Consider the following 461,373-nt stretch of genomic DNA (forward strand, 5'->3'; position numbering starts at 1 on the left):
GCGATGGAGCCCGCGTTCCTGATGCAGCAGATGGAGTGGCGCGAGAACATCGAGGACGCGGCGGCGGCGAAGAACGTCGACGCGCTCGACGCGTTGCTCGTCGAGTTGCGCGACGAAGAACGTCAGCGCTTCGACAAGCTCGGCGCATCGCTCGATAGCGGCGCGAATCAGGCGGCGGGCGATGCGGTGCGGCAGCTGATGTTCATCGAGCGCGTCGCGTCGGAAATCGACGCGCAGATCGAGCGGCTCGAAGGCTAGCGCAGTCTTGGGCGACCCGCGCAACAAGCGCGGGGCCGGCAAGTACCAACGCGCCGAAGCAGCAACGGTAGGCAGCAACGTAGCAAGCGACGAACAAAAACCAGAGCGGCCGCGCGCCGCGGCATCACCCCCAGCAACGCGAATATTCAGGACGGGGCACAACGTCCCCGAGAAGATCCAGATGGCCTTACTGCAAATCTCCGAACCCGGCATGGCGCCGGCGCCTCACCAGCGGCGTCTGGCGGTCGGTATCGATCTCGGCACCACCAACTCCCTCGTCGCCGCCGTGCGCAGCGGCCTGCCCGACGTGCTGCCCGACGAAGACGGGCACGTGCTGTTGCCGTCGGTGGTGCGTTACCTGGAGCAGGGCGGCCGTCGCATCGGCCGCCGGGCGAAGGCCGAGGCCGCGAGCGACCCGCGCAACACGATCGTGTCGGTCAAGCGCTTCATGGGCCGCGGCAAGGCCGAGGTGGAGGGCGCCGAAAACGCGCCGTACGATTTCGTCGACGCGCCCGGCATGGTGCAGATTCGCACCGTCGACGGCGTGAAAAGCCCGGTCGAGGTATCGGCTGAAATTCTCGCAACGCTGCGCCAGCGCGCCGAAGACACGCTCGGCGACGAGCTGGTCGGCGCGGTGATCACGGTGCCCGCTTACTTCGACGAAGCGCAGCGCCAGGCGACCAAGGACGCCGCGCGCCTCGCGGGCCTGAACGTGCTGCGTCTGCTCAACGAGCCGACCGCGGCCGCGATCGCCTACGGTCTCGACAACGGCGCCGAAGGTCTGTACGCGGTCTACGACCTCGGCGGCGGCACCTTCGACCTGTCGATCCTGAAGCTCACCAAGGGCGTATTCGAGGTACTCGCGGCCGGCGGCGATTCCGCGCTAGGTGGTGACGACTTCGACCATGCGCTGTACCGCCACGTGCTCGAACAGGCCGGCATCGCGCCGCGGACGCTCGCGCCGCACGATGTGCGTCTGCTGCTCGATGGCGTGCGCGAGGCCAAGGAGGCATTGTCGAGCGCGCCGCAGGCTACCCTCAAGCTCACGCTTGCCAACGGCACCGCGCTCGATCTGACGATCGACGAAGCCATGTTCGAGACCATCACGGCCGCGCTGGTGCAGCGCACGCTGGGCCCGACGAAAAAGGCGCTGCGAGACGCGAAGGTCACCACGAAGGAGATCAAGGGCGTCGTGCTGGTCGGCGGCGCAACGCGCATGCCGGTGATCCGCCGCGCGGTCGAGGCGTTCTTCGGCCAGCCGCCGCTCGTCAATCTCGATCCGGACCAGGTCGTCGCGCTCGGCGCTGCGATTCAGGCCGATCTGCTGGCCGGCAACCGCGGCGCGGAAGGCGACGAGTGGCTGCTGCTCGACGTGATTCCGTTGTCGCTCGGCGTCGAGACGATGGGTGGTCTCACCGAGAAGATCATTCCGCGTAACTCGACCATTCCGGTCGCGCGCGCGCAGGATTTCACGACCTTCAAGGACGGCCAGACCGCGATGGCGATTCACGTCGTGCAAGGCGAGCGCGAGCTCGTCAGCGATTGCCGTTCGCTCGCGCGCTTCGAGCTGCGCGGCATCCCGCCGATGGCCGCCGGCGCCGCACGCATTCGCGTGACCTATCAGGTCGACGCTGACGGCCTGCTGTCCGTATTCGCACGCGAGCTCGCGTCGGGCGTGGAGGCATCGGTCGTCGTGAAGCCTTCGTATGGCCTCGCCGACGACGACATCGCGCGCATGCTCGAAGACAGTTTTTCGACCGCTGAAATCGACATGCGGGCGCGCGCCCTGCGCGAGGCGCAGGTCGAAGCGCAGCGTCTGGCCGAAGCGACCGACGCGGCGCTTGCCGCCGACGCCGAGTTGCTCGGCGACAGCGAACGCGCCGAACTCGACGCGCTGCTCGCGGCATTGCGCAACGTCGCGCCGGGCGAGGACGTCGGCGCGATCGAAGCTGCGACGAAGGCGCTCGCCGAAGGCACCGACGAATTCGCCGCGCGCCGCATGAACAAGGGAATTCGCCGCGCGCTGTCGGGCCGCAAGCTCGACGAGATCTGAACGGGCGAACATCGCGAAGGCCGCGCGCACGCGGCACGCGCGTCGCGTGAGCGAACGGTCTACGCGCCCGCCTGGTCAACGGACGAACGGCGAACATCCCTCGAACCACCGGAGCGCGCCGCGTAGACTTAAAAAGTCCGCGCGGCGCCAGTAAAATGGTACGGAGCCTGCACGCGGCATTGCTGGCAGCCGCCGTGCCTCAGACCCAAACGGAAACTGTATGCCTCAAATCGTTGTGCTGCCTCACGTCGAACTGTGCCCGGAAGGCGCGGTGATCGACGCCGTTCCCGGCAAGAGCATCTGCGACAACCTGCTCGAACACGGTATCGAAATCGAGCATGCGTGCGAGAAGTCGTGCGCGTGCACGACCTGTCACGTGATCGTGCGTGAGGGTTTCGCCGCCTTGACGCCGTCCGAGGAAGACGAGGACGATCTGCTGGACAAGGCGTGGGGGCTCGAACCGGCGTCGCGCCTGTCGTGTCAGGCGATCATGCCGGACGAGCAGGATCTGGTAGTAGAAATTCCGCGTTACTCGATCAATCACGCGAAGGAAAACCACTAACAGGAGGGCGCCGCCATGAAGTGGACCGATACGCAGGACATCGCGATGGCTCTGACGGACAAGCATCAGGACGTCGATCCGCAGCAGGTGCGTTTCACCGACCTGCATCGCTGGGTGACCGAGCTCGAAGGCTTCGACGACGATCCGAACCGTTCGAACGAAAAGATTCTCGAAGCGATTCAGGCGGCGTGGATCGAAGACGCGGATTATTGAGTGTCTGTTGGCGCTTGCGCGCCGAACTCCAAAGAAAAGGAAAGGCGATTCCATCGGAATCGCCTTTTTTCATTGCCGCGGCGGAAAACGCAGAGCGTCGAGCCTAGTCGGCGACGAGGGTGCCGTTCTGGACGCGGACGCGCTCGCCATCGTGGAACGGTGGCGCCGCTTGATAGGTGAAGTAGCGTGTCTTGCCGTCTTCCATGTGCACGCGCACCGAATACGACGTCGTGCTGCGTAGATGTTTTTCGACCGAGTTGCCGGCGAGCCCGCCGCCGAGCGCGCCGAGCAGCGTCATCGCGGTACGGCCGCCGCCGGCCCCGAACTGGTTACCGACCACGCCACCGGCCACCGCGCCGCCGACCGCGCCAATGCCCGTGCCGTGTCCTTCATGCCGAACCGCCGAGATCGCCGCGACGGTGCCGCAAGTCGAGCAGTAAGCGCCTTGCGGCGCGGGCTGCTGCGCATACTGCGGCGCCGCTTGCGGCTCGGGTGGTTGCGCGTACTGCGACTGCGGCGCGGCCTGCGCCTGCTGTTGCTGCGCGTATTGCTGTTGCTGCACCGGAGCGGGAACCGCGGCTGGAGCGGCCGGCGCGGTTTGCTGAACCTGAACCTGCTGCTGTTGCGCCGCCGGATTGACCGGCGCGGCCGAATCGACGACGCCCGGCGGTTGCGTGCCGACTTGCGCGGCTTGCGTCTGATCGTTCTGTGCGCCGTTGCCCGACGCCTTCGGGAACACGCCGGTGATCGCCGCGGTGGCGACGAGACTCGCGACGAGCACGGCGCCGGCGGCGACCGCGATCAACGGATGAAGACGACGTTGCTGGGCGGGTTGATGAGTAGGGGTGTCCATGTGTGGCCTCCGTTTCTGACAGAGCCGACTTCTCGTGAGACTGAGTGTCGGGCAAATCGATCCGGGCAGCGTTTCTATTTGTAACCGGCGCGGTGACGTTCTGCAGTGTTGGTCGGCGGCCTTTACGTGGCGCGCCGTAGTATCGGCAAGCTTTCAAGACGATCGCGACCACGGAGACTTGCGCGCAATCGTGCAGCTTTTACCGCTGGTTACAAACGATCAGAAGCAGAAAACGGTCCCGCAGGGCGAGAACGAGCACATAAGAAAACGCCCGGCGTCAACCGGGCGTTCTTCACGACTTTTTCATTGCGCGTTCAGCGCCGCTCAATCCTCGCGACGCAGATGCGGGAACAGAATAACGTCGCGAATGCTCGGGCTATCGGTCAGCATCATCACCAGACGGTCGATGCCGATACCGCAGCCGCCCGCCGGCGGCATGCCGTATTCGAGCGCACGGATGTAGTCCGCGTCGTAGAACATCGCTTCCTCGTCACCGGCGTCTTTCTGGTCGACCTGCTTTTTGAAGCGGGCGGCCTGATCTTCCGGATCGTTCAGCTCCGAGAAACCGTTGGCGATTTCGCGGCCCGTGATGAACAGCTCGAAACGCTCGGTGATGCCCGCCACCTGGTCCGACGCACGCGCGAGCGGCGACACCTCGATCGGGTAGTCGATGATGTAGGTCGGCTCCCACAGTTGCGACTCGGCGGTCTCTTCGAACAGCGCCAGTTGCAGCGAGCCGACGCCCGCGTTCAGGAACTGCGGCTGCGACGCATCGACGCCGAACTTCTTCAGCTCGGCGCGCAGGAACGTGCCGTCGGCGAGCTGCTCGTTCGTGTATTGCGGCGCGTACTTCTGGATCGCCTGCGTGATCGTGAGCCGATGGAACGGCTTCGACAGATCGAGCTCGCGACCCTGATAACTGATGGTGGCCGTGCCGAGCGCATCGATCGCAGCCTGGCGAATCAGTTGCTCGGTGAAGTCCATCAGCCACTTGTAGTCGGTGTAGGCGGCGTAGAACTCGATCATCGTGAATTCCGGGTTGTGGCGCACGGACACGCCCTCGTTGCGGAAGTTACGATTGATCTCGAACACGCGTTCGAAGCCGCCCACCACCAGACGCTTCAGATACAGCTCCGGCGCGATGCGCAGGAACATCTGCATGTCGAGCGCGTTGTGGTGCGTCGAGAACGGCTTGGCCGCCGCGCCGCCCGGAATCGGGTGCAGCATCGGCGTTTCGACTTCCATGAAGTCGGCCTTGGCCATGAAATTGCGAACCGACGCAATCGCCTTCGTACGCGCGACGAACGTGCGGCGCGTCTCCGGCGTGACGATCAGATCGACGTAGCGCTGGCGGTACTTCATTTCCTGGTCGGCGAGACCATGGAACTTGTCGGGCAGCGGACGCAGCGACTTCGACAGCAGGCGCAGCTCCGTGCAGCGCACCGACAGCTCGCCCTTGTTGGTGCGGAACAGCACGCCGCGCGCGGCGACGATGTCGCCCATGTCCCACTTCTTGAACGCGTCGTAGGTTTCCTGACCGACGTCGGCCGGCGTGATGAAGAACTGGATCTGACCCGAGCCGTCGCGCACGGTCGCGAAGCTCGCCTTGCCCATCACGCGTTTCAGCATCATGCGGCCGGCGATCGCGACTTCGAGCGGATTCGCTTCGAGCGCTTCCTTGTCGGTGTGCTCGTATTGCGCCTGCAGATCTTCGGCGTGATGCGTGGGACGGAAATCGTTCGGATAGGCGACGCCTTGCTCACGCAACTCGCGCAGCTTTTCGCGGCGCTCGGCGATGATCTTGTTGTCGTCCACTTCGGGCACGACAGTCGGCTGGGCCGCATTCGGCTGGGTCGGTTCGGTCATGATGATTTGGTATTCGGTGGCCCGCCGCGGAGTGCTCCATGGGCGGGAAGCCAGTCAGTGTAAAAACCTCAGGCGGTACTGGAAAAACGGCGCGGAAACAACGTGGAAACAGCAGCCAGCGAAGCGCGGTCCCGCTCGGTGAACGGAGCCGCGCCGTGCGCGCTTAGACGCCCTGTTTCAGGCTTTCGCTGATGAACGGATCGAGATCGCCGTCGAGCACGCTCTTCGTGTTGCTGATTTCGACGTTGGTGCGCAGATCCTTGATCCGGCTGTTGTCGAGCACGTACGAGCGGATCTGATGACCCCAACCCACATCGGTCTTGCCGGCTTCGAGCTTGTCCTGCTCGGCCTGACGCTTGCGGATTTCCGCTTCGTACAGGCGCGATTTCAGCATCGCCATTGCTTCGGCGCGGTTACGGTGCTGCGAGCGGTCGTTCTGGCACTGCACGACGATGCCCGACGGCATGTGCGTGATACGCACCGCGGAGTCGGTCTTGTTGATGTGCTGACCGCCCGCGCCCGAAGCACGGTACGTGTCGATGCGCAGATCGGCCGGGTTGATTTCGACTTCGATCGAGTCGTCGATTTCCGGGTACACGAACACCGACGAGAACGACGTGTGACGTCCGCCCGACGAGTCGAACGGCGACTTGCGCACGAGGCGGTGCACGCCGGTTTCGGTGCGCAGGAAGCCGTACGCGTATTCGCCTTCGATCTTGATCGTCGCGTTCTTGATGCCGGCGACGTCGCCTTCGGTCTGCTCGAGCACTTCGGTCTTGAAGCCCTTGCGCTCGCAATAACGCAGATACTGACGCAGCAGCATCGACGCCCAGTCGCACGCTTCGGTGCCGCCGGCGCCGGCCTGGATGTCGAGAAAGGCGTTGTTCGGGTCGGCCGGGTTCGCGAACATCCGGCGGAATTCCATGTCGGCGACGCGCACTTCGATGGCCTGGGCATCGGCTTCGCAGGCGAGCAACGTCTCGTCGTCGGCTTCTTCGCGCGCCATGTCGAACAGGTCTTGCGCGTCGTTCACGTCATTCGTGAGCGACGTAAGCTTGCCGACCGTGTCGTCGAGCAGCTTTTTTTCCTTACCGAGTGCCTGGGCGTGCTTCGAGTCGTTCCAGACGTCCGGGTCTTCGAGTTCCCGGTTGACTTCGATTAGACGCAGTGCTTTGTCGTCGTAGTCAAAGATACCCCCGTAGGTCGTCCGCGCGCTTGCGCAGGTCGGCCAGAGAGGCTTCGATCGCGTTGAGACGTTCCGCTTCCATGTCGATCTTCTATTGCTTCGTGAAAAGGGAGAAATTATAGCCGATCGGCATGCCGCGCCGGAGCCTCGCGGGCGATCCGGCGCGTGTTCGCGATTGATTTTGCGGAAGATTTCAGCTGAGCGCGTGCTCGACGATCAGTTGCACGCGCGACACGCCGTTCCATGTGTCGCTCGCGAGCCGGTAGGCGACGGTGGTGCGCGCGGGCAGCGTATCCGTGTGGTTGAACCAGATCGCGTTGAAGCGCTGACGGCCGCGCAGCAGTTGCAGCTTCAGGTGCTTGTCCTTCACGAGCGCCTGCGACGCGACCTCGAATTCGCCCGAGAACACCGGCGCCGGAAAGCCCTGGCCCCACACGGCCGCGTCGAGCATTTCGACGAATTGCGGCGTGAAGTACGCGTCTTCAAGTTCGCCATCGGTTTCGACCGTGCGCGCGAGCGCTTCCGCCGACAGCCATTCGCGGCCGACCGCCTCGAACGCGGCCGTGAAGCGCGGCACGTCGGCGGCGGCGATCGTCAGGCCCGCGGCCATCGCGTGGCCGCCGAATTTGACGATCAGGTCCGGTTCGCGCTTCGAGATCAGATCGAGCGCGTCGCGCAGATGGAAGCCCGCGATCGAGCGTCCCGAGCCCTTGACGAGCACGCCGGTATCGTCGGCGGGCGCGAAGGTGAACGACGGGCGGTGGAACTTCTCCTTCAGCCGTCCCGCGACGATGCCGATCACGCCCTGATGCCAACCCGGATTGAACAGCGTGATCGTGGTCGAGCCGTCGGGGTCGACCGTCGACAGGTCATCGAGCGCCTGCTGCTGCATGCCGGCCTCGATTTCGCGGCGTTCGCGGTTCATCGTGTCGAGCTGCTGCGCGAGTTCCCACGCGCGGCCGACGTCGTCGGTGGTCAGGCATTCGATGCCAAGCGACATGTCCGACAGCCGTCCCGCCGCGTTCAGGCGCGGTCCCAGCGCGAAGCCGAGATCGAAGCCGGACGCGTTGCGCGCATCGCGCGCGGCGGCGCGAAAGAGGGCGGCGATGCCCGGCTGCATGCGGCCGTGGCGGATGCGCTGCAGACCTTGCGCGACCAGCACGCGGTTGTTGCCGTCGAGCTTGACGACATCGGCGACGGTGCCGAGCGCGACCAGATCGAGCAGGCCGTCGAGGCGCGGCTCGGGCAGCGCGTCGCCGAACGCGCCACGACGGCGCAGTTCCGCGCGCAGCGCGAGCAGCACGTAGAACATCACGCCCACGCCGGCGAGGCACTTGCTCGGGAACGTGCAGCCCGGCTGGTTCGGATTGACCATCGCGCGCGCGGCGGGCAGTTCGTCGCCGGGCAGGTGGTGGTCGGTGACGAGCACGTCGATGCCGAGCGCGTTGGCTGCCGCGACGCCGTCGACGCTGGCGATGCCGTTGTCGACGGTGATCAGCAGATCGGGCTTGCCGGCCGCGCTGCGCGCCGCCAGCTCGACGATGTCCGGCGTGAGCCCGTAGCCGTGCTCCATGCGGTTCGGCACCAGATAGTCGATGCGCGCGCCGAACATGCGCAGCCCGCGCACCGCGACCGCGCAGGCGGTCGCGCCGTCGCAGTCATAGTCGGCGACGACCAGCATGCGGCGCTGTTGCTGGAGCGCGTCGGCGAGTAGCGCGGCGGCGGCGTCGCAGCCCTTCAGTTCGGCGGGCGGCACGAGCCGCGCGAGGCCGGTTTCGACGTCTTCGGGCAGGCACACGCCGCGCGATGCGTAAAGGCGCGCGAGCACCGGATGCATGCCGCAGCGGGTCAGCACTTCGGCGTCGACGGGGGAGCAGGGGCGCGTAACGATTCGGGTCATGCGGAAGGGCCGTGGATCATTCGATGAAAAGCGAGGCCAGCACGCGCCGCCGCCAGAATTTGCGCAGATCGCCGCGCGTGACCGTCAGCGTCACCGAGCCGGTGTCGCCGCACAGCGTGAGGGCGAGTTCGGCGAGCTCGCCCGACTGCAGCGCCGCGAGCGCGGGCTCGAACCAGTCGGTCTGCAGTTCGGCGAATGCCTGGTTCCAACGCGCCCAGTCCTGCTCGATGTAGGGCGCGGAGAACGGATCGAGTTCGACGAGCGTTGCGCCTGTGCCGTTTGGCGCGGCGCTTGCGTTTGTCGCATGGCCGCCGTTCGAAGCAGCGTTTGTCGCACCGTTCGTCACACCGCTGGTCGCACGGCGGCGCGCCGCCGGCAGCTCGCTGTACGACGCCGGCGGCGCGCCTGTCGCGACCCCCGCGCTGAGCGCGAGACCGCGCGTGGCGGCCGCATCGGACAGCACCTGCGCGAACGGACTGCGCACCGGCCGCGCGACGCCTTGCGCGTGAAACCAGATCGAGTTGACGGCCGGCAGCCCGCGTGCCTCGCGCGCTTCGTTGACCGGATGCTCGAACCACGCCATCTGCACTTCGTTCTGCAGCTTCATCCATGCGCGCGAGCGTTCGCCGGAGTGCGCTTCGTGCGGCAGCCAGATTTCGATGTTGTGTCCGCTCGCGCGCAGCGGCGACGCGCCCGCGAGCGTGCCGAACGCGTCGCTCGACAGATACCAGCGGGTCGGCTTCGGCGCCTCGATGCGCACGCCGAGTTCCTCGATCAGCGGACGCGCAAGCGCGAGCAGCGTGCTCGCTTCATCGTCCGACAACTCCAGCGACGCGGGATCGATCAGCACCAGGTGGTCGTGCGCGATGTGCACGTGCACCGGCTGCACGCAGGCCCACGTCGCGCTGCCGGGTTCGCCGCCGTCGGCACGCAGCATGTAGGGCGCGAGCGGGGCTTCGTCGGCGGCGGCCGAGGCGCCCGGGGTGCCCGGGGTGCCAACAGGCAGCGCGCCGAACTGCCGCGCGACCCAGCGCTCGTGCGGCAGCGTGCGTTGAAAATCCTCGCCGATCACGCGTTCGACGAGCGTCGCGCGCGCGATCAGCCTGTCGAGGGCGGGACTCTGGATGTCGTGAAGCGCGGTGGAGGCGTCGGCCGCGGCGGGCAGCGCGAAAGGCAGCAGAAGATGGAGGCGGTCGGCAGGCATGATGCTGCGCATTGTAGGGCAAACGGTGTGAGTATTTCGATGAAGGACGGCCGGTTTGTCGATGGCGCGGCCGAGGCACGCCCTTTGCGCGAGCCGGCGGGATTGTGTGGCAAACTTCGCGCTTGATCGCTGGACGTGGCACGCCGGACCCGACGCCGGGCGCGGCGGGGTCGCGCACCGTGCCTCTCCTCTGCGCACTGGCGCGGCTGCACGGCAGCCGGGCGAGCGCGGAACGATCCGCGCCGCCGCGAGCCCAACGATCACGACGCTCGGGCCGCACGGCGCACGCTCGATGTCCGCCGGTCCCGACATACAGTCGAAGAACGCACAAAAGGATTCGCTTGAAATTTCCCTACGAATGGCAGATTGGCTGGCGCTACACACGCGCCGGCAAACGCACGACCGGTAACGGCTTCATTTCGTTCATCGCGCTGGTGTCGATGTCGGGTATCGCGCTCGGCGTCGCGGCGCTGATCGTCGTGCTGTCGGTGATGAACGGTTTTCAGAAGGACGTGCGCGACCGCATGCTGTCGGTGCTCGCGCACGTCGAAATCTTTTCGCCGACCGGTTCAATGCCAGACTGGCAGCTGACCGCGAAGGAAGCGCGCCAGAACAAGCAGGTGATCGGCGCGGCGCCTTATGTCGAGGCCCAGGCGCTGCTCACGCGCCAGGACGCGGTGAGCGGCGTCGCGTTGCGCGGCGTCGAGCCGACGCTCGAGCCCGAAGTGTCCGACATCGGCAAGGAAATGAAGGGCGGCAAGCTGACCGACCTCGTGCCCGGCGACTTCGGCATCGTGCTCGGCGCGGATCTCGCCGCCAGTCTCGGCGTGCAACTGAACGACAAGATCACGCTGGTCGCGCCCGAAGGCACGATTACGCCGGCCGGCATGCTGCCGCGCCTGAAACAGTTCACGGTGGTCGGCATCTTCCAGTCGGGCCACTACGAATACGACAGCACGCTCGCGCTGATCAACATCAAGGACGCGCAGGCGCTGTTCCGGCTGCCCGCGCCGACCGGCGTGCGGCTGCGCCTCACCGACATGCAGCGCGCGCCGGAAGTCGCGCATCAGCTCGCGCGCACGCTGTCGGGCGATCTGTACATTCGCGACTGGACGCAGCAGAACAAGACCTGGTTCTCGGCGGTGCAGATCGAGAAGCGCATGATGTTCATCATCCTGACGCTGATCATCGCGGTGGCCGCGTTCAATCTGGTTTCGTCGCTGGTGATGACGGTGACCAACAAGCAGGCGGATATCGCGATCCTGCGCACGCTCGGCGCGCAGCCCGGCTCGATCATGAAGATCTTCGTCGTACAGGGCGTGACGATCGGCTTCATCGGCACGGCGACCGGCGTCGTGCTCGGCTGCCTGATCGCGTGGAGCATTCCCTGGCTCGTGCCGATGATCGAGCATCTGCTCGGCGTGCAGTTCCTGCCGCCGTCGGTGTATTTCATCAGCGAGCTGCCGTCCGAGCTGGTTCCGGGCGATGTCGCGCGCATCGGCATCATCGCTTTCTTGCTGTCGGCGCTTGCGACGCTCTATCCGAGCTGGCGCGGCGCGAAAGTCCGTCCGGCGGAGGCGCTGCGCTATGAATGACCGCCTCGTCCATCCTTCCACCGATTCATCCATGACCGCTCAGGACCCCGCGTCGTATCCGTTCGTGCTCGAAGCCACCGGCATTTCCAAATCGTTCGTGCAGGGCGGCCTGAACGTGCAGGTGCTCAACGACGCGCAACTCGCCGTGCGGCGCGGCGAGAAGCTCGCGATCGTCGGTGCGTCGGGCTCCGGCAAGAGCACACTGCTGCACGTGCTCGGCGGTCTCGACGATCCGAGCGCGGGCGAGGTGTCGGTGCTCGGCAAGCCGTTCACGAAGCTCTCCGAGCGCGAGCGCAACGACCTGCGCAATCGCGCGCTCGGCTTCGTCTATCAGTTCCACCATCTGCTGCCGGAATTTACCGCGCTCGACAACGTCGCGATGCCGCTGCGGATTCGTCGCGAGACCACCGAAGTCGCGCGCCGAGAGGCCATGGCGGTGCTCGAGCGCGTCGGCATGGGGCATCGCGCGAAGCATCGGCCGGGCGAGCTGTCAGGCGGCGAGCGTCAGCGCGTCGCGATCGCGCGCGCGCTGGTCACGAAGCCCGCGTGCGTGCTCGCGGACGAGCCGACCGGCAACCTCGACGGCGGCACCGCCGACACGGTGTTCAACCTCATGCTCGAACTGTCGCGCACGCTCGAGACGAGCTTCGTGATCGTCACACACGACCCGGAACTGGCGGGCCGCTGCGACCGCATCATGCGGCTGCGCGACGGCGTGCTGCACGAGGAACCGCCGGTTCCGGTCTGAGTGCCGGCCGGCACGGTCGTTGCGGGTCGCGGATGATTGAGCGTCGCCGCGAACCGCCGGGCTGCCTTCGGTCCGGTCCCATTGCCAGTGAGACATTCCATGTGGATCGATACGCACTGCCATCTCGACGCTTCGGAGTTCGACGCCGACCGTGATGCGGTCGCGGCGTCCGCGCGCCATGCGGGCGTGTCGCGCATCGTGATTCCGGCGATCGGGCGACAGAACTTCGCGGCGGTGCGCGAGCTCGCGCACCGCGTCGCCGGCGGCGCGTACGCGCTCGGCATTCATCCAATGTACACGCCTCGCGCGGTCGATTCCGACCTCGACCTGCTGCGCATGGAGATCGAGGCGAGTCTCGACGATCCTCGCTTCGTCGGCATTGGCGAGATCGGGCTCGACTATTTCGTCGACGGTCTCGACGATGCGCGCCAGCAGTTCTTCTACAACGGCCAGTTGCAGCTCGCGCGCGAATTCGATCTGCCGGTGATCTGCCATGTGCGCAAATCGCAGGATCAGGTGATCGCGGGACTGCGGCGGCATCAGATTCATCGCGGCATCGCGCACGCGTTCAACGGCAGTTTCCAGCAGGCTCAGGCGTACATCGATCAGGGCATGCATCTCGGTTTCGGCGGCAACCTGACGTTCGAGCGCGCGCGGCAGATCCGGCGGCTCGCCGAACAACTGCCGTTCGACGCGCTCGTCGTCGAGACCGACGCGCCCGATATCGCGCCGTCGTGGATGTACAGGCAGCGCAATTCGCCCGAGCAGATTCCGGCGATCGGCGCGAGCCTCGCGCAACTGCGCGGTGTCACTTCCGACGCAGCCGCCCTTGGCACAACGGCTAACGCGCTCGCCGCGCTGCCTCGACTCGCGCTTTCCTCTGCATAATCGATTTCGTTGATCGAAAGGGTTCGCGCCGGGCGACGCCCACGCCCGGCGGGTGCGCTGCTGCCTGTCGCCGGCGCGTGAGCTCGCCTGGCGCCAGCGGCGCGGAGGGCGGATGCGAGCAGTCTGGAGTGGGTTTGCGTTGGGGGTGATCTGGCTGCAGCGGCAGGCGGTGTTGCCGGATACGGGCGGGTGGTGGGCGTGGGTGCTGGCCGGCTGCGCGGCGGTGGGCGTTGCCGTGTGGGGGTTGCGTGGCGGTGCAGTTGATGTGGCTGGTTCAGCTGGTTCGGCGGATGCGTCAAGTGCGGTGTGTGCGGCAAGCGTGGCACGTACGGCAGGTCCGGCGCACGAGCGCGAACACGAGCGACGCTTCTCACCCCAGCTCGCTCGCCGGGCATGGCGCGACGCTCGCATACGGCGGGTGGCCGGCTGGGTCGCCGTATGGTGCGCAGCGATCTGCGTCGGCTTCGGCTATGCGGCCATGCGTGCTCAAACGCGGCTCGCGGTGAGCCTGCCGCATGAGTGGGAAGGGCGCGACATCGAGGTCGTCGGTACTATCAAGGGATTGCCGGCGCGCGAGGACAAAGGCGCGCGCTTCCTGTTCGACGTCGACGCGAACGATGCGCAGCTTGCCCCTTTCCCACGCGTGATCCAGCTAGCCTGGATCGCGCGCGACGCCCCGGCGCCGTCGCTCGAACCGGGCGAACGCTGGCGTCTGACCGTGCGCCTGAAACGCCCGCACGGCAATGCGAATTTCGGCGTGCGCGATGCCGAGGCGAGTCTGCTCGCGCGCAACGTCCGCGCGACCGGCTATGTGAGCGTGCCGGATCGTGCGCAGCGGCTCGCCGGTCACGCACGCGGGCTCGCCGTACTGATCGACCGCTGGCGCGCCGCGTTGCGTGCGCGTATCGACGAGGTGCTTGCCGATGCGCCGCATCGCGGCATCGTCGTCGCGCTCGCGATCGGCGCGCAGGACGAAGTGAGCCGCGCCGACTGGCAATTGATGCGCGGCACCGGCACGAGTCATCTGGTGGCTATTTCGGGCTTGCATATCGGCTTCGTCGCGGGGCTGACGGGCTGGCTCGCGGCAGCAATCTGGCGGCGGTCGGCCTGGCTCGGCCGCAACTGGCCGTTGCGCTGGCCGGCGCAGCTCTTCGGCGTGACGGCCGGTGCGACGTTCGCCGCGCTGCATGCCGCGCTCGCGGGCTTCAACGTGCCGGCGCAACGCGCGCTGTGGATGGCCGCGCTCGTTGCGCTGGGATTCGTCGGCGGCCGTCAGTTCGCTCGCTCCACCGTGCTCGCGTGGGCACTCGGGCTCGTGCTGCTGGTCGATCCGTGGGCGGTCGTGTCGGCCGGCTTCTGGCTGTCCTTTTGCGCGGTCGGCGCGATCCTGTTTGCGATGTCGGGACTGCCGCGAGTGCGGCATCTTCAGGCGTCCCGTCATGATGAGGGCGAGCAGGGCGGCGCGGCGCGAGGCGGGTGGCAGGCGCTGCGTGCCGCGTTGATCCGGCGACTGCGCGGACTCGCCGAACGGTTGCGCAGCGCCGCGCACGTGCAGGTCGCGGTGACGCTCGCGCTTGCGCCGCTGACCGCCTACTGGTTCGCGCAGATTCCGCTCGTCGGTCCGCTCGCGAATGCGTTCGCGATACCGTGGATGAGCCTGCTCGTCACGCCGGCAGTGCTCGCGGGCGTTGCGTTGCCCGCGCCACTCGACGCGTTTGCATGGCGTGCCGCGCACACGCTGCTCGATAGTCTGGTGGGCTGCCTGCAACTGGTGTCGGGACCGCGCTGGACGCTGTGGTGGTTGCCGCAGCCGCAAGCGTGGGCGCTCGCCGCGGCGGCGTTCGGTGTGCTGTGGTGCCTCGCGCCGCGTGGCTGGCCGCTGCGCTGGGCGGCGCCGCTGACGTGGCTGCCGCTACTGATGCCCGGCGCAAACGGCGCACTCGCCGAGCCATCAGGCGCATTCCGCCTGACTGCGCTCGATGTCGGGCAGGGCACGTCGGTACTCGTGCAGACCGCACATCACGCGTTGTTGTTCGATGCGGGTCCCGGCCCGGAATCGACGCACGCTGGCGAGCGCGTGGTGGTGCCGTTCCTGCAGGCTCAAGGCGTGACGACGCTCGATACGCTGATGATCAGTCACGCCGATTCGGATCACGCGGGCGGCGCGCCGGCCGTGCTCGATGCGATCGAGGTGCGTCAGCTGGTGGCCGGACTGGAGCCGGCCGATGCGCTGTGGCCGAAGGCGCAGCACCTCGGCGCGCAAACGCTGCCGTGTGTGGCGGGGCAGCGCTGGCAGTGGGACGGTGTCGAGTTCGCGGTACTGTGGCCGGACGCTGGGGCGCTAACCGGCAAGGCGAACGAGCATTGCTGCGTGCTCAGGGTCAGCACCTTGCAGAGTGCCGCCGCAAGCGAGGCGGCGACGCACGCCGGTGCCACAGCGTCGCGTTTCGCGGCCCTGCTGACCGCCGACATCGAAGCGCCGACCGAACGCGTGCTGGTCGCGCGCGATCGCGACTTGCTGCGCGCGCAAGTGTTGGTGGTGCCGCATCATGGCAGCAAGACCTCGTCTACCGAGCCGTTCCTCGACTCTATCGATCCGTCCATCGCGCTATTTCAGGTAGGCTATGAGAATCGCTTTCATCATCCCAATGCGGGCGTGTTCGCGCGCTATGTGGCGCGTCATATCGAGCTCGGGCGCAGCGATCGCGATGGTGCCGTCAAGGTCGACGTCGACCCGGCCGCGCGCGGTGAGGAGGGCGCCGCGCTGACGCTCGAGCGCTATCGCGACACGCAACGCCGCTACTGGATGGAGCCCTGAGCGCGCCGCGGCTCGCTGAGCGCAACGGCGCGCACAACAGGCGCAAGCAGCGATATAAACAGTGGCAAAAGCAGTGGCAAAAGCAGCGGCAAAAGCAGCGGCAAAAGCAGCGGCCCAGGCAAAGCACCCGCCCACGCGTAAAAAACACAACGGAGATCGCCGCATTTGAAAAACATCATCCATTTCTCGCACGCGAACGGCTTTCCGGCCTCGACTTACCGGACGATCTTCGCCGAGCTCTCCGACGACTACGACGTGCGCTCGATCGAGCGGATCGGCCATGATCCGCGCTTTCCTGTCACGCAGGATTGGCCTCATCTGGTCGAGCAACTGCTCGACGACATCGCCCGCAAGTACGAGCAGCCGGTGTGGCTCGTCGGGCATTCGCTCGGCGGTTATCTGTCGCTGATGGCAGCGCTGAAAAAGCCGCAGTGGGTGAGGGGCGTCGTGATGCTCGACTCGCCGGTGATCGCCGGCTGGCGCAGCAGCATGCTGCGCGTGTCGCAATGGACCGGGCTCGACGAGCGGCTGTCGCCCGCCGCCGCGACGCGCAAGCGCCGCACGCAATGGACGAGCCGCGACGAAGCATGGCGGCACTTCCATTCGAAGCCTGCGTTCGCTCGCTGGGACGAGCGCATGCTGTCCGACTACATCGACTTCGGCATCCCGCAGGGCTCGCCCGACGGCACCCGCATGCTCGCGTTCGATCGTCGCACCGAATACCAGATCTACCGGACGCTGCCGCATACGCTCGGCGCGCGGCTCGCGCGCGGCGCGCCGGTGCCGGTCGGGTTCATCGCCGGGACGCGCTCGAAGGAAATCCGCCAGGCCGGTCTCGACGCGACGCGGCGCGCGACCGGCGGGCATGTCGAATGGATCGAGGGCAGCCATCTGTATCCGATGGAAAAGCCGATCGAAACCGCGCGCGCGGTGCAGCGCATGTTGCGCGAACTGGAGCGAACCGCCTGACTCGCAGCGGGCGCGAGGCGGGCACAAACTGCTGCGCCGGCTGCGACGCGAGGCGGTATCGGCGCGCGGCGGGCCGGTCGTTTTTTGCTGGGTCGGGACCATCCTTTACGGTATAATCCGTTTTTCCCGCGAGCATCCAGCGATGACCAAATATGTTTTCGTCACCGGCGGCGTAGTATCTTCCCTCGGCAAGGGTATTGCCGCCGCTTCCCTCGCCGCGATCCTCGAATCGCGCGGTCTTAAAGTCACCCTCCTCAAACTCGATCCGTACATCAACGTCGACCCCGGCACGATGAGCCCGTTTCAGCACGGCGAAGTGTTCGTGACGGAAGACGGAGCGGAAACCGACCTCGACCTCGGCCACTACGAGCGCTTCATCAGCACGAAGATGCGCAAGGCCAACAACTTCACCACGGGCCAGATTTACGAGTCGGTGATCCGCAAGGAACGCCGTGGCGATTATCTCGGCAAGACCGTGCAGGTCATTCCGCACATCACGAACGAAATCCAGGCATTCGTCGAACGCGGCGCGGCTTCCGCGACGTGCGGCGAACCGGATGTCGCGATCGTCGAAGTGGGTGGCACGGTGGGTGACATCGAATCGCTGCCGTTCCTCGAAGCCGCGCGTCAGATGAGCCTGCGCCTCGGCCGCAACAGCGCGTGCTTCGTGCACCTGACGCTGGTGCCCTGGGTTGCCACGGCCGGCGAACTCAAAACCAAGCCCACGCAGCACAGCGTGCAGAAGCTGCGCGAAATCGGCATCTCGCCGCACGTGTTGCTGTGCCGCGCCGATCGCCGCATTCCGGACGACGAGCGCGCGAAGATCTCGCTGTTCTCGAACGTGCCCGAAGACGCGGTGATTTCCGTGTGGGACGCCGATAGCATCTACAAGATTCCGCAGATGCTGCACGATCAGGGTCTCGACGCGATCATCTGCGAAGAGTTGAAGCTCACGCCGAAGGCGGCGGACCTCACGATGTGGTCCGACCTCGTCGAGAAGCTGCAGAACCCGAAGCACGAAGTGACGATCGGCATGGTCGGCAAGTACGTCGATCTGACCGAGTCGTACAAGTCGCTGATCGAAGCGCTGCGTCATGCGTCGATGCATACGTCGACGCGCGTGAACATCGAGTACATCGACTCCGAAGAGATCGAGACGCAAGGCGTCGAAAGCCTCAAGCATCTCGACGCGGTGCTCGTGCCGGGCGGCTTCGGCCGTCGCGGCACCGAAGGCAAGATTGCCGCGATCCGCTATGCCCGCGAAGCGAAGGTGCCGTATCTCGGCATCTGCCTCGGCATGCAGCTCGCCGTGATCGAATTCGCGCGCGATGTGGTCGGCCTGAAGGACGCGAACAGCACCGAGTTCGATCAGGAAACGAAGAACCGCGTGGTCGCGTTGATCACCGAGTGGTACGACCGTGAAGGCCGTGTCGAGAAGCGCACCGAAGAGTCGGACCTCGGCGGCACGATGCGCCTCGGCTCGCAGCGCTGCCCGATCAAGCCCGGCACGCTCGCCGAAGAGATCTATGGCACGGATGTGAACGAGCGTCATCGTCACCGTTATGAGGTGAATAACCGATTCGTGCCCCAGCTCGAAGGCGGTGGCCTCATCATTAGCGCCCGTACCCCGAGCGAGGATCTGCCGGAAATGATGGAACTGCCGCGCAGCATGCACCCGTGGTTCGTCGGCGTGCAGTTCCACCCGGAATTCACGTCCACGCCGCGTGACGGTCATCCGCTGTTCAAGTCGTTCGTCGAAGCGGCGCTCGCGCATCAGCAGTCGAGGGTCGAGGAGAAAGCATGAAACTGGGCGATTTCGAAATCGGGCTCGACAAGCCGTTTTTCCTGATCGCCGGTACCTGTGTCGTCGAATCCGAACAGATGACGATCGACACGGCCGGCCGCCTGAAGGAAATTTGCGCGAAGCTGAACATTCCGTTCATCTACAAATCGTCGTACGACAAGGCCAACCGCAGCAGCGGCAAGTCATTCCGCGGTCTGGGCATGGACGAAGGCCTGCGCATCCTGTCGGAAGTCAAGCGCCAGCTCGGTCTGCCGGTGCTGACCGACGTGCACGCCGAGCACGAGATCGAGCAGGTCGCGTCGGTCGTCGACGTGCTGCAAACGCCCGCGTTCCTGTGCCGTCAGACCGACTTCATCCACGCGTGCGCGCGCTCGGGCAAGCCGGTCAACATCAAGAAGGGCCAGTTTCTCGCGCCGCACGACATGAAGAACGTGATCGACAAGGCGCGCGACGCCGCGCGTGAAGCGGGTCTGTCGGAAGACCGCTTCATGGCGTGCGAGCGCGGCGTGTCGTTCGGCTATAACAACCTCGTGTCGGACATGCGGTCGTTGGCGATCATGCGCGAGACCAACGCGCCGGTCGTGTTCGACGCGACGCACTCGGTGCAGTTGCCGGGTGGTCAGGGTACGAGTTCGGGCGGCCAGCGCGAATTCGTACCGGTGCTCGCGCGTGCCGCGGTCGCGGTCGGCGTCGCCGGTCTGTTCATGGAAACGCACCCGAATCCGGCGCAGGCGAAGTCGGACGGGCCGAACGCGGTGCCGCTCAACCGCATGGCCGACCTGCTCGAGACGCTCGTCACGCTCGACCAGGCCGTCAAGCGCGGGCCGTTCCTCGAAAGCGATTTCAACTGATTCAGGCGTGTGCCGCGTGTCACGATTGCTCTCGATAATCGGCAAGCGGCGTTTTCGCACAATGGTGGTCGAACGTATCGGCGCGGGAGTTGTCTGTCGGGGAGACCGGCAGGTGCGTTGCATGGGACCCGAGTAGGCGCTAAAGCGCCAACTCCGGATCGACAGCGCAATACAGTGTCGCAGTAAAGAATTCAACGTCATCCTTTGAGGAAACCATGAGTGCTATCGTAGACATCATCGGTCGAGAGATTCTCGATTCGCGAGGCAACCCCACCGTCGAATGCGACGTGCTGCTCGAGTCGGGCACGATGGGCCGCGCAGCGGTCCCGTCGGGCGCGTCGACCGGCTCGCGCGAAGCGATCGAACTGCGCGACGGCGAAGCCGGCCGCTACGGCGGCAAGGGCGTGCTGAAGGCCGTCGAGCACATCAACACTGAAATCTCCGAAGCGATCATGGGTCTCGACGCTTCCGAGCAGGCTTTCCTCGACAAGACGCTGCTCGAGCTCGACGGCACCGACAACAAGTCGCGCCTCGGCGCGAACGCGATGCTGGCCGTGTCGATGGCCGTCGCGAAGGCCGCGGCTGAAGAAGCCGGCCTGCCGCTGTACCGCTACTTCGGCGGCTCGGGCGCGATGCAACTGCCGGTGCCGATGATGAACATCGTCAACGGCGGCGCGCATGCGAACAACAGCCTGGACATCCAGGAATTCATGATCGTGCCGGTCAGCCAGCCGACCTTCCGCGAAGCGCTGCGCTGCGGCGCCGAAGTGTTCCACGCGCTGAAGAAGATCCTGTCGGATCGCGGCATGAGCACGGCAGTCGGCGACGAAGGCGGCTTCGCGCCGAACTTCGGCAGCAACGAGGAATGCCTGTCCACCATCCTGCAGGCCATCGAGAAAGCAGGCTACCGCGCCGGTGAAGACGTGCTGCTCGCGCTCGACTGCGCGGCGAGCGAGTTCTACCACGACGGCAAGTACCAGCTCGCGGGCGAAGGCCTGCAGCTGTCGTCGACGGAATTCGCGGACTACCTCGCGAACCTCGCCGACAAGTTCCCGATCGTGTCGATCGAAGACGGCATGCACGAAGGCGACTGGGAAGGCTGGAAGACGTTGACCGACAAGCTCGGCGACAAGGTCCAGCTGGTCGGCGACGACCTGTTCGTGACCAACACGCGCATCCTGAAGGAAGGCATCGAGAAGGGCATCGCGAACTCGATCCTGATCAAGATCAACCAGATCGGTACGCTGACGGAAACTTTCGCGGCGATCGAAATGGCCAAGCGCGCGGGCTACACGGCCGTGATTTCACACCGCTCGGGCGAAACCGAAGACTCGACGATCGCGGACATCGCCGTCGGTCTGAACGCCGGCCAGATCAAGACCGGTTCGCTGTCGCGTTCGGACCGCATTTCGAAATACAACCAGCTGCTGCGTATTGAGGAAGATCTCGGCGATATCGCCAGCTACCCGGGCAAGTCGGCGTTCTACAATCTGCGCTAAGCGTTTTCGCCAGATTGTTCACGCCGATCGATGAACTGGTTATCCTTCGTTTCTGATTGACCTCGCCGCCCTGCGTATAGCGCAGGGCGGCGCGTATTTATTGTGCTTACTTCATGCGGCTTGTCACTGCTGTCCTGATCGTTCTGCTGGCCTTGATCCAGTACCCGCTCTGGTGGGGGCACGGCGGCTGGCTGCGCGTGCATGAGTTGCAGGGCCAACTCGCGCAGCAACTGCAGAAGAATGCCGACTCGAAGCTGCGTAACGAGCGCATCCAGGGCGAAGTCCAGGATCTGCAGAACGGCACCGCCGCCGTCGAAGAGCGGGCGCGTTACGAAATGGGCATGGTCAAGGACGGCGAAGTGTTCGTGCAGTTCGTGTCGCCGAACCAGCCATTGCCGGCGGCGAACGCACAGTCGGCGGATACCTCGACGCGCGGGGAAGTGTCGGCGGCGCCGCTGCACGTGGTGCCGAATCCGGAGTCGCGCGCGAAGCCCGATCGCAAGCATGGCGGGAAGGCGGTCGTTGCGAAGGAGAAGAAGCCGGCCCACTGAGGTTCGATAGCACGCATCGGCCTGGTATGGAGAACGAAACAAAGCGCGGTTCATCTTGAACCGCGCTTTTTCGTTTTTGCGCTGCCGTGTTCGCTGCTACCAGCCCCAGTACGGCCCGAATCCGACGCCGATCCCGGTTCCCCAGCCACGTCCCCAGCCGCCGCTCGAGAAGCCCGCGGAAAACCTCACGGGCGGCGAGCGCGAGTAATAGCGCGACCAGGCCTGCGCGGCGGCGTCCGCTGCCATCGTCTGATCCTGTTCGAACATGACCTGTTGCTCGATCGCGTCATAGCGCGCGAGTTCCTCGGGTGTCAGCGTCTGTGTGTGATTGATGGCCTCCGCCTGATCGGGCGGCAGACGGCTCAGAATTGGCGCGGGGCCCGGCGGATCGATCGAGCAGCCGGCCAGCGCCGCGCTGCCCGCGACGACGGCGAGTATCAACGAAAGCATGTGCTTCATGGTCGAATCTCCATCGGTGCGAGGCTCGAACAGGCTCTGCCGACGCGCGGCGCCGCATCGTTCCGATGTAGCGCCGCGCTCAAAAACAACGCGCCGCCCGAGCCGTGACGAGGCATGGGGCGGCGCGGTAAGGACGTCCGTCGAAAAGCGCGATCAGTTCGCCGGCACGGAGTCCGCTGCGGCGAAAGCGCGTTTAGTGCCGCTGCGCGGCCGCCGGCGTCACACCTTGTGAGAGTCCGCCGGCCACGAAAAGTTGCGCGACGTCGACCGGGTCGAACTCGTAGCGCTGATTGCAGAACTCGCAGTGAATTTCGACGTGGCCGCGTTCCTCGATCACCCCGTCGATTTCATCGCGGCCGAGCATCTTCAGCATCGCCCCGACTTTTTCGCGCGAGCACGTGCATTCGAAGCGCGCGACGACCGGCTCGAAATGCTGGACGTTTTCCTGCCAGAACAGGCGCCGGAACACCGTCTCCGGTTCTTCCTTCAGCAGCTCGTCCTGCGACAGCGTGCCGCCGAGCGTGCACACGCGCTCCCACGTATCCGCGTCGAGTTCGCCCGGATGCGGGACGATGCCGCCGTCGCCGGGCAGCTTCTGCAGCAGCATGCCGACCGCGCGCTCGGTGTTCGCCGCGAGCCACATGCGCGTGTCGAGTTGCTCGGAGTGATGCATGTAGTGCTCGAGCACTTCTGAGATCGACTTCAGCGGCCCGTCCACGCCCGACAGCGGCACGATACTCTGGTACGGCTGCTGGCCGGGTTGCTTGCTGGTCGGGTCGAGCGTGATCACACAGCGGCCGTGGCCGCTCGCGTTCACCAGATCGATTAGCGAGGTCGTGTCGTCGATCGTGTGGGCGGCTTCGCCGGACAGCTTCGCGGTGGCGCGCATCGTCAGATTGGAGCTGCACTGCACGACCAGCATCTTGACCGGGCCATCGCCGAAGATCTGCATGACGAGCGTGCCGTCGAATTTCAGGTTCGCCGACAGCAGCGCGCACGCGGCCATCATTTCGCCCAGAATCGTTCGCACGGGCGCCGGATAATCGCGGCGCGTCAGCACGTCCTGCCAGGTATTGCGCAGGGAAACGATCTCGCCGCGCACCGGCGCCGCGTTGAACATGAATTTTTGCAACTGGTCGCTCACAACTTTTCCTCGGTGGATGACGCGGCGTGATGCCGCGCCTTGGCGCGCCGCGCGCCGGCCGTCTAGCCGATGCGTACGAGCTGCGCCTTGAAATACTCGCGGCGCCCGGCATAGCTTGCCGCGCCGCGCTGCATGTTGGCGATATCCGCTTCCGTCAGTTCGCGCACCGCCTTCGCGGGCGCGCCCAGGATCAGCGTATTGTCGGGAAACACCTTGCCCTCGGTGACGATGGCACCCGCTCCGACCAGACAGTTGCGGCCGATCACCGCGCCATTCAAGACCACCGCCTGAATTCCGATCAACGAGCCTTGCTTGATCGTGCAGCCGTGTAGCATCGCCTGATGGCCGATCGTCACGTTCGACTCGACCGTCAGCGGGTAGCCGGGGTCGGTGTGCAGCACCGCGCTTTCCTGCACGTTGCTGCCGGCGCCGATCGTGATCGGCTCGTTGTCGCCGCGCAGCGTCGCGCCGAACCACACGCTCGCATTCTCCTCGAGCGTCACGTTGCCGATGATGTTCGCCGAATCCGCGACGAACACGCTTTCATGAATGATCGGGGCGGCTTCGCCCAGCTTGTAAATCGTCACAATGTCTCCTTGTTGGCCGGAGCCGGGCTTTGAGGGACTCCGACACGTGCACGATGGTTGTCTGATCGGTCGACGCGCGCGAGCAGGGTGGCGTGCGCGCGGCGCGGTGCGAAGTTGGCGGTCCTGCGTTGCCAACTGACGGGCGTGTCCAAGGCGCACCGGATGGTCGAATCGGGTATTGTAAACGGTTGTGTGATTGAGCCGCTTGGCGGCGGTTTTTGCTGGATCGCGCGCGCTGGCCGGACAGGCGGGAGGTTTGCGGGAAAGCGTACCGTGGCCGAGCCGGCTTGTGGCCGAGCCGAGCACATCCGATTGCTGCATCATTGTGCTCGACCGGCCGCGTATGTCCCTTGGTGTGCGCTTGCTTGACCCACCCGCTGTCGATTCCGTCGCCTTTACCGCTTCCATCGCTGATCCGCATCGTCATGACGTCCGCCGCTTCGACTGTTTCCGTTACTGCTCCCGCATCGAACTCTCACGACGAGCCGTCGTGCGCGCGCCGAGCCGCACTCGCCGCGTTGCGCGAGCGCGATCCAGCCGCGACGGCCGCGGCGGCTCGCGAACTGTATGCTGCGGTACTCGACGGTCGCGCCCTCTGTGACGCCGGTCTCGAACTCGCGGAGCCGGCGGGCCTGCCGGGCCGCCCAGAGCGGCCAGAACTGGTCGAGCCGCGCCAGCTTGGCAGACGCAGCATGCAGTCGCCGCAGGGGCGCGCGGTGCTGCTCCACGCGCTCGCGCACATCGAGTTCAACGCGATCAATCTGGCGCTCGACGCCGTCTGGCGGTTCGCCCGCATGCCCGCCGCGTTCTATACCGACTGGCTCAAAGTCGCCGCGGAAGAGGCGTATCACTACTCGCTGCTGGCCGCGCGTCTTGCCGAATACGGCCACGCGTACGGCGATTTCCCGGCGCACGGCGGCCTGTGGGACATGTGCGAGCGCACCCGCGGCGACGTGCTCGCGCGCATGGCGCTCGTGCCGCGTACGCTCGAAGCGCGCGGCCTCGACGCGTCCCCGCCGATCCGAGCGCGTCTGCAGCAGGCCGGCGATCACGAATCGGCGGCGATTCTCGACGTGATCCTGCGCGATGAAATCGGCCACGTGCTGATCGGCAACCGCTGGTTTCGTCACCTGTGCGACGCGGAGGGCCTCGATCCGCACCACACCTATCTGCGCCTCGCCGACCAGTATCACGCGCCGAAACTGCGCGGCCCGTTCAACTTCGAAGCGCGCCGCGACGCTGGTTTCGACGATGCCGAACTCGCCGCGCTCGCGAGTCAGGATGCGCAGGAAGCCACGCGGGAAACGGGTGACCGAGCATCGCCTCAATAATCCGTTACCACTTCTTGCGCCGCTGTCCCTATAATCGAACGACCATTCTTTTTTACGGTTGCGCCGTTCATGAATACCTCCCGCTCTGAATTCGTTGCCGTGCGCGGCGTCCGTCTGCATGTGCGGCGCTGGGGTCGTCCCGACGCGCCGATGCTGTTCATGCTGCACGGCTGGATGGACGTCGGCGCGTCGTTCCAGTTCGTCGTCGATGCGCTCGGCGGCGACTGGCAGGTGATCGCGCCCGACATGCGCGGCTTCGGCCTATCCGACTGGCCGGTCGCCGAGCGCGGCGGCGGCAGCTACTGGATACAGGACTATCTCGGCGATCTCGATGCGCTTCTCGACCACTACGCGCCCCAAGGCGAGGTCAACCTCGTGGGTCACAGCATGGGGGCGAATGTCGTGTGCCTGTATGCGGGGGTGCGGCCGCAGCGAGTGCGGCGCGTGGTCGATCTGGAGGGTTTCGGGCTCGCGCCATCGCATCCGGCACAGGCGCCGAAGCGCCTGCTCAACTGGCTCGACGAATTGCGCGATCCCCCGCAGCTGAAGCGCTACGCATCGCTCGACGACGTCGCCGCGCGCCTGATCAAGACCAATCCGCGCCTCGATCCGCGGCGTGCGCAGTTTCTCGCGCAGCACTGGTCGAAGCCGGATGGCGAAGGGCGCTTCATGCTGCTCGCCGATCCGGCGCACAAGGTCCGCGGCCCGACGCTGTATCGCCTCGACGAGGTAATGGCGGTGTGGCGCAAGGTCAGCGCGAAGGTGTTGCACGTCGAGGCCGCCGGCTCGCCGACGCTCGCGCAGATCGCCGGCGAAATCCCGCTCGACGAATTCAAGGCGCGCTTCCAGGCGTTTCCCGATTGGCGCGAGAAGATCATCGATGGCGCGGGGCACATGGTGCATCACGACCAGCCGGAGCAGATCGCCGCGCTGATCGAGGGTTTCTGCGCCTGAACCCCGCGCCTGAAGCTACGTTCGAAACGGCGCTGGGGCGTCGCCCGGACGTCGCCCGGACGTCGGCCTCGGCGCCGCTCCGGTCCTGACTTCGCGGCACGCGGGCAACCGGAGCCGGCGTCGCGAGATACCCCTGCGGACCCTTACTGCATTGCAGTAAAATGACCGCAGAACCCTTCCAGGACCACGATGAACGCCGATCTTCACTGCCACTCCACCGTTTCCGACGGCCAGTTCGCGCCGGCCGACGTCGCGCGCCGCGCGCACGCGAACGGCGTGACGCTGTGGGCGCTCACCGATCACGACGAAGTGAGCGGCCAGCACGAGGCGCGCACCACGGCCGCGGCTCTCGGCATGAACTACCTGAGCGGCGTCGAGATTTCGGTCACGTGGGCGGGGCGAACCGTGCATATCGTCGGCCTCGGCATCGATCCGACCAGCCAGATCCTGATCGACGGCCTCGCCCGCACTCGCGACGGCCGCGCCGCGCGCGCCGAAGCGATCGGCGAGCAACTGGCCACGCTCGGCGTGCCGGATGCATACGAGGGCGCGCTGCAATACGTGTCGAATCCCGACATGATGTCGCGCACACATTTCGCGCGCTTCATGGTCGAGCATGGCCACTGCGCGACCACGCAAGAAGTGTTCGACCGTTACCTCGGCGACGGCAAGCCGGGGTACATCGCGCACCGCTGGGCCAAACTGGCCGACGCGCTCGGCTGGATCCAGGCCGCGGGAGGCGTCGCGATCGTCGCGCATCCGGGCCGCTACGCTTATTCGCAACTCGAATTCGACGCATTCTTTGGTGAATTCATCGACCTCGGCGGCAAGGCGATCGAGGTCGTGACCGGCAGCCACACGCCCGACCAGTACCGCGAATATGCGGACGTCGCGCGCCGTTACGGGTTCGAGGCCTCGCGCGGATCCGACTTTCATGCGCCTGGCGAAGGCCGCATCGAACTGGGCGCGCTGCCGCCGCTACCCGCCGATCTGAAGCCCGTCTGGGAACGCTGGCTGTGACCGCCGCCGTGCCGGTACGGCACGTTGCGCGCGCGGGGCCGGCTGGATGCGGCACGCGCTCTGTTCGCCGCGGCCCATCCGCCGCAGTTCGTCTGCCGCCATCGTGAGTCTCCATGTCCCAATACTTTCGGCTTCATCCCGACAATCCGCAGCCGCGCCTCGTCAAGCAGGCCGCGCAGATCATCAACGACGGCGGCGTGGTCGCATTGCCGACCGATTCGACCTACGCGCTCGCCTGCCGTCTCGACGACAAGGATGCGGTCGAGCGTCTGCGGCGTATCCGCGGACTCGATGAAAAGCAGCTGCTGTCGCTGCTCGTGCGCGATCTGTCGGAGCTCGCCAATTTTGCGGTGGTGGACAACTGGCAGTATCGGCTGCTTAAATCGGTGACCCCGGGGCCGTACGTGTTCGTGTTGCAGGCCACCAAGGAAGTGCCGCGGCGCGTGTCGCATCCGTCGCGCAAGACGATCGGCCTGCGTGTGCCGGATCATACGATCACGCTCGCGATTCTCGAGGAGCTCGGTCAGCCGCTGCTCGGCTCGACGCTGATCATGCCCGGCGAAACCGAGCCGCTGAACGACCCCGAGGAAATCCGCGCGCGGCTCGAAAAGCAGCTCGATCTGGTGATCGACGGCGGCGCGTGCGTGTGCGAGCCGTCCACCGTGATCGATCTGACCGGTTCGGAGCCGGTGCTGGTGCGGGCAGGGCGCGGCCCGCTCGAGCCGTTCGGCCTCGAGGAAACAGCTTGAGCGAAAGCGGACAAACGCCCGCGAGCGCGTTGTTACAATAGCGAGTTATGGATTCTTCCCTGATACAGACGATTGCGGTGTACGCGCTGCCGGTGATCTTCGCGATCACGCTGCACGAGGCCGCGCACGGCTACGTCGCGCGCTGGCTCGGCGACAACACCGCGTACGTGCTCGGCCGCGTGTCGCTCAACCCTATGCGGCACATCGATCCGCTCGGCACGATCGCCATTCCGTTGCTGCTGTACTTCGCGACGAGCGGCGCGTTCATGTTCGGCTATGCGAAGCCGGTGCCGGTCGCGTTCGGCAATCTGCGCAATCCGCGCTGGGGCAGCCTATGGGTCGCGGCGGCCGGGCCGGCGTGCAATTTCGTCCAGGCGCTGCTCTGGGGCGTGTTCGGCGTTGCGCTCGCGGTGTTCAATGTCAACGAACCGTTTTTCACGCGCATGGCGGGCGCGGGCGTCGGCGTCAATCTCGTACTCGGCGTGCTGAACCTGTTTCCGCTGCCGCCGCTCGATGGCGGCCGCGTGGTGATGGCGCTGTTGCCGCCGAAGCAATCGATCGCGTTGTCGCGGCTCGAGCCGTACGGCTTTTTCATCGTGATGGCGCTCGTTATGACGGGTACGCTCACGCGTTTCTGGTTGAAGCCTCTCGTTACGCTCGGCTATAGCGCGATGACCGCAATTCTGACTCCACTTGTTTCGCTTTTCTAAATAACCATGTTCCCAGACCGTATCTTCTCCGGCATGCGGCCCACCGGGTCGCTGCACCTCGGCCACTATCACGGCGTGCTGAAAAACTGGGTGCGGCTGCAGTCCGAGTATCCATGCTTCTTCTGCGTGGTCGACTGGCACGCGCTGACGACGCACTACGAAACGCCCGAAGTGATCGAAAAGAACGTGTGGGACGTGCTGATCGACTGGCTTGCTTCCGGCATCGATCCGGCCCAGGCGACGCTGTTCATCCAGAGCAAGGTGCCCGAGCATGCGGAGCTCGCGCTGCTGCTCGGCATGAGCACGCCGCTCGGCTGGCTCGAACGCGTGCCGACCTACAAGGAGCAGATGGAAAAGCTGAAGGACAGGGACCTGTCCACCTACGGCTTCCTCGGCTATCCGGTGCTGATGGCGGCGGACATTCTCCTTTATCGCGGCTCGCTCGTGCCGGTCGGTGAGGACCAGGTGCCGCACGTCGAGATGACGCGCGAAATCGCGCGCCGTTTCAACTACCTGTACGGCCGCGAGCCGGGCTTCGAGGAGAAGGCGAACGAAGCCGCGAAGAAGCTCGGCGGCAAGCGCTCGAAGCTCTATCACGAGCTGCGCAACGCGTATCAGCAGGAAGGCGACGACGAAGCGCTCGAACGCGCGCGGGCGATGCTGCAGGAATCGCAAAGCCTGTCGATGAGCGATCGCGAGCGCCTGTTCGGTTATCTCGAAGGTTCGCGCAAGATCATTCTCGTCGAGCCGCAGGCGATGCTGACCGAGGCGTCGCGCATGCCGGGTCTGGATGGCCAGAAGATGTCGAAGTCGTACGGCAACACGATCGGCCTGCGCGAAGACGCGGAAACGATCACGAAGAAGGTTCGCACGATGCCGACCGACCCCGCGCGCGTGCGCCGCACCGATCCGGGCGATCCGGACAAGTGCCCGGTGTGGCAACTGCATCAGGTCTATACCGACGAAGCGACCCACGAGTGGGTGCAAAAGGGCTGCCGCTCGGCGGGCATCGGCTGTCTCGATTGCAAGCAGCCGGTCATCGAAGGGATTCTGCGTGAGCAGCAGCCGATGCTCGAGCGCGCGCAGAAGTACATGGACGACCCGTCGCTGTTGCGCGCGATCGTCGCCGACGGCTGCGACAAGGCACGCCGCTTCGCGACCGAAACGATGCGCGACGTCCGCGAGGCGATGGGGCTGTCGTACAACTAATGCGCACTCGAGGCGCCGTACCGCAACGATGAACTCGCCCTTGACCAGTGGCTTGCATGGCCTGGGTGAACCGTCGGGTTGGGTGCGTCACTGGGCGCACCTGATCGCGCCGGGCGGCGCGGTGCTCGACGTTGCGTCGGGGGCCGGACGGCACGCGCGCTTTTTTGCGTCGCTCGGCCATCCGGTCACCGCAATCGATCGCGACGCGGCTGCCCTCGACCTGCTGCGTGACACTCCGCTCGTCACGCCGCTACTGGCCGATCTCGAAGGCGCGCCGTGGCCTTTGCCGGGTGATGCGGTGTTCGCCGCCGTCGTGGTCACCAATTATCTGCACCGGCCGCTTTTTCCGCAGTTGCTGCGCGCGCTCGCGCCCGGCGGCGTACTGGTTTACGAGACCTTCGCGCAAGGAAACGAAAGCGTCGGCAAACCCTCCAATCCGGCGTTTTTGCTCGCGCCTGGCGAGCTGCTCGACACCGTCCGGGGCCAGCTACGGGTGATTGCATTTCAGGACGGATTTCTCGCCGAGCCGCGTCCGGCGTACGTTCAGCGCATCTGCTCGGTTCGGGAAGGGACCCGGGCGGACGATCGCGCAAGTACAACAGCGCCACCTTGTTACGAGTTGGCTGGCTAATCCGCTACAATCGCGGTTTACCTGATCAAATTCATGGCGTTTCATGACTAACGGCAACCACAGCGGTCACCAGGACGGCGTTCAGATCCGCGGCAGCATTCCTGCCATCATCACCCCGATGCTCGAAGACGGCAGCCTCGATCTGCCGGCGTTTCGCAAGCTGATCGACTGGCACGTCGAGGAAGGCACGAATGCGCTCGTCGTGGTCGGCACGAGCGGCGAGTCAGCCACGCTGTCGGTCGAAGAACACGTGCTGATGGTCAAGACCGCGGTCGAGCACACCGCTGGCCGGATTCCGGTCATCGCGGGCGCGGGTGCCAACTCCACCGCTGAAGCGATCGAACTCACGCAGCACGCGAAGGACGTCGGCGCGGATGCCACGCTGCAGGTCGTGCCGTACTACAACAAGCCGACCCAGGAAGGCATCTACCGCCATTTCACGAAGATCGCCGAAAGCGTCGATCTGCCGGTGATCCTGTACAACGTGCCGGGCCGTACCGTCGCCGATATGAGCAACGAGACCATCCTGCGCTGCGCGCAGGTGCCGGGGATCGTCGGCGTGAAGGAAGCCACGGGCAACATCGACCGCGCGGCGCATCTGATCAAGTCGGCGCCGGCGAACTTCGGCATCTATAGCGGCGACGATCCCACCGCGATCGCGCTGATGCTGCTGGGCGGCCACGGCAATATCTCGGTCACCGCGAATGTCGCGCCGCGAGCCATGAGCGAGCTGTGCAAGGCCGCGCTCGCCGCGGACGTGAAAACCGCGCGCGACATTCATCTGAAACTCCTGTCGCTGCACAAATACCTGTTTGCCGAAGCGAATCCGATTCCGGCGAAGTGGGCGCTGCAGCAACTGGGGCGTGTGCAGGGCGGCATCCGCCTGCCGCTCACTCCGCTCGACGCGCAATACCACGAAGTGGTGCGCGGCGCGCTGCGCGAAGCGGGCCTGCTCGGCTGAACGGCCCGCCCGTCCAGCCGCTCACGCAAGACCGCCACCGGCATTTCATTAACCGACGTCGCTTCAGCCCACGTTCCCGGCAGACCGAACGAGGCATCGCGTTCCAGCATCACGAAGGACCTCATGAAACGTTCCGCACTTTCCCTCCACGCAACCCGCATGGCGGCGCTGGCGCTTGCCCTGTCGACGCTCGCCGGCTGTGACACGCTGAATGACTGGTTCTCGTCGGACCGCGTCGACTACAAGGCCACTCCGATTGCGCCGCCGCTCGCCGTGCCGAGCGATCTGAGCACGTCGCCGAACGACCAGCGCTATGTGGCGCCGCCCGCCAATCTGGCGCTCGGCGGCGCGCCGACGCGCGCTGTCACGGCCGCCGGCAACGCGACCGAAGGCCAGCCGACCGCGCAGGATCCGCTCGGTATGCATATCGAGCGCGACGGCGACCGCCGCTGGCTCGTGGTGGACGGCCGCTCGCCGGAACAGCTGTGGCCGCAGCTGCAGGAGTTCTGGCAGGAGAACGGCTTCGTGCTGAAGACCGACGCACCGGCCACCGGCATCATGACGACCGACTGGGCGGAGAATCGCGCGAACATTCCGGACGACTGGTTCCGCCGCACGGTCGGCAAGGTCATCGACTTTGCCTACTCGTCGGGCACTCGCGACAGTTTCCGCACGCTGGTGTCGCGCGGTCCGGACAACGCGACCGATATCTCGATCACGCATAGCGCGATGGAAGAAGTGATGACCGGTCAGGACAAGACATCTTCGCGCTGGGAAGAGCGTCCGCGCGACCCGGCGCTGGAGGCGCTATTCCTCGCCAAGCTGATGCAGAAGTTCGGCCTGACCGACGCGCAGTCGAAGCAATTGCTGACTGACGCACGCCCGGCCGTCGCGCCGGCCACGATCGAGCAGAGCGCTGGCGCGTCGACACTGGATCTGCAAGAGTCGTTCGACCGCGCCTGGCTGCGTGTGGGCCTCGCGCTCGATCGCACCAACTTCACGGTCGACAACCGCGATCGCGAGAAGGGCATCTACTACGTGCGCTACGCGGATTCGATGCAGGAGCTGAAGAAGGAAGGCCTGTTCGGCAAACTGTTCTACAGCGGCAATTCGACGCGCAAGCCGGGCCAGGAATTTCTCGTCAACGTGCGCGCGAAGGGCGACGCGGTGACGCAGGTTGCGGTCGTCGACGCGAATGGGCAGATCGACACATCGTCGGACGCACAGCGCATCGTGTCGCTGCTGCACGCGCAACTGAACTAGGCGGGGCGTGCGTTTCGCAAGTCTCGGCAGCGGCAGCGAAGGCAACGCGCTGCTGGTGGAGGCGCACAGCGGTGCGGTCACCACGCGGGTGCTGCTCGATTGCGGTTTTTCCGCGCGCGAAGTCGAGCGGCGTCTCGCCCGGCTCGGCGCGAGCGCCGAGCACCTCGACGCAATCCTGATTACGCATGAACATAGCGACCACATCGGCAGCGCATTGACGCTGGCGCGCAAGTGGTCGATTCCGCTGTACATGAGCTGGGGCACCGCGCGCGCGGTGGGCGCTGACGAAGCTGATGTCGACCTGCAGGTGCTGTGGGGCGACGAGACGGTAGCGATCGGCGAGCTCAGCGTCCTTCCTTATACCGTTCCGCACGACGCCCGCGAACCGCTGCAATACGTGTTCTCGAACGGGGCGAGCCGACTCGGCGTGCTCACCGACGTGGGCACGTCCACGCCGCATATCAGCGCGGTGCTAAGCGGCTGCGACGCGCTCGTGCTCGAATGCAATCACGACGTGCAGATGCTCGCGGGCAGTCGTTACCCGCCGTCGCTGAAGGCGCGTATCGGCGGCAATCACGGGCATCTGAACAATGACGCGGCAGCTGAAATCCTGGCGTCGCTCGACCGCTCGCGTTTGCGGCATCTGGTCGCCGCGCATCTGAGCCAGCAGAACAATCTGCCGGAACTCGCACGGGCGGCGCTGGCGGGCGTGCTTGGCGCGGCTCCCACGGAGGTGGTGGTTGCGTCGCAGAGCGAAGGGTTCGAATGGTTGACGCTGTGACTGTCGCGCCGCGTTGACTTCCGGGCGCGCCGCGCGGCGCGCATCAGCTGGTCAATGTAATGAAAAAAGCCCATAACGAGTAATCGTTATGGGCTTTTGCATTGAGTGTCGAGCGCGGCGTGGAGTACGCCGCGCGACCGGCCAGGCTTAATTGCGGTTGCCGCCGAAAATGCCGAGCAGCGCAAGCAGGTTGACGAACACGTTATACAGGTCCAGGTAGATCGCGAGCGTCGCGGTGATGTAGTTCGTCTCGCCGCCGTTCACGACGCGCTGCACGTCGAACATGATGTAGGCGGAAAAGATCACGATTGCCATGACCGAAACCGTCAGCATCAGTGCCGGCAGTTGCAGGAATACGTTCGCGACCGAAGCGAGCAGGATCACGATCACGCCCATGAAGAGCCACTTGCCCAGACCCGAGAAGTCGCGCTTGCTGACCGTAGCGATGGTCGCCATGGCCGCGAAGATCACACCAGTGCCACCAAACGCGAGCATGATCAGCGACGGGCCGTTCGAGAAGCCGAGCACGAACGCGAGAATGCGCGACAGCATCAGCCCCATGAAGAACGTGAAGCCGAGCAGTACGAAGACGCCGACGGCGCTGTCCTTGGTGCGCTGGATCGCGAACATGAAGCCGAAGGCGATCGCGAAGAACGCCAGCATGCTCATGGCGGGGCTGGTGGCCGCGAACAGCGAGAAGCCGGTGGCAAGGCCGACCCACGCGCCGAGCACGGTCGGAATCATGGACAGCGCGAGCAGCCAGTAGGTGTTCCGTAGCACGCGGTTGCGTGTTTCGACCGTGCTGACCGCGCCGTTGCGGCCAAACATATACGGATGTTCGTTCATGGTCTCTCCTTACCTCGAAAGCGTGTTTCGTGATGGTGATACGGCAATCTGCGAAGCGCCGGCGGGCGCACCGTTCATCCGTAAGATTAGCGCGGCGGCACGGAGTTTCAATACCCTCCGGTCGCCTACATGACCTACGCTACCAGTATTTCGCGCCCTTTGCTTTGATTCTTTCAGCGTTGTAAGGGTTCAATCGCAATGATACACCGGAACATGCTACAATTGCGGATTCATTTGAATCTGTAACCTCTTAATTTTTTGGAGTTTTTATGGCGATCGAACGCACCCTGTCGATTATCAAGCCGGACGCAGTGGCCAAGAACGTGATCGGCCAGATCTACACCCGTTTCGAAAACGCTGGTCTGAAGATCGTGGCATCGCGCATGGTTCATCTGTCGCGTGCTGACGCCGAGAAGTTCTACGCCGTGCACGCAGCACGACCGTTCTTCAAGGACCTCGTCGAATTCATGATCTCGGGTCCGGTGGTCGTGCAAGCGCTGGAAGGCGAAAACGCGATCCTGAAGCACCGTGACCTGATGGGTGCGACGGACCCGAAGAAGGCAGAGAAGGGCACGATCCGCGCCGACTTCGCCGACAGCATCGACGCCAACGCGGTGCACGGCTCGGACGCAGCGGAAACGGCCGCGGTCGAAATCGCGTTCTTCTTCCCCCAAGTCAACGTCTACTCGCGTTGAGCGCCTCGCGCTGAGGTCAGGTACTGATCTTGGCCGCGTATCGCAAGCCGTCTTTTGCGTAGCGCGTTCGTGCGGCCGAATTGTTTTATCGCATGAATCGCGCGCGGTGCACGGCAAAGTAGTAAGGTAAAAGCAGCAGGAATGGGCGCGAACGGCATGGCGTTCATGCAGCTTGTTGCATGAACGTAGTCTCGCACTGAAATGGCAGGATTCGATATGACGAGCAGTCCCTCCGTCAACCTTCTCGACCTCGACGCCCAAGGGCTTGTCGCCTACTGCGACAGCCTGGGCGAGAAACCGTTTCGCGCCAAGCAATTGCAGCGCTGGATTCACCAATACAACGCTGCCGACTTCGACGGCATGACCGATCTCGCGAAGTCCTTGCGCGAAAAGCTCAAAGGGCGCGCCACGATCGCGATGCCGGGCATCGTCAGCGACCATGTTTCGTCGGACGGCACACGCAAGTGGCTGATCGACGTCGGTAACGGCAATGCTGTTGAAACCGTGTACATCCCCGAAGAAACGCGCGGCACGCTGTGTGTCTCGTCGCAGGCCGGGTGCGCGGTCAACTGCCGGTTCTGCTCGACCGGCAAGCAGGGGTTCTCCCGCAATCTCACCACCGGTGAAATCATCGGCCAGTTGCGCATGGCGGAGTTCGCGCTGCGCGCGTCTCGCGGCGATGCGGGTGGCCGCGCGATGGGCGGCGACGGCAAGGGTGAACGCGTCGTCACGAACGTCGTGATGATGGGCATGGGCGAGCCGCTCCTCAATTACGACGCGGTCGTGCCGGCCATGCGCCTGATGCTGGACGACAACGCGTACGGCCTGTCGCGCCGGCGCGTGACGCTGTCCACCTCGGGCGTCGTACCGATGATGGACCGGCTCGGCGCCGATCTGCCTGTGGCGCTCGCGGTGTCGCTGCATGCGTCGAACGATGCGTTGCGCGACGAATTGGTGCCGTTGAATAAAAAGTATCCGTTGCGCGAGCTGATGGCGGCGTGCGAACGCTATCTGAAGGTCGCGCCGCGCGATTTCATTACATTCGAATATTGCATGCTCGATGGCGTGAACGACAGCGAGGCGCACGCGCGCGAGCTGCTCGCCGTCACGCGCAACGTGCCGTGCAAGTTCAATCTGATTCCGTTCAATCCGTTCCCCGAATCGGGCCTCATCCGCTCGAAGCCGGAACGGATCAAGCGGTTTGCGCAGGTGTTGATGGACGCTGGCGTCGTCACCACCGTGCGCAAGACCCGCGGCGACGATATCGATGCTGCCTGCGGTCAGCTGGCCGGCGCGGTGAAAGACCGCACGCGTCTTGCTGAGCGCACCGGGAAGGCGGCGAAGGTGATCGAAGTTCGCGCCGTGTAATCGCGCGGGGCGGCAGGGCATGGCGGAAGGTGTCGCGAGCGCAAAAAGTGCTCCTATGCCACCGGCGATTGAAAAGAAAGTTTGCAGAATCGATCGGGAGCGGCACACAAAGCCGCACATTTTGTTATAAACGGTCTGCGATTTGGACGTGAGGCTCGAGCCCGTCCAGTCGCACGATTAAAAGAATCGACGCGAAAGGATTTGGGATGAGTGAGCCGCAGCACCCGCAGCCGCACGAGACAGACACGAACGATGGCCATCCGGCACCGATTGCACGGGCGGTGGTCCAGCCTGTCGTGCAACCGGCACTCGATTCGTTGGCGGCGGTTGGCGCGCGCTTGACCCAGTTGCGCGAGTCGAAAGGCTGGACGATCGAGGACGTGTCGGCGCGGCTGAAGGTGTCGGTCGTCAAGCTGAGCGCGCTCGAGGCGGGCGACGTCAGCCATCTGCCGGACACGACGTTCGCACTCGGGGTCGTGCGCAGCTACGCGAAAATGCTTGGCGCCGATCCGGCGCCTTTTACGGCGGCGCTGCGGCGCGAGAAGGGTGTGCCGGCGCCGAATCTGTCGATGCCGGCGTCATCGGGCAAGGATCTGCCGCGCGGCAAGGTTTCGCTATCGCTCGGCGACAGCGGGCACAAGAGCCGTTCGTGGCTATGGGGCGTTGCGGCGATCATCGTCGCGGTCATCGCGCTCGGCATGTGGCGTACCAATGGCGGCGATTCGTCCGCGTGGCTCGCGCGCCTGAAGGCAAGCGCGAATAGTTCGACAAGCAGCGACACGGCGGCGTCGGGCGCGGTTGCGCAAGGTCCAGCGACATCGGCAGCGGAAGGCGCATCGGCGACGGACGCGGCGGCCACAGCGGATAACGCGGCGAGCGCGGATAATGCGGCGTCCGCGTCGGCAACGCCGATGCCTGCGCCGCTTGCCACCGGCGCCGCGCCGGGCTCGGCGCCGGCAGCGAATCCAGCGGCGGCAACTCCAGCACCGACGGCAGTGGCACCGAAGGCTGGCTCGCAGGCTCAGGCTCAGGTCGCGACGGATACCGCGAGTGCACCGGTGGTCGTGGCGAACGCGTCGGCACCGGCGGTCACGCCAGCACCCGGCGAGGCGGTCGTCGCACTGCGCGTGACTCAGGACAGCTGGTTCAGCGTGCGCGACAAGAGCGGCAAGGAACTGTTCTCCGGGCTCGTGCATGCGGGCGACCCGAAGGAAGTGACGGGCGTCGGTCCGTTCAAGGTTACGGTCGGCAACAAGGCAGGTCTCGAATCGGTGACGCTCGACGGCCAGCCGGTCGATCCGTCGAAATATTCGGCAGCCAAGGGCAATGTGGCGCGCTTCGCGCTGCCTTGATAGACATGGTACGCGCCGCGGCCAACCGGTCCGCGGCGCTTTTTCAATTCAGGCGCTGCGTTTTTGCATAGCGCGTGCGGCGTAAATGGGTTTTTCGATGCAAACCGAAGCTCAATCCCAATCCTGTAGCAAGATCGTTTCAGACGAGCCAGTGTTCGGGGGGCCGGCGACGCGGCGCAAGTCGCATGCGGTCAACGTCCGCTGGGGCGGCCAGCTCGTGACGATCGGCGGCGATGCGCCGGTGCGCGTGCAGTCGATGACCAACACCGACACCGCCGACGCAATCGGCACCGCCATCCAGATCAAGGAGCTGGCGCAAGCCGGTTCCGAGCTGGTGCGTATCACCGTGAATACGCCGGAAGCGGCGGCGGCTGTGCCGGCAGTCCGTGAGCAACTCGACCGCATGGGCGTGACGGTGCCGCTCGTCGGCGACTTCCATTACAACGGACACCTGCTGCTGCGCGACTTTCCGGGCTGCGCGGAATCGCTGTCGAAGTACCGGATCAATCCGGGCAACGTCGGGCACGGCGCGAAGCGCGACACGCAGTTCGCGCAGATGATCGAGGCGGCGGTCAAGTACGACAAGCCGGTGCGCATCGGCGTGAACTGGGGCAGTCTCGACCAGGACTTGCTCGCGAAGATGATGGACGAGAATGCGTCGCGCGCTACCCCGTGGGAAGCACAAAGCGTGATGTACGAAGCGCTGATCCAGTCGGCGATCGGCTCGGCTGAGCGCGCGGTCGAACTCGGCCTCGGGCGCGACCAGATCATCCTGTCGTGTAAGGTCAGCGGCGTGCAGGATCTGATCGCGGTGTACCGCGAACTCGCGCGCCGTTGCGACTTCGCGCTGCATCTTGGCCTCACGGAAGCAGGCATGGGCTCGAAGGGCATCGTTGCGTCGACCGCGGCTCTTTCGGTTCTTCTGCAGCAGGGCATCGGTGACACGATCCGTATTTCGCTGACGCCGGAACCGGGCGCATCGCGCACCGGCGAAGTGATCGTCGGACAGGAAATCCTGCAGACCATGGGCCTGCGCTCGTTCACGCCGATGGTGATCGCGTGCCCGGGCTGCGGCCGCACCACGAGCACGCTGTTCCAGGAACTCGCGTCGCAGATCCAGACCTATCTGCGTCAGCAGATGCCGATGTGGCGCGACCAGTATCCTGGCGTCGAAACGATGCACGTCGCGGTGATGGGCTGCATCGTCAACGGGCCAGGCGAGTCGAAGCAGGCCAACATCGGTATCAGCCTGCCGGGCTCGGGCGAGAACCCGGCCGCGCCGGTGTTCATCGACGGCGAGAAAGTGAAGACGCTGCGCGGCGAGAACATCGCGCAAGAATTCCAGCAAATCGTGAGCGACTACGTCGAGCGCCGCTATGGCCGCGCCGACGCGCTCAACTAAATAGCGGCTATCGAAACACAGATGACTGAACAGAAGAAAAAGCTCGAGAAGCTGTCCGGCGTGAAGGGCATGAACGACATCCTTCCGCAGGAAGCCGGGCTCTGGGAATTTTTCGAAACCACCGTCAAGTCGATGCTGCGTTCGTACGGATACCAGAATATCCGCACGCCGATCGTCGAGCATACGCAGCTGTTCACGCGCGGCATCGGCGAAGTGACCGACATCGTCGAAAAAGAGATGTACAGCTTCACCGACGCATTGAACGGCGAAAACCTGACGATGCGCCCGGAAAACACGGCGGCCGTAGTGCGCGCGTCGATCGAGCACAACATGCTGTACGACGGCCCGAAGCGCCTGTGGTACGTCGGCCCGATGTTCCGTCATGAGCGTCCGCAGCGCGGCCGCTATCGCCAGTTCCACCAGGTCGGCGTCGAGGCCCTTGGCTTCGCGGGTCCGGATGCGGACGCGGAAATCATCATGATGTGCCAGCGCCTGTGGGACGACCTCGGACTGACTGGCATCAAGCTCGAAATCAACTCGCTAGGCCTCGCTGAAGAGCGCGCCGCGCATCGCGTCGAACTGATCGCATACCTCGAAAAGCACATGGACGTGCTCGACGAAGACGCGAAGCGCCGTCTCTATACGAACCCGCTGCGCGTGCTCGATACGAAGAATCCCGCGCTGCAGGAAGTCGCGCAGAACGCGCCGAAGCTGATCGATTTTCTCGGCGCAGAATCGCTCGCGCATTTCGAAGGCCTGCAACGTCTGCTGAAGGCGAACAACCTTCCGTTCACGATCAATCCGCGTCTCGTGCGTGGTCTCGATTACTACAATCTGACCGTGTTTGAGTGGGTTACCGACAAGCTCGGCGCGCAAGGCACGGTCGCAGCGGGCGGGCGCTATGACCCGCTGATCGAGCAGCTCGGCGGCAAGCCGACGGCTGCTTGCGGGTGGGCGATGGGTGTCGAGCGGATTCTCGAGCTGCTGAAAGAAGAGCAGCTCGTGCCCGAAGACGAAGGCTGCGACGTGTATGTGGTTCATCAGGGCGACGCGGCGCGCGAGCAGGCGTTCATCATCGCCGAGCGTCTGCGCGATACCGGTCTCGACGTGATCCTGCATTGCAGCGCGGACGGTCAGTCGGCCAGCTTCAAGTCGCAGATGAAGCGCGCCGACGCGAGCGGCGCCGCGTTTGCTGTGGTGCTCGGCGAAGACGAGATCGCCAACGGCACGGTCGGCGTGAAACCGCTGCGCGATACGCAAGCCAACGGCGGTAAGAGCGAGCAACAGAACGTGCCCGCCGAAGACTTGACCGAATATCTAATCAATGCGATGGTTGCATCCGCCGAAGACGGCGACGACTGATCGCGATGTCGTTGGGCCGGCTGGCTCGACACGCACACGTAGCAAGAAAGAGGAAATCGCCGGGCGATGAGTTACCACGACGAACAAGAATCGATTGAAAGTCTGAAGGCATGGTGGCAGCAGTGGGGCAATGCGACCACGTGGATTGTGCTGGTGGTGTTGTTGGCAGGCGCGAGCTGGAATGGCTGGAATTTCTGGCAGCGTCGCCAGGCCGCGGAAGCCGCGGTGCTCTATGACCAGGTTCAACAGGCCGCGGCAAGCGGCGACAAGGCGCAGATCGCGCGCGTCGCCGCCGACATGGAAGACAAGTTCGGCCGCACCGCCTACGCGCAGATGACCGCGCTCGGCGCAGCCAAGGCGCTCTACGCCGCTGGCGATGAAGCCGGCGCCAAAGCGCAGTTGCAGTGGACGATCGATCACGCGAAGGACGACGAGTTCAAGCAGATCGCGAAGCTGCGCATGGCATCGCTGCTGCTCGACGACAAGGCCTACGACCAGGGCCTCGCGCTGCTGGCCGAGCCGCAATCCAATGCCTTCAAGGGCGTCGTGGCGGACCGCCGCGGCGACCTGCTCGCCGCCCAGGGCAAGCGCGACGACGCGCGCGCGGCCTATAAGCTCGCGCTCGACTCGCTGTCGAAGAGCGACAGTTCGGCACGCCAACTGATCCAGTTCAAGCTGGATGCGCTTGGCGGCTGAACGTCCCGCGCGGCGCGCCGCGAGCCACGACCGCAAGGCGGTCTCCTTTAATCCATTTCCTGAATGCTTCGTCCACCGATGAATCTGCTGAAACGTTACGCCGTGCCCGTTATCTGTGCGATGACCGTTCTCACGCTGGCGGCTTGCTCATCCACGAAAGACGAGCGCCGTGTGCCGACGCCGCTCACCGAGTTCAAACCCGTGCTCGACGTGCAGCAGTCCTGGTCGGCGAGCGTCGGCAAGGCGGGCCGCTACCTGTTCTCGCCGGTTGCGGTCGGCAATGCCGTGTACGCTGCCGGCACCAACGGCACGGTCGCCAAGATCGACGCACAAACTGGCAAGGACCTGTGGCGCGTCAAGCTGCATGACGATCTGTCGGCGGGTGTCGGCAGCGATGGCACGCTGACCGCGGTCGGCGGGCTGAAGGGCGACGTGTACGTGCTCGGCGCGGACGGCAAGCAGCTGTGGACCGCGAAGGCGCCGGGCGAGCTCATTACGCCGCCGCTCGTCGGCAACGGCCTCGTGGTCGTGCGCACGATCGACGGCCAGATCGTCGCCTTCAACGCGCAAACCGGCGAGCAGAAGTGGAACTTCCGCAACCGCGCGGTTCCGCTGAATCTGCGCGTCTCGTCGGGCATGACGTTCGCGGGCGACGCGGCCGTGCTGGCCGGCTTCCCGGGCGGCTCGTTCGCGGCGATCAATCTGCAGACGGGCGACGCCTACTGGCAGACTCCGGTGTCGTATCCGAAAGGTGTGACCGAAGTCGAGCGTATCAACGACGTGACCGGGCCGCCCACGCTGGTCGGGTCGGAGACTTGCGCGGTGACGTTCCAGGGCCAGATTGGCTGTTTCGACGCGAACTCGGGCCGCGCGCTGTGGGGCAAGGCGTTTTCGAGCACGAGCGGCCTCGCGCAGGATGAGCGCAGCGTGGTCGCCGCCGACGACTGGTCGGTCGTGTCCGCATTCGACGTGAACAACGGCTCGGCACTGTGGAAGAATGAGACGCTGAAGAACCGCGACCTGAGCGTGCCGATGCTGCTCGGCCGCGCGGCCGTGTTCGGCGACTATCAGGGCTTCGTGCATTTTCTGTCGACCACCGACGGCACGCTCGTCGCGCGGGTGAAGACCGACGGCAGCGCGATTACCGCGGCGCCGGTGCTGGCCGGCGACACGCTGGTCGTACAGACGCGCGACGGCGGCCTGTTCGGTTATCGTCCGCGCTGACGCTACAGATGGTGTCAGGCGCGCAGGCCGGCTTTGCCGGCCGCGCGCCTTTTAAATTGAAGTCTGGGTCGGCCAAGGCGTGGGACGCCAGCCTCGGGTTGCCACGCTGCGCCGCCTGAGATCGGGCAGGCTCAATAGAAGAAATCGCCGGACGGGCTGGTCCGGCAAGTCGGATCGAGGCTGTGCCCGCCGGTATGCAAGGAGGCGCGTGCGCTTCGTCGGCGGCTTTGCAGACCCAGGACACGCTCGAACACGAGCGGGTCAGCCGTCGAGCAGCCCGATCTGAAGCAGGCGACCCCGGTGGCGTCTGTGCAGCCCACTCCCGTCCGCCTGGATGCGCATATCGATCGCGCATCCGGAGCAGGCCGAATTCGTGATAATTTCGTCAAAACGCCGCCGCGTCGCGGCCGCCTGGCGTCGCTACGCGCGCGATCGATTGCGATCCCGCGTTTCACCGTGAACAACATCAGATGAAACCCGTTATTGCCCTCGTTGGGCGCCCCAATGTGGGGAAATCCACGCTTTTCAACCGTCTCACGCGCTCGCGTGACGCGCTGGTTGCCGACCTGCCCGGTCTCACGCGCGATCGCCATTACGGCGAAGGCCGCACCGGCGAGCGGCCGTATCTGGTCGTCGATACCGGTGGCTTCGAGCCCGTCGCGAAGGACGGCATCCTGCACGAGATGGCGCGCCAGACCCGCCAGGCGGTCGAGGAATCGGACGTCGTCGTGTTCATCGTCGATGGCCGCAATGGTCTCGCGCCGCAGGACAAGTCGATCGCCGACTATCTGCGCAAGGTCGGCCGGCCGATCTTCCTCGTCGTCAACAAGGCCGAGGGCATGAAGTACAGCAACGTCGCGGCCGACTTCTACGAACTGGGCCTCGGCGACCCGCGCGCGATCTCGGCCGCGCACGGCGACGGCGTCACCGACATGATCAACGAGGCGCTCGAAGTCGCGTATGCCGGGCAGCCGGAAGAGAGCGAGGAAGACAAGGAAGCGCGCGGCGTGAAGATCGCGATCGTCGGCCGGCCGAACGTCGGCAAGTCGACGCTGATCAATGCGCTGGTCGGCGAAGAGCGCGTGATCGCGTTCGACATGCCGGGCACCACGCGCGACTCGATCTACGTCGATTTCGAGCGCAACGGCAAACCGTACACGCTGATCGACACGGCCGGCCTGCGCCGCCGCGGCAAGGTGTTCGAGGCGATCGAAAAGTTTTCGGTCGTGAAGACGCTGCAGTCGATATCGGATGCGAACGTCGTGATCCTGCTGCTCGACGCGCGTCAGGACATCTCGGATCAGGATGCGCACATCGCCGGCTTCGTCGTCGAGCAGGGGCGGGCGCTGGTGGTTGGCGTGAACAAATGGGACGGTCTCGATCCGCATGTGCGCGAGCGCACCAAAGCCGACCTCGAACGCAAACTAAAATTTCTGGACTTCGCCAAATTCCATTTCATTTCCGCCGCGGAAAAAACCGGAATCGGGCCGCTGATGCGTTCGGTCGACGACGCGTACTCGGCCGCAATGTCGAAGCTGCCGACGCCGAAACTGACCCGCGCGCTGATCGAGGCGGTCGAGTTCCAGCAGCCGCGCCGTCGCGGTCCGGTACGTCCGAAGCTGCGTTACGCACACCAGGGCGGGCAGAATCCGCCGATTATCGTGATTCACGGCAATGCACTCGACGCGATCACCGACACGTATAAGCGGTACCTCGAAAATCGCTTCCGGGAAACTTTCAAGCTGACGGGGACTCCATTGCGAATAGAGTTCAGATCGTCGACGAACCCTTACGCGGATAAAGGCTGAAGCTGGCTGACGCTGGTCTTAAACCTGGGCTGAAACCCGCGTGTACGCTGGGTTTGGCCGGGGGTCCCGGGCCCGCGCGTCGAAATGAAAATCAGCTATAGTGTAGCGGTTGGCGGCGGATCTCTTTTTCTTCGCCGTCAATTCAGTCAACCTGCAAAAAAATACGGAGTTTGCTATGAGCAACAAAGGGCAATTGTTACAAGACCCGTTTTTGAACGCACTGCGTAAAGAGCATGTGCCGGTGTCGATCTACCTGGTCAACGGCATCAAGCTTCAAGGGAACATCGAATCGTTCGACCAGTACGTCGTGTTGCTCCGGAATACGGTCACCCAGATGGTCTACAAGCATGCCATTTCGACGGTCGTGCCTGCCCGTCCGGTGAATTTCCACCCGGATTCCGAACAGTCCTAACCCTCGCCGCGGCCGGCACAGCGTCGCCCGTTGGCGATCATTCCCGGCCGCGTCATTTTGATACCCTCCAATTTGATCAATGCAGCGCTTGTTGGCATCGACTTCGGCAAGATCGATTTCGAAGCCAGTCTCGAAGAACTCAGCCTGCTCGCGCAAAGCGCGGGTGCGAATCCCGTAGTCACCGTCACCGGACGCCGTTCCAGCCCCGACGCGAAGATGTTCGTCGGTAGCGGCAAGGCCGAAGAATTGCGCCTTGCTTGCGAAGCGAACGACATCGAACTCGTGATCTTCAACCATGCTCTGGCGCCTGCGCAGCAGCGCAATCTGGAGCGGGCGCTTAATCGGCGCGTAGTCGATCGCACCAGTCTGATCCTCGACATTTTCGCGCAGCGCGCACGCAGCCATGAAGGCAAGCTGCAGGTCGAGCTCGCGCAGTTGCAATACCTGTCGACCCGGCTGATTCGCGCATGGACCCACCTCGAACGTCAGAAGGGCGGTATCGGTCTGCGCGGTCCAGGTGAAACGCAGCTCGAAACCGACCGCCGGCTGATCGGCGAGCGCATCAAGGCGCTCAAGATCCGCCTCGACAAGCTGCGTCGCCAGCATGGCACGCAGCGCCGCGCGCGTAGTCGCAACCAGACGATGTCGGTGTCGCTCGTCGGCTATACGAACGCGGGTAAATCGACGCTTTTCAACGCGCTGACCAAGGCGCAGGCCTATGCGGCTGACCAGTTGTTCGCCACGCTCGATACCACCTCGCGGCGCGTGTATCTGGGCGACGAAGCGGGGCAGGTGGTGGTGTCCGATACCGTCGGTTTCATTCGCGAACTGCCGCACCAGCTCGTCGCCGCGTTTCGCGCGACGCTCGAGGAAACCATTCACGCGGACCTGCTGCTGCATGTCGTCGATGCATCGAGCGCGGTGCGGCTCGACCAGATCGATCAGGTCAACGAGGTGTTGCACGCGATCGGCGCGGACACGATCCGTCAGGTGCTGGTGTTCAACAAGATCGATGCGGTGCCAGAGCTGGCGGCCCGTGGCGACGCGGTCGAGCGGGACGAGTATGGTAATATTTCGCGCGTCTTTTTGAGCGCGCGCACCGGGCAGGGGCTGGATGCGTTGCGCGCTGCCATCGCTGAAATCGCTACAGCCGAACCGCTTGCCGACATGCCGCTCGATGCGTCGCAAGATGACCGTACGGCGCAACTGCGCGACGACCACAAGGTTCCAGAACTCGGGCACTGACCCGTTCCAATTGCACTGACCCGCTGTCTACTCTGGTGAACGAACACAGGTGAACGATTACAACGAGCGGAGTATCTGGCTGCGCATGCGCGCCTTGCTTTCACTGAACGATCCGCGTTGGGGCCGGGGCGACGGCAACGGCGACCGGCAACGGCCGAACGATCCGAAGCGACCGGCGCGCGATGGTGAAGGTCCGCCCGATCTCGACGAAATGTGGCGTGATTTCAATCGCCGTCTGTCGCGGGTTTTCGGGCGCAAGGGTGGCGGCGGTGTCGGCGGCGGCCGTCCGGACAACGGCCGCGGCGCGCGCATCGGCGTCGGCATCGTGATCGGCGTGCTGATCGCGATCTATCTCGGCAGTGGCGTGTTCGTCGTGCAGGATGGCCAGGAGGCCGTCGTGCTGCAGTTCGGCAAGTATCGCTATACCGCGGCGCAGGGCGTGCATTGGCGTCTGCCGTATCCGTTCGAGTCCCACGAGTTCGTCAACGTCGGGCAGATCCGCCAGGTCGAGATCGGCCGCAGCAATGTGGTGCGTCTCGCGAACGTGAAGGAAGCAGCGATGCTCACGCACGACGGCGACATCGTCGACGTGCGCTTCGCCGTGCAGTACCAGGTGCGTAAGCCCAACGACTTTCTGTTCCGCAGCGTCGATCCCGATCAGAGCGTGATGCATGCCGCGCAGGCCGCGGTGCGCGGCATCGTCGGCGCGCACAGCACCAGCGATATTCTCGATCAGGATCACGAAACATTGCGCCAGCAGCTGATTGCGGCGATCCAGCAATCGCTCGACCAGTACCAGTCCGGCCTGGGGGTCACGGGCGTGACGATCCAGAGCGTGCAGGTGCCCGAGCAGGTGCGACCCGCGTTCGACGACGCCGCCAAGGTGCACGACGAAAACGAACGCGCGAAGCGCGACGCGCAGGCTTATGCGGCCGAACTTCTGCCGCGTGCGCAAGCCGACGTCGATCGTCAGGTGCAGGACGCCAAAACCTACAGCCAGACCACGGTCGCGCAGGCGCAGGCCGAGGCCGAGCGCTTCAATCAGGTCTACGTGCAGTATGCGAAGGCGCCGGCCGTCGTGCGCTTCCGCCTGTACATGGAAACCATGCAGCAGATTTACGCGAACGCAACCAAGGTCTTCGTCGACGCGAAGAACGGCAACAACGTGCTGTATCTGCCGCTCGACAGGCTCGTCGAGCAGAACCGCGAGCGTCAGGCCGCGGCGGCGGGCGCCGCCGCTTCGGGTCCTGCTGTCGCGGCGGCGCCGCAAGCGGCGAGTGCGGCTGCGCCGTCGGCCACATCGGCCGCTGAGACCGGGGCCGCGGCAGGCTCCGCCGCCGATGGCGCATCCGGTTCCGCTGCTTCCGCGCCTGCGCCGGCGAGCCGGCCGAGCGCCGCGTCGCTGCGCTCGCGCGAAGCGTTCCGTAATCGCCTGCGCGAAGATGACGTTCAATAAGGAGCGCACAAGAATATGAACCGAATCATTGCGCTCGTCGTCGCCGTCGTCATCGTAGTGTTTGCGGCATCGTCGATGGTGTTCGTCGTCGATCAACGTCATATGGCCGTGCTGTCCGCGCGCGGCGACGCGACGCCCACGCTGCTCGGCCCGGGGCTGCACGTGAAGCTGCCGCCGCCGCTGCAAACCGTCACGCTGGTCGACAATCGCATCCAGTCGCTCGACGCACCCGACGAGGATCATTACGTCACGTCCGACAAGACCGATCTGCTGGTCAACCCGGTCATCAAGTTCCGCGTGACCGATCCGCTGAAGCTGATCGCCGAAACGAAGGGTGATCCGCAAAGCCTGCCGGACCGGCTCGCGCTGCTGTCGCGCGGTGCGCTCGGCGATGCGTTCGGCAAGTTCACGCTGTCCGACGCGCTCGCCAAACAGCAGGCCGTCGCCGAAGAGGCACGCGGCGCGATGGACAAGGGCGCGGCATCGCTCGGCGTGTCGGTCGTGGATGTGCAACTCACGCGTGTCGATTTCCCGGCCGCGGTGGCCGACTCGGTATTCAAGCGCATGATCGCCGCGCGCCAGCAGGCCGCGGCGGACGAGCGCGCGAAGGGCGCCGCCGAAGCGAACCAGATCCGCGCGGACGCGCTCGCGAAGCAGCAGGCCGTGCTCGCCGACGGCCTCGCGCAGGCGCAGGGCATTCGCGGCGAAGGCGATGCGAAGGCCGCGGAAATCGCAGCCGAAGCGTTCGGCAAGGACCCGCAGTTCTATCAGTTTTATCAAAGCATGCAGGCGTACCGGAAGACCTTCAAACCGGGCGATCTGATCGTGGTCGACTCCAGTAGCGAGTTCTTCCGCTTCATGCGTAGCCCGACCGGCGGCGTCGCCCCGGACGCTCCCGCGCCTGCCGCGCGCAAACGCTGATTACCGAAGGCCGCGGCATTCGCATCGCGGCCGCTTCACTCGCATGGACATAGCTGGTTCGTTATTGCTCGCGATCGCGCTGATGCTGATCATCGAGGGGATGTTTCCGTTCGTTTTTCCGAGCGCCTGGCGCGACACCTTCCGTAAAATAGCGGAACGGCCGCCGCATCAGATTCGTGTCGGCGGGCTCATCGTGATGTTGCTCGGGCTGATTCTGCTGTTCATCGTGACCTGAAGCGGGCTGGCTTGTCCGACGAACGCCGCTGGTTGCGGCGTGTTCCGCCCGCTCGAGCAAAACGCCGCATGTCCGGTCAGGCTGCGGCGCGTGACGCGTGGCGCGTGGCGCGTGGCGCGCAAGCCGCTAGTCGCCGCCCGAGCGTCTGTGTCACCCGCCAGAATCAAGCCGCTGTACGCCATTCACACTCATCATCGGCGCTTCAAGCCGCCGTGTTCAACGCCGTAGGACTGTATCGATGTCGACCTGGTTGCTTCCTGAGAATATCGCCGACGTGCTGCCGTCGGAGGCCCGCAAGATCGAAGAATTGCGGCGTCATTTGCTGGACCGTTTCCGCTCGTACGGCTACGAGATGGTGATGCCGCCGCTGCTCGAATACCTCGAGTCGCTGCTGTCGGGCGGTGGGCACGACCTGAACCTGCGTACCTTCAAGCTCGTCGATCAACTGTCGGGCCGCACGCTCGGTCTGCGCGCCGACATCACGCCGCAGGTCGCGCGCATCGACGCGCATTTGCTGAACCGCCAGGGCGTCACGCGTCTTTGCTACGCGGGCAACGTCGCGCATACGCGCCCGCGCGGCCTGCATGCGACGCGTGAGCAGATCCAGATCGGTGCGGAAATCTACGGCCACGCGGGCCTCGAAGCGGATCTCGAAATCCAGCAACTGATGCTCGACGCGCTGCGTCTCGCCGGCCTCGCGAAGGTGCGTCTGGACCTGTGTCACGCCGGCGTGCTGGCGGCGCTGATCGAAGCGGAGCCAGCCGCCGAGGAACTCGGCGAGGCGCTCTACGACGCGCTTGCCGGCAAGGACGTGCCGCGCCTCGTCGAGATGACCGCGCAATTCTCTCCGGTGATTCGCGATGCGCTGCGCGCGCTGCCCACGCTGTACGGCGACGCATCGGTGCTCGAAGAGGCCCGCGCGCGTCTGCCGAATTCGCCGGCGATCGCCCGCGCGCTCGACGACCTCGCGTTCCTCGCGAGCCAGGTCGACGGCGCCGAAGTCATGATCGACCTCGCCGATCTGCGCGGCTACGCGTACCACAGCGGCGTGATGTTCTCCGCGTACGTGGACGGCGTGCCGAACGCGGTCGCGCGTGGCGGCCGCTACGACCATGTCGGCCAGGCCTACGGTCGCGCGCGCGCGGCAACCGGCTTTTCGCTGGATTTGCGCGAAGTCGCGCGTATTTCGCCGGTCGAAGCGCGCAGCAGCGCGATCCTCGCGCCGTGGCGGCACGACGAAGGTCTGCGCGTCGCGGTAGCGGCATTGCGCGATGGCGGCGAAGTGGTGATCCAGGCACTGCCCGGCCACAAGCACGATCTCGATGAATTCGCGTTCGACCGGGTGCTGGTCGAGCGCAATGGCGCATGGGTGGTCGAACCGCGCGCCTGAGCCGCGCGTTCCGATCAACTCGGCCGGGGATGTGTGCCCGGCGCTCGCCACGGGGCGGCGCAAGCGCTGCCCGAACCGCGCGCGGACGAGCGACTCTTCGCGGCCGCGCATCCCTCGCAATACTCAACATAACGTGCATACCGTTGAGCGGAAACGGAAAAATTCCGGAAGCTTCCGCGAACCTAGGTAAAATACGTTTTTAACCAGCTTACGAAACAACATGTCTGCCAGCGCAGTGAATGTGAACCCCGGGCGCAACGTCGTCGTCGTGGGTACCCAATGGGGTGATGAGGGCAAGGGCAAGATCGTCGACTGGCTGACGGACCACGCTCAGGGCGTCGTTCGCTTCCAGGGCGGTCACAATGCCGGCCACACGCTCATCATCGGCGGCAAGAAAACCATCTTGCGTCTGATTCCGTCGGGCATCATGCATCCCGGCGTCGCGTGCTATATCGGCAATGGCGTCGTGTTGTCGCCGGAAGCTCTGTTCAAGGAAATCGGCGAACTCGAAGCCGCCGGCGTCGACGTCCAGAAGCGTCTGTTCATTTCCGAAGCCACCACACTGATCCTGCCGTACCACATCGCGATCGACCAGGGCCGCGAAGCCCGCCGTGGCGCGGGCAAGATCGGCACGACTGGCCGTGGCATCGGCCCGGCCTATGAAGACAAGGTCGCGCGCCGCGGCCTGCGCGTGCAGGACCTGTTCGACGCGCCGGCCTTCGCCGAGCGTCTGCGCGAAAACCTCGACTATCACAACTTCGTGCTCACGCAGTACCTCGGCGCTGCCGCGGTCGACTTTCAGCAAACGCTCGACACGATGCTGAGCTATGCCGACCGTCTGAAGCCGATGGTCACCGACGTGTCGCGGCGTCTGTACGACGTCAACGCGAACGGCGGCAATCTGCTGTTCGAGGGCGCGCAGGGCACGCTGCTCGACATCGACCACGGCACCTATCCGTTCGTCACGTCGAGCAATTGCGTCGCGGGTGCCGCGACGGCGGGCGCGGGTGTCGGTCCGCAAAAGCTCAACTACATCCTCGGCATCACGAAGGCGTACTGCACGCGTGTCGGTTCGGGCCCGTTCCCGAGCGAACTGTACGATGCGGACAACGCGTCGCGCCAGAACCCGATCGGCCTCGAACTCGCCACCGTCGGCAAGGAATTCGGTTCGGTCACCGGCCGTCCGCGCCGCACCGGCTGGCTCGACGTCGCCGCGCTGCGCCGCTCGATCCAGATCAACGGCGTGACGGGTCTGTGCATGACCAAGCTCGACGTGCTCGACGGTCTCGACGAAGTGAAGCTGTGCGTCGGCTACACGGTCGACGGCCAGAACGTCGATCTGCTGCCGCGCGGCGCGACGGAAGTCGCGCGCTGCGAACCGGTCTACGAAACCTTCGCGGGCTGGAAGGAAAGCACGGTCGGCATCAAGGAATGGGACAAGCTGCCCGCTAACGCGCGTGCATATTTGACGCGCGTGCAGGAAGTCGCGGGCATTCCGATCGACATGGTGTCTACCGGTCCGGATCGCGACGAAACGATTTTGCTGCGTCATCCGTTCAAGGTTTAAGCGATGCAAGGTGTACCAATGATCGCGATGAAAGATCCGCGCAACGACGACAAGAACCTGTGGGTCGGCTGGGACGAATATCACCGGCTGATCGAGGTGCTCGCACTTGCCGTGCACGAATCGGGCTGGAAGTTCGACAAGATCCTGTGCCTCGCGCGCGGCGGTCTGCGCGTCGGCGACCAGCTGTCGCGCATCTACGATCTGCCGCTGGCCATTCTCGCAACGAGCTCGTATCGCGAGGCGGCCGGCACGGAGCAGGGTGAACTAGACATCGCGCAATACATCACGATGACGCGCGGCGAACTGCACGGCAACGTGCTGCTCGTCGACGACCTCGTCGATTCGGGCGTCACGCTCGCGCGCGTGCAGCAGCATCTGAAGGAACGCTATCCGGCGATCACCGCGGTGCGCTCGGCGGTGCTGTGGTACAAGGGCTGCTCGAAAGTGAAGCCCGACTACCACGTGCAGTATCTGCCGACCAACCCGTGGATTCATCAGCCGTTCGAGGAGTGGGACACGGTGCGTCCGCATAACCTCGGCGCGTGGATCAAGCGCGGCATTGCCCAGGCCGGGGAGGCGTCGGGCAATTGACGCGAAGCCGCGCGCGTCATGCTTCGCCGCATCGGATCTCGCGCGTCATCGCCGTGTCACAAAAAGGAGCCCAGTCGGGCTCTTTTTTTTGCGTCGAACGCCGCGTCGGAACGCCCGTACGGCGGCAGACGCGGCCATATCGCAGTGCTAAACTGCGCGGACATCCACGTGGCGTATCCACAACAAGCCGGGCGGTGCCGGATGGGCAGTTTAGAATAGCGGTCGTTTTTTCCGCCCGGGAACGGATTTCCTCGCGTCCATGACAGATAACAATCACGTACACAAACAGCCGCTGCCTTCTCTTGCGATTGCCGCGATCGGAGTGGTGTTCGGCGACATCGGTACGAGCCCGTTGTACTCGCTGAAGGAAGCCTTCAGCCCATCGCACGGTATCCCGTTGACCGATCAGTCGATTCTTGGCGTGATCTCGCTGTTGTTCTGGGCGATCGTGATCGTGGTCGGCATCAAGTACGTGCTGTTCGTGATGCGCGCCGACAACAACGGCGAAGGCGGCGTCCTCGCGCTGATGGCTCTGGCGATGCGCTCGGTCGATCAGAAAACGAAAATGGGCGGCGTTCTGATGATGCTCGGCATCTTCGGCGCCTGCATGTTCTACGGCGACGCGGTGATCACGCCGGCGATCTCGGTGATCTCGGCGGTCGAAGGCCTCGAAATCGCCGCGCCGCATCTGGCGCATCTGGTCATTCCGCTGACCATCGTGATCCTGATCGTGCTGTTCTGGATCCAGCGGCACGGCACAGCAACGGTCGGCCGTCTGTTCGGGCCGATCATGACGCTGTGGTTCCTCGTGCTCGCCGTGCTCGGCCTGTGGCACATCATGCAATCGCCGAACGTGATTCAGGCGCTCAATCCGTACTACGCGTACACCTTCATGGCCGCCCACGTGCTGCAGGCCTACGTGGTGCTCGGCTCGGTGGTGCTGGTGCTGACCGGTGCGGAAGCGCTGTACGCAGACATGGGTCACTTCGGCGCGCAACCGATCCGCATGGCGTGGTACGTGCTTGTGATGCCGTCGCTGGTGCTGAACTACTTCGGCCAGGGCGCGCTGCTGATGCGCGACTCGAAGGCGATCGAAAATCCGTTCTTCCTGCTCGCTCCGGACTGGGCGCTGTTGCCGCTCGTCGTGCTGTCGACGGTGGCGACGGTGATCGCGTCGCAGGCGGTGATTTCGGGCGCTTACTCGCTGACGAGCCAGGCGATCCAGCTCGGCTACGTGCCGCGTATGAAGGTCCTGCACACGTCCGAACTCGCGATCGGGCAGATCTATGTGCCGGTCGTCAACTGGATGCTGCTGTTCATCATCCTGTGCATCGTGATCGCGTTCAAGAGTTCCGACAATCTGGCGGCCGCGTACGGTATCGCGGTGACGGCAACGATGGTGATCACCACGATCCTCGCCTGCGTCGTGATGGTGAAAGTGTGGAACTGGAACAAGCTGCTGGTCGGGCTCATCATCGGCGTGTTCATGGTCGTCGATCTGGGCTTTTTCGGCGCGAACCTGCTGAAGGTCGAAGAGGGCGGCTGGTTGCCGTTGTGCATCGGCGGCCTGCTGTTCTTCCTGCTGATGACGTGGTTCAAAGGCAGGATGATCGTGAAGGAACGCACGGCCGCAGACGGTATTCCGCTGATGCCGTTCCTGCAAGGCCTGCTCGCGCATCCGCCGCATCGCGTGTCGGGTACCGCGATCTATCTGACCGGCAGCGATTCGCTGGTGCCGGTGAGCCTGCTGCACAATCTGAAGCACAACAAGGTGCTGCACGAGCGCACGATCTTCCTGACCTTCGTCACGCGCGACATTCCGTACGTGAAGGACGCCGATCGTGTGACCGTGAAGGACATGAACGGTGGCCTGTGGCTGGTGAAGGCGGCCTACGGCTTCAACGAAACGCCGGACGTGAAGGCGGTGCTGCTCGAAGTCGGACGCACGCACGACATGACCTTCGAATTGATGGACACGTCGTTCTTCCTCGCGCGCGAAACGGTGGTGCCGACGCAATTGCCGGGCATGTCGGTATGGCGTGAGCGTGTGTTCGCGTGGATGCATCAGAACGCCGCGAAGCCGACTGACTTCTTCAGCATCCCGGCTAACCGGGTCGTGGAACTGGGGACGAAGATCGAGATTTGACGGCCCGCGCGTGACGTGCGGGAGGGAGTGCAAACAAAAAGCCCACGCAATGCGTGGGCTTTTTGTTTATGCGCTCGCAAACGGCCTGGCGCGCGACGCAGTCATGCACGGACCGGTGCACGTACAACGTAGTGCACCGGTCCGATACGCTCACTTCTGTTTGAGCTTCGCAAACGCTGCCGCCATCGCGCCGCCCGGCTCCGGTTCGCGCGAGCGCTGCGGCGCGCCGCGTCCCGCTGCGCCGCGGTTGAAGCCTCCCGCGCCAGCGCGGTCCTGTTGCGCACCACCGCCGCTGCGCGCGGCCGCCGCGCCGGGTTCGTCGTCGAGACGCATCGTCAGTGCAATTCGCTGGCGCTTCACGTCGACTTCGAGCACCTTGACCTTGACGATCTGACCGGCCTTCACGACTTCGTGCGGGTCCTTCACGAACTTCGTCGACAGCGCCGACACGTGCACGAGACCGTCCTGATGCACGCCGACGTCGACGAACGCGCCGAACGCCGCGACGTTCGTCACGACGCCTTCGAGCACCATGCCCGGGATCAGGTCGCTGACCTTCTCGACGCCTTCGCGGAACGTCGCGGTCTTGAATTCGGGGCGCGGATCGCGGCCCGGCTTTTCGAGTTCGACCAGGATGTCGCGCACGGTCGGCAGACCGAAACGTTCGTCGACGAATTCAGCGGGTGACAGTCCGCGCAACGCGTCGCGATTGCCGAGCACTTCGCCGACCTGCTTGCTGATCTTCGCGAGAATACGCTGGACCACCGGATACGCTTCCGGGTGCACCGACGAACGGTCGAGCGGATTCTCGCCGTTGTTGATGCGCAGGAAGCCGGCGGCCTGCTCGAAGGTCTTGTCGCCGAGGCGCGGTACTTTGCGCAGATGATCGCGCGACGGGAACGGCCCGTTCGCATCGCGATAGTCGACGATGTTGCGCGCGAGCGTTGCATTGAGACCCGACACCCGCGCGAGCAGTGCGACCGACGCGGTGTTCGCATCGACGCCGACCGCGTTCACGCAGTCTTCGACGACCGCGTCGAGCGAGCGCGCGAGTTCGCGCTGGTTCACGTCATGCTGATACTGGCCGACGCCAATCGCCTTCGGCTCGATCTTCACGAGCTCGGCGAGCGGGTCCTGCAGACGTCGCGCGATCGACACCGCGCCGCGCAGCGACACGTCCATGTCGGGGAATTCTTTCGCGGCGAGCTCGGACGCCGAGTACACCGACGCGCCCGCTTCCGACACGACGATCTTCTGCAGTTTCAGCTCCGGATGACGCGCAATCAGTTCGCTCGCGAGCTTGTCCGTCTCACGCGACGCGGTGCCGTTGCCGATGCTGATCAGCTCGGCCTGGGTCTGCGCGGCGATTCGCGCGAGCTTGGCGAGCGAGCCGTCCCAGTCGCGGCGCGGCTCGTGCGGGTAGATCGTGTCGGTCGCGAGGACCTTGCCGGTGCGGTCGACCACCGCCACCTTGACGCCGGTGCGCAAGCCCGGATCGAGACCGATCACGGCCTTCGGACCAGCGGGCGCCGCGAGTAGCAGGTCCTTCAGATTGCGCGCGAACACGCGAATGGCCTCATGCTCGGCTTCGTCGCGCAGATTGGTCAGCAGCTCGTTTTCGAGGTGCGGCTGCACCTTCACGCGCCAGCACCAGCGGCACACGTCGGAGAGCCACTTGTCGGCGGGGCGGTTCTGATTGGCGACGCCGAAATGCCGCGCGATCAGCGCTTCGCCCGGATGCGGTATCTGCGCGTCGAGCTCTTCGCCGAGACCGAGCTTGATCATCAGCACGCCGGCATTGCGGCCGCGGAACAGCGCGAGCGCGCGATGCGACGGCACCGTGCGGATCGTTTCGGCGTAGTCGTAGTAATCGCGGAATTTCTCTTCTTCCGCGGTTTCCTTGCCTTCCACGACCTTCGACGACACCACGCCCTGGTTGAACAGATAGTCGCGCAGCTTGCCGAGCAGCTCGGCGGTCTCGCCGAACTGTTCGGACAGGATGTCGCGCGCGCCGTCGAGCGCGGCCTTCACATCGGCGACGCCTTTCTCCGCGTCCACGTAAGCGGCGGCTTCGGTCTGCGGATCGAGCAGCGGATTGCCGAGCAGCGCGTCGGCGAGCGGCTGCAAACCGGCTTCGCGCGCGATCTGCGCACGCGTGCGGCGCTTCGGCTTGTACGGCAGATAAAGGTCTTCCAGCACCTGTTTGCTGTCGGCGCCTTCGATCGCTGCGCGCAGTTCGTCGGTGAGCTTGCCCTGTTCGTCGATGCTCGCGATGATCGCCGCGCGCCGGTCTTCCAGCTCGCGCAGATACAGCAGGCGTTCCTCGAGATTGCGCAGTTGCGTGTCATCGAGATTACCGGTCACTTCCTTGCGGTAACGGGCGATGAACGGAACGGTCGCGCCTTCGTCGAGTAGTTCCACCGCGGCCGCGACCTGGCGCGGCTGGACGGACAGTTCGGTGGCGATGCGCTGGACGATCTTGAGTGCTACGGTTTCCGTCATAAGGTCTTGGTGTTCCTGCGGACTCAGTGATGGGCCGCGCGCGGGCGGCAAATCGGGACAGGCCGGGCGTGCGCCGCGACCAGGCTGCTAGAGCGGGGCATTTTGCCATAAATGCCAAAGGGCTCAACCGCGGGGTGTTAGAATTTCGGGCATGTTCCGTTGACCCTCTACGACGTTGCCAATCTCCTTGTCCCTCAACCGCCTGGTCTCTTCGCTGGCGTCAGGTTCACTGCCGGGTTCACTGCCGGATTCGCTGCCGGGTTCGTCTCGGGGTTCGTGTCAATTGCCGCTGGTTTCATTGCGCTGGATCGGTCCGTCGCTTGTAACGGTCGCCGCGTCGTGCGTGATCGCCGCTGCGCTTGCCGTGCCGGTGTCGGCCGCAGCGCAGAGCGTGACGCCCGCGGAAGCTGCGGCGCCTGTCGCGGCATCTGGCCCGCAAGCCGCCGCAACGGCCGACAGCCCCCAAAGCGCAAGTGACGCAGCCGCGCTGGACAAGTCGTTCGACGAGCGGCAACAGGTGCTCAATCAGCGCACCGACGACAACAATTATCAATTCGCGGTCGCGCAGCACAACTGCTACAGCCGCTTCTTCGTCAATCACTGTCTGAACCGCGCGCGCGACGCGATGCGCAGCGTGCAGGCGGACATCCGCAAGGAACAGCTCGCACTCGACGCCGAGCAGCGTGTGCAGCGCGCCCGCGAGCGCGACGAACGCACGGCATTGCGCCGTGCGCAAAACGAGGCGGAAGCGCCGCAACGTGCCGCCGAAGACACGCGCAACGAGCAGGCGTATCAGGAAAAGCAGCGTCAGCACGCGCTCGATCAGGCGCAGCGCAACGCCGAGGCACCGCAGCGCGAAGCCAACGCGCAGGCCTACCAGGACAAGCAGCATCAGCACGCGCTCGACCAGGCGCAGCGCAACGCCGCGGCGCCGCAGCATGAAGCCAACGCTCAGGCCTACGATCAGAAGCAGCGCCAGCACGCGCTCGACCAGGCGCAGCGTGGTGTCGCGCCAGCGCAGTCGGCGGCCAATCAGAAGGCCTCCAACCAGAAGCAGAGCGACTACCAGCGCCAGCTCGAGCAAGCGCGTCAGCAGGGCGCGCAAAAGGCCGCGGAGCGCCAGCAGAAGCAGGAGAATTTCGAGCGGAAGCAGGCCGACGCCGCGCAGCACAAGCTCGATGTCGAGGCGCGTCAGAAGCAGGCCGCCGAGAAGGCCGAGCAGAAGCGTCAGGACGACTTGAAGCAGCAACAACAGCTCGAAGAGCAGCAAAAGCAGCAACAGGAGCAACAGTAAGCGTGCTGTAGTGGCTGTGCCGTAGAGTGAGCCGTGGCGGTCGTAGCCAGGACCGCCGTAGTCGCCGTAATGCGTTTTGAGCCGGACAGCAACCTCAGGCATCGGGCCGCGCGCAAGCGGTTCGTGCCGCCGACTAGAGGAGGCGAGCATGCGCGATCGTCATCACGCCATCGACGCAAACACACTTCGCGACCGCATTCTGCAACTGGAATCGGAGCATAGTGGACTCGACCGGTTGATCGACCGGATGTCGGATGAGCCCGGCATCGACGACTTCGAGTTACAGCGCCTGAAAAAGCGCAAACTCAAAGTCAAGGACACCATCATCTTGCTGCAATTGCAGCTCGAACCGGACGCGCGCGCCTGAGTTCGCGGCCTGGCAGGCGCCGGGCGCGCAGCGCGCGAGCCGGACTTAGCAGGAACGCTTGCCTTGAATTCACCGCATGACACTTCATCCCGGGCCACGCCGGAGAACGCATCTGCTCCGGGCACGCTGGAGGCACGCGCGGCGGCGTCGGTGCCGGGCGTGTCGCTGAGTCGGCGCCGCGCGAGCGAGCTCGACGACATCTTCGCCGACAACGGTCTGCTCGCGCGGCAGATCGACGGTTATCGGCCGCGTGCGTCGCAGATCGAGATGGCACGCGCGGTCGCCGCGGCGATGGAAGCGTCGGGCCGCGCCATGCCCGAGCCCGCGATGTTCGACACGCAGAAGCGCCCGGCGCGGCGCCTGCAGCAGACCGGCACGGATTCGGCTTCCGAGTCGACCGACGGCAACGCCCACGCCGATGGCGTCGATGCTGGTGAGAACACGCTGATCGTCGAGGCCGGGACCGGCACCGGCAAGACCTATGCGTACCTCGTGCCGGCCATGCTGTGGGGCGGCAAGGTGATCGTCTCGACCGGCACCAAGCATCTGCAGGATCAGCTATTCCAGCGCGATATTCCGACCGTGCGCGACGCGCTCGCGGTGCCGGTGTCGGTCGCGATGCTGAAGGGCCGCGCGAACTACCTGTGCCATTACTACCTGCAACGCACCGCCGACAACGGCCGTCTGCCGTCGCGCCAGGAAACCTCGTATCTGCAGGACATCGTGCGCTTCGCGAAGATCACGCGCACCGGCGACAAGGCCGAACTCGCGAGCGTGCCGGAGACGGCGCAAGTGTGGTCGATGGTCACGTCGACGCGCGACAACTGCCTCGGCCAGGAGTGTCCGCACTACAAGGACTGCTTCGTCATGCAGGCGCGCCGCGAAGCGCAGCAGGCCGATATCGTGGTGGTCAACCATCATCTGTTTTTCGCCGACATCATGCTGCGCGATACCGGCATGGCGGAACTGCTGCCGACCGCGAACACCGTCGTCTTCGACGAAGCGCATCAGCTACCCGAAACCGCGACGCTGTTTTTCGGCGAGACACTATCGACCGCGCAGTTTCTCGAACTCGCACGCGATTCGGTGGCCGAGGGCCTCGGTCACGCACGCGATGCGATCGACTGGGTGAAACTCGGCGCGACCCTCGAGCGCGCGGCGCGTGACGTGCGGCTCGCGTTCAAGGAAGATTCGGTGCGGCTGTCGATCGGCCAGCTGCCCGACGATCATCCGCTGTTTGCCGCGCTCGAGACGCTCGAAACCGAGCTCGATGCGCTGGCCTCGGCGTTGGCGGGTCAGGCCGAGCGAGCCGAATCGCTGGGCGCGTGTCTGCGTCGCGCGCGCGAGTTGCAGGACGTGCTGAGCGGCTGGACCACGCCACCCACGAGCACCGAACGCAACGCGGTCGCTACACGCGAAGGTGACGCCACCGCTGAGCGCGCCGATCCGAATGAAAAGGTGCGCTGGATCGAGGTGTTCTCGCACACGGTCCAGCTGCACGAAACGCCGCTGTCGGTCGCGCCGATTTTCGCCAAGCAGCGCGCCGGCGTGCCGCGCGCGTGGATCTTCACATCGGCGACTCTGTCGGTGCGCGGCGACTTCACGCACTATGCGGCGCAGATGGGCTTGAACTCGAAGCGCTCGATGACCTTGCCGAGCCCGTTCGACTATCCATCGCAAGGGCTTCTGTACGTGCCGCGCAATCTGCCGCAGCCGTCATCGCCGATGTTCACCGACGCCGTGTTCGATGCCGCGTTGCCCGCGATCGAAGCATCGGGCGGCGGCGTCTTCATGCTGTGCACGACGCTGCGCGCGGTGGACCGCATCTCGACGAAGCTGCGCGACGCGATCGAGTCGCGTGGCTGGGACTATCCGCTGCTCGTGCAGGGAGACGCGAGCCGCACCGAACTGCTCGACCGCTTTCGCGCGTACGGCAACGCGATTCTGGTCGGCAGTCAGAGCTTCTGGGAAGGGGTGGACGTGCGCGGCGACGCGCTGTCGCTGGTCGTGATCGACAAGCTGCCGTTTGCGCCGCCGGACGATCCCGTGCTGGCCGCGCGGCTCGACGCGCTGACGAAGAAGGGCTTGAGCCCGTTCGCCGTGCATCAGCTGCCGCAGGCCGTGATCACGCTGAAGCAGGGCGCGGGCCGGCTGATTCGCGCGGAGACCGATCGTGGCGTGCTGATGATCTGCGATACGCGTCTCGTCGATAAGCCTTATGGCCGCCGCATCTGGCAGAGTCTGCCGCCGTTCAAGCGTACCCGCGAGATCGACGTGGTCCGCGAATTCTTCGAAGAAAATGCGGTGCCCGGGGCAACGGCCCGATAGAACCGCTGAGGTTCTGCGTTGAAAACAAAACGCCGCATATAAAATGCGGCGTTTTGTTTTTTAGATGACGAGACAATTACCTGCGCGGCCACCTCGATAAATCGCGCGCCAAAAAGCAAAACGCCACGGAGATGAATCCGTGGCGTTTTGCCTGACTGCCCGGGAAATCGCAACGATTTCCCGAAACAGTTTTCGCCCAGAGGCGAACCCTACGCGACAGCTTACTGGCTTGCGCCCGAAGCCGGAGCTGCAGCCGAAGCAGCAGCGCCTGCGTCCGAAGCGGCAGCGCCAGCGTCCGAAGCAGCAGCCGTAGCCGAAGCAGCAGCGTCGCTCGCAGCAGCAGCAGCACCCGAAGCAGCCGTTGCTGCGTCCGAAGCGGCAGCAGCCGGTGCCGAAGCAGCAGCTGCGTCGCTAGCCGGTGCAGCGGCTTGATCGTTGCTCTTGTTGCATGCAGCCAGTGCCACAGCTGCCAACAGGGATGCTACGAGGAGGGATTTCTTCATGATCACGTCCTTTTATGGTTTAAAGGTAAGCAACAGCGCAAAATAAAACCGGTAATGTGCTCCAACACCGACCTGGGCCGCTGGTGGAGAAGCTCTTTTGACGAGCTGGAATCTTCCCTACGGCTTGGGCGGAAATTATATGCACTTTCGTACTGACAGTCGATAAATCCGGGGTCAATACGTTGTCTTTCTAATACAAAATTTCACTGTACGGTATAGCACGCGGGCAGAGTTAAGCAAGCTCGCCCACCTGTATCCAGCCCGCACGATACCACTCGTGTAGCAGTGCTGTCACCGATGAATCGTGCGATAGTGTTACAAAGCGTTTCGCACTCATGCAGCGTAGATTTGCGAGTTCAAACAGCCATTTTTTAGCGCCGTCCCATGTCATTTGTTCTCCATTTACGAAGAAAAAACGACGTTCATACAACAGGTTAGTCTTGCGATCGAGCCGCAGACCGGATTTCGATGCCGCGCCGATGAAACGGGCTTCGTTGAGCGGCCGTTGCGGCGGATCAAAGACGACGCTCGGCTTCGGTTCGCTGAGGTACGTGCCAAGGAACGACGCAATGTCCTGCTCATTCCATCGCACTTTAGCAAGCATCGCGCCCACCCGTTCCACGAGCGCCGCGGGCAACTCGGCCGGCCGCTCGACGGCGGACTGCTGCGGATCGCGATAGAGCGCGCCGGCCTTGCCCGCGGCCTCGCCGCGCTCGGCCAGGTGGTAGAGGAACTGCGCGGTAAGTTCGCTCTCGGACGGCGCGCGAAAACCGATCGAGCAGGTCATGCATTCGCCGTCGGCGATGCCGTCGTGCGCGATGTGCGGCGGCAGGTACAGCATGTCGCCCGGCTCCAGCACCCACTCCTGTTCGTGCTCGAAGTTCTGTAAAACTTTCAAAGGCAAGCCGGGCTGCAGGGTCAGGTCTTTCTGCGCGCTAATGCGCCAACGGCGCTTGCCTTTTACTTGCAAAAGAAACACATCGTAGGAATCGAAATGCGGGCCGACGCCGCCGCCATCGGTCGCATACGAAATCATCAGGTCGTCGAGACGCGCGTCCGGCACGAAACGGAAACGGTCGAGCAACGCGCGCGCGCGGTCGTCATGCAGGTCCACGCCCTGCACGAGCAGCGTCCATGCGCGCTGTTTGACGGACGGCAGTTCGTCGGGCGCGAACGGGCCGTGCTCCAGCTGCCATTTGTTGCGGAAGTGCGTGATCAGCCGGGCTTCGACGTCGTCCTGATCGGCCAGTTCGAACAGTTCGTCGCGCGACAGCGGCGCTTCGATGTCCGGAATCGCCTGGCGAATCAGCAGGGGCTTTTTCTGCCAGTAGCGGCGCATGAATTGCGACGGGCTCAGATGGTTGAGCAGAGCGGTCGGAATGTCGGGCGAGGGCGGAAGAACGGGTTGCGCGGCCGGCTTTGCAGCAGACGGCGAATTGCTTGCCGAACCTGCATCGGCAGGTAGGTGAGTGGGCCGCCTGGGCATCGTATAATGTGAGTTGTATTCTGGAGAATCGAATGAAAATCGCAAAGAACACCGTCGTGTCGGTCGCCTACAAGCTGTCGGATGCGCAGGGCAATCTGATAGAGGAAAGCGAAGAGCCGATGGTCTATCTTCACGGCGGCTATGATGGCACGTTCCCCAAGATCGAGGAAGAGCTCGACGGCCACGAGGCCGGCTTCGAGACGCAGATCCAGCTCGAACCGCAAGACGCGTTCGGCGAATACGATCCCGAGCTTGTGAAGATCGAGCCGCGCGATCGCTTCCCGGAACCGCTCGAAGTCGGCATGCAGTTCGAAGGCACCCCGGAAGATGGCGACGAGGAAATCGATGCGCTGGTCTACGTGGTGACCGACGTCGCTGAAGACAAGGTCGTGCTCGATGGCAACCATCCGCTCGCCGGCATGGCGCTGCGTTTCGCGTTGACCGTCAAAGACGTGCGTCCGGCTACTGAAGACGAAATCCAGCACGAGCACGCGCATGGCGCGGACGGCCTCGAAGTTCTCGACGACGATGAAGACGAGGACGAAGAAGACAACTCAAAACCGACCCTGCACTGAGCTTGCGGGTATGCGCGGTGTCGCCGCGGGGGCAGGCGGCACCGATGCGGGCAGCGCCGGCGAGGCCGGCAGTATCGACCCCGGCGGCATCGAGATTGCGGGCCCGTAGTCGCCGCCGCCCTGGTCGGACGGGATGCGCGGCTGCTGGTCCTGCGATTCTCCAGGCGTCTGCAATGCGGGCGGCACTTCCGAAGCCGGCCCGAACCCTTCCACATTCGGCATCTCCGGCGCACTGGGCATCGACGCGCCGGATTCGTCGCGTGGCGATACGGGTGGCAAGACCGGCGGTGTGGTGGGCAGCGGCATCTGCTTCGGCACGTCGCGCACGCTGACCCTGAACGGCGGCTTCCTGCCGAAATCTGCTTCTATCTGAATCCATTGGTTGAGACGATCACGCGGCGCAAATGCGATGCGCGTGAGGTTCGTCACGACTATCCCTTTGTCGTTGCGTAGCGGCTGATCGATGACGAAACCGCCGGCCGGCCGTTCGTCGTCTGCGTGAATGACGACCACGGGTCCGGGGAACACTTGCGCGAGCTTGACCAGACTGCGCTTGAATTCGAGAAAGCCGTCGCGGCGCGCACTGTGCGCGAAGTGCAGCCAGGCGAATCGTTCGGGTCGCTCGTAGCGTTCCGGATCGAAGTCCCCCTGAATGAACACGACGATCGCGCGAGCGTCGCGGCGCTTTGCGTATTCGGCCGCGTGTTCGAGCCAGAATGCGTTGGCGATCACGCGATCTTCGAACTCGCCGTTGCGGCCGCCCGCGCTCAGATAGTGATTGTTCGGACCCGGCGCGTTCAGGCCGATGAAGACGATGTCGCCGGCTTTGGTGTTCGCTTTGTCGTTCGCTTTTTCATTGACCACCCAGCGCACGTTTTCGCGGAACGGACGGAAGCGCGATACCTCGCTCTCGCGTGTCAGCGCGATCGGGTTCTGTCCCATCGACGTTGGATCGGCGAACAACGTTTGCCGCAACTGGTCGAGCCGCTCGACCGGATCGAAGCTGCCCGCTTCCGCCGTGCCGCAGTCGACCCAGTCATGCTGGCCGGGGATGAAGAAGAGGGCAGCGCGAGAGTTGTCGAGCAGCGCGTGGCGGCGTTCGAACAGCGCGTCGCGGCAAACCTCCTTCGGCCCCTTCAGATTGCCGTCATAGACGATGAAGCGCACGTCGCGCTCGCGGCCGATCGCCTCGAGCAGCCGTTGCGTGGCGGCTTCGTCGGCGGGGCTTTGCATGGTGCCGGAAATCACCGCGAACGCGAAATGTGAGGCTTCGGCGTGCGCCGGCGCGCCCCATGCGCACACTGCCGCGAGCACGACGATACCGCCTGTCGGTACGAGCACGTGGCGCAGCGCCGCGCGAAGCCCGCGCGGGTGTGGCAGGGGGCTCGGCGTGTCAGTGGTCCGCATCCGGCGCGACGGCCAGTTCGTGCAGTTCGTACAGCAGATCGAGCGCTTCGCGCGGACGCAGATCGTTCGGATCGATGCCTCGCAGACGCTCGACGAGTGTCTGCATCGCGGGCGACGCAGGCGCTGTGTTGCTCACCGCCTCGTGGTCGTCGTCCGCATCTTCGGCGAGCATCGCGGGCTGTGTCGCAAACAGATCGAGTTGCGGCGCGGGCTGCGCGGCCGATTGCTGCTCCAGATGCGCGAGATGCTTGCGCGCCGCGCGGATCACCGCGTTCGGCACGCCAGCGAGTTGCGCGACCTGCAGACCGTAGCTCTGATTGGCGGGCCCTTCGTTGACTGCGTGCAGGAACACGATGCCGTGCCCATGCTCGACCGCCGACAGATGCACGTTGGCCGCGTGCGGAAACTCCGCGGGTAGTTGCGTCAGCTCGAAATAGTGCGTCGCGAACAGCGTGTAGCAGCCATTGTGGGATAGCAGGTGGCGTGCGATCGCCCACGCGAGCGCGAGGCCGTCGAACGTCGACGTACCGCGGCCGATCTCGTCCATCAGCACGAGACTTTGCGGCGTCGCGTCGTTGAGGATCGCGGCGGCTTCGGTCATCTCGACCATGAAGGTAGAGCGGCCGCCGGCGAGGTCGTCGGCCGCGCCGATGCGCGTGAAGATGCGGTCGATCGGCCCGAAGGCCGCGCGCCGCGCCGGCACGTAGCTGCCCACGTAAGCGAGCAGCGCAATCAGCGCGGTCTGGCGCATGAAAGTCGACTTGCCGCCCATGTTCGGACCGGTGATCAACAGCAGCTTGCGCTCGGTCGTGAGTGAGCAATCGTTGGCGATGAACTGCTCGACCTGCGCCTCGACCACCGGATGACGACCCTGCTCGATGTCGATGCCCGCGTTCACCGAGAACGTCGGTGCAACCCAGTCGAGTGCGCGAGCGCGTTCGCCGAACGCGGCCAGCAGATCGAGCTCGGCGAGCGCGAGCGCGACGCGCTGACAGTCGGGAATGAACGGCAGCAGCGATTGCAGCAAAGCGTCGTACAGTGCGCGTTCGCGCGCAAGCGCGCGTTCCTGCGCGGACAGCGCCTTGTCCTCGAAGGTTTTCAGCTCGGGCGTGATGTAGCGCTCGGCGTTCTTCAGCGTTTGCCGGCGGCGATAGTCGTCCGGCACCTTGTCGGTCTGGCCGCGTGTGACTTCGATATAGAAGCCGTGCACCTTGTTGTACTCGACGCGCAGATTGTTGATGCCGGTGCGCGCGCGTTCGCGTGTTTCGAGATCGATCAGGAACTGTCCGCAGTTCTCCGAAATATCGCGCAGCTCGTCGAGCTCAGCGTCATAGCCACGCGCGATGACGCCGCCATCGCGCACCATCGCGGCCGGCTCCTGCGCGACCGCGAGCTTGAGCAAATCGACGCACGCGTGCGGCGGTTCGAGCGCCGCGTCGATGCGCGCGAGCGAATCCGCGTTCGATGCCACCGCCGCAAGCTGCGCGCGCAAAGCGGGGAGCGCGATGAAGGTATCGCGCAGGCTCGACAGATCGCGCGGTCGCGCCGACAGCAGCGCAAGACGTCCGGTGATACGTTCGATGTCCGAGATCTGCCGCAATGCGCCGCGCAACGTATCGAGATCGGTGCCGGGCGGCGCGTCGAGCAAGGCGCCGATCGCCTGTTGACGCGCCTGCGCCACCGCCGAATCGCGCGGCGGATGATGCAGCCAATGACGCAGCAGTCGGCTGCCCATCGTCGTGCAGCAGGTGTCGAGCAGCGAGCATAGCGTCGGCGATTCGGTGCCGCGCAGGGTTTCCGTGAGTTCGAGGTTGCGGCGCGTGGCCGGATCGAGGCCGATGTATTCGGATTCGGATTCGACCTTCAGGCTGCGCACATGACGCAGTTGCTGGCCTTGCGTGGACGCCGCGTACAGCAGCAACGCCCCGGCCGCGCCGCACGCGCAACCGAGCGAATGCGCGCCGAAGCCGTCGAGGCTCGCGACTTCGAGCTGATCGCACAGGCGCTTCGTGCCCGACGTGATATCGAAGTGCCAGGCCGGCACGCGCGTGAGCGCGCTCGCGTTGACAGGCGGTGCCCAACTGGTCGAATCGGCGGTGGCATCGGCTACCAGAATTTCCGCGGGACGGATGCGCTCGAGCGCGGCGGCGACCTGATCGGGCGCGACTTCGGCGAGGCGCAGCGCACCGCTCGCGAGATTGAGCCAGGCGAGACCGACGCTCGTCGCGATGCCGCGGCGATTGTGCGCGACGCACAGCGCGAGCAGATAGACGTCGCTCTTGTCGGACAGCAGCGCCGCGTCGGTCAGCGTGCCGGGTGTGACCACGCGCATGACCTTGCGCTCGACCGGACCTTTCGACGTAGCCGGGTCGCCGATCTGTTCGCAGATCGCGACCGATTCGCCGAGCTTCACGAGCTTGGCCAGATACTGTTCGACGGAGTGATGCGGCACGCCGGCCATCTTGATCGGATTGCCCGCCGACGCGCCGCGCTGCGTGAGCGTCAGATCGAGCAGACGCGCGGCTTTCTCCGCGTCGTCGAAAAAGAGTTCGTAGAAGTCGCCCATCCGGTAGAACACCAGCGTGCCCGGATGCTCCGCCTTGATGCGCAGGTACTGCTGCATCATCGGCGTGTGTTGTGCGACGTCGTTGGCCGCTGCGGTTTGAATGCCCATCCTTAGTGTCTTCTTGCGGTAGATGCTCAGGGCGTGAGTTTAACCCGCCGGCGCGGCGAGCGGACCCTGGCCGAACGGACGATGCCCAACCCGGCAGCCGGATGGCAGCATGTCCGATTCGATCGAAGCGCACGTTTCACGCCGTCGCGGTGCGTTGCGCCGTCGAGCCGCATCTCTTGCGGTCATTGCCGGAGCCTTGTGATGCATTCATTCCCCGATCATCGCGCGCATGTCCACCCTGCGTTCGTTCGCGGCGCTGCGGCGTTTTGCGAGCCACATCAGCAGCGTGATGAAGCTACCGAACACGACGATGATCCACTGCGCGGGCATCTTCGCCGTGAGCAGCAGCGCGTACACGCCGAGCATCAGCAGCACCGCGAGATTCTGGTTGAAATTCTGCACGGCGATCGAGTGACCGGCCGACAGCAGCGTCGCGCCGCGATGCTGCAGGATCGCGTTCATCGGCACGATGAAAAAGCCCGACAACGCGCCGAGCACGATCATCAGCGGATAGGCCAGCAGAATGTAGTAGGGCGCGACGTGCGTGCCGAAGCGCAGGCCCGCGCCGGCCGGGAACAGGTCCTTGTTGTAGAAAGCCATCGCGATCGCCACCGCGCCCGTCAGCACGCCGACCGGCAACACCTTCAGCGAGCGGGCGAGCGGAATCAGCGCGGCCGCGCCCGCCGCGCCGATTGCTATGCCGAAGCCGGTTACGCCCTGCATCACCGCTGCTTTCGACAACGACAGCCCGAGGTTCACGTTCGCCCATTTGAGCACCAGCAGCTGCATCGTCACCGCGCCGCCCCACATCAGCGTGGTCACCCACAGCGCGATCTGCGCGAGCTTGTCGGCCCACAGCACGTGAAAGCAGTGATGGAAATCGCCGAGCAGCTTCTTCGGCTCGGTCAGCCGGTTCGGATAGCGCGCGCCGGTATCCGGAATGAAGACGTTGATCGCGGCGGCGATCGCGTAGGTGAGCATGACCGCGCCCATCGCGAGATCGGCCGCCGAGCGGATCAGCGGCACATGCACACGCGTGACGAAATGCTCGACGACCGTGCTGATCAACGCACCGCCGAGCATCGTGCCGACGATCGTCGACAGCACCGTCGCCGATTCGAGCCACGCGTTCGCCTGCACGAGCTTTTCCGCGGGCAGCAACTCGGTGAGGATGCCGTACTTGGCGGGCGAATAGGCGGCCGCGCCGAAGCCGACCACGCCGTAGGCGATCATCGGATGAACGCCGAGGATCATCATCAGGCAACCGCTCGCCTTCAGTGCGTTGGAGATGAACATCACGTGGCGCTTCTGCATCGAATCGGCGAACGCGCCGACGAACGGCGCGAGCAGCACGTACGAGATCGTGAAGAAAATCTGCAGCAGCGGCGTGACCCACGCGGCCGAGCGAATCACGGAAAGCAGGGCGATGGCAGCAATCAACAGTGCATTGTCGGCCAGCGACGAAATGAACTGTGCCGCGATGATCGTGTGGAAGCCTTTTTTCATGGGCAGGTTGGAGGCTGCGCGCGGGGTGGAAGTCGGGCAGGGTCAAAGCGGCAGGAAGCAGGGAACGGTCCCGGTCGAGCCCCGCCGTGAAAAACTCCCCGCCTTTTAGCACGGAGCACCACGCACTGCGGCGCCGCCAACAAAAAAAGCGGCCGAAGCCGCTTTTCTGCACAAGCGTTTTGCGATGCCGCGGACCGGCCGCGGCGGCGCACCTTACGCCGACTGCTGACGCGTACGGCTGTAGCGCGACAGGATCGGGATCATCTGCGCGTAGATCTTCGGGTTGCCCGCGAGCACTTCGCCGACGTGCAGGAAATCCGAATCACCAGTGTAGTTGCCGACCAGACCGCCGGCTTCCGTGATCAGCAGGCTGCCTGCCGCGACGTCCCATGCGTTCAGGCCCTGCTCGAAGAAGCCGTCCATGCGGCCGGCCGCGACGTAGGCCAGATCGAGCGCGGCGGCGCCCGGACGGCGCAGGCCCGCGCAGGCTTCGGTCATCTCGGCGAACTGGCGGCCGTACGATTCGAGGTTGTCCGACTGGCGGAACGGGAAACCGGTGCCGATCAGGCCGTCGGCGAGGCGGTCGCGCTTGGCGACGCGCAGGCGCCGATCGTTGAGGAACGCGCCACGGCCGCGCGATGCGGTGAACAGATCGTTGTGGTTCGGATCGTAGACGACGGCCTGCGTGACGATACCCTTGTGCGCGAGCGCAATCGACACGCAGTAGTACGGGAAGCCGTGGATGAAGTTGGTGGTGCCGTCGAGCGGATCGATGATCCACTGGTATTCGGAATCTTCGTCCGACTTGCCCGACTCTTCGGCGAGGATGGCGTGATCGGGATAGGCGGTCTTCAGCGTTTCGATGATCGCCGCTTCGGACGCTTTGTCGACCTCCGTGACGAAATCGTTGTGCTGCTTTTTGCTGACCTGAATCAGGTCGAGATCGAGCGATGCGCGATTGATGATCTGAGCTGCGCGGCGCGCGGCCTTCACAGCGATATTGAGCATGGGATGCATAAACTGATCCTTGTGCCGGGGCAGCAAGGCTGCCGGCCGGTAAATGAGCGCGAAACCCGCATTGACGGGCGCCGCAACGACGCAAAAACAGCACGGAACGGCGAACCGGCTATCAAACCGGAGCGCCTTCCGTCGACGGAGACGAATTGAATAAGAACGGTGCGGCCGGTTCGACGGAAAGCTTTCAGCAGACGTCGGCGCCGGGCGCGAAAAGCGGTATTTTACCTGAGTCCGGGCGCCCTCGCGCAGGCGCTCGCTCGCGTACAGCCGATGTGCCGCCCGGCCGTGCGGCCGCCCGCCGCTGCCGATCAGACGCTGCACCCTCGTACGCGCGCGTGGCTCGCGCGTACGTCTGATTCGGCATAGGCGCTCGTTGGCGCTACCATACGCGTCTTGAGTCCTAGCCAATCGAGTTTCATCGTGGATCACACCCACCATTCCTCCGACCCCGCCGTGGCCGATTTGCGCGGCGGCTTCACATCGACGCGTTTCGTGCTGGTCGAGCCCAGCCATCCTGGCAATGTCGGCGCCGCGGCGCGCGCGTTGAAAACCATGGGTTTTTCTCGGCTCGTGCTCGTGTCGCCGCGCGTGCCGAACGTGCAGAACGATCCCGAAGCGATCGCGATGGCGAGCGGCGCCGACGACGTGCTCGCCTCCGTGCACGTAGTGCCGTCGCTCGCCGACGCGCTGACTGGCGTGCACTGGTCGATTGCGCTGACCGCGCGGCTGCGCGAATACGGTCCGCCGCAATGGACGCCGCGCGCGGCGGCCGCCGCCGCGCACGGAGAGGCGACGCATGGCGAGATCGCGCTGGTGTTCGGCAACGAGCGCACGGGTTTGTCGAACGAGGACGTCGAGCGATGCAGCGCGATCGCGCATATTCCGGCCAATCCGGCCTACAGCTCGCTCAATCTCGCGCAAGCGGTGCAGGTGCTCGCCTATGAGTTGCGCACCGCGTACCTCGGCGCGGATGAAACGACCGACGGCGGGCCCGCCGCGGCAGCAACAGGCGCAGCGCAGGCCGAATCAGCCAGTACGCGCGCGCAGATGGCGGCCAGCGACGAGATCGAAAGCATGTTCGCGCATCTGGAAAGCGCACTGGTCGCGCTCGAGTTTCTCGATCCGGCCAATCCGAAGAAGTTGATGTCGCGCTTGCGGCGGCTCTTCGCGCGCTCGGGGCTCGAGCGTGAGGAGGTCAACATCGTGCGCGGCATCGCCAAGCACATCCTGCTCAAAACCAGACGGACCGGCTGAGCTGCGTTTAAGGCCCATCACGGCACGCCTGATGCGCCGCCTTCATCTGACGACAACCTTGCAGGTGACGGGGACTTCCGGCAGGTTTCGCGCAATCAACCTACAATCCACGAAACGTCAGAAGCAAAGCCGCCGGCGTGCTAAGCGGCGGCAATGCCGTCATGTGTGGCGCGCAAGCGCCAGGCGCGCGGAGCCGCTCACGCAGACGGCTTTTCCCCAAACAACACAGTCCCTGCCATGTTCACGAGACTTCGCGAAGATATCGCCACGATCCGCGAGCGCGATCCCGCCGCCCGCAGCGCATGGGAAGTGCTCACGTGTTATCCGGGACTGCACGCGCTCGTGCTGCATCGGATCGCGCACGCGTGCTGGCGCGCGAAGCGCCGCTGGCTCGCGCGGTTCGTGTCGCAGATGGCGCGCTTCATGACCGGCATCGAGATCCATCCGGGCGCAACTGTCGGCCGGCGCGTGTTCATCGATCATGGCATGGGTGTCGTGATCGGCGAGACCGCGCAGATCGGCGACGACTGCACGATCTATCAGGGTGTCACGCTCGGTGGCACGTCGCTTACGCGCGGCGCGAAGCGGCATCCGACGCTCGAGCGTGGTGTGATCGTCGGTGCGGGTGCGAAGGTGCTTGGCGGCTTCACGGTCGGCGCGGACGCGAAGATCGGCTCGAACGCGGTGGTGACGAAGCCGGTACCCGCGCGGGGCACGGCGGTCGGCAATCCGGCGCGGATCATCGTGCCGGCGGCGTCGGTCGCCGCGAACGCGAACGGCGCGAACACGAATGCGAACAACGCCGCGCGTGACGCAAAGCGCGGCAGCGAAATCAGCGCGTTTTGCGCATACGGCATCACGCCCAATGCGGACGATCCGGTATCCCTTGCAATTCACGGGCTGATCGATCATGCGGCTACCCAGGCGCGGCGTATCGATGAAATCGTCGATGCGCTCGAGCGACTCGGCACGAGCCTCGAAGGGCTGCAAGGCGCGGATGCGGCGTTGCTCGATTTGCGGCGGCTGTCGGCGGCGATCGCGGGGAAGGTGGAGGGGGCGGCGGAGCGCTAGCTTTCGGCGCCCCGGCGGCGCGAAGCGCACGCCAGACCTGCGGGTCAAACCTGGTCAATCCAGCGGTAACGCTCGAATCCCGTCTGCATCGATCTTCAGATAGCCGCCGCGGCGCTCGCCGTGATCGAGATCCCAGTCCGGCAGAACCCAGCGCGTGCCGCCCGGCTCGCGATGCCGCGCGGGCAGATGCGTATGCCCATGAATGATCGTCGCGGTCTTCGATTTCCTGAACAGTGCGGCGACCCCTGCCGGGGTCACGTTATATTTGATCGACATCGGTCGCGTGCGACCATGCTCGCTCTTCGAGCGCATGTTCTCGGCGAGCTTGCGACGCCAGCGAAACGGCCACGCGAGAAACAGTGTCTGCGCGAGCCGATTGCGCGCGAAACGCCTGAACAACTGATAGCCGCGATCCGCGGTGCACAGGCCGTCGCCATGGGCGAGCGCAATGCGCGTGCCGAACGCGGTGATCACGAACGGATCGGGCAGCCAGATCGCGCCGGCCGCTTTCATGAAGCGCTTGCCCAGCAGAAAGTCGCGGTTGCCGTGCATGATGTAGAGCGCGATGCCGCGCTCGGACAGCGTGTGCAACAGCGTCGCAATATGCGCGACGAACGGCTCGCTCAGCATGTCGTCGCCGACCCAGTACTCGAACAGGTCGCCGAGGATGAACACCGAATCGGCCGCTTCCGCGTTCACACGGATGAAATGCTCGAACGCGGCGACCGTGCGCGGAATCGCCTCGCTCAGATGCAGATCGGAGAGGAAGAAAAAAGGGCGCGCGGCGTGCGGGCGTTGGCCCTCGCCAGGCACGCCCGCGGCGACGCTTCGCAGCGGCGTCTCTTGCAGCATTGAAGGTGCCTGATTTCAGTTCAAACGAGTCGACGCCCGCGTGGGGCGCGACTCACTCACGGTTTAGCCGACGACGACAGCCTTTTCGATCACGACGTCATCGACCGGCACGTCCTGATGGAAGCCCTTCGAGCCGGTCTTGACCTTGCGGATCTTCTCGACCACGTCCATGCCGTCGACGACCTTGCCGAACACCGCGTAGCCCCAGCCTTGCGGCGTCGGCGACGAGTGGTTCAGGAAGTCGTTGTCGTTCACGTTGATGAAGAATTGCGCGGTCGCCGAATGCGGGTCGTTGGTACGCGCCATCGCGATCGAGCCGTTCTCGTTCTTCAGACCGTTGTTCGCTTCGTTGGTGATCGGCTCGGCCGTCGGCTTCTGCTTCATGCCGGGTTCGAAGCCGCCGCCCTGGATCATGAAGCCGTCGATCACGCGGTGAAACACCGTGTTGTCGTAGTGTCCGGCCTTCACGTAGTTCAGGAAGTTCTCGACCGACTTCGGCGCCTTTTCGGCGTTCAGCTCGAGTTTGATGACGCCGTGGTTCGTATGCAGTTCAACCATGATGGAATCCTTTGATGAACAGGTGGATAAAAGGCGCGGCGCGTCGTCATGCGCTGACGACAGGCCGCGCCGGGGCGTTGGTTGGGGCCGGGCTGCGGCCGCGCGGGTTCGCTTGCTCGTGCGCTCGCTTGTTCGTTGTTACTTGCTCACCACCGTCGCCGACTGGATCACGATCGGCTTCTGCGGCACGTCGCTCATCGGGCCGCGCGTGGTGGTGGGCGTACCTTCGATGCGCTTCACGACGTCCATGCCGCCCGTGACCTTGCCGAACACCGCGTAGCCATTGCCGTCCGGATTCGGGTAGTCGAGATTGGCATTGTCCACCGTGTTGATGAAGAACTGTGCGGTGGCCGAATTCGGGTCGCTCGTGCGCGCCATCGCGAGCGTGCCCGTGGTGTTCTTCAGACCGTTGCGGCTCTCGAGCGGAATCGGTGCGCGCGTCGGCTTCTCGACGAAGCTCTGCGTGTAGCCGCCGCCCTGGATCATGAAGCCCGGAATTACGCGATGAAAGATCGTGCCGCTATATTGGCCCGCTTTCACGTAGTCGAGGAAATTCGCGACTGTCTTTGGCGCTTTCTCGGGATAGAGTTCGACGCGGATGTCACCCTCCGACGTCTTCAGCAGCACGGAAGGATGAACGGCCTGCGAACCGGACTGCGCAAAGGCGGGTGCGTTTGCGATCAGGGCGGCGCTGCCGAGCGCCAACATCAACCATTTCATGAAAATCCTCGGGGTTGGAGAAAACGTGCGGCCGGCAACGAGCCGGGCGCCTAGCGCGACGGCGCCATGTACGGCGGCATGGCAAGCGAGCCATTCGGGCCGCCGAACTGGAAGCTCGGGCTGTCCGTGATGTTCGACGTGGGGTGCGCGGCGGGCGCGGTGATCCCTGCGGCGGCGGGCTGCGACGCAGCAGCGGGAACCGCCGGCGACACCACCTTCTGGATGTCCGCGAGACGCTGTGCGGTCCTTGGGCTCGCCTTGCCGAGGCTCTCGGCGCGACGGTAAGCGGAATCGGCGAGGCGCAGATAGAGGTCGCCAAGGTTTTCGAACGCGAGGCCGTAGTTCGGATTCACCTGGGTGGCCATCTCGAGCGCGGCGCGCGCTTCGCTCAGGCGGCCTTGCCTCGCGAAGAGCGTGGCGAGGTTGTTGTACGGCTCGGGCAACTCGGGATACAACTGCGTGAGTTCGGTGAACGCGGCGATCGCTTCGTCGTCGCGATTCAGATGCACGAGCACGTTTGCGCGTTTGAACTTCGCTTGTGCGTCGCGAGGATTCGCGGCGACGCGCGCATCGAGTTGGGTCAGTGCGGCTTGCCAGTTTTTCTGCGCGATCGACGCGTCGATTTCCGGCGTATTGTCGCGCACGGCGGGGCCTTGCGGCATCACCGCGGCCTTCTGCGCATAAGCGCTCGCGACCGGCACCGCGGCAAGCGCGGCAACGACGGTGACGCGCCATGCGAGGGCGCGCGCCGCTTCGAAAGTAACGCCGCCAACAACGCCGCCGACAACGTCGCCAAACGCAGTCGCGGCGAGGGTCGCAGCGCTGCGCGCGCGGCCGCTGGAGTGTTTCATAGGCTCAGGTCTGGATGTTATACTCCGAGCCATTCTAACAAAAGGTCTGCGCGTTCCGTCGAACCGCCGACTGTCTTTTCGCCACTCGTGGCCGTCCCCGCCCGGTTCGCAGCGTCGTCTGCAGTCTGATCGCCGCACGAGGTGCGCCGGTTTAAGCTGTATGCGATGCACCCGTTGTCCTGTTCGTATCGCGGGTCACGGCGCGCATGAAGCACAATGCGGACTTCTTTCGGCCCACGCACCGCTCTCTATGGAATCTCTGCGCATCTACAACACGCTCGCGCGTGACAAACAGACTTTCGTGCCGCTGCGCGAAGGTATCGTGCGGATGTACGTCTGCGGGATGACCGTGTATGACTATTGTCACGTCGGTCATGCGAGGGTGATGGTCGTGTTCGACGTCGTGCAGCGCTGGTTGCGCACGCTCGGCTACGACGTGACCTACGTGCGCAACATTACCGATATCGACGACAAGATCATCAAGCGCGCAGTCGAGAATGGTGAAACCATCAAATCGCTGACGAATCGCTTCATCGCCGCGCTGCACGAAGACGCGGACGCGCTGGGCATCGAGCGTCCGGACATCGAGCCGCGCGCGACCGACTTCATTCCGCAGATGCTCGGCATGATCGAAACGCTCGAGAAAAACGGCTACGCGTACCAGGCGAGCGATGGCGACGTCAACTACGCGGTACGCAAATTCGAAGGCTACGGCAAGCTGTCGGGCAAGTCGCTCGAAGATCTGCGCGCGGGCGAACGCGTCGCGGCCAACGACGCGAAACAGGACCCGCTCGACTTCGTGCTGTGGAAGCAGGCCAAGCCCGAGGAGCCGGCCGATACCGGCTGGGATTCGAAGTACGGGCGCGGTCGTCCCGGCTGGCACATCGAGTGCTCGGCGATGGGCTGCACGCTGCTCGGCGAACAGTTCGACATTCATGGTGGCGGCCAGGATCTGCAGTTTCCGCACCACGAAAACGAGATCGCGCAAAGTGAGGCCGCGACCGGACAAACATTCGTCAATTACTGGATGCACAACGGCTACGTACAGATCGACAATGAGAAGATGTCGAAGTCGTTGAACAATTTTTTTACGATTCGTGAAGTGCTCGCGCAGTACGATGCAGAGGTGGTGCGCTTCTTCATCGCGCGCGCGCATTACCGCTCGCCGCTGAACTACAGCGACGTGCATATCGACGACGCGCGCAATGCACTCGCGCGTTTGTACACGGCGTTGAAAGACGTTACGCCCGATAGCGCCGCGCTCGACTGGAACGAAGCGTACGCGCAGCGTTTCCGGGCCGCGATGAATGACGACTTCAACACGCCGGTGGCCGTGTCGGTGCTGTTCGAACTGGCCACTGAAGTGAACCGCACGCGCGATCCCGCGCTGGCCCGTCAATTGCGCGCGCTTGGCGCGGTGCTCGGGCTGCTCGGTCGCGAACCGCGTGCATACCTGCAGCAGGCAGCGGGTGCTGCAGCCGAAGGCGCGCTCGAGCCCGCCGCGATCGAAGCGAAGATCGCCGCGCGCATCGCCGCCAAGAAGGCAAAGGACTATGCGGCAGCAGACCGGATCCGGGCTGAATTGCTCGATGCCGGCGTTGCCCTTGAAGACAAACCCGGCGGGTTGACCGAGTGGCGGCGCGTGTGAGCGCACCTCGTACTTCCCTCTGAACGACTCGCCAGGCAGGAGGCAGGATGGCAACGGCCACGAAGACGCCGGCTAAACGCGCGACGTCTCAAACCAGTGCGGCAGCCGCAGCGACGGCTACCGCAGCAACGGCTGCCGCAGTTAAATCGACGCGTGCGTCGACTCGCGCGGGCGGCGGCGCGGTAGACAAAGCGCCGTCGAAAGCGGGCGGGGCGGCGTTGAAAGCCGGCTCGGCGGCGGCGAAGAAGAGCGCGGCCAAACGTTCGCTCAATGGCGCGGGCGGCGCGGTCACTGATGTCGCGCATGCGCCTGCGAAACGCGCAGGCACGGCCTCGCGTGCGAAGGGCAACGGCGCGGTGCCGGCCAAACTCGCAGGCGAACTCGCACGTGACGTGCAGGAGCTCGCTCGCGACACGAACGCGGGCGAAGTCGTGCGCAAGACGCGTGTATCGGCCGCCTCGGCGAGCACGGTCAGCGCGGGCGGCGAAGCGGCCGGCGTCGCATCGCTCGCGAACGAAGTCGCGGTGCCGGTGCAGATCGGCGGTCTCGCGCCCGAAGTTACGCGTCCCGCGTATTGGGACAAGGCGTGCGCGGATCTCGTCAAGCGCGATCGCATCCTGAAGAAGCTGATTCCGAAGTTCGGGCCCGTGCATCTGCTGAGTCGTGGCGATCCGTTCGTCACGCTTGCGCGCTCGGTGGTCGGCCAGCAGATTTCGGTAGCGTCGGCGCAGGCGGTGTGGGCGAAGGTCGAAGCGGCCTGTCCGAAGCTCGTGCCGCAGCAGTTCATCAAGCTCGGTCTCGAGAAGCTGACCGCGTGCGGCCTGTCGAAACGCAAGGCCGAGTACGTACTCGATCTCGCGCAGCACTTCGTATCGGGTGCGTTGCACGTCGGCAAGTGGACGTCGATGGACGACGAGGCGGTGATCGCCGAACTCACGCAGATTCGCGGCATCGGCCGCTGGACCGCGGAGATGTTCCTGATCTTCAACCTGTCGCGTCCCGACGTGCTGCCGCTCGACGACCTCGGCCTGATCCGCGCGATCAGCGTCAACTATTTCAGCGGCGAACCCGTCACGCGCAGCGAAGCGCGCGAGGTTGCCGCGAACTGGGAGCCGTGGCGCACGGTGGCGACGTGGTACATGTGGCGTAGTCTCGATCCGTTGCCGGTCGACTACTGAAGAAGAACAGGAAACGAAGCCGTTTCAAAGACTATCGCGTATATGATGTCGATAGTTGAGAAATGGTTTTGACATCGGCGCGCGCGGTTAGAATACGCGCTGCCCGGTAAGTCCAAGGATTAAAACCAATGAAGACCACGTTTCTGGATTTCGAACAGCCGATCGCTGAACTCGAAGCGAAGATCGAAGAATTGCGCTTCGTGCAGGACGACTCGGCCGTCGATATTTCGGAAGAGATCGAGCGGCTGTCCAAGAAGAGCCAGCAGCTGACCAAAGATCTGTACGCGAACCTCACACCGTGGCAGGTTTCGCAAATCGCGCGTCATCCGCAGCGTCCGTACACGTTCGACTACGTGAGCGAGCTGTTCACAGACTTCCACGAACTGCACGGCGACCGCAACTTCGCGGACGATCTGTCGATCGTCGGCGGTCTCGCGCGTTTCAACGGTCAGGCGTGCATGGTGATCGGTCATCAGAAGGGCCGCGACACGAAAGAGCGCGCGCTGCGTAACTTCGGCATGCCGCGTCCGGAAGGCTATCGCAAGGCCGAGCGTCTGATGCGCCTCGCCGAGAAGTTCGGCCTGCCGATCTTCACGTTCATCGACACGCCGGGTGCGTACCCCGGCATCGGCGCGGAAGAGCGCGGCCAGTCCGAAGCGATCGGGCGCAATCTGTACGTGATGGCCGAGCTGAAGACCCCGCTGATCGCGACGATCATCGGCGAGGGCGGCTCGGGCGGCGCACTCGCGATCGCGGTGGGCGACAGCGTGCTGATGCTGCAGTTCTCGACCTACTCGGTGATTTCGCCGGAAGGCTGCGCGTCGATCCTGTGGAAGAGCGCCGCGAAAGCGCCGGAAGCAGCGGAAGCGCTTGGCCTGACCGCGCATCGTCTGAAGGCGCTCGGTCTGATCGACAAGATCGTCAACGAGCCGCTCGGTGGCGCGCATCGTGATCCGAAGGGTATGGCCGCGATGCTGCGCCGTGCGCTCGCCGATTCGCTGCGCCAGTTCCAGGGCATGAGCACCAACGACCTGCGCGAACGCCGTTTCGAACGGCTGATGGCGTACGGCAAATTCAAGGAAACGACGCCGGGCGCATAAGCCCGCGCGTTGGCCTGTCTCTATCGTCCACCGGCGCTTTGCGCGCTAACGACGTGACCACCACCGCAGACTCATCCGCCGAGCGCCTCGTGATCGAGGCGCTCGGCGCGGCGTTGTCCGGGCTCGATCCGAACGCGCGCATTGCGGTCGCATTCAGCGGCGGCGTCGATTCGAGCGTGCTGCTCGATGCGGCGGCGCGCGTCGCGGGTGCGTCGCGTTGTATCGCGCTACACGTTCATCATGGTTTGAGTCCGAATGCCGATGCATGGCTCGCCCATTGCGAGGCTTTCGCGCGCGAACGTGGCGTCGAATTCGACGCGCGACGCGTGGACGTTTCGCGCGCGCCGGGCGTTAGCATCGAGGCCGCGGCGCGCGACGCGCGTTATCGCGCGCTCGACGCGATGTGCGCAACGCACGGCATTCGCACGCTATGGCTCGCGCAGCATGCCGACGATCAGGCCGAGACCGTGCTGCTGCAACTGCTGCGCGGCGCGGGGCTGGCGGGTCTCGCTGCGATGGCGCCCGGCTCGCTGCCGGCGGGTGCGTCGACGACCCGTGTGCGACCGCTGTTGCATCTGCTGCGCGCGCAACTCGAACACTATGCGAGTGCGCGCAAGCTGCGCTGGATCGACGACGAATCGAACGCGGACATGCGTTACGCGCGCAACGCATTGCGCCATCAGGTGATGCCGGTGCTCGCGGTGCACTTCCCGGGCTTTCGCGACGCGCTCGCGCGCACGGCCGCGCATGCGGGATCGGCGCAGCGCCTGCTCGATACGCTCGCGCGCGCGGACATGGAGAGCGCGTCACGCGATGAAGGACGCGCACTCGCGCACGCCGCGCTGCTTGCACTGGACGACGATCGCGCACTGAATCTGCTGCGCTACTGGATGCGTACGCTCGGCTTCGTCGCGGCATCGAGCGCGCGTGTAGCGGATGCGCTGCGGCAGTTGCGTGAAGTCGGTGCGGGTGAGGACGGACATCGTTTGCGCATCGATCACGCGGGGCATGCGTTGCGCAGCTATCGCGGTCTCGTCTACTGGGAGGCCGGCGATAGCAGCGCGCCAGCCGACGAAACCGCGCTCGTCGAGCGCGAGATCAGCGAACTTGCGTGGCAGGGACAAGAGGTCTGGCATTTGCCGCAATGGCGGGGCACGTTCGTGTTCGCGGTGGTGGATCCAGCCGCTGCATCCGACGCAACCGACGCATCTGACGAAGCGCAACGCGACGAAGCATTCCACACCGTTCCCGTCAGCGTCCTGCAACGAGCCTCGCTAAGCGTGCGGGCGCGCCGCGGCGGCGAACGCATGCGCATCGGTGCGCCGGGTACGCCGAGCCGCACGCTGAAGAACCTGTTTCAGGAACGCGGCATTCCCGCATGGAAGCGCGACGTGCCACTGCTTTACGTTGGCGATGAACTGCTGTTCGTGCCGCTGATCGGGGTGAATCGGGGAACTGTGCGCGACGCATCCCCGGAGCGCGAAGCGCGCGCCAAAATCGTCTGGCGCGAGGATCTGCTGATTGCCTGACCGGCCAACGGACAGTCACGCAAGCCGCGCTCACGAATGTCGAAATCGTGAAATAGGGCGCAAATCAACGACAAAACAGGCCATTGCAGGCCCGATTTGACGCATTTGAACGCTCGTTGCGTCTTGTCTTTTTGTGCCTAATCAGGTACTTTAGCTTGTTTGCCCGACCCGATTTCGCCGTCGCTTTTGTCGCTCTCGGTCGTTAGTGCCGGTAGGCGAGCGTGATCCGTCGCCGCCGTTCAAATCCGATCAGCCATTTGCGATCTCATCCCGGGCAAATCCGCGCGTGCTGCACGCGTGCTGCATCTACGCCGCCACACACTTTGCCGCCGTTCACGAGACGTTGCGCCCCTGTGCTTCCTGTGCGGTCGTCTCCAGCGCGCCAGCGCGGTTTCTCTTCAAGTTCAGAACGACAATGGCACTCATCGTACATAAATACGGCGGCACCTCGATGGGCTCGGTCGAGCGCATCAAGAACGTCGCCAGGCGCGTCGCGAAATGGCACAAGGCTGGCCATCAGATGGTCGTCGTGCCGTCGGCAATGTCCGGCGAAACCAATCGCCTGCTTGGCCTCGCGAAAGAAATCACGACTCAACCGAGCCCGCGTGAGCTCGACATGATCGCCGCCACCGGCGAGCAGGTCAGCTCGGGTCTGCTCGCGATCGCTCTGCAGGAAGCCGGCGTCGAGGCGGTCAGCTACGCAGGCTGGCAGGTGCCGGTCAAAACGGACAGCGCGTTCACGAAAGCGCGCATCAGCGACATCGACGGCGAGCGTGTCATGCAAGACCTCGCAGCCGGCAAGGTGGTCGTGATCACCGGCTTCCAGGGTATCGACCCCGAAGGCCACATCACGACGCTCGGCCGCGGCGGCTCGGACACGTCGGCGGTCGCGGTAGCGGCCGCGCTGAAGGCCGACGAGTGCCTGATCTACACGGACGTCGACGGTGTGTATACGACCGACCCGCGCGTCGTCGAAGAAGCGCGCCGGCTCGACCGCGTGACGTTCGAAGAAATGCTGGAAATGGCCAGCCTGGGTTCGAAGGTGCTGCAGATCCGCTCGGTGGAATTCGCCGGCAAATATCAGGTGAAGACGCGCGTGCTGTCGAGCCTGACCGATCCGCTGATGCCGCTCGACGAAGAAATGAAGTCGGGCACCCTGATTACTTTTGAAGAAGACGAGACCATGGAAAAAGCAGTCATCTCGGGCATCGCGTTCCAGCGCGACGAAGCTCGTATCGCCGTGATGGGCGTGCCCGACAAGCCGGGCATCGCGTATCAGATTCTCGGCCCGGTGGCGGACGCGAATATCGACGTCGACATGATCATCCAGAATCAGAGCGTCGAGGGCAAGACGGCGTTCACGTTCACCGTTGGCCGCGGCGACTATGCGCGTGCAATGGAGATCCTCACCGGCACGGTGAAGGCGCACGTGCAGGCCGAGCAGGTGCTGGGCGACCCGAAGGTGTCGAAGGTGTCGGTGGTCGGCGTGGGCATGCGCTCGCACGTCGGCATCGCCAGCAAGATGTTCCGCACGCTGTCGGAAGAGGGCATCAACATCCAGATGATCTCGACGTCCGAAATCAAGATTTCGGTGTTGATCGACGAAAAGTACATGGAGCTCGCGGTGCGCGCGCTGCATAAGGCCTTCGAACTCGATCAGGCATAAATGGCGGAAAAAACGGGGCGCTCCAGAGCGCCCCGTTTGTTTTGTGGCGTTCATGTGAATGAATTGCGTCGCGAGACGCCACGTTGGCACAAATAATGTTCGTCAGACATTGACCTTATCGGCCCGTCCCGCTATTATCTTGGCTTCGTCGCACTGACTCCCTGTGCGACAGAAAGTTTGGGAGACGTGGCCGAGAGGTCGAAGGCACTCCCCTGCTAAGGGAGCATCTGGGCCAAAACCTGGATCGAGGGTTCGAATCCCTCCGTCTCCGCCAGTAATGGTGGCGAAACCCCGCAGAGTCTAGGCTCTGCGGGGTTTTTGTTTTTCCGCGGGTCTATTCGATTTCGATTTCGATCTCGCTCGATACCTCTCGCCGATTGTTCCGTTAGCTCGCTGCAGGCGGTGCGCGCTGGCGCGGTGGAGGCCGGTCGGGCATCGAATCGTCTGGTGGCAGGTAGCGCCCGATCCGCCAGCGCATGACGACGTCCGTCGTCGATATGCAGGTCTCCTGATGAATGTCTGGCGCCGTTGATGCCCGCGCCGGCCCACAGACGACTCAGTGGACAGCAGCAACGGCCGCAGCTCACAACGTGCCCCATATCGACCTTGTGGCGCTTTGCGCGGAGTCGGTGTGGCCGCGATGCGGCTACCCGTAAGCTCTGTCAAATTTCGGATAATTCTTAATATACGATCCAGAACGAATTTAATATTAAAAACATGATGCGAATTGTGTCTGCGTATCAATAAAGATCTACTCGGCATTTGCATTAATTGACAAATATTTGGTTTTTATACTATTTCGCGTTTTGGTGAATGGTGCCCACAATACGTGATAATAAGGCGCCGCAGACGGTAGTTGCCACCTTTTCTGGAGTCATCCAGCGACGTAAAGAGCGGTCACGGTTGGCGCTAGTTTTATGAATTTGTCTTGAATTCCAATAATCTAAACAAGATGCTTTTTTGGCTGCGTGGTCGATCTTTGTTTCTATGGAGGAAAAGACGTTTTAGATTTTGAGAAAATCATAAAAATCGGTTTTCACTGATGCAGTGGTGATAGATAACCATCGTTTGGAGGTGGGTTTTGCTTACTAAGATTGCTATCGCGGACGGCAATTCGATTCTGCGAATAGGAATGCGGTGCATTTTCGGAAGGCAAGCAGGCTTGCGAGTGGTCGGTGAGGCGGAAAACTCCACGGCAATCATTGAGTTGCTTCGGGAAAAAGAGGTCGACGTACTGCTGAGTGATTTCGAGATCCGCGGGGAGATGTACAGGGACGGGGGCTCTCTGATGGCACTGTTGCGCCGGACCTATCCTTCCACCAAGGTCATCTTCGTCACCACGCTCATCAATCCCTTGTTATTGAGAGCAGTCATCAATTCGCGGGCGCATGGCGTACTGCTCAAAAACGACTCGCCGGAAGAGGTGATTAGCGCGGTGCGTTCCGTTTCACGCGGCCAATTCTATATTGCACCGTCAGTGCGACGCATCACCGGTATTAACCATTGCGAAGAATTCGAAGCAAGGAAGATCGGACATCTGTCGGCGCGTGAAGGAGAGGTGCTGCGATTGTACGTCAGCGGCATGAGTATCAGTGAAATCGCGGCATTAAGACATCGGAGCCTGCAGACCGTCAGTACGCAGCGCAAACAGGGCATGAAAAAGCTCGGCTTTACCAACGATCGTGAGCTGTTTGAATACATGTTGCCCGTGCGGCGCTAGTTTTTCGGCGAGCGAACAGCGCAAACCATTGGTCCGGGCGCTTGGATCAAGCTATTCCAAAAAATAGTAGTAAGTAGATCCCGACTAATTTGGGATGGATTTAGAATTTTCTTGGCATCGCGTGTGTCATGCCGAATTATCAGTGCGCGCTGATTTTTTATTCAGGGCGATTTTTGATTCGATATCCAATTTGAAAGGGAACAAAATGAAACTTGCACCTTCACTCGCATGTGCGGCAGTCGCGGCGGCGATCGGCATGCCGTGCGCAGCGTTCGCAGCCGACGGCATGATCGTGTTCAACGGCAACATCACCGCGCAGACCTGCACGATCAGCGGGGACGGCGGCAACAAGAGCTTCGTGGTGACACTGCCGTCGGTGTCGAGTTCTGAGTTGTCCACCAGTGGAGCGGTGGCCGGCAATACGCCATTCAACATCACGCTAACCAACTGCTCGCCCGATTCGGGTACCGCGTCGACGTACTTCGAGCCTAACACCGACGTCAATGTTACAACCGGCCGGCTGCAGAACAACAGGGGCAGCGCATCGAATGTCGAGGTCCGTTTGCGCAATAAGGACCGCAGCATCATTCAACTGGGCGTCGCGCAAAGCGGACAGAACTCGCAGTCGGCCACGATCACGGACGGCAGCGCGACGCTGGACTATTTTGCGGAATACGTCGCGACGGACGGCCCGGCAAGTGCGGGTTCGGTCAGGACCAGCGCGTTCTATTCGATCGCCTATCAGTAAGCGGTACGGAGTGGTCATCGGCCGTATCTGATGTGGTGAAACGGCAGCTGGCGTCTCTCCGGCGCTGGCTGCTGCCATGATTTTCAGCGGCGATGCGGGCTTGCCGGGTAAGTGGGGCGTGAAGATGGCAATACGTAGAAATGTGTTGGCGGCAGCGGCCGCCTTGTCGTTGTGTTCAGGCGTCGCCGACGCGAGTGTCGTCATCAATGGAACGCGTCTGGTGTACGGCGCGAGCGACCGTGAGATCACGGTCAAGATGGACAATGTCGGCAACGATCCGGCGCTCGTGCAGGTCTGGCTCGATACCGGCAACCCGAAGTCGCTGCCGGATGAAATTCAGGTTCCGTTCACGCTGTCGCCGCCACTGTTCCGGCTCGATCCGAAAAAAGGCCAAAGTGCGCGGCTGATCTATACGCAGGACGCGCTGCCGCAAGACAGGGAGTCGCTGTTCTGGTTCAACCTGCTCGAGGTGCCTCCCAGTGCCGCGCCGGTCGATAGCGCCGAGCGCAACCTGCTGCGTCTGGCATTGCGCTCACGCATCAAGCTGTTCTTTCGTCCGACCGGACTCGCCGGCCGGGCGGATGAAGCACCCGCGAAAGTCAGCTGGAAGTTCGTGCCGAAACAGCATGGCGGTGGCTATGTCCTCGAGGCCACCAATCCGACGCCGTATCACGTCACGTTCACGCAGATTGTTGCGAAGGCGGGCGGCGGCACGTGGACCGACGGCAACGGCGGCATGCTCGAACCGCGCGCGACGCGAGACTACGACGTCGGCAATGTCACGTCGCTGTCGGGGGCGCCGCTGCAGGTCGACTACAAATTCCTGAACGACTATGGCGCCGGCATACCCGGGCAATATCAGGAGCGGCCGGCACCTCCGCCCGTGGCAGAGCCTTAAGCAAAGTCGCCTGCGGCAACCCATCTATGCCGCGACCGGCACGGGCGTCGCACCCGCTCGAGTCATCTCGCGTCAAGCACGCGCGTCCAGTATCCAAAGAACGGTTTTCATGCGTATCCGACAGCAGGATCAACCGATCCGCCGCGCGGGCAGATCGCCCGCGCCGTTGCGTAGCCATCTCGTGATCCTCGGTGCTCTCGCAACGTGGGTCCCCTCCATTGCGCATGCTGATCGGGCGGTAGTCGCCCAGGTTCGGTTCGACGACGAGTTTCTGATGAAGCCGGGCAATCAGAGCGTCGACGTGTCGCGTTTCGAGCGTGGCAATCCGGTGGTGCCCGGCGAATATACGGTCGATCTGTTTGTGAACGGCAACTGGAACGGCCATCCCGCCGTGAACTTCCGTAGACAGGAGGGCTTCGACAGCGCGACGCCGTGCTTCGACAAGTCGCTCGTCGCGCGCCTCGGGCTGAATCAGACGAAACTGTCCGATGAAGCGCGCGCAGTGCTGGCGCGCGGGGGTGAGTGCCTGAATCTGGGCAAGATCGTCGAGGGCGCGTCGGCATCGTTCGATCTGTCCGATCTGCGGCTCGATGTGAGCATTCCGCAAATCGCGCTGTCGCGCAATCCGCAAGGCTATGTGAGCCCGGAATTCTGGGATGCGGGCGTGCCGTCCGCCACGCTCGGCTACAACCTGAACTCGTTTCGCGTGATGGGCTCCGGTTACGGCAGCACGCAGACCTACCTCGGTCTGAACGGCGGGGTCAATATCGGCAGCTGGCATCTGCGGCAGAATTCGGCGTTGAACTGGCAGTCGAACGGCCCGCGTTCGTATCAGAACATCGCAACCTACGCGCAGCACGATCTGCCCGGCACGCGCAGCCAGTTGACGCTCGGCGATGCATTCACCGACGGCGCGGTGTTCGACAGCATCGGCATCCGCGGCGTGCAACTCGGCACCGACGATCGCATGTTGCCCGATTCGCAGCGCGGCTACGCACCGGTGATTCGCGGCGTCGCGCTGACCAATGCGCGCGTGACGGTCACGCAGAACGGCAGCCGTCTATACGAGACCACGGTCGCGCCCGGCGCCTTCGAGATCGAAGATCTATACGCGACCGGTTACGGGGGCAACCTGCTGGTGACGATCACCGAAGCCGACGGCAGCCAGCGCGGCTTTACGGTGCCGTATGCATCAGTGGTGCAGTTGCTGCGCCCTGGCGTGCCGCGCTTTAACTTCGTGCTCGGCCAGATCCGCGACGCCGAGCTGGACCACCACCCGAACCTGCTGCAGGGCACCTTCCAGTACGGCATCAACAACGTGGTCACCGGCTACGCCGGCGTAATCGCGGCGCAGGGCTACGCGGCGGGGCTGGTCGGCGCGGCGTTCAATACGCCGCTCGGCGCGCTCGCGCTCGACGTGACACAGGCGAGCGCGAGCATCCGCGGCGCGGCGAACACGTCGGGCCAGAGCGTGCGGATCAGCTACAGCAAGCTGGTGTCGTCGACCGACACGAACTTCGCGGTCGCCGCGTATCGCTATTCGTCGAGCGGCTTCTGGGCGCTGCGCGATGCGATGTTCGCGCGCAACGCGCTCGACGCCGGCCAGTCGCCGACCGCGATCGACCGGCAACGCAATCAGGTCCAGCTGACGATGAACCAGGGCTTTGGCGACGGCTGGGGCAACGCTTACGCGGTTGGCTCGACGCTGGACTACTGGAACCGCGCGGGCACGACGACGCAATTCCAGCTCGGCTACAACAACATCGTGCGCGCGCTGCGCACGATCTTCAGCTACAACCTGTCGCTGTCGCGGCAGCTCGATACGCTGAGCGGCCAGATGAACAACCAGCTGTTCCTCAACGTGTCCGTGCCGCTCGGCAAATCGCAGCACGCTCCGTCCCTCGCGACCAGCGTCGCCCACGACAACATCAGCGGCTGGTCCGAGCAGGCGATGCTGACGGGCATCGCGGGCGCGGACAACGAGTTCAGCTACGGTGTGAACGTGAATCATGCGCCGGGCTCGACGGTGGGCGGCGTCAATGGGCAGTACCGCAGCCCGTACGCGACCTTCCTCGCCGGCGCGAGCACGGGTTCGGGCTACTCGCAGGTGTCGGGTGGCATGTCGGGCGCGCTCGTCGCGCATCCGGGCGGCGTTACCTTCGCGAACGATCTCGGCGAGACGGTCGGCATCGTCGAAGCGAAGGGGAGCAACGGCGCACGCGTGACGAATTCGCCGGGGGTCCGTATCGATAGTCGCGGCTATGCGGTGATTCCATATCTGATGCCGTACCGGACCAACACGGTCGACATCGATCCGAAGGGCTTGCCGCTCGACGTCGAATTCAAGTCGACGACGCGACAGGTGACACCGCGCGCGAACTCGGTCGTGATGATCCATTTCGATACCGTCACGGGCCGTGCCGCTGTGATCACCGCGCATCGTCCGAACGGCGCGCCGCTGCCGTTCGGCGCGAGCGTGCACGATGCGCGGGGCCGCGACATCGGCGTGATCGGACAAGGTAGTCGCATTTTCGCGCGGGGCATCGACGACGCGGGCACGCTGTCCGTCAAGTGGGGCAATGCCGCTGACGAGGAGTGTCTGCTGCACTATCAGCTGCCGTCGCGCGACGAGGACAAAGGCAGGTTCGCGCATGCCGAGGCTGTCTGCGATGTGAGCGCGAACGTGCGGCAGATGCAGGCAGCGGCGAACGTGACCGCCAGCGCACAGATGCCGACGCCGCAGCGTACGCTCGACGACCCGGATCCAGGCTCCACCGCTGACGCATACCAGGACTGAAACGCAGGTTGTGCCCCGATGTCCATCCGCCCGCGCATCCATTCAATCAACGCTCAAAGGGAGCGCTCAATTGAAAACCCGTCATTTACTGGCCGTCTGGCTGTTCGCGCTCACCACCGTGCCGGTGTTATCGGCCCACCCGCAGAGGGTTCGTTCACAGGGCATTGCAGGTAATCCTGCGGTTGCCGCGCCGAACCGGGCGCATGGAGACTGGCGCAACCATCATGTATCGACGGGCGGCGCACCGGGTCCTTCCGGCGCGTCGGCGACCCAGTCGGCCTATGGCGCTGGCAATAGCGCGGGCAAGCGTGGCGGCCACGGCGTCGGTTTCGTGCCGTTGCCGCCTGCGCATTGACGCGCACGGTCGCGCGCTTACAGGAAGAAAATTGATGAAACCCATCCGCAGATTTGTTCATCCCGCAGCCGTCGCGACCAAAGGGCTGTCATCGGCATGCGCGTTGATCCTGACGATGCTGCTGCCGGGCACCGCGCATGCCCAATGCACGCAAGGCTCGGCTGGCGCGCCGAGTCTGACGATCTCGATCGCGTCGCCGATCACCGTTGCGCGTGACGCAGCGGTGGGCAGCGTGATCGGCCAGGGTACCGCGACGGTCACCTTCAATAGCGCGGCACCATTCGGCGTGCATTGCACGACGGACGCGTCGGCGGTCTACACGAACCTGCAGGGAGGAGGCTCGTCCGGCTCGAACAGCGTGATGCCGATTGGCTCGACGGGTATCGGCTATACGCTGCAGGCGAACGGGCAATACTTTCCCAGCGGTGCCCGAAAGTTGCCGGTCTCGCTCTTCGAGCCGGCGTCGTGCAGTCAGGTGGCGGGCGGAAGGTGCTACGCGTATCTGGGGCCGACCATCACGATGCAGTTGATCAAGCTGTCGCCGCTCGTCAGCAGCCAGACGCTTCCGCCCGGCCAGTATTTTTCGACGACGGTGGGCGGCCTCAACGCCAGCACAGTGTCATTGGCGAGCCCTGTGCAGATCGCGAATCAGACCTGTACCGTCACGACGCCTTCAATCGGCGTGTCTCTGGGAAACGTACCGCTCAGTCGATTCCAGGCGGTGGGATCGTCGTCGGATACGGTCCCTTTTCAGATCGGGTTGAATTGCTCCGGGGTGACGACGAATTACTACGTCACCTTTACGGACAACAACGATCCCGCGAATCATTCGAACGCTCTATCGTTGGCGGCGGGGTCGAGCGCGAGCGGCGTCGGTATTCAGATCGTCAAAGATGGCAGTCCGGTCTCGTTTGGACCGGACTCGTCGGCGGCGGGCAATTTGCATCAGATATTTGTTGGTGCCAGCGCGGGCAGCGGCTCCGTGGTCAGTTTGCCCTTTGGCGGGCGTTACGTGAAAACCAGTAATACGATGACCATTGGAAGTGCGAAAGGCGTCGCGACATTCACCATGTCATATCAGTAAACACGTGCCACGTCGACGAAGCGGCCGCGACCACTGCGCGGCCATCGGTCGGGGGACGCCAGGTTCAGCGCGACGGGCAAAGACTCCGACTGATTGAACCGGTCGTGCCGCCGACCAAAACCGCATCGCCTAGAACGCGTGCCGCAACCCCACCATGCCGACGAACTGCGATGGACCCGATGACGGCGTCGTGTTCTGCGAGTCGCCGACCACCGCAACCGCGTCGGCGATGGTCACGCCGCTGCCCGATGCGATCAGCGACTTGCCGCTTGCATGCTGATAGGCCTCCAGCGCGTACAGCGTGGTGCGCGTCGACAGGTTGTAGGTTTGTTCCAGCGAGATCTGGTGATAGTGGGCCGGATCGGTGATGCCGTTCGCCTGGCTCGCCTGCGTGAAGCTATAGCCGCCGCCGACGGTCACGCTCGGCGTGATCCGGTAGGTTGCGATCGCGCCGTACGTGTTGAACACGGCCTTGTCGAAGAACAGCGAGCCGTGGCCCGGCGCGTACTGCACATTCGAGTAGTTGAGGCCGAGCATCAGATCGTGCCACGTATAGCGGCCCGCTGCGGCGATCATCTGCGTGCTGCGCGCGCTCGCGTAGCCGTTATTGACCGGCGAGTTGATCGCGAAGCTGCCGAGGGCCGGGCTCGTTGCGATGTCCTTCAGCTTCACGTAGCCTGCCGCGAGCGAGATCGGCTGGAAGTCGTAGCGCAACGCCGCGCTGAACAGGCCGCCGTTCGCGACGCTGCCGGGCACGCCGCCGAGACCGTACTGCGCGCTTGCCTGCAGGCCCGCGATCGTCGGTGATAGGTAGGTTACCGAATTATTGAAGCGCAGCGTCGTGTCGAGGGCGTCGAGATCGCCCGGATGCGCGCCGGTCGCGCCGGTCAGCACGCCGGTCGGTCCGAGAGCGCCGACCATATTGAAGTAGGGCGTGTACTGGCGGCCGAGCGTGACGGTGCCGTAGTGGTCGTTCGCGAGGCCGACATAAGCCTGGCGGTTGAACAGGTAGCCGGCGGTGCTTTGCGCGCCGGTCAGCGAATTGAAGCCGCTTTCCAGCCGGAAGATCGCCTTCGTGCCGCCGCCGAGATCTTCGGCGCCGAGGAAGCCGAACTTACTCGCCTGCAGGTTGCCCTGGCTCATGTAGAAGTTCGAATGTCCCTTCTGGTTGCTTGAGTAGGCGAACGCGTTGTCGACGACGCCGTATAGCGTGACGCTGCTTTGCGCCGACGCGCTGATCGACCATGCGGCACCCGCAAACGGCAGGCAGCAGAGGACGAACGCGCGGGTGCGCGCGCGCTGGTTTATTTTCATGATTGGGATGTCTCCAGACTGAATGGACGGCCTGATCCCTCAGGCCGGTGCGGTTTGTTGTTCAGTGCCTAGTAGTGCGAGTCAGGGCTCTTGTGCCTTTGTGCGCTGACTCAGTGCGGCAGCGCAATCGTCAGGCAGCGCCAGCCGTCCGCGGTGTGATCGGCCTCGAGCGTGCCGTTCGTGCAGACGATCGCGCGTGTCTCGTGCATCGGCACGAACACGCGCACCTGCGGCTGCGCGTGACGCGTCCATTGCGCACGCTCGAGCGTCACGCGCAGGGTGTTCGTGTCGCCGGTCAGCGTGACGTTCCAGCGGCCTTGCTCGCCGTTGCGCCAGGCTTCGGTCTCGCCGTCGTCCTCGATCGAGCCGCCTTGCGCGGTGCCCGCGCCGGCGTACGGCACCGCGAGGAACGCGCGTTCGTCGGCGGGACGGCCGAAATGCTGCTCGGCGATGTTCAGCGGAATCACGCTGCCTTCGCGCAGCAGGAACACCGGTCGCTCGAACGGGGCGGGCAGCGTGACGGTCTGGCCGCCGTCGAACGCTTCGCCGCTCCAGTACGACACCCAGCGCGAACCGGCCGGCAGGTACACGTCGCGCGTGCTCTGGCCCGGATCGACCACCGGCGCGACCAGCATCGACGCGCCGAGCATCATGTCGTCGCCATCGACGAGGCAGCGCGGATCGTGCGGAAACTCCGCGAACAGCGGCCGCAGCACCGGCTCGTACGCGCTATGCGATTGCCACAGCAATTCGTACAGGTAGGGGATCAGTCGATAGCGCAGCTTGATCAGATTCGCCACGTGCCGCGTGACTTCGGGATGCATCCACGGTTCGTTGACGGTGCCGTCGTCGTTCCATGAGTGAATCGAAAAGCGCGGCAGGAAGATGCCGAACGCGACCCAGCGCGCGAACAGTTCCGGCTCCGGCGCCGGACCCGAGAAGCCGCCGATGTCGTGGCCGCTGTTCGACACGCCCGACATCGCGAGCCCGAGCCCCATCTTCAGGTTGAAGCGCAGCGTTTCCCACGACGTGTAGTTGTCGCCCGACCACGTTTGTACATACCGATGCATGCCGACGCCGCCCGAGCGCGACACGAGGAACGGGCGCTTGTCGGGCGCGTGCTCGCGCTGCGCGTCGTGCGACGCGCGCATCATCAGCTGCGTTTGCAGCACCTTCGCCTGGTGTGCCGGATACGGCTTGCCGAAGCCGCGTGCAATCGCATGCGGCGACCAGATCTCGAACTCGTTGTTGTCGTTCCAGGTGGCCGCGATGCCGTATTTGAGCAGTGCGTCCTTCACGCGCGCTTTCCACCAGTCGATCGTCGCGGGATTCGTGAAGTCGAGATACGCGCCGACTTCGTCCCAGAACTGGACCCATGCGGGCTCGCCATCGGGCGCTTCGATCAGCAGCCCGGCCCGGGCGACGTCGTCGAACGCCGGGTGGTCCTGCAGCAGACACGGCTTGATGTTCGCGCACAGACGCACGCCGTGATCGAGATAGCTCTGCACGAAGCCGTGGATGTCCGGAAACTTCTCGTGATTCCAGTTGAACACGTAACGCTTCGGCCCGATGGACGTATAGCCCGACGACAGATGGAACGAATCGCACAGCACGTCGTGCTCGCGGCAGCGCTCGATGAATTCGCCCATCTGCTGCTGCGCGTTGGGCGCGTCGGTGTAACTCATCGTCGAGCCCGAGTAGCCGAGGCCCCACTTCGGCATCCACGCGGGACGCCCGGTGAGCCACGTGAAGCGGCGCACCGCGTCGAGCGGCGAGCCCGGCGACGCAATGAAGTAGTAGTCGAGATCGCCATGCTCGGCGATGAAATGCCGATAGTGACCGTGATAGTTGTCGAGCTCGCGGCCCATGTCGAAGCGGCAATCGGCGAGCGTGTCGTAGAACAGGCCGAAGCCCGTCGACGTCTGCGGCTGCCACGTCACGTAGAACGGGATGTGTTTGTACAGCGGGTCCGTGGTGCGCGCGCTGTAGCCCATTGCGTCGATATTGCGCATCTCGTAGCTTTGCTGCGCACGATCGAGCGAGCCGGCACGCTCGCCGAGGCCCACATACATTTCGTCGTGGCGCCGTTCGACGTAGTGATAGACGCGCGAGTCCCACCAGCCGAAGTTGTACGCCTGGGTTTTGCGATCGCTCATCACGCGATGCCACGTGCCTTCGCGCAGGATGTCCCACGCGCAGGCGCCGCCTTCGAGCGCGACGCTCACGCGTACACGGGCCGTTTCGATCACGACGTGGCCAGCCTGTTCGCTCACCGTGAACGGCGGCGGTGTGAAGCCGCGCAGGTCGCGGCGCTCGCGGCCTTCGAGCGGCACGTCGTCGGCGCCGGGCGCGATCGCCCACGTGCGCGGACCGTGCGTTTCGCCGTCCGGCAGCACGAGCACACGGATGATGTCTTCGGCGAGCACGAACAGCTCGATGCGGCAATTCGGCTGCGCGCTCAGCACGACCGGGTTGCGCGCGGAGTTGCCGGCGTGGGGAGCGAGCGCGAAGCGCGGCGGATGTTTGAGATTGATCTGTGAATGCATGATGAGTCTTCGAGAGAGGTCAGGCGGCAGGGTTGACGCTCAGGTCGGCGCGGCGTGCGCGGCCATGGCGCGGCACACCGCGCATCAGGATGATCAGCAGCGTCGCGCCGATGATGTCGAACGCGCCGAGCGCACCGAACAGCGGCGTGTAACCGATCGAATCGGCGAGCGCACCGACCATCAGCGAGAAGCCGAGGCCGCCGATCCACGCGGCCATGCCCGCGAAGCCCGCGACGGTGCCGACTTCGCCCGGATCGAAGACGTCGGCGGCGAGGGTGTTGACGAGCGCCGAGATCATCTGGTGCGCGAAGCCGCCGACGCAGAAGAGGGCGATGGCCTGGTACGGCGAGGCGACGAGACCGATCGACGCCGGTCCGAGCATCATCACGGCGCCGAGCACGACGCCCGAGATGCGCGACCAGATCAGCGGCACGCGAAAACGCTTCATCAGGAACGGCGACAGATAGCCGCCGAACAGGCCGCCCAGGTCCGCGGCGAGAAACGGCAGCCACGCGAACATGGCGATCTGTTTCAGATCCATATGACGCTGCGTGGCGAGATAAAGCGGAATCCAGAAGCTGAACGTTTGCCACGCGGGCTCGGCGAAAAAGCGCGCCTGCGCGATTGCCCAGAAGCGGCGCGTGCGCAGCACTTCACGCACGCTCGCGCGGCGCGCCGCGGGCGGTGCCTGGCCTTCGACGATCGCGCTGCGCTCGGCGTCGCTCACGCGCTTGTGCTCGGCGGGCGAGCGGTACAGCACGAACCATGCGGCGGCCCAGAAGAAGCCAAGTGCGCCGGTCACCGCGAATGCGCTCTGCCAGCCGTAGCGCAGCGACAGGAACACGACGAGCGGCGGCGCGAGCAGCGAGCCGAGCGAGGTGCCCGCATTGAAATAGCCGACCGCGACAGACTTCTCACGATCGGGAAACCATTCGGCGACGACCTTCATGCCGGCGGGAATCGCGACCGCTTCGGACAGGCCCATGAAGCCGCGCAATGCCGCGAGCGAAAACCAGCTGCCGGCGAAACCGTGGAACACACCGGTCAACGACCACAGGCACGCAAACAGCGCGAAGCCAAGGCGCAGCCCGATCAGATCGATGATCAGGCCGCAGACCGGCTGCATCACCGTATAGCCGACCTGGAACGCACCGACCACGTAGGAGTACTGCCGCGTGCTCATGTGCAGCAGCTTCATCAGTTCGGGCGCCATCACGCCGAGTGCGTTACGCGACAGATAGTTGACGATCGTCCCAACGCAAACGAGGGCGATGATCCACCAGCGCAATCCCTTGATCGTTTTCAAAATCAGTCTCCGTGGCGCATCGAGCGGTTGCTTTCGAAGCAGTGCTCAGGTATGCGCGAATTCGAACATTTATTGGTTTTCAATGGCAGTCATCCTACCACTTGGAAACTACCTAGGTATCCGGGAAAACCATAGTTGTTGTCGTCTGTTTCCTTGATTTTTCGGCAAAATTTAATAATTTTCGCTTGAATTCTTAGGAGTGGTCGGATGACTACGTCGAAAAATATCGAACACACATGTTCTTTCGAACATTTAAATGTTCGTTTTCGGGAGTTCGGCGAGGCGAGGAAGCGCTGGCCGCGCGGGCGGCGTTTTTTCACGGCCGTCTGGCGGATGTAACCAGACGTTACGCCGCGGACGGCGCGGCGATTTTCAGCATCAGTTATTACAAAGTTGAAATACGCGGGTTGCTGCCTTGCGCTATATTTCCGCCAACAAAACATGTTCCTACAAAGGTGATCAATGAAGTCCGCTCGTCTTGTTCCGCTAATGCTCGGGGTGTTGACGTTGGCTACATCGGGTGCCGCGATGGCAGCGGGGCTCAACATCGGGGTCAATATCGGCATTCCCGCGCCGGTCTACGTCGCGCCGGCTCCGGTCTACGCGCCGCCTCCGCCGCCTCCGCCGCCCGTCATCTATCAGCCGGCTCCCGTGTACTACGGCGGTCCGCAAATCGTGGTGGGCTGGCATGGCGACCGTTACTGGGACGGCCGCCGCTACTGGGCGCGTGACGACTGGTATCGCCACCATCCGCCGGGCCACGGCGACTATGCGCGCGGTCATTACGACGAGCATCGCGGCTGGCACTGAGCCGGCGCTGCGTGAGCCCTGAAGCGCGCCAACCGGCCGCATCGACAACAGAACCGCCCTTCGAGGGCGGTTTTTGTTTTTTCGCTGAAGACATTCGATAGCTGACGCATTTCGTCGCAGGTGCCTGCCAGATCGCGCAAGCTAATTGGGTAGAATCCCCCACATCGTCACTGCCCACTTACCAGCACGACTCCATGACAACCGGCTCGCGACGGGTTCAAACGCCTGAGGGACTTCGGCACAACGTGATCCACGGACCCTTGCGCGCCGCGTTCGCCGTCGCGCTGCTGTGCGCGAGTCTGCTCGTCGCACCGCACGCTCATGCCGCGCATGCGATCGCGCAATATGGCGAGCCGAAATATCCGGCCGGCTTCAAGCACTTCGATTACGTCAATCCCGACGCGCCGAAAGGCGGCACGCTCGTGCTCGCGAACCCGAGCCGTCTCACGAGCTTCGACAAGTTCAATCCGTTCACGCTGCGCGGCAACGCGGCGCCTGGCCTCGAATTGATGTTCGAGAGCCTGACGATCGGCAGCAGCGACGAAGTCGCGTCGGCCTACGGGCTGCTCGCCGACGACATCGTCGTCGCACCCGATGGCCTGTCGGTCACGTTCCACATCAATCCGCGCGCGCGCTTTTCGAACGGCGAGCCCGTCACCGCCGACGACGTCAAGTTCTCGCTCGACACGCTGAAGAGCCCGCAAGCCGCGCCGCAGTTCGCATCGCTTTTCAGCGAGATCAAGCGTGCGGTCGTCGTCGATCCGGCCACGGTGCGCTTCGAGTTTGGCGAGCGCAATCGCGAGTTGCCGCTGCTCGCGGGCAGCATGCCGGTGTTCTCGCGCAAGTGGGGGATCAAGCCGGACGGCAGCCGCATTCCGTTCGATCAGCTTGCGTTCGAGAAGCCGATCGGCAGCGGGCCGTATCTGATCGACAGCTACGACAACGGCCGCACGATCACGTTCAAACGCGACCCGCACTACTGGGGCGCCGATCTGCCGGTGCGCATCGGCATGAACAACTTCGATCGCATCGTCTACAAGCTGTACGCGGATAGCACCGCGCGGCTCGAGGCGTTCAAGGCCGGCGAGTACGACGCGCTCGTCGAATACATCGCGCGCAACTGGGTGCGGCGCGACGTCGGCAAGAAGTTCGACAGCGGCGAGTTGATCAAGCGCGAGTTCCCGCAGCACAACGGCACCGGCATGCAGGGCTTTTTCCTGAACATACGCCGGCCGCTGTTTCAGGACGTACGGGTGCGCAAGGCGCTCGATCTCGCGCTCGACTTTCAATGGCTGAACCGACAGCTGTTTTTCAGCCAGTACACGCGCATCGATAGCTATTTCGCCAACACCGAATGGCAGGCGAAGGGGCTGCCCTCGCCGGGCGAGCTCGCGCTGCTCGAGCCGTTTCGCTCGCAGCTCGACCCGGCGGTATTCGGGCCGATCCCGAAGCAGCCCGATACCGATCCGCCCGGCTCGCTGCGCGCGAACCTGCTGGAGGCGCGCGATCTGCTGCAGCAGGCCGGCTGGACCTATCGTGACGGCGCGCTGCGCAACGCGAAGGGTGAGCCGTTCCAGTTCGAGATACTCGACGACTCGGGTTCGGCTTCGTCGATGGAGCCGATCATCGCGACCTTCACGCGCAACCTGCAAAAGCTCGGCATCACCGCGAACTTCCGCACCACGGACTTCGCGGTCTATCAGAAACGGCTCGACGCATTCGACTTCGACGTGACCACGATTCGCATGCCCGACGTGCAGGTGCCGGGCTCCGAGCAGATCACCCGGTTCGGCAGCAAGGCCGCCGATACCCCCGGCTCGGACAACGCGATCGGCCTGAAGTCGCCGGCCGTCGACGCGGTGCTGAACGCGCTGGTGCATGCGCAAACGCGCGAGCAGCTGACCGATGCCGCTCACGCGCTCGACCGTCTGCTGACGCATGGCTACTATGTGGTGCCGCACTGGTACAGCGGCACGCACCGCGTCGCGTTCAAGCGCGGGCTCGCGTGGCCGAAGACTTTGCCGCTGTACTATGGCGCGGAGGGCTGGATCACGACGATGTGGTGGTACGAGGATCCGCAGGCGCGCACGCACACCGGCACCGCCGACTGATCCGCAGACCCATCGCCCTCACCAACGCGTTCGCACTGGAACACCGCCTATGTGGAGCTACATCCTCAAACGTCTGCTGCTGATGATTCCGACGCTGCTCGGCGTGCTGACGCTGACCTTCGTCGTGATCCAGTTCGTGCCGGGCGGTCCCGTCGAGCAAATGACGCACGAGTTGCGCAAGGGCGCGGAGGGCGCTTCGCCGTTCGGGTTGCGCTCGCATAGCGGCGTCGACGCGCAACAGATCGCGCAACTGAAGCAGCTATACGGCTTCGACAAGCCGCCGCTCGAACGCTACGTGCTGATGCTCAAGCGCTTCGCGACCTTCGATCTCGGCCAGAGCTATTTCCGTCATCAGAGCGTGTGGTCGCTGATCGTGTCGAAGCTGCCGGTGTCGATCAGCATCGGCCTGTGGACGTTCTTTCTCACTTATCTGATATCCGTGCCGCTCGGCATCGCGAAGGCGGTGCGCAACGGTTCGCACTTCGATATCGCGACGAGCCTCGTCGTGCTGGTCGGCTACGCGATTCCCGGTTTCGTGCTCGGCGTGCTGCTGCTCGTGCTGTTTGGCGGCGGCACGTTCCTGCAGTTGTTTCCGCTGCGCAACCTCACTTCCGACAACTGGGACCAGCTAAGCTTGTTTGGCAAGATTCTCGACTATCTGTGGCATATCACGTTGCCGATTACCGCGTCGGTGGTGGGCAGCTTCGCGGTCGTCACGATGCTGACGAAAAACGCGTTCCTCGACGAAATCCGCAAGCAGTACGTGCTGACCGCGCGCGCCAAAGGTTTGTCCGAGCGGCGCGTACTGTGGAAGCACGTATTTCGCAATGCGCTCCTGCCGCTGATCGTCAATTTCCCGGGCGCGTTCATCGGCGCGTTCTTCACCGGCAGCCTGCTGATCGAAACGCTGTTCTCGCTCGACGGGCTCGGCTTGCTGTCGTACGAATCGGTGATGCGGCGCGACTATCCGGTCGTGCTCGGCACGCTGTACCTGTTTACGCTGATCGGCCTCGTCACGCGGCTGATCTCCGATCTTTGCTACGTGTGGGTCGATCCCCGCATCCAATTCGAACAACTGGAGCGCTGATGAATCGAGCCCGCCTTTCCGCCGATGCGGCGGCGCGCACCGAACCCGCGCGCGCACTGATGTCGCCGTCGCCGGCGCGTCGCGTGTGGCGGCGTTTTCGCCAGCAGCGGCTCGGCTACTGGAGCCTGATCATTTTCGTCGTGGCGTTCGCGGCAAGCGTCGCGGGACCGCTGTGGTCGAACGACAAGCCGGTCGTCGTGCGCTATGACGGGCATCTGTATTTCCCGCTCGTCAAGACCTACGCCGAGACCACCTTCGGTGGCGACTTCCCGACGCCGACCGACTATCTCGATCCGTACATCCGTCACCGCTTCGATGCGCCGGGCAACTTCGCGCTGTATCCGCCGAATCATTACTACTACGACACGCTCAATTACTTCTCGAAGGCGCCCAACCCGGCGCCGCCGTCGCGCGAGAATTGGCTCGGCACCGACGACCGCGGCCGCGATCTGTTCGCGCGCCTGCTGTACGGCTTCGGCGTGTCGGTCGCGTTCGGCCTCGTGCTGACTGTGATCAGCACGATCGTCGGCATCGTCGCGGGGGCGGTGCAAGGTTACTTCGGAGGCCGTACCGATATCGTCGGGCAGCGTCTGATCGAGATCTGGAACGCGATGCCGCAGCTCTATCTGCTGATCATCTTTTCGTCGATCTTCGAGCGCAGCTTCGCGTTGCTGATCGTGCTGCTGTCGCTGTTCAACTGGATTGGCCTGTCCGATTACGTGCGCGCCGAGTTCCTGCGCAATCGCCAGCAAGACTATGTGCGCGCCGCGCGCGCGATGGGTCTGTCGCACTGGCAGATCATGTGGCGCCACGTGTTGCCCAACAGCCTGACGCCGGTCATCACGTTCCTGCCGTTCAGCATGAGCAGCGCGATTCTCGCGCTGACGAGTCTCGACTTTCTCGGCCTCGGCGTACCGCCGCCGACGCCGAGCCTGGGCGAGCTGCTCGCGCAGGGCAAGGCGAACCTCGACGCGTGGTGGATCTCGGTGTCGACCTTCGGCGTGCTGGTGGCAATGCTGCTGCTGTTGACCTTCATGGGCGACGCGCTGCGCAACGCGCTCGACACGCGCATCTCCGATGCCATGCACGCCGGAGGTGGTCAATGAGCGCGCTGCCGCAAAGCGATCCGCGCTCGACGGATACGCCGCTGCTCGAACTCGACCATCTGCGCGTCGCGTTCGGCGACACGGTGGCCGTCGACGACGTCACGCTCGCGATCGCGCGAGGTGAACGCGTCGCGCTGGTCGGCGAGTCGGGCTCGGGCAAGAGCGTGACCGCGCTGTCGGTGCTGCGCCTGCTGAACGACGCGCAGGTGAGCGGCGCGATCCGCTTCGATGGCGAAGACCTGCTCGCGAAGAGCGAGCGCTCGATGCGCGGCCTGCGTGGCTCCGACATCGCGATGATCTTCCAGGAGCCGATGACCGCGCTCAACCCGCTGTACACGATCGGCGACCAGATTACCGAGACGATCGTCGTGCACGATGGCGTCAGCGCGAACGAGGCGGCGAAGCGCGCGGTCGCATTGCTTGCGCGCACCGGCATCGCCGAGCCGCAGAAGCGCGTGAACAGCTACCCGCATCAGCTGTCGGGCGGCCAGCGGCAGCGCGCGATGATCGCGATGGCGCTCGCCTGCCGGCCGCGCCTGCTGCTCGCCGACGAGCCGACCACCGCGCTCGACGTGACGATCCGCGCTCAGATCGTCGAGCTGCTGCTGGAACTGCAGCGCGACGAAGCGCAAAAAAGAGGCATGGCCGTGCTGCTGATCACGCACGACCTGAACCTCGTGCGCCACTTCGCGCAGCGCGTCGCGGTGATGGAGCGGGGCGTGCTGGTTGAAACCGGCACGGTCGAGCAGGTGTTCGAGGCGCCGCGTCATCCGTATACGCAGCGGTTGCTCGCGAGCCGGCCGCAGCGGGAGGTCGTGCCCGTGCTGCCGATCTCGCCGGTGCTGCTCGAAGCGCGCGACGTGTCGGTCGACTTCAAAACGAAGCTGCCGGGCCTGCGTGGCTGGTTGGGGTCGGGGCGGTTTCGCGCGGTCAACGAGGCGAACGTGTCGGTGCGCCAGGGCGAGACGCTCGGGATCGTCGGCGAGTCGGGTTCGGGCAAGTCGACGCTCGCGATGGCACTGCTCGGTCTGCAGCGCACCGCGCACGGCGAGATCGAGTTTCAGGGCAGGGCGCTCGGGAGCTATCGCGGCGCCGAAAAGACCGCGTTGCGCTCGAATATGCAGGTCGTCTTTCAGGATCCTTTTAGTTCGCTTTCGCCGCGACAGACGATCGAGCGGATCGTCGGCGAGGGGCTCGCGCTGCATCGGCCGCAGATGACCCCGCAGGCGCGGCGCGACAAAGTGCTCGCGGTGCTGCGCGAAGTCGGCATCGACCGTACGGCGCTGTATCGGTATCCGCACGAATTTTCGGGTGGGCAGCGGCAGCGCATCGCGATCGCGCGCGCGCTGGTGCTGGAGCCGCGCGTGCTGATCCTGGACGAACCGACCAGCGCGCTCGACGTCTCGATTCAGCAGCAGGTGCTTAAGCTGCTCACCGGCTTGCAGCACAAATACAACCTCGGCTTCGTGTTCATCAGCCACGATCTGGAGGTGATCGGGGCGATGGCGCATCGCGTCGTGGTGATGCAAAACGGATCGATCGTCGAGACGGGCGAAGTCGAGAAGATTTTTGCGGCGCCCGCGCATCCTTACACTCGAAAGCTGCTGAAAGCGGCGCTTGATCGTTGATTTTTCACCCTTTCCCCAATTGAGTGCGTATGTCGATTGATTTTTCCTATTCCTTTTGACACGCAAATACTTACTGGCTAGTATCGAGCAAACTTTTTTTCGTAGACCCCTGATTTTTTGGCAAAAACTACCGACCAATGCAGCACAGAAACTTCACCCAGGCTTGCACGCGCGTCGTCGCCGGGATGTTCATTGGCGTCTTGATGGCAGCAGCTCCCGGCGCGTTCGCCGACGAAGTCAGCAGTTTCAATCAGAATGCCTCGTATCCGACCACCAACGGCTCGGATCCTCTCTCCCTCCTCACTCCGCAACCCAAGGCGCCCGATAGCAATAGTGGCAGCGCCAAGTCATTCCTTTCCGGCATGGCCGGCAAGGCTGGCGACGTGGTGGTCGGCGCGCTGAACATGATCGGCGTTCGCTACCGTTGGGGTGGCAATACGCCCGATTCGGGGCTCGATTGCAGCGGTTTCGTGCGCTACGTGTTCCAGGACACGCTCGGTCTGGCGCTGCCGCGTCGTGCCGAGGAAATGAGCCGCATGGGCGAGAAGGTGCGCGTAAGCGACCTGAAGCCGGGCGATCTGGTGTTCTTCAATACGATGCGCCGCACGTTCTCGCACGTCGGCATCTATATCGGCGACAACAAGTTCGTGCACTCACCGTCCACCGGCAGCACGATCCGTGTCGACGACATGGATGATGGCTACTGGGAAAAACGCTTCACGGGTGCGCGTCGGATCGAGACCTCGTATCAGGCCGACGATCTGCGCCAGCGCGTGAGCGCGACGATCGGCGGGAATAACTGATTCCACGCTGAGCCCGGCGACAAAAAAAGCCTGCTTCGTCCGAAGCAGGCTTTTTGCATTTGATGCGGGTAGTTTTGCCTGGGTGGCGCACAGCGGCCGTGCAGCACCCCGACCGCCTTCAGGCGCTCATTCGCCGCGCGGCGAGCCTGCGCTGCAACTCCGGCATCATCTTCGCGACCGCTTCTTCCCCGGCGAGAATTGCCGCGTTGCGCTGTGAGAAATCGCTGCCGCTCATCGCCGCGAGATTCGGTCGGATCACCACGTCGGCGTACTTGTCGAGTTCGTAGGCCTTGATCGTCTGGCCCATTATCGTGAAGGTCTGCATCAGCACATCGAACGAGCTTGCGGTGACGCCGGTCTCCGGTCGCTGCGAGATATCGACGGCAATCACGAAATCCGCGCCCATCTTGCGCGCGAACGACGCCGGTACCGGGCTCACGAGACCGCCATCGACATACTCGTGACCGCCGATCTTCACCGGCTCGAAAATCGACGGCACGCTGCACGACGCGCGCACCGCGATGCCGGTGTTGCCGCGCTGGAACAGGATCGGCTGGCCGGTTTGCAGATCGGTCGCGACCACACCGAGCGGCCTCGCCATCTTCTCGATGGGGCGATTGTTCAGCGTCGTGTTCAGGTAGTTCTGCAGAGCGACGCCCTGCAGGAAGCCGCGCGTACGAAACGGCATCGCCCAGTCGCTGATCGACGCTTCGTCCATGGAGAGCGCGAGCTTGTTCAGCGCGAAGCCGTTCATGCCCGACGCGTACAGCGCACCGACTACGGAGCCGGCGCTCGTGCCGGCGACCAGATCGATCTGGATATTGCGTGCCTCGAGCGCCTTGATGACGCCGATGTGCGCAAAGCCGCGCGCGGCGCCGCCGCCGAGAGCGAGTGCGACGCGAACCGGTTTCTGTTGCGCTTTTTCTGGCGGCGGGACGGTCGGCGTCGCGGTGATCGGCGTGCCTTCGAGTTTGCCGGCGGTCGTGGTGCAGGCGGCAAGCACCGCGGATGCGGCCGCCAGCGAAAAGCTGCGGCGGCTCAAACTGGGGGATGAGGGTTTCAACGAGTTCTCCAGCAACGGCGCGGGCGACGCAGGCGGCGTCGCACGTACCGCGATCAGGCTGAGGTCAGGCCAGGCGGATCGCCGACGGCGATTCCGCACGCTGCGGAGGTGTTCACTCCGTATTGGAGCGATCTGCATTAAGCCCCCATCGCAGCGCGCGCACATCTTAATGCAAACGATCGGTCCGCGCGGTCCGCTGTAATGAAACGTTGCAGAGGAAGTATTCGGAACTGGCGCGGCGTCTTTTCAAGATGGGTTCGGCGAGCGCAGGTAGGGGGGCGCTGGTGTCCCGACGTCGCTCGCGCAAGCGTCTTACGCCGTTCGGACGAGGGCGGCATCGCGCGTGCGGACGGTATAATTCGACTCTTGCACTTATTTCCCTCGTGGCCGTGCGCGACCTCGCGCGCAGCATGGGCACGCTTCGCTGCCGCGCTTCGCAATCACGTTCGCGCCGGCGCCCGTTTTCCGAGTAACCGCTAATGACCACCTCCGTTCGTACCCGTTTCGCACCGAGTCCCACCGGCTTCATCCACCTGGGCAACATCCGCTCCGCCCTGTATCCATGGGCGTTCGCGCGCAAGATGAAAGGGGTCTTCGTGCTGCGGGTCGAGGACACCGACCTCGAGCGTTCCACGAGCGAGTCTGTCGACGCGATTCTCGAAGGCATGGCATGGCTCGGCCTCGATTACGACGAAGGCCCGTTCTACCAGATGCATCGCATGGACCGCTACCGCGAAGTGCTGAAGCAGATGCAGGAGGCGGAGCTCGTCTACCCGTGCTACATGTCGACCGAAGAGCTCGACGCGCTGCGCGAGCGCCAGCGCGAAGCGGGCGAAAAGCCGCGCTACGACGGCACCTGGCGCCCTGAGCCGGGTAAGGTGTTGCCGCAGCCGCCCGCGGGCGTGCAGCCCGTGATGCGCTTTCGCAATCCGCTGAGCGGCGTGGTCGCGTGGGACGACGCGGTGAAAGGGCGCATCGAAATCTCGAACGAAGAACTCGACGACCTCGTGATCGCCCGTCCTGACGGCACGCCGACGTATAACTTCTGCGTCGTCGTCGACGATCTCGACATGCGCATCACGCACGTGATCCGCGGCGACGATCACGTCAACAACACGCCGCGTCAGATCAACATTCTGCGCGCGCTTGGCGGCGAGCCACCGGTGTATGCGCACCTGCCGACCGTTCTGAACGAGCAGGGCGAGAAGATGAGCAAGCGCCACGGCGCGATGAGCGTCATGGGTTATCGCGATGCGGGGTATTTGCCGGAAGCGGTCGTCAACTATCTGGCGCGCCTCGGCTGGTCACATGGTGACGCGGAGATTTTTACGCGCGAGCAGTTCGTCGAGTGGTTCGATCTCGAGCACCTCGGCAAGTCGCCGGCGCAGTATGACCATGACAAGCTGAACTGGCTCAACGCGCACTACATCAAGGAAGCCGACAACGCACGCCTCGCCGAGCTGGCAAAACCGTTCTTCGCGGAGCTCGGCATCGACGAAGCCACTCTCGCGCAAGGTCCGGATTTGACGGGAGTGGTAGGCCTGATGAAGGATCGTGCGTCGACCGTGAAGGAGATCGCGCAAAACGCCGCGATGTTCTATCGCACGCCGGCCCCCGATGCCGAGTCGCTCGCACAGCACGTGACCGACGCGGTTCGTCCTGCACTCGCTGATCTGGCCGCGGCGTTGAAGACGGTGGAGTGGACCAAGGAGGCGATCGCCGCCGCGCTGAAGGCCACGCTGGGCGCCCACAAGCTGAAGATGCCACTGCTCGCGATGCCGGTGCGTCTGCTGGTGGCGGGGACGACGCATACGCCGTCGATCGATAGCGTGCTGATGCTGTTCGGTCGGGATGTCGTCGTTAGTCGTATTGAAAAAGCGCTCGGCTGATTCGTTTCCGGCGCGCATGAGAAGATTTGCATGCAGCCGGAAAAAAATCGCATGTAATTGCTCAAAGGGTATTTACAAAGCGCAGATCGCCCTCTAGAATCTCGTTTCTCTGATGTGCGCGGGGGTATAGCTCAGCTGGGAGAGCGCTTGCATGGCATGCAAGAGGTCAGCGGTTCGATCCCGCTTACCTCCACCAACAGAGCAGAGAAGTTAAAGTGGTTAAGAAGTCTGAAAGTTGTAGAAAAAAGACTTCACAAATCGCTAAAATGTAGTTAAAATAGCGGTCTTCGCAGTTGACGAGAAAATGGCTTGGCGAATTAACTGAAAAGTTAGCGCAAGTTGATCAAAGTCGAAAGCGAATTAAGACGGATCTGAAAAGATTTTGTCCCCTTCGTCTAGAGGCCTAGGACATCACCCTTTCACGGTGAGTACAGGGGTTCGAATCCCCTAGGGGACGCCAAACATCAGCGTCGCTTTAGTATTCGAGTAGTAGTAAAGCAGCGCAGCTTGCAGAGAATTAACCGACGCTCGCGAGCAGGGTGTAAAGACTGGAGTGGTAGTTCAGTCGGTTAGAATACCGGCCTGTCACGCCGGGGGTCGCGGGTTCGAGTCCCGTCCACTCCGCCAGACAAAGCCCGTTCACACATACCTGAACGGGCTTTTTCATTAAAGGTGTAAGCAGTACGTTGTCCCCTTCGTCTAGAGGCCTAGGACATCACCCTTTCACGGTGAGTACAGGGGTTCGAATCCCCTAGGGGACGCCAGAACATCGGCGTCGTTCGGTTGGAAGTTTGAACGGTGCAGCAGGCTGAGAGCATGACTCGCAGGCTGCGATACAAAATCTGGAGCGGTAGTTCAGTTGGTTAGAATACCGGCCTGTCACGCCGGGGGTCGCGGGTTCGAGTCCCGTCCGCTCCGCCAGATTTGAGAAAGCCCACTTCGCAAGAAGTGGGCTTTTTTTATTTTTACTGCCCATTGCTGGCCGCCACCCGGAAAGCTCGGGACAAACAGCCATTGCCAGCACGCGTGGCCTGTTTTAACGTTGATCCGACTCATCCTCGCGGTCCTGCCATGTTCGATCCCACCGAAGCCCCGTCACCGTTTCATCTGCGTGCGGCCAGCATGGATGATTTCGAGTTTGCCGAGGCGCTGACCCGCAACAACATGGGCGGCTACTATCGCCGGCATCATCTGATGTGGCGCAGCGATCTGTTTCTCGGCAGCTGGCGCGAATCGGAGAATTTCATTCTCGAAGTGGATGGCGTGCCGATGGGCGTGCTGCGTATCACCGAGGAAGGTGATTCGCTGCATATCCGCGACGTGCAGATTGCCGAAGGCTATCGGCGGCTCGGCGCCGGTACGTTTCTGCTCGACATCTCGCATCAATGGGCGCGCGAGCGTGGGCTGCACGAGTTGCAACTGCGCGTGTTCGTCGATAATCCGGCGGCGCGGCTCTATCAGCGCAAGGGCTACAAGCTCGCCGGGCCGCGGCTCGCGCAGCTAGGTGCGATCCGTCATCTGGCGCGGCGGGTTTGAGCCGGGCCGCCGCGGCCTGCGTGGACGGCCAACGCGCACCGCCAGGCATCGCCGTTCACCGCTCAGCAACGTCGGCCGAGCCGGCTCGATCCTGTGCCGTTTCATCATCCGTTTGCGCATCGACATGCTCGCCGTTGCCCGCGCGATGCTCGGCGCCTCGCTCGATGAACGCGCGCGGACTCGCACCGAACGCGCGCCGGAACATCGCCGAGAACGCGCTCTGGCTCTGATAGCCCAATTCCTGCGCGACGTGCGACAGCGGCCGTCCCTGGCTCAACAATGGAATGGCGCGCGCGAGAATCGCCTGCTGACGCCACTGCGAAAAACTCACCCCGAGCTCCTGGCGGAACAGCCGCGCGATCGTGCGCGTGCTCGCGCCCACCGTCGATGCCCATTGTTCGAGCGACTCGCCATGCATCGGGTCGGCGATCACGGCCTCGCACAGCGCACGCAGGCGCTTTTCGCTGGGCATCGGCACCGACAGCGGCAACGGTTCGGAGCGCGTCAGTTCATCGAGCGCGAGCGCGCCGAGCAGTTGCTCGCGCGCGGCGGACAGACCCGGCATATCGAGCGCGGCAATCACCTCGCGCAACAGGTTCGATACTTCGACGACGCGCGGCGTATCGAGCCCGGCCGGCACCGTACTCTCGGTGATGTAAAGCGTGCGCAGGAACGCATCCTCGACGGCGACCACTTCGTGCGTCACATGCGGCGGCAACCAGATCGCGCGCGATGGCGGCACCATCCATGTCGTGCCTGTCGTCGCGACCCGCAGCACGCCGCGCGACGCATACGCAACCTGCGCCCACGCATGCGTATGACGCGCGATATGCCAGCCCGCCGGCATCGGCCGCGAGCGCACGCGAATCGGATGCATGTCGTTCGGCGCGAACTCGGGCGGTATGTCGGCGAAACGCACGCGGCTCAACAGGTTGGAGTCGGTGGACGAGGTCATGGCAAGGTCGGTTCGGAGAGCGGAGCCGGCGAAGGCGAGGCGCGGTCGAGGCCAGTCACCGTCGCGGGCTTCAAGCATTGTAGAGCGTCCCCAGTTGCTGTTGCCGACGGGCTGCCGTTGCATAATGTCCCGATGGCCCCGAGCCACCGACCTCACCTCTGACTACGGAGACTCAACCACGATGCAGACCGTCTTTGTCTATGGCACGCTGCGTGCCGGTGAAACGAACGATATCAGCGAAGCCGCCGCGCGCAACGACCTCCCCGCGCCGAGCCTGCTCGGCAGCGCCACTGTGCGCGGTCATCTGTTCGATTTTGGCAACTATCCGGGTCTCGTCGTCGACGAGGCGGGCGTCGACGTGATCGGCGACGTCTACGAAATCGACGATGAACTCGTCGCAGTGCTCGACGAAATCGAAGCCGTCTATCCGGGCGTCGAGGATCGTTTTCTGGCGCGCGAGGTGATGGTCAAAGTGGACGGCAACGTGGTCAATTGCCGCTTTTATCCGGTCGCGCCGAACGCGGTAAAAGGGCTGCCCGAAATCCGTTCGGGAGATTGGGTCGAACATCGGCGCACCCGCTGAGCCGGTCCGGGAAAGCGGACAAAAAAAACGGCGCGCCACGATCTTCGCGGCGCGCCGTGATTCAAGCTGATGCGCTCACCTGGCTCGAGCGAGCCCAAGACCCAAGGCTCAGGTCCGCATCATCGACCATCAAATCTCTTCGTAAAGCGGCAGCGTCAGAAAATCGGTGAACTGCTCCGCGGTCGACATCTGCTCGAAGATCTGCGCGGCGCGCTCATACGGCTTCGTATCTCCACCCACTGACTGTTTGACCTTGTCGAGTTCCTGGCCCGCGAGCTCGCGCACCAGTTCGACCGTCACCTTGCGGCCGTCGTCGAGTTTGCCCTTCGGCGAGCGGATCCATTGCCACACCTGCGAGCGCGAAATCTCGGCGGTGGCCGCGTCTTCCATCAGGTTGTGAATCGGCACGCAGCCATTGCCCGCGAGCCACGAACCCAGGTAGTGAATGCCGACGTTGATGTTGTTGCGCAGACCCGCTTCGGTGATCGGCGTTTCCGGGCGGAAGTCGAGCAGGTCGGTCGCGGTCACGAGCACGTCGATGCGCTGCTTGCCGATCTGGTTCGGCCGGTCGCCGAGCACCTTGACGAACTCTTCCATCGCGACCGGCACCAGACCCGGATGCGCGACCCAGCCGCCATCGTAGCCGTCGCCCGCGTCGCGCGCCTTGTCCGAGCGCACGCCGGCCATCGCCTTGTCATTCGCGGCCGCATCGTTCTTGATCGGAATCAGCGCGCTCATGCCGCCGATCGCCGGCGCGTTGCGGCGATGGCAGGTCTTCAGCAACAGCAGCGCATACGCGCGCATGAACGGCGCGGTCATCGTGATCTGCGAGCGATCGGCGAGGCAGAAGTCGCGGTCGCTCTTGAACTTCTTGATCGCGGAGAAGATGTAGTCCCAGCGGCCCGCGTTCAGGCCCGAGCTATGTTCGCGCAGCTCGTACAGGATCTCGTCCATTTCAAACGCGGCGACGATCGTCTCGATCAGCACGGTCGCGCGAATCGTGCCGCGCGGCACGCCGACCGCTTCCTGCGCCGCGACGAAGATATCGTTCCACAGGCGCGCTTCGAGATAGCTCTCCATCTTCGGCAGATAGAAGTACGGGCCCGAGCCGCGCGCGATCAGCTCCTTCGCGTTGTGCACCATGTACAGCGCGAAATCGAAGATGCCGCCCGACACGCGCTTGCCGTCGACCTTCACATGCTTCTCGTCGAGATGCCAGCCGCGCGGACGTACGATCAGCGTCGCGGTCTTGTCGTTGAGGCGGTACGTCTTGCCGTTCTGTTCGAGCGAGATCGTGCGGCGCACCGCATCCTTCAGATTGATATGACCGGTGATCTGGTTGTCCCAGCTCGGCGCATTCGAATCCTCGAAGTCGGTCATGTAGGAGTCGGCGCCTGAATTGAGCGCATTGATGATCATCTTGCGCTCGACGGGACCGGTGATCTCGACGCGCCGGCACTGCAGATCCTGCGGCAGCGGCGCGATCTTCCAGTCGCCTTCGCGCACGCTCTTCGTGGCCGCGAGGAAGTCGGGCCGCTCGCCATCGTCGAGCCGCTTGGTGCGCTCGACGCGCGCCTGCAGCAACTGCTGACGGCGCGGCTCGAAGGTACGGTGCAAGGCCGCGACGAGTTCCAGCGCTTCGCGGGTGAGGATCGCTTCAAAGCCGGGCTTGATCTCACCGGTGATTTCCATGCCCTGAGGCAGCGACAGTGAATTAGCCATGTTTTCTCCTTGGTCGGTCAGACTGCAAAAATGTGAAGGTTGAAAAGGGGTGAGTGGATTGCCGATGCAAGTGGCGGCGTCATTCGCGCGGGCTGGCGCGCTTGCGGTTGCCACTGCCATGAGTTTTCATTTGACGGCTGCCGGCCGGGCGTGACGACGTCGCGAGTGTCTGCAGAAAGCCCGGCAGGTCGTTCATGCCACCTCCGGTGCCATGCGGCGTCACGCCGAGTTCTTCGACGGGCAGGTTCTGCCGGTTCAGCCAGAACGTCGTGAAGCCGAACCATGTCGCGCCCGCCACGTCCCAGCCGTTCGACGACACGAACACGATCTCGCGCGCGGCCACGCCGAACGCGTCGGGACCGAGCGCGTACGCGGCGGGCGAAGGTTTGTAGGCGCGCACCGCGTCGACCGACAGCACGTGATCAAACAGGGTGCTCATGCCGGCGCTCTTGACCGCGACGTCGAGCATTTGCGGATTGCCGTTCGACAGAATCGCGAGTCCGACACGCGGGGCGGCTGCGGACTCGCGCAGCGCGCGCAGCACCGGCACCGCGTCGGGAAACGCGGACAGGCATGCGTATTCGTCCATCAGACGTTTTTCGGCCGTGCGGCCCAGCGTGAGCTGCAGTCGTTTCGCAGCGAAGCGCAGCGCGTCGAGCGTGATGTCCCAGAACGGGCGGTAGTGTTCGCCGGGGGCGTCGCTGCGCGCGGCCAGCGTGCGCAGTTGCGTGTATTCGATCTGCTTCTGGCGCCACAGCTGCGACAGCGCGTCGCCGTGGCCCGGGAACAGTTGCTCCGCGGCGGCGATCACCGAATGCACGTCGAACAACGTGCCGTAGGCGTCGAAAATCACTGCTCGCGGGAAAGGTGTCGTTGTGGCCGACATTGCCATGCGCTCCTGTCAGAGGTCGGGATCGATTGTATTGGTGACCTTAGGTGCTAAAAAATAGGCTAAAGATCACTTGATCTTTTACTTTCATATGCCTAATCTCACACGCAACTTCACTTTTGCGCCGATTTCATTGATTGGCGCAGCGCGTATCGTTCATGGACCGTTTCAAACAGATCGAGACCTTTGCCACTGTCGCAACCAAAGGGAGCCTGTCCGCGGCGGCGCTCGCCGAGGGCGTCGCGCCCGCGATCATCGGCCGGCGTATCGACGCGCTCGAGGAGCGCCTCGGCGTCAAGCTGCTCGTGCGCACGACGCGCAAGATCACGCTGACCTTCGAAGGCTCGGCGTTTCTCGAAGATTGCCAGCGCATTCTTCACGACATGCAGAATGCCGAGGCGAGCGTATCGGCGGGCGGGGTGAAGGCGAGCGGCCATCTGCGGCTGTCGGCGCCGGCCGGCTTCGGGCGCCGGCATGTGGCGCCACTCGTGCCGGCGTTCACGGTCGCGCATCCGGACGTGTCGATCACGCTCGATCTGTCCGATCGTCTCGTCGACCTCGTCAACGAAGGTTTCGATTGCGCGGTGCGGCTCGGCGAGTTGCCCGATTCGTCGCTGGTGTCGCTGAAGCTCGCGGAGAACCGGCGCGTGTGCGTCGCTTCGCCCGCGTATCTGAGCCGGCGCGGCGCGCCGCACAGCCTCGCTGATCTCGCGCGCCACAACTGCCTTGCGCTCGGCGCGAGCGCGAACCAGCAGCGCGGCTGGATGTTCCAGCACGACGGCAAGGTCGTGTCGATCAAGGTGTCCGGCACGATGGAATGCTCGGACGGCGCGGTGCTGCACGAATGGTGTCTCGCCGGACACGGGCTCGCGTGGCGCTCGTGGTGGGAGATCGGCGCGGAGATTGCGACGGGCCGCCTCGTCACCGTGCTCGACGAATTCGCCGCGCCGCCGATCGGCATCCACGCGGTGTTCCCGCAGCGCCGTCATCTGCCGTTGCGGGTGAGGCTGTTTCTGGACTTTCTCAAGCATACGTACGGCGAACCCGGTTACTGGGACTGATGCGCCGATCTTCAGACAGACGCGATTACCCACATTCATACGCATTACAATCGTTTCGAGCAGCCTGCACCCTGGGCTTTGTTGGACGCTGACGCCGTGCTGCGCACAGCCGGCGACGGAGGGCATGATGTTCACGCACATCCTGGTTCCGACCGATGGTTCAGACCTGTCACGCAAGGCCATAGCGGGTGCGATCGACCTCGCTCAGGCCGTGGGCGCCCGCGTTACCGCGTATGCATGTCTGCCGCAATATCCGTACTCGCCGTTTTCCGATGTCGCGGTCGAACCGCCCGGCGAGTTCCTGCAGCGCAGCGAGCGCGAAGCGCGCGTGCATCTGCGCGAAGTCGAGCATGCGGCGCACCGCGTCGGCGTCAGTGTCGAGAGCCGTACGAGCGTGCATCCCGCGCCTTATCTCGGCATCATCGAAGCGGCCGAGCAGGGCGGCTGCGACGTGATCTTCATGGCCTCGCATGGGCGGCGCGGGCTCGGCAGCCTGCTGATCGGCAGTGAAACGCAGCGCGTGCTCACGCATACGAAGATTCCCGTGATCGTCTATCGTTGAAGCTTCGCGCACTGCCGGCCGCTTGCCGGCGCGCGGCGGCTTCGAAAAAAAACGCGCCGGCGGCACGCTGCCGGCGCGTTCAGCTTCGCCGCACGCTTGCCGCGTGCTGGCTTCTTTCAGACTCTCCGGCCGTCGGCATTCGCGCGCACGCTCCTGCCAATTCTGGACGGCACGGCCCTCCCTGGTCGGCGGCACTCTGGCGGTGCCGCTCGACGTTTGCCGATCGTTGCTGCGCTCAGGCCACGGGACTACATAACCCGGCGGGCCGATCTCAGGCGACCTTCTTGTCGAAGAACTGCTCGTTTTCCGTCGAACCGTGCAGCGCGGTCGTCGATGCTTCGCGCTCGACCGTCTGCGTGACGGCATCGAAGTAGCCGGTGCCGACTTCGCGCTGATGCTTGACCGCGGTGAAGCCCTTTTCGGCCGCCGCGAACTCGGCCTGCTGCATTTCGACGAACGCGGTCATCTGGTTGCGCGCATAGCCGTACGCGAGGTTGAACATCGAGTAGTTCAACGCGTGGAAGCCGGCCAGCGTGATGAACTGGAACTTGTAGCCCATCGCGCCCAGTTCGCGCTGGAACTTCGCAATCGTCGCGTCGTCGAGGTTCTTCTTCCAGTTAAACGACGGCGAGCAGTTGTACGACAGCAGCTGATCCGGGTACTCCTTGTGGATCGCGTCGGCGAATTTCTTCGCGAACTCGAGGTCGGGCTTGCCGGTTTCGCACCAGATCATGTCGGCGAACGGCGCATACGCGAGGCCGCGCGAGATCGCCTGCCCGAGACCCGGCTTCGTGCGGTAGAAGCCTTCGACGGTGCGCTCGCCGGTCAGGAACGGACGGTCGTTGTCGTCGACGTCCGAGGTCACGAGGTCGGCGGCTTCCGCGTCGGTGCGGGCGAGCAGCACGGTCGGCACGCCCGACACGTCGGCGGCAAGACGCGCGGCGGTCAGCTTCGCGACGGCTTCGCGGGTCGGCACGAGCACCTTGCCGCCCATGTGGCCGCACTTCTTGACCGAGGCGAGCTGGTCTTCGAAGTGCACGCCCGACGCGCCCGCTTCGATCATTGCCTTCATGAGTTCGAATGCGTTCAGCACGCCGCCGAAACCGGCTTCCGCGTCGGCCACGATCGGCGCGAAGTAGTCGACGTAGCCTTCATCGCCCGGGTTCTTGCCTTCCGACCACTGGATCTGGTCGGCGCGCGTCAGCGTGTTGTTGATGCGCTTGACGACGAGCGGCACCGAGTTGGCCGGATACAGCGACTGGTCCGGGTACATTTCACCGGCCACATTCGCATCGCCCGCGACCTGCCAGCCGGACAGATAGATTGCCTTCAGACCCGCCTTCACCTGCTGCATCGCCTGGTTGCCGGTCAGCGCGCCGAGCGAGTTGACGAACGGCTCGTTGTTCACGGCGGCCCACAGCTTTTCCGCGCCGCGCTTCGCGAGCGTGTGCTCGGGTTGCACCGAGCCGCGCAGACGCACCACGTCTTCGGCCGAGTAGGTGCGCTTGACACCCTTCCAGCGCGGGTCCGTTTCCCATTGCTGCTTGAGTTGCTGCACTTGCTGTTCGCGCGTCATGGTCATGATGTGCTCCTTCGATGCCAGTTACGGAAGATGGGTGACTCTGTCTTCTCGAAGCGAGGGGCCCGGGGAGGCGTTCTGTTTCGTGAAGTCTTATATAAGAGTCTAGGCAAATCGATGGGCGCGCAATAGACGCCGCAAAGCGTTTTTCCAATATTTATTTTTATATTAAATCAATAGGTTGAATCCTACATTTCGCAATAAGAAACGATATTTTCCCTGCTGCAATTGCGATTCTTGTGCCTTGCAGCATCATTTTTTACGACGCAAAAAAATTTTTCACATGGTGAAATTTGGGGCGCCGAAGAATAGGCGAAAAAAAACCGGCGCCTGAGCACCGGTTTTCTGCTGCTGTCACGGACGGCGAGAAACCGTCCGTTGCGTCAGGTGGGGTAGCGATTAGCTGCCGCGACGTGCCGAACGGGGGCCGTCGTTGCGGCGCGCGCCGTAGCCGTCGCGCGAACCGTACCCGTCACGCGAACCACCGCCGAAGCCCTCGCGCGAACCATAGCCGTCACGCGAACCGCCTTGGCTTTCGCGCGAGCCGTAGCCATCACGCGAACCGCCGGCCGACTTGTTGCCCCAGCTGTTGCCGTTGCTATTGCCATTGCCGCTACCGCTGCGCGAGCCGCCGTAGCCGCCCGGCTTGCCGGAGCCGCTGCCGAAGCGACGGCCGTTACCGCCGCCCGGACGGCCGCGGCCGCCAAAGCCAGGGCGCCCATTGCCCGAAGGCGGTGCCTTGCGCGGCTCGAAGCCTTCGACGACGTTGACCGGCAGCGGCGTGCGCACGAAGCGCTCGATGCGCTTCAGCGCGCCCTGTTCAGCGTGATGCACGAGGCTCACCGCGATACCCGAGCGGCCCGCGCGGCCCGTACGGCCGATGCGGTGCACGTAGTCTTCGGCGAACTTCGGCAGGTCGTAGTTGAACACGTGCGTGATGCCCGGAATGTCGATACCGCGAGCGGCGACGTCGGTTGCAACCAGCACGCGCACGCGGCGCTCGCGCAGCGCGCGAATCGTGCGGTTACGCGCGCCTTGCGGCAGGTCGCCGTGCAGCGCGGCCGATTCGAAACCGGCGTCGGCCAGACGGCCAGCCAGCTGGTCGGCGTCCATCTTGGTTGCCGTGAAGACGATGGCCTGGTCGAGGCCGTCGTCGCGCAGCAGATGGTCGAGCAGACGGTCCTTGTGATCGCGGTCGTCGACGTAGTGGACGGTTTGCGCGATGTTGGTGCGCTGCTCCATGCGCTGGATGATCTCGATACGCTCCGGGTCCTTCAACAGACGGCCGGTCAGCGAGCCGATCTTGCCGTCGAGCGTGGCCGAGAACAGCATGGTCTGACGCGTAGCCGGCGTTTCGGCGACGATCGTGTCGATGTCGTCGATGAAGCCCATGTCGAGCATGCGGTCGGCTTCGTCGAGCACGAGGATCTGCAGTTGCGACAGATCGATGCGGCCGCGCTCGAGGTGGTCGATCAGACGGCCCGGCGTCGCGACGAGGATTTCGGGGTTCTTCGCGAGCAGCATCAGCTGCTGGCCATAGGCGACGCCGCCGAGAATGCTGACGGTGCGCAGGCGCTTCAGGTGCTTGCCGTACGTCGCGGCGGCGGTCGTGACCTGCATCGCGAGTTCACGGGTCGGGGTCAGCACCAGCATGGTCGGACGCGCGACCGGCTGCGGACGGCGGCCGCGGCCACCGTCGGCCGGACGCGGTTCGCGCGGCTGGCTCGCCTGGGTTTTTTGCAGCTGCGCGAAACGCTCGATCGCGGGCAGCATGAAGGCTGCCGTCTTGCCCGAACCGGTCGGGCTCGAAACCAGCAGATCGCGGCCGGCGATACCAGCCGGCACCGCACGTTGCTGCACCGGCGTCGGGTGCTCGTAGCCAGCGGCAGTCAGCGCGGAGACGACTTCCGCGGACAGGCCGAGCGACGCGAAGCTCGGCTTGTCGTCAGCTTGCGCGGCGGCTTCGGGAGCGGCGGGCGCAAGACCAAGTGCTTCGTCGGCGATGGCGTTCAACGGGCTGCTGGGGGTATTGCTCAAAGTCATGTGAATCCTTGAAAACGATCCTGGGTGGTTCATCGGATGAAAACGTCAACGCCAATCGGCATACCCAAGTCGTCGGATTCAGCGAGCAAAAAAGCAGCGAGCAAATCGAAAAACGGGGGCAACTCGCGACAATGAAGGCGAGTTTTTCGTTAGAAGCTGTATCGGATGCGACGTGCCAACATGGCGAGTCGCCAGCCTGGGACTTGAGCCCGTAGGGGGCTAGGCAGAAGGGGACAGGTTCTAAACTGGATTGGAGCAAACGCTATGTGACGCTGCGCCGCGAGGACCGCTGGAAAAACGGCCAAAGCAGTGAAGCGCAGGCGGCATTATAGCGACATTTGCTGCACTGCGCCACTATTCGGGCAATTCCGACAGAAAAAAGTGCCGGAATGACGTAGGGAAGTGAGGGCGGCGGCCCGGAGCATCGTGTCCAAAACCGCCGCGCGGCCGTCGCAGCGTCGCTGGACGGTCATTTCCGCAGATGATTAGCGCGCGCGAGGCTCAGGCCGCAGCGCCGCTTTTCAGCGATTCGACGAGTTCGACGTATTGCTGCTTCGCAGCGTCTTGCGCGGTGCCCTTGAGCGCCGCCCACGCATCGTACTTGTATCTGCCGACGATGTCGGTGAAGCCAGGCTTGTCGCCGTGCACGTCGCCTTCGCTCGCCTGCTTGAACAGCGCATAGAGACGCAGCAGCGTTAGATTGCCCGGACGCTCGGGCAGTTGCTTGACGTCTTGCTGGGCTTGCTCGAACTGGGAGTTGATGTCGGTCATGGTCGTTTGGCCCGCGTGGCGGGATAGATGAGATCGGCCGAAAATCATAACAATTGCCCGCCGCGGCGGGGCCGAGGGCTTATTCCAAACGGTGGCGGCCGTGAAGCCGGACAGCGCGGCCGCGCAAACCACCATTCACGCGCAGCGCGCCGATACAATACGGTCCATGACTCAAACAGTGCTCCTTGCTCTCGATACATCGACCGAATTCTGTTCGGCGGCGCTCGTGTCCGCGTCCGTCGATGCCGCCGGTCAGCCCAGCGCCGAACCGCGTGTCTGGGTTCGTCACGAACAAACCGGCGCGGTGTCCAGTACCCGCCTGCTGCCTGCGATCCGCGAGCTGTTCGACGAAGCCGGCCTCACTTTGGCGGACTGCGACGCGATCGCGTTCGGCTCGGGTCCGGGTTCTTTCACCGGACTGCGCACGGCGACCGGTGTCGCCCAAGGCCTCGCGTTTGGCCTGAATCTGCCGGTCGTGCCGATCGGCACGCTGCTCGTGTGCGCGGAAAGCGCCCGCCTGCGCGATCCGTCGACGACGCGTGTGCTCGCGGCGCTCGACGCGCGCATGGACGAAATCTACTGGGCCGACTACGCGTGGGACGACGCTCAGCACGAATGGCGCACCGTGCAGACGGCATCGCTCGATGCCCCCGGGCGGCTCGTGCTGCCCGACGTGCCGTTCACACTCGCCGGCAACGCAGCGGCCGCGTTCGGCGAGCGGTTGCCCGCGGTCGCGGCCGCGCGCCGCGTCGATGGTGAAGCGTTGCCGCATGCGTTGCCGCTCGCCTATGCGGCGCTGCGCGCGTTTCATGCGGGCCGCACGGTACCCGCCGATCAGGCCGCGCCCGAGTACGTGCGCGACAAGGTCGCGCAGACCACCGCCGAGCGCATGGCCGACAAAGCGGCGAAAACAGCCAGCGCGGCACATGCCGCCGAGCAGTCCGCGCAGCGCACGCCCGACGAGCCGTCCGGCCAGCCGTCCCACGGCGAGGCGCGCCGATGAGCGGCGTGCTGCTCACGGACCGCTACATGTCGCCGATGACCGAAAGCGACCTGGACGAAGTCGCCGCGATCGAGAAGCTGGCGTATGAGTTTCCGTGGAGCCGCGGCAACTTCGGCGACTCGCTGCGCAATGGCTATTTCGGCATCTGTCTGCGTCACGTGACGGGGACGCTGATCGGCTATTGCGTGCTGATGCCGGTCGTCGATGAAATGCATCTGCTGAATCTGTGCGTCACGCCGCAAGCGCAAGGCGCGGGCGCGGGCCTCGCGCTGCTGCGCGAGGCGGTGCGCATCACGCATGCGGAGAAGCTCGAGGGGCTGCTGCTCGAAGTGCGGCCGTCGAATCATCGGGCGATCCGGTTGTACGAGCGCTTCGGCTTCGCGTCGATCGGCCGGCGCAAAAATTATTATCCGGCGCGCCATCGCGCCCGGGAGGACGCGATCGTGATGCGTCTGTCGTTTGCCATGGAGGGCGCAGATGGCGCTGCATGAATCGGTGCTCGAAGAATTCGGACTCTCGCCGCTGTGGGTGCGTCGCGGACTCGCGGCGCGGGACGGGGAGGCTGGGCAGGGTGATGCCGTGGCGGCGCAAACACGCGGCGATCGAAGTGCGCCGTTGCGTGACGACGCGGCGATAGCGGATCACGCAACTCAGCGCTCTGGCGATCGCGCGGCGCTGAAGCGAGCGGACGAGCCGTTGGAATCGCTGCGTGAAGACGCAAACGACGAGCGTCGCGCGCAGCCTCTGCCGCAAACCTCGCGCGAACCGATGCGCGCGTCCGCGAATATGCGATCGCCGCAAGCGCAGCGTGAGTCCGCGCCGCGTATCGACGAAACCGCGACGCGGCGCGAAACGTCACAGCCGCAACCCGACGTTTCAGCCCCGCCGGCTTTCGACGCCCCACCGGACGACGACTTCGCGTGGTTCGACGAACCAGCCGCATCGGCTCCCGCACCCGCCGAAACGCGCCGCGACGCGCCCGCGCTGCCGGCTGTCCACACACTCGACTGGGACGCGCTCGCCGAACGTGTCGCCGGATGCGAGGCGTGCCGGCTGTGCGAGACGCGCACGAACACGGTGTTCGGCGTCGGCGATCGCGAGGCCGACTGGATGCTGATCGGCGAGGCGCCCGGCGAGAACGAGGACCGTCAAGGCGAGCCATTCGTCGGCCAGGCCGGCAAGCTGCTCGACAACATGCTGCACTCGCTCGCGCTCGCGCGCGGCACCAACGTGTATATCGCGAACGTGATCAAGTGCCGCCCGCCTGGCAACCGCAATCCGCAACCGGACGAAGTCGCGCGTTGCGAACCTTATCTGCAGCGTCAGGTGTCGCTCGTGAAGCCGAAGCTGATCGTCGCGCTCGGCCGTTTCGCCGCGCAAAGTCTGCTCAAGACCGAGGCGAGCATTTCGTCGCTGCGCGGCCGCGTGCATACCTACGAGGGCGTGCCGGTGATCGTCACCTATCACCCGGCCTATCTGCTGCGTAGCCTACCCGACAAGGCCAAGGCCTGGGCGGACCTGTGCCTCGCGCGCGAGACGTGGCTCGCCAACGGCGGTGCGCCGTCGAACGAATCAAAGTGACGCTGCCCGAGGGACCGGCGGCGCGCTTGTCCGCCGCGTCCGTCAGCCGCGCGGCGCTACTCGATGCGTTGCTGGGTTGGCGCGACGCTACTTCAGTCGAGGCGCTGCGCGATCCCGCCGTGCGCGATCTCGCGTGGCTGCTGCTGAGTCCCGACCTGTTGCGCCCCCAGCCTCCGACAGGCGCACTTGCCGATCCCTTCGACACACCGCAGGAATTGCAGGCCACGCTCGACTGGTTGCGCGCGCTCGACGCCGCGCCGGAGCTTCTGCATCAGGATCTCGCGGCAACCCGTATCACGCGTCTTGGTCGCTACGCCGAACGTCTGCTGGGCTTTTTCCTTCGTTATGGGCCAGCGGCGCAACTGATCGCAGCGGGTGTGCCGCTACGGCACGCGGGCCTCACGCTCGGCGAATGCGACTTTCTCGTGCGCACGCGCCAGGGCGCGAGACTGCATTGGGAACTCGCGGTGAAGTGCTATCTGCATGCGGGTGATGCGAATGGGGCAGAGGTGGCAAGTCTCGCCGATTATGTCGGCCCCAATCTGAAGGACCGCTTCGATCTGAAGCTCGCGCATCTGCTCGATCATCAGTTGCCGCTCAGCGCGCGCGAGGAATTCGCATCGACGGGCTATGCGGGCGCATGGACGCCGCAGATGTTCGTCAAGGGATGGCTGTTTTACAGGCATGGCGAGACGCCCAACGATCCTGCCGAACTCGATCCCGCGCATGGTCGCGGCTGGTGGATCACGCGTCGCGACTGGCAGGATTTTGCGTGCGTACATGCGCACAGGTGGCGGGTGCTGCCGCGACTCGAATGGCTCGCGCCGCGATATCGAACGCGAGCCGATGCGGACGACACCTGCTACGTCGACGCCAACACGCTCGCCGCACACACGTCACTTCAACACGGCCCGACGATGGTCGCGGCATTCATCGACGACAACGCGGACCATCTGCGTGAACGCTCGCGCGGCTTCATCGTGCCCGACGACTGGCCCGAGCACGCGCGGCGTTACGCGAAGCAATAACGTCGCTCACCACCACCGATGAAAGTGATGCACCGGCCCCACACCATGGCCGACGTCGAGCCGCTCGCTCGCCTGCAGCGCACCGGTTAGATAAACCTTCGCGTCGGCCACGGCGCTGGCGAGGTCGTCGCGCTGCGCAATCAATGCCGCAATCGCCGACGACAACGTGCAGCCCGTTCCGTGCGTGTTCTTCACCGGCACGCGCGGACCGCCGAGACGCAGCGTGCCGCTTTCCTGCACGAGCCAGTCGGGGCTATCGGTCGCGCTCAGATGGCCGCCCTTCATCAGCACCGCACGCGCGCCGAGTGCGCGCAGCGCTTCGCCTTGCTCGACCATGCCGGCTTCGTCGGTGGCGGCCTGCGTGCCGAGCAGCGCGGCCGCTTCCGGCAGATTCGGCGTCAGCAGATCGGCGAGCGGCAGCAGTTCGTCACGCACCACCGCGACCGCGTCGGGCAGCAATAGCGCGTGATTGCTCTTCGAGATCATCACCGTGTCGAGCACGATGTGTTTGGGCTGATGGCGGCGTAGCGCGTCCGCAACTGCGCGCGCGATCGGCGCATTCGCGAGCATGCCGATCTTCACCGCGTCGATGCGGATGTCGTCGAACACCGCGTCGAGCTGCGCGGTGATGAAGCCCGGGTCCGGCGCGTGAATCGCGGTGACGCCGCGCGTGTTCTGCGCGGTCAGCGCGGTGATCACGCTCGCGCCGTAGGCGCCGAGCGCGGAGAAGGCCTTCAGATCGGCCTGGATGCCGGCGCCGCCGCCGGAATCGGAACCGGCGATCGTCAGCACATTGGGAATCGATTGAGTCATGGTCGAGCGAGGAAGAAGGAGAGTGCGCTCGTGCGTGTCGCGGCCGGCCCGCCGCAGCGGATCAGTGCTTGGCTTCGCCGATCAGCGCGACCGAATCGAACGCGCGCTGATTCGCCTGGTGGCGCCGCATCACGAGCCACATCATCAGGCAGACGAAGGTGCCGAACAGCACGATCACCGCGCTGACCGGCACGTCGAGCCACACGAGCACCGCGTACAGGCACAGCATGACGAGCACGGACAGGTTCTCGTTGAAGTTCTGCACGGCGATCGAATGACCCGCCGACAGCAGTACGTGCCCGCGATGCTGTAGCAGCGCATTCATCGGCACGACGAAAAAGCCCGACAGGCCACCCACGAACATCAGGAAGATGTACGCGAAAATCAGATAGCCCGACACGTGCATGCGGCCGAAATAAACGCCCCAGTGCGGGGGAAACAGATCGCGCGTATAGAACGCCATCAGCATCACGGAGATACCCATCATGATGCCGACCGGCAATACCGACAGCGACTTCTTCAATGGTACGCGCGAGGCCGCGAAAATCGCACCGCCAGCGACGCCGACCGCGACCACCGCCTGCAGGATCGCCGCCTCGGACAACGACATGCCCAGCGACACCTCGGCCCACTTCAGCACGATGAATTGCAGCGTCGCGCCCGCACCCCAGAACAGCGTCGTCACGGCGAGTGAAATCTGTCCGAGCTTGTCACGCCACAGCACGAGAAAACAGTCGGCGAAATCGGTGATCAGGCGGATCGGCCCATGCTCCTGGCGCGGATAGCGTGCGCCGGTGTCGGGAATGCGCAGATTGAACAGCGCGGCGATCACGTAGATGCCCATGATCACGAGCATCGCGGCTTCCGCGGGCGTGTTCACGGTGGGGAGATGCCACTTGAGAATCGGCGCGGCGATATGCGGGCTGATCAGCGCGCCGCCGAGCACGGTGCCGAGAATGATCGAGCCGACCGTGGTGCCTTCGATCCAGCCGTTCGCGGCGACGAGCCGGTCAGGCGGCAACAGTTCGGTGAGAATGCCGTATTTGGCGGGAGAGTAGGCTGCCGCACCGAAGCCGACGATGCCGTACGCAATCAGCGGATGCGCGCCGACCAGCATCGTCACACAGCCGACCACCTTGATCGTATTGGTGATGAACATCACGCGTCCTTTCGGACGGGAGTCGGCGAAGGCGCCCACGAAGGCGGCAAGAACGACGTACGACAGCACAAAAAACAGCTTGAGCAGCGGCGTCATCCAGTTCGGAGCATGAAGATCTTTCAGCAGTGCGATAGCAGCGATCAGAAGCGCATTGTCGGCCAGCGACGAAAAAAACTGCGCGGCCATGATGGTGTAAAAACCTTTTTTCATCTGATGCGATGCTGTCCTCGCTGCGGTCTGTCCGCCCCGGCCGTTTGTCATGCGTCCGGGCTTATGCCGATCGAAATGGGTTGTGCGCACGGCTTTATATCATGAAAATAGCTGGATTCGGACTAGCAGAATCCTTGATCGCACCGCCCAGCGGGCCGCCGAGCGCTGAAAACGCCCTGTAAGCCGCTGATTCGCAAGTGTCTTTACGAAAATATCCCATGCCGCGCCCCCTTTCCGCCACGATTCATACCGCTGCTCTCGCCAATAACCTCGCTGTTGCGCGGCGCTATGCGCCGAAATCGAAGATCTGGGCCGTCGTCAAGGCTAATGCCTACGGGCATGGCCTCGCGCGCGTGTTTCCCGGCTTGCGCGCCACCGACGGCTTTGGATTGCTGGACCTCGAAGAAGCGGTGAAGTTGCGTGAATTGGGCTGGGCGGGCCCGATTCTTCTACTGGAAGGCTTTTTCCGGCCGACCGATATCGACGTGATCGACCGCTACAGTTTGACCACGGCGCTGCATTCGGACGAGCAGCTGCGCATGCTCGAAATGGCGCGTCTGTCGAAACCGGTCAATATTCAGTTGAAGATGAACACCGGCATGAACCGGCTCGGCTATACGGTCGAAAAATTCCGTGCCGCATGGGAGCGTGCGCGCGCCTGCCAGGGCGTGGGCCAGATCACGCTGATGACGCATTTTTCCGATGCCGATGCCGAGCGCGGCATCGCGCATCAGATGGAGGCGTTCGAACGTGGCGCGCAGGGCATCGCCGGTGCGCGCAGTCTGTCGAATTCGGCTGCGACGCTGTGGCATCCGCAAGCGCATTTCGACTGGGTGCGCCCAGGCATCATGCTGTATGGCGCGTCGCCGTCGGGTGTGACGGCCGCGATCGACGGCACGGGTCTGCAGCCCGCGATGACGCTCGCGTCGGAACTGATCGCCGTACAAACGATCGGCGAAGGCAGCTCGGTCGGCTACGGTTCGACGTTCACCGCGCGTGCGCCGATGCGCATCGGCGTGGTCGCATGCGGTTACGCGGACGGCTATCCGCGTGTCGCGCCGGAAGGCACGCCGGTGATCGTCGATGGCGTGCGCACGCGAATCGTCGGACGCGTGTCGATGGACATGCTGACCGTCGACCTGACGCCGGTGCCGACCGCCAACGTCGGCTCGCGCGTGGAACTGTGGGGCACCGCACTGCCCATCGACGACGTCGCGCAGGCCTGCGGCACGATCGGCTACGAGCTGATGTGCGCGGTCGCGCCGCGTGTGCCGGTTCGGGCGGAGTAACGCGTGGCGAAGGCGAAGACGTTGTACATCTGCGGGGAGTGCGGCGGACAGTCGCCGAAGTGGTCCGGTCAATGCCCGTCCTGTCTCGCGTGGAACACGCTGGTCGAATCGGTCGCCGAGGCGCCGTCCACGCACCGTTTCCAGTCACTCGCGAAGAGCACGCCGGTACGGCGCCTCGCCGACATCGACGCGTCGGACGTGCCGCGCTTTTCGACCGGCGTCAGCGAATTCGACCGCGTGCTCGGCGGCGGCCTCGTGCCGGGCGGCGTGGTGCTGATCGGCGGCGATCCGGGCATCGGTAAATCGACGCTGCTGCTGCAGTCGCTCGCGGAAATCGCCGCGGACAAACGCGCGCTCTATATCAGCGGCGAAGAATCGGGCGCGCAGATCGCGTTGCGTGCGCAACGGCTGGCGCTGCTCGAACCCGGCTCGAAGGCGAGCGAGCTGCAATTGCTCGCGGAGATCCAGCTCGAAAAGATTCAGGCGACGATTACCGAGCAACGGCCGGAAGTTGCCGTGATCGATTCGATCCAGACCGTCTATTCGGATGCTTTGACGTCCGCGCCGGGCTCGGTCGCGCAGGTGCGCGAGTGCGCGGCGCAACTGACGCGCATCGCCAAGCAATCGGGCACGACGATCATCATGGTCGGGCACGTGACGAAAGAGGGCGCGCTCGCGGGTCCGCGCGTGCTCGAACATATCGTCGATACGGTGCTCTATTTCGAGGGCGACACGCACTCGTCGTACCGTCTGGTGCGCGCGATCAAGAACCGCTTCGGCGCGGTCAACGAACTCGGCGTGTTCGCGATGACCGAGCGCGGCTTGCGCGGCGTCGCGAATCCGTCGGCATTATTTTTATCGCAGCATGAGCAGTCGGTGCCGGGTTCGTGCGTGCTGGTCACGCAGGAGGGCACGCGGCCGCTGCTCGTCGAAGTGCAGGCGCTCGTCGATGCGGCCAACGCGCCGAATCCGCGCCGCCTCGCAGTCGGCCTCGAACAGAACCGGCTCGCGATGCTGCTCGCGGTGCTGCATCGGCATGCGGGCATCGCCTGTTTCGATCAGGACGTGTTCCTGAACGCGGTGGGCGGCGTGAAGATCTCCGAGCCCGCCGCCGACCTCTCGGTATTGCTCGCGATTCATTCGTCGATGCGCAACAAGCCGCTGCCGAAGGGACTCGTCGTGTTCGGCGAAGTCGGCCTTGCCGGCGAGATCCGGCCGTCGCCGCGCGGCCAGGAACGACTGAAGGAAGCGGCCAAGCTCGGCTTCTCGGTCGCGGTGATTCCGAAGGCCAATGCGCCGAAACAGCCGATCGAAGGCTTACAGGTCGTTGCGGTCGAACGTATCGAACAGGCCATCGACCGCGTCCGTACGCTCGAATAGACGGGGTCTGGGACCGCTCGCCAGTACTTTGTACCCTTGCGGTCCCGTAATGCGCGGTAAATATCTCCATATTGGCTGTAACCTGGCCGCCATACCTTTTTCCTAAGCTGTAACGATATGCATCCCTTCTGATGCCCGAAAAAGGATCGCGCCTTGAAACAGTCACACGAAACCGCTGCCGACCATCACATCCAGGTGCGCGGCTGCCGGGTCTCCGCACCGATTCATCAGCCGTGGGGCGGCGCTTGCCGGATCGTCGAGTGGATCGACACCGCGGGGCAGATCTCGCGGCGGGTGGTGGCGGAAGACGTGACGGCCGCCGAAGTGCGTGCCACGATCAGCCGTCATGTGGAAGGCCGCAAACACCTGCTGTACGACGACGAGAAGTCGCCGCGTCAAACGCTGCCGAGGCAGACCGCGACCCGGCGCTGACGGGCGTTGAGCTTCGATAACCGGATCTTGATCTTCAAAGCTCCCCCGGCCGCGGCCGCGCCGCGCGCGTTAGGCCCCGTCGTCGTCTGATCCGGCGGCGCTCGCGGCCACCGCCGCATACGCTTGCGGATTGAACAGCGGATGCCGCGCCGCTTCAGCGGGCGTCAACACCGGCGACACGCAGCAATCGAGCGATTCCAGCAGTTCCACCCATTCGCCGAGCGTGCGCGTCGCGATCACATTGGCAACTTCCTGAATGAGCGCCAGCGCATCGGGACCGCCGATCGCCTGACCCAGGCTCCAGTGACGCGTCGCCCATTCGGGCCGATCGAGCGCCATGCACAGCGTTTCCCAGAACTTCAATTCGAGCGCGCCGACCGCGAGCCAGCGCTCGTCGCTCGTGCGATACAGGTTGTAGCAGGGCACGCCGCCGTTCAACAGACCACCGCCCGCGGCAGGCGCCGCCCCTTCGTTGAGCAGCGACACCTGCGCGACGAAGTTGTGCGCATAGCTCGTGTGCGTCATCGATACATCGACGAAACGGCCCGCGCCGCCACGCGCGACGTGCCAGAGCGCGGCGAGAATCTGCGTGACCGCGCTCAATGCGCCACCGAGCAGATCGGCGATCTGGAAGTTGGGCAGGATCGGCGCACCGTCGCGACTCGCCAGTTGATCGAGCACGCCCGCATAGCCGATGTAGTTCAGATCGTGACCGGCATGGTCCGCGAACGGACCGCTCGCACCATATCCACTGATCGCGCAATAGACGAGCCGCGGATTGGCCGCGCTGAGCGTCGCGTAGCCGAGGCCGAGCCGCTCCATCACGCCGGGCCGAAAGCTCTCGATCAGCACATCGGCTTCGGCCGCGAGCGCGCGCAGCACGTGGCGTCCCGCTTCGGATTTGAGGTCGAGGCGGGTCTCGCGCTTGCCGCGATTGACCATCCGGTAGAACGCGCCGGGCCGGCCCGCGACACGGTCGCTCGACGACTGCATCATCGTGCGCGTCGGATCGCCCGCGCCGGGCGCTTCGATCTTCAGCACGTCGGCGCCGAGCTCGGCGAGGCGCAGCGCGGCCACCGGACCCGGCAGCAGGCGCGTGAGGTCGAGCACGCGCAATCCCTGCAACGGCGGGGGTACCTCCGTGGCCGGTGCGGCCGCGGATTCTGGGGCCGATTCTGAGGCCGATTTTGAGGCCGATTCTGAGCCCGACGAGCCGAACGACGAGTTCGCAAATGACAAAGCCAAGCTCCCGTGGATGCCGGCGCGGCCCGGTTGTGGCGTGCCGCTAGCCGATCTGTTCGAGTTCCTCGTGCGTCTCGAGCCATTCGGCTTCGAGCGTGTCGAGGCGCGCGTTCACGTCTGCCTGACGGCGGATCGCTTCCGTCAGTTTGCTCTTCTGCTCCGGCTCGTAACTCGCGGGATCGACGACGAATGCATCGAGCGTCGCTTTCTCCGCGTTGAGCGCGTCCATTTCCTTTTCGATCTTCGCGATGCGGCTTTGCAGCGGCTTCTTCAGATGCGCGAGCTTCTGCCGCGTTTCCGCTTCGAGGCGGCGCTGTTCCTTGCGATTGACGTTGCTGTCGCCATTTGCCGCGCCGTTCGATGCCGCGTCTGCCGCCCCGGAAGCATTCGCTTTCAGCGCCGCGCGCTGTTCGGCCGCGTGCTGCAGCAGCCAGTCGCGATAGTCGTCGAGATCGCCGTCGAATTCCTGCAGGCGATGCTTCGCGACCAGCATGAACTGATCGGTCGTCGCGCGCAGCAGATGCCGGTCGTGCGACACCAGGATCAGCGTGCCTTCGAATTGCGCGAGTGCCATCGTCAGCGCGTGGCGCGTTTCGAGGTCGAGGTGGTTGGTCGGCTCGTCGAGCAGCAGCAGGTTCGGCTTCTGCCAGATGATCAGCGCGAGCGCGAGGCGTGCTTTCTCGCCGCCCGAGAATGGCGCGATCTTCGCGGTCGCCATGTCGCCGGAAAAGTTGAAGCTGCCGAGGAAGTCGCGCAGTTCCTGCTCGCGCGTATCGGGCGCGAGGCGTGCGAGGTGCTGCAATGGGGTGTCGTCGGGGCGCAGCGTTTCGAGCTGATGCTGCGCGAAGTAGCCGATGCGCAGACCCTTGCCTTCACGCACGTGGCCGCTCAACGGTTCGAGCGTGCCCGCGAGCGTCTTGATCAGCGTCGACTTGCCCTGGCCGTTCGCGCCGAGCAGGCCGATGCGCTGACCGTTCTGGATCGACAGCATCACGCGCTCGACGATCGGAATCTCGCTGCCGTCTTCCGCGTGGTAGCCGCAGCGCACGTCTTCCATCACCATCATCGGATTCGGCGCGGAGTCGGGGGTGCGGAACTCGAACGTGAACGGGGACGCGATATGCGCAGGGGCGATCAGCTCCATCTTCTCGAGCGCCTTCACCCGGCTTTGCGCCTGACGCGCCTTGGTGGCCTGCGCCTTGAAGCGGTTGATGTAGCTCTGCAGATGCGCGACGGTGCGCTGCTGCTTTTCGTACGCGCTCTGTTGCAGCGCAAGCTGCTGCGCGCGCAGCACTTCGAATTGCGAGTAGTTGCCGCCGTAACGTTTGATCTGCTGGTTCTCGAGATGTAGCGTGACGTTGCAGACGGAATCGAGAAATTCGCGGTCGTGCGAAATCACGATCAGCGTGCCCGCATAGCGATTGAGCCAGTCTTCGAGCCAGACGATCGCGTCGAGGTCGAGGTGGTTGGTCGGTTCGTCGAGCAGCAGCAGGTCGGAGCGGCACATCAGCGCCTGCGCGAGATTCAGCCGCATGCGCCAACCGCCCGAGAAGCTGCTGACCGGCTCGCGGGTCTGATCGAGCGTAAAGCCGAGGCCGAGCAGCAACGCTTCGGCGCGCGCCGGCGCGGTGTAGCCGTCGGCGTCGGCGAACGCGGCGTGCGCTTCGGCTTCGGCCGCGCCGTCGTGCGCCGCGGAGGCGGCCGCGATGCGCGCTTCGATGTCGCGCAGCGCGGCGTCGCCGTCGAGCGTGTAGGCGAGCGCGGTTTTGCCGACGGCGGGCGTTTCCTGCGCGACGTGGGCGATGCGCCAGGTCGGCGGGATCGAGAAATCGCCGCCGTCCGCGTGCAATTCGCCGAGCAGCACGGCGAACAGCGTCGACTTGCCCGCTCCGTTCGCCCCGATGAGGCCGGCTTTTTCACCGGGGTTCAACGTGAACGTGGTGTTGTCGAAAAGCGGCTTGGTGCCGCGCGCGAGGCTGAACTGATTGAAGCGGATCACGACGTGGCCGGCTGAAGAAAACCGCTATTTTAGACTGCCCGGCGCGTTGCCGGGCGCGCGGCGCCGATTGCCCGGCTGTCACTTCGCGCGCAGCCGCCATCGGCCATCCGGCCGACTGTATCGGCAGCGCTTTTGGCATAGACTGACGGCTTTCACGGGAGGGCACATGACATCGATCTATTCGTTTTCGGCGCGCACGCTCGGCGGCGAGGAAGCGAGTCTCACGAAGTACCAAGGCAAGGTTATGCTGATCGTCAATACCGCGAGCGAATGCGGGTTCACGCCGCAATACGCGGGCTTGCAGAAGCTGTATGACGAGTACGCGGCGCGCGGGCTCGCGGTGCTCGGTTTTCCGTGCAACCAGTTCGGCAAACAGGAGCCGGGCGACGCCGCGCAGATCGGCAGCTTCTGCGAGAAGAACTACGGCGTGACGTTTCCGATGTTCGACAAGATCGACGTGAACGGCCCGAACGCGCATCCGCTGTTCCGCTATCTGACCATCGAGGCGCCCGGGCTGCTCGGCCTCGAGGCGATCAAGTGGAATTTCACAAAGTTTCTGATCGGCCGCGACGGCAACGTCGTCAAGCGCTATGCGCCGCTGACCAAGCCCGAGGCGATCACCGCGGATATCGAAGCGCTGCTGTAGGAGGGGCGAGCGCGTGCAACGCGCGAGGCGCGCCTACAGGATCGGCGAAAAAAGTCGCGCGACGTGCATCAGCATGCGTCGCAGTGCGTTCGACTTGCGGTACTCGTCGCGGTCGATTTCGCGCGACTGGGCGAAGTCGTCGAGCAGCATCGTTTCGACTTCGAGCGCAAAGCCGCGGTCGACGGTCAGCACCATGATCTCGAAGTTCAGGCGAAACGAGCGGTTGTCGAGATTGGCGCTGCCGATCGCGGCCGCGCTGCTGTCGATCAGCACGACCTTCTGATGCAGGAAACCCGGCTGATAGCGGAAGATGCGAATGCCCGCGCGCAGCGAGTCGTACGCATACAGCTTCGATGCCGCGAACACCACCAGGTGATCGCGCCGGCTCGGAATCAGGATGCGCACGTCGACGCCGCGCAGCGCCGCAAGCCGGAGTGCGGCGAACACCGCTTCGTCGGGTACGAGGTAGGGCGTCGTGATCCAGATGCGTTCGCGCGCCGCGTTGATCGCTTCGACGAAAAACAGCGAGCAGGTCTCCTGTTTGTCGGCCGGGCCGCTCGGCAGCACGAGGCAGTGCATGTTGTTGGCGGCGCGTTCGTTCGCGCCGTGCTCGCCTTGCGGGGCGACAACCTGGCCGGCTGAATCGGCGGGCGGCACGTCGAACTCGGGCAGCTGCTGCGTGGCCCAGTACCAGTCTTCGATAAACACGAACTGGATGCTCGCGACCGCTGGGCCGCGCACCTCGATGTGCGTATCGCGCCACGGCGACAGTGGCGGCTTTGCGCCCAGATATTCGACGCCGACGTTATGACCGCCAACGAACGCACGCTCGCCGTCGACCGACACGATCTTGCGATGATTGCGGAAGTTCAGCTGCAGGCGGTTGACGAACCGGCGGTTCGTCGCGAACGGATGCATGTCGATGCCGGCCGCGCGCAGCGCCGCGACGTAGCGGTGCGGCAGATCGAAGCTGCCGATGCTGTCGTACAGGAAGTACACCCGCACGCCTTGTTGCGCTTTCGCGATCAGCGCGTCTTTCAGCATGTCGCCGAGCGCGTCGTCGCGCACGATGAAGAACTGCACGATCACATAGCGGCGCGCATTCTGGATCGCGTCGAAGATCGCCTCGAAAGTCGCCGTGCCGTTGACCAGCGTCCGCACGGTATTGCCGGGCAGGAACGGCATGCCGCCGAGGCGCGTCAGCGACTGCACGAGCCGCGAGCCGAGTTGCTGCGTCGGCACCCCGGCCGACGACGCCTGCGTGTCCCACACCTGCGGATGCGCGCGCGTGCGCAATAGCTCGTTCTCGACGCGACGCGCGTCCGCGTAGCCGGCGAATTTACTGCGGCCGAGGAACAGGTAGGGTACGAGTGTCAGATAAGGCATCGCGACCAGCGACACGGCCCATGCAATCGCGCCTTGCGAGGTGCGGGTATGGAGAATCGCGTGAGCGGCCGCGATGATGCCGAGAATATGGGCAAGGAGGACCAGCGGGCCGACGTGAAGCAGGTCGAATGTCATAAGCTCGCGAACAGTTGGCGAAGCGCCGTGTTCAGGAAACGGAGGCGGGCACAGGCTCGCTTCGTGGTCTGCGGCGAACGCGTCGGACTACGGCTTCAGACTGCGGCTGCGGACATCACCTGCGCCGTGGCGGCGATGGTTCGCAACCCTGCCTGAGAACCGCGCTTGAAACCATGGCTTGAAGCCGCGCTATGTAACGCACCCAAATAAAGCGCCAAAAAATCGTGCTGAAAATGCGCGCTAAAAAAATAGCGCAAAAACTCGTATCAATAAACTGTGCGTCGGACCGCGCGCGGCGTGCGCGTCCCTTGCGAGATCCGCTGCGAGCGGCGGCAAGCGGCGCCGCGCACGCCGCGCGCTCAAACGGCAAGCATGCCGGACTCAGACCGGCAGGTCGCTGGCCTGGATCAGGAACACGTTGTCGTCGCCGGCGCTGGTCGACAGCCACACGAGGTCGAGACCGCCGAATGCCGCCTCGACGTGCTCGCGTTCGTTACCGATCTCGATGACGAGCACACCGTCTTCGGTCAGCCAGTTGCGCGCGTCGGCGATGATCCGGCGCACGATGTCCATGCCGTCCGCGCCACCGGCGAGCGCCATCTCCGGCTCGTGCTTGTACTCTGCCGGCAGCTCCTGCATCGACGTCGCATTCACGTACGGCGGATTGCTGATGATCACGTCGTAGCGGCGCTCGGCGAGCGGCGCGTACAGATCACCTTCAAACAGCGCGATGCGGTCGTCGAGGTGGTAGTCCAGCACGTTGCGCGTCGCGACTTCGAGCGCGGGCGCAGACAGATCGACCGCGTCGACGTCGGCGTTCTGGAACGCGTGCGCGGCGAGGATCGCGAGGCAGCCGGAGCCGGTGCATAGTTCAAGCACCGCGCCGACCTGCTCGGGGTCCTCGACGTACGGCTGCAGGCCGTCCTGCAGCAGCTCGCCGATGAACGAGCGCGGCACGATCACGCGTTCGTCGACGTAAAAGCGATAGCCGTGCATCCACGCTTCCTGCGTGATGTACGCGGCCGGCACGCGTTCGGCGGCGCGTCGCTCGATCACGTTCAGCACCGCCTCGATTTCGGCCGTGCTCAGGCGCGCGTCGAGAAACGGCTCGAGCAGGTCGAGCGGCAGATGCAGCGTGTGCAGGATCAGGTAGGCGGCTTCGTCGTAGGCATTGGCCGAGCCGTGGCCGAACGACAGTTTGGCCTCGCTAAAACGCGATACTGCATAACGCAGCAGGTCGCGGACGGTGCAAAAAGGAAGCGTCATCGCAAAGTTCCTGGTTACGCGATCAGTTGTTCGAGCACGCGGCGATACACGTTTTTCAGCGGCTCGATATGGGCGACTTCGATATGTTCGTCGATCTTGTGGATGCTCGCGTTCAGCGGGCCGAACTCGATCACCTGCTTGCAGATGCGCGCGATGAAGCGGCCGTCCGAGGTGCCGCCGGTGGTCGACAGCGCGGTGTCCACACCGGTCTCGTCCTTGATCGCCTGCGCGAGCGCGCTCGACAGCTCGCCGCGCGGGGTGAGAAACGGCAGGCCGCTCACGGTCCATTGCAGGTCGTATTCGAGGCCGTGTTTGTCGAGAATCGCGTGCACGCGCTGTTGCAGGCCTTCGACGGTGCTCGCGGTCGAGAAGCGGAAGTTGAACATCACGTCCGCATGGCCGGGGATCACGTTGGTCGCGCCGGCACCGCTGTGGATGTTCGACACTTGCCAGGTGGTCGGCGGGAAATATTCGTTGCCGTCGTCCCAGCGCTCGGCGACGAGTTCCGCGAGCGCCGGCGCGAGCAGGTGCACCGGATTCTTCGCCAGATGCGGATAAGCGATATGGCCTTGCACGCCCTTGACGATCAGCTTGCCCGACATCGAGCCGCGCCGGCCGTTCTTGACCATGTCGCCGAAACGCTCGCTCGAGGTCGGTTCGCCGACGATGCAGTAGTCCATGCGCTCGCCGCGCTGTTGCAGCGCTTCGACGACCTTGACGGTGCCGTCGGTGGCGGGGCCTTCCTCGTCGCTCGTGATCAGGAACGCGATCGAGCCGCGATGCTTCGGGTTGGCCGCGACGAACTCCTCGCTCGCGACGACGAAGCCGGCGATCGACGCCTTCATGTCCGCCGCGCCGCGGCCGTACAGCTTGCCGTCGCACTGGGTCGGCTCGAACGGCGCCGAGCGCCACTGTTCGAGCGGGCCGGTCGGCACCACGTCGGTGTGGCCGGCGAACGCGAGCAGCTTGCCTTGCGAGCCGTCGACGCCGCGCTTGACGGCCCACAGGTTGGTCACGCCGTTGGATTCGATCGTCTCGTGCTCGAAGCCGAGCGCGGCCAGGCGCTCGATCAGGAGACGCTGGCAATGCTGGTCGTCGGGCGTGACGGACGCGCGCGCGATCAGTTGTTCGGTAAGGGCGAGGGTGCCGGACATGGATTCAGTACAAGCCACTTTGAAATGAAAAAATGCCGGCTCGCGGTAAGCCACCGCAGCCGGCAACAGCCTTCGAACGACGCGGCGCGAGGCCGCGCCCTTTGCTACCTTGCGCTCAGGCGAACAGCGCCGCGTACTCGTCCGCGGAAAAGCCGAGCGACTTCACGCGCCCGTTGACGACCAGCACCGGCCGCTTGATCACCGACGGCTTGTGGATCATCAGCGCGATCGCGCCCGGCTGCGTTTCCGCGGCCGCCTTCATGTCGTCGGACAGCGCGCGCCACGTCGTGCCGCGGCGGTTCAGCAGCGCGTCGAGCTTGACGTCCTTGAGCCAGTCCTGCACGAGCGGCTCGGTCACGCCGGCCTTCTTGAAGTCGTGAAACTCGAACTCGACGCCGTGCTCTTCGAGCCACACACGGGCCTTCTTCACGGTGTCGCAGTTCGGAATGCCGTAGACGACGGTTTTGGTGCCGCGCGCCATCAGTCGCCTCGCAGCAACTCGTTCAGACCGACCTTCGCGCGCGTCTTCGCGTCGACCTTCTTGACGATGACCGCGCAGTACAGGCTGTGCGAGCCGTCCTTCGACGGCAGGTTGCCCGCCACCACCACCGAGCCCGCCGGAATGCGGCCGTACGTGACTTCGCCGGTTTCGCGGTCGTAAATCTTGGTGCTCTGGCCGAGATACACGCCCATCGAGATCACCGAGTTCTCTTCGACGATCACGCCTTCGACGACTTCCGAGCGCGCGCCGATGAAGCAGTTGTCTTCGATGATGACGGGGTTCGCCTGCAGCGGCTCCAGCACGCCGCCGATGCCGACGCCGCCCGACAGGTGCACGTTCTTGCCGATCTGCGCGCACGAGCCGACGGTGGCCCACGTGTCGACCATCGTGCCTTCGTCGACGTATGCGCCGATGTTGGTGTACGACGGCATCAGCACGACGTTCTTCGCGATGAACGAGCCGCGGCGCGCGATCGCGGGCGGCACCACGCGGAAGCCGCCGGCGGCGAAGTCTTCAGCGGTGTAGTTCGCGAACTTCGACGGAACCTTGTCGTAGAACTGGCTGTAGCCGCCGGCCGGCATCGGCGCGTTGTCTTCCAGACGGAACGACAGCAGCACGGCCTTCTTCAGCCACTGGTTGACGACCCAGTCGCCGTCCTTCTTTTCGGCGACGCGCAGCGCGCCTTTATCGAGTTGCTCGATCGCGTGGGCGACGGCTTCGCGCACTTCGGCCGGCGCGGCCTTCGGCGACAGTTCGGCGCGGTTGTCCCAGGCGGTATCGATGATGCTCTGAAGTTGTTGCGACATATGCGTGATTTTCTGAAGGGTTGAAGTCTGAAGAAGGGGATGCCGGGTGGTTCAGGCGAGGCTTAGGCTGCCCTCGGTTTGCCACCGAGCGAGCGGCAGAATTCGACGATCCGCTGCGCGCCTTGCGTGCATTCGTCGACGTCGGCGACGAGCGCGAGGCGGACGAAATTGCGGCCGGGGTTCACGCCGTGCGCAGTGCGCGCGAGGAACGAGCCCGGCAGAACCGTCACATTATAGTCGGCGTAGAGGCGCTGGGCGAACTCGGTGTCCGTGAGCCCGGTGCGCTCGACGTTGGCCCACAGATAGAACGCGGCGTCGGGCAGGCGCACGTCGAGCACGTCGGCGAGCATCGGCGTGACGGTCGTGAACTTCTGCAGGTACTTCGCGCGGTTCTCGCGCACGTGCGTCTCGTCGCTCCACGCGACCACGCTCGCGCTCTGGAACACGGTCGAGAGCGCCGTGCCGTGATACGTGCGGTACAGCAGGAATGCCTTGAGAATCGAGGCGTCGCCGGCGACGAAGCCCGAGCGCATGCCCGGCACGTTCGAGCGCTTCGACAGGCTCGACAGCATCACGAGGCGCTCGAAGCCGCGCCCGAGCCTGTGCGCCGCTTCGAGACCGCCGAGCGGCGGCTTCGACTCGTCGAAATAGATTTCCGAGTAGCACTCGTCCGATGCGATCACGAAGCCGTAGCGGTCCGATAGTGCGAACAGCTCGCGCCAGTCGTCGAGCGTGAGCACGGCGCCGGTCGGGTTGCCCGGCGAGCACACGTACAGCAGTTGCGTGCGCGCCCAGACGTCGGCGGGCACCGCCGAGTAGTCGCACGCGAAGTTGCGCGCCGGGTCGCTGTTGACGAAGTACGGCTGGGCGCCGCCGAGCAGCGCCGCGCCCTCGTAGATTTGGTAGAACGGGTTCGGACAGAGTACGATCGCAGGCTCGCCGTCAGCATCGCGGCGCGGGTTCAGCACCGTTTGCGCGAGCGCGAACAGCGCCTCGCGCGAGCCCGCCACCGGCAGCACTTCGGTCAGCGGATCGAGCGGCGGCAGGTTGTAGCGTTGCGTGACCCATTTCGCGATCGACTCGCGCAGCGGCGCCGAGCCGAGCGTGGCCGGATACGCGGCGAGGCCGCCGAGCGAATCGATCACGGCGTCGCGGATCAGCGGCGGGGTCGGATGTTTCGGCTCGCCGATGCCGAAGCTGATATGCGCAAGGCCGGCCGGCGGCGTAACGTCCTTGAAAAGCAGGCGCAGCTTTTCGAACGGATAGGGCTGAAGGGAGTCGAGTAGCGGATTCACGGACGAAATGGCCTGATCGGAATGGACGCGAATGAAAGGCGGGACAACCGGGCACGCGCGCCGGCGGGCGGCGGTGCATCAAACATGAATGAACCGGCGTCCCTGCGCGCGATGAACTGGCCGGCGTCGAGCCGGCCACCAGCGGCGGCGAACGGACGATTATAGCGTGGCACGCTTGAGGCGCGGCGGCCCGCGGACAATACCGGAGCTCGACGCGCGGCGCGGGAGCAACCCGCCAGGCGGCGCACCGATGCGTCGCAGCGGGAATGGCGCGGACCCATCACGGGGCGCGTAAAAGAATAGGCAGGAACAGCAATGCACGCAGCAGTTCAGGAGACAAGCGCCCACGCCAGTGCGAAGGCGGCGGACGGCATCACGAGGCGGACGACGATCCGTGCAGTCGGCGGCTTGGCCGCGGCGAGCGCCGACGCAGCGCACGACCCAGGCGGCCACGCCCTCACGCGACCCACCCACGACACCGCCCGGAGGCCAGCCCCATGACCAACTGGCTTCGCAACGGCTGGCCGACGCTCGCGATCATGCTGGGCGCGTCGGTCTGGGGGATGGTCTGGTATCCGTTACGCATGCTCGCCGCGCTAGGCGTGAGCGGCACAGCCGCGAGCGCGCTCACGAGCGGCACCGGCTGCCTGTTCGTGCTGCTCGTGCGGCATCGCGCGCTGAAGACCGTACGGTGGCACTGGCTGCTGCCGGCGCTCGCGCTCGCCGCGGGTGTCACCAATCTCGGCTTCGTGTGGGGCGCGATCCACGGTCAGGTGATGCGCGTGCTGCTGCTGTTCTATCTGACTCCGGCGTGGACCGCGCTGTTCGCGCATTTCATCCTGCACGAGCGGCTCACCTGGTCGGGCGCGGCGCTGGCCGCGCTGTCGCTCGCGGGGGCGATGACGATGCTGTGGTCGCCGCAGTTGGGGCTACCGGTGCCCGGCAATCCCGCCGAATGGGCCGGTCTGGCCGGCGGCATGGGCTTCGCGATGAGCAATGTGCTGATCCTGAAGACGAGCCGCGTGCTGCCGGACATGAAGCCCGAAATGCGCACCGGCGTGATCTTCGGCGGTGCGGCGCTGTTCGGCGCGCTCGCGTCGCTGTTCGAGCCGATGCCCGCGCCGCCCATCGGCGCGCACCTGGGTACCGCGGCGCTGCTGGTGCTGGGCCTCGGCCTGCTGCTCGCGTCGAACAACATGCTCGTGCAGTACGGGCTTTCGCGTGTGCCGGCCAATCGCGCGTCGATCATCATGCTGTTCGAGCTCGTCGTGACGGCGTTGTCGGCGTGGCTGTTCGCCGGCGAAGTACCCGGGTCGCGCGAATGGGCCGGCGGCGCGTGCATCGTGCTCGCATCGGCATTGTCGAGCTGGGTGCATCGCACGAAGACGGCGCCGCCCGATCCCGCCATCGGCGAGACGGACCCGCCCGGCGAGCGCAATGGCGGCGACGGCGAACAAGGTAGCGGACACGGCCGCGACGGCGACGGTGACGAGCACCGAAAGGGCGGTAAGAATCGTCCACGCGCGATGGTATGATTCCCCCTCATTAGCCGGCGCGTGCGCACCTGCGGGTGCGTCAGATGTGCAAGAGGTGTGCATGAGCGCATGCAGCCGGCGACCAAATTGCGAAGGCTCGCGAGGTTGCGTGGGGCCGTCCCGCCACGGCGGAGAACGACTGGCGCAACCTCGCGAGCCACCTATCACACTCTCTTTTCAAACAGCGAAATCGCCGTGCGGCTCACCTCGATCAAACTCGCTGGCTTCAAATCCTTCGTCGATCCCACTCATTTCCAGGTCCCCGGCCAGTTGGTTGGCGTGGTCGGACCGAACGGGTGCGGCAAATCCAACATCATCGACGCCGTGCGCTGGGTGCTCGGCGAATCGCGCGCCTCTGAGTTGCGCGGCGAGTCGATGCAGGACGTGATCTTCAACGGCTCGACCGCCCGCAAGCCCGGCAGCCGCGCGAGCGTCGAACTCGTGTTCGACAATGCGGACGGCCGCGCCGCCGGCCAGTGGGGCCAGTATGCGGAGATCGCCGTGAAGCGCGTGCTGACGCGCGACGGCACCTCGAGCTACTACATCAACAACCTGCCGGCGCGGCGCCGCGACATCCAGGACATTTTCCTCGGCACCGGCCTGGGTCCGCGCGCGTACGCGATCATCGGGCAGGGCATGATCGCGCGGCTGATCGAGGCGAAGCCCGAAGAGCTGCGCGTGTTCCTCGAAGAAGCCGCCGGCGTGTCGAAGTACAAGGAGCGCCGCCGCGAGACCGAGAACCGCTTGCACGACACGCGCGAGAACCTGACGCGCGTCGAGGACATCGTTCGCGAGCTCGGCTCGAATCTCGAGAAGCTGGAAGGGCAGGCGGTCGTCGCGACACGCTATCGCGAGCTGCAAGGCGACGGCGAGGAAAAGCAGCGTCTGCTGTGGCTGCTGCGCAAGAACGAGGCGGCCGGCGAGCAGCAGCGCCAGCAACGCGCGATCGAGCAGGCGCAGATCGACCTCGAGGCGCAAACCGCGAAGCTGCGCGAAGTCGAGGCGGAACTCGAAACGCTGCGCGTCGCGCATTACTCGGCGAGCGACGCGATGCAGGGCGCACAGGGCGCGCTGTACGAAGCGAACGCGGAAGTGAGCCGGCTGGAAGCCGAGATCCGCTTCATCGTCGAATCGCGCAACCGCGTGCAGGCGCAGATCGCCGCGCTCACGGCGCAGCGTGAGCAGTGGCAGTCGCAGGCCGACAAGGCGCAGGACGATATCGCCGACGCCGAAGAGCAACTGGCCGTCGCCGAAGAAAAAGCCGTGCTCGCCGAAGAGGACGCCGCCGCGAAGCACGACGCGCTGCCCGCGCTCGAAGCGCGCTGGCGCGACGCCCAGGCCGAGCTGAACACCGAGCGCGGCGGTATCGCGCAGACCGAGCAGGCGCTGAAGCTCGAAGCCGCGCATCAGCGCAATGCCGATCAGCAGTTGCAGCAGCTGCAGCAGCGCCATGAGCGGCTGAAATCGGAAGAAGGCGGCCTCGACGCGCCCGACGAAGCACAGCTCGAAGAGTTGCGCATGCAGCTCGCGGAGCACGAAGAAATCCTTCACGACGCGCAGGGACGCCTCGCCGACGCGCAGGAAACGCTGCCGCGGCTCGACGGCGAACGCCGCGCCGCGCAGGAGCGCGTGCAGGCCGAAAGCGCGCAGATCCATCAGCTCGACGCGCGCCTCGCCGCGCTCAAGCAGTTGCAGGAAAACGTGCAGACCGAAGGCAAGATCCAGCCGTGGCTCGACAAGCACGAGCTCGGCAGCCTGCCGCGTCTGTGGAAGAAGCTGCACGTCGAGGCCGGTTGGGAAACCGCGCTCGAAGCGGTGCTGCGCGAGCGGCTCGCCGCGCTCGAAGTGTCGAACCTCGACTGGGTCAAGGCGTTCGCCACCGACGCGCCACCGGCCAAGCTCGCGTTCTACGCGCCGCCCGCGGCCGGTCAGCCGGCTCCGGCGGCGGGCGCGCTGCGCTCGTTGCTGTCGCTCGTGCGCATCGAGGACGCGGGCATCCGCGCGGTGCTGAACGACTGGCTCGGCCTCGCCTACGTCGCCGACGATTTGCAGCAGGCGCTTGCCATGCGCGCACAGTTGCCCGAAGGCGGCACGTTCGTCGTGAAGGCGGGGCACGTGGTCACGCGCGTCGGCGTGCAGCTGTATGCGGCCGATTCCGAACAGGCGGGCATGCTCGCGCGTCAGCAGGAAATCGAAAACCTCGGCCGCCAGGTGCGCGCGCAGGCCTTGCTCGCCGACGAGGCGAAGGCCGCCGCGATCCGCGCCGAAGCCGCGCATACGCAAGCCGCGCAGGCGCTCGCCGAGATGCGCCAGCAGGCCGAACGCGCGACGCAGCGGGTGCACGCGTTGCAGATGGACGTGCTGAAGCTCACCCAGGCGCACGAGCGCTACACGCAGCGCAGCACGCAGATTCGCGAGGAACTCGAAGAGATCGCCGCGCAGATCGACGAGCAACGTGCGCTGCGCACGGAATCGGAAGCGAACTTCGAGCGTCACGACGGCGAGCTCGCCGAACTGCAGGCGCGCTTCGAAGACCATCAGCTCGCGTTCGAAGCGCTCGACGAAGAACTGACGAGCGCCCGCGGTGAAGTGCGCGATCTGGACCGCGCCGCCACCGACGCGCGTTTCGCCGCGCGCAACATGGCGAACCGGATCGACGAGTTGAAGCGCAGCATCCAGGTCGCACACGAGCAGAGCGAGCGCGTCGCTGGCTCACTCGAAGACGCGCGCGCCGAACTCGAAACGATCAACGAGCAGACCGCGCACACCGGTCTGCAGGACGCGCTCGACATCCGCGCCGTCAAGGAAGAGGCGCTGCGCGCCGCGCGCGTCGAACTCGACGACCTGACCGCGAAGCTGCGCGCGGCCGACGAAACGCGCCTCACCGCCGAGCGCGCGCTGCAGCCGCTGCGCGACCGCATCAACGAGTTGCAGTTGAAGGAGCAGGCCGCGCGCATCAACGGCGAGCAGTTCGTCGAGCAGCTGGCCGCGGCCGGTGTCGATGAAACCGAGCTGCAAGCCAAGCTGACGCCGGACATGAAGCCGTCGTACCTGCAGGGCGAAGTCACGCGCATCAACAACGCGATCATCGCGCTCGGGCCGGTCAACATGGCCGCGCTCGACGAGCTGAAGGCCGCGACCGAGCGCAAGAGTTTCCTCGATTCGCAGTCGGCCGACCTGACGAGCGCAATCGAAACGCTCGAAGACGCGATCCGCAAGATCGACGGCGAAACGCGCACGCTGCTGCAAAGCACGTTCGACGAAGTGAACCGTCATTTCGGCGAGCTGTTCCCGCGTCTGTTCGGCGGCGGCCAGGCGAAGCTGATCATGACCGGCGACGAAATTCTCGACGCCGGTGTGCAGGTCATGGCGCAGCCGCCGGGCAAGAAGAATTCGACGATTCACCTGTTGTCGGGCGGCGAGAAAGCGCTGACCGCAACCGCGCTGGTGTTCGCGATGTTCCAGCTGAATCCGGCGCCGTTCTGTCTGCTCGACGAAGTGGACGCGCCGCTCGACGACGCCAACACCGAGCGCTTCGCGAATCTGGTTCGGGCGATGTCGGACAAAACCCAGTTCCTGTTCATCTCGCACAACAAGATCGCGATGGAAATGGCACAGCAACTGATCGGCGTGACGATGCAGGAGCAGGGCGTCTCGCGGATCGTCGCGGTCGACATGGAAACGGCGGCGGGTTTCGCCCAGAATATCGTTTGAGTTAACGCCTTCGCGGGCATCCGCATCCAGCGCAGCGGCTTCGATGAGTGCCGCGCGGTACGTGGAGCGGATCAGAGGCCCGCGCGGATAAAAGAATTGCTGATGGAGCATGCATGGACGAGTTGACACTCGGTTTGATCGGCGCGGGTGCCGTGGTGGTCGGGGGCGTGGTCGTGTACAACGCATGGCAGGGCGCGAAGGTGCGCCGCAAGATGCCGCGGCCGATGCCGGCCGACACCGCCGAGAGCTTTGCCCGGGACGAGCATGAGGAGCAAAGCCCGTTCATCGAGCCGGCCCGGCCGACCACGCGCCGCGAGCCGAGCGTGAGCGCCGAGGCGGCCGCGGACCCGAGCGCGGTGCGCGTCGAGCCGACCTTCGGCGCGGGCGCCGCCATGGGCGCCGCGCCGCTCGATACACCGGCCGATATCCAGGCCGAGATGACGTCGCCGAACGGCTATCCGTCGGCGGATGCCGACACCGTGGGCGCAGGCGAGCATGCGGCGGCGCCGGGCGCTGACGCAGAGCGGCCCGCGGCCGAAGCGCCCGCAGCCCAGCCCGCGTCCGCCGAGCACGAGCGCGTCGAACCCATCTTGCCGGCTGCCACGACGATTTCGTCGGCGCCGCCCGCGATCGTCGATCGGCGCATCGACTGTATCGTGCCGATCCGGCTGAACGGCCCCGTGGCCGGCGACAAGGTGCTGCCGCTCGCGCAGCGCCTGCGTCGCGCGGGCAGCAAGCCGGTGCATATCGAAGGCAAGCCCGAAGGCGGCGGCGCGTGGGAGCTGCTGCAGAACGGCACGCGCTACGAAGAACTGCGCGCGGCCGCGCAGCTCGCGAACCGCAGTGGCGCGCTCAACGAGCTCGAATTCTCCGAGTTCGTCACCGGCGTGCAGCAGTTCGCCGACGCGCTCGACGCGGCGCCGGAATTCCCCGACATGCTCGAAACCGTCGCGATGGCGCGCGAGCTCGACGGCTTCGCCGCCCAGTGCGACGCGCAGTTGTCGATCAACGTGCTGTCGGACGGCGCGCCGTGGTCGGCCAACTACGTGCAGGCGGTCGCGTCGCAGGACGGTTTGCTGCTGTCGCGCGACGGCACGCGCTTCGTCAAGCTCGACTCGCGGCAAAGCCCGGTGTTCATGCTGCAGTTCGGCGACACCAACTTCCTGCGCGACGACCTCACCTACAAGGGCGGCGAGATGATCACGCTGGTGCTCGACGTGCCGGTCGCCGACGAAGACATCCTGCCGTTTCGTCTGATGTGCGATTACGCGAAGTCGCTGGCCGAGCGCATCGGCGGACGCGTGGTCGACGACGGTCGCCGGCCGCTGCCGGAAAGCGCGCTGCTCGCGATCGAAAAACAGTTGATGACGCTGTACGCGAAGCTCGAACAGGCGGGTATTCCGGCGGGTTCGCCGGCGACGCGGCGGCTGTTTAGCCAGTAAGCGTTTTTCAGCGCTCTACGTGTTTTGACGACGGCCGCACGATGTGCGGCCGTCGTCGTTTCCGGCTTGTATTGCGGCGTGGCGCGCCCCGATTCATCGATGTAAAGGGGCACGCTTCCTGCGATAATCCGATGTCCGACTTTCACCTCGAGAAGCCTCCGACAGCATGGCCCGATCCCCCGTCTCTCCTTCTGCATCCAGCGCTCCGTCCGAGCGGGCCGCGTGGCTGCGCGCGGAACTCGAACGCGCGAACTACGCGTACTACGTGCTCGACCAACCGGACCTGCCGGATGCCGAGTACGACAAGCTGTTCAAGGAGCTGGAGCGCATCGAGGCCGAGCATCCGGACCTGATCGTGTCGGACTCGCCGACGCAGCGCGTCGGCGGCGAGGCCGCGAGCGGTTTCGAGCAGGTCGTGCACGATCAGCCGATGCTGTCGCTGAACAACGGTTTCGCCGATGAAGACATCGTCGCGTTCGACAAGCGCATCGGCGACGCGCTCGGCAACAATGCGAGCGAGCCCCCGGTGCCGGTCGACTACGCGGCCGAACTGAAATTCGACGGTCTCGCGATCTCGCTGCGTTACGTCGACGGCGTGTTCGTGCAGGCGTCCACGCGCGGCGACGGCACGACTGGCGAGAACGTCACCGAAAACGTCCGCACCATTCGCTCGATTCCGCTGAAGCTGAAGGGCAAGCGCGTGCCGCACATGCTCGACGTGCGCGGCGAAGTGCTGATGTTCAAGCGCGATTTCGAGCGCCTGAACGAACGTCAGCGCGCCGCCGAGCAGCGTGAATTCGCGAACCCGCGCAACGCGGCGGCGGGCAGTTTGCGGCAGCTCGATTCGAAGATCACCGCGCAGCGGCCGCTGTCGTTTTTCGCGTATGGCATCGGCGTGCTCGAAGGCATCGAGATGCCGGCCACCCATGGTGAACTGCTCGACTGGTACAAGGAGATGGGCTTGCCGGTCAATAGCGAGCGCGCGGTCGTGCAGGGTGCGCAAGGCCTGCTCGGCTTCTTCCACGCGGTCGGCGAGAAGCGTGAAAGGCTGCCGTACGACATCGACGGCGTGGTCTACAAGGTCAACCGGCTCGACGAGCAGGAGAGGCTCGGCTTCGTGTCGCGCGCGCCACGCTTCGCGCTCGCGCATAAATTCCCCGCGCAGGAAGCGCTGACGAAGCTCGTCGCCATCGACGTGCAGGTCGGCCGTACTGGCGCGATCACGCCGGTCGCGCGGCTGGAGCCGGTGTTCGTCGGCGGCGCGACGGTCACCAATGCGACCTTGCACAACGAAGATGAGGTGCGCCGCAAGGACATCCGCATCGGCGACACGGTGATCGTGCGGCGCGCCGGCGACGTGATTCCCGAGGTGGTCAGCGCGCTGCTCGACCGTCGTCCGGCCGATGCGCGTGAGTTCGTGATGCCGACGCAATGCCCGGTGTGCGGCTCGGCGATCGAGCGGCTGCCCGACGAGGCGATCGCGCGCTGCACCGGTGGCCTGTTCTGTCCGGCGCAGCGCAAGCAGGCGTTGTGGCACTTCGCACAGCGGCGCGCGCTCGATATCGACGGCCTTGGCGAGAAGATCATCGATCAACTGGTCGAACAGAATCTCGTGCGCACGCCGGCCGATCTGTTCAACCTCGGCTTCGCGACGCTCGCGGAGCTCGACCGCTTCGCCGAAAAATCCGCGCAGAACCTCCTCGACTCGCTCGAAAAAGCCAAGCACACGACGCTCGCGCGCTTCATCTACGCGCTGGGGATTCGCCATGTCGGCGAATCGACCGCGAAGGATCTCGCCAAGCACTTCGGCTCGCTCGATCCGATCATGGATGCGTCGCTGGAAGCGCTGCTCGAAGTCAACGACGTGGGGCCGGTCGTCGCCGAATCGATCCACCAGTTCTTCGCCGAAGACCACAACCGCACGGTGATCGAACAGCTGCGCGCGCCGGGCAGGGTCAGCTGGTCCGAGGGGCCGCCCGCGCCGAAGGCGCCGCAGGGCGTGCTGGCCGGCCAGACGGTCGTGTTGACCGGCACGCTGCCGAACCTGTCACGCGAGGACGCGAAGGAAATGCTCGAGGCGGCCGGCGCGAAGGTGGCGGGGTCGGTATCGAAGAAAACCAGTTACGTGGTGGCGGGCGCCGACGCTGGCAGCAAACTCGCGAAGGCCGAGGAACTCGGCATCCCCGTACTCGACGAAGATGGTATGCGCAACCTCCTGGAGGGGCACTGATGATTCACGACATTCTGAAGATGGGCGATCCGCGCCTGCTGCGAATCGCCGAGCCCGTCGACCGCTTCGACACGCCCGAGCTGCACCGGCTCGTGGAAGACATGTTCGAGACCATGCACGCGGCGAACGGCGCCGGTCTTGCCGCGCCGCAGATCGGCGTCGATCTGCAGGTGGTGATCTTCGGCTTCGGCTCGAACGAGCGCTATCCGGACGCGCCGCCGGTGCCGGAAACGGTGCTGATCAACCCGACCGTCACGCCGGTGTCGCAGGATATGGAGGAGAGCTGGGAGGGCTGCCTGTCGGTGCCGGGGCTGCGCGGCGTGGTGAGCCGGTTTTCGATGATCCGCTATCACGGCTTCGATCAGTTCGGCAATCCGATCGATCGGGTCGCCGAGGGCTTTCACGCGCGGGTCGTGCAGCACGAATGCGATCATCTGATCGGCAAGCTGTATCCGATGCGGATTACCGATTTCTCGAAGTTCGGCTTTACCGAGATCCTGTTTCCGGATCTCGATCCGAACAGCGACGACTAAACCTTGGCTGTCGCCAATAAAAAAACCCACGCCTTAGGTGCGTGGGTTTTTTATTGCCCCGATGGATGCGCCTGCTTACAGCAAGCAGGCGCGCGGCGGACCGGCCTCAGAACGACTCGTCTTCCGACAGATAGCGCCACTGTCCCGGCGGCAGCGCGCCGAGCATCACCTGGCCCATGCGCACGCGCTTCAGGCCCACCACTTCGAGACCGACCAGTTCGCACATGCGGCGAATCTGACGCTTCTTGCCTTCGCGCAGCACGAAACGCAACTGCTCGCCGTTCTGCCAGCTGACCTGGGCGGGCTTCAGCGCGACGTCGTCGAGCGACAGGCCGTGGCACAGCAGTGCGAGTTTTTCGGCCGGGAATTGGCTTTCGACGTCGACGGTGTGCTCACCGTAGGCGACCCGCACCAGATACTCCTTGTCCACGTCCGAGTGACCGCCGATCAGTTGCTTCGCGATGCGGCCGTCCTGCGTCAGCACGAGCAGGCCCGTCGAATCGATGTCGAGACGACCGGCCGGTGCGAGCTGGCGCAGATGCGACACCGAGAAGCGGATGCCCGAGCGGTCGCCTTCCCAGCGATTCTCAGGCGTGACGAGCGTGATGGCCGGCTGGTAGCCGTCTTCCGCCTGGCCCGACACGAGGCCGACCGGCTTGTGGACGATCACGGTCACCTGGCTCGACTGGAAGGCTTCGGCGGCCGGGTCGATGTCGATGCGCTGATCCGGGAACACCTTCGTGCCGAGCGTATCGACGCGCTCGCCGTCGACCATGACCCAGCCTTTCTCGATCCATTCGTCGGCCTCGCGGCGCGAGCACAGGCCGAGCTTGGACATCAGCTTGGACAGACGCAGCATGCCCGGCGCGTCTTCGCGATCGCGGCGGGGCGGGTGGGAGGTGTCGACGGCAGTGTCGACGGGTTGGGCCGTTGCAGATGCCGAGGTTCGCGGCTTGGCGGCGCGGGCTGGCCGCTCGTCGTCGAAGCTGCGCGCAGGGCGCTCGCGACGCTCGCCGCGTTCAGCGCCGCGTGCGGGATGTTCGCCGGACTCGCGGCGGGAGGAGGTCCAGTCGCCGCGCTCGCCGCGATCCTCACGCGTTGTGCGGGGCGCACGCTCGGTACGTTCGCCGAACCCGCCTTTTACCGGCTTCGCGACGCTGCGCTCGCCGCGATCGCCAGCGAAGCGCGGGCGGTCGGCGGCGTCGCGCTCGCGGCGCACCGGACGGTCGCCACGCGCGCCGCTTTCCGACGGTCTGCCCGCGCCTGCGCGCGGACCGCTGAACGGACGGCGTTCGCCGTCGTCGCGGCGCGGTGCGCGCTCGCCGCGCTCCGCATTGCCCTCGAAGCGACGGGGTGCGCGTTCTGCACGGTCGCCGAATTCGCGTCGCGGTGCGCGCTCGCCACGCTCCGCATTGCCTTCGAAGCGACGGGGTGCACGTTCTGCGCGGTCGCCGAATTCGCGTCGCGGTGCGCGCTCGCCACGCTCCGCATTGCCCTCGAAGCGACGCGGTGCGCGTTCTGCACGGTCGCCGAATTCGCGTCGCGGCGCACGCTCGCCGCGCTCCGCATTGCCCTCGAAGCGACGGGGTGCGCGTTCAGCCCGCTCACCGAATTCACGTCGCGGCGCGCGCTCGCCACGCTCAGCGCTGCCTTCGAAGCGATGGGGTGCGCGTTCTGCACGGTCGCCGAATTCGCGTCGCGGTGCGCGCTCGCCACGCTCAGCGCTGCCTTCGAAGCGACGGGGTGCGCGTTCTGCACGGTCGCCGAATTCGCGTCGCGGTGCGCGCTCGCCACGCTCCGCATTGCCCTCGAAGCGACGCGGCGCGCGTTCTGCCCGGTCGCCGAATTCGCGTCGCGGTGCGCGTTCGCCACGCTCAGCGCTGCCTTCGAAGCGACGCGGCGCGCGTTCAGCACGCTCACCGAATTCACGCGGGGGTGCGCGTTCGCTACGCTCAGAGCCGCCTTCGAAGCGACGCGGCGCGCGTTCAGCGCGCTCGCCGAATTCGCGCCGGGGTGCACGTTCGCCACGCTCGGCGCCGCCTTCGGAGCGACGCGGTGCGCCCGCGGCAGCCGCGCCCCGTTCTCGCGCGACCGACCCTTCGGCACGCGGCGCGCGCGCACCGGCGCCCGCCGGCTTCGCACCGACCGGCCGCTTCGCGGCGCCACCCGCCGATGTCGTGCCTTCACGCTTCACGCCGGCTTCGGCCTCGAATTGCTTCGGTCGCGCTGGGCGGGTCGGCTTACGCGCCGACGCGCTGCCGGAGCGGACAGGGGCGCGTTCGGACGACGTTGGCCGCGGATGCTTCGCTGTTAATTTGGTTCTCATGAAATCTCACACTGCGATCGCGCGCAGCAGTTCTGTCTCGACCTGAATTTGCAGGCGGTTGTCCGACAGGCTGTGTCCTTCGAGCAGGAACACGTCCTCGACGCGTTCGCCGAGCGTGTTGATCCGCGCCGAGGCGACGCCGACCCGATGCTCGGCCAGCACGCGCGCGATCGAATAAAGAAGGCCCGGCCGGTCGTTCGCGGACACGGACAGGATGTAGTATTGGCCGCGCTCGTCGGCCCGCAGGTCGACGCGCGGCGTAATCGGAAAGGTGCGCGACAGCCTTGACAGCCGGCCCTTCGACGGTCCCGGCAGGAGCGTGCCGTGGCCCGCGAGCCGCGCGGTCAGCTCCTGCTCGACCAGATTGGCGATGTCGCGATAGTGCACGTCCTCTTCGGTGTGCGCGACGAGGAAGTTGTCGAGCGCATAGCCGTGGCGCGTCGTGCTGACGCGCGCATCGAGCACCGACAGGCCGTTGCGGTCGAAATACGCGCAGATGCCCGCGAACAAATCGGGCTGGTCCTTCACGTAGACGAGCACCTGCAGCGCCTCGCCGATCGGCGACGGCCGCGCCCGCACGAGCGGCGTCGGGGTTTCGACGTGGCGATACAGCACACGCGTCTGCCACGCGATGTCCGCCGCGTCGTGGCGCAGGAAATAGCCGACGTCGAGCTTGTCCCACAGCGCCCGTTGCGCGCCTTCCGGCACGGTTTCGAGACGCAGCAGCGCGAGCGCCTCTTCCTTGCGTGACTTCAGCTCCGAATGCTCGTCCGGCTCGGCACCGCCCAGCACGGCGAGCGTGGTGCGGTAGAGATCTTCGAGCAGCTTGCCTTTCCACGTGTTCCAGACCTTCGGGCTGGTGCCGCGGATGTCGGCGACGGTCAGCAGATAGAGCGCGGTCAGACGGCGTTCGGTGCCGACCAGCTCGGCGAAGCGCTTGATCACTTCGGGGTCGCTCGTGTCCTGCTTTTGCGCAACCTGGCTCATCGTCAGATGCTGCTGCACGAGCCACACGACCAGCTCGCCGTCTTCGCCCTCGATGCCGTGCTGCCGGCAGAAGCGCCGCGCGTCGGCCATGCCCAGCGTGGAGTGATCGCCGCCGCGGCCCTTCGCGATGTCATGAAATAGCGCGGCCGCGTACAGCACCCACGGCCGGTCGAAGTTGGCGATCAACTGGCTGCAGAACGGGTATTCGTGCGCATGCTCGGCGATCGCGAAGCGGCGCAGATTGCGCAGCACCATCAGGATGTGCTGATCGACCGTGTACACGTGATACAGATCGTGCTGCATCTGCCCGACGATGCGCCGGAAATTCAGCAGATAACGCCCGAGCACGCTGGTCTGGTTCATCAGCCGGAACGCATGCGTGATGCCGGCCGGCTGCTTCAGGATTTCCATGAAGAGCCGGCGGTTTTCCGGATCGCGCCGCCAATGCTGGTCCATCACGTCGCGGGCATTGTAGATCGCGCGCAGCGTGCGCGCCGACAGGCCCTTCACGCCGGGGGTGCGCTCGTACAGCAGGAACGCTTCGAGGATCGCGTTCGGTTCGCGCTGGAACACGTCGTCGGACGCGATTTCGAGCATGCCCTGCTTTTCGACGAAGCGATCCGACAGCACGCGCGTGATCCCGCTCGTGCTCGGAAACAGCTGCGCCTCGATGTTCTGGATCAGGATCGTCGCGAGCTGCGTGACCGCTTTCGCGGCCCAGTAGTAGCGGCGCATCAGCTGCTCGCTCGCGCGCTTGGTCGCGGTCGGCTTGAAGCCGAAGCTTTCCGCGACCGGCGTCTGCAGGTCGAACACCAGAATGTCCTGGCGGCGCCCGGCGATCACGTGCAGCCGCGCGCGCAGCGACTTGAGGAAGCCTTCGTTGTGGCGCAGCTCGCGCGCCTCGCGCTCGGTGATGAGGCCGCGCGCTTCGAGTTCGCGCCAGCTGCTGCCGAAGTCGGCCGCCTGGGTGATCCACAGGATCAGCTGCAGGTCGCGCAGCCCGCCCGGGCTTTCCTTGATGTTCGGCTCGAGCGCGTACGGCGTGTCCTGAAACTTCGCGTGACGCTGGCGCATTTCCAGCACTTTCGCCTGGAAGAACGCCTTCGGGTCGAGCGCCGCGCGGTAGCGCCGCGCGAAATCGTCGAACAGCGCGGTACTGCCGGTGATGCAGCGTGCTTCCAGCAGGGAGGTACGCACCGTGACGTCGTTGGCTGCTTCTTCGAGGCATTGCGACACGCTGCGCACGCTGCTGCCGAGTTCCAGCCCGAGATCCCATGCGAGGCTGATGAAGCGCTCGATGCGCGCCTCCAGATGCTCGAGCCGCGCGTCGGGCAACAGCACCAGGATGTCGATGTCGGAGTGTGGCGCGAGTTCGCCGCGCCCATAGCCGCCGACCGCGACGAGCGCGAGGTCGTCGGGCAGCTCGCAGGTGTCCCAGGCGGCGCGCAACGAATGGTCCGTGGCGCGCGCGAGGGCGGCCATCAATACGTCGACGTTGGTGGCCGTTCGAAAGCGTTCCAGCAATTGGGCTTTGGCCACTTTATAGTCCGCCTTGAGCGACGAGGCATGGGAGGGGGCGACGGCTGGAACGCTACTCATTGGCAGGCGGGCGGTGAGGTCGGAGTCGGTCAGGCGGTGGCCGCGATAGTGGGCGGATGCGCGGGCGGACGCGCGGGCGTACCGGCCGATACGGTCAGCACGTCGTAGCCGCTCTCCGTGACGAGCACCGTGTGCTCCCACTGCGCCGACAGGCTGCGGTCCTTGGTTTTGACGGTCCACTGGTCGGGCATCGTGCGGATGTCGCGGCGGCCGGCGTTGATCATCGGCTCGATCGTGAAGATCATGCCGGCCTGCAATTCGAGCCCGGTGCCGGGGCGGCCATAGTGCAGGATCTGCGGATCTTCGTGGAATACGGTGCCGATGCCATGGCCGCAATATTCTCGCACCACGCTGTAGCCAAGGCCTTCGGCGTGCTTCTGGATCGCGTAGCCGATGTCGCCGAGATGCGCGCCGGGGCGCACCTGGTCGATGCCGAGCCACATGCATTCGAAGGTGGCCTGCACGAGGCGCTTTGCCATGATCGACCCTTCGCCGACGATGAACATGCGGCTCGTGTCGCCGAAGTAGCCGTCCTTGATGACGGTGATGTCGATGTTCAGTGCGTCGCCGTTCTTGAGGGCCTTGTCGCCCGGGATGCCGTGGCAGATCACGTCGTTGACGGAAATGCAGGTGGCCTTCGGATAGGGCGGATAGCCCGGCGGCTGGTAATTCAGCGGCGCGGGGACCGTGCCCTGATCTTTCAGCATGTATTCGTGGCACAGACGGTCGAGCTCGCCCGTGGTGACGCCAGCCTTGACGAACGGCGTGATGTAGTCGAGCACTTCGCTCGCGAGCCGGCAGGCGACGCGCATCTTCGCGATATCGTCCTGGTTTTTGATGGTGATAGCCATGGTTTCCTCGGAAGCCTTGCTGGATAAGGCTTGCTGGGTGTTGCGGTGGCCTGGCGGCGGGCGTCTTCCCGGCACGAAATGCCGGTCGATCGGGAACGATCCCTCGCGCGAGGCGGAATCGAGCCATTTTACAGCAGTGGGGGCCGGGTCGTTGCGCCGGATCGGGCGGCAATGGGCTAAAAGCGACCAAAATCGGGCAATTGACGGCGCAGCGGGCGCCCGGCCCGGCTCCGGGCCGGGCTGCGCTGTCCCATGCGCAGGACTAGCGGCCGGTGGTCGGGCCGGTTGAGTCGGTCAGGAGTCGCGTGCTATACTCTTTGGCTAAGTCGGTCTTGGTCTGCATTTATTCGCGCATTCGCAAATTCGTTGCAAATTCGCGCATTGCAGTTCGGCGGAACGGCTTCTCGCGGCACTCCGGTTGCTGGCGTCGCGAGTTAGAGAAAGGTCAGGCAACCAATTCGCAAGCCGGCGCACCCAGGGTGTCACCGCGTTCCAGCCGAAATAGAGGCGGCGCGGTCGATGCGGCAGCCGGCTTAAGACCCAACCCTTGTGGAGAATTTCATGGCAGTTACGATGCGTCAAATGCTGGAAGCAGGTGTCCACTTCGGTCACCAGACCCGCTTCTGGAACCCGAAGATGGCGCCCTTCATTTTCGGTCATCGCAACAAGATTCACATCATCAACCTCGAAAAGACGCTGCCGATGTACAACGACGCGCTGAAGTACGCGCGTCAGCTGGCATCGAACCGCGGCACGATTCTGTTCGTCGGTACGAAGCGTCAATCGCGCGACACGATCGCTCAGGAAGCGCAGCGCGCTGGTATGCCGTTCGTCAACGCACGCTGGCTCGGCGGCATGCTGACCAACTTCAAGACACTGAAGGTTTCGATCAAGCGCCTGAAGGACATGGAAGCGGCGCTGGAAGCCGGTGAAACCGAGCGCATGAGCAAGAAGGAAGCGCTGCTGTTCGAACGCGAAATGGCCAAGCTGCAGAAGTCGATCGGCGGCGTGAAGGACATGGGCGGCATTCCGGACGCGATCTTCGTGGTTGACGTCGGCTACCACAAGATTGCCGTGACCGAAGCGAACAAGCTCGGCATTCCGGTCATCGCCGTGGTCGATACGAACCACTCGCCGGAAGGTGTGGACTACGTGATTCCGGGTAACGACGACGCCAGCAAGGCAGTCGCTCTGTACGCGGCAGGCGTGGCCGACGCGATCCTCGAAGGCCGTGCCAACGCGGTCAACGAAGTGGTCCAGGCTGCACGTGGTGGCGACGGCGACGAGTTCGTCGAGGTCAACCCGGAAGCGTAAGGCTGCCCAGTGTCCGACAAAAAAGGGGGCTTTCTACAGGCCCCCTTTTTTTAAGTCGCGACGCTTGTAGCGGGTGTTGTAATAGGCATCTGGCAGAGTGTTCGAGACGACGCGACGCGCGTCGCTCGTAAAAAATACGCGAAAACGCTGAAACGAATTCCTGCCGCCGGCATCGAAGTGCGGGCGGCGTGTGACAGACAGAACCCAAGGAGCAAATGATGGCGGCAATTACCGCAAGCATGGTTGCAGAACTGCGCGCGAAGACCGACGCGCCGATGATGGAATGCAAGAAGGCGCTGACGGAGGCGGACGGCGATCTGGCACGCGCTGAAGAACTGCTGCGCGTGAAGCTCGGCAACAAGGCTAGCAAGGCGGCATCGCGCGTGACGGCTGAAGGCGTCGTCGCATCGTTCATCAACGGCAACGCTGGTTCGCTCGTCGAGCTGAACTGCGAAACCGACTTCGTCTCGAAGAACGACGACTTCCTCGCGTTCTCGAAGAAGATTGCCGAGCTCGTCGCCACGCAAAACCCGGCTGACGTCGCTGCGCTGTCGGCTCTGCCGCTCGACGGCCAGACCGTCGACGCAGTGCGCCTCGCGCTGGTCGGCAAGATCGGTGAAAACCTGTCGATCCGCCGTTTCGTGCGCTTCGACACCGCGAACAAGCTGGCGGCGTACCTGCACGGCACGCGCATCGGCGTGCTGGTCGAGTACACCGGCGCGGACGAGCAGGTCGGCAAGGACGTGGCAATGCATATCGCCGCGATGAAGCCGGTTTCGCTGTCGTCGGACGACGTGCCGGCAGACCTGATCGCCAAGGAGCGCAGCATCGCTGAACAGAAGGCTGCCGAATCGGGCAAGCCGGCTGAAATCGTCGCGAAGATGGTCGACGGCAGCGTGCAGAAGTACCTGAAGGAAGTGTCGCTGCTGAACCAGACGTTCGTTAAGAACGACAAGCAGACGATCGAGCAGATGCTGAAGGCGGCCAGCTCGAGCGTGCAGAAGTTCGCACTGTTCGTGGTCGGCGAAGGCATCGAGAAGAAGCAGGACGACTTCGCTGCGGAAGTGGCCGCTCAGGTCGCTGCTGCAAAGCAACAATAAGCGTTAGCTAAGCTTCAAAGCCGTACCGTTTGGACCCGCGGCGAGGCAAGACCTCGCCGCGGTCGGCAGCACCGCAAGGCCGCGCACGGGTTGACCCTCGCCGCGCGGCCGCCGCTGGCGAACTCGAGGGTTCGCCAATTTGGCGGCGCTTGCCCGAATCAGCATTTCACCCCTACATTAGTCCCTTGTTGTTGCCCTGTTCTGCGCGATCTGGATATCCCTATGCCCACTGCCTATAAACGCGTCCTGCTCAAACTCTCCGGTGAAGCTCTGATGGGCGACGATGCCTTTGGCATCAATCGCGCGACCATCGAACGAATGGTGGCGGACGTGGCCGAAGTGGTCCGTCTCGGAACGCAGCTGGCCGTGGTGATCGGCGGCGGCAATATTTTCCGCGGCGTCGCGGGCGGCGCGGCGGGTATGGACCGTGCGACGGCCGACTACATGGGTATGCTCGCCACGATGATGAACGCGCTGGCGCTGCAGGACGCGATGCGCCACGCCGGCATCGAGGCGCGCGTGCAATCGGCGCTGCGCATGGACCAGGTCGTCGAGCCGTACATCCGGCCGCGCGCGATCCGCCAGCTCGAGGAAGGCAAGGTCGTGATCTTCGCCGCCGGCACCGGCAACCCGTTCTTCACGACTGATACTGCGGCTGCATTGCGCGGCTCGGAAATCGGCGCGGAAGTGGTGCTGAAGGCGACCAAGGTGGACGGCGTCTATTCGGCCGATCCAAAGAAGGACTCGAGCGCGACCCGTTACACCACGATCAGCTTCGACGAGGCAATCGGCCGCAATCTGCAGGTGATGGACGCGACGGCCTTTGCGCTGTGCCGCGACCAGAAGCTGCCGATCCGCGTGTTTTCGATCGTCAAACCCGGTGCGCTCAAGCGCATCGTGCTAGGTGAGGACGAGGGCACCCTCGTCCACGTGTAAACTTCGTTTACATTACGTGGGCTTTGACGCGAGCCCGGGCCGCCGCATCGCGGGTGCCGGGCGGCTCGCACCGTTTTGAAGGTTCGGAGGTTTAAAAATGTCTGTGGCTGATATCAGGAAGGGCGCTGAACAGAAGATGCAGCGCTCCATCGACGCGTTCAAGAACGACCTGTCGAAGATCCGCACGGGCCGTGCGCACACGGGCCTGCTCGATCATATCCAGTGCGACTACTACGGCTCGCCGGTACCGATTTCGCAGGTCGCGAACCTGACGCTGATCGACGCGCGCACGATCGGCGTGCAGCCGTGGGAAAAGAAGATGGTCCAGGTCGTCGAAAAGGCGATCCGCGAGTCGGACCTCGGTCTGAACCCGGCCACGCACGGCGACGTGATCCGCGTGCCGATGCCCGCGCTGACCGAAGAGCGCCGCCGCGAGCTGACCAAGGTCGTGCGTAGCGAAGCCGAAACGGCCAAGGTGGCCGTGCGCAATCTGCGCCGCGACGCCAATGAGCAACTGAAGAAGCTCGTCAAGGACAAGGAAATCTCGGAAGACGACGAGCGCCGTGCCGGCGACGACGTCCAGAAGCTGACGGACAAGTTCGTCGCTGAAATCGACAAGCTCGTCACGACGAAAGAAGCCGAGATCATGACGGTCTGACGCCGTTCGGCTCAGCACCTTCTGATTTCCACTTCTTTACTGGCATTACTGTCCCGACGGCCATGACCTATACCAGCTCAACCGTGCGCGTGCCTGAAGTCGCCGCGGTGCCGCGACATATCGCGATCATCATGGATGGCAACGGCCGTTGGGCCACCCAGCGGCGTCTGCCGCGCGTGGCTGGCCATACGCGCGGCGTCGACGCGGTGCGGGCGGCCGTCGAGGCGTGCGCGCGGCAGGGCGTCGAATATCTGACGCTGTTCGCGTTCAGCTCGGAGAACTGGCGCCGTCCGAACGAGGAGGTGTCGTTCCTGATGCGCCTCTTCGTCACCGCGCTCGAGCGTGAGATCGGCAAGCTTCACGCGAACGGTATCCGTTTGCGCGTGGTCGGCGATCTCGAGCGTTTCGACGACAAGATCCGCGACCTGATCAAGCGCGCGGAAACCAAGACCGCGCGCAACACCCGTCTTACGCTGACCATCGCCGCTAACTACGGCGGCCGCTGGGACATCATGCAGGCCACCCGCAAGCTCGTCGAGCAGGCGGCGACGACCGGCAAGCCGGTCGAGGTCAGCGAGGACGCGTTCGCCGAGCATCTGTCGATGGCTTACGCGCCCGAGCCCGACCTGTTCATCCGCACCGGCGGCGAGCGTCGCGTCAGCAACTTCCTGCTGTGGCAGCTCGCCTACACCGAGTTCTATTTCACCGACACGTTCTGGCCGGATTTCGACGCCGACGCGCTCGGTCATGCCATCACCTCGTACGCCGAGCGGGAACGCCGCTTCGGCCGCACCAGTGCTCAGCTCGAGCCGCAATCGCAGAACGTCGATTCGCTTCCATGCTAAAGACCCGTGTCATCACGGCGATCGTGCTGCTGGCAGTGTTCCTGCCTGTTACGCTGTTCGCGCCGGTCGGCGCGTTCGGCGCGCTGATCGCATTCGTCGTCGTGTTCGCCGCGTGGGAGTGGGCGCGCCTGCTGAAGCTCGGCGGGGCGGGGCCGGTGCTCTATGCGCTGGTCGCGGCGCTCGGGCTCGTCGCCAGTACGCGCGTGGGCGTCGGCACCGAGCATGCGCGGCCGTTCTTCCAGGCAGCGGCGATTTTCTGGGTGATCGCGGGTCCGTTCGTGCTGCTGCGCAAGCCCGTGCTCGCGCAGGGCGCGTGGCGCGCCTTTCTGTTTCTTGCCGGGATCGTCGGTTTCATCGCGTGCTGGCATGCTCTCGTCGCCGCGCGCATGCAGGGTGTGCCGTTCGTGCTGTCGCTGCTCCTGTTGGTATGGCTCGCCGATATCGGCGCATACTTCTCGGGGAAAGCGTTTGGCAAGCATAAGCTGGCACCCGCCATCAGTCCGGGTAAGACCTGGGAGGGCGCGATCGGCGGCTGGCTGCTGGTCATGATCGTCGCGGCGGCGGCGGTCTTTTTGCACGCGTTCGAGCCGACCCTGTATTCTGCGCTACTGGCGCAACTGGGCGCGCTGCGCACGGTGCTCGCGCTGACCCTGCTGGTGGTTTTCAGCGTGGTCGGTGATCTGTTCGAATCGATGATGAAACGCCAGGCCGGCGTCAAAGACTCGAGCGGCCTGTTGCCGGGGCACGGCGGCGTGCTCGATCGCATCGACGCGTTGCTGCCGGTGCTGCCGCTCGCCATGCTGCTGCTCGGCTAGAGAAAGAGATATGCAAAAACGTCTGACATTGCTCGGTTCCACGGGCTCGATTGGAGACAGTACGCTCGACGTGGTCGCGCGCCATCCCGAGCGTTTTTCGATTTATGCGCTGAGCGCGCATCGCAACGGCGACAAGCTCGTCGAGCAATGCCTGCGCTTTGCGCCCGAAGTCGCGGTGGTCGGCGACGCCGACACGGCCGCGAAGGTCGCCGCGAAGCTGCGCGACGCGGGCAGCAAGACCGAGGTCACGTACGGGCCGCAGGCGCTCGTCGACGTCGCGAGGAGCGAAGGTTGCGACACGGTGGTCGCGGCGATCGTGGGCGCGGCCGGTCTCGCGCCGAGCCTTGCCGCGGCTCGCTCCGGCAAACGCATCCTGCTCGCGAACAAGGAAGCGCTGGTGATGTCCGGCGCGATCTTCATGGACGCGGTGCGCGACAACGGCGCGGTGCTGCTTCCGGTCGACAGCGAACACAACGCGATTTTCCAATGCCTGCCGCGCGAAGCATCGCTGCATGGCGGCGTCTCGAAGATCATCCTGACCGCCTCGGGCGGCCCGTTCCGCACACGCGAACCGGCCACGCTCGTCGACGTGACGCCTGACGAAGCCTGCAAGCATCCGAACTGGGTGATGGGCCGCAAGATCTCGGTCGACTCGGCCACGATGATGAACAAGGGCCTCGAGGTGATCGAGGCGCATTGGCTGTTCAACCTGCCCGGCGAGCGCATCGACGTGCTGATTCATCCGCAGAGCGTGATCCATTCGCTGGTGTCGTACGCGGACGGCTCGGTGCTCGCGCAACTCGGCAACCCCGACATGCGCACGCCGATCGCGCACGCACTCGCGTTTCCGGATCGCGTCGACTCCGGTGTCGCACAGCTCGATCTCGCGGAGATTGCGTCGCTGTCGTTCGAAAAACCCGATTACGCGCGCTTCCCGTGCCTCGCGCTCGCAATGAAGGCGCTTGCCGAGGGCGGCGTTGCGAGCGCGGCGCTGAACGCGGCAAACGAGATCGCGGTGGAGGCATTCCTCGCGCGGCGCATCGGCTTCATGGCGATCGCCCAGGTGGTCGACTCGGTGCTGAACGCGTTGCCGAATCGCAGCGCGCATGCGCTCGACGACGTCATCGAAGCGGACGCCGCCGCGCGCCGCGCCGCGACCGAATTCATCGCGCGTCTGCCCGACGGCGCCCGTCGTACGGAACGCGCCGTCCAGTGAGGCGCTTATGAATCTGCTGATCGAACTGCTCGCTTTCGCGGTTGCGATTGGCGTACTCGTGGTGGTCCACGAGTACGGGCACTACAGCGTCGCGCGTCTATGCGGCGTGAAGGTGCTGCGCTTTTCGATCGGCTTCGGCAAGCCGCTCGTCCAGTGGGTCAGTCCGAAGACGGGCACCGAGTGGACGATTGCGGCGCTACCGCTCGGCGGCTACGTGAAGATGCTCGACGAGCGCGAGACCGGCCCCGGCTCGATTCCCGACGCGGATCTGCCGCATGCGTTCAACCGCCAGTCGGTGTGGCGACGCTTCGCGATCGTCGCGGCCGGTCCGGTCGCGAATTTCCTGCTTGCGATCGTGCTGTTCGCGCTCGTGTTCGCGACTGGCGTGACCGAACCGGCGGCCGTCATCGCGACGCCCGCGCCGAACACACCGGCCGCGCTGGCGGGCTTCGAGGGCGGCGAGACGATCGTCGGTGTGCGCACCGGCCATAGCGACGAGACCGAGCCGGTGCGGTCGTGGTCGGATCTGCGCTGGAAGCTGCTCGGCGCCGCGTTCGATCAGCAGCGCATCGTGCTCAGTGCAAAGGACGCGCACGGCACCTCCGATTTTCCGATGGACCTGCGCGGCCTCGGCGAGAAAGACGTCGACGACGATCTGATGTCGCACCTCGGCTTCGAGCCGGGTGGCGGCAAGCTGACGGTGGCGGGCGTGCAGGCGGGCAGCGCCGCGCAGAAGGCGGGCCTTGTCGCCGGTGACCGGCTGCGTGCGATCAACGGCGCGCCGACCGATAACGCGGCGGCCTTCATCGCCTATGTAAAATCGCACGCCGGCGTGCCGGTCACGCTGCGGGTAGAGCGCGGCGGCCAGGGCGGGCACGCGGCGGGCACGCTCGAAGAGATCACGATCGTGCCGCAACTGCAGCGCGATGCGGCGAGCGGACAGCAGATCGGCCGCATCGGCGCGGAGCTGGCGACCCAGGTGCCGTTGATCGACGTGCGCTATGGGCCGCTCGACAGCCTGCGCCTCGGCGCGCGCCGCACGTGGGACCTCGCGGTGTACTCGGTAAGGATGTTTGGCCGGATGATCGTCGGCGAGGCGTCGCTGAAGAACCTGTCTGGTCCGGTGACGATCGCCGACTACGCGGGAAAGAGCGCACGTCTGGGTCCTTCCGCGTTTCTGTCGTTCCTGGCCCTTGTCAGTATTAGCCTCGGCGTGCTGAACCTGCTACCAATTCCGGTATTGGACGGGGGTCATCTGTTATATTATTTGGTTGAAGCTGTGACCGGTAAAGTTGTCTCCGATCGCTGGCAACTCGTTTTTCAGAGGGCGGGTCTTGCCTGCATCGTCGCGTTGTCGGCGATTGCGCTGTTCAACGATCTGGCTCGTTTAATCCATTTTTAAAGTGTCCGGCGGCGTTCTCGAGGGCGGCCGCCAGGCCTGATGCAGCTATACACACTGGGGAAGCACGTTGTTCAAACCTCATCGCTTTGGTCCAAAGACGGTTATAGCCGCGGCGTTCGCCGCGCATGGGCTGGTTGCTCACGCAACGACGCCCTTCGTGGTGCAAGACATTCGCATTGAGGGACTGCAACGCGTCGAGCCGGGTACCGTGTTCGCGTACCTGCCCATCAAGCAAGGCGATACCTTCTCCGACGACAAGGCGTCCGAAGCGATTCGCGCGCTGTACGCGACGGGCTTCTTCAATGACGTCAAGATCGCGACCGAAGGCAACGTGGTGGTCGTGCAGGTGCAGGAGCGTCCGGCCATCGGCACGATCGACTTCGCCGGCATCCACGAGTTCGACAAGGACAATCTGACCAAGGCGCTGCGCGCGGTCGGGCTGTCGCAAGGCCGTTACTACGACAAGGCGCTGGTCGACAAGGCCGAGCAGGAACTGAAGCGTCAGTATCTTACGCGCGGCTACTACGCAGCCGAAGTCACCACCACGATCACGCCGATCGACCGCAACCGCGTCGGCATCCTGTTCTCGGTGGCCGAAGGTCCGAGCGCGAAGATCCGCCAGATCAACTTCATCGGCAACAACACGTTCAGCACCGGCACGCTGCGTGACGAAATGCAGCTGTCCACGCCGAACTGGTTCTCGTGGTACACGAAGAACGACCTGTACGCGAAAGACAAGCTCACCGGCGACCTCGAGAACGTCCGCTCGTACTACCTGAACCGCGGCTACCTCGAGTTCAGCATCGAATCGACCCAGGTGTCGATTTCGCCGGACAAGAAGGACATGTACCTGACGGTCACGCTGCATGAAGGCCAGCCGTACACGATTTCGAATATCCGCCTCGCCGGCAATCTGCTCGACCGCGAAGCGGAGCTCAAGAAGCTGATCAAGATCAAGCCGGGCGACCGCTTCTCGGCCGAAAAGCTCCAGGCCACCACGAAGGCGATCGTCGACAAGCTTGGCGAGTACGGTTACGCATTCGCGACCGTCAACGCGCAGCCGCAGATCGACCAGAACAACCACACGGTCGATCTGACATTGCAGGTCGACCCGAGCCGCCGCGTGTACGTGCGCCGCATCAACGTGGTCGGCAACACACGCACACGCGACGAAGTGGTGCGCCGTGAAATGCGCCAGCTCGAAAGCTCGTGGTTCGATTCGAACCGCCTCGCGCTGTCGAAAGACCGTATCAACCGTCTCGGCTACTTCACCGACGTCGACGTGACCACCATTCCCGTGGAAGGTACGCCCGACCAGGTCGACATCGACGTGAAGGTCGCCGAAAAGCCGACCGGCGCGATCACGCTCGGCGCGGGCTTTTCGTCGACGGACAAGGTGGTGCTGTCGGCGGGTATCTCGCAGGACAACGTGTTCGGCTCCGGCACGAGCCTGTCGGTCAACGTGAATACCGCGAAGACGTACCGTACGCTGACGGTCACCCAGGTCGACCCGTACTTCACGGTGGACGGCATCAAGCGGATCACCGACGTCTACTACCGCACGTACCAGCCGCTGTACTACTCGACGGATTCGAGCTTCAAGATCGTCACGATGGGCGGCGATCTGAAGTTCGGCATCCCGTTCTCCGAAGTCGATACCGTGTACTTCGGCGTCGGCTTCGAGCAGAACCAGCTCGACATCGACGCGAACACGCCGCAAAGCTATATCGACTACGTGAACGAGTTTGGCCGGGTGTCGAACAACGTCCCGCTGACGGTCGGCTGGTCGCGCGACGCGCGTGACAGCGCACTGGTGCCGAGCCGCGGCTACTTCGCGCAGGCGAACGCCGAGTACGGCACGCCGATCGGCGGCACGCAGTACTACAAGGCCGACATCAACGCGCAGTACTATTACTCGTTCGCGCGCGGCTTCGTGCTGGGCTTCAACTTCCAGGGCGGCTACGGTAACGGCCTCGGCGGCAAGCCTTACCCGATCTTCAAGAACTACTTCGCCGGCGGTATCGGTTCGGTCCGCGGCTACGAGCCGAGCTCGCTCGGTCCGCGCGACGCGAAGACCGGCGACCCGATCGGCGGCTCGAAGCTGCTCGTCGGCAATATCGAGCTCACGTTCCCGCTGCCGGGCACGGGCTACGACCGCACGCTGCGTGTGTTTACCTTCCTCGACGCGGGTAACGTGTGGGGCACGGAAGGTAACAGCATCGGCGCGAACGGCCTGCGTTACGGCTACGGTGTCGGTCTCGCGTGGATCTCGCCGATCGGCCCGCTCAAGTTGAGCCTTGGCTTCCCGCTCACCAAGCACACGGGCGACCAGTACCAGAAGTTCCAGTTCCAGATCGGGACGGCGTTCTGATCGGGCCGGCCGGCTGTGGCGGCGGGCGTTCCCGGCGATCGGTGTTCCCGGCGGCCGGTTGCGGCGGGCGCGGCCAAACTACAGTATCGAGAGGATGACTTTGCTAACCGGTATGTTTTCGAAACGTGTAGCGTGCGCATTGGCACTGGCAATGACCCTCGGGGTCGGCATGGCGCACGCGCAGGAGGCGAGGATAGCCGCGGTGAATTCCGACCGCATCCTGCGCGAATCGGCGGCGGCGAAAGCCGCGCAGCTGAAGCTCGAGGCCGAATTCGCGAAGCGCGACAAGGATCTTGCCGACATGGCGCAAAAGCTCAAGTCGATGTCCGATGCGCTCGACAAGAATGGCGCGACAATGTCGGCGACCGATCGCGCGCAGAAGCAGCGCGACCTGTCCCAGCTCGACTCGGATTTCCAGCGCAAGCAGCGTGAGTTCCGCGAAGACCTGAACCAGCGCCGTAACGAGGAGCTCGCGGCGGTGCTCGATCGCGCGAACAAGGTCATCAAGCAGATCGCGGAAACGCAGCACTACGATCTGATCGTGCAGGAAGCGGTGTACGTGAGCCCGCGCATCGATATCACCGACCAGGTGCTGAAGGCGCTGGCCGCGTCGGGCAACTAAGGGCGACTGGGGGCGACGCACGGTCGCCCCGCGCGCGTCGGCGCGCGCCCTCGCAATGATTGAACAGTTGGAGACAGGATAGGCATGGCATTTACGCTCGAGGACATCGTCCAGCGGTTCGGCGGTGAGGTGGTCGGTAACGGGTCGCAGCGCGTGAGCAGCCTCGCGCCGCTCGACCAGGCAGGCCCGGACCAGTTGGCGTTCCTCGCCAATCCGAAGTATCTGTCGCAGGTCGACACGACCCGCGCCGGCGCGGTGCTGATCAATGCCGGCGACCTCGCGAAGCTCGCCTCGCGCGAAGGTCGAAACTTCATCGTCACGCCGAATCCCTACGCTTACTTTGCGCGCATCGCGCAAACCTTCATCGACCTCGCCGCGCCGAAGGCGGTTCCCGGCGTGCATCCGAGCGCAACCATCGATCCTTCCGCGCAGGTCGCCGCGAGCGCGGTGATCGGTCCGCGTGTCACCGTGGAAGCGGGCGCGGTGATCGGCGAGCATGCGCAGCTCGACGCCAACGTCGTGATCGGCCGCGGTACGCATGTCGGCGCGAACACGCATCTGTATCCGAACGTGACCGTGTACCACGGCTGCAAGCTCGGCGAGCGCGTGATCGTGCACGCCGGCGCGGTGATCGGCTCGGACGGTTTCGGCTTCGCACCCGACTTCGTCGGCGAGGGCGACGCGCGCACCGGCAGCTGGGTGAAGATTCCGCAGGTCGGCGGCGTGTCGATCGCCAACGACGTCGAAATCGGCGCTAACACCACGATCGACCGCGGCGCGATGGCCGACACGATCATCGAGGAGTGCGTGAAGATCGACAACCTCGTGCAGATCGGCCATAACTGCAAGGTCGGCGCGTACACGGTGATCGCGGGCTGCGCGGGTATCGCGGGCAGCACGACGATCGGCCGTCATTGCATGATCGGCGGCGCAGTTGGCATTGCCGGGCACGTGACGCTCGCCGATCACGTGATCGTCACCGCGAAGTCGGGCGTGTCGAAGTCGCTGCTGAAGCCCGGCATGTACACGAGTGCGTTCCCGGCCGTGAACCACGCGGACTGGAACAAAAGCGCCGCGCTGCTGCGCAACATCGACAAGCTGCGCGATCGCATCAAGGCGCTGGAGAATGCCACCGTCGACAAGGCCGGCAATGCCACCGACGGCGCCGCAGGTCAACCCGCAGGCAACAAGATCTGACAGTTATCACGGCGGCCCACCGGCACCGCGTAAAATAGCGGTCGAGCATCAGGAAGCAAAGCCGGTGGCCGTGACCGGGTGGCACGGCCACTGGTCGTGCGAGGCGTCGGTCGCGCGCGTTATCAACCCACCTGCACCAGCATCCGCAGTCATCATCGCGCAGTCAATGCGTGAGCAGAAACACCATGAGCACCGAAAAAATCAATCTCGACATTCATAAGATTCTCACGCTGCTGCCGCATCGTTATCCGATCCTGCTGGTCGACCGGGTGCTCGAACTCGAACCGCACAAGAGCATCAAAGCGTTGAAGAACGTGTCGATCAATGAGCCGTATTTCCAGGGACATTTCCCGACGCGGCCGGTGATGCCAGGCGTGCTGATCCTCGAAGCGCTCGCGCAGACCGCGGCGCTGCTGACGTTCTCGGAAGAGCCGAGCGATCCGTCGAACACGCTGTACCTGTTCGTCGGCATCGACAACGCGCGTTTCAAGCGCGTGGTGGAGCCGGGCGACCAGCTGATCCTGAACTGCACGTTCGAGCGTCACATGCGCGGCATCTGGAAGTTCAAGGCGCGCGCCGAAGTGGATGGCGTCGTCGCGGCCGAAGCCGATCTGATGTGCGCGGTGCGCCACACGGACAAAGACGCGTAAAGCCGGCGTCCGGGCAGGTCGCGGCGCGTCACGGCACGCGCGCGGCGGCCCCGGCGTCAAGGCCATCCAGACAACGCAACAGAATCAGAAGCGAGGACGCATGAGCAGGATCCATCCCACCGCGATCATCGAAGCGGGCGCGCAGCTCGACGAATCCGTCGAAGTCGGCCCCTATGCGGTGATCGGCGCACACGTGACGATCGGTGCGCGCAGCACGGTCGGCTCGCACAGCGTGATCGAAGGCTATACCACGATCGGCGAAGACAACCGCATCGGCCATTACGCATCGGTCGGCGGCCGTCCGCAAGACATGAAGTACCGGGACGAGCCGACGAAGCTCGTGATCGGCAACCGCAACACGATCCGCGAGTTCACGACGATCCACACCGGCACGGTGCAGGACGCGGGCGTCACCACGCTCGGCGACGACAACTGGATCATGGCCTACGTGCACATCGGTCACGATTGCCACGTCGGCAGCAACGTGATCCTGTCGAGCAACGCGCAGATGGCCGGTCACGTGACGATCGGCGACCACGCGATCATCGGCGGCATGTCGGGCGTGCATCAGTTCGTGCGCATCGGCGCGCATGCGATGCTCGGTGGCGCGTCGGCGCTCGTGCAGGACGTGCCGCCCTACGTGATCGCCGCGGGCAACAAGGCCGAGCCGCATGGCATCAACGTCGAAGGGCTGCGCCGCCGCGGCTTCTCGGCCGATGCGATCTCGGTGCTGCGCACCGCGTATCGCGTGCTGTACAAGAACGGCCTGTCGCTCGAAGAAGCGAAGGTGCAATTGAAGGAACTCGGTTCGGCCGGCGGCGACGGCGACGCGCCCGTGCAGACGCTGCTCGCGTTCGTCGAAGCGTCGCAGCGCGGCATCATCCGCTAACCGATGACGTTGCAACCCAGTCCGCTGCGCGTCGCGATGGTGGCCGGCGAGCCGTCCGGCGACCTGCTCGCCGCGTCGCTGCTCGACGGTCTCGCCGGCCGGCTGCCGGCCGCCACGCAGTACTACGGCATCGGCGGTCCGCGCATGATCGCCGCGGGCTTCGACGCCCACTGGCCGATGGAAAAGCTGACGGTGCGCGGCTATGTCGAAGCACTGCGGCACATCCCCGAAATTCTCGGTATCCGCAACGAGCTGAAGCGTCAGCTGCTCGCCGAGCCGCCGTCGGTGTTCGTCGGCGTCGACGCACCCGATTTCAATTTCGGGCTCGAGCACGCGCTGCGCGACGCCGGCATTCCGACCGTGCACTTCGTGTGCCCGTCCATCTGGGCGTGGCGCGGCGGCCGCATCAAGAAGATCGCGAAGGCGGTCGACCACATGTTGTGCGTGTTCCCGTTCGAAACCGCGCTGCTCGAAAAGGCAGGGGTCGCGGCGTCGTACGTCGGGCATCCGCTGGCCGACCAGATCCCGCTCGAACCCGACACCCTCGGCGCGCGCCGCGCGCTCGGTCTCGCGGAAACCGGGCCGGTGATCGCGGTGCTGCCGGGCAGCCGGCGCTCCGAGATCGACCTGATCGGCCCGACCTTCTTCGCGGCGATGGAGATGATGCAGCATCAGGAGCCCAGTGTGCGCTTCGTGATGCCGGCGGCGACGCCCGCGTTGCGCGCGCTGCTGCAGCCGCTCGTCGACTCGCATCCGGGCCTCGCGCTGACCATCACCGAAGGCCAGTCGCAACTCGCGATGACCGCCGCCGACGCGATTCTCGTGAAGAGCGGTACCGTCACGCTCGAAGCCGCGCTGCTGAAAAAGCCGATGGTGATTTCGTACAAGGTGCCCTGGCTGACCGGCCAGATCATGCGCCGCCAGGGCTATCTGCCGTACGTCGGCCTGCCGAACATCCTGGCCGGGCGCTTCGTGGTGCCCGAGATCCTGCAGCACTTCGCGACGCCGCAGGCGCTCGCCGAGGCGACGCTGAAACAGTTGCGCGACGAGGCGAACCGGCGCACGCTGAAGGAAATCTTCACGGAGATGCATCACGTGCTGAAGCAGAACACCGCACAGCGCGCGGCCGAAGTCGTGGCGGGCGTCGTCGAGCAGCGGGCGGGGCGGCCATGACCGGTGCGCGCGCGCCTCGCCGCAAGACCGCGGCCGCGGTTCGGGTGGTGGCGCAAGCCGGCCTGAACTTCGAGAGCGCCGAAGACATCGTCTGCGGTGTCGACGAAGCAGGACGCGGACCGCTGGCCGGTCCGGTCGTCGCGGCGGCGGTGATCTTCGATCCGGCCAAACCGATGATCCGCGGCCTCGACGATTCGAAGGTGCTCACCGCACTCAAGCGTGAAGCGCTGTACGACAAGATCGTCGAGCGCGCACTCGCATACTGCATTGCGTCGGCGACAGTCGAGGAAATCGATTCGCTGAACATCCTGCACGCCACCATGCTCGCGATGAAGCGCGCGGTCGAGGGCCTGTCGGTCGTGCCGACTCTCGTGAAAGTCGACGGCAACCGCTGCCCGACGCTCAGCATCCGTAGCGAGGCGGTGATCGGCGGCGACGCGCTCGTGAAGAGCATTTCGGCGGCGTCGATTCTCGCGAAGGTTACGCGCGACCGTATGCTGGTCGAGCTGCACCAGGCCTATCCGATGTACGGCTTCGACGCGCACGCGGGTTACGGCACGCCGCAGCATCTGGCAGCGCTGCGCGAGCATGGGCCGTGCGAGCATCATCGGCGCTCGTTCGCGCCGGTGCGCGAAGCGCATCTGCGGTTCGGCACAGGTGTGCCGGTGCCGGCGGCGGACGCCGTCATCGTGGCCGACGCGCTGCTGCTCGACGGCGATGCGTTCGGCGAAACCGGCCTCGCGTGACCGAGCCCATCAGCGCGGCTCGAGCGCGGAGCGCGCTCGAGTACCGTTGATTCGCCACTGATTCCCTTTCCATTTCTCACCGCCTTCGCTGCCTGTGAAAGCCATTACCTCGCGGGACAATCCGCTCTACAAGCGCCTGAAGGCACTGGCCGGCTCGACGCATCAACAGCGCCGCAGCGGCCATGCGCTGCTCGAGGGCTTCCATCTCGCGAGCGCTTATCTCGACGTGGCCGGTCAGCCGGAGCTATGCGTGGTCACCGACGGCGCGCTGCGTCACGACGAAGCGCAGGCGATCGTGTCGCGCATCGACGAGCATCGGCTCGTGACGCTGCCCGATGCGCTGTTCGGGCAGTTGTCGAATGTCGTGCATGGGGTCGGGATTCTGCTGCTCGTCGAGAAGCTCGATGCGCCGTTGCCCGAGCGCGTCGAGCAAAACTGTCTCGTGCTCGACGGCGTGCAGGACGCGGGCAACGTCGGCTCGATTCTGCGCAGCGCGGCGGCCGCGGGTATCGAGCATGTGTTCTGTGCGCCGGGCACCGCGTACGCGTGGTCGTCGAAGGTGCTGCGCTCGGGGATGGGCGCGCACTTCCTGTTGCAGATTCATGAAGACGTCGAAGCGAGCGCGCTGATCGAGCGCCTCGCGATGCCGATCGTGATCACCGACTCGCACGGCGCCGAAGCGATCTACGATTGCGACCTGAGCAGGCCGCTCGCGTGGGTGTTCGGCAACGAAGGTGCGGGCGTGTCGCAAGTGTGGCGCGATGCCGTGTCGTTGCGCGTGACGATTCCGCAGCCCGGCGGCATGGAGTCGCTGAACGTGGCGGCTGCCGCGGCGGTCTGCGTGTTCGAGCAGTGCCGGCAGCAGCGCGGGCGCAAGAAGTAGACTTGGGTGGCGTTGCGCGGGCTCTGCTCGGGCAGCGCAACGCCTGCCCGGCGGTCCCTCAATACGACGGCCGATCCAGCTTGATCTCCTGCAGGATCGTCGTCGCGATCTCCTCGATCGACTTGTGCGTCGACGACAGCCACTTGATCCCCTCGCGCCGCATCATCGCTTCCGCTTCGTTGATCTCATAGCGGCAGTTTTCCAGCGCCGCGTATTTGCTGCCTGGCCGCCGCTCGTTGCGGATCTCCGACAGCCGCTGCGGATCGATCGACAACCCGAACATCTTCTGCCGATGCTCGAGCAGCGGCGTCGGCAGCTTGCCGCGTTCGAAATCTTCGGGGATCAGCGGATAGTTCGCCGCTTTCACGCCGTACTGCATCGCCAGATAGAGGCTCGTCGGGGTCTTGCCGCTGCGCGACACGCCGACGAGGATCACGTCGGCGTCCGCGAGATTGCGGTTCGATTGACCGTCGTCGTGCGCGAGCGAGAAATTGATCGCCTCGATCCGGTTCTTGTACTCCTCGGTGTCCGCGTTCTGGTGGCCACGGCCCATCGCGTGGCTCGATTTCAGCTCCAGTTCCTGTTCGAGCGGCTCGACGAAGGTCTGGAACATGTCGAGCACGAGCGCGTTCGAATCCTTCACGATCTGGTTCGACGAGCTATCGACGAGCGTGGTGAATACGATCGGACGACGGCCGTCCTGCACGACCGCTTCGTTGATCTTTTCGAGCGTCGCGTAGGCCTTCTCGGTCGAGTCGACGAATGGCACGCGAACCAGACGGAATTTCTGGTCGAACTGGGAGAGGATCGAATGCGCGAAGGTTTCGGCAGTAATCCCGGTACCGTCTGAGACGATGAATACGGTGGGCGGCATTAGTGGGGCTGTGAACGTGAAAGGCAAATGAGCCGGAAAAACGCGAGTGCTAAAACGCGCTCGAATCAAACCGCGCGGCGGCGGACGAGCTCCGGCGGTTGTCCGGAGACGGCGGCGTCGATGCGGCGTGCCGTTGGCGCGACCCTTGCGCCCGGGCGGCCTCGCAACAGCCCGCTGGCTGGATCGGGCCGCGGATTCGAGGCGCAATTCTCGACCGACTGCCACATTTGGAGAGTCGGCACGGTAGAATAGCGGCAACCTGTTGGATAAGCAATTGCGGGCGATTGGCCGCTTATTTACCGCGAAAGGTCGGCCAACGTCCCGTCATCTGACGTCAATGTGCGTCGAACGCAAGAGATCGAGCGGTAACTGCGGTCATCGGCGTTCTTCGCCGCCGTTTCGGTCACGCGTACGGCCGGCGCACCCATGCAACGCATGTCTGCGTTGACGGCGATTGCTTATCTAACAGGTTTTGCAAGACACGGGGTCGAGCTTCCAATGGGCTGCCCGTGTTCAAGCCCACTTGCACAGCCGTGAATTTCTTTCACACTTAGGGGCTTGTATGACTAACGCAGTTACCGTCGCAAAGGACAAGGCGTATGTAGTTCCGTTCGAGCAGTTGCGGATGACCGACGTGGAAATCGTCGGCGGCAAGAACGCGTCGCTGGGCGAGATGATCAGCCAGCTCGCGCAAGCCGGCGTGCGCGTGCCGACCGGCTTCGCGACCACCGCGCTCGCGTTCCGTGACTTCCTGCAGCACAACAATCTGACCGAACGCATCGCCAAACGTCTCGAGACGCTCGACGTCGACGACGTGAAGGCGCTCGCCGAAGCGGGCAAGGAGATCCGTCAATGGATCGTCGACGCGCCGCTGCAGCCGCAGCTCGAGGCTGACATTCGCGCGGGGTTCGACACGCTGCAAAAGAGCTCGCCCGAAGAGCTGTCGTTTGCCGTGCGTTCGTCCGCGACCGCCGAAGACTTGCCCGATGCATCGTTCGCCGGTCAGCAGGAAAGCTACCTGAACGTGGTCGGCATCGACGACGTGCTCGATCGCATGAAGCACGTGTTCGCGTCGCTGTACAACGACCGCGCCATCTCCTATCGCGTCCACAAGGGCTTCACGCATGCTGAAGTCGCGTTGTCGGCGGGCGTGCAGCGCATGGTGCGCTCGGACGTCGGCGCCGCGGGCGTGATGTTCACGCTGGACACCGAATCGGGCTTCAAGGACGCCGTCTTCATCACGTCGAGCTATGGCCTCGGCGAGACCGTCGTGCAGGGCGCGGTGAATCCGGACGAGTTCTACGTCTTCAAGACCACGCTCGCGCAGGGCAAGTACCCGATCATCCGCCGCTCGATCGGCTCGAAGCTGATCAAGATGGAATTCACGAAGCCGGGCGAGCCGGGCCGCGTGAAGACCGTCGACGTCGCGCACGAGCAGCGCAACCGTTTCTCGATCACCGACGAAGACGTGATCGAACTTGCGAAGTACGCGGTCATCATCGAGAAGCACTACCAGCGTCCGATGGACATCGAGTGGGGCAAGGATGGTCGCGACGGCAAGATCTTCATCCTGCAGGCGCGTCCGGAAACGGTGAAGAGCCAGGGCGGCGGCAAGGCCGAACAGCGCTTCAAGCTGAAGGGCCAGTCGAACGTGATCGTCACCGGCCGCGCGATCGGCCAGAAGATCGGCGCGGGTCCGGTGCGCGTGATTCACGATCCGTCGGAAATGGACCGCGTGCAGCCGGGCGACGTGCTCGTCGCAGACATGACCGACCCGAACTGGGAGCCGGTCATGAAGCGTGCGTCGGCGATCGTCACGAACCGCGGCGGGCGCACCTGCCACGCGGCGATCATCGCGCGTGAGCTGGGCGTGCCGGCCGTGGTCGGCTGCGGCGACGCGACCGACGTGCTGAAGGACGGCGCGCTCGTCACCGTGTCGTGCGCGGAAGGCGACGAAGGCAAGATCTACGACGGCCTGCTCGAAACCGAAGTGACCGAAGTGCAGCGCGGCGAACTGCCGGCCATTCCGGTGAAGATCATGATGAACGTCGGTAACCCGCAGCTCGCGTTCGACTTCTCGCAACTGCCGAACGCAGGTGTGGGTCTCGCGCGCCTCGAGTTCATCATCAACAACAACATCGGCGTGCACCCGAAGGCGATTCTCGAGTACCCGAACGTCGATCAGGACCTGAAGAAGGCGGTCGAAAGCGTCGCGCGCGGTCACGCGTCGCCGCGCGCGTTCTACGTCGACAAGCTGACCGAAGGCATCGCGACGATCGCGGCGGCGTTCTATCCGAAGCCCGTCATCGTGCGTATGTCGGACTTCAAGTCGAACGAGTACAAGAAGCTGATCGGCGGTTCGCGCTACGAGCCGGACGAAGAAAACCCGATGCTCGGCTTCCGCGGCGCCTCGCGCTATATCGCGGAAGACTTCGCCGAGGCATTCCAGATGGAATGCGTCGCGCTGAAGAAGGTGCGTGAAGAGATGGGCCTCGACAACGTCGAGATCATGGTGCCGTTCGTGCGTACGCTGAAGCAGGCGGAGCGCGTGGTCGGGCTGCTCGCGAAGTTCGGCCTGAAGCGTGGCGAGAAGGGCCTGCGTCTGATCATGATGTGCGAAGTGCCGTCGAACGCGATCCTCGCTGAAGAGTTCCTGCAGTTCTTCGATGGTTTCTCGATCGGCTCGAACGACCTGACGCAGCTCACGCTCGGCCTCGACCGCGACTCTGGCATGGAATTGCTCGCTGTCGATTTCGACGAGCGCGATCCGGCGGTCAAGTTCATGTTGAAGCGCGCGATCGAAACCTGTCTGCGTCTGGACAAGTACGTCGGTATCTGCGGCCAGGGGCCGTCGGATCATCCGGACTTCGCGCAATGGCTGACGGACGAAGGCATCAAGTCGATCTCGCTGAACCCCGACACGATCATCGATACGTGGCAGCAGCTGGCAAAGTCGAGGCAGTAACTCGCGAGGTGCCGCCTGCCGCTGCGCAGGCGGCATTCACCACGCGTTAAAAGCACGTGCGCTTCGTGCTATAAACACCCCGGTAGATCCGGGGTGTTTTGCTTTGTGGAGGTCGACGTGGCGCCTGGTGGACTGTTCTGGTGGATCGGGGCGGGTGTGCTTGTCGTGCTGGAGCTGATGAGCGGCACCTTCTATCTGTTGATGGTCGCGTTCGGCTTCGTCGCGGCCGCGCTTGCGCGCATTGCCGGCGCCGGGACCGACTTGCAGTTCGTGGTGGCGGCGCTGGTCGCGCTCGCGGCGGTCGTGTTACTCAGACGCTCGCGCTTTGGGCGCCGCAAGCGCGAGCAGGCGTCGCGCAATCCGGACGTCAATCTGGATATCGGGCAGACGCTGAGCGTGGCGAGCTGGCAGGGGCGCAAAGCACGCGCGAACTATCGTGGCGCGGCGTGGGACGTCGAGTTGGCCGCGGGCGAACCCGAAGACGCGCAGGTCTACGAGATCAGGGAGTTGCGCGGCAGTTGTCTCGTCGTCGTCGCGAGCCGGCAGCCGAAGGCCCGCGCGAGCGCGAGCTGACGACCCGAGCGTGAGCGTTGGGTGCGGTGTTCGCCACACGCGCCCATCGATATCCCTTCCCTAAGCGAAGCACCAGAGCCTAAGCTGAACACGCAGGCCCGACCAACCTGCGCACAACAATTCGAATCAGAATCGGAGGGTAGCGATATGGATTCAACCATCGTCGGGGCAGTGCTGCTGATCGTCGTGATCGTGCTCGCGGCGCAGACCATCAAGATCGTGCCGCAGCAGCATGCGTGGGTGCTCGAGCGCCTCGGCCGTTATCACGCGACGCTGACGCCGGGCCTGAGCTTCGCGTTTCCGTTCGTCGACCGGGTCGCCTACAAGCATGTGCTGAAGGAGATTCCTCTCGAAGTGCCGAGCCAGGTCTGTATCACGCGCGACAACACGCAGCTGCAGGTCGACGGTGTGCTGTATTTCCAGGTCACCGATCCGATGAAGGCATCGTACGGATCGAGCAACTTCGTGTTCGCGATCACGCAGCTGTCGCAGACCACGTTGCGCTCGGTCATCGGCAAGCTGGAGCTCGACCGGACCTTCGAGGAGCGCGATTTCATCAATCACAGCATCGTCTCCGCGCTCGACGAAGCGGCCGCGAACTGGGGCGTAAAGGTGCTGCGCTACGAGATCAAGGACCTCACGCCGCCGAAGGAAATCCTTCACGCGATGCAGGCGCAGATCACCGCCGAGCGCGAGAAGCGCGCGTTGATTGCGGCATCGGAAGGGCGTAAGCAGGAGCAGATCAATATCGCATCGGGCGGACGCGAGGCGGCGATCCAGAAGTCCGAGGGCGAGCGTCAGGCGGCGATCAACCAGGCGCAGGGGCAAGCCGCGGCGATTCTGGCGGTGGCCGAGGCGAACGCGCAGGCGATCCAGAAGATCGCCGCGGCGATCCAGCTGAACGGCGGCATGGACGCGGTGAATCTGAAGGTGGCCGAACAGTACGTGAACGCGTTCTCGAACCTCGCGAAGCAGGGCACGACACTGATCGTTCCGGGCGACATGTCGAACATGAGTTCGATGATCGCCTCGGCGCTGACGATCGTGAACAGGAGCAGGACGGGAGCGGAGCCGCCGCGAGCCGACGCGCGCTGAAGAACTGAACAACGAGCGCGCAATGAACGCGCCAGAAACGAGTGACGCAAAAGCAAATGGCCCGCACATCGATGTGCGGGCCATTTTTGCATGAGCGGGAAACGAATCGCGCTCAGAAATCCCGCTTACGTCGGCGAGCGCATCAGGCGCGCCTTTTCGCGCTCCCAATCGCGCTTCTTCTCGGTCTCGCGCTTGTCGTGCATCTTCTTGCCCTTCGCGAGGCCGATCTCGCATTTGACGCGACCGTTCTTGTAGTGAAAATTCAGCGGCACGAGCGTGTAGCCGCGCTGCTCGACCTTGCCGATCAGCTTGCTGATCTCCTCGCTGTGCAGCAGCAGCTTGCGCGTGCGCACCGGATCGGGATGGATGTGCGTCGACGCTTCGGGCAGCGGGCTGATGTGCGTGCCGATCAGGAACAGCTCGCCGTTGCGGATCACCACGTAGCCTTCCTTGATCTGGCCGCGGCCCGCGCGTAACGCCTTGACCTCCCATCCTTCGAGCACGAGGCCTGCCTCATAGCGTTCCTCGACCGAGTAGTCGTAGAAAGCTTTTCTGTTGTCGATGATGCTCATGAATGGAAAGTGCCCAACTCGTTTAAAATCACGATTTTAGCAAAGCGGGGCAAGGAAAGCCCGCGGCGCTCGTCCACCCTTGCCACGCGCTGTTCAATTTATGGCAGATGTCCAGAAAACCGTGTTGATTCGCCATTCGGCGGAGCAGATGTTCGACCTCGTCACCGACGTCGACGATTACCCCAACTTCCTGCCATGGTGCGGGGGCATCGAAATTCGCCACCGGGACGACACCAGCATGGAGGCGAGGATCGATATCAACTTCAAGGGCATCAAACAGCATTTCGCGACGCGCAACTCGATGGAGCGCCCGACGCGCATCGACATGGAATTCGCCGACGGCCCGTTTCGCAAGTTCACCGGGTTCTGGGTCTTCACACCGCTGCGCGCGGACGCGTGCAAGATCGAATTCGCGCTGCACTACGAGTTCACCAGCATCCTGCTCGAGAAGATCATCGGGCCGGTGTTCAATCACATCGCCAATACTTTCGTCGAATCTTTCGTGAAGCGCGCCAATCAGCGCTATGGTCAGTCATGAGCACGCGGCTATCAGTTGAGGTCTGCTATGCGCTCGCCGGCGAGCAGGCGTTGATTGCGCTCGAGTTGCCCGCGGGGGCGACGCTGCAACAGGCAATCGACGCAAGCGGGATTCTGCAGCGTTTTCCATCGATCGATCTGAGCACGCAGAAGGTGGGCGTGTTCGGCAAGCTCAAGCCGCTCGATACGGTGCTCGCCGATCATGATCGCGTCGAGATTTACCGGCCTTTATTGGTGGATCCGAAGGTGTCGCGCCAACGCCGCGTCGAAAAGACGCGCAAGGCGGGGTCGATCGAGGGGCGGCGCTGGTTGAACAAGGATTCGCGCTAGGCGGCGAAGCTTGCGGTGGCGGCTTGCGCTCCGCCCGCCGCCAGTCTTGCATCATCACCGCACATCACATCATGGCGCCGACGTCTGCGCCTTGTCTTCCATGCCCTCGATGCGTGCGGCACCCGACGATTCGTCGTCCGAATGCCGGCGCACCGACCACCAGACCCCCGCGACCAGCAGCAGGATCGCCGCGAGTTCGAGCGGGCGCGGCAGGCGCTCGTCGTAAATGAACGCATAAAGCAGCGCGAACAGCGTCTCGAACACGATCATCTGGCCGGACAGCGTTAGCGGCAGCCGTTTTGCAGCGGCATTCCACAAGCCGTTGCCGAGCCACGACGCGCCGATCGCGAGCGCCAGATTGAGTAGCCAGAACGTGTGCCACCGTGCATCGGCCAGTTCGCCCTGCGGACCGCCCGCGGGCAGCACCGCGACCAGGAGCCACAACGCGCCCCCGAGCGCGCCCGTCACGACGCCCCACAGCACCGACCACTCGTTGCCGCTGAAATGCGTCTGACGCTGCAGGTAGCGGGCGTTTTCGACCGCGAACCAGGTCCAGCAAAGCAGCGCGCCCACCGCGCAGGCCACGCCGAGCAGGCGCGTCGCGATGCTCGCCGGCGCCGCGCCGGCCACCGTAAATACGTCGATATTGATGCAGACGATGCCCGCCATCACGGTCGCGAGCGGCCATGCGAGGCGCGCGAGCGGCACGGCGCCGTGATCGCGCCGGCCAACCAGCGTGACCGTGACCGGCAGCACGCCGACGATCAGCGAGGCTGGCGCGATCCCGATCAGGTGCACGGCGGCCGTCAGCAGCAGGTAATACACGATGTTGCCGGCCAGCGCGAGCTTGACGAGGGCGATCAGATCCTCGCGGCTCAGGCGTTTGGCGAGCGAACGCGCGATCGGCAGCGCCGCGGCGAGCGACACGACGCCGTACATCGAGTAGCGGCCCGCGACGAGCAGGAGCGGGGAGAAATCGGGCAGCACCCGCGGCACCAGAAACACCATGCCCCACAAGGCTCCGGCCATGACCCCATATACGACACCGCGCTGCATCGACTGCCCCTGCTGGATAAACTGGAATGGCCGGCAGAATAGCGGTTTTGCGGTCGGGGCGTCTTGTTCGATCCTGCAATCGGGTGGGTTCCGGCGTCGCTCGACCCAGGGGTTCGTCGTGGATGGCCGCCGGCCGGTTCCCGTGTTTGCCTGCGAACGCGCAAACGAAACCCGATCGAACCCGACGCGAAAAGCCAAGCGAAATCGGCCCGTGCCGGACCGGTAAAAAATCGTCTGAAATTCGCTAAGCTGCTGTTCGCGCAGTGAAAACCGGGGTGGTATCGCGTATAATTCGCTTTTGCGCCTATAGGATTTGCCATGCGTCTGATCCAAACAGCACTCACGTTCGATGACGTGCTCCTCGTCCCGGCCTTCTCCGATGTTCTGCCGCGCGACACCAGCCTCAAGACCCGGCTGACCCGCAACATCTCCCTCAACATGCCGCTCGTGTCCGCCGCGATGGACACGGTCACTGAAGCACGTCTGGCAATCGCCATGGCGCAAATGGGCGGCGTCGGCATCATCCACAAGAACTTCACGCCGGCCGAGCAGGCGGGTGAAGTTGCGAAGGTCAAGCGTTTCGAGTCGGGTGTCGTGCTCGATCCGATCACCGTGCCGCCGCAGATGAAAGTGCGAGACGTGATCGCACTGTCGCGCCAGCATGGCATTTCCGGCTTTCCGGTCGTCGAGGGCTCGCAGCTCGTCGGCATCGTGACCAACCGCGACCTGCGCTTCGAAGAGCGTCTGGAAGAGCCGGTCCGCAACATCATGACGCCGCGCGAGCGACTCGTCACCGTCAAGGAAGGCACGCCGCTCGCCGCAGCGAAGGCGCTGATGCACAGCCACCGTCTCGAGCGCGTGCTGGTCATCAACGACTCCTTCGAGCTGCGCGGCCTGATGACGGTCAAAGACATCACCAAGCAGACCGAGCACCCGGACGCGTGCAAGGACGAGCACGGCAAGCTGCGCGCGGGCGCGGCGGTCGGCGTCGGCGCGGATAACGAAGAGCGCGTCGAGCTGCTCGTGCAGGCGGGCGTCGACGTGATCGTCGTCGATACCGCGCATGGCCACAGCAAGGGCGTGCTCGAGCGCGTCAAGTGGGTCAAGCAGAACTTCCCGCACGTCGAGGTGATCGGCGGCAACATCGCAACCGCCGCGGCTGCCAAGGCGCTCGTCGAATACGGCGCGGACGGCGTCAAGGTCGGTATCGGCCCGGGCTCGATCTGCACGACGCGGATCGTCGCCGGTGTCGGCGTGCCGCAGGTCACCGCGATCTCCAACGTGTCCGAAGCGCTGCGGGGCACCGGCGTGCCGGTCATCGCCGACGGCGGTGTGCGCTTCTCGGGCGACGTCAGCAAGGCGCTCGCTGCGGGCGCGAGCGCGGTCATGATGGGCAGCATGTTCGCCGGCACCGAAGAATCGCCGGGCGAAGTGTTCCTGTACCAGGGCCGCCAGTACAAGTCGTACCGCGGCATGGGATCGGTCGGCGCGATGAAGGACGGCGCGGCGGACCGCTACTTCCAGGACAACTCGGCAAACATCGACAAGCTCGTGCCGGAAGGCATCGAAGGTCGCGTCGCGTACAAGGGTTCGGTCAACGCGATCGTGTTCCAGCTGACCGGCGGCGTGCGCGCGAGCATGGGCTACTGCGGCTGCCGCACCATTGCCGAGATGAACGAGAAGGCCGAGTTCGTGCAGATCACCGGCGCGGGCCTGCGCGAGTCGCATGTGCATGACGTGCAAATCACCAAGGAAGCGCCCAACTACCACGTGGACTAAACGCCCATGAAGCCACTGCTGCGCGTTGTACTGATCCTCGATGCGTTGTTGCTGCTGGCGTTTGGCCTGCTGTTCGTGCTGACGCCGTGGACCTCGCTGTACGACGCGTTGCAACTGGTGCCCACGGAGCCGAAGCTGGTCGGCCAGGCGTTCGGTGTCGCGCTGATCGGGCTCGCGTGGCTCGCGGTGCATGCGTCGTTCGACGGGGCGCTGACCTCGAAGGTCGCGAAGGTCGTCGGTCATGTGCACTGGCTGATCGGCGTGCTGATGCTGGTCTGGCTGCTGGGGCTGCATACGCCTTCGCTGACCGGTTTCGGGCAGATGGTGGCGGTGCTGGCTGGTGTGGTGTTGGTGGTGATCGGGCTCGGCGGCGTGCGCCTGTCGGGGGCGGTACGGCGGCGCGAGAAGGGGAGCGTGGTCAAGCCCTCGTCGAGCAAGGCCGACAGCCGGGCTGACAAGCGTGCCGCGAAAGAAACCGAAAAGGATGCCGCACGGCAGCGTGAACTCGATCGCGACAGCGCGCGCGAGCCACGTGTCACTGCGGGCTTTCCGGTCTATCACGCCGAGCCGGTGCCAGAGCCCGTCGTGCCGGTCACACGGCCGGTCAATCCGGCTGCCGCGGCTGCTGTTGCGCCTGCCGCGCCGCTTCATCCGGCCGCAAGCGAGCCCGGTCTCAGCGAGTCCGAACGCGCCGCGCGCGACACCAGCAACGACGTGCCCGGCGCACCGCGCCCGCCGTTTCATGGTTGACGCGCCGCGCGCCAGACCGATTGCCGAGGTTTCGTTCGCGCGCAGCGCGGGCGGCAAGCTTCACAGTTGGTCGCGCCCTTGTGCTTCATCGTAATGTCGGCTGTTCGCGCCGCGCCGAGACCGGTGCCGCGTGGACCGCTTTGAATTCGACGCCGCGCCTCGTGCGCGACATTCCGTATCCGCTCACTTCTGATTCCGTCCGCTGCCATGCATGACAAGATCCTGATTCTCGACTTTGGTTCACAAGTCACCCAACTGATTGCACGTCGCGTTCGCGAAGCCAACGTGTATTCAGAAATTCATCCGTACGACGTCGACGCGTCGTTCATCCGCGACTTCGCGCCGAAGGGCGTGATTCTGTCGGGCGGCCCGAGCTCGGTCACCGAGGAAGACACGCCGCGCGTGCCGCAAGCCGTGTTCGAACTCGGCGTGCCGGTGCTCGGCATCTGCTACGGCATGCAGGCGATGGCGCAGCAACTCGGCGGCAAGGTCGACATCGGTCATCTGCGCGAGTTCGGCTACGCCGAAGTGCGCGCGCGCAACCATACGAGCCTGCTCGAAGGCATCAGCGACTTCACCACGTCCGAAGGCCACGGCATGCTGAAGGTGTGGATGAGCCACGGCGACAAGGTGCTGGAAATGCCGCCGGGTTTCGCGCTGATGGCATCGACGGAATCGTGCCCGATCGCCGCGATGGCCGACGAACAGCGCCGCTTCTACGGCCTGCAATGGCATCCGGAAGTCACCCACACCGTGCAGGGCCGCGCGATGCTCGAGCGCTTCGTGCTGCAGATCTGCGGCGCGAAGGCCGATTGGGAAATGGGCCACTACATCGACGAAGCCGTCGCGAAGATTCGCGAGCAGGTCGGTAACGAGCATGTCATTCTGGGCTTGTCGGGCGGCGTGGATTCGTCGGTGGCGGCGGCGCTGCTGCATCGCGCGATCGGCGATCAGCTGACCTGCGTGTTCGTCGATCATGGTCTGCTGCGTCTGAACGAAGCCGAGCAGGTGATGGCGCTGTTCGCCGATCACCTCGGCGTCAAGGTGATTCACGTCGACGCGAGCGAAGCATTCCTCGGCAAGCTCGCCGGGGTGACCGATCCCGAAGCGAAGCGCAAGATCATCGGCGCGGAGTTCGTCGAAGTGTTCCAGGCCGAAGCCGGCAAGTTGACGGATGCGAAGTGGCTGGCGCAAGGCACGATCTATCCGGACGTGATCGAATCGGCGGGCAAGGGCAAGAAGGGCGCGCAAACCATCAAGAGCCACCACAACGTCGGTGGTCTGCCTGAGACGCTGAACCTGAAGCTGCTCGAACCGCTGCGCGAACTGTTCAAGGACGAAGTGCGCGAGCTGGGCGTGAAGCTCGGTCTGCCGCACTCGATGGTGTATCGCCATCCGTTCCCGGGTCCCGGTCTGGGCGTGCGGATTCTCGGCGAAGTGAAGCGCGATTTCGCTGACCTGCTGCGCCGCGCGGACGCGATTTTCATCGAGACGCTGCGCAATACGATCGACAAGGAAACCGGCAAGTCGTGGTACGACCTGACGAGCCAGGCGTTCGCGGTGTTCCTGCCGGTGAAGAGCGTCGGCGTGATGGGCGATGGCCGTACTTACGAGTACGTCGTTGCGTTGCGCGCGGTGCAGACGCTCGACTTCATGACCGCGCATTGGGCGCATCTGCCGCACGAGCTGCTCGGTCATGTGTCGAACCGGATCATCAACGAAGTGCGCGGGATTAACCGGGTCGTCTATGACATCTCGGGGAAGCCGCCTGCGACGATCGAGTGGGAGTGACGGGGACTATCGGAGACTATCGGCTGCTATCGGGGGCGATCGGGAAAATCAGCGAATGCCGCGCCCAGCGCGGCGTTTGCTGGTTTTTGGGATTCGCCATCTATCGGCCGCAGCCGCGAATTTTTGACGGTAGATTTGACGGTATTTCGAAAAGCACATCTTTCGAGAAATTCGTATACCGTCAGCTGTGCGAGCATCCCGAGACGGTATTTTTTCGCTGAAATCCTTGCCCGGCCGGGCGCTGCACGGTTCTGTTGACGGTATGGAGTTTGACGGTATACGCAAAGGCAAAAGTAGCGCTTGCGCCCGTGCTGACCGATACGAAGCTCAGGAGACTTAAGTCCAGGACAGGCTGTATAAGGTCATTGACCGGGGACAGCCTGTACGCTGCAGTCAATCCCGGCGGAGTCGTCACGTTCAGGATTGACTACCATGGCCCGACAGACACAGCAGATTGCCGGCAGTCCGGAAGGGCACGTGATGTTCGGAGAGCGGAATCGCGCTCTGCAAAGTCAGGCCGTGCGCGGCAAGACGGGCTTCAGGGTGCATGGAGTGCTCGCACGAAAACAGAGGGATCAACATTGCCACCGGAGAGAAGAAGCGCAACTGTCTTCCCTTCGAAGTCGACCTTGCACCGAAGCACCGCAGCCAGGGGGCGGCGCCGGCAGGTTCCCGGACAAGCTTCAGGTAGCGATAGGCCATCGCCGTCGTCATTCGATTCGAAGACCTGTAATAGCGAGACGTTCTCGATCGTGGACATCAATGTCGAGCCTTACGCGCACTCGATCAAGAAATGGAGGATTGCCAGGTAAATTCGTTGATAGGGTCATGGTTTTCATATCAGCGACGATAGGGTCGTCCAAACAGTTGGCGTTCACGTGTCGCGCGTGAAAGGTCTGCTGTGGGCTATAAGCAGAACAAAACTTATCTCAATAGCTTGATTACGTTTCACATTTCCCGGGAAAACTTGACACATGCCTTTTCATGTAACTTGCAGGAGCGACCGTGCCTGTTTGAGAAGCGCATGCGACGCGGCAAACTCGTTACGTCCAGCCATAGTTAAAGCGGCGTCACTGGTGCGCGCGAAGAGCTCGTCGTCGGACGTCTCGACCGCATTCAAACCGAGGCCGCGCTGGTCGAATTGGCGAAAGAACGCGAGCATTTCGAACGCATAAATCCGCCCGTCTTGAGGACCAGCCTTGGCTAGAATTTCGGCGGCGGCTGCCAGTTGTCGGGAGGCTGCGAGGAATCTAGTGCGCTCCACGACGGTCTCCTTATAAGTCGCGCTCGCCAATTCTTCTGAGAGTCTAGGCTCAGGTATTCAACTGCGCTAGCGAATCAGTGCGGTTGCGCCACTGGACCTACGTTGGTGAGTCCACAACGCTCAGGATAGGGCTGTCCTCGAGCGTCCGGGCGTTGTATCCGGAGAACCGCTGGTCGTTGCCATGGATGTGCGACGAATTGCGACGGAAAATAAGTGGACCGGGGCGAAGGACGGCAGATGGTTGCTGACACCGAGCAGCGCTGACATCATGACCTTCCTGCGAAAAAATGCGCACCGTCAGCATGTCAAATGTATCTGTGCTTGTTTCAAACCGTAACCGTCAGCATTCGAATGCGAGACACCATGACGGGCGGGCCAACCTCTGCAAACAGTCGTCGGACAGCCCTGTGAACGCCGCGGTCTCAGTCGTCGAACTCACCCGCCTCGAGTGCTTCAGCGAAATCCGTGAGCCAGGTAGCGAAGTGATCGGTGTCGTAGGTTGCCGTCTTCCCGTTGGTGATCCGTGTTACGGAGATCCGCCGGCTCACCGCCTTCCTGGCGCTCGCCGGATGGCTGTCATTGTCAGTGATCCTGAAGTCACGTAGATCGAGTCCCCGGCTGACCAGCACGGCTTTGACGTCTTCCTGTTCGTCCCATGAAAACTCGGTAAAGTCATGGACTGCCATACAACCTCCCGGCGCAACGAGCGGAAACCATCCTAGCATGGTGGGCGTTATGCATGACAGCGACAGGGGGAGCGAGCGCATCGATCTTCAGCTTCTTGCGAATGACCGGGTACTGGCGCACGGCGCCGTACAGCGCTTCGTGAGTGGCGTCAGTCATGGTGACGCTTCGGCGGGAGCGTCAGAAACCTGTAGCGCCATGGTTGCGATGGACGTCCTTAAGCAGGCCGCTCGGGTCATTGTGGCCTGCGACGCAACGGGAAACCGGTGGCGTCGGCTGACTTCGCAGTTTGTGTTACGAAAACGGCGGCTCGGCTTTTGATTGGGCCGCTGCCGGTCTGACTGTTGTAGCCCAGAACTCGTCGTTTGCTATGCGACGACAGGAAGATTTGCAACGAAGCTTCCGATCGACGCTACCTTGAGTGCGCCTGAGTACAGGGATTGCGCACGTTGGCCGCAATGCTCAGTGCTGAACCGTCGTCGAGCAGATCCATAGCACATGGGTCAGCCGATAAGTCCTCCCGGTGAATCCACCCGTGTGCCGAATTTGCGCGTATTTGTCCACGTCTGCGACGTCGTCACGATTTTGATCGTCGCAATTTCCGCTCGCGGTAGACGTGACACGACCGGTACAGGCGTAGTTCAGTGTTCGAGCCAAACGACATGGTCGGCGAATGATTCGAGCACCGGCGTGCGCGCAGTACGCGATATGCTGAGCCAGACCTCCTTTGAGTGTTTGACGCGAAACACCGAGACTGCGGATTCCAGCGCTGCATCAGCGGCCGTGAGAACAAGACGGTCAAAATCATCTTCAGACGCGATCTGGACCAACTCGACCGCTGTTTCAACGGCGAGCAGCCGCTGGGCCGTCTGGCGCGCATGGTCGTCAGTTGTATCTAACGGAATGAAGCGGACATCGCATGGGAAACCCAATGTTCCAGATCGCAGCCCGGCAAAGAATGGTCCCGAGAGGTCGCGATCCACGTCTGTCGATACGTCGAAATAGATCGCGCGCTTGATCGGGCCACCTTCAGCCGTTAGCGCACGCTGCATCCTAGTGATGAATTCGAGCGAATCGTGACCTTGCAGCACACTGCTCAGATAAGTTCCGTCAACAATCCACACGGTGTTCATTCGATAAGTCCTGACGTGTTTAAGCTTCTGGTTTGACGGTATTGATAACAGCCACTATCCTTGGTAGTTTGAATATTGTATCCAAAAAAGGCGGAAATCAACTCATGGAAACTGTCCGTCTCAGCCTAGACGAAGTCAACCAACTTGCACTACGCGTCCTGCTGTCAAATGGCATGGCCGAGGATCACGCGCGCGCCATTGCCCGGGTCATCACCGCGGGGCAGCGGGACGAATGCCATTCGCACGGAATATACCGGCTGCTGGTATGCGTGCGCTCGCTGCGTGAAGGCAAATTGGCGGGGGGCGCGCGCCCCGAAATCAGCGAGCTTTCCCCAGCAATCGTCCGTGTGGACGCCCGCTTCGGATACTCGCAACTGGCGTTCGAACTGGGCAGCAAAATACTTGTTCAGAAGGCACGCACACTTGGCATCGCCGCACTCTCGATTAACAACTGCTTTCATTTTTCTGCGCTGTGGCCCGAAGTCGAGGCGATTGCGGCCGAAGGACTTGCGGCGCTTGCGATGACGCCGAGCCACAGTTGGGTCGCGCCGGCGGGAGGCAGTCAACCGGTGTTCGGTACGAACCCCATCGCGTTCGCGTGGCCCCGTCCGGCAACGCATCCATTCGTGTTCGACTTCGCGACGAGCGCCATTGCGCGCGGCGATATTGAACTCCACAGGCGCACGGGCAAGGAAATTCCCTTGGGCTGGGCTGTCGACGAGGTGGGGCAGCCAACGACCGATGCCGCGGCTGCCATGCGGGGCGCAATGTTAACCTTCGGGGGCCATAAGGGTTCGGCACTGTCCGCCATGGTCGAACTGCTCGCAGGTCCGCTGCTTGGCGACCTAACGAGCCTGGAGTCCCAGAAATTCGATGAAGGCGTGGGCGCCACCCCATGTCACGGCGAACTCGTACTTGCCTTCAATCCGGAGATTTTCGCGGCAGGCAAACGTGCTGAAGGTAATCAGTACGCTGAAGCAATGTTCGATGCAATTGTCGGGCAAGGAGCGCGCCTGCCGTCCCAACGGCGATTCGAGGCCCGAGCCCGAAGCGAAGCGCAGGGCGTGGAGGTGAGTGCCCAACTCTACCGCGACGTAACGGCGCTTATCCGGGAATAATCCGTCGGCCCTGTGAAGCTTCCCAACATTATTGACAGGTCCCACCGGCACCGACTCAACATCAAAGGGCCCCAGTCGCGGCTTTGTCGTTCCTGACACCCGCGTCAACGGACAGTCAGGTAGCTGCGCGCGCCGGCATCCTGCATACGTTTTAAGCTTTTCACTAACGTAATCCCCGCAATTGCATGCACGCAAGGTTTACCCGATCTTGACTGTGGATTTTGGATCCAGGATATTGAAACCATCATCCGATCTGGCGTGTTCCGGACCGGTCAATTCCTCCTCCTGGGAGCTACCGCATGTCGACCGTTGCAGCCCGGCTTGAGCGCCTGCCGTTCAGTCGTTTTCACTTCAAGCTGCTTATCATGGGCGGCCTGGGTTTCATGTTCGAAGCTATCGACGCGGCCATCATCGCGTTCATCCTGCCCGTCGTTCGTACGAAGTGGCATCTGACGAGCTTTGAGACAGGACTGCTTGGCAGCAGCACTTATGTGGGTTTTCTGGTCGGCGCGCTCTTTGCCGGTCTGCTCGGGGACCGTTTCGGTCGACGCGTCGTGATGATGTGGGCGCTGACGTTCTTCTCGGTGATGACCTTCGCCAACGCCTTTGTCAACGACTGGCACACGTTCGCGCTTCTGCGGGCCATCGCCGGTATCGGGATGGGCGCGGAGGGCGCGATCATCGCCCCGTTTCTGGCCGAGTTCGTCAGCAACCGCTATCGCGGTGCCTTTACCGGCTCGCTGGCAGGCTTCTTCTCGTTTGGTTTCGTGGCGGCCGCGCTGATCGGCTACTTCGTGATCCCAATGAATCCGGAAGGCTGGCGCATCGCGCTGGTCATCGTGTCGCTTCCTGTTGCCGTGCTGCTCTGGTGGCGACGCTCGCTGCACGAGTCGCCGCGCTGGCTGGAGATTCGTGGCCGTCATGCGGAAGCCGACGCCGTCGTGACGGATATTGAGCAGCAGGTGGAGCGAACCGGCGTGACGCTGCCTGCCATAATGCCGGTCACGGCCAGTGGAAGCGGCCACGCCCGCACGGGTTCGTTTTTCGGCAACCTGAAGCTGCTCTGGAAGCCGCCGCTCGCCAGGACGACATTGATGACCTGGTGCCTCTGGCTGTCCGTGACGTTCTGCTCGTATGCATTCTTCGTCTGGATTCCGGGCCTGCTCGTGCAGCATGGCATGACCATCACGAAGAGTTTCTCTGTGTCGATCCTGATCTATGTTGCGCAGATTCCGGGTTACTACTCGTCGGCCTACTTCTGCGAGAAGCTGGGCCGCAAGGCAACGATTGTCACCTACATGGCGCTGGCCTGTGGTGCGGGTATCTGGCTCGCCAACGCGGGCAGCGATACGTCGATCGTCCTTGCATCGATCTTCATGTCCTTCGCAATGAATGGCGTCAATGCCGGCGAGTACGCATACACGCCGGAGGTCTTTCCGACCCACTTGCGCGCAACTGGCATGGGAACGGCATCCGCGTTTGGACGTATTGGCGCAATCTGTTCGCCGATGCTGGTGGGCTTTATCTACCCGTTGTGGGGGTTCGCCGGCGTGTTCGGCATGACCACGGTCATTCTGCTGATCGGCGCTCTCGCGGTGATTTTCCTCGGCGTTTCGACGGCCGGAAGGACATTGGAGGAGATTACCGAAACCGAGTACGGTGCGCGGCCCGAGTCACAGAGCGCCGTCCTGCGAACTGCGAAATAAGGAGCTTTCGTGAGAAGCACAAACCATGGACTGATGTTGCGTGCGATCGAGCGTGTCGCGCGCGTGCAGCAGGGGAGCGAGAACGCCGAGCTCATCTGGATCGAATTCGAGCGGTCGCTCACGGAGGTATTCGGCCAGCGGTTGTTCACGGTGCTCGCGTATGACGAGGCGACCAGCCGGCTGGGGCGCCTGCATAGCAACCGTCTCGATATCAATCCGGTGGGCGGGCTCAAACGGGTGACGCAAAGCCGTTGGTCGGATCAGCTTCTTCGTCGCGGAGAGATCCATGTCGGATCGACCCGCGAGGATATCAAGGCAGTCTTTTCGGAGTACGAGGTGCTGTGGTCGATCGGGTGTGAGAGCGTACTGAACATTCCCGTGCGCAAGAACGGCGTCACGCTCGGCACGATGAATCTGCTCGGTGAAGCAGGACTATACGACCACGCTGACATTGCCGTTGCGCTTGTATTCGCCCAACTGGCCGTGTCGCCTCTCGAAGATCAGGTCGACCGGATACGCGGGCTCGCGGACCCTGATCGTATGGAACAGGTGTAGGACCTTGGGTGGAGAGGCAGAGCACCGCACTCCCACCAATTTGTCGCTCTCATTTGACAGACCCGCCGATGGGATGCATGATACGCGAAACATGTGGATATTGGATCCAATATAATGTTTCGATGCAGCCCGACGCGGTTTTTACGTGTAGCAAGGAGACTGGTATGAAAATTCAGATTACCGCTATTGCGGCCGCTGCGTCAGCGTTACTGGTTCTGTCGTCGGTTGGCGTACAGGCTGCTGAGGTCCAGACGGTCAAACTGGGTCTGGCCGCTCCCATGACGGGCGCGCAGGCTCAGTACGGCAAGGATTTCGAGTCTGGCGTGCAACTCGCCATCGACGATTTCAATGCCACGAAGCCAAAGATCGACGGCAAGGAAACGAAGTTCGTGCTCGAAGCGCTCGACGATCAGGCCGACCCAAAGACGGGCACGGTCGTCGCGCAAAAGCTGGTCGACGATGGCATCAAGGGCATGCTCGGCCACTTCAACTCGGGTGTGACGATTCCCGCTTCGGCAATCTACTCGCGCGCGGGCATTCCGCAGATTTCGACGGCGACGGCACCAGCCTATACGCGCCAGGGTTTCAAAACGACGTTCCGGATGATGACCTCCGACACGCAGCAGGGCAGCGTGATGGGCAAATACGTCGTCGATACGCTGCACGCGAAGCGTATTGCCATCATTGATGATCGCACGGCATACGGTCAGGGGCTCGCCGAACAGTTCGAAACGGCGGCGAAGGCAGCGGGTGGCAACATCATCGATCACCAGTTCACTTCCGACAAGGCGGTCGACTTCAAGGCGATCCTGACCGGTATCAAGTCGAAGAATCCGGACTTCATCTACTACGCGGGTGCGGACGCGCAATCTGCGCCCATGGTGAAGCAGGCTCGCTCGCTCGCGATGAAGGCGATGTTCGCGTCGGGCGAAATGTCGAAGACAGAGGACTTCATCAAGATCGCCGGCCCCTCGGCGGATGGCACGATCGTTTCGCTGGCCGGGCTGCCTCTCGAGAAGATGCCGGGAGGTGCGGGATTCACGCAGCGCTACAAGGCAAAGTTTGGCACTGAGCCGACGACGTACGCCCCCTACACGTACGACGGCGCCATGGCCATGATGGAAGCCATGCAGAAAGCCAATTCCTCTGACCCGTCCGTCTACCTGCCTGTGCTCGCGAAGACCGACATGAAGGGCGTCACGAGCGATCACTTTGCCTACGACCAGTACGGCGACCTTCGCGACGCCATCATCACGGTCTACAAATGCGAAGGGGGGCAGTGGAAACCGGTGACGGTCCTCGGATCCAAGTAACTGAAGCTGCGGTGGACGGCAGTCTGCCGTCCTCCCGCGTATTTCTCGACTCCCTGAAATGACCCAGCAAGCTCAAACCTCCCAGACAATCCCCGACGTTGTGGTTATCGGCGGCGGAATAGTCGGCCTCGCCTGCGCATGGTCTGCGTTGCGAGACGGCGCTACCGTCACCATCATCGATCGCGACTTCGAAGGTGACCGTACCTCGCATGGAAACGCCGGTGGTATCGCCGTGACGGAGAGCACGCCCATTTCAGTGAACGGCTTGTATACGAAGGCCTTGAAGTGGCTTTTCGATCCCCTTGGTCCCCTTGCCCTTGACTGGAAACATGTGCCGGCTGCACTGCCCTGGTTCCTGGCGTTTCAGCGCGCGGGAAACAAGGCTCGGTTCAGGGAGATTTCCCTGGCGCTTGCCGAACTGAACAATCGCGTCTACGACGATATCGTTCCGATGTTCCAGGACGTTGGGGCCATGGACAGCTTCTACCGCCGCGGTGCACTGACGGTTTATGAATCCGACGAAGGGTTCAAGGCTGACCAGCACGAATGGGCGTTCAAGCGTGAACTGGGCGTGCGCTGGCGCGTCATGTCTGCGGAAGAGATTCGCGAATGCGAACCGTCACTAGCCCCTGTCTTCCGTCACGGCATCTTTCTCGATGACTGGTCGCACATCGGAGATCCGAAGCGGCTGGTCACACAACTGCGTGAACGGGTGAAGCAGCTCGGTGCGGCTTTGGTCAGCGGCACGGTGAAGGCGCTCGATCTGTCTGACGCAGTCGCACCCTCAGCAGTCACTGAAACGGGCGAGCGTGTGAAGGGGCGCCGCGTCGTGGTTGCCACGGGCGCATGGTCAGCTTCACTCGCTGCATCGATCGGGGATCGCGTCCTGCTCGACAGCGAGCGGGGCTACAACACGACGCTGCCTGCGCATGGGATCAGCCTGTCCAGGGAGGTGATCTTTGCCGAGCGAAAATTCGTCGCGACACCGCTGGACATCGGCGTGCGTATCGGCGGGGCCGCGGAGTTCGCCGGCCTGAAGGCTCCTCCAAACTACAAACGCAGTGATGCGCTTCTCGCGCTGGGCAAGCGGTTCCTGCCGGGTATCAACGATTCCGGAGCGGTGAAGTGGATGGGTCATCGTCCCGCTACGCCGGATTCGCTGCCCGTCATTGGCCGCTCGCCGCGCGCTCCATCCGTCATCTATGCGTTCGGCCACGGCCATCTCGGCCTGACGCAGTCGGCAACGACAGGGGCGCTGGTGGCGGACCTGCTTGCCAACCGAACACCTGGAATCGGCCTTGAACCGTATTCGATCAGCCGCTTCCGGAATTGACGAGGCCCCCGCGACCTCGATTGTCCTGCGGGATTTCCCGCCTCTATTGATCTTTTTTAAAAAGGTGTAGCCATGAAAGTCAACTGGAAAGGTGTTTTCCCTGCCGTCACGACGAAGCTTAAGCACGATGGTTCGCTCGATCACGACGCCATCAAGGCCGGCCTGAATCGGCTCATCGACAGCGGTGTGGGTGGTGTCGTCATGATGGGTATGGTGGGCGAGAGCGCACAGCTCACTCAGGAAGAAAGGCGTACGGTAATCAGGCTGGCGGTGGAAACCGTAAATGGCCGGGTGCCGGTCATTGCCGGTCTCGCCGAAACCAATACGGCGAGTGCGGTCCAGTATGCGAAGGATGCGGAGGCGCTGGGCGTCCAGGGTCTGATGGTCTTCCCGGGCCTGACGTACAAGTCCGATGCCCGCGAGACCGTCGCGTACTACAAGACAGTCGCACAGGCATCCAGTCTTGCCATCCTGCTCTATAACAATCCGCGCGGGTATGGCGTGGACCTGACGCCGGATGTCGTGGCACAGTTGGTCGATGAGCCGACGATTGAGGCCATCAAAGAAGAATCGTATGACACCACCCGTGTCACTGATCTGATCAACCGTTTTGGCGATCGCCTTGCCATAGTGTGCGGCGTCGACGATCTGGTGCTTGAGTCGGTTGCGCTAGGGGTAACGTGCTGGGTCTCGGGCATGGCAAACGCCGTACCGAAGGAATCGGTCGAACTGCTGAATCTGGCGGTCACGGGTGACTTTGCGTCGGCCCGCAAACTGTACGGTGCGCTGATCGATCTGTTCCATCTGGATACCCATGTGAAACTGGTGCAGTACATCAAGCTGGCCGAAAACATCACGGCCGGCTACTCGGAAACGGTGAAAGCACCGCGCCTGCAACTTGAAGGCGAAGAGCGCGAGAAAGTAATCGCAATCGTGAAGAAGACACTCGCGGACGTCCGCGCGCTGTCGAAGTGACGTGATGAGATCTGGTCGTGCCAGCGGGTACGGCCAGCTCCGCGTTGCGAATCGTGAAGACAGTCGTTCATTCTGCCGGCGGTGGAACACGTCAAGTTCCGTCGTCGCGTCAAACACCAGAGCCAGGTCAAGCGCGCCAAGGTTGAGACCGCCCATCGCTCACCGATCATCAAGCGACATTCCGATAAGAAAAAAGCACCACATATCAGGAGCAGGTAGTGGACATTTTCGTTCAGCAGATTCTCAATGGACTGGTGCTTGGCAGTGTCTACGCCATCATCGCACTAGGCTACACGATGGTTTACGGCATTCTGGGCATCATCAACTTCGCTCACGGCGATGTATTGATGGTGGGCGCGATGGTTGCGCTCTCCGCCATAGGTGTGCTGCAGAACCACTTCCCCGGCCTCGGCAATGTGCTGACGCTCGTCATCGCGTTGATCATCGCAGCGGCGGTCTGCTCGGTGGTCGGCTACACGATCGAGCGCGTGGCCTACCGGCCGTTGCGGCGCGCACCGCGTCTCGCGCCGCTGATCACCGCGATCGGTGTGTCGATTCTGCTGCAGACGCTCGCGATGATGATCTGGTCGCGCAATCCGCTGCCGTTCCCGCAACTGTTGCCCACCGATCCGATCAACGTGATCAAGGCCACCGACACGACGCCCGGCGCCGTGATCTCGATGACTGAAATCGTGATCATCGTGGTGGCGTTCCTCGTGATGGGCGGCCTGCTGCTGCTCGTGCACAAGACCAAGCTCGGCCGTGCAATGCGCGCGATTGCCGAGAACCCGAACGTCGCGAGCCTGATGGGCGTGAGCCCGAACTTCGTGATTTCGGCGACCTTCATGATCGGCTCGGCACTGGCTGCGCTCGCCGGCGTGATGATCGCGTCCGAATACGGCAACGCGCACTTCTACATGGGCTTCATCCCTGGCCTGAAGGCCTTTACCGCGGCGGTGCTCGGCGGTATCGGCAATCTCGGCGGAGCGATGGTCGGCGGCGTGCTCCTCGGCCTGATTGAACAGCTGGGCGCCGGCTATATCGGCAACCTCACCGGCGGCGTGTTCGGCAGTAACTATCAGGACGTGTTCGCCTTCATCGTGCTGATCATCGTGCTGGTGTTCCGTCCGTCGGGTCTGCTCGGCGAACGTGTCGCGGATCGCGCCTGATCCCGGGCCACAAGGAGTCAACAATCATGACCTCAATTCAACCGATCGAGCCGTCCACGACGCTCATCCCCGAAAAGAACCGCACGAAGACGCTGACCATCGGCATCCTCACGGCGATCTTCGTGATCGCCGCGCCGATGGTGATCGGCGCCGCGGGTGGCAACTACTGGGTTCGCGTCCTCGACTTCGCGATGCTGTACGTGATGCTCGCGCTGGGCCTGAACGTGGTGGTGGGTTTTGCCGGCCTGCTGGACCTGGGCTATATCGCGTTCTACGCGATCGGCGCCTACACGGCCGCGCTGCTCAGCTCACCTCACCTCTCGACGCAATTCGAGTGGATCGCGGCGCTCGCGCCGCACGGTCTGAACGTGCCGATCTGGATCATCGTGCCGATCGCGATGGCGCTCGCCGCGATGTTCGGGATTCTGCTCGGTGCGCCGACACTGCGTCTGCGCGGCGACTACCTCGCGATCGTGACCCTCGGTTTCGGGGAAATCGTGCGGATCTTCATGAACAACCTCGACCGTCCGGTGAACATCACCAACGGCCCGAAGGGGATCACCGGGATCGCGCCGGTGCAGATCGGCGGCTTCAGCCTCGCGCAGTCGCACTCGCTGTTCGGCATGCAGTTCCCGTCGGTGTACCTGTACTACTACCTGTTCGTGCTGTGCGCGCTGTTCGTGATCTGGACGTGTACGCGTCTGCAGCATTCGCGTATCGGCCGCGCATGGGCCGCGATTCGCGAAGACGAAATCGCCGCCAAGGCGATGGGCATCAACACCCGTAACGTCAAGCTGCTCGCGTTCGCGATGGGCGCGTCGTTCGGCGGCCTGTCGGGCGCGATGTTCGGCTCGTTCCAGGGCTTCGTGTCGCCGGAATCGTTCACGTTCTGGGAATCGGTCGTGGTGCTCGCCTGCGTGGTGCTGGGCGGCATGGGCCACATTCCGGGCGTGATCCTCGGCGCGGTGCTGCTCGCGGTGTTCCCCGAGTTCCTGCGCTCCACGATGGGGCCGCTGCAGAACATGATCTTCGGCCATGAAATCGTCGATACCGAAGTGATCCGTCAGCTGCTGTACGGTCTCGCGATGGTCGTGATCATGCTGTATCGCTCGGAAGGCCTGTGGCCCGCGCCGAAGCACGAAGACAAGATTGCGAAGCTGGCGAAGCGTAGCGGCAAGAAGCCGGTGCGCGCATAAGGTCCGGTGGAGAAAAAGACATGAGCGATAACGTAAGCAACAACGCGGCGATCCGTCTGTCCGTGAAGGGCGTCAACAAGCGCTTCGGCGGCCTGCAGGCGCTTTCCGAAGTCGGCCTGCAGATCCGCGCGGGCGAGATCTACGGTCTGATCGGTCCGAACGGCGCCGGCAAGACGACCTTCTTCAACGTGATCACGGGTCTGTACACACCGGATTCGGGCGAATTCAAGCTCGATGGCGAGAACTACACGCCGACCGCGGTCTATCAGGTCGCGAAGGCGGGCATCGCCCGCACGTTCCAGAACATCCGGCTATTCGGCGGCATGACCGCGCTCGAAAACGTGATGGTCGGGCGCCACGTGCGCACCAAGCATGGTTTGCTCGGCGCGGTGTTCCAGACCCCGGCGGAACGCAAGGAAGAGCGCGAGATCAAGGAGCGTGCGCTCGAGCTTCTCGACTACGTCGGCATCACGCAGTACGCGGACTACACGTCGCGCAACCTGTCGTATGGTCACCAGCGTCGTCTGGAAATCGCGCGCGCGCTGGCGACCGATCCGAAGCTGCTCGCGCTCGACGAACCGGCGGCGGGCATGAACGCCACGGAGAAGGTCGAGCTGACCAAGCTGCTCGACAAGATCCGCTCGGACGGCAAGACGATCCTGCTGATCGAACACGACGTGAAACTCGTGATGGGCCTGTGCAACCAGATGACGGTGCTCGACTACGGCAAGGTGATTGCGCAAGGTCTGCCGCAGGACGTGCAGAAGGATGCGAAGGTGATCGAAGCTTATCTGGGTGCGGGGGTCCACTGATGTCCACGACGCAAGCAATGTTGAAAATCAAGGGCCTGCAGGTCAACTACGGCGGCATCCAGGCGGTCAAGGGTGTCGACCTCGAGGTCGGGCAGGGCGAACTCGTCACGCTGATCGGCGCGAACGGCGCGGGCAAGACCACGACGATGAAGGCGATCACGGGCCTGAAGGCATACGCGGCCGGCGACATCGAGTACATGGGTCAGTCGATCAAGGGCCTGCCCGCGCATGAGTTGCTCAAGCGCGGTCTCGCGATGGTGCCGGAAGGGCGCGGCATCTTCGCGCGCATGTCGATCGTCGAGAACATGCAGATGGGCGCATATCTGCGCAACGACAACGACGGCATCCAGAAGGACGTCGAGCGCATGTTCGGCTTCTTCCCGCGTCTGAAGGAGCGCGCCTCGCAATATGCGGGCACGCTCTCGGGCGGCGAGCAGCAGATGCTCGCGATGGCGCGCGCGATCATCTCGCGGCCCAAGCTGCTGCTGCTCGATGAGCCGTCGATGGGTCTGTCGCCGATCATGGTCGAGAAGATCTTCGAAGTGGTGCGCTCGATTTCGTCCGAAGGCATGACGGTTCTGCTCGTCGAGCAGAACGCGCGTCTTGCGCTGCAGGCGGCCAATCGCGGCTACGTGATGGACTCCGGTCTGATCACGATGTCGGGCGACGCGAAGCAGATGCTCGACGATCCGAAGGTGCGGGCCGCGTATCTCGGTGAATGAGACAGGCAGCCGATCGAACGGCTACTTTTTTGGCATGAAATTCTGGATGGAGCAGGGCTATGAAATCGACATTCTTTTGCATCGACGGACACACGTGTGGTAATCCGGTCCGCGTCGTCGCGGGAGGCGCACCTCGTCTCGAGGGCGCAAACATGATCGAGCGGCGAGCGCACTTTGAGCGCGAATTCGACTGGATCCGCACTTCGCTCATGTTCGAGCCGCGTGGACATGAAGTGATGTCGGGCAGCATTCTTTACCCACCGACCCGCCCCGACTGTGATGTTGCGATCCTGTTTATCGAGGTGAGCGGCTGCCTTCCCATGTGTGGCCACGGCACGATCGGTACCGTGACGACTGCTATCGAACATGGTCTGGTACGACCGCGCGAGCCGGGCGTGTTGCGCCTGGATACACCTGCAGGCCTCGTGGTCGCGAGCTACAAGATGGATGGTGACAACGTCGATTCCGTGCAGCTGATCAATGTTCCATCGTTCCTCCACTCGACGGATCTGACTGTCGATGTCGATGGGCTGGGCGAGATCCGCTTCGACGTCGCCTATGGAGGCAACTTCTACGCGATCATCGAGCCGCAGGAGAACTACGGTGGCCTGCACACGCTCAAGCCTTCGGACATTCAGCGACTAAGTCCGATTCTTCGCCAGAAGGCGAATGAGAAGTATCGGTTCGTTCATCCGGAGAAGGCCGAAATCCGTGGGCTAAGCCATGTGATGTGGACGGGCGACCCGACGGTCGATGGAGCAAGCGCGCGCAACGCGGTCTTCTATGGCGACAAAGCAATTGACCGCTCGCCCTGCGGCACGGGAACGTCCGCCCGCATGGCCCATCTTGTTGGCAAGGGAAAGCTGAAGATCGGCGAGCGGTTTGTGCACGAAAGCATTATCGGAACGCTCTTCAACGGCGTCCCTGTGGAAGCGACCAAAGTCGGCGAGTTCGACGCCATCATTCCGAGCATCGAAGGCTGGGCCCGAGTGACCGGGCATAACACGATCTTCGTAGACGATCGGGATCCGCTTGCCAGGGGCTTCTTGCTGAAGTGATCTGCCGAGGTCTAGCGAGCCGCGACCAACCAGATGGGGAATCCAAATGCTGATCCTGAAAAACGCACGCATCCTGGATGTGAATCACGAAAACGACACGACTCCGTACTCGATTGTCGTGGACGGTGACATGATCAAGGAAGTGACCCGCGAGCCGGTGTCGATCGAAGGCGCGCAGGTCATCGACGTGAGTGGCAAGACGGTCATGCCCGGCATGATCGATTGCCATGCGCATGTCATTGCATCGGTTGCTCACCTGGGCAATAACGGCCGCCTGCCTAACACCTTTGCAGTATTGCGCGCGGTGCCGATCCTGAGCGGCATGCTCAACCGGGGTTTCACGACCGTAAGGGATGCGGGAGGCGCGGACTATGCGTTGTCGCGCGCGATCGAAGACGGTGTGATTGCCGGGCCTCGGCTGTTCGTTGCAGGCAAGGCGCTGTCACAAACGGGCGGTCATGGCGACTTCCGCGAGCGCTTCGACAATTCCGATCCTGATCCGTGCGGATGCCATCGCAACCTCGGTGCTATCGGGCGCATCGTGGACGGCGTGGACGAGGTGCGCAAGGCTGTCCGTGAAGAGATGCGCGCGGGTGCGCACCACATCAAGATCATGGCGTCGGGCGGTGTCGCTTCGCCGACCGATCCGATCGGCAATCTGCAGTTCTCGGTCGACGAGGTCAAGGCCATCGTGGAAGAAGCGGCCTCGCACCAGACCTACGTGATGGCGCATGCCTACACGGGCAAGGCCATCTCGCGCGTGGTCAAACTCGGCGTGCGCACGATCGAGCACGGCAATCTCATCGACGAGGAAGCGGCGGCGGACATGGCCGAGTATGGGGCGTTCGCGGTGCCCACGCTCGTGACGTACGACGCAATGAGCAAGGTCGGCGCCAAGGCAGGCATGTCGGAAAGCGCGCTCGCGAAAAACGAAAAGGTTCGCATTCAGGGCCTGAAGGCGCTCGAACTGCTCAAACGTACCGGCGTAAAAATGGGGCTCGGCACAGACCTGCTCGGCGACATGCATCAGTATCAGAGCGACGAACTGACGATTCGGGCTGACATTCTCGGCGCGTTCGAAGCCATCTGCCAGGCCACGGCCGTTGGCGCGGAGATCGTCGGACAACAGGGACGGCTTGGTGTAGTGTCGGCAGGGGCTTACGCGGACCTGCTCGTCGTCGACGGGGATCCGCTGAAGGACATCGGCGTACTGACAGGACAGGGGGAGCGCATCGCTGGCGTCATGAAAAACGGCGTGTGGGTACGCGAGAACTTGCTGTAACGCAGGTTGCGGCCGGTGGATTTTGTATCCGAAAGCCAACATCGTGATAGCATGTTCACTGTATCCTGAATCCTTAATGGACCTGATCATGTCCCCGGTAGCCGCCAAACGTCGAACCAAACAGGCGTCCACGATGAGCGAAGTAATCGCGGACGAAAGCACGCGCAAGATCGTCCGGCCAACCACGGTCGAACTGGTGACCACCGCAGTGCGCCAACGCATTCTGAGTGGTGAACTCGCTCCGGGCGAGGTCGTGCGTCAGGAGGCGCTTGCCGAGGAACTGGGCGTGAGCCGTGTTCCGATCCGCGAGGCAATTACGCGCCTCACCGCGGAAGGACTGCTGACCAATATTCCGCATAAGGGCGCGTATGTCGCGGAGTTGTCGATCGAAGAGGTGAAGGAGACGTTCGATATCCGGCTGCGTCTCGAACCCTGGATCTTCTCGGAGGCGATTCCGCGCATCACCGAGGCCGAGATGGCTAAGGCTGAGCGGATTATCAAGGACATGGATAAGGCGGATTCAGGGATCTGGGGCCAGCTTAACTGGCGTCTGCACGAAACGCTTTATCTGCCGGCGCAGCGTGACATCACACTGCAGATGTTGCGGGTACTGCATGATCGTAGCGACCGCTATTTTCGATTCCAGGCGGTGCAGGTACCCATTCGCGAGCAATCTCACGATGAGCACATGGCACTCGTCGAAGCCTGCCGAAAGCGGGACGCGAAGCTTGGCGCAAAACTGCTCGAACATCACGTGAAAACGGCCGCACAGCAAATCATGTCGGTCGTGGAAGCGGTGGTGTCGCGCTGATCGCGCGTCCAACATCCGCCCCCTTACGCGCGTCGTCCGCGCGTGGGCACGTATCGCTCCTGGTCTTCCCTTCGCGCTAGCTTCACAGGTATTGCGGCTAGCGCCGCGCGTGGCTTCAGCGACGTGCGATGTTCTCGACAACTCCCTTCTTCCCGCAAGTCCGAAATCTGCCTGGGTCTCGATGCGGACCAGGCGAAATTTCGATTCGCACTCCAGTCACAAGCGGCCGATCTGGCTGAGGCTGTGGCGCAATTCCGAGCGCGGAAGGTGATCCAGTTGTGGGAATAGGGAAAACCCAGGGATGTGTGCGCTTCGTTCTGTGGTTTAATTCTGCATATTGGATCCAGGATACCAAATCGCAAAACGAGCTGCCTCGGAACGGCGGCTTTTGTTTTCTGTGGCAGTTTTGGATCCAATATACATTTGTCGCGCGAGGCGTCGCCGACCCCTCGACTTTAGAGAAGGAATGGATCATGGCTATCAATTGGCAAGGCGTCTTCCCCGCAGTTACCACCAAACTGAAATCCGACTTTTCGCTAGACGTCGATGCTATCCGTGCCAGCCTCGAACGCCTGATCGCGAATGGCGTCAGTGGCGTGGTGATGATGGGTATGGTGGGTGAGAACGCTCAGCTTACGCCGGAAGAAAAGCTCACAGTGTTGCGTACTGCGAAAGAGGTGATCAATGGCCGCGTGCCGATCATCTCGGGTCTGGCGGAGACGAACACCGAGAAAGCCGTGGCGTACGCCCGGGAAGCGGAAAAGATCGGTATCGACGGCCTGATGGTCTTCCCGGGCCTGACCTACAAGTCGGACACCCGCGAGACGGTCGCATTCTACAAGACGGTCGCGCAGGCTTCGAAGCTGGAAATCCTGCTCTACAACAATCCGCGTGGTTACGGTGTGGATCTCACGCCAGACGTGGTCGAGCAGTTGCTGGAACAGCCGACGATCGTGGCGATCAAGGAAGAGTCGTACGAGACGACGCGTGTCACGGACCTGATCAACCGGTTTGAGAAGCGCCTCGCAGTTGTCTGCGGCGTGGACGACCTGATCCTCGAAAGTGCTGCGCTAGGCGTCAAGGCGTGGGTGTCGGGAATGGCAAATGCGCTGCCGAAGGAGTCGGTCGCATTGCTGAACCTTGCCCTCGATGGCAATTTCGAAAAGGCGCGCAAACTGTACGGTGCACTGACGCCGCTGTTCCACCTGGATACAGTTGTCAAGCTCGTTCAGCACATCAAGCTCGCCGAGCACATCATCACTGGCTCAGCTGAAACCGTGAAACCTCCGCGCCTAGATCTGATTGGCGAAGAGCGTGAAAGCACTATCGCCATCACACGCAAGACCCTCGCCGACCTCAAGGCGCTCGGCTACTAGGCAGCCGTTCGGACCGAAGCCATCGCGCGGCTTCGGTCCTCCGTGGCGTCGCGCAGGCTACAGCACAGATCTTTGCGCGAGACTGCAGGTGCTCCCGCTTTTTCGCACATAAACGGGCCGGTCTGGATTCTGTGCTCGACATGCTCAGTCCTAGGATTCCCAACGCCGTCAGCTGGACGAAACATATCGATGGAGCGGAAGGCGAAGCGTCAATCATCGGACTTGAAGGGCCGTCGTTTCGAGTATGCATTGTCGCGACGTTGTAGCGAGATGCTTCTCCTTTTAACCCATTTTGAGGATAAAGACATGTCCCTGACCGGCGAAATGATTATTGGCTTTTCCGCAGTGCGAGGCACCGAAGGCAGCCAACGCGCGTTCAATCCTGCGACCAATTCGGAAATCGCGGAACCGCATTTTGGAATGGGTGGCGCCGCGGAAGTCGAGCGCGCGGCATTGATGGCCGCCCATGCTTTTGACGTTTACCGCAATGTCCCGCTTGCAAAGCGTGCCGGGTTTCTTGAGGCCATTGCAGATAATATCGTCACCATTGGGGATGAGCTGATCGAGCGGGCACATGCAGAAACTGGATTGCCCATACAGCGCCTGCAGGGAGAGCGGGCACGCACCGTTGGGCAGTTGCGTCTGTTTGCAAAGGTCGTACGGGATGGTCACTTTCTCAGCTCGACGATCGACCATGCACAGCCCGAGCGTCAACCGTTGCCACGCGCAGACCTTCGTCTCGCGAAAGTGCCTGTCGGGCCGGTCGCCGTATTCAGCGCAAGCAACTTTCCGCTAGCCTTCTCGGTTGCCGGCTGCGACACCGCATCAGCGCTCGCTGCCGGAGCTCCCGTAATCGTAAAGGCGCATGGCGCGCATCTCGGTACTTCGGAGCTGGTCGGCCGGGCAATCCAGAAGGCCGTGAGGGAGCAGGGCTTGCCTGAAGGAGTGTTCTCGTTGCTTTTCGGTGCTGGCCGCAAGCTGGGCGAAGCGCTCGTCGCGCATCCTGCAATCAAGGCCGTCGGCTTCACCGGGTCGCGTCAAGGTGGTCTCGCACTGGTGCGCACCGCCAACGCCCGGCCGGAGCCGATTCCCGTCTACGCCGAAATGAGCAGTATCAACCCGGTGTTCCTGTTCCCGGGTGCTCTCGCAACCCGAGCCGAAGCAATCGGCAAGACGTTCGCCGATTCGCTGACGATGGGCGCAGGTCAGTTCTGCACTAACCCCGGTCTCGTTCTCGCTATTGATGGCCCCGACCTTAAACGATTCGTCGAAGCAGCCGCGGATGCGCTGGCCATCAAGCCGGCACAGACCATGTTGACTCCGGGGATTTTCGATGCCTATTGTGCGGGTACGAAAAGCGTCGACGCACTAAAGGGTGTGACGAAGATTGCACAGGGCGAGGCGGCCGGTGAGCGCCCCAATGCCGCGCAGGCGTCACTCTATGTGACTGACGCACAACGTCTGCTCGACACACAGGAGCTTGAAGCGGAGATGTTCGGGCCGGCCTCTGTCGTCGTTCGGGTGCGAGATCTTGATGAGCTGCTAAAGGTTGCCGAACACATCGAAGGGCAACTGACGGTCACCCTGCAGATTGATGCGACAGATCATGCCGACGTGCGGCGTCTGCTGCCTATTCTCGAACGCAAGGCTGGCCGGATTCTGGCAAACGGCTTTCCGACGGGTGTAGAGGTTTGCCACGCAATGGTTCACGGCGGTCCGTATCCATCGACGTCGAATTCGATGTTCACATCAGTGGGTGCGACGGCTATCGATCGTTTCCTTCGTCCCGTCTGCTACCAGGATCTGCCCGATTCTCTGCTTCCGGATGCGGTAAAGGAAGCCAATCCGCTGGGTGTTTGGCGCCTTGTCGATGGCGAGTTGATCGTACCGGCACAGGCGGCGGGTTCCGACACCTGAGTTTGACCCAAACAATCAGACGGGCCGTTGCTCGTGACGGTCCGTGTTCGCGCTGTGCTAATTCCTTATTCGGGAAACAATCTCGTCGAGCGCGCCGAACTGCGCAACGTAGACTCCGCTTCCCTCTATCGGAAACAACGCGCAGCCCGCTTCGTTGCACGGCGTGAATTCGCCGAACTCGCCCAAAATCCGTCGACTGCTTTCTGACCAGAAGTCGTATCTGCCGCCGTGCCGTCTCACTCTAAGCAAGTTGACATCCCGCTGAGCAACGGGCGTGACAAGGCATGGCATCAGCCTGCTTGCGCGGCACGTAACCAGGGTAGAGTGCGGGCTCCCACTTTATGCGGAGCCTTCGCACATATCTGTGCTGGTGAAAGACCCGGCAGTCACGGCGCAGCATCAGTGCCGCAAAAGAAAACGCCCGCGCTTAATTCACGCAGGCGTTTCCGTGGCCCCGCTACCGCGCCCCAATGGACGATTCCTCGTCCGCTTCTGCATCAGGGGCCGGCTTCCGCGCGGCTCGTTTTGAGTATAGGACGCGCAGCGAGATATTCAAGCCGGAGAAACTGCCGTTCTGATGGCACGGAACGTAAGTCGTGCTCCGCTCGCCAACGAGGCCCGCTCCGCAAGGACGGCACACACGATCTGACATGAAGGGATATGGCAAAACTCTGCTGCGGGAGGGGCTTTGGACAAGCGAGAAACACTCCGACAGCCAGGTGGAGTGGGAGATTTTTTCAGCGCTTCCGCGGTGACGGTATACCCGACGGTATCGCGTCAGACTGACTCAGAAAAAACCTGTAAATTCAATGATCTTCCACTGCAAAAGATAATAGAGTGGGAGTGACGGGGACTATCGGATACTATCGGCTGCTATCGGGTTCGATCGGGAAAATCAGCGAAAGCCGCGCCCAGCGCGGCGTTTGCTGGTTTCTGGGATTCGCCATCTATCGGCAGCAGACGCCAATTTCTGACGGTAGATTTGACGGTATTTCGAAAAGCACATCTTTCGAGAAATTCGTATACCGTCAGCTGTGCGAGCATCCCGAGACGGTATTTTTTCGCTGAAATCCTTGCCCGGCCGGGCGCTGCACGGTTCTGTTGATGGTATGTAGTTTGACGGTATACGCAAAGGCACAAGTCGCGTTTGCGCCCGTGCTGACCGATACGAAGCTCAGGAACCTTAAGTCCAGGACAGGCTGTATAAGGTCATTGACCGGGGACAGCCTGTACGCTGCAGTCAATCCCGGCGGAGTTGTCACGTTCAGGATTGACTACAATGGCCCGATAGACACAGCAGATTGCCGGCAGTCCGGAAGAGCACGTGATGTTCGGAGGGCGGAATCGCGCTCTGCAATGTCAGGCCGTGCGCGGCAAGACGGGCTTCAGGGTGCATGGAGTGCTCGCACGAAAACAGAGGGATCAACATTGCCACCGGAGAGAAGAAGCGCAACTGTCTTCCCTTCGAAGTCGACCTTGCACCGAATCACCGCAGCCAGGGGGCGGCGCCGGCAGGTTCCAGGACAAGCTTCAGGTAGCGATAGGCCATCGCCGTCGCGTCGAACACTTCCTCATCGGCCATTCGATTCGAAGACCTTAAATAGCGAGACGTTCTCGATCGCAGACATCAATGTCGAACCTTACGCGCACTCGATCAAGAAATGGAGGATTGCCAGGTAAATTCGTTGATAAGGTCCTGGTTTTCATATCAGCGACGATAGGGTCGTCAAAACAGTTGGCGTTCCCGTGTCGCGCGTGAAAGGTCTGCTGTGGGCTATAAGCAGAAGAAAACTTATCTTGATAGAGTCGTTCACACAACTGAAGTTGTAGCTAGATTTCAACTAAAACCTCAGGTTTCAAGAAACCGGGGGCTTTAATTGAGTTGCAAAACGACCCTTAGTCTTTGGGTGGCGGCCATGCGCAACGAATTCTGCATCGCACCGCAATGCTGACAACTTTTGTTTTGCAAGCGTCGTCGCTAACCCTTGATCCTTGGTGTCATGGAGGCTCGCTCAAATCTATCCGGCGTCTCTGTGGGGCTGCTCCCCGCGCCACGATGAAGTTGGCGCCCGCGTTCCCCATAAAGTTGGGCGGCTTCTGGAGCCTCTTTACTTGCCGGGGTGTTCCACAGGCCGTTGTGCCGTTCACGTCATCGGGTTTCAGTCGTCGCAAAAGCAGAGAGGTTGTTGGTAAGTCCGCGTTGGTTCAAGCCAGCACTGCCGCGAATCCCGGATCAAAGGTGGTATGACGGGCAACGACCGCCCAAGCGGTGCGAGCCAATTTATTGGCCGGCGCGCATGCCGCCACGTTTGAGTGGCGTCGCGTCAGAAGCGCGCGGGTCCAGTCGGCGAGGCGGCCGGTGCGTTACTCCAGGCATCGCATGTAGGCCGGGCGCACTCGACAAGACTTCGGATGGGTCTGTCGCCGCGTCGGCGCGCAGGCAATGCAGGATCAGACGGCGAAGTACGTGCCAGCGCGATGCACCAGCACTTCCGTTCTTCGTTCGCCGTATAACCCTCGTAAGAAGTGACAAGCCGAAGTTTGCCCAACAGTGTCTCTGCCCGCCGGCCGTGCAACGAAGGCTAGCGAATTCTGACCACCGCGTCACGCAAAGAATCTACAAAAATATCGAGTTCACTTTCTCTCATGTAGATGTGCGGAGATATCCGAATACCTTCAAGGTTGAGTACCTTTCTGTATTTACTATTGACTTTATACCTGTCACGTAGCGTCTGCTCAAGGATTTGAGAATCGACTCCCTTGACTGAAAATAGGCTCACTGCGCCAAGTTTATCCGTTTCAATATCCGTGTGAATTTCGAAGCCTGCTATATCCCGGGCCAGGTTGATCCAGTATCGCGTCAGATGTTGAAGACGCTCGTGGATGCTCTTTACACCAATTGCCTCATGTAGATTGATTGCAGGTTCGATGCCAGCCTGTAAAGCCGAATTGTATGTGCCCAAGTTCCAGTGATCAAACTTGCCTATTGAACCAGGATCATTGTCGAATGGAGCGAGCAACGGCCAAGTGGTTGCAATCCGCTCCTTATTGACAATGAGCATACCATTACCGACCGGAGCGCCAAGCCACTTGTGTAAGCTAGTGATGAAGTAGTCGCAGCCCATGTCGCGAAAGCTTATTGGCATCTGTGCGAACGACTGCGCTGCGTCAACTACCGTGAGAACACCCTTCTCGCGAGCAATCGCACATATGCGTTCGGAAGGAAGAACTTTGCCGGTCCAATGTAGCATGTGAGTGATATAGATGACGCGCGTTTGCGGGCGAATGGCACTTACATAGGCCCGGACAATTGCATCGTCGTCAACAAAACGGTCAAAATGAACCTGCTCAACTTCAATGTTTTCGCGTTGCCGCCGTTGCGCCCAACCCATACCTGCAATCGGATAGTCCCATTCAGACATCAGCACATGATCGCCTGCCTTCAGAGGGATACCGAAGATGGCAGTGCTCAGAGATTCCGATGCATTACGATTTAATGCGATCTCTTCCGGCTCGCAGTCTGCAATGCTTGCTAAGTGACGCTTCACATCAGGCAACCGCTTATCGAGGCTGCTCCACATGTTTACATCAGGATTTTGGGAGATGAAATGCAGCGCATCTAACACAGCACGCTCAACCGTCATCGGCGGTGGGCTCACGGCAGCATTGTTAAGGTTCAGTAGCGGGTGCTGATCAGCGTACAACTCTCGAACGCGCTCCCAATTCAGAGCCCCGGATGGGTCCCTAATCGCGTCTTGCAATGTCATTTTCTGCTCCTTATTAGTATTTCATGAAAATTCTAACCTGCGCGTAACCGATACCCTGTTCTATCTTTCCAGATGTCATTACTCGAAGATCTTATGTAAGGCGTCGTCAGCTATTAAGCCGAGCCTCTGGGCTCGCTGATATTCACGAGCAGTTGGACGTTGCTTTTTCGCGATTGTATTGGGCGACTTTTCCATTGGTATGCAGCTCTCTGCGACGCGAGAGTGCGTTACCAAACCGGTAGCTTCTTGCGACTTAAGAATCAGATAGTCTTTGAAACCCGGCCAAAATTCAATCCACCACAACGCCATATTCGATGTCTGTGTCGTCGTCCTAAAGTCTCATCTCTTTGAAGATATCAAGTTCGTCGATGCATCCGAGTAATCCTCTCCCGTGCCCGATGCGAAGTAGCGGATTTTGCCGTGATCTGCTCAAATAGGCGTTTCTTGGGACGCGCCATTGACGCGAAACGACGCACCAACAGGCCACTTAATTTCATTAAGTTGAATCCGACGATGCGAAAGGCCGCTGACGGGTAGTGACCACGGTTTCCCGATGAGGACGTAGCGTGAATCTATCTGAATCTCACTCGCTCGCTGGATCCTGACGATCCGTCTCTCACATCATTTCCGGCACCTTTAGAGAAGTGCCGTCACTGAAACGGCCTAGGCGGTAAGGTGCAACATCCATCATTGGCTTAGCTCCCGTCACCATATCGGCGACGAGTTCTCCCGCCGCCGGGCCCAACGCAAAGCCATGACCACTGAATCCACTGGCGACGTAGAAACCTGGAAGTGTTCCGACGTCGGAAATCACCGGAATAAGATCGGGAGTCGTATCAATGGCGCCACCCCAGGCATGCACGATACGCATGTCCGAGAACTCCGGGATGGCACGTTTGACGTTGTCGAGCGCAGCCCTTACGAGTTCGAGATCGGGATTCGGGTCCAGCACGCGGCAGCGTTCAAACGGCGATACCTGGTCGAAGTCCCAGGATGCCGATGCCTCGGCACCTTGGAACCAACGCTTCGAGAGGCGATACTTCAGCTTTTTGCCGATGTCGTTCCGGTAATTGCGGTAATACTTCAGCGCGTTCCTTAGGCCAAGCGGCGCCAGGTCGATCCGTCCAACGCCCGGAATCGCTAGCGTATACGAGCCGTCGAGCCGACGGCGCAGTGCAAAGTCGGGACCGCTAAAGCAACCATTGACGACGTTCGGTGCGACAGACGTACGCATGGCAGTCCCAACAACGTTCACGGTTGGGACCTCGATGCCGTGGCGCAGACAGAAACGTGAACTCCATGCACCGCCAGCGCTGACCACTGCGCCCGCCTTGATCAGACCGCGCTCTGTCCACACGCCGCTGACACGCCCTGCGCTGAGTTCCAGGCCGCGCGCTGCGCAGTTTTGGTAGAGTTGAGCGCCGTGGCGTTTCGCCCCTTCGGCAAGTGCGGGCGTCGCGCGTGAAGGCTCCGCGCGTCCATCGTCGGGCGACCAGACACCGCCCGCATACCGCGGACCACCACGTGGAGCATGGGCGGCTATCTCGGCGGCGCCCAGCACATGGCTGACGAAACCGATCTCGCGCGCCTGCTTGCCCCATGACTCCCAAAGGGCGATAGTTTTTGCGTCGTTGCTGGCGTAAAGGATACCTTCCCGACGGAAGCCCAGGTCAATCTGAATTTCGTCCCGCAGCTGGCCCCAGCGGTGAAGGCTACGCATGGCCAGCGGCAGCTCAAACAGGTCGCGATTCTGCTGGCGGACCCATCCCCAATTGCGACCCGATTGCTCGCCACCGACGATGCCTTTGTCGACCAGCGCGACCGACACACCACGCCGAGCCAATTCGTAGGCAGTCGATGTTCCAATGATCCCGGCTCCGATGACGACCACATCGGCGACGCCCGAGAATTCCTGGGTGTCGTAAACCTCTTCGACTCTAAGCATTGCAGACTTCCGTCATTTACCTGGGCCCAACAAGGGCAAGAATAGGGTCAAACATCACGCGACGCCTCGACAACGCCCGTCACGGCTGCGAGATCGAATGACCTACAAAAGCGCCTGGCTAGCAAGAGAGTATTGGCAAAGCGCAGAATCGGTCGATGGTACCGCCCCGAGAAACATTTTTGGAGCGCGGCTGACTGCGCGGAATCCGAGGGGCACTAACGCTTGTGCGAACGCGTCGCTGTCATTGACGTCGATGCGCAGTGTCGTGTCGCGAAAGCACCTTGTGGACTCAGCCACCAGGTCGACGGCAAGCTCCACGGAATCCGCGACGATCGGTCCAACCACAGCGCCTTGCCCGAATGGACGAACGATGCAAAAACCAACGACATTGTTAGCTTGTGCTGCGACGAATACAGCGTCGGCAGTGGAAAGAAGATCGTCAAGAAGCACCTTGCTGAAAACGCCTGTGGCGCTTCGATAAAGCTGATAGATATCTTCGAAATCTTGAGCGCGGGCCATGCGCACAGCTCTTGCAGGCTCATGGTTTGCGGCAACTGAACGGTCGTCTGGTGACGCCGTGAGTTGGTACACCACTCCATTCTCCTCAAAGCCCAGACTCTCGTACAGCCTGCGGCCCTCCGCTGTTGAGACAAGTGAAACGTTTTTCGTTGCAACACCCAACACTCTGTTGGTGAGCTCACGGCCGAGACCCCGACCTTGAAAGCAGGGGTCAATCGTAATCAAACCGATGCTTGAGTAATCGCCCTTTACGCATGCGATCGCCGTTCCGACCACGTTCCCTTCAAACTCGAGGACCAATCCTTTTGATACGCGAAATGCCTGGGCCCAATCTTCGCCGCGATGAGCCCACCGGAGACGTCTGGTGAGGTCATGACATTGCTGCAAATCGAGCGCCGTCATCGTTCTTACCGAATATTCATCTTGTTGCATCATGTTTGTTTGTCACTCATAGACGTCGTTTCAGAAACTCGTGGGTCCGATCTTCCCGGAAATCGCCTGACACCTGGCCGGTCGGCACCTCTTCAATAATCTTTGCGGCATACACGTCTCTCGCATACCGCTTACCACTCCGGTAGGCGTTCCGGTTCATGATTGATCAAACTCATGTGCGCATCGGCCAATCCACCAGGCCTTTTGATTTAGCCGCGATGGTGGAGAGCGCATTCTGAAGGCTTGAAGCAGTAAAGCTTGCCGGTAAGCGTGTAGTCGCCCCTATTCCATGCGATGGAGCGGCTTCAACTTGCCGCTTTCAACAATCCTGTTGACGCAGGATGTCCATCGCGATAGCCCCTTCTGCATTAGTTGCATTAGTGGCCTCTCGCCACGAGCAGTAAGAGCCATCATTTGCTGATGAGCAGTGCAGAGCAAAAGCGATTTCAATTGTGATTCCCTTTCGCCCTCGGCAACGAAGATAGTCTGGCCGACAACGCGTTTTTACACAATATAGTGAACGCTGGTTGCGTGTCAAAAAAAATCTTATCAGTAGTTTTCCCGAGTGCCAGTTTGTCGCCGACGCGAAAAATCGTCTAAATGTCACATAGTTCACATTCAAATGCGCTCAATGCCGGGCTAATATCATCGTCTTTAAGTGGCGCAACTTTTTATTGCAGTTATGTTGTGTGTTCATTATCATGAACTATCGATTGAACGTCGATGCGATCACCGGCTCGACCTTAGTCGCCTCACGTCGACTGGAAGCGTGAGAGATCAACGATTTCTTTGAGGTCGTTCCGGCTTGGGGTGATGGGATCTACGTGCGCGACAAAACGCGAGGGAAGGGCAATTCTGAACTGTCGGGTGATATCGGCTTCAGCACTGGATGCGATGTGAGTTGATGGCACATCAGACACAAATGTGGGTCGCTGGAGCGCGGCCACGAAATAACAAGCACGACTCAATATGACTACGATTCTCGACAGCTCACATTTCCCGCGCGGTCACTTTATTGAAAGGATTTGCGTCTTTGACGGCGAATCTGACATCGAAGTCGTGCGCCCGTCAGACGGAGTCGCCTTGGGCGCCACTTCGGCAGGAACGGCGTCCACCGTGGACCTTGCCATACGAAGCGCGCAGCGGGCACTCCGCGCTACCGGTTGGGCTAGTTGCGCGCCGCGCGAGAGGGCACGAGTGCTTCGTCGCCGGGCCGATCTTATCGACGCTGATCCATTGCTGCCGCAACTTGAAGCAATTGGCTCGACCCGGCCGATCGCGGATGCGAAGGCCTCGGACATTCCGTTTACTGCCGACGCCATTCGGTTCTTTGCGGAGTTCGCAGACAAGTCCGGTGGTGAGGTTGCCAATACGCAGGCTCAGAGTTTAGGAATGACAGTGAGGGAGCCGTTGGGTGTCATCGCGGCAATCACGCCGTGGAATTTTCCACTCTCCATGGCTTCGTGGAAGTGTGGACCCGCTCTGGCAGCGGGTAACGCCGTGGTACTGAAACCTTCCGAGCTGACACCGTTCTCGACGCTGCGGCTTGCCCAATTGGCCGTGGACGCGGGCGTCCCCCCCGGAATATTCAACGTGGTCAACGGATTCGGCGCAGAGGCGGGCGGTGCGCTGGTCTCGCATCCCGGCATCTCCAAGGTAAGCTTCACTGGTTCGACGCGTACAGGCAAAGCGATTTTGGGGATGGCTGCCACGAGCATCAAACCCGTCACGCTCGAGTTGGGCGGTAAGTGCCCGCAACTCGTGGTCGAGAAAGTGCCGAACATGCGAAGCTCATTGAGTTCGTGAGCCGCGGGTTCGCCGCCAATGGTGGTCAGGCGTGCGTGGCGGGCACCCGGCTCATTGCCCACCGCAGCGTGGTCAACGAACTTGTTGAAGGCGTAGTGAGAACAGTCTCACTGTTGAAACCCGGGCTTACTTGGGAGATGTCAACGCGTTTTTCGCCTATCATCAGCGCCGCCCAGTTGAGTCAAATCGACGCGAAGGTACGGGCATCGCGAGAAGCGGGCGCCGACGTGTTGTGCGGCGGGTCTTCGTTCGATGACGAGGCTGGACGCTTTTTCTATCGTCCGACGGTCATTAGCCGGGTAGATGCCGGAATGCCCGTGGTGCAGGAAGAGGTGTTTGGTCCAGTTCTGACGGTGCAGACGTTTGAGTATGAGGAGGAGGGCTTGCTCCTCGCGGACCACCCTTCATATGGGTTGGCTGCAGGCGTGCATACCAGTGATATCGGCCAGGCATTGCGGGCCATGCGCAGAATTGCTGCAGGGACGATCTGGATCAACCGCTACGGCCGCAGCAAGGACCTGATCATCCCGACCGGAGGATTTAAGGGGTCGGGTGTCGGCAAGGACTTGGGACATCAAACTTTTGAAGCGGCGCAACGAGAGAAAAGTGTTCTCACGGATTTTGAAGATCGATCGACCGGCGAATAATGAACTTAACTAAAGAAAATGCGGGCACTGAACGCGAAGATGCAGCAACTGACTCTGAGAACGGCAAATCGGTCGTCAGTCGGCGTCTTCGCGATATTCGCGCAAAAAAAGGCCTCAGCGTGAGCGAACTTGCGTCCAGGTCGTCCGTGTCAACGGGCATGATCAGCCAGATTGAACGCGGCATTAGCAGTCCCTCCGTAAAGACGTTGGAACGCCTTCGCACAGCACTCGACATTTCGCTTACCGACCTGTTCAACGATGAAGGCGAGCCACGCGAGGAACTGCCAGGAGTTGTGAAGGAAGTCAGCTTCGTCCGGCGCCGCGAATCGCGGCCGCAGTTTGCCGTGCAAGCGACAGGTCTGCGAAAGGAACTTCTAACCCCTGAAGGGCAGCACGATCTACAGTTCATGCTCATCCATTTCGATCCGGGAGCAAGCTCCTCAGACGTGTTAATGGGCGCCGGGGAGAAGGCGGGCATGGTGCTTTCCGGTGAGGTTGAATTGATGGTCGGCGGCCACGTCGAACGGATCCGGGAAGGTGACAGCTTCCAGTTCGACAGTACGCTTGCGCATCGGGTGCGAAACTTGTCTGCGCAGATTTCGACGGTCGTTTGGTTTATGGACACCCGTAGGCCTCGAGTCGAGATGTGAGGTCGATATTCAAGCAATATTCCGAGGCGTATATCATCGATCCGCATTACCGTGGGGCTGTCTCCAACATGAAAGGCCGGAAGCTGAAGGATGTATTTCTGACTTTGGTCGGTATCGTCGTGCAGAGGCGCGGGCGCTCGGAGTGGCTCGTTGTTATCGACGTTACCAGGGTGAAGCCGGTATGACGCGCAGCCCGTTCGATCCAGGACTTCAGATTCACTTCGGCGAGTTGATTGCGCAATGCGCTCGCATCACCGCTCTGATCTGGACCGGTGGGAATGCGACAGGACACATTTGTGAATGGTATTTTTTGGAGACCGAAGTTGTTCACACGGTTAGGACAGGGCACAACGTCGTTGTCCAACCCATTGGCGTCAACCGGTTCCGACCGACCTCACCCGCGTCTGATTTTTAGTCTGTGCAATGGAGAAGATGTCATCTATTTGCCCCCTTCCCATCGGCGGCGTGGGCCGCTCGATTCGCAGCCACACACTCAATTAGATTGTCGTCGTTCGACAAGGTTGTATGTACATGATCGATCGTGGACTAGCGCGTGGATATTTGCCGGATCGGGCTGCGTCTCCTTCAGTCGACCTGTTACGCCCGTCTGCAAAGATGTTTCGGAGTGCAATAGAAGTACCAAGTAGGAAGTTAACCTGATTGCCGCCAGTTATCCGATCGCATAAATTTGTCTATACAAATTAGGATGTCGAAGTAAGTATCGCTGCATAAAAACATGCCAAGTTCCGCGCCGCGGAGCCTTGGCCGCCATTGACCAGATTTTCACGTTGGACATCCATTCTGGAGACTTTATGAAGAAGGTTGCCTTTTCCCTCGCCCTCGCACTTCCCCTTACTCTGGCCGCCGTGGGTGCCTTTGCTAAAGAGTGGTCCACGGTCCGCTTTGGTGTGGATGCGAGCTACGCGCCGTTTGAATCCAAATCGCCTGATGGCACGCTTGTCGGCTTCGACATCGACCTCGGCAACGAAATCTGCCACCGTCTGAATGCGAAATGCGTCTGGATCGAGCAGGACTTCGACGGCATGATTCCGGCACTGAAGGCGAAGAAGTTTGACGGCGTGCTGTCGTCGATGTCGATGACGCCGCAACGCGCTGAGCAGATCGCCTTCTCGACGAAGCTGTTCAAAACGCCGGAGCGCCTGGTCGCGAAGCAGGGCTCGGGCATCCTGCCGACCGCTGAATCGCTGAAGGGCAAGACGGTCGGCGTAGAACAGGGCTCGACTGAGGAAACCTTTGCAAAGGCCTACTGGGAACCGACTGGCACGAAGGTCGTGTCGTACCAGAATCAGGACCAGGTCTACGCCGACCTGGTGTCGGGCCGCCTCGACGCAACCATGCAGGACGCAGTGCAGGCTAATCAAGGCTTCCTGAACACGCCGCGAGGCGCGGGCTTTGCGTTCGCCGGCAAGGAACTCGACGATCCCAAAATCCTTGGTACCGGCGTCGGCATCGGGATGCGCAAGGAAGACACTGATCTGAAGGTGAAGGTCGACAAGGCGATCGCCGACATGATCAAGGATGGTACCTACAAGAAGATCGAGCAGAAGTACTTCGACTTCGACGTGTACGGTGGTTAAGCCCCAGCTCGGTACCACGGGAGCGTTAAAGCTTCAGCGTTCCGGACGTGGCAACCTAGACCTCCGGTCATGGCCGCCGGAGGGGAAAATGAAATTGACTTCGTACCCAGCCTGTTGATTTTCACGGAGTCTTAACCCACCGTTTTCATCTAAATTTGACCCACCTCGAGACAGCGTAGTACATCTATTCCGGTGTGGATAACTCTTCGTTTCCAGCCGGTTTTGCTGCCCTTTTTCTCGTTGCCTTCGCTTTGGCAGAACTGGTCCTGAAGCGCCACGATTCGTTGCCAGTCTCGACGATGTGGCAATGATGCGTAACCCGGTCCAGCAGCGCTGTCGTCATCTTTGCATCCCCGAACACCGTTGCCCACTCGCCGAAGCTGAGATTGGTGGTGATCGCGACACTCGTATGCTCGTACAGCTTTGACAGCAGGTGGAACAGCAATGCGCCACCGGTCTGGCTGAACGGCAGATAGCCAAGTTCATCGAGAATCACCAGATCGACGTACATCAGCTTGTGTGCGATCTGGCCTTGTTTGCCCGCCGATTTCTCCTGCTCCAGGGCGTTGGTCAGCTCGACAGTTGAGAAGTAACGCACACGCTTGCCGTGGCGCTGTACGGCCTCGATTCCGATTGCCGAGGCAAGGTGCGTCTTGCCAGTGCCCGGCGAACCCACTACACACTGCCCATCATCATTGCGATGATGTGATCATCCGCTATCCGTTTCACCCTCGCTGCGGTGAACGGATAACCGTCATCGGGATGAACAATTACCGGGGCGAGTCGTATCTGACTATCAGGCAGCCCGATGGCACTCTGACGCATCTTCCGCCGTGGATGGCAGGCGAGGATGCTGCCCGCATGTCTGTCGTCGTCCAGCCGGAGTTGCCTCATGCGGTGCTGATCGAACTTCTGCGCCTGGTCGACACGGCGTTATCGTGCTTTGCGGCGGTAACACCTGAGGGAGGCAAAGATGCGCAACCAGATGACGAGGCAGAAGGATCTGTTCGAGGAAACTGTGCCGGAGGCGTTAGTATCAGAGGAGATGCAAGCCGAGCTGGTGACGCAACTGGCGCTGCTGATGTTCGCGTTGATCGACGTCATCGAAGCGGAGGCGCGTGATGAGCAAGATCGGCGCTGAACACCTTTCCCGTCGTGCATACGTGTACGTCCGTCAGTCAACGCTGGATCAGGTCCACCACAATCGCGAGAGCCAGTTGCGCCAATACGGGCTTGCCGATCGCGCACGCGGACTTGGCTGGCCAGATGCGACGGTTATCGATGACGACCTGGGTCGCTCCGGCTCTGGCAATCATCGTCCCGGATTCGAGCGCCTATTGGTGGCACTGTGCAGCGGCGAAGTGGGTGCCGTATTCTGCATCGAAGCCTCGCGTCTTGCGCGCAATGGTCGTGACTGGCACACGCTTCTGGAATTCTGCCGTCTTGTAGGATGCCTGCTGATTGACGAAGATGGAATTTACGATCCGAGACAGCCTAACGATCGCCTCCTGTTAGGCATGAAGGGCACGCTTTCCGAGATGGAGCTTTCGACGTTTCGCCAACGCTCACAGGCGGCTCTTGATCAGAAAGCCAAACGCGGTGAACTGTTCACGTCGGTGCCAATCGGTTATGTGCGTGCACAAGGAAATCGTATCGAGAAGGATCCTGATACCCGCGTCCGGGAAGCGCTCGATCTGGCGTTCCGGAAGTTTCGCGAGTTTGGTAGCGTCAGGCAGGTCCTCCTATGGATTCGACAGGAATGCATTGAGCTACCCGCGGTGAACTACGGCCCGGACGGTCGCCACATTGTATGGAAGCTTCCCGTCTATAACACCCTTCTGCACATCCTGACGAATCCGACTTATGGCGGCGCATACGCGTTTGGCAAGACCCGGACTATTGCTCGCATTGTGAACGGACGCAAGCGAGTGTTTGCGGGCAACCCCCTTCAGCGCGAGGAATGGCAGGCCTTGATCATCGAGCACCACGCGGGCTACATTAGCTGGGACGAGTACGAGGCGAACCGCAAATTGATTACCAATAACGCGAACATGAAGGGCAGCATGGTCCGCGGCGCTGTCAAGCGCGGGAGCTCGCTTCTGGCGGGACTGCTTCGTTGCGGTCACTGCGGGCGCAAGCTGCACGTTGCGTATTCCGGCACCAAAGGCACCGTCGCGCGGTACAACTGTCAGGGCAGCATGATCAATCATGGTGGCCCTCGCTGCATTTCGTTTGGTGCGGTTCGTGTTGATCAACGCGTTACTGAAGAAGTTTTGCGCCAACTTCAACCGTTAGGTATTCGTGCATCACTCGAGGCCATTGAACGTACACGAACAGAGCAGGACGAACGCGTGCGGCACAAGGAGCTGGCACTTGAACAGGCGCGGTATGAAGCTGCGCGAGCACGTCGGCAATACGATGCGATTGATCCTGAGAACCGGCTGGTTGCGGCGGAACTTGAGCGACGGTGGAATGAAACGCTGAAGACGCAGGTGCAAATACAGACCGAACTCGACCTCCTGCGCGAACAGTCATCGAGGGCGCTGAGTGCGGGCGCGCGTGATGAACTTCTGCGACTCGGTGAAGACCTGCCCCGGCTATGGCACCACCCGGCCAGTTCGGTCGAGATCAAGAAACGCATTCTTAGGACGGTCGTCAAGGAGATCGTTGCCACAAAGCAGGACGACACGATTCGTGCACTCGTGCATTGGCAAGGAGGCGATCACACCGAGATCGTGTTCGAGAAGAACCACACAGGTGAGCATCGCTGGGCCACCGATGTCGCAACGATAGACATCGTTCGCGCGTTGGCGAGAACGTTGGCAGATCAAGGCGTAGCGGCGGTCATCAATCGACTAGGCAAACGGACGGCGAAGGGCCACACCTGGACCGCCGCGCGAATCTGCACGCTGCGGAAGGACCATCGAATCCCTGCATATCGCGAAGGCGAACGGCAGGAGCGCCGCGAACTGACGGTTACAGAAGTAGCCACCCTGCTGGGTATCAGTGCGCCAACCGTCATCCGCCTGATTCGAGTCGGGAGGTTGCCGGCGTCACAGGCTTGTCTGGGTGCGCCATGGATCATCCAGCAGGTGGACGTCGACAATTATCTGGAGCGACGAGCTGCGGACCGTCCGCAATCAGATAACTCAAATCAATTATCCATTGATCTTCAATGACATAGGGAGGTGAGCATTATGTCTCGTGCCCGGGGCCGCCGATGAACACGACGTTGTGTGCGCTTGCGAGAAACGACAGTTCGCTGAGTTCACGAATCAGCGCTTCATCAACTTGTGCCTGTGCGAAGTCGAAGCCTTTCAGGTCGCGGTGAGCCGGGAAGCGTGCGGCGGTCATCTGGTAAGCGATCGAGCGGACCTGCCGTTCGGCGGTTTCCGCCATCAACAGCTGCTTCATGAAGCGCTCCGGCTCGAAGTCAGTGTGACGCGCCTGTGCCAGTAGCTCCGGCCAGGTACTCGCCATGCCGTGCAGTTTGAGGCCCTTGAGCTGGGCAATGATGTCGTTAGACATGACGATCCTCCGGTGGGTTGGCGCGTAGCGTCTCGTAGCGATTCACGTCAGCCGCCGGTTCTTCCTTGAGCTGGAGTTTCGTGGTGGCGAGACTGGCACTCGTGACAGGCGCCTTCAGCCGGCTCAGCACGTTCAGGACATGCTCCCCACTGGGGCGCCCTGAATCCAGCGCAGCCTGCACAGCGAGCAGCACAGCATCGAGTCCGTGTTCGCGCACCGCGGCGAGCACCTGCGTCATGATGCGATCGCCGCCCGGGTGTTTGAGCAGGTGCCGCTGCAATAGCTGCAGCGGTTGCGGCATCGTGATGAAGGGCGCACCGTTGCGCAGTGCGCCGGGTTTGCGCTCGACCAGCGTGATGTAGTGTCGCCAGTCGTAAAAGGTCATGTGCCGCTCGAAGCTGCGTTCGTGGCGGGCGATCTCGTGCGCGTCGGCGACGACGCTGAGATACGCCGGATAGCAGCGCACGCTCACCAGCTGGTTCGTGTACTCGGTAGGCACGCTGTAGCGGTTGCGCTGGACGTGGATCAGGCTGGTCGACGAAACCCGCAGGGTCTGCTCGACGTAGCCGTCGAACGGCCGTGGGTTGGGCATCAGCCGGGTGCGCTCGTCCTGCAACACGTCCTCGACTGTCAGCTCGGGCCATTGCGGGTGCCGCATGTGCCAGGCTTCGCGACACTGGCCGGCGACCCATTCGTTCAGAATCTCCAGCGTCTCCCAGCGCCGTAGCGCCGCTTCGTGCCAGATCTGCCGTCGGCGGTCCTGAACATTCTTTTCGACGATGCCTTTCTCCCAGCCTGCCGCCCGGTTGCAGAACTCTGGCTCGAACAGATAGTGGCTGCACATCGCTTCGAAGCGTGCGTTGACCGCGCGCTCCTTGCCGCGGCCAACCTTGTCCACGGCGGTCTTCATGTTGTCGTAGATGCCGCGCCTGGGCACACCGCCGAATGCGGCGAATGCGCGGGCGTGCGCGTCGAACAGCATCTCGTGACTCTGGGTGGGATAGGCGACGAGCCAGAACGCGCGGCTGGCGTTGAGTTTGACGTGGGCAACCTCGAGGCGCCGCCGCAGCCCGCCGATGAAGGCGTATTCGCAGCTCCAGTCGAACTGGAAGGCTTCGCCGGGCTCGAAGGCGAGCGGCACGTAGGCCTTTCTGCGCGGCGCTTCGGCCTGTTCCTCATGCCAGCGCCTCACGAACGCGCTGACGCGGCCGTAGCTGCCCGCGTAACCCTCGCCGCGGATCGCCTCGAACATGAATCGCGCGGTGCGCCGGTCGCGCTTCGGGCGATGACTGTCCGCCCGCAGCCAGCCCGTCAGCTGTGCGGCCCACTCGTCAACAACGCTCGGACTGACGCGCTTTGGATACTTCGGCTCGACAGAATCGGTCTGCCGCAGCCAGCTGCGCACCGTGTTTCGGGACAGGCCCGTACGCCTCGCAATCTCGCGCAGCGGGACCTGCTCGCGGAAATACATCCGCCTGATCTTGGCCAATATGCCCACCGTGATCACCTCTGTATCCCCTGCTCAAAGATTGAGCAGGACATTCAATCACGTGGGTCAAAATTCGATGAAAATTACGCCCCTTAGTGGGTCAATTCTGCGTGAACATCAACAGATGATCGTCAATTTCCGCCGATGCTGGTGCCCGTCGTCTGCCTGACCTTGCTTGGCCTCGGTATGTCGATCGCGTCGGCGCGAAGCAGAGCGGGCGAGCGCATGCGGATAGCGGCGGGGCAGTAAGCGCCTGCGACGAACTGCTGGATAGCGACAGGCCCGCGTTAAAGCGGGCAGTCGAGCCATTCGAGTGGCCGGGCACCCGGACGCAGCGATTGAGACGGCGGCCAGTGGCATGACCGGTCTCTCGTTCATTATGATCGCCAGTACGATTTGCCCACGCCGCAGGCGTCGCCTGAAACTCAGAACTTCTGGCGCATGCCGATCCGCAACGTGGCCTGGTTCGGCGAACTCGATGCTGCGAGCACCGGTCCGAGGTCCGCTACTGCTCCGCCGCCAGCGCGCATGTACGTCGCGCTGGCTTAGACGTCGGTACGTTTCGAGAGCAGATAGTCCACACTCGCATCGGTTACCTGATAATGCGGCGCCTGCCCGGTTTGTGACACGCTGCCAGCCGTATGGCTATACGCGAGGCCGGGTTGCAAAATTGATCGTGGTCTCGTTTATGGATGGCGCCGGCGTGGCAATTTTGACCGTGCCAGACATCGGACAGGGTTCGGCCCAGCTTTTCTCCAAACGCTTCCGCAGTTAGAAAATCGACTGACCTGTAAGCGTGGTCAGCCACTCCAGCGCGAGGACGCCCGCTAGCGAATTGCCGTTGCTGTCCAACCGCGGTGACCAGACGCAAACCGCCATCTCTCCCGGCAGCACGGCGACGATGCCGCCGCCCACGCCGCTTTTTGCCGGCAAGCCGACCCGATAGACGAAATCGCCCGCTGCGTCGTATGTGCCGCACGTCAGCATCAACGCCGACAGCCGCTTGGTTGAACTTGCATCGAGAATGCGCTCGCCCGTCGACGGTACGACGCCGCCGTTGCTCAGAAAGAGCGCCGCATTTGCCAACTCGACGCAACTCATCGAAATCGCGCATTGACGGCAATACGCATCGACGACAGCCTCCGCGGGCATCTCCATGTTGCCGAAGCTCGCCATGAAATGCGCCATCGCGCGATTGCGATGTGCGTGCTGCAACTCGGATTGCGGATTCGTTTGTCAGACGCCGCATGAATTCGACCAGCGCGGTCTCCGCCTTGACGAAGCGGCGGCACAGCACATCGGTGACGACGAGCGCGCCTGCGTTGATGAACGGATTGCGCGGCTTGCCCTGCTCGGCTTCGAGTTGCACGAGTGAATTGAAGGCAGTGCCCGATGGTTCACGGCCGACCCGCTCCCACAACGCATCGCCCAGCAGCCTGAATGCCATCGTGCATGCGAACAGCTTGGAGATGCTTTGAATCGAAAATCGTGTATCGGCTTCTCCGACGCGAAACACGTCGCCCGCCGTCGTCACGACCGCCATGCCGAAGCTGTTCGGCGGGACTCCCGCGAGTTCGGGGATGTAATCGGCGACGCGTCCCTTATCGAGCCAGGGCTGCAGGTCGGCGTGGATCGTTTCGAGGATGCGTGAATAGTCCATCGAGCGTCATCAGGTGATGGCGGTGAAACGGATGAGTGGGAGCCGGGATACACAACGCGAAGCGAATCCCGGCAAGCGCGAACCGCTTTGCATGTTTTGCGCCACGTAGTCGGATGACCGGCGTTATTCTGCACTGGAAACAATTCGGGTGGCGCATGTGCTTCAGCAGTATCGAGCGCGTTAGCGAGCCGACATCCACTCCTCGCCCGAAAGACCGCTCGTTGCGTACTCGTCGGTCTTCTCGCCGTGAACCGTCTCGCGCTCGTCGAGATACGCCGAGCGATAGCCGCTGTTCACGCCCCAGAAGTAGAACACCAGCGAGAAGGCGATCACGACCAGCATGTCCCAGCCGTACGGCAGGATGCCGTAGCCGCCGAATTCCTTGCTACCGATCAGCGACAGGATCGCCATGATCGGCAGATACGCGACCAGCCACCAGGCGGCCTTCAGATCCTGATTGAAGCCCGTGAAGCCCGCCTTTGCCTGGAAGTAGAAGAACACCGGCAACGCAACGATCATCAGCAGAATGATCTCGCCCGTCAGCGGCCACTTCGCCCAGTACAGGATCAGAGACGCGCAGACGAACGCGAACGGCGCGATCACTTTCATACCGGCGATGCGCAGCGGGCGGTCGAGATCGGTTGCCGCGCGACGCAGCGACATCAGGCTGATCGGGCCGGTCAGGTACGAGATCACCGTCGCGACCGAGATCACCGCTGCCAGTGAACTCCAGCCGCGAAAGAAGAACAGGAAGATGAACGACACGAACAGGTTGAACCACATCGCCGGACGCGGCACGCCATACAGCGGATGCACGCTGCCGAAGATCTTCGGCATTGTGTTGTTGCGCTCCATCGCATAGATCATGCGTGTGGTCGTCGCCATGTAGGTCGTGCCGGTGCCGCTCGGGCTCACGAATGCATCGACGTAGAGCAGGATCGCCAACCAGTTCAGGTTCAGCGCGATCGCCAGTTCCGCGAACGGCGACTTGAAGTTGAGCAGATTCCAGCCTTTCATGACATCAGCCGGGTTCACCGCGCCGATATACGCGATCTGCAGCAGCACGTAGATCACAAGCGCGAGCACGATCGAGCCGATCACCGCGAACGGCACGCTCTTCGCGGGGTTGCGCGCCTCTCCGGCCAGGTTGATCGGGCTCTGGAAGCCATTGAACGCGAACACGATGCCGCTCGTGGCGACCGCGGTCAGCACCGCCGACCACCCGTAGGGGGCGAACGTCGTCGTCTGGCCGAAGTTCTCGGTATGGACGCCGGTCATCATCAGGCCGAAAATCGTCAGGCCGGGGATGATGAACTTGAAGATCGTGATGGCCGTATTGGCACGGGCAAACACCTTGACGCCCCAGTAGTTGAGCATGAAGTAGATGACCACCAGCACCGCCGAGAGCAGCAGGCCTGGCGTGGTCAGTGAGCCGCTGACGAACAGGTTGTGTGCCCATTCATATGGCCACGTGCTCATGTATTGGATCGATGCTTCGGCTTCGATTGGAATCACCGACACGATCGCGATCCAGTTGGCCCATGCGCTGACGAAGCCCACCAGGGCGCCGTGCGAATAGCGTGCGTAACGCACCATGCCACCCGATTCCGGGAACATCGCCCCGAGTTCAGCGTAAGTCAACGCGATTGCGAGGATCACCACCGCGCCGATCACCCATGCGCACAGCGCTGCGGGACCCGCGATCTTGGCGGCTCTCCATGCACCGAACAGCCAGCCCGATCCGATGATCGAGCCGAGTCCGGTCAAAAGCAGTGCGAACGGACCGATGTGCCGTTGAATAGATTGATTCAATTGTCGTCCCCAAATTTTCAGATGCACGGAACTGTCAGGCGTCTTCATGCGTGACGTTCAAAGTTCCGGCTTTCCTTGTAATTCGAAAGCAGCGCGAGGCCGCTATCGCAATGTGTGCTGCGCGAGGTGCCGTTGATTCACCTATGGTCATCGAACGAGTGCGCGATATTCTCGAAATGACACATCGCCGTCCAATGCCAATTACGCATAAGGGTTATGTCGAAAGAGCATAATTCGCCGGCAGTCGTAGACAAAAAGTAAAGTCAGTCGTCGGCGCGAAAGCGCATTCAAGGTGGGGCTGGTCATCGGAAACAGCGCATACCCTCGCATGCAACTGCGCAATTCCGTGAACGACGCTCGGGCTGTAAGCGACCTGTTGGCATCAGCTGGCTTCAGTGTGGATATCCAGCTGGAAGTGACGCAGCACGCGTTCCGCGAAGCCATTCAGCGTTTTGGCGGCAACATAGAGCGCAGCGGCACCAAGCTCGCCGTGTTCTATTACGCGAGGCACGGTGTGCAGCTCGATTGGCGAAACTATCTGCTGCCAGTCGATGCGGAAGTCAGCACAGGCGATGAGCTGAAGGCTCGATGCGCGATCTCGATGAACTGGAAGGAAGTGACCGGGGAGCTGTATGGCGCGGTCGATTCGCTCGAAACGCAGGTTGAGCAGATGAAGGGTATGTTCCCGGACGACGATGACCTGATTCAGGAAGCGCTCGATGAAGCGAGTGACGCCACGCGCCCCTATATGGCGGCACGCAAGGCTGAACAAGCCGCTCAGGACGTGCCCGCGTCAAAGCTTGAACTGACACCGTCGCAGGTGACGATTGCCAGAAAGTATGCCGATGGTGTGTTTGCGTACGTGCTGGAATGTCCGACCCACGAGGCTTTTTCGGGCTGCGCTGGATCAGTGCGGCGACACGCTCTTCAAGTTTCTGATGATCGAAACGTCGAAGGGGGAAGATTGCCTGTCTCACGAGGTCACGATGAAGGGTCTCGAATTGGCGATTGGTGACCTGACCAAGGTGTTGGATGCCGTGGACATGGAGGCTGACTGGTCGCTGGAGGAGCCTGAGCAGGCGTCAACTCCGTTACCATCGCCTGGCATGTGAATCCGAAATCAGTAGCTTAAACCCGCCAGTACTCTTCGGAGCCTGGCGGGTTTTTCTTTGCCTGCGCGGCGCGGGCTACATACAGCGGTGGAGTCGCTCAGCCGTTCAGTTGCGACTCGACGTTCAGGACGATCCGTGCGACCGGGTTGGCCTCGGCGGACTGCGGAGCGAACTTGATCTGGGCGAACGTGACGACGCCGAGAGCGACGACCAGGAGTGCGCCAGACGCGGCGATGCGGGGAAGGTATTTCACAGAGACCTCTTTTTGATGGTTAAGCAGGAACTGGCGAAGCTGACAGGCGTATCGAATCACCTTCAGCGGCATATCTGTCCGCAACCGGGCAACGCCGGACACGGTCGTCAGATCGCACTTACCGATCGGACGGGGCTTGTGCAGTGCACTATAACACGGTCGTCAGATCGACGCTGTCGATCGAACGGGGCTTGTGCAGTGCACTATATATGGTTTATCCGCGTGCCCAGCGCGACACCCTGTCGCCAGCGGATGTTTAATTGCTTGAGCGTTTTGTGTATGAAAGATTTCTGTAGGCCGTTGGCCGCGAGAACCGGCGACATGAACGGGATCACAAACATGTGCGACAGCATCGTCAAGACCGTGAGCGCATACGCCTTCAGATGTCGCGGAAAGCTGAGAGGCCGCCACAGCGCGGGCACGATATCCGCAAGCGGGAGCGTCTGGTGCGCGAGATTCGCGCCGAGCGCCGGCACGACACGCAAGGCGGCGAGCCAGGTCAGCACGGACATCGCGACGAGCAGCCAGAATGGGCGCGCTACAACCGAAGCGAGCGCCTGGTTCGATGCCGGCTGGCACACCAGCGATCGCGGCGAGTGAGAACGCCGTCATGATGACGCCAGTCGCGGCGCCGCGGCGTGTGACTGGGATCACATCGGTGACGATTGGCATCAGGATCGAGCCAAGCACGCCGCCCATAAAGCCGGAGAACGCGCGCGCGGCGAGCAGCATCGAAAAGCTGGGCGCGTAGGCGAGGTTCGAGAGCGCGAATAATGATTACAAGTTTAGGCAGTTGTGTGGGCGCTCGCCAACGCGCCCATCTTCGATGACCGGCGCCGATCTGCGTGTGAGTCCGAGATCCGTCCCATGTCAACCGTGCGGGCGAACCGCTCGGTTGACATGGGCCGCGTTGACCGGTGACACTTTCAAACCAGTTCGCGTCTGTGTAACACCTCAACGGTGTTGCCTGACGCCGCGAGGTCAAGCCGATGATGAGGTCAAGCATCGTGGCGGTTAGTCGTAAGTTCGAAAGCGGGGACGAGCTCCACATGGCTCGACCCACATGACCTGACCTACCAGTCGACTATGCAAACCAATTCACCGAAGGCGGACAGGCCGCGACCGGATGGCCTTCATGACCTGCGCATTACGAGGTATGGGTTCCTGCTCCTCGACGGTTTTTCACTGATCGCACTTGGCGCAGCCGTCGATCCGTTGAGGATTGCGAACATGGTTGTGGGACGGCGCGTATACGACTATCAATTGGTTGCGCGCGGTGCGGATGTCGTGCAGTCAAGCGACGGCATACGTGTGCTGCCGGATCTCACAATTGCCGACAGCGGCCATTTCGACGCCGTGTTCGTGGTCGGCCCCAACCCGATTCCGCGCAGAGGCATCGGATGGGTCCTCGACTGGCTGCGATTGCAGGCGCGCCACGGCACGGCGTTGGGCGGTCTCGATACAGGAAGCTTTTTCCTCGCGCGTGCCGGCTTGCTCAATGGGTATCGTTGCACGATTCACTGGGAAGACCATGACATCCTGACGGAGCAGTTCCCGAAGCTGACGGTGTCGAACCGCCTCTATGAGGCCGATCGTGACCGCTATACGTGCAGCGGCGGCGTGGCACCCCTTGACCTGATGGTGCACCTTCTTGGAAGGCCGCCGGGCAGTCGTTCGCTCGCCGCGCGGGTGCTGGAACTGCTTGTCGCCGAACGGCGCAGCCACGAACAGCGGCAGCGCACATCGCTGCGCCAGTACATGGGTGCCGAACACGCAAAGCTCGACGAAGCGTTACAGATCATGGAAAGCAATGTCGAGGAGACGCTTTCCGTTACCGAGATCGCGTCGTACCTGCACGTTTCGCAACGACAGCTCGAGCGCTGGTTTCATGAGCGGCTTGGCAAGACCCCGGCACAGGCTTATCTGGAAATCCGGCTTCTGCGCGCCCGGCAACTGCTTTACCGGACCGCCAAGCCGCTCGAAGAGGTCGGTACAAGTACGGGCTTCGTGTCGATGACACATTTCGCCACATGCTACAAGGCGCAATTCCAGATCTCACCGAGCGCTGATCGCCGCCGCTACCAGAACGCACTCTAGGGCCCAGACGCCGTCTGTGCTCGCGCTGTCGCATAGATGACAGACCTTGCATGGAGATGTCCACGTCAATCCGATTCGCGAGGCGTGGACTGCAACGGGCTCTCCATTGATCCTCGCCGCGCAAGCCGCAGCGCGGGATTCCTCTGTCGAGGTTAACCCTGAACGTCGGAATGGGAAAGTATTTCGACGGATTGGGAAATATTCGAAATCGCTGAACTTCTACCATTCGCTCTACCAACCGAGGCTTTTTCACTAAGGAGTGAGCGAATGAAAATGGAGAATCTGATCCGCATCGAGAACGGCGAAAAAGTGAAGCATACGTTCTCGGACGCGGAGTACGCGAACCGCCAGGGCAAGCTGCGTGACCTGATGGCGCGCGAGAACATCGATGCCGTGCTGTTCACGTCGTATCACAACATCAACTACTACGCGGACTTCCTGTATTGCTCGTTTGGCCGCAAGTACGGGCTCGTCGTCACGCCGAAGAAAGTGGTGTCGATCTCCGCGAATATCGACGGCGGGCAGCCGTGGCGTCGTACGGTTGGTGACTACAACGTGGTCTATACCGACTGGCAGCGCGACAACTTCTTCCGCGCCGTGCAAGGCGAAATCGACAACAAGGGGCGCGTAGGGGTCGAGTTTGACCAGGTGCCGGTCGAGGTCCTTGCGAAGCTGAAGGCAGCCCTGCCGTCTGTCGAATTCGTCGATATCGGCGTGCAGACCATGCGCATGCGCATGATCAAGTCGGCGGAAGAAATCGAGGTCATCAGGCACGGCGCGAACGTCTGCGATGTGGGAGGAGCCGCGCTTGCCGCCGCGGTCCACGAAGGCGTGCCTGAGCACGAAGTTGCGCTTGCCTCGACGCAGGCGATGGTGCGCGAAATCGCGCGCCGCTTTCCCGACTCCGAGCTGATGGACACCTGGACGTGGTTCCAGTCCGGCATCAACACCGACGGCGCCCATAATCCGGTCACTACACGCAAAGTGCAGAAGGGCGACATCCTGAGCCTGAACTGCTTCTCGATGATCGCCGGCTACTACACGGCACTCGAGCGCACGATGTTCTTCGACCACTGCTCAGATGAGCACCTGCGCCTGTGGAAGGTCAACGTCGAGGTACATGAGGCCGGGCTCAAGTTGATCAAGCCGGGCGCGCGCTGCTGCGATATCGCCCAGGAGCTCAATAAGATCTACGCCGAATACGGCCTGCTGCGGTACCGCACGTTCGGCTATGGCCATTCGTTTGGCGTGCTGTCGCACTACTATGGCCGCGAAGCCGGACTCGAGCTGCGGGAGGACATTGATACGGTCCTGGAACCGAACATGGTGGTCTCGATGGAGCCGATGATCATGTTGCCGGAAGGCCTGCCCGGCGCGGGCGGCTACCGCGAGCATGACATCCTCGTTGTCGGCAGGGAGGACGCGACGAACATCACTGGCTTCCCATACGGTCCGGAGCACAACATCATCAAAGCCTGATCGGGCCGCGTTCCAACCCGCCTGCGGCTGCGGCCGCAGGTCTCTCGTAATGTGGCAGGAGACGCTGAGCGCTGCCACGAATATCGCGTGCCGGTGTTAGCCCTTGATGTCGAAACCAGAAAGGGTTTCGTCGCTACGGGAAATCTTTGGATCGGTCCAGCTTCTACCATTTGCTCCAAGGGGCCACGCATCACGCCGTGCAACGAATCGATCGGACAGGCAACCGCGAGAGTCGCCACCCGTGCACAGCCTTCGCATCATTCATGTTTGGAGACAGCAATGAGCACCAGAAATGCAGGTTTGGTCGGGGCCGCAGTCGACGGCTCCATCTCGCCAGGCGACAGGTCGTCTTCGTATCCATCCGACAATGCACCGTCCTCTCCCTCGGTGGAACGGCAACTGCTGAAACGCGCCGCGGTGGCGAGCTTCATTGGCAATTTCGTCGAGTGGTTCGATTACGCGTCGTATGGTTATCTCGCCACCATCATCGCCGTGGTCTTCTTTCCGAAAACCAATTCGACTACCGGACTACTCGCGGCGTATGGCGTGTTCGCAATCTCGTTTTTCGTGCGCCCGATCGGCGGCATTGTCTGGGGGCACTTCGGCGACAAGTTCGGGCGCAGAACCGCGTTGTCGCTGTCAATCCTGATCATGTCATGCTCGACGTTCGTGATCGCCTTCCTGCCGACTTACGCACAGGTAGGCATGCTGGCCCCGGTGCTGCTGCTGTTGGTCCGTGTGGTACAAGGCTTCTCGGCTTCCGGTGAATATGCGGGGGCATCTGCGTTCCTTGCCGAGTACGCGCCAGATGGCAAGCGCGGCGTCTATACCAGCATCGTCCCAGCCAGCACTGCGGCAGGCCTGCTGTTCGGCTCCATCTTCGTTGCGGTACTGCACGCCGTGCTGACAACCGAGCAGATCCAGTCTTTCGGTTGGCGGTTGCCGTTCCTGCTCGCGGCCCCGTTCGGTTTGATCGGCCGTTACATCCGTGTGCGACTGGAGGACACGCCGAAGTTCACGGCGCTCGAAGGCTCGCACCATGTTGCCCGAGCGCCGGTAACGGAATTGCTGAGCGCACACCGCGGTAGAATGGTGATCGCATTTGGCGTGACATGCCTGAACGCGGTAGCGTTCTATCTCGTACTGAGCTATATGCCGACGTATCTGTCGACCGAGATGGGCATGAGCGAAACCGCTTCGTTCGTCGCGGCGACGATTTCGCTTGTCGCGTACATCGGTCTCATTTTCCTGATGGGCTCGCTATCGGATCGCGTGGGCCGCAAGACTATGCTGATTGGCGCGTCAATCCTGTTTGCCGCACTGACCGTACCGCTGTTCAAGGGGCTCGTCGGTGCGAGCTTCGCGACGATCGTGCTGATCCAGATTGCATTTGGCGCGTTGCTAACAATGAACGACGGCACATTGCCATGCTTCCTGTCAGAGATCTTTCCGACCCGGGTGCGCTATAGCGGCTTTGCGTTCTGTTTTAATGCGGCGAATGCGCTGTTCGGCGGGACGGCACCGTTCGTTGCGACATGGCTCATTGGTGTCACGGGCAACAAGCTTGCGCCGGCCTGGTACCTGGTCGGCGCTGCCGGGGTCGCGTTGATTGCCATGCTCGCAAGCCGGGAAACAGCGCGCGAACCGCTGGCTGACGACTGATACGGGAGCACGTGGCGAAGGCTGTCGCGCGTTCCCGATGGACATTACGGCTCGGCAAGTTGCCTATCTGAGTCCGCAATTCGTTAGTCCCTTGTGCTCGCCGGCTGCCTGGGCCGTTCTACCGGAACGGGCGAGGCCGGCTATACGATTAACAAAGCCGCCACAACCTCATGCAGCACGGAGCTCAAAAGTACGTTCACCCCAACGACGTCGACAAATATCGACGTCGTCGCCGGCAGACGTTCAGTTTTTCGCTCCGCGGCCGTTGAGCAGGACGCAGTCCACACGCGGACATTTTGGCCACTACCCAACTTGTCGCGCGATACTCTGCATGACCGCGCGCGGCAGCGATTGCGGGGCGCCTCCACTGACGTACTGAGACTTGTTCATGTCCACCGTGAAGACACATTATCTGGACCTGCCTGTTGTACTGGAGCCAGGTCACCAACTCGAGATTGCACATCAGCGGTTCGATGTATGCGTGCTGCCCGCTCATCAGCAACTCGGCGCATGGTGCGATCGAATGATCGGTGTCGTCGACCTGCTAACAACGCGCGATGGACGTGGACAGCCGTTTCGCGGCCGGATCGACCGCTATGCCGTGGGCGAATTCCTTTTCGCGGACTGCTACACTGATCGCATCACGCAGGACCGCACGATCGCGAGAATTTCCAGGGACGACGCTCGCAGTATCGTGTTCCACATATTCTTCGACCGCGCGCCCGACAACGAGCTTATCTACGCGGGTAAAAAGCGCACGGACCCGGCGCTCGAAGGCGGCATCTTCGCCATTGACCTCGACCAGCCGGTGCAGTTCAGGCGAGCCGCCTGCCGGCACGTGACGATTTTCCTTCCAGGCCTGTTGCTGTGCGACGTGTTTCCGGACCCATCGGCGCTACATGGGCGCATGCTCTCGCCCCTCCTGCCGGTCGTGCGCTTTCTCACGGACAGCGTCATGTCACTCGCTGCGCGGATCCGCCACATGGCTGCAGGCGATGCGCACCGCGCACTGCGGGAACTGGTGCTGCTGATTGCGGATGCGTTCGCTGACCATGCGGGGTTGAAAGGCAGCAAGCCGTCGCTTGGACGCGCGATCGCATTCGATCAGGCGCGGCGCTACGTACGCGAGAACCTGCATGATGACAGCCTCTCGCCCGACAGCGTCGTGGAATCGCTTGGTCTTTCCAGACCAACGGTGTATCGGCTTTTTCAGCATGACGGCGGCCTCGCCGCTTACATCAGACACGTCCGCCTGCGCGCTGCCGCCCGCGAACTGGTCGCGTGGCCGGGAGTGCCTGTCAAGGACGTCGTGTATGCCCACGGCTTTACAAGCGCATCCGACTTCACACGTGCATTTAGACGCGCCTATGGTATGGCGCCTCAGGACGTGCGGGTGCATAACCAGGCCGGGTATGCCGAATTGGAGCGGGTCTCGGCACGTTCCTTCTGCCATGGTCGATGACTCACATCGGTGCTTCAGGGACGTTGCTGATCGCTGCCGGCATCGCTGGCCTCGGCGCAGCACTCTCTCAGTGGCTTGCGCCGCCTTCCGTCAACAAAACCGGTACGCCGGCATATTTCGCAGAAGGCGCAGTCCATCGCTTGCTCTATGTTCTGATGCTCGCTGTTCCTCTGCTCGGGTGGCTAAAAACCAATGCAGCAGGACATGCAGCCAGTTGATTCGGACTCTTCTCGTTGCCGACGCTGCTGCCCAGAAGTCGAGAATTATCGCACTGGTTAGGAAAACTGCACTCACTAACGGCTACGGATTGGCTGCCTGGTACGGTCGGTATGAATTGTTCGCGATGCAGAGCTTCTTCATCATCCGCGGCTTAGGTCTGCTGGTGATCTTTGGGCTGAAAAGACCGCCGAAGCTTCCTCTTCGGCGGTTGCGTTATCGACGCTGAGCCACACCTGTCCGTCGCATCGCTCGCAAATGGCCAGCTTTCTAGCGTATGACTCGTCCGGACGAACTGCGCGCCCATGGTATCCGCATGCCGCGCATGCGTAGGTGTAACTCACTTCAGTGTGTGTATCCATCAGCCTTCTCCTGGCGCTCGCATCAGCCGCTCGACTCTGTAGCAACGGCAGCGGAAGTTGGAACCGGCAACTCATCCATCCGATCCTTTGCCTTGCTTCCGGACGTCTGCCGCTCAGGTTGCGGATATCGTCCACGCTTATCGTCCAGCGCGCGGCAGGGATCGACCGTCAGGTCGTTGTCGCTGGCGAAGCGCATCACAAAATCAAATGCGTCAGGACAGATACGTCGCAATTCGTTCGAGATGCGTAGGCATTTGATGTCCTGCTCGACAACCGGCATCGCAAGCCGTGTGCTGGCGATAGCGTTGCCGTGGCAGCGTTCGGCCACGAACAGTGCGACGACTCCCGTCAGGCGCTCGGCCCAGTCGCCTGGCCGGAAGGGCTTGCACTGCGACGTCACGCCGCGGATCAGGTAGTGGCCAATGCCATCGTTAGTCATGTTGCGGCTATCGCGGCATGCGCGTCGTCAGGTAGCAGGTGTACGCATTGTCATTGCGTCGGCTCGCCCAGCAGCGCGTTCCGTCCGAAAGACGTCGCCTTGCAGAGTCGAGCGAGATTGCACTGATGGTCGGCGTTGAAAGCACGATGGGATCACTGCAATCGACGATGCGATTCTAGGTGAGTTGAACCTTCTGAACGCTTTCAGCCACTGCACGTTCCGATGGGGGTTTTCCATAAGCAGATCCGGCGGCCGCTGAATCAGCTGTCTCGCAGGCCCTTTCATGGAAATCCCCTAAACGCCGGTCCTCGCCGTGAAAGCCGGGGGAAGGATTCGCACTCCGACAATCGCGCCATCGATGCAGACAGGCAGCCTTTCGCCGCCGACAATAACGGAGACTATCGATGCAACCGAAGTGCAGTGGGTTTCGTCACATTGCTGTTGCTTCCAGCCTGTTGTTTAGCCTGGCCTCGCAGCATGCGGCAGCCGCGGATAGCGGCAAGATCACGATCATGGTGGGCGGCATCACGAAGCTGATCTACTTGCCGGCTCGCCTGACTGAACAGCTCGGGTACTTCAAGGACGAGGGACTCGACGTTGAACTGCTGTCGCAGCCAGCCGGCGTCGATGCTGAAAACGAACTTCTGGCCGGTGCCGTTCAGGCTGTGGTCGGGTTCTACGACCATACGATCGATCTGCAAACCAAGGGCAAGGACGTCGAGGCAATCGTCGTGTTCGGGCAAGTGCCGGGCGAGGTCGAAATGGTCTCGACCAAGGCGTCTGAAACGGTCAAATCGATGGCGGACGTGAAGGGCAAGACGCTTGGTGTGACTGGCCTCGGTTCTTCAACAAGTTTTCTGACGCAATACCTTGCCGGACAGCACGGTATTCAGTCCACTGAATACACGATGCTGCCGGTGGGCGCTGACGCCAGCTTCATCGCGGCGATCAAGCAAGGCCGCATCGACGCCGGCATGACGACTGAGCCGACCGCGTCGGCACTGCAGAAGTCAGGCGACGCCAAGGTGCTCGTCGACATGCGCTCGGTCGAAGGCACGAGGGCGGCGCTGGGCGGTACCTATCCGGCGTCTAGTCTGTACGTGCAGGCCGCATGGGCCGATTCGCACAAGGCCGAAGCCACCAGGCTCGCGCATGCATTCGTTCGCACGATGCAGTTCATCCACACGCATAGCGCGGAAGAAATCGCCGCGAAGATGCCCGACGATTATCAGAAAGACAAGCCGCTCTACGTAAGCGCGCTGAAGGCGTCGCTGCCGATGTACACAGCGGACGGCAAGATGCCGGCCGACGGTCCGACCACGGTGCTCAAGGTGCTGTCGGCGTTCAATCCGTCGGTCAAGGGCAAGCATGTGGAGTTGGGCAAAACCTATACGAACGAGTTTGTCAGCTCGAAATGAGTCGTGGCAGCCCGACGCGTTACCGCGTTCGTCCGCAGAGGCGTAAGTAAGTGTGTGCTGCGGTGGTCGATAACGGTCCAGGCGTCAATCCTCAAGCCAGTTTCTGGCAAAAAAGTACTCCGAATCATTGGCCCAGGCGTCATTGCGCATATCAGTAGAGTTACTGAGTTGCACAAATGACACAGGAAAGGAGCGTGAAGGATTCGGGTAACTAGCATGGCAAGCATTCGTAGACCGAAGCGGTTGCCGGGACCTTGAGGCGGAGGCGGCCGTGAGTAGAGAAGACACAATTTCAACGCAGTTGTCTGAGGAGACGATCTTGAAGAAGAAGTATCTTTCGCTGGCTGTCGCGGTCAGCGCACTCGGGGCAGGCGGCGCACACGCGCAGTCGAGCGTGCAGCTTTACGGCTTGATGGACCTGAGCGTGCCGACTTACCAGTCGCACGCGGATGCGAACGGGAACCATGTGATCGGCATGGGCATCGGTGGCGAGCCGTGGTTTAGCGGCAGCCGCTGGGGCCTGCGCGGCGCCGAAGACATTGGCGGCGGTTCGAAGATCATCTTCCGACTGGAAAGCGAATACGTTGTCGCCAACGGTCAGATGGAAGATCCGGGTCAGCTCTTCGATCGTGACGCGTGGGTCGGTATCGAGAACGACACGTTCGGCAAGATCACGGCGGGCTTCCAGAACACCATCGCACGCGATGCAGCGGCGATCTACGGCGACCCGTACGGCAACGCACGCCTGACGACCGAAGAGGGCGGCTGGACGAACGCGAACAACTTCAAGCAGATGATTTTCTACGCGGCCAGCGCAACCGGCACGCGCTACGAAAATGGCGTCGCGTGGAAGAAGCTGTTCGACAACGGCATCTTCGCGAGCGCGGGTTACGCGTTCGGCAACCAGACCAGTTTCGGTAACAACGCGAATTATCAGGTCGCACTGGGCTATAACGGCGGCCCGTTCAGTGCGTCGGGCTTCTACAGCCACGTAAACCGCGATGGCAACACGAACCAGTCGTTCTCGGTCGGCGGCAACTATGTGTTTGGTATTCTGCGCGCCAACGCCGGCTACTTCCGTTACCTCGGCAATCAGGGCGCGCTGGGTCAGCGCCAGGATAACGCGTGGACCGTGTCGTTCAAACTGTCGCCGAAGGGTCCGCTCGATTACGAGCTCGGCTATCAGCAGATGCGTGTAAAGAATGCCGCGTACAACACCGACGGCGATATTCCGAACGCGAACATCGGCGCGTTCGACCCGACCTCAGGCTTGCACAACGGTTGGAAGGAAACGCTGTACTGGTCCACGTTCTATCACCTGTCCAAGCGCACCGAAGTGTATCTGGCCGGCGACTATATGAGGTTGCATGGCGGCTACACGGTCGGCACCACCTTCGGCGCGACCAACCAGCTGGAGCTGACCACGGGTGTGCGTACCCGATTCTGATCGGGAATACAGCCTCGCAGCGCATCTGTTTCAACGATGTTCTCCAGCTTGCGGCCGCGGACTTTTCCGCGGCCGCTTTTTCATTTCAGCAGGCGAGGGAGAGGCATGTTCAGCAACACGACTATCAGAACCGCGCTCACGGTGACCATCGCCGGCTACACAGCCGCGTTGATGTTCGTGATCGCGATATCCGTCGCTGGTTTGAAGACCACCAACGCGGCGCTCGAGAAGATGTACACCGAAGAGACCGTTGCGATGCGCCACATCGCCGCGAGCAGCGAGGCGCTCCTGAACGTGCGAGTCGATCTCGGCGCGTATGAAACGCTCGTGGCGCAGGGAAAGCCCACCGATGCGGTGCTCGCTCGCGTCCATGCTGGGCTTGCGGACAGCGATCGCGAACTGGCGGCCTATCTCGCGCAGCCTGCGTCGGACGACGACGAGAAGGCGCTGACCGACGCGCTGCGCGCAAAACGCGGGCAGTTGTTGAAACAGGTGCTTGTGCCCGAAGTCACGGCGCTCGATCAGAACGATTTCATCACGTTCCGGACCACGGAACGGCAGGCACCCGATGCGGTGTTCAGCGACTATAAACATGCCGAAGCCGCGCTCGAGAAGTTCCAGATGCAGCACGAGGAAGCACGCTTTACGTCGGCGCAGCAGCACTTTCGTCTGCTGTGCTGGGTGTTCGCCGCAATCGGGCTGGTCGCGCTGGTGCTTGGCCTCTGCACGCGCTTCATCGTGAAAGCGGCGATTCTTCGACCGATCGACGCGGTAATCCAGCACTTCGAACGAATCGCGGCCGGCGACCTCACGGGGCAGATCGCCGGCGTGCGCCGAAACGAAATGGGTCGCCTGATGGGCGCGCTGGCCCGTATGCAGCAGAGTCTCGTTGCCGCGGTCAGTCAGGTCCGTTTTGGCACGGCGGCGATCGCGCAGGGTGTGCGCGAGATCGCGAGCGGCAATGCCGATCTGTCGGCGCGCACCGAACAGCAGGCGGCGACGCTGGAGCAGACCGCCGCGAGCATGGAGGAATTGACTGCGACGGTCAGGCAGAACGCCGACAACGCGCGCGAGGCCAATACGCTCGCTGAAAACGCGTCGAAAACCGCGGCGCGTGGCGGCGAAGTGGTCGATCAGGTGATCGACCTGATCGCCGACATGTCGGCGGGCTCGAACCGGATCGTCGACATTATTGGTGCGATCGAAGGTATCGCTTTTCAAACCAACATACTTGCACTGAATGCCGCCGTGGAAGCCGCGCGCGCCGGCGACGAAGGACGTGGATTCGCGGTGGTGGCGGGTGAAGTGCGTGCTTTGGCGCAGCGCTCGGCGGCCGCGGCGAAAGAGATCAGGGAACTGATCGTCAGTTCGGTGACGAAGGTCGAGAACGGCTCCGAACTGGCGATTCGCGCCGGCGCGACCATGTCGGACATCGTTGGTGCCGCGCGCAACGTGGCCGGTATCGTCAGCGAAATCAGCGTCGCTTCGGAGGAACAGTCACGGGGCATCGAGCAGATCAGTCGTGCGGTCACGCACATGGACCGCGCGACCCAGCAGAATGCCGCGCTCGTCGAGCAGGCTGCGGCTGCCGCGGCGTCGCTGCAGGAGCAGGCGGGCGCGCTCGACAGCGCGGTCGCGGTGTTCCGGATGAGCGAGCCGCTCGCGTCTTCCAGCGAGCCAACCGGGAAGCGCCCCGAGCGGGTTGCGACATTTTCGCCCTCGTGCGCATGACGGTGCGCACGCCATCGCGGCGCAACCTGTGCACCGTATCCGTTCCCTGACGATGTCCCGCATCGAACGCAGTGACGACAACCATAGCGCATTCAGATGAAGGGATGGCCGACGCGGATGTCGGCCTTGCCATCGGATCGACGACCTTACGGCGTCTGCAACGTGCCGTCCTTCAGTCGCGTCTGCGTCCACGTGGTAACCGCGTTTTCGCACGGATATTTCGCTGCCTCGGCTTCATCGATGTCTACGCCGAGGCCGGGTCTGTCGTTGGCATACACATATCCATTGCGGAATTCGGGCAGGCCGGGAAACACGTCCAGCAATGCCGCTCTGGGCCCTTTGAGCTCCTGGATCACGAAGTTCGGCGGCTCGGTGCCGGACCATTCCTGCACACCGAAATTGCGGGACGCCAGATCGATATGGATATTGGCTGCGTGCGCCAGTGGCGACATGTCGCCCGGGCCGTGCCACGCGGTCCGCACGCCGAACTGCTCGGCGAAGATCTGTAGCTTGCGCCCGGCCGTAATGCCGCCGATCTGGCTCAGATGAACGCGAACGAAATCGATCAACCGCTCTGTGATCAGAAAGCGCCATTCATACGGATTATTGAAAAGTTCGCCCTGCGCGAGCGGCGTGGTCGTCTTCTGCCGCAATTGACGGAGCCATTCGCCTTCCTCGAGCGCGATCGCATCTTCGAGAAAGAACAGGTCGTACGGCTCCAGCTCACAGGCGAAGCGAATTGCTTCGACCGGCTTCAGGCGTTCATGCACGTCGTGGCACAGCGCGACATCGAAGCCGACCTTGCTGCGAATGCCCTCGAACAGCTTGAGCGTTTCGCGCATGTATTTTTTGCTGTCGAGATACACGCCATCCGCCGCGCCGCGCGGCGCGCTTGCGGGCGCCCCCGCGTAACCGTTGCCGCCGTAGCCGCCGCTCTGGCAGCGGATGTGCGTGATGCCTTGCTCGCGGTAGCGGTGGATGTTTTCGCACAGCTCGCCCAGATCGCGGCCATCCGCATGCCGATAGACCGGCACGCCTTCGCGGCATTTGCCGCCGAACAGCTGAAAGAGCGGCATGTTGGCCTGCTTGCCCTTGATGTCCCACAACGCCATGTCGACGCCGGAAATTGCGTTGTTCTCGATCGGACCGTTGCGCCAGTAGGCATTCTGGTGCATCAGCTGCCACAGTTCCTCGATCGCCTCGGCGTCGCGTCCGATCAGCAGTGGCCGCAGATACTCGTCGATCAGGCATTTGACCGCGAGATGCCGGTACGCAAATGTCGCGCAGCCGAGACCGTATAAACCGGGCTGGTTGGTCTCGACCTTGACGACGATCAGATTGATGCCTTCCGGCGCGGTGAGGATGACCTTTACATCGGTAATCAGGGTTGCCATGTGTTGTCTGCCAGAATCGAATCGTTGAAGCGGAACCCACGCTTGCGTCGCGTCACGTGCGACGCAACGAAAGCGGCTGCTCGTCTGCCGGGCGCTGCCCGGCACGCTCGGGGACCGTGATCATCACGATGACCGACAGCAGCAGGGCCGCCGCCATGAACACGTAGGACGCCGCGGGGCTGCCGGTCGCGCCGTTCAGGTAACCGACCACCCACGAGCCGAGGAACGCACCCAGCGCGCCGCAGGCGTTGATCATGCCGATCGCGCCACCCAGTACGTTGCTCGGAATCAGCTCCGGCACGAGCGCGAAGAACGGTCCGTACGGCGCGTACATCGTCGCACCTGCCACGACCAGCAACGCGAACGAGATCCAGAAGTGCGACCCGCCGAGCAGATATGACGCAACGAACGCAATGGTGCCGATCAGCAGCAGCGGCCAGACGAACAGTTTGCGATTGCGGGTTTTATCCGACAGCCATGACGCGAGCAGCATCAGAATGATCGCCGCCAAATAGGGAACCGCCGCGAGCCAGCCGACCGAGACGATGTCGATCGTCGAAGCGGCCTTCAAAATAGACGGCAGCCACATGATGAAGCCGTACACGCCGATACTCCACAGTGCGTGAATCGAGCAGAACTTCAGCACGAGCGACGAACGGAATGCAGCCTTGTAGTCGCGCACAGGCGCGATATGGGCCTGCTCGGCCTTCAGGCGCGCCGCGAGTTCGGCCTTTTCGGCATCGGTCATCCACGGTGCGTCGGCCGGTCGGTCCTGGACCGTGAACCACCAGACCACTGCCCACACCAGAGCGGGGAGCCCTTCGAAGACGAACATCTCGCGCCAGCCGAAGCTGTGGACCAGATAGCCTGACACCACCGACATCCACAGCACCGTCACCGGATTGCCAAGAATCAGGTACGTGTTCGCCCGCGATCGTTCGCTGCGGGTGAACCAGCGGCTGATATACAGCAGCATCGACGGCATGACCGCGGCCTCGACCACGCCGAGCACGAAGCGCAGCACCATCAGCATCGGAATGTTGCTGACCATGCCGGTCGCGGCGGCGCAGAGGCCCCACAGAATCAGGCTGAAGAAGATCAGCTTCTTCACGCTATTGCGCTGCGCGTAAATCGCGCCGGGCACCTGAAACAGGCAGTAGCCGAGAAAGAACAGCGAACCGATCAGCGACGACGTGCCGTGCGTGATGCCGAGGTCTTTGTCGATTCCGGCCGCCGCGGCGAAGCCGTAATTCGCGCGGTCGAGATACGCGAGGCTGTAAGTGATGAAGATGATGGGCATCAGATACCACCATCTTTGAGGCGCAACGGGTTTGACGCTTTCCATGATGTCTCCGGATAGGAAGGGCGTAGGGGTGTTGGTCCGGCGGCGCGCTGTCGTTGTGCTGTACGCCGCGCGAACCTGCATTCAAAGGACGGCCAGCCAGCCGCCGTCGACGTAGATGATCTGGCCGTTCACATAGCTCGATGCCGCGGAGGCAAGATAGACCGCGGTGCCGACGAGTTCTTCAGGCTTGCCCCAGCGTTGCGAGGGATTGCTGCTCCTGACCCACGCGTCGAAGGTCAGGTTGTCGACGAGCGGCTGGTTCATGTCGGTCAGGATGTAACCGGGACCGATCGCATTCGCCTGAATGTTCGACGCCGCCCATTCGGCGCTCATCGCCCGGGTCAGCATCTTGATGCCGCCCTTGGCCGCCGTGTACGGGCCGACTGTCGCGCGTGCCGCTTCGCTCGTCAGCGAGCCGATGTTGATGATCTTGCCGCCGGTGCCGCGCGCGATCATGCGCCGCGCAGCCTCTCGCGCGACGATGAATGCGCTGGTCAGATTGGTGTCGATCACGCGCTGCCAGTCGCTCAGTTGAAGTTCAACCAGCGGCTTGCGAAACTGGATGCCGGCGTTGTTGATCACGATATCGATCTGCACGCCGTCGTGATCCCACTGCGCGAAGGCGGCGGCGACGGCCTGTTCGTCCGTCACGTCGAACGCGCGGCCTCGTGCGTCGAGTCCCTGGTCGGCGAGACGCCTGGCGGCGGCGGCAACCGTATCGTCGCGCGTTCCGTTCAGGATCACGCGCGCGCCTGCCAGCGCCAGGCCCTCGGCCAGCGCAAAGCCGATGCCGCGTGCCGAGCCGGTGATGAGCGCGGTGCGGCCGCTCAGATCGAATAGTGAAGTCATGGGTTGCTACCTCTCTTCATAGTCGGAAACGAGGCACGAGTGCGCCCCTCGCGACCGCTTTCCCGGTCGCGATGATGTCGATAACGAATTGCTGGCTAACGCGTAATGCGCAACGAATGCGCAACGAATGCGCATCGAATCCGCGTCCGCCGCGCCTCAGGCTGGCTTGCCGGTATCTGCGCGATTCAATTCGGCGCGATCTTCGAAGTCCTGTTCCGCGCGCTTGATCAGCGTGAGCACCGCCTGTTCCGCTCCCGCCTCGTCGCCGGTCTCGATCGCCACGCAAAGCGCTTCGTGCATCGGCAGCGAACGGGCTGGGCCGCCCGCGATCTCCGAGCTGAGCTCGAAACTGGTGCGCAGGATCGCCGACAGCGCGTTCTGCATCTGCTGCACGAACTGGTTGTGGCAGGCGGTCAGGATCGCGCCATGAAACGCAAGATCGGCGGGCACATATTCGCCGTGGCCGCCGACCGCGCGTTCCATCGCCTCGAAAGCACGCCGTATCGCGACGCGATCCTCGTCGGTTGCACGCTTCGCGGCCAGTCGGGCCGCGTTCGGCTCGATGATCAGACGCAGTTCCATCAAGTCCTGAATCAGGCCGTCATCGGTCGCGCCGGCGCGCGCTCGCCAGTTGATGACGTCCGGATCGAACAACTGCCACTGCGAGCGGGGCAGCACGACCGTGCCGTAGCGACGGCGCACCTGCAGCATGCCCTTCGCGGACAGCGATTTCATCGTCTCGCGGATCGTGATGCGACTTACCTGCAACTGCTCGGCGAGCTCGTCCTCGGAGGGCAGAATCTCGCCTGGCGCGAACTGGCCGGAGCAGATCTGTTCGCCCACGCGATTCAGAACCTGGCGGTGTAGGGTTGCCATCGAACTCTCTCTAGGTCATACGTATGATCTAGAACGATAGGCGTCGGACCACGCTGTCGCAATAAGGGTTCACCCGAAGCGGAGTTCGTTGGCCGAGTCGATCTGCACTCGCGCAAACGGACTTTGCATGCGATTACTGATGCAAGAAGCGGTTATCCGTTCGTTTTTGGAATCGATGTTGAGGCGCCGGCCGATATATATCAGGCGGTTTAGCCGGCCCTGGGGTATGTCCTGGCCGAGCGCTGGCTCAATTCTCTAGTCCACCGATTTCGAATGCAGTACAGTGCCTCGCTAAGGCCGTTGAGCCTGAAGTGTGTGTACGCAATATCCGGAGACTGCAAGTTGCCCACCCCACGCAAGCGGCTGCCGCCGCTGAACACGATTTCCGCTTTCGAGGCATCGGCGAGACTGATGAGCTTCACCAAGGCAGCCGAAGAGTTGCACCTTTCACAGGGGGCCGTCAGCAGGCAGATTCAGGTGCTCGAGGAGCGCATGGGTGTGCCGCTGTTCACTCGAAGGCACAAAGAGATTCAGCTGACGCGCGCCGGGCTGATCTTTCAGCAAGCGATTGCGCAGAGCCTGAATACCATTCGTCGAGCCGTGACGATGATCGAAGCGCTCGACACCAGTACCGTCACCATCGCGGCAAGCAATGCAATGGCCAACTTCTGGTTGATGCCCGCGATCTTCGAATTCCGAAGCCAACACCCGAACATCGATATTCGCGTGCTGGCGAGCAATACGCCGGTTGACCCGTGGCACGAACCCATTGACCTCGCCATCCGGTATGGCGACGGACATTGGCCAAACCTGACGAAGGTCAAGCTTTTCGAAGAAGAGATTTTTCCGGTTTGCTCTCCGTCTTATCAGGGCAGCCACAAAATAACGCATGCGCGGGATTTGCTGGAGTGCGAGCTCATCGAGTACGACTCCGATAGCGCGGACTCCAATTCGTGGGACACGTGGCTTGAAAGCGCGGGCTTTCAGCTTGGTGCGGTCAGAAAGATCCTGACGCTGTCCAATTACGATCTCGTCTATCGCGCGGCCTGCAGCGGAAAGGGGGTGGCGCTCGCGTGGGCCTACGGTGTTCCGCGGGAAGATCGGGAGGCACTCCTCGTCCGGCCGCTCGATGTATCGATCAAAACCGGGCTGTGTGAATATATTGTTTACGCAGACAATGAAGAACTCAGTGCGCCCGCCAAGGTTTTTCTCGACTGGCTGATTGATTTCGCCAATCAAAGTGTCTGGGCATAACCGCGTTGATTGCCTAGTACTCGAGGGTGACGTCCGATAGCGGTAAAGAGCAGCACGGCAGCACGTATCCTTCGTCAATTTCTTCGTCCGTAATTCCGCCGTTGTGATTCATCTCGACTTGCCCATCCAGTTTGCGAAGCTTGCAAGTTCCGCATAAGCCGCTGCGACACGCATTGGGAATTTTGGGGCCATTCGGCAGCGCGTGGAGCGCATCCAGAATCGTGGTGCCGGGTTGGCAGTCGAATTCCATCAGCGACTGCGATAATCGGATTCTCGATACACCCACGCCATCCGGCACCTGCACCGGAGCTTGTTCCGGCAGTTGGAACCTTTCCTGGTGGAAGCGGGACGCACTGCCTCCGTTCTCAACAAACAGATCGCGCATGATTGACATGAACGCGTCCGGTCCGCAACACAGCACTTGCCTCGCGGTCCAGTCCGGAACTGCCTCGTCGAGTACTTCTTTGGAAAGAAGCCCGAAGGAGAATTCCGTGTTCTCTTCGTCCGACGTGTAGAAGTGCGCGGTGATCCCACAGCACGAGCCGGCTATCCGCTGCAATTCCTGATGGAAGAGGATATCGGCAGGCGTCCGCGCGAATTGCAGAAACTGAATGTCGGCGCTTTTGCCTTCAGCGTAAATGGCTCGCGCCATCGCCATGAGCGGTGTGATGCCCACGCCACCGGCTATAAAAAGCAGCGACTCCCGACGGTCGCGAGGCAGTATGAAGTCGCCGGCGGGGCGGGACACATGCAGACTTTCACCGACGGTCATCCGGTCGTGAAGCCATATTGAGATCGCACCGGTGGGTGAACGTTTGACCGTAATGTCGAACGTGCTAGTGCCTCGACTGTCTGGTGCCGAAGAAATGGTGTAGCACCGGAAAAGTGTTTCCTTGCCGGTGTCCACGCTTAGCGTCACATACTGCCCGGCCTCGAACCTGAAAGACTCGTCGGGTTGAGCAAGCGAAAAACGGAAGGTCTTGACGTTCCAGTTCTCGCCTGTGACGCCGACGCAAATGGCCTCAGTGAAAGCGGTTGCAGTCATTCTGAAATGCACTCCAATGGGATTGTTTTCGGAGTGCCTTTCAACTCGGTCTTCAATGTGTTCAGATACCAGTCGATGAACTCCGTGACGCCACGCTCGACGAGCGGGGAGTAGGGGCCAGGTTGATAGCCCTTCGAATTGATGCCTTGCTGATTCGCTTCGACGAGTCGCTGGTCCTGGGCGTTCGTGGCCTTCCAGACCGACGTGAGATCGTCGATGTCGTAGTCTTCGCCTTCCACGGCGTCCCCGTTGACCAGCCACCACGTCGTCACTTGCGTTTCGGTCGCGCTGAGCGGCAGCAGCCTGAAGGCAATGGCATGATCCGAAAGAACGTGGTTCCACGTATTGGGGAACCGCAGCAAACGCAAGGAGCCGACGTCCTCGTCCTCGTTGGTGCCCAGCAGCTTCTTGCAGGCGAGTTCGCCGGACATCGTAAAGGAGAGTCCACGCTCCATTGCAACGCGCGCCATCCGGTATCCGTCATCGGTTTCGATTGGCTTGAAGGGCAGTCCGGACGCAGTCCAGCGCGCCTCGTCCTTCTCGCATTTTTCAGCGTATTCGCCTCCGAATCTGGGGTCGGTGGGCCCGTCAAACTCGGAGATCGTGCGCAGAAGTTCGGGGTGGCTTGCTGTGCAGTGATAGCACTCACGATTGTTTTCGAGTACGAGCTTCCAGTTGCCTTTTTCGACAATGGTCTGCTCGAACGCAATCTTTGCGTTGTCTAGTCCGTGAGGCTTGATGTATGGGGAGACCTGCTTGCGAAATTCATCGAATGGCGCCGGTGTCACTGCAAGCGAAATAAAGATGTAGCCTTCGACTGCTTCGCAATGCACAGGCTTGAGCGAGTGTTGCGATGCATCGAATTCTTCGCCCATCTCCTTGGTGAACAGCAGTTTGCCGTCCAGGCCATAGGTCCATTGATGATACGGACAGACGAGCGTACCGGACGACCCTTTCTCGCCAGCGCAGATTCTGGAGCCTCGATGGCGGCAAGTATTGTAGAACGCCCGAATCGCTTTACTGCGATCACGGATCACGACGATAGAACTCGCTCCCACTTCGAGCGTGAACCAGTTGCCCGGTTTCGGAATCTGGGCCGCCACGCCCGCGAGAATCCATTGACGTTCCCAGATCAGTTCGAGGTCGCGCTCGAACACCGCTTCGTCGGTGTAGAACGGTTGCGGCAGCGATCGCCCGCTCACGCGTGATTCAATCAGGGAGATGAGTTGACTGTTCGGCAGCATGATGATGTTCGGTTAGGTTGAATTGCATCAAAAGAGATGTTCACGTGCCGATTTGACCTGCCGGACGAAGCGCTTGCAAGCCATGAAAACTGATGGTTTGCATGAATTTTTGATAGTCAGCCATTGATGCCGCTCGCGTTTGGATGGATCGCGGGGGCAAGCCAACGTGCCCGCTGCCGCGCAAACCGGCTGCCATCGGGCTGCGGGCGTTTGAATGCAAATCCGCATGCGATAAATCAGAAAAACTGCTTTGACGCGCAGGTCTCCCGCTCGGATGATTGCCGGACATCGCTCACAACGGGCGGCTTTGGCAACAGCGGCGAGTCCGGGCAGTCATGACACAGACTGCACCCGGTTCGTAGCGAGAACAGACTGGGAGGCGTCATGTCAGGAAATCGTGGAGTGGTTTATGTGGAGCCCGGACGGGCGCCGGTTGGACGGGTGCAGGGGCAATATCAATGAGTTGCCCGTTCTCAGGAATTGAAGCCAAAAGCGACTCTGCTGTCGATGGAAGTTGGCATAACGCGCAACTGGATTTTTCCAGTTCGATGAGCTACGGCGATTACCTTCACCTCGATAAAGTCCTTGACGCACAGCATCCGCTGTCTCCCGATCACAACGAGATGCTGTTTATCGTTCAGCATCAGACATCCGAGCTTTGGATGAAACTGATGCTTCAGGAATTGCGCGCGGCGAGAACGGGTATTCGTGCTGGCGAACTGCAGCCGGTCTTCAAGATGCTCGCGCGTGTTTCCCGGATCATGGACCAGCTCGTGCAGGCCTGGAGCGTCCTCGCGACGATGACTCCAGCCGAATACACGGCGATGAGGCCCTACCTTGGCCTGTCGTCGGGTTTCCAGTCCGGTCAGTACCGGGAGATCGAGTTTCTTCTGGGCAACAAGAACGCAACGATGCTGCGCCCTCATGAGCATCTGCCCGAAAACCTCCAGCGCCTGCGAGAGGTGCTGGAGCGTCCGTCCCTCTACGACGAGAGCATCAAGTTGCTGGCGCGCGCCGGGCTGTTCGTCGAACCCGATCGGCTCAACGCGGACTGGACTTTGCCCACACGCTACAACGCATCAGTAGCCGAAGCATGGCTGCGGGTGTATCGCGATCCGAAAGAGTACTGGGATCTTTATCAGTTGGCCGAGAAACTCGTGGATATCGAAGACTCGTTCCGGCAATGGCGGTTTCGCCACCTGACGACTGTGGAACGTGTGATCGGATTCAAACGTGGAACGGGTGGCACTGAAGGCATCGGATACCTGAGGAAGATGCTGGATGTGGTGCTGTTCCCGGAGCTCTGGCAGCTCCGGACCAATCTTTGAGTTTCCCTTGACGGTTCCACGACCTGCCAAAAAATATTCACTGGATTACTGCAATGTTCGAGCACGTAGAAGCTTACCCCGGCGACCCGATTCTTTCGCTGATGGAAGCGTATTTAACCGACCAGCGGCCGGAAAAGACGAACCTCGGTATCGGTCTCTACTATGACGAGGCCGGAAAGATACCTGTCCTCGAATCCGTCAAGCAGGCAACCGCGACGATTCAGCGGGCGTCCAGGCCCCACACCTATCTGCCCATGGAAGGTGATGCGAGATACCGGGCGGCCGTCCAGCGACTCGTCTTCGGCGAAGATGCCGAGGCTGTGAAATCCGCCCGTATTGCTACCGTTCATTCGATTGGCGGCTCCGGATCGATTCACATCGCGGCTCGATTCATCAAAGCCTATTTGCCCGACAGCAGTGTATGGATTAGCGACCCCACATGGGATAACCACCGCGCGCTCCTCGAGTCGGCACGTCTGAAGGTCAATACGTATCCATACTTCGACACCGGGAAGAATTGCATCGATTTCGACGCGATGATTTCGTTGCTGGATACATTGCCCGAGCGCAGCGTCGTGCTGCTGCAGCCGTCCTGTCAGAACCCGACCGGCGCGGACCTGTCGGCGCAACAGTTCGCGACCGTCATAGACCTGTTGAAACGCCGTCACCTGTTGCCGTTCGTGGATATGGCCTATCAGGGCTTTGGAGATGGGCTCGACGACGATGCGGCTCCGATCCGCAAAATGGTGGAAGCAGGTCTGCAGGTCATCGTGACCAATTCGTTCTCGAAGAATTTCTCGCTCTATGGCGAGCGCGCCGGCGCTCTGTCGATCGTCTGTCCGGATGCGCAGACCGCATGTCGAGTGCTGGGTCAACTCAAAGCGACGGTCAGGCAGGTGTACTCGAGTCCGCCAGCTTTTGGCGCTCAGCTGGTCAGCACGATTCTGAGTGATCCGGAGACGACGCGTCACTGGCATCAGGAGCTCGCAAAGATGCGCCAACGCATGAAGGACATGCGACGCAAACTACGTTCGACGCTCGAGACGCTCGTGCCGGATGTCGATGCGAGCTATCTGACGGATCAGCGCGGCATGTTCAGCTACACCGGATTGAGCGGGGCGCAGGTCGACGCTTTGCGCGAGCGCAAAGCGATCTACCTCGTTCAATCCGGACGGATTTGCGTCGCGGGATTGAACGACAGCAACGTTGGTTACGTCGGGGAAGCCATCGCCGACGCCATCAAGCGACAGGCTAGCCTTTGACCTGACATTACGGAGCCGAGCAGGTCTGGCTCCTTCATTGAGTTTATTTCTTATGATCCGCGAAACCATCGACACAGGCCTTCCCGCGCTGAATCAGCCGTTTTCCTGGGCTACCCGGGCGGGCGGACTGCTTTTTACTGCCCACGGGCCAGTGAAAATGAACGGGGAAATCTGCGCGGGCGATATTGAAGACCAGGCCAGATTGACTTTTTCAAACCTGCAGCGGGCCGTGGCCGCTGCGCGAGCCGTCATGTCGGATGTCGCGCAAGTGTTGATTTATATGAAGGATGCTAGTCACATGCGCGCTATCGACCGTGTTTACCGGGATTTCTTTCAAATGCCTTATCCGAATCGGTCGAGTGTCGTAGTGAAGGATTTCGTTCACGCCGACATGCTGATCGAGATCGTTGCGTACGTGGCGGTCGGTTCGCACCCCGCGTTTGCGCATGCATAGCATGTGATATTTCCGCTTTCGGGTCGCGATAGCGTGTTTCTAGAATGTGATTCCAATGGCCATATTTTTGACTTGCATATGAATGACTCGGGAACTACCGCGTTGACTCGTGCCGGCGACGCTGCATGGGAGCTAAGGGGCGGTGCCGAAGCTAACGGCGGGGGCATCGCCTGGGCGCTGCGTTCAACCGGAAACGCGCTCGCGTCCGGCTTTGGTCGGTTGAAGGCCGGCCAGACACCGCCGAAGACGCTGGACTACGACGAGGTGATTCATGTCCTCAAGGGGACACTCAGTGTTAGCTGCGACGGCGGACAGCTTGTTGCTCGCGCGGGCGATGTGATCTCGCTGAGCAGAGGGTCGGCCGTCGTCTATTCCGGCACGGACGCGGAGTTCTTTTTCGTTGTAACGGCGCCCTGACGCAGACACAGGACCTACCAAACGGATTGCAGCATGAACGCTTCAGTATCATCGGATAGATTGCTTCCCGCGGATGACAATACCAACGGCTGGTCAGCGATCCTGCCCACGCGTGTGCCCTGTCAACCCGCGAGAAAGTCAGCCAGCTTTGACTGGCTGGTAGTCGGAGCAGGGTATGCGGGGTTGTCGGCGGCCAGACGCCTGGCGACTCTGAACCCATCCCACTCCATCGCTGTCGTCGATGCCCAGCAGGTCGGCGAAGGCGCGCATGGCCGCAACGCCGGCTTCGCCATCGACCTTCCGCACAACGGTGATCACGACCCGGGCAACACCGACAAGGGTCATCGATACATGCGGCTGAGTCGCTACGGGATCGAGTCCCTCGATGAATTGGTCCGTGCACACAATATAAATTGCCAGTGGAGCAAACGAGGACGTTACGACTGCGCCGTCTCGCCTGAAATTTCTCGCACGCTTCTCGGCGCGACGGCTGCGGAACTCGACGCACTGGAGGAGCCGTATGAATTCATACGTGGCGACGCGCTCCACGAACGCCTGGGCACCCGATACTACGACTCCGCGATCTACACGCCGGGCACACGGCTGCTCAATCCTGCTGCCTTGTCGCGGGGTCTGGCGGACTCGCTTCCTTCGAACGTGCAGTTGTTCGAGAACTCTCCGGTACTTGATCTCGAATCCGGGCCGACAGTCGTGGCGATGTTGCCCGGCGGCGTGCGGTTCTCGGCGCGAAATGCGGTGCTGACCAACAATGCGTTCATCAATCGCTTCAAGTATTTCGAAAGGCAACTGCTTCCATTTGTGCTGTTTGCGAGTCTCTCACAACCCTTGACACAGGAAGAGCGAGCACGGCTTGGCGGGACTACCGATTGGGGGATTACGCCGGCCCATGGCATCGCGGGGGCGACCATACGCTACACGAAGGACTTTCGGATTCTGTTCCGATACGGGTTCCAGTTCGCGCCGACGCTACGTTGCCCGGCGTCGCTGCGTGAGCGCATGAAGCGGACTCACCAGGTGCTGTTCAAAGCGCGTTTTCCGATGCTGGAACAGGTCGCGCTCGAGCATTTTTGGGCCGGGTACCTTTCGTTGAGCCAAAATGGCGCGCCGGGTTGGGGGCAACTGTCGAAACATATCTATGCGGCGGTCAATTGCAATGGAGTGGGTATCGCAAAGCAAACCACCGCCGGCGCGCTGGTCGCCGAACTGGCCTGCGATACAGGGCATCCATTGATCAGTGACATGATGGTACTGGGTTCGCCAGACCTTCTGCCGCGACGTCCATTCCTGGACGTCGGTGTGAGAACCTATCTCGCTGCCCAGAAGTGGAAGGGCCGCTCAGAGAAGTAGCAGAGTACACAGTGAGACATCAAATAGACATGAAGAGCGAGACGCAGCATCAAACAGCACAGACCCAGCGCGAACGTGGAGCCACGAAATGGTGGGTGCTCTTTCTTCTCACGCTGGTCTACACGGTCAACATTGCGGACCGCTATGTCGTATCGACATTGATCGAGCCTATCAAACACGAGTTCGGTCTGAGCGACAGCGAAGTCGGCTTCATGACCGGCACTGCCATTGCCTTGTTCTACGTCACGCTCAGCCTGCCGTTGGGACTGCTCGCGGATCGAGTCAGCCGCAAGCGCATGATCAGCGTCGCATTAGCGGTCTGGTCTGGCTTCACGGTTTTGTCCGGCGCGAGCGGCAGCGCTCTCACGTTCTTTTTGTCGCGGCTCGGCGTGGGGATCGGCGAAGCGGGTTGTATGCCGTGCGCGGTTTCATTATTGGCGGACAAATTTGCTCCGTCGATGCGTGGCACTGCGATGAGCCTGTTTTCCGTTGGCGCCGCCGTAGGTGCGCTAATGGGGTCGGCGGGCGGGGGATGGATTGCCGACCACCACGGATGGCGCGCAGTCCTGCTCGTATTCGGGTGTCTTGGCGTTCCGCTGGCGGTCATACTGATGCTCGGTTTCAGAGAGCCTCGTCGCGGAGTGTTCGATAAGCCCGAAAGCGAAGTTGGTCGTGCCGGTCTGAAGGAAACCTTGCGCCACATCCATGACTGCAAGGCGCTATTTCATGTCATCACGGGAACCACGATTCTTACCTTCTGGGGATGGGGTCTGGTCTGGTGGACTCCGTCGTTTCTGGCTCGAAGTTTTCATCTGACTGTAGGCGATGCTGGGGGAATGCTTGGTGCGATCCACGGTATCGGAGGGGGGCTTGCGATGCTTTGTACCGCATTGGTGCTGAGTCGGCCTCGGGCGGCGTCGGGGTTTGCTCAGGCGAAGCTCGTAGCATTGGTCACTGCACTTGCAACGATACCTTCATTCGTTGCGTACGCGTCGCCGTCACTTGGTTTGACCCACATGATGCTCTGGATTTTTATACCCACCATCTACGTGTATATCGGTCCTTCTGCTTCGATGGCTCAAAATTTGACGCCTGCGGCCATGCGAGGACAGGTCGTCGGCATCATCGTGTTCGTGACGAACGTTGCGAATCTCGTGATTGCACCGCAGGCTGTCGGGTTTCTATCGGATACCATCGCCGCACATATGAGAAATCCCACCGAGTCCCTCCGCTATGTGCTGGTGATGGTGTCCCTGACAGGTCTGTGGGCCGCGTGGCATTTTTATCTTGCCGCACGCTACATGCGTTCCGAGGATTCCAATAGCGTTTCGACGCAATTGTCAGGAGCGTCCGCGCACGGCTCCTGAACTGCGCGCGGCCATCGCATCACGGTCCTGCTTCACTTCTTTATCGACTTCTTTATCGACTTCTTCGGATTGCGCGCGCGTCAATGCATGATTGCGAGCGCGATCCGATCACTCCATATACGCCACCCCGACGGTCCTTCGGTGACAGTGGCTCACACCCGGAGACAGACGCTCGTTCTTCGGCGATTCTAGCGCTCTCCATCTCTCACCCAGGAAGAAGCGGTGCACACGCCGCTCGCTTGCCAACGCGCAATTGAAAAATTGCGGCCCAAAGAACAATGTGGCCAATTAGGTGCTTACCCTTGTTTGGAGGCCTTGGAAGCAAGCTCTCAAACGGCCTGCTCAGGCATTGTCCTTGACACCAAAGGGTTGCGCACTCCAGACGCTGTTTGCATTCCAATTGTCATGCAACGAACCAGAAATAGTGGTTTGTCTGGTTCTTTATGTCGTCATGAAATCAGACCTGCGTGCAGCAGTAAAGGTGTCAGCCCGGTTTTCTATAGCGACTGACAATCATTAAAAGATCTTTCTCCGGCCGCGTCTCTGACAGGAAAGACACAGCCGGGAATCCAGGTCAATCATTGGGCGGAGTGGAACATGTTCAAACGGATTCTCCCATCAAACGTGGCGCGTACGCTTGCCGCCTGTGCTATCGCGGCGAGTGGAGTGATGGGCGCGCACGCGCACGCAGCGGACCTTACCCAGTCCTCCTGGTGTACGGGCGCCAAACCGGTCAAGTTCGCGGAAATGGGCTGGGACAGCGCGAAGTTCATGACCGAGGTGGTTCGTTATGTTCTCGAGAAGGGCTACGGCTGCCAGACCGAGCTGATGACAGCGACGAATGCGATCGCATTGCAGGCCATTACCACCGGCGACCTGAACGTAATGGTCGAGTACTGGGCAGGGCGTACACCGGCATTCGAGAAAGCGGCACAGCAGGGGCGGGTGAAAATCGTCGGCTCTCTGGTCAATGGCGGCAGCGTGGAGGGTTATTACGTCCCGGACTATGTGATCAAAGGCGATGCCGCGCGCGGGATCAAGGCGGTCGCGCCAGATCTGAAGAGCATCGCCGATTTGCCGCGCTACAAGTCGGTGTTTGCCGATCCGGAAGATCCGTCTCACGGGCGACTGTATAACTGTCCAATTGGCTGGCAATGCGAGTCCGATACCGAGCAGAAGATGAAGGCCTACAAGATCGGCGCGGACTTCACCGACTTCCATCCAGGGTCGGGGCCGGCGCTCGACGCGGCAATCGAATCGGCCTATACGCGGGGCAAGCCGATCCTGTTCTACTACTGGGAGCCGTCGACCATCCTCGGTCGTTTCCACGCAGTCAAGCTCGAAGAGCCAGCGTACAACGCTGCCTGCTGGAAGACCATCAACGGAAGCAAGGAGCTGAACCCGTGCGGTTCCGCTTCGCCGCCGACGTCCTTGCGCGTGGTCGTTTCCAATTCGCTGGCGGACACCGATCCGGCGCTGCTGTCTCTGTTCCAGAAGATGCAGTTTTCGCTGAGCACACTCAACACCGCCATTGCGCGAATGGCGACCGCAAAGGTTGAGCCCCGCCAGGCCGCGGTGGACTTCCTGAAGGCCAATCCGTCGGTGGTTGCCGATTGGGTGCCCGCCGCGACTGCACAGCGGGTCGAGGCAAGTCTCAAGTGACGCGCAACCCGCAGCGGACTCGCGCTGCGGGCTTATCTAATCCGGGCTCACCGACGGTCGTCGTGGCGCAGGTGCGACGGCAACGCGAGGTTCCGTCGAGGGCGGGCTCTGACAGTGAAGGGAAACGCAGTGAACGGCATTTTCTATACGCTCGATCTGGGCGACGCGATCAATCAATTCTTTACCGGTGTCGTTGCCCGGTATGGCGACGTGTTTCACCGTGTCAGCGCGGTGCTACTGACGTACGCGCTGAATCCGGTGGAAGCAACGCTGAAGGCGGCGCCGCCAATCGTGATCATCGGGCTCATTGGCGCAATCGCGTGGCTGGGGGGCCGCCGCGTGGGCCTCGCGGTTTTGCTGATGGCACTGACGTACGTGATCGGCTGCCTGGGGCTCTGGGACAAACTGATGGCGACCTGCGCGATCATGGTGACGGCGTTGATCCTGACCACGATTATCGGCGTTCCGTCCGGCATCGCCATTTCTCGCAGCCAGGTACTGGCTCGCGTCTTCAATCCTGTGCTCGACATGATGCAGACGCTGCCGTCGTTCGTGTACCTGATTCCGGTCGTGATGCTATTCGGCCTGGGCCGAGTACCGGCGATCTTCGCGACGATGATCTATGCGCTCCCTCCGCTGGTTCGACTGACCGATCTCGGTCTGCGTCAGGTACCGGAAGATGTCGTCGAAGCTTCGCGTTCGTTCGGGGCGACCTCATGGCAGCAACTTATCGCGGTCGAACTGCCGCTCGCGATGCCGTCGATCATGACAGGTGTGAACCAGGCGGTGATGATGTCGCTCGCGATGGTCGTGATCGCGTCGATGATCGGTGCCCGCGGGCTCGGTGAGGACGTGTTGTCCGGCATCAACAATCTCGACATGGGGCAGGGCATTCTGGCCGGCGCGGCAATCGTCATTCTCGCCATTGTGTTCGATCGCATCACTCAGTCTTTCGGTGTAAGCAAACGTGCCCGCCGTCAAGTTCGGAAATAGACAGATGACATCCTCTACTCTTGGCAAGATCAATCCGTCACTCGAAGCGGCGCCGGACCTTGCGTCCCGTGCGGATTCAGCCGCTTTTGTCGAAACCGGCGGCTGCCGCGCAGCGCTTGAAAACGAGGCGGGGGTGCCGATCCTCGAATTGCGCCATTTATATAAGGTCTTTAGTCCCCACCGACGGCGCACCTCGGAGGCGATCGAACTGGCTCGCGCTGGCATGCCGAAAGATGAAATCCTGCAGCGGACTGCTTGCAATGTAGCCGTGCGCGACGTGTCGCTATCTATTCGCGAAGGTGAAATCTTCGTGATCATGGGGTTGTCAGGATCAGGAAAATCCACGCTTGTGCGCCACTTCAACCGTCTCATCGAGCCGGATTCGGGTGAACTGCTGTTTCGTGGCACTGATGTATTGCGTCTTGGATCGCGTGCTTTGCGCGAGATGCGACGCAATCACATCGGCATGGTATTTCAGAGCTTCGCACTGCTGCCACACAAGACCGTGCTCGAGAACGTGGTGTTTGGCCGCTGGATACGTGGCGACCCGAAAGCCGAGTCGGAAAACGTGGCGCGGGAGTGGATCAATGGCCGGCTCGGTCTCAACGGCTATGAGCGCAAATATCCGGATGAGCTCTCGGGCGGCATGCGGCAGCGCGTCGGGCTTGCGAGGGCGCTCGTATCCGAGCCTGACGTGCTGCTGATGGACGAGGCGTTCAGTGCGCTGGACCCATTGATCCGCGGAGAAATGCAGGACATTTTGCTGGAAATGCAGGCCGAGTTGCGGCGCACGATCGTGTTCATTACACACGATCTGGACGAAGCGATGAAGATCGGCTCACGAATCGCAATCATGAAGGATGGCGTGGTGATCCAGGTGGGAACGCCTGAGCAAATCTGCAACGCACCGGCAAACGACTACGTACGACGCTTCGTCGAAGCGCGTTGACGACGAACGTGAAGCCGGGTGGCGTGCTTCGGCGGCCAAGCTGGCCGAAAGATCTTTCTACCCGCTGCCGATCTTCCCGTTGAACGAGACACAGGTGAATCGCAGTTCGCCGCAAAAAGATCAGCGTTTCTTCTTATTTTTATAAAGCAGGAGTACATAATGAAAAAGATAGTGATTGCAATGCTCTCCACATTTGGCTGCGGGGCCGTATGGGCACAATCCTCCGTCACGCTGTACGGATTGATTGACGCGGGTGTGACTTATACCAATCGTGTGGATTCTTCATCGGGCAAGGGAGCGGCTATTCAATTTCAGTCAGGGGTGGCGCAATCGAGCCGATGGGGAATGCGCGGAGTAGAAGATCTCGGCGGCGGTCTAAAAGCGATATTCACTCTGGAAAGTGAGTTCGACGTGGGTACCGGCGCGTTGCTGGCCGGTGGCGCGGAGTTTGGTCTGCAATCGTTCGTTGGTTTGGCGGGGAACTGGGGAACCGTCACTCTGGGGCGTCAGTACGACTTCATTGGCTACTATTTCCCTGCGTATGCCATTGCTGCCAATACTCCGGCCGGATTGCTCGGCTGGAGCCTGCCGACCTACGCGTCGGGCGGGTATGCGCTCGATAACCGGGTGTGGGGTGACCTTGTCAACAACGCGGTCAAATATGAGTCTCCGGTTATCGGAGGCTTTACGTTCGGCGCGATGTACGGATTCGGCAATGTCGCAGGGTCGATGGGCCAAAACAGCTCGAGCAACTTCTATGTGGGCTATGCCAACGGACCGTTCAGCGCGGCACTGGCTTATATGTCGATTCATGATGTGACGCCTTCCGACAACTCGGTCGAATATGCAGCGGGCGCCGCCTATAACATCGGCAAGGCGCGCCTGTTTGGCTATGTGACCGATGTGCAGCTATCGAGCGGGAACAGGCCCCGCGCGACAACGTTCGAAGGTGGCGCCAGCTATCAGTTGACGCCGGCATTGTCGCTCGGCGGCGGGCTGCAATATCAAAGCCGTAACAATGACGTCGGCAGCGCAAATCAACTGATACTCAGCGCCGACTACTTTGTGTCCAAGCGCACGGACGTCTACCTGGTCGGCACGCTGGCCCATGACCACGGCTTTAGTGCGCAGGCACAAGCGGCGTTGGGGTCCCCATCCGGAACCGATGTGCAGACGGCCGTTCGCGTCGGGATTCGTCACAAGTTCTGATCGCGACGCGGCGGCGCATGCGGCTGCTGCTGGAGCTTTTGTCACCGCGCTGTGAGAAAAAATCGCAGTGACCGGGTGTTTACGCCTATGTCGTCGCTCCCGTTCACGATGGTCTACTCATCACACCAGTTTGACCATCCAGCACAGCGGGAGGACACGTGAGCGTTGCAGATCCGGCGGCCGTCGAACGGTCGGCCATTCGAAAGGTGTCGTGGCGACTCGTGCCGTTCGTCGCTCTGATGTTCTTCATCAACTTTCTCGACCGGACCGCGATCTCGTTCGCCGGACCCAACGGGATGAGCAAGGATCTCGGCCTCAGTGCCGCGCAGTTCGGTCTCGCGGCGGGCGTGTTCTTCATCGGCTATATCGTGCTGGAGATTCCCAGCAATCTCGCTCTGCACAAATTCGGCGCCCGGCGCTGGCTCGCCCGCATCATGGTCACCTGGGGCATCGTGTCGTTGCTGTTCACGTGGGTCAGCAGCGTGAGCGGTCTATATGCGCTGCGCTTTCTGCTCGGCGTGGCCGAAGCGGGCTTCTTCCCGGGCGCGATCCTGTTTCTGAGCATGTGGGTGCCGGCGAGGCACCGCAGCCATATCCTCGCGCTGTTCTATCTGGCGCAGCCGCTGACTATCGTGATCGGCGCGCCGGTCGCCGCATTGCTGATCGGTGCGCACGGTCTGTTCGGGCTGGCCGGCTGGCGCATCATGTTCTTCGGCGTCGCGATCCCCGCGATTCTGATCGGCGTGGTCGCCTGGTTCTATCTGACCGACAAGCCGTCGCAGGCTAGCTGGCTGAGCGCCGCCGAGCGCGACTGGCTCAGCACGGAACTCGAAGCCGAGGAACAGCGCAAGGGCTCAGGCGCCACGCTCGCGCAGCACGGCAGTCCGCTCGCCGCGTTGACCAACGGCCGCGTGTGGATGTTCTCGCTGATGTACTTCGGCCTGGTCTATGGCCTGTATGCGCTGGCGTTCTTCCTGCCGACCATCATCGGCGGCTTCGAGACGCGCTTCGGCAGCCACTTCAACGTGTTCCAGAAGGGCTTGATCACCGCGATTCCGTATCTGCCGGCGGCGCTCGTGCTGTTCCTGTGGAGCCGCGACGCGACCCGGCGCGGCGTGCGCTCGTGGCACATCTCGGTGCCGTCGCTGATCGGCGCCGTGAGCGTGCCACTCGCGCTGCAGATGGGCTCGCCGAGCGCGAGCATCGCAATCATCACCGTCACCGCCTGCGCGATCTTCGCCGCGCTGCCAAATTTCTGGGCACTGCCCGCGCGCTTCCTGTCGGGCGCGGCGGCCGCGGCGGGCATCGCGCTGATCAACACGGTCGGCAATATCGCGGGCTTCGTCGCGCCGTACATCACGGGCGTCGCGAAGGACCTCAGCGGCTCGTATCAACTGCCGATGCTGATCGTCGGCGCGATGATGCTGATGTCCGCCGTGCTCGCGCTGGCAATCGGTCGCACGAGTAGCCGCGCGTCGCTCGAGCCGGCGCAGGCGCACTGACGCTCGATCCATTGGGATTCACCGATCCACGTTGCCGGAGCCACGCGTTCCGGCTTACATCGACTGCTGAAGGAGAGTTGGCATGAAGGAGAAAATCGCATTGTTCGGCGCAGGCGGCAAGATGGGCGTGCGCCTGTCGAGCAACCTGCTGAAGTCGGACTACCGTGTTGCGCACGTCGAGCCAGGCGCGGCGGGACAGAAGCGTTTGAAGGACGAACTCGGCATCGACGTGGTGTCGGCGGATGCCGCGCTAGACGGCGCCGATGTCGTGATTCTCGCGGTGCCCGATACGCTGATCGGCAAGCTGAGCCATGAAATCGCGCCTAAGCTGCGGCCCGGCACGATGGTCATGACGCTCGACGCGGCCGCGCCATTCGCCGGCCATCTGCCGGATCGCAAGGATCTGACCTACTTCGTCGCGCATCCGTGCCATCCGATCATCTTCAACTACGACACCGACGAAAAGTCGCGACACGACCACTTCGGCGGCGCACACGCGAAGCAGTCGGTCGTCAGCGCGCTGATGCAAGGGCCGGACGAGGCGTTCGATCTCGGCGAAGCGGTCGCGAAGGTGATCTATGCGCCGATTCTGCGTTCGTATCGCTTGAGCGTCGATCAGATGGCGATTCTCGAGCCTGGTCTGTCGGAAACGATTTGCGCGACGCTGCTACACGTGATGCGCGAGGCGATGGACGAAACCGTCAAACGTGGCGTGCCGGAGCAAGCCGCGCGCGACTTCCTGCTCGGCCACATGAACATTCTGGCCGCGGTGATCTTCAACGAGATTCCCGGCGCGTTCTCTGATGCATGCAACAAGGCGATCGAATTCGGCAAACCGCGTCTGATGCGCGATGACTGGAAGAACGTGTTCGAGCGCGCCGAAATCGCCGAGAGCATTCGCCGCATTACGTGAAACGCGCTGGAGTGCTAACCGACATGAGCGAAGCCACGCCCGCCCGCTGGCCAGACGGCCTGCTGCTCGCCTATTACGGCGACGATTTCACCGGCTCGACCGACGCGATGGAAGCCATGAGCGCGGCCGGCGTGCCCACGCTGCTGTGTCTGGACGCACCGACGCCCGAGTTGCTCGCGCGCTTTCCGGGCGTGCGTTGCGTGGGCCTCGCCGGATCGTCGCGCGGGCGCAGTCCGCAATGGATGGACGACGAGTTGCCGCGCGCGTTCGCTAGCTTGGCCGCGCTCGGTGCGCCGATCCTGCAATACAAGGTCTGCTCGACCTTCGATTCGTCGCCGGAAACCGGCTCGATCGGCCGCGCGATCGATATCGGCGTGCGGCAGATGCCGGGCGCGTGGTCGCCGATGGTGATCGGCGCGCCGCGTCTGAAACGCTATCAGGCGTTCGGCAACCTGTTCGCGGCGGTCGACGGCACCGGCTATCGGCTCGATCGTCATCCGACGATGTCGCGCCATCCGGTCACGCCGATGAACGAGGCGGACCTGCGCGTGCATCTGGCGCGGCAAACGCGACGCGAGATCGCGCTGATCGATTTCGTGCAGCTCGCCGCGCCCGATGCCGCCGCGAAGTTGCAAACGCTGATGCGCGACGATCCCGCCGTCGTGCTGATCGACGTGCTCGACGAAGCGTCGCTCGCCGCCGCCGGACGGCTGGTCTGGGAACAACGTGGCGCCGGCGTGTTCAGTGCGTCGTCGTCGGGCTTGCAGTATGCGTTGACCGCACACTGGCGCTCGCTCGGACTCGTGCCCGCAAAGCCGGGTTTGCCCGTGGCCGGTCCAGTGGAAGCGATCGCCGCGGTCAGCGGCAGTTGTTCGCCGGTGACGGCCGGGCAGATCCGCTGGGCACGCAATAACGGCTTTCGCGTCGAGCGGCTCGATCTGCGGCGCGCGCTGGATCCGGACACGCGCGAGGCCGAAGTCGAGCGCGCGGTGCAGGTGAGCATCGACGCGCTATCGCGCGCTCAGAGCTCGCTGGTGTTCAGCGCGGAAGGGCCGGACGACCCCGACGTGCTCGGCTTCGACGAGCTCGCCGCACGCGTATCGCTGACCCGCGCGCAGGCCGCGCGCCGCGTCGGCGAGGCGCTCGCCGACGTGATGCTGCGCACGCTCGAACGCGCGGCGGTGCCCCGTGTGGTGGTGGCGGGCGGCGACAGCTCGGGCGAAGTGGCGAGCCGGCTCGGCATCTCGGCGCTGAGCGTCGCCGCGGGCATGGCGCCCGGCTCACCGTTGTGCCGTGCATGGTCGGACGATCCGGCGCGCGATGGGCTCGAAATCGCGCTGAAGGGCGGCCAGGTCGGCGCGGCGTCGTTCTTCGGCTCAGTGCGCGCGGGGCGGCTTCTGGAATAATGTTGGTTTATTCGACGCGAGTCATCGACGCGAGCAACGGTAATGGCCGAAACGATTCAGCGGCGCAAGCTATATCAGGAAGTGCTGGACCGGCTGATGGAGCGCATCCGGTCGGGCCAGGTCGCGCCCGGCGAGCAACTGCCATCGGAGCGCGAGCTGATGGAAACCTACGGCGTGGGCAGGCCGGCAATTCGCGAGGCGCTGCAAACGCTCGAACGCGCGGGCATCGTCGAAATCGCGCATGGCGAGCGTGCGCGGGTCGTCGTGCCTACCGCGCAAAGTCTGATCGCGCAGATCGCGGTCGGCACGATGCATCTGCTGCGCACGCAGCCGGACATGCTCGATCATCTGAAATCAGCGCGGCTCTTTCTCGAAACCGGCACCGCCAGGATGGCCGCCGAGCGCGCGAGCGACGCCGATATCGAATGCCTGCGCGACAAGGTACGGGAACAACGCGCGCAGCTCGCGGATCGCGACGCGTTCGTTGAATGCGATATGGCGTTTCATCGCGAGATCGCGTCGATTAGCGGCAATCCGATCTATCCGTCCATCGTCGAATCGATCTTCCGCTGGGCCGCCGAATACTATCGGCCGATGGTGCGCGCGCCCGGCGCCGAGCAACTGACGCTGGCGGAGCACGAACGTATCGTCGAGGCCATCGCGCGTCATGACGGCGAGGCCGCCGCCCAGGCGATGCACGCCCATCTGAGCCGCGCCAACGCGTTGTACGGCAAGCTGATCCTGTCGTAACGCACGTAACGCACGCCCACTCAGCGGCGCGGCAGTCCGACGCTCAACCTGGCGCGTGCAAATGCGCGGCGGCTCGCGCGTCAGCGTTGTCTGTGGTCGCCAGAAATGCGGTCATCTCTTTCAGACTCTCGTTCATTTCCGCGGTCAGCCATTGCTCCAGCTGCTTGACCTCGGCATGCGCGCGCAGATGCGGCGCGACCCATAGCACCAGCTGACGCGGCCCGCGCACAAAGCCGAAGGGCGCGCACAACTTGCCGGAGACCAGGTCGTTCATCACCAGCATCTGCGGCACCAGCGCGATGCCGAGGCCGCACACGGCCGCCTGAATCAGCAGATAAAAGTGATCGTATGCGCCGGCCGATTCTTGCGGCACCGCGTCGAGCCCGGTCGCGCTGAACCAGTCGGACCACGCTTCGGGGCGCGTTCGGGTCGACAGCAGCGCCGCTCGTTCGAGATCGCGCGGCATCACGAGGCCGTGCTCCTTCGCATACGCGGGCGAGCAGACCGGGCCGATCCATTCGTCCATCAATTGCCGCGTGATCGCGTCTTTCGGCGGTTCGATCGTGTTCGCGCGGATTGCCACGCTGATCTTGTCTCGCACGAAATCGATCTGGTCGTAGTTCATGTTGAACTGCAATTCCGTCTGCGGATAACGCTGATGGAAGCCCGCAATGCGCGGAATCAGCCAGTACATCATCACCGACGCCGAGCACGACAGCGTCAATGGTTCGGGCTTCAACTGCTCGATGCTCGCATCGATCAGATTGAACGCGGCGCTCAGCCCCTCGGCGAGGCGCGCGCCTTCGGGAGTCGGATCGGATGCTTGCGCGGAGCGCACGATCAGCGTGAGGCCGAGCGTTTCTTCCAGCGTTTTGACCTGCCGGCTGATCGCGCCATGCGTCACGCACAGCTCGTGCGCGGCCAGCGTCATGCTGCGCAGCCGGGCAACGGCTTCGAACGCGCGCAACGCGTTCAGGGAGGGGCGCGGGGTGTGCATGAATGTCTCCTTGTCCGTCGAGGAAAGCCCTGTCGGCACGGAACCCGTGTACGGGTTTTCTCTGTCCCGTATGAGATTTTCTCACAGCTTGCCGAGAACAAATCGATTGTTCCGCGGTTCCCGCGTGACTAAAGTGCATTCACAAACAAGACGAATACAGACATTCGAACAGCCCTCGCCGGGCATCGGCGACGGCTCCGAAATCAGGAGACAGACATGCAACTCAGAACCCTCGCCGCCTCGCTCGGCGCACTCGCGCTCGTGTCGACACTCGCGCCAAACGCCGTCGCATCTCCGGACAAACCGGTGATCGCGCTGGCCAACGCCTACTACGGCAACACCTGGCGGCATCAGATGGTCGACTCGTTCGACGCGGCCGCGAAGCAGGCGAAACAGGAAGGCAAGATCGCCGACTACATCGTCGTCAACGGCGACGGCTCGGTCGCGCAGCAGAACAGTCAGATCGCCGAACTGATCCTCAAGAAAGTCGATGCGATCGCCGTCGACGCGGCCTCCGAGACCGCGATGAACGGGATGATCCAGAAGGCCTGTCAGGCCGGCATCAAGGTCGTGTCGTTCGACTCGGTCGCGAGCGCGCCGTGCAACTACCAGCTGAACTTCGATTTCACCGGCTACAAGAAGCAGGAAGCCGAGTGGGTGATGAAGAAGATCGGCGGCAAGGGCAACGTGATCCAGGTGCGCGGCGTGAAGGGCTCGGCTCCGGACAACGACATGTACAACGCGCAGGTCGAGGTGCTGAAGCACTATCCGGACGTGAAGGTGGTCGCGACCGTGTACGGGCAGGCCACCGCGTCGGTCGCGCAGTCGGCGATCGCCAACGTGCTGCCGAGCCTGCCGCACGTCGATGCGGTGCTCGGCCAGGGCGGCAGCGACGACTTCGGTATCGCCCAGGCATTCGAGCAATACGGCGGCCAGTACAAGGACAAGATGCCGGTGATCGAAGGCGGCGGCAGCACCGACTTCATCAAATGGTGGGACACGCAGAACAAGAAGAACGGCTACACGACGATCTCGATGAACACGACGCCCGGCATCGGCGCGGCGGCGTTCTATCTGAGCCTGTCGCTCGTGAAGGGTGCGACGCCGCCGAAGAAGATGATCATGCCGGTGGCCACCGTCACCCAGGACAACCTGAAGGACTACGTGAACAACCCGTCGGGGATGATCATCAGCCCGACCTACACCCAGGTCTGGGTCGACAAGAATCTGCTGGCCAGCAAGTAACGCGGAGGGCGTGTGATGAACCGCGAGGATACGGTGCAGTTGGAGAACCGCGCGCGGCTCATCGTGCGCGCCAGCAATCTGACCAAGGTGTATGGCCCGACGCGCGCTAACGACGACATTTCGCTCGCGGTGACCTGCGGCGACGTGATCGGTCTCGTCGGCGGCAACGGTGCCGGCAAGAGCACGCTGATGCGCATGCTGTGCGGCACCACGCCGCCCGACTCGGGCACGATCGACTTCGGTGACGATGCGCCGGCGGGCAGCGCCTATGACGCGGGAATCGCGCAGCAGCGCGGAATCCGCATCGTGCATCAGGAGTTGTCGCTGTGCTCGAACCTGTCGGTCGCCGAGAACTTCTATCTGGAAGCGCCGGATGCGCGGCCGCGGCCTGGCTGGCGCCGCGTTTATCGTGAGCGCGCGCGCGCCGCGCTCGACGCGGTGTTTCCCGGCCACGGCATCGACGTGGACGCCGAGGCGGGGCAATTGCCGATCGGCGAGCGGCAGATGGTCGAGATCGCCCGCACGGTCGCCGCGCCTCGCGTGAAGCTGGTGATCCTCGACGAACCGACCTCGTCGCTCGGACTGGAGCGCAGCCGGCAACTGCGTGCCTACATTCATGCGAAGGCGGTCGAAGGACTCGCGTTCATTTTCATCAGCCACAAGCTGCACGAGATCGTCGACGTGGCGACGCGCGTGGTGCTGTTGCGCAATGGTCGGCTCGAATGGCAAGGCCCGGTCGCCGATGCCTCGGTGCCGGTGCTCGTGCGCCTGATGGGCGGCGAAGCCGCCGCCGCGCTGCGCGAGGCGAGCGAGGCGCCGATTGCCGAGGGCAAGACGGGTACGAGCGCCGATGTCTGCCTGCGTCTCGCCGGCGGCGCGGCCGGCAGCAACACGATCGAGCTGCGGCGCGGCCAGATCGTCGGGCTCGCGGGTCTCGAAGGCAGCGGCCAGAAAGAGGTGCTGCACCAGATTTTCGCGGCGGCGCGACGCGATGCGCTGAAGGTCGAGCGCATCGGCGCGGTCAGCTTCGTCTCGGGCGACCGCCAGCGCGAGGGTGTGTTTCCGCTGTGGACGGTGCTCTCCAACATTTCTATTGGCAGTCTCGCGGCGGGCTCGCCGTTTCGCCTCGTCACGCCGGCGGGCGAGCGCGATATCGCAGCTGATGCGGCGGCGCAGTTGCGGCTCGATGCGAGCCGTCTCGCGTCGGGCATCCTCGATTTGAGCGGCGGCAATCAGCAGAAGGCGCTGATGGCCCGCGCGCTGGTTTCCGATGCACCGATCGTGCTGCTAGACGATCCGACCCGCGGTGTCGACATCGCGGCCAAGCGCGACTTCTACCGCCTCGTCGCCGAGGTCGCGCGCTCGGGCCGGCTGGTGCTGTGGCATTCGACCGAAGACCTCGAATTTCTCGAATGCGACCGGGTGCTCGTGTTCGCCGGCGGCCGCGTGGTGTGCGAGCTGGACGGCACGGGCATCAGCGAGCAGGCCATCGTCGATGCGTCGTTCGTGCAGCCGTCCGGCACGGCCGCGGCGTCCGCCACCTCGCGGGTGGGCACCGGTGCGTTCGCCCGCCGCGTCGTGCAGATGGCGCCGTTCATCAGTCTCGCGCTCGTGTTCGCCGCGATGATGCTCGCGAACCCGGCCACCGCCAGTGTGTTCGGCCTCGATCTGCTGCTCGGCCCGGCGTTGCCGCTGGTGCTGGTCGCGCTCGGGCAGATGTTCGTAGTCGGCGGCAGTGAGATCGACCTCGGCGCGGGTGCGTTCGCGGGGCTCGTCAACGTATTGAGCGCAACGCTGCTGTTCGACCAGCCGGCGCTCGGCCTGGTGAGCCTCGTCGCCGCGATGGCGACCTACAGCGCGCTCGGTTGGCTGATCCAGGCGCGGCGCATTCCGGCCATCGTGATCACGCTCGGCGCGTCGTTCATCTGGATGGGCATCGGCCATACGCTGCAACCGACGCCCGGTGGCGCGAGCCCCGCATGGCTGTCGGCGCTGTTCACGTGGCAGGTGCCGGGCGTGCCGACTTCGCTGGTGCTGATCGTCATCGCCGGTTTCGCCGCCTGGATGCTCGACCGTTCGCCGCTCGGCGTCACGTTGCGCGCGTTCGGCAACAACCCGGTCGCGATGGCGCGCGCGGGCTGGTCCGCGCCGCGCTATGCGGCCGTGCGTTACGTGCTCGCCGCCGCGTTCATCGTCACCGCGGGTCTCGCGCTCACCGCGATCAACACCGCGAGCGACGTCAATGCCGGGTCGAGCTATACGCTGCTCGGCGTCGCGGGTGTCGTGATCGGCGGCTGCAGCCTGATGGGCGGACGCATCTCGCCGGCCGGCGTGGTGGCCGGCTCGGTCGCGCTCGCGTTGATCGGCGCGCTGCTCGGCACGCTGAACGTCAGCTCCGATTTCAACGCGGCCGTGCAGGGGGCGCTGCTGGTCGTGATTCTCGCGCTGCGTGCGCTGGTCAACCGCAACGGGAGTGAAGAATGAAACATTCGACTTCGAAACGACTGGCGGACTGGACCGCGCGCAACCGCTGGGCATGGGCCGCGCTGGCCGTCGTGCTGCTGTGGCTGACGCTGTCGGTCGTGACCCGGAATTTCAGCGTCAGCTCGCTGTCGGGCGTCGCGGTGTCGAGTTCGTTTCTCGCGCTGTGCGCGCTCGGCCAGATGGCGGTGGTGACCACGGGGCGCGGCAACATCGATCTGTCGATCGCGAGCGTGATGACGCTGTCAGCCTATCTCGCGCTGATCGTGATCGGCGGCAGCGACGCGCGGCTCGTGGCAGGCGTCGCGGCGACGCTCGGACTCGGTCTCGCGGTCGGCGCGGTGAACGCGGCGCTGGTCGTGCTATGCCGGATTCCGGCGATCATCGCGACGCTGGCCACCGGCTACATCCTCGCGACCGCGACGCTGCTCGCCAATCGCGCGATCCCCGGCTTCAAGGTCGCGCCCGCGATTCACTTCATCGCGACTGGCCGGATCGGTGGGATGCCGGTGATCGTGCTGGTCGCGATCGGCGTGACCGCACTGTTCTGCGTGACTCTGCGCTACACCGCGTACGGCCGCATGTTGTCCGCGGTCGGACAGAACGTGCGCGCGGCGCGGCTTGCCGGCGTACGCACGGCGCGGGTGACCGCGAGCGCGTTCGTCACGAGCTCGGTGCTGGCGGCGGTAGCGGGTCTGCTGCTGGGCGGCTATGTGGGCGGCGCGTTCCTTGAAATGGGCCAGCCCTATCTGCTGCAATCGCTCGGCGCGGTGGTGCTCGGCGGCACGCTGATCTTCGGCGGCTCGGCGACGCCGCTCGGCACACTGATCGGCAGCATGCTGCTGGTGCTGGTCGTCACGACGATGCAGATCGCGGGCCTGCCGCCGGGCATCCAGGATGTGGTGCAGGGCGTCGTGATCATCACCGTGCTCGCGCTGGCGGGCGGCGGCGCGCTGCGCCGCTCGGTGCGCAAAGCTCGCTCGGCCACGCCGCCAGCGAGCGGCGGCGCGACGCGGCCGGCGGCTTGAGCGGCACAACGGGGCGACCAGGCTATGTCAGAGCGTGACTTTCTCGAACTCGACGAACGCTTCAGCCGCTGCGTGCGGCGCAGCGAGAACGTGCACCGGCTATACACCGGCTGCCGTTGGGCCGAAGGACCGGTGTACGTGCCGGCCGGCCGCTATCTGCTGTGGAGCGATATCCCGAACGATCGCGTGTTGCGCTGGGACGAAACCGACGGCAGCGTCAGCGTATTCCTCACGCCGGCACGCTATGCGAACGGCCACACGCTCGATCGCGAAGGCCGGGTCCTGCGCTGCGAACACGGCTCGCGCTCGCTCACACGCACCGAGCACGACGGCAGCGTAACGACGCTCGCGTCCCACCATCAGGGCAAGCGGCTGAACAGCCCGAACGACGTGGTCGTGAAGTCGGACGGTTCGATCTGGTTCTCCGATCCGGCCTACGGCATCGACGACGACTTCGAAGGCCATGCCGCGGAGTCGGAAATCGGCGCGTGCCACGTGTACCGGATCGATGCGCACAGCGGCGATTGCGAGATCGTCGCCGATGACTTCATCCGCCCGAACGGTCTCGCCTTTAGCCCGGACGAACAGCGCCTCTATATCGTCGACAGCGGCGTGACCCATGTGAAGGACGGTCCGCGCCACATCCGCGCGTTCGACGTCAGCGGGCACGCACTGCGCGGCGGCGAGGTGTTCGCGAGCTGCACGAACGGCATCTTCGACGGCTTGCGGGTCGACAGCGCGGGACGGCTGTGGGCCGGCGCGGCCGACGGCGTGCATTGCTACCACCCGGACGGCACGCTGCTCGGCAAGATCCTGACGCCCGAACCCGTCGCGAACGTCGCGTTCGGCGGCCCGCAACACAATCAGCTTTTCATTTGCGCGACCACCTCGCTCTATGCGGTGCGGCTGCCTGTCACCGGGGCACGCAGACCCGCCGCTTCATCCGAACACGAATCATCAAGGAGTACATCGTGACCGAACGCATCCACGCGACCTACTGGCTGGAAACCGGCGTCGACCCGCAGCAGGCCGCCGACGTGATTGCCGGCGAGCAGTCGAGCGGCACCTTTATCGCGCTGCCCAACGAGACGCCGGAACTGAAGGCGCGCGCCGGCGCGCGGGTCGAGCGGCTGGAGGTGCTCGGTCACAGCGACACCCCGAGTCTTTCCGGCGGCGTGCAGGCGAAACGCTATACGCAGTGCACGCTCGAATTGTCGTGGCCGATCGAAAACTTCGGCGCCTCGCTGCCGAATCTGATGTCGACGATTGCGGGCAACCTGTTCGAGCTGCGTCAGGTGTCGGGCTTGCGGCTCAAGGATCTGCAACTGCCGGCGTCGTTCGCGGCCGCCTATCCGGGGCCCGCGTTCGGCATCGACGGTACGCGCCGGCTGTCGGGGGTCACGCGCGGCCCGCTGATCGGCACGATCATCAAGCCGAGCGTCGGCCTGTCGCCGCAGGAAACCGCCGAGCAGGTGAAGGAGCTGGTCGCGGGCGGCATCGATTTCATCAAGGACGACGAACTGCAGGGCGATGGTCCGCATTGCCCGTTCGACGAACGCGTGCGCGCGGTGATGCGCGTCGTCAACGAGCACGCGGAGCGCACCGGCAAGAAGGTGATGGTCGCGTTCAACGTGACCGGCGAACTCGACCAGATGAAGCGCCGTCACGATCTGGTCGTCGAACAGGGCGGCACCTGTGTGATGGCGGTGCTCAACTCGATCGGCCTCGTCGGGCTGCATGAATTGCGCCGCCATAGCCAGTTGCCGATTCATGCGCATCGCGCAGGCTGGGGTTATCTGACCCGCTGCGAAGCGTTGGGCTGGGACTACGCGCCGTGGCAAAAGCTATGGCGTCTCGCGGGCGCGGACCATCTGCACGTGAACGGCCTGCGCAACAAGTTCAGCGAACCGGACGACAGCGTGATCGCGGCCGCGCGCGCGGTGCTCGCGCCGGCGATGGACGCAGCGCCGATGCGCGCGATGCCGGTGTTCAGTTCAGGGCAGACCGGATTGCAAGCGGCGGACACGTATGCGGCAATCGGCTGCGCGGATCTGATCCATACGGCGGGTGGCGGCATCTTCGGGCATCCGCAGGGCGTGGCCGCGGGCGTCGAGGCATTGCGCGAAGCGTGGATCGCGGCGATGGAAGGCGTGCCGATCGAGCGTCATGCCGAGCGCAGCCGCGCGCTGGCCGGTGCGCTGAAATTCTGGAAATGAGCCGATGAGCCGATGAGCAGGATGCAGTGCTTGATGTAGCTGTACTCAATAACGAATCACACAGGAGACAGACCATGAAAGCATCGAAGCAGTTGTTCGCCCTCGCGTTGACCACCTTGGCGCTCGTCGGTACGACGGGCGCACAGGCGGCCGGCCTGATCGCCATCATCACCCCGTCGCACGACAATCCGTTCTTCAAGGCCGAAGCCGATACCGCGGACGCCCGCGCGAAGGCGCTCGGCTACAGCACCATCGTGCTGGTTCACGACGACGACGCGAACAAGCAGTCGCAACTGGTCGACACCGCGATTGCGCGCGGCGCGAAGGCCATCGTGCTGGATAACGCAGGTTCGGAGGCGTCGATCTCGGCGGTCAAGAAAGCGAAGGACGCGGGCATTCCGGCGTTCCTGATCGACCGCGAAATCAACGCGACCGGCATCGCGGTCGCGCAGATCGTGTCGAACAACTATCAGGGCGCGCAACTCGGCGGCCGCGCGTTCGTCAAGGCTCTCGGCGAGAAGGGCAACTACGTCGAGCTGGTGGGACGCGAGTCCGATATCAATGCGGGCATCCGCTCGAAGGGCTATCACGACGTGATCGATCAGTTCCCGAACATGAAGATGGTCGAGCGGCAATCGGCGAACTGGAGTCAGACCGAGGCGTTTCAGGTGATGGAGACGATCCTGCAAAGCCATCCGGACATCAAGGGTGTGATCGCCGGCAACGACACGATGGCGATGGGCGCATCGGCCGCGCTGAAAGCGGCCAAGCGGCCGGACGTGATCGTGGTCGGCTTCGACGGCAGCAACGACGTGCGCGACGCGATCAAGCGCGACGAAATCCGCGCGACCGTGCTGCAACCCGCCGCGCTGGCGGCTAACGAAGCGGTCGAACAGGCCGACAAGTATCTGAAGACGGGCGCGACCGGCAAGCCCGAAAAGCAGCTCATCAACTGCTCGCTGATCACCAAGGCGAACGCCGGTAAGCTCGACATGTTCGCGCTGCGCTGAAACGCCGTACGCCGCGAGAATGCCGGGGTGCATCCTCGCGGCGCGACATGCTGTTCCATCGGTGTGGCATGAGGTGAACCATGAGAGGTGGCATTGGCGGCGCGCTCATCGTCATTGCAATGAGCGCGGCCCTGACCGGCTGCAAGCTGGTCAAGCATGACGCGCAGGCGTCGAAACATTCGCGCGATGCGTACGCATCCGCGGGCTACGATCCAAACGCGATGGTCGCGTCGATGTGGGCCACGAAGATCGTGCCCGACGTCGAGAAACGCGCGACCGACTACCCGGCGTTACGCGACGCGATCAAGGCGGACCCGGACGCGGCGGGCCGCAAGTACGGCTATCGCGGCAAGGATGACAGCGCGCCGTGGAATTTCCCGACCAAACTGCACGGCAAGATCGTCGAAGTGGATACGCAGTCGAGCCAGGGCACGGTCGGTGTGGATGTCGATGGCGGCGGAAAGGTCGACGTGATCGTCGATATCGGCCCCACGGTGCTCGGCACCACGCTGCGCGACACGCTCGATTTCATTTCGTTCGAAAGCTTTCGCAATCAGATCGAGTATGCGCAGTTCGGCACCGCGCTGAACAGCTACGCGGCGACGCATGTGATGAAGCCGCTGCCGCGCGACGCTCTGAAAGGCAGGGAAATCACCGTGACCGGTGCGTTCTCGTACGACTCGTCGGCCGAACAGCCGGAAGTGGTGCCGCTCGCGATCGCGGTGGGAGACAAACCATGAGCGCGACACCTGTACAGGACCAGGTGATTCTGCAGGTCGAGGCGGTAACCAAGGTCTATCCGGGCACGATCGCGCTGAAGGAGGTGAACTTCGCGGTGCGGCGCGCGGCCGTCAACGTGCTGGTCGGCGAAAACGGCGCGGGCAAGTCCACGCTGATGAAGATCATCGCCGGCGCCGAGAAGCCCACCTCGGGACGGCTGACGCTCGACGGCGCGCCGATCGAACTCGACAACAGCGCGCACGCCTTGCGGCAAGGCATCGGCATCGTCTATCAGGAACTGAATCTGTTTCCGAATCTGTCGATTGCCGAAAACGTCTTCATCGCGCACGAAATCACGCGTGCCGGTGTCCACATCGACATCGACGCGCAACGCCAGCGTGTGCGTGAGCTGCTCGCGCGTCTCGAACTCGATCTGAGTCCGGACACGCTGGTCGAGGATCTGCGCATCGGCCAGCAGCAACTCGTCGAAATCGCCAAGGCGCTCGCGTATGACGCGCGCGTGCTGATCCTCGACGAACCGACTTCGGCGCTCAGTGCGGCCGAGGTCGACGTGCTGTTCCGGGTGATCGCCGAGCTGAAGGCGCAGGGCGTGGCGATCGTCTACATCTCGCACCGGCTGGAGGAGCTGATCCGCATCGGCGACTACATCACGGTGCTGCGCGATGGCCGGATCACCGGCCATCAACCGATGGCGCAGGTCGACGTGCCGTGGATCGTGCGTCAGATGGTGGGCCGCGACACCAAGGATTTCTCGCGGCCGATCGGTCATGCGCGCGGCGGCGAGGTGCTGTGCGTGCGCGACGTGTCGCTGCCGGGCAAGACCCATGGTTTCACCGTCGATCATGTATCGCTGACGCTGCATGCCGGGGAAATCGTCGGCATTTACGGGCTGATGGGCGCGGGGCGCTCCGAGTTGTTCGAGTGCATTCTCGGCTGTCACCGCCAGGCGAGCGGCGAGGTCGTGCTCAATGGCAAGCCGCTGCACGGTAAGCCGGTGGCGGCCCGGGTCGCGGCGGGCATCGCACTGATTCCCGAGGACCGCAAGACCGATGCACTGCTACCGGTGCTGTCGATCGGCGAGAACATGACGATCGCGAGCCTCGCCGAATTCGCGCGCGGCTTTCACCTCAGTTGCGCGCGCGAGCAGCGCTCGATCGGCCAGTACATCCGCGAACTCGCGATCAAGGTCGCGGACTGGCGGCTGCCGGTCAGCTCGCTGTCGGGGGGCAATCAGCAGAAGGTCGTGATCGCGCGGGCGCTGATGATCACGCCGACCGTGCTGCTGATGGACGAGCCGAGCCGTGGCATCGACGTCGGCGCGAAAGCGGACATTTTCAAGGTGATGCGCGACCTGGCCGTGAAAGGGCTCGGCATTCTATTCGTCACGTCGGATCTGGAAGAGGTGATGGCGCTGTCCGATCGCATTCTGGTGATGTCGAACGGGCGCCTGACCGCCGAGTTCGACGCCGCCGAGGCGACCCAGCACGCGCTCGTCGCCGCGTCGGCGATCGGGCATCGCACGGCGCTGCCAGGCGCATCCACCGACACAATCACTGCATGAGGGAGAACCGGATGGCAATCATCTTGAAGGGTGAGGCACCGGGCGCGAGCCTGAGCGAAGCGCCGCTGCTATTGCTGCTCAAGTTGCGCACGTTCATCGCGTTGTTCGCGGTGGTGATTTTCTTTTCGTTCGCGGCGCACAACTTCCTCAGTTGGGGAAACCTGCTGATCATGTCGCGCCACGTCGCGCTCAATGCCTTTCTCGCGATCGGCATGACCTTCGTGATCGTCGCGGGCGGCATCGATCTGTCGGTTGGGTCGATCGTCGGCCTGTCGGGCATGGTGGCGGGTGGCCTGATCCTGCACGGCATTCCGCTCGGCGACGAATACACGTTGTACCTGAGCGTGCCCGAGGTGATCGTCGTCGCGCTGCTGAGCGGCGTCGCAGTCGGCGCGATCAACGGGCTGCTGATCACGCGGCTGAACGTCGCGCCGTTCATCGCGACGCTCGGCACACTGTATATCGCGCGCGGCGCCGCGCTGCTGTCGTCGAATGGCGAGACGTTTCCGAATCTGACCGGCGATCCGGACTATGGCACCACCGGCTTTCCGATCCTCGGCTCGGCGACTATTGTGGGGATTCCATTGACGATCTGGCTGCTGGTCGCGGTCGGCGCGCTCGCCGCCTATATCGCCGGGCGCACGCCGCTCGGCCGTCAGATCTATGCGGTCGGCAGCAACGAGCGCGCGGCGCAGTTGTCAGGCGTGCGCGTCAATCGCGTGAAGATGTTCGTCCGTATGTTCTCGGGACTGTGCGCGGCGATCGTCGGCCTGATCATCGCGTCGGAACTGGTCGCCTCGCATCCGATGAGCGGCGAAACCTTCGAACTGAATGCGATCGCGGCGGCCGTGCTCGGCGGCACCTCGATGTCCGGCGGGCGCGGCAAGATCGGCGGCACGATCATCGGCGCGTTCGTGATCGGAATTCTGTCGGACGGGCTCGTGATGATGGGCGTCAGCGCGTTCTGGCAGACCGTGATCAAGGGCGTCGTGATCGTCGCGGCAGTCGTCGTCGATCAGGTCCAGCGGCGTGTGCAGCAGCGCTTCGCGTTGCAGAAGCAGGCGGCGACGGGGGCCTGAGCGATGAGCGTGGCAAGCATGCAAACCATTTCCAGCGGAGAGCGGAATGTGTTCAAAGGCGCGCTGATCGGCTGCGGGTTTTTCTCGCGCAATCATCTGAATGGGTGGCGCGACATCGGCGACGTGCGCATCGTCGCGCTGTGCGACGCGGACGAAACGCGGCTTCAGGCGGCCGGCCGCGAGTTCGGCATCGAGCGTCTTTACACCGATGCGGCGGCGATGCTGGCAGCAGAGCAGCTGGATTTCGTCGATATCGCGACCACGGTGGCGAGCCATCGGGCGCTCGTCGAACTCGCCGCGCGAGCCAAGGTCGCGGTGATCTGCCAGAAGCCATTCGCGCGCACGCTCGACGATGCGCGCGCGATGGTCGACGCGTGCAACGAGGCTGGCGTGCCGCTAATGGTTCACGAGAACTTCCGCTGGCAAAGCGCGATTCAGGCGGTGGGCGCAGCCTTGCATCGCGGCGAGATAGGCCAGCCGTTCTGGGGGCGGGTGTCGTTCCGCTCGGGGTTCGACGTGTTCAGCGGTCAACCGTATCTGGCCGAAGGCGAGCGCTTCATCGTCGAGGATCTGGGCATTCATGTGCTCGATATCGCGCGGTTTCTGTTCGGCGACGTGAAGCGGCTGTATGCAAGCGTCTCGCGCGTGAATCCGGCGATCAACGGCGAGGACGTCGCGACGATCATGCTGAGTCATCAGCAGGGCGTGAACAGTATCGTCGACTGCAGTTATGCGACGCGGTTGCCGCGCGAACTGTTTCCGCAAACGCTGATCGAGGTGGATGGCTCCAGCGGCACACTGCGCCTGTTCGCGGACTACCGGTTGCAGATTCACAACGCTGCGGGAACCGACATACGCGATGTGACGCCGCCGGCATTGTCGTGGGCGAGCGCGCCGTGGCAAGCAATTCAGGGCAGCGTGGCCAGCATTCAGTCGCACTGGATCGACTGCCTGCGGCGCGGCGTCGAGCCGGCGACCAGCGGGCGCGACAACCTCGCGACGCTCGCGCTCGTCGAAGCGACCTACCTGTCGGCGCGGCAAGGACGTAGCATCGAGATGTCGGAGATGGCCGGCGCTGACACGCAGGGGGCCCGATGAGCGTGGACCTCTCGATCGCCCGCTACGGCACGAAGCAGGCCGAGGAGCAGCCGCGGTGCGTACTGGCGGGCCCGTGGTCGGCCCTGCTGGTCGACGGCGCGTTGCGCGAGATCCGTTATCGCGGCGTCGAAGTGATCCGCTCGGTCGCGTTTCTCGTTCGCGACAAGGACTGGGGCACCTGTCGTCCGCTGCTGCAGGGTGTCGAACTGGACGAGGGCGAGCACGGCTTTCGGATCGCCCATCGGGCGCAGTGTGCGAATCCTGATGGACAGGTGTTGAACTACGATTTGAGCATCGACTGCGCGGCGGACGGCGCGCTGCGCTTCGACGCATGCGTGAGCGCGCTCGATGCTTTCCTGACGGCCCGCTGCGGCTTCTGCGTGCTGCATCCGATCGACGGCGTGGCGGGCGCGCCCGCACGCGTCGAACATGGAGACGGAACCCGGCAGGAATCCGCGTTTCCGGAACTGATCGATCCATGGCAGCCGTTCAAGGACATTTGCGCGATCGAGCACGATCTCGCGTGCGGGCTCACGGTGCGCTGCGCATTCACCGGCGACGTGTTCGAGATGGAGGACCAGCGTAATTGGTCCGATGCCTCGTTCAAGACGTACTCGCGACCGCTCGCGTTGCCTTGGCCTTATACGCTCGAAGCGGGGGCCACGCAGCGCCAGAGCGTGACGCTGAGCGTCACGGAGCGCAGCGGGGCGTGGCCGCGCGAGGCATGCGCACCGTCGAATCCCGCGCAGCACGACCTCGCGACGATCACGCTCGACGTCGGCGGGGCAGCGCTCGAGAGGATGCCGGCGCTGGGCATCGCGATTGCCGCAAGCGAGGTCGACGCTGCGCTCGCGCATCCCGAACTGCTTGCCGAGCTGGCCCCGCAACGAATCACGTTGAGCTTCGATCCGGTAGCTGGCCAGGGGCTGGCCGAACTGACGCGGTTCGCGGCATTGCAGCGGCGCGCGGGTGTCGCGGCCGTGCTCGAATACGCACTGCCGGGCGTCGATGAACCGCGGCGAGAAATGGATGCGCTGGCCGCGCTGATCGAGGCGGCCAGCTTGCAGATCGCCGGCATCGTCGTGAGCCCGTCCGTGCATCGGCAGTCGAACCCGCCGGGCAGCGTGAGCCCGCCGTGTCCCGCGCTCGACGACGTCTATCGCGCTGCGCGCGCGGCCTTTCCGGGACTCAGGATCGGCGGCGGCATGCTCAGCTATTTCACCGAACTCAATCGCAAGCGTCCGCCGCTGGAACTCGTGGACTGGGTCACCCACGCGACCTGTCCGATCGTCCATGCGGCCGACGATCGTAGCGTGATGCAGACGCTCGAAGCGATTCCACACATCGCCCGATCATGTCGCTCGCTGATCGGGACGCAGCCATACTCGATCGGGCCGGTGTCGATCGGCATGCGCCAGAATCCGTACGGTTCGCGCGTGATGCCCAACCCGCACCGCGAGCGAATTGCGATGGCCGGCTTCGATCCGCGCCAGACCGCGCTGTTCGGGGGCGCGTGGCTCGCCGGTTACGCGGCGGCGCTGCAGGGTGCGCAGATCGACACGTTGACGCTTGGTGCGTTGACAGGAGATCGAGGTCTCGCCGATGTCAGCGATGGGGTGACGCGGTATCCGATGTATGCAGTGGCTCGCGCGCTCGCCGCGATGTCGGGATCGGACAGGCTTGCTGTCAGCGTCGCGGGGGCGGAACGGTCCGCCATCGCATGCGTCGCCGCGCGAGACGCGCAAGGGCGCATTCGAATCGTGGTAGCGAACCTGACTGACCGCGCGCGTACAGTGCGGCTGACGCTGAGTGGGGGGGACGCGTGTCTCGACGCGTTCATCAGTGATGAGGAGACGGTGGGACAGTCGGATGTGATGCGCGGGCGCGCGTCGGTGGAGCTGACTCGCCCCGTGCTGCTGCGTCCGTATGCTTTTGCTATTGGGGGGCCTTTCTGACGTTCGGGGGAGCGCACTGCCTGGCACAGGTCAGAGTTGCTGTTCTCAACGAAGAATTTTCGGTTGAGAAACTCGCAGTGTTGACCACCACATCTGCAGTTGCAAACTCGCGGAGTGCGCGTCGAGCAGCGTGAGCTGACCTCCCACGGTTTGGTTCACACTCTTCTACGGGCGACCAAGGCCGCGGCTTTGCGGTCGTCGCCTCCGAGGTGCGCACGCGGCCAGCATGCAGGAACAGGCGTGCACGCTGGAAGATGCCGTGCAGGTATTTCGCCTCGCCGGCGAAAACTGGTGAGGAGGCCTTTTATGGGCATGCCTGTGCGCTTCAATCCCGCGGCGGTTTTACGTCGAAAGCAATCCGCCCCGCGGGGAGAAAAGTGAGCGAGATGACGGCACCGCCCTTGACTTCCGGAAAGTGGCGGCTGCCTGGCCCGGGTGCGGTCCAGCCGCCATGCCGCCACCCGTGCGGACCTGCAAGCGCGGCGCCTTCATTGAGCGGCACGACCAGATTGATCTCGCCGTACGGGTGCGAATGAAAGCCGCCGCGAAAGCTTCCTTCAGGGTTGTTCTGGGAATTATCCGTGCTGTCCATTAGCACTGCCGTGACGCTGAAAAAAAGCGTCTCTTCACAGGGCGCCACGAGTAGCGAGCGACGGTAGCGCGGGCCGGCGACTTCGGCGGCGGCCGCCCAGCCGTCCTTCACGCCGAGGGTGATCAGTCGCGCGAGGTCTTTGTACAACTCGCTTTCCACTCCATATTTCGCATTCAGCCATTGCTCCAGCTCGATGCTCGCGGTCATGTCCTTGACCTCGTGCAGAAACGGAATCAAACGGGAGACAAGTTCGTCTCTTTGATTGGTGAATAGAGTCTCGGACATGTTGGACATGGCGGTTGTGAACGTCGGCGAAGCAGCCATTCTTGCTCGCAGCGACCAATCAATCCATAATCGATCGGCCAAATTTCCTATTGAATCGTACAAATTTTCATGGACCCGCTTTCCGATTTCGGTCAGAGCCCCGGCCGGTATCGCCTGGAAGCACGAAGCGGTTCCCTCACCTCAATACCTTCCCGATATCTGGAAGATAGATTCCTGATATCGATGGATTCTCTCGCGATTCGTGAGTGAGTAGCATCTGTTGCGATGCAATTCAATCTCGAAGAGAGAACGTCATGAACCGCCTGAATCTGGCTTCGATTCGCAAAGACGCCTTTGCGATGCCTGTCCACAACCCCGCCTATCCCCGGCCGCCGTACCGCTTTATCAACCGGGAATATTTCATCATTACCTACGAGACGGATTTCGACGCGCTGCAAGCCATCGTGCCGGAGCCCTTGCGTCCGGAGAACAATCTCGTGCACTACGAATTTATTCGCATGCCGGATTCCTCGGGCTTCGGTGACTACACGGAAACCGGTCAGGTCATCACGGTGCGCGATCAGCAAGGGCGTCTTGGCAACTACACGCATTCGATGTACCTCGACGACGAAGGCCCGATCGCCGGCGGCCGGGAAATCTGGGGTTTTCCGAAGAAGCTGGCGAGACCGACCTTAAGCATCGATGGCAACGACACGCTGCTCGGCACACTCGACTACGGCACCCAACGCGTCGCAACCGGCACGATGGGCTACAAGCACCTGCCGCTCGATATCGACGCCGAACGCAAGAAGCTGGCGGAAACACCCAATTATTTGCTGAAGGTCATCCCGCATGTCGACGGTTCGCCGCGCGTCTGCGAACTCGTGCGTTTCTATCTGCGCGACGTGAGCGTGCTCGGGGCGTGGACGGGTCCGGCGGCGCTCGAACTGCATCCGCATGCGTTGGCGCCCGTGGCCGATTTGCCGCTGAAACGGGTGGTCGGCGCGCGGCATCTGATTGCCAATCTCACGCTGGATATCGGCGAGGTCGCGCTCGACTATCTGGCTCAAAGCGAAACCGTGAAGCTCGCGGTCAACGAATAAGTTTGCGTGGATCCACGCAAAGGAAAGCAACATGTCTTTGCACAACAAAGTCGCGCTCGTGACCGGGGCGGCAAGCGGTATTGGTGAGCAGTGCGCACGAAAACTCGCAAGTCTCGGCGCAGCGGTGGTCATCGCCGATCTCAATCTCGAGAACGCCCAGAAGGTCGCGAGCAGCATCGTCGCGGCGGGCGGCAAGGCGCTGGCTGTCGCCATGGACGTCACCAGCGAAGAAGCGGTCAACAGCGGCATCGAGCGTGCGGTCGAGGCGTTCGGCGGCATCGACGTGCTCGTGTCGAACGCGGGCATCCAGATCGTCGCGCCTGTCGAGGAGTATTCGTTCTCCGACTGGAAGAAGATGCTGGCGATCCATCTGGACGGCGCCTTCCTTACGACGAAAGCGGCGCTCAAACAAATGTACGCGCGCGGCAAGGGCGGCTCGATCGTTTATATGGGTTCGGTCCATTCGCACGAGGCATCGAAGCTGAAGTCGGCCTATGTGACGGCCAAGCATGGTCTGCTGGGACTGGCCCGGGTGGTCGCGAAGGAGGGCGGGCCGCGCGGCGTGCGCGCGAATGTCGTGTGTCCGGGCTATGTCCGCACGCCGCTCGTCGACAAGCAGATTCCCGAGCAGGCCAGGGCGCTTGGCATCTCCGAAGCCGAAGTCGTCAGGAACGTCATGCTCAAGGAAACCGTCGACGGCGAATTCACCACGCTCGAGGACGTTGCCGATACGGTGGCGTTCCTGGCGGGTTTCGAATCGTCGGCACTCACCGGGCAGTCGCTGATCGTCAGCCACGGCTGGACCATGCAATAAGGAGCCGTGATGCGCAGCAGAACGAGTCAATCCAAGCGACAGCCCGATGCGTTCGTGCTGCCGCACTACGACGAAGTCGCTCTCGTGCTTCAGGGCGGTGGCGCGCTCGGTTCGTACCAGGCCGGCGTATACGAGGGCCTGGCCGAGATGGGCGTGCATCCGGACACGATCTCCGGCATTTCGATCGGCGCGCTCAACACCGCCATCATCGCGGGCAATGCGCCGGAAAACCGCGTGGCGGCGTTGCGTGGATTCTGGAACCGGATCTGCCATCCGCGCGACTGGTTCGGTGGTCTGGGTGCCTGGATGCCACCCATGTTCGGTCTGCAGGATTTCTCGCGCAAGTGGGCCAGTGCGTGGGCGGCCGGGCGCGCTTTGAGCGAGGGTCAGCCGGGTTTTTTCTCGGCGCGCGTGCCGTTGCCGTTAGCAGGGTTCGGCAAGCAAAACCCCAACGTGGTCAGCTACTACGACACGGCCGCGTTGAAGGAAACGCTGCTCGAGTTCGCCGACTTCGACCGGATCAACGGCGGCGACGTCCGTGTTTCGGTGGGGGCGGTGAACGTGCGGACCGGCAACCTGGTGTACTTCGACAACACGAATATGCATTTGAAGCCCGAGCATTTCATGGCGTCGGGGGCGTTGCCGCCCGGTTTTCCGGCGGTCGAGATCGACGGCGAGTATTACTGGGACGGCGGTCTCGTGTCGAACACGCCGTTGACCGAGGTGCTGCGCGATGCGGACCATAAGGACGCGCTGGTGTTTCAGGTCGACCTCTGGAGCGCGAGCGGCAATGCGCCCGGCGACTTCTTCGACATTTCCGCGCGTGCCAAGGACATCCAGTATTCGAGCCGCACGCGCGCGGTGACCAGCATGCTGGCGGATCGTCAGAAGCACGCCCGCTTTATCAAGGAGTTGCTCGCGCACATTCCCGCCGGTCTGCGCGAGACCGATCCGCTTTTCCGTCTCGCCGAAGAGGCGGCCCACGGCAGCGCGATCAATGTGGTGCACCTCATCTACAAGAACAAGCCCTATGAAGGTCACTACAAGGACTACGAATTCAGCGTCGACACGATGCGGGAGCATTGGGACAGTGGCCTCGAGGACATTCGCGATTCGTTTTCGCATCGCGGGTGGTTCGACGTGCCGAGCCGCGAGCAGGGCTTCGTGACGCACGACGTGCATCGCTTGCCCGGTTCCGTGCCGCAAGGTGATCGTGACGCGCGCATATTTCCGCTCGCGGAAGAACGAAAAATCGTCGATGACGGGTTGGCGATCGAAGCGCGCGAACCGGCTGCAGAGAGCGTATCGTGAGTAAGGAGCCCTTTGGCCGCGCTGTGGGCCGCCTGTGCGAGAAAACCTTGCGGACGCCGTGGGGCTATATTTTTCGCAGCATCGCAATGATCGGACTGGCGGTTTCTCCGGCGATCGTGTGCGCCCACTTTGCGCAGGTTTCGGCACGTTGGGACCTGTTCGAGCGGTCCGGATCGGTCATCACCATCACGGGGCTTTTGCTGGCGTCGCGCCGCTATCTCGAGCACACCGTGACGGAGCTGGTGGTCGCTCATGCAAACGCAGACGCCGCATTCAAGCCTCATCACGCGTTGAGCGAGGTGCTCGCGGCCAGGCGCGGACTGACCCTTTCCGCGTTCGGTACGCTCATTTGGGGGTGGGGAATATTTCTGCGGTGGTGGAGCTTCGGGGTGCTGGCCTTGTGGATGGCATTCGTGGTCTACCGTGCATTTCACGACCCGGTACTGCAACGCTCCGTCGATGACGGTTTGCCATGACGAGTTGGGGTGGCGCCCGCGCCGGGCAGCCGCCACTTTCCGGCGCGAGGGCTGAGTCTCAGTGACGCTTGCTCAATTTCTCCAGCAATGCCTTTGCGGCCGGCCCCGACGACGCGGGATTCTGCCCGGTGAGCAGCAGCCCGTCTTCGAGCACATAAGGCTGCCAGTCGGGGCCCTTCGAAAAGTTTCCGCCCTTCGCCTTGAGCTCGTCTTCAACGAGGAACGGGACCACCTTGGTCAGCCCGACCGCTTCCTCTTCGCTATTCGTAAAGCCGGTGACCGACTTGCCATTGACGAGCGGCTTGCCATCGGCACCCTTCACGTGTCGTAGAACCCCGGGCGCATGGCAGACGAGATCGACGGGCTTTCCGGCTGCGATCGTGCGCTCGATCAGGCCAATCGAGTCAGGGTCTTCGGCGAGATCCCACAGCGGACCGTGGCCGCCGGGGTAGAAGACGGCGTCGAATTCGTCATGGGCGACATCCTTGAGCTTCGCCGTGTTGCCCAGATCCGCCATTGCAGCCGGGTCGGCTTCGAAGCGACGTGTCAGGTCGGTCTGAAAGTCCGGCTCGTTGCTTTTGGGGTCTAGCGGAGGTTTGCCGCCCTTGGGCGACGCGAGCACGATCTGCACGCCGGCGTCCTTGAACACGTAGTAGGGCGCGGCGAGTTCCTCGAGCCAGAACCCGGTCTTGCGTCCCGTATTGCCCAGTTCGTCGTGCGAAGTCAAAACCATCAGAATCTTCATCATGTTCTCCTTGAGTACGTTCTCACAACTTCCGGTTGCAGAGAATTCCGGTCGACGCCCTTGGCGTGCCGAATCAGATTACCGAACCGCCATCAGTCCAAAGCAGCAAGATGAATCATGGCGTTCAAGTTGACGGGAAGGACAGGCGTTCGGGTAGAGGGCCGGTAGATGATATCGCCGCGACGGATCGCTTTGCCGCTCACCGCGCACATGCCGGCCCGGCGTGCCTTTGCGCAGACCCAGATTTGATAGCCGTAGTGGCACGAGGCGGAGCACCAGCGCAACACAACGGTTCGCGGGGAGAGGCGCTCGAGGAGCGTGACGACGGCAGCGCACGGTGCGTCGATTGTCGCGTCGCCCCCTTTTCGGCACCTTCCGTCGTTGCGATGTGGCCCGGCGATGCGCGCAGCCGGTGCCAGTTCGGTGGAATTCGGGCTCGGTGCGCGTGGGTCCGTCGCGCCAAGCCTGTCGAGTAGCAGGAGTGTCTGCTCCCATGGGTCCGGGCGTGAGGCGTGTTGATTGCCGGCCGTTGCCGCCGCGTTCGCGCGGCTATTGCGCGACCGTGTTCGAAGTACTTCGTCCGTGTTCATGCGAGGCCTCAGATGAAGATTGATAGCGCCACGATGCAACCGGTGCAATGGCGCGCGCGGCCCGCCCCCGCGCGGGCCGCGCGCGCTTACTTGATGAGTCCCTTCTGGCGTCGATAGACGTCGGTAGGCAGGCCACCCCATCCCCAGTTTTCCGTTGGCACTTCTTCGATGACGACGAAAGTCGCCTCCAGCGGTTTGTTCAGCACGTCGAGCAAGAGCTGGCTCACACCCTTGATGAGCTGGGCCTTTTCTTCCGCCGTGACGGAATCCGTGCCGGGCCGTGTGCCCTCGCGCGTAACCTGAATTGTGACGATCGGCATTTCGCTTTCCTTGATGATGATCGTTGCAAGGAGCGCCGGCGAGCGGCGCTCCCCGTCGGCCCGGTGGAGCCGGTGGAGCGCGGCGCCCCTTAGTGGCCGGCGACCTGACCGCCGTCAACGTGGAGGATTTCGCCCGTCACGAAGGGCGCCGAGTCGAGATAGAGGATGGCGTTCACGATGTCGCTCATCTCGCCCATATGCCCCATCGGATGCAGCGCGCCGAGCGCCGCGTGGGTTTCTGGCGCGTGCATCGGCGACTTGATGATGCCGGGAGACACCGCGTTGGCGCGGATGCCGCGCTTGGCGTACTCGATAGCCAGCGAGCGCGTTGCGGCGGCGAGACCGCCCTTGCTCAGCGAGGCCAGCACCGACGGCACGCCGTCGATCGCGTGATCGACGAGCGTCGTCGTGATCGTGACGACGTGGCCGCTCTCGTGCTTTTCCATCTCCGCGATGGCGAGCTGCGTGATATGAAAGAAACCGTCGAGGTTGATGCCCTTGATCGCCGCATAGTCTTCCGCGGTGTATTGCGTGAACGGCTTCGCCACGAAAATGCCGGCGTTGTTGATGAGCGTATCGACGCGGCCAAAGCGCGAGACGGCCGTTTCGATGACACGGCGAGCCGTGGCCGGGTCGGCGATATCGCCGGGTACTGCGACGAGATCGCTGTCGTCAGTCTGCTTGATGTTGCGCGACGTCGCGACCACCTTGTAGCCGAGTGCGCGGAATGCCTTGGCCGTTTCGGCGCCGATACCTTGCGATGCGCCGGTGATCACGACGACTTTGGGGGATTGACTCATATAAACCTCGAAGTAAGTTGAACTATCTTTCTGATCGGGCTTGCTGCTCCGGTGGCGATCAATTTACGCATCCGGGCCTCCGGTTGGAATACGGGACGCGGACAAACAGTTGTGAGTCACAGGAACAAATCGCAGCAAGCCGGGCGCGATGACACGCGGCGAATAAGGTCATACGAATGACGCCTATTTCACCTTGGTATGACGGCTGGGTTGTCGAGTGAATGAATAAGCGGCTGTAGATATTGGGCGGGCTCTTCGGAATGCCTTGCGAGTTCACCATCGCCCTCGCTTGGCGTGCATTCGCCTTCGGTCGTCACGCCGCTCGCACATTGAAGATGCGCATTGTTTCGCAGCGCTTCTGTAACGAACGCCATGAAGGAGCGAATCTTTCCGCTCGTCCCGCGTCGTTCGACATGAAGCAGGTTGACCGGCGTTGATTCGGGCTCGTATGCCCGCAAAATGGGCACCAGATTTCCGGAGGACACTTCGGTTGCGGCCTGGTAAGACAGTAACTGCGTGATACCCACGCCGTCTTGCGCCGCCGAAATGGCGGCGGGCGCCAGATTGACGATCAGGCGCGGCCGAAGCCGTACGGGAATCTTTGAGTCATTTTCGTAAAAGGTCCACTCGAGCGGTTGGGAAACTCCGGTAAAGGAAATGCAATGGTGGCTGACCAGGTCTCGCGGATGCATGGGTTCTCCATGCCCGGCGAGATAAGCGGGGGAGGCGAAGGTTTGCCGCCGCACCGATCCCAACCGCACCGCGAATGTCGACGAATCTTCGAGATGACCGATACGTATGGCGATATCCACGCCTTCTTCGAGCAGGCGCGTGGGACGATCGAGGTAAACAGCGTTCACGCTGACGTTGGGATAGCGCAGCGTGTAGGCGTTGACGAGCGGAGAGATGAAGCGCTGGCCGAGCTGGACCGGCGCGGTAATCGTGAGCGTGCCCACAGGGTTCGCCGGATCCACGGCGATATGCGACTCCGCGTCGTTGATGCCATGCAGCAGCTTGCGGCAGGCGTCGAGGTAAGCGACGCCCACGTCCGTCGGCCGGACCGAGCGGGTCGTACGCGCGAGCAACTGGGCGCCCAGGCGGGTTTCGAGCGAGTTGACCGCCCGCGAAACCGCCGCTCGCGACATGCCGAATTTTTCGGATGCGGCACTGAAGCTGCCGCGTTCGACGATGGCTACAAAAACCTCCATCTCACGTAATCTGTCCATCTTGACTTCCCAATCGACCAACCCGCGGCCTGTTTGCCTATGGGGCGATTGTAGGCATCGTGTCCCGTCCGGTATCGCCTCAAAATCAGGGTTGGCTCAAAACAGCGCAGAAATGACCCATCCGCAATCAGTGAGGTTTGCGTTGACGCCGCGCACACTCGCTGCCGGGTCATGACCGGACGGCCTGGCAAAAATCTCGTACTAGATGGCCCAAAATCAGACCAGCCAGGACTTTAAGGAATTGGGTTCATCCCGGACAATAAAGGCCTCAGTGAACGGCAACAATGCGCGGCGAAACCGATGGTGTGGTCATCGCATCGCGTGAGGACGCAGGGCACCGAATTGCCTCACAGTGAAATAGCCACATCAAACAGTACAGCTAACGAAACCAGAGAAGTTGCCGATCCCCATGACGACTGCGAACCCTTCGACGACTGGAACGGAAGCGGCAACGGCCCTGCGGACGCCGGAGCCAGGCCCTGTGCGCGAAGCTGCGCCACCGGCGCAGCCTGCCCCCGCGCAAGTGGAGTTTACGGGGCGCATTGTCGTGGGCTTGCTCGGCATGTTGTTCGCTTCGCTGCTGGCCATCCTCAACGAACAGGTGACCGCGGCGGCGATGGCCGATATCCAGGGCGCGTTCTTGATCGGCCATGACGACGGGACATGGCTGACTTCGCTCTTCGAAGCCGCCAACGTCGCGACGATGGTATTCGCACCCTGGTTCGGCATCACCTTTACGCTCAAGCGCTTCACGATCGGCGCCGTGCTGGCCACCATGTTCTTCGGATTGCTGTGCCCGTTCGCGCCGAATCTGGCCACGCTCTATGTCTTGCGTATCTTCCAGGGAATCGCGGGCGGGTGTCTGCCGCCGATGCTGATCATCGTGGCGCTGCGTTATCTGCCGCCCAAATTCAAGCTGTACGGGCTCGCCGGCTATGCGCTCACGGCGACCTTCGGGCCGGCGCTCGGCACACCGCTCGCCGCGTTGTGGACGGAGTTCGTGAGCTGGCGCATGGCGTTCTGGCAAATCATTCCGCTCGGCGTGCTGTGCTGCATCGCGATTCAGCAGGGGCTTCCCGCCGATCCGGTCAAGCTCGAACGCTTTCGTACGTTCAACTGGATCGGATTGATGACGGGCTTCCCCGCGTTTGCGATGCTCGTGACCGGGTTTTTGCAAGGAGACCGTCTCGACTGGTTCGAATCGGAATTCATCCGCGTGATGTTCTACGGCGGTGGCTTGTTGCTCGTTGTCTTCCTCGTCAACGAATGGTTTCGGCCCGTGCCGTTTTTCAAGCTCCAGTTGCTCGAACGCAGAAATTTCACGCATGGACTCTCGACCTTGCTCGGCACCGTGATCCTGCTGGTGGGCGTCGCGGCGATACCCGGGCAATTTCTCGCCAAAGTTCACGCGTACCGGCCGCTGCAGACGGCGCCGCTCTCACTGTTGCTTGCTATTCCGTTGCTGATTACGCTGCCTTTGAGCGCCGCTTTATTGAATACGCGGCGCGCCGATCATCGCTGGGTGATCGCGACGGGTCTGTCGCTGATGTTCACGACGTGCGCGCTCGGCAGCTTCATGACGTCCGAGTGGATTCGCGACAACTTCTATTTGCTGCAGGCGCTGCAGATCATCGCGCAGCCCCTGGTGATCATGTCGATCCTGATGGGCGTAACGACGGGGTTGCCCCCGACGGAAGGCCCGTTCGCTTCGGCGATGTTCAATACGGTCAAGACGTTCTCCGCCGCACTGGCGACGGGTCTGATCGAGGGTGTGGGCACCGCGCGCGAGCATTTCCATTCGAGCATGCTCGTCGACCAGCTCGGAAACCGCGCGCTGGTGGCAGGCCCGGGCCTCGACACATCCTACGCGCTGGGGCAACTCGCGCACCGTATTCACGAGCAGGCCGTCGTGCTGACTTCCGCCGATCTCTATCGGGTGATGGCGTGCGTTGCGCTCGCTCTGCTTCTTCTTGTTCCCGTGCTGCCGGTGCGTATCTATCCGCCGTGGAGCACTACGCCGCCCGCTTCGAAATGAGGTACGTTTTCATGTCATCGACCAAACCCACTCCCACACCGTCCAGATTGAAATGGCTTCGTATTGCGGCGATCGTCGTCGTCGCCGGCGTCGCTGCGTGGGCCGGCACGAAGCTCCTGTCTCACTCCAGTTCGGAATCCACCAACGACGCCTACGTCACCGCGGATTTCACGCTCGTCGCGCCGCGCGTCGCGGGACAGATCGCGGACGTACTGGTGAACGACAACGAGGACGTGAAGGCGGGTCAGCTGCTGGTGCGAATCGACGACCGCGACTATCACGCCGCGTTGATGAGCGCCGAGGCGGAGGTGGTGGGCGCGAAGGCGTCGGTGGCGAACTTCGAGGCGGAGATCGCGCGCCAACCCTCGCTCGTCAATCAGGCGCGCGCCACGCTGCGCTCCGACGACGCGGCGATCGGCTTCGCCCGGGCCAACGCTGCGCGCTACCAGAACCTTTCCGTAGCGGGCGCGGGGACCACGCAGGAGCAACAACAGGCTTCGAGCACGCTCGCCGAGCAGCTTGCGCAGCAGTCGCACGACCAGGCGGTGCTGTTGGCCACCGAGCAGAATCTCGACGTCCTGCGCACCGAGCGTGACAAGGCCGCCGGCGCGCTTCGACACGCGGAGGCGATGCTCGAACAGGCCAAGCTCAACCTCTCCTACACGGAAATCCGCGCTCCCGTCGACGGCAAGGTGGGACGCCGGTCGGCTCGGGTCGGCGCATTCGTGACGCCCGGCGCCCCGGTGCTGGCAATCGTCCCGCTTTCGGATGCGTATGTCGTCGCCAACTTCCAGGAGAGCCAGATCACCCATATGCGGCCCGGCGAAAGCGTGCGCGTGACGGTCGACAGCCTTCCCGACGTGGTCATTCACGGCCACATCGACAGTCTGGCGCCGGCGACCGGCGTGAGCTTCGCGCCGATCGCACCCGACAACGCAACGGGCAACTTTACGAAGGTGGTGCAGCGCGTGCCAGTCAAGATCACGATCGATCCAGGGCAGTCTGCCGCAGCGGCATTGAGCGTCGGGCTCTCGGTGGAAGCCGAAGTGGCCCTTGGCCGGGGCGCGGAAGCGACGGCCCAAGGAGCGGAAAGAAAATGAACCCGAGCAAAGATTCTCTGCGCGCGATCCTCCTTACGGTTCTCGCGTGCCTGGCAATAACGGGTTGCACGGTGGGTCCCAACTTCGAACCGCCAAAGTCGCCTACGCCGGAGGTCTTCAATCGCACGCAGACGGCGCAGGCGCCGAGCAAAGCCGTGGAAGGCCAGTTCGGTTCGGAGTGGTGGACGCTCTTCAACGATCCGGTGTTGAACGGTTTGGAAAAGCAACTCGCCGATGCCAACCTGGACGTGGCGGCCGCCTCCGCGCGCCTGCTGCAGAGCCGGGCCGAACGCCGCGTGGCGGGCGCAGCCGAATATCCGACCCTCGACGGCGCCGCATCGTACTACCGCGAGCGCGGCAGTGAGAACGGCATTCTCTCGCTGCTCGGCGTGACGCCGTCGCAAACTCAGCCGCTGTCGGCCTCCGGCAGCGCGCCTCTCGGCGTGGCGGCCATGCCGGGCTCCAAGGGTTCGCCTGCCTATAATTTGTATCAGGCCGGCTTCGACGCCTCCTGGGAGGTCGATATCTGGGGCCACGTGCGACGCACCGTGGAAGAGGCGACGGCGCTTTCCGATGCCTCTTACGAGGACCGGAACGCGGTCTTGCTGAGCGCTCGCGCGGAGCTTGCGCGAGACTATATCGACCTGCGTGGCACACAGGATCTGCTGCGGATCGCGCATCAAAACCTGGACATCGCCCACGACGCGCTGAAGCTCACGCAGGTGCGCGCGCATGAAGGCGTCACCACGGATCTCGATGTCTCGAACGCTTCGGCGCAGGTGGAGAACATCGAAAGCCTGCTTCCCACGCTCGAATCACACGCCGAAACGACGATCAATGCGATCGGCCTGTTGCTCGGTGAAGAGCCCGGCGCGCTGCGGCAGACGCTCGCTGCAGCGCAGGAGGTGCCCGTGCTGCCCGCGCAGGTCCCGATCGGTTTTCCTTCCGAACTCGTGCAACGCCGGCCGGATATCCGCAGGGCGGAAGCCCAATTGCACGCGGCGACGGCGTCGATCGGCGTGGCGAAGGCCGATTTTTATCCGCGCATCATGCTCAACGGAAGTGCGGGCTTTCAGAGTCTCCAACTCTCGAGTCTGGCCAGTTGGGCGTCCGGGCAGTTCGTCGTAGGCCCTTCCATTACGTTTCCCATCTTCGAAGGCGGTCGCCTGAAAGGAACGCTGCAGTTGCGTGAGGCGCAACAACAGGAGGCTGCGATTGCCTACAAGCAGACAGTGCTGCGCGCGTGGCAGGAGGTGGACGACGCGCTCGTCACCTACGACGCCGAACAGCGCCGCCGCGACCGGCTGGCGCAGGCCGTGACCATGAACGAGCGCGCGCTCTCCGTTGCGCGGGAGCGGTACAAGGCCGGGGCGCTCGATTATCTCGACGTATTGAACGTGCAGAAGCAGTTGCTCGAAGCACAAAGCAATCTCGAACAAAGCAGAGCCACGGCGGCCACGAATCTCATTACGCTTTGTAAAGCGCTGGGAGGGGGATGGGAGTCGACTTATGGCGGGTAATCCATAGCTCGAATGGCCATTGTTCAGGGCAATCGATGACTTCGCTGCGCCGGCGATGGCGCAAAGACGGGCGCGCGCGCAAAATCATGTGCGAATGAAAATCGCATCATGACAGGAGCGTGGGCCGTGGATCTCGCCGGATATGAGCTGGAGCCGCTGCGCGACGACGGCGATTTTTCACTGTATCGCGCCCGCAAACCCAGCCATCCCGTCTCGGTGCTCGCGCTGGTCGCCACGCGTGCGGACCTGGCGGGCGTGAAGCGCCTCGAGCGCGAATACGGGTTCGCCGCGCTGCTCGATTCGAGCTGGGCGGCGCGGCCTCTCGCGTTCTACCGGCACAGAGAGCCGCCCATGCTCGTGCTCGACGACGACGGCGGCGAGCCGCTCGATCGCTCGCTTGCGGGCCCGTTCGAACTCGCGCGCCTGTTGCGCATCGCGGTCAATCTGGCGAAGGTGGTGGGCCACGTGCATCGATGCGGCCTCGTTCACAAAGACATCAAGCCGGCGAACGTGCTCGTCGACAGCAGCGCCAACGTGCGGCTCACCGGCTTCGGCATTGCTTCGCAACTGCCGCACGAACATCAGCCGCCCGCGCCGCCCGAGATCGTTGCCGGAAGCTTCGCGTATATGGCGCCTGAGCAGACCGGCCGCATGAACCGTTCAATCGACACGCGCAGCGATCTCTATTCGTTCGGCGTCACGCTGTACGAAATGCTCACCGGGTCGCTGCCGTTCAAGGCCTCGGACGCGATGGAGTGGATTCATTGCCATATCGCGCGCAAGCCCACGCCGCCCCGGGCGCTGCGCGACGCGATTCCGCAGGCGCTCGAGGGCATCGTGCTGAAGCTGCTCGCGAAGGCCGCCGAGGACCGGTATCAGACTGCGGCTGGATTGGAGGCCGATCTGCGCTCATGCCTCACGGCATGGGAAGCGCAGCATCGCATCGACCCATTCCCGCTGGGGGAGCACGACGCGTCCGACCAGTTGCTGATTCCCGAGAAGCTGTACGGGCGTGAGGCGCAAATCGAGGCACTGACCACCGCGTTCGATCGCGTGGTGGGCAGCGGGTCGGTCGAACTGGTGCTGATCTCGGGCTATCCGGGCATCGGCAAGTCGTCGGTCGTGAACGAGCTGCACAGGGTGTTGGTCCCGCCGCGCGGTCTCTTCGCGTCCGGCAAGTTCGACCAGTACCGGCGCGGCATTCCGTACGTGCCTTTCGCGCAAGCCTTCCAGAGCCTCGTGCGCAACCTGCTGAGCAAGCGGGAAGCCGAGGTCGAGCCGTGGCGGCGCGCACTGATGGAAGCGCTCGGGCCCAACGGGCAGCTCATCGTGAATCTGATCCCCGAGCTAGCGCTCATCATCGGTGAGCAGCCGGCCGCACCGACGCTGCCGCCTCAAGACGCGCAAAATCGCTTCCAGATCGTATTTCGACGTTTTCTCGGCGTATTTGCGCGGCCAGAGCATCCGCTCGCCTTGTTTATCGACGATCTGCAATGGGTGGATACGGCGACGCTCGATCTGCTCGCGCATCTCGCCACGCATCCGGACGTGCGGCACGTTCTGCTGGTCGGCGCCTATCGGGACAATGAGGTCGACGCTTCGCACCCATTTGCCCGCACGCTCGAGTCGATTGCCCGGGCCGAAGGCAGAGTGCAGCAAATCGAGCTCACACCGCTCACGAGGGACAGCGTGGCGCAACTCGTGGCGGATGCGCTTCACTGTGACCGCACGAACGCCGCACCGCTCGCGCAACTGGCGCATGAGAAGAGCGGCGGCAATCCGTTCTTCACGATCCAGTTTCTGACCGCGCTCGCCGATGAAGACCTGCTCACATTCGACCCGCGCGCCGCGAAGTGGCGTTGGGAACTGCCGCGCATTCGCGCGAAAGGCTACACCGAGAACGTCGCCGATCTGATGGCGACCAAGTTGAGCCGGCTACCGCCCGCCGCGCGCGACGCATTAGGCCAGTTGGCGTGCCTGGGCAATGTTGCCGAAGTCGCCGCGCTGACCTGGGTTCAAGGCGGCTCCGAAGAGAAGATGCACGCTGACCTGTGGGAAGCCGTGCGAGCGGGCCTGGTGTTTCGCGAGGCCAATGTCTATGTATTCGCGCACGATCGGGTGCAGGAGGCAGCGTACGCGCTCATTCCCGCCGACGAGCGTGCCGCCGCGCAACTGCGCATAGGCCGTGCGCTGGTGTCGCGCACGCCGCCGGACGCACTCGAGGATGCGATTTTCGATATCGTCAATCATCTCAATCGCGGCGCGGCGCTGATCGCGGACGAAACGGAGCGTGAGCAGGCCGTTGCCTTGAACCTCATCGCGGGCAGGCGGGCCATGCGTTCGACGGCCCACGTGGCCGCGCGCGGCTATCTGGCGCAAGCCGTGGCGTTGCTGTCGCCCGATGCGTGGACGCGGCGCTACGAGAGCACGTTCGAACTCTATCTCGCGTTTGCGGAGTGCGAATATCTGGTGGGCGATTTTGCAAAAGCGGATGCCCTGGCGGACATGATGCTCGCCGCGGCGCACTCCAGTCTTGACCGCGCAAAGATTTACAGCTTGCGCATCGAGTTGTATCAGCTAGCCGGAAGATATGACGAAAGCTTCGCGGTCGCGCTCGTCGCGCTTCGCGGCTTCGGTGTCTGCTTTCCTGAAACCGACGAGGAGATTCAGGCGGCGTTCCAAACCGCCCTGCACGACGTTCGCGTCAATCAGGCCGGCCGCTCCACCGGCGAACTGGTTGAGGCGCCGGTGGCGACGGACCCTGCGATCCACGCGATCGTCAATCTTCTCCTGCAGGCGATGAACTGCGCTTTTGCGGCGCGGCCCGCGTTCTATCCGCTCATCACGCTCAAGGCGGTCAATCTGTCCTTGCAGCACGGCAATACCGACAACTCCAGTTTTGCGTTCGGCAATTACGCGCTCATGCTGGTTTCGCTGATCGGCGATATTCCCACGGCGGTTCAGGTTTCGGAGATGTCGCTGAAGCTCAATGAGAAGTTCGACAATCGGCACCTCAATGGGAAACTGCTGCACCTGTATGGCGCTCACGTCAATTTCTGGCGCCGCCACATCGCCGAGAATCTCCCGGTGCTGGAACGGGCGACAGCCGAATGTATGGAAGCTGGCGATTTCGTTTTTGCCGGCAACGTGGCGTTCAACGCGGTTTGGCAGGCGCTCGAGAGCGGGGCCGCGCTCGCAGACGTGCAGGCGATAGCCGAAAAGTACGCGGCGCTCATGCGGCAGAGCCACAACGACGCGGTCTACGAACTGATTCGGGTTGAACGGCAATGCGTCATCAGTCTGCGGGGCGGGACCGCCAAACCTTTCGATCTGAATGACGAGACCTTCGACGAAACCGTCTGTTTCGAGGCGATCATCAAGTCGAATTTCGGTTGTGCCATTGGCGTCTATCGAATCATCAAAGTCATTCTCGCGTTTCTCGAAGGCCGTTACGCCGATGCGCTGAAGGCCGCGCAGCAGGCACAGGCAGTACTGAGTTCGGTGATGGCGCTGGCGATCGAACCGACCTTTCACTTTTTTCATATGCTGACGTTGACGGCGCTTTATCCTGAGTCCTCCGCCGAGCAGCAGAGGATTTACAAGCGCACGCTAGCCGAGGCACTCGATAAGTTTGAAATCTGGGCCGGACATTGTCCGGAGAACTATCAGAACCGCCATGCGTTGCTCGGCGCGGAACTCGCGCGTCTGGAGGGGCGCGATCTCGACGCGATGCGCCTGTACGAGCAGGCCATTCGCTCCGCCCGCGAGAATGGCTTTGCGCATCACGAAGGCGTGGCCAGCGAACTTGCTGGCCGCTTCTACTTGCGCATGGGCCTCGCGACCAGCGCCGAAGGCCATTTGCGCAATGCGCGCCGGTGCTTCGTCGCTTGGGGCGCGCAAAGCAAGATCGTGCAACTCGACAGCGAATTCCCGCGCCTGGCCGATCTGGAAGGCAGCACGCTGAGCTCGACGCTCAGCTTCGATTGGCGCCAGTTCGACGCCGCAACGCTGCTCAAGGCATCCCACGCGCTCTCCAGCGAGATCGAACTGAAGAGCCTGGTCGAGCGCCTGATGACGATCGCGCTGGAAACCGCAGGCGCCGACCGTGGTCTGCTGATCGTGCCCGAGCAGCCAGACGGCTACCGCGTCGAGGCGCAAGCGCGTATCGACGGCAACGGGCTCGAGGTGAAGCGTTTGCCGGATAGCGGCTGCGCGACACCCGCCGCGCTGCTGCGTTACGTCATGCACACGGGCAAGCGCGTCATCATCGACGATGCCGTGACATCCGGTCTTTTTCCTGAAGACGGGTATCTGGCGAGCGGGGCCACGCGGTCCGTCTTCTGCCTGCCGCTCGTCAGACAGGGAAAACTCACTGGGCTGCTGTATCTGGAGAACACCGAGACTTCGCACGTGTTCACCGCACGCCGCTCCGCACTGCTCGATTTGCTCGCGTCGCAGGCCGCCATTTCTCTGGAGAACACTCGCCTGTATGCCGATCTTCAGGAACGCGAAGCAAAGGTGCGGCGTCTGGTGGATTCCAATATCATCGGCATCCACATCTGGGACTTCGAAGGCAATGTCGTCGACGCCAATGATGCGTTTCTGCGCATCGTGGGTTACACCGCCGAAGACCTCCGATCCGGGCAGATTCGCTGGCCGGACCTCACTCCGCCGGAATGGCACGAACGCGATGAACATGTGAGGGCCGAATTGACGGCCACCGGTAGCGCCAAACCCTTCGAGAAGGAATATTTTCGCAAGGACGGCAGCCGGGTGTCCGTCATGGTTGGCGCGGCGGCATTCGGCGACCGCGAGGGGCAGGGCGTCGCGTTCATCCTGGACCTGAGCGGGCAGAAGCGCGCGCAACAGGATGTGCGCGACAGCGAACGACGCTACCGCGAACTGCAGACGGTGCTGGCGCATTCGAACCGCGTGGCGACGATGGGTCAGCTATCGGCGTCGATCGCGCATGAAGTGAAGCAGCCGATCACCGCGATCGCGGCGTATGCGAGCGCGGCCTTGCGCTGGCTCGCGGCCCGCCCGCCGAATTTCGACGAAGCGCGTCTCGCGCTGACCCGGATCGTGGCGGATAGCGAGCGCGCCAATGGCATTGTCGACAGGACCCGCGCTTACTTCAAGAAAGAGCCGATGCGCACGGATGGGCTCGATGTCAACGACATGATTCGGGAACTGATCGCGCTCGTGCGCGGCGAAGCCGGCAAGTCCAGGGTTGAACTCACGGTGGAGCTTGCCGAGGGGTTGCCGCGCGTTCAGGGCGACCGGGTGCAACTGCAGCAGGTCATGCTCAATCTGATGATCAACGCCCTCGAAGCGATGAGCGAAATGAAAACCGGCGAGCGCACGCTACTGATCCGCACGCACAGGACCGACGAAAGCGAACTTTGCATTACCGTGCAGGATTCCGGGCCGGGACTCGACGCCGGCAATCCGGAGGGCGTATTCGAGGCTTTTTTCACCACCAAGTCCGACGGTCTTGGCATGGGGTTGCCCATTTGCCGCTCGATCGTGCAAAGCCACGGCGGGCGCTTATGGGTGACACCGAACGACCCCGTTGGCGCCCGCTTTCATTTCACGCTTCCCGCACAAGGCAACGCCTCGCTGCCAGCCCGTGTTTAGCGCCGCATCGCCGAGCCATTCGACTCTTCGGATAGCGGAGACTTCCCGCCCGGTCGCCCTGGCCGGAAACGAGCCGGGAATGTCCCGAAACCGTCGCAGCTAGCGCCTCAGCCGGCAGCCGTAAAACGTAGACTCTTCTCGTCGGTGGTCAATGACTGTCGATCCCGGCGGGCAGGCATGGAGATGCCCGGCCACTTGACTTGATGCGCGCTGCAATGCGGACTCCTTTCGATCCATGCGCAGCGCTGGACCTGTAAAGGATGGACGTATGAGCGAAGCAAACCAGGGCGCGGTGCGCCAACTGAAACATTTCATCGACGGTCAATATACCGCTGGCGTGAGCGGCCGATTCAACGACGTCTACGATCCGGCCCAAGGCCGCGTTTCGGCGCGCGTGCCGGTTGCCAATACCACTGAAGTTGCCGCCGCTGTCGCGGCCGCAAAGACCGCGTTTGGGGCCTGGAGCGAAACCCCGCCGCTCAAGCGCGCACGCTTGATGTTCAAGTTCAAGGAGCTGCTGGAGGCACACCTGGACGAAATCGCCGAACTCATTACACGCGACCACGGCAAGCTGCTTTCGGACGCCAGGGGCGAGGTGATGCGCGGCATCGAAATCGTCGAATTCGCGTGCGGCATTCCGAACCTGCTCAAGACCGATTTCACCGATCAAAGCAGCAGCGGCGTCGACAGCTGGAATTTGCGTCAGCCCCTGGGCGTGATTGCGGGCGTCACACCGTTCAATTTTCCGGTGGTGGTGCCGTGCTGGATGTTCGTCATGGCCGCCGCGACCGGCAATACATTCATCCTCAAGCCTTCGGAGCGCACGCCGTCGTCGTCGATCCGGCTGGCGGAACTCTTCATCGAGGCGGGTTTTCCCAAAGGTGTTTTCAACGTGGTGAATGGCGACAAGGGCACCGTCGATGCGCTGATTCAGCATCCCGACGTAGCAGCGATGTCCGTCGTCGCCTCCACGCCGGTGGCCGAATATATCTACGCGGAGGGCGCCAAACGCGGCAAGCGCGTGCAGGCGCTGGGCAGCGCGAAGAATCATCTCGTCGTGATGCCCGACGCGAATCTCGATCAAGCCGTCGATGCGCTGATCAACTCGGCGTACGGCTCAGCGGGCGAACGGTGCATGGCGACTTCGGTCGCGGTGGCGGTAGGGCGCATCGGCGACGAACTGGTCGAGCGTCTCGCCACGCGCGTGCGCGCGCTGCGCATCGGTTCGGGCATGGAGCCCGATCTGGACATGGGGCCGCTCATCAGCGCCGCGCATAGCACCAAGGTGCGGGGTTATATCGATGCGGGCGTCGAGGCTGGCGCGAAGCTCGTCGTGGACGGCCGCGGCCATACCGTGGCGGGGCACGAAGAGGGCTTCTTCCTCGCCGGCTCGCTGTTCGACAACGTGCAGCCGGATATGAAAATCTACCGGGAAGAGATCTTCGGGCCGGTGCTTTCGGTGGTGCGCGTCCCGGATCTCGCCAGTGCAATTGAACTTGTCAATGCGCACGAACTGGGCAATTGCGTCACCCTGTTTACAGCGGATGGCGCAGCGGCGCGCACGTTCACGAGGAAGATTCAAATCGGCATGGTGGGCATCAACGTGCCGAGTCCGGTGCCGTCGGCGTGGCATTCGTTCGGAGGCTGGAAGCGCTCGCTGTTCGGCGATCATCACGCCTACGGCGAGGAAGCCGTGCGCTTCTACACGCGCTACAAGAGCGTGACGCAGCGCTGGCCGGACAGCATCGACAAGGGCGCGGAATTCGCCATGCCCGCGTCGAAGTAAGCGAAGCGCGGCGTGAATACGCCGCGCGCTCGAAGTTGGCCGGCCGGGCATGGCCGGCTATCACTCGCTTTTGTACGCGTGCACCCCTGGGCCATTGGCAGGCGTCGAGAGGCTAAAGCCAGGTTGGCTAGCGGCTAACTGGGTGTGATCTTCTGAACCCATTGGCTGCGCCAATCAGGCGCCTCAAAGGGATCCGAGAAATATTGAGTTTCGTGCACGACCTTGCCGTCATGGAATCTCATGATGCTCACGGTGAAAGCAGATCGCCCCTGGTACGCGATGGTGTACTCGGTCACCCAGAGATTGCCTTCGCCCTGCATTCGTCTGACTTCGAAGCCGGACGGCCTGTCGGGATGATGTCCGCGAAGGGCCTGCAAATTCCTGCGCCCGTGGATGCGTTCACCCGATTGGGGATAGTCGCAGATGGCGTCGTCGGCGTAGATGTCATGTTCGGCTTCGAGATCGCCGTCCGCCGACGCTTGCCAGTGCGCATCCAGCGCTTCACGTATGTTCGCGTGTTCCATGAGAAACCTCCGGGATAAAGTACGGTAGCACTTCGCTGTGCAATTCGTCCAATACGTCGGCAAACGGGCGCGGCGTGACTTTCGGATTCAGCGCGACGTGGCCGACGCCCGCTTCCCGTGCCTGCTCGAGAAAGTATCTGAGCGAGCGGCTGCCGATGGCGAATCCGCCCTTGATGGCGCGGAACGGGTAGTCAGGCCTCGGGTGCAGATAGAGGTAGCCGCCAAACGCGATCGGCTTGAAGGCTGCGCGGCCCATCGACTGAGCGACCCGCTCGTTCCAGCCGCGCACGAATGCATCAAGCGCATCGGGCCCGGGCACGAAGCCGAGATAACCGTCCATATGCGCCGCGATCCATTCAAGACTCTGCTGCGCCCGCCCAACCGCAATCGCCGGGGTGCGTCCGTACGGCGGCTTGGGCAGCATGTCGAGCGTGCCGTCCGATTTGCCGAAGCGGGGCGAGGAGAACACCGGAAAGGGCTGCTCGCTGACCGTGCGATAGGTCTGGAAGGCGTCGCGAAACCGCTCGCCGCGCGTATCGAAGTCGATGCCGAAGACCGGATACTCAGAGGGCCGATCTCCCGACGACATGCCTAACAGCAGCCTTCCATTCGTCAACCGGTCGAGCGAATTCACCTGCTTGGCCAGCATGAGCGGGTCGCGCATCGGCAAGACGATGCCTGTCGTGCCGAGCGCGATCTCGCTCGTCACCGCCGCGAGGCTCGCGATATACACCAGCGGTTCGAAAATCTGGCCGGCGTCGCCATAGGCGGGGTCGTAGAACGGGATGTCGCGCATCCACAGCGCGGCCACGCCCATCGACTCGGCGCGCTGCGCCATGGCGACATGATCGCGCATGCTCGGGAAGGGCGAGTCCGGATGCGTTTCGAGCGGCAGGATGAGTCCCACCGTGAGCGCGCCCTCGCGAAACACGCGGCGCCACGCGGGCTGCTCCGAAAGCGCGGGTTCGATGGGCGCGGAAGCCTTGATTGCGGTGATGGCTGACATATCCATTGCGTTTCGCCTTGCGTTTTCCCTATTGCGAGCCAAGGCTACGCATGAACGACGCTGACAGAAACCGCCTGCGATGAACAACAGTTGATACTCGCGCGCAATAACGCGGCGAATTCAAGCGGCGGACATGCGTGCCTTGAGGCGCGGCGACATGAAGTCGAGAAACGCGCGCAGCTTGAGCGGCAGCGGCGTCTGGCCGGCATGGACGAGATGGATCGGCATCGGCGCCAGTTCGTAGGTCTTCAGAACCACCTGCAGCCGGCCTTCATGCACGGCGCTCGCGACCTGATAGCACAGAACCCGCGTCAAACCGGTCCCGAGCGTTGCGGCATCGACGGCCGATTCCGCCGTGTTCGTCACGAGCCGCGCGTGGATGGGCACGCTCTGCTCCGATTTTCCGCCGGCAAAGGCCCACGCGCGCGACGAATTGATTCCCTCGAAACCGATGCACGCGTGATTGGCGAGATCGGCCGGGTCTTGCGGCGTGCCGCGCTCGGCCAGATACGCGGGGCTCGCGCACACGACGGGCCGCGTTTCGCCGAGGCGTATCGCAACGAGGCTGCTGTCCGGCAACTGGCCGATGCGCACCGCGACATCCACATGATCCTCGAGAAAATTGACGTTGCGATCGGTCAGCACGAGGCGCGCGTCGATCTCCGGGTAGTGCGCGAGAAAGGCCGCCATGACAGGGACGACGTGCAGCCGTCCGAACACCACGGGTGCCGTGGCCACGAGCGAGCCTTTCGGCGCCGCATATTCGCCGGTCACGGCGCGTTCGATTTCGCCGATGTCCTCGAGAATGCGCCGGCACGACGCGACATAGGCTTCGCCGGCCTCGGTCAGCGAGAGGTGCCGCGTGGTGCGATGGAGCAGGCGGGTCTTCAGGTGTGCTTCGAGATCGCCGACCTTGCGGCTGACTGTCGCCAGCGGCTGGCCGAGCTGGCGGGCCGCGGCTGACAAACTGCCTGCATCGACGACGGCGACCAGGATGGACATTCCTTCGAGACGGTCCATGGTCTTCTCGATAACTGGAAGGGAGATTCCCGATGTTAGCGGATTCTCTTCCGGCGCGAGCGCGCAGCGCCTTTACGCGGGCGGCTCAGGCGCTCACGCGCGAGCGGCGTTGACGAGTTCGCCCGCCGTGCGCTCGCGCAGGCGCGGCGACACGAAGTCGAGGAACGCGCGCAGCTTCAACGGCAGGGGCGCTTGCCCCGCATGCACGAGATTGACGGGCAGCGGCGCCGCTTCGAAAGCGTCGAGCACGACGCGCAGCTGGTTGGCGCGAACGGCGTGCGCGACCTGGTAAGACAGCACGCGTATCAGCCCCACGCCGAGCATCGCGGCTTCGATCGCGGCGTCCGCCGTATTCACGGCAAGCCGCGAATGAACGGGCACGGACTGCTCCGACTTGCCGGAGCCGAAAGCCCAGGCGCGCAGCGACGCGAGCGCCTCGAAGGTAATGCATTGATGGCCGGCGAGGTCCGCGGGCTCGGCGGGCACGCCATGCTTCTCGAGATAGGCGGGGCTCGCGCAAATGACCCGGCGCACCATGCCCACGCGCGTCGCGATCAACGTGCTATCGGGCAGCTCGCCAATGCGGACCGCGACGTCCGCGTGCTCATCCATCAGATGAACGACGCGATCGGTCAGCACGAGATTGATGTCGATCTCCGGATAGTGCGCGAGGAATTCCGCCACCACCGGCACCACGTGCAAGCGGCCGAACGCAACGGACGCAGTGACCACGAGCTCGCCCTTGGGCGCGGCGTATTCGCCCGTGGCGGCGCGCTCGGCTTCGCCGATGTCTTCGAGAATGCGCCGGCAGGCGGCCACGTATGCGCCGCCGGCTTCCGTCAATGAAAGCTGTCGCGTCGTGCGGTGAAACAGACGCGTCTTCAGGTGCGATTCGAGTTCCCCCACTTTGCGGCTGACCGTGGCGAGCGGCATGTCGAGGCGCCTCGCGGCCGCCGAGAGACTGCCCGCGTCGGCAACCGAAACGAGGATGGCCATGGCTTCGAGGCGATTCATGGACCCTATCAAATAGTGGAAGGATGAATCTTGATCGTGAGGGATTCTCTTCGTAAATGCAAGCGCGTAACGTTCGACCTCAACCTGGATCGCGGCATTTCGCTGCAAACCCCGGAGAAATTCAACGAATAAGGAGGTTGTCTTGAGCGCCGCACCCAACTCACCCGCAAGCCCAGCTACACCCGCCGTCGCATCGCGCGCCAAGATCGTCATGATGGCGATCATCGCAGGCGCAGTGATCACCAACATCTATTGCACGCAGCCGATCCTGCCGTTGATCGCAGCGGGTCTGCGAGTCAACATCACGGCCGTCGATTTCGTCGCAGGAGCGGCGCTGCTCGGCTTCTCGACCGGCCTCGCGCTGCTGTTGCCGCTTGGCGACCGCTTCGACCGGCGCAAGCTCGTGCTCGCGCAGATCGCCCTCGCACTCGTTTTTGCGGCGACGGCGGCGGTTGCGCCCGGTATCTGGGCGCTGATCGCGGCTTCGTTTGCGCTTGGCATCGTGAGCTGCGTGCCACAGCAGCTCGTGCCCTTCGCTGCTGTCATGTCGTTGCCGAGCGAGCGGGGCCGTAACGTCGGCACCGTCGTGAGCGGCATCATGGTCGGCATCCTGGTCGGCCGCACGATCGCGGGTGTGATCGGCGCGGCGTGGGGTTGGCGCGCGGTGTACGGCGCGGAAGCCGCGTTCATGGTGCCGGTCTTCATCGCCGCCGCTGCGCTTTTGCCCAAGGGCGTGCCCTCTACGAATCTCTCCTATGGGCGTCTGCTCGCATCGCTGTGGCCGCTCGTTCGCGACAATCGTCCGATTCGCGAATCGATGATTATCCAGGCGTTGCTGTGGGCCTGTTTCAACGCCTTCTGGGTCAACCTCGCCGCGCTGCTCAAGAGCGGACCGTGGCACCTCGGCAGCGCCTGGGCAGGCGGCTTCGGCATCATCGGCGCGGCCGGCGCATTCGCCGCATCGCTGGGCGGCAACGCCACCGACCGCGTGGGTTTCCGCAAGGTCATCGGCGCGAGCATCGGCATCGCGACGCTCGCGTACCTGATTCTGTCCGGCGCGGCGAGCTCGCTCACGCTGCTGATCGTGGGTGTGATCGTGCTCGATATCGGCGTGCAGTCCGGTCTCGTTTCCAACCAGACCCGCGCTTTCGCAGTCGATCCGAAAGCACAAGGCCGAATCAACAGCCTCTACATGACGGCCACCTTTTTCGGCGGCGCAGTCGGTGCGACTGTGAGCGGCTGGCTCATGAGCCGTTTCGGCTGGTCGGGCATCGTCGCCTTCGGTGTCGCGCTCGGAATCATCGCTTCAGCCATCCACTGGATCGGTGCGCCTCGCGAGCCCGCGGGCCAGCTCCCATCAAACGCGGATTGATTCAAGGCATCGAGAATCTGCTTGCTGGAATCCGCCGCGGTTAGGGGCGATGCCAGCTTCAATACTGGAATTATCATGATTGGCATCGTGCGCATTGCGCTGAAACGGCCTTATACATTCGTTGTGCTGGCCGTGTTTATCCTGATCGTTGGCGTTCTGTCGGCGTTTCGTACCCCTACGGATATTTTTCCCCGGATCAATATCCCGGTGATTAGCGTGGTATGGCAGTACACGGGGCTTTCGCCCGACCAGATGGAAGGTCGCGTGATGGCTCCGTACGAGCGGGTGTTGACGACCACGGTGAACGGGGTTCAACACATCGAAGGCACGTCTCTGACCGGCTATGGCATCGTCAAGATCTTCTTTCAGCCGGGCACCAATATCGGTACCGCGAATGCGCAGGTGACGGCCATTTCGCAGGAGATCCTGAAGCAGTTGCCGCCTTCGGCGACACCGCCGTTCATCATCAACTACAACGCTTCGACCGTTCCGATCATTCAGCTCGCGCTGTCGGGCAAGGGGCTCTCGGAACAGAATCTGGCGGACCTCGGCAAGAATCAGTTGCGGCCGATTCTCGCGACGGTGAACGGCGCTGCGATCCCGTTTCCGTTTGGCGGCAAGGACCGCCAGGTTCAGATCAACATCAAGCCGTCCGAGCTCGAAGCGCGCTCCTTGTCGGCCGAGGACGTGCTCAATGCGCTGAGCGCGCAGAACCTCGTGACGCCGGTCGGCACGGAAAAGATCGGCAATTACGAGTACACGCTGCAGTTGAACGACGCGCCGGCGACGATCGCGGCCATTGCGAATCTGCCGATCAAGTCGGCCAACGGCACGGTCGTGCACATGCGCGACGTCGCGGACGTGACCGACGGCAGCCCACCGCAGCCCAATATCGTTCACGTGGAAGGCAAGCGCTCGGTGCTGCTCACGGTGTTCAAGAACGGTTCGGCATCCACCTTGTCGATCATCGGCGGTATTCGTCAAAAGGTTGCCGATGCGAAGGGCTCGTTGCCCGACGCGCTTCAGATCGATGCGATCGGCGACCAGTCGATCTTCGTTCGCTCGGCGATCAAGGGCGTGGCGCGCGAGGGCCTGATTGCCGCCTTGCTCACGAGCGTGATGATCCTGCTGTTTCTGGGTAGCTGGCGCTCGACGATCATCATCGCGACTTCCATTCCGCTGGCGATTCTCGGGTCGATTGCCGTGCTCTCGGTGCTCGGCGAAACGCTCAATATCATGACGCTGGGCGGGCTCGCGCTGGCGGTGGGCATTCTGGTGGACGACGCCACCGTCACGATCGAGAACATCAACTGGCACCTGGAGCAGGGCAAGGACGTCGAAAGCGCGATTCTCGATGGTGCGGCGCAAATCGTGACGCCCGCGTTCGTCTCGTTGCTTTGCATCTGCATCGTATTCGTGCCGATGTTCTTCCTGAACGGCGTGGCGAAGTTCCTGTTCGTGCCGATGGCCGAGTCGGTGATCTTCGCGATGATTTCCTCGTTCATTCTGTCGCGCACGCTCGTGCCGACAATGGCGAAATACCTGCTGAAGTCGCATGCGCATGAACAGGACCGTCACGAGTCTTCCAGCATGTGGTCGCGCTTTCACGGTGGTTTCGAGCGGCGCTTCGAGCGCGTGCGCGCGAACTACGCCGCGATGCTCGAACGGGTGCTGGAACGTCGCAGCACGTTCGTGGTTGGCTTCTTTGCATTCGTCGTGGTGTCGTTCGCGTTGATGCCGCTGCTTGGGCGCAACTTCTTCCCGGACGTCGACGCAGGCCAGATCCTGCTGCACGTGCGTGCGCCCGTGGGTACGCGCGTGGAGCGAACCGCCGAGATTTTCGCCGAAGTGGAAACCCAGGTTCGCGCGACGATTCCACCTGCCGAACTGGGCACCGTGGTGGACAACATCGGACTGTCCACCAGTTCCATCAATACGGCCTACAACAACACGGGCACGATCGGCTCGCAGGACGGCGACATCCAGATCTCGCTGAAAGAAGGCCATCGGCCCACGGCCGCATACGTGCGCAAGTTGCGCGAATCGTTGCCGCGAGCGTTCCCCGGCGTGATGTTCTCGTTCCCGCCCGCGGACATCGTGAGCCAGATCCTGAACTTCGGCTCGCCCGCGCCGATCGACTTGCAGATTCGCGGCAACGATCTGCCGGCAGACTTTGTCTACGCAAACTCGCTGCTGCGTCAGATCCGGCACGTGCCCGGCGTTGTCGATGCGCGCATCGAGCAATCGCAGGCCAATCCGCAATTCAATATCGACGTCGATCGCGACCGCGCGTCGCTGCAGGGCCTGACCGAACGCGATGTGACCAATAGCCTTGTGGTGCACATGGCGGGTTCGAGCCAGATCAACCCGACTTACTGGCTCAATGCGGCCAATGGGGTGGAGTATTCAATTGTGCTGCAGACGCCGCAATACAGCGTGGATTCACTCTCTTCGCTGGTGAATCTGCCCATGAGCGGCGGGACCGAGGCCAACGATGGGCAGATCCTTGGCGGGGTGGCGAGCATTCACCGCACGGCGAGCAACGAAGTGGTGAGCAACTACAACGTGCAGCCGATGGTCGAGGTGTTCGCCACGACCCAGGGCCGCGATCTCGGTGCCGTCGCCGCCGATATACGGCACATCGTGTCGGCCAATGCCGGGCATGCGCCCAAGGGTGCGAAGGTCGTTCTTCTCGGCCAGGCGCAGACCATGAACAACGCCTTCAGTGGTTTGTCGTTCGGGATTCTGGGCGCTGTGGTTTTGATTTACCTGCTCATCGTCGTCAACTTCCAGTCGTGGTCCGATCCGCTCGTGATCGTCGCGGCACTGCCTGGCGCGTTGGCCGGCATCGTCTGGATGCTGTTTGCGACGGATACCACGCTCTCGGTGCCCGCGCTGACCGGCGCAATCATGTGCATGGGGGTGGCCACGGCCAATTCCATTCTGGTGGTGAGTTTCTGCCGCGAACGTCTGGACGTGCACGGCGATGCTTTCAAGGCAGCGTTGGAAGCCGGCACCACCCGGTTTCGGCCGGTCCTCATGACGGCGCTTTCGATGATCATCGGCATGGCGCCGATGGCATTGAGTCTTGGCGAGGGCGGAGAGCAAAACGCGCCGTTGGGCCGAGCGGTGATCGGCGGACTGCTGTTCGCAACTGCCGCGACGCTCTTTCTCGTGCCCGCTATTTTTTGCATGATCCACTCGCGTCGGGGTCGTACATCGACGGCCGCGCAGCTTTCCGGAGATTCGATCCATGTCCTCTGAACCCACAACCCGCGCCGCACTCCCACAACGCCAGCTTTCGTTGACGGGCTTCGTCGGCGGTGCCCTCGCTCTTCTTATCGTGGTTGGTGGCGTCTCGCTTCGCGTGAAGCATGAACACCAGCTCAAAGACTGGACTGAAGCACAGGCAGTGCCGTCCGTGAATGTCGTCGTGCCTGCCGAAGAGGCCCCCGGCGGCTCGCTCGACCTTCCCGGCAGACTGGAAGCCTTCAAAAGCGCTCCGATCTACGCCCGTGTCAGCGGCTACCTGAAATCATGGAGCGTGGACATCGGCACCCCGGTGACGGCCGGCCAAACGCTCGCCGAGGTCGAGACGCCTGAACTCGATCAGCAGTTGATTCAGGCGAGGGCCGAACTCACGAGCGCACAAGCCGATGCCGCACTCGCGAAAACGTCCGCCGCACGCTGGCAAAGTCTTCTGGATACCGATTCAGTGTCGCGCCAGGAGGTCGATGACCGCACCCAGGACTATGTGGCGAAGCAGGCTCGCGTCGCGGCGGCACAGGCCAATCTGGGCCGGCTCGTGGCGACCAAGAGCTTCGCGCGGATCACCGCTCCGTTCGACGGCGTGATCACCGCGCGCAACACCGACGTCGGCGCATTGATCAATGCGGGCGGTGGGACGGGGCCGCAGCTCTTCTCGGTATCGAGCGTGGACAAGCTACGCGTGTACGTGCGCGTGCCGCAGGAATATGTGCCGGCGGTCAAGCCGGGTGGAACCGGCACCTTCACCGTGCCCGAGTATCCCGGCAAGACCTTCACCGCCACGGTCGTGGGTCTGGCCGACTCGGTCAATGCCGCATCGGGTACCTCGCTCGTCCAGCTGATGGTCGATAACCCCGGTCATTTGCTGTTGCCGGGCGACTTCGTGAACCTGCACTTCGCGCTGCCGGCACGCGCCGACGCGTTGCGGGTGCCGGCCAGCGCGCTCATTTTCGACAACCGCGGGCTGCGGCTCGCTACCGTCGATCGCGGCGACACCGTCCACTTCAAACCCGTTTCGATCGTGCAGGACCTCGGAAACGCGGTCGATATCGGCTCGGGGCTGGCGCAAAGCGATCGCGTGATCGATGCGCCGCCGGATGGACTGGTCGAAGGCGACCATGTTCAGGTGATCGTGCCCACGGACAAAGGTGGCAAGCATGATTAAGCATCTGAAATTCGCGACGCTGGTGAGCGCCGTGGCGCTCGCCGCGTGCTCGCTCGCGCCGCACTACGAGGTCCCCGAAACACCCGTTGCGGCGCAGTACCAGACCCAGGGGCCGTGGACCGTGGCGAGTCCCGCCGACCAGCTCGATCGCGCGGGATGGTGGAAGCTGTACAAGGAGCCCGAACTCGACGACCTCGAGCAACGGCTGATCGCGAATAACCCCGACCTGAGCGCGGCGCTGTTTCACTATGAGCAGTCGCAGGCGTACATCAGGCAGGTCAAGTCGCAGATGTACCCCCAGGTTTCCGCTGTCGGCAATGTCCAGCGCGACCGGGAGTCGGACACGCGGCCGCTGCGCAGTCCGACCGGGCCGACCGATTACAACTCGGCCACGCTGGGTGTCGAAGTCGACTACGAAGTGGACCTTTGGGGACGCGTGCGTGATTCGGTTGCCGCAAGCAAGGACGAAGGGCAGGCCTCGAAAGCGGATCTCGCGTCGACGCAGCTGAGCCTGGAAATCGAGCTGGCCCGAAGCTATATCGACCTACGCGGTCTCGACCAGCAGATTCAACTCACCGAGGGGACTCAGGAGGCGTACCAGAAGGCGCTCGACTTGACCCGCAACCGGCATGGCGCAGGCATCGTGTCGGGTCTCGACGTGGCGCGCGCCACCAACCAGTTGTCATCGGTGCAGTCCGAACTCACGCAGGTCAGGGCGAGGCGTGCGTTGCTCGAACACGCGGTGGCGGTGCTGGTCGGCGCGTCGCCTTCGGAGTTCCAGCTCGCGCCGAGCACCGATTCCATCGCGTTGCCTGTCATTCCGGTCGGCGTACCGTCGACGTTGTTGCAAAGGCGGCCTGACGTCGCCGCGGCCGAGCGGCGCATCGCGGCGGCGAATTCCAATATTGGCGTGGCACGCGCGGCGTACTTCCCAACACTCACACTGAGCGCGCAAGGTGGCGTGCAAAGCTCGGTGCTCGGGAACCTGCTGAGCCTGTCCAGTTCGTATTGGGCGATCGGACCGTCTTTGGGGGTGTATCTGCTGGACGGCGGCAAGCGCCGGGCGCAGGTGGATTCCGCGAAAGAGGCCACGGCCGAAGCAGGCGCGCGCTATCGCAGCGTGGTGCTGGCGTCGTTCAGGCAGGTGGAAGACAACCTCACCTTGCTCGACGATCTGGGCACCGCAACGAATCAGCAGCAGGACGCTGCCAGTGCAGCCCAAACCGCGCTCAACCTGGCGCTCGCGCGCTATCAACGGGGCGCGGTGAGCTACCTGGACGTGGTGCAGGCGCAATCCGCCGACCTTGAAGCGCAACGCAGCGTAATCGCGCTTCGCACGCGGCAACTGGATGCGAACGTCGATCTCATTCACGCACTCGGCGGCGGCTGGACCACGGATGACCTGAAAGCCGGCTGAACTCAAACCATCAAGGATTGAAACGTCATGAACCTGCTTGACTTGATCGATTCTCCGGGCAAGTTGCGCGATCTGGAAGAGAGTGAGCTTCAGCGCCTCGCGGACGAGATTCGGGAATTCGTGATTGAAAGTGTGTCGAGTAGCGGCGGTCACCTGGCATCGAACCTCGGTGTGGTGGAGTTGTCCGTTGCGCTTCACTATGTATTCGATACGCCGCGCGATCGGCTGGTGTGGGACGTGGGGCATCAATCCTACCCGCACAAGATATTGACCGGCCGAAAGTCGCGAATGGCAAGCGTGCGGAAGGTGGGCGGGATGGCCGGTTTTCCCGCGCGCGAAGAGTCGCCTTACGACGCGTTCGGTGTCGGGCACGCCGGTACGTCCATTTCGGCTGCGCTCGGCATGGCCTTGGGGCTGCGCGGTCGAGACGCCCGCGTCGTTGCGGTGATCGGCGACGGCGCTCTGTCTGCCGGTATGGCGTATGAAGCGCTGAATCACGCAGGGGCCTGCGAGGCGCTGCCGCTGACCATCGTCCTGAACGATAACCGCATGTCGATTTCACCTGCGGTGGGCGCACTGAATGATCATCTCGAGGCGCTGGTGACCAGTTGGCGCGACGAAACGAATGTGCCTTTATCCACGCTATTCGAAACGCTGGGTCTGGACTACGTCGGTCCCGTCGATGGCCACGATATTCCGAAGCTTCTCGCCGCGTTGCGGGACGCGAAGACACGCAAACGCCCGCACGTCGTTCACGTGGTGACGAAGAAAGGCAACGGTTATCGACCTGCGGAACTGGAGCCCGTTGCCTACCACGGGCCCAGTCCGTTCAATCCCGGGACAGGGCTCGCGCGCCCGAGCGGCGGCAAGCTGACCTATAGCCAGATATTTGGCCAATGGCTGTGTGACGCGGCTGCGTCGGATGACCGAATCTTCGGCATCACGCCCGCGATGAGCGAAGGCTCGTGTCTGAGCGAATTCGGGCGTCGCTATCCGGATCGCTACATCGACGTGGGGATCGCGGAACAGCACGCTGTCACGCTGGCGGCCGGCCTCGCCGCTGAGGGGATGAAGCCCGTTGTCGCCATCTACTCGACGTTTCTTCAGCGCGGGTATGACCAGCTCATTCACGATGTCGCCCTGCAGAATCTGCCGGTCCTGTTCGCGCTGGATCGCGCGGGGATTGCCGGGGGCGATGGTGCCACGCATCTGGGTGCGTTCGACATTGCGGCCCTGCGTTGCGTCCCGAACATGGTGGTGATGACCCCGTCCGATGAGCAGGAATGTTATCGCATGCTGAACACCGGGCTTGCGTGGCCTGGACCGTGCGCCGTGCGATACCCGCGGGCGACGACCGGATCTGAAGTCATTGCCCAGACAAAAGAGACGCTGCCGCTCGGGCGGGGCGTGATTTGCCGGGTGTCCGGCAAGCGGCGCGGCGCACGGGTGGCGTTCCTGGCGTTTGGCCCGTTGCTCTCGGTCGCGATGGAAGTCGCAAAGGAGATCGATGCGACCGCGGTCGATATGCGCTTCGTCAAGCCGCTCGATGAAGATTTATTGCTGACGGTTGCAAACGAGCACGAGGTGATCGTGACACTCGAAGAAGGCACCGTGCTGGGCGGAGCGGGTGCCGCATGTGCCGAACGGATTGCGGCTGAAGGGTGGGCCGTACGGATGCTGCGGCTCGGACTTCCCGACGCGTTCGTCCCGCACGGCGAGCGTTCCGAACTGCTCCGCTTGAATGGCCTCGGTGTCGCAGGCGTGCGCGAAGCGGTCCTGGCGTTCACCGAAGCGGTAGACGTGCTCGACCAGGTTTGATGATCGCGTCGAGCCGGCGGCTTTGGTTACGCCATGTAAAGAGTGAATTGAGGCGGCCCTGGTTGGACGCAGTCGGCGTTGATCCTATAGTTGTTCAGACTGGTTACACATAGAGAGAGGTGGAAAATGAAGTTCGCGATGAAAACTGAAATCCGCAAGGACGATCTTGCGACGATCGTGCATGCGATGAAGTCCGTGGATGCCGACGCGAAGGTCGATGTCGATGTTGGCGCACAAACCGTGAGCGTCGATTCGTGGTTGATGCCCGAAGAGTTTCTCGTGGCGTTTTACGACGAGGACATGGACGTGGGCATTGCCGAATGGTAGGAGCAGCCGACGGTCAGCCGCCGGTGGCCCGGATGCAACTCATTCTGGCCCATAGACGACCTAATTGCTGACGCACACCGCTTCAATCGTTGTCAGAATTATTGGAACCCTTTCCCACGGTATTTCCAGGCGCACGTCAAAAGAGTGCCGGGTGGACTGTGCTTCGTGCGGAGAACCCGCTGACGCCGTCGTCCACGAGCTGGTAGGGGACATACGCTGTTCTTGAGTCGGAAGGGAAATGATCCGTTGTGTTTGGCGGCTGATCGCATCAGCGCCCGTTTCCGTGCGAGTCAAGTATGAACCAGAACCCGAAAATTGCTCCAGAGAGCTCCCAGAAAGCGCCGCTTCCCGGCGAACCGATGTCAGGCGCCGACATCATCTTGCGCGTACTTAGCGAACAGGGTGTCGATACCGTGTTCGGCTATAGCGGCGGCGCGATCCTGCCGACCTACGACGCGGTGTTTCGTTTCAACGAACTGTACGCCGATGAGCCCGAGCGTCAGATCAACCTCGTCGTTCCCGCCAACGAACAGACCGCCGGTTTCATGGCCGCGGGGTACGCGCGCGCGAGCGGAAAGGTCGGCGTGTTCATGGTCACGTCCGGTCCCGGCGCGACCAATGCGGTGACACCGATTGCCGATTGCAATGGCGATTCGGTCCCGGTGGTCCTCATCTGCGGGCAGGTGCCGCGTGCCGCGATCGGCAGCGACGCTTTCCAGGAAGCGCCCGTGTTCAACATCATGTCGGCGTGCGCGAAGCAGGTGTTTCTGGTTACCGACCCGGACAAGCTCGAAGCAACGCTGCGCACCGCATTCGAAGTCGCGCGCACCGGTCGTCCCGGGCCGGTCGTGGTGGATGTGCCCAAAGACATCCAGAACTGGACCGGCAGCTGGCAGGGGCACGGCACGCTGGCGTTTCGCGGCTACACCGACCGTCTTCACAAGGTGGCGAAGGGAGCGCGTCTCGAAGAGAGCGAGCGCCACGAATTCTTCGATCTGCTGGCGCAAAGCAAGCGCCCGCTGCTGTACGCGGGTGGGGGCATCATGACGGCCGGCGCCACGGCGGAACTGCGCCAGTTCGCCGAGCGCTACCGGATTCCCGTGGTGAACACGTTGATGGGGCTCGGCTCGATATCCGTGAAGCACGAGCTGGGGCTCGGCATGCTGGGCATGCACGGCGCGGCCTGCGCGAACTATGCGGTGGAAGATTGCGATTTTCTGATCGCGGTGGGTGCACGGTTCGACGATCGCGTCGCCGGCGGCCGCCCCCACGCGTTTGCGCCGCGAGCGCGCTACGTCGCGCATATCGACATCGACGAAGCGGAGATCAACAAGGTGAAGCGCGCGCACTGGAGCCACGTGGGCGACGCGAAGGACACCCTGGTTTCGCTGATGCAACACGAAACGCACGTGCAGGCCCCTTCGGCGTGGCTCGACCACATCAAGGAGCTGAAGCAGCGCTACGGCATGAACTATGACCGCGCGAGCCCGCTCATTCAGCCGCAGTTCGTGGTGGAAAAGTTGAGCGAGATTACTGGCGGGCGCGCTATCGTTACCACAGGCGTGGGCCAGCACCAGATGTGGGCCGCGCAGTTCTTCGACTTCGTCGAGCCGCGCAGCTTTCTCACCTCGGGCAGCATGGGGACGATGGGCTTTGGCTTGCCCGCTGCGATCGGCGCCCAGATGGGCCGCCCGGATGCCCTCGTGATCGACATCGACGGTGACGGCAGCATGCGTATGAATATCGGCGATCTGGAGACCGCGACAACCTATGGCGTGCCGGTCAAAGTGCTGCTGTTCAACAATGTCGGTGACGGAATGATCAGGCAGTGGCAGCGCCTCTTTTACGACGGGCGATTGTGCGTGAGCGACAAGTCGCTGCATCGAAAGGACTTTGTCATGGCGGCGCGCGCCGACGGCTTCGAGTTTGCGCAGCGCGTCGAGGCACTGAGCGACGTCGAGGAAAAACTCCGCGCTTTCGTGGCATTTGACGGTCCGGCGTTCCTCGAAGTCATGATCGATCAGGATGCCGATGTGTTTCCGATGGTCGGACCAGGCATGAGCTACTCGGAAATGATCACCGGGCCGTTCATCCCGTCGAGGGACGGCGACGAGTCGGGGGTTACGCGTGCAGGTCATCAACCGGCTTCGGACATGTTCTAAGCCAGTACCAGCGCGCCGGTTTGCTCGTGACGCGCATTTCGTCTTTCCGCCATGTAACAAAAGAAGTTCTGGCTACTGCGTTTGTCGAGTCGAGCCGCCACCCTGCAAAGAGATCGAGGGGCTGCTTGCCTGATCGTGTTTGGTCCCTGGTGGTTCGAAACCGGCCGCGCAAGCGATTGCGCAGCCGGTTTCGAATTCCCCGATCGAGGCGAAAATCAATAAGGAGTGTGATGCAATGAACGATAAAAACGAAATCGTCGAACTCGTCCAGCGTTATTTCGACGCCACCTGGCGAGGCGACGTGGAGCAATTGAGGACGGTGTTCGATGCGCGCGCGATCGTGGCGGGGGAGGTGAATGGTCAGCCGTACTACAAGACGATCGACGAGTATCTTGCGGGTGTCGGAGACAGGCAATCGCCGGCCGAGCTGGGCGAGCAGGTCGAAACGGAACTGCTGATGCTCGATGTTCAGAAAAACGTCGCGACGGCGAAACTGCACGTACGCATGCTGGGTTTCAATTACTACAATTATTTTTCGATCATGCGCCAGCGCGACAAATGGCTCGTCATTACGAAGACGCTAACCAACGACGCATAAGCGGCTCTCGTGCGCCCGTGCCCCGACGAGCCATCCAGGTCCGGGGCGCGGGCGATGCTCGAGCGCTTATTGACCCGCGCTCTGGCCGCCGTCCACGTGCAGGATCTCGCCCGTCACGAATGGTGCCGAGTCGAGATACAGAATCGCATTGACGATGTCGCTCATTTCGCCCATGCGACCGACCGGATGCATCGCGCCGAGCGTGGCGTGCGTTTCTGGAGCATGCATCGGCGACTTGATCACCCCAGGCGAAACCGCGTTGGCACGGATTCCCGCGCTCGCATACTCGATTGCGAGCGACCGCGTCGCAGCGTTCAGACCGCCCTTGGTGAGCGACGCAAGCACGGACGGGACTTTGCTGTTCGCCTTGTCGGCAAGCGTGGTGGTGACGTTCACCACGTGACCGCTGCCGTGTTTCTGCATCGCTTCGATCGCATATTGCGTGATATGGAAGAAGCCGTTCAGGTTGACGTTCAGGATCGCGGCGTAGTCGTCGGCCGTGTACTGCGTGAACGGCTTCGCAATGAAAATGCCCGCGTTGTTGACGAGCGTATCGACCCGGCCGAAGTGCTCGATGGCGGCGTTCACCACGCGGCGAGCCGTGGCGGCGTCCCCGATGTCGCCGGCCACGGCGACATAGTCGGCCTCAGCGGCCGGTGCGATGGAACGGGCCGTGGCGACCACGCGGTGGCCCTGCGCGCGGAAGGCCTTGACGGTTTCGGCGCCGATGCCTTGCGATGCTCCGGTGACGATGACGACCTTGGAAGTGCTCATTGTGTATCTCGCAGTATGGGTAAGCCGGCCGGGCGGCCGTTCGAATCGATGGATCCGATGCACAAGCATCCTAGGCGCATCGGTTGCGAATCCGAACACACATCATGGACAAAGAGTCTTGCGTCGTGAGAACAAATCGCGGCGGGGTGGCGAGGCCGCGCACGCGGCGATTACTCAGGCGGCGACCTCGGTCGTGTGGGACTGCTGGCGGTATTGCCGGGGAGTGAGCTTCAGGCGCCTTTGAAACACCATGCGCATGTGAGCGGCGTTATGAAAGCCGCAGTCGAATGCGACGGTTTTCATTGGAATGTTGCGTTCCTCCAATAGCTTCTTTGCCGCACCGACACGGACCTGATCCACGAAGGCGGAAGGGGTCGTTTGGAGATGCTTCGCGAAGATCCTTGATAGCGTGCGCCGGCTTACGTAGACCGCGTCGGCGAGTTGCTCTATGGAAAGCACATCGGAAAGATGATCGTCGATATGGCGTTGTACTTTTCCGATAATCGAACTTTCATCGTTTGGCGTCGCAACGCAAGGATTGCGTTCGTAGGGCTCGCTCTGCAGATTGGCGCCAAGACGTCTTGCCACCTGTTCGGCGAGCTTCTGACCCCAGTCTTGCGCGATGAACGACAGACCAAGGTCGAGTCCGGCAGTCGCGCCGGCAGATGAAATCAGGCGTCCATCGCGGATCAGGTTTTTGTCGGGACGAATCCGGGCGCGGGGGAATTCGCCGGCCATCTGGCTCGCGTCGGTCCAGTTCGCGGCAATCTCCTTGCCGTCGAGCAGACCTGTGCGCCCGAGCAGCCATGCGCCGTTGCAAATGCAGCCGTATCGCTTCGACTCGAGTGCGCGTCGCCGCAACCAGTCCAGAAACTCCTGCTTCGGCCGGACGTGGGTTGCGTGAGAGGCGGCTGTCACCAGCAGAACATCGATGTTTGCGCGGAAGTCCGCGTAGGCCCACGGCACGCACAGCTGCATGGCGTTCGAACAGGCAACCCAGCCTGCGTGCTCTCCTACGAGGGAAACCTGATAGTGGCGCGACTCGCTGAGCAAACGGTTCGCTTCGGAGAACACATCGAGCAGGCCAGCCATATCCATGGCCTGTACACCATCAAGCACCACGATAGCGACTTTCATGTTGCGCACCCAACCTGACCGATGATCACGATAGCCCGATGACCCGCTGAAGAAAGCATAGGCGTGCAGCGCAAGGCTGACCATTCTCCGAATGGCTGAAGCTGCATCTTGCCGGCATGCGGTCCCTAATACGCCGGTATGACCCGCGTAGTTCTCAGGCGTGGTGCGTCAAAAGGGACCAGGACGAAGAGCATGATTTATGGGGGCGCCTGCTTCAAAGGAAAGCAGTGCTCACAGTGTGCAAGCGGTGGCGATAAGTCTTGCGATTGCTTACCATATGGCGTGCATCGGCACTTTCCGCCATCACGAACATTTCGAAGATCGAGCGATGAACCACGATAGCGTTGGGACGCGAAGTGAACAACTACCGGACTCGCTCGTGTACGTGATCGACGACGACGAGTCTATCCGAGGTGCGCTAACGAGTCTGCTGATGTCAGTGGGTATCGAGGTTCGCGCGTTCGCGTCGGCTGACGATTTTCTTGCCGTGAAAATGCCGGACGTGCCGAGCTGTCTCATTCTCGATATTCGACTACGAGGCGAGAGCGGCCTCACGCTTCAGCAGGAAGCCTTTAAGGAGAGCATTCGATTTCCTATCGTCTTCCTGACGGGGCATGGCGACATTGGCATGACCGTCAAGGCAATGAAAGCGGGTGCTTTCGATTTCATGACAAAGCCATTCAAGGATCAGGATCTGCTCGATACGATCGCCGCGGCGCTGAAGCGCGATGGCGAATTGCGGCGCCAGGCGAGGCTCGTTGCGGGCGTTCGTCAAGCGTACGATTCGCTGACCGCGCGCGAGCGCGAAGTGATCGGGAGGGTGGCGGAAGGCCTGTTGAACAAACAGATTGCCGACCTCCTGTGCCTTAGCGAGGTCACGGTCAAGATCCATCGGGCCCAGGCCATGCACAAGCTCAACGCGCGCTCCGTGGCTGAGCTCATCAAGAAGTTGCAGCAGGTGCAACCGGCTCCTCAGAGCGCCAGATAGGCAATCGCCCATTCGCTGCGCCATGGCTGCCCGCCTCAGCGCGCGGATCTCGCCCCGCTAATACGGACTGTCGGAAGAATCATCCGAAGGTGTGATTGCTGCCCCTTCGGCGCGCTTGTATTTTGCAGAAAGATTCCACCTCTCTGCATCATTTCAATGGCCACCGGACCTCAGATAAAACCAGCGCGTTCGCCTGCAACGATCGCCTTGGTGGACGACGATGAATCCGTGCGGATGGCGCTGTCCAGTTCGCTGCGTTCGGCGCGCTGGAACGTCATCGACTACGCGTGCGCGCACCATCTGCTGGGCGATACGCGCCGCTCGGAACTGAAGCTCGTCGTCGCCGATATCCAGATGCCGGGCATGGACGGCTTTGCGCTGCTCGAGTCGATCAAGCTGTGGAAGCGTCCGATCCCCGTCATTTTCATTACTGCGTACGCGAGCCGGGAAGTGCACGAGCGCGCAAAACGTGACGGCGCCGCGGGCTTCTTCCCGAAGCCCGTGGATGACGCAGGACTTCTCGCACTGGTTAGTGAGCTATTGAAAAACTGACGCGAGCAAAGGTCCGAAATTCCGGCGCTGCCGGGCCTGACGAGTTGCCGCTATGCTGCCCGCTCGTTCAGGCCATCCGGATGTATTAGACGCGCACGCGCCTGCATCAGGCATCACATCACATCGGACGATACCGTCGCGCGGCCTACGCGCTTACGCTTGAACCGTCGGCCAGAGCAAATCACCTGTGAGGTGCGAGATGGATCAGCTTTACATGTTGCGCGCATTCGTCGCCGCTGCGCGGTATCAGAGTTTCAGCAAGGCCGCCGAATCGTTGAATGTGACGACCGGGTCCGTGTCGAAGGCGATCGCGAGGCTCGAAGAGTGCGTCCAGACGAGAGTCCTGCTCAGGACCACGAGGTCCGTTTCCTTGACGGACGCAGCGCAATCGTACTACCTGATCTGCTGCCGTTTGCTCGATGAGCTCGACGAGGCGAACCGGCGCATCGCGCTGGAGCATGAGGTCAATGGCGGAAAGCTGCGCCTTGTCGTGCACCCCATGCTGGTGAACGGGGCGTTCTCACGGTTGGTACGGCGCTATCGCGCCATCGCGCCTCATGTGAGTCTGATGGTTTTCGTACAGGATCACGCCACCAACCTGTTCGATGGCCGTTTCGATATCGCCATTCTTCCGCCTCAGCTGGTCGAGCAGTCCACCGTGATTCGCCGGACGCTATCGCGGGCGCCTCGCATTCTCGTGGCCGCCTCCGCGTATCTCGAGCAATATGGCGCACCGCAATCCGCTGCGGATCTTGCCAATCATTTTCTGCTGATCGATCCGGAAACGAGAAGGAAGGGTGGGGAATTCATCGTTCTGCATGAGGGCGGCCGGAACGTGAGCATTTCGCCCATGTCGTCGATGGAGGGCAACGAGGTGCTGCTTCGCGCGGCGGCGCTCGACGGCACCGGCATTGCCACGCTGCCTGAAACCATGGTTCGCGACGACATCGATATGGGAGATCTCGTGCACGTCCTGCCGGAATGCACGGCACCGGATAGCACCGTTGAAATATGCCTTTTCTATGCCCACCGGGAACTGATCCCGGCACGGCTCAGGATGTTCGTCGACTTTTGTACGGAGTTCTTTCGGGCGCCAGCGAAGGCGGGTGCCGGTGACGTGATACGTCTGCCGCAACCGGTCGTGCGAGACGAAGATCTCACGATGATTTCGTGATGCCGTGTTCGTACTCCGCCCCTTCGCGCCGTATTTGCGAAAAGGGCGCTCGCGACCCCAAATAAACAGGCAGAGGCCAGGCCCGCAATGGCGGGCATGATTTGTGGAGGTGGCTATGTCTTACGTTTTGCACACCTGGATATTCGTAGGCAGTACTGCCTATGACGAATACACCTTTGTTTCATGGCTCAACAGAAACGTTTATCGCCGCACGGTGGATCTGAGTCATGTTTGCCTGCTGTGAATGTCCTGCTACGGAATCCGATCTCTAGCGACTGCATTCAGGCTTTGGGAAAATGCGGTTCTCACTTCTCACGAGTTTGAATCAGTACTGGACATGGCGACTTGTCGATGACAATGCCGCATGTCGACGGGTTGGCCCAGCGCCGTAGCCGTGACAAGTGGTGGTGCCCCATCACAATGACCTCCGCGTTCAGCAGCCGGGCCTGTTCGACGACAACGTCGGCCGGATTTCCGGCGCAGAAGTGCTGTTCCACGATGAGATTCTGGTCGGCGAGCCGGGCAGCTGCGGCAGCCAGGACAGATTGTGCGAAAGATGTCTGCGCGTGGGCGAAAGGATAGGTCAGCCCATCGGGCGCGACACCGCTCTCGCAGCCGGAAGGCAATGCGTAGGATGGGTCGACGATGCATAGAAGGTGTACGGTCGCCGTACCTGCCGCTGCCACGCGGTTGGCCAGATCGATGACGTGGGAACTCTGGGGCGAGCCGTCGAGAGGAACAAGGAGGATATTAAACATGGGAGGCCTTCAAAGATACGAGTGACATCCAGCCTTGATCGTCGCCAGGAGACGATTCCGGCCAGTAAGCACTGGTATTCTCATACTGATTCAGCAAGCTGTCGAACCCCCGTCAGACAATATCGGGCCTCCATGCGAGATGGCACCGGCGCAACGTTTGTCGCGCCGTAGCTTCACACGTTCACATCGTGATCTACCCAGGAAGGTCCCGCACCACCTCGGTCAACTTGCCGGAACTGATTTCGTAAAAGAAGCCGTAGAGCTTGACGTGCTTCGGCACTGCCGGGCTGGAACGAAGCAACTTGATGTCATAGCTAAGCGACGCCTCAAAATCCATGATGGCGAGGCTCTCGTGATCAAACAACGTCGAGATATCAGCGTGATGATGATCACGAAACTCTTCGATCATCAACTCGGGGGTCAAGGTCGTCAGGCCGCAGAGTGAGTGGTGAACGACAACGACGTTTTCGACGTCAAATATGTAGTCCATAGCGGCCACGGACTGCAGGGCGAAGGCGGCGCGCCCACCCGCGTTGGTCGCGGCAAACAGTGTTCGGGTGGATCCGACTCGAACGCCATTTTCGTCGGTGATGATTTCCCCCGGGTAGACCTCGTCGCCAAAATACTCGGCGACCGCCTGTGGGATTTCGACAGCCCGAGGATCGAGACAGTGGATCACAAGTGTCTTCATCGGGATGGCCTGATTCGCGCCCTCGAAGGTATTCATATCGAATCCGGGTTGATTCCTGTACTCGTAGCCGCTGAACCTGCTCATTTGCTTGCTCCGTTGGCGTTTATCCAGGGTGTAGGACACCGCCCCGGGAAGTTGCTGTCGAAATTGATGATTTGTCGACGGCAACCGTTCAAAAAGACCAGTTTCGAAACAGCTCGAACAGCCGAAATTGGCCGGGCGCTCTGCGAACCAGGGGATCAGATGGCCGTTGAGCACGCGCTCGCGGCCGTAGGGGATGGATTGGATTCTGGACGAGTTTCGACGCGAAAACATCACGGTCCGTGGCAATTCAATTGTTCCCTTCGGGCAACCATGCGTCAGCTTTGAGCCGACTCGTTTGGACCTGACCGGAATGTAAAGAAGCCTACGAAAGCTGATACTTCTCGCGCACCAGATGGCCGATCCCGATCCGGTCGAGAATCGCCAGCGGGCACAGGATGGTGACACGCACCGTGCCCGGCAGGCGGCTGATTTCAATCGACCCGGTGATGGTTGCGCGGTTGAGCACTTCTTCATACGACAAGCCGGTCACGGACGCTGCGCGGCGCAAGCCGATTTCGGTGGCTTCGTTGAGATTGACGCCACTGCCGATGAAGGTGACCGGCCCGCTTTGCTCGACCTCGTGTTGCCCCCAACGGGCGCCGAGTTCCGCGACACAACGGCGTTGCGCGGCGCTCATGGGGCGCGCCATGGGCGGGAGATCTTCCACGTTTTGCAACAGGATCGGCCCGTCGAGCGTGAGTTGCTTGATCACCTCGACGCTCAGCTGCGTCTCGCCCGAGACGTCAGTGGCGTGCCCTGCGATCTCTCCGTTGCCTTGCTGCGCATGCATGTCGCCGAGATAAACGCCGGCGCCCGGCACCTTGACCGGACAGATCACGATACATCCCTCGCGCACCGAATTGGTGTCCATGTGGCCGTCGGTTTTCGCGGCGTGGAGCACCTCTTCGCTCATTGCGTAACGGTGCGGCGCGCCAACCAGGTACTGACCGAAATCGGCGCAGTTGTGCGAATCGGGCAGGTCCTGGGATGGCGTCGTGCCGATGTTGCCAAGGAAGGGGCGCATGTGGGCCGCCACGCCCGGCATGTCGGCGCGCGCGAGCGAGAGGATGGAGTGCTGGGCCGCAAGCTCGGGCAGTGCCGACATCCGCGAGGCATCGGCTGCCAGGCGATCGGCCACGCTCTGGTTGACGGTGAGGCTGACCTGGTTTTCGTGATCGAACACGATCACATAGCCGTGCCTGAAGCGGAACGCGTTGGCCTGCGCACCGCAATGATCGCAGCGAACCGCGTCAGCACCGATTCCTTCGAGGTGACTCGCCGGATGTTCGGTGCCGCATGCCGGGCAAAACTTGGCGACGAACGGGTCGCCGTGGTAGCGCCCCTCCACGAACTGCATGACGCCGGAAGACGTCGCCAGCGACGTGACGCGCATGCGCTCGATTTTCAGCGCGACGGCGTCGCCCACTTCCGCGCCGGCAATGGCGACCGGCTGGGTCACTTCATGGCCGCCCTGAAATGCCGGCGTAATCATCGGTCCCCAGCAGCCCGGCGGCGTGCCGGCGATCAGCGTGCCGCCGTCGGCGAGCGGACCCAGCATGGGTTGGCTGGGGCCGAGCAGGCCGTCGGTGTACGACGCCACGTGCAGACGCTGCACAGGGGCACGGTTTGAAAGGGGATTGGGCAGAGTGGTTGTCATGATCATCTCCATGCGCCGCAACGGTCGCGGCGTTTAAAAGTTAGGCAGACTGAACAAAATCAAACATCGAGTTGACTGTGTTTGACGCCGGTAATGAGTTCGCTCGCAAACCAGGTGGCGAGCAGCGCACCGGCCCGTGCGATGCCGTCCGCCTCGCCGAGGCGGGCGGCCAGCTTGTCGCAAAGCGACGCGAAGCTGCGGTTGCGCAACACATGCAGCAAGGCTTCGTATTCGACGGCATCCACGCGCTTGAGGCTGCAGGTCAAGCCGCGGCGCCAGACGAGCAAGCCGCCCGGCTCGGCGAGCATCTCACCCTCGGGCGGCGATGCTTCGTCGCACAGCGCCGTCCAGATATCGTCCGCGTTGGTCGTGGCGGCACGGACCTTGAGCGAAGGGGTGAATTGCAGGCTGGCGGATTCCCAGTCGATTGCGGCAAGCGTCGAGGCGGGAACGCAAGCGGCATCTCGCGCGACGAACGCTTCGTCGAGCGCGCGCTCGATCCATGCGAGTTCATGCAGATCGGGGTGGTCCGGGTAGAGCGAAGCGAGCGTTTCGCCGAACGCGTGCGGGTAAGCGTCGAGCGTCCATGTATGCGGAGGATGGCGATTGATGTGCGTGAGCGCTGCGGGCAGGAAGGCTTCGTCCCCCATCCATTTGCGTACCTGTGCGAACGACTGCTGCAGGCAGTCGACAAGCTGGCTGCGGTAATTGTTTTGATAGACCGCGAGCCCGCGCGCGGCCGGGTCGCCAAGGCTGTGCGCCGCGTCGTCCGAGCCGTCCGCGAGCCAGGCCTGAAAATGCAGCTGCCACTCGGCGAGTCTCATGCAGCCTCCGCGATGCGCAATGGCGCGTGCTTCGAGCCGAGCGCTCGCGCATGCGAGAGCTCGGCGAGCAGGTCGGCGAGCGGCGGAATATCGGCATCGCGCTCGATCATCGTCGCGACCGGTCCCAGCCGCGAGATCGCATTCGCATAGAGTGACCACACGTCGGCACATACGGAGCTGTCGTGCGTGTCGATGAGCAGCCCGTCACCCTGCGAATGTCCCGCTAAATGGATCTGGCGCACGCGTTCGGCAGGCATGCCTTCCAGAAATGCGATGGGGTCGAAGCCGTGATTCGTAGCGCTCACGAAGACGTTGTTCACGTCGAGCAGCAACTCGCAGCCGGTGCGCTTCGTCATGCGCGCGATGAACTCCCATTCGGTCATGGGTGCATCGTCGAAGGCGAGATAGCTCGACGGATTTTCGATCAGCATGGTGCGGCCCAATGCGTCCTGTGCCGTCGAGATGTGCGCGCAGACCACGTCGAGCGCTTCCTCGGTGTAGGGAACAGGCAGCAGATCGTGTGAGTTGAAGCGCCCGATGCGCGACCAGCTCAAGTGATCGGAAACGAAGAGCGGGTCGATCTCGTCGACGAGTGCCTTCAGGCGCCGCAGATAGTCGCGGTCGAGGTCGTCTGCCGAGCCAATCGACATCGACACGCCGTGCAAGGCGACGGGGTGCCGCTCGCGTACCCGGCGCAGGATGTCGCGTGGCTGACCGCCTTCGACCATAAAGTTCTCGGATATGACTTCGACGAAATCGACCGGCACGGCCGTCTCGAGGAAGTCGCGATAATGTTCCCTGCGCAGGCCGAGGCCATAGCCGAAGAAGGGTGGGTTGGGTGCAGGCATCGAGCGGACTCCGCCAATGAATACGGGTTGCGGCCGGCCCGCCCGCCGAGGACGGGCCAGCAGCGGGATTACTTCGGTTCCGTCAACGTGCCGCCCAGCGCACGGCACTCGGTAGGCGCCTTGACGATCACGCCCTTGCCCTTGCACGTGTTGAGGCCCTTGCAATCGTTCTTCGCAGTTGCGCAGAGGCCTTGGCCCTTGCACGAATTGACGCCATAGCAGCGCCCGGGCTGCTCGGCGCCCGCCGCATTGGCGACACTTGCGGCCGATGCGGTGGCCACGGCGATGAGGGCTGCTGCCGCGGCCAGGCTGGCGCGGGATTTGAGGTTGAGGTTCATGAGTTCTCCAAAGTGGCAGGAAAGGGCCAAGAAAGGACCAACAAAGGGAGACGGCTCAATGCAAGCCGCCGGTACAGCGTTTCAGTAACGCGCATGCGCTTAATTCGCGTGGAGCGCGGCGTCTTCGATCACCTGTGCGACCGCCTCGGGTTGAGAGATGACGATGGCGTGGCTTGCGGCAACCTCGGTGAGCTTGGACCCCGCGCGTTGGTACATCGAGCGCTGCAGGTCCGGGCTCAGCACGCGGTCCTGGGTCGCGACGATGGCGTAGCTCGGTTTGTCGTGCCACGCCGCATCGGGCGTCTGTGCGCCGAATGCGGCCGCGGTCGCGGGCATTTGCGAGGCCGCCATGAAGTTGGTGCGATTGGCGATCAGATCGCCCGCATAGTCGGCGGAAAACTTCGCGGAATCGAAGAACAGATGCCCGTCGCGGGTGGTATGAATGTCGTTGGTCGGCTCAGGGACGGACGCTGAGAGTTGCGTAACGCTCTCCCCAACGTCGGGCTGGAACGCCGCGACATACACGAGCGCTTTCACTTTGGGCCGCGTACCCGCTACGGTAATGACCGAGCCGCCGTAACCGTCGCCCACCAGGATCACCGGGCCGTTGGCCGACACGATCGCGCTGCGGGTGGCGGCCACGTCCTCGTCGAGTGTGGTGAGTGGTTCCTGAACCACGGTGACGTTGTAGCCCTTGTGGCTCAGGATGTCGAAAACGACGCGCCAGCCAGAGCCGTCGGTAAAGGCGTCATGAACGACGACGATGTTTTTGACGCCCGCTGGCGCTTGCGGCGTGGCGGCGGACGCGAGCATAGGGGCGGCCAGTGCCGCTGCGGCGAGTGTCAGGGTCGACAGAATTCGCATTGCGTATCTCCAGAGGCCGGAGCGGCCTCGATCTGATGAGTGGTGAGTCAATAAAAGCAGGATTGCTGATCAAATGCCGAGTGAGGCGTCATACTCGATCAGTCTGAAATTACCGCGTAAGTGTTTGTCCCCGGCGCCGCAGCGAGTCGAGCGACCATGCGCCGCCACCCTGGACGATCAACGGGAGAAGCAGGCCGGCCCAGCTCAGGTGCGTTGGCCATGCATCCGGATAGACGAATATTTCGATCACGGCTGTCATGCCGAGCAACGTTGCCGCGGCAGACCGCGTGAAGAGTCCGAGCACGAGCAGAATCGGACATAGGTGCTCCGTATATGCCGCAAGATGTGCGGCGATCTCGGGCGGAATCAGCGGCAATGCGTACTCGCTGCGAAACAGTTCGTAGGTCGACGCCTTGATCGTCAATAGCCCCTGGACCTTGGTTCGCCCGGATAGAAAGAAGATCGAGGCAATGCCGAGGCGCGCAACCAGCAACTGCAGCGCGGGTGGCAGGAGCCGCTGCAACATATCGGCGGCTGTGCCGGGCGAGGTCGTCGCGCGCAGGCTCTCGGCGCGAGCCGCAGGTTGTCGGGGCGCGGACATCATGATGTCGCCTTCAGGGAGCCGTATCCCTTGGGGGTCTTGATATGTGTGCAGGTTCCCTTGTCGACGAGGATGAACGCATTGCCCTGATAGTCGACCTTCGACGTGGCCGCGCACGATGTACCGGCGCCCGCTGCGCAATCGTTTTTGCCAGCCAGGGCGACGCCGAAGCATTTTTCCTGCGGCGTGTGCGCGGGGCTGGTGTCGGCATGTGCGCCGGTGGCAAGCGCAGTCAGCGAAAGCGCGAAGGTGGCCGCAAGGGCCGCGCGGGTGTTCTTCATAATGATCTCCTTGAAGTATGAAGAGGAATACGAGGGTGAAGCCGGTTCGGCGCAACGGGTACTTCCGTTGAATCGGAGTAAAATCGTAATCGATGGTGTCGCATGCGATTAAGACGGGTGAAGATGATTCTGTGTAAATCGCTAGCGAGTAAATCGCACGCGATATCACAAGGAGAGTGATGGCGTATCCGACCGCTCATTCGCTGCTCCTATGCATCACTCGTTGGGTCGTATTACAACAGCGGTATGTATCGCGTTTGTGTTGGAGACCGCGTGTTTCTGCAAGGATTTGTATAGCAGCGGCGCCTCGATACATTGCGATACAAACCACGCGCTGCTTGCGCGCTCAGCGCAAGCCCGCCTCCCGATACTCCCATGGAATGGAAGGATCATTCCCGCGACTATGGGATTCTCTTGGCGATTGAAAGTGATTAATCTGGCCAGGCTGTTTCCCGGAGGCTTCGCCTCCATCACCTTGCTAGAGAGATTGAAATGAAATTGCTTACTGCTGTCCTTTTTGCATGTTCGCTGTCGGCCAGCTTCGCTGTCCACGCAGAACCCCTCGCTCCCGCGCATGCGGATGTTCAACAAACGGCCGACGTGACTACGTCCTCGGCGAATGCGTCCCGGGAGGATACGTATCACGCGCGGCGGCATCGGACTACGACGCCGGCAAGGGACCCCAATGCCTGTGTGGGCCCGGCGAGCTTCTGCAATCTGTTCTTTGGAAGTTAAGGTTGGTATGGGTTGGCGCCGCGCGCATCGATTGATCGCGATTGAGCGCACGCGTCGGGATGAACGGGCAGTTCACCGAGCGTGGGAATCGCCTCATCGATGCGCGGCCACCATGGTTGGCCGTAGTTGAGCCACTCAATTGTTGAATGCACATGACGCGCATAAGAGCGGGCCGGGCGTGACACTGATTCCGGGTTCGATCGCGAGACGATGAGTCGGCAATGCCGTCCTGTGCGGAAATGCTCGCAGCCGGATTTCATCGAAGGTGCCTTGACTAGCAGGCAGTGCGAAAACGACATCGCTCGTCAGCACATTGACATACTTTCGGCTCAAAGCGTCATCGGGCGCATTGCCTTTTTGCGCGGCAGCGGTGTCCTCCAATTTTCCGCTCGCCGGACGAAACACCGATCTAGCCCAGCCAGCCAATCGTCGGCCTGAACGCCCAGATCGTTCGCGTCGATTTGGCCTTCGAGTAGCGCCTCAGGCTGCTCCACAAATCCTTGCTCGCTGTGAACTTCTACGCGACCAAATCGCCTCAGGAACGCCCACGATTATTTCGAATCGCCTGAAGATCTATCAAGTTTGAGGGCAGTTATCCCGCGAGAAAAGAGGTTTATCTTGCAGTCAATGCAAGCGGGATACCAACGACTCCACGGCGTCGAACCTTCGAATCTGAAAGAAAGCAGGCGAAGTCGCGTGGACACAGATGACACATTAGGCGCTCGATCCGAGCGTGGAGAAATGCTGATATGCCTTTCGAAACAGCGTTGACGAAAGCTCTCGATTTGCGCGTTCCGGTGCTGGCCGCCCCTCTCGGACGAGGCACTAGCGCAGAATTTCTCGCGGCGGTAGCCGATAGCGGGAGCTTTGGCTTTACTGCACTGGCGCATATGCCGGAAGACACCGTAAGCGACGAGCTTGCGAAAATGCATCGAGCCACGAACGGCCGGTTCGGCGCGAACCTGACCTTGGTCGTTGACCAGCGCAAGCGGCTCGCCGCGGCATTGGATGCCGGGGTCCGGGTGTTCTCCGTGTGGCAGGGCGAAATTGAACCCTATGTTCGCATCATCAAGGATGCGGGCGGGCTCGTGTTCTGGACTGTGGGAAGCCCGGAAGACGCGGCGCGAGCGAAGGATATCGGTGTCGACTTCATTGTTTCCCAGGGGAGAGAGGCGGGCGGGCATTTCGTGGGAAGCGCGCCTACGATGTCGCTTTTGCCGTCTATCGTTGACGCCGCGAGAGGGGTGCCCGTGGTAGCCGCGGGCGGTATTGCAGACGGGCGCGGCCTCATCGCCGCAATGGCTTTAGGTGCATGCGGGGTCTGGATGGGAACGCGGTTTGTCGCGAGCGAGGAGTCGGCAAACCATCGCGGTTACAAGGCGCGGGTTGCCGCGGCTCGCGCGACAGACCTTGTGGAAACCGAGATCTTCGATCCGGTTGGGCAGGAGTGTCCGCATTGGGTGATACGCAATTCGACGTTCACCAAATGGGAGGAGGCCGGTTGCCCACCTATCGGTCACCGGCCCGGGGAAGGCGACCGTATATCGAGCTTCCCGAATGGAAAGCCCCTTTACCGCTATAACGCCGCCGCCGCCTGGGACGCCATGGAGGGCGATTGGGAGGCCAGTCCACTCTATGCGAGTGCGGCCGTCGAACTCATTCACGATGTAAAGCCGGTGGCCAAAATCGTTGCGGAAATCGAGGCGACGGCGGAGGCCGCGCTCGTTAAGACCGTGCAACTACGGACCGTTCGCTAGCCTGATTCAAAGACGAAAATCTCCCAATACCAAGGAGTTTCAATGTACTTCGCTATCGTCGCAATAGACCGCCCCGGAGTCGCCGAACTTAGAGCCGCGACGCGTCCGGCCCACCGCGAATACCTGAAAGCCCCGCCTCATGGCGTGACTTACAGGCTGGGCGGCCCGCTCATGGCGCCTGACGGCACGTCGGCGATCGGCTCGCTGCTCGTGGTCGAGGCGGCGGACCTCGCGACTGCCGAACGGTTTTCGGCGAACGACCCCTACAGCAAGGCGGATATATTTGCCGAGGTCGCAATCAGGCCTTGGGATTGGGGGACCGGCAATCCGGACAAGAGATAGGGGCAGCCCTCGTTCATTTAACGGCACCCGGGAACGCTCCATGAATGCATACGATTTTGACCTCTTCGTCATAGGCGGCGGGTCCGGTGGCGTCCGGGCAAGTCGCATCGCGGCGGGATACGGCGCAAAGGTCGCTGTCGCCGAGGAGTACAGGCTCGGCGGTACTTGCGTGATTCGTGGGTGCGTGCCCAAAAAACTCCTGATGTACGCGTCGCAATTTGGAATGGCGCTTGAGGACAGCAAGGGATTCGGTTGGCAGGTTCCGCAAGCGTCACACGAATGGGAAAGCCTGATTCGCGCGAAGGACGCAGAGGTGGACCGTCTGGAGCACGTATACGAGGGATTGCTCGGCAGTGCCGGTGTCAAGGTGATAAAGGGGAAAGCAACGATTGTTGGTCCACATGAGGTTTGCGTGAACGAGATGAGCTTCACGGCAGATCACATATTGGTCGCCAGTGGATCGAAGCCAGAGATGCCTCGAATTCCCGGCGCCGAGCTGATGGTGACGTCCAACGACATCCTGGCCATGGAACACGCGCCAAAGCGGATCGCAATCGTTGGCGGTGGATATATCGCGTGCGAATTCGCTGGCATTTTCAAGGGGCTGGGATCACGCGTGTGGATGGTCCATCGAGGCCGAAGGCTGCTACGCGGATTCGACGAAGAGGTGCGGGAGCATATTGGCAGTGAACTGGCCGCCAACGATATCCAGATGCGGCTCGCCAGCACGGTCGTCGCAGTCGGGCGAAAACAGGACGCCTATCAGCTTTACCTCGAATCTGGAGAGATTCTGGAGGTCGACCTCGTGATGGCTGCCACGGGACGACGACCGAACACAGACGGTCTAGGCCTCGAACGTGTCGGCGTTCAGGTCGACGCACGCGGCGCGGTTCCCGTGGACGGTTATTCGCGCACGTCGTGCGATCACCTCTACGCGGTGGGAGACGTTACAAACCGCCTCAACCTGACGCCTGTCGCGATCCAGGAAGGCCATGCTTTCGCGGATACCGTCTTCGGTAACAAGCCCCGTCGAACAGACCACGATGGCGTTCCGTTCGCCGTATTCAGTCAGCCGCAGGTCGCCGCGGTGGGTCTCACCGAAGAGGAAGCCCGTGAGAGGCACGGCGCTGTCCGAGTGTACAGCAGCGGTTTTGGCCCAATGCGCGCCACGCTGTCCGGTCGAAACGAGCGCGTTCTGGTGAAACTCATTGCGCAAGCGGCGACCGATCGCATTGTGGGTGCACACGTCGTAGCCGCGGACGCCGCCGAGATCATTCAAGGCATCGCCATCGCACTCAAGGCGGGGGCAACGAAGGCGGACTTCGACGCCACACTCGGTGTCCATCCGAGCGTGGCGGAGGAGTTCGTCACGTTGAAAAAGGCGAGATATTCAACGCGGCAGGAGTCTTGAGCGAAGGTAAGAAGATACATCGCAGGAGGGCAAAGAGATGATTGATTTATATACGTGGGGGACACCCAACGGAAGGAAAGTCTCCATAGCGTTGGAAGAACTTCGGATTCCATTCAAAGTGCACATGGTGGATATCACCAAAGGCGAGCAATTCGAGAACAGCTTCCTCGCAATGAATCCGAACAACAAGATCCCGGTGATTGTCGATCCTGAAGGGCCGCAAGGGAACAAGATCACGTTGTGCGAATCCGGGGCGATTCTTATCTACCTGGCCGACAAGACAGGGAAATTGTTGGCGTCATCGGGCGTGGAACGTCACGAGACGATTCAGTGGTTAATGTTTCAGATGGGTGGGATCGGCCCGATGTTCGGGCAGACGCATCATTTCCGCCGCTATGCGCCAGAGGAAACATATGGCCTCAAGCGGTATACGGCCGAGACGCACAGGCTATACAAGGTATTGGACGGACGCCTCGGCAAGTCGGAATACGTCGCGGGTAATGAATACTCCATTGCGGACATCGCAATCTACCCGTGGGTCGCGCGTTTTGAATTACATCAGATCGCGTGGGAAGACATTCCGAATGTCAAGCGTTGGTACGATTCGATAGGCTCGAGGCCCGCTGTACAGCGAGGTATGGAGATCTCGTCATGACGAATAGTTTTGCTCTGACGGTGCTAGGGAGGAGCGATTCCTCCAACGTGCAGAAGGTCATGTGGTTGCTTGACGAAATAGAGCAGCCGTGCGTGCGTATAGACGTGGGCGGCGAGTTCGGTGGCAACAAGGCCGCCGACTATCTGGCAAAGAATCCCAATGGCGTCGTGCCCACGTTGATTCATGGAGACGTCGTGGTTTGGGAATCCAACTCGATACTGCGATATCTCGCCAATCGTTTTCATACGGTAGGGCTATATCCCACCGATCCGGTCGGGCGTTCGTGGGTCGATCGCTGGATGGACTGGCAGTTGTCCTCCCTGGGGCCGGCAAACAGATCGCTCTTTCAGAGAATCGTGCGAACACCGCCTGAACAGCGTCGTCCGGACGCCATTGACGAGGCACGTGACCAGAATGCGAAACTTTTCGGATTAGTCGACGGATATCTCGAGCGATCGGAATATCTGGGAGGCGCGTCCTTTTCGATTGCCGATATCGCGGTCGGGCCGTTGGCGTACCGCTGGCTAACGCTCCCCGTGGAACGCCCGAACCTGCCTAACGTAAAGCGGTGGTACGACCTGCTTTGCAAACGTGAGGCCTTCCGCAAGCACGTAGTCGAGATCGGGTTGAGCTGATCCCCTGTGCAAGAAGCAAGCGTGATTATCCAGCAGCGCCTGAGAGTCTTTCCCGCCGCAACATGTTTATTTGGGCGCCCGGCGTGGGTATCTTCACTCGAGCTCTACGAAACCTGATTGTCCCAACCAACTGAAGGAGACACAGATGCCCTATGCCATCCGCGTTCGTGAGACCGGCGGACCCGAAAAGCTCGTCTGGGAGGAGATCGCCGTCGGCGACCCCGGCCCCGGGCAAGCGCGCCTTCGCCAGACGGCTGTCGGCGTCAACTTCATCGACATCTATTTTCGCGCCGGCCTTTATGAGCAGCCTATGCCCTTCATTCCCGGGCGCGAGGCCGTTGGCGTGGTCGATGCTGTCGGCCCTGACGTCACTTCGCTCAAGCCCGGCGACCGGGTCGTCTATAGCGGCGTGCAAGGCGCCTATGCCCAGGTGCGGCTCGTGCCGGCAGATCGGCTGGTCAAGGTGCCGGATGGCATCAGCGACGATGTGGGTGCCGCGGTGATGCAAAAGGGTATGACTGCCCAGTTCCTGTGCCGTCAGACCTACCGGGTCGGCAAGGGCGACACGATCCTCGTGCACGCCGCCGCGGGCGGCGTGGGCCTCGTGCTCTGCCAGTGGGCGCGGCATCTGGGCGCGACGGTCATCGGCACCGTGTCGACCGAAGAGAAAGCGGAACTCGTGAAGGCCCACGGCTGCGTCCACGCGCTGGTGCACGGCAAGGACGACTTCGTGGAGGCGGTGAAGGAGATCACGGGCGGCGTCGGCGTTCCGGTCGTCTACGACTCGATTGGTAAAGATACCTTCATGAAGTCGCTCGATTGTCTCAGGCCGCGCGGTCTGATGGTGCTCTTCGGGCAGTCCTCCGGCCCGGTGCCGCCGTTCGACCTCAGTATCCTCGACAAGAAGGGCTCGTTGTACCTGACCCGTCCCACGCAGAACGCGTATCTGCCGACGCGCGCCAAGGTCGAAGAGGGTGCGCGGGAGGTGTTCGACGTGGTCCAGTCAGGTGCGGTGAAGGTCCATATCAATCAGCGCTTTGCGCTCAAGGATGCAGCGGACGCGCATCGCAGCCTGGAATCCCGCAAGACGACCGGTTCGCTGGTTTTGATGGCCTGAGGCGAAGCGCCGCCGGCGTCCTGAAGCTGAATTCGAATGCCGGCGGATAGTCGTTACGACGATAAGTACAACGAAGTCCAAAAAGAAAGGAACATGTCGATGGCACACGTAAAAGTGGACATGGATGCGGTTAGAAATGAAATCGGTGAGTATGCAGACAAACAAACGGCTCTCTCGGATCGCGAGCAGGCCTACAAGGACCTGGTCGGGTTCGTGCCGCCACGTATCGCCGCCCGACTGGCCGTGACGGGTGCGATCGATCCCGAACTCCTTCGCCTGCAAGAGGAGGTGCGTCATCACGCTTTATATCCGGCGTGCTTCGATACGAAGACCGCGCAGCTCATCGTGTTCGGCCTGCTGCTCGCAAGATTACTCGACGCGGCCACGTTGCATGCCCGCGCTGCGCGTCGAGCCGGCGCCACGTGGGAAGAGATGCAAGCCGTCGTGAGTCTCGCTTACCTCTATGGCGGGATTCCCTGCGCAAACCGCGGGGCGGAGATCATCGCCCAGCTGGCCGAGGCCGAGAGCAAGGCCCGACTCGACACTGCGTATTGAGGAAACCATGCCGGGAATTTATTTGAATCTTATCGGCGGAGAATTTGCATCGGGCTCTGGTGTCGCTCGCAACATCAATCCATCGGATACGAATGATGTTGTCGGCGAGTACGCCCAGGGGGCCGTGGCGGACGTGAACGACGCGGTGGACGCGGCGAAGGGCGCCTTCCCGGCCTGGAGCCGTTCAACGCCACAACAACGCTTTGATATTTTGAAGAAGACCTCCGATGAGATCCTGGCCCGTAAGGGCGAGCTGGGCCGGCTTCTCGCGCGCGAGGAGGGCAAGACGCTCACCGAGGGGATAGGCGAAGTGGTGCGCGCCGGGCAGATTTTCGCCTTCGTCGCCGGCGAATGCCTGCGCACAGGTGGTGAGGCGATTCCGTCCGTGCGCCCCGGCGTCGGCGTGGAGATCACCCGCGAGCCGATAGGCGTAGTCGGGATGATCACGCCCTGGAACTTCCCGATCGCAATCCCGGCGTGGAAGATCGCGCCGGCGCTCGCGTGGGGCAACTGCGTGGTCATTAAGCCTGCCGACCTCGTGCCGGGCTCCGCCTGGGCGCTCGTGGACATCATCCAGCGCGCCGGCCTGCCGCGAGGCGTGCTGAATCTCGTCATGGGCCGCGGCTCGGTGGTTGGCGAGGCGCTGCTCAAACACAAGGACGTGCATGCGATCTCTTTCACGGGGTCGGTCGCGACCGGTCGCAAGGTTGCTGCCTCTTGCATCGCTTCGAATCCGATGAAAAAGGTCCAGCTCGAGATGGGCGGCAAGAACCCGCTGGTCGTGCTCGACGACGCGGACCTCGACACGGCGGTCGAAGTGGCCGTCAACGGCGCATTCTTTTCGACCGGCCAGCGTTGCACGGCGTCTTCGCGCCTGATCGTACAGGCCGGCATTCATGACCGTTTCGTCAAGGCCTGCATCGAGCGGCTAAAGGCAATCGTGGTCGACGATGCGCTCAAGCAAGGCACCCACATAGGCCCGGTCGTTGACCAGAGCCAGCTGGAACAGGACCTCAGATACATCCAGATCGCGAAAGAGGAGGGAGGCGAGCTCGTATTCGGCGGCGAACTCCTCAAGCGTGAGACGCCCGGATTCTATCTGCAGCCGGCGCTTTTCACGGAAACAACCAATAGCATGCGAATCTCGCGCGAGGAGGTCTTCGGCCCGGTGGCCAACATCGTGCGAGTCAAGGATTACGACGAAGCACTCGCGGTGGCCAATGACACCGAGTTCGGCCTGTCCTCCGGTATCTGTACGACTTCACTGAAATATGCGACGCATTTCAAACGCAACAGCGAGGCGGGCATGGTGATGGTCAATGTGCCGACAGCCGGTGTCGACTATCACGTGCCGTTCGGCGGCCGCAAGGGGTCGAGCTATGGCTCTCGTGAGCAAGGGACGTACGCGAGGGAGCACTACACCACGGTCAAGACGGCCTACACGATGGCGTGATGGCGAATGTGGAATATTTGCTGCATACGCAAGCAGTTTCGCGTCATATACAGCGGAGTAACCGGTCGTATCGCTGGCGAGCCGAGGAAGACTCGCCATGTAATCATTGATTGCTACGGGAGTTTGATATGACGGATTCCTTCGATATCCTCATCGTCGGCGGAGGCCCGGTCGGCCTTTGGCTGGCCTGCGAAGTGAGGCTGGCCGGTCCGAGCGTGGCGGTGATCGAGCGGCGCCAGGACAGCGTGCTTCAATCTCGTGCGGGGACAATGCACAGCCGCACGCTTGAGATGTTCGACCTGCGCGGTCTCGCCGGCAGGTTTCTCGCGGCTGGGAAGCATCAGCCGGAATGGCATTACGGGATGCTCGACACGCAACTCGACTATTCGCGTCTCGACAGCCGCTTTCCCCAAACGCTGAGGATTTCCCAGGCGACGACCGAGAAACTGATCCGGGAGCGCGCAACAGAACTTGGTGTCGTATATCTCGCCGGACACCAGGCCGAAACGATTCGGCAAGATCACTCGGGCGTGACGGTCGAAGGCGTTACGGACAACGGCCCGTTTGAGTTGCACGGACGCTACCTGGCCGGCTGCGACGGGGCACGCAGTCTCACTCGCCATCAGGCGGGCATCGCGTTCCTCGGGCACGAGGGCACACACGGCTGGCTTCTGGGCGATGTCCGGCTCGATCTGCCGGAGGGCACGCCGATGACGAAATACAACGAGCACGGCGGCCTCCTCATTGCGCCACCCGGCGAGGACGGCCGGAGCCGGATCGTGGTGACGACGCCCGACGAAACCGATCCGGCGCTGTTCAGGCAGGCGCCGACGCTGGACGAACTGGCCCGCATCACCCGGAAGATTCTCGGCACCGACTACAACATGCGCGACCCGTTCTGGCTTTCGCGCTTTTCGAACGAGACCCGGCTCGCGGAGCGCTACCGGAGCGGCCGGATATTCCTCGCTGGCGACGCCTCGCACATCCACGCTCCATTTGGCGGGCAGGGGTTGAATGTCGGCTTGCAGGATGCGTTCAATCTGGGGTGGAAGCTCGCCGCCGTCATCAAGGGCGAGGCCGATGAGGCGCTGCTCGATAGCTACGAGGCGGAGCGTCGGCCGGTCGGCAAGCAGCTCAACGACAGCACCTTGACCCAAAACGTGCTCATGACGGCGTTCAGCCGGGGAGGTCTTGGTCTGCGCAAAATGGTCTCAGATTGCCTGGCGTTTCCGGACGTCAACGAGAGGATCGCCGGACAAATCTCGGGTTTCAGTGTCGGCTATGAAGATGCGGGGCCATTGCGTGGCTTCTCCGACACGCACACTACGAGCCGCACCGCGGGGGCAGGCATCCGCGCGCCCGATTGCAGGGTTAGTCGGGAAGACGGCTCGGAAATCACGGTGTACCAACTCCTTTCTTCTGGCCGATGGGTTCATCTGTCGTTCGGAACGGGGGCGAGCGTTTCGCTCGTGGACGCACTACGCGCAGAGTCGGTCATTCAGGTGCGCAGCGCTGCGCGCCCGCCGAAATTCTTCGAGGGCGCCGCGGCCGTGCTGATCCGCCCGGACGGCTATTCCGCAGGGGTGCTCTAGTGTCCCGCACGCTTCATTAGCCACGCCTCGTTTGCACGAGAGCCAAATTCAACTTGCTTGCCAGGACGTAAATCATGCCAAAAGTCGTCAAGATCAATCACTTCGGCGATGCCGAGGTCATGGTGATTACCGAAGAAGAAAACGCCGCTGTCAGGGACGGAGAGGCGCGGATCGAGCACATCGCGGTCGGGCTGAACTATCTCGACGTCATGCATCGGCAGGGGCACTATCCATTACCCTTGCCGACCGGCCTGGGGGTCGCTGGTTGCGGTGTTATTCGAGAGATAAGATCGGACAGCTCGGAGCTGGCCGTGGGCGATCTGGTCGCTTATGCGGGCATTCCACCGGGCAGCTACGCGGAGCAGAGGGTTGTCCCGGCGGATCGACTCGTGAAACTGCCGCCCGACATCGAGCCTGCCGTTGCCGCCGCCGCTCTCCAGCACGGAATTACAGCCGCATTCCTGATTAAAGATGTTTTCCACGTCGCGCGCGGGGATCTCGTGCTCGTTCACGCCGCGGCTGGCGGAGTGGGCACGATTCTTTGCCAATGGGCGAAAGCTATTGGAGCCACTGTCATCGGTACGGTAGGTAATCGCGAAAAAGTCTCCCACGCTCTCGCACATGGCTGCGACCACGTTATTGTTTCCACGCTCGAGAATGTCGCGGAGCGCGTGCGTGCTATTACCGGCGGCCGAGGCGTGAACGTGGCATACGATTCCGTGGGTGCGGACACGTTTGAATCTTCTCTGAACAGCCTCGCTTTTCGAGGCATGCTCGTGAGCTTTGGTTCCGCGTCCGGAGACCCATCGCCCGTTCCCGTTGGCGACCTGGCCGAGGTCGGCTCGGTCTATCTGACGCGACCGAGATTCATTCACTACACGCGCGCGAGATCCGACCTGTTGCGCTATGCCACGGCCTTTTTCGAAAAAATACGGGAGGGCCTGAATGTGCCCATTGGGCAAACCTACAAGATCGACGACATCGTTCGGGCTCACAAAGACGTCGAAAGCAGAAAAACCAAAGGATCGAGTGTGATCGCCTTTTAGTGAAGCTCTGATTCATTCGGGCGGGTGTTCGTTCTGACGGGGATGTCATGGAATGAACGCCTGAAGAATAAACGGCGGATCACCTTCGCAGTAACGGACGTGTCGCCAGACGTTGCCTAACAAAGCGTCAACGCTTCCTTGACGAGGCGCAGGAGCCGCTTGCATGACGATCGACATTGAAATGCTCTTTGTGGATTCAGTAGACGGCGCCGAGCGTGTGGCAACGTCCATCACGCACAAGGACATCGTAACGGGGCTGTCCGCGGCGCTGGCCCCTCAGGCCGTAGCGGTCCTGCATATGTTGTATCCGCACACCGACGCGCGCACGCACGCGAGTCTCGACGCACTGGTGGAGGCGCTGAACCGCCACAGCATGCATCAGGTTGCCCGCCTCATTGCCGAAAAGTCCCGCTATCTGTTATTTCGCAATCCCGCGAAAGCATGGCGCGTGCTGCAAGAGATCCGCAACGATTCGCTCGCCATCGGCGTGCATGTCTACTACAAGGGGCTCGCGGGCGGCGCGGCTGAATGCATGCTCGATGCCGACGCCCAAGAGGTTCGCCGGCGCTAGCGTTGGCCCGACGCTGTCGAATCCACGAACTTCGATAGGTAAGCAAGTCGAGGGGGCCCAGCGAGACCTCGATCGATCTGATCCGGGCGCGCCACAGGTGGCGGCCCAAACAACGGGAGGAGATGCCATGGCAGGAGAGACGAAAAACTTTGGATTGCGAAACTGGCCGCCTGCGCCGGCGACCCGGCCATTCGAGCGGACGGCTCGGCAGCAGAAGCTGGTCGAGATGGCGCTGTCCGGCCTGGCCGAGCCGTTCCGCGGAATCAGCCACCCGGGCTCGCTCGCCGACAGCTTCGTCCCGCCCGCGGCCGGCGAAGTTTCCGTCGCCCCTGTTTTGAATGCGGCGCGCGCCTTTGTCGCGAGTCTGGACCCCACGCAGCGGCGCAGCGCATGCCTCGCAATCGATGACGAGGCGTGGCGGCAATGGTCCAACTTCCATCCGTGGCTAATCCCTCGCAATGGGATCTGCCTCGCCGATCTAGGCGAAAGTCAGCGCGAGGCGGCGTTGGCGTTGATGCGCGAGACGATGAGCGAGGCGGGCTACCGAACCGCGCGCGACGTCATGCGGCTCAACGAGCATGCCCTCGAAATCACGGGCAAGACCGATGAATACAGCGAGTGGTACTACTGGATCAGCATTTTCGGGACGCCGTCGCCGAATGAACCCTGGGGCTGGCAGATCGACGGCCATCACCTCAACATCAATTGCTTCGTGCTCGGCGATCAGCTAGTCATGACGCCAATCCTGATGGGATCGGAGCCGGTGCTGGCGCGCTTCGGCAAATATAGCGGTGTGCGCGTGTTTGCCGCCGAAGAGGAGCAGGGCCATGCACTGATGCGCGCACTTTCGGCCGAGGCGCGGCAGCAGGCGACCATTGGCACTGACCTGCCGTGGGAGGTGTTCGCCGGTGCATACAACGACAACCGCCATTTCGAGCCGGGCGGTATCCGTTACGACGACCTCCCGCCGGAAGGCCGCGAGCGCGTCGAAGCGCTGCTGGCTACCTATATCGGGCAGATCCGCCCCGGACATTCCGAACTGCGCTGGGCCGAGGCCAGGCGTCATCTGGTCGATACGCATTTCGCGTGGATCGGGCCATTCGACGATACGAGCCCGTTTTACTACCGCATCTTGAGTCCCGTGATCCTTGTGGAGTTCGACCATCAACCCGGCATCGTGTTCGACAACGACAAGCCGTCCCGCGATCACATCCATACACTCGTGCGGACGCCGAACGGCAAAGATTATGGCAAGGACCTGCTGCGCCAGCACTACCTCCAATGTCATGCAAATGACCACCGAGCCCACACGAACGCGCCCCGGAAGTCGTAACTACGCATCGGTCATCAAGGCACCGGGTGAGTGCGAGCATAGGCGTCATCCGGATTGGCAGATGCTTCGTCAACCTAACGGAATAAATTCGAAAAATGCACATCGGAATACCCGCCGAAACACAGGCAAACGAAACCCGTGTGGCCGCGACTCCGGAGACGGTCAAGAAGTACGTCTCGCACGGGCATCGCGTCACGGTCCAGCGAGGCGCCGGCGCGGCCGCGAGCTTTCCCGACGAGGCATATGAGGCGGTTGGCGCGGAGCTTGCCGACGCTCAGGCGGCTTTCGGCGCGGGCCTTGTGCTCAAGGTGCATTCGCCCGCAGCCGGCGAACTGGCGCTCATGAGGCGCGGCGCGGTGCTGGTGGGCATGCTCGATCCGTTCAATGCGGAAAACACGCGCAGGCTTGCCGACGCAAGTGTGACCGCGTTCGCGCTGGAAGCCGCGCCGCGCACCACACGCGCGCAGAGCCTCGACGTGCTCTCTTCGCAGGCCAACATCGCGGGTTACAAGGCGGTACTGGTGGCCTCGAACTTGTATCCGCGCTTCATGCCGATGCTCATGACGGCCGCCGGCACCGTGAAGGCGGCGCGCGTGCTGATTCTAGGCGCGGGCGTGGCGGGCTTGCAGGCAATCGCGACAGCCAGACGCCTCGGAGCTGTGATCGAGGCTTCTGACGTGCGTCCGGCGGTGAAAGAGCAGATCGAATCGCTAGGCGCGAAGTTTCTCGACGTGCCTTTCGAAACCCATGAAGAACGCGAAGCGGCGGGTGGCGTGGGCGGCTACGCGCGGCCCATGCCGCCTTCGTGGCTCGCTCGGCAGTCCGCGCTCGTGCACGAGCGGGCGAAGCAGGCCGACATCGTTATTTCGACCGCGCTGATTCCGGGCCGCGAGGCGCCCACGCTGCTGCCCGCCGAAACGGTACAGGCGATGAAGCCGGGCTCGGTGGTGGTTGATCTTGCGGCGGGGCGTGGACTCGTCGCCGATCCCGCAACCGGGCGGCGCGGCGGCAACTGCCCGCTGACCGAGCCCGACAAGGTGGTCGTTCGGCACGGCGTGACGATCGTCGGCTACAAGAACCTGGCGTCGATGGTGCCCGCCGACGCTTCGGCGCTCTACGCGCGCAACCTGCTCGACTTCCTGAAGCTGATCGTCACTAAGGAAGGCGCATTGAACATCGACACGGCCGACGACATCGTTGCGGCTACCCTCCTCACGCGCCACACCGAAGTGGCGTGCGAGGTCGAGCGATAAAGGAGAACGGCGATGGAAATCGTCAACCATACAGTCATCGATCTGATCATCTTCGTTCTTGCGGTGTACGTCGGCTATCACGTGGTCTGGAATGTCACGCCCGCGTTGCATACGCCGCTCATGGCCGTGACCAATGCAATCTCTGCCATCGTGATCGTAGGCGCGATGCTCGCGACGGGACTCACCGTCGGGGTTCCGGGCAAGGTATTCGGCACGAGTGCCGTGCTGCTCGCGGCGGTCAATGTGGCGGGCGGGTTCCGCGTCACGTGGCGCATGCTCGAAATGTTCCGCAAGAAAGAATCGAAGAAAGCCGCCTTGAAGGAGGGCGCATAAATGGGTATGAATGTGGTTACGCTGCTTTATCTGGTGGCGTCGGTGTGCTTCATCCAGGCGCTCAAGGGCCTGTCGAATCCGAAAAGCGCGCGCGCGGGCGCCGTGTTCGGCATGGTCGGCATGGCGATTGCCGTTCTCACGACCCTCGCGCTGATCGTAAACGAGTCCTCGCAGTTCGGCTCCGACCTCGGGCTCGGCCTCGCGCTGCTCTTCGCGGCGCTCGTGGTGGGCGGTAGTCTGGGCGCCTATGTCGCGGCGCGCGTCGAGATGACGAAGATGCCCGAACTTGTCGCGGCCATGCACTCGCTGATCGGTCTTGCGGCGGTGTGCATTGCCTATGCGGTGGTCTCGGAGCCGGCTGCGTTCGGGCTGGTCACCGAGGCTGCGCCGTATCCGGGCTTCCTGCCACATGGCAATCGCATTGAGCTTTTCATCGGCACGTTCGTGGGCGCGATTACGTTCTCAGGTTCCGTGATCGCCTTCGGCAAGCTCTCCGGCAAATACAGGTTCAGGCTCTTTCAGGGCGCACCCGTGCTCTATGCGGGCCAGCATCTGATCAACCTGATGCTCGCGCTAGCGATGCTCGGCTTCGGTGTGCTGTTCTTCCTCACGCAGTCGTGGCTGCCGTTCATCATCATGACGATCATCGCGTTCGTGCTCGGCGTGCTGATCATCATTCCGATCGGCGGCGCGGACATGCCCGTGGTCGTGTCGATGCTGAACTCGTACTCGGGCTGGGCGGCGGCGGGCATCGGCTTTTCGCTGAACAATCCGATGCTGATCATCGCCGGCTCGCTGGTGGGTTCGTCGGGTGCGATCCTGTCGTACATCATGTGTAAGGCGATGAACCGCTCGTTCTTCAACGTGATTCTCGGCGGCTTCGGCAACGAGCCGGGCGCGGACGCGGCGGGCGGTACGCAGGAGCAGCGTCCGGTGAAGTCGGGTTCTGCGGATGACGCTGCATTCATGCTCGGCAATGCCGAGAGTGTCGTGATCGTGCCGGGCTACGGCCTTGCTGTTGCTCGTGCACAGCATGCTTTGAAAGAGCTCACCGACAAGCTCGTCGAAAAGGGCGTGGACGTGCGCTATGCGATCCACCCGGTGGCGGGCCGCATGCCGGGCCACATGAACGTGCTGCTCGCCGAAGCCGAAGTGCCCTACGACCTCGTGTACGAGATGGAGGACATCAACAACGAGTTCGGCCAGACCGACGTGGTGCTCGTGCTTGGCGCGAACGACGTGGTGAATCCGGCGGCGAAAAACGATCCGAAGTCACCGATCGCAGGCATGCCGATCATCGAGGCGTACAAGGCGCGCACGATCATCGTGAACAAGCGCTCGATGGCGGCGGGTTACGCCGGTCTCGACAACGACCTCTTCTACATGGACAAGACGATGATGGTATTCGGCGACGCCAAGAAGGTGATCGAGGATATGGCGAAGGCTGCCGCGTGATGGGCGGCGGCGCTGTGACTGAACCGCGCAGCGCCGCTGCATCACTATTCGCCACTATTCGCCGACCTGTGCAAACGCGGCAGACACCTGAGCACGCAGAAGGCGTGGCGATTATTCCAGTCTTACCAGTCAGCCGTGGCGCCGAGCCACTGCTGCTCTTCGGCAAACCGCTCGACCAGCATGTCGAGGAGCAGCCGGACCTTGGTGCTCAACTGGCGCCGATGTGGGTAGAGCGCGACGATCTCCAGTTCCTGGGTTCGGTAGTCGGGCAGCAACGGCATCAGCACGCCGGAGACGAGAAGATCGGAGACGACGAACGGGGGACATAGACACAATCCGAGTCCGGCCGCTGCAGCCGCGCGCAGTACAGTGATGCTGGCAGTGACAATGTTGCCCGACACGCGAGTGCTCGTGGGATTTCCGGTGGGATCGACGAAATGAAACTCATCGCGATAAATTGAATGAGCGTAAAGCAGGCAGTTGTGGTCAGCCAGGTCGGCCGGATGATCAGGTGTCGCGTGCGCTTCGAGATAAGCCGGTGCGCAACATAGTACGTAGCGCCATTTCGCGAGAGTTCGTCTGACGAGGCTCGAATCTGGAGGTGATGCCGGCATGATCGAAAGGTCGAATGCCTCTTGCGCGGGATCGACCGGGCCGGTCACCGCATCGGTCTGGAAATCCAGCGAGACTTCCGGGTAATCGCCCGCGAAACGGGCAGCGACAGGCGCGATCGACCGCTCCAGTGTCTGATGGCATCGAACCCGGAGCCGTCCGCGCGGAGTGACCTGCAGCGCGCTGGTAATCTCGTCCGCTTCGGCCAGCTTCTGCAGGATCTGTGAGCAGCGCTCGTAATACTCGCGGCCGATCTCCGTTAGACCCACCCGGCGCGTGGTGCGGTTCAGCAGACGCACGCCAAGGCTCTCTTCGAGCGCCTGGACGTGATTGCTGACCGTCGTTGTCGACAGGTCGAGGCGGCGCGCCGCCGCGGTAAAGCCTCCGCTCTCGACGACGCGGACAAAGGAGGTGACACTGGCCATCCGATCCATGCATTCCCCAAAATGATCACGCTACGATAGACGTCACTGAGTGCGTGAATCATAGGATTCGCCAATATATACTTCCAATACAAATAACGGCTATGTCCCATAGTCGCATGGCTATGATTGGGAGGCCTGTGGAATGCGTACCTTCGACCCCTATTTCACGTTGCAAAAGCTCGAAGTGTTTTGCCTCGTCGCGGAACTGCAGAGCGTGACGCGCGCGGCCGACCGGCTGTGCGTGGCGCAGCCGGTCGTCACCGCTCATCTGCGGGGGCTGGAGACAAAACTCGGCGTCTCGCTCGTCAAGCGCGTCGGCCGCAACATCGGTCTCACTGATGCAGGGGAGCGCGTGTACAAGTGGGCGAATGACGTCCTTACGCGCACGCGCGAGATGGAGCGCGAGTTGTCGGGGCTCGAAGAAGGCCCCGCCGGGAGTGCAGTCATTGCCGCGTCAATGACGCCAGGCTCCTATCTGCTGCCTGCTCTCGTCTCCGACTTCCATGCGGTTCATCCCGAGGGGTTGGTTAGCATCGAGAGCTCAAACCCTCAGGCGGCGCTGGATGCGGTACGCACCGGCGCGTGCGATTTTGCGGTGCTCGTCATGCATCCGTCCGAGAATCGTGACGATCTCACCGTTCACACGCTGTGGGAAGAAGCGTTGCTGCTGGCAAGCGCGCCAGACAGCAAACTGATCGGCGCCGTCGCGCTGCCGCGGCAACTGGCCGGGCTGCCATTCGTCAGCGCGCCACGCCGTATCGTGCGTCGCGAACTCGAAGACGCGCAGTTGCGCGCACATGGGATCGATACGCGCAACGTGGTCCTCGAGTTTGGCCATCCGGAATCACAGAAGCACGCTGTCAAACGCGACCTGGCCTTGTGTTTCTTTCTCGAGTCCGCAATCCGGGCAGACATTGAACGCGGTGAACTGTCCGTTGTCCGGACGCCTGGGCTCGATATGTCGGTTCCCCTTTTCCTCATTCACCGTCGTGACAAAGTGCTGTCGCAATTTCAGAAGGCACTGATGGACCATATCATGGCGTCCCGGCCAGGCTTTCTGGGGCACAGCAAGCCTCAGCAGTACAACGCCAAGAGCCGGCAATGAAGCCATCGCAGATCTCGTGCGTGCTCCCATGCCGGAGACTGCAGAGGTGCGTGCAGGTATAGCCACGCGTTCCATGTCGCCGTCGGTCGCCAGTATCCGGCGATAGTAAGCACTGGCGATGTATCATGCTCAAGCGATCGGGGATTTGGGCGGTGATCGACGCTAGCGGGGGCGGCGAGCGACCGTTGGCCGTGGGCTGGGCATCGCGCCCAGTCACGCGAACCGATAGAGTCGATCGAAGCGCGCGGCGCGGGTTCCCGTCCAGACCGGTCTCGGTCCGATGATTCGCGTGACCAGGAAGGACCAACAGCACATGAAGCCTCTGCGCGGAGCGAACGACGGCAGCGCCCGGCCTATTCCTCTGCCACGCCGCCGCGGATTGATTTTCCCGGCAATAGCGTGGTCCGGCTTTTCTTCGGCGTTTGCGTCGATCATCGTCGGCGGCTATCTGCAAGCCTCGCTCGGCACGCTCGACGCGCTCTTCGCCGCTGTCCTTGGCAATTGGATTCTGTTCATTTACTCGGCTGCGATCGGTTTTGCCGCCGGCCGTTGGGGCCTAAGCTCGCAACTCGTCCTCGAAGCCGTGTTCGGCCGCTGGGGCGCAGTGGTTCCGGGCGCGCTGCTCGGAACGCTCGTGACCGGCTGGTACGCGTTTCATGTCGCGCTCACGGCCGCCATATTCTTCGCCGCGCTGCATGTGCCAATGAGCCTGACCTTCGCCATCTGCATCGTCGGCGTACTCTTCGCGGTTCCGGCGATCGTGCGCGTGAGTCATGGCTTCAATATGACCGCAATGGCCATACCGGCGATGACGCTGTTCGCTGTCCTCGTTTTCACGCACCTTCTCGTGCCGAAATTCACCGTGCTGCTCGACGGTCCCATCGGCGGCGCATTGCCCTTCGGCACCGGCGTGTGCATCGCGTTCGGCACGTTCGTCGTCAGCGGCACCATGACGGGCGATATCGTGCGTTACTGTCGTACCGGCAATGAAGCCGTGCAAGCCACCGCGTACGGATTTCTGCTGTCCAATCTGCCGTTCCTCCTTCTCGGCGTTTTCATCGCGGCCGCAGGCATCCGCGTCATCGAACTTTTCGAGCCGAACAACGTGCTCGCTCGGGTGTTGCTGTTGCTTGTGGTCGTTTCGAACTGGACGACTTCCGATGCTTGTCTGACCAACGCCGGCGTGACGTTCAATAGCGCTTTCCCACGCCTGAGCTGGGCCGTGGTGTCCGTGTCGGCGATGCTGCTAGGGATCCTGCTCGCCGTGACGAATACAGTTGGCGATGTGTCCAGTTGGACGCTCCTGTTGACCGCGCTTGCCGCGCCCATCGGAGGCGTGATCATCGCTGACTTCTACGTGCTGCGCGTGCGGATCGGGTTCTCGCGCACGCGCGCTGCGCTGGTCAACGCTGCCGCACTGCTCGCCGCGGCAGCGGGGATCGGCGTCTCCTTTGCGTGCGAGCGCCTGGCGCCCGGCGCGGTAACGCCTCTGGTCAGCGCCCCTGTGGCCGGCTGTCTTTACCTGCTGTTCGCTAGTCTGGCGCCGCATCGGCTCGGCGCCGATCTCGGTCGCGCGACCGCCGGCGCGGAAGCGCTGGACTGATGCGCATGTTCGGGCTGCGCCCACGAACGCTCACGCCACGGCCGCCCGCCGAGGCCCGCACGGCGATGGTCGTGATCGTACTGATATCGTCTCTGGCCTTTCTGCTGTTTCAGGCGCGCAAGGACGCGCTCGACAATCTGCTACGCCACGAGGCACGGCTAGCGATCCAGTTCGAGAGGGCTGCGGGCCGCGGGGACGTGCCATCAGGCGCAGCACAGTGGCTCGATTTGGGCGAGCCTCGGTCAGGTCACGCAATCGCGGGTATCGCTGCATGGCCGCTTCAAACGACGGTTGTAATGCGCTCACCCGCTGAATGCGCTCAGGATTCGCGTTGTCGCGACATGACTGATGGCAAGGCGAGCCTCGAGGATACGAAGGGGCGGTTCGTGATCCGCGCGGGCAGACTGTTTGCGTCGATTCAGGGGAACGGCATCGCCGTAGTCTCCACCGCGCCGCTGGCAACCTTGGCGACAGGCTTGCCGGGCCGCCTGTCAATGGACATCGTGGGCGTTTTCTTCCTTGCCTGTCTGCTGCTGCTTGTGCGCGAGAGCCGGCTAAGTGACTACTCCGTGCACAGGTTGCTGGATGCATCGCCGGTCCCGCTGCTATTGAGCGATGCAAAAGGGCATATCGAATTCGCGAACCGTCAGGCGCTCGAACTCTTCGTCGACGAAGCGCCGGGCTCGCTGAGCGAACTCGAGAGCGCATTGCGGCGGGAGGCGCAGCTGTATGCCTGGCTCACGTCCGGGCAAGACACGGCCGGTGCGATTGAAACGACTGAGTTCGAAATCGGCGGCCGTCCGAATGCCGTTCGCCACTTGTTGGTCTCGAGGCAATCGCTGCTGGTGCGATCAAAACGCGTGATCATTGCGAGCGTGGCCGATGTCACCGTGCGCAACCAGGCGCAGACGGCACTCCTCGAAGCGAAAAACGCGGCTGAAGCACTCGCGCGGATGAAGTCAGAATCGCTTGCGATGATAAGTCACGAACTCAAAACGCCCGTCAACGGCGTCCTCGGTCTCGCGCAATTGCTGGAGCGCTACGACCTGCCCGACGGCGCCGCGCAGATCGTGCGTCGCATGATTCAGGCGGGCCGGACGCTTGCGGCGATCATTAACGATATAGTCGATCTCGCGTTGCTGGAGGTGCGGCAGGTTCGTCTCGAGCAGCGCTCGTTCGACATTCGCGAGACGCTCACGGGCGCCGCGACGCTGGCGAGCGCCGCCGCTGAAGAGAAGGGACTGCTGGTCCGCGTCACCACGCTTGCTCCGCTGCCGCCCGCCGTCTATGGCGATCCGGCGCGCTTGCAGCAGATCGTCATCAATCTGGTCAGCAACGGCATCAAGTTCACGGAAGCCGGACAGATCGAAGTGAAGATCGATGTGGCGGACCACCGCGACGATACCGCCGACATCGTCATCGAAGTTTCGGATACCGGCATCGGGATTGCGCCGGAGATCATCCCGCGATTGTTTCAACCTTTCTCGCAGGCGAAAACCGGTCGCGAGAGGCGCTTCCCCGGCACCGGACTGGGACTGGCGATCAGCAAGGGGCTCGCCGAAGCGATGGGCGGCACGATCTCCGTACGCAGTGAAGTCGGACACGGCTCGACGTTCGTCGTGCGGTTGCCGTTCACACTAGCGCAGGCGGAAGAGAGGAGCTCGCCAGCGGAGCTCGCCTTGCGCGTGCTTGTGGTCGACGACGTCGCGCTCAATCGCGACATCGTGGCCGAGTTGTTGAGCGCCGAGGGATGCAGCGTCACGTCGGCGGCGTCCGGTAAGGAAGCGCTGGAGGTTCTCGAGACGAAGCAGTTCGATCTCATCCTGATGGACATTCGCATGCCGGTAATGGACGGCCTCGCCGTGACCGCCGCCATCCGCACGAAGGAAGGCTCGCGCGGGCACGCGGTCCCCATTGTCGGCTTGACCGCGAACCCCTTGCCGACGGAGCGGCCGCTTTATCTGTTGCGCGGCCTCGATGGGGTGATCGATAAACCCGTCGACGTGGACAAGCTGCGCGCGGCGTTGCGAGCGGTCGCGCAGCCGGCGCAAGCGGCGGACGTGACCGAACCGGCGCGCATCCGCGAATTGCGTCAGTCTCTCGGCGACGAGCGCACCGTGCGAATCGTTCGCGCTTTCGCGCAGACAGCCCGCGACGCATTGGAAGGCATCGCAACAGGCTGCGCACACGGCAACTTCGCCGACGTCCTCGAGCGTGCGCACAAGCTGGCGGGCGCCGCATCGAATCTGCGGTTCACGCAACTCGCAGATGCCGCGGCAGAACTCGAGCGCATCGCGCAGGGAGGCGGCGCGCTGGAGATCGCGGATGCCGCGTCGACAGTCGTGGCGCTCTACCGCGACGTGGAGCGGTATGTGCGCGCCTCTTTGTCGTCGTCTCCGGCCGATCCGGCGAACAAATATCCGGTGCCGTGAACGGTCTTGATCAGATGAGGATTGTCGGGGTCCGTTTCAATCTTGCGACGCAGCCGGCGCACGAGCGTGTCGATCGTGCGGTCCATCGACTCGAAACGCCTGCGCCGCGTCGCTGAGATGAGCCGTTCACGCGACATGACCTGCCCAGCGTTGCGTACCAGTACGGCAAGCAGGTTGAATTCGGCTGTGGTTAGCGGCACGGTCCGGCCACCGCCATCGCTCAGGATGCGCGAGCGCGTATCGAGCAGAAACTGTCCGAACGACAGCGTCGACGACGCGCTCAGCGATGCGCTGTGGCTATGGCCGACGCGACGCAGGAGGTTGCGCACGCGGGGCAGCAACTCGCGTTCGTCGACGGGCTTGGCGATGTAATCGTCCGCGCCGTATTCGAGACCGAGTATGCGGTCGACCTTGTCGTTGCGCCCGGTGATCAGGATGATGCCCATCTCGGATTTGGCTCGCAGCTCGCGGGTGAGCGAAAGGCCATCGCGTCCCGGCAAGCGGATATCGAGCAGAACCAGGTCCACGGGCTTCATGCGCATCACGCGATCGAGTTCGTCGGCGTCGGCTGCGCAATCGATCTCGTATCCCTCGCTTTCCAGGAAGCCTTCCAGCGTTTCGCGGATGGACGGGTCGTCGTCCACCACGGCGATACGTTCGCCGCTTTTCGTCCGCTGCATGTGATTTCTCCCCAAGGTTCTGCCTGCGCGACGTCGCTGCATTCGCGATCCGCTGCATCCATGCAGCGCCTTGACGCTCGCTGTTCACAAATTTTAACAAACCGCCATAGCTTGTTCAATTGGCATAGCAGACGCGTTCACATGATCGCCGGATAGTGAAGCCATCGGAGACACTTCAACAGGAGATGGAGATGGACCTGCAAAAGCAAATCTGTGGCATGGACGCGGTCGCGCTTGCACGGCTGGTACGAACAAGGGAGCTTTCGGCGGTGGAAGTCGTCGATGCGCATCTTGCGCGCATGGACGCAGTCGAGCCGTCGATTCATGCGTTCTGCACTGTAACGGCGCAAAGCGCCCGGGACGCGGCGCGCGAGGTTGATGCGCGCCTCTCGCGGGGAGACGAAGTCGGCCCGCTCGCGGGTGTGCCGGTCGGCATCAAGGATCTCGTGTGCACGGCGGGCATCCGCACCGCCTCCGGGTCACCGGCCTACAAAGACTTCGTGCCTGACGAAGACGATGTCGTGGTCGAACGTCTGAAGAAAGCCGACGCCATCATCGTCGGAAAGACCAACGTGCCGGAGTTTGGCTATAGCGGCGTCGGCCATAACCCCGTCTTCGATACCACGCGCAATCCCTGGAATACGGCGATGACGCCGGGCGGTTCCAGCGCTGGCTCCGGTGCGGCCGTGGCGAGCGGAGAAGTGCCGTTCGCAATCGGCAGCGATGGCGGCGGCTCGATCCGCATTCCGTCCGCGCACTCGGGCATCTACGGCATCAAGCCGTCGATGGGCCGCGTGCCGCTTTATCCCGGCTGCCGCGACGAGCGCTATCCCGGTGTGTCGAGCTGGGAGAGCCTGGAGCACCTCGGCCCGATGAGCCGCACGGTTGTCGACAGCGCGCTGATGCTGTCAGTGATCGCCGGTCCCGATTCGCGAGACCGCCACTCTCTTCCGCGCGTCGAGTTCGACTGGATGAAGGCGCTCGACGGCGACCTCAAGGGATTGCGCGTTGCCTATAGTCCGGACTGGGGTTACGCGGCAGTCGATCCGCAAGTGCGCAAGGTGGTGGATGAGGCCGTGCGCGTGTTCGAGCGCGACCTCGGCTGCACGGTCGAAGTCGCTCACCCGGGTTGGAGCGATCCGTTCGACGCGTTCTGGGCCATCGTCGCGATGGACACCGATCTCAAGGGAATGCGCGCCATGGTCGAGCAATACGGCAAGCAGATGTCGCCGCATCTGGTCGCATTCCTGAACCATCCGTGGACCGCGGAAGACTTCACCAACGCGAACATGACGCGCAAGGCGCTCGTCAACAAGATGTGGCGCTTCATGGCGAACTACGACCTGCTGCTCACGCCGACATTGGCCGTGCCGCCGTTTCCCGTGCACATGCAGGGCCCGGAAATCATCGAGGGCCGGATGGTCGCGACGACGCAGTGGCTGTCGTTCACCTATCCGATCAATCTGACCGGACAGCCGGCCGCATCGGTGCCGGCGGGATTCACGAGCGACGGCTTGCCTGTCGGCCTGCAGATCGTCGGCCGGCATCTGGACGACCCACTCGTACTGCGTGCTTCCGCGGCATTTGAGAAGGCGCGGCCATGGCGTCAAGCATGCCCCCCGTTGCTGAAGGAACTCGGGCTCGCACAGTGAAACGATTCACACAGACAAGGGGCAAATCATGAGCAATCTGATCGAGCAACACGGTTTCGACGAAGAGTTCGAGAATCAACCCGTCCCGCTCTCGCATCGCCGTTCGCTGACATCGGTGGCCGCAGTTTGGTTCGGTTTCCCGATGATCATCACGAATGCCGTATTCGGCGGCATCATCGCCTACAACCTCGGCTTTTTGCGCGCGCTGATCGCCATTTCGATCGGCAACGCGATCCTGCTCACATACGTCGGTACGCTCAGTTATATCGCGGGCAACACCGGCCGAAGCTTCGCGCTTCAGGCGGAACGCACGTTCGGCAGAAAAGGCTATGTGATCACGTCGGGCTTTCTCGCGACGGTCGTCGTCGGTTGGTACGCGTTTCAGACGGGGCTCGCCGGCACGACGGTGCACGAGTCGTTTGGCTGGAACGAAACGGCGACCATCATTGGCGCGACTTTACTCTTCACAGCAGTGACTTTTATGGGCATCCGCGCGCTGTCGATCGTCGGCATGATCGCGGCGCCGATGTATGTGATCCTTGCAATTGTCGCGCTCGTCACGATCGGCGCCGACCATCCGCTCCTGTCGGTACTCAAGTACGACGGCGCGGGCGCCGGCAGCGTGATGTCGTTCGGGGGCGCGGTGACGCTCGTGGTCGCTACCTTCGCCGATTCAGGCACCATGACGGCCGATTTCACGCGCTGGTCCAAGGATGGCAGGAGCGCGGTCTATGCGACGCTGACCGCGTTTCCGTTCGCGAACATGATTGCGCAACTGGTCGGCATGTTGATTGTCTGCGCGGGCGCAGCGTCCGCGCCTGCGACGAGCGGTGGCGATTTCATGTCGGTGCTGACGAGTCATGGCGGCGTGCTGTCGGTGATCGCGCTCGTGTTCGTATTCGTCAATCTAGGTTCGGTGTGCACGCATTGCCTTTACAACGGTGCCGTAGGTTGGGGGCGCATCGCGAAGCGAAGAATGCGCACGATGACCATCGCACTTGGCCTGCTCGGCGGGGTATTTGCGGTGGCCGGAGTGTGGCACCTGATCCTGAACTGGCTGAACTTGCTCGGCGTGTTCGTTCCGCCGATCGGTGCAGTAATCATCGTCGATCAGTTGATGGTCCGGCACTACTCGTCCGACGAGGAAGTGCCGAACTTCCGAGGCAGTGCTTTCGTGGCTTGGGCTTGCGGGGCGATCGTCGCGATCTGCGTGCATGAGATAGCGCCGTGGTTTCCCGAAGCGGTCGCGGGGATGCTGGTGGGTGGCGTCGTGTACTTCGCGTTGTCACCAAAATCGACACGCGTTGTGCGGCAGAGGGGGGAGGCTGCCTAGACGTGAGACCGGTCGCCGTGGCGGACGAGGCCGCGGCGCACGGCGAGCGCATCCTGCAGTACGCGTGACGCTTTCAGATCCACACACGCGGTGTCCGCGGTTCAGATCCGTCGTTCTCGCGTACGGCATTGCCTGATCGGATCGCAGTCGCGCGCGGCACCGTCCCGGGGTAACGATGCATCTGGTCCGTAACAGCCAAACGAGATACAACGCGTCCGTTGACCAGATTCCGGATGTTCACGCAGTGCGTAGCGTTGCACCACAGGATTCGCGAACGATCAGCTTCGCCACGCGTTCCACCCGATGTCCTGACCGGCGGCGCGTGCGTTGTTCCATCTGGTCGAGCAACATCTGCATGGCTTCCTTGCCGTGCTCGATCGGATCGGAGCGCATGGTGGTGAGCGGGGGACTGGCGAATGCGGCGAGCGGAATATCGTCGTAACCGATGAGCGCCACGTCGTGCGGCACGCGAATACCCGCCTCGTTCAGCGCCTTGATGGCACCGAAAGCGATCGTGTCGTTACCGGCGAACAGCGCTGTGAAGTCGAGTTGACTTGCGAGCAGGCGCTGGGTTGCGACATAGCCGCTCTGCGCGTCGATGTCCGCATATTCGATCCACGTCGAACCAGGATGAATATCGTGTGCCTCGAGCGCGTCGCGCCAACCCTGCTCGCGTTCGCTGACGGCATGGTATTCGCGCGGCGCGAAGCTGACGTACGCGATGCGCTCGTGGCCCAGATGCAGCAGGTGCTCCGTGGCGATCCGGGCGGAACGCCCCGTGTCGTTACCCATGGTCTGAAAATGTTCCAGATGGGCCGTTGCACGACCGAATACCACGAGCGGAATGCCGGCGTCGTGTATCCGCTGCAGGTGCTCATGCTCGCCGGTGCGCGGATTGACGACGATCAGTCCGTCAATGCTGCGCGTTTTGACCAGGTTGACGAACGCGCCGGGCTCGCGCCCCTCGTCTCCGGTCGATTCAATCAGCAGCTTCAACCCACGGCGATGGCATTCTTCGTTGATGCTGGCGACCAGTTGCGCAAGAAACGCGTCCACGTACAGATGCGATGCCTTCGGTATCACCAATGCGACCGTGCCGGTCGTGCCGCTTGCGAGCATCCGGGCGGCAGCGTTTGGCTCGTACCCTATGTCTCGCGCGACTTGCAATACCCGCTCACGGGTCGCGGCGCTGATTCCCTGATCGGTCACGTTGTTGAGGACGAACGAAACCGCCGTGCGTGACACGCCGGCGAGGCGTGCCACTTCGGCGGCAGTGGGGCGGTGCTTGCTGATTTCAGCCATCAGTCCGTTTCATGAGTGCAGATACGCCGGCAGGTAGTCGGCGTGCGCGAGGAGCAACTCGTCCACCATCGCGTGGATCTGCTCCAGATCGAGCACCGCCGCAGTATGGGGGTCCAACATGGCCGCATGATACACGTGCTCGCGATTCTGGCTGAGGATCGCTTCTACAACGAGTTCCTGGACGTTGACGTTGGTGCGCATCAGTGCAGCGAGTTGCGGCGGTAGCTTGCCGACGCGGGTCGGCTGCACACCGTTCGCGTCGACAAGGCAGGGTACTTCGACTGCACAGCCTTGCGGCAGGTTGTCGATCAGGTGTTGATTGAGCACGTTGCCATACACGACGCGGGGTGTACCGGTAACGATCGAATGGATGATGCCGCTGCCGTATTCGACCGAGCGCCTGACGGTGTGGAGACCTTCGAGCAGGCGCGATGCGTTCTCACGCTCCCGAGGCATCACATGAATCTGCGCAGCCGCCAGTTCGGCCACGAGCGTGTCCGCATCCTGTGAACCGGGGCGTTCGAGTTCCTGCTCGATATACGGCCATGCGTGCTCGAAGATCTGGCAGCGGCCCGGATATTCGTCGAGCGGGATGTTGTACTTCTTCAGCAGTTCCGCGCGGTCCTTCTTGATGAACCAGGGTACGTACTCGCTGAAGTGTTCGCTCGATTCAGTCGGGAAGTAACCCAGCTGCGCGAGCATTTCATAGCGGACGCGGTTCCAGTCCGGCATCGTGCCATCGCGATGAATCTGCTTGAGCCTCGGGATCAGGTCCTCGCCATTACGCTCGAACTTCAGATAGAACGACATGTGATTGATGCCCGCGCAGCGATACTCGATCTCGTCGGCTGGGATACCGAGGTCATCCGCGAGTTCATGCGCCGTGTGCTGCACGCTATGGCAAAGCCCGATCGTTGGCACGCGGGCTGACGACCGGTTCAGCGCCCACGTGATCATCGCCATCGGATTCACGTAGTTCAGGTGGACAGCACCGTCGTCGCACACCTGCTCCATGTCCCGCAGCATCTCGAGTTGCACCGGAATCGTACGCAGCGCACGCATGATCCCGCCGATGCCGAGTGTGTCGCCGATCGTCTGTTCCAGACCGAATTTCTTCGGAATCTCGAAGTCGATCACCGTCGCCGGGCGATATCCGCCAACCTGGATCATGTTGATCGCAAAGCGCGCACCGTCAAGCGCCCTGCGGCGATCGACCGTCGCTGTGATCAGCGGCTTGACCCCCAGTACGCCGGCAAGCCGATGCGCGACTTTTTCCGCGAGGCGAAGCCGGTGTTCGTCAATGTCATGCAGCGCGATTTCGCAATCGGCGAGCTCCGGGTAGGAAAGGATGTCGCCGAGCAGGTTGCGGGCGAAGACGATGCTGCCGGCGCCGATCAGCGCGATTTTAAGACGACGTGATTTCATGGAGGACTCGAAAAAGGGTGGTATGGGACTCGGGCGGCGAGCTTCGCGCACAGCCAGCCCCGGGCGAAACGGCACACGAACAATTGCGGATTCTAGGCGTAAAGGTCGTAAAACTAAAGCGCGTTAGCCAGGGGTTTTCACGCATTGTTCCACCGATCGCGGATCCAGCAAAGTAGCGGCACTAACGCGGGTTAGTTCGGCGATTGACAGGCCCATTCTTCATCGTCTCGCCGACGGCCCCTTCTCAGGAGACAGACCGCATGAATTCGCTCTCGGAGCCCCTCGTCGAGCACCGGTCAGGCACGTTGCGCCGGACCTGGTCTAGCGGCCGAATGCGCCGTGCCGAAATGTGGACCGCCTGGGCCCTCATATTGCCCGCACTGACCGGATTTCTCGTTTTCTATGCGTGGCCGACGCTGCGTGCGATCGAGATCAGCTTCACGGACTGGAATCTGATGCGCGCGCCGCATTTCGTCGGCCTCGCGAACTACACGGAGATGCTGTCGGACGGCCAGTTCTGGAACGGAATGAAGCTGTCGGCGTATTACGTCGCGCTGAACATCCCGATGCAGACGGTGCTCGGCCTGTTTCTGGCGGTTGCGATGGATCGCCTGACGAAGTCCGTGTTTGTCAAATCCATCGTTCTGCTCCCGTATCTGCTGTCGAACGTGCTGGTTGCGATGCTTTGGCTGTGGATGCTCGACCCGATGCTCGGTGTCGTCAACGCAGCGCTCGACACGATCGGACTCGGTCGCCAGCCGTTCTTCGGCGATGCCGGCCAGGCGCTCGTCACGGTGGCCGCCGTCAACATCTGGCGTCATATGGGATTGACCGCGATGCTGTTTCTGGCCGGTCTTCAGAACATCCCACGCGACCTGTACGAAGCGGCGGCGCTGGAAGGCGCGAGCGAGTGGCGGATCTTCCGCCGGATCACGCTGCCGCTGCTGCGGCCCGTGATGGTGTTCGTACTGGTCACGAGCGTCACCGGTTCGTTCCAGATCTTCGACACGATCGCCGTCACAACCCAGGGCGGGCCGCTCGACTCGACGCGTGTGCTCGTCTACTACATCGTCCAGAACGCATTCACGTACTACAAGATGGGCTACGCATCCGCGATGTCGATGGCGCTGTGTGTGCTGATGCTCCTGTACACGGTGGTTCAGATGCGCGTGATGCGCGCGGCTGAGAACGATCTGGCCTGAGTGCCTGCACGACTCTTGAAAGAGGACGCAATGAATCAAGTCGCAATGCCAATATCCGCCCCGACCCGCGCGCGCTTCACGGTGTCACCTGGGCGTGTGATCGCGTGGATGCTGCTCGCAATCATGCTTGTGATTACGGTGACGCCGGTCTGGATGGCCATCAAGACCGCGCTCACGCCACCGGCTGATCTCTTCAGCCAATCATCGAACCTTCTGCCCGGGTCTTCGACGCTGGCGAACTTCAAGCGTGTGCTGGGGTTGATGAGTGTCGACGAGAGCCTTGCCGCGGGCGGCTCGGGTGCCGACATCGATTTTCTGAAGGCGCTGGGCAATTCGGTTCTGTTCACCACGATCATCGTGGTCATGCAGATCACCTGCAGCGCGATGGCTGCCTACGCATTCGCGCGGCTTCGCTTTCCGGGGCGCAGCGTGCTGTTCGGACTGTTCATCGGCTCGATGATGGTGCCGACGGTCGTGACCTTCATTCCGAACTTCATTCTGATGAAGGAGCTGGGTTGGCTCAACACCATGACCGGCATGGTCGCTCCGTTCTGTCTGATGCAGGGATTCTCGGTGTTCTTCCTGCGGCAGTTCTTTCTGTCGATTCCTCGCGATCTCGAAGAGGCCGCATTGCTGGACGGCGCATCACATTTCTACATCTTCGTGCGCATCGTGCTGCCGTTGAGCCTGACGCCGATCGTCACGATCGCGATGCTGACCGGCATCAACATGTGGAACGAGTTCTTCTGGCCGTACCTGGTCGCGAAGGACGACGCTCATCAAGTCATTCCCGTCGCGCTGCAGGCGTTCAAATCCCAGACGCCGCAGGGCCAGCCGGACTGGACCGGACTGATGGCGGCCACGGTGATTTCGATCATGCCGACCATTGTGCTGCTCGTCGCCTTCGGCCGGCGCGTGGTCGAATCGGTGCAATTCAGCGGCGGCAAGTGATGCCTGCCCTTCCTTCAAAAGTCAGTACCGGAGACAAACCATGTCCTTTCATCGTCACGCCATGATCTGCGCCGTTGCTGCCGCGCTGGGTTTCACGGCCGCGAGTGCCTCGGCGGTCGACGTCCGCTATGCGCTCTGGGATTCGAACCAGATGCCCGCGTATCAGCAATGCGCGGCTGATTTCCACAAACAACACCCGGACATCACGATCAAGTTTAGCCAGATCGGCTGGTCCGACTACTGGACGACGCTGGCGACCGGCTTCGTGTCAGGGACTGCACCCGATGTGTTTACCAACCATCTCGCCAAATACCCCGAGTTTGCGAAGAACGGTCAGATCGTCGATCTCACGTCTTACATTCAGCGTGATAAGGTCGACCCCAGCGCCTACGCGAACGGCCTCTACCAGATATGGGGGCGAGATGGAAAACAGTACGGATTGCCAAAGGACTGGGACACGATCGGCTTCATCGTCAACATGGACGCAGCGACGAAGGCGGGCGTGACGCTGACCGATCTGCAGAACATGACCTGGAATCCGAAGGACGGCGGAAGCTTCGAAGGCATCGTGCGCAAGCTGACGGTCGACAGGAACGGTGTGAGCGCGCTCGATCCGAAATTCGACAAGACCAGGGTTGCCGTGTACGGCTATCAGACGCCGGCCGACATCAACATGACGGGGCAGACCACCTGGAGCTTCTTCGCAGTGTCAGACGGGTTGCAGTTGCAGCCGAAGCCGTGGGACGCGAAGTACGCCTACGACGATCCGAAGCTCGCCGACACGCTTCGATATCTTGCCAGTCTCCCAGCAAAGGGGCTGTCAGACAGCATCCAGAATACGAAAGCGCTCGGTTCCGACGCGATGTTCGTTGCCCGAAAGGTTGCGATGGTGCCCGAGGGATCGTGGATGATCACGTACTTCAAGCAGAACGCGAAGTTCCCGACTGCCTGGGTGCCGCTGCCCACCGGTCCGCTCGGCACGCGAGCAACGATGTTCAATGGACTCGCGGATTCGATCTGGTCGGGCTCGAAAGTCAAAGATCAGGCGTGGCAATGGGTGAAATACATGGGATCGGCCGAGTGCCAGAATAGGGTCGCCTCTCGAGGCGTCGTGTTCCCGTCACTCAAGGGGATGGCGGAGAAGACAGTCGACGCGCAGAAGGCGCAAGGTGTTGATTCGTCCGCGTTCCTGACAATGGCGAAATCGAAAACGTTCCTGCCACCGATCGGCGACAACGGCGCTCAGGTCGATCAGGTCATCAGCAACGCGGTCACGTCGGTGTTGATGGGCAAGGCTGATGCCGCGTCGACCATGAAGGCCGCAAACGCGCAGGTCAATCAACTCGTCCGGGACTAACGGAGGCGCACCATGGCAAGCATCGAACTGAGGCAGGTGTCTAAGGCTTATGGCGCTAACGCGCCGGTGATTCGCGACGTCGACCTGAACATTGCTCAGGGAGAATTCTGTGTGTTTGTCGGTCCGTCAGGTTGCGGCAAGTCGACGTTGCTGCGAATGATTGCAGGCCTCGAGGACATCAGCGACGGCTCATTGCTGATTGACGGCACCCGCATGAATGACGTGCCACCTGCTCGTCGGGGCGTGGCTATGGTATTTCAGAGCTATGCGCTGTTTCCGCATCTGACGGTGTACGAGAACCTCGCGTTCGGCATGACACTGGCAAAGTGCGACAAAGCCCAGACTCGCCAACGGGTCCAGGCGGCGGCCAGTATGTTGCAGCTTGAGCATCTGCTCGAGCGCAAGCCTAAGCAGCTGTCGGGGGGGCAACGGCAACGCGTCGCGATCGGCCGCGCGATTGTGCGCGAACCAGGCGTATTCCTGTTTGATGAACCGTTATCGAACCTCGATGCGGCATTGCGCGTGCAGACGCGTTTCCAGATCGCAAAGATCCACCGTGAGTTCGGGCAGGCGAGCACCGTATACGTGACGCACGATCAGGTCGAGGCGATGACGCTCGCCGACCGGATCCTGCTGCTCAATACCGGTGAAGCAGTTGCTCGCGAGGGAAGCGTTGCGCAGTGCGGATCGCCGCTTGAACTCTATCACCATCCGCGCAATCTTTTCGTGGCCGGGTTTATCGGCTCGCCGAAGATGAATTTCCTCCCCGCGACCCTGGTTGAAGGACACGCGGATCGCGCAGTCATGCGGCTTCGCACGGGCGAGACGATCGAGGCGCTTGTGAATGCGGACGCGTTGCAGTCCGGAGAAGCCATGACGATTGGCATCCGTCCCGAGCACATCGAGCTCGGGAGCGCGTCGCAGCATGTGGTGCGTGAGGTGCAATGGCAGGAACGCCTCGGCGAATCAACATACCTTTATCTTGATGGCGGTGGCAAGACACCGCTCGTCGCAAAAGCGCCAGGACATGCGCACGCGAGCTCTGGGCAGCGCGTGGCGGCGACGCTACCGTCGGCTGCGCTGCATGTATTCGATAGTCACGGAGAAGCGTTGGCGCGCTGCGCGCCAACGCAGGATCTGCTGTTGCCGATCGCGGCCTGAGCGATCGGTAGGTATTCACCGTCAATCTAAACGGTTACTGATACTGGGCGGTACGACCAACGGCGGATTGGGAGAGGTGAACGGCGGGCGCGAGGGCAGTCGCGCCATCGCTTCAAATGGCTGGTAGCGGCGGCCAGCCTGATGGGTGGCGCGTCGGGTGGCGCGCATGCGGACCCCGGCCTCACCGATGCAATCACGGTCGCGCGTGCGAAGCTCGCGGACGCGGGGCAGTGCAATGGGCTGCAGGGCTGCAGAATTCAACGAGGGTCGAGCCCTTGCGTTTGATCGGTCAAGAAACAAAGGATTGCCAAATAAAGTCACTGACTGGATCGTGGTTCTTATGTCTGCGACGACCGATGGATCCCGGACGCCCGGTCATCCGACTTTCAACAAACGGTTCCTTGCGACTTTGGCTTCGGTCGGCGATGCATCCTGGCGTTATGAAAACCGTGGTGGAATCCGACACGCAAGCAGGAAACCGTGAATGAGGTTTTTTTGCCGATCGCCTCCAACCACGCTGACCGGCAGCAGCTAACCACAGGCGCTGTGTAGCCTTTGGCGGTGGGCAGCGACATCAGCGGCACGGCGCCGTTGGCTAACGTGTCTTTTTGTCCTGACGGACGGACGTCATCGAAGGTGGCCGCGGCGGCAACAACGCGTGCGAGGCCAACTGCGAAGCCTCGGAGGAAGCGGGCAGCGTCATGATGCCGGGGTTACACTGCTAGATAGCAGGCCTTAGCAACAGGAGGGCGCCATGACTGACATCGGCCCGGAAAGCACATTCCGGGGATTGCCTCTGACTGCTGAGCAGGATGCGGAAGTGAGGCACTACATCAAGGTGCAAACGCAGCGTCACCTTCCATGGGACACGCCCGAGCTGGACGCGATGCTCAAGGAGATGATCCGGCCCCCCGAGGCCATCGACGAGGAACCTGAAGTCGAGGCAGACGAAGCAAGGGCGACCGCCGAGCGCGCGAGCGCGTCCATTGACGAGGCGATGGAACCGTTTGAGGCGAGCGAGGAATGGCATGCGGCCATCGACTCGGAAAACATGAAGCACCCCAAGGAATAAATCGGCGGCAGCGACGCTGCCAACCTTTTAGTCCAGGGCGTCCGCGAAAATCACACATGCCATCGAGTCCGACCCCGGGCGATGGGGGCCAGCAGACGGTCAAGCACGCCCCATGTGAAGGCACTGTGCGAGCCGCCGCCCTGCGGCGCCAGACGCGCACCGCCAGACGCGCACTGCCAGACGCGCACTGCCAGACGCGCACCACATGAGCTGGATGCATCGCAGGCTTTGAAGAGTCTTAGACTCAGCGCAGAGGGAGGCGCCGAATGTCAGTGATCGCACCCGACGAAAGGGCGGACTTTCTCGCCGTCCTGCGTCGGCACCACCTCGCCGAAACCGACTTCATCCTTCAGGAGACCGGGGCGACCGATGTCGTGGACGAGGTCTATCCTCTTCGGGGCAGTGTCACCGTCATTCGCACGTCGTCACTCCGGGAACGGGAGTACCAGACCGGACACTGCACCGCGTGGACAGTTGAATTTGAGAAAGACCTGGTCCAGGGCGCATTCGGATGAACCCGGAGGGTCGACTCTTTCGGCAGTGCAGGTCGCAAACGCCTTCGAAGTCGGGGTAAGCGTACTTTCCGTGCATTTTCTGGCGGATTGCACGAAAAATCGCTTAGAGATCAATGAGTTGAAATCCCGGCAAGTCGCGAAAGTCCGTGAGGTCGCCAAGCCTTACTACAAATGGCTTCTCACACCGTCGGTGCCAGGTTTTGCACGGAGCGAACGAATACCCCGAAACGCAGGTTGAGCAGATGACGGGTATGTTCCCGGACGACGATGGCCTGATTCAGGAAGCGCTCGATGAAGCGAGTGACACCACGCGCTCCTATATGGCGGCACGCAAGGCTGGGCAAGCCGCTCAGGACGTGCCCGCGTTAAAGCCTGAACTGACACCGTCGCAGGTGACGATTGCCAGAAAGTATGCCGATGGTGAGTTTGCGTACGTGCGGGAATGTCCGACCCTCGAGGCTTTTTCGGGCTGCGCTGGATCAGTGTGGCGACACGCTCTTCAAGTTTCTGATGATCGAAACGTCGAAGGGGGAAGATTGCCTGTCTCACGAGGCCACGATGAAGGGTCTCGAATTGGCGATTGGTGACCTGGCCAAGGTGTTGGATGCCGTGGACATGGAGGCTGACTGCTCGCTGGAGGAGGCTGAGCAGGCGTCAACTCCGTTACCATCGCCTGGCATGTGAATCCGAAATCGGTAGCTTAAACCCGCCAGTACTCTTCGGAGCCTGGCGGGTTTTTCTTTGCCTGCGCGGCGCGGGCTACATACAGCGGTGGAGTCGCTCAGCCGTTCAGTTGCGACTCGACGTTCAGGACGATCCGTGCGACCGGGTTGGCCTCGGCGGACTGCGGAGCGAACTTGATCTGGGCGAACGTGACGACGCCGAGAGCGACGACCAGGAGTGCGCCAGACGCGGCGATGCAGGGAAGGTATTTCACAGAGACCTCTTTTTGATGGTTAAGCAGGAACTGGCGAAGCTGACAGGCGTATCGAATCACCTTCAGCGGCATGTCTGTCCGCAACCGGGCAACGCCGGACACGGTCGTCAGATCGCACTTACCGATCGGACGGGGCTTGTGCAGTGCACTATAACACGGTCGTCAGATCGAAGCTGCCGATCGAACGGGCCTTGTGCAGTGCACTATATATGGTTTATCCGCGTGCCCAGCGCGACACCCTGTCGCCAGCGGATGTTTAATTGCTTGAGCGTTTTGTGTATGAAAGATTTCTGTAGGCCGTAACGTGCCGTCATGCTATGTGGGCGATTCTCGCAGGCACGGACGATGTCGAGATGGCCGCCTTGACAGTCTCCTCGCTGAAGCCCGCTCGACCTGGGCTACATTGCGCAGCTTGGAGGTGCGCTCTGCTTGGTTCTCGAGGAAGCACTTGCAGGGCGCCTCCAGGTAGACCGTCCGTTCTGCAGTGGGCGTCTTGCGCAGACGCGTATGGTCACCCACCAGACGGGTACGTTCACCTCGTCGATCGCATCAGAGAAGAGCAGATTGCCGGTCTTGGTGTTGGTGTTCGCAATTACTGCTAGCCGTGATCACAGATGCCGCTAGCGGCATAAATGCGCGAGAGGTCCGCCAGGCAAGGCCGGGAGCGATTATCACGTCGAGTCGACTGCGTTGCGTTCTTCACGCGTGAGCAGATGGGCAGCTATCTGGGGATCACCCTGGAAACGGTGAGCCGCGCGATGTCGCGGCTGCGCAAGCTTGACCTGGTCGAAGCCAGCGCCAAGGAAATCCGTATCACCGATTTCGCGGGCCTTCGCGAGCTGGTAGCGGGTGCCACGTTCTGGCCCGAGCGGTCCCGCCACCAGGCTTCGTAAGCGCTCGCCGGGTCGCCGGCACCGCGGGTCACGCGGCTACCGCAGAGCGAACGTCGGGAAGGCAGAGGGGCTAGTGCCCGTGCGCAGGTCTAAATCCGGCGCTGCCGCTTTTGGGTCGTTGATGCGTGGCGCTGTAGTGGAATCCGGCCGAGATGACAAAGAGGACGCCAGCTACCGGCCAGATATAGATTGCCAGGGAGAAGCAAATCCAGACCGCATCCTGCATCGAGTAGGCCGGGGCGGCCCAGAGGAAGAAGGCGACCGGCAGCAGCAGCAAGACCAATGCCGTCCACTTCAGGAAGCGTTCAACTACCCTTGCTTTTTTGAGCGTCTCTGCCTGCATGCCGGGCTCCATAAGGAATGGCAATGTGACGAAGAGTCGCACGGCGGGCTTCGTTCGAAAACTTGGTGAATTCCCTGGCCGAACTTCTACCAGTGCAGCACCAAGGCGACTACCGATGCCATGACAACAGCGCACGATTGACTCACGCGCACTGCCGGAGTCTGTTCTTGCGGGCAACCGACCCGCTCAGTCCGACAATCCCAAGGCGCCTTGACTTTTGCGGCCGTCGGTCGCGCCTGAGCATCGCCAGAACGCCGCCGCACCATGCTCGCCGCGCAGATGCGTCGCCGCGCAGATCCGCCATGCTGCATGAACGCACAGCCCGGCTGGGCGCGCGCCAGGCAAGGTTGCCATGAGCAGCGCACAGCCATGTTGCAGGACTGGGCGGACGTGCTCGACGAGTGGGCTGTCAGGGGCAACCACAGCCATGAAACCAGGGCGCGTCGGCTCTGCAGTCCTCGAGCCGAGATCGACGAGTCCGGCTGACCCGGCCACGACGCCTACTCGATCGGAACATTGAGCGTTATCTTGACCCGCTCCATCGCAACAAAGGTGCGGAAGCTCTTGACGTTACCTTCAGCGAAAAACAGCGAGCGGGTCAAAGCTGTGTACTCGGCCATATCCCGACAGCAAAGAATCAGAATGAAGTCGACGTCGCCGGTTACGTAGTAGCACTGTTGAACCTGTTCGCACGCTTCAAATCTCGCTCGCATCTCATCCAGTAGCTCGATCGCTTCATTCTCGGCGGACACGTGCGCAATGACCGTGATCCGCGCTCCTAACGCGTCAGGGTTCAGGACACTGCGGTCGGACGCAATCACGCCAGTACTGCGCAAGCGTTGCAGACGTCGCGCGACCGAAGGCACCGAGAGATTGATCTGCTGGCCAATTTCCCGGTGTGGCGTCTGATTGTTCCGCTGCACGATCTCCAGAATCTTCAGATCGAAGTCATCCAGCTCGAAATTGGGCCGACGGATAGGCATGAGAAATTTTCTCGTTTGAACATCAATAATAGATAACTTTTAAATGCAATGTCGAAATAAACTTTCTTCAACAAGCGTTATATCACACCGGTCGGGCCACGACAGATTCTCTCTCCAGCTTCAACGTGATACGGCAGCGCTTGCTTTTCCACGCGACACACATGGAGTCCAGCATGAAGCATCGTTCGTTTGCAGCCTGTCTGAAACTGGCCGCCGTCTCGGCAGCGGCCACCCTGGCGTGCGGCGCCGCCAACGCCTCAGCTACGCTGACTCCCGGCGTTCTGTCCGTCGGCAGTGACATGACGCTGCCGCCCCACACGTATCTCGACCACGGCAAGCCGGCGGGCTTCGATCCGGAATTCGTCGGCCGGGTCGCGTCATACATGAACGACACGACGAAGTTCGTCGATACGCGCTTTGCCAATCTGATTCTGGGTGTCACCGGCGCGCGTTACGACATCGTTGCATCGGCGCTCTATGTCACGCCGGAACGCAACAAGGTCGTCGATTTCGTGCCGTATTTCATGACGGGCGGCTCACTCATGGTGAGTTCATCCGGCGGGCTGAACCCGAAGACCGTTGGCGACCTGTGCGGAAAGCGAATCGGCTCGATCAAGGGTGCGGCATGGATCAAGTACATCAACGCGGCATCGGACAAGGCTTGTGTCGCGCAAGGCAAACCGCCCGTTCAGATGCGAGAGTACGAAACCTCCGCTGAGACTGCTCAGGCCATTCTTTCGCAAGGTATCGACGCACAGTACGAAGACGTTTCGATCGCCGGTCTTATCGTCGAACGTTCTGGCGGACGGCTGAAGATCACCTCGAACGGCCCGCTCGATCCTGTCGTCTGCGGCCTCGCGATGAAGAAAGGCAACACCGAACTGAAGTCGCAAATCGAGTCGGCGATCGCTCAAATGAAGGCGAAGGGTGAATACCAGGCGCTTCTGAAGAAGTACAACGTCGTTGCACCGACCGAGGCCGAAGTCGCCAAAGCACTGGGAACCGCTCAGTAGTCAGAGTCTCGGAACAGCAATCGGCTTACATCGCAGGAGACACCCATGGTTTTCGACTGGCATTACGCGCTCTCGCTACTGACCTACACGGATTTCTGGAATGCCGTGTGGCTGGTCATCAAACTGAGCCTGGCTTCGTGGCTCATCAGCATCGTGGCAGGCTTCCTTCTCGCGCTCGGGAAGCAGTCCACATGGCGACCAGTCGCATGGTTGTGCCGTAGCTACGTCTGGTTTTTCCGCAGCTTGCCGTTGCTCGTGCTGCTGATCTTCGTCTACAACCTCCCGCAGATCTTCCCGTGGACCGGCTCGTTCTTCTCCAACGCATTCTGGGCGGGGCTCATAGCCATGTCACTCAGCGAGACTGCGTATGTCGCGGAGATTCATCGAGGTGGCCTGGCCGGGGTGCAAAAGGGTCAGCTCGAGGCCGGGAAAGCGCTCGGAATCGGCTACCTCGGGCTGCAGCGGCTCGTCGTCCTGCCGCAGGCATTCCGAGTGGCCCTTCCGGCGCTCATCAACGAGTACATCAGCATGGTCAAGCTGACGTCGCTGGTGTCCGTCATCTCGCTCGAAGAGATCTTGCTGGTCGGCGAGCGTCTGTATACCCAGAACTTCAAGGTTCTGGAGACCATGCTCGCAGTGGCGATCTACTACGTCTTCATCGTGACGGTCTTCGGATTCCTGCTCAGCTACGTCGAGAAGCATCTGGATTTCACGCGCCGAAGCGGAGACGTCCACGCCGGCAACGCGGCCGTCTCGGACAAGGTCGTCCCGATTGTCGCGTCCGACCGGAAGCCGATGCCTGCTATCGAGGCAACCAATATCCATAAGCACTACGGCAACCACCACGTACTGAAGGGAATCGATCTGAAGGTGATGACTGGCGAAGTGATTTCGGTGATTGGGCCGTCGGGATCGGGCAAGACGTCGCTCATTCGGACACTCAACGGACTTGAATTGATCGACGACGGAGAAGTCCGGATGAACAGCAAGCCGTTTCTCTCGAATCACAAGATCTCTCATCAATCGCGCGCCGCGTATCACGAGGGGATTCTGCACATCGGCATGGTGTTCCAGAGCTTCAATCTCTTTCCTCACCGGACCGTCCTGGAGAATGTCACGCTCGCCCCTCAGTATCACTCGCGCCTCAAAGGCGAGATGCTGGAGCGCCACGGCTTGAAGCTGCTCAACAAGGTCGGCATGGGTGCGCATGCGTACAAGTATCCGCACCAGCTCTCGGGAGGCCAGCAACAGCGGGTCGCCATCGCACGTGCTCTGGCAATGGAGCCTTCCATCGTATTGTTCGACGAGCCTACGTCGGCCCTCGATCCCGAGCTGGTGGGCGAAGTGTTGCGCGTCATCGAAGACCTCGCCCGGGAAGGCATGACGATGATCATCGTCACGCATGAAATTGACTTCGCAATGAAAGTGTCCGACCGCATTCTCTTCATGGAGGGAGGCGTCGTCGCTCACGACATGACGCCCGCGCAGTACCGGGCCATGCCGCGCGAATCCCGCGTGGGCCGGTTCCTGAACGGATGCCGCGAAGAGCAGCTCACGGCCACGGCCTGATCACGGCCCCATCAGCTTCGACAGGAATAGACATGATGACTTCTTTGCCCTTCCCGATAAGCGAGTTCGATGCTCGCCTGGAGCGGACGCAGGCTGCAATGCGGAAGGCCGAAATGGATGCGTTAGTGCTGACCACGCCCGCGAACTTCCGGTATTTCACGGGGCTGGACAGCCAGTTCTGGGAAAGCCCCACGCGCCCGTGGTTCCTGATCGTTCCGGCCGCCGGCCCGACCCTCGCAGTCGTCCCGTCTATTGCAGAAGTCGTCGTGCAACAGTGTGTGGCCGGCAGCGTCATCAGTTGGCCTTCGCCTCGACCCGAGGATGAAGGCGTTTCCCTGCTGGCCTCTGCACTGAACGATCTGCCAAGGCGCTTCGGAAAGGTCGGATTCGAGCTGGGTCGGGAGTTTGCGTTACGCATGCCGGTTCTCGACTTTCTGCGGCTGCGTGACCTGTTGAAATCCGAGGCCGTCGACGGATCGCCGTGCATCTGGGAAGTGCGCAACATCAAGTCACAAGCTGAAATCGGGAAGATCCGCGAAGCCGGTCGGATCGTCAGCCGCTCCTTCGCATCCGTCACGGAGTCCGCGAGGCGAGGGATGACCGAGGCGCAGATAGCCCGCGATCTGACGGTGAATATTCTTCAGGGAGGCGCTCACACGGTTCCGTACATGGCGTGTGCATCGGGGCCCGGCGGATACGATCAGATCATCGCGCGCGGAAGCCGGCGAGAGTTGCAGGACGGCGACGTGCTGATCATCGACGTCGGCGCCACCATCGACGGATATTTCTGCGATTTCGACCGCAACTACGCGGTGGGAAAAATCTCCGACGATGCTCGCCGGGTTCACGATGCAGTCTGGGTCGCAACCGAAGTCGGGATCAACGCGGCCAGAGCCGGCACCCGGGTCCGGGATCTCTGGAAGGCAATGATGGACGTTCTCGAAGCGGCAGGTATGCGCGGAAACAGCGTCGGACGGCTCGGTCACGGACTCGGACTGCAAGTCACCGAGCCTCCATCGCACAGTGCAGCGGACGAGGCTGTGCTCGAGCCCGGTATGGTCATCACGATCGAACCCGGCATGGAGTACGCGCTGGGAAAGATGATCGTCCATGAAGAGAACATCGCCATTACGGAAGACGGCTTCGCCGAAGTCCTCACCGTTCGCGCGCCACGCGAGATGTGGACCATCAATTGAGCATCACGACGCGAGAAGAACCATGACGGACCTTACTTTCACTATCGACGAATACCGCACCAGGCTCGAACTGGTTCAGCGAGAACTGCGAGCTCGGGAGATCGACGTCGCGATTCTGGACGAGCCGGAAATGATGGGCTGGCTGTCCGGCTACTGGACGACTGAAAACCTGTGGCGCGCATGCGCAGTTCCGGCGACCGGCGAGCCCGTTCTGCTCGTGAGAAGACTGGATATGGCGCCCGCCAGGGAGCGGAGCTGGTTCAAGCACATCGTCGGCTTTCTCGACTGGGAAGATCCGCTGCCGCTTCTGGTTGGTACAGCCCGATCGCTGGGTTTCGCGCTGGAACGTGTGGCTGTCGACTTTCAGTCGCACTCGTTCACAGTGGCAAGGATGAGAGACCTGCGCGCGCTACTTCCGCACTCGGATATTCATGATCTAAACCGCTCGCTCTGGGATCTGCGCCGTTGCAAATCCGAAGAAGAAATCGCACTGATGCGGCGAGCTTCCGCGCTCGTCGATCAGGCGCTGGAACATGCGGTTTCTTCTATTGCTGAGGGTGTGCTTCCTCGCATCGTGGCAGCTGAGACGGCAGCGCAAGTGTACAGGCTGGGTTTCGACGACGGATTCATCGGCCCGATTACCGTCGCGACGGGTTGGGATTCGCTGCACGGATTCATGCCCGAGCGGCCTTTGAAATCCGGGGACCTGGTTCATATCGAACTGTTGCCGCGTCTGCGGGGATACTCCGCTCGCATCATGCGGTGCGTGGCCGTGGGCGGCGCCAGTTCCGATCAAAGGCGGATAACGAAGCTGCTTGCCGAGATCCAGGATCGGCAAATCGAGGCGATGCAGCCGGGAGCGGTTGCTTCCGAAGTAGACAGCATCGTCCGCCGGGGCGTCGTCGAAGCCGGCCTGCGTGAATCCTACGAGAACATCACCGGATACACGCTTGGCCTGACGCCGATCACTACTCAGCGGACCAGCGATCTTCATCGTTGCTTCACGCCGAAGGCTGACTGGAAACTCGAAGCAGGCATGGTGTTTCATGTCTACACCTCAGCGGCAGGGATCGCGCTAAGCGAGACGGTCGTCGTCAGGGAGGAGGGTGGAGAACGATTGACGCGTTCCCCGCGCGTTCTCTTCGAGCGGTGAGAGACGGCCATGTGAATCGAAGCCTGTTGAAACGTCGAGAAAATCTCTCGTTTACAGGGCGAAAATAGAGACGTTATTGCCGGCCTGCTGAAATATTATTGTGTCTGACGTGCGTTGTTTGCACACGCTATTTATTCGGCAAACCAAGGATCATCGCGTGCCTTTGACGGCACCTCATTTGGAGTAAAACGCAGCCATGCTGATGAAAAATCCCCAGGCGTCCCGCAGCGCCTATCCAGAAGACCTGCGCGAAGTCTTGAACATCAAGTCGGCACAGGAAAGCGGTATCTGGCTCTCGCACTGGGATCAGATCAGCAGGTCAGCGACGCCGCTGTGGGATCTTCCGGACGCAGCGGAAACTGTCGGGATTGCACAGTTGTGTCTCAAGGACGAATCGGTCCGCTCGCCTCTTGGCAGCTTCAAGGCGCTCGGCGCACCGGTCGCGTTGATGCGCCTCATCGCTCGCCTCTGGGGTTCGGAAGCTTCGTTCGATCCGCGCGTATTGATCAATGGCGGCTACTCTGGCTTGCTGGAGGGTCTCACTGTGATCAGCGCAACTGATGGCAATCACGGAAAGTCGCTTGCGGCAGCCGCGCAGGCCATCGGATGTCGCTGTGTGATCGTGCTGCACGCCAACGTGAGCGTCGAGCGTGAAAAATCGATTGCGGCATACGACGCCGAGATCATTCGGATTTCGGGCAACTACGATGAATCGGTCGAGCATGCAGCGCATCTCGCGCAGACGAACGGGTGGCATGTGGTATCCGACACCTCTTACGAAGGTTACGAAGAGATCCCACGCGATGTGATGCAAGGCTATGGTGTCATTCCCGACGAAGTTGTGGCTCAACTCGAAAGCTCGCCGTCGAAAGCCCCGTTCACGCATGTTTTCCTGCAGGGCGGCGTGGGCGGTCTCGCGGCCGGGATCGCCACGTATCTGTGGGAGCACTATGGCGTTCAACGCCCCACTTTCATCGTGGTCGAGCCTCAACAGGCGGATTGCCTCTATCAGAGCGCGATCAAAGGCTACGCGACGACGGCCACCGGGTCGGTCGACTCCGTGATGGCAGGTCTGGCCTGCGGTGAAACGTCTCCGCTCGCGTGGAAGTTCCTTCAGCCGTGCGTCGACTATTTCATGACGATTTCAGATGATGACGCGGTGAAGGCGATGCAGACACTCGCACGAGGCACCGAAAGGGATGCGCCGCTGGTCGTCGGCGAGTCCGGAGCGGCGGGGTTCGCCGGCCTGACGCTATTGGCGCGAAACCCGGAGCAGGCTCGCGCAGTCGGGCTGACGCCGGAGTCTCGGGTGCTGGTCATCAGCACGGAAGGCGCCACGGCACCCAACACCTATTCCGAACTCGTTGGAGAGTCCGCTCAATCCGTGCTGGCGCGCCAGCATGAGTGGATGCAAGGCTGCACCGTACGGTGATGACGATGAACGCCACTATTGAAACAGGTCACGAGCTGGATCGCCCGTTGCAGGACAGTTTGCGCAGTTGGAGACATCACCTCCACCAGAATCCGGAGACGGGTTTCGAAGAGGTCCGAACCTCCGACTATGTCGCGCGGATTCTTTCGGCGCTCGGCCTCGAGGTGCATCGCAATATCGGCGGGACCGGGCTGGTTGCAAATCTGAAGGTCGGCAACGGCGCCCGGGCCATCGGCATACGTGCCGACATGGATGCTCTGGAGATCGCGGAGAAAGCGCCTGGCCGGACCTATGCTTCTTGCACTCCGGGAAAAATGCACGCATGCGGTCATGACGGGCACATGGCCATGGTTCTCGGGGCCGCGCGTCTGCTCGCCGAGCGCAAGGACTTCGACGGCACCGTCCGATTCATCTTTCAGCCCGGCGAAGAGCACGGTCGTGGTGCGAAGGCAATGATGGCGGATGGTCTGTTCGAACGCTTTCCAGTCGATGCCATCTTCGGCGCGCACAACATGCCCGGAATGGCTGCCGGGACTTTCGCGACCCGTCGAGGCGGGATCATGGCGAGCGAGGACAACTTCGTCATTGTCGTCAAAGGGCGAGGCACGCACGCCGCGCGTCCCCATATGGGAGTCGATCCAATCGTCGTCGCATCCCAGATCGTCCTTGCTCTCCAGACGGTCGTTTCGCGTAACCTCGATCCGAGTCTTTCGGCCGTTATCTCCTGCACCGAGTTCATCACAGATGGATTGCGCAACGTCGTTCCATCGACGGTAACGATCAAAGGAGACACGCGTAGCTATCTTCCCGAGGTGCAACGCCTTCTCGAAACACGGATGCGCGAGATCAGTGAAGGTATCTGCCGGACGAACGGCATCGAGTGCGAGTTCAGCTATACCCATGAGTTCGCCCCGACCGTCAACAGCGCCGAGTTCGTGGAGACCGCGGTGACGGCGGCGATCAACGTCGCCGGTGCTGAAAAAGTCGACGCCAATGTGCAACCGATGATGATTTCCGAGGACTTCGGCGCCTTCCTTCAGGTTGTCCCGGGCAACTTCATTTTCATCGGTAACGGTGATTCGTCGCAACGCGGCAATGTCCCGTTGCACAACGCCACCTATGACTTCAACGACGACATTCTCGATACGGGTGCGCGTTACTTCGCGGAAGTCTCCCGGGTAGCGCTTGCCGGCGAGTAAGCGCCCGCCGCGGTCCATGCAACTGTAAATTGGCTCTGAAGACACGATGAACGAAACAGGCGATCGGCAGGCAGCCATCAGACTGGCAGAAGCGGCTTTCGACTCCGGCGAGTTTCTCCACGACCTCGAACGACGCGTGGCATACCGGACAGAAAGCCAGGATCCCGCGCGTGTGCCGACGCTGCTTTCTTATCTCTCGGAGGATATCGCGCCGACACTCCAGCGGCTCGGCTTCGAGACGCGATGCGTGCGCAATCCTTCCGATGTGGAAGCGCCCATGCTCCTCGCCTCGCGCTGGGAGAGCGATTCACTGCCCACGGTCGTCACGTACGCGCATGGCGACGTGGTGCGAGGCTACGATGCGCAATGGCGCCCCGGGCTGGAGCCCTGGCGCGTCGTGGTCGAAGGCGATCGCTGGTACGGCCGGGGGACCGCGGACAACAAAGGGCAGCACTCGATCAATCTGGCCGCCCTTGCAGCGGTGATCGAAGCACGGCGCGGCAAGCTCGGCTACAACGTGAAAATGATCTTTGAAACCGGTGAAGAGATTGATTCGCCGGGCCTCGACGCGTTGTGTGCCGCCGAACGCGAATTTCTCGCAGGGGACCTGTTCATCGCGTCTGATGGGCCACGCGTGTCGGCCGAGCGTCCGACGGTCTTCCTCGGGTCGCGAGGCGAGTTGAACTTTGAACTGACGGTCGCGTTACGCGAAGGTGGCCATCACTCGGGGAACTGGGGCGGCATCCTTCGAAATCCTGCGACGGTGCTGGCGAGCGCCATTTCGTCGATCGTCGATCACAACGGACGGCTGTCGGTCAAGGAGCTTCTGCCTCCGCCCATACCGGACGCCGTACGCGATGCTATTGCCGACATCCGGATTGGCGAGGACAGCAATGCGCCTTACATCGACCCTGCCTGGGGACAGCCGGACCTGACGATTGCGCAACGGGTTCTCGCATGGAACACGATCGAAGTCCTGGCATTCACCGCCGGCAATCCCGAGGCTCCCGTCGGCGCCATTCCCCCTGTTGCCAAGGCTTTTTGCCAGATGCGGTTCGTCGTCGGAACGGACTGGAAAAATGCCGGGCAACACCTTGCGAGTCACCTGGAAAAATGCGGTATCAAGGATGTTCAGGTGACAGTGACGTCGGTATCCAAAGCGACGCGCCTCGACGTCAATCATCCCTGGGTGAACTGGGCGATGACATCGATCGAGCACACCAGTGGCAAGCGTCCCGCTCTCATCCCCAATCTCGGCGGGACCGTGCCTAACGCCATATTCGCAGAGACGCTCGGCTTGCCGACACTATGGATTCCACATTCCTATCCCGCCTGTTCGCAACATGCTCCGAACGAACACATGCTTGCGTCGGTCGCTCGTGAAGCAATCGCACTGATGGCGGGCGTGTGGTGGGATCTCGGAGAAGGCGCGGCTGCGTCGATAGCATCAGCACAGGGGCTGCGCGGGCTACATGGACGCCGCGATGCGTGATTTTCTGGTCGACCGCGACACCGCAGCCGCCGTGGTGCTCGATAGCTCACCTCGCGCGGCGACCCTGTTCGTCGATCCGACGGGTGCACCGCTTGGCGATGCGCTGTGCGACGAGGAGGGCGTTGCGTATGCGGAGTTCGATCTGAACCGCTGCATCGAGCCGAAACAGTTTCACGATGTCGTCGGCTACTACAACCGCTATGACGTATTCGCGCTGACCGTGGATCGTACGCGTCAGGAGCCGGTCACGTGGCGCGAGCGCGTCGCCGCAGGCACGCCAGCCGAAGCCGATCACACGAATCATGAAAGCGACTGACGCAGTACGAATCACCCATGCCGGATACTTCCTGCGGATACCCGATCGTGGGGTTCACGCGCTGACCGACTATGTGACCGACGACGACACGCTGTTTGTCGTCACGCACATGGCGCTGATCGACGTCGACCCTGGCGCGTGGTCTCTGCAGATCGGCGGCATGGTCGGTAACCCATGCGCGATTTCGCTCGACCGGATACTGGCTTTGCCCCAGCACGACGTGGTGTCGGTGCATGAATGCGCGGGCAGCCCGCTTACGCCGAAAGAGGCCAGGCGGCGAGTGGGCAACGTGATCTGGAGCGGCCCGCGTCTGTCCGACGTCCTCGATCTCTGTGGCGTTCAGGCGGGCTCTTCATATGTCTGGAGCGAAGGCCTGGAGTGGGGAGAGTTCGCGGGTATCAGGGATGAGCCGTTCGTAAAGGATCTTCCGTTGGAGAAGGCCCTTGCACCCGAAGTGCTGCTCGCCGTGGCCATGAACGGCAAGCCGTTGGGAGCCGAGCGCGGCGGCCCGGTTCGACTCGTCGTACCGGGATGGTATGGCACGAACTCCGTGAAATGGGTGGGCAAGATCACGTTGTCGGACACGCGCGCGCCGGGCCCGTATACCACCCGCTTTTACAACGATCTCACGCCAGCCGGGCCGCGACCGGTGTGGGCGATCGCGCCGGAAAGCGTGATGGTGTCACCGGCCGACAACGGCCTCGTGCCCGCTGGACAGAGACCCGACATCGAAGGTTGGGCCTGGGCGGACGCCGGTGTGACACGGGTGGAAATCAGTGTCGACGGCGCTCGAAAGTGGGCTGCAGCCGAGCTCGAGGCGCGGCGCGATTTCGGCTGGCAACGCTTCACGCTTTCATGGACTCCCGCCGCCGGCGAGCATCGGCTGTCGTGCCGATGCTTCGATGCGCAGGGTGCCGGACAACCGGCAGCATCCGCGCGAAACGAAGTTCATTCGATTGTCGTCCGTGCCGTTTGAGCTCGACGCCCGCGTCCGTCCTCTCGTGTCGGCTGTCAGTTTTGACGTTTAACCGCGAACACGCACATGCCAAAAGATCTCAGCACCAGACTCATTCACGATGACTACGTTCCGCCCGCCGGTTATCGAGCCGTTCCGCCCGGTGTGTTCAAAGGGTCCACGGTCCTGTTTCCGGATGCCGCTACCGTGCGCGAACGCGTAAAGGCTTTTGGCTTGCGGGACGGATACAGCTACGGTCTGTACGGTACTCCGACGACCTATACGCTCGAACAGCGCCTGTGCGCACTGGAAGGGGCGCGCCATTGCCTGCTGGGGCCCAGCGGGCAGGCGGCGATCGCGCTGGTCAATCTTGGCCTGCTCGCAACCGGCGACGAGCTGTTGCTGCCTTCCAACGTGTATGGGCCTGCCTTGCGTCATGCACGTACCACGTTACCGCCCCTCGGCATCACGCACCAGTGTTATGACCCGATGGATGCCATCGACCTTGCCCGCAAGCTGGGGCCGCGAACGAAGCTGGTCTGGGTCGAAGCACCAGGTTCGATCACCATGGAGTTTCCCGATCTTCGCAAGCTGGTGGCGATCGCGAAAGAACAGGGCGCAGTCGTCGCGCTTGACAATACCTGGGGAGCGGGGGTTGCGTTCAAACCATTCGAAATCGGTGTGGACATCAGCATCCACGCGCTGACGAAATACCCTTCGGGCGGCGCCGATGTCCTGATGGGTTCGGTGACAACCAATGACGATGCGCTCCATGAGCGGCTTCGCGTGACGTATCTGGATCTGGGCATGGGGGTCGGCGCGAACGATGTTGAACTCGTGCTGCGCGGCCTCCCGACTCTCGAGGCGCGCTACCGCCTGCATGACGCGACCACTCGCGACCTGGCCTCATGGATGGCCGGGCAACCGGCTGTGCGGCAGGTGCTTCATCCGGCGCTTGAATCGAGCCCAGGGCACGAACACTGGGCTTCACATTGCAGCCTTGCAGCGGGACTCTTTTCTGTGCTGTTCGACAGCACCTACACGCCGGCACAGGTCGATACGTTTTGCGACCACCTTGATCTGTTCGGAATCGGGCTTTCGTGGGGCGGTCCGATGAGTCTCGTGATGCCGTACGAACTTCCATGCATTCGCAGCGGCAACGCGTGCTATGAAGGTCACCTGGTCCGCTTTTCGATTGGTCTGGAGAGTGCCGACGATCTGCGGGAAGATCTGGCGCAGGCTTTGAAAGCTGGTTTTGGAGCGTGAGTTTCGCTCTGGCGCAGCCGTGTCTTCACATGCGCCGATGTGCTATCAACACGGCCCCCAGGACGAGAAAGCCGACCCCAAGCACCGAGGGAACACTAATTCGTGGCGCCTCGAGCGTAGCCGTCTTGAAGGTATCGAAGAGCAGGCCTGCGACGAGTTGGCTCGCCACAATGACGGCAATGGTCGCTGCCGCGCCGACTTTCTGGTAGCCGATGATCCCGGCAAAGACGAAGAACGATCCGAACAGACCCGGCAGGATAGCCCACGGGCGAACCGCGCTAACGGCTTCCAGGATTCCGTTCAGCCCGCTTCGCATCAACAGCGTAGTCAGAAGGAGCGCGAGGCCGATGCTCGAGTTGATCACCAGGGTGATCAACACCGTCGACACGGTTTCGGTGATGCGTACCATCAGGACGTTCTGCACGACGACAGCGATTCCCGCCGCGACCAGAAGGGCGATCGTGAAATAGGTGTTCACCGGATGGGTCCTGTGTGATCGATGCACGGGTCAAGCGGGCACGGTCAGCCGTGAGCTTGCCTCCACTTCTGCCGGCGGCAGTGCGTCTAGCCGTCAACCGGATGAGCGGGCGTATCCAGCAGCAATTGATAGAACGCCAGGTCGAGCCAGCGGCCGAACTTGAAGCCGACGTGGGGTAGCGTGCCAACGTGCCGGAAGCCAAGCCGTTCATGCAGGGCGATGCTTCCGGCATTGGTCGAATCGATGCCGCCGATCAACGCATGCAGATCGTTCTGTCGAGCCGCGGCGACGATTTCCTGCATCACCACGCGCCCCAGCCCCCGGCCACGCTGGTCCTTCTGCACGTAGACGGAATGTTCGACCGTATACTTGTTGGCCGGGAACGGCCGAAACGAGCCGTAACTGCCGAAAGCCAGCAGTTTTCCATCGTTATCCTCAACACCGATAACCGGAAAACCACCTGCCTTTTTGGCATCGAACCAGCCGGCCATGGTCTGCATGGTCCGGGGCTTGTACTCGTAGAGCGCGGTGGAATTGAGGATCGCGTCGTTGAAGATATCCAGAATTTCATCGGCGTGCCGATCGAAGGTGCAGGGCACGATGGAGTGGTCGCTCATCACGCTTTCCTTGAATTGGTTGGACGGGTCGTCAGGGCTACCGCATAGCGCGCCTGCTTCCGACTCGAGTTGCGAAAAACGAGGGGTTGATCCAGCACCATGGCAAGGCAGTCGCCCGTCTGTAACTGCCAGGTCCTGTCTCCCAAGGTGACTTCCATTTCCCCTTCCAGCATCCAAACCTGCTGATGCGTCACCAGGCTGCGCATCACGTTCTCGAACGCGACGCTTTTGCCCGGCGGGAAGATGACCTCGACCAGTTCGATTGGCGATGCATATCCACCTGGCGACACATGCCGGCGAACGTAGCCGGACGCAGGATCTTTCCAGACGTGTTGTTGCGACAGGCGCGCAAGCGGTTCTGCCGCCGCGCTTCCGGACTCATCCGAAAACAGGGTGGCCAGCGTGACGTTCAGAGCGTCTGCCAGCTTCGCGAGCACGGCGGCCGTCGGGCTGGTTTCCTGACGTTCAATCAACGAAATCATCGAGCGGCTGACTCCGCTCGACTCAGCCAGTTCGTCCAGTGTGTAGCCGCGGACTTTGCGCAGATCGCGAACACGGTTGGCAATCAGGGCGTCGATGTTCATGGTTCCAGTATAATGGATATTTATTCCAATGCAATAGCCTCTCGCCGTTGTTCTGTGGCCGGCAAGTGATGGTCTGGTGGTCCCGTCCATCGGCAAGTTCGCGCGAGACTGCGGCTGATGCGTATTCGCGCGATTCGCGCGTACAGATCAATGGCGAGCGACGGGCAAGTCTCGCGTCGCGTTGGCGCCTCCCTCGCGACTCATGTCAGGAAGCTGGGAACGTTTCCGGCCTCGAAAAAAACAGCGGGCGTGTGAGCGCCGTGTGCTCAGCCATGTCAAGGGTGCAGAGAATCAGAATGAAATCGACGTCACGGATGACGTAATAGCATTGCTGTACTTGAGGACATGCCTCGAACCGGGCTTTCATCGGATCGACCAGTGCGATCGCTTCGTTTTCCACGGGCGCGTGCGCGATAACCGTCACCCGCGAGCCGAAGGTGTCGGGATTGAGTTCGCTTCGATCGGCCGCAATGACCAGCTAGCCACGGTAACCCGCGCCTTATCACGGTAAACGTCAGGGAACGGGTGCCGCGTGCGGAAGCGGGAAGGGTGGTGTTTGGCAACTGATCGGCCAACGCTGACGTTCAACTCGGCGGTCGTGAGCAACGCGTCCCGTGATTCGTCGCCGAATCTGGTGCGTCCTCACGGCGAACAAAAGCTGCAACGTGGTGGACGTTTGCCAGTAAAAGGCGAACAGTAGGGGCGCCCGCCGAGGTCTACGGCACTCCCGCTCCCCGCAACGCCGCGCAACATACCCGGTATCTGCACTGGGATGACGATCAGCAGCATCGGCAAGCGTAGTAAGTACCGCTGCAATTGGCAACGCAAGATAAACGCAACATAGTCGCACGACGACAGAGAACTTCTTACGCCGGGGCGGGATCTCTTCCCGTCTTGGGTGAACCCTCAAATCTTGCCGCCAACCCTTTTGGAATGTACGGAGGTTCTTGATTCTCAGCGGCGTCCGTTTCCGAACACCTCAGCAGCAGTGCCCGATGGGCAGCTTTTTGATCTGCATCAACTCACCCGGCGCCGATTAGAGGTGTCATAAAAAAGAAATCTTTGGGTCTGGCTGCGAACCCGTACTCAGCGTGTCATGCAAGACGCCCGGTCTTCTGACAAATGATGATCCGGCTGGATGGCGCCGTTGGCGGTCCGCAGTCAGCGGCACTCGTGACCAGGTTGGCCATTCTCGTTCGAGGCCGGGTCGCCCAGCCAGCGCAATCCTGCACGGCCCAAGTTCAATCGATGCGGGCGCCTTGCCTGGATTTTCGCTGGTGGTAGTCCGGAGGCGATATGCAGATCTACCGTGTGGATGAACCTCGGCTAGGGGCATTGCGTGTACGCGAATGGCGGCACCGCGCCCGGCATGCGCTCGCCCTGCTTCTCCTACTGCTGACAGTTGTCGCCACGGGGCTGACGCTGCTCGATGACTCGAAGGCGCCGCTGCCGACGAAGGTGTTCCATGCGCTGTGGGACGGCGTGAACCTTGTCACCACGCTCGGCGATTTTTCCGATTTCGACGAGCGCCAAAAGTTCTTCATGCTCGCCGCCATGCTGGCGACGATGCTGGTCGCAGCCTTCGCCATTTCTATGCTCACGGGGCTGCTTTCGGGCGACGACGTGATGGTATATCGGGAGAACAGAGCGATGGAACGGAAACTCGAGCGACTATCCGACCATGTCGTCGTGGTCGGTTTCCACGGCCTCGGCGAGACGATCGCAGAGCGCTTGCGGGCGGCGGGCGAGACCGTCCTCGTTCTTGCTGTGGATGAAGCCGCCGCTAACCGGGCCTCGGACCGCGGCCACCTCGTCCTGCTCGGCGCGCGAGACGTCTTCGACGACGTGATGAGGCGTGCGCAGCTCGAACGCGCAAAAGCCGTGATCGTGACGTCGCCCGACGCGAACGACAACCTCGTGATCACGCTGATGGCGCGCACAATGAACCCGTCGTTGACGATCATCGTGCCCGGCGAGAACGACTTGAGAAAGACTCTGCTGAAGACCGCCGGCGCCTCCGAAGTCGTGATCGCGGAGGACCTGCTGGCAAGCGCCATCCTCGACAAACTCACGCTCCACACAAAGGTGGCGCCATGAAGCGGGCTGCTTCGGCCAATGCGGCCGCTCGCCGTTTTCCGTCCTAAAAGGTCTGCTGCCGTTCAACCGCTCACAACTGCCGCACGACAGGGAATGAGAGCCCCGGGGCAAAGAGAACCTGGCGAATCAGGATCGGCGATCTGAGTTGGACGATCGGGCCTGGATCGAGGAAGTAGTCACCAGACGCCGAAGGCCCCCGCATCGATCTGCAAGAGGATGGGCAGAAGCACCGGGAGAACGAACGCCGACAGAGTGCCGCTCATCGCCATTCCCAGTTCTGAGTAGGCGCCGGCTTCTTCACTGACCTGAAAAGCCCTGGCGGTACCTATGCCGTGGGAAGCAACACCCATCGCAAAGCCGCGCACGCCGTACGCCGCACGCCGCACGCCGCACGCCGCACGCCAACGGTATCCAGAATCGCGCTACTCAGGGTTGCGCCGGTAATGCCGCTCAGCATGACGATTGCCGCGGTGAGCGGAGGCACCATACACAGATCGCAATCGCGGACGCAACAGCGGTGGCCGAGCCAGCGATCGGCGCGACGATCGCAGCCGCAAGCTCTACTGCCTGCAAAAGCGACTTCACGATGCACCTCCTCACAGTTGTCTATCCGGCACTGCGGCGATGCGGGTGTCCATGGACGATGACCAGAAAATCAAGAACGTCCTTTATCAGGACAGGCCCCGGCTCGGCGTTGCTGACGAAAATCGGGTCTGGTGGCCAGTCGTGTGCCGGACTGACATAACTCGCCAGACCGACTCCCAGCAGCACTGCGACGAGTGTGAGCGCAACTATGGGTTTGAACTTGCGCATACGACCTCCTCACGAACGCACGATCACCGTTCCCGGCCGTAGCGTGCTTCGGAAAGATCTGATCCGCGTGCCGGTTTTCTCGGGTGTTGCCTCACGCACGTCAACCTCCTCGATACATGGGATCGATGGAGTCGTCCCCGGGGATGCGTTTTCCGGACTGCGACGGGGTCGGCACGCCGCCGTTGACGCCGCCATTGTTCTTGTGAACCACGCTGGCGTGGTGCAACGGCATCGTTTTACCGCTTTGCGTTGCTGTCGCTGCGCTACCGGAGCGACAAGGTACGTAGGCGCCTGCGAAAGCAGGCGCAGCCAGCGATGCTGAGCATGCGACCATAAGGTAAGCGACAGTTTTCGCAACTGCCTGGTTAGGCGACTTCATGATGGCCCCCTCATAGTGGTCTATCGGGCACTGTGGCAATACGAGTGCCCATAGACGATAGACGGCAGACGATGCCAAAAAATGAACAACGTGCGCCACGAGGACAAGCCCCGGAGCGGCGCTACAGACGAAAAAATCGGATCCGGCTGGAACGCGTGCGCCGGACTGACATAGCTCGCCGGACCGGCAGTGAGCGTCATGCTGGCCACACCGCTACCCAGGTATTGCGCTCCATATCGCCGAGTACGGTGCCAACCAGCTCGAAAGCGCCTTATCCGATAGACGCGTCGAGATTGCCGCCGCCATGCTGCCGGTCGAAGGCCGGGCGTTTTTGACGCAAGCAAGCTTTGCCGCCTTTCGCGCCGTCGTAGCCTCGAATGTCAGTTGCGATGCGAGTGAATGAGTACTCGCGACCCGAAGCGCCCGGTCATCACCAGCAATGCCGCGCAGTTGTGGTATTGCCTGAGGAAGTTGAACATCGCTGTCACGTCGCCGGGATATGGTGTGCAGTTAGGCGATGGTTGTGTCGCTCACCCATAACACTTTCGTATCGTGCCAGAGCAATTCGGTCTTTGCGTCATTACGCAGGAAAACATACCGTTATAGACGTGATGTCCGGCATGGATCGTCAGATTTAGATGGCGCTTACTACGTCACCGGATGTTTATAGCGAGACCCCTCACACATTCTCACCGCGAGACAAGTCCTGACCATGTTCAAAGCGATCAGAAAAAATCCTTCCGCTCCTCAAGCTTCAGAGGCAATGCTTCAGGCATTGCGTGACATTCCGGTGTCCGCACTGAGCGACAACATGCATCGAAACACGGGCACGGTTGGACTCCAACCCTACCACCGCCCCATCAAGCGGACGATGGCAGGCACCGCTGTCACGATGCGCTCGCGCGGCGGCGACAATCTGACTTACCTGCGCGCGCTGGACTTTTGCCGGCCCGGCGACGTGCTTGTGATCGACGCGGGCGGCGATCTCAACAATGCCGTCGTGGGGGGCATTCTTTCGTTTTACGCGGCGAGCGTGGGCGTGGCCGGACTGGTGATCGACGGTGCAATCCGCGATGTCGCGGAAATCCGCGAACGTGAGTTTCCGGTCTATGCGCGAGGGGTCACGCATCGTGGTCCGTACAAGGATGGTCCCGGCGAAATCAATGTGCCGGTGTCGGTCGGTGGGATGGTCGTCAATCCTGGCGATATCGTCGTCGGAGACCAGGATGGACTGCTTGCCATTGCGCAGGTCGACGTCGAGTTCGTCATCGAGAAAGCGCTTGCGGTACTCAAGGCCGAAGCGGAAACGATGCGGGCGATGAGAGAAGGGCGCTGGGACCGCGCGTTTGTCGATGCGCTCGAAGCGCGATGCAATAATTGAACATCTGAGCTGGTACGACATCCCCGAACAACGAAGGGCCGGCGTTGCGATGCAATGCCGGCCCTTGTCAGTCTTGTCAGTCGTAATTTCGTTGTGGCGTGAGCGCACGCGATGCGCTCACGCCCGAAACGTCAATCAATCGAATGTCATCAGCACTTTCATCGCTTTCGACCGATCCCCCGCCGTTTGAAACGCCTTCACGGATTCCTGATACGGAAATACACCGGAAATCAGCGGTTTGACGTCGATGAGCCCTTTGTTGAGCAGTTCAACTGCCACGGCGAACTCTTCGTGGAAGCGAAATGCGCCGCGCAAATCGAATTCTTTCGCGACGATGACGTTCATCGGCAATGCGATGTCGCCGCCCAGCCCGACCTGAACGATCACGCCGCGCGGCTTGAGTACGTCGAATGCGCCGCGCAGTGCGGTTGCGTTGCCGCTTGCCTCGAACAGCACGTCGAAGCTGCCTTTGTCGACCGCGAACGGTTGAAGCGCGTCGGGCGTTTCGGCGATATTGAACGCGTGGTCCGCGCCGACTTTCAGAGCGCTCGCGAGCGGCAGTGCATTCACGTCCGTCACCACGATCGAGGCCGCGCCCGCGCGCCGCGCGGCGGCGACGATCAACGCGCCGATCGGGCCGCAGCCGGTGACGAGGACGCGCTTGCCGAGCATCGGCCCCGCGCGGCGCACGGCGTGCAGTGCGACCGAAAGCGGCTCGGCCATTGCGGCTTCGGCGTCGCTCAACGAGTCCGCCACGACATGCGCCTGCGAGCGGTCGATCACGATCTCCTGGCGGAACGCGCCTTGCACGTGTGGCGTGCGCATTGCGCTGCCGTAGTAGCGCATGTCGAGGCAGTGATTCTGCAGACCTTGCTGACAGTACTGACACAGCCCGCACGGACGGCTCGGGCTGATCGCGATGCGTGTACCCGCCGGCATGTCGGTGACGTCCGGCCCGAGGCGTGCTACGACGCCTGACACCTCATGGCCCAGCACCATCGGTTCGCGAATCCGGACAGTGCCGAATCCGCCATGATTGAAATAGTGGAGATCGGAGCCGCAGATGCCGCCTGCCCGAACCCGGACCAGCAACTGGTTGGCCTCGGGTTCCGGGGTGGGAACGTCCTCGATGCGCAGATCCAACGGCGCATGAATAACAAGTGCGTGCATGGTGGTTGCCTGTAGTGGTGAAGGCCACGACGTCGCCGGGCCAGTTCTCAAACGATAGCGGCGAACCGGCCCGGTGACAAAGATCAAAACCGTATGGGCCGATAGTCGCCGCTTATGGGTTGTCAGTCGAGTGCCTTGCACATGCTTTCGATGACTTTTTTCGCATCCGAAAACACCATCATCGTCTTGTCCATGTAGAACAGATCGTTGTCGAGACCGGCATAGCCCGATGCCATCGACCGCTTGTTGACGATAATGGTACGCGCCTTATACGCATCGAGAATCGGCATGCCCGCAATCGGCGACGACGGGTCCGTCCTGGCGGCGGGATTGACGACGTCGTTTGCACCGAGCACGAGCACGACATCGGTCTGGCCGAATTCGGCGTTGATGTCGTCCATTTCGTAGACCTGCTCGTACGGCACTTCGGCTTCGGCGAGCAGCACGTTCATGTGACCGGGCATGCGGCCCGCCACCGGATGAATCGCGTAGCGCACGCCGATGCCCTTGTCTGTCAGTTTGTCGGTCAACTCTTTGAGCGCATGCTGGGCCCGGGCAACGGCGAGTCCATAGCCGGGCACGATCACTACCGATTCCGCATTGCCGAGCAGAAACGCGGCATCGTCGGCGGAGCCCGATTTGACGGGGCGTTGTTCGCGCGCGGCGGTGCCGCTCGCCGCCGATTCCGCGCCGAAGCCACCGAGCAGCACACTGAAGAACGAGCGGTTCATCGCACGGCACATGATGTACGAGAGGATCGCGCCCGACGAACCGACGAGCGAGCCCGCGATGATGAGCATCGGGTTGTTCAGCGAAAAACCGATTCCAGCCGCAGCCCAGCCGGAATACGAGTTGAGCATCGAGACGACCACTGGCATGTCCGCACCGCCGATCGGAATGATGATCAGCACGCCGAGCAGGAACGCAATGGCCGTCACGATGACGAACGGCAACCACGACTGCGTGACGACGAACGCGACGGCAAAGCCGAGCGCCGCCACAGCGAGAGCAAGATTGAGCAGATGCTGGCCGCTGTACACGACGGGCGTGCCCTGGAAAAGCCGGAAACGGTATTTGCCGGAGAGCTTGCCGAAGGCGATGACCGATCCGGAGAACGTCACCGCCCCGATGAACGCGCCGATCGACAGTTCAACCCGGTTGCCATGGGGAAGCAGTCCGTCGGCAGCGGCGAGCCCGAAGGCGGACGGCTCGATGACCACGGCGTAGGCAATGCAGACCGCCGCGAGGCCGATCAGCGAATGCATCGCCGCAATCAACTCGGGCATTTTGGTCATTTCGACGCGCGCGGCGATCACCGCGCCGATCGATCCGCCGACGATCAATGCGACTGCAAGCACGGCAAGTCCGACCGTTAGATCTGAGCCCAGCGCGGAGGCCTGCTTCGTGATGAGCGCGACGGTCGTCAGGATCGCGAGTGCCATGCCGGTCATCCCGAAGGCGTTGCCGAGCCGCGCGCTTTTCGGATGCGACAGTCCCTTGAGCGCCTGAATGAAGCACACGGAGGCGATCAGATACAACAATGTAACCACGTCCATGCTCATCGGGAGGCTCCATTGACGGTGTTGATAGCAGGCTTGCTGCTGTCTTTCTTCCTGAACATCTCGAGCATCCGGCGCGTCACGAGGAAGCCGCCAAACACGTTGACAGCGGCGAGGGCGACCGCGATCGCGCCGAATGCCTTGCCCGCTGTGCCGACCGTCAGGCCCGCCGCGAGCATCGCGCCGACGATGACGATTGCCGAGATCGCGTTGGTGACGGCCATCAGCGGCGTGTGAAGCGCCGGCGTCACGTTCCAGACGACGTGATAGCCCACGTAGATGGCGAGCACGAACGTGATCAGATTGGTGGTGGTATGAGCAATGAGTTCCATCGTGTTTTCCTCAGGCGGTTTGCAGCACCGAAGCGTCGTGGCTCAACAAGGTCGCGGCGATGATGTCGTCCGCCGTATCGATTCGGGGCCGGCCTTCGGCATCGATGATCAGCTTCAGGAAGTCGAGTACGTTGCGGGCATAGAGCGACGATGCTTCAGTCGCGACCATGGCCGGAAGATTGCTGTAGCCGGCGATATGCACGCCATGGCGCTCGACGACTTCATCGACGACGGTGAGCGTGCAGTTACCGCCGTTTCGGCCATCGGTCAGCGCGCCACGTCCTGCGGCGAGATCGACGATCACGGAACCGGGCTTCATCGCGCGGACCGTGTCCTCGTCGAGCAGTGTCGGCGCGGTGCGGCCGGGTATCAGCGCCGTCGTGATGACGATGTCGGCCTGGCGGGCTCGCTCGCGCACCAACGCGCTCTGGCGCGCTAGCCACGTTGCAGGCATCGGGCGAGCATAGCCGCCGGTGCCCTGGGCGGCATCGCGCTCTTCGTCGGTCTCGTAGGGCACATCGAGGAATTTCGCGCCGAGCGATTCGATCTGTTCCTTGACCGCCGGGCGCACATCCGATGCCTCGATCACGGCGCCGAGACGCTTCGCGGTCGCGATGGCCTGCAAGCCCGCGACGCCAGCGCCGAGCACGAGTACGCGCGCGGCCTTGACGGTGCCCGCTGCCGTCATCAGCATCGGAAAGAAGCGCTGATAGAGCGTTGCGGCCAGCAGGACCGCCTTGTAGCCGGCGATGTTCGCTTGCGAGGACAGCACGTCCATGCTTTGAGCGCGAGTGGTGCGCGGAATGGCTTCGAGCGCGAACGCGCGAACGCCTTTGGCGGCGATGCGAGCGGCGTGGACGGCATCGAACGGATTGAGCATGCCGACGAGCAGGGTGCCGCGCCTGAGGTGCGCGAGTTCGGCGTCGGTCGGCGCCTGCACCTTCAGTATGAGTTCCGCGTCCCACACCTCAGCCGTGTCGGCGAGTGTCGCGCCCGCGTCGGCGTACGCGGCGTCGTTGAAACGGGCCCGCTCGCCTGCGTTTTTTTCGACCATGACCTGATGGCCTTGCGCGAGGAGCTTCCTGACCGTGTCGGGTGTGCCGGCGACGCGAGTCTCTCCGGCGCGAATCTCGGCGGGAATGCCGATTTTCATGTGGGCTTACTCCTGAAATAGGTCGACGTGAATGACGGGCGAAATCCGCCATCCTGTCGAATGACGCACGGGCGCGACGGGGACACGGGCTGGGTCCCGACGTGAGCGCCCGGATGGGGAAATGAACTGGCGCCGCGCGAGAGTCGCTCTTCGACGCCAGCGAGCTCAGAACTTGTGACGCAGCCCGATTGCCGCTTCGAACAGCGAGTTGAAGCCAAAGAACGGCTGATTCGAGCCGGGAAGCGCCGCCAGTTTCGTCCATGCACCTGTCAGGTGGTTGTAGTTCACGCCGACATAGACATCGGTGCGCTTGCTGAGCAGATAGTCGAAGGTCGGGCCGCCCGTGATGCGCGTGCCGCTCTGGCCTGCGTGATGAAGCAAGTCGACGTAGAGCGGCAGATCGAGGACGAACGCTGGTGTGATGTAGTACTGGACAGCGGTCGAGAACGAGTCGTTCCGATAGTCGGCCGGATAGACGTGGCTGTAGATATACGAGCCGTAGAGCTTCGCGGGACCGAACGTGTAGGTCGCGCCTGCCGTGAAGATCTTCTGCGAGCTGTCGGGTATGGTGATGCCGAAGTAGGTGCTGCCATACGCCGTGGTAGCGGGATTCAGCCCGCCGATATTGTTGACGATCTGATAGGCCGCGCCGATATTCAAGTGGCCGTTGTCGTACGAGGCGCTCACGGCGGGCGACGAGTTCTGATGCATATTGCCCGCCACCCCGCCGAACGTATAGGCGCCCTTGACCGTAAAGCCCGCCATCGTCGGGGACGTGTAGCGAACGGTATTGTCGAGGCGGCCACCACCGGTCAGCCCGGCACCCTGAAAACCGATGGTGCCGGTGTAGTTGGCGAACGCATAGATGTCATGTGTCCAGCCAGTTTCATGCACGAGCGTGTATTGGCGTCCCATGGTCACCGTGCCATACGGGCTGCTCAATCCGACCATTGCCGTTCGACCGAACAGGCGCGGCGCGCCGGACGGCGTCGATTGCTGTGTCGCGCCCGTATTCGGTGTAAAGCCGCTTTCCAATTGAAAGATCGCGGCGAGGCCGCCGCCCAGATCTTCGGTGCCCTGCAGGCCCCAGCGGCTGCCCTGAATCTCGCCGCCACTGCCCATCGTGAAGAGAGAGTCGCCAGCCTTGTTCTGATGGGTATTGAAACGTACCGCTTCATCGATGATGCCGTACAACGTGACGCTCGATTGTGCATAAGCGGCACCGGAAGCAAGCAATGATGTTGATATTAGGCTTCCTAATAGTATTCTCTTCACGAATCGATCCCCTTGCTTGTCAATTAAAAAGAAAACGCACTAGTCCGACTGTCGCGTCCTGGCGGCGCGGCATGTCTTTCTGATCGTGAGACGGCTTCCGCGGGAGGTGCCGTCGCATCGCTCTCAGTCGAGGGCGGCGACGGCCGCCGCGATGTTCCGGCAGCCTTCGTCGATGATGTCGACGCTCGTCGCGATCGACATCCGGAAGAACGGTGAGACGCCATACGCGGACCCGGCGACCAGCGCGACGCCCGCCTGTTCGAGCAGATACAGGACGACATCGGTATCGCCCTGGAGACGCTTACCTTGCGGTGTCGTGCGTCCGATCAGGCCACTGCAGTTGACGTATAGATAGAACGCGCCGCCAGGCGTCTTGCAACTGAGGCCGGCAATGGCGTTGATGGCTTCGAGCGCGTGATCGCGACGTTGCCTATAGGTTCTTACCGACTCCTGCACGAAGCTCTGGTCGCCGTTCAGCGCAGCGAGCGCGGCAGCCTGACTGATGGAGCAGGCATTGCTGGTCGACTGCGATTGCAGTGTGTCGAGCGCGGCGATGAGGTCCGCGGGACCTGCCACGTAACCGATGCGCCAGCCCGTCATCGCGTAGGTCTTCGACACGCCGTTGACGACCAGCGTGCGCGATGCCAGTTCAGGTTCGATCGCGAGCAGATGCTGCGCGGCGTCGCCATCGAAGCGGATGTGCTCGTAGATGTCGTCCATCATGACCAGCACGTGCGGATGACGCAGCAGCACATCGGCGAGGGCGCGCAGTTCCTGCGCCGTATAGGTCGCGCCCGTCGGATTGGTCGGAGAGTTGATGATCAGCCAGCGGGTGCGCGCGGTGATCGAGCGCTCGAGTATGGCGGGCGTGAGCTTGAAGCCGGTGTCTTCGGTGCAGGGCACGACGACAGGAACCCCATCGCACGCAAGCACCATATCCGGGTAGGAGACCCAGTACGGTGCGGGGATCAGCACTTCGTCGCCGGCTTCGACAGTGACGGCGAGCGCGTTGAAGATCGCATGCTTCGCGCCGCAGGTCACGATGATGTGCTTCGGATCGTACGTGAGACCGTTCTCGCGCTGCAGCTTTGCGGCGATCGCGGCGCGCAGCGCCGGCGTGCCGGCAGTCGGCGTGTAACGCGTTTCGCCGCGCTCCATCGCTTCGAAGGCGGCCTGGCGGATATGCGCGGGCGTGTCGAAATCAGGTTCGCCGACCACCAGATTGACGATGTGTTTTCCCTGCCGTTTCAATTCCGCGGCACGGTCGGCGGCTGCGCTGCTCGGCGATGGTTTGATCCGCTGGACGCGGGCGGCGATGCGCGATGCACTCACACTTGACTCCTCAACGGCGTTTGATGAGGCTTCACATTAAGCGTGAGAAAAAGTTCAAGCCAAGATGACTTTCCGCTGGTGCAATAACATCCACTTATGACGCGCCGCGACGTACCGGGTTGGCGGGATGCCGGCAAACGGGCTGCAGAAAGCCGGCCGTGGCTGCGGCGGGCGCAGTAACCAGCTCTGCTGCATGAGGGGGAAAGAGGGATTTTGAGGACTGTCCGTATATCGGAGCTTGCCCTATCATTGTTGCATTCCACTAACACCGATATGCCACTACCGTGAACCTGCGGCGTTTGAAGTATTTCGTGAAGATCGTCGACATCGGCAGTCTGACCCAGGCCGCCGAGGTGCTGCATATCGCGCAGCCCGCCCTGAGCCAGCAACTGATCACGCTCGAAGACGAATTCCAGCAGCAGTTGCTCGTCCGCACGAAGCGCGGCGTGACCGCGACGGAGGCGGGCGCCACGCTGTATCGCCACGCGCAACTGATTCTGCGCCAGTACGAACAGGCGCAGGCCGATGTGAAAAGCGCCGGGCAGACCTTGTCCGGGCAGGTTTCCGTCGGGCTCGCACCCGGCACGGGCGCGTCGGCGCTGTCGCTGCCGTTGCTGCGTACCGTGCGCGCCCGGCACCCGAACATCCTGCTCTATATCAACGAAAACTTCGGCACGACGCTCAGCGAACTCATCATGAACGGCCGCATGGATATGGCCGTGCTGTATGGCGACAAGCCGGTGCACGGCCTGTCGTTCCAGCTGCTGATGAACGAGGAGATGTTTCTCGTCGCGCCGCGCAGCATGGGCATCGTGCAGGAGAAGATCGCCGTCGCCGACTTGCGCGACGTGCCGCTGCTGCTGCCCCGGCCGTACAACTACCTGCGCAAATACGTCGACGAAGGCTTCGCCAGCGTGCAGATGATGCCGAACGTCGTCGCCGAGATCGAGTCCGCGTCGACCTTGTCGGCGGCTGTCAGCGCGGGGATCGGCGCGACCATCCTGCCCGAGTCGACCGCGCGGGTGGTGGCGGCGGCCGGCGACATCGTGCAATCGCGTATCGTGTCGCCCGTCATCAAGATTCCGCTGTCGGTCTGTCTATCCGACCATCTGCCGCTTTCCGAGCCGGCCTCCGCCATCAAGGACATCCTGCTGGAACTGGCCGGCGACCTCGCGCTCGGCGTGCGCACGGCGCCTCAAGCCGATACATAAGCGCGCCTTATCGCTACAAAGCCAAACCGTCTTGGCGCAATTTTTCTGCGCCGGATACATTGAGTCCATCGGCAGTCGCCCGGCATGCAGTGAGCCGGTGCGACCCGGCACGCCGTCGAGCTGGCAACACAAACGGGCCCGCATCACGGGTGTCGTGCAGCCACGGTGTTTCGTGTGCGCCAGTCTCGAGGCGCGCGCCCAACCGGCTACGGACTCAAGATGGATCTTCAGAAGATAAAAGCGCTGATTGACCTGCTGGCGGAGTCACCGCTAGCCAGGCTCGAGGTGATCGAGGGCGAGGAGCGCGTCAAGCTCGTCAAGGCAAAGCGCCGCGGCGCGCAAGGCAGCGAGCATCGCGCCGCCGTGCCGCTCCCGGCAACGGGACAGGATTCCGGCCAGCCGTTCGACCTCGCGGCAGCCCCGTCCGACGCAACGCGCACGGCGAGCAGCGCCGCCGCCTCAGCGAACTCAACGGCAGCGCCCCCCGCGCGACTCGTTCTCGCACCGATGTTCGGCATCGTTCATCTGACGCCGGCGCCGGGCGAGGCGCCGTTCGTGCAGGTGGGCGACACGGTCGACGAGGGCGACGTGCTGTGCACGATCGAAGCGATGAAGATGTTCAACGCGATCGAGTGCGATTGCCGCGGCACGATCAGCGAAGTGCTGGTGGCGCCCGGCAGCGAAGTCGAATCGGGTCAAGCGCTGTTTCGAATCGGCTGATCGATCATGTTCAACAAGGTATTGATTGCCAATCGCGGCGAAATCGCCCTTCGTATCCAGCGCGCGTGTCGCGAACTGGGCCTTCAGACGGTCGCGATCTATTCCGAGCCGGACGCCGATGCGCGCTATGTGCGTCTTGCCGACGAGGCGCTGTGCATCGGTCCCGCGGCGCCCGGTCAAAGCTATCTGAATCACGCCGCGATTCTGTTTGCGGCTCACGTGAGCGGCGCGCAAGCGGTTCATCCCGGTTACGGCTTTCTCTCGGAGAACGCGGAGTTTGCGGCGAGCGTCGAAGCCGCGGGTCTGACCTTCATCGGCCCGGCGCCGGACTCGATCCGAACCATGGGCGACAAGGTCGCCGCCAAGCGCGCGATGCGCGCCGCCGGCGTGCCGTGTGTGCCGGGACCCGATGGCGGCCTGCCGGACGATCCCGACGCGATCATGCGGATCGCCGGGGAGATCGGCTTTCCCGTGATCGTGAAAGCATCCGGCGGCGGCGGCGGACGTGGGATGCGCGTCGTGCGCGAGCCCGAGCAACTTCTCGAAGCGGTCAGCGTGACGCGCGAGGAAGCGCGCCGCGCATTCGGCAAGCCGGAACTGTATGTCGAGAAATTCCTTGAACACCCACGCCACGTCGAAATCCAGGTGCTTTGCGATACGCATGGCAATGCCCTCTGGCTCGGCTCGCGCGACTGCTCGCTGCAACGGCGGCATCAGAAGGTGCTCGAGGAGGCGCCCGCGCCGGGCATCGATGCGGAGCTGATTCGACATGTCGGTGAACGCTGCGCACAGGCATGCCGACAGATCGGCTATCGCGGCGCGGGCACGTTCGAATTTCTGTTCGAAGATGGCCGCTTCTATTTCATCGAAATGAATACGCGTCTGCAGGTCGAGCACCCGGTGACGGAGATGACCTCCGGCATCGACATCGTGCGCGAACAGATTCGCATTGCGCAAGGTCACGTGTTGAGCGTGAAGCAGCAGGACATCCGCACGCAAGGGCATGCGCTGGAATGCCGGATCAACGCGGAAGACCCGTTTTCGTTCCTGCCTTGCCCTGGCCGGATCGACGTGTGGGAACTGCCTGGCGGCAACGGCGTGCGGGTCGATTCGCATATGAGCAGCGGCTCTGTCGTGCCGCCTTATTACGACTCGCTGATCGCCAAGGTCATCACGCACGGCGACACGCGCGAAGAGGCGTTGACGCGCATGCGCGTCGCGCTCTCGGAACTGCGCGTCGAAGGTATCCGCACCAACGTGCCGCTGCATCGGGCCGTGCTAGGCGACGCGGGCTTTCAGGCCGGCGCGGTGGACATCCATCATCTGGAGCGCTGGCTCGCAGAAAGGAAGGACGTATGACGCTGACCATTGAGCACGCGTCGATCAGTGACGCGGCCACATCCGGTGAGCGTCAACGCGACGCGAGGGGGACCGTGGCCACGATGAAACGAGACGAACCAGTACAGCAGTTGACCATCAGCATGCTGGGCACGACGGCGATGCTGTTCGAAGCGCCAGGCGCACTAGATCTGTCCGCGCAGCGGCGCATCTGGTCGCTCGCACGTGAATGCGCGACGTGGCCGGACGTGCGGGAGGCGGTGCCCGGCGTCACGAATCTGATGCTGACGTTCGTGCGCCCGCCCGCCGATGCCAAGGCGCTCGCCCGCGCGCTGCGCGACGCATGGGAGCGGGCGGACGAGCTGAATATCGAAGGCAGGGTGGTCGAGCTGCCCGTGGTCTATGGCGGTGAGTTCGGGCCGCATCTGGCGGATGTCGTCGAGCATACGGGATTGTCCGTCGACGAGGTCGTGCGCCTGCATTGCGCGCCGCTCTATACCGTCTACGCGTTGGGCAGCCACCCGGGCTATTGCTACCTCGGCGGCATGGACCCGCGCATCGCCACGCCGCGCCGCAAGGTGCCGGTGCTGGGCCTGCCGGGCGGCGCCGTGTCGATCGGCGGTGTGCAAACGGGCGTATCGGCATCGACGGGACCGAGCGGCTGGAACACGATCGGCCACACATCGATGGTGTTTTTCGATCCCTCGCGGGACGACCCGGCGACGCTCGCCCCCGGCGACATGATCCGCTTTTGCGTCGAGAGGATTATCCGATGATCGAGATATTGTCTTCGTCCGCGCTGGCCACTGTGCAGGACCAGGGGCGCGACGGCTATCTGCGGTATGGCGTCGGTACCGCCGGCGCGATGGACCGGCTCGCGCTCGCGGTCGGCAATCTGCTGCTCGGCAACCCCGACGACGCGGCCAGCATCGAAATCCCGATGTTCCCGTTTCGCATCCGCTTTCTGGAAGATCTCGCCTTCGCGATCACGGGCGCGGACTGCGCGGCCCGGCTGGGCGAGCGCCCCGTGTTGCCATGGTGGACCACGCATGCGAGAAAGGGCGACGTATTGACCATTGGTGTGCCAGTCAGCGGCACGCGTTGTTATCTGTCGCTCGCGGGCGGCGTGGATGTCCCTGTCGTGCTGGGTTCGCGCAGCACGCAGTTACGCGGCCAGTTCGGCGGCCACGAGGGGCGCCAGCTGCAGAAGGGCGACGTGCTCAAGGCGGTCGGCGTCGCGGACCACGCGGGAGACGGCGGAGCATCGCACGGCGCCGGCTTCGGCACCGTGCCGCCCGAACATGCGCTGCCGGCGCCGGTCCCGACGCCGTGTGCGCAAGCCGGCGACACCGTGGTGCGCGTGCTGCCCGCAGCCGAATACGACTGCTACCAGCCGGAATCGATCGATGCGTTCTGGCGTGAAGGATGGAAAGTCACGCCACAGAGCGACCGCTACGGCTATCGGCTGGCGGGTCCGACGTTGGAGCCGATACGTCACATCGAAAAGCGTTCGCACGGCATCGTGCCGGGCGTGATCCAGGTGCCGCATAGCGGGCAACCGATCATCCAGTTGCGCGATGCGCAGCCCTCGGGCGGCTATCCGAAGATCGGCACGGTGATCGAAGCGGACCTCTGGCGGCTTGCTCAGGCCCGCATCGGGACGAAGATCCGGTTTGTCCAGACGACGTATCACGAAGCCGTCGCCGCGCTGGAAGAACTCGATCGCTACCTCACGAAGGTCCGCCATCTCGTCGGGCTCTATCGTTCCGTCAGACACTGAAAAATGACCGACAAAATCGAAGTGGATCTCGCGGAGATCCGGCAGATCACAGCGTGGCTCGCCGCGACCGATATCGGCTCCATCGAAATCAGCAGGCCTGGTGTCACGGTGCGTCTGAAGATCGACGACGAAGAGCGCGGCGGCAAGGACACGGTGCGCGCGCCGCCAGCGCCGGGCGCGTCCGCATCGTCGTCGCGGGCGGCCGATGCGTCGCATTGCGGCCCGCAGGCAGTCACCGTAACAGCCAAGACGGTGGGCGTCTTTCTCGCGGCACACCCGGCGCGCGCAACGCCGTTCGTCGAAGCAGGCGCTCAGGTGGGGCAGGGCGATGTGATCGGGCTGCTGCAAATCGCGCATCTATGTGTGCCCGTGGTCGCGCCGGCCGCGGGCGTGGTCGCGCAACCGCTCGTCGCGCATGGTGCGATGGTGGGCTATGGCACGGTGTTGTTCGGCATCTTGCCGACTCATGATGCCCATCGCGCGACGCCGCACAGCGGACTACAGAACGGAGAGTAAAGAGTGCAAATAGATCTCAACGCAGACCTCGGCGAAGGCTTCGGCCCTTACCGGATGGGTGAGGACGAAGCGATGCTCGACGTCGTCTCCTCGGCTAACGTCGCGTGCGGTTTTCACGCGGGCGATCCGGTCATCATGGACAGGACGGTGCGGCTCGCGCTCGCGCGCCAGATCGAGGTCGGCGCGCATGTCGGCTTTCCCGATCTGTTGGGTTTCGGGCGCCGGCCGATGCAGGCCGATCCGCTGGAACTCGCGAACTACGTCGTGTATCAGATGGGCGCGCTGGCCGGCATTGCGAAGCGGGCGGGCCATCGCGTCACCCATATGAGCTTTCACGGCGCGCTCGGCAACATGGCGGCGGCCTCGTATGAACTGGCCGAGCCGCTGGTGCGGGCCGTCGCGGAGTTCGATCGCGACCTGATCATCAGCGTCTCCACCAACACGGAGATCGAACGCGCCGCCGAGCGCATCGGCATTCGCACGGCCAATACCTTTCTCGCCGACCGCGCCTATGACGATCAAGGCGCGCTGGTGTCGCGCAAGCTCGAAGGTGCCGTCATCAAGGACCGTGCGGCCGTAATGGCCCGCGTTCAGGCGCTGCTCGAAGACGGCACGATCACGACCATCACCGGCAACAGGCTCAAGGTCAAGGTGCAGTCGATCCTTCTGCATGGCGATACACCAGGCGCCGTCGAACTAGCGCGCGCGGTGCGCGGCGCGATCGAAGCCGCGGGCGGACGGGTGGTGCCTGTGTCGAAGCTGGTTCGCTAGCGCGCAGCGCGGCAAACGAACATCGGCAGGCCATCGGACCGTCATAAGCGAGCCTTATTGCTCCAAAGCCAATCCGTCTTTGCCCGCTGCAAGCACGACATATACATTGATAACAGACGTATCGCCCGCTTTGCCTGGGGATACCCGAAACTTGATACAGAGGTGATTCATGCCGTTTTCCGACTATAAGACCGCGCTCGTGACGGGCGCTTCCACGGGTATGGGCGCGGCGATCGTCGAGCGCTTCTGCCGCGAAGGACTCGAGGTGCACGCGCTCGCGCGCAGCGCCGATCGTCTGCGGGAATTGGCGCAACGCACCGGCTGCATTCCACACGCGATCGACGTCAGCGATCTGGCTGCCGTGACGAAGCTGACGCAGGAAGTCCCGTTCGATATCGTCGTCAACAATGCTGGCGTGTCGCGCAAGGGCTCGATCCTGGATGCGGGCGTCGAGGACATCGACGTGCAGGTGGAAGTGAACCTGCAGGCCGTGTTGCATATCGTTCGGCTGACGATGCCGGGCATGGTGGCTCGGGATCGTGGACATATCGTCAATATCAGCTCGATTGCCGCCATCTACAACTTCAACGGGAATTCGATCTATCACGCGACCAAGGCCGCGATTCATGCGCTCTCGCGGCAGTTGCGCGTCGATGCGACGGGCAAGCGCGTGCGTGTGACGGAGATCTGTCCCGGGCGCGTCGCGACGGATATCTTCGGCCACGTCCACGGCAACATCGAAGAGGCGCGCAAGCAGTTCATCGAAGGCTTCGAACTGCCGACACCGACCGATATCGCCGATGCGATCGCGTTCGCCATCGCGGCTCCGCTCGCGGTGAACATCAGCAACATGGAGATCCTGCCGACGCTGCAAGTGCCGGGAGGACTCACGACGATCAAGCGGGAGCCCGCCGGGCAGGCTGACTAAGGCGGTCGACATCATGTCTCATCCTCCCGAGCTGGTTGAGCGGCTGTTGGCGCTCGTCGAGCGAACACGCGAGAAGACGAGTGGCGATCCGTTCGGCAATCCTGTTCTCACGATCGCCTTCGAGTTGATGCGTCAGATGGAATCCGGCGAACTCGACGACGACCGGACACTCGAACTGATCCGCCATCTGCGCGACCGGGCATTTTCGGATCGGGCCGCGCGGATCGCATCCTATGTTGGGGGCGTCGATCTCGACGCGAACGATCGCGCGTTCGCCGAGGTCGCCCGCAATCTGCTGCATGCTGAAGGCGCAACGGCAGCGCCAGACTGGAATGCGTTCCGCGCACGCGTCGAGCGCACGCGCTATGCCGCGGTCTTTACGGGTCATCCGACCTTCGCGCTGCCGCCCGAGATCGGCAGGCAACTGGCGGAACATGCATGTGGCGCTTCGCGTGTGAGCTACGCCTCGCATCGTCCGGCACCCACCACGCTCGTCGACGAATTCGACCAGGCGGCCACGGCCATCGCCAATGCACGCGACGCGCTGGATCGCTTCAATGGCGCATTGCTCGAAGCCGCGCGCGAGCGCTGGCCCGAGCGCTGGACGACGCTGGTGCCGAAGCCGCTGGTCGTATCGACGTGGGTCGGTTACGACACCGACGGCAGAACGGATATCGGCTGGTGGGACACGCTGCGCTTGCGCCTGCGAATCAAGCGCCTGCAACTTGCGCGAGTTCGTGGGCAGGTGGAGACGATCGCATGCGCACGGCGTCTGGCGGATCGTATCGATACGGCAATCGAAGCGCTCGACCGGCAGATCGCCGCGTGCCCGGCCGCAGCGGATGCATCGGCAGTGGCGTGGTTCGCCCAGGAACTGGTGGGAAGCCGCGAGGCGGCGTGTGTGTCCTCGACGACGCTGCTCGAGCTGTTCGACGAGGTGATTTCCGGTGCGCCCGCGCATGAACGGCTCGCGTTGTGCGTGGCGCGCGCCGGCCTGGCCGCCCATGGACTCGCGCTCGCACACACGCACGTGCGGCTCAATGCGACGCAACTTCACAATGCGGCGCGTCATCGGCTGAACATCACCGATCCGCTTGAAGCACCTGCGCGCCGGCGCGCGTTGCTCGCCGCGATCAATGCCGCCTTGAGCGACGTCGCACCTGTGCCAGTCGACTTCGGTGCGCTGCTAGCCGAGCAGGCGACGGCCGTGCGCATGATGATGACGATCGCGCAGCTCGTGAAGCATATCGACAGTTCCACCCCTGTGCGCTTTCTGATCGCGGAGACCGAGAGCGGCTATTCGCTGCTCTGCGCGTTGTGGCTGGCGAAGCTCTTCGGCGTCGAGCGGTACGTCGAAATCAGCCCGCTCTTCGAAACGGAAAGCGCGCTCGAACATGGCGCCCACGTGCTCGACGAAGCGCTGAACAGTCCTCACTATCGCGCGTATCTGCAATTGCACGGGCGGATCGCATTGCAGTTCGGCTATTCGGACTCGGGGCGCTACGTTGGGCAGTTGGCCGCCAGTTTTCTGATCGAGCGTCTACGCCTGAAGATCGCGCAAACCCTGGAGAGGCATGGCCTCGACGGGGTCGAGGTCGTGCTGTTCGATACGCATGGCGAGAGTATCGGCCGCGGTGCGCATCCGGGTTCCCTCGCGGACCGTCTGAAATATCTGTCCCCCACTGCGTCGCGACACGCGCTCAATGATGCAGGGCTGCCCGTGCGGGAAGAGAGTGCATTCCAGGGGGCGACGGGTATTTGCTGTTCGGCACGCGCGAACTCGCTCACGCGACGGTGGCGCGGCTCGCGGAACACGCATTCCATCGGCCTGTCGGTCCTGTCGAAGACCCGATCTACGCCGATCCCGACTTCGCGGCCGACTTCTTCGGATCGATCCGCGCGGCCATGACCGAACTCGTCGACGACGCGGGCTACACGACGCTGCTCGGCGCGTTCGGGCCGGGGCTGCTCGAGCGCACGGGTTCACGCCCGGCGGCACGCCAGGTCGACGGCTCGGCGGCGCGCACCCGCGTCCTTCATCCGCGTGAGCTGCGGGCGATTCCGAACAACGCGATCCTTCAGCAGTTGGGCTGGTTCGCCAACACGCTGTACGGCATGGGCGCGGCGGCGTCCCGTCAGCCCGAAGCATTTACCCAGTTGCGTGCGCACAGCCGGCGATTTCGGCGGGCGCTCGATTTCGCGGACAACGCGCTCGCGCATTCCGATATCGAGGTATTGCGGGCCGTCGTGTCGACGCTGGACCCGGGCATGTGGCTCGATCGCGCGCTACACGCGAGCGACGACGCTCACCGTGACGCATTGCTCGGGGTCGCCGCGACGCTCGATCGCATGGGCGGGCCGGCATCGTTGCAGACGATGTTTCGTCGCGCGCTGGCCGACGATCTCGCGTTGCGCACCACCTGGCCGGACCGCGCGCGGATGAGTCATCGCGAGACCTTGCTGCACGCTTTGCGGCTTGCGCTGATCCAGCGCATCTGGCTCGCGGCGACGCTGATCCCGGTGTTCGCGGCGCGGCCGGGTGTAACGGCGGAAGGACTACATCAGGCGGTCATCGGACTCGAACTGGGCACCGTCCTGCGGCAACTGGCCACGATTTTCCCCGAGCATGGCGACGAATCGACAGAGCTCGATTACGCCGAGGCGCCTGCACCGAGGGCGACGCGCGCGTATGCACGCGAGCACGCCGAAGTCTTTACGCCGATGTCGCGAATGTACGACTGCATACGCGAAATTTCCGCAGCGGTCACACACGAGGTCGGCGCCTTCGGGTAGCCGCTTGCTGGATGTCGCGGCCCTGGCCGTCTCGCGTAACTTTGCCTTCGTCAGCGCAGCAATGGCGAAATCGCGCGCGAACCGGGACCGCTTTCAATTGAACCGAGATTGAGAAGGAGATATTTCATGCGTGTACCGGTACTCGTGACCCGCGCTTCGTTCCCCGACATCGTCGATCGCCTGCGGGCGGAATTCGATGTCACCGACAATCCGGACGACGTGATCTGGACGCAAGCGGAACTGATCGCGCGGCTGCAAGGCAAGGTCGGCGCGATGACGGCCGGCAGCGACCGTATCGATGCCATGCTGCTCGATGCGTGCCCGCAACTGAAGGCGGTGTGCAACATCGGCGTCGGTTACAACAACATCGATGTGGACGCATGCACGGCACGCGGCGTGATCGTGACCAATACGCCAGACGTGCTCACCGAAACGACCGCGGACTTCGGCTTTGCGTTGATGATGGCCACCGCGCGTCGCATCGCGGAGTCGGAGCACTATCTGCGCGGCGGCCTCTGGACCAAAACGGGACGCTACGACATGTTCGTCGGCGGCGATGTGCATGGTTCGACGCTTGGCATCCTCGGCATGGGACGCATCGGGCAGGCGATCGCGCGGCGTGGTGCATTCGGCTTCGGAATGCGGGTGATCTATCACAACCGCTCGCCGTTGCCCGCGGAGGTCGAAGAAAGCTGCCGCGCACACTACGTCGACAAGGCCACGCTGTTGCGCGAGTCCGATCATCTGATCGCGGTCGTGCCGTATTCGGCGAGCTCTCATCATGCGATTGGCGCGGCCGAACTCAAGCAGATGAAGTCATCGGCGACGCTCACCAATATCGCGCGCGGCGGCGTGATCGACGATGCGGCGCTTGCGGTCGCGCTCAAGGAAGGCAGCATCGCGGCGGCGGGCCTCGACGTGTTCGAAGGCGAACCGGGCGTGCATCCCGGACTGCTGGACCAGAAAAATGTCGTGCTCACGCCGCATATCGGCAGTGCATCGGTTGCGACGCGGCGGGCGATGGCATCGCTTTGCGCGGACAACCTGATTGCCGCATTGGGCCATGGTCCGACGGCGGGCAAACCGCCGACGCCAGTGAATCCGCAGGTATTGTCTGGCGCGCTCGAAGTGCGTTGAGCCGCCTTTTCGATGTGATACGAGGGGTTCGTCGCCCTCGATGAAACTGGACGTGTGCGTTCCTGTCAGGAGCGCACAAGCAGTAAAAATCAACGATGCGGCGCCCGAAGAGGCGTCCGCACAGGAGACATATCTCATGCACGACTCTGCTCGAAGCCCGGCTGCACGCCCGCGCGACTCATCATTCCCGAAACTTATCGCACCAGAGGAAAGCCATCTGCAAGGGCTTTTTTTTGCGAGCTAGTATCGATTCAACCCCTGCAGCCATCGACCTCGTTCAACCGCAGCGAGGTCCTGGATGACGAGGCGCTACGGGACCGGATGACACCCGGATCTGAATTTTAGGGACGTGCAACATGAAACTTCATTTTGACCTCGCAACGGTGCTGCAAGGCGACTATGGGGCGCTGTTTCTCCACGGTCTCGAACTCACGCTTGCGATGACCGCGCTGGCGTGGGTGTTTTCGATGATCGTCGGGATTCTTCTGACGATCATTCGCATGACGGGCTTCCGTCCGGCGACGGCTTTCGTGGCGAGTTTCGTTGCCTATCACCGTAATGTCCCGATGCTGGTTCAGATCCTGTTCTGGTACTTCGGCATTTCGAACATCCTGCCGCAAGAAGTCCAGGCATTGCTGAACAACTTCAACGGCCAGTTCGTCTTTGCCGTGATCGCGATTGGCCTGTGCAGTGCGGCGTATCTATCAGAGGATATTCGCAGTGGTCTACGCGCGATTCCCTACGGCCAGTTCGAAGCGTCGCGCGCGCTCGGCTTGAATTTCCTCGGGACGATGCGCCACGTGATCTTGCCGCAGGCACTGCGCAAGGCCATGCCGCCGATGATCAATCACACCGTGCTGCTGTTCAAGAACACGAGTCTCGCAATGGCGATCGGTGCGGCGGAACTGACTTACGTCACGCGTCAGATCGAAAACGAGACCTTCCTGTCGTTCGAATCGTACTTCGTCGCCACGGTGGCGTACCTCGGCATCTCGCTCGTCATCATGCTCTGCGGCGCGCGGCTCGCGACGCACTTCCGGATTCCAGGAGTCAAGTGATCATGTTCGAAATCCTGCGCGAGAACTGGACGCTTCTGCTCATCGGGCAGTATCCGCATGGCCCGATCGGCGGCATCGTACTGACCATCCTCCTGTCTTTGTCTGCTCTCGTCATTGCGTTTCCGCTGGGCATCCTCGTCGCGCTTGCGCGTACCAGCCCGTATGCGGTGCTGCGCGCGCCGGCCACGGGTCTCGTCTATATGGTGCGCGGTGTGCCGCTGCTGATGGTGATTTTCTGGGTCTACTTCCTCGTGCCTGTCCTCACCGGTTATCCGGTTACCGGATTCGTCACGATGTTGTGCGCGCTAGTGGTCTACGACTCGGCTTACCTCGGTGAAATCATCCGCGCCGGCATCGAGGGTTTGCCGCGCGGGCAAACGGAAGCGTCGCGCGCGCTTGGCCTGAGCTATATGAAGACGATGCGCGCGGTGGTGCTGCCGCAGGCGCTGTATAACGTCGTGCCCAGCATGGTCACGCAGTTCGTTTCGACGATCAAGGAGACCTCGCTCGGCTACATCATCAACGTTCAGGAAATCTCGTTCGCAGCCGACCAGATCAATAACCGCTTGCTCACCAAGCCATTCCCCGTCTACCTGATCCTCGCGCTGAGCTATTTCGCGTTGTGCTACGCGCTCACGCAACTCGCGCAATGGCTGGAGCGGCGCGTGACGCGCAAGCGGGCTGGCGCCGCTGCATCGAACGCGAAGGCGAGCGCCGTCGCGCTGTCCGAACCTCTGCCTACCCGGAACTAGGCGCTTATTCCATTCGAGGTGTATCGCATGATCAAATTCTCTGGCGTCAACAAGTGGTACGGCGAGTATCACGCGCTCGTGGAAGTGAATGCCGAAGTGCGTAAGGGCGAAGTGGTCGTCGTATGCGGGCCGTCGGGGTCGGGCAAGTCGACATTGATTCGCACCGTCAACCGGCTCGAAGAAATCAATCGTGGGCAGATTTTCTTCGACGGGCAAGACATTCACGACAAAAAGCTCGGATTGAACGCGTTTCGCAGTCGCATCGGTTTCGTGTTCCAGCAGTTCAACCTGTTTCCGCACCTGTCCGTGCTCGACAACATCACGCTGTCGCCGATACGCGTGAACGGACTCAAGCGCGCCGAAGCGGAACGCAAAGCCAATGACCTGTTGTCGCGCGTCGGTCTGTCGGCCAAGGCGAATGCATTCCCCGCGCAATTGTCGGGCGGGCAGCAGCAGCGCGTGGCGATCGCGCGGGCGCTGGCGATGGATCCGCCCGCCATGCTGTTCGACGAGCCTACCAGCGCGCTCGATCCGGAAATGGTGGGGGAAGTGTTGAATGTAATGAAAAGCCTCGCGCAGGATGGCATGACGATGATGTGCGTCACGCACGAGATGGGTTTCGCGCGCGAAGTCGCGGATCGTGTGTGGTTCATGGACGCCGGCAAGATTCTCGAAACCGCCGAGCCCGACGAGTTCTTTTCGCGTCCAAAGCATGAGCGTGCGCAACGATTCCTGTCGGATCTGCGCACACATTAGGGGGCGCGGCGGCCCGTGAAGAGCAGGGTTCACTTTAGCGTGGTTGACCGGTTGATCGATCGCTCACCGCACTACATAAACTTGAGGAGTCTCGCAATGCAGGTAAAGAAGCTTTATGCCGGGATGGTGATGGCGTTCGGCATTTTCGTGTGGATGGTGCCCGCTCATGCCGATCAACTGGCGGACATCAAGAGTCGCGGGGAACTGACCTGCGGTGTCTACTCGAACGTCGAGCCGTTCTCGTATCCCAACGCGCAGACGCGGCAACTGGAGGGCATGGACGTCGATCTTTGCAACGCCGTTGCAAAGCACCTTGGTGTGAAGCCCAAACTCGAACCGCTGGCTGTCGAGGCGCGCATTCCTCAACTGAAGCTTGGGCGAGTCGATATCGTCATCGCGAATCTGGCCTATACGAAGACTCGCTCGACGCAGATCGACTTCAGCGACTCATACTATTCGACCAGGGAGGTGCTGATCGTCAAGAAGGCCGACGCGGGCAAGAAGCTCGCCGATTTCGCCGGGCAGAAGATCAGTGCGGCGGACGGCTCGACATCGGCGCAATCGATTCCGATCTCGATCAAGGGCGGCCAGGCCGTGACCTTTCACGACACCAGTTCGGCGTTCCTCGCGCTCGAGCAGAACAAGGTGAAGGGCTTTGTCACGAACCAGATGACGGCCACGAAGATCGCGAAACAGGTGGAGGGCACGGACGGCGCGGTGGCGATCGCCGCGGAGCCGATGCTGGTTGAGCCGATCGCGGTGGGCCTGCGGCAGAACGAACCGGCAATGCTGGCGGCGGTCAACAAGGCCCTCGGCGCGATGGAGCAGAGCGGCGAGATGAGCAGCATCTTCGACAAATGGCTGGGACCGAAAACGCCGTACGGGCTCACGCGTACCGAGAAGGTGACGCCGATCACCCAGCTCAAGTTCACACCTGTGTCCTGAGCCGGACGGTATGACGTGGCACATAGAGTGGTGGTAATGGGTGTGTCGGGATCGGGCAAGTCGACCTTTGCGCTGCGGCTCGCTCATGCGCTGGGCGGCAGTTTCATCGAAGGGGACGAACATCACTCGATGGAAAGCCAGGACAAGATGCGGCGCGGTATCGCGCTGTCCGATCGCGACCGCGAACCGTGGCTGGACCGGTTATCGGACTGCCTCGGTGCGAGCGCGGGCACGACCGTCCTGTCGTGCTCCGCGTTAAAGCGGAGTTATCGGGCGCGCCTGCGCGGCAGTGTGCACGGCTTGATGTTCGTGTACCTCGATATCGGCTTGCCTGAAGCGATCGAGCGCGTGTCGCAACGGCGCGGGCATGAGTTCCCCACGGCGTTGGTGGCAGATCAGTTTGCTGCGCTGGAATCGCCGGCGGGCGAGGAGCGCGTGTTGTGCCTGAGCGCTGGGCAGACAGTCGAGCGCAACGTTGAGGAAGCGATCGAATGGATTCGCACGCAGAGGCAATAGATTGAAGGCATCGAATGAACAAGGAGTGGAATTGAAAAGCAATCTGGAGATGTTTGATCTCACGGGCCGCCGTGCTCTTGTTACTGGATCGAGTACGGGAATCGGGCTTGCGCTCGCGAAAGGCCTCGCCGGCGCAGGTGCCGAAATCGTGCTGAACGCGCGTAACGAAACTCGCCTGGCCGAAGCCGTCGCGCGTTTGCGCGACGAAGGCGCCACGGTCCACGCAGCGAGTTTCGATGTCACGTCGCCAGACGAAGTCGAAGCGGCTGTCGCGCGCATCGAGCAGGGTGTCGGTGCTATCGATATCCTCGTCAACAATGCTGGCATGCAGCGCCGCGTGCCCCTCGAACAGTTCTCACATGAACACTGGGAAGAATTAATGAAGACCAACGTCGAGAGCGTGTTCCTTGTCGGGCAAGCTGTGGCCCGCCGCATGATCGAGCGCAAGCGCGGCAAGATCATCAACATCTGCTCGGTCCAGAGCGAGCTCGGGCGTCCGAGCATCGCCGCGTATACCGCCAGCAAAGGAGCGGTGAAGATGCTGACCAAGGGCATGGCGATCGACTGGGGACAGCACGGCATTCAGGTCAACGGTCTCGGGCCGGGGTACTTCAAGACTGAGCTGACGGACGCTCTCGTGAAGGACGAGAAGTTCAGCGGGTGGTTGATTGGCCGTACGCCTTCGCGTCGCTGGGGTGATGTTGAAGATCTCGTTGGCGCGGCGGTATTTCTCGCGAGCAATGCGTCGAACTTCGTCAATGGCCACGTTCTGTATGTCGACGGAGGTGTTACGGCGACCCTTTAGGCCTGCCGGAAGCCGAAACGCTTACTGACGCCGTCGAGTGACAGAGGCCAGCGGGGGCGGCCGCTCGTGTGCTCGCCTTCGCCCGGAGACCGCGCCGGATGACAATGGTCGAAAGCTTGCAGGAATCAAGGTGCCCCCAAGATTCGAACTTTTTCGTACGTGTACGTTAGCGGTGGAGGTTGTCAGGTTTGAACACCTGGAGCCTGGGGAAAGCCGCGTCAGCTAACCACAAAACGAACTCTAACCTGACGCGTTTCCACGCCCGGCCTTGCCAATATCATGTTGGGGGACGGTTCAAGCGGAGGTCACGCAGGCTTATGAGCCGGTGGTCGGCGCAGATTGTCCGTGGAGAGAGTTTTTGGATCCCGGGTAGGAGATGGGCGCGCGGCCATGTGATGGCGAGTCATATACGATAGCCCTCGCTAGATCCGGCAGCGCGCAGTTCCGCATGCCAGCGTACCAGGCGACAGAGTCTCTCCGGGTCCCTGACGCCGTTTTGCATTTGTGACGAATGTGCGCTCCCGCACGTATCTCGACGTTTCCGCTTTCTTCGCGAGTAGAAGTTGGCAACCGGCCATAGCCCTTGCGTTGGTCGAAAGACAGTAACGGGTCAACTGCTGTCCGATGAGGATTGGGCAGCGGCGTCTCACCCCCAGTTGATCAACCTTGGACCGGGTTCGGCCAGTTCCGGTCAGTCGTCGGTGGCGCCTGAAGCCGCCAGTCGGTGTAGCGTAAACCCGTTGAAATCCTGTCACGAATTCACGCGTACTATTGTTGTGGCCGATTTTCGTCGACGCCTCCCCCAGCTCTCGTTTTTGTTCTTCAGGAGCAGCCATGCGACTAGCCGACTTCATCTTACGAGACATGGAAGCCATCGTGCAGCAATGGGAGGTGTTTGCAGCTACCCTGCTTCCCGCTGCAGCCAGCATGGAATCGCTGGCCTTGCGCGACCACGCGCAGCAGATTCTTGAAGCCGTGGCCAAGGACTTGCAGACCCCACAGACCGCGCAAGCGCAACGTGAAAAATCATTGGGCCGGGGCCCGAACCTGATCGATGCGACGGAAACAGCTGCGCAAACGCATGCCGTTCTGAGAGCGCGAGGCGGCTTCAATATTAAGCAGCTGGCCGCCGAGTACCGTGCGCTGCGCGCCAGTGTGCTTCGATTGTGGATCGACGACTGTCAACCCGACGCGCCGCATATGGATGACATCATCCGCTTCAATGAGGCCATCGATCAGGCGCTCGCCGAATCAGTCGGGTTTTTCAGCGAACAGGTCGATTAGTCTCGCAATCTGTTCCTTGGGATGCTCGGGCACGACATGCGCAGCCCGCTTCAGACGGTGAAGGTGACGGCCTCCTATCTGGCAGCCCTGAATGCCGGTGAACGCGTGTCGGGAGCTGCGGCCCGTCTGATACGAAGCGGCGTACGCATGCAGGCGCTTCTTGATGATCTTTGCGATTTCAATCGGACCACGCTGGGTCTCGGTATCAACATTACGCCCACCCGTGTCGATCTCGCGGATGTGTTCGCCGATGAACTGGATCAGCTGCGCGTAGTTTATCCAGACAGGCAGATCGACCTGGAGTTGCAGGGCAACACGCAGGGCGTCTGGGATGGCCCGCGTCTGCAGCAGTTGCTGGGCAATCTGGTTCTGAATGCGATCAATTACGGGGCGCAGGACACGCCCGTGCGCGTGTTGATCACTAGCGACGAGGCGGAGGTCCGGTTCGAGGTCAGGAATAGCGGACCCGCCATCGACAGTATGACGCTGGAGCACATTTTTGATCCCCTCAGACGCGGCCCGGAGCGGGAGAACAGGCAGGGCGGAGGCAACAGCAGCCTTGGACTCGGTCTCTATATCGCGAGCGAAATCGCCAAGGCCCATCACGGTGCAATCGAAGCGCGTTCGGATCAGGTAGGGACCACATTTGCGGTACGTCTGCCGCGCCGCACATAACACACGATGTCCGTGCTGCGATAGGCATGGAGTGAGTTCCCTGGCTGTGCGCTTTCCCTGGGCACCAATGGCCGGAGTGGGTTGCGGATTCAACCGGTCGATGCAACACACTAGAGTCTGCGTGAGCAGCGGAGGTGTTGCAAATGAAGCAGAGGCCGACATCGAACCACCGCAACGGCACCGCGCACCGCGCACATTGACGCTAGCGGAATATGCTGGATGGCTGAATTACTAATAATCCAAAGGCGAGCGTCCAGACGCCGACCCAACTGGTCAAGACGCGTGAGCATATCTCTTGAGTTCGAACTTCAATATCAACCAGTCGGCCGGAGCGAGTTAAGAAGGATTATTTTATTGGCACGATATTTTTTGCCCTTCTTGAGGGCACCGGATGAGTCTCGCGGCTTGTGGGGCCCATGCTGATGCTTCCGGCTCTTCAAGCGGCGACCATTCGAACTCGCCGTCGGCCTTTGGAATCGACGAGATCCAAACGTCTGATCTTGTTGATTGGGCGGTGCGGTTTACCTATCCTTTTATCCGGGCTCAACTGCGGCCCGTGTGCTACTCAGCGGAAGGGGCGGACATGTCAACACCCAACAAACTTGGGCTAACCATCAGCATTCCAAAGACAGTCTTCAGTTATCCCTGCAACTACAGTTTTGAACACTTTGTGCCGCTTACGTTGATCAAGGATAAATGCGGAATGGATGTGAAGATGGTTTGGGAGTCTGCCGATGGCGATCGTTCGCACCTCGTGGGGGTATACAGCAACGAGCTCATATCCGCGCCGATAGTGGCCACAGGCTGTTTCGCCAATGTAGGTTTCCATGTTTCCAGCCAGGTGAATACATACCTGGGAGTAAGCAACGATGAGCACGGCTTTCCTGCCCAGATGGCACTAAACGGCCCGGGTGAAATGGTTCTATACCAGGTATTCGTCTATGGTTGGAAACCGTGGACGGTTGCGCCATGCTCAGGATTTCAGATTACTCACTCCGTAGAAGATATAGGTAACGGAAAATTCAAGGTGACCACCACCAAGGTAGGCAAGGCGGTGAGCTTTCGGCACAGTATCAATGCTAGCGACGGGGCCGTCGTGGAGGAGCCCGTTGAATATTCGTCGGAGGCGGGGCAGGGGCGTGCAATCGTGGTTCAGATCGTCCAGAGTGGCGGGATCAATCCGGCGATTCTGGTCAAGGCCGATCTCTGCATACGATGACGATGCCTCTGCAATTCAGGTACCCAGTTCAGGCACACAATTCCGCAACAGCAACGGCCGCTCTGATCAGCCGATCGAGATATGGAATTTTCCGCCGGCGACATCATTATCGAGTACGACGACAGTACCGACGAAGCGAAGCATGCGCTGATCTGGGTGCTTGACGCCAAGGGAAAGACCGTCATCCACAGCAAGGACGTCGGGAACCTGCAGGGAGTCGTGCAGCAGTCCGTCGGCGCGCTGGCGGTCACCGACGACGACATCAAGTACCTCGTCTATCGTTACGAGAACTCGGCCGTGGCCGACGCGGCAGCGGCGTTTGCCGCAAGATGGGCCACGCGCAGCGACGATCCCATGGTGGTTGGGATGGTGAAATTTGCCGAAACGAAAAAACAGGTCGTGAAGGCGACCGTTCCGTTCGGACGGCGCGGAGATGAATACCAGACCCAAGAAGCCTGGACTGGCACCTCTTTGGTCCGCGCGGTGCGAGCATGGCACCGCGGGATGACGGGCGCGAAGCTTTCCAATCGCAAGGGAATCAGCTGCTCGCAGTTCGTCACGTACTGTTTTCAGGCAGCGAGCCTGCACACAGCGCTGCACAACATGTCCCTGCAATCCGAGGCGGCGAAGAACTTTCTGTTGGGCCCGCAAAATTTCGTGGCCTTGAAAAAGGAAAACCGCTACAGCCTCATCTACGACGCCCTGAAATCCGTGGATAAGGATCTGAGTGGCTGTATCCCGCCCGGCATGCTGGTCGATGCGAAGACGACGGACGCCGAAAATCTGCAGAATTGCCTCGAACGTGATAACAGCAAGTTCAAATGCGTGGGTGTAGTGGTGACGGATAACCCGAAGAGACCCACCAAAGCCTGGATCGAGGCGGAAGAGAAGTCTGATTGACGCAGCGAGCGGCCCCGCGGCGATGCAAGCCTGACAGAGGCTGCTTCAGCATGCGTTGGGGGCGTGGCATGAGTGACGGGAGCAGGCCGTGGCATCTGCCGGAGCGCCAGTAGCCCGGGCTACGCGAGATCACCGGCCGGTCGGATATCGAAGACAGCAGCGGGAATCCAGGAGAATGTCATGCCGGTTACCAGGACCGTGATGTCGATTCACGATGATCAGACGGGGGAGGGTACAGCGCTCGCATTTCCCACGATGTCGACCTGTTCCGCAATTATCTGCGTACTCGCCGACCGGCTCGTGGGCGTCCACAAAACCCAGGGTTGGCGCAGCAGCACCAACACTTTGTTCGCGCGCGCCGTCGCGTTGATCGGTGGGGACAAGGTCTACGAGCTCTATATCGCCGGCTGGAACGTGGGAAGCGAGGAATATCACGACATCAGTCAGATTCAGAATGCGCTGAAATGCGCCGATGTGCCGACCTACGTGCTCAACTACCACAACGCTGACGTCATCATCAAAAACAAACACAGCGGGGATCTGGTCAACCAGCAGGCTTTCCAGGCGCGAAAGGGGAAAGTCTTCACCCCCAGCACAACCTCCGATCTGTGCACTTTTGCGTTTCATACCGGCAAGCGGAATCCCACCATCGGGATCAAGCGGTCATCGAAGGTGAACATTACCGCCAGTGACGGCGACGCCGTTAAAGAAAACTACAAGCGAGAGGGGAGGGACGGGATGATGATCGCCGTGACAGAAGACATCCAGACCCCGAGCGATCATCTTCACGTCCAGGACAAGTATCTGGATTTCACTCGCGTGGTTTGAATCACCGTGGCGCCCAGGCACGCAAGATTACATGAGGATCCGCGAAGGTCGCGCTATGCGTCCCGGATTAGTCATCCTTTGCCCGATCGATCTGGACGCGAAGACCACATCGAGATGAGAAGTCGATAGCAACGATCTCGTGGTTCTTGGGTTCAAGAGGAGTCGGGCTGTTACGCCACCCGCTTCAAAGATGCGGGAGGGCGGACGGATCGGTGCGAGATCATTGCTGCGGCACACGACACTTTGGGAATAGCCATGAAAGACGTGACTGTCAGGATCAACGACACGCTTGGATCCATTATGACCTCGGCAATCGGGACCTTCGCCGAGAAGGCCTGCGCGCACGCTCTGGCCAATTCCTATATTCAGAACCACTATCCGCCGGCCAACGCGCACCAGGCCGGCTACGTGAATTTCTCGAATGGGATGTCGATGCGGAATCTGCACAACGCGGGTAACGAGGCTCAGCGCGAAATGCGACGCGTCATTTATCTCCTGTGGCATGCCATTGGAAACAACGCGCTTGCCAATCGGGCCACGACGCTCGGTTCCGGATTGCTGGCAGCTGAGTATCGCCGCCTGTTGCAGAAAGCCAGGATAGTAGAGGATGCAAATCATGCGCGCGACCACGGCAGCAGAAATCTGCTGACGACCGTAATCCCGGCCGCGCCACTGCAGTTTCTTACAGACAACAAGATCATGGTTTACGGTTCGACGGCCTATGCGCCGGATGCGCTAGACCGCAATCTCGTGAACTTTTACTTCACCTACGACCCGGCCCAGGATCGCTACATGTTCGTGCCTGTCGCGGGGGTTCCGGTTCCTGCGGGCGCGTATGGCTTTTCAGCAGCAAGCGTGCGCGCCGTGCACTGGACCGCCGTGCCCGGTAGAGGAGTCGTGGCGATTCCGGGGCCACCGCCGGGCGGTGCCAGCTTTGCCGCCATCGACGGTACACGTCTCGATGGCTCCAACGTGATGGTCACGACGCAGTTTACCGGCTGCAGTTTTTGCATGAAGGACGTGGGCGGGGTGATCTATGGCGCTCATATTTCGCCCAGCATTCCGGGGCATCCGAACCCGCACGTCGGCACTACCATGGCCCAGCAGCTCTGCGGAACGAATCCTAACGTTGGCGCCGGCGATTTCGCGAATCATGCAGGCGCCGCTCCTTTCATGGTCTATGGCGCGGGGCACAGCAACATCGCCGGATTTCCAAATGGCTACCCGGTGGCGGGCGTAGGCGCAAATCCACTCCAATACATGTGCATGATTGGCGTGCGAGTGGGCGGCCTTTGGCAGATCTTCTCCCAGCAAGTGTTCGTGGGCGGCGCATTCGCCGCCTTCCAGGTTCTGTAGTGCAACGCTATCCGCTCGATCAGCCCGGCGCGCCTGCCGGCCTCTACGGCTGCTCGGACTCTTACCCTTGTGCGGCGGATTTCGCCGGCGCGTCCAGCCCTTCAAACGAGATCGAGCCGCGCTCCCATCTCGACGACGCGATTCGGCGGCAAGCCGAGGTGAGCCGTCGCGTTCAGCTCGTTCTTGCGCAGCAGCGAGAACAGACTGAGCAGCACATAGCGTCCCGGACGCCGCTTTGTTTGCACCGACAGCGATTCGCGCCCGAGGTAAAACGTCGTCGTCATCGGCTCGTAGGCCGTGCATCCCGAGTGCCGCAACGCCTGTTCGAGAAGTTGCGGTACGTCAAGCATTTCCAGGTAGCCGTAACGGCCGACGACGCGCACGAAGCCCTGGTCGAGACACTGCACCGTGAAGCGCTCGCCTGCATCGACGCGCGGCGTCTCTTCGGTCAGCAAGGTCAGCAGCACCACCTGCTGATGCAGCACCTGATTGTGCTTCAGATGATGCAGCAGGGTAGTCGGCACCGAGTTGCCGGCGCCCATCAGAAATACGCCCGTACCATGCACGCGGTGCGGTGGCGACACGGCGAGACTTGCAACGAATGCGTCCAGCGGCAGTTGCGTGTCGAGGCGTGCGCGAGTCAGCGCGCGCAGTCCGATCAGCCACGACGTCGAGACGAGAAAGGTTAGCGTACCGATGGTGAGCGGCAGCCAGCCGCCGTCGGCAAACTTCATCGCGTTAGCCGCGACGAACGCCACGTCCACCACCATGAAGAGTCCGGCCACGAGCGCGACGCGCCAGATCGGCCAGTTCCAGCGCACGCGCGCGAATGCGGCGAATAGCATGGTCGTGATCAGCATCGTCGTCGATACGGCGATACCGAAAGCGGCCGCGAGGCTGTCCGAGGTGCGGAAGCCGAGCACTACCGCGATGGTCGCGACCATCAGCACCCAGTTCAGGCCCGGCAGATAGATCTGCCCCTCGGTGCTCGACGATGTGTGCTTGACTGTCACGCGCGGCGACAGGCCCAGTTGCGCCGCCTGGCGGGTCAACGAGAACACCGCGGAAATCAGCGCCTGCGACGCGACGATCGTCGCCAGCGTGGCCAGCACCACCATCGGATACAGGCCCCAGGACGGCACCGTCGTGTAGAACGGCCGGGCCGCCGCGCTGGCATCGCGCAGCAGCAAGGCGCCCTGACCCAGATAGTTGACGGTCAGCGCGGGCAACGCGAGCCCATACCACGCGAGACGGATCGGCCGCGCGCCGAAGTGGCCCATGTCGGCGTACAGCGCTTCGCCGCCGGTCAGACACAACACGACCGCGCCCAACGCGACGAAACCCTTGAAGCCGTTGTGCGCGAAGAACTCGATACCGTTCAGCGGATTGAACGCGGCGAGAATGGCCGGCGTCTGCACGAGTGACACCAGCCCCAATCCGAAGATGACGATGAACCAGACCGTGAGAATCGGACCGAACGCGACGCCCACGCGGCCGGATCCCAGAGGTTGCACCGCGAAGAGCACCACCAGGATCACAACGGTGATCGGCACCGTGTAATGCGCGAAGGCGGGCGTCGCTACTTCGATCCCTTCGATCGCGCTCAGCACCGAGATCGCGGGCGTGATGACGCCGTCGCCATACAGCATCGCGGTGCCGAACATCGCCATGAACACCCAGCGCAACGCGCCGGCGCGGGTTACGCGTCCGGTACGTTCACCGACCAGCAGCGCGAGAAGCGCAAGCAGCCCGCCTTCGCCGCGGTTGTCGGCTTGCATCAGCACCAGCACGTACTTGCCGCTGACCATTAGCAGCAGCGACCACAGGAACAACGAGACGATCCCGATCACGTTCGCGTGGGTCGGCGCGACGCCGAGCGAACCGTTGAATGCGGCCTGCAATGCGTACAACGGACTCGTGCCGAGGTCGCCGAACACGATGCCGAGCGCGGAGAGTGCGAGTGCGGCGGTTCCAGTCGCGCGATGCGAGGAGGGCGATGCCTGCATGGTTTGGATGTTGTTCATGGGTTATTCATATCCGGAGGATGACGTCGGCAGGCGAGGGGCGATGGTATCGACAGTATGTTGCTGTGTCGATTGCAATTCTTTGAATCCCATGAGTCGGATTGACGATCGAGCGTACTCTCCCGGGGTGGTCGTGCGTGGCATTCGGTGCGGTGCTGCACGTACCATGCAATGAATCTGGCAGGTCCGCAATGACGGTTAACCCAAGGCCAACGGGCTACGCGAGAACCGGGGCGAAAGGTTCCATCCGCCGTTCGTAGACCTGATGAAAGCCTCGGATAACAAGTCGGCTCGATGCGTAAGGCGAGTGTTCAGATAATGAAAGCAGGCTTCAGGTGCGTGCATAGTTTAGGGCCTGACTTCAGACGAAGCACCTCTTTAATTCAACGATATGCACAAGCGCCGGCTGCCCATCGTTGTCGCCTTGACTTGGTGCGTCGATCGCGTCTCGGTTCGACTTCGCGTCACCCGGCTGGATGGTCAGTATTCCTGCTGATATCCATCGGGTGTCGGACTGACGAGCGTCGCCGCAGGCGCGTTCGGCGCGACGAGCACCGACGCGCTCAGCGGCAGCCAGCACGATCAGTTCGAAAGACGATTCAGCAATTTGTTCACATTAGTTCACATCCACGCAAGCATTGCCGAATACACTGCTGCTGTTGCGGCAAATGTTGCGTGAATTCAGGTCGTGCAGCAGAATGTCGCCAGCTTCGCGAGCAGCGGTTGCGCCGCGTGTTGCGATGGAAGATGGGTTGGCGCCAGTGCTCGCGACAGCGGCTACACCATCGTCAAGTTCAGAAGCGAGGCGGGCTCTTGTGAAAGCAACGCTCGCCTGGACGCCGTTTAACAATTGTTGGTGCTGACCTGAACATGCGTATCGGAATTTCCGTCGTCACTCATGCCGGCCAGAACATCTGGCAGAACGGTCTGGGGCAGAACGTGATTTTTCTCGCCGAACTTTTTCAACGTCTGCCTTTCGTCCAATCGGTTGTCCTGATCGATGTCGGCGACCAGTTCGCGATGCCGCCACAGGTCGACACGAACGCGAAAGCGCTGCGCGTGATCAAGACCGCCGAGGCGACCGATCAGGTCGACGTGATCGTCGAAATGGGCGGCGCGCTCGACGTTCAGTGGCTCGATCTGATGCGCGCGCGCGGCAAGAAGGTCGTGTTCCATTGCTGCGGGCAACCGTTCGCCGGGTTGGCCGAGCCGGCCGTGTTCAACAAGCCGACGCATGCGTCGCGCCCTGATCGCTGCGACGAAGTCTGGCATCTGCCGAAAGACGCGGCATTCGCGCCGATGCTGCGGGTATTGCACCGCTGCGACGTCCATCAGACGCCGTTCATCTGGCATCCGCAATTTATCGAGCGGCGTACCCAGGAGGTCGTGGACCTCACGGGGCTGCGCTACGGTTTTCAGGCGGGCGTCCGGACAAACGACGCGGCGACGGACGCCGCGCGCGGTCTGCGCGTCGCGATCTTCGAGCCGAACATCTCGGTCGTGAAGACGTCGAGCATACCGATGCTGATCTGCGAGGAAACCTACCGCGCCGATCCCGCCTCGTTGCGCATGATGCACGTACTGAATACGCTGCACATGAAGGACCACGCGACCATGCTGCACTTCGCGAACTCGATGAATCTGGTGCGCGAACACAAGGCGGTGTTTCACGGGCGTCACGATATCGTCGGCTTCATGGTGCAGCATGCGGATGCGGTGGTGTCGCATCAGTGGCGCAACGAGCAGAACTATAGTTACCTCGACGCGCTGTACGGCGACTATCCGCTGATCCACAACTCCGCGTGGCTAAAGGATGCGGGCTACTACTATGCGGCCTTCGAAATCCGGCAGGGGGCCGCGCAACTACGGCATGCGGCCGATCAGCACGCGGCGCAACTCGACGACTATCGGGCGCGCACCCAGCGGGTATTCCACGCGGTCGATCCATTTGCACAGCACAACCTCGATGCCTATGCGGCAAGGCTGCTGCATCTGTGTCGCGACGCGAATTTCCTTGCCAACCGCCCGGGCCGTTCATGAACACTGCAACCAGTCCATTGTCCGGCGGCCGCAAACTGCGGGTCGGCGTGTCGATTTTTGTGCGCAAAGGCGAGCAGTCGCTATGGGAGAACGGCATTTACCAGAACTGCATTTTTCTGGTGATGCTGCTGATGCGCTCGCCGCTCATCGAGGCGACTTATCTGGTGGCCGGCGGCGGTGACGGCGGACCTGCCGACGCGACGAAGTTTCTCGCCGATTCGCCCGTGCCGCTGATCGACATGAACGAAGCGGCGGCGACGCTCGACCTGATGATCGAGATGAGCGCGCAACTGTCGCGCGAATGGGTCGTCGCGTTCCGGGGGCGCGGCGGCAAGATCGTGTCGATGCGGGTCGGCAACGACTATGTGATCGACATCGAACGCATGGTGTTCGACAAATCACATGGACTGTTGATAACCGGCGCGCCGTATCACGAGATCTGGACGCTGCCCGAGTATGAGGCGAGTTGCGCGCCGTATTTCGAGAGCCTGTTCCGCTGCCCTGTGCGTTTGATGCCGCATCTGTGGAGCCCGATGGTGCTCGAGCGCGAAGCCGCGAATTTGCCGCAAGACCGGCGCTTCGGTTATCGGCCCGGCCGCAGGCGTTGGCGCGCGGGTATCTTCGAGCCGAACATCTGCATGGTGAAGACGAGCTATATCCCGCTGCTGGCTTGCGAAGCCGCGCATCGCGACAACCCGGACATGCTCGATCACGTGTTCGCGTACAACACGTTTCATCTGAAGGAGCACGTGAGCTTCAACGGCTTCGCGCGCAGCCTCGATCTCGTGCATCACGGCCTCGCATCGTTCGAGGGGCGTTTTCCGTTTTGCCAGGTGGTGGCCGGCGACGTCGATGTGATCGTCAGCCATCAATGGGAAAACGCGCAGAACTATGTGTACTACGAGGCGCTGTATGGCGGCTATCCGCTGATCCACAACTCGCATCTGATCGGCGCTTGCGGGTATCTCTATCGCGACTTCGATTGCGAGGAGGGTGGCCGCGCGTTGCAACTCGCGTATGCGGAGCACGACGCGAATCTCGCTGCTTACCAGCGCACTGCGAACGCCTTCATTGCACAACTGGATCCCGAAAGCGATGCCAACGTCGGCAGCTATTCCCGGGCGATCGCCGCGCTTTTCGAAGCAGCACGCGAATAGCATCGCGAGACCCGGCACACGGTCGGCGCGAAACTGGAAAAATCAGATCATGCACGGGTTGCGTATCGGTATCACCATCGGCTTGCATCAGCCGGATGAAACGCTGTGGAATAACGGCATCAAGCAGAACGCTGCGTTTCTTGCCGATGCATTGCGCCATTGTCCGAACGTGGCGTCGGTGACGCTCGTCAATACGACCGCGGTGCCGATCACGCTCGCATTGCCGTGGGACCAGAAGCGTTTTCCGACGGTGACGTTCGATGCCGCGAAAGACGCGCTCGACGTGCTGATCGAACTGGGCGGTCAGATCAACGCGGAACAGACCGACTATCTGAAGCAACGCGGCGTGCGGCTCGTGTCGTATTGCTGCGGATTCGAATACATCCACGCGATGGAATCGGTGCTGTTCCGCAAGCCGGCGTGGGGCGGGAATCTGTTCGTCAATCAGCGCTACGACGATATCTGGATGATCCCGCAGGTCGACCATATCAGCCGCTCGTATTTCGAGGTGCTGCGCCGGCAAACCGCGCGCGTGGTGCCGTTCGTCTGGAGTCCAATGTTTCTTGACGAGCGGGTCAGGAACGTGCCGGGCGGCGGGGTCTATCAGCCGCACGGCGGCGCGAAGCGGCTCTCCGTGATGGAGCCGAATATAAACGTCGTGAAGTTTTGTCTCTATCCGACGCTGATCGCGGAGCTGGTGTACCGCCAGCGAGCGGACAGCGTCGCGCTGCTGCAGGTCACGAACGCAGAGAGTATCGCGCATGAAAGCAAGGAATTCATCGCGCTGATGAACCAGCTCGATATCGTGCGCAATCACAAGGCGGTGTTTCTCGGGCGACACGAAACGCCGGCGTTTCTGGCTGGCAACACGGACATCGTGATCTCGCATCAACTGGAAAACCCGCTAAATTACTTCTACCTGGAGGTATGTTGGCAGGGCTATCCGCTGGTGCATAACGCGCATCTGTGCGCGGACGTCGGTTACTACTATCGGGACAACGACGTCGAAGAAGGTGCGCGTCAGACCATCGAGGCGATGGACTGCCACGACGCGCATACGTCGTGGTACCGCGAGAAGCAGCGCACGGAGATCGCGCGCTACCTGCCGGATAACCATCAGCTGGTTGCCACCTACGCGGCGCTGCTCGACGATCTGCTCGCCCGAGCGCCGCGGTAGTCGTCGCGCACGACGCAAGGGCAGAGGTGCCGGTGTATCCGGCGCATCACGTCCCCGCGTTCGCCGCGACGCGGCTCAGAACCCGAACACCCGCAACGCGTTGTTGCCGCGGATCGCGTCGCATTGCTCCTTCGGCAAACGGGCGGTGTTGGCGAACGCGCCGCGAATGTCGTACACCTGATGCGGCCAGTCGGTGCCGAACATCACGCGATCCGCGCCGACCACCGATACAAGAAAGTCGAACGACGCCGGGCTATACGTGATGCAGTCGTAGTAAATATGGCGCAGATAATCGATCGGCTTGCGCTTCATCTTGCGACGCTGAGGGATCTCGACCTCGTTGCCTTTTTCGAAGCGGCCGGCGAGATAAGGCAACGCACCGCCCGCATGCGACGCGATGAGCTTCAGATTCGGATATTGATCGAAGAAGCCTTCGAAGATCATCCGCGTGATGGCGAGCGTCGTGTCGAACATGAAGCCGACTGCCCAGCTCAGATCGAACTTCGTCATATCCATCAGATCGACGCCGGGAGGGTCGGTCGGATGTACGAGCACCGGCAGCGCGCGTCGGTCGATCTCGGCCCAGATCGGCGCGAACAGCGGATCGGTGAGGCTGCGCCCGGCGATGTTCGCGAGCACCATCACGCCGCTCGCGCCGTTCTCGCAGGTGCGGCGCAGTTCTTCGAGCGCCGCTTCCGGATACTCCCACGGCAGCGACGTGAACCAGCGGATGCGCCCGGGATATTTGGCCTGCGCTTCGGCGATGGTGTCGTTCGATTCGCGCGCGGCGAGGCAACTGGTTGCCTGATCGCCCCAGTACACGTTCGGGCAGGTCAGCGACACGACCGAAATATCGATGCCCGATTCATCCATCTGGCGAATCCGCATGTCGAAATCGAAGTGGCCTTTCTGCGGAATCACGACCGGCGTGTTGCCGCGAAACACTTCCTGCTGACCGTCGGGGCGCGTCTGGATGTTGTACGCACCGCCGCGCTGCCGCAGCAGCTCGAGCCATTTGTGCGTGAAGATGTGCGTATGAACGTCAATCACAGGCATGCGGGATCTCCGGAAGAAAGAGTCATGGAATGAAGCCGCGGCGCGCGTCTTCAGTGGCGGGCGGTCGACTCGATCTACTGACCGATTCGGGTCGCCCTGCGGGTGAGGTGAAAACGGAGCGGGCTACTGGGCGGCGAATTCGTTCATCGGCGCCGCGCGACGCTTCAGCATGAACGCACCGATCAGGCCGAGCGCGAAGAACACCGCGCAGAAATGCGCGGGCATCATGTTGTTGGCGGTGACGTGCAGCAGCCACGTGAGCAGCATCGGCGAGAAGCCGCCGAAGACGGCTGCGCCGATGTTGTACGAGATCGCGAGGCCGGTCGAGCGGACTTCGGTCGGGAACAGGCCGGCGAGCGCGGTCGGAATCGGCGCGTTCGACGCGCTGATCAGGAGCGCGAAGCCTAGCTCGACCGTCATGATCGACGCGAACGACGGCGCGCTGACGATCCAGTAGTAAGCGGGGTACAGCACGACGAGAAACAGCGCCAGCGCGACGCGAATCATGCGTTCGCCGCCGATCCGATCCGCCAGATGACCGAACAGCGGGATCGTCACCACGCGCAGCAGCACGCTTGCAAGCAGCACGGAAAACGGCAGCGTCACCGGCATGTGCAGGTTCTGCACCGCGTAGATCGGCAGATAGGTGATGATCACATAGGCCATCACGTTGAGGGCGGCGGACAGCGCGGTGGCGACGAACAGTTCGCGTGGATAGAGCGCGATGACCTGCGAGAACGGCACCTTCACGCGCGGACCCAACTTCTGGAACGCCTCGGTTTCGGGCAGATTGCGGCGGATATAAAAGCCGACCGGGCCGATCAGCAGACCGAGCAGGAACGGAATGCGCCACGCCCACGACTCGAGCGCCTCGTGCGTGAACAGATGCGTGAGCGCGCTGCCCATCGCGACCGCGAGCAGCGCGCCCAGGGCCTGCGCGAACATCTGCCAGCTGCCATACAGATTGCGCCGCGCTTTCGGCGCGTATTCGATCAACATCGCGGTCGCGGTGCCGAATTCACCGCCGGCCGAGATGCCCTGCAACAGGCGCGCGCATAGCACGATCGCTGGTGCGATCAGGCCGATCTGGTGAAAGCCGGGGGTGAGTGCGATCATCGCGGCGGCGACCGTCATCATCGCGATGACGAGCGTGAGGCCGGCCTTGCGGCCTTTGCGGTCCGCGTACATGCCCAGCAGAATGCCGCCGAGCGGCCGTACCACGAAGCCCGCGCCGAACGTTGCGGTGGTGAGCATCAACGCGGCGTATTCGCTGTCGCTCGGGAAGAACTGCTTCGCGATGATGATCGACAGAAAGCCGAACACCACGAAGTCGTACCACTCGAGCACATTGCCAAGCGTCGACGCCATTGCGCCGACCCAGCGTTTGCGCGAATCGATTGCTGTCACGACTGTCTCCTGTCGTTTTTTGAACGGCTGTGCGCTGCGTAGGAAAGCAATGTAGGGTACTGTCCGCATGAAAACAATCGAACAAAATCAATGGCTCCATAAAGTAACTTTATGATTCCGCTTTCATGACCCCAACCATCAAGCAGTTGCGCGCGTTCGCGCTCGTCTGCCGCTTCGGCGTGCTGACGCGCGCGGCCGACGAAATGTTCATCACCCAGCCCGCGGTCAGCGTATTGATCCGGCAAATGGAAGAGGCGCTCGGCCTGCGTCTGTTCGACCGTACGTCGCGCTCGCTGCGGCCGACCGCGGCCGCGCACGAAATTCTGCCGACCGTCGAGCGGATGCTGCGCGATCTCGAGTCGATCCAGTCGAGCGTGAAGGAGCTCGCCGGGCGCGAGCGCGGTCAGTTGCGCTTCGCGGCGACGCCGTCGATCGCGGCGGCAATCGTGCCGAAACTGGTCGCCGAATATCGCGCGCTGTACCCAAACATCGAGGTCTCGGTCGACGACGCCGCGCCCGATCGCCTGACCGCGTCGACGCTGACGGGCGACGTCGAGTTCGGCATCGGCACGATCAGCGAGCGGCCCGAGGGCATCACGCTGCAATGCCTTGCGCGCGACAACCTGTGCGCGATCTGCCGAAAGGATTCGGCGCTCGCGAAGAAGCGGCGGGTGAGCTGGAAGGATGCGCTGCAGTATCCGTGGATCGGCATCAAGTCGACCAGCGGCATCCGCAAGCTGATCGACGAAACACTCTTCACGCTCGGCGCGCGCAAAGCGGTCGAGTACGAGGTGTCGTATATGACGACCGGGCTGTCGATGGTGCAGGCCGGTCTCGGGATCGCGGTTTTTCCGGGCATTCTGCTCGGCTCGTTTCCGCATCGCGATCTGGTCGCGCGCAGGCTCGAAGCTCCGCTCGTCACGCGCGACGTGAATCTGATCCGACGCGCCGAGCATTCGCTGTCGCCGGCGGCCGAGTCCTTCATCGAGCTTTGGTACAAACGTATCGGCAAGCCGGCCGAACTGTAGCGCGCCGCCATTACGCGCGAGCTGTCGTACTGTATGAATATACAGTATCATGGCCGCAATGGACCCGCACGTGCGGCGGTGTGTGAATCGGCAGAATGAATCAGCGAGGGGACGAGGCGCGATGCCTGAACAACTGTGGTTGCCCGGGCTCGAGGCGCCGCCCCCGCCCACCGACGGGCTCTTTTTCGCGGTTTATCCCGATGCCAACTCCGCAGCCGGTATGGCGAAGTTCGCACAGCAGGTCTGTGCGGAGGTGCGTGGGCGCAGCGGCGTGCGCGGTAAGCCGCTCGCGGCGAACCGCTTGCACGTGACGCTGAGGCATCTCGGCAATTTCGCGGGCGGTTTGCCGGCGGATGTGGTCGAGGCGGCAAAGCGGGCGGCCGGAGCGGTCAGCATGGCGCCGTTTACGGTCGAATTCGACGCGGTCGCCAGCTTCGCGAAAAGGCCGCGGCTCGGGCCGGCGGTGCTGGTCGGCGAGCACGGGGTGCGCGGGCTGCAGGCGCTTCACGATGCGCTCGAAGCGGGCTTGCGGGACGACGGCATCGAGCCTGACACGCGTTTTACGCCGCACGTGACGCTGGCATATGGGATGCCGTGGATCGAACGCCGCCCGGCCGAGCCGGCGTGCTGGAATGTACGGGAGTTTGCGCTGATGCACAGCCTGCTGGGACGAACCCGGCATCTCGTCGTCGCGCGGTGGCCGTTGGTGGGGTAGAGCTGAGGGGCAGGGGGGGCGCGTCGACACGCACGATGTCGGAATCGCCGCCGTTTCGTGACGAAGCGGGTTAGAACCGCACGCTCGTCCCGCAACCCCCGGCATAGCCACCGCCGCTCGCCGCGGCGCCAGCGCAAAAGACGCCGCATCCGGAAAGCAGCGCGGCCGCCGCAAGCGCGGCTAACGCGGTGCGCACGCCGATGCGCCGCGACTCGTGCGGGCCCGTTCGCTGGGGCCGCGCGGCCCAGTCCGAACGCGGATTCGCGACGGGAAAAGTACTGGAGTGGCCGATCGGATTGAATGGCATCGCGGCATCGACTTCGATGGCGGGAACACACCCGCACGGCGCGCCGGCTAAATGCCGCGCGGGTTGGGCGACTTGACGACCTACTCTAAGTCCACGCGGAAGCACCGTCAAATGCCGAACAACCGGCAAATCGGCGCATTTATGCCGTCAAGTGAGCGCTGAACGCCCGTGCGCTCCCTGATAGAATGCTCGGGCCGCAACGTTGTGGATTGCAGATGAAATTGCTTGATGCGCTTGTCGAACAGCGTATTGCCGCCGCTGCCGCGCGCGGAGAGTTCGACGATTTACCTGGCGCGGGCGCGCCGCTACCCCTCGAAGACGATGCGTTGGTGCCGGAAGAGGTGCGCGTCGCCAACCGCATTCTGAAAAACGCGGGCTTCGTGCCGCCCGCCGTCGAGCAGCTTCGCGCGTTGCGCGACCTGCAAACGGAGCTGAATGCCGTGAGTGATCAGGCGACCCGTTGCCGTCTTCAGGCGCGCATGCTTGCGCTCGATATGGCGCTCGAATCGCTGCGCGGCGGCCCGATGGTCCTGCCGCGCGAGTATTGCCGCCGCATCGCCGAGCGTCTGTCTGAGCGCGTGGGCAATGTCGACGTGGCCGGCGTGGGTTCGCAGTGAACGAGCCGCTCGTGTGTGCCGCGTCGAGCGGCTTTACGGCGCAAGCCGAGGACGGCGAAAGATCCGCTGGTGCTAGCGTCGGCGCGGTCTCCGGGCCGACGGCGGATCACCCTGCGCCCGCTCCCGCCATCCCTTCCAGAACTCCCGAGTCCTCCATCATTTCCGAACGCGACCTGCGCTTCATGGCGCTTGCTCAGGCCGCCGCCGAACAGGCGCGCGCAGCCGGCGAAGTACCGGTCGGCGCGGTGCTCGTGCGTGGCGACGAAGTCATCGCCTCGGGCTTCAATCATCCGATCGGCGCGCACGATCCGTCCGCGCACGCCGAAATGGTCGCGCTGCGCGCCGCCGCGCAGTCGCTCGAAAACTACCGCCTGCCGGGGTGCGAACTCTATGTGACGCTCGAGCCTTGCCTGATGTGTGCCGGCGCGATCATGCACGCGCGCATCGCACGTGTCGTGTTCGGCGCGCGCGATCCAAAAACCGGCGCGTGCGGCAGCGTGGTCGATGCGTTCGCGAATCCTCAGCTGAACCATCACACGACGGTCAGCGGCGGCGTCCTCGAAGCCGAATGCGGTGCCGCGCTCAGATCGTTTTTCGCCGAGCGGCGTCGGGCGAGCCGGGAAGCGCGCGCGGCGGCGCGCGGTGAAGCAGTTGAAACAGTTGCACCGGGTGAAGCGGGTGAAACGGGTGAAGCGGGGGAAGCGGCTGCCGGCATCGCCGCAAATAGCGCCACGAACACTGCCACCAACGCCGCTACAGCCCCCAGCAGCGAACCGCCCCCAACCACGCCGCTCTAAAACCACAACGCCCAACGGGTCTCGCCATGACCGCTCATCGCACCATCGAACTGATTGCGCCATCCGGCTATCCGCACGATCCGGAGGTGCTGCATCGCGCGTTGCATCGGCTGCGTGCGCAGGGGCATCGTGTCGATGGCGAGGAGGCCGCAAAGCGGCGCTACCAGCGCTTCGCCGGCACCGACGGCGAGCGCGCGGCCGATCTGAACCGGCTCGCCGATCCCTCGCGTGAGTTGCCCGACGTCGTGCTGGCCGTGCGCGGCGGCTACGGCGCGGTGCGGATCCTGCATGGTCTCGACTACGAAGGGCTGCAGCGGCGGCTCGCCGATCAGCCGATCGCGCTGGTCGGTCACAGCGACTTCACCGCGATCCAACTGGCGCTGCTCGCCCGCGCCGGCTTGAAGACCTTCGGCGGCCCGATGCTGATGAGCGATTTCGGCGCCGAGGAACTCAGCGAATTCACGATGCGGCATTTCTGGTCGGCGTTGACGCAGCCGACCATCACGGTCGCGAGCAACACGCCGCAAGCGCAGAGCGTCGACGTGACGGGCACGCTGTGGGGCGGCAATCTGGCGGTGGTGGCGTCGTTGGTCGGCACGCCGTATATGCCACCGGTGCAGGGCGGCATCCTGTTCGTCGAGGACGTCAACGAGCAGCCGTTCCGCATCGAGCGGATGATCTATCAGCTGCACCTGGCCGGCATCCTCGCGCAGCAGAAGGCGCTCGTGCTCGGCGATTTCACGGGCGGCAAGCCTTACGACTACGACAACGGCTACGACCTGCACGCGATGGTCGAGCAGGTGCGCTCGCTGATCGGCATTCCGGTCGTGACGGGGCTGCAGTTCGGGCACGTGCACAACATGGTGACGCTGCCGGTCGGCGCGAACGCGCATCTGGTCGCCAATGCGCATGGCTTCAGGCTGACGGCGTCGGGCTATCCGAGCCTTGCCTGAAGCGGCTCGGACGGGGCAGAGGCGGGCGGATCGCCCGTTTTTTTTCAAGCCAACAACGCAACTAACTGTCGGCGTTTCAACCCTCACCACCACCCACACCCTTCGCCAATGTTTTCAGTTTTTGTTGACAAAAACTGGCCGCCAACAATCGGCGTGGCCTCGTCAAAGCGGGGTAAGATTCCCGTCAGACGCCCGTGCAGCATGGCTTGCAGACTTTCCCTGACGCAATGCAGCACCGAAACTGTCGAAAATCGACGCAAAAATTGTTGACAATATTTGTGTCCGTCCTATGATGACCAACATACCGAGACGCCAATCATGTCCGACATTGAATCCGCCGCGAACAGTTCGAAGCCCGAAGCAATCGCCGAGCGCATCCGCGCGGCGATCCTCGAGCACCGGCTGGCACCTGGCGCGAAGCTCACCGAAGCTCAGCTCTGCGAAGTATTCGGTGTGAAGCGCGGCCCGATCCGGCAGGCGCTGTCGCAGCTGGCGGGTGAGCGCCTCGTCGACCTCGAGCCGAATCGTGGCGCGTTCGTCGCGAGTCCGTCGTTGCAGGAAGTGCACGAAGTGTTCGAAATGCGCCGCATCATCGAGCTGGCCGTCGTCGAAAAGATCTGTAGCGGACACGGCATGCGGCGCCTGAAGAACATCGGCGGCATGATCGGCCGGGAACGCAAGGCGTTCGAAACGCGGGATTTTCCGGCGTGGATCCGATTGTCAGGCGGCTTTCATACGGAGCTCGCGAACCTGACCGGCAACTCGGTGTTGTGCGATTGCCTGAACGGATTGGTCGCGCGGTCTACGCTGATCTCCGCGCTGTACGAGTCGCTCGGACGCAGCCCGTGCTCGTTCGAGGACCACGAAGCGATTCTCGCCGCGCTCGACGCCGGCGATGCGAAGCAGGCGGCGGCGCTGATGTCGCGCCATCTGCAAAGCGTCGAGTTGAAGATGCTTGAACGCCCCGCGCGCGGGGCAGCGGATCTGCATGAAGTATTCGGCGCGCTCGCGCCGAAAGAAACATCCACGTAGACAGCCGAAGCCGGCTCCACGCCAGGCTGAGGCAAGCGGCAGGCGAGCGCCCGTTGGTGGTGCGCGCCGCACTGAATTGAACTGAACCAATAGATGCACGGCAGGGCGGCCTCGCGTGAGCGCCGCCGGCCTGAACACGCACGTCCGTCGCGAGACGACGGAGTTTCGGGTAGTGACGCATCGCCGGAAATCCGCGGCGGCTGGCGATGCGACAACCACAAGTACTTCAGTACGGAGACACGCGCGGCACGGTCCGGGACCACGGCGCCGACTTCTTCGACCCATGCAGGGCGGGAAGCGAGCAACTGGCATGGCCGATGCAACGTCCGTCGATGCTCGATCGACGGTCCCTATCCAAAGGAGGAATCATGGCTCAAGTCAGTGCAGCGCCAGGCAGTCACCCCATCTCCAACTATCCGGACGGCACGGCTCAAGCCGATTCGTCGATACCGGCCGGCTACAGCGAGCGGCTCTACAACGAGGACCTCGCACCGCTGCACGCGCAGACCTGGAACGCGTACAACATCTTCGCGTTCTGGATGTCGGACGTGCATAGTGTCGGCGGCTATGTATTCGCGGGAAGTCTCTTCGCGCTCGGCCTGACGAGCTGGCAGGTACTGGTGTCGCTACTGATCGGCATCACGCTGGTGAACGTGCTGTGCAACCTGATCGCGAAGCCGAGCCAGCTGAACGGCGTGCCGTACCCGGTCGCGTGCCGCGCGACCTTCGGTGTGCTCGGCGCGAATGTTCCCGCGGTGATCCGCGGCCTGATCGCGGTCGCGTGGTATGGCATCCAGACCTATCTGGCGTCGAGCGCGCTCGTGATCGTCGTGCTGAAGTTCGTGCCGCAACTGCTGCCGTATGCTGACGTGCATCGGCATGGTCTGCTCGGTCTGTCGACGCTTGGCTGGGCCGGCTTCATGCTGCTGTGGGTACTGCAGGCGCTGGTGTTCTGGCACGGCATGGAGACCATCAAGAAGTTCATCGACTTCGCCGGGCCGGCCGTCTACGTGGTGATGTTCATTCTCGCCGGCTACATGGTGTATCGCGCAGGCTTGCACAACATCGGTATCAACCTGGGCGGCGTCAAATATCACGGCATGGAAGTGGTGCCGGTGATGATCACGGCGATCTCGCTGGTGGTGTCGTACTTCTCCGGACCGATGCTGAATTTCGGCGACTTCTCGCGCTATGGCAAGAGCTTTCGCAGCGTCAAGCGCGGCAACTTCTGGGGCTTGCCGGTCAACTTCCTCGCGTTCTCGCTGGTGACGGTGATCACGACCGCGGCCACGCTGCCGGTGTTCGGCGAACTGATCACGGACCCGGTCGAAACGGTGGGCCGCATCGACTATCCGATGGCGGTGATTCTCGGCGCGCTGACCTTCACGATCGCGACGATCGGCATCAACATCGTCGCGAACTTCGTGTCGCCGGCTTTCGACTTCTCGAACGTCGCGCCGCGTCTGATCAGCTGGCGCGCGGGCGGCATGCTCGCGGCGGTCGCATCGATATTCATCACGCCGTGGAACCTGTTCAACAATCCGGCCGTGATCCACTACACGCTCGACGTGCTCGGCAGCTTCATCGGACCTTTGTACGGCGTCCTGATCGTCGACTTCTACCTCGTCAAGCGTCAGAAGATCAAGCTCGACGATCTGTACACGGTCGCGCCGAACGGTTCGTACTGGTATCACAACGGCGTCAACTACCGCGCGGTGGCCGCATTGCTGCCGGCCGCGCTGATCGCGGTGATCTGCGTGATGGTGCCGGGGCTCGACGGCTGCGCGAATTTCTCGTGGTTCATCGGCGCGGGACTCGCTGCGCTGTTTTACCGGATCCTCGCCCGCTGAGCTTCATGGAGCGCCAGGTTTTCGCCGCTGCAACAACGAGTCGAACAGGAGTCGCCATGCGTATCAAACTGATCAATCCGAACACGACCCACCGCATGACCGAGGCGATGGGGCGCTGCGCGCGCGACGTCGCCGCGCCCGGCACCGAAGTGATCGCCGTCAATCCGACGATGGGCCCGCCGTCGATCGAGGGCTACTACGACGAAGCGCTCGCCACGCCGGGTCTCCTCGCCGAAGTCGCGGCGGGCGAACTGGAAGGCTGCGACGGCTACGTAATCGCGTGCTTCGGCGACCCCGGTCTCTATGCGGCGCGCGAGTTGGCCCGCGGCCCGGTGATCGGCATCGCCGAGGCGGCGATGCACGCGGCGAGCGTGCTCGCGCCGGGCTTTTCAGTCGTGACGACGCTCGCGCGCACTTGCGGCATGGCCTGGCATCTGGCCGAGCGCTACGGTATGAAGCGCTTTTGCCGCAACGTGCGGGCGACCGACGTCGCCGTGCTAGATCTCGACAAGCCGGGTTCGGCGGCGCGCCGCATCATCCTCGACGAATGCCGCCGCGCGCTCGACGAGGACGGCTCGGATGCGATCGTGCTCGGTTGTGCGGGCATGGCCGAGCTGTGTGCGGAGATCGAGGACGCGCTCGGCGCGCCGGTGATCGAAGGCGTGACGGCGGCCGTCAAATGGACCGAGGCGCTGGTGGCGCTGCGTCTCGCGACGGCCAAGCGCGGCGACTACGCGCGCCCGCTCGCGAAGCGCTACGACGGCGCGCTCGCCTCGTTCAGCCCGGGCGCGGACGACTCCATCGCCGCGCAAGCCGAACGTAATCCGGCAGCTCTGCGCGCTGCGCCGCGGGTAAACGCCGAGTCGGCGGACTCGCACATACACTCGGTGTAACACGCACTATCTGCCCCGCTGTATGGGCGCGCCGGGGTGTTTTAGCTACACTGGCTCAACTCGGTGCGGCGGCTTCGGCTGCCGCTGAAGCCTCCGTTCAAGCGGCTTGCGTGAGCAAAAACGCGCCGCCGCCGCCGCGGGGTTTCGAGCCGTGGCGGTACTCACGTCAAATGTGCGAGCCGCCCGAGCTTCACGCGAATTCCTGGTCCCGTCACTACGCATCCGTCAAACCATGCCACTCGACCCGAACTACCCACGCGATCTGATCGGCTACGGCCGCCACCCGGTGCAGGCGAACTGGCCCGGCCGAGCGCGCGTCGCGGTGCAATTCGTCCTCAACTACGAAGAGGGCGGTGAAAACTGCGTGCTGCACGGCGATTCCGGTTCCGAGCAGTTCCTGTCGGAGATCGTAGGCGCGGCGTCGTATCCGGCGCGGCACATGAGCATGGAATCGATCTACGAATACGGCTCGCGCGCGGGCGTGTGGCGCATCCTGCGCGAATTCGAAAAGCGCAAGCTGCCGCTGACGGTATTCGGCGTCGGCATGGCAATCGAACGGCATCCGGAAGTTGCGCAGGCGTTCGTCGAACTCGGGCATGAGATCGCTTGCCACGGCTATCGCTGGATTCACTATCAGGACATGTCGCCGGAGAAGGAAGCGGAGCACATGCGCCTCGGCATGCAGGCGATCGAGCGCGTGACCGGCGTGCGGCCGCTCGGCTGGTACACCGGCCGCGACAGTCCGAACACGCATCGGCTGGTCGCCGAATATGGCGGCTTCCTGTACGACTCCGATTACTACGGCGACGACCTGCCATTCTGGATGGACGTCGAAGTATCGGGCGGCAAGAGCGTGCCCCAACTGATCGTGCCGTACACGCTCGACACCAACGACATGCGCTTCGCCACCCCGCAAGGCTTCAACACCGCGGACCACTTCTTCACCTACCTGCGCGACGCGTTCGACGTGCTGTACGAAGAGGGCGACGAAGCGCCGAAGATGCTGTCGATCGGCATGCACTGCCGGCTGCTCGGGCGGCCGGGACGTTTTCGCGCGCTGCAGCGCTTTCTCGATCACATCGAACAGCACGATCGCGTATGGGTGTCGCGGCGCGTCGATATCGCCCGGCACTGGCACGAAACTCATCCTTACCAACAAGACAACCGCGAGGCGGCGGCATGAAGGCGATGCAATACACCCTGGACCAACTCAACCGCATCTCGACCGACGCCTTCGTCGCGGCGCTGTCGGGCATCTTCGAGCACTCGCCGTGGGTCGCGGAGATTGCGGCGCGGGAGCGGCCGTTCGCGAGCATCGACGAGGTGCATCGCAGGATGTCGCAGATCGTCGAAACCTCGGGCGAAGACAGGCAGCTCGCGCTGATCAACGCGCACCCGGAGCTGGCCGGCAAGGCCGCCGTGCGCGGCGAGCTGACGGCAGAATCGACGCGCGAGCAAAGCGGCGCGGGCCTCGCGCAATGCACGCAGGAAGAATTCGACAAGCTGCTGGCGCTCAACCACGCGTACCGCGAGAAATTCGGTTTTCCGTTCATTCTCGCGGTGCGCGGCTACGACCGCCACGGCATCATCGCGAACTTCGAATCGCGCGTGAACAATAGCCGCGCCGACGAAATGCGCGCGAGCCTCGATCAGATCTATCGCATTGCACGTTTCCGGCTCAACGAACTGATCAGTGCGTGACGCGCATCGCGTCACGCAGCGAGCCGCAACGTTTTTTCCGCACCAATCGATATCAAGGACGACAAAGATGGCACTTCCGATTCTCGACCCCAACGCACCGGAATTCACGCGCCGTTACGTGAATCTGGCGGACCCGCGTCTGGGCGCGCAGGCGCTCGAGGCCAGCGACGAATTCTTCGCGTCTAAAGACCGCATGCTGAATCCGGAACCGGCCGTCTTCATTCCGGGTAAGTACGACAACAACGGCAAATGGATGGACGGCTGGGAAACGCGCCGCAAGCGCACGACCGGCTACGACTGGTGCATCGTCAAGCTCGCGCGGCCCGGCGTGATCAAGGGACTCGATCTCGACACTAGCCACTTCACGGGCAACTTCCCGCCGGCGGCGTCGGTGGAAGCGGCGCGGGTCGTCGATGGCGAGCCGAACCAGGCGACGCAATGGACCGAGATCGTGCCGTCGACCACCCTGCAGGGCAATAGCCACCACTACCTCGAGGTCGGCGACGCGAACGCGTACACGCATCTGCGCGTGAACATCTATCCGGACGGCGGCATCGCGCGTCTGCGGGTGTACGGTCAGCCGCAGGTGGACTGGGCGGGCGCGAGCCGCACCGAGCAGTTCGATCTCGCGGCGATGGAAAACGGCGCGTATCTGGTCGGCGCGAACAACCAGCACTTCGGCGCGGCCTCGACGCTGCTGATGCCGGGCCGCGGCGTGAACATGGGTGACGGTTGGGAAACGCGTCGTCGCCGCGAGCCGGGCAACGACTGGGCGATCATCGCGCTCGCGCAGCCGGGCGTGATCCGCAAGATCGAAGTCGACACCGCGCACTTCAAAGGCAATTATCCGGATCGCTGCTCGATCCAGGCCGCGTACGTGAAGGGCGGCACCGACAGCTCGCTGGTCACGCAGGCGATGTTCTGGCCGGTGCTGCTCGGCGAACAGAAGCTGCAGATGGACAAGCAGCATTTCTTCGAGAGCGAGATCGCGGCTCTCGGGCCCGTCACGCATGTGCGCTTCAACATCTATCCGGACGGCGGCGTATCGCGTCTGCGTCTGTGGGGTACGCTCGAATGAAAACGCTCGCTATCGAACCGCTGACGAAAGAGGCGTTCGCCGCATTCGGCGACGTGATCGAGCTCGAAGGCGCGAAGCAGATTCCGATCAACCTCGGCACGACGATCCGTTATCACGACCTCGCGAAAGTCGACGTGACCGACGAGCAAGGCCGCACGCTGGTCAATCTGTTTCGTGGTCAGCCGCGCACGCTGCCGTTCGAAGTGAAGATGCTGGAGCGCCATCCGCTCGGCAGCCAGGCGTTCGTGCCGCTCAACGACAAGCCGTACCTGGTCGTCGTCGCGCCCGCGGGCGATCTCGATGAGACGCAGATCCGCGCGTTCGTCACGAGCGGCTGGCAGGGCGTCAACTACGCGAAAGGGGTGTGGCACCATCCGCTGATCGCGTTGGGCGAGGTGAGCGACTTCATCGTCGTCGATCGTGGCGGCGAGGGGCTCAATCTGAACGAGCAGGATCTGGCGGAGTCGCTGTGGCTCACGGAAGATGCGTTGAGCGCGGTGGCGGTTTGATGGCAATGCAGCTGCCGGCTCACCGGTAGCGTTCTGTTCTGGTTTGAAGTGCAAGCCCGCGACGTATGCTGCGTCGCGGGCTTTTTTCATCCGCGGCCATTGGCGAGACGAACGGCGCCACGCCAACACCGGCGTGCGCGTTTCACTTGCGCCTGCCAAGCAGCGGCGAATGCCCGATGACCTCCCGTGACCGCTCGGGCGGCTCGGGCGCCGAAAATCCCGCCGCTTCGATGGCCGGCTTCAGCCCCCTGAATTGCAGGCTCTTCCTTGGCGAGCGCAGCGAGGTCATGCCGTCGTCCCACGCGTGCAGCATCTGCTTGGCGACCGTGCGCCACTGCGGTTCGTTGCGCGCTGCCTCGATCAACTCGTGGCCGACATCGACAGCCGAGTCGCACAGCGCTTCGACCATCTGCGCATATTGCCGCGGAGCGATGCCCATGCGCGTGTTGAAAAATCGTTCGAGCGTTTTACCCGCTGCCCAGGTTTTACGGCCGTCAACGGCCAGACCCGGCGGATTGGCTGCGAAGCGCGGATAAGCCTGCGTCGTCACCACATCGTAGACGGGCGTGAACGCAACGTCGTCGACCGACGTATAGAACAGCGCGACGTTCTTGGTGTGGCAGTCCGCATTGCGCACGACGTAGTTGGTCAGCAGATGCCAGCCGAGCTGCTGGAGCTGCAGGCGCATGGTGTCGCGATCGAGCAGATACGCTCTCGCCGCGTTGAGCATTTTCTCGCTGGTCGAATTGTATTTTTCGTGCGGCGGCAAACCGAGCAGGCCGCACAGGTCTTCGACGCCGTACGCCGGCAGTCCTTTTGCGTCGACATCGAAGCGCTCGACGATCAGGGCCCGACCATCGTCCGACATCTGCGTGCGCGCAACAGGCGCCACCCGCAGCCGCTCCAGCACCCGCATCGAATAGAACTCGTTGAAGCCGAGAAAGGGGGTGTTGTCGTCCGAGCCTTTGACGATGTGACGGCTCGTCCGAATCGTCGGCTTGCCGAGCTGCAACGGTGTCGACGCGGAAGACGGCTGCTGCTGCGGCGCGATGAACTTCGGCACGACGCCCGAAATGGCCGCTCGCGCATATTCACGTACGAGTCGGGCGAAATGTTCGGCGGTGTTGTCGCCGTGCAGGATGTGCTGGACATCGAGCGGCTGCAGCTCGGTGCCCGGCGCTACACCTTCAGGCGTCACGGTGACCCGGCCGATCCCCATCGAGCCGACGACGGCGAGCAGTGACAGATCGGTTCCGTCGAGCAAGGGCCCGAACTGCTCGCGGATCAGATTCAGCAGATAGCCTTCGGGCAGGTTCTGCCGGAAAAACGGATGCAGGTCGCGCGGCCAGCGCCAGGCCTCTTCGCGCACCGGCATCGTCAGACTGACGAAGTCGGCCGCGCTCGCATCGCGGTTGTATTTGAGGACATAGTCGTCACGCTCGCGAAACAGCGTGGCAACGTTCCTGCCTAGCACCTGAACGTCGAGCTTCATGGCTGCGCGTCCGGGCTGCGCTGTTCAGCGAGGATGTCTTCCAGCGTGCGGCCATGTCCATGCGCGACGAACTTGAGGTCGTAGCCGGCAGCCTCGAGCAGGCGCACGAGCACCGAAACGCTCATATCGTGCCTGGCGAGCGTCTCCATCCGCGCGACGGTCGTGCGGGCCACGCCCGCGCGGCGTGCGAGTTCTTCCTGCGAGAGTTTGCTGTCGCGTCGTACGGCTTTGAGCATGTCCGAGACATCGGCGAGGTTGGTCATTTGTAGCCCCAAGGCGTCAAATTCAGCGAATATGACATTTATTGTAGCCCAACAGGCACAATAAAATTATTTGTGTTTGTGCCTCTAGGGCTACATTTCATGCATTTTGGCCAATTTTTGTAGCCTTAAGGCTACAGGATGATCTGTCGATACCGCCGACTGCACCCGCCGCGATCCCCAAACGACAACGGGCTTGCCGCTCTCGCGACAAGCCCGCTTCACATTCCTGCCTCTACTTCGGCACCGGATCCGTGATCCGGAACGACGTCCTTACTTCGCCGCGCCGCCTTCGAACCACGCGGCGATCTTCATCCGCTCGTCGTCGGTCATGTGCGTGACGTTGCCGAGCGGCATCGCCTTCAACGTGACCGCCTGCTGATAAATGCGCTGCGCGTTCTGCGAGATTTCGTCGGGCGTATCCATCAGCACGCCGGCGGGCGCGCTGCCCATCATCGTCGGATGCGCGGAGTGGCAGGCCACGCAGCGCTGTTGCAGCACCGGCGCGATGTCGGCGACCTTCAGCGTTGGCGCGTTGGCGGCCTGCGCCGTCGGCACCACCGGACGCGGCATGGTCCACACGAGCGCCGTGCACATCAGCGCGACGCCGACGAGCGGCAGATACCACAACACCTGACCGCGATGGCGCATCACGAAGAACTGACGGATCAGCGCACCGGCCAGCATGATGACGACGAGCACCGCCCAGTTGTACGGATGGGTGTAGGTCATCGCGTAGTGGTTCGACAGCATCGCGAACACGACCGGCAGCGTGAAATACGTGTTGTGCACCGAGCGCTGCTTGCCGCGCTTGCCGTAGATCGGGTTCGGCGTGTCGCCCTTGAGCATCGCGTCGACCATCTTGCGCTGGCCCGGAATGATCACGAAGAACACGTTGGCCGACATAATCGTCGCGAGCATCGCGCCCATGATCAGGTACGCGGCGCGGCCCGCGAAGATATGACAGGCGAGATACGCCGCGATCAGCACGTAGGCGCCGACGCAGGCGCCGAGCAGCTTGTCGCGGGTGCCGAGAATGCGGCACAGCGAGTCGTAGACGATCCAGCCGGCCGCGAGGAAACCGATCGCGGACGCGACGGCGACCACCGGCCCCATGTCGAGCACGTTCTTGTCGATCAGGTAAGTGCTCGGCGAGAACAGATACAGCACGGTGAAGAGACCGAAGCCCGACATCCACGTCGTGTACGACGGCCACTTGGACCAGTGCAGGTCGTCGGGCATTTCGGGCGGCGCGACCGTGTACTTCTGCATGTTGTAGAAGCCGCCGCCGTGGACGTGCCACAACTCGCCGAATACGCCGCGACGGCGCTGGTTCGGATCGGTCGGCGGTTTCAGGCTGTTGTCGAGCGCGACGAAATAGAACGATTCGCCGATCCATGCGATGGCGGCGATGACGTGGAACCAGCGAATCGCGAGGTTCAACCAGTCGGTGATAAAGCCTTCCATGAAACTCCTCCACTTCTGATTCGTTGTGCGCGCGATGACGGTCGATGTCGCCGGTCATCGCGCCGACTGCGGGGTAAAAGACGCAGCGCGGGTTGTTATGGGTATCGCGGGGCGCTTGTGTTCGTTGGTGCGGGTTCGTGCCTATTCGGACGGGGCTCGCATCCAGCCGGGCTAGCTGCCCCGATACGTGCTGTACGAAAACGGCGACACCAGCAGCGGCACGTGATAGTGCGCGCCAGCATCGGCAACGCCGAAGCGCAGCACGACGCGATCGACGAAGCGCGGTTCCGGCACCTTCGTGCCGAGCGACGCGAAGTAGTCGCCCGCGCCGAACACGAGCTCGTACTCGCCCGCGACGAGCGCGTCGCCTTCGAGTAGCGGCTCGTCGCAGCGGCCGTCGTGATTCGTGAGTGTGGTTTTTAGTGCGCGGCGCGTGTCTCCAGCGAGCGCGAAGAGTTCGACCTTGATGCCTGCGCCGGGACGGCCGTTCGCGGTGTCGAGCACGTGGGTAGTGAGCTTGCCCATTCGCAATTGTCCTTGTGTGAATGCGAGGTGTCGGCGGCGGCCCGATCCATTACGTTTGCGGCGGATCGAGGCTCCACGTCAGTGGCTACATACCCGTCGGCGAATTGAAGCGAGCGCCGTGGCAGCCATTGTAAAAAGGTTGTACCGTTCAGCGCGCGAGCGATAAGAAAGATAATAGTTCGCGCATGATGGACGGCCAGTCGAAAGCCGCGCCGGCTCATCGGCCGATCGTACCGGCGCCAAAAAAGCGCCACTATATTGGCGGTGTGAACCCGGGTATCGCAACCAGGCGGGTTGCCAGCCGGATTTTGGCTACCGAAGGTAAGCGCTGTGCGACGCGCTCGACGCGAACCCGATGCGGTTCGCGCAAGGCGGCGGCGCGAAACACCCGTGCGAAGGCAGTCCTTTGGCACGGAAAACCCCGAAGACGGCGATTCACGCTGGGTAACCGGGCCAACGGCGTTCAACCGAACGCGGCGGCACGGTGGCGTGCCGCCGCATCGCGTTCGAACGGCTTTGCATGCAGGCAACCAGGCGGACAGACGAATGACGATGAACGAAGCACTGAAACAACCCGGTAAAACGATGCTCGTGAAGCACGCGGACGTGCTCGTCACGATGGATGGCGAGCGGCGCGAACTACGCGACGCCGGGCTGTATATCGAGGACAACCGGATCGTCGCGGTCGGACCGACCGCGCAACTGCCGCAAACGGCCGACGAAGTGCTCGACCTGCGCGGCCACCTGGTGATTCCGGGGCTCGTCAACACGCATCACCACATGTACCAGAGCCTCACGCGCGCGATTCCCGCCGCGCAGAACGCCGAGTTGTTCGGCTGGCTCACGAATCTGTACAAGGTATGGGCGAACCTGACGCCCGACATGATCGAAGTGTCGACGCTGACCGCGATGGCCGAGCTGCTGCTGTCGGGCTGCACGACCTCGAGCGACCATCTGTATATCTATCCGAACGGCAGCCGTCTCGACGACAGCATCGCCGCGGCGCGCCGCATCGGCATGCGCTTTCATGCGGCGCGCGGCAGCATGAGCGTGGGACGCAAAGACGGCGGCCTGCCGCCCGATTCGGTGGTCGAGCGCGAAGCGGACATCCTGAAGGACACGCAGCGTCTGATCGAGACGTATCACGACGATGGGCGCTACGCGATGCTGCGCGTCGTCGTGGCGCCGTGCTCGCCGTTTTCGGTGAGCCGCGACCTGATGCGCGAATCGGCGGTGCTCGCGCGCCAGTACGGCGTGTCGCTGCACACGCATCTGGCGGAAAACGTCAACGACGTCGAGTACAGCCGCGAGAAGTTCGGCATGACGCCGGCCGAGTATGCGCACGATCTCGGCTGGGTCGGCCACGACGTATGGCATGCGCACTGCGTGCAACTCGACGACGCGGGCATCGCGCTGTTCGCGCGCACCGGCACCGGCGTCGCGCACTGTCCGTGCTCGAACATGCGGCTCGCGTCGGGCATCGCGCCGGTCAGGCGCATGCGGCTCGCGGGCGTGCCGGTTGGGCTCGGCGTCGACGGCTCGGCGTCGAACGACGGTGCGCAGATGGTCGCCGAAGTGCGCCAGGCGCTGCTGCTGCAGCGCGTCGGTTTCGGGCCCGATGCGATGACCGCGCGCGAGGCACTCGAAATCGCGACCGTGGGCGGCGCGCGCGTGCTCAATCGCGACGACATCGGCGCGCTCGCGCCCGGTATGGCCGCCGATTTCGTCGCGTTCGATCTGCGCCAGCCGCACTTTGCCGGCGCGCTGCACGATCCGGTGGCCGCACTGGTGTTCTGCGCGCCGTCGCAGGTCAGCTATAGCGTGATCGACGGCAAGGTGGTGGTGAAGGAGGGGCAGTTGGCGACGCTCGAACTCGGGCCGGTGATCGAGCGCCATAACCGGCTCGCGCGGCAGCTTTATGAGGCGGCGGCTTGAGATTGAGCTTGAGCTTGAGATTGAGCGGAAGGGGCGGCATCGGCGCGGTGATGCGCGGATGCCGCGAGTCCTCGATACCTGAGCGGCGCCGCCAGTGCGATCGGCGCCGCGGCGTCAGGGCTTGGCGATCAACGTTCGGGTGGCCTCGCCAACCAGACCGCGCAGCCAGCGCACTTCGTCGGAGTAATGCACGCGCTCGTGCCACAGCTGGTAGTACTGCATCGGCGGGAAGTCGAGCGGCGCGGGTACCACGGTCAGCGGCAGGAACTTCGCGTAGTAGTCGGCAAAAAGGCGCGTCGTCGTGAAGATCAGATCCGATTTGATCAGCACGTAAGGCGCGAGATTGAAGTAGGGCAGCGTGACGACCACGTGGCGCTTCAACCGCTCGCGCGCGAGATGCACGTCGATCGCGCCGCGCTGGCCGACCGAGTACGGCGTCGGCGCGAGATGCGGCGCGTTCAGGTACTGGTCGAGCGTGAGGCCGCCGCGTTTGGCGAACGGATGCGTGTTGCTCATCAGGCAGACGATCTGATCGACGAACAGGTTCGACAGATGCAACTGCTCGGGCGGCTCGGGCCAGTTGCCGACCACGATGTCGAGCTTGCCGTCCTCGAGCGCGAGTTCGTAGTCGAACGCGGGGCCGAGCGAATGGAATTCGAGCGTCGCGTTCGGCGCGGCCTGGCGGAACCGTTCGACGACCGTCGGCACGAACAGTACGTTCAGGTAGTCGGGACAGCCGATCCGGTAGCAGCGGATTGACGTGGCCGGATCGAAGTTGTGCTGCTGGAACTTGATGCGCTCGATTTCGCGCAGCGCGTTCTGCACTGGTTCGAGCAGGCGCAGGCCGTACTCGGTCGGCACCATGCCGGACTTGCCGCGCACCAGCAGCGGGTCGCCGGTGATGTCGCGCAGACGGCGCAGCGCCGCGCTGATCGCGGGTTGGGACTGGTTCAGTTTGACGGCGGCGCGGGTGACGCTGCGCTCCATCAGTAACGTGTGCAACACGCGCAACAGGTACGTGTCGATCGCCTCGCGTTGCTGGCTCATGGACTCTCCGAAATATATGTGCTGGCTGATCGAACGAACGTGGGGGTATATGCGTTTTAATATGAACGAAAAGCGGCGTCAAGGGTGGCATACCCGCAGAGCTTGTAGTGGCGGGGGTTTGCGGGAATTTTGTCAACTCGACTGAGTGGGGCGAATTAGGTATTGTCATCCGGTTGTGGTGACGGATCGCCCGTCGACAGGGCGGACCGATCGTCCGCAACCCGGCGGCAACCCGGCGGCAAAAAAACAGGCGGCAAGCAGGCTGCAAGCACATGCCAGGCAGCGTCACGAACGCACTACGGAAACTCATGAGCGACACTCCATTTAGCGACGGCGCGCAACTCACCGGTCAGGCGGTGCCCCGGCTCGCGCTCACGGGCATCACGAAGCAGTACCCGGCCGTGCGCGCCAACGACGATGTCACGCTGGTCGTCGCCCCCGGCGAAATCCACGCGGTGCTCGGCGAGAACGGCGCGGGCAAAAGCACGCTGATGAAGATCATCTACGGCGCGGTGCGACCCGACGCCGGCGAGATCCGTTGGGAAGGCGAGACGGTCGACATCGCGAGTCCGGCGGCTGCGCGCAAGCTCGGGGTCGGCATGGTGTTCCAGCACTTCTCGCTGTTTGAGACGCTGACGGTAGGCGAAAACATCGCGCTCGCGCTCGACGAGCCGTTCGATCTGAAGTCCCTGTCCAAACGCATTCGCGAGGTGTCGGCCGACTACGGGCTCGACATCGATCCGCAGCGGCACGTGCACAGCCTCACCGTCGGCGAGCGGCAGCGCGTCGAAATCGTGCGCTGCCTGCTGCAGAATCCGCGTCTGTTGATCATGGACGAGCCGACCTCGGTGCTGACGCCGCAGGCGGTCCGCAAGCTCTTCACGACGCTGCGCCGGCTCGCGGCCGAAGGCTGCAGCATCCTGTACATCAGCCACAAGCTCGATGAAATCCAGGAGTTGTGCGACACCGCGACCGTGATGCGCGGCGGTCGCGTGACCGGCCATGTGACGCCGAAGAACGAAACGCATGCGTCGCTCGCGCAGTTGATGGTCGGTCATTCGCTGCCCGATTACACGCGCCGCGAGCACAAGCCGGGCGCGGTGCTGCTCGACGTCAAGCAGTTGTCGGTCGCGAGCGACGATCCGTTCGGCACCTCGTTGCGCGACGTGTCGTTCAGCGTGCACGCGGGCGAGATCTTCAGCATTGCCGGGGTGTCGGGCAACGGCCAGGCGGAACTGCTCGCGGCGCTGTCCGGAGAAAAGCGCGCTGAAAAACGCAGCCTGCCGGCCGACGCGATCACGATTTGCGGCAAGCCGGCCGCGCGCCTCGGCGCCGGCGGGCGGCGCGCGCTCGGCTTCGGCTTCGTGCCCGAGGAGCGGCTCGGCCGCGGCGCGGTGCCGGCGATGAGCCTCGCCGACAATGCGCTCTTGACCGCGCATCGGCAGGGCATGGTCAGCTCGGGCTGGATCAGGACGGGCGCGATGCACGCGTTCGCGAAGCGCTGCATCGACGCGTTCGACGTGCGCTGCGGCGGCGCCGACGCGCTCGCGCAAAGTCTGTCGGGCGGCAATCTGCAGAAATACATCATGGGCCGCGAGATTTTGCAGGCGCCGAAGGTGCTGGTGGTCGCGCAGCCGACGTGGGGCGTCGATGTCGGTGCGTCCGCGTTCATCCGTCAGCAACTGCTCGATCTGTCCGCGCGCGGCGTCGCGATTCTGGTGATCTCCGAGGAACTGGAAGAGCTGTTCGATATCTGCGATCGCATCGCGGTGCTCGCGGGCGGGCGGCTTTCGCCGGTGCGGGCGACCGGTGCGACCAACGCCGAGGAAATCGGCCGCTGGATGGCGGGGCTGTTCGGCGACCGCGAGGGCGCGGCACCCTCGGCGGACCAGCCGGCGCATGCGTGACGCGAGGCTTGCGCCGCCAACCACGCTAACAAGCTCATCACGCAGCCGCTGCGGACCCTGAAGAACAGAACCCGAACAAACACACGCTACCCATGATGCTTCCCTATCGACTCGAAGCCCGCACGACGCCCTCGCGCACGATGCAGCTCGCCGTGCCGCTGATCGCCGCGTTGCTGACGCTCGCGATCGGCTTCCTGATTTTCGGCCTCGTCGGCCGCGACCCGCTGCAGGCGATGCACGCGTTTTTCATCGAACCGCTGTCGAGCATCAACGGCTGGTCCGAGCTGGTGCTGAAGGCGTCGCCGTTGTGCCTGATCGGCCTTGGCCTCGCGATCGGTTATCGCGCGAACGTGTGGAACATCGGCGCCGAAGGGCAGATGCTGCTCGGCGGCATCGCGGCGAGCGGCGTCGCGATCTATTTCGATCAGGCGAGCGGCTGGTGGATCCTGCCGACGATGATGCTCGCCGGTATCCTCGGCGGCATGGCGTGGGCCGCGATCCCCGCGTTTCTGAAGAGCCGCTTCAATACCAACGAGATTCTCGTGAGCCTGATGCTCACCTACGTCGCGACGCAACTGCTGATCTACCTCGTCAGCGGCCCGTGGCGCGATCCGCAGGGCATGAACTTCCCGCTGTCTGAAATGTTCAGCGGCGATGCGTTGTTTCCGACGCTGTACGGCGACTGGCACTGGAAATTTCTGCGTGGCACGCGCCTGAACGCGTCCGTGTTCCTCACGCTGATCGCGATTCCGCTCGTCTGGCTGTTCATGCGCAAGAGCTTCGCGGGCTACCGGATGAACGTCGGCGGACTCGCACCGCTTGCCGCGCGTTACGCGGGCTTCTCCGACAAGAAAACCATCTGGACCTCGCTGCTCATCAGCGGCGGTCTCGCCGGCCTCGCCGGCATGGGCGAGATCGCCGGTCCGATCGGCCAGTTGCAGGCGACGTGGTCGCCGGGCTACGGGTTCACCGCGATCATCGTCGTGTTCGTCGGACGCTTGCATCCGCTAGGCATCGTGCTCGCGAGTCTGCTGATGGCGCTGCTCTATCTGGGCGGCGAAGCGGTGCAAACCTCGATGCAATTGCCTCAGGCGCTCTCGGGCGTCTTCCAGGGCCTGCTGCTGTTTTGCCTGCTCGGCGCCGACCTGTTCGTGAACTACCGCGTGCGGCGCCGTTCGGCCGTGGCAGTGGGTCATTAAGTTTGCCAATCAGCTCGCCAATCCGCTCTCAGATTCGATATGGATATCCAGCAAGCCAGCGCGCTCACGTCGAGCGCGATCACCGCGTCGATCCCGCTGATGTTCGCGGGTGCCGGCGAACTCGTCGCCGAAAAATCGGGCGTGCTCAACCTTGGCGTGGAAGGGATGATGCTGATGGGCGCCGTCAGCGGCTACGCGGTCACGTCGATCACCGGCAGCCCGTGGCTCGGCGTGCTCGCCGCGATCGGCGCCGGTCTCGCGATGTCGCTGCTGTTCGCGTTCCTCACGCTGACGATGCTCGCCAACCAGGTCGCGACCGGCCTGTCGCTGACGATCTTCGGCATCGGTCTGTCCGCGTACGTCGGCAAGCCCTACACGTCGGCCGCGGTGCGCGCGACGATCGATACGTGGACGATTCCCGGCCTGTCGAAAATCCCGGTGCTCGGCCCGGCACTGTTCACCCTGACGCCGCTCGATTACCTCGCGTTCCTCATGTTCGCGGTGATCGGCTGGTTCCTGTATCGCACGCGCGCGGGGCTCGTGCTGCGCTCGGTCGGCGAATCGCCACAGGTCGCGCACTCGGTCGGCTTTCCGGTGGTCGGCGTGCGCTATGGCGCGGTCGCGTTCGGCGGCGGCATGGCGGGGCTCGCGGGCGGCTACTATTCGATCGTCAATCTGCACCTGTGGCAGGAGAACCTGACGTCGGGCCGCGGCTGGATCGCGCTCGCGCTCGTGGTGTTCGCGACGTGGCGACCCGGACGCCTCCTGATCGGCTCGCTGCTGTTCGGCGCGGTGACGGGGCTGCAGTTCTACGCACAGGCGATCGGCGTGCCGGTGCCGACGCAGTTCCTCGCAATGTTGCCGTACGTCGCGACGATCGTCGTGCTCGCGCTGATCTCGCGCAATCCGAATACGATTCGCCTGAATGCGCCCGCGTCGCTCGGCAAGCCGTTTTTCTCGGCGGGTTGACTGCGACCCAGGTTTTTTATCGATCCGCTCAATACTATTCGCTCATCACGACAGGGGATAAAACATGAAGAGAAGAAATCTGCTGACCGCTTTCGCGTGGGGCGCGGCGTCGCTCGCGCTCGCCGCACCGCTCGCGCAAACCGCGCAGGCCGCCGACGTGCCGGGCGTCGCGTTCGTCTATCTCGGCAATCCGGGCGATGCCGGCTGGACCTTCGCGCACGATCAGGGCTCGAAGGAAGCCGAAGCGAAGTTCGGCAACCGGATCAAGATCACGCGCGTCGAGAACGTGCCCGAATCGGCCGATTCCGAGCGCGTGTTCCGCGATCTCGCGAACAAGGGCAACAAGATCATCTTCGGCACGAGCTTCGGCTTCCAGGACTTCCAGCTGAAGGTCGCGAAGGACTTCCCGGACACCGTGTTCCTGCACGCGACCGGTTACAAGAAGGCGCCGAACTTCGGCACCTACGACGTGCGCATGTACCAGGGCGCGTATCTGGCGGGCGTCGCCGCGGGCTACGTGACGAAGAGCAACACGCTCGGCTTCGTCGCGTCGGTGCCGATTCCTGAGGTGGTGCGCAACATCAACGCATTCACGCTCGGCGCGCGCTCGGTGAACCCGAAGGTGCACACGAAGGTGATCTGGATCAACAGCTGGTTCGATCCGGGCAAGGAAAAGCAGGCCGCCGAAACGCTGATCGGCCAGGGCGCCGACGTGCTGCTGCAGAACACCGATTCGAGCGCGACGCTCGCGACCGCGTCGGAGAAGCACGTGCACGCGTTCGGCTGGGATTCGGACATGAAGAAGTTCGGTCCTGACGCGCATCTGGGCTCGGTGGTCGCGCACTGGGGCGTGTACTACAGCGCGGTGATCCAGCAGGTGCTCGACGGCAAGTGGAAGAACGATCCGGTGTGGTGGGGCATTCCGCAGAAGGCCGTCAACCTCGAGGACCTGAACACGTCGGCGATTCCGGCCGATGGGCAGAAGCAGGTGGCCGTCAAGCGCGACGAACTCGCGAGCGGCAAGCGCGACGTGTTCACGGGTCCGATCAAGGATCAGTCGGGCACGGTGAAGGTGCCCGAGGGCAAGACGCTGACCGATGCGGAACTGCAGCGCCTGAACTGGTACGTGGAGGGTGTCGACGGGTCGCTGCCGAAGTAAAGCGGGCCGTGACCCTCGCCCGTGGTGTTCGCCGCCACGGGCAGCCTCCTGTTGAAAAAGCTGCGCCCAACCCGGCTTCGGGTTGGACGCAGCTTTTTTGTTTGCGGCTTTGCGCGATGGCGCGCAAGCGCATCGCGTAGCCGCCGCTCAGTCCTCGATGCGCAGGCCGACCTTCAGCGTGACCTGCCAGTACGCGACCTTGCCGTCCTCGATCTGGCCGCGCGTTTCCGTGACCTCGAACCAGTGCAGATTGCGCAGCGTTATCGACGCTTTGGCAATCGCGGTGGTGATCGCGTCGTCGATCGATTTCTTCGACGAGCCGGTCAGTTCGATCTTCTTGTAAACGTGTTCTGACATGAGTGTCCTCCTTGGTGTGCGCCGCGGGTCGGTGAAACGCTGCTCGGAAACGCGCATGGAAAAAAGCGCATGGAAAAAAGTATAGGCAACGGTTCGCGCAGTCTGAGGGGCATATGCGTTCTCGCCGACGTCCGCGCGAGCGTCATTGCCTGCGTGGCGGATCGGATGTCGCCGCCCGAACCATCGATGCCGCACGCCGCATGCCCGGTATCGCGCGAGCTCACCGCCCGGGGCGGCCGTTATCATGTGCACGCAACATAATCCCTGCAATCTGATAGCCGACGAGGTTCGAACGTGGAAACTGGTTTCTGCGGCCCCGGTCTGATGGGCGCGCCGATGATCCGGCACCTGTTGCGCGCGGGGCATACCGTGCATGTATGGAATCGCACGCGGGCCAAGGCCGAGGCCTTGCGGGCCGAGGGTGCGCACGTCGTCGATACGCCACGTGAGCTGGCTGCGCGCTGCGATGCGGTGCTGCTGTGCGTCGCCGACGCGGCGGCGGTCGAACAGACCGTGTTCGGGCCGGACGGGCTGCTCGATGGCGCTCCGGCGGCCGGCGCTCCGGCGGCGCCGCACCGCCTGCGCTGGATCGTCGATCATTCGAGCATTCCGCCCGCCGCGACGCGCGCGCTGGCGCGCCGCGTGGCGGATTTCGGCGAGCCGGGCAGCGCGGCTGGCGCAGGCGCGCTCGAGCACGCGACTTCGATCGGCTGGATCGACGCGCCGGTTTCGGGCGGTGTCGCCGGTGCCACAGCGGGCACGCTCGCGATCATGGCCGGCGGCGCGGCCAGCGATCTCGCCGCGGTGCGCCCCTTGCTCGACGCCTATGCCGCCCGCGTCACGCACATGGGCGAGGTCGGCGCGGGGCAAACCGCGAAGCTGTGCAATCAGGCGATCGTCACCGCGACCGTCGCCGCGATCGCCGAGGCGGTGAGCCTCGCGCAGCGCAGCGGCATCGACGCCGCGAAGCTGAGCGAGGCGCTCGCCGGCGGCTGGGCCGATTCGGTGCTGCTGCGGACCTTCGTGCCGCGCATGACGCAAAGCGGCCTCGCGCCGATCGGCGCGTTGCGCACGTTTCAGAAGGACGTCGACACGGTCGCGGCAACCGCCTACGAGACCGGCACGCCGATGCCGGTTGCGTCGACGGTCCAGCAATTGCTGCGACTGGGTGCCGCGATGGGGTTCGCCGATGCGGATTTTTCGGCCTTCATCGACATTTTGCAGACGCCGCGCGGCGGCTCGAACGGGTGAGGCGGGCCGGGCCGGACGAACTGTCGGGTTGAAATCTCTAAACCTGCTAAAATATTGGGTTTTTCGCCGATATCACATTCAAAGGGACGCGCCGTGCTGTCTACTGCCAATATCACCATGCAATTCGGGCCGAAGCCCCTCTTCGAGAACATTTCGGTCAAATTCGGGGAAGGGAACCGCTATGGCCTGATCGGTGCGAACGGCTGCGGTAAATCCACTTTCATGAAGATTCTCGGTTCGGATCTCGAGCCGAGTTCGGGCAACGTGATGCTCGAGCCGAACGTGCGCCTCGGCAAGCTGCGCCAGGACCAGTTCGCGTACGAAGACGTGCGCGTGCTCGACGTCGTGATGATGGGCCACACCGAAATGTGGGCCGCGATGACCGAGCGCGACGCGATCTACGCGAACCCCGACGCGACCGACGACGACTACATGCACGCGGCCGAGCTCGAAGCAAAGTTCGCCGAGTACGACGGCTACACGGCCGAAGCGCGCGCGGGCGAACTGCTGCTCGGGATCGGCATCGCGATCGAAGACCACAACGGGCCGATGAGCAACGTGGCGCCCGGCTGGAAACTGCGCGTGCTGCTCGCGCAAGCGCTGTTCTCGAAGCCGGACGTGCTGCTGCTCGACGAGCCGACCAACAACCTGGACATCAACTCGATCCGTTGGCTGGAAGATATTCTGAACCAGTACAACTCGACGATGATCATCATCTCGCACGACCGGCACTTCCTGAACCAGGTGTGCACGCACATGGCCGACATGGACTACGGCACGCTGAAGGTCTACCCGGGCAACTACGACGACTACATGCTCGCGAGCACGCAGGCGCGCGAGCGTCAGCAGGCCGCCAACGCGAAGGCGAAGGAGCGCGTGGCCGATCTGCAGGACTTCGTGCGCCGCTTCTCGGCGAACAAGTCGAAGGCGCGTCAGGCCACCAGCCGTCTGAAGATGATCGACAAGATCAAGATCGAGGAATTCAAGCCGTCGTCGCGTCAGAACCCGTTCATCCGCTTCGAGTACGAGAAGAAGCTGCACAACATCGCGGTGGTCGCTGAGAGCATTTCGAAGAAATACGAACGCTCGATCTTCAATAACTTCAGCATCAGTGTGCAACCGGGCGAGCGTATTGCGATCATCGGCGAGAACGGCGCGGGCAAGACCACGCTGCTGCGCTCGCTGCTCGGCAATCTGCAACTCGATCACGGCAAGGTGAAGTGGGCGGAAAACGCCAACATCGGCTATATGCCGCAGGACACGTACGAAGAGTTCCCGGGCGACGTCACGCTGATGGACTGGATCGACCAGTACCGCAAGGAAGGCGACGACGAGCAGATGGTGCGCGGCACGCTCGGCCGCCTGTTGTTCAACGCGGACGACATCCGCAAGTCGGTCAAGGTGCTGTCGGGCGGCGAGAAGGGCCGCATGATCTGGGGCAAGCTGATGCTCGGCCGCCACAACGTGCTGCTGATGGACGAGCCGACCAACCACATGGACATGGAGTCGATCGAGTCGCTGCAGATCGCGCTGGACAAGTTCGATGGCACGCTGATTTTCGTCTCGCACGACCGCGAGTTCGTGAGCGGCCTCGCGAACCGGATCATCGAAGTGAAGACCAATGGCACGCTGAACGACTTCGGCGGCAACTACGAGGACTTCCTGACGAGTCAGGGCGTGCAGTAAGCGCCGGGTCGTACCCAAGACCTGATGTACCCAGATGGCCCACCCAGGTTCGTACCCAGGTGGGCCTTTTGTTTTACCCAGGCCAAACGTGATGCGCACGCCAACTCAGCTGTGCAGACCGGATCCCCGAAAATGCCAGCCTACTCGATCACTTTGCGGACAAAGAGCAGGTAAGCGCACGTGCACGAGACGCCAAGCAGAACGATCCAAAGCGGCGCCAGAGCGATCAGGATTTGCAGGCAGGACATATCGGTTCCCCATTTCTTTAGCTGATGGGGTCACTCTACCGACCCAGCCGAACGCATACCTGAGGCGGGCTGTCGCACTGAGCGGTGGATCGGTTGATCTGCGTCAAGGCATCGCGAGCAGCCACCGATGCCGGGCGCGATGAGCGCTGGACTATCGCCGGTTCAGCGCGAGCCGTCGAATGACTTCGTCCAGCTTGCCCATCGGGCGAGCCTTCCCTTGAATCGTTCCGTTTGCAGGCCGCGCCGCTCTCGCCGTCGGGTGCCTCGCGAGTTGATGGGGTGGGTCCATCGAATAACTTCGCAACGCGCTTTCCGCTTCCCGGCCAAGCGCAACGAATCTCACGGATCGAGGGAACAGACTGATGAAGTCGGTCAGAATCTGGCCGGTCTCAAGTAGTTCGTGAGTCGACGGGCGGCGGTTGCTCTGGGTATCTTCGTCCGCGAACGGATGAAACGGGAACGCGTTCCAAAGCGCAAACTCCGCCGGTCCGAATCCATTGGCGAGCATCGTCTGCCAGACGATTGACGCGGTTCTCTCGTAGACACCGTATTCGCGGTCAGTCGTTCGAGACAACGCGGCGACGCTGCTGGTGCGGGTTGCCGGCCCCGGGAGGTAGTCCGGCGGCGGGCCGCGGTCCGATCCCACGGCGACGTCGTTGAGCTTTGCATCGTTGCCGAGCAGAATCCGCTCGGAGGTCATCGCGATGCCCGTGAAACGCCCGCCTCGGCAGCTCAGCGCCTCCGCAATCAGGATCACCTTGACGCTCGTCTGGCGGGCTTGCAGGTAGGCCGTAAGCTGTCTCTGGCGAATCAGCGGCGCATTGACGCCGGGCTGATCGCGCTCATCGGTTTCGGACCATGGATTGAACACGTGGGCCATTCGGCGCCATTGTGCAACGCTCTGAACGAAGTCCCTGGCGGTGGTCATGGCGACGAAGTTTTGCGAAGCCTTTCCGGAGTTCCGGGATTCTCGATGGTGGCGAGCGACTTCAGCCCGCGATGCGCGTAACGAACAGGCTCACACCTTGTCGTTCTGAAACCGCATCGCCGTGCCTTCCCGTTCGATCCGGACCCAGATCGCGCGCTTTTCCTCGTCGCTGAGGAACACCCAGTTCGACACTTCGGTCGCGGTGCGGCCGCAGCCTTTGCAGACCTCGTCGAAGAGCGTGGAGCACACGCCGATGCACGGGCTATCGGGAAGATCGTGGAGATTCGAAGTCATCGGAAACCTTGGGGCGGGGGAGGCAAAGTCCCGCTATGTTAACCGATGCGCGACGCGCGCCTTGTACGCGGCGCCCGGCGTCATGCGAAGTTCACGATAGCCGCGCCGACGTCTGCGGCTGCCGTCACGCCCCAGTCGCCAGTTGCCACAACAGCGCGCCATTGAGTGCAACGATGAACGCCGCCGACAGCCACGACAGCACGAGCGGCACGCCGTGCACGCGCCAGCCGCGCATCAGCGTCGCATCGGACGCGCAGCGGATCAGCGGCACGACCGCGAGCGGCAATTGCAGGCTCAGCACGACCTGGCTCGCGACCAGCAACTGATTGGAGCCATGCTGTCCGAACATGCCCACCGCGAGCAGGGCCGGCCCGATCGCGAGCGCACGCGTGAGCAGCGCGCGTTTCCAGCGCGGCAAGCGTAGCCGCAGGAAGCCCTCCATCACGGTCTGGCCGGCCAGCGTGCCGGTGACGGTCGCGCTGAGTCCGCACGCGAGCAGCGCCGCCGCGAACAGGATGCCGGCCCAGCGGCTGCCGACGAGCGGCGCGATCAGCCGATGCGCGTCGGCCAGATCGGTCACGTCGCGATGGCCGCTCGCATAGAACACCGCGGCCGCGACGATCAGCAGCGCCGCGTTGATCACGAACGCGAAAGCAAGCGAGCCGAAGGTATCGATATTGACCACATGCAGCGCGGCCTTGATCTGCGCGTCGCTGCTGTCGGGTGCGTGATGCTTGACGAGTGCCGAATGCAGATACAGGTTGTGAGGCATGACCGTCGCACCGACGATGCCCGCCGCAAGCCACAGCATGCCCGCGCTTCTGATCAGCTCCAGGCTCGGCGCGGTGCCGGCCAGCGCCGCGTGCCAGTCGGGCCGCGCGAGCGCGAGCTGCACGACGAAGCACAGGCCGACGAAGCCGATCAGCGCGGCGATCACCGCCTCCAGTCTGCGGCCGCCTTTCTGCTGAAGCGCGAGCAGCGCGAACGTGCAGACCGCCGACATCAGCACGCCGACTGTCAGCGACACGCCGAGCAGCAGCTGCAGCGCGACCGCACTGCCGACCACCTCGGCGACGTCGCAGGCGATGATCGCAACTTCGCTCGTCAGCCACAGAAACAGCGTCGCGCGCCGGTCATTGCGCTCGCGGCACAGCTGCGCGAGATCGCGCCCGGTCACGACGCCGAGGCGCGACGACAGCCATTGCATCAGCATCCCCATCAGGCTCGCCAGCAGCACGATGCCGAGCAGGCGATAGCCGTAACCCGCGCCAGCGCCGAGCGCGGTCGCCCAGTTGCCCGGATCGATATAGCCGACCGCGATCAGCGCGCCGGCGCCGAGGTACGAGAACCAGTGCGCCGGACGCGTCGGCTCGCCCGGCAGACGCCGACGCCGGTTGGGACGCATCGCGAAAGGATTGGTGTTCATCGTGCCGGAGATTCCGGGAAACGCATCCTGTTGCAAGGCACATGCCCATTGCACGCGCGCAGCGGTTGGCGGCCCGTCGCGCGACGGCGTCGCGCAACACGCATCAAAAGATCATGATAGGAGCATTCGAGCCGTCATGTCGGCGCCGCCGCGCATGAAAGGTGCGCCGCACACCACCGCGGCCGTGCACCGGCAAGCAACGTCGGGCACCCGCGTGGACCAGAGCGGCGCACCGCCCAGGTGCGAGCCGACACCGACCTGACAACCAGATAACAGCGTCGCGACGAAACCCCTGCGGACTGTACTCAGCGCGAATAAAGCGCCGCCGCGGCTCGCGTATTTTTCGGTGGACACGCGCCGATAACCCGTTAAAATTGCGCCGATTTTGCAAGGGTGCGGCCATAGCCTGTACCGTTTGCGCGACAGCTCCGGGTTTTTTTTGGAGCGGGCAATAATTGGTGGTAGTTTTCGGGGTTTTCAGGGGGTCGTGCACGCGAGGGCGCGGCTTGAGTGACGACGGGATCGGAGAACGGGATGAACAAACGGATAGTGGGGCATGTGGCGGCGCTGGTCTTGTGCGCGGCGCCGTGGTTGACGGCCGCTGCGAAGGATACGCAGCTCAATGTGTATAACTGGTCCGACTACATCGCGAAGGACACGATCCCGAACTTCACCAAGCAGACCGGCGTCCAGGTCAAGTACGACAACTACGACAGCGACGACACGCTGCAGGCGAAGCTGCTTACCGGCAATTCGGGCTACGACATCGTCGTGCCGACCAGCAACTACGCGGGCAAGCAGATCGCCGCGGGGATCTTCGAGCCGCTCGACAAATCGAAGCTGCCGAACCTGAAGTACCTCGACCCGTCGCTGATGGCGCTCGTCGCCGGCGCCGATCCGGGCAACAAGTACGTGGTGCCCTGGGCGTACGGCACGACCGGCCTCGGCTACAACGTGACGAAGGTCCAGCAGATCCTCGGCAAGGACGTGCCGCTCGATAACTGGGACATCCTGTTCAAGCCGGAAAACATCTCGAAGCTGAAGGCCTGCGGCGTGTCGGTGCTCGACGCGCCCGACCAGATGTTCGCGGCCGCGCTGCACTACATGGGCAAGGATCCGATGAGCACGAACCCGGCCGACTACCGCGCCGCGCTCGCGATGCTGAAGAAAATCCGCCCGTACATCACGCAGTTCAACTCGTCGGGCTACATCAACGACCTCGTCGGCGGCGACGTCTGCTTCGCGTACGGCTGGTCGGGCGACGTCGTGATCGCCAAGCATCGCGCGCTCGAAGCGAAGAAGCCGTACAAGATCGAGTACTTCGTGCCGAAGGGCGGGGCGCCGGTGTGGTTCGACGTGATGGCGATTCCGAAGGACGCGAAGCACAAGGAAGCCGCGCTCGAATGGATCAACTACATCGAGACGCCGCAGGTGCACGCCGCGATCACCAACGCCGTGTACTACCCGAGCGTCAACATGGAAGCGCGCAAGTACGTGGACAAGGACGTCGCGAACGATCCGGCCGTGTATCCGTCGCCGGAAACCATCAAGACGCTGTTCCTGTTGAAGCCGCTGCCGCAGGAAATCCAGCGGCTGCAAACGCGGCTGTGGACCGAGTTCAAGTCCGGCCGCTAAGCGCGGCAACAAACAGATAAGCAGCCTATGAAGCCCTCGGTGTTCACCGGGGGCTTTGTTCGTCAAACGCCGGAGTGAAGCAGCATTATGATGAGTAGTGACCAGCCGGGCGCGCTGGCCGGGACGGCCGTGCCGTCGACGGGCCCGAATGCCGTTACCGACGACGCAGCGGAACAGTTCATCCAGATCGTCGACGTCGTGAAGAAGTTCGGCGAGACCGTCGCGGTCAAAGGCGTCAACCTGACGGTGAAAAAGGGCGAGCTGTTCGCGCTGCTCGGCAGCTCGGGCTGCGGCAAGTCCACCCTGCTGCGCATGATGGCAGGGCTCGAAACCGTGACGTCGGGCAAGATCCTGATCGATGGCGAAGACCTTGCGCAACTGCCGCCGTATCGCCGGCCGGTCAACATGATGTTCCAGTCGTACGCGCTGTTTCCGCACATGACGGTCGAGGCGAACGTCGCGTTTGGCCTCAAGCAGGAAGGCGTGCCGAAGGCCGAGCTGAAAGACCGCGTGCACAACGTGCTCGAACTCGTGCAGATGGGCCGCTTCGCGAAGCGCAAGCCGCATCAGCTGTCGGGCGGGCAGCAGCAGCGCGTCGCGCTCGCGCGTTCGCTCGTCAAGCGGCCGAAGCTGCTGCTGCTCGACGAGCCGATGTCGGCGCTCGACAAGCAGATCCGCCAGCGCACGCAGATCGAGCTCGTCAACATTCTCGACCGGGTCGGCGTGACCTGCATGATGGTCACGCACGACCAGGAAGAAGCGATGACGATGGCCAACCGCCTCGCCGTGATGAGCGAAGGCCAGATCGTGCAGCTCGGCACGCCGCATGAAGTCTACGAGTATCCGAACAGCCGTTTCTCGGCGGAGTTCATCGGTTCGACCAATCTGTTCGAAGGCCACACGATCGAGGACGAACCCGATCACGTGTTCATCGAAACGCCCGATCTGCCGTGCCATCTGCACGTCAATCACGGCATCACCGGTCCGCTCGGCATGCCGGTGACCATCTCGGTGCGGCCCGAGCGCATCGCGCTCACGCGCAAGCCGCCCGAGGGCGCGTACAACTGGGGCAGGGGCGTCGTCACGAATATCGCGTACATGGGCGGCTATTCGCTGTATCACGTGAAGCTCGACGGCGGCAAGACGGTGATCGCGAACGTGACGAGCCTCGCGCTCACCGAAATCGATCCGCCCTCCTGGGGCGATGAAGTCTACGTGCGCTGGAGCGCATCGGCCGGCGTGGTGCTGACGTCATGAAAGATGCGCTTTCCTCGTTTTTCGCGTGGCCGGTGCGGCGTCTGAAGCTCACGGGCCGCACCGCGGTGGTGGCGGGGCCGTTCGTCTGGCTGCTGCTGTTTTTCCTCGTGCCGTTCCTGCTGGTCGTGAAGATCAGCTTCGCCGATTCGCAACTCGGCATTCCGCCGTACACGCAGCTCGTCAACTTCGCGGAAGGCGCGCTGCACATCACGCTCGATCTGTCGCACTACGCATTTCTGCTGACCGACAGCCTGTACTTCGCGACCTATGTGAATTCGGTCGTGGTCGCGGCGATTTCGACCGTGCTGTGTCTGCTGATCGGCTATCCGATGGCGTACTACATCGCGCGCTCGAATCCGGCCACCCGCAATCTGCTGATGATGGCCGTGATGCTGCCGTTCTGGACCTCGTTCCTGATCCGCGTGTACGCGTGGATCGGGATTCTGAAGAACAACGGGCTGCTGAATAACTTCCTGATGTCGATCGGGCTGATCCATTCGCCGATCGAGCTGTATCACACGAACACAGCGGTCTATATCGGCATGGTCTATTCGTATCTGCCGTTTCTCGTGATGCCGCTTTACGCGCACCTCGTGAAAATGGACCTGACCTTGCTCGAAGCCGCGTACGACCTCGGCGCGAAGCCGTGGAAGGCGTTCTGGCAAATCACGCTGCCGCTGTCGAAGAACGGCATCATCGCGGGCTGCCTGCTGGTGTTCATTCCGGCGGTCGGCGAGTACGTGATTCCTGAGCTGCTCGGCGGCGCGAACACGCTGATGATCGGCCGCGTGATGTGGAATGAGTTCTTCGACAACGCCGACTGGCCGATGGCGTCCGCCGTCACGTGCGCGATGGTGTTGCTGCTGCTGGTGCCGATGGCGCTGTTCCAGCACTCGCAGGCTAAGGCATTGGAGGAGGGCCGCCAATGAAGCCGAATCGCATGCTGCAGCTGATCGCTCTGGGTATCGGCTTTCTGTTTCTGTATATCCCGATCGTCAGCCTCGTCGTGTATTCGTTCAACGAATCGCAGCTGGTCACCGTGTGGACGCGTTTTTCGACGCGCTGGTATGCGGCGCTGTTGCAGGACGACGAGCTCATCACGTCGGCGTGGCTGTCGCTGCGTATCGGCCTGATGACCGCGTTCGCGTCGGTGATCATCGGCACGTGGGCCGGTTTCGTGCTCGCGCGCATGGGGCGCTTTCGCGGCTTCACGCTGTACACGGGCATGATCAACGCGCCGCTGGTGATCCCTGAAGTGATTCAGGGCATCTCGCTTTTGCTGCTGTTCATCGAAATGGCGCGCTGGATCGGCTGGCCGGCCGAACGCGGCATCTTCACGATCTGGATCGGCCACGTGATGCTGTGTATTTCGTACGTCGCGATCATCGTGCAGTCGCGGGTGCGGGAGCTGCATCCGTCGCTCGAGGAAGCCGCGCTCGACCTCGGCGCGACACCTCTGCGGGTGTTCTTCTTCGTCACGCTGCCGCTGATTTCGCAGGCGCTGGTGTCGGGCTGGCTGCTGTCGTTCACGCTGTCGATCGACGACCTGGTGCTGTCCGCGTTCCTGTCGGGTCCCGGCTCGACGACCTTGCCGCTCGTCGTGTTCTCGCGCGTGCGTCTCGGTTTGAATCCGGAGATGAACGCGCTCGCGACGCTGTTCATCGCGGTCGTCACGCTCGGCGTCGTCGCGGCGAACTTCTTCATGCAGCGCGCGGAGCGCAAGCGGGCCGTGATGGCGGTTTGAGCTCACGCGCGCGCCCGGTGCGTCGCGCGTGAGCGAACCGCCTGAGCGAACCGCATGTGAGAACCGCAGCTCACAGCCTTCACTTTTTCTGACCATGGCAATGATCGAGTCCCTTCTCCAAGTGCTGGACTGGGAGCCGCTTTACCGGCTGTGGGAGTTGATCGTGCTCATCGTGAAGTTTCTGTGGGATCTGTTGCTGTTACTGGGCGGCGGCGGGCGGTAACTGAATGCGCCGGTCCACGCGCAGGTCCGCGCATCGCATCATCGTGCAGACTCAACATTCGAAGCGATAGTCCCGCGGCCGCACACGCCGCGTCCGTTTGCGAAAACTGAACGTGAAGCCGGGCCAGATCGCGGTGACCTTGCCGCTGCGGGTCTGATACCAGCTGTGGCAGCCGCTCGTCCACACCGCGCGCTGCATGTTCTGCTGCAGACGTGCGTTGAAATCGCGCTGCACGTCGGCGCGCAAGGTCATCGTGCGCGCGTTCTGTTTGCGCAGCATGCGCAGGCAATCGCCGATGTAGCGCAGTTGCGACTCGATCATGTAGATCATCGAGTTATGGCCGAGCCCGGTGTTCGGGCCGGCGATCATGAAGAAGTTCGGGAAGTTCGCGATGCTCGTGCCGAGATACGCTTCGGGGCCATCGCTCAGCCATAGCGTGCTGAGGTCGGTGCCGTCGAGACCGGTCACTTCGAACGGCGCGCGCACGTCGTTGACCTGGAAACCCGTGCCGCAGATGATCGCGTCCGCGCGATGGTGCACGCCATCCTCGGTCACGATGCCATCGGCAACGATCTCGCGAATGCCGCTCGTCACGACGTCGACGTTGGGCTGACAGACGGCCGGGTAGTAGTCGCTCGACAGCAGCACGCGCTTGCAGCCGAGCCGGTAGTTCGGCGTGAGCTTCGCGCGCAGCGCCGGGTCCTTCACGCGTCGCTCCAGATAGCTGAGGCCGAACTTCATCGGCGTCTTCATCAGCTTCGGATTGACGACGAACGCGATCCCACGCGATTCGAGCTGCCAATAGATCGCATTACGGACGAAGCGCTGGGTGAAGGGCAGTGTGCGGAACAGCCACTGCGCGCGCGCGCCGATCGGCTTGTCACGCTTGGGCATCACCCACGGCGGGGTACGCTGGAACAGGTCCAGATGCGCGACGCGCGGCTGGATTTGCGGCACGAACTGGATTGCGCTCGCGCCGGTGCCGATCACCGCGACGCGTTTGCCGTCGAGCGGATAGGCATGATCCCAGCGCGCCGAATGGAACAGCTTGCCCTCGAAACGTTCGATGCCAGCGATGCGCGGCAGCGCGGGACGCGACAGCGGACCATTCGCGGCGATCAGCACGTCGGCCTCGATGATTTCGCGCGCGCCGTTCGTGTCGAGTTCGACGAGCCAGATCTGCCGCGCTTCGTCGAAGCGCGCGGCGCTCACTTTCGCATTGCAGCGCACGTAGCGATCGACGCCGTACTTGCGCGCGCAGTGCTGCAAATACGCGAGAATTTCGGCCTGGCTGCTGAACGAGCGCGACCACGCCGGATTCGCCTCGAACGAAAACGAATAGAGATGCGACGGGACATCGCAGGCCGCGCCGGGGTAGGTATTGTCACGCCACGTGCCGCCGATGCCGCTCGCGGCCTCATAGACCGCAAACGACGTGATGCCCATCTGTTGCAGACGGATGGCCATGCCGATGCCGGCAAAGCCACTGCCGACGATCGCAATGCGCGGCGTGGTGGATGAAGCGGAAGGGGCGGGCGTCACGGCGGTCTCCGGGCGGGGCGAAAGCGGCGGGTGAAACGGCAGCGGCTACCGCGCGCTGGGTTCGCGCGGCGCGACGGCCGGGAGCGAAATCGCGCGTCTACACCTGCCTACGCCAAGCTTAACGCGCAGGGTAGACAACTGTACACATCGCGTCAAGATCGTTTAGAGTGCAGCTAATAAACGCGCATACCGCGCGATGATTGAATGCACGATGACCATCGTCTCCGAAGCAGCGTCCGTCGCCGGCGCGGAGTTGCCGCCCGGCAAGCGCAAGCTGATCGAAGCCGCGCTGCGGCTGACCGCCGGCGGCCGCAGTTTCGCGAGCCTCGGATTGCGCGAGCTCGCGCGCGAGGCGGGGCTCAATCCGAACACGTTCTACCGCCATTTCAGCGCGCTCGACGAGCTCGCGCGCGAAGCCGTCGCCTCGGTGAGCCGGCGGCTTCGGCCGATGCTGCGGCGCGAGCGCTGGCTCGCCGCGCACGACGAACCGCACAGCGTGCCGCGGCGCGCGTGCGTCGCGTTCTTCGCATTCGCGCTCGCGAACCGCGAGGCGTTCCTGAGCGCGCTGGTCGAATACCACGGCACGTCGCCGGCTCTGCGCGACGCGGTGCGCGCTAACCTGCACGAGGTATCGGCGGAAATGGCGGACGATGTCGTACAGCTCGAACTGATGCCGCGACTCGCGCGCGAGACCGTCGACGAAGTCTGCACGCAGATCGTGCTGCAGCTGTTTCATCTATCCGCTGAATACATCGACGCGAACGACGCGCGCCGCGACGCGTTGATCGATTACGCGGAGCGCTTCATCGTGCGGCTGTTCGCGGGGGCGGTCGTGCTCGCGCAGCACGACGGCACCCAGGCGGAGTCGGCGCGGGCGTGACTTGAACGAAGGCGGCACACAAAACCGGCAAGCAAAAAAACAGGCTCCGCGAAGGAGCCTGTTTTTCATTCGAGGTTGATCGATCGGGTTCGATCAGGTGTCGGTCCAACCGGAATCGTCGTTGCTGCCCATGTCGATGCCGCCGCTGCCGTCATCGTTCCAGTCGTTCGAACCCTGACCGAAATCGAGGCCGCCGCCGTTTCCGCCGTCGTTGCCGCGCCGGCGCAGTTCGTCGGGGTCGACGAGCACGTCGCGCTCGACCACGCGGTCACGCCCGTGACTGAGCGCTTCGCCAAGCAGCACGCCGGTCAGCAGACCGCCCATACCGCCACCCATGCCACCGCCTTGCTGCACGATGACCTGCGGCTGCTGCTGATACGGACCCTGCTGCGGATAAGGCGGCTGCGGACTGCCGAAGCGCTCGGCCTCCTGCGCATACGCCGATTGCTGGCCGGTGCCCACGGACGCGGCGGTCGGATCGGGCCGGCCGTCGGCGCGCGCGCGCAGGCTCGCGATGCGCTGATCGAACTCGTCGAGCGCATAAGGCGGCAGCGGATTCTTGCCGTTCGACAGCGTTTCGACGGCGCCGCGCAGCTGCTCTTCGGTTGCTTCAACGTCTTTCTCGAGCAGTTCGTGACCCGGCGCGGTGGATAGCTTCACGTCGAGCTTGATCGAACGCACCGTGTTGAGCATGTCGGTTGCGCGCTTCAATTGCGCGCGGCGATCCTCGTCGGCGCGCGTATCTTCCTGGCTGCGCGCGCGGCGCAAGGTCCAGCGCAGCACGAGCGCGATCGCCGCGATCAGAACAATGATACCGATCCACATACCTACCCCCGGACCATGCCGTAGTTGCGCTTGCGACGTCATCGCCGACTGTTGCTGCACAGCAGGCGCATTCTGCTGAGCGAACGGATTCGTGGCGTGACGGGTGACGTTGCCGCCCGCGCTCTGCGCATCGCGGCGCAGGCGCGCTTCGGTTTGCGCGAAGCGACTCGGGTCGGTGAAGCGGATCTGCGGATCGAGCGTCTTCGCCTGTTGGACCTGCGCGAGCGCTTCGGCGGAACGACCTTCGCGATCGAGCACCTGAGCGTACAGATAGTGCGCGTGGGCGTTGTTCGGATGCGCTTGCAACACTTCGGTGAGGCCGGCGTCGGCCTGCTGCCAGTTGCCCTGCGACATCGCCGATTCGATTTGCTGAACGGTCGGCACCGCGAACGCCGCGGCCGACACGAGCAGCAGCGATGCGAAGGCGGTTGCGAAAAGTTTTTTCATTTGCAGACCGGGCGGGGCGCGCCCGTCTCCATCAGTCGATTGCGGTGGCTGCCTGCGGCGGCCGGTATGCCGGTGCGTTCAGGAGCGAGCGCACCGGCATGTACTACTACTGCTGTTGTCATTGCCGTGCGTACTTGCCATGAAGCGGCACACGCATCCGGCATTTACTGCGCCGGCGTATTGAGCTGCTTCTTCAACGCTTCGAGCCGATCGTCGACGGACGGGCCGCGGTTCAGATCCGCGAGCTTGTCGTCGAGTGCCTTGCCGCTTTTCTCGTCGGCGGAGTTCAGACGCGCGTCGGAACGCGCGTTCGACAGCGCGACCTTGTCTTCGAGCTTCTGGAAATCCTCGGACAGGTTCTTGCCGCCGATACCGCCGAGTGCGGTGGCCGCGGTGTCTTTCGCCTGCGCGATCTGCTGCTTGGCCTGCAGGATGTTCGAGCGCGCGTTCAGGTCGTTGCGGCGTGTGCGCATGTCGTCGATCTGGCTCTTCAGTTGCGCGACCGACGGCTCCAGCGAAGTCAGTTCTTTCGTCAGTGCATCGCGTTCGGCTTCGGCGGTGGCCTGCGCGCCGAGCGCCTCGCGCGCGAGCGCTTCGTCGCCGGACTGCAGCGCACGGCGGGCACCGTCTTCATACTTCTTCGCCTTGTCCGCGGCAACATCGCGCTTGCTTTGCTGGGTGGCGACCTGCGCCTGAATCTCGATCAGCGAGTTCTCGGCCTTGCCGATGCTGTCGTCGAGTTCGCGCACGATCTGGCGCGAGTCGCGCGACGGATCCTGCACCGAGTCGGCCGCGTCGTTCAGAAGACCTTTGAGCGTGCGCGAAATGCTGTCAAAAAGCGACATGAAAACCTCCAGAAAATGTGAGCGGCGCCGACGATGGCGTGCGCGCCTGACTGCCTTGAACTACTGCTACTTTACGCCGCCGCGCGCGATGCTGCGCAACGTTCGGACCGGAGTTCGGGGCGCACTTGCCAATTGCAATAGCGCGCTGCGTTTTTGTTGGGGCGCAATGCCGGGTCGAGGGTTGTCTGGATGATGTGAAGCCGCGATGGGCATGGACTTGACGGCGGATATTACACCATCGGCAGTCTTAAAGACGGCTTAAACGATGCGGCCTTCCGAAGGCTCGAACGATGCCGGAAAAGCCACTGTTTGCGCGTGTGAGCGGGCGTTATCGAGCGGCGATTCATACGGGTGTCACCGATGTAACGATATGCAACGGGGACTCGTTGCGTACCCGTGCAGGCTCGCTCAGATGCAGTGATCGCGGTTCGATGCGCGGTAATTTGCCGTCACGCGTTGCATCACGCGAAGCGGCCGCCTTCGGCGCTCGGGTCGCCGTGCGGTTCGTCGTCGTCGGGGGTCTCGTCGTGGTGGCTGCGCTTGAGTGAGTTGCGCAGACGCGCCGACGCGCCGGGCAGCCGTTTCGACGCGGCGTTGTCGATTGCGTCCGCTTCGGCGTTTTCCGCGTTGTCGGCGGCTCGCGCTGCCGTCAGACGCGCGACGGCTTCGGCGGTGGCCGCGGCCTGTTCGTCCTGCTCCGCGGCGAGCGCGGCGGCGACGCCGGCGGGAAGCAGCGGCGCGGGAGAATCCGCGGTGTCGGTAGCGAGGGCAGGCCGACCGGCCTGCTGTAGCGCGGGCGAATCCACGGCATCCGGCGCGCCGGATGCCGGGTTGGCGGCCGCGCCTGACGCGGTGGCGCCAGCCGTACCCGCACCGTCTTTCTCATGCGCTTGCAGCGCCACCGGCACCGCGGCGCGCGCATAGCGCGTACCGCGCGCGACGCGCTGCAGCGCCGCGTTGAGCGCATCGGGCGCACGCGGCGCGCGCAGCCGGTCGACGATGCTCGCGGCCTTGACCTGTTCGCTGGTCGCGCCGAAGCTCAGCACCGCGCGCCGCATCAGTTCGCTCACGCTGATGCCCAGATCCTCCGCGGTCGCGGTGATCGCACGTTTCTGCGCGGTCGTGACGAATACGACGATGCGCTCGCTGGGCTTGGACATGATCGACTCGCAGTCTTGTTGGCATGGGCGGGTCGGCGCGTGCCTCCGGATACGGTGTCGGAACCCGCCATCGGAGCTGCCGTTGGAACCGCCGTTGGGGTCCCCGTCGCGCGCATCGAAGGACGCGCGCGGGGTTCATCATATGACGAGTTGCGCCGCCACGGAACAAGCGCGGTGAGAAAATCCCGTGACATCAATGAGTTGTAGTGTTTGCGGGCGGTTTGTCCACAAGCCTTTCAACAGAAAATGTTGATAACCCCGCATAAACGACGCTTCGGACGCAGGCCGCCACGCGCGCTGCGCGAAATTACAGACCCTTACTAGGAAAAGGCGGCCGGCGAAGGGAATTCTTACAAAAAAACTGCGTTGGACCGCTGCCGATTTCTTTAAAATGCGCTGTTACGTTGCGCCGGACATGGTCCGAGGCGTGCCGTGCGGCCGGCCGGGGGCAAGGTCCGCAGGGCGGCGTACGCCCAGGCCAGGATGTCGAACACGACCCATGCGCGCGCCGCGAGCGCGCGCAGACAGGCGCGCAGTTGCGGGCCCATTATTCCAGTCATGCCAATCATCAAACGACCGCATTCCTCGAACTCTCCGGCCGGTGAAGACCGGGACTCCCAACAACGCACCCCTGGACGCAACGCCGCTTCGCGCGACGCCGGCCGCGGCCGTCGTTCGATCGGCTCGTCGCTCGTGCTGTGGTTCGTCGGGCTGATCGCGACCGTGGTCGTGGTCGGCGCGCTGATCGTCGGCTATGCGCTCGTCGTGATGGGGCCGCAGCTGCCGTCGCTCGACGCGCTGACCGACTATCGCCCGAAAGTGCCGCTGCGCGTCTATACCGCCGATCACGTGCTGATCGGCGAATTCGGCGAGGAGCGGCGCAGCCTCGTGCGCTTCCAGGACATCCCCGACCAGATGAAAAAAGCGGTGCTCGCGATCGAGGACTACCGCTTCTACGAACACGGCGGCGTCGACTTCGTCGGGATCCTGCGCGCCGGTTTCGCCGACCTCGCACACGGCGGTGCATCGCAGGGCGCGAGCACGATCACGATGCAGGTCGCGCGCAACTTCTTCCTGTCCAGCGAGAAGACCTACACGCGCAAGATCTACGAAATGCTGCTCGCGTACAAGATCGAGCGCGCGCTGACCAAAGACCAGATCCTCGAGCTGTACATGAACCAGATCTATCTGGGCGAGCGCGCGTACGGCTTCGCCGCGGCCGCGCGCGTGTACTTCGGCAAGGACCTGAAGGACATCACGCTGGCCGAGGCCGCGATGCTCGCGGGCCTGCCGAAGGCGCCGTCCGCGTATAACCCGGTCGTCAATCCGAAGCGCGCGAAGATCCGTCAGGAGTACATCCTGCGACGCATGCTCGAGCTGAACTACATCACGCAGCAGCAGTACGATCAGGCCGTGAAGGAAGAGATTCGCACGAAGAATCCGGGCAACGAATACAACGTGCATGCCGAGTACGTCGCCGAAATGGTGCGGCAGATGATGTACGCGCAGTACAAGGACGAAACCTATACGCGCGGCCTGAACGTCACGACGACCATCGATTCCGCCGATCAGGACGCCGCGTATCGCGCGGTGCGCAAGGGCGTGATGGACTACGAGCGACGCCACGGCTATCGCGGACCGGAAGGCTTCGTGCAGTTGCCCGAGGCGGGCGACGACCGCGACCAGACGATCGACGACGCGCTGACCGATCACCCGGACAACGGCGAGATCATCGCCGGCGTGGTGACGGACGCCAGCGCGAAGCAGGTGGTCGCACAACTGGTCGACGGCACCCAGGTGACGGTGTCGGGCGATGGCCTGCGCTTCGTCGCCGCCGCGCTGAGCCCGCGCGCGAACCAGACGCTGCGCATCAGGCCCGGCTCGATCGTGCGTCTCGTCGCCGACGACAAGGGCAACTGGCAGATCACACAGCTGCCGCAGGTCGAGGGTGCGCTCGTATCGCTGACGCCGCAGGACGGCGCGATCCGCGCGCTGATCGGCGGCTTCGACTTCAACAAGAACAAGTTCAACCATGTGACGCAAGCGTGGCGCCAGCCGGGTTCGAGCTTCAAGCCGTTCATCTATTCGGCGGCGCTCGACAAGGGCCTCGCACCGGCGACGATCATCAACGACGCGCCGCTGTACTTCCCGCCGAGCACGCCGGGCGGCGACGCGTGGGAGCCGAAGGACGACGACCAGCCTGATGGTCCGATGTCGATGCGCGTTGCGCTGCAGAAGTCGAAGAACCTCGTGTCGATCCGTATCCTGTCCTTCATCGGCACCAAGTACGCGCAGGACTTCGTCACGCAGCGCTTCGGCTTCGACGCCGACAAGACCCCGCCGTATCTGCCGATGGCGCTCGGCGCGGGCCTCGTCACGCCGTTGCAGTCGGCGGGCGCGTACTCGGTGTTCGCGAACGGCGGCTACCGGATCAATCCGTATCTGATCAACGAAGTGACCGACGCGCATGGCGTGGCGATCTCGCGTGCGCAGCCGCTCGTCGCTGGGCGTGACGCGCCGCGCACGCTCGAGCCGCGTAATGCGTACATCATGAACAGCCTGTTGCACTCGGTCGCGACCGCGGGCACGGGGGCGGGCACCAACGTGCTGAAGCGCTCGGACCTGCAGGGCAAGACCGGCACGACCAACGACGCGAAGGACGGCTGGTTCGCCGGCTATCAGCAGTCGCTGGTGGCGGTCGCGTGGATGGGCTACGACCAGCCGAAGAGTCTTGGCAGCCGCGAATTCGGCGCGCAGCTCGCGCTGCCGATCTGGGTGGAGTACATGCAGCGCGCGCTGCGCGGCGTGCCGCAGGCCGAGCCGCAGCAGCCCGACGGTGTGACGGTGATGAACGGCGAGCTGTTCTTTAGCGACATGGTGCCGGGGCAAGGCTTCGTCGCGAGCATCGGTCTCGATTCGGGCAATTCGATGGCCGGCGCGAGTGATGCGATGGGCGGTGTCGGGCCGGCGGGCATGACGCCGCCGGTGGTGCCGCCGCCGAGCGTGTCGACCACCGAGAAGAAGCAGATCATGGATCTGTTCGAATCGAATAAGCCGTGATGTCTTTGAGAGCGTGTGCGCGGTCGCCTTCGGCCCGCGCACGCGTTCATCCCTTCAGGTCGGATTTCTGACCTATCCTGCTTTGCGCGCCGCGTGCGCGAATCAATCGACGCCAGAATCCTTCGCGCGCTCAAGCACTTGGGCGCGATCTCCAGGCCTTATCAACAGGTCTTTCAACACATTCTGTGGATAACGGCGTTGGCCGTTATTTTCCCGTCGTGACTCCGCTTGACCGCACGTCGTTGCCTCGAACTTGCTTCGCCCGGTAACGCTCGGCACAAAGCGATTCGCCTCAAGCACTTAGGCGCGTCGCCCCAGGCTTATCAACAAGTCTGTCAACACAAACTGGGGATAACGTTGAGGGATCCCAGGTGCCGAGGCCGCGCAAAACTCCGTCACGCGGCACACGCTGTGCGATTTCGCACCTCATCGACAATTCCCCGCGCGCTCAATGCTTTAGTCCGTTTTTCAGAAAGTTTTCAACAGGTTCATCAACACGAACTGGGGATAAGTGCGCCGCGTTCCGTACGGAATCCCAGGTTTAGTTGGAGGCGGTGGTGTTCGTTGTACCAACGGACGCCGACGCGGAAGTCGGAGTAGAAGCAGGAGTAGAAGCAGAGGTGGAAGTAGCCGCCGCCGGTGCGGACGACGTCCCGCTCTGGTCGAGCGGCGGATTCCCCATCGCCTGAAACAGCGCGGCCGTATCGGTCAGCCGCGCGCTCGTATAACGGATCTCGTCGAGCTGCGCGTTGCGCCATTGCTGCTCGCTCGAACGCGTCGCCGCGACGGGCAGCGCGCCGAGCCGATAGCGCGCCGAGGTGTCGTTGAACACACCTTGTGCCGAACGCGCGGCGACGTTCGCGGCGTCGAGCGACTGCGCGTCGTGCTCGAGCGACGCGAGCGTATCGGCGACGTTCTGGAACGCGGCCAACACGGTCTGCTTGTACTGCGACACGCTCGCCTCGTACGTGTGCTGCGCGGCGCGGCGCTGCGCGAGCAGCGCGCCGCCGTGAAACAGCGGTTGCGACAGCGACGCGCCGATGCTCCAGATCGCCCCCGCACCCGACATCGCGACCGGCCAGCTGAAGCCGCCTTGTCCCATCGATGCCGACAGCGACAGGCTCGGAAACATTTGCGCGGTCGCGACGCCGACATCGGTCGCCGCGGCCTTCAGCGCCGCGTCGGCGGCCTCGATGTCCGGCCGCGTGCGCAGCAGTTCCGACGGCACGACGACCGGCACCTGCTCCGGCACATGCAGCTGCGCGAGATCGACGTCGTCCGGCGCGGCATCGGGCGTGCGTCCGAGCAGCACCGCGAGCGCGTGACGCGTGGTGAGCCACTGCTGCTTCAGCGCCGGCAGACTCGCGGACACGCTCGCCGCGCTCTGCTGCGCGTTCAGCAGATCGGCATGCGATACCGCGCCGAGCTCAAAGCGCCGCGCGGTATCGCGCGCCTGATCGTTGGCGAGGCTCACGAGCCGCTCGGTGGCATCGATCTGCGCATGCAGCGCGGCGCTCGTGATCGTCGCCGTGACGATGTTCGCGGCGAGCGCGCGCCGCGCCGCCTCGAGCTGGTAGACCTGCACGTTCACGCGCGCGGCGAGCGCCGCGTTGGCGAGCCGCGCGGCGCCGAACAGATCGAACGTGTAGTGCGCCTGCAACTGGCCGACGAACACGTTGTACAGAAACGTGTTCGGGCCGATCTCGGGGATCGCGAGCGCACGATTGCGGGTGGCCTGGCCGCCGGCGTCGATGGTCGGCAGCAGCGAGCTGCCGACCTGCGCGCGCAACTGCTCGCGCGCGGCGGCCAGACTGCGATCGGTCGCGGCAAGTGTCGGACTATTGCGCAGGCCTTCGTCGACCAGCGCGTTGAGCGCATCCAAACGGTACAGCTTCCACCATTCCGGCACCGGTTGCGCGCCGGTCACGAACTGTTGCGTGATGCCCTGCGCGGGCACGGTCTGCGTCGGCAGCGCTTCGGCACCGTAGTGCGCGGGCTGCGGCATCGCGGGCGGTTCGCCGTTCGGTCCGAACGAGCAGGCGCCGAGCATGCAGGTCAGGCTCGCGATGCTCGTGGCAAGCGTGGTACGGGCCAGCGCGTCGAACGGCGCGCGGCGGCGGCGGCGGGACAGGGCGGGAATAGTCATGCTCGTGCTCATGCTCAGTTACCCGTGTGCGTGGCGCCGGAACCGGACGGCGTCTGCGGCTCGCGCTCGTCGGCTCGCACGCGGAACGACGCGGCGTACAACGCGGGCAGATAGAACAGCGTGAGGATCGTCGCGCTCGTGATGCCGCCCATCAGCGCGGTCGCCATCGGCCCGAAGAAGTTCGAGCGCAACAGCGGGATCAGCGCGAGCACGGCGGCCGCGGCGGTCAGCGTGATCGGCCGG

394 protein-coding genes, 6 tRNA genes and 8 pseudogenes (2 of these 408 only partly in view) are annotated in these 461,373 nt (G+C 63.0%); 281 read left to right on the plus strand and 127 right to left on the minus strand.

The features are described from left to right. The 4 genes from hscB to iscX all read left to right on the plus strand — a co-directional run. A protein-coding gene (gene hscB / locus L0U84_RS05810) for a Fe-S protein assembly co-chaperone HscB (RefSeq protein WP_233848429.1) crosses the window boundary here: on the plus strand, positions 1–258 show its 3' end. The gene continues 270 nt to the left of window position 1, outside the view; the window shows 258 of its 528 coding nt (coding positions 271–528); its start codon lies off the left edge, out of view; its stop codon occupies positions 256–258. A gap of 181 nt (positions 259–439) precedes the next feature. Next, a complete protein-coding gene (gene hscA / locus L0U84_RS05815; protein ID WP_233848430.1) occupies positions 440–2,311 on the plus strand; it encodes a Fe-S protein assembly chaperone HscA in 1,872 nt (623 codons plus the stop codon). 220 nt (positions 2,312–2,531) lie between these two features. Beyond that, positions 2,532–2,873 (plus strand): ISC system 2Fe-2S type ferredoxin, encoded by a 342-nt coding sequence (fdx, locus tag L0U84_RS05820; RefSeq protein WP_129959364.1) that lies wholly within the window; start codon positions 2,532–2,534, stop codon positions 2,871–2,873. A gap of 15 nt (positions 2,874–2,888) precedes the next feature. Then, positions 2,889–3,086 (plus strand): Fe-S cluster assembly protein IscX, encoded by a 198-nt coding sequence (gene iscX, locus L0U84_RS05825; RefSeq protein WP_013588918.1) that lies wholly within the window; start codon positions 2,889–2,891, stop codon positions 3,084–3,086. Positions 3,087–3,189: 103 nt separating this feature from the next. On the opposite strand, the gene L0U84_RS05830 is transcribed toward iscX, so the two are convergent. The 5 genes from L0U84_RS05830 to L0U84_RS05850 form a co-directional block, all read right to left on the minus strand. After that, entirely contained in the window at positions 3,190–3,939 is a 750-nt protein-coding gene (locus tag L0U84_RS05830) for a glycine zipper 2TM domain-containing protein (RefSeq protein ID WP_233848431.1), read from the minus strand. A gap of 324 nt (positions 3,940–4,263) precedes the next feature. Beyond that, positions 4,264–5,805, minus strand: coding sequence for a lysine--tRNA ligase (lysS, locus tag L0U84_RS05835; protein ID WP_233848434.1), 1,542 nt, complete (start codon positions 5,803–5,805; stop codon positions 4,264–4,266). 163 nt (positions 5,806–5,968) lie between these two features. After that, a protein-coding gene (prfB, locus tag L0U84_RS05840) for a peptide chain release factor 2 (protein ID WP_233848436.1) occupies positions 5,969–7,073 on the minus strand; the annotation gives its coding sequence in 2 pieces (ribosomal slippage) (positions 5,969–6,991 and positions 6,993–7,073; 1,104 coding nt in all). A 111-nt stretch (positions 7,074–7,184) separates the two neighbouring features. Then, complete coding sequence (recJ, locus tag L0U84_RS05845) at positions 7,185–8,891, minus strand: single-stranded-DNA-specific exonuclease RecJ (protein WP_233848438.1); 1,707 nt, start codon at positions 8,889–8,891, stop codon at positions 7,185–7,187. A 16-nt stretch (positions 8,892–8,907) separates the two neighbouring features. After that, the gene (locus L0U84_RS05850) at positions 8,908–10,107 is read right to left on the minus strand and encodes a regulator (protein ID WP_233848440.1); all 1,200 of its coding nucleotides are present in this window, start codon (positions 10,105–10,107) and stop codon (positions 8,908–8,910) included. Between the two features lie 329 nt (positions 10,108–10,436). Between L0U84_RS05850 and L0U84_RS05855 the strand changes: the two genes are divergently transcribed. The 9 genes from L0U84_RS05855 (at position 10,437) to ftsB (ending at position 21,818) form a co-directional block, all read left to right on the plus strand. Continuing rightward, entirely contained in the window at positions 10,437–11,690 is a 1,254-nt protein-coding gene (locus L0U84_RS05855) for a lipoprotein-releasing ABC transporter permease subunit (protein ID WP_233848444.1), read from the plus strand. Continuing rightward, positions 11,683–12,438 carry a lipoprotein-releasing ABC transporter ATP-binding protein LolD gene (gene lolD, locus L0U84_RS05860; RefSeq protein WP_233848445.1) on the plus strand — a complete coding sequence of 252 codons (756 nt, stop codon included), beginning with the start codon at positions 11,683–11,685 and terminating at the stop codon, positions 12,436–12,438. The genes L0U84_RS05855 and lolD overlap by 8 nt, the downstream gene beginning before the upstream one ends. A 99-nt stretch (positions 12,439–12,537) precedes the next feature. After that, positions 12,538–13,326 carry a TatD family hydrolase gene (locus L0U84_RS05865; protein ID WP_233848446.1) on the plus strand — a complete coding sequence of 263 codons (789 nt, stop codon included), beginning with the start codon at positions 12,538–12,540 and terminating at the stop codon, positions 13,324–13,326. 112 nt (positions 13,327–13,438) lie between these two features. After that, positions 13,439–16,144 carry a DNA internalization-related competence protein ComEC/Rec2 gene (locus L0U84_RS05870; protein ID WP_233848447.1) on the plus strand — a complete coding sequence of 902 codons (2,706 nt, stop codon included), beginning with the start codon at positions 13,439–13,441 and terminating at the stop codon, positions 16,142–16,144. A gap of 165 nt (positions 16,145–16,309) precedes the next feature. Continuing rightward, positions 16,310–17,113, plus strand: a complete 804-nt coding sequence (locus tag L0U84_RS05875) for an alpha/beta fold hydrolase (protein ID WP_129959373.1) — start codon at positions 16,310–16,312, stop codon at positions 17,111–17,113. Positions 17,114–17,255: 142 nt separating this feature from the next. Next, positions 17,256–18,917, plus strand: a complete 1,662-nt coding sequence (locus tag L0U84_RS05880; RefSeq protein WP_129959374.1) for a CTP synthase — start codon at positions 17,256–17,258, stop codon at positions 18,915–18,917. Then, the gene (kdsA, locus tag L0U84_RS05885; protein WP_013089801.1) at positions 18,914–19,768 is read left to right on the plus strand and encodes a 3-deoxy-8-phosphooctulonate synthase; all 855 of its coding nucleotides are present in this window, start codon (positions 18,914–18,916) and stop codon (positions 19,766–19,768) included. The genes L0U84_RS05880 and kdsA overlap by 4 nt, the downstream gene beginning before the upstream one ends. A 215-nt stretch (positions 19,769–19,983) precedes the next feature. After that, positions 19,984–21,267 (plus strand): phosphopyruvate hydratase, encoded by a 1,284-nt coding sequence (eno, locus tag L0U84_RS05890; protein ID WP_233848448.1) that lies wholly within the window; start codon positions 19,984–19,986, stop codon positions 21,265–21,267. 113 nt (positions 21,268–21,380) lie between these two features. Then, positions 21,381–21,818 (plus strand): cell division protein FtsB, encoded by a 438-nt coding sequence (gene ftsB / locus L0U84_RS05895; RefSeq protein ID WP_129959377.1) that lies wholly within the window; start codon positions 21,381–21,383, stop codon positions 21,816–21,818. Between the two features lie 96 nt (positions 21,819–21,914). Here the strand turns inward: ftsB and L0U84_RS05900 are convergent, their stop codons facing one another. From L0U84_RS05900 to L0U84_RS05910, 3 genes are all read right to left on the minus strand, one after another. After that, the gene (locus L0U84_RS05900; protein ID WP_233848450.1) at positions 21,915–22,277 is read right to left on the minus strand and encodes a hypothetical protein; all 363 of its coding nucleotides are present in this window, start codon (positions 22,275–22,277) and stop codon (positions 21,915–21,917) included. Positions 22,278–22,470: 193 nt separating this feature from the next. Then, positions 22,471–23,421, minus strand: a complete 951-nt coding sequence (hslO, locus tag L0U84_RS05905; RefSeq protein ID WP_233848452.1) for an Hsp33 family molecular chaperone HslO — start codon at positions 23,419–23,421, stop codon at positions 22,471–22,473. 62 nt (positions 23,422–23,483) lie between these two features. Continuing rightward, complete coding sequence (locus L0U84_RS05910; RefSeq protein WP_233848453.1) at positions 23,484–24,008, minus strand: gamma carbonic anhydrase family protein; 525 nt, start codon at positions 24,006–24,008, stop codon at positions 23,484–23,486. A 425-nt stretch (positions 24,009–24,433) separates the two neighbouring features. Here L0U84_RS05910 and L0U84_RS05915 point away from each other — a divergent pair, with 425 nt between their 5' ends. The 10 genes from L0U84_RS05915 (at position 24,434) to L0U84_RS05960 (ending at position 33,617) form a co-directional block, all read left to right on the plus strand. Continuing rightward, positions 24,434–25,339 carry a ferritin-like domain-containing protein gene (locus L0U84_RS05915; protein ID WP_233851954.1) on the plus strand — a complete coding sequence of 302 codons (906 nt, stop codon included), beginning with the start codon at positions 24,434–24,436 and terminating at the stop codon, positions 25,337–25,339. Positions 25,340–25,408: 69 nt separating this feature from the next. After that, complete coding sequence (locus L0U84_RS05920) at positions 25,409–26,293, plus strand: alpha/beta fold hydrolase (protein ID WP_233848455.1); 885 nt, start codon at positions 25,409–25,411, stop codon at positions 26,291–26,293. A gap of 189 nt (positions 26,294–26,482) precedes the next feature. Further along, positions 26,483–27,313, plus strand: a complete 831-nt coding sequence (locus L0U84_RS05925) for a 3',5'-nucleoside bisphosphate phosphatase (protein ID WP_233848456.1) — start codon at positions 26,483–26,485, stop codon at positions 27,311–27,313. A 113-nt stretch (positions 27,314–27,426) separates the two neighbouring features. Further along, entirely contained in the window at positions 27,427–28,062 is a 636-nt protein-coding gene (locus L0U84_RS05930) for an L-threonylcarbamoyladenylate synthase (protein ID WP_233848458.1), read from the plus strand. Between the two features lie 47 nt (positions 28,063–28,109). Continuing rightward, on the plus strand, positions 28,110–28,772 hold the full coding sequence (locus L0U84_RS05935) for a site-2 protease family protein (RefSeq protein ID WP_233848461.1): 663 nt from the start codon (positions 28,110–28,112) through the stop codon (positions 28,770–28,772). A 6-nt stretch (positions 28,773–28,778) separates the two neighbouring features. Next, a complete protein-coding gene (locus tag L0U84_RS05940; RefSeq protein WP_233848463.1) occupies positions 28,779–29,981 on the plus strand; it encodes a tryptophan--tRNA ligase in 1,203 nt (400 codons plus the stop codon). Positions 29,982–30,009: 28 nt separating this feature from the next. Continuing rightward, complete coding sequence (locus L0U84_RS05945; protein ID WP_233848464.1) at positions 30,010–30,612, plus strand: class I SAM-dependent methyltransferase; 603 nt, start codon at positions 30,010–30,012, stop codon at positions 30,610–30,612. 43 nt (positions 30,613–30,655) lie between these two features. After that, positions 30,656–31,573: a 4-hydroxy-tetrahydrodipicolinate synthase gene (dapA, locus tag L0U84_RS05950; RefSeq protein ID WP_233848465.1), complete on the plus strand. Its 918-nt coding sequence runs from the start codon at positions 30,656–30,658 to the stop codon at positions 31,571–31,573. Between the two features lie 123 nt (positions 31,574–31,696). After that, positions 31,697–32,836: an outer membrane protein assembly factor BamC gene (gene bamC / locus L0U84_RS05955; protein ID WP_233848466.1), complete on the plus strand. Its 1,140-nt coding sequence runs from the start codon at positions 31,697–31,699 to the stop codon at positions 32,834–32,836. 7 nt (positions 32,837–32,843) lie between these two features. Next, complete coding sequence (locus L0U84_RS05960; protein ID WP_233848468.1) at positions 32,844–33,617, plus strand: MBL fold metallo-hydrolase; 774 nt, start codon at positions 32,844–32,846, stop codon at positions 33,615–33,617. A 147-nt stretch (positions 33,618–33,764) separates the two neighbouring features. Here the strand turns inward: L0U84_RS05960 and L0U84_RS05965 are convergent, their stop codons facing one another. After that, positions 33,765–34,463, minus strand: coding sequence for a Bax inhibitor-1/YccA family protein (locus L0U84_RS05965; RefSeq protein WP_018417558.1), 699 nt, complete (start codon positions 34,461–34,463; stop codon positions 33,765–33,767). A 269-nt stretch (positions 34,464–34,732) separates the two neighbouring features. On the opposite strand from L0U84_RS05965, the gene ndk reads away from it, so the two are divergent. From ndk to L0U84_RS06050, 17 genes are all read left to right on the plus strand, one after another. After that, positions 34,733–35,158 carry a nucleoside-diphosphate kinase gene (gene ndk, locus L0U84_RS05970; RefSeq protein WP_042322811.1) on the plus strand — a complete coding sequence of 142 codons (426 nt, stop codon included), beginning with the start codon at positions 34,733–34,735 and terminating at the stop codon, positions 35,156–35,158. A gap of 216 nt (positions 35,159–35,374) precedes the next feature. Continuing rightward, on the plus strand, positions 35,375–36,526 hold the full coding sequence (gene rlmN, locus L0U84_RS05975) for a 23S rRNA (adenine(2503)-C(2))-methyltransferase RlmN (protein WP_233848469.1): 1,152 nt from the start codon (positions 35,375–35,377) through the stop codon (positions 36,524–36,526). Positions 36,527–36,732: 206 nt separating this feature from the next. Further along, positions 36,733–37,878 carry a helix-turn-helix domain-containing protein gene (locus tag L0U84_RS05980; RefSeq protein ID WP_233848470.1) on the plus strand — a complete coding sequence of 382 codons (1,146 nt, stop codon included), beginning with the start codon at positions 36,733–36,735 and terminating at the stop codon, positions 37,876–37,878. Between the two features lie 85 nt (positions 37,879–37,963). Further along, positions 37,964–39,280, plus strand: coding sequence for a flavodoxin-dependent (E)-4-hydroxy-3-methylbut-2-enyl-diphosphate synthase (gene ispG, locus L0U84_RS05985; RefSeq protein WP_233848471.1), 1,317 nt, complete (start codon positions 37,964–37,966; stop codon positions 39,278–39,280). Positions 39,281–39,301: 21 nt separating this feature from the next. Continuing rightward, on the plus strand, positions 39,302–40,642 hold the full coding sequence (gene hisS / locus L0U84_RS05990; protein ID WP_129959409.1) for a histidine--tRNA ligase: 1,341 nt from the start codon (positions 39,302–39,304) through the stop codon (positions 40,640–40,642). Between the two features lie 66 nt (positions 40,643–40,708). Next, positions 40,709–41,338 carry a YfgM family protein gene (locus tag L0U84_RS05995; protein WP_233848473.1) on the plus strand — a complete coding sequence of 210 codons (630 nt, stop codon included), beginning with the start codon at positions 40,709–40,711 and terminating at the stop codon, positions 41,336–41,338. A gap of 78 nt (positions 41,339–41,416) precedes the next feature. Beyond that, complete coding sequence (gene bamB / locus L0U84_RS06000) at positions 41,417–42,562, plus strand: outer membrane protein assembly factor BamB (RefSeq protein WP_233848475.1); 1,146 nt, start codon at positions 41,417–41,419, stop codon at positions 42,560–42,562. A 470-nt stretch (positions 42,563–43,032) separates the two neighbouring features. After that, on the plus strand, positions 43,033–44,370 hold the full coding sequence (gene der, locus L0U84_RS06005) for a ribosome biogenesis GTPase Der (RefSeq protein WP_233848508.1): 1,338 nt from the start codon (positions 43,033–43,035) through the stop codon (positions 44,368–44,370). Between the two features lie 175 nt (positions 44,371–44,545). Further along, entirely contained in the window at positions 44,546–44,782 is a 237-nt protein-coding gene (gene hfq / locus L0U84_RS06010) for an RNA chaperone Hfq (RefSeq protein ID WP_006051315.1), read from the plus strand. A gap of 57 nt (positions 44,783–44,839) precedes the next feature. Further along, positions 44,840–46,027, plus strand: a complete 1,188-nt coding sequence (gene hflX, locus L0U84_RS06015) for a GTPase HflX (protein ID WP_233848511.1) — start codon at positions 44,840–44,842, stop codon at positions 46,025–46,027. 49 nt (positions 46,028–46,076) lie between these two features. Further along, positions 46,077–47,483 (plus strand): FtsH protease activity modulator HflK, encoded by a 1,407-nt coding sequence (hflK, locus tag L0U84_RS06020; protein WP_233848513.1) that lies wholly within the window; start codon positions 46,077–46,079, stop codon positions 47,481–47,483. Positions 47,484–47,498: 15 nt separating this feature from the next. After that, a complete protein-coding gene (gene hflC, locus L0U84_RS06025; RefSeq protein ID WP_233848514.1) occupies positions 47,499–48,404 on the plus strand; it encodes a protease modulator HflC in 906 nt (301 codons plus the stop codon). A 43-nt stretch (positions 48,405–48,447) separates the two neighbouring features. Next, a complete protein-coding gene (locus L0U84_RS06030; RefSeq protein ID WP_129959421.1) occupies positions 48,448–48,639 on the plus strand; it encodes a DUF2065 domain-containing protein in 192 nt (63 codons plus the stop codon). 238 nt (positions 48,640–48,877) lie between these two features. Beyond that, positions 48,878–50,029 carry an ATP phosphoribosyltransferase regulatory subunit gene (locus tag L0U84_RS06035; protein WP_233848515.1) on the plus strand — a complete coding sequence of 384 codons (1,152 nt, stop codon included), beginning with the start codon at positions 48,878–48,880 and terminating at the stop codon, positions 50,027–50,029. A gap of 220 nt (positions 50,030–50,249) precedes the next feature. Then, complete coding sequence (locus L0U84_RS06040) at positions 50,250–51,596, plus strand: adenylosuccinate synthase (protein ID WP_233848516.1); 1,347 nt, start codon at positions 50,250–50,252, stop codon at positions 51,594–51,596. 18 nt (positions 51,597–51,614) lie between these two features. Then, positions 51,615–52,187 carry a phosphoribosyltransferase gene (locus L0U84_RS06045; protein WP_129959427.1) on the plus strand — a complete coding sequence of 191 codons (573 nt, stop codon included), beginning with the start codon at positions 51,615–51,617 and terminating at the stop codon, positions 52,185–52,187. 259 nt (positions 52,188–52,446) lie between these two features. Continuing rightward, entirely contained in the window at positions 52,447–54,333 is a 1,887-nt protein-coding gene (locus L0U84_RS06050) for a potassium transporter Kup (protein WP_233848517.1), read from the plus strand. Between the two features lie 150 nt (positions 54,334–54,483). Here L0U84_RS06050 and L0U84_RS06055 read toward each other — a convergent pair whose 3' ends face one another. Continuing rightward, complete coding sequence (locus L0U84_RS06055) at positions 54,484–56,835, minus strand: Tex family protein (protein ID WP_233848518.1); 2,352 nt, start codon at positions 56,833–56,835, stop codon at positions 54,484–54,486. A 283-nt stretch (positions 56,836–57,118) separates the two neighbouring features. On the opposite strand from L0U84_RS06055, the gene L0U84_RS06060 reads away from it, so the two are divergent. The 3 genes from L0U84_RS06060 to L0U84_RS06070 all read left to right on the plus strand — a co-directional run bounded on the left by L0U84_RS06060 (position 57,119) and on the right by L0U84_RS06070 (position 60,824). Then, a complete protein-coding gene (locus L0U84_RS06060; protein WP_233848520.1) occupies positions 57,119–58,129 on the plus strand; it encodes a hypothetical protein in 1,011 nt (336 codons plus the stop codon). Positions 58,130–58,277: 148 nt separating this feature from the next. Further along, a complete protein-coding gene (locus tag L0U84_RS06065) occupies positions 58,278–58,496 on the plus strand; it encodes a DUF465 domain-containing protein (protein WP_233848521.1) in 219 nt (72 codons plus the stop codon). 63 nt (positions 58,497–58,559) lie between these two features. Continuing rightward, positions 58,560–60,824, plus strand: coding sequence for an ATP-dependent DNA helicase (locus L0U84_RS06070; RefSeq protein ID WP_233848526.1), 2,265 nt, complete (start codon positions 58,560–58,562; stop codon positions 60,822–60,824). A 221-nt stretch (positions 60,825–61,045) separates the two neighbouring features. On the opposite strand, the gene L0U84_RS06075 is transcribed toward L0U84_RS06070, so the two are convergent. Both L0U84_RS06075 and L0U84_RS06080 read right to left on the minus strand, forming a co-directional pair. Further along, entirely contained in the window at positions 61,046–61,327 is a 282-nt protein-coding gene (locus L0U84_RS06075) for a hypothetical protein (RefSeq protein WP_129959435.1), read from the minus strand. A gap of 232 nt (positions 61,328–61,559) precedes the next feature. Then, on the minus strand, positions 61,560–62,813 hold the full coding sequence (locus tag L0U84_RS06080) for a cupin domain-containing protein (protein WP_233848527.1): 1,254 nt from the start codon (positions 62,811–62,813) through the stop codon (positions 61,560–61,562). 32 nt (positions 62,814–62,845) lie between these two features. Between L0U84_RS06080 and L0U84_RS06085 the strand changes: the two genes are divergently transcribed. After that, the gene (locus L0U84_RS06085) at positions 62,846–63,388 is read left to right on the plus strand and encodes an FKBP-type peptidyl-prolyl cis-trans isomerase (protein ID WP_129959440.1); all 543 of its coding nucleotides are present in this window, start codon (positions 62,846–62,848) and stop codon (positions 63,386–63,388) included. Here the strand turns inward: L0U84_RS06085 and L0U84_RS06090 are convergent. The 4 genes from L0U84_RS06090 to L0U84_RS06105 all read right to left on the minus strand — a co-directional run bounded on the left by L0U84_RS06090 (position 63,368) and on the right by L0U84_RS06105 (position 69,992). Continuing rightward, the gene (locus tag L0U84_RS06090) at positions 63,368–64,795 is read right to left on the minus strand and encodes a hypothetical protein (RefSeq protein ID WP_233848528.1); all 1,428 of its coding nucleotides are present in this window, start codon (positions 64,793–64,795) and stop codon (positions 63,368–63,370) included. The genes L0U84_RS06085 and L0U84_RS06090 overlap by 21 nt on opposite strands. Next, the gene (gene mutS / locus L0U84_RS06095; protein WP_233848529.1) at positions 64,782–67,469 is read right to left on the minus strand and encodes a DNA mismatch repair protein MutS; all 2,688 of its coding nucleotides are present in this window, start codon (positions 67,467–67,469) and stop codon (positions 64,782–64,784) included. The genes L0U84_RS06090 and mutS overlap by 14 nt, the downstream gene beginning before the upstream one ends. Before the next feature lie 207 nt (positions 67,470–67,676). Beyond that, positions 67,677–68,975 carry a lysophospholipid transporter LplT gene (gene lplT / locus L0U84_RS06100; RefSeq protein ID WP_233848531.1) on the minus strand — a complete coding sequence of 433 codons (1,299 nt, stop codon included), beginning with the start codon at positions 68,973–68,975 and terminating at the stop codon, positions 67,677–67,679. A 213-nt stretch (positions 68,976–69,188) separates the two neighbouring features. Next, a complete protein-coding gene (locus L0U84_RS06105) occupies positions 69,189–69,992 on the minus strand; it encodes an inositol monophosphatase family protein (protein WP_233848533.1) in 804 nt (267 codons plus the stop codon). On the opposite strand from L0U84_RS06105, the gene L0U84_RS06110 reads away from it, so the two are divergent. The 3 genes from L0U84_RS06110 to cysE all read left to right on the plus strand — a co-directional run bounded on the left by L0U84_RS06110 (position 69,987) and on the right by cysE (position 72,317). Beyond that, entirely contained in the window at positions 69,987–70,142 is a 156-nt protein-coding gene (locus tag L0U84_RS06110) for a hypothetical protein (protein WP_233848534.1), read from the plus strand. The genes L0U84_RS06105 and L0U84_RS06110 overlap by 6 nt on opposite strands. A 270-nt stretch (positions 70,143–70,412) precedes the next feature. Beyond that, the gene (locus tag L0U84_RS06115) at positions 70,413–71,246 is read left to right on the plus strand and encodes an RNA methyltransferase (RefSeq protein WP_233848535.1); all 834 of its coding nucleotides are present in this window, start codon (positions 70,413–70,415) and stop codon (positions 71,244–71,246) included. Between the two features lie 237 nt (positions 71,247–71,483). Continuing rightward, positions 71,484–72,317: a serine O-acetyltransferase gene (gene cysE, locus L0U84_RS06120; RefSeq protein WP_233848537.1), complete on the plus strand. Its 834-nt coding sequence runs from the start codon at positions 71,484–71,486 to the stop codon at positions 72,315–72,317. Positions 72,318–72,371: 54 nt separating this feature from the next. On the opposite strand, the gene L0U84_RS06125 is transcribed toward cysE, so the two are convergent. The 4 genes from L0U84_RS06125 to L0U84_RS06140 all read right to left on the minus strand — a co-directional run bounded on the left by L0U84_RS06125 (position 72,372) and on the right by L0U84_RS06140 (position 75,298). After that, positions 72,372–73,169 carry a UDP-2,3-diacylglucosamine diphosphatase gene (locus L0U84_RS06125; protein ID WP_233848539.1) on the minus strand — a complete coding sequence of 266 codons (798 nt, stop codon included), beginning with the start codon at positions 73,167–73,169 and terminating at the stop codon, positions 72,372–72,374. A gap of 63 nt (positions 73,170–73,232) precedes the next feature. Beyond that, on the minus strand, positions 73,233–73,727 hold the full coding sequence (locus tag L0U84_RS06130; protein WP_233848541.1) for a peptidylprolyl isomerase: 495 nt from the start codon (positions 73,725–73,727) through the stop codon (positions 73,233–73,235). Positions 73,728–73,865: 138 nt separating this feature from the next. After that, positions 73,866–74,447 carry a peptidylprolyl isomerase gene (locus L0U84_RS06135; RefSeq protein WP_233848542.1) on the minus strand — a complete coding sequence of 194 codons (582 nt, stop codon included), beginning with the start codon at positions 74,445–74,447 and terminating at the stop codon, positions 73,866–73,868. Positions 74,448–74,497: 50 nt separating this feature from the next. Next, a complete protein-coding gene (locus L0U84_RS06140; RefSeq protein ID WP_233848543.1) occupies positions 74,498–75,298 on the minus strand; it encodes a tetratricopeptide repeat protein in 801 nt (266 codons plus the stop codon). A 250-nt stretch (positions 75,299–75,548) separates the two neighbouring features. On the opposite strand from L0U84_RS06140, the gene cysS reads away from it, so the two are divergent. The 12 genes from cysS to L0U84_RS06200 all read left to right on the plus strand — a co-directional run bounded on the left by cysS (position 75,549) and on the right by L0U84_RS06200 (position 90,021). Next, the gene (cysS, locus tag L0U84_RS06145; protein ID WP_233848545.1) at positions 75,549–76,946 is read left to right on the plus strand and encodes a cysteine--tRNA ligase; all 1,398 of its coding nucleotides are present in this window, start codon (positions 75,549–75,551) and stop codon (positions 76,944–76,946) included. 47 nt (positions 76,947–76,993) lie between these two features. Beyond that, positions 76,994–78,124, plus strand: a complete 1,131-nt coding sequence (locus L0U84_RS06150) for a DNA-3-methyladenine glycosylase family protein (RefSeq protein ID WP_233848547.1) — start codon at positions 76,994–76,996, stop codon at positions 78,122–78,124. Between the two features lie 128 nt (positions 78,125–78,252). Beyond that, positions 78,253–79,224 (plus strand): acetyl-CoA carboxylase carboxyltransferase subunit alpha, encoded by a 972-nt coding sequence (locus tag L0U84_RS06155; protein ID WP_090800690.1) that lies wholly within the window; start codon positions 78,253–78,255, stop codon positions 79,222–79,224. Positions 79,225–79,277: 53 nt separating this feature from the next. Then, the gene (gene tilS, locus L0U84_RS06160) at positions 79,278–80,753 is read left to right on the plus strand and encodes a tRNA lysidine(34) synthetase TilS (protein ID WP_233848549.1); all 1,476 of its coding nucleotides are present in this window, start codon (positions 79,278–79,280) and stop codon (positions 80,751–80,753) included. Between the two features lie 415 nt (positions 80,754–81,168). Next, on the plus strand, positions 81,169–82,419 hold the full coding sequence (locus tag L0U84_RS06165; protein ID WP_233848550.1) for an aspartate kinase: 1,251 nt from the start codon (positions 81,169–81,171) through the stop codon (positions 82,417–82,419). A gap of 180 nt (positions 82,420–82,599) precedes the next feature. Next, positions 82,600–82,693, plus strand: a tRNA-Ser gene (locus tag L0U84_RS06170). A gap of 807 nt (positions 82,694–83,500) precedes the next feature. Continuing rightward, complete coding sequence (locus L0U84_RS06175) at positions 83,501–84,139, plus strand: response regulator transcription factor (protein WP_233848552.1); 639 nt, start codon at positions 83,501–83,503, stop codon at positions 84,137–84,139. A 205-nt stretch (positions 84,140–84,344) separates the two neighbouring features. Then, positions 84,345–84,887: a fimbrial protein gene (locus L0U84_RS06180; protein WP_233848554.1), complete on the plus strand. Its 543-nt coding sequence runs from the start codon at positions 84,345–84,347 to the stop codon at positions 84,885–84,887. 76 nt (positions 84,888–84,963) lie between these two features. Next, positions 84,964–85,785 carry a fimbria/pilus periplasmic chaperone gene (locus L0U84_RS06185; protein ID WP_233848556.1) on the plus strand — a complete coding sequence of 274 codons (822 nt, stop codon included), beginning with the start codon at positions 84,964–84,966 and terminating at the stop codon, positions 85,783–85,785. Positions 85,786–85,894: 109 nt separating this feature from the next. After that, on the plus strand, positions 85,895–88,582 hold the full coding sequence (locus L0U84_RS06190; protein WP_233848560.1) for a fimbria/pilus outer membrane usher protein: 2,688 nt from the start codon (positions 85,895–85,897) through the stop codon (positions 88,580–88,582). Between the two features lie 70 nt (positions 88,583–88,652). Then, a complete protein-coding gene (locus L0U84_RS06195; RefSeq protein WP_233848561.1) occupies positions 88,653–88,937 on the plus strand; it encodes a hypothetical protein in 285 nt (94 codons plus the stop codon). Positions 88,938–88,971: 34 nt separating this feature from the next. Then, positions 88,972–90,021 (plus strand): fimbrial protein, encoded by a 1,050-nt coding sequence (locus L0U84_RS06200; RefSeq protein WP_233848562.1) that lies wholly within the window; start codon positions 88,972–88,974, stop codon positions 90,019–90,021. A 129-nt stretch (positions 90,022–90,150) separates the two neighbouring features. On the opposite strand, the gene L0U84_RS06205 is transcribed toward L0U84_RS06200, so the two are convergent. From L0U84_RS06205 to L0U84_RS06215, 3 genes are all read right to left on the minus strand, one after another. Further along, positions 90,151–91,335, minus strand: a complete 1,185-nt coding sequence (locus tag L0U84_RS06205; protein ID WP_233848563.1) for a porin — start codon at positions 91,333–91,335, stop codon at positions 90,151–90,153. 110 nt (positions 91,336–91,445) lie between these two features. Further along, positions 91,446–93,881, minus strand: a complete 2,436-nt coding sequence (locus L0U84_RS06210; protein WP_233848564.1) for a glycoside hydrolase family 31 protein — start codon at positions 93,879–93,881, stop codon at positions 91,446–91,448. Between the two features lie 19 nt (positions 93,882–93,900). Then, a complete protein-coding gene (locus L0U84_RS06215) occupies positions 93,901–95,187 on the minus strand; it encodes an MFS transporter (protein WP_233848567.1) in 1,287 nt (428 codons plus the stop codon). Between the two features lie 462 nt (positions 95,188–95,649). Here L0U84_RS06215 and L0U84_RS06220 point away from each other — a divergent pair, with 462 nt between their 5' ends. From L0U84_RS06220 to L0U84_RS06245, 6 genes are all read left to right on the plus strand, one after another. Further along, positions 95,650–95,997: a hypothetical protein gene (locus L0U84_RS06220; protein ID WP_233848568.1), complete on the plus strand. Its 348-nt coding sequence runs from the start codon at positions 95,650–95,652 to the stop codon at positions 95,995–95,997. A gap of 194 nt (positions 95,998–96,191) precedes the next feature. Beyond that, a complete protein-coding gene (locus L0U84_RS06225) occupies positions 96,192–98,108 on the plus strand; it encodes an extracellular solute-binding protein (RefSeq protein WP_233848569.1) in 1,917 nt (638 codons plus the stop codon). 49 nt (positions 98,109–98,157) lie between these two features. Continuing rightward, on the plus strand, positions 98,158–99,195 hold the full coding sequence (locus tag L0U84_RS06230; RefSeq protein WP_233848570.1) for a microcin C ABC transporter permease YejB: 1,038 nt from the start codon (positions 98,158–98,160) through the stop codon (positions 99,193–99,195). Beyond that, entirely contained in the window at positions 99,195–100,301 is a 1,107-nt protein-coding gene (locus L0U84_RS06235) for an ABC transporter permease (protein ID WP_233848572.1), read from the plus strand. Before L0U84_RS06230 ends, L0U84_RS06235 begins: the two co-directional genes overlap by 1 nt. Further along, the gene (locus tag L0U84_RS06240) at positions 100,298–101,929 is read left to right on the plus strand and encodes an ABC transporter ATP-binding protein (RefSeq protein ID WP_233848575.1); all 1,632 of its coding nucleotides are present in this window, start codon (positions 100,298–100,300) and stop codon (positions 101,927–101,929) included. Before L0U84_RS06235 ends, L0U84_RS06240 begins: the two co-directional genes overlap by 4 nt. A gap of 137 nt (positions 101,930–102,066) precedes the next feature. Then, complete coding sequence (locus tag L0U84_RS06245) at positions 102,067–102,732, plus strand: C40 family peptidase (RefSeq protein WP_233848577.1); 666 nt, start codon at positions 102,067–102,069, stop codon at positions 102,730–102,732. A gap of 118 nt (positions 102,733–102,850) precedes the next feature. On the opposite strand, the gene L0U84_RS06250 is transcribed toward L0U84_RS06245, so the two are convergent. Then, positions 102,851–103,795 (minus strand): patatin-like phospholipase family protein, encoded by a 945-nt coding sequence (locus L0U84_RS06250; protein WP_233848579.1) that lies wholly within the window; start codon positions 103,793–103,795, stop codon positions 102,851–102,853. A 479-nt stretch (positions 103,796–104,274) separates the two neighbouring features. Between L0U84_RS06250 and gltX the strand changes: the two genes are divergently transcribed. The 7 genes from gltX to L0U84_RS06285 all read left to right on the plus strand — a co-directional run bounded on the left by gltX (position 104,275) and on the right by L0U84_RS06285 (position 107,220). Then, positions 104,275–105,684 carry a glutamate--tRNA ligase gene (gene gltX, locus L0U84_RS06255; RefSeq protein WP_233848580.1) on the plus strand — a complete coding sequence of 470 codons (1,410 nt, stop codon included), beginning with the start codon at positions 104,275–104,277 and terminating at the stop codon, positions 105,682–105,684. 120 nt (positions 105,685–105,804) lie between these two features. Next, positions 105,805–105,880: transfer RNA gene (locus tag L0U84_RS06260), tRNA-Ala, on the plus strand. Between the two features lie 188 nt (positions 105,881–106,068). Beyond that, positions 106,069–106,144: transfer RNA gene (locus L0U84_RS06265), tRNA-Glu, on the plus strand. A 90-nt stretch (positions 106,145–106,234) separates the two neighbouring features. Next, positions 106,235–106,311 (plus strand) — tRNA-Asp (locus L0U84_RS06270). 61 nt (positions 106,312–106,372) lie between these two features. Continuing rightward, positions 106,373–106,448, plus strand: a tRNA-Glu gene (locus tag L0U84_RS06275). A gap of 80 nt (positions 106,449–106,528) precedes the next feature. Continuing rightward, a tRNA-Asp gene (locus L0U84_RS06280) sits at positions 106,529–106,605 on the plus strand. A 150-nt stretch (positions 106,606–106,755) separates the two neighbouring features. Then, a complete protein-coding gene (locus L0U84_RS06285) occupies positions 106,756–107,220 on the plus strand; it encodes a GNAT family N-acetyltransferase (RefSeq protein WP_233848581.1) in 465 nt (154 codons plus the stop codon). Positions 107,221–107,275: 55 nt separating this feature from the next. On the opposite strand, the gene L0U84_RS06290 is transcribed toward L0U84_RS06285, so the two are convergent. Then, positions 107,276–108,175: an AraC family transcriptional regulator gene (locus tag L0U84_RS06290; protein ID WP_233848582.1), complete on the minus strand. Its 900-nt coding sequence runs from the start codon at positions 108,173–108,175 to the stop codon at positions 107,276–107,278. Positions 108,176–108,356: 181 nt separating this feature from the next. On the opposite strand from L0U84_RS06290, the gene L0U84_RS06295 reads away from it, so the two are divergent. Then, positions 108,357–108,758, plus strand: a complete 402-nt coding sequence (locus tag L0U84_RS06295) for a gamma-glutamylcyclotransferase family protein (RefSeq protein ID WP_129961093.1) — start codon at positions 108,357–108,359, stop codon at positions 108,756–108,758. Positions 108,759–108,887: 129 nt separating this feature from the next. Here the strand turns inward: L0U84_RS06295 and aceB are convergent, their stop codons facing one another. Continuing rightward, positions 108,888–110,480, minus strand: a complete 1,593-nt coding sequence (gene aceB / locus L0U84_RS06300; RefSeq protein ID WP_233848583.1) for a malate synthase A — start codon at positions 110,478–110,480, stop codon at positions 108,888–108,890. A gap of 79 nt (positions 110,481–110,559) precedes the next feature. Further along, a complete protein-coding gene (locus L0U84_RS06305) occupies positions 110,560–111,366 on the minus strand; it encodes a haloacid dehalogenase type II (RefSeq protein ID WP_233848586.1) in 807 nt (268 codons plus the stop codon). A 161-nt stretch (positions 111,367–111,527) separates the two neighbouring features. Between L0U84_RS06305 and L0U84_RS06310 the strand changes: the two genes are divergently transcribed. Further along, positions 111,528–112,430, plus strand: a complete 903-nt coding sequence (locus tag L0U84_RS06310) for a LysR family transcriptional regulator (RefSeq protein WP_129961096.1) — start codon at positions 111,528–111,530, stop codon at positions 112,428–112,430. A 127-nt stretch (positions 112,431–112,557) separates the two neighbouring features. Beyond that, complete coding sequence (locus tag L0U84_RS06315; RefSeq protein ID WP_129961097.1) at positions 112,558–112,992, plus strand: universal stress protein; 435 nt, start codon at positions 112,558–112,560, stop codon at positions 112,990–112,992. Positions 112,993–113,263: 271 nt separating this feature from the next. Here L0U84_RS06315 and aceA read toward each other — a convergent pair whose 3' ends face one another. Both aceA and L0U84_RS06325 read right to left on the minus strand, forming a co-directional pair. Next, entirely contained in the window at positions 113,264–114,568 is a 1,305-nt protein-coding gene (gene aceA / locus L0U84_RS06320; protein WP_233851956.1) for an isocitrate lyase, read from the minus strand. A 402-nt stretch (positions 114,569–114,970) separates the two neighbouring features. Continuing rightward, complete coding sequence (locus tag L0U84_RS06325) at positions 114,971–116,614, minus strand: DEAD/DEAH box helicase (RefSeq protein WP_233848588.1); 1,644 nt, start codon at positions 116,612–116,614, stop codon at positions 114,971–114,973. Between the two features lie 8 nt (positions 116,615–116,622). On the opposite strand from L0U84_RS06325, the gene L0U84_RS06330 reads away from it, so the two are divergent. Then, on the plus strand, positions 116,623–116,829 hold the full coding sequence (locus L0U84_RS06330; protein ID WP_233848590.1) for a hypothetical protein: 207 nt from the start codon (positions 116,623–116,625) through the stop codon (positions 116,827–116,829). A 286-nt stretch (positions 116,830–117,115) separates the two neighbouring features. Here the strand turns inward: L0U84_RS06330 and L0U84_RS06335 are convergent, their stop codons facing one another. Continuing rightward, positions 117,116–117,385 (minus strand): acyl-CoA-binding protein, encoded by a 270-nt coding sequence (locus L0U84_RS06335; protein ID WP_233848592.1) that lies wholly within the window; start codon positions 117,383–117,385, stop codon positions 117,116–117,118. Between the two features lie 166 nt (positions 117,386–117,551). Between L0U84_RS06335 and tsaB the strand changes: the two genes are divergently transcribed. From tsaB to L0U84_RS06355, 4 genes are read left to right on the plus strand one after another with little or no spacing between them, the layout of a single operon-like run. Then, the gene (gene tsaB / locus L0U84_RS06340) at positions 117,552–118,388 is read left to right on the plus strand and encodes a tRNA (adenosine(37)-N6)-threonylcarbamoyltransferase complex dimerization subunit type 1 TsaB (protein ID WP_233848595.1); all 837 of its coding nucleotides are present in this window, start codon (positions 117,552–117,554) and stop codon (positions 118,386–118,388) included. Further along, a complete protein-coding gene (rimI, locus tag L0U84_RS06345) occupies positions 118,385–118,879 on the plus strand; it encodes a ribosomal protein S18-alanine N-acetyltransferase (RefSeq protein ID WP_233848597.1) in 495 nt (164 codons plus the stop codon). Before tsaB ends, rimI begins: the two co-directional genes overlap by 4 nt. Next, positions 118,866–119,969: a uracil-DNA glycosylase family protein gene (locus L0U84_RS06350; RefSeq protein WP_233848599.1), complete on the plus strand. Its 1,104-nt coding sequence runs from the start codon at positions 118,866–118,868 to the stop codon at positions 119,967–119,969. The genes rimI and L0U84_RS06350 overlap by 14 nt, the downstream gene beginning before the upstream one ends. Next, a complete protein-coding gene (locus tag L0U84_RS06355; protein WP_233848601.1) occupies positions 119,966–120,997 on the plus strand; it encodes a DUF1853 family protein in 1,032 nt (343 codons plus the stop codon). Before L0U84_RS06350 ends, L0U84_RS06355 begins: the two co-directional genes overlap by 4 nt. Before the next feature lie 6 nt (positions 120,998–121,003). Here the strand turns inward: L0U84_RS06355 and thiD are convergent, their stop codons facing one another. Further along, the gene (gene thiD / locus L0U84_RS06360) at positions 121,004–121,810 is read right to left on the minus strand and encodes a bifunctional hydroxymethylpyrimidine kinase/phosphomethylpyrimidine kinase (protein WP_233848602.1); all 807 of its coding nucleotides are present in this window, start codon (positions 121,808–121,810) and stop codon (positions 121,004–121,006) included. Positions 121,811–121,871: 61 nt separating this feature from the next. Then, a complete protein-coding gene (gene lplT, locus L0U84_RS06365) occupies positions 121,872–123,179 on the minus strand; it encodes a lysophospholipid transporter LplT (protein WP_129961104.1) in 1,308 nt (435 codons plus the stop codon). Positions 123,180–123,397: 218 nt separating this feature from the next. Between lplT (L0U84_RS06365) and alr the strand changes: the two genes are divergently transcribed. The 3 genes from alr (at position 123,398) to L0U84_RS06380 (ending at position 126,280) form a co-directional block, all read left to right on the plus strand. Beyond that, positions 123,398–124,468: an alanine racemase gene (gene alr, locus L0U84_RS06370; protein WP_233848603.1), complete on the plus strand. Its 1,071-nt coding sequence runs from the start codon at positions 123,398–123,400 to the stop codon at positions 124,466–124,468. A 3-nt stretch (positions 124,469–124,471) separates the two neighbouring features. Continuing rightward, on the plus strand, positions 124,472–125,848 hold the full coding sequence (gene radA / locus L0U84_RS06375; protein ID WP_233848604.1) for a DNA repair protein RadA: 1,377 nt from the start codon (positions 124,472–124,474) through the stop codon (positions 125,846–125,848). Positions 125,849–126,001: 153 nt separating this feature from the next. Further along, positions 126,002–126,280: a DUF2866 domain-containing protein gene (locus tag L0U84_RS06380; RefSeq protein ID WP_129961107.1), complete on the plus strand. Its 279-nt coding sequence runs from the start codon at positions 126,002–126,004 to the stop codon at positions 126,278–126,280. A 69-nt stretch (positions 126,281–126,349) separates the two neighbouring features. Here the strand turns inward: L0U84_RS06380 and L0U84_RS06385 are convergent, their stop codons facing one another. Together L0U84_RS06385 and L0U84_RS06390 are read right to left on the minus strand one after the other, a co-directional pair. Beyond that, a complete protein-coding gene (locus L0U84_RS06385) occupies positions 126,350–127,405 on the minus strand; it encodes a CaiB/BaiF CoA transferase family protein (RefSeq protein WP_233848605.1) in 1,056 nt (351 codons plus the stop codon). Positions 127,406–127,565: 160 nt separating this feature from the next. Continuing rightward, the gene (locus L0U84_RS06390; protein WP_233848607.1) at positions 127,566–129,521 is read right to left on the minus strand and encodes an ATP-binding cassette domain-containing protein; all 1,956 of its coding nucleotides are present in this window, start codon (positions 129,519–129,521) and stop codon (positions 127,566–127,568) included. A 166-nt stretch (positions 129,522–129,687) separates the two neighbouring features. Between L0U84_RS06390 and L0U84_RS06395 the strand changes: the two genes are divergently transcribed. After that, positions 129,688–130,167 (plus strand): glutathione peroxidase, encoded by a 480-nt coding sequence (locus L0U84_RS06395; protein ID WP_233848610.1) that lies wholly within the window; start codon positions 129,688–129,690, stop codon positions 130,165–130,167. Between the two features lie 33 nt (positions 130,168–130,200). Here the strand turns inward: L0U84_RS06395 and cls are convergent, their stop codons facing one another. The 6 genes from cls to dapC form a co-directional block, all read right to left on the minus strand. After that, complete coding sequence (gene cls, locus L0U84_RS06400; protein ID WP_233848611.1) at positions 130,201–131,688, minus strand: cardiolipin synthase; 1,488 nt, start codon at positions 131,686–131,688, stop codon at positions 130,201–130,203. 381 nt (positions 131,689–132,069) lie between these two features. Beyond that, positions 132,070–132,954, minus strand: a complete 885-nt coding sequence (gene prmB / locus L0U84_RS06405) for a 50S ribosomal protein L3 N(5)-glutamine methyltransferase (RefSeq protein WP_233848612.1) — start codon at positions 132,952–132,954, stop codon at positions 132,070–132,072. 14 nt (positions 132,955–132,968) lie between these two features. Then, positions 132,969–134,108 (minus strand): succinyl-diaminopimelate desuccinylase, encoded by a 1,140-nt coding sequence (gene dapE / locus L0U84_RS06410; protein WP_233848613.1) that lies wholly within the window; start codon positions 134,106–134,108, stop codon positions 132,969–132,971. Between the two features lie 115 nt (positions 134,109–134,223). Beyond that, on the minus strand, positions 134,224–134,589 hold the full coding sequence (locus L0U84_RS06415; protein WP_018435509.1) for an ArsC family reductase: 366 nt from the start codon (positions 134,587–134,589) through the stop codon (positions 134,224–134,226). After that, a complete protein-coding gene (gene dapD / locus L0U84_RS06420) occupies positions 134,589–135,416 on the minus strand; it encodes a 2,3,4,5-tetrahydropyridine-2,6-dicarboxylate N-succinyltransferase (RefSeq protein ID WP_129961113.1) in 828 nt (275 codons plus the stop codon). The genes L0U84_RS06415 and dapD overlap by 1 nt, the downstream gene beginning before the upstream one ends. A gap of 62 nt (positions 135,417–135,478) precedes the next feature. Then, positions 135,479–136,711, minus strand: a complete 1,233-nt coding sequence (gene dapC, locus L0U84_RS06425) for a succinyldiaminopimelate transaminase (protein WP_233848614.1) — start codon at positions 136,709–136,711, stop codon at positions 135,479–135,481. Positions 136,712–137,208: 497 nt separating this feature from the next. On the opposite strand from dapC, the gene L0U84_RS06430 reads away from it, so the two are divergent. The 5 genes from L0U84_RS06430 (at position 137,209) to def (ending at position 146,165) form a co-directional block, all read left to right on the plus strand. Continuing rightward, entirely contained in the window at positions 137,209–138,246 is a 1,038-nt protein-coding gene (locus L0U84_RS06430) for a DMT family transporter (RefSeq protein WP_233848615.1), read from the plus strand. A gap of 195 nt (positions 138,247–138,441) precedes the next feature. Continuing rightward, the gene (smc, locus tag L0U84_RS06435; RefSeq protein WP_233848616.1) at positions 138,442–141,960 is read left to right on the plus strand and encodes a chromosome segregation protein SMC; all 3,519 of its coding nucleotides are present in this window, start codon (positions 138,442–138,444) and stop codon (positions 141,958–141,960) included. A 113-nt stretch (positions 141,961–142,073) separates the two neighbouring features. Further along, complete coding sequence (locus L0U84_RS06440) at positions 142,074–143,402, plus strand: cell division protein ZipA C-terminal FtsZ-binding domain-containing protein (protein ID WP_233848617.1); 1,329 nt, start codon at positions 142,074–142,076, stop codon at positions 143,400–143,402. Positions 143,403–143,568: 166 nt separating this feature from the next. Continuing rightward, entirely contained in the window at positions 143,569–145,632 is a 2,064-nt protein-coding gene (ligA, locus tag L0U84_RS06445; protein WP_233848618.1) for an NAD-dependent DNA ligase LigA, read from the plus strand. Continuing rightward, on the plus strand, positions 145,632–146,165 hold the full coding sequence (gene def, locus L0U84_RS06450) for a peptide deformylase (protein WP_233848620.1): 534 nt from the start codon (positions 145,632–145,634) through the stop codon (positions 146,163–146,165). The genes ligA and def overlap by 1 nt, the downstream gene beginning before the upstream one ends. 106 nt (positions 146,166–146,271) lie before the next feature. Here def and L0U84_RS44155 read toward each other — a convergent pair whose 3' ends face one another. From L0U84_RS44155 to map, 3 genes are all read right to left on the minus strand, one after another. Further along, complete coding sequence (locus L0U84_RS44155; protein ID WP_442794026.1) at positions 146,272–148,359, minus strand: pseudouridine synthase; 2,088 nt, start codon at positions 148,357–148,359, stop codon at positions 146,272–146,274. Positions 148,360–148,497: 138 nt separating this feature from the next. After that, positions 148,498–151,077: a [protein-PII] uridylyltransferase gene (locus L0U84_RS06460; protein ID WP_233848624.1), complete on the minus strand. Its 2,580-nt coding sequence runs from the start codon at positions 151,075–151,077 to the stop codon at positions 148,498–148,500. Between the two features lie 29 nt (positions 151,078–151,106). Then, positions 151,107–152,003: a type I methionyl aminopeptidase gene (map, locus tag L0U84_RS06465; protein ID WP_326491157.1), complete on the minus strand. Its 897-nt coding sequence runs from the start codon at positions 152,001–152,003 to the stop codon at positions 151,107–151,109. A gap of 486 nt (positions 152,004–152,489) precedes the next feature. On the opposite strand from map, the gene rpsB reads away from it, so the two are divergent. From rpsB to L0U84_RS06545, 16 genes are all read left to right on the plus strand, one after another. Beyond that, positions 152,490–153,242 carry a 30S ribosomal protein S2 gene (gene rpsB / locus L0U84_RS06470; protein ID WP_013089705.1) on the plus strand — a complete coding sequence of 251 codons (753 nt, stop codon included), beginning with the start codon at positions 152,490–152,492 and terminating at the stop codon, positions 153,240–153,242. A 218-nt stretch (positions 153,243–153,460) separates the two neighbouring features. Beyond that, positions 153,461–154,342, plus strand: coding sequence for a translation elongation factor Ts (gene tsf, locus L0U84_RS06475; protein WP_013089704.1), 882 nt, complete (start codon positions 153,461–153,463; stop codon positions 154,340–154,342). Between the two features lie 222 nt (positions 154,343–154,564). Then, positions 154,565–155,278 (plus strand): UMP kinase, encoded by a 714-nt coding sequence (gene pyrH, locus L0U84_RS06480; RefSeq protein WP_013089703.1) that lies wholly within the window; start codon positions 154,565–154,567, stop codon positions 155,276–155,278. Between the two features lie 97 nt (positions 155,279–155,375). Then, positions 155,376–155,936 (plus strand): ribosome recycling factor, encoded by a 561-nt coding sequence (frr, locus tag L0U84_RS06485; protein ID WP_013089702.1) that lies wholly within the window; start codon positions 155,376–155,378, stop codon positions 155,934–155,936. 62 nt (positions 155,937–155,998) lie between these two features. Beyond that, positions 155,999–156,781, plus strand: coding sequence for a polyprenyl diphosphate synthase (gene uppS / locus L0U84_RS06490; RefSeq protein WP_233848629.1), 783 nt, complete (start codon positions 155,999–156,001; stop codon positions 156,779–156,781). After that, on the plus strand, positions 156,775–157,596 hold the full coding sequence (locus L0U84_RS06495) for a phosphatidate cytidylyltransferase (protein WP_233848630.1): 822 nt from the start codon (positions 156,775–156,777) through the stop codon (positions 157,594–157,596). The genes uppS and L0U84_RS06495 overlap by 7 nt, the downstream gene beginning before the upstream one ends. 10 nt (positions 157,597–157,606) lie before the next feature. Next, entirely contained in the window at positions 157,607–158,812 is a 1,206-nt protein-coding gene (locus tag L0U84_RS06500; RefSeq protein ID WP_233848631.1) for a 1-deoxy-D-xylulose-5-phosphate reductoisomerase, read from the plus strand. A gap of 7 nt (positions 158,813–158,819) precedes the next feature. Further along, on the plus strand, positions 158,820–160,214 hold the full coding sequence (gene rseP / locus L0U84_RS06505; protein WP_233848632.1) for an RIP metalloprotease RseP: 1,395 nt from the start codon (positions 158,820–158,822) through the stop codon (positions 160,212–160,214). A gap of 67 nt (positions 160,215–160,281) precedes the next feature. Then, the gene (gene bamA, locus L0U84_RS06510) at positions 160,282–162,585 is read left to right on the plus strand and encodes an outer membrane protein assembly factor BamA (protein ID WP_233848633.1); all 2,304 of its coding nucleotides are present in this window, start codon (positions 160,282–160,284) and stop codon (positions 162,583–162,585) included. Positions 162,586–162,685: 100 nt separating this feature from the next. Beyond that, the gene (locus L0U84_RS06515) at positions 162,686–163,207 is read left to right on the plus strand and encodes an OmpH family outer membrane protein (protein ID WP_026225318.1); all 522 of its coding nucleotides are present in this window, start codon (positions 162,686–162,688) and stop codon (positions 163,205–163,207) included. 84 nt (positions 163,208–163,291) lie between these two features. Next, entirely contained in the window at positions 163,292–164,404 is a 1,113-nt protein-coding gene (gene lpxD, locus L0U84_RS06520; protein WP_233848634.1) for a UDP-3-O-(3-hydroxymyristoyl)glucosamine N-acyltransferase, read from the plus strand. Between the two features lie 185 nt (positions 164,405–164,589). Then, positions 164,590–165,054, plus strand: coding sequence for a 3-hydroxyacyl-ACP dehydratase FabZ (fabZ, locus tag L0U84_RS06525; protein ID WP_006048683.1), 465 nt, complete (start codon positions 164,590–164,592; stop codon positions 165,052–165,054). A 100-nt stretch (positions 165,055–165,154) separates the two neighbouring features. Continuing rightward, entirely contained in the window at positions 165,155–165,943 is a 789-nt protein-coding gene (gene lpxA, locus L0U84_RS06530; RefSeq protein ID WP_129961131.1) for an acyl-ACP--UDP-N-acetylglucosamine O-acyltransferase, read from the plus strand. Positions 165,944–165,946: 3 nt separating this feature from the next. Beyond that, positions 165,947–167,116 (plus strand): lipid-A-disaccharide synthase, encoded by a 1,170-nt coding sequence (lpxB, locus tag L0U84_RS06535; RefSeq protein ID WP_233848641.1) that lies wholly within the window; start codon positions 165,947–165,949, stop codon positions 167,114–167,116. Continuing rightward, the gene (gene rnhB / locus L0U84_RS06540; protein ID WP_233848642.1) at positions 167,113–167,862 is read left to right on the plus strand and encodes a ribonuclease HII; all 750 of its coding nucleotides are present in this window, start codon (positions 167,113–167,115) and stop codon (positions 167,860–167,862) included. The genes lpxB and rnhB overlap by 4 nt, the downstream gene beginning before the upstream one ends. A 94-nt stretch (positions 167,863–167,956) precedes the next feature. Further along, positions 167,957–168,745 (plus strand): TrmH family RNA methyltransferase, encoded by a 789-nt coding sequence (locus L0U84_RS06545; RefSeq protein WP_233848643.1) that lies wholly within the window; start codon positions 167,957–167,959, stop codon positions 168,743–168,745. Positions 168,746–168,803: 58 nt separating this feature from the next. Here the strand turns inward: L0U84_RS06545 and ppsR are convergent, their stop codons facing one another. Next, positions 168,804–169,619, minus strand: a complete 816-nt coding sequence (gene ppsR, locus L0U84_RS06550; protein WP_013089690.1) for a posphoenolpyruvate synthetase regulatory kinase/phosphorylase PpsR — start codon at positions 169,617–169,619, stop codon at positions 168,804–168,806. Positions 169,620–170,181: 562 nt separating this feature from the next. On the opposite strand from ppsR, the gene ppsA reads away from it, so the two are divergent. From ppsA to L0U84_RS06565, 3 genes are all read left to right on the plus strand, one after another. Beyond that, the gene (gene ppsA, locus L0U84_RS06555; protein ID WP_233848644.1) at positions 170,182–172,584 is read left to right on the plus strand and encodes a phosphoenolpyruvate synthase; all 2,403 of its coding nucleotides are present in this window, start codon (positions 170,182–170,184) and stop codon (positions 172,582–172,584) included. A gap of 117 nt (positions 172,585–172,701) precedes the next feature. Further along, positions 172,702–173,157 (plus strand): NfeD family protein, encoded by a 456-nt coding sequence (locus L0U84_RS06560; protein WP_233848645.1) that lies wholly within the window; start codon positions 172,702–172,704, stop codon positions 173,155–173,157. Between the two features lie 147 nt (positions 173,158–173,304). Beyond that, complete coding sequence (locus L0U84_RS06565; protein ID WP_233848646.1) at positions 173,305–174,252, plus strand: SPFH domain-containing protein; 948 nt, start codon at positions 173,305–173,307, stop codon at positions 174,250–174,252. Between the two features lie 125 nt (positions 174,253–174,377). On the opposite strand, the gene smpB is transcribed toward L0U84_RS06565, so the two are convergent. Beyond that, positions 174,378–174,824: an SsrA-binding protein SmpB gene (gene smpB / locus L0U84_RS06570; protein WP_013089686.1), complete on the minus strand. Its 447-nt coding sequence runs from the start codon at positions 174,822–174,824 to the stop codon at positions 174,378–174,380. A 100-nt stretch (positions 174,825–174,924) separates the two neighbouring features. On the opposite strand from smpB, the gene L0U84_RS06575 reads away from it, so the two are divergent. Together L0U84_RS06575 and L0U84_RS06580 are read left to right on the plus strand one after the other, a co-directional pair. Then, positions 174,925–175,362, plus strand: a complete 438-nt coding sequence (locus L0U84_RS06575) for a type II toxin-antitoxin system RatA family toxin (protein WP_233848647.1) — start codon at positions 174,925–174,927, stop codon at positions 175,360–175,362. Then, positions 175,359–175,691 (plus strand): RnfH family protein, encoded by a 333-nt coding sequence (locus tag L0U84_RS06580; RefSeq protein WP_233848648.1) that lies wholly within the window; start codon positions 175,359–175,361, stop codon positions 175,689–175,691. Before L0U84_RS06575 ends, L0U84_RS06580 begins: the two co-directional genes overlap by 4 nt. Before the next feature lie 69 nt (positions 175,692–175,760). Here the strand turns inward: L0U84_RS06580 and L0U84_RS06585 are convergent, their stop codons facing one another. After that, positions 175,761–176,747 carry a DMT family transporter gene (locus tag L0U84_RS06585; protein ID WP_233848650.1) on the minus strand — a complete coding sequence of 329 codons (987 nt, stop codon included), beginning with the start codon at positions 176,745–176,747 and terminating at the stop codon, positions 175,761–175,763. A 318-nt stretch (positions 176,748–177,065) separates the two neighbouring features. Between L0U84_RS06585 and guaB the strand changes: the two genes are divergently transcribed. The 3 genes from guaB (at position 177,066) to guaA (ending at position 181,067) form a co-directional block, all read left to right on the plus strand. Then, a complete protein-coding gene (guaB, locus tag L0U84_RS06590) occupies positions 177,066–178,526 on the plus strand; it encodes an IMP dehydrogenase (protein WP_233848652.1) in 1,461 nt (486 codons plus the stop codon). Between the two features lie 6 nt (positions 178,527–178,532). Next, on the plus strand, positions 178,533–179,276 hold the full coding sequence (locus tag L0U84_RS06595) for a hypothetical protein (RefSeq protein ID WP_233848655.1): 744 nt from the start codon (positions 178,533–178,535) through the stop codon (positions 179,274–179,276). 207 nt (positions 179,277–179,483) lie between these two features. After that, positions 179,484–181,067, plus strand: a complete 1,584-nt coding sequence (guaA, locus tag L0U84_RS06600; protein WP_233848657.1) for a glutamine-hydrolyzing GMP synthase — start codon at positions 179,484–179,486, stop codon at positions 181,065–181,067. A gap of 417 nt (positions 181,068–181,484) precedes the next feature. Here guaA and L0U84_RS06605 read toward each other — a convergent pair whose 3' ends face one another. The 4 genes from L0U84_RS06605 to L0U84_RS06620 all read right to left on the minus strand — a co-directional run bounded on the left by L0U84_RS06605 (position 181,485) and on the right by L0U84_RS06620 (position 184,148). After that, positions 181,485–181,769, minus strand: coding sequence for a hypothetical protein (locus L0U84_RS06605; RefSeq protein ID WP_233848659.1), 285 nt, complete (start codon positions 181,767–181,769; stop codon positions 181,485–181,487). A gap of 280 nt (positions 181,770–182,049) precedes the next feature. Then, positions 182,050–182,331, minus strand: a complete 282-nt coding sequence (locus tag L0U84_RS06610) for a hypothetical protein (RefSeq protein WP_233848660.1) — start codon at positions 182,329–182,331, stop codon at positions 182,050–182,052. 422 nt (positions 182,332–182,753) lie between these two features. Continuing rightward, complete coding sequence (locus L0U84_RS06615) at positions 182,754–183,017, minus strand: hypothetical protein (protein ID WP_233848661.1); 264 nt, start codon at positions 183,015–183,017, stop codon at positions 182,754–182,756. A gap of 639 nt (positions 183,018–183,656) precedes the next feature. After that, the gene (locus tag L0U84_RS06620) at positions 183,657–184,148 is read right to left on the minus strand and encodes an NYN domain-containing protein (RefSeq protein WP_233848662.1); all 492 of its coding nucleotides are present in this window, start codon (positions 184,146–184,148) and stop codon (positions 183,657–183,659) included. A 104-nt stretch (positions 184,149–184,252) separates the two neighbouring features. Between L0U84_RS06620 and L0U84_RS06625 the strand changes: the two genes are divergently transcribed. From L0U84_RS06625 to L0U84_RS44160, 16 genes and pseudogenes are all read left to right on the plus strand, one after another. Further along, positions 184,253–185,266, plus strand: coding sequence for an Ldh family oxidoreductase (locus L0U84_RS06625; RefSeq protein ID WP_233848663.1), 1,014 nt, complete (start codon positions 184,253–184,255; stop codon positions 185,264–185,266). Positions 185,267–185,565: 299 nt separating this feature from the next. Continuing rightward, entirely contained in the window at positions 185,566–186,972 is a 1,407-nt protein-coding gene (locus L0U84_RS06630) for an MFS transporter (RefSeq protein WP_233848664.1), read from the plus strand. A 9-nt stretch (positions 186,973–186,981) separates the two neighbouring features. Continuing rightward, on the plus strand, positions 186,982–187,527 hold the full coding sequence (locus tag L0U84_RS06635) for a GAF domain-containing protein (protein WP_233848665.1): 546 nt from the start codon (positions 186,982–186,984) through the stop codon (positions 187,525–187,527). Between the two features lie 164 nt (positions 187,528–187,691). After that, the gene (locus L0U84_RS06640) at positions 187,692–188,840 is read left to right on the plus strand and encodes a branched-chain amino acid ABC transporter substrate-binding protein (RefSeq protein ID WP_233848667.1); all 1,149 of its coding nucleotides are present in this window, start codon (positions 187,692–187,694) and stop codon (positions 188,838–188,840) included. Positions 188,841–188,898: 58 nt separating this feature from the next. Further along, on the plus strand, positions 188,899–190,173 hold the full coding sequence (locus L0U84_RS06645; RefSeq protein WP_233848669.1) for an NAD(P)/FAD-dependent oxidoreductase: 1,275 nt from the start codon (positions 188,899–188,901) through the stop codon (positions 190,171–190,173). 72 nt (positions 190,174–190,245) lie between these two features. Then, positions 190,246–191,148: a dihydrodipicolinate synthase family protein gene (locus tag L0U84_RS06650; protein WP_233848672.1), complete on the plus strand. Its 903-nt coding sequence runs from the start codon at positions 190,246–190,248 to the stop codon at positions 191,146–191,148. A gap of 218 nt (positions 191,149–191,366) precedes the next feature. Beyond that, the gene (locus L0U84_RS06655) at positions 191,367–192,317 is read left to right on the plus strand and encodes a branched-chain amino acid ABC transporter permease (RefSeq protein WP_233848674.1); all 951 of its coding nucleotides are present in this window, start codon (positions 191,367–191,369) and stop codon (positions 192,315–192,317) included. A 26-nt stretch (positions 192,318–192,343) separates the two neighbouring features. Further along, on the plus strand, positions 192,344–193,513 hold the full coding sequence (locus L0U84_RS06660; protein ID WP_233848676.1) for an ABC transporter permease subunit: 1,170 nt from the start codon (positions 192,344–192,346) through the stop codon (positions 193,511–193,513). A gap of 20 nt (positions 193,514–193,533) precedes the next feature. Then, a complete protein-coding gene (locus L0U84_RS06665) occupies positions 193,534–194,325 on the plus strand; it encodes an ABC transporter ATP-binding protein (protein WP_233848678.1) in 792 nt (263 codons plus the stop codon). A 17-nt stretch (positions 194,326–194,342) separates the two neighbouring features. Continuing rightward, positions 194,343–195,047 carry an ABC transporter ATP-binding protein gene (locus L0U84_RS06670; protein ID WP_442793975.1) on the plus strand — a complete coding sequence of 235 codons (705 nt, stop codon included), beginning with the start codon at positions 194,343–194,345 and terminating at the stop codon, positions 195,045–195,047. A 59-nt stretch (positions 195,048–195,106) separates the two neighbouring features. Beyond that, entirely contained in the window at positions 195,107–196,105 is a 999-nt protein-coding gene (locus L0U84_RS06675) for a 4-hydroxyproline epimerase (protein ID WP_233848682.1), read from the plus strand. 46 nt (positions 196,106–196,151) lie between these two features. Then, positions 196,152–197,387, plus strand: a complete 1,236-nt coding sequence (locus L0U84_RS06680; RefSeq protein ID WP_233848684.1) for a metal-dependent hydrolase family protein — start codon at positions 196,152–196,154, stop codon at positions 197,385–197,387. Positions 197,388–197,520: 133 nt separating this feature from the next. Further along, on the plus strand, positions 197,521–198,198 hold the full coding sequence (locus L0U84_RS06685; RefSeq protein WP_233851957.1) for a GntR family transcriptional regulator: 678 nt from the start codon (positions 197,521–197,523) through the stop codon (positions 198,196–198,198). 473 nt (positions 198,199–198,671) lie between these two features. Next, entirely contained in the window at positions 198,672–199,574 is a 903-nt protein-coding gene (locus L0U84_RS06690; RefSeq protein ID WP_233848685.1) for a dihydrodipicolinate synthase family protein, read from the plus strand. A 306-nt stretch (positions 199,575–199,880) separates the two neighbouring features. Beyond that, positions 199,881–201,491 (plus strand): aldehyde dehydrogenase (NADP(+)), encoded by a 1,611-nt coding sequence (locus L0U84_RS06695; protein ID WP_233848687.1) that lies wholly within the window; start codon positions 199,881–199,883, stop codon positions 201,489–201,491. A 102-nt stretch (positions 201,492–201,593) separates the two neighbouring features. Continuing rightward, positions 201,594–201,698, plus strand: a pseudogene (locus L0U84_RS44160) (IS6 family transposase); the annotation flags it as partial. A 1,998-nt stretch (positions 201,699–203,696) separates the two neighbouring features. Here L0U84_RS44160 and L0U84_RS06700 read toward each other — a convergent pair. From L0U84_RS06700 to L0U84_RS06715, 4 genes and pseudogenes are all read right to left on the minus strand, one after another. Continuing rightward, a pseudogene (locus L0U84_RS06700) lies at positions 203,697–203,923 on the minus strand (IS110 family transposase); the annotation flags it as partial. A gap of 150 nt (positions 203,924–204,073) precedes the next feature. Beyond that, positions 204,074–205,258 carry an aminotransferase class V-fold PLP-dependent enzyme gene (locus L0U84_RS06705; protein WP_233848689.1) on the minus strand — a complete coding sequence of 395 codons (1,185 nt, stop codon included), beginning with the start codon at positions 205,256–205,258 and terminating at the stop codon, positions 204,074–204,076. Positions 205,259–205,874: 616 nt separating this feature from the next. Then, a complete protein-coding gene (locus L0U84_RS06710) occupies positions 205,875–207,203 on the minus strand; it encodes an NAD(P)/FAD-dependent oxidoreductase (protein WP_233848695.1) in 1,329 nt (442 codons plus the stop codon). A gap of 102 nt (positions 207,204–207,305) precedes the next feature. Next, entirely contained in the window at positions 207,306–208,157 is an 852-nt protein-coding gene (locus tag L0U84_RS06715; RefSeq protein WP_233848697.1) for a GNAT family N-acetyltransferase, read from the minus strand. 966 nt (positions 208,158–209,123) lie between these two features. Between L0U84_RS06715 and L0U84_RS44165 the strand changes: the two genes are divergently transcribed. The 4 genes from L0U84_RS44165 to L0U84_RS06730 all read left to right on the plus strand — a co-directional run bounded on the left by L0U84_RS44165 (position 209,124) and on the right by L0U84_RS06730 (position 212,855). Further along, complete coding sequence (locus L0U84_RS44165) at positions 209,124–209,960, plus strand: aldehyde dehydrogenase family protein (RefSeq protein WP_442793976.1); 837 nt, start codon at positions 209,124–209,126, stop codon at positions 209,958–209,960. Beyond that, positions 209,957–210,607 carry an aldehyde dehydrogenase family protein gene (locus L0U84_RS44170; RefSeq protein WP_442793977.1) on the plus strand — a complete coding sequence of 217 codons (651 nt, stop codon included), beginning with the start codon at positions 209,957–209,959 and terminating at the stop codon, positions 210,605–210,607. Before L0U84_RS44165 ends, L0U84_RS44170 begins: the two co-directional genes overlap by 4 nt. Then, positions 210,607–211,257: a helix-turn-helix domain-containing protein gene (locus L0U84_RS06725; RefSeq protein ID WP_233848699.1), complete on the plus strand. Its 651-nt coding sequence runs from the start codon at positions 210,607–210,609 to the stop codon at positions 211,255–211,257. Before L0U84_RS44170 ends, L0U84_RS06725 begins: the two co-directional genes overlap by 1 nt. Before the next feature lie 812 nt (positions 211,258–212,069). Next, a complete protein-coding gene (locus L0U84_RS06730; RefSeq protein ID WP_233851958.1) occupies positions 212,070–212,855 on the plus strand; it encodes an ABC transporter substrate-binding protein in 786 nt (261 codons plus the stop codon). Positions 212,856–213,039: 184 nt separating this feature from the next. On the opposite strand, the pseudogene L0U84_RS06735 reads toward L0U84_RS06730, so the two are convergent. Then, a pseudogene (locus L0U84_RS06735) lies at positions 213,040–213,534 on the minus strand (ATP-binding protein); the annotation flags it as partial. Positions 213,535–213,828: 294 nt separating this feature from the next. On the opposite strand from L0U84_RS06735, the gene L0U84_RS06740 reads away from it, so the two are divergent. Both L0U84_RS06740 and L0U84_RS06745 read left to right on the plus strand, forming a co-directional pair. Next, positions 213,829–213,996: a hypothetical protein gene (locus tag L0U84_RS06740; RefSeq protein ID WP_011493047.1), complete on the plus strand. Its 168-nt coding sequence runs from the start codon at positions 213,829–213,831 to the stop codon at positions 213,994–213,996. Then, positions 213,977–216,034, plus strand: a complete 2,058-nt coding sequence (locus L0U84_RS06745) for a recombinase family protein (protein WP_233845960.1) — start codon at positions 213,977–213,979, stop codon at positions 216,032–216,034. The genes L0U84_RS06740 and L0U84_RS06745 overlap by 20 nt, the downstream gene beginning before the upstream one ends. Positions 216,035–216,062: 28 nt before the next feature. On the opposite strand, the pseudogene L0U84_RS06750 reads toward L0U84_RS06745, so the two are convergent. From L0U84_RS06750 to L0U84_RS06765, 4 genes and pseudogenes are all read right to left on the minus strand, one after another. After that, a pseudogene (locus L0U84_RS06750) lies at positions 216,063–216,383 on the minus strand (ATP-binding protein); the annotation flags it as partial. Then, the gene (istA, locus tag L0U84_RS06755; protein ID WP_267939715.1) at positions 216,376–217,854 is read right to left on the minus strand and encodes an IS21 family transposase; all 1,479 of its coding nucleotides are present in this window, start codon (positions 217,852–217,854) and stop codon (positions 216,376–216,378) included. The gene istA and the pseudogene L0U84_RS06750, both read right to left, overlap by 8 nt. 789 nt (positions 217,855–218,643) lie before the next feature. Next, positions 218,644–219,415: pseudogene (locus tag L0U84_RS06760) on the minus strand (glutaminase). A gap of 297 nt (positions 219,416–219,712) precedes the next feature. Beyond that, the gene (locus tag L0U84_RS06765) at positions 219,713–221,344 is read right to left on the minus strand and encodes an APC family permease (RefSeq protein ID WP_233848701.1); all 1,632 of its coding nucleotides are present in this window, start codon (positions 221,342–221,344) and stop codon (positions 219,713–219,715) included. 292 nt (positions 221,345–221,636) lie between these two features. Here L0U84_RS06765 and L0U84_RS06770 point away from each other — a divergent pair, with 292 nt between their 5' ends. Continuing rightward, the gene (locus L0U84_RS06770) at positions 221,637–222,359 is read left to right on the plus strand and encodes a caspase family protein (RefSeq protein WP_326491158.1); all 723 of its coding nucleotides are present in this window, start codon (positions 221,637–221,639) and stop codon (positions 222,357–222,359) included. 194 nt (positions 222,360–222,553) lie between these two features. Here L0U84_RS06770 and L0U84_RS06775 read toward each other — a convergent pair whose 3' ends face one another. Then, positions 222,554–222,781, minus strand: a complete 228-nt coding sequence (locus L0U84_RS06775) for a hypothetical protein (RefSeq protein ID WP_233848706.1) — start codon at positions 222,779–222,781, stop codon at positions 222,554–222,556. Positions 222,782–223,008: 227 nt separating this feature from the next. After that, positions 223,009–223,486: pseudogene (locus L0U84_RS06780) on the minus strand (MFS transporter); the annotation flags it as partial. Between the two features lie 309 nt (positions 223,487–223,795). On the opposite strand from L0U84_RS06780, the gene L0U84_RS06785 reads away from it, so the two are divergent. From L0U84_RS06785 to L0U84_RS06805, 5 genes are all read left to right on the plus strand, one after another. Further along, on the plus strand, positions 223,796–224,806 hold the full coding sequence (locus tag L0U84_RS06785; RefSeq protein WP_233848708.1) for a GlxA family transcriptional regulator: 1,011 nt from the start codon (positions 223,796–223,798) through the stop codon (positions 224,804–224,806). 267 nt (positions 224,807–225,073) lie between these two features. After that, positions 225,074–226,285 (plus strand): M24 family metallopeptidase, encoded by a 1,212-nt coding sequence (locus L0U84_RS06790; RefSeq protein WP_233848714.1) that lies wholly within the window; start codon positions 225,074–225,076, stop codon positions 226,283–226,285. A 279-nt stretch (positions 226,286–226,564) separates the two neighbouring features. Beyond that, positions 226,565–227,947: an MFS transporter gene (locus tag L0U84_RS06795; RefSeq protein WP_233851959.1), complete on the plus strand. Its 1,383-nt coding sequence runs from the start codon at positions 226,565–226,567 to the stop codon at positions 227,945–227,947. 388 nt (positions 227,948–228,335) lie between these two features. Further along, positions 228,336–229,409, plus strand: a complete 1,074-nt coding sequence (locus L0U84_RS06800; protein ID WP_233848717.1) for an AraC family transcriptional regulator — start codon at positions 228,336–228,338, stop codon at positions 229,407–229,409. Beyond that, positions 229,406–229,627, plus strand: coding sequence for a hypothetical protein (locus L0U84_RS06805; protein ID WP_233848719.1), 222 nt, complete (start codon positions 229,406–229,408; stop codon positions 229,625–229,627). Before L0U84_RS06800 ends, L0U84_RS06805 begins: the two co-directional genes overlap by 4 nt. Positions 229,628–230,009: 382 nt before the next feature. Here L0U84_RS06805 and L0U84_RS06810 read toward each other — a convergent pair whose 3' ends face one another. Further along, positions 230,010–230,426, minus strand: coding sequence for a DUF3579 domain-containing protein (locus L0U84_RS06810; protein WP_442793978.1), 417 nt, complete (start codon positions 230,424–230,426; stop codon positions 230,010–230,012). Between the two features lie 404 nt (positions 230,427–230,830). On the opposite strand from L0U84_RS06810, the gene L0U84_RS06815 reads away from it, so the two are divergent. The 3 genes from L0U84_RS06815 (at position 230,831) to L0U84_RS06825 (ending at position 235,022) form a co-directional block, all read left to right on the plus strand. After that, positions 230,831–231,844 (plus strand): ABC transporter substrate-binding protein, encoded by a 1,014-nt coding sequence (locus L0U84_RS06815; protein WP_233848722.1) that lies wholly within the window; start codon positions 230,831–230,833, stop codon positions 231,842–231,844. A gap of 319 nt (positions 231,845–232,163) precedes the next feature. Next, positions 232,164–233,291, plus strand: a complete 1,128-nt coding sequence (locus L0U84_RS06820; RefSeq protein WP_233848724.1) for a porin — start codon at positions 232,164–232,166, stop codon at positions 233,289–233,291. A gap of 105 nt (positions 233,292–233,396) precedes the next feature. Continuing rightward, the gene (locus L0U84_RS06825; protein ID WP_233848726.1) at positions 233,397–235,022 is read left to right on the plus strand and encodes a methyl-accepting chemotaxis protein; all 1,626 of its coding nucleotides are present in this window, start codon (positions 233,397–233,399) and stop codon (positions 235,020–235,022) included. A 146-nt stretch (positions 235,023–235,168) separates the two neighbouring features. Here the strand turns inward: L0U84_RS06825 and L0U84_RS06830 are convergent, their stop codons facing one another. The 4 genes from L0U84_RS06830 to L0U84_RS06845 form a co-directional block, all read right to left on the minus strand. Then, positions 235,169–236,416 (minus strand): enolase C-terminal domain-like protein, encoded by a 1,248-nt coding sequence (locus L0U84_RS06830; RefSeq protein ID WP_233848728.1) that lies wholly within the window; start codon positions 236,414–236,416, stop codon positions 235,169–235,171. Between the two features lie 52 nt (positions 236,417–236,468). Beyond that, a complete protein-coding gene (locus tag L0U84_RS06835) occupies positions 236,469–237,761 on the minus strand; it encodes an MFS transporter (protein WP_233848729.1) in 1,293 nt (430 codons plus the stop codon). A gap of 81 nt (positions 237,762–237,842) precedes the next feature. Beyond that, a complete protein-coding gene (locus tag L0U84_RS06840) occupies positions 237,843–238,610 on the minus strand; it encodes an SDR family oxidoreductase (RefSeq protein WP_233848732.1) in 768 nt (255 codons plus the stop codon). Between the two features lie 156 nt (positions 238,611–238,766). Then, complete coding sequence (locus tag L0U84_RS06845; RefSeq protein WP_233848733.1) at positions 238,767–239,486, minus strand: FadR/GntR family transcriptional regulator; 720 nt, start codon at positions 239,484–239,486, stop codon at positions 238,767–238,769. Between the two features lie 342 nt (positions 239,487–239,828). Here L0U84_RS06845 and L0U84_RS06850 point away from each other — a divergent pair, with 342 nt between their 5' ends. After that, positions 239,829–240,740: a LysR substrate-binding domain-containing protein gene (locus tag L0U84_RS06850; protein WP_233848736.1), complete on the plus strand. Its 912-nt coding sequence runs from the start codon at positions 239,829–239,831 to the stop codon at positions 240,738–240,740. 13 nt (positions 240,741–240,753) lie between these two features. Here the strand turns inward: L0U84_RS06850 and L0U84_RS06855 are convergent, their stop codons facing one another. Both L0U84_RS06855 and L0U84_RS06860 read right to left on the minus strand, forming a co-directional pair. After that, positions 240,754–241,785, minus strand: a complete 1,032-nt coding sequence (locus L0U84_RS06855; RefSeq protein ID WP_233848738.1) for a flavin reductase family protein — start codon at positions 241,783–241,785, stop codon at positions 240,754–240,756. Then, entirely contained in the window at positions 241,782–243,029 is a 1,248-nt protein-coding gene (locus L0U84_RS06860; protein ID WP_233848740.1) for an aromatic ring-hydroxylating oxygenase subunit alpha, read from the minus strand. The genes L0U84_RS06855 and L0U84_RS06860 overlap by 4 nt, the downstream gene beginning before the upstream one ends. 458 nt (positions 243,030–243,487) lie before the next feature. On the opposite strand from L0U84_RS06860, the gene kynA reads away from it, so the two are divergent. The 14 genes from kynA to L0U84_RS06930 all read left to right on the plus strand — a co-directional run bounded on the left by kynA (position 243,488) and on the right by L0U84_RS06930 (position 258,609). Then, positions 243,488–244,357 (plus strand): tryptophan 2,3-dioxygenase, encoded by an 870-nt coding sequence (gene kynA, locus L0U84_RS06865; RefSeq protein ID WP_233848742.1) that lies wholly within the window; start codon positions 243,488–243,490, stop codon positions 244,355–244,357. Between the two features lie 53 nt (positions 244,358–244,410). After that, positions 244,411–245,619, plus strand: a complete 1,209-nt coding sequence (locus L0U84_RS06870) for an amino acid aminotransferase (RefSeq protein WP_233848743.1) — start codon at positions 244,411–244,413, stop codon at positions 245,617–245,619. Between the two features lie 52 nt (positions 245,620–245,671). After that, positions 245,672–246,073, plus strand: coding sequence for a RidA family protein (locus tag L0U84_RS06875; protein ID WP_233848747.1), 402 nt, complete (start codon positions 245,672–245,674; stop codon positions 246,071–246,073). A 78-nt stretch (positions 246,074–246,151) separates the two neighbouring features. Further along, on the plus strand, positions 246,152–246,490 hold the full coding sequence (locus tag L0U84_RS06880) for a hypothetical protein (RefSeq protein WP_233848749.1): 339 nt from the start codon (positions 246,152–246,154) through the stop codon (positions 246,488–246,490). Between the two features lie 33 nt (positions 246,491–246,523). Further along, positions 246,524–247,858 (plus strand): NAD(P)/FAD-dependent oxidoreductase, encoded by a 1,335-nt coding sequence (locus tag L0U84_RS06885; RefSeq protein WP_233848751.1) that lies wholly within the window; start codon positions 246,524–246,526, stop codon positions 247,856–247,858. A gap of 29 nt (positions 247,859–247,887) precedes the next feature. Then, positions 247,888–249,225, plus strand: coding sequence for a spinster family MFS transporter (locus L0U84_RS06890; RefSeq protein ID WP_233848753.1), 1,338 nt, complete (start codon positions 247,888–247,890; stop codon positions 249,223–249,225). Between the two features lie 597 nt (positions 249,226–249,822). Continuing rightward, positions 249,823–250,887 (plus strand): ABC transporter substrate-binding protein, encoded by a 1,065-nt coding sequence (locus L0U84_RS06895; RefSeq protein WP_233848755.1) that lies wholly within the window; start codon positions 249,823–249,825, stop codon positions 250,885–250,887. Between the two features lie 129 nt (positions 250,888–251,016). Next, the gene (locus L0U84_RS06900; protein ID WP_233848756.1) at positions 251,017–251,880 is read left to right on the plus strand and encodes an ABC transporter permease; all 864 of its coding nucleotides are present in this window, start codon (positions 251,017–251,019) and stop codon (positions 251,878–251,880) included. Then, the gene (locus L0U84_RS06905) at positions 251,855–252,829 is read left to right on the plus strand and encodes a quaternary amine ABC transporter ATP-binding protein (RefSeq protein ID WP_233848757.1); all 975 of its coding nucleotides are present in this window, start codon (positions 251,855–251,857) and stop codon (positions 252,827–252,829) included. Before L0U84_RS06900 ends, L0U84_RS06905 begins: the two co-directional genes overlap by 26 nt. Positions 252,830–252,988: 159 nt before the next feature. Continuing rightward, on the plus strand, positions 252,989–254,038 hold the full coding sequence (locus tag L0U84_RS06910) for a porin (protein ID WP_233848758.1): 1,050 nt from the start codon (positions 252,989–252,991) through the stop codon (positions 254,036–254,038). 158 nt (positions 254,039–254,196) lie between these two features. Continuing rightward, positions 254,197–255,540 (plus strand): MFS transporter, encoded by a 1,344-nt coding sequence (locus L0U84_RS06915; protein ID WP_233848759.1) that lies wholly within the window; start codon positions 254,197–254,199, stop codon positions 255,538–255,540. 82 nt (positions 255,541–255,622) lie between these two features. Then, positions 255,623–256,453, plus strand: a complete 831-nt coding sequence (locus tag L0U84_RS06920; RefSeq protein ID WP_233848762.1) for a phosphogluconate dehydrogenase C-terminal domain-containing protein — start codon at positions 255,623–255,625, stop codon at positions 256,451–256,453. Positions 256,454–256,476: 23 nt separating this feature from the next. Next, positions 256,477–257,859 carry a 3-oxo-isoapionate kinase OiaK gene (gene oiaK / locus L0U84_RS06925; RefSeq protein ID WP_233848765.1) on the plus strand — a complete coding sequence of 461 codons (1,383 nt, stop codon included), beginning with the start codon at positions 256,477–256,479 and terminating at the stop codon, positions 257,857–257,859. Positions 257,860–257,901: 42 nt separating this feature from the next. After that, complete coding sequence (locus L0U84_RS06930; protein WP_233848767.1) at positions 257,902–258,609, plus strand: transcriptional regulator NanR; 708 nt, start codon at positions 257,902–257,904, stop codon at positions 258,607–258,609. Between the two features lie 43 nt (positions 258,610–258,652). On the opposite strand, the gene L0U84_RS06935 is transcribed toward L0U84_RS06930, so the two are convergent. Continuing rightward, positions 258,653–259,606 carry a LysR substrate-binding domain-containing protein gene (locus L0U84_RS06935; protein ID WP_233848770.1) on the minus strand — a complete coding sequence of 318 codons (954 nt, stop codon included), beginning with the start codon at positions 259,604–259,606 and terminating at the stop codon, positions 258,653–258,655. Between the two features lie 216 nt (positions 259,607–259,822). Between L0U84_RS06935 and L0U84_RS06940 the strand changes: the two genes are divergently transcribed. From L0U84_RS06940 to apnL, 11 genes are all read left to right on the plus strand, one after another. Continuing rightward, the gene (locus L0U84_RS06940; protein ID WP_233848772.1) at positions 259,823–260,851 is read left to right on the plus strand and encodes an ABC transporter substrate-binding protein; all 1,029 of its coding nucleotides are present in this window, start codon (positions 259,823–259,825) and stop codon (positions 260,849–260,851) included. A 15-nt stretch (positions 260,852–260,866) separates the two neighbouring features. Further along, positions 260,867–263,335: an ATP-binding cassette domain-containing protein gene (locus tag L0U84_RS06945; protein ID WP_233848775.1), complete on the plus strand. Its 2,469-nt coding sequence runs from the start codon at positions 260,867–260,869 to the stop codon at positions 263,333–263,335. Next, positions 263,332–264,360, plus strand: a complete 1,029-nt coding sequence (locus tag L0U84_RS06950) for an ABC transporter permease (protein WP_233848777.1) — start codon at positions 263,332–263,334, stop codon at positions 264,358–264,360. The genes L0U84_RS06945 and L0U84_RS06950 overlap by 4 nt, the downstream gene beginning before the upstream one ends. 24 nt (positions 264,361–264,384) lie before the next feature. After that, a complete protein-coding gene (locus tag L0U84_RS06955; RefSeq protein WP_233848778.1) occupies positions 264,385–265,335 on the plus strand; it encodes an SMP-30/gluconolactonase/LRE family protein in 951 nt (316 codons plus the stop codon). Beyond that, positions 265,332–266,576 carry a ribulose-bisphosphate carboxylase large subunit family protein gene (locus L0U84_RS06960; protein ID WP_233848781.1) on the plus strand — a complete coding sequence of 415 codons (1,245 nt, stop codon included), beginning with the start codon at positions 265,332–265,334 and terminating at the stop codon, positions 266,574–266,576. The genes L0U84_RS06955 and L0U84_RS06960 overlap by 4 nt, the downstream gene beginning before the upstream one ends. Positions 266,577–266,650: 74 nt before the next feature. After that, entirely contained in the window at positions 266,651–267,586 is a 936-nt protein-coding gene (locus L0U84_RS06965; RefSeq protein ID WP_233848783.1) for a D-ribose ABC transporter substrate-binding protein, read from the plus strand. Between the two features lie 80 nt (positions 267,587–267,666). Then, positions 267,667–268,326 (plus strand): DUF2291 family protein, encoded by a 660-nt coding sequence (locus L0U84_RS06970; protein WP_233848785.1) that lies wholly within the window; start codon positions 267,667–267,669, stop codon positions 268,324–268,326. Next, the gene (locus tag L0U84_RS06975) at positions 268,323–269,888 is read left to right on the plus strand and encodes a sugar ABC transporter ATP-binding protein (RefSeq protein ID WP_233848786.1); all 1,566 of its coding nucleotides are present in this window, start codon (positions 268,323–268,325) and stop codon (positions 269,886–269,888) included. Before L0U84_RS06970 ends, L0U84_RS06975 begins: the two co-directional genes overlap by 4 nt. 11 nt (positions 269,889–269,899) lie before the next feature. Beyond that, positions 269,900–270,967 (plus strand): ABC transporter permease, encoded by a 1,068-nt coding sequence (locus L0U84_RS06980; RefSeq protein WP_233848787.1) that lies wholly within the window; start codon positions 269,900–269,902, stop codon positions 270,965–270,967. Between the two features lie 18 nt (positions 270,968–270,985). Continuing rightward, entirely contained in the window at positions 270,986–272,065 is a 1,080-nt protein-coding gene (locus L0U84_RS06985) for a Gfo/Idh/MocA family protein (RefSeq protein WP_233848788.1), read from the plus strand. Further along, positions 272,062–274,020 carry a D-apionate lactonase gene (apnL, locus tag L0U84_RS06990; RefSeq protein ID WP_233848789.1) on the plus strand — a complete coding sequence of 653 codons (1,959 nt, stop codon included), beginning with the start codon at positions 272,062–272,064 and terminating at the stop codon, positions 274,018–274,020. Before L0U84_RS06985 ends, apnL begins: the two co-directional genes overlap by 4 nt. A gap of 325 nt (positions 274,021–274,345) precedes the next feature. On the opposite strand, the gene L0U84_RS06995 is transcribed toward apnL, so the two are convergent. Then, entirely contained in the window at positions 274,346–274,897 is a 552-nt protein-coding gene (locus L0U84_RS06995) for a 4-hydroxylaminobenzoate lyase (RefSeq protein WP_233851960.1), read from the minus strand. A 293-nt stretch (positions 274,898–275,190) separates the two neighbouring features. Here L0U84_RS06995 and L0U84_RS07000 point away from each other — a divergent pair, with 293 nt between their 5' ends. The 4 genes from L0U84_RS07000 to L0U84_RS07015 are packed head-to-tail and all read left to right on the plus strand — an operon-like array spanning position 275,191 to position 278,580. Continuing rightward, positions 275,191–275,979 (plus strand): acetoacetate decarboxylase, encoded by a 789-nt coding sequence (locus L0U84_RS07000; RefSeq protein ID WP_442793979.1) that lies wholly within the window; start codon positions 275,191–275,193, stop codon positions 275,977–275,979. A 31-nt stretch (positions 275,980–276,010) separates the two neighbouring features. Beyond that, complete coding sequence (locus L0U84_RS07005) at positions 276,011–276,793, plus strand: 3-hydroxybutyrate dehydrogenase (protein WP_233848790.1); 783 nt, start codon at positions 276,011–276,013, stop codon at positions 276,791–276,793. 9 nt (positions 276,794–276,802) lie between these two features. Further along, positions 276,803–278,104: a DUF3734 domain-containing protein gene (locus tag L0U84_RS07010; protein ID WP_233848791.1), complete on the plus strand. Its 1,302-nt coding sequence runs from the start codon at positions 276,803–276,805 to the stop codon at positions 278,102–278,104. Beyond that, positions 278,101–278,580, plus strand: coding sequence for a hypothetical protein (locus tag L0U84_RS07015; RefSeq protein ID WP_233848793.1), 480 nt, complete (start codon positions 278,101–278,103; stop codon positions 278,578–278,580). Before L0U84_RS07010 ends, L0U84_RS07015 begins: the two co-directional genes overlap by 4 nt. Positions 278,581–278,638: 58 nt before the next feature. Here the strand turns inward: L0U84_RS07015 and L0U84_RS07020 are convergent, their stop codons facing one another. The 5 genes from L0U84_RS07020 to L0U84_RS07040 all read right to left on the minus strand — a co-directional run bounded on the left by L0U84_RS07020 (position 278,639) and on the right by L0U84_RS07040 (position 282,261). Further along, positions 278,639–279,325 (minus strand): type 1 glutamine amidotransferase domain-containing protein, encoded by a 687-nt coding sequence (locus L0U84_RS07020; protein ID WP_233851962.1) that lies wholly within the window; start codon positions 279,323–279,325, stop codon positions 278,639–278,641. A gap of 92 nt (positions 279,326–279,417) precedes the next feature. Next, positions 279,418–279,915: a DUF3331 domain-containing protein gene (locus tag L0U84_RS07025; RefSeq protein ID WP_233848798.1), complete on the minus strand. Its 498-nt coding sequence runs from the start codon at positions 279,913–279,915 to the stop codon at positions 279,418–279,420. Positions 279,916–280,001: 86 nt separating this feature from the next. Further along, positions 280,002–280,235 carry a tautomerase family protein gene (locus L0U84_RS07030; RefSeq protein ID WP_018442101.1) on the minus strand — a complete coding sequence of 78 codons (234 nt, stop codon included), beginning with the start codon at positions 280,233–280,235 and terminating at the stop codon, positions 280,002–280,004. A gap of 89 nt (positions 280,236–280,324) precedes the next feature. Continuing rightward, positions 280,325–281,035: an SDR family NAD(P)-dependent oxidoreductase gene (locus tag L0U84_RS07035; RefSeq protein ID WP_233848800.1), complete on the minus strand. Its 711-nt coding sequence runs from the start codon at positions 281,033–281,035 to the stop codon at positions 280,325–280,327. A 188-nt stretch (positions 281,036–281,223) separates the two neighbouring features. After that, positions 281,224–282,261, minus strand: a complete 1,038-nt coding sequence (locus tag L0U84_RS07040; RefSeq protein WP_233848802.1) for a LysR family transcriptional regulator — start codon at positions 282,259–282,261, stop codon at positions 281,224–281,226. A gap of 409 nt (positions 282,262–282,670) precedes the next feature. Between L0U84_RS07040 and L0U84_RS07045 the strand changes: the two genes are divergently transcribed. From L0U84_RS07045 to L0U84_RS07065, 5 genes are all read left to right on the plus strand, one after another. Then, positions 282,671–284,296 (plus strand): MFS transporter, encoded by a 1,626-nt coding sequence (locus tag L0U84_RS07045; protein WP_233848803.1) that lies wholly within the window; start codon positions 282,671–282,673, stop codon positions 284,294–284,296. A gap of 11 nt (positions 284,297–284,307) precedes the next feature. Next, positions 284,308–285,396 carry an HlyD family secretion protein gene (locus tag L0U84_RS07050; RefSeq protein ID WP_233848811.1) on the plus strand — a complete coding sequence of 363 codons (1,089 nt, stop codon included), beginning with the start codon at positions 284,308–284,310 and terminating at the stop codon, positions 285,394–285,396. Then, positions 285,393–286,916 carry an efflux transporter outer membrane subunit gene (locus L0U84_RS07055; RefSeq protein ID WP_233848812.1) on the plus strand — a complete coding sequence of 508 codons (1,524 nt, stop codon included), beginning with the start codon at positions 285,393–285,395 and terminating at the stop codon, positions 286,914–286,916. Before L0U84_RS07050 ends, L0U84_RS07055 begins: the two co-directional genes overlap by 4 nt. Before the next feature lie 126 nt (positions 286,917–287,042). Continuing rightward, entirely contained in the window at positions 287,043–292,553 is a 5,511-nt protein-coding gene (locus tag L0U84_RS07060) for a trifunctional serine/threonine-protein kinase/ATP-binding protein/sensor histidine kinase (RefSeq protein WP_233848815.1), read from the plus strand. Positions 292,554–292,821: 268 nt separating this feature from the next. After that, a complete protein-coding gene (locus L0U84_RS07065; RefSeq protein ID WP_233848816.1) occupies positions 292,822–294,339 on the plus strand; it encodes a CoA-acylating methylmalonate-semialdehyde dehydrogenase in 1,518 nt (505 codons plus the stop codon). A 134-nt stretch (positions 294,340–294,473) separates the two neighbouring features. Here L0U84_RS07065 and L0U84_RS07070 read toward each other — a convergent pair whose 3' ends face one another. From L0U84_RS07070 to L0U84_RS07085, 4 genes are all read right to left on the minus strand, one after another. Then, positions 294,474–294,863, minus strand: a complete 390-nt coding sequence (locus L0U84_RS07070; protein WP_233848817.1) for a nuclear transport factor 2 family protein — start codon at positions 294,861–294,863, stop codon at positions 294,474–294,476. After that, positions 294,841–295,875, minus strand: coding sequence for an LLM class oxidoreductase (locus L0U84_RS07075; protein WP_442793980.1), 1,035 nt, complete (start codon positions 295,873–295,875; stop codon positions 294,841–294,843). Before L0U84_RS07075 ends, L0U84_RS07070 begins: the two co-directional genes overlap by 23 nt. A gap of 114 nt (positions 295,876–295,989) precedes the next feature. Continuing rightward, positions 295,990–296,889, minus strand: coding sequence for a LysR family transcriptional regulator (locus L0U84_RS07080; RefSeq protein WP_233848818.1), 900 nt, complete (start codon positions 296,887–296,889; stop codon positions 295,990–295,992). A gap of 93 nt (positions 296,890–296,982) precedes the next feature. Further along, positions 296,983–297,903, minus strand: coding sequence for a LysR family transcriptional regulator (locus tag L0U84_RS07085; RefSeq protein WP_233848819.1), 921 nt, complete (start codon positions 297,901–297,903; stop codon positions 296,983–296,985). Between the two features lie 142 nt (positions 297,904–298,045). Here L0U84_RS07085 and L0U84_RS07090 point away from each other — a divergent pair, with 142 nt between their 5' ends. From L0U84_RS07090 to L0U84_RS07125, 8 genes are all read left to right on the plus strand, one after another. After that, positions 298,046–299,275: an MFS transporter gene (locus L0U84_RS07090; protein WP_233848820.1), complete on the plus strand. Its 1,230-nt coding sequence runs from the start codon at positions 298,046–298,048 to the stop codon at positions 299,273–299,275. 75 nt (positions 299,276–299,350) lie between these two features. Further along, on the plus strand, positions 299,351–302,539 hold the full coding sequence (locus L0U84_RS07095) for an efflux RND transporter permease subunit (RefSeq protein ID WP_233848821.1): 3,189 nt from the start codon (positions 299,351–299,353) through the stop codon (positions 302,537–302,539). Then, on the plus strand, positions 302,529–303,707 hold the full coding sequence (locus tag L0U84_RS07100) for an efflux RND transporter periplasmic adaptor subunit (RefSeq protein ID WP_233848826.1): 1,179 nt from the start codon (positions 302,529–302,531) through the stop codon (positions 303,705–303,707). The genes L0U84_RS07095 and L0U84_RS07100 overlap by 11 nt, the downstream gene beginning before the upstream one ends. Beyond that, on the plus strand, positions 303,700–305,124 hold the full coding sequence (locus L0U84_RS07105) for an efflux transporter outer membrane subunit (RefSeq protein WP_233848827.1): 1,425 nt from the start codon (positions 303,700–303,702) through the stop codon (positions 305,122–305,124). Before L0U84_RS07100 ends, L0U84_RS07105 begins: the two co-directional genes overlap by 8 nt. 27 nt (positions 305,125–305,151) lie before the next feature. Continuing rightward, positions 305,152–306,942, plus strand: a complete 1,791-nt coding sequence (gene dxs / locus L0U84_RS07110; protein ID WP_267939515.1) for a 1-deoxy-D-xylulose-5-phosphate synthase — start codon at positions 305,152–305,154, stop codon at positions 306,940–306,942. A 126-nt stretch (positions 306,943–307,068) separates the two neighbouring features. Continuing rightward, positions 307,069–307,269: a copper chaperone gene (locus tag L0U84_RS07115; RefSeq protein WP_233848832.1), complete on the plus strand. Its 201-nt coding sequence runs from the start codon at positions 307,069–307,071 to the stop codon at positions 307,267–307,269. A gap of 296 nt (positions 307,270–307,565) precedes the next feature. Then, positions 307,566–309,431 (plus strand): biosynthetic-type acetolactate synthase large subunit, encoded by a 1,866-nt coding sequence (ilvB, locus tag L0U84_RS07120; protein WP_233848833.1) that lies wholly within the window; start codon positions 307,566–307,568, stop codon positions 309,429–309,431. Between the two features lie 235 nt (positions 309,432–309,666). Further along, positions 309,667–310,029: a nuclear transport factor 2 family protein gene (locus L0U84_RS07125; protein WP_233848834.1), complete on the plus strand. Its 363-nt coding sequence runs from the start codon at positions 309,667–309,669 to the stop codon at positions 310,027–310,029. 66 nt (positions 310,030–310,095) lie between these two features. Here the strand turns inward: L0U84_RS07125 and L0U84_RS07130 are convergent, their stop codons facing one another. Both L0U84_RS07130 and L0U84_RS07135 read right to left on the minus strand, forming a co-directional pair. Next, entirely contained in the window at positions 310,096–310,803 is a 708-nt protein-coding gene (locus tag L0U84_RS07130; protein WP_233848835.1) for an SDR family NAD(P)-dependent oxidoreductase, read from the minus strand. Between the two features lie 174 nt (positions 310,804–310,977). Continuing rightward, positions 310,978–311,940, minus strand: coding sequence for a GlxA family transcriptional regulator (locus L0U84_RS07135; RefSeq protein ID WP_233848843.1), 963 nt, complete (start codon positions 311,938–311,940; stop codon positions 310,978–310,980). A 328-nt stretch (positions 311,941–312,268) separates the two neighbouring features. Between L0U84_RS07135 and L0U84_RS07140 the strand changes: the two genes are divergently transcribed. The 3 genes from L0U84_RS07140 to L0U84_RS07150 all read left to right on the plus strand — a co-directional run bounded on the left by L0U84_RS07140 (position 312,269) and on the right by L0U84_RS07150 (position 314,654). Continuing rightward, the gene (locus L0U84_RS07140; protein ID WP_233848844.1) at positions 312,269–312,928 is read left to right on the plus strand and encodes a response regulator transcription factor; all 660 of its coding nucleotides are present in this window, start codon (positions 312,269–312,271) and stop codon (positions 312,926–312,928) included. 210 nt (positions 312,929–313,138) lie between these two features. Beyond that, on the plus strand, positions 313,139–313,480 hold the full coding sequence (locus tag L0U84_RS07145; RefSeq protein WP_233848846.1) for a response regulator transcription factor: 342 nt from the start codon (positions 313,139–313,141) through the stop codon (positions 313,478–313,480). 214 nt (positions 313,481–313,694) lie between these two features. Further along, a complete protein-coding gene (locus L0U84_RS07150) occupies positions 313,695–314,654 on the plus strand; it encodes a LysR family transcriptional regulator (protein WP_233851964.1) in 960 nt (319 codons plus the stop codon). A 305-nt stretch (positions 314,655–314,959) separates the two neighbouring features. Here L0U84_RS07150 and L0U84_RS07155 read toward each other — a convergent pair whose 3' ends face one another. From L0U84_RS07155 to L0U84_RS07195, 9 genes are all read right to left on the minus strand, one after another. Then, entirely contained in the window at positions 314,960–315,412 is a 453-nt protein-coding gene (locus L0U84_RS07155) for a universal stress protein (protein WP_233848848.1), read from the minus strand. A 193-nt stretch (positions 315,413–315,605) separates the two neighbouring features. Beyond that, a complete protein-coding gene (locus L0U84_RS07160) occupies positions 315,606–316,361 on the minus strand; it encodes a carbonic anhydrase (RefSeq protein ID WP_233848849.1) in 756 nt (251 codons plus the stop codon). A 148-nt stretch (positions 316,362–316,509) separates the two neighbouring features. Continuing rightward, positions 316,510–317,844, minus strand: a complete 1,335-nt coding sequence (locus L0U84_RS07165; protein ID WP_233848850.1) for an acetamidase/formamidase family protein — start codon at positions 317,842–317,844, stop codon at positions 316,510–316,512. A 59-nt stretch (positions 317,845–317,903) separates the two neighbouring features. Beyond that, positions 317,904–318,668: an HvfC/BufC N-terminal domain-containing protein gene (locus L0U84_RS07170; RefSeq protein ID WP_233848851.1), complete on the minus strand. Its 765-nt coding sequence runs from the start codon at positions 318,666–318,668 to the stop codon at positions 317,904–317,906. Beyond that, positions 318,665–319,516, minus strand: coding sequence for an MNIO family bufferin maturase (gene bufB / locus L0U84_RS07175; protein ID WP_233848855.1), 852 nt, complete (start codon positions 319,514–319,516; stop codon positions 318,665–318,667). Before bufB ends, L0U84_RS07170 begins: the two co-directional genes overlap by 4 nt. Positions 319,517–319,584: 68 nt before the next feature. Further along, positions 319,585–319,854, minus strand: coding sequence for a BufA2 family periplasmic bufferin-type metallophore (gene bufA2 / locus L0U84_RS07180; protein ID WP_233848856.1), 270 nt, complete (start codon positions 319,852–319,854; stop codon positions 319,585–319,587). Positions 319,855–319,953: 99 nt separating this feature from the next. Further along, on the minus strand, positions 319,954–320,718 hold the full coding sequence (locus L0U84_RS07185; protein ID WP_233848857.1) for an alpha/beta fold hydrolase: 765 nt from the start codon (positions 320,716–320,718) through the stop codon (positions 319,954–319,956). Between the two features lie 109 nt (positions 320,719–320,827). Then, positions 320,828–321,244, minus strand: coding sequence for a DoxX family protein (locus L0U84_RS07190; protein WP_233851965.1), 417 nt, complete (start codon positions 321,242–321,244; stop codon positions 320,828–320,830). A 74-nt stretch (positions 321,245–321,318) separates the two neighbouring features. Beyond that, on the minus strand, positions 321,319–321,600 hold the full coding sequence (locus tag L0U84_RS07195; RefSeq protein ID WP_233848858.1) for a BufA1 family periplasmic bufferin-type metallophore: 282 nt from the start codon (positions 321,598–321,600) through the stop codon (positions 321,319–321,321). Positions 321,601–323,084: 1,484 nt separating this feature from the next. Between L0U84_RS07195 and L0U84_RS07200 the strand changes: the two genes are divergently transcribed. The 15 genes from L0U84_RS07200 (at position 323,085) to L0U84_RS07270 (ending at position 337,843) form a co-directional block, all read left to right on the plus strand. Then, positions 323,085–324,092 carry an NAD(P)H-dependent flavin oxidoreductase gene (locus tag L0U84_RS07200; protein ID WP_233848859.1) on the plus strand — a complete coding sequence of 336 codons (1,008 nt, stop codon included), beginning with the start codon at positions 323,085–323,087 and terminating at the stop codon, positions 324,090–324,092. A 42-nt stretch (positions 324,093–324,134) separates the two neighbouring features. Further along, positions 324,135–324,434: a YciI family protein gene (locus tag L0U84_RS07205; RefSeq protein WP_233848861.1), complete on the plus strand. Its 300-nt coding sequence runs from the start codon at positions 324,135–324,137 to the stop codon at positions 324,432–324,434. 40 nt (positions 324,435–324,474) lie between these two features. Continuing rightward, positions 324,475–325,845, plus strand: coding sequence for a glutathione-disulfide reductase (gene gor, locus L0U84_RS07210; RefSeq protein ID WP_233848862.1), 1,371 nt, complete (start codon positions 324,475–324,477; stop codon positions 325,843–325,845). A gap of 37 nt (positions 325,846–325,882) precedes the next feature. Continuing rightward, on the plus strand, positions 325,883–326,500 hold the full coding sequence (locus L0U84_RS07215) for a glutathione S-transferase family protein (RefSeq protein ID WP_233848864.1): 618 nt from the start codon (positions 325,883–325,885) through the stop codon (positions 326,498–326,500). Further along, on the plus strand, positions 326,497–327,135 hold the full coding sequence (locus tag L0U84_RS07220; RefSeq protein WP_233848865.1) for a glutathione S-transferase family protein: 639 nt from the start codon (positions 326,497–326,499) through the stop codon (positions 327,133–327,135). Before L0U84_RS07215 ends, L0U84_RS07220 begins: the two co-directional genes overlap by 4 nt. Before the next feature lie 145 nt (positions 327,136–327,280). Then, entirely contained in the window at positions 327,281–328,252 is a 972-nt protein-coding gene (locus tag L0U84_RS07225) for a quinone oxidoreductase family protein (protein WP_233848866.1), read from the plus strand. A 36-nt stretch (positions 328,253–328,288) separates the two neighbouring features. Continuing rightward, on the plus strand, positions 328,289–328,807 hold the full coding sequence (locus L0U84_RS07230) for a carboxymuconolactone decarboxylase family protein (protein WP_233848868.1): 519 nt from the start codon (positions 328,289–328,291) through the stop codon (positions 328,805–328,807). Between the two features lie 7 nt (positions 328,808–328,814). Continuing rightward, positions 328,815–330,260, plus strand: coding sequence for an aldehyde dehydrogenase family protein (locus L0U84_RS07235; protein WP_233848869.1), 1,446 nt, complete (start codon positions 328,815–328,817; stop codon positions 330,258–330,260). 128 nt (positions 330,261–330,388) lie between these two features. Then, positions 330,389–331,852, plus strand: coding sequence for an FAD-dependent monooxygenase (locus L0U84_RS07240; protein WP_233848870.1), 1,464 nt, complete (start codon positions 330,389–330,391; stop codon positions 331,850–331,852). A gap of 74 nt (positions 331,853–331,926) precedes the next feature. Beyond that, the gene (locus L0U84_RS07245) at positions 331,927–332,898 is read left to right on the plus strand and encodes a quinone oxidoreductase family protein (RefSeq protein ID WP_233848871.1); all 972 of its coding nucleotides are present in this window, start codon (positions 331,927–331,929) and stop codon (positions 332,896–332,898) included. Between the two features lie 163 nt (positions 332,899–333,061). After that, entirely contained in the window at positions 333,062–333,469 is a 408-nt protein-coding gene (locus L0U84_RS07250) for a hypothetical protein (protein WP_233848873.1), read from the plus strand. A gap of 154 nt (positions 333,470–333,623) precedes the next feature. After that, complete coding sequence (locus L0U84_RS07255; protein WP_233848875.1) at positions 333,624–334,802, plus strand: DUF3500 domain-containing protein; 1,179 nt, start codon at positions 333,624–333,626, stop codon at positions 334,800–334,802. Between the two features lie 95 nt (positions 334,803–334,897). Next, positions 334,898–336,055, plus strand: coding sequence for a Re/Si-specific NAD(P)(+) transhydrogenase subunit alpha (locus tag L0U84_RS07260; protein WP_233848884.1), 1,158 nt, complete (start codon positions 334,898–334,900; stop codon positions 336,053–336,055). Positions 336,056–336,067: 12 nt separating this feature from the next. After that, complete coding sequence (locus tag L0U84_RS07265; RefSeq protein ID WP_233848885.1) at positions 336,068–336,388, plus strand: NAD(P) transhydrogenase subunit alpha; 321 nt, start codon at positions 336,068–336,070, stop codon at positions 336,386–336,388. Beyond that, positions 336,389–337,843: an NAD(P)(+) transhydrogenase (Re/Si-specific) subunit beta gene (locus tag L0U84_RS07270; protein ID WP_233848887.1), complete on the plus strand. Its 1,455-nt coding sequence runs from the start codon at positions 336,389–336,391 to the stop codon at positions 337,841–337,843. A 122-nt stretch (positions 337,844–337,965) separates the two neighbouring features. Here the strand turns inward: L0U84_RS07270 and L0U84_RS07275 are convergent, their stop codons facing one another. Then, positions 337,966–338,889, minus strand: coding sequence for a LysR family transcriptional regulator (locus L0U84_RS07275; protein ID WP_233848889.1), 924 nt, complete (start codon positions 338,887–338,889; stop codon positions 337,966–337,968). 160 nt (positions 338,890–339,049) lie between these two features. On the opposite strand from L0U84_RS07275, the gene L0U84_RS07280 reads away from it, so the two are divergent. From L0U84_RS07280 to L0U84_RS07290, 3 genes are all read left to right on the plus strand, one after another. Further along, complete coding sequence (locus L0U84_RS07280; RefSeq protein WP_233848891.1) at positions 339,050–339,985, plus strand: LysR family transcriptional regulator; 936 nt, start codon at positions 339,050–339,052, stop codon at positions 339,983–339,985. Positions 339,986–340,298: 313 nt separating this feature from the next. Continuing rightward, the gene (locus tag L0U84_RS07285; RefSeq protein WP_233848893.1) at positions 340,299–341,588 is read left to right on the plus strand and encodes a cytosine permease; all 1,290 of its coding nucleotides are present in this window, start codon (positions 340,299–340,301) and stop codon (positions 341,586–341,588) included. A 65-nt stretch (positions 341,589–341,653) separates the two neighbouring features. After that, positions 341,654–344,020 (plus strand): ATP-binding protein, encoded by a 2,367-nt coding sequence (locus tag L0U84_RS07290; RefSeq protein WP_442794027.1) that lies wholly within the window; start codon positions 341,654–341,656, stop codon positions 344,018–344,020. Here the strand turns inward: L0U84_RS07290 and L0U84_RS07295 are convergent. Next, positions 343,939–344,700 carry a response regulator gene (locus L0U84_RS07295; protein WP_233848895.1) on the minus strand — a complete coding sequence of 254 codons (762 nt, stop codon included), beginning with the start codon at positions 344,698–344,700 and terminating at the stop codon, positions 343,939–343,941. The two genes, L0U84_RS07290 and L0U84_RS07295, sit on opposite strands and share 82 nt — an antisense overlap. A 191-nt stretch (positions 344,701–344,891) precedes the next feature. Between L0U84_RS07295 and L0U84_RS07300 the strand changes: the two genes are divergently transcribed. Continuing rightward, complete coding sequence (locus L0U84_RS07300) at positions 344,892–346,352, plus strand: amidase (protein WP_233848896.1); 1,461 nt, start codon at positions 344,892–344,894, stop codon at positions 346,350–346,352. Positions 346,353–346,380: 28 nt separating this feature from the next. Then, positions 346,381–347,685 carry a purine-cytosine permease family protein gene (locus L0U84_RS07305; RefSeq protein ID WP_233848898.1) on the plus strand — a complete coding sequence of 435 codons (1,305 nt, stop codon included), beginning with the start codon at positions 346,381–346,383 and terminating at the stop codon, positions 347,683–347,685. Between the two features lie 237 nt (positions 347,686–347,922). On the opposite strand, the gene L0U84_RS07310 is transcribed toward L0U84_RS07305, so the two are convergent. Beyond that, positions 347,923–348,987, minus strand: a complete 1,065-nt coding sequence (locus L0U84_RS07310; RefSeq protein WP_233848900.1) for a LacI family DNA-binding transcriptional regulator — start codon at positions 348,985–348,987, stop codon at positions 347,923–347,925. A gap of 9 nt (positions 348,988–348,996) precedes the next feature. After that, positions 348,997–350,412 carry an alpha-glucosidase/alpha-galactosidase gene (locus L0U84_RS07315; protein ID WP_233848902.1) on the minus strand — a complete coding sequence of 472 codons (1,416 nt, stop codon included), beginning with the start codon at positions 350,410–350,412 and terminating at the stop codon, positions 348,997–348,999. 260 nt (positions 350,413–350,672) lie between these two features. Here L0U84_RS07315 and L0U84_RS07320 point away from each other — a divergent pair, with 260 nt between their 5' ends. The 7 genes from L0U84_RS07320 (at position 350,673) to L0U84_RS07350 (ending at position 357,257) form a co-directional block, all read left to right on the plus strand. Further along, positions 350,673–351,614 (plus strand): carbohydrate ABC transporter permease, encoded by a 942-nt coding sequence (locus L0U84_RS07320; RefSeq protein ID WP_233848904.1) that lies wholly within the window; start codon positions 350,673–350,675, stop codon positions 351,612–351,614. 30 nt (positions 351,615–351,644) lie between these two features. Then, on the plus strand, positions 351,645–352,565 hold the full coding sequence (locus L0U84_RS07325; protein ID WP_233848906.1) for a carbohydrate ABC transporter permease: 921 nt from the start codon (positions 351,645–351,647) through the stop codon (positions 352,563–352,565). Between the two features lie 40 nt (positions 352,566–352,605). Further along, the gene (locus tag L0U84_RS07330; protein ID WP_233848908.1) at positions 352,606–353,922 is read left to right on the plus strand and encodes an ABC transporter substrate-binding protein; all 1,317 of its coding nucleotides are present in this window, start codon (positions 352,606–352,608) and stop codon (positions 353,920–353,922) included. 12 nt (positions 353,923–353,934) lie between these two features. Then, positions 353,935–355,083, plus strand: a complete 1,149-nt coding sequence (locus L0U84_RS07335) for an ABC transporter ATP-binding protein (RefSeq protein ID WP_233848909.1) — start codon at positions 353,935–353,937, stop codon at positions 355,081–355,083. A gap of 754 nt (positions 355,084–355,837) precedes the next feature. Beyond that, positions 355,838–356,155 carry a hypothetical protein gene (locus tag L0U84_RS07340; RefSeq protein WP_233848910.1) on the plus strand — a complete coding sequence of 106 codons (318 nt, stop codon included), beginning with the start codon at positions 355,838–355,840 and terminating at the stop codon, positions 356,153–356,155. Positions 356,156–356,421: 266 nt separating this feature from the next. Further along, the gene (locus tag L0U84_RS07345; protein WP_233848911.1) at positions 356,422–356,670 is read left to right on the plus strand and encodes a hypothetical protein; all 249 of its coding nucleotides are present in this window, start codon (positions 356,422–356,424) and stop codon (positions 356,668–356,670) included. Between the two features lie 251 nt (positions 356,671–356,921). Next, entirely contained in the window at positions 356,922–357,257 is a 336-nt protein-coding gene (locus L0U84_RS07350; protein ID WP_233848912.1) for a hypothetical protein, read from the plus strand. Positions 357,258–357,451: 194 nt separating this feature from the next. Here the strand turns inward: L0U84_RS07350 and L0U84_RS07355 are convergent, their stop codons facing one another. Continuing rightward, positions 357,452–357,679 (minus strand): hypothetical protein, encoded by a 228-nt coding sequence (locus L0U84_RS07355; RefSeq protein ID WP_233848913.1) that lies wholly within the window; start codon positions 357,677–357,679, stop codon positions 357,452–357,454. A 560-nt stretch (positions 357,680–358,239) separates the two neighbouring features. Between L0U84_RS07355 and L0U84_RS07360 the strand changes: the two genes are divergently transcribed. Then, on the plus strand, positions 358,240–358,500 hold the full coding sequence (locus L0U84_RS07360; protein ID WP_267939520.1) for a helix-turn-helix domain-containing protein: 261 nt from the start codon (positions 358,240–358,242) through the stop codon (positions 358,498–358,500). 70 nt (positions 358,501–358,570) lie between these two features. Here L0U84_RS07360 and L0U84_RS07365 read toward each other — a convergent pair whose 3' ends face one another. Both L0U84_RS07365 and L0U84_RS07370 read right to left on the minus strand, forming a co-directional pair. Beyond that, entirely contained in the window at positions 358,571–358,843 is a 273-nt protein-coding gene (locus tag L0U84_RS07365; RefSeq protein WP_233848915.1) for a hypothetical protein, read from the minus strand. A 500-nt stretch (positions 358,844–359,343) separates the two neighbouring features. Continuing rightward, positions 359,344–359,826, minus strand: a complete 483-nt coding sequence (locus L0U84_RS07370) for an Lrp/AsnC family transcriptional regulator (protein ID WP_233848916.1) — start codon at positions 359,824–359,826, stop codon at positions 359,344–359,346. Positions 359,827–359,999: 173 nt separating this feature from the next. Between L0U84_RS07370 and L0U84_RS07375 the strand changes: the two genes are divergently transcribed. The 10 genes from L0U84_RS07375 (at position 360,000) to L0U84_RS07420 (ending at position 371,417) form a co-directional block, all read left to right on the plus strand. Further along, positions 360,000–360,839: a transporter substrate-binding domain-containing protein gene (locus L0U84_RS07375; RefSeq protein ID WP_233848920.1), complete on the plus strand. Its 840-nt coding sequence runs from the start codon at positions 360,000–360,002 to the stop codon at positions 360,837–360,839. Between the two features lie 45 nt (positions 360,840–360,884). Beyond that, positions 360,885–362,408, plus strand: coding sequence for an amino acid ABC transporter permease/ATP-binding protein (locus tag L0U84_RS07380; RefSeq protein WP_233848922.1), 1,524 nt, complete (start codon positions 360,885–360,887; stop codon positions 362,406–362,408). Positions 362,409–362,440: 32 nt separating this feature from the next. Then, positions 362,441–363,604: a M24 family metallopeptidase gene (locus L0U84_RS07385; protein WP_233848925.1), complete on the plus strand. Its 1,164-nt coding sequence runs from the start codon at positions 362,441–362,443 to the stop codon at positions 363,602–363,604. A 22-nt stretch (positions 363,605–363,626) separates the two neighbouring features. Then, positions 363,627–364,757 (plus strand): M24 family metallopeptidase, encoded by a 1,131-nt coding sequence (locus tag L0U84_RS07390; RefSeq protein WP_233848926.1) that lies wholly within the window; start codon positions 363,627–363,629, stop codon positions 364,755–364,757. A 196-nt stretch (positions 364,758–364,953) separates the two neighbouring features. Beyond that, positions 364,954–366,189, plus strand: coding sequence for a diaminopropionate ammonia-lyase (locus L0U84_RS07395; RefSeq protein WP_233848927.1), 1,236 nt, complete (start codon positions 364,954–364,956; stop codon positions 366,187–366,189). A 5-nt stretch (positions 366,190–366,194) separates the two neighbouring features. After that, positions 366,195–367,388: a M20 aminoacylase family protein gene (locus tag L0U84_RS07400; RefSeq protein WP_442793981.1), complete on the plus strand. Its 1,194-nt coding sequence runs from the start codon at positions 366,195–366,197 to the stop codon at positions 367,386–367,388. 46 nt (positions 367,389–367,434) lie between these two features. Further along, positions 367,435–368,880: a M20 family metallopeptidase gene (locus L0U84_RS07405; RefSeq protein WP_233848928.1), complete on the plus strand. Its 1,446-nt coding sequence runs from the start codon at positions 367,435–367,437 to the stop codon at positions 368,878–368,880. Continuing rightward, a complete protein-coding gene (locus tag L0U84_RS07410) occupies positions 368,873–369,196 on the plus strand; it encodes a hypothetical protein (RefSeq protein ID WP_233848929.1) in 324 nt (107 codons plus the stop codon). Before L0U84_RS07405 ends, L0U84_RS07410 begins: the two co-directional genes overlap by 8 nt. 73 nt (positions 369,197–369,269) lie before the next feature. Further along, the gene (locus L0U84_RS07415; RefSeq protein WP_233848930.1) at positions 369,270–370,172 is read left to right on the plus strand and encodes a molybdopterin-dependent oxidoreductase; all 903 of its coding nucleotides are present in this window, start codon (positions 369,270–369,272) and stop codon (positions 370,170–370,172) included. 66 nt (positions 370,173–370,238) lie between these two features. Then, on the plus strand, positions 370,239–371,417 hold the full coding sequence (locus L0U84_RS07420) for an aminotransferase class I/II-fold pyridoxal phosphate-dependent enzyme (RefSeq protein ID WP_233848931.1): 1,179 nt from the start codon (positions 370,239–370,241) through the stop codon (positions 371,415–371,417). 25 nt (positions 371,418–371,442) lie between these two features. On the opposite strand, the gene L0U84_RS07425 is transcribed toward L0U84_RS07420, so the two are convergent. The 4 genes from L0U84_RS07425 to L0U84_RS07440 all read right to left on the minus strand — a co-directional run bounded on the left by L0U84_RS07425 (position 371,443) and on the right by L0U84_RS07440 (position 373,496). Next, entirely contained in the window at positions 371,443–371,895 is a 453-nt protein-coding gene (locus L0U84_RS07425; RefSeq protein WP_233848933.1) for a DMT family transporter, read from the minus strand. Positions 371,896–371,981: 86 nt separating this feature from the next. Continuing rightward, positions 371,982–372,512, minus strand: coding sequence for a GNAT family N-acetyltransferase (locus tag L0U84_RS07430; RefSeq protein WP_233848934.1), 531 nt, complete (start codon positions 372,510–372,512; stop codon positions 371,982–371,984). Further along, complete coding sequence (locus tag L0U84_RS07435; protein ID WP_233848936.1) at positions 372,512–373,096, minus strand: helix-turn-helix domain-containing protein; 585 nt, start codon at positions 373,094–373,096, stop codon at positions 372,512–372,514. Before L0U84_RS07435 ends, L0U84_RS07430 begins: the two co-directional genes overlap by 1 nt. Positions 373,097–373,301: 205 nt before the next feature. Further along, positions 373,302–373,496 carry an Lrp/AsnC family transcriptional regulator gene (locus L0U84_RS07440; RefSeq protein ID WP_233848938.1) on the minus strand — a complete coding sequence of 65 codons (195 nt, stop codon included), beginning with the start codon at positions 373,494–373,496 and terminating at the stop codon, positions 373,302–373,304. An 896-nt stretch (positions 373,497–374,392) separates the two neighbouring features. Between L0U84_RS07440 and L0U84_RS07445 the strand changes: the two genes are divergently transcribed. Next, positions 374,393–375,193, plus strand: coding sequence for a potassium channel family protein (locus L0U84_RS07445; RefSeq protein WP_233848940.1), 801 nt, complete (start codon positions 374,393–374,395; stop codon positions 375,191–375,193). Between the two features lie 176 nt (positions 375,194–375,369). Here L0U84_RS07445 and L0U84_RS07450 read toward each other — a convergent pair. Together L0U84_RS07450 and L0U84_RS07455 are read right to left on the minus strand one after the other, a co-directional pair. Further along, positions 375,370–375,558 (minus strand): annotated as a pseudogene (locus L0U84_RS07450) (LrgB family protein); the annotation flags it as partial. A 241-nt stretch (positions 375,559–375,799) separates the two neighbouring features. After that, positions 375,800–376,006, minus strand: a complete 207-nt coding sequence (locus tag L0U84_RS07455) for a hypothetical protein (RefSeq protein WP_233848942.1) — start codon at positions 376,004–376,006, stop codon at positions 375,800–375,802. A gap of 1,091 nt (positions 376,007–377,097) precedes the next feature. Here L0U84_RS07455 and L0U84_RS07460 point away from each other — a divergent pair. Then, positions 377,098–377,766, plus strand: a complete 669-nt coding sequence (locus L0U84_RS07460; protein ID WP_233848943.1) for an RraA family protein — start codon at positions 377,098–377,100, stop codon at positions 377,764–377,766. Positions 377,767–377,901: 135 nt separating this feature from the next. On the opposite strand, the gene L0U84_RS07465 is transcribed toward L0U84_RS07460, so the two are convergent. From L0U84_RS07465 to L0U84_RS07490, 6 genes are all read right to left on the minus strand, one after another. Next, on the minus strand, positions 377,902–378,936 hold the full coding sequence (locus L0U84_RS07465) for an L-idonate 5-dehydrogenase (protein WP_233848944.1): 1,035 nt from the start codon (positions 378,934–378,936) through the stop codon (positions 377,902–377,904). A gap of 122 nt (positions 378,937–379,058) precedes the next feature. Next, positions 379,059–380,498, minus strand: a complete 1,440-nt coding sequence (locus L0U84_RS07470; protein ID WP_233848945.1) for an NAD(P)(+) transhydrogenase (Re/Si-specific) subunit beta — start codon at positions 380,496–380,498, stop codon at positions 379,059–379,061. Next, on the minus strand, positions 380,495–380,827 hold the full coding sequence (locus L0U84_RS07475) for an NAD(P) transhydrogenase subunit alpha (protein WP_233848946.1): 333 nt from the start codon (positions 380,825–380,827) through the stop codon (positions 380,495–380,497). Before L0U84_RS07475 ends, L0U84_RS07470 begins: the two co-directional genes overlap by 4 nt. A 10-nt stretch (positions 380,828–380,837) precedes the next feature. Then, the gene (locus L0U84_RS07480) at positions 380,838–381,980 is read right to left on the minus strand and encodes a Re/Si-specific NAD(P)(+) transhydrogenase subunit alpha (RefSeq protein WP_233848947.1); all 1,143 of its coding nucleotides are present in this window, start codon (positions 381,978–381,980) and stop codon (positions 380,838–380,840) included. A gap of 165 nt (positions 381,981–382,145) precedes the next feature. After that, complete coding sequence (locus L0U84_RS07485) at positions 382,146–383,216, minus strand: porin (RefSeq protein WP_233848949.1); 1,071 nt, start codon at positions 383,214–383,216, stop codon at positions 382,146–382,148. A 162-nt stretch (positions 383,217–383,378) separates the two neighbouring features. Then, the gene (locus L0U84_RS07490; protein ID WP_233848951.1) at positions 383,379–384,587 is read right to left on the minus strand and encodes an aspartate transaminase; all 1,209 of its coding nucleotides are present in this window, start codon (positions 384,585–384,587) and stop codon (positions 383,379–383,381) included. A gap of 284 nt (positions 384,588–384,871) precedes the next feature. On the opposite strand from L0U84_RS07490, the gene nac reads away from it, so the two are divergent. The 22 genes and pseudogenes from nac (at position 384,872) to L0U84_RS07600 (ending at position 406,875) form a co-directional block, all read left to right on the plus strand. Beyond that, on the plus strand, positions 384,872–385,798 hold the full coding sequence (nac, locus tag L0U84_RS07495) for a nitrogen assimilation transcriptional regulator NAC (RefSeq protein WP_233848952.1): 927 nt from the start codon (positions 384,872–384,874) through the stop codon (positions 385,796–385,798). A 219-nt stretch (positions 385,799–386,017) separates the two neighbouring features. Beyond that, positions 386,018–386,518 carry an acetyl-CoA carboxylase biotin carboxyl carrier protein gene (accB, locus tag L0U84_RS07500; protein ID WP_233848953.1) on the plus strand — a complete coding sequence of 167 codons (501 nt, stop codon included), beginning with the start codon at positions 386,018–386,020 and terminating at the stop codon, positions 386,516–386,518. A 6-nt stretch (positions 386,519–386,524) separates the two neighbouring features. Continuing rightward, on the plus strand, positions 386,525–387,877 hold the full coding sequence (gene accC / locus L0U84_RS07505; protein ID WP_233848954.1) for an acetyl-CoA carboxylase biotin carboxylase subunit: 1,353 nt from the start codon (positions 386,525–386,527) through the stop codon (positions 387,875–387,877). An 83-nt stretch (positions 387,878–387,960) separates the two neighbouring features. Then, positions 387,961–388,632 carry a 5-oxoprolinase subunit PxpB gene (gene pxpB, locus L0U84_RS07510; protein WP_233851967.1) on the plus strand — a complete coding sequence of 224 codons (672 nt, stop codon included), beginning with the start codon at positions 387,961–387,963 and terminating at the stop codon, positions 388,630–388,632. Next, complete coding sequence (locus L0U84_RS07515; RefSeq protein WP_233848955.1) at positions 388,629–389,636, plus strand: biotin-dependent carboxyltransferase family protein; 1,008 nt, start codon at positions 388,629–388,631, stop codon at positions 389,634–389,636. The genes pxpB and L0U84_RS07515 overlap by 4 nt, the downstream gene beginning before the upstream one ends. Positions 389,637–389,639: 3 nt before the next feature. Then, positions 389,640–390,152 (plus strand): biotin/lipoyl-containing protein, encoded by a 513-nt coding sequence (locus L0U84_RS07520; RefSeq protein WP_233848956.1) that lies wholly within the window; start codon positions 389,640–389,642, stop codon positions 390,150–390,152. Positions 390,153–390,155: 3 nt separating this feature from the next. Continuing rightward, complete coding sequence (locus L0U84_RS07525) at positions 390,156–390,923, plus strand: LamB/YcsF family protein (protein ID WP_233848958.1); 768 nt, start codon at positions 390,156–390,158, stop codon at positions 390,921–390,923. 169 nt (positions 390,924–391,092) lie between these two features. Next, complete coding sequence (locus L0U84_RS07530) at positions 391,093–391,851, plus strand: SDR family oxidoreductase (RefSeq protein WP_233848960.1); 759 nt, start codon at positions 391,093–391,095, stop codon at positions 391,849–391,851. Between the two features lie 13 nt (positions 391,852–391,864). Next, on the plus strand, positions 391,865–393,760 hold the full coding sequence (locus tag L0U84_RS07535) for a phosphoenolpyruvate carboxylase (RefSeq protein ID WP_233848962.1): 1,896 nt from the start codon (positions 391,865–391,867) through the stop codon (positions 393,758–393,760). Next, the gene (locus L0U84_RS07540; RefSeq protein WP_233848964.1) at positions 393,757–394,644 is read left to right on the plus strand and encodes a hypothetical protein; all 888 of its coding nucleotides are present in this window, start codon (positions 393,757–393,759) and stop codon (positions 394,642–394,644) included. The genes L0U84_RS07535 and L0U84_RS07540 overlap by 4 nt, the downstream gene beginning before the upstream one ends. A 126-nt stretch (positions 394,645–394,770) precedes the next feature. After that, complete coding sequence (locus L0U84_RS07545) at positions 394,771–395,781, plus strand: 2-hydroxyacid dehydrogenase (protein ID WP_233848966.1); 1,011 nt, start codon at positions 394,771–394,773, stop codon at positions 395,779–395,781. A gap of 356 nt (positions 395,782–396,137) precedes the next feature. After that, positions 396,138–396,839: an amino acid ABC transporter permease gene (locus tag L0U84_RS07550; RefSeq protein ID WP_233848968.1), complete on the plus strand. Its 702-nt coding sequence runs from the start codon at positions 396,138–396,140 to the stop codon at positions 396,837–396,839. A 2-nt stretch (positions 396,840–396,841) separates the two neighbouring features. After that, the gene (locus L0U84_RS07555; protein WP_233848969.1) at positions 396,842–397,591 is read left to right on the plus strand and encodes an amino acid ABC transporter permease; all 750 of its coding nucleotides are present in this window, start codon (positions 396,842–396,844) and stop codon (positions 397,589–397,591) included. Positions 397,592–397,618: 27 nt separating this feature from the next. Further along, complete coding sequence (locus L0U84_RS07560) at positions 397,619–398,347, plus strand: amino acid ABC transporter ATP-binding protein (protein ID WP_233848971.1); 729 nt, start codon at positions 397,619–397,621, stop codon at positions 398,345–398,347. A gap of 96 nt (positions 398,348–398,443) precedes the next feature. Continuing rightward, positions 398,444–399,292, plus strand: coding sequence for a transporter substrate-binding domain-containing protein (locus L0U84_RS07565; protein WP_233848972.1), 849 nt, complete (start codon positions 398,444–398,446; stop codon positions 399,290–399,292). Positions 399,293–399,307: 15 nt separating this feature from the next. Beyond that, positions 399,308–399,808, plus strand: coding sequence for a gluconokinase (locus L0U84_RS07570; protein WP_233848974.1), 501 nt, complete (start codon positions 399,308–399,310; stop codon positions 399,806–399,808). 49 nt (positions 399,809–399,857) lie between these two features. Further along, positions 399,858–400,613 (plus strand): glucose 1-dehydrogenase, encoded by a 756-nt coding sequence (locus L0U84_RS07575; protein WP_233851968.1) that lies wholly within the window; start codon positions 399,858–399,860, stop codon positions 400,611–400,613. Positions 400,614–401,447: 834 nt separating this feature from the next. Continuing rightward, positions 401,448–402,572, plus strand: a pseudogene (locus L0U84_RS07580) (ATP-binding protein). Between the two features lie 583 nt (positions 402,573–403,155). Further along, positions 403,156–403,791, plus strand: coding sequence for a hypothetical protein (locus L0U84_RS07585; RefSeq protein WP_233848976.1), 636 nt, complete (start codon positions 403,156–403,158; stop codon positions 403,789–403,791). An 81-nt stretch (positions 403,792–403,872) separates the two neighbouring features. Continuing rightward, on the plus strand, positions 403,873–404,691 hold the full coding sequence (locus L0U84_RS07590) for a hypothetical protein (protein WP_233848978.1): 819 nt from the start codon (positions 403,873–403,875) through the stop codon (positions 404,689–404,691). A 180-nt stretch (positions 404,692–404,871) separates the two neighbouring features. Beyond that, entirely contained in the window at positions 404,872–405,519 is a 648-nt protein-coding gene (locus L0U84_RS07595; RefSeq protein WP_233848979.1) for a hypothetical protein, read from the plus strand. Positions 405,520–405,774: 255 nt separating this feature from the next. Beyond that, positions 405,775–406,875, plus strand: a complete 1,101-nt coding sequence (locus L0U84_RS07600) for a hypothetical protein (protein ID WP_233848981.1) — start codon at positions 405,775–405,777, stop codon at positions 406,873–406,875. Positions 406,876–406,976: 101 nt separating this feature from the next. Here L0U84_RS07600 and L0U84_RS07605 read toward each other — a convergent pair whose 3' ends face one another. Further along, positions 406,977–408,899 carry a potassium transporter Kup gene (locus L0U84_RS07605; RefSeq protein WP_233848983.1) on the minus strand — a complete coding sequence of 641 codons (1,923 nt, stop codon included), beginning with the start codon at positions 408,897–408,899 and terminating at the stop codon, positions 406,977–406,979. 870 nt (positions 408,900–409,769) lie between these two features. Between L0U84_RS07605 and L0U84_RS07610 the strand changes: the two genes are divergently transcribed. Genes L0U84_RS07610 through L0U84_RS07620 form a run of 3 tightly spaced genes read left to right on the plus strand, consistent with a single transcriptional unit; the run spans position 409,770 to position 413,273 of the window. Next, positions 409,770–410,939 carry a DUF2827 domain-containing protein gene (locus L0U84_RS07610; protein WP_233848985.1) on the plus strand — a complete coding sequence of 390 codons (1,170 nt, stop codon included), beginning with the start codon at positions 409,770–409,772 and terminating at the stop codon, positions 410,937–410,939. Next, on the plus strand, positions 410,936–412,096 hold the full coding sequence (locus L0U84_RS07615; RefSeq protein WP_233848987.1) for a DUF2827 domain-containing protein: 1,161 nt from the start codon (positions 410,936–410,938) through the stop codon (positions 412,094–412,096). The genes L0U84_RS07610 and L0U84_RS07615 overlap by 4 nt, the downstream gene beginning before the upstream one ends. A gap of 49 nt (positions 412,097–412,145) precedes the next feature. Beyond that, positions 412,146–413,273, plus strand: a complete 1,128-nt coding sequence (locus tag L0U84_RS07620) for a DUF2827 domain-containing protein (protein WP_233848990.1) — start codon at positions 412,146–412,148, stop codon at positions 413,271–413,273. A gap of 75 nt (positions 413,274–413,348) precedes the next feature. Here the strand turns inward: L0U84_RS07620 and L0U84_RS07625 are convergent, their stop codons facing one another. Beyond that, positions 413,349–414,329 (minus strand): amidohydrolase family protein, encoded by a 981-nt coding sequence (locus L0U84_RS07625; RefSeq protein ID WP_233848991.1) that lies wholly within the window; start codon positions 414,327–414,329, stop codon positions 413,349–413,351. Positions 414,330–414,452: 123 nt separating this feature from the next. Next, entirely contained in the window at positions 414,453–415,736 is a 1,284-nt protein-coding gene (locus L0U84_RS07630; RefSeq protein WP_233848993.1) for an MFS transporter, read from the minus strand. A 125-nt stretch (positions 415,737–415,861) separates the two neighbouring features. On the opposite strand from L0U84_RS07630, the gene L0U84_RS07635 reads away from it, so the two are divergent. The 12 genes from L0U84_RS07635 to L0U84_RS07690 all read left to right on the plus strand — a co-directional run bounded on the left by L0U84_RS07635 (position 415,862) and on the right by L0U84_RS07690 (position 427,216). Continuing rightward, entirely contained in the window at positions 415,862–416,764 is a 903-nt protein-coding gene (locus L0U84_RS07635) for a LysR family transcriptional regulator (protein WP_233848994.1), read from the plus strand. A 121-nt stretch (positions 416,765–416,885) separates the two neighbouring features. Beyond that, complete coding sequence (locus L0U84_RS07640) at positions 416,886–417,479, plus strand: 2'-5' RNA ligase family protein (RefSeq protein ID WP_233848996.1); 594 nt, start codon at positions 416,886–416,888, stop codon at positions 417,477–417,479. Positions 417,480–418,001: 522 nt separating this feature from the next. Continuing rightward, on the plus strand, positions 418,002–418,403 hold the full coding sequence (locus L0U84_RS07645) for a DnaJ family domain-containing protein (RefSeq protein ID WP_233849000.1): 402 nt from the start codon (positions 418,002–418,004) through the stop codon (positions 418,401–418,403). A 128-nt stretch (positions 418,404–418,531) separates the two neighbouring features. Then, entirely contained in the window at positions 418,532–419,200 is a 669-nt protein-coding gene (gene tadA, locus L0U84_RS07650; RefSeq protein WP_233851969.1) for a tRNA adenosine(34) deaminase TadA, read from the plus strand. A gap of 26 nt (positions 419,201–419,226) precedes the next feature. Continuing rightward, positions 419,227–420,153 (plus strand): muramoyltetrapeptide carboxypeptidase, encoded by a 927-nt coding sequence (gene ldcA / locus L0U84_RS07655; protein WP_233849004.1) that lies wholly within the window; start codon positions 419,227–419,229, stop codon positions 420,151–420,153. Positions 420,154–420,471: 318 nt separating this feature from the next. After that, positions 420,472–421,185 (plus strand): GntR family transcriptional regulator, encoded by a 714-nt coding sequence (locus tag L0U84_RS07660; RefSeq protein ID WP_233849006.1) that lies wholly within the window; start codon positions 420,472–420,474, stop codon positions 421,183–421,185. A 368-nt stretch (positions 421,186–421,553) separates the two neighbouring features. Beyond that, positions 421,554–423,035: an NCS1 family nucleobase:cation symporter-1 gene (locus tag L0U84_RS07665; protein ID WP_233849008.1), complete on the plus strand. Its 1,482-nt coding sequence runs from the start codon at positions 421,554–421,556 to the stop codon at positions 423,033–423,035. Positions 423,036–423,091: 56 nt separating this feature from the next. Next, on the plus strand, positions 423,092–423,928 hold the full coding sequence (locus L0U84_RS07670; protein ID WP_233849010.1) for an aspartate/glutamate racemase family protein: 837 nt from the start codon (positions 423,092–423,094) through the stop codon (positions 423,926–423,928). A 232-nt stretch (positions 423,929–424,160) separates the two neighbouring features. Next, on the plus strand, positions 424,161–425,111 hold the full coding sequence (puuE, locus tag L0U84_RS07675) for an allantoinase PuuE (RefSeq protein ID WP_233849011.1): 951 nt from the start codon (positions 424,161–424,163) through the stop codon (positions 425,109–425,111). Continuing rightward, positions 425,108–425,629 carry a 2-oxo-4-hydroxy-4-carboxy-5-ureidoimidazoline decarboxylase gene (uraD, locus tag L0U84_RS07680; protein ID WP_233849013.1) on the plus strand — a complete coding sequence of 174 codons (522 nt, stop codon included), beginning with the start codon at positions 425,108–425,110 and terminating at the stop codon, positions 425,627–425,629. The genes puuE and uraD overlap by 4 nt, the downstream gene beginning before the upstream one ends. Positions 425,630–425,696: 67 nt before the next feature. After that, a complete protein-coding gene (gene alc, locus L0U84_RS07685; protein ID WP_233849015.1) occupies positions 425,697–426,707 on the plus strand; it encodes an allantoicase in 1,011 nt (336 codons plus the stop codon). Further along, entirely contained in the window at positions 426,704–427,216 is a 513-nt protein-coding gene (locus L0U84_RS07690) for an ureidoglycolate lyase (protein WP_233849017.1), read from the plus strand. The genes alc and L0U84_RS07690 overlap by 4 nt, the downstream gene beginning before the upstream one ends. Before the next feature lie 142 nt (positions 427,217–427,358). Here the strand turns inward: L0U84_RS07690 and L0U84_RS07695 are convergent, their stop codons facing one another. From L0U84_RS07695 to uraH, 4 genes are all read right to left on the minus strand, one after another. After that, positions 427,359–428,708, minus strand: a complete 1,350-nt coding sequence (locus L0U84_RS07695) for a type II toxin-antitoxin system HipA family toxin (RefSeq protein ID WP_233849018.1) — start codon at positions 428,706–428,708, stop codon at positions 427,359–427,361. Continuing rightward, positions 428,705–428,971, minus strand: coding sequence for a helix-turn-helix domain-containing protein (locus tag L0U84_RS07700; RefSeq protein ID WP_233849020.1), 267 nt, complete (start codon positions 428,969–428,971; stop codon positions 428,705–428,707). The genes L0U84_RS07695 and L0U84_RS07700 overlap by 4 nt, the downstream gene beginning before the upstream one ends. A gap of 270 nt (positions 428,972–429,241) precedes the next feature. Further along, positions 429,242–430,435 (minus strand): urate hydroxylase PuuD, encoded by a 1,194-nt coding sequence (locus L0U84_RS07705; protein WP_233849022.1) that lies wholly within the window; start codon positions 430,433–430,435, stop codon positions 429,242–429,244. Positions 430,436–430,606: 171 nt separating this feature from the next. Continuing rightward, positions 430,607–430,960, minus strand: coding sequence for a hydroxyisourate hydrolase (gene uraH, locus L0U84_RS07710; protein ID WP_129960691.1), 354 nt, complete (start codon positions 430,958–430,960; stop codon positions 430,607–430,609). Positions 430,961–431,506: 546 nt separating this feature from the next. On the opposite strand from uraH, the gene L0U84_RS07715 reads away from it, so the two are divergent. After that, positions 431,507–432,895 carry an 8-oxoguanine deaminase gene (locus L0U84_RS07715; protein ID WP_233849027.1) on the plus strand — a complete coding sequence of 463 codons (1,389 nt, stop codon included), beginning with the start codon at positions 431,507–431,509 and terminating at the stop codon, positions 432,893–432,895. A gap of 114 nt (positions 432,896–433,009) precedes the next feature. On the opposite strand, the gene L0U84_RS07720 is transcribed toward L0U84_RS07715, so the two are convergent. Beyond that, positions 433,010–433,942, minus strand: a complete 933-nt coding sequence (locus tag L0U84_RS07720; RefSeq protein WP_233849028.1) for a LysR substrate-binding domain-containing protein — start codon at positions 433,940–433,942, stop codon at positions 433,010–433,012. Positions 433,943–434,250: 308 nt separating this feature from the next. Here L0U84_RS07720 and L0U84_RS07725 point away from each other — a divergent pair, with 308 nt between their 5' ends. From L0U84_RS07725 to L0U84_RS07740, 4 genes are all read left to right on the plus strand, one after another. Next, positions 434,251–435,849, plus strand: coding sequence for an ABC transporter ATP-binding protein (locus tag L0U84_RS07725; RefSeq protein ID WP_233849029.1), 1,599 nt, complete (start codon positions 434,251–434,253; stop codon positions 435,847–435,849). Positions 435,850–435,941: 92 nt separating this feature from the next. Further along, positions 435,942–437,048 carry an ABC transporter permease gene (locus L0U84_RS07730; RefSeq protein WP_233849031.1) on the plus strand — a complete coding sequence of 369 codons (1,107 nt, stop codon included), beginning with the start codon at positions 435,942–435,944 and terminating at the stop codon, positions 437,046–437,048. Between the two features lie 39 nt (positions 437,049–437,087). Next, a complete protein-coding gene (locus tag L0U84_RS07735) occupies positions 437,088–438,017 on the plus strand; it encodes an ABC transporter permease (RefSeq protein ID WP_233849033.1) in 930 nt (309 codons plus the stop codon). Positions 438,018–438,081: 64 nt separating this feature from the next. Continuing rightward, complete coding sequence (locus tag L0U84_RS07740; RefSeq protein WP_233849035.1) at positions 438,082–439,176, plus strand: BMP family ABC transporter substrate-binding protein; 1,095 nt, start codon at positions 438,082–438,084, stop codon at positions 439,174–439,176. Positions 439,177–439,323: 147 nt separating this feature from the next. Here L0U84_RS07740 and L0U84_RS07745 read toward each other — a convergent pair whose 3' ends face one another. Further along, positions 439,324–439,533, minus strand: a complete 210-nt coding sequence (locus L0U84_RS07745) for a dodecin (RefSeq protein WP_233849039.1) — start codon at positions 439,531–439,533, stop codon at positions 439,324–439,326. A gap of 294 nt (positions 439,534–439,827) precedes the next feature. On the opposite strand from L0U84_RS07745, the gene L0U84_RS07750 reads away from it, so the two are divergent. Continuing rightward, positions 439,828–440,784, plus strand: a complete 957-nt coding sequence (locus tag L0U84_RS07750) for an NAD(P)-dependent oxidoreductase (RefSeq protein WP_233849043.1) — start codon at positions 439,828–439,830, stop codon at positions 440,782–440,784. Positions 440,785–440,877: 93 nt separating this feature from the next. After that, on the plus strand, positions 440,878–442,470 hold the full coding sequence (locus L0U84_RS07755; protein ID WP_233849044.1) for an ABC-F family ATPase: 1,593 nt from the start codon (positions 440,878–440,880) through the stop codon (positions 442,468–442,470). Between the two features lie 399 nt (positions 442,471–442,869). On the opposite strand, the gene L0U84_RS07760 is transcribed toward L0U84_RS07755, so the two are convergent. The 3 genes from L0U84_RS07760 to L0U84_RS07770 form a co-directional block, all read right to left on the minus strand. Further along, complete coding sequence (locus L0U84_RS07760) at positions 442,870–443,646, minus strand: uracil-DNA glycosylase (protein ID WP_233849049.1); 777 nt, start codon at positions 443,644–443,646, stop codon at positions 442,870–442,872. 90 nt (positions 443,647–443,736) lie between these two features. Continuing rightward, on the minus strand, positions 443,737–443,940 hold the full coding sequence (locus tag L0U84_RS07765) for a DUF1289 domain-containing protein (RefSeq protein WP_233849050.1): 204 nt from the start codon (positions 443,938–443,940) through the stop codon (positions 443,737–443,739). 124 nt (positions 443,941–444,064) lie between these two features. After that, positions 444,065–445,366, minus strand: a complete 1,302-nt coding sequence (locus tag L0U84_RS07770) for an Nramp family divalent metal transporter (protein ID WP_233849052.1) — start codon at positions 445,364–445,366, stop codon at positions 444,065–444,067. Between the two features lie 534 nt (positions 445,367–445,900). On the opposite strand from L0U84_RS07770, the gene L0U84_RS07775 reads away from it, so the two are divergent. The 5 genes from L0U84_RS07775 to L0U84_RS43780 all read left to right on the plus strand — a co-directional run bounded on the left by L0U84_RS07775 (position 445,901) and on the right by L0U84_RS43780 (position 450,225). Further along, complete coding sequence (locus tag L0U84_RS07775; protein ID WP_233849053.1) at positions 445,901–447,001, plus strand: polyamine ABC transporter substrate-binding protein; 1,101 nt, start codon at positions 445,901–445,903, stop codon at positions 446,999–447,001. A 90-nt stretch (positions 447,002–447,091) separates the two neighbouring features. Next, a complete protein-coding gene (locus L0U84_RS07780) occupies positions 447,092–448,258 on the plus strand; it encodes an ABC transporter ATP-binding protein (protein ID WP_233849054.1) in 1,167 nt (388 codons plus the stop codon). Further along, positions 448,255–449,187 (plus strand): ABC transporter permease subunit, encoded by a 933-nt coding sequence (locus L0U84_RS07785; protein ID WP_129960704.1) that lies wholly within the window; start codon positions 448,255–448,257, stop codon positions 449,185–449,187. The genes L0U84_RS07780 and L0U84_RS07785 overlap by 4 nt, the downstream gene beginning before the upstream one ends. Continuing rightward, positions 449,184–450,002, plus strand: a complete 819-nt coding sequence (locus tag L0U84_RS07790) for an ABC transporter permease subunit (protein ID WP_233849055.1) — start codon at positions 449,184–449,186, stop codon at positions 450,000–450,002. The genes L0U84_RS07785 and L0U84_RS07790 overlap by 4 nt, the downstream gene beginning before the upstream one ends. A 100-nt stretch (positions 450,003–450,102) precedes the next feature. After that, positions 450,103–450,225 carry a hypothetical protein gene (locus L0U84_RS43780; RefSeq protein WP_267939525.1) on the plus strand — a complete coding sequence of 41 codons (123 nt, stop codon included), beginning with the start codon at positions 450,103–450,105 and terminating at the stop codon, positions 450,223–450,225. 51 nt (positions 450,226–450,276) lie between these two features. Here L0U84_RS43780 and L0U84_RS07795 read toward each other — a convergent pair whose 3' ends face one another. After that, the gene (locus L0U84_RS07795) at positions 450,277–451,767 is read right to left on the minus strand and encodes a flavin-containing monooxygenase (protein ID WP_233849056.1); all 1,491 of its coding nucleotides are present in this window, start codon (positions 451,765–451,767) and stop codon (positions 450,277–450,279) included. Positions 451,768–451,978: 211 nt separating this feature from the next. On the opposite strand from L0U84_RS07795, the gene L0U84_RS07800 reads away from it, so the two are divergent. After that, positions 451,979–452,647, plus strand: a complete 669-nt coding sequence (locus tag L0U84_RS07800; protein ID WP_442793982.1) for a TetR family transcriptional regulator — start codon at positions 451,979–451,981, stop codon at positions 452,645–452,647. 93 nt (positions 452,648–452,740) lie between these two features. On the opposite strand, the gene L0U84_RS07805 is transcribed toward L0U84_RS07800, so the two are convergent. From L0U84_RS07805 to L0U84_RS07815, 3 genes are all read right to left on the minus strand, one after another. Then, positions 452,741–453,919, minus strand: coding sequence for a tetratricopeptide repeat protein (locus L0U84_RS07805; RefSeq protein WP_233849058.1), 1,179 nt, complete (start codon positions 453,917–453,919; stop codon positions 452,741–452,743). Positions 453,920–454,083: 164 nt separating this feature from the next. Continuing rightward, positions 454,084–454,764: a PspA/IM30 family protein gene (locus L0U84_RS07810; protein WP_129960710.1), complete on the minus strand. Its 681-nt coding sequence runs from the start codon at positions 454,762–454,764 to the stop codon at positions 454,084–454,086. A gap of 461 nt (positions 454,765–455,225) precedes the next feature. Next, on the minus strand, positions 455,226–455,924 hold the full coding sequence (locus L0U84_RS07815; RefSeq protein WP_233849060.1) for a hypothetical protein: 699 nt from the start codon (positions 455,922–455,924) through the stop codon (positions 455,226–455,228). 558 nt (positions 455,925–456,482) lie between these two features. Between L0U84_RS07815 and L0U84_RS07820 the strand changes: the two genes are divergently transcribed. After that, complete coding sequence (locus L0U84_RS07820) at positions 456,483–458,984, plus strand: penicillin-binding protein 1A (RefSeq protein ID WP_233849062.1); 2,502 nt, start codon at positions 456,483–456,485, stop codon at positions 458,982–458,984. A gap of 541 nt (positions 458,985–459,525) precedes the next feature. Here L0U84_RS07820 and L0U84_RS07825 read toward each other — a convergent pair. Together L0U84_RS07825 and L0U84_RS07830 are read right to left on the minus strand one after the other, a co-directional pair. Continuing rightward, the gene (locus tag L0U84_RS07825) at positions 459,526–461,130 is read right to left on the minus strand and encodes an efflux transporter outer membrane subunit (protein ID WP_233849064.1); all 1,605 of its coding nucleotides are present in this window, start codon (positions 461,128–461,130) and stop codon (positions 459,526–459,528) included. A gap of 14 nt (positions 461,131–461,144) precedes the next feature. Further along, positions 461,145–461,373: the final stretch of an efflux RND transporter permease subunit gene (locus L0U84_RS07830; protein ID WP_233849065.1), read on the minus strand. It continues 2,900 nt past the right edge of the window; 229 of the gene's 3,129 nt are visible here — the last part of the coding sequence; its start codon lies beyond the right edge, outside the window; it ends in the stop codon at positions 461,145–461,147.

Source organism: Paraburkholderia sp. HD33-4 (assembly GCF_021390635.1).
Classification (GTDB): Bacteria; Pseudomonadota; Gammaproteobacteria; order Burkholderiales; family Burkholderiaceae; genus Paraburkholderia.

Excerpts from the sequence above, each read along its gene's own strand:
- L0U84_RS07820 (WP_233849062.1), top strand. The coding sequence starts at position 456,483 with ATGCCAATCATCAAACGACCGCATTCCTCGAACTCTCCGGCCGGTGAA.
- cls (WP_233848611.1), bottom strand. The coding sequence starts at position 131,688 with ATGACATTCGACCTGCTTCACGTCGGCCCGCTGGTCCTCCTTGCCCAT.
- rimI (WP_233848597.1), top strand. The coding sequence starts at position 118,385 with ATGAGCGGCGTGCTGCTCACGGACCGCTACATGTCGCCGATGACCGAA.
- L0U84_RS07220 (WP_233848865.1), top strand. The coding sequence starts at position 326,497 with ATGACGAATAGTTTTGCTCTGACGGTGCTAGGGAGGAGCGATTCCTCC.
- L0U84_RS07290 (WP_442794027.1), top strand. The coding sequence starts at position 341,654 with ATGGTCGTGATCGTACTGATATCGTCTCTGGCCTTTCTGCTGTTTCAG.
- accB (WP_233848953.1), top strand. The coding sequence starts at position 386,018 with ATGGATCTTCAGAAGATAAAAGCGCTGATTGACCTGCTGGCGGAGTCA.
- L0U84_RS07245 (WP_233848871.1), top strand. The coding sequence starts at position 331,927 with ATGCCAAAAGTCGTCAAGATCAATCACTTCGGCGATGCCGAGGTCATG.
- L0U84_RS07470 (WP_233848945.1), bottom strand. The coding sequence starts at position 380,498 with ATGAGCATGGACGTGGTTACATTGTTGTATCTGATCGCCTCCGTGTGC.
- L0U84_RS06615 (WP_233848661.1), bottom strand. The coding sequence starts at position 183,017 with ATGGCAGTCCATGACTTTACCGAGTTTTCATGGGACGAACAGGAAGAC.
- L0U84_RS07545 (WP_233848966.1), top strand. The coding sequence starts at position 394,771 with ATGCGTGTACCGGTACTCGTGACCCGCGCTTCGTTCCCCGACATCGTC.
- L0U84_RS06565 (WP_233848646.1), top strand. The coding sequence starts at position 173,305 with ATGGATTCAACCATCGTCGGGGCAGTGCTGCTGATCGTCGTGATCGTG.
- L0U84_RS07135 (WP_233848843.1), bottom strand. The coding sequence starts at position 311,940 with ATGAAAGTCGCTATCGTGGTGCTTGATGGTGTACAGGCCATGGATATG.
- L0U84_RS06710 (WP_233848695.1), bottom strand. The coding sequence starts at position 207,203 with ATGCTTAGAGTCGAAGAGGTTTACGACACCCAGGAATTCTCGGGCGTC.
- L0U84_RS06970 (WP_233848785.1), top strand. The coding sequence starts at position 267,667 with ATGAGAGGTGGCATTGGCGGCGCGCTCATCGTCATTGCAATGAGCGCG.
- L0U84_RS07155 (WP_233848848.1), bottom strand. The coding sequence starts at position 315,412 with ATGTTTAATATCCTCCTTGTTCCTCTCGACGGCTCGCCCCAGAGTTCC.
- L0U84_RS07350 (WP_233848912.1), top strand. The coding sequence starts at position 356,922 with ATGTTCCCGGACGACGATGGCCTGATTCAGGAAGCGCTCGATGAAGCG.
- ppsR (WP_013089690.1), bottom strand. The coding sequence starts at position 169,619 with ATGCCGCCCACCGTATTCATCGTCTCAGACGGTACCGGGATTACTGCC.
- kynA (WP_233848742.1), top strand. The coding sequence starts at position 243,488 with ATGAGTTGCCCGTTCTCAGGAATTGAAGCCAAAAGCGACTCTGCTGTC.
- rnhB (WP_233848642.1), top strand. The coding sequence starts at position 167,113 with ATGACCGGTGCGCGCGCGCCTCGCCGCAAGACCGCGGCCGCGGTTCGG.
- L0U84_RS06440 (WP_233848617.1), top strand. The coding sequence starts at position 142,074 with ATGGACGAGTTGACACTCGGTTTGATCGGCGCGGGTGCCGTGGTGGTC.
- rseP (WP_233848632.1), top strand. The coding sequence starts at position 158,820 with ATGAATCTGCTGATCGAACTGCTCGCTTTCGCGGTTGCGATTGGCGTA.
- L0U84_RS06885 (WP_233848751.1), top strand. The coding sequence starts at position 246,524 with ATGAACGCTTCAGTATCATCGGATAGATTGCTTCCCGCGGATGACAAT.
- L0U84_RS07170 (WP_233848851.1), bottom strand. The coding sequence starts at position 318,668 with ATGAGACTCGCCGAGTGGCAGCTGCATTTTCAGGCCTGGCTCGCGGAC.
- lolD (WP_233848445.1), top strand. The coding sequence starts at position 11,683 with ATGAATGACCGCCTCGTCCATCCTTCCACCGATTCATCCATGACCGCT.
- L0U84_RS05965 (WP_018417558.1), bottom strand. The coding sequence starts at position 34,463 with ATGAACGAACATCCGTATATGTTTGGCCGCAACGGCGCGGTCAGCACG.
- L0U84_RS07660 (WP_233849006.1), top strand. The coding sequence starts at position 420,472 with ATGTCCGACATTGAATCCGCCGCGAACAGTTCGAAGCCCGAAGCAATC.
- L0U84_RS06220 (WP_233848568.1), top strand. The coding sequence starts at position 95,650 with ATGAAGTCCGCTCGTCTTGTTCCGCTAATGCTCGGGGTGTTGACGTTG.
- L0U84_RS07455 (WP_233848942.1), bottom strand. The coding sequence starts at position 376,006 with ATGCGCAAGTTCAAACCCATAGTTGCGCTCACACTCGTCGCAGTGCTG.
- recJ (WP_233848438.1), bottom strand. The coding sequence starts at position 8,891 with ATGACCCGAATCGTTACGCGCCCCTGCTCCCCCGTCGACGCCGAAGTG.
- L0U84_RS07025 (WP_233848798.1), bottom strand. The coding sequence starts at position 279,915 with ATGAACACGGACGAAGTACTTCGAACACGGTCGCGCAATAGCCGCGCG.
- mutS (WP_233848529.1), bottom strand. The coding sequence starts at position 67,469 with ATGGGCATTCAAACCGCAGCGGCCAACGACGTCGCACAACACACGCCG.
- L0U84_RS06125 (WP_233848539.1), bottom strand. The coding sequence starts at position 73,169 with ATGCTGCAAGAGACGCCGCTGCGAAGCGTCGCCGCGGGCGTGCCTGGC.
- L0U84_RS05915 (WP_233851954.1), top strand. The coding sequence starts at position 24,434 with ATGACGTCCGCCGCTTCGACTGTTTCCGTTACTGCTCCCGCATCGAAC.
- L0U84_RS06895 (WP_233848755.1), top strand. The coding sequence starts at position 249,823 with ATGTTCAAACGGATTCTCCCATCAAACGTGGCGCGTACGCTTGCCGCC.
- L0U84_RS06295 (WP_129961093.1), top strand. The coding sequence starts at position 108,357 with ATGCAGACCGTCTTTGTCTATGGCACGCTGCGTGCCGGTGAAACGAAC.
- L0U84_RS06290 (WP_233848582.1), bottom strand. The coding sequence starts at position 108,175 with ATGACCTCGTCCACCGACTCCAACCTGTTGAGCCGCGTGCGTTTCGCC.
- dapE (WP_233848613.1), bottom strand. The coding sequence starts at position 134,108 with ATGTCCGGCACCCTCGCCCTTACCGAACAACTGATCGCGCGCGCGTCC.
- L0U84_RS06630 (WP_233848664.1), top strand. The coding sequence starts at position 185,566 with ATGTCGACCGTTGCAGCCCGGCTTGAGCGCCTGCCGTTCAGTCGTTTT.
- rlmN (WP_233848469.1), top strand. The coding sequence starts at position 35,375 with ATGACGAGCAGTCCCTCCGTCAACCTTCTCGACCTCGACGCCCAAGGG.
- L0U84_RS07275 (WP_233848889.1), bottom strand. The coding sequence starts at position 338,889 with ATGGATCGGATGGCCAGTGTCACCTCCTTTGTCCGCGTCGTCGAGAGC.
- L0U84_RS06110 (WP_233848534.1), top strand. The coding sequence starts at position 69,987 with ATGCATAAACTGATCCTTGTGCCGGGGCAGCAAGGCTGCCGGCCGGTA.
- lplT (WP_129961104.1), bottom strand. The coding sequence starts at position 123,179 with ATGAAAAAAGGTTTTTACACCATCATGGCCGCGCAGTTTTTTTCGTCG.
- L0U84_RS06140 (WP_233848543.1), bottom strand. The coding sequence starts at position 75,298 with ATGAAACACTCCAGCGGCCGCGCGCGCAGCGCTGCGACCCTCGCCGCG.
- L0U84_RS05900 (WP_233848450.1), bottom strand. The coding sequence starts at position 22,277 with ATGAAGCACATGCTTTCGTTGATACTCGCCGTCGTCGCGGGCAGCGCG.
- L0U84_RS06815 (WP_233848722.1), top strand. The coding sequence starts at position 230,831 with ATGCAACCGAAGTGCAGTGGGTTTCGTCACATTGCTGTTGCTTCCAGC.
- kdsA (WP_013089801.1), top strand. The coding sequence starts at position 18,914 with ATGAAACTGGGCGATTTCGAAATCGGGCTCGACAAGCCGTTTTTCCTG.
- L0U84_RS06285 (WP_233848581.1), top strand. The coding sequence starts at position 106,756 with ATGTTCGATCCCACCGAAGCCCCGTCACCGTTTCATCTGCGTGCGGCC.
- L0U84_RS06965 (WP_233848783.1), top strand. The coding sequence starts at position 266,651 with ATGAAAGCATCGAAGCAGTTGTTCGCCCTCGCGTTGACCACCTTGGCG.
- L0U84_RS07625 (WP_233848991.1), bottom strand. The coding sequence starts at position 414,329 with ATGCCTGTGATTGACGTTCATACGCACATCTTCACGCACAAATGGCTC.
- accC (WP_233848954.1), top strand. The coding sequence starts at position 386,525 with ATGTTCAACAAGGTATTGATTGCCAATCGCGGCGAAATCGCCCTTCGT.
- cysS (WP_233848545.1), top strand. The coding sequence starts at position 75,549 with ATGGAATCTCTGCGCATCTACAACACGCTCGCGCGTGACAAACAGACT.
- L0U84_RS06055 (WP_233848518.1), bottom strand. The coding sequence starts at position 56,835 with ATGACGGAAACCGTAGCACTCAAGATCGTCCAGCGCATCGCCACCGAA.
- L0U84_RS07200 (WP_233848859.1), top strand. The coding sequence starts at position 323,085 with ATGCCTTTCGAAACAGCGTTGACGAAAGCTCTCGATTTGCGCGTTCCG.
- bamC (WP_233848466.1), top strand. The coding sequence starts at position 31,697 with ATGAAACGTTCCGCACTTTCCCTCCACGCAACCCGCATGGCGGCGCTG.
- L0U84_RS07555 (WP_233848969.1), top strand. The coding sequence starts at position 396,842 with ATGTTCGAAATCCTGCGCGAGAACTGGACGCTTCTGCTCATCGGGCAG.
- L0U84_RS07095 (WP_233848821.1), top strand. The coding sequence starts at position 299,351 with ATGATTGGCATCGTGCGCATTGCGCTGAAACGGCCTTATACATTCGTT.
- L0U84_RS06795 (WP_233851959.1), top strand. The coding sequence starts at position 226,565 with ATGAGCACCAGAAATGCAGGTTTGGTCGGGGCCGCAGTCGACGGCTCC.
- L0U84_RS07520 (WP_233848956.1), top strand. The coding sequence starts at position 389,640 with ATGACCGACAAAATCGAAGTGGATCTCGCGGAGATCCGGCAGATCACA.
- aceB (WP_233848583.1), bottom strand. The coding sequence starts at position 110,480 with ATGGCTAATTCACTGTCGCTGCCTCAGGGCATGGAAATCACCGGTGAG.
- L0U84_RS07310 (WP_233848900.1), bottom strand. The coding sequence starts at position 348,987 with ATGGCTGAAATCAGCAAGCACCGCCCCACTGCCGCCGAAGTGGCACGC.
- L0U84_RS06745 (WP_233845960.1), top strand. The coding sequence starts at position 213,977 with ATGAGCAAGATCGGCGCTGAACACCTTTCCCGTCGTGCATACGTGTAC.
- L0U84_RS07640 (WP_233848996.1), top strand. The coding sequence starts at position 416,886 with ATGCCTGAACAACTGTGGTTGCCCGGGCTCGAGGCGCCGCCCCCGCCC.
- lpxD (WP_233848634.1), top strand. The coding sequence starts at position 163,292 with ATGGCATTTACGCTCGAGGACATCGTCCAGCGGTTCGGCGGTGAGGTG.
- alr (WP_233848603.1), top strand. The coding sequence starts at position 123,398 with ATGCCGCGCCCCCTTTCCGCCACGATTCATACCGCTGCTCTCGCCAAT.
- L0U84_RS06890 (WP_233848753.1), top strand. The coding sequence starts at position 247,888 with ATGAAGAGCGAGACGCAGCATCAAACAGCACAGACCCAGCGCGAACGT.
- L0U84_RS07070 (WP_233848817.1), bottom strand. The coding sequence starts at position 294,863 with ATGGAACACGCGAACATACGTGAAGCGCTGGATGCGCACTGGCAAGCG.
- L0U84_RS07405 (WP_233848928.1), top strand. The coding sequence starts at position 367,435 with ATGAACGAAACAGGCGATCGGCAGGCAGCCATCAGACTGGCAGAAGCG.
- L0U84_RS07480 (WP_233848947.1), bottom strand. The coding sequence starts at position 381,980 with ATGAAAATCGGCATTCCCGCCGAGATTCGCGCCGGAGAGACTCGCGTC.
- L0U84_RS06935 (WP_233848770.1), bottom strand. The coding sequence starts at position 259,606 with ATGCACACCCCGCGCCCCTCCCTGAACGCGTTGCGCGCGTTCGAAGCC.
- L0U84_RS06680 (WP_233848684.1), top strand. The coding sequence starts at position 196,152 with ATGCTGATCCTGAAAAACGCACGCATCCTGGATGTGAATCACGAAAAC.
- L0U84_RS07080 (WP_233848818.1), bottom strand. The coding sequence starts at position 296,889 with ATGGACCGTCTCGAAGGAATGTCCATCCTGGTCGCCGTCGTCGATGCA.
- hfq (WP_006051315.1), top strand. The coding sequence starts at position 44,546 with ATGAGCAACAAAGGGCAATTGTTACAAGACCCGTTTTTGAACGCACTG.
- L0U84_RS06105 (WP_233848533.1), bottom strand. The coding sequence starts at position 69,992 with ATGCATCCCATGCTCAATATCGCTGTGAAGGCCGCGCGCCGCGCAGCT.
- L0U84_RS05850 (WP_233848440.1), bottom strand. The coding sequence starts at position 10,107 with ATGCGCAGCATCATGCCTGCCGACCGCCTCCATCTTCTGCTGCCTTTC.
- L0U84_RS06210 (WP_233848564.1), bottom strand. The coding sequence starts at position 93,881 with ATGCATTCACAGATCAATCTCAAACATCCGCCGCGCTTCGCGCTCGCT.
- L0U84_RS06605 (WP_233848659.1), bottom strand. The coding sequence starts at position 181,769 with ATGGCCTATCGCTACCTGAAGCTTGTCCGGGAACCTGCCGGCGCCGCC.
- L0U84_RS07345 (WP_233848911.1), top strand. The coding sequence starts at position 356,422 with ATGTCAGTGATCGCACCCGACGAAAGGGCGGACTTTCTCGCCGTCCTG.
- L0U84_RS06690 (WP_233848685.1), top strand. The coding sequence starts at position 198,672 with ATGGCTATCAATTGGCAAGGCGTCTTCCCCGCAGTTACCACCAAACTG.
- ppsA (WP_233848644.1), top strand. The coding sequence starts at position 170,182 with ATGACTAACGCAGTTACCGTCGCAAAGGACAAGGCGTATGTAGTTCCG.
- L0U84_RS06640 (WP_233848667.1), top strand. The coding sequence starts at position 187,692 with ATGAAAATTCAGATTACCGCTATTGCGGCCGCTGCGTCAGCGTTACTG.
- L0U84_RS05945 (WP_233848464.1), top strand. The coding sequence starts at position 30,010 with ATGAACTCGCCCTTGACCAGTGGCTTGCATGGCCTGGGTGAACCGTCG.
- L0U84_RS06075 (WP_129959435.1), bottom strand. The coding sequence starts at position 61,327 with ATGAAGAAATCCCTCCTCGTAGCATCCCTGTTGGCAGCTGTGGCACTG.
- L0U84_RS06585 (WP_233848650.1), bottom strand. The coding sequence starts at position 176,747 with ATGCAGCGCGGTGTCGTATATGGGGTCATGGCCGGAGCCTTGTGGGGC.
- L0U84_RS06775 (WP_233848706.1), bottom strand. The coding sequence starts at position 222,781 with ATGCCGCTGAAGGTGATTCGATACGCCTGTCAGCTTCGCCAGTTCCTG.
- L0U84_RS06310 (WP_129961096.1), top strand. The coding sequence starts at position 111,528 with ATGGACCGTTTCAAACAGATCGAGACCTTTGCCACTGTCGCAACCAAA.
- L0U84_RS07465 (WP_233848944.1), bottom strand. The coding sequence starts at position 378,936 with ATGCACGCACTTGTTATTCATGCGCCGTTGGATCTGCGCATCGAGGAC.
- iscX (WP_013588918.1), top strand. The coding sequence starts at position 2,889 with ATGAAGTGGACCGATACGCAGGACATCGCGATGGCTCTGACGGACAAG.
- L0U84_RS06660 (WP_233848676.1), top strand. The coding sequence starts at position 192,344 with ATGACCTCAATTCAACCGATCGAGCCGTCCACGACGCTCATCCCCGAA.
- ldcA (WP_233849004.1), top strand. The coding sequence starts at position 419,227 with ATGACCGCTCATCGCACCATCGAACTGATTGCGCCATCCGGCTATCCG.
- L0U84_RS07615 (WP_233848987.1), top strand. The coding sequence starts at position 410,936 with ATGAACACTGCAACCAGTCCATTGTCCGGCGGCCGCAAACTGCGGGTC.
- L0U84_RS07540 (WP_233848964.1), top strand. The coding sequence starts at position 393,757 with ATGACCGAACTCGTCGACGACGCGGGCTACACGACGCTGCTCGGCGCG.
- L0U84_RS07265 (WP_233848885.1), top strand. The coding sequence starts at position 336,068 with ATGGAAATCGTCAACCATACAGTCATCGATCTGATCATCTTCGTTCTT.
- L0U84_RS07590 (WP_233848978.1), top strand. The coding sequence starts at position 403,873 with ATGGAATTTTCCGCCGGCGACATCATTATCGAGTACGACGACAGTACC.
- ispG (WP_233848471.1), top strand. The coding sequence starts at position 37,964 with ATGGGTTTTTCGATGCAAACCGAAGCTCAATCCCAATCCTGTAGCAAG.
- L0U84_RS07020 (WP_233851962.1), bottom strand. The coding sequence starts at position 279,325 with ATGAAGATTCTGATGGTTTTGACTTCGCACGACGAACTGGGCAATACG.
- L0U84_RS06840 (WP_233848732.1), bottom strand. The coding sequence starts at position 238,610 with ATGACTTCACTATTCGATCTGAGCGGCCGCACCGCGCTCATCACCGGC.
- L0U84_RS06500 (WP_233848631.1), top strand. The coding sequence starts at position 157,607 with ATGCAAAAACGTCTGACATTGCTCGGTTCCACGGGCTCGATTGGAGAC.
- L0U84_RS06225 (WP_233848569.1), top strand. The coding sequence starts at position 96,192 with ATGACAACCGGCTCGCGACGGGTTCAAACGCCTGAGGGACTTCGGCAC.
- L0U84_RS07390 (WP_233848926.1), top strand. The coding sequence starts at position 363,627 with ATGACGGACCTTACTTTCACTATCGACGAATACCGCACCAGGCTCGAA.
- frr (WP_013089702.1), top strand. The coding sequence starts at position 155,376 with ATGTCTGTGGCTGATATCAGGAAGGGCGCTGAACAGAAGATGCAGCGC.
- L0U84_RS07105 (WP_233848827.1), top strand. The coding sequence starts at position 303,700 with ATGATTAAGCATCTGAAATTCGCGACGCTGGTGAGCGCCGTGGCGCTC.
- L0U84_RS06810 (WP_442793978.1), bottom strand. The coding sequence starts at position 230,426 with ATGACTAACGATGGCATTGGCCACTACCTGATCCGCGGCGTGACGTCG.
- L0U84_RS06315 (WP_129961097.1), top strand. The coding sequence starts at position 112,558 with ATGTTCACGCACATCCTGGTTCCGACCGATGGTTCAGACCTGTCACGC.
- L0U84_RS07235 (WP_233848869.1), top strand. The coding sequence starts at position 328,815 with ATGCCGGGAATTTATTTGAATCTTATCGGCGGAGAATTTGCATCGGGC.
- L0U84_RS07585 (WP_233848976.1), top strand. The coding sequence starts at position 403,156 with ATGTCAACACCCAACAAACTTGGGCTAACCATCAGCATTCCAAAGACA.
- L0U84_RS07535 (WP_233848962.1), top strand. The coding sequence starts at position 391,865 with ATGTCTCATCCTCCCGAGCTGGTTGAGCGGCTGTTGGCGCTCGTCGAG.
- guaB (WP_233848652.1), top strand. The coding sequence starts at position 177,066 with ATGCGTCTGATCCAAACAGCACTCACGTTCGATGACGTGCTCCTCGTC.
- L0U84_RS05870 (WP_233848447.1), top strand. The coding sequence starts at position 13,439 with ATGCGAGCAGTCTGGAGTGGGTTTGCGTTGGGGGTGATCTGGCTGCAG.
- L0U84_RS06430 (WP_233848615.1), top strand. The coding sequence starts at position 137,209 with ATGACCAACTGGCTTCGCAACGGCTGGCCGACGCTCGCGATCATGCTG.
- L0U84_RS06800 (WP_233848717.1), top strand. The coding sequence starts at position 228,336 with ATGTCCACCGTGAAGACACATTATCTGGACCTGCCTGTTGTACTGGAG.
- L0U84_RS07035 (WP_233848800.1), bottom strand. The coding sequence starts at position 281,035 with ATGAGTCAATCCCCCAAAGTCGTCGTGATCACCGGCGCATCGCAAGGT.
- apnL (WP_233848789.1), top strand. The coding sequence starts at position 272,062 with ATGAGCGTGGACCTCTCGATCGCCCGCTACGGCACGAAGCAGGCCGAG.
- L0U84_RS07740 (WP_233849035.1), top strand. The coding sequence starts at position 438,082 with ATGAAGAGAAGAAATCTGCTGACCGCTTTCGCGTGGGGCGCGGCGTCG.
- L0U84_RS07770 (WP_233849052.1), bottom strand. The coding sequence starts at position 445,366 with ATGAACACCAATCCTTTCGCGATGCGTCCCAACCGGCGTCGGCGTCTG.
- ftsB (WP_129959377.1), top strand. The coding sequence starts at position 21,381 with ATGCGGCTTGTCACTGCTGTCCTGATCGTTCTGCTGGCCTTGATCCAG.
- L0U84_RS06035 (WP_233848515.1), top strand. The coding sequence starts at position 48,878 with ATGTCGACCTGGTTGCTTCCTGAGAATATCGCCGACGTGCTGCCGTCG.
- L0U84_RS06200 (WP_233848562.1), top strand. The coding sequence starts at position 88,972 with ATGAAACCCATCCGCAGATTTGTTCATCCCGCAGCCGTCGCGACCAAA.
- ligA (WP_233848618.1), top strand. The coding sequence starts at position 143,569 with ATGGCCCGATCCCCCGTCTCTCCTTCTGCATCCAGCGCTCCGTCCGAG.
- der (WP_233848508.1), top strand. The coding sequence starts at position 43,033 with ATGAAACCCGTTATTGCCCTCGTTGGGCGCCCCAATGTGGGGAAATCC.
- L0U84_RS07335 (WP_233848909.1), top strand. The coding sequence starts at position 353,935 with ATGGCAAGCATCGAACTGAGGCAGGTGTCTAAGGCTTATGGCGCTAAC.
- L0U84_RS05880 (WP_129959374.1), top strand. The coding sequence starts at position 17,256 with ATGACCAAATATGTTTTCGTCACCGGCGGCGTAGTATCTTCCCTCGGC.
- L0U84_RS06730 (WP_233851958.1), top strand. The coding sequence starts at position 212,070 with ATGAAGAAGGTTGCCTTTTCCCTCGCCCTCGCACTTCCCCTTACTCTG.
- L0U84_RS07250 (WP_233848873.1), top strand. The coding sequence starts at position 333,062 with ATGACGATCGACATTGAAATGCTCTTTGTGGATTCAGTAGACGGCGCC.
- L0U84_RS07785 (WP_129960704.1), top strand. The coding sequence starts at position 448,255 with ATGAAAGATGCGCTTTCCTCGTTTTTCGCGTGGCCGGTGCGGCGTCTG.
- L0U84_RS06980 (WP_233848787.1), top strand. The coding sequence starts at position 269,900 with ATGGCAATCATCTTGAAGGGTGAGGCACCGGGCGCGAGCCTGAGCGAA.
- pxpB (WP_233851967.1), top strand. The coding sequence starts at position 387,961 with ATGAAACGAGACGAACCAGTACAGCAGTTGACCATCAGCATGCTGGGC.
- aceA (WP_233851956.1), bottom strand. The coding sequence starts at position 114,568 with ATGACGCGCGAACAGCAAGTGCAGCAACTCAAGCAGCAATGGGAAACG.
- L0U84_RS07825 (WP_233849064.1), bottom strand. The coding sequence starts at position 461,130 with ATGACTATTCCCGCCCTGTCCCGCCGCCGCCGCCGCGCGCCGTTCGAC.
- L0U84_RS07665 (WP_233849008.1), top strand. The coding sequence starts at position 421,554 with ATGGCTCAAGTCAGTGCAGCGCCAGGCAGTCACCCCATCTCCAACTAT.
- L0U84_RS07605 (WP_233848983.1), bottom strand. The coding sequence starts at position 408,899 with ATGAACAACATCCAAACCATGCAGGCATCGCCCTCCTCGCATCGCGCG.
- L0U84_RS06065 (WP_233848521.1), top strand. The coding sequence starts at position 58,278 with ATGCGCGATCGTCATCACGCCATCGACGCAAACACACTTCGCGACCGC.
- bufA2 (WP_233848856.1), bottom strand. The coding sequence starts at position 319,854 with ATGAACCTCAACCTCAAATCCCGCGCCAGCCTGGCCGCGGCAGCAGCC.
- L0U84_RS07270 (WP_233848887.1), top strand. The coding sequence starts at position 336,389 with ATGGGTATGAATGTGGTTACGCTGCTTTATCTGGTGGCGTCGGTGTGC.
- L0U84_RS07725 (WP_233849029.1), top strand. The coding sequence starts at position 434,251 with ATGAGCGACACTCCATTTAGCGACGGCGCGCAACTCACCGGTCAGGCG.
- L0U84_RS07565 (WP_233848972.1), top strand. The coding sequence starts at position 398,444 with ATGCAGGTAAAGAAGCTTTATGCCGGGATGGTGATGGCGTTCGGCATT.
- L0U84_RS06675 (WP_233848682.1), top strand. The coding sequence starts at position 195,107 with ATGAAATCGACATTCTTTTGCATCGACGGACACACGTGTGGTAATCCG.
- L0U84_RS05935 (WP_233848461.1), top strand. The coding sequence starts at position 28,110 with ATGGATTCTTCCCTGATACAGACGATTGCGGTGTACGCGCTGCCGGTG.
- ilvB (WP_233848833.1), top strand. The coding sequence starts at position 307,566 with ATGAACCAGAACCCGAAAATTGCTCCAGAGAGCTCCCAGAAAGCGCCG.
- L0U84_RS05925 (WP_233848456.1), top strand. The coding sequence starts at position 26,483 with ATGAACGCCGATCTTCACTGCCACTCCACCGTTTCCGACGGCCAGTTC.
- L0U84_RS07140 (WP_233848844.1), top strand. The coding sequence starts at position 312,269 with ATGAACCACGATAGCGTTGGGACGCGAAGTGAACAACTACCGGACTCG.
- L0U84_RS07595 (WP_233848979.1), top strand. The coding sequence starts at position 404,872 with ATGCCGGTTACCAGGACCGTGATGTCGATTCACGATGATCAGACGGGG.
- L0U84_RS06910 (WP_233848758.1), top strand. The coding sequence starts at position 252,989 with ATGAAAAAGATAGTGATTGCAATGCTCTCCACATTTGGCTGCGGGGCC.
- L0U84_RS07385 (WP_233848925.1), top strand. The coding sequence starts at position 362,441 with ATGATGACTTCTTTGCCCTTCCCGATAAGCGAGTTCGATGCTCGCCTG.
- L0U84_RS07325 (WP_233848906.1), top strand. The coding sequence starts at position 351,645 with ATGAATCAAGTCGCAATGCCAATATCCGCCCCGACCCGCGCGCGCTTC.
- L0U84_RS06180 (WP_233848554.1), top strand. The coding sequence starts at position 84,345 with ATGAAACTTGCACCTTCACTCGCATGTGCGGCAGTCGCGGCGGCGATC.
- guaA (WP_233848657.1), top strand. The coding sequence starts at position 179,484 with ATGCATGACAAGATCCTGATTCTCGACTTTGGTTCACAAGTCACCCAA.
- ndk (WP_042322811.1), top strand. The coding sequence starts at position 34,733 with ATGGCGATCGAACGCACCCTGTCGATTATCAAGCCGGACGCAGTGGCC.
- puuE (WP_233849011.1), top strand. The coding sequence starts at position 424,161 with ATGCCACTCGACCCGAACTACCCACGCGATCTGATCGGCTACGGCCGC.
- L0U84_RS05830 (WP_233848431.1), bottom strand. The coding sequence starts at position 3,939 with ATGGACACCCCTACTCATCAACCCGCCCAGCAACGTCGTCTTCATCCG.
- L0U84_RS07360 (WP_267939520.1), top strand. The coding sequence starts at position 358,240 with ATGCGCGAGAGGTCCGCCAGGCAAGGCCGGGAGCGATTATCACGTCGA.
- L0U84_RS06080 (WP_233848527.1), bottom strand. The coding sequence starts at position 62,813 with ATGCCCAGGCGGCCCACTCACCTACCTGCCGATGCAGGTTCGGCAAGC.
- L0U84_RS06835 (WP_233848729.1), bottom strand. The coding sequence starts at position 237,761 with ATGGAAAGCGTCAAACCCGTTGCGCCTCAAAGATGGTGGTATCTGATG.
- lplT (WP_233848531.1), bottom strand. The coding sequence starts at position 68,975 with ATGAAAAAAGGCTTCCACACGATCATCGCGGCACAGTTCATTTCGTCG.
- L0U84_RS07445 (WP_233848940.1), top strand. The coding sequence starts at position 374,393 with ATGCAGATCTACCGTGTGGATGAACCTCGGCTAGGGGCATTGCGTGTA.
- dapA (WP_233848465.1), top strand. The coding sequence starts at position 30,656 with ATGACTAACGGCAACCACAGCGGTCACCAGGACGGCGTTCAGATCCGC.
- bufB (WP_233848855.1), bottom strand. The coding sequence starts at position 319,516 with ATGCCTGCACCCAACCCACCCTTCTTCGGCTATGGCCTCGGCCTGCGC.
- L0U84_RS44165 (WP_442793976.1), top strand. The coding sequence starts at position 209,124 with ATGACTACGATTCTCGACAGCTCACATTTCCCGCGCGGTCACTTTATT.
- L0U84_RS05940 (WP_233848463.1), top strand. The coding sequence starts at position 28,779 with ATGTTCCCAGACCGTATCTTCTCCGGCATGCGGCCCACCGGGTCGCTG.
- L0U84_RS06785 (WP_233848708.1), top strand. The coding sequence starts at position 223,796 with ATGCAAACCAATTCACCGAAGGCGGACAGGCCGCGACCGGATGGCCTT.
- L0U84_RS07780 (WP_233849054.1), top strand. The coding sequence starts at position 447,092 with ATGAGTAGTGACCAGCCGGGCGCGCTGGCCGGGACGGCCGTGCCGTCG.
- L0U84_RS07165 (WP_233848850.1), bottom strand. The coding sequence starts at position 317,844 with ATGACAACCACTCTGCCCAATCCCCTTTCAAACCGTGCCCCTGTGCAG.
- uraH (WP_129960691.1), bottom strand. The coding sequence starts at position 430,960 with ATGGGCAAGCTCACTACCCACGTGCTCGACACCGCGAACGGCCGTCCC.
- fabZ (WP_006048683.1), top strand. The coding sequence starts at position 164,590 with ATGAGCACCGAAAAAATCAATCTCGACATTCATAAGATTCTCACGCTG.
- L0U84_RS06245 (WP_233848577.1), top strand. The coding sequence starts at position 102,067 with ATGCAGCACAGAAACTTCACCCAGGCTTGCACGCGCGTCGTCGCCGGG.
- L0U84_RS07815 (WP_233849060.1), bottom strand. The coding sequence starts at position 455,924 with ATGTCCAAGCCCAGCGAGCGCATCGTCGTATTCGTCACGACCGCGCAG.
- L0U84_RS06325 (WP_233848588.1), bottom strand. The coding sequence starts at position 116,614 with ATGACTTTGAGCAATACCCCCAGCAGCCCGTTGAACGCCATCGCCGAC.
- istA (WP_267939715.1), bottom strand. The coding sequence starts at position 217,854 with ATGTATTTCCGCGAGCAGGTCCCGCTGCGCGAGATTGCGAGGCGTACG.
- L0U84_RS43780 (WP_267939525.1), top strand. The coding sequence starts at position 450,103 with ATGATCGAGTCCCTTCTCCAAGTGCTGGACTGGGAGCCGCTTTACCGG.
- thiD (WP_233848602.1), bottom strand. The coding sequence starts at position 121,810 with ATGACTCAATCGATTCCCAATGTGCTGACGATCGCCGGTTCCGATTCC.
- L0U84_RS07805 (WP_233849058.1), bottom strand. The coding sequence starts at position 453,919 with ATGAAAAAACTTTTCGCAACCGCCTTCGCATCGCTGCTGCTCGTGTCG.
- L0U84_RS06705 (WP_233848689.1), bottom strand. The coding sequence starts at position 205,258 with ATGACATTGCAAGACGCGATTAGGGACCCATCCGGGGCTCTGAATTGG.
- L0U84_RS06350 (WP_233848599.1), top strand. The coding sequence starts at position 118,866 with ATGGCGCTGCATGAATCGGTGCTCGAAGAATTCGGACTCTCGCCGCTG.
- L0U84_RS07225 (WP_233848866.1), top strand. The coding sequence starts at position 327,281 with ATGCCCTATGCCATCCGCGTTCGTGAGACCGGCGGACCCGAAAAGCTC.
- L0U84_RS07085 (WP_233848819.1), bottom strand. The coding sequence starts at position 297,903 with ATGAATCGCCTCGAAGCCATGGCCATCCTCGTTTCGGTTGCCGACGCG.
- L0U84_RS07370 (WP_233848916.1), bottom strand. The coding sequence starts at position 359,826 with ATGCCTATCCGTCGGCCCAATTTCGAGCTGGATGACTTCGATCTGAAG.
- L0U84_RS06235 (WP_233848572.1), top strand. The coding sequence starts at position 99,195 with ATGAATCGAGCCCGCCTTTCCGCCGATGCGGCGGCGCGCACCGAACCC.
- bamB (WP_233848475.1), top strand. The coding sequence starts at position 41,417 with ATGAATCTGCTGAAACGTTACGCCGTGCCCGTTATCTGTGCGATGACC.
- L0U84_RS07320 (WP_233848904.1), top strand. The coding sequence starts at position 350,673 with ATGAATTCGCTCTCGGAGCCCCTCGTCGAGCACCGGTCAGGCACGTTG.
- L0U84_RS06230 (WP_233848570.1), top strand. The coding sequence starts at position 98,158 with ATGTGGAGCTACATCCTCAAACGTCTGCTGCTGATGATTCCGACGCTG.
- L0U84_RS06880 (WP_233848749.1), top strand. The coding sequence starts at position 246,152 with ATGAATGACTCGGGAACTACCGCGTTGACTCGTGCCGGCGACGCTGCA.
- def (WP_233848620.1), top strand. The coding sequence starts at position 145,632 with ATGATTCACGACATTCTGAAGATGGGCGATCCGCGCCTGCTGCGAATC.
- L0U84_RS06495 (WP_233848630.1), top strand. The coding sequence starts at position 156,775 with ATGCTAAAGACCCGTGTCATCACGGCGATCGTGCTGCTGGCAGTGTTC.
- L0U84_RS07100 (WP_233848826.1), top strand. The coding sequence starts at position 302,529 with ATGTCCTCTGAACCCACAACCCGCGCCGCACTCCCACAACGCCAGCTT.
- L0U84_RS06695 (WP_233848687.1), top strand. The coding sequence starts at position 199,881 with ATGTCCCTGACCGGCGAAATGATTATTGGCTTTTCCGCAGTGCGAGGC.
- L0U84_RS06665 (WP_233848678.1), top strand. The coding sequence starts at position 193,534 with ATGAGCGATAACGTAAGCAACAACGCGGCGATCCGTCTGTCCGTGAAG.
- L0U84_RS07395 (WP_233848927.1), top strand. The coding sequence starts at position 364,954 with ATGCTGATGAAAAATCCCCAGGCGTCCCGCAGCGCCTATCCAGAAGAC.
- L0U84_RS06240 (WP_233848575.1), top strand. The coding sequence starts at position 100,298 with ATGAGCGCGCTGCCGCAAAGCGATCCGCGCTCGACGGATACGCCGCTG.
- L0U84_RS07670 (WP_233849010.1), top strand. The coding sequence starts at position 423,092 with ATGCGTATCAAACTGATCAATCCGAACACGACCCACCGCATGACCGAG.
- L0U84_RS06130 (WP_233848541.1), bottom strand. The coding sequence starts at position 73,727 with ATGGTTGAACTGCATACGAACCACGGCGTCATCAAACTCGAGCTGAAC.
- L0U84_RS06830 (WP_233848728.1), bottom strand. The coding sequence starts at position 236,416 with ATGGCAACCCTGATTACCGATGTAAAGGTCATCCTCACCGCGCCGGAA.
- L0U84_RS07810 (WP_129960710.1), bottom strand. The coding sequence starts at position 454,764 with ATGTCGCTTTTTGACAGCATTTCGCGCACGCTCAAAGGTCTTCTGAAC.
- L0U84_RS07690 (WP_233849017.1), top strand. The coding sequence starts at position 426,704 with ATGAAAACGCTCGCTATCGAACCGCTGACGAAAGAGGCGTTCGCCGCA.
- L0U84_RS07700 (WP_233849020.1), bottom strand. The coding sequence starts at position 428,971 with ATGACCAACCTCGCCGATGTCTCGGACATGCTCAAAGCCGTACGACGC.
- L0U84_RS07775 (WP_233849053.1), top strand. The coding sequence starts at position 445,901 with ATGAACAAACGGATAGTGGGGCATGTGGCGGCGCTGGTCTTGTGCGCG.
- L0U84_RS07045 (WP_233848803.1), top strand. The coding sequence starts at position 282,671 with ATGACGACTGCGAACCCTTCGACGACTGGAACGGAAGCGGCAACGGCC.
- L0U84_RS07800 (WP_442793982.1), top strand. The coding sequence starts at position 451,979 with ATGACCATCGTCTCCGAAGCAGCGTCCGTCGCCGGCGCGGAGTTGCCG.
- L0U84_RS07620 (WP_233848990.1), top strand. The coding sequence starts at position 412,146 with ATGCACGGGTTGCGTATCGGTATCACCATCGGCTTGCATCAGCCGGAT.
- L0U84_RS07055 (WP_233848812.1), top strand. The coding sequence starts at position 285,393 with ATGAACCCGAGCAAAGATTCTCTGCGCGCGATCCTCCTTACGGTTCTC.
- L0U84_RS06185 (WP_233848556.1), top strand. The coding sequence starts at position 84,964 with ATGATTTTCAGCGGCGATGCGGGCTTGCCGGGTAAGTGGGGCGTGAAG.
- L0U84_RS06625 (WP_233848663.1), top strand. The coding sequence starts at position 184,253 with ATGGAAACTGTCCGTCTCAGCCTAGACGAAGTCAACCAACTTGCACTA.
- L0U84_RS07075 (WP_442793980.1), bottom strand. The coding sequence starts at position 295,875 with ATGGATATGTCAGCCATCACCGCAATCAAGGCTTCCGCGCCCATCGAA.
- L0U84_RS07765 (WP_233849050.1), bottom strand. The coding sequence starts at position 443,940 with ATGACTTCGAATCTCCACGATCTTCCCGATAGCCCGTGCATCGGCGTG.
- L0U84_RS06045 (WP_129959427.1), top strand. The coding sequence starts at position 51,615 with ATGATCGCGATGAAAGATCCGCGCAACGACGACAAGAACCTGTGGGTC.
- L0U84_RS07205 (WP_233848861.1), top strand. The coding sequence starts at position 324,135 with ATGTACTTCGCTATCGTCGCAATAGACCGCCCCGGAGTCGCCGAACTT.
- L0U84_RS07215 (WP_233848864.1), top strand. The coding sequence starts at position 325,883 with ATGATTGATTTATATACGTGGGGGACACCCAACGGAAGGAAAGTCTCC.
- L0U84_RS07790 (WP_233849055.1), top strand. The coding sequence starts at position 449,184 with ATGAAGCCGAATCGCATGCTGCAGCTGATCGCTCTGGGTATCGGCTTT.
- hisS (WP_129959409.1), top strand. The coding sequence starts at position 39,302 with ATGACTGAACAGAAGAAAAAGCTCGAGAAGCTGTCCGGCGTGAAGGGC.
- L0U84_RS06805 (WP_233848719.1), top strand. The coding sequence starts at position 229,406 with ATGACTCACATCGGTGCTTCAGGGACGTTGCTGATCGCTGCCGGCATC.
- L0U84_RS07005 (WP_233848790.1), top strand. The coding sequence starts at position 276,011 with ATGTCTTTGCACAACAAAGTCGCGCTCGTGACCGGGGCGGCAAGCGGT.
- L0U84_RS07715 (WP_233849027.1), top strand. The coding sequence starts at position 431,507 with ATGACGATGAACGAAGCACTGAAACAACCCGGTAAAACGATGCTCGTG.
- L0U84_RS06580 (WP_233848648.1), top strand. The coding sequence starts at position 175,359 with ATGAGCACGCGGCTATCAGTTGAGGTCTGCTATGCGCTCGCCGGCGAG.
- L0U84_RS06395 (WP_233848610.1), top strand. The coding sequence starts at position 129,688 with ATGACATCGATCTATTCGTTTTCGGCGCGCACGCTCGGCGGCGAGGAA.
- L0U84_RS07645 (WP_233849000.1), top strand. The coding sequence starts at position 418,002 with ATGAAATTGCTTGATGCGCTTGTCGAACAGCGTATTGCCGCCGCTGCC.
- L0U84_RS06740 (WP_011493047.1), top strand. The coding sequence starts at position 213,829 with ATGCGCAACCAGATGACGAGGCAGAAGGATCTGTTCGAGGAAACTGTG.
- L0U84_RS07340 (WP_233848910.1), top strand. The coding sequence starts at position 355,838 with ATGACTGACATCGGCCCGGAAAGCACATTCCGGGGATTGCCTCTGACT.
- L0U84_RS07305 (WP_233848898.1), top strand. The coding sequence starts at position 346,381 with ATGAGCAATCTGATCGAGCAACACGGTTTCGACGAAGAGTTCGAGAAT.
- L0U84_RS07600 (WP_233848981.1), top strand. The coding sequence starts at position 405,775 with ATGAAAGACGTGACTGTCAGGATCAACGACACGCTTGGATCCATTATG.
- L0U84_RS06790 (WP_233848714.1), top strand. The coding sequence starts at position 225,074 with ATGAAAATGGAGAATCTGATCCGCATCGAGAACGGCGAAAAAGTGAAG.
- L0U84_RS06855 (WP_233848738.1), bottom strand. The coding sequence starts at position 241,785 with ATGACTGCAACCGCTTTCACTGAGGCCATTTGCGTCGGCGTCACAGGC.
- L0U84_RS06030 (WP_129959421.1), top strand. The coding sequence starts at position 48,448 with ATGGACATAGCTGGTTCGTTATTGCTCGCGATCGCGCTGATGCTGATC.
- L0U84_RS07195 (WP_233848858.1), bottom strand. The coding sequence starts at position 321,600 with ATGAAGAACACCCGCGCGGCCCTTGCGGCCACCTTCGCGCTTTCGCTG.
- L0U84_RS07435 (WP_233848936.1), bottom strand. The coding sequence starts at position 373,096 with ATGAACATCGACGCCCTGATTGCCAACCGTGTTCGCGATCTGCGCAAA.
- cysE (WP_233848537.1), top strand. The coding sequence starts at position 71,484 with ATGTTCACGAGACTTCGCGAAGATATCGCCACGATCCGCGAGCGCGAT.
- L0U84_RS06940 (WP_233848772.1), top strand. The coding sequence starts at position 259,823 with ATGCAACTCAGAACCCTCGCCGCCTCGCTCGGCGCACTCGCGCTCGTG.
- L0U84_RS06155 (WP_090800690.1), top strand. The coding sequence starts at position 78,253 with ATGAAGACCACGTTTCTGGATTTCGAACAGCCGATCGCTGAACTCGAA.
- rpsB (WP_013089705.1), top strand. The coding sequence starts at position 152,490 with ATGGCAGTTACGATGCGTCAAATGCTGGAAGCAGGTGTCCACTTCGGT.
- L0U84_RS07125 (WP_233848834.1), top strand. The coding sequence starts at position 309,667 with ATGAACGATAAAAACGAAATCGTCGAACTCGTCCAGCGTTATTTCGAC.
- smpB (WP_013089686.1), bottom strand. The coding sequence starts at position 174,824 with ATGAGCATCATCGACAACAGAAAAGCTTTCTACGACTACTCGGTCGAG.
- L0U84_RS07720 (WP_233849028.1), bottom strand. The coding sequence starts at position 433,942 with ATGAGCCAGCAACGCGAGGCGATCGACACGTACCTGTTGCGCGTGTTG.
- L0U84_RS07295 (WP_233848895.1), bottom strand. The coding sequence starts at position 344,700 with ATGCAGCGGACGAAAAGCGGCGAACGTATCGCCGTGGTGGACGACGAC.
- L0U84_RS07010 (WP_233848791.1), top strand. The coding sequence starts at position 276,803 with ATGCGCAGCAGAACGAGTCAATCCAAGCGACAGCCCGATGCGTTCGTG.
- L0U84_RS06685 (WP_233851957.1), top strand. The coding sequence starts at position 197,521 with ATGAGCGAAGTAATCGCGGACGAAAGCACGCGCAAGATCGTCCGGCCA.
- L0U84_RS06040 (WP_233848516.1), top strand. The coding sequence starts at position 50,250 with ATGTCTGCCAGCGCAGTGAATGTGAACCCCGGGCGCAACGTCGTCGTC.
- L0U84_RS07760 (WP_233849049.1), bottom strand. The coding sequence starts at position 443,646 with ATGACCACCGCCAGGGACTTCGTTCAGAGCGTTGCACAATGGCGCCGA.
- gor (WP_233848862.1), top strand. The coding sequence starts at position 324,475 with ATGAATGCATACGATTTTGACCTCTTCGTCATAGGCGGCGGGTCCGGT.
- L0U84_RS07230 (WP_233848868.1), top strand. The coding sequence starts at position 328,289 with ATGCCGGCGGATAGTCGTTACGACGATAAGTACAACGAAGTCCAAAAA.
- uraD (WP_233849013.1), top strand. The coding sequence starts at position 425,108 with ATGAAGGCGATGCAATACACCCTGGACCAACTCAACCGCATCTCGACC.
- lysS (WP_233848434.1), bottom strand. The coding sequence starts at position 5,805 with ATGACCGAACCGACCCAGCCGAATGCGGCCCAGCCGACTGTCGTGCCC.
- L0U84_RS07130 (WP_233848835.1), bottom strand. The coding sequence starts at position 310,803 with ATGAGCACTTCCAAGGTCGTCATCGTCACCGGAGCATCGCAAGGCATC.
- L0U84_RS06190 (WP_233848560.1), top strand. The coding sequence starts at position 85,895 with ATGCGTATCCGACAGCAGGATCAACCGATCCGCCGCGCGGGCAGATCG.
- hflC (WP_233848514.1), top strand. The coding sequence starts at position 47,499 with ATGAACCGAATCATTGCGCTCGTCGTCGCCGTCGTCATCGTAGTGTTT.
- fdx (WP_129959364.1), top strand. The coding sequence starts at position 2,532 with ATGCCTCAAATCGTTGTGCTGCCTCACGTCGAACTGTGCCCGGAAGGC.
- L0U84_RS06995 (WP_233851960.1), bottom strand. The coding sequence starts at position 274,897 with ATGTCCGAGACTCTATTCACCAATCAAAGAGACGAACTTGTCTCCCGT.
- L0U84_RS07610 (WP_233848985.1), top strand. The coding sequence starts at position 409,770 with ATGCGTATCGGAATTTCCGTCGTCACTCATGCCGGCCAGAACATCTGG.
- L0U84_RS06595 (WP_233848655.1), top strand. The coding sequence starts at position 178,533 with ATGAAGCCACTGCTGCGCGTTGTACTGATCCTCGATGCGTTGTTGCTG.
- L0U84_RS06975 (WP_233848786.1), top strand. The coding sequence starts at position 268,323 with ATGAGCGCGACACCTGTACAGGACCAGGTGATTCTGCAGGTCGAGGCG.
- L0U84_RS07030 (WP_018442101.1), bottom strand. The coding sequence starts at position 280,235 with ATGCCGATCGTCACAATTCAGGTTACGCGCGAGGGCACACGGCCCGGC.
- L0U84_RS06950 (WP_233848777.1), top strand. The coding sequence starts at position 263,332 with ATGAAACATTCGACTTCGAAACGACTGGCGGACTGGACCGCGCGCAAC.
- L0U84_RS06335 (WP_233848592.1), bottom strand. The coding sequence starts at position 117,385 with ATGACCGACATCAACTCCCAGTTCGAGCAAGCCCAGCAAGACGTCAAG.
- L0U84_RS07560 (WP_233848971.1), top strand. The coding sequence starts at position 397,619 with ATGATCAAATTCTCTGGCGTCAACAAGTGGTACGGCGAGTATCACGCG.
- L0U84_RS07365 (WP_233848915.1), bottom strand. The coding sequence starts at position 358,843 with ATGCAGGCAGAGACGCTCAAAAAAGCAAGGGTAGTTGAACGCTTCCTG.
- tsf (WP_013089704.1), top strand. The coding sequence starts at position 153,461 with ATGGCGGCAATTACCGCAAGCATGGTTGCAGAACTGCGCGCGAAGACC.
- L0U84_RS07065 (WP_233848816.1), top strand. The coding sequence starts at position 292,822 with ATGAGCGAAGCAAACCAGGGCGCGGTGCGCCAACTGAAACATTTCATC.
- L0U84_RS07550 (WP_233848968.1), top strand. The coding sequence starts at position 396,138 with ATGAAACTTCATTTTGACCTCGCAACGGTGCTGCAAGGCGACTATGGG.
- L0U84_RS06870 (WP_233848743.1), top strand. The coding sequence starts at position 244,411 with ATGTTCGAGCACGTAGAAGCTTACCCCGGCGACCCGATTCTTTCGCTG.
- L0U84_RS07380 (WP_233848922.1), top strand. The coding sequence starts at position 360,885 with ATGGTTTTCGACTGGCATTACGCGCTCTCGCTACTGACCTACACGGAT.
- gltX (WP_233848580.1), top strand. The coding sequence starts at position 104,275 with ATGACCACCTCCGTTCGTACCCGTTTCGCACCGAGTCCCACCGGCTTC.
- tsaB (WP_233848595.1), top strand. The coding sequence starts at position 117,552 with ATGACTCAAACAGTGCTCCTTGCTCTCGATACATCGACCGAATTCTGT.
- L0U84_RS07190 (WP_233851965.1), bottom strand. The coding sequence starts at position 321,244 with ATGTTGCAGCGGCTCCTGCCACCCGCGCTGCAGTTGCTGGTTGCGCGC.
- L0U84_RS06135 (WP_233848542.1), bottom strand. The coding sequence starts at position 74,447 with ATGAAATGGTTGATGTTGGCGCTCGGCAGCGCCGCCCTGATCGCAAAC.
- L0U84_RS06050 (WP_233848517.1), top strand. The coding sequence starts at position 52,447 with ATGACAGATAACAATCACGTACACAAACAGCCGCTGCCTTCTCTTGCG.
- L0U84_RS07430 (WP_233848934.1), bottom strand. The coding sequence starts at position 372,512 with ATGAGCGACCACTCCATCGTGCCCTGCACCTTCGATCGGCACGCCGAT.
- L0U84_RS07410 (WP_233848929.1), top strand. The coding sequence starts at position 368,873 with ATGCGTGATTTTCTGGTCGACCGCGACACCGCAGCCGCCGTGGTGCTC.
- L0U84_RS06920 (WP_233848762.1), top strand. The coding sequence starts at position 255,623 with ATGAAGGAGAAAATCGCATTGTTCGGCGCAGGCGGCAAGATGGGCGTG.
- L0U84_RS05920 (WP_233848455.1), top strand. The coding sequence starts at position 25,409 with ATGAATACCTCCCGCTCTGAATTCGTTGCCGTGCGCGGCGTCCGTCTG.
- L0U84_RS07745 (WP_233849039.1), bottom strand. The coding sequence starts at position 439,533 with ATGTCAGAACACGTTTACAAGAAGATCGAACTGACCGGCTCGTCGAAG.
- L0U84_RS05930 (WP_233848458.1), top strand. The coding sequence starts at position 27,427 with ATGTCCCAATACTTTCGGCTTCATCCCGACAATCCGCAGCCGCGCCTC.
- hscA (WP_233848430.1), top strand. The coding sequence starts at position 440 with ATGGCCTTACTGCAAATCTCCGAACCCGGCATGGCGCCGGCGCCTCAC.
- L0U84_RS07315 (WP_233848902.1), bottom strand. The coding sequence starts at position 350,412 with ATGAAATCACGTCGTCTTAAAATCGCGCTGATCGGCGCCGGCAGCATC.
- uppS (WP_233848629.1), top strand. The coding sequence starts at position 155,999 with ATGACCTATACCAGCTCAACCGTGCGCGTGCCTGAAGTCGCCGCGGTG.
- L0U84_RS06875 (WP_233848747.1), top strand. The coding sequence starts at position 245,672 with ATGATCCGCGAAACCATCGACACAGGCCTTCCCGCGCTGAATCAGCCG.
- L0U84_RS07355 (WP_233848913.1), bottom strand. The coding sequence starts at position 357,679 with ATGCCGCTGAAGGTGATTCGATACGCCTGTCAGCTTCGCCAGTTCCTG.
- L0U84_RS07330 (WP_233848908.1), top strand. The coding sequence starts at position 352,606 with ATGTCCTTTCATCGTCACGCCATGATCTGCGCCGTTGCTGCCGCGCTG.
- L0U84_RS06305 (WP_233848586.1), bottom strand. The coding sequence starts at position 111,366 with ATGTCGGCCACAACGACACCTTTCCCGCGAGCAGTGATTTTCGACGCC.
- L0U84_RS06725 (WP_233848699.1), top strand. The coding sequence starts at position 210,607 with ATGAACTTAACTAAAGAAAATGCGGGCACTGAACGCGAAGATGCAGCA.
- L0U84_RS06715 (WP_233848697.1), bottom strand. The coding sequence starts at position 208,157 with ATGATGCAACAAGATGAATATTCGGTAAGAACGATGACGGCGCTCGAT.
- L0U84_RS06415 (WP_018435509.1), bottom strand. The coding sequence starts at position 134,589 with ATGGCGCGCGGCACCAAAACCGTCGTCTACGGCATTCCGAACTGCGAC.
- L0U84_RS06670 (WP_442793975.1), top strand. The coding sequence starts at position 194,343 with ATGTTGAAAATCAAGGGCCTGCAGGTCAACTACGGCGGCATCCAGGCG.
- L0U84_RS06085 (WP_129959440.1), top strand. The coding sequence starts at position 62,846 with ATGAAAATCGCAAAGAACACCGTCGTGTCGGTCGCCTACAAGCTGTCG.
- L0U84_RS07150 (WP_233851964.1), top strand. The coding sequence starts at position 313,695 with ATGTTGCGCGCATTCGTCGCCGCTGCGCGGTATCAGAGTTTCAGCAAG.
- L0U84_RS07375 (WP_233848920.1), top strand. The coding sequence starts at position 360,000 with ATGAAGCATCGTTCGTTTGCAGCCTGTCTGAAACTGGCCGCCGTCTCG.
- L0U84_RS06090 (WP_233848528.1), bottom strand. The coding sequence starts at position 64,795 with ATGCGGACCACTGACACGCCGAGCCCCCTGCCACACCCGCGCGGGCTT.
- L0U84_RS07420 (WP_233848931.1), top strand. The coding sequence starts at position 370,239 with ATGCCAAAAGATCTCAGCACCAGACTCATTCACGATGACTACGTTCCG.
- dxs (WP_267939515.1), top strand. The coding sequence starts at position 305,152 with ATGAACCTGCTTGACTTGATCGATTCTCCGGGCAAGTTGCGCGATCTG.
- L0U84_RS06620 (WP_233848662.1), bottom strand. The coding sequence starts at position 184,148 with ATGAACACCGTGTGGATTGTTGACGGAACTTATCTGAGCAGTGTGCTG.
- L0U84_RS07705 (WP_233849022.1), bottom strand. The coding sequence starts at position 430,435 with ATGGAAGGCTTTATCACCGACTGGTTGAACCTCGCGATTCGCTGGTTC.
- L0U84_RS06985 (WP_233848788.1), top strand. The coding sequence starts at position 270,986 with ATGCAAACCATTTCCAGCGGAGAGCGGAATGTGTTCAAAGGCGCGCTG.
- L0U84_RS07730 (WP_233849031.1), top strand. The coding sequence starts at position 435,942 with ATGATGCTTCCCTATCGACTCGAAGCCCGCACGACGCCCTCGCGCACG.
- L0U84_RS07240 (WP_233848870.1), top strand. The coding sequence starts at position 330,389 with ATGACGGATTCCTTCGATATCCTCATCGTCGGCGGAGGCCCGGTCGGC.
- L0U84_RS07115 (WP_233848832.1), top strand. The coding sequence starts at position 307,069 with ATGAAGTTCGCGATGAAAACTGAAATCCGCAAGGACGATCTTGCGACG.
- L0U84_RS07530 (WP_233848960.1), top strand. The coding sequence starts at position 391,093 with ATGCCGTTTTCCGACTATAAGACCGCGCTCGTGACGGGCGCTTCCACG.
- L0U84_RS07185 (WP_233848857.1), bottom strand. The coding sequence starts at position 320,718 with ATGCGAATTCTGTCGACCCTGACACTCGCCGCAGCGGCACTGGCCGCC.
- L0U84_RS07575 (WP_233851968.1), top strand. The coding sequence starts at position 399,858 with ATGTTTGATCTCACGGGCCGCCGTGCTCTTGTTACTGGATCGAGTACG.
- L0U84_RS07260 (WP_233848884.1), top strand. The coding sequence starts at position 334,898 with ATGCACATCGGAATACCCGCCGAAACACAGGCAAACGAAACCCGTGTG.
- L0U84_RS06575 (WP_233848647.1), top strand. The coding sequence starts at position 174,925 with ATGGCAGATGTCCAGAAAACCGTGTTGATTCGCCATTCGGCGGAGCAG.
- L0U84_RS05995 (WP_233848473.1), top strand. The coding sequence starts at position 40,709 with ATGAGTTACCACGACGAACAAGAATCGATTGAAAGTCTGAAGGCATGG.
- L0U84_RS06945 (WP_233848775.1), top strand. The coding sequence starts at position 260,867 with ATGAACCGCGAGGATACGGTGCAGTTGGAGAACCGCGCGCGGCTCATC.
- L0U84_RS06205 (WP_233848563.1), bottom strand. The coding sequence starts at position 91,335 with ATGAAAATAAACCAGCGCGCGCGCACCCGCGCGTTCGTCCTCTGCTGC.
- L0U84_RS06645 (WP_233848669.1), top strand. The coding sequence starts at position 188,899 with ATGACCCAGCAAGCTCAAACCTCCCAGACAATCCCCGACGTTGTGGTT.
- L0U84_RS07040 (WP_233848802.1), bottom strand. The coding sequence starts at position 282,261 with ATGGACAGATTACGTGAGATGGAGGTTTTTGTAGCCATCGTCGAACGC.
- L0U84_RS07515 (WP_233848955.1), top strand. The coding sequence starts at position 388,629 with ATGATCGAGATATTGTCTTCGTCCGCGCTGGCCACTGTGCAGGACCAG.
- L0U84_RS07475 (WP_233848946.1), bottom strand. The coding sequence starts at position 380,827 with ATGGAACTCATTGCTCATACCACCACCAATCTGATCACGTTCGTGCTC.
- L0U84_RS07400 (WP_442793981.1), top strand. The coding sequence starts at position 366,195 with ATGAACGCCACTATTGAAACAGGTCACGAGCTGGATCGCCCGTTGCAG.
- L0U84_RS06165 (WP_233848550.1), top strand. The coding sequence starts at position 81,169 with ATGGCACTCATCGTACATAAATACGGCGGCACCTCGATGGGCTCGGTC.
- prmB (WP_233848612.1), bottom strand. The coding sequence starts at position 132,954 with ATGACGCTTCCTTTTTGCACCGTCCGCGACCTGCTGCGTTATGCAGTA.
- pyrH (WP_013089703.1), top strand. The coding sequence starts at position 154,565 with ATGCCCACTGCCTATAAACGCGTCCTGCTCAAACTCTCCGGTGAAGCT.
- L0U84_RS07285 (WP_233848893.1), top strand. The coding sequence starts at position 340,299 with ATGAAGCCTCTGCGCGGAGCGAACGACGGCAGCGCCCGGCCTATTCCT.
- alc (WP_233849015.1), top strand. The coding sequence starts at position 425,697 with ATGGCACTTCCGATTCTCGACCCCAACGCACCGGAATTCACGCGCCGT.
- L0U84_RS07300 (WP_233848896.1), top strand. The coding sequence starts at position 344,892 with ATGGACCTGCAAAAGCAAATCTGTGGCATGGACGCGGTCGCGCTTGCA.
- L0U84_RS07735 (WP_233849033.1), top strand. The coding sequence starts at position 437,088 with ATGGATATCCAGCAAGCCAGCGCGCTCACGTCGAGCGCGATCACCGCG.
- L0U84_RS07000 (WP_442793979.1), top strand. The coding sequence starts at position 275,191 with ATGAACCGCCTGAATCTGGCTTCGATTCGCAAAGACGCCTTTGCGATG.
- eno (WP_233848448.1), top strand. The coding sequence starts at position 19,984 with ATGAGTGCTATCGTAGACATCATCGGTCGAGAGATTCTCGATTCGCGA.
- L0U84_RS06150 (WP_233848547.1), top strand. The coding sequence starts at position 76,994 with ATGGCAACGGCCACGAAGACGCCGGCTAAACGCGCGACGTCTCAAACC.
- L0U84_RS06460 (WP_233848624.1), bottom strand. The coding sequence starts at position 151,077 with ATGAGTAGCGTTCCAGCCGTCGCCCCCTCCCATGCCTCGTCGCTCAAG.
- L0U84_RS06650 (WP_233848672.1), top strand. The coding sequence starts at position 190,246 with ATGAAAGTCAACTGGAAAGGTGTTTTCCCTGCCGTCACGACGAAGCTT.
- L0U84_RS06955 (WP_233848778.1), top strand. The coding sequence starts at position 264,385 with ATGTCAGAGCGTGACTTTCTCGAACTCGACGAACGCTTCAGCCGCTGC.
- L0U84_RS07460 (WP_233848943.1), top strand. The coding sequence starts at position 377,098 with ATGTTCAAAGCGATCAGAAAAAATCCTTCCGCTCCTCAAGCTTCAGAG.
- dapD (WP_129961113.1), bottom strand. The coding sequence starts at position 135,416 with ATGTCGCAACAACTTCAGAGCATCATCGATACCGCCTGGGACAACCGC.
- L0U84_RS05980 (WP_233848470.1), top strand. The coding sequence starts at position 36,733 with ATGAGTGAGCCGCAGCACCCGCAGCCGCACGAGACAGACACGAACGAT.
- L0U84_RS06860 (WP_233848740.1), bottom strand. The coding sequence starts at position 243,029 with ATGCTGCCGAACAGTCAACTCATCTCCCTGATTGAATCACGCGTGAGC.
- lpxA (WP_129961131.1), top strand. The coding sequence starts at position 165,155 with ATGAGCAGGATCCATCCCACCGCGATCATCGAAGCGGGCGCGCAGCTC.
- oiaK (WP_233848765.1), top strand. The coding sequence starts at position 256,477 with ATGAGCGAAGCCACGCCCGCCCGCTGGCCAGACGGCCTGCTGCTCGCC.
- L0U84_RS07635 (WP_233848994.1), top strand. The coding sequence starts at position 415,862 with ATGACCCCAACCATCAAGCAGTTGCGCGCGTTCGCGCTCGTCTGCCGC.
- lpxB (WP_233848641.1), top strand. The coding sequence starts at position 165,947 with ATGACGTTGCAACCCAGTCCGCTGCGCGTCGCGATGGTGGCCGGCGAG.
- L0U84_RS06825 (WP_233848726.1), top strand. The coding sequence starts at position 233,397 with ATGTTCAGCAACACGACTATCAGAACCGCGCTCACGGTGACCATCGCC.
- L0U84_RS06930 (WP_233848767.1), top strand. The coding sequence starts at position 257,902 with ATGGCCGAAACGATTCAGCGGCGCAAGCTATATCAGGAAGTGCTGGAC.
- L0U84_RS07050 (WP_233848811.1), top strand. The coding sequence starts at position 284,308 with ATGTCATCGACCAAACCCACTCCCACACCGTCCAGATTGAAATGGCTT.
- L0U84_RS06845 (WP_233848733.1), bottom strand. The coding sequence starts at position 239,486 with ATGGCAACCCTACACCGCCAGGTTCTGAATCGCGTGGGCGAACAGATC.
- L0U84_RS07695 (WP_233849018.1), bottom strand. The coding sequence starts at position 428,708 with ATGAAGCTCGACGTTCAGGTGCTAGGCAGGAACGTTGCCACGCTGTTT.
- L0U84_RS05865 (WP_233848446.1), top strand. The coding sequence starts at position 12,538 with ATGTGGATCGATACGCACTGCCATCTCGACGCTTCGGAGTTCGACGCC.